We start from the raw sequence: 400,828 nt of genomic DNA on the forward strand, positions 1-400,828 counted from the left end.
GGCGTATTAAAGCGCTTCTGTTCCGCAGCCCGCAATAGCTCTTGCAGGCGCCTAAATTGATCAAATCCACTCATCTGTAATTCCTTTCACATCACTCGATGTGCAAATTCTAAAATACAGCGGTGAAGTTCCGGTTTCTGTCAAGTTTTTAAACCAGCAGAGTGAATTCCGTGTGCGTAGAAAATCTCTTGTGCACTGTCCTAGCAGACAAGCTAAACTCGTCCTGTCTTCCCGACATACTGAACAATCGTTTCAGCACCCACTGATCCACAAGCACTGCACCTGGCTCGCTCTCGAATTCTGGATAAACGAATGCCACCTCCAAGCCGGTCAATCGCCTCGGCACGCGTCATCCACACACTCCTTCTGCACTGGATGTTTTGGCAGTAGATGATGAGATCGTGGCTCTCGAGAATATCTGCAATTACCATGCTGTGCCCCGGTGAAACCGGAACGTATATAGAACAACCGCGAAACACTGTCACCTACAAACGAAAAAGGCCCCGCCCTGCAACTTGGCAGGACGGGGCATACATATTCGGCTGCTATGCGGGATAGCAGCCATTTACCGCTTGGATGTACCCAGCTTTGCCAGCGCCTCGGCGGCGTATCGCTCGACCAGCTTATCAAGCACCCCATCACCGGGCACCAATGCAGCCAGCGCGTCGGGAATACTGCGCTTGAGGTAGTCCAGCGTGTTGGCCTTCAGATAGTCGATGCCGACATCGTGCCCGTGCTTCAGGCTGCTTTCGACGTAGGTTTTGATCGCGGAGTGCAGGGCGTCTCGGTGCTTCGCCTCGATCTGGATTCCGGTAAATGCCGTGAACGCCCCAGCAGCGCGGTTGATGATGAAGGTCAGGATAAGACCGAGGATCATGAGGATGGTGTTCAGTACCTCGGGGTCGGCGAGAAAATCAAACATGACGATTCCTTTCGTTTATGTGCGCGTCAGCGCGATGATCGCCACCACCACGGCGACGATCAGTAGAGTGAAGATTTCAGGGGAGGCCATGTCGGCCGGTCACGCGAGATCCGGCAGGTCGACGGTCTGACCTGCCAGTTCATGCGTGCTGTCATCCAGAAAGCGGATCCGGCCATCGGTCACGAACGAATGGCACACGGTAGGCGGATCGCCTGGTTCATCCACGAAGGTCGGATCCACAGCTGATCCAGTCCGCACCAGCACAGAAGGCGAGAACGTGGGCCGGTCGCCGTCGCCGTTGAACGTCCAGCCGCGCGAACCATCAACTGTTACCTGATGAAGATACCCGCAACCGGGGCACATGAAGGCGACCTTGCCGCCCTCGAGCGCGCGTAGTTTGGAGCCAAGGGCACTCACGACACGGCCCTCTCCGTCCATTCGGCGTCGATCACATCGAAGCCAGGACACAGCTTGGCGGCAACTTCGCGATGTCCCATCAGGCGCGTGATCGGGGTGCGTTGCGAGATCTCTTCGATGTGCCGCTTGGTCGTCGCCAGCGTGTCGGGCGTGAAATAGTCCTCGGCCCTGCGCGTGCGGGTGATGGTGTCGACCTCGATCATCAGCTGGTGATAGACACCGGTGTTGTAGCCAAGCGCCCCTGCCCCGCTGCGCTGCCAAGGGCGCGCATCGAAGCGCTCGCCGTCCGGGCAGGTGATCGAGTGATAGCCGGTGTCTGACCACCCTCGCCCGCCCTGCGACGTCGGCAGCGTGTGCATCTTGTGGATCGCGTGGACGATCTCGGCGTTGCTCTTGTAGAGGTGCCAGTCGCCCGGAACCGCGGCGCAGTGCAGCATGAATGTGTCGATCACCTTGTTGGTGGATCCTTGGCGCATCACGCTGCGCGTCTGGACGGGACGCATGGCGGGCCTTGTCGGCACGATCGGCGCAGGCGACGTCACCCGGCTTGCGGCAGGAAGACCATCGGCATCGAGCATCAGACCAAGAGCCGAACGCGTGGCCGCGTCGTAGCGATCGCCACCGGGCCCTTCCATGTAACCCAAGCCTGCCAAGCCGCGATTGAGCGTTCGGACTGCCCAAGGCGTTGCCGTGATTGGTCCCTGCGCGGCCAGTGCGGCACAAGCCAAATGGGTGTCGGGACCATACCAGCCGTCGACGGGACCAGGGTCGAAGCCGAGCGATTTCACACCGAGCTGGATCAATCTGTGGGCGGGGTTAATGGGCATGTCGTTTTTCCAATGCTTGAGACCCCGCTGGCGGGGTTGTTTCGGTTGAATTTTCGGAGTGGCTAGAGGCGGCCTAGAGCGCGACCTCGAAGGCCTCGGACATCGGTGGCGTGGTCGGGCCATAGACACCGCAGGCGGACGGGATGATGACCGGCCAATAGCTGTATGTTCCAGGCGGCAGGTCCGACGGGATCCGCACGCGCGCAGCAAAGGAGCTGAAGCCGCTCGACACAGGTGCCCGGACGGCCGGCATGTCATAGGCGTAGACGGTCAGGTTCTTGTCGTGATCGAAGAACTGGACGCGCACCGTGGTTTCGCAATCGATGCTGCGGCGGACCACATAGACCACCGTCAGCGTGCCGCCCCGGTGGATCTGCTTTTGCGTGACCAGGCCGATCCCCTTGAAGTCGAGGATGTTGGGCGACAGCTTGTCCGGCAAAGCCGCTAGGCGCGTCTCGACGGCCAGCAATCGCGACGGCACCTCGCGCCACTCTGACCAGCGCAGAAAGGCCCAGCCCATCGCACCAAACAGCAGGCTCACCACAGCGGCGATCGTTAACACCAACTTCAGCAACTCGTGAACGGAAAAAGCCCTGCGCTGGTCAGCCATGCTCCATCTCCTTTGATAAAAAACAGACATTCAGATCGTTTGAAGCCTGAACAGCAATGCCAAGAAGGACAAAGCTTGCCAGCCATTCCGTCGCCCTGCCCTGCTCCAGCAGGTTCAGCTTGAAGGTGCTCATGTGGTGCCTTTCTGCCGGTAGGTATTAAGGAATCTGGGGATGTCGATGCCGTTCATGCAGCAAAAACCTGATCGACGGCCCCCCAAGAGACGTCAGACATAAGCGGGTCGATTGCGGACCCCCGTGTAACAAAACCAATGTCCTCCACGCCTACCAAGGCAGCAGGAACGGTCAGTGCCTCATTCGAGACCAGCGCCACGCCATCGACATAGAGCCAGACGCGGGTCGTTTCCGTTCCCGTGTTCGGGTCTGTGTACGGCATCAAAACCGCAAAGACCGCCTGCCCTGCCGCTGGTGTGACCGATGTGACGCTGAAAGCGACCGAGAACGATCCAGCATTGCGCGTCATGATCTGATACGCGGTCGATGTTTCGCGGAGCATGATCCAGTTGTTTTCGTCCAGACCACGCAGGGCAATGCCGGGTCCACCGCCAGAAACAACGCCATCTGTGGTCTTTGCTGCCCAGACACCGCCAGCAATCTTCGCAACGGAGTAGACGCCTGTGTCGCCGCTTGTGACCGCCAGCGCTCCCGACGAAACAGACATGGCGTCCGCACCGTCCAGAAGCGTGTACCCGCCGGATGCCAGTGTTTCGTCGGGCCGGTCGAAATCATCGACCACGCGCGCGGGCGGCATAACGTGCATTGCCGATGTCACGCCATCGTTACCCGCAGAAATCATGCCCGCCAGTGACAGGTCAGTCCCTGCGTCTGAGAACGTCGCGCCGACTGGCCATGTGTTTCCACCATTGTCGCTGTCCCACGTCACGGCGGCTGCGGCCTTGATCAGATACTTGATGGGCAGTGCAATGTCAGGATAGACAGTGGCACCGACCGCGCGGATATGGCCTTCCTTGATATTGAACAGGACGCGGTTATTTGAAGTCACCGCCAATCGAACGCCGCGCACGTTGTAGGTGTCGCTTTCCGTGTCGAAGTTGGTGACGCCCGCGCCGCCCTCACCGGAACGGACAAAGCCTGCGCTGCCTGCACCGCAATCCAGAATGTCCCACTTGTTCGAGCGCGACACGATGGAAACATCTGTGCCCGACAGGTTGGATACCAGAACATTAATCTGGCCCGTGTTCCGCGAAATCGTGTATGTCGATCCGTCAACCTGCCCCATCGCCAAAAGCGTTGCGCAATTCTCAAAAACGCAGTCTTCAATCGTACCAACTGCACCAGATGTGTTGTGGATCTGCGTCATGCCGACATAACGATCCGCCGCTATCGTGAAGGACGCCATCGCGCGACCGTCAACGCCATCGTGTCCGTATGGCCCCGTGAAGTTCCGGGGCGTTCCGGCGATGTAGTTCTGACGACCCATGCCGTCATATACGTTGCCCTGCGAAACGCAGTTTGCGCCGGAGTGGTCTGGGGTGTTGAATACCAAGGAGTTTGCAGTGCCCGAAGCGTTCAAAACGCCGCCCGTTTCGATTTCGTTGGCCCCGCCATAGTATTTGTTTCTCAAGCTGGCGGATGCAAGTGCGCCGGACCCGATCAGAGCGCTATGGCGTCCACCCCACCACATGGTGCAGTCAGCAAGGGTATGTCCGCCTGCGTTGTCGCCTGCGTTGGCCAGAACAAACATGCCGTCCTGCTGACCACAAGCGAACCCTTCCAGCCCAAATGCATTATTGCCCGCGCCAGACAGTCGGACAGCGTGGCCGTACTTGGCCCAGCGATAAGCCGCGCCGTCCGCGCCCGGATCACTCGGCGCGTTCATGTAAAGCGTGACCGTGCCGGTTGTTTCGTTTTCCGCAAAGACCACGAAATTGCCCTTGCCGGACAGCGCCGCCACGCTCTGCACCTTGCGCATCGGCACGGCGTTGCGGAAATAGTTGCCGAAATACTTTGCCCCGCCGGAATGGTCGCGTGTCAGTGTGACCTTGTAGACGCCAGAAGCGTGAAGCGTCCAAGCCCCTATCGCCGCCGTGCAATCAATGTATGGCTTTGACAGGATGTGCGATGGGTAGCTTTTGACCGTGCAGCCATCAGCCACAAACACACTGGCATCCATAGGGGCAACAGACGTACCGCGCCTCACCGCGACAACCTTGCCGTCCAAACTGCCCGCAGACAGCGCAATAAGCGGCGCGAAAGAGGCGTAGGCAGTGGCATTCGTGAGACCATCGTTGCCATCATCGCCGCTCGTCCCGTCGATGTAATAATCAGCAGCCGTACCACCGCCTCTCAGGTCCGCGACTTCGCTTTTCAGTGCGGCGACCTCGGACGCCATGAGCGTCACTGCGGAAAGCAATGCTGCTACAGACGCATTCGCCAGCAGGTTATTGCGTGCAGGCAGTGCGGATTGGTTCGCAACCGCAGCCGCGACACCTTGAGGCGTGACATACCGATCAGACATGACGCCGCCGGATGCTGACACGGGGGAACTGCCGGATTTAGGTACGCTGGCCTTGTCGGCCTTTTCTTCTGTCGGATCAAGCCCTTCGTCGTTCCACGTCGCCCCGTCGTATTCCCACAGATGCCGATCAGACCGCATATAGACGCGGTAGCCGGATGCCACGGTTAAGGCGTCACGCTCGGTTGAGTCGGCAACGAACTGGTCAATACGGGATGCGCTGATCGTGGTATCACGGGCAATGATCGTCTCAGCGAGCTTAGCGCCCGCGCCGGTCTCCGCAATCTCGGCACCTCTTTGGGCGGCGCTGGCTTTCGCAGAGTGATGCAGTGCCGAAAAGCCGCCTATCGATACCGGCGCGTCCTCGGGATTCTGCGAAACTTCGATTGCGACATCCCGCGCCAGGATTGCGTCCGCCGCATTGCCATCGACATCAGCAAAGGACTTCAACGCCTCTCGCAGATCGCGCTTGTTGATGGGCCTCTGCGCCGTTGAACGGTCACCGACAGGCAGCGCACCGGTGCCACCGTTTCCGTCATAACCCTCATGATCCCGCAGGATGCGGTTGATTATTTCCTCGAACGTTTCAGGCATGTAATTCTCCAACGCAAAAGGCCCGCGAGGCGCAGGCGATAGTCATTTTCATTTTGAAAGGATCAGGTCGTCGTGATGTTGGCGGGCCCAGTGGGCGAACCCTCAACGCCCGATACGTTGGCCGCCGCGACCCAATAGTTGTATTCGGTCGCCGCCGTGACCGTTTCGTCTGAGAACTCCGAGATCTGCCCGGCCACGCCGCCGGTCGTGCCGATCAGTGACGCGTCACCGAACACCGCCGTCGTGCTGCGATAGATGCGCAGTTCGTGAAAATCGCTGGACGGGTTGCGCCAATTCAGATTGACCCTGTCCGTGCCATTGGATGCGAACAACTCGGTCACTGCGCCTGGCGCAGTCCCGTTAATCTGCACGGTGACGCTGCCAAGGCTCACCCACTCGTCAGGTGCGTCAAACACCCCGTTAAATCGGGCCTCGGCGAAGTAGGTCTGGCCATCCTCGACAGGGCCAGACCGCGCGATGTAACCAGAGGTCTGCATATCGGTCTTAACCAAGGGCAGGAACCTCCAGTACCGCGCCTCGACCGTGATATCGTTACGGCCCGGAACCTCTACGGCCTCGACCTCCAATATCGCAACCGGGTTCGCGGCCGACGCTTGCAAGATGCGCTGAGTGAACACCGCCGAGATCTCTGGCGGCTCTGTAGGCGTTGAGATTGGCAGCTCCGTAGGAGGATCGCCCGCCTCTTCTGGCGTCCACTCACCCGAAGCCCGATCCACCGCTGCAAGGTCAATCCGGCACTGCAACTCAATCGGGTCAAACTCGTGGTCCAGCACCTCGTATTCCCCCTGAATCACACGGCCCGAACCGTCTTCCGGCTGATAGTCCAGAAGGATCGTATGGCGCTGCCCATCTTCGCGCGGGAAACGTGCTTTCAGGCCGACAAGATTGGTGATGATGGACACTTTGGCCCGGTTGCCGTCGTGCAGCTGCTCTTTCGCCAGGCGCCGCGCCTGTGACCGATTGGGACACATCGAAAGCTCGTACTCCTGGACGATCTCGCCCTCGATGGCCAGCCGGTCCTCATCGCGCCATGCATCAACCTCGGTGACCGTGTACTTTTGGTTGGCGTCCATGTGCAGCACGCGCAGAACGTTATAGCCATCGCGTTCGCTGATTGCCTCGCTGGTCTGGATCTCCCTTATGTCCTTTGCCGTGATCGTGCAGGCCGGTGTGCCGAAGCTGCCGCCGATCAGGCCGATGCACCCGTCCTGCATTTCGTATGCGCGGATGCCGGAACTGGCGTGCATCCGGTCCAAAACGTCAGAAGGCGGCTCGTCCAGTGTCCAATAGCCCCAGAGACGCAGGCGCGCCGCAGTGCCACCCTCAAGCTGCGGCACTGCTTCATCGGCCACGTCAGCCATCGCTGCTACGCTGTCCCAATTGATGTCTTCGGGGGCGATCTTGAACCCGTCTTCATGCGAGAGGAAATGCGCCATCACCAGTGCGGCGTTATCGGCATACCCGGTTGATAAATCGCGCGGATCATAGATCTCCTGACCACGGATCACCCACTGCAACGCCGTGTTGTAGGATTTCGGGAACACCTTGCTAAAGTCGTTGCCGTGAGGTGCTTTCATCTGCGCAAGGAATGTGGCCTGAGCTTCCAGCTTGCGGGCGGCATTCCATGTATGGAACTCGGCAAAAAGATCGGCGTAGTCGCCGCCGAAAGCCGAACCGTCGCGGGTTTGGATGTTGACATATGTCTTCATTTTTCCGGCGTTGACATCGCCGTCCACGTCCAGCGTCACCGGTTCGCCATCAATCCAGCATTCGTCAAAGCTGGTGATTTCACCATGCGCCACCATGATCAGCTGATAAAGCGTCCCGTCCTTCACTTCGAACAGCGCCCGCACCCCGCCCGCCAGGTTTTCCCCGACATAGATGCGGCGCGGGGCGGACGCTTGGCTGATCACCGCCTGAATTTCAGACTGAGGGACGCTGACGCTGGGCTGCAATGCGCGGGAAATGGCGCTTAGGGCAAGAGACACCACGGCATTCGCGAGCGCCACGCCGATGCTTGTGGCCGTTGCAATGGAAAAGCCTACCGCCGCCGCGAGATAGCCGCCAGCAAACGCGATCCCGAATGCAATGGATGAGAAAATCGCCATTAACCTACCCTCTTAACCATCTGCACTTCGGCCACCGCATAGCCGCGCCGCTCAAGGATGCGCTGCGCTGCGCCGCCGTTGGCGCTCATCTTGATAAGGGTCGCCCCCTGCTCTGCCGCCCATGCCTCGAAAGCCCGCAGGAGACGCAATCCGCTGCGGTCTGAGGCATACCAGCCCAGCTCGAAGGCAACCCTGTCGGGGCTGATAACGGTCTGCATGATGCGACCCGAAATGAACCCGCCACCCGATACGAACACCGCGCCCTGCGGATCGCGCAGAAGGTCTACCAGCGTTTCCCCGGTGCGCAGGCGGCAAACCCGCTGAGGGCCGCGCACAGACGCCGCCAGCGCCGCCACCAGGTCGATGATGCGAGGAATGTCCGCCTCGCGCGCCACGCGGATCAAGTGCCCGGCACCCATGTGATTGCCTTGTCCTTGAGGCCCGCAATGAACGCCATGCCGGTGTCGCCGGGAAAGCGCGCGCGTTGGTCTGCGTCGGTCCAGCGCCCGTATGGCGGTTTGGCTTGGCGGCTCATGCGCCCGTATGCCTCCAGCTCGATGACCCGGCTGTCTGCCGAAGACGTGCTGCGCATGTCCCGCATAACGCCCTGGAACATGCTGATAGGATCACCAATGAGCCGCCCCTGATGCTCACCATCTCGTTCGACCGTGCTGAATAGCTGGTAGAAAAGCTGACAGCGCCGGTTGTTCACCTCAGTGGATTGATTGTGGCAGCGCGCCACCATTTCAGGCGATGCTGCCGGGATCTCGAAACGCACCATCCCCGCACTCATCCCGAACGTCACCGACAGCGCGCCGATCTTGATCACGTCGCCCGTGCCTTGATACGCAACACCGCCCGCAGTCAGCGGCCCGTAGCCCAGCCACCAGTTCTGCGGATTCGTTGCAAAGTCCATCTGACACAGGATCGTGCAAGCCACGTCACCGCGGCGCAGGTCTTCATCTGGAATGTCGTGGATGCTCATCAGAACGCCTCGATGAAAGATAGATTGGAAATTTTGATCTTCTCGATCGACGCGCCGATCGGATCGCCCTGCTCCATGCGGCATTTCAGGCGCAGCTGATCCACCACCACCAACGTGCCGACGTCATGATCGCCACGAATATTGGGCATGACGGAAACGCGGATCGCGGTCTCGCTTTCCTCGATTGCGCTGACATTCACCACCTGGTGCAGACGGTCGCCCAGGGTGATGTAATGGCCCGGCCAAAGCTGCGACAGCGCAGGCTTGTCCACGTCGATAAAACTATCGCGATGCGATGCCGCGGCGCGAAGAGTGAAGCCGTCAAAGGGATCGCTTGCGAAACCCACGTGATCAAAGGTGTACTGCGGCGAAAGGCAATTGCCCGCCAACATCCGACCTGCATCATCGTTTGGGCGAAACTGTGTAACCACCGGCACGACACACGTTGCCCCCGCCGCCTGCATCTGCGTCACGAACGATGACAAGGCCAACTGCGGCCCCATCTGACGGGCGAACGCGGTCACTTCCAGCCGCCAGTAGCCATTCAAGGAAGGTTTTGCGAATGCCTCTCCGTCGATATTGGTGAACGGAGAGAACCGCATTCCAGTTAACCGTGGGATGCTGGCCTGTATCTTTACAGGATAGGGAAACGAAACCTGCATCAGCGACCACCACTCAGATACTTGCTGTCAGCTTGATGGCGGCTGGCCAAGCTCATCTTTGCGTCAGTAATTTTCGCCGACACCCCCGCGCTGATCTGCTCGACCTTGGCCTTCCAGTTGCCGTCCTGATCGACGTAGAGGCGCACATCCAGTGATCCGCCGTTTGATCGTCCTATGGCGTTGCTGAACTCAGCCCCCCCCGCACGACCGCCCCTCATAGCTCGCAAAGCCGACTGAGCCTGCGATACATTCAGCACCGCGCCATTGCTCGAGGGCACAAACACCTCGGAGTTCGGCGTGTTTTCATTCACCAGATAGGGCATTCCCGCCTGAGCGGGACCGCCCAGGGCACGCTTGCCGAATATCCAGCTAGATGCACTGCCAAGCAGGTTGCCAAACAACCCACCGCCGCCGCCTTCGTTCCTGAATATCCCTTCGTTGAACAAGGCGGCTTGCAGGGCTGCTTTTGCCAACATCTTGGCCACATCGGCCAGCACATCGCCAAAGTTCTCACCCTCGATGATCGCATCGATGAACCCGTCTTTCAGATCCTGGTTGAGATTGTCCATGAACTCCGCGCGTTCGCGGTACAGATCCGCCTTTTCGGTCAGCCGGCCAATTGCGGCGGCTTGCTCGTCTATCTGCTCGCGCACGGTCTGGCTGCTGCCCGCCTGCTTTGAATCGAGGTCAATGCCACGCTTTTTGGCCTCGTCCAGCAACTTGTATCGGGCAGTGAGCTCGGCAACCTGCGCGTCAGTCTTGCCGATCATCTCGATCTGGCGTTCGAGGTTCTCCAGTTCTTTCTGGCCAGTCTCGTAAAGGCTGTCCTTCTCGCGTTTCCCTTTGCGGCCGCGAGAGCCAGCGCGTGCGGCCTTTTCGGCGGCCTTGCGACGGGCTTCTTCCTGCGCCGCTTCAGACGCAGCCAATTGCGCGCCTGGATCATAGGATTGGATGTCATCGGCAGATCCGCCGTAGTCCCTCGGATCGCCGCCGCGACCACGTCCAACCCTCGCGTCATAAGCCGTTTTTTCCCTTGCGCGGACCATGAGAAACGCCCACGCCGCGCTAGCCGCGCGATACATGTTGTCGCCAAGCAAACCTGACTGCGCAACCATAGAGCCCAAAGAAGTCGAAGCGGTCGCCATATTCGCGATCATATCCAAGACGCCCGCGTTCGTTCTCTCGATATTGTTCTTGACCTCAGCGGCCTGAATACCGGCTTCAGACAAGTTCTTTGCAAGCGCCAATGCGGCCCCCTCCATGCTCTCGATCGGTCCAAACATCTCGACTAAGAGGGCCAGCAGTTCCTGTGCTGCCTCCACTTGTGCATTCACACCTTCCGCACCATCCAGCGCTTCCAGTCCCGCGACCAACCTTGCCGCCGCCTCATCTGTCAGATCCAACTCATCCCGGAGATTGGCAGTGGTTTCCTCAATCTCCTTGATCGTTACACCAATCGCCTGAGCCGCCCCGAGCTGGAGGTCGCTGCCCACCACCAACTTGGTGCGGCTCAGGCCTCCGAACTGCGTAGCGATTTGGTCCAGCGTTTCGCTGAGGGACTTCATGGCTTCGACTTGGTTGATGTCCGTCAAGGCGATCAGGAATTCCTGGGCTGCCTTGGTTGCTGCACCATATTTCTCGTACAGTTCCTCTGTCGGAATGATCGCCCCGTCGACCGCTGCAGTGTATGCACCGACCGCACCCTCGAGGTTGTCGAGTTTCTTCTGAAGGTCTTCGCCGGCATCACCAGCGTCGAACAGCACCCTGACCAGCGGGATGCCTACAGCGACTACCGCACCCATCACGGCACCCATTACGCCAAAACCGCCCAGCAATTGCGGCAGCTGCTGGCCAAGCGCCATAGAGGCACTGGTGCCAGCACCAACCTGAACTGCAAAATCCCCGACCTGATAGGCAAGGTTTTGAATGCCGCCCCCCGCGCCATTGGCAGCCAGCCCAAAGCGGCCCATAGCCCCAGCCGACCGCGTCACAGCAGCCTGCTGCGCCGTGTAATCGGCATTCAGAGCCTCAAGCGCACGCTCGTGTTGCAGCGTGCTGATCGCCCCAACCTTATGGGCCCGGTTCAACTCTTCCAGCGCCCCCTCGTACCTCTTCGACGCGGCAAACAATGGATCGTATTTGCCTCGCAGGCGGTCCATTTCACGGACAATACTGTTGGCGCTGTCCGTGGCGCTTGCGGCCATACGATCATTGGAGGTCTTGAACCTACGCTCATTCGCCAGCGCTGTATCGTTCACCACCTTGCGCGAACGCTCCAGCTGCTTCTCCATCTTTGCGAGGGTGACTTCCATCCTCAGCATGAGGGCGGTCTGGACTTCATCCATGCTTCAGAGCCTCCGGCTCATACTTGGCGAGAATGGCTTCAAATTCCTCTTCCGTCGGCGGCTCTGCTTTCCGATCCGAGGCGGAGTTGAACCCCTTCACCATGTTGACAAAGTCGGCATAGGTCATGTCACGCACGTCGATTGGCGACATGTTGAACACACGCGAGATCTGGGAGACCTCGGAGAACTTCCAAGGCGACGGATCACCGGAACTTTCGGCCCCCTCATCTTGCTCAACACCGGACATGACCGCGATCAAGATTTCCCCGGCGAGCATAGCGTGCTCCAGATAGGGGATCGTATCGAAGCGCTGATCCAGCAATTGCTTGACCTCGACCGCCGCCATCCCACCCCCGATCAGAGCAAGACGCAGGATGTGGTAAACGTCGGAGGCCCGGAATGCGCCGGTGCTGACACGCAGGAAGATTGCCCCGATGGCGTCCTTGCCGCAGATCTCCTCCAGATCGAGGATCGACCCGAAGGTGAGCCGGAAAAGACGTTCTTTCCCGGCCCACTCTGCAATAAGTTCAGCCATCAGGTGGCATCAGTCCAGGCGCGTTTACCAGCGCCCGAGATTGTCGCGCTGAAGGTCACCTTGCCGTTGTTTTGCTTGGACAACTCCAGACCCGCCAGGAATGCTGGAAGCAACCAGAACCCGCCGTTCTTCACGGCGGTCTCATCGAGGAAGATCTTGATGTTCTTCTCGGTGCCATCGTCCGCCCAGCTGCGCCATGTCGGCCAGGCTTCGGTCGTAACCATACCCGAAATGGTGGCGCTGGTATCCTGGCTTTCGAGATGACGCACGATCGCGGCCGGCACATCGAGCGGGTCATCACAGTCCAGCATGATATTCTCGCCGAGATTGTTGGCAAGCGAGATGCCGAAGGTGTTTGCCCCGCAGGTGTGTGCGAATACTTCCGGATCATCGCCATCGCCGAGCTGGACGATAAGACGGGTCGTTTGGTTTCCTGTGCCCATTTCAGGCCTCCTTCTTCTCAGTTGTTTTGCCTACTGCGGTTGCCACGCCGCGTTCGATCAGAGCGTCAGCGGTCGCCTTTGGAACACTGTAGATGCCGCTGTTGTCCTTGCCGCCGTCAGGCCGGAAGTGCTGGCTTTTGGCTGCGCTGATGCGATGGTGCGCATCCTTGTTCACCTTGATGTCCATGGTATCTCCTTAGAACAGTCGTTGATTTGCGTCGTTCCGACGGCGCAAACTGGTAGACCGCACGCCCATAACGGCGCACAGCCAGCAGATCGCCGGGGCGTCAGACTTTCTTGATTGCCTTGGTGATGTTGCGGGTCATCCGAGATTTCAGCCGCTTCTTCTTCGCCCGGTAAGTCGGCCAGAAAAACGGGCTGGCAATGATCTGACCCGAATATTTTCCTGTCTTGGTAAAACGCGGTGCGGTCCCAAATTCGAACCACGCCGGATTGAAGTCATCGGCGCGGGCATAGACCGTGATCAGCAAACCGCGATCGGACGTGCCAACAGACCCCAGCACCATCGACCCTTTCGGGGCATCACCCCAGGTCCAAGCCACTTCGATGTCCGCCAGCGGCAACAGAGGTCGCATCGAACTGACCAGCTCTTCAGCATTGGCTTCAAGCGTTTCAATAGCGGCCTGCCGCACCAGGCGGGGGATAGCGGACCAACGCCTGTTGAACTCAGACAGCCCCTGGACCATCAGGGCGTCACTTCGTCGATCGACGCGGTGACGGTGACCACACCGTGCGCCTTGATGCCATCCTGATCCAGGAACACCCGGACAGCTTCCACCTTCATCTCAACCAGAAAATGCGTGGCCAGCTGCCCTTCGAAGTCGTGCAGCGATGCCTTCACCGCATCGGCCAGCTTCTTGCAAGGGTTCAGCCTGCTTTGATCATCCGACCAGCAGTCAATCTGCACCGTTTCCTCGCGAGAGGTCAGACACTCAAGATTGTCGGGGACATAGTCTGATGGTCCGAACGTGATGCAAGGATAGCTGCCCGACTTTGGCCGCCCGTCATAGATCCTGTCCGCCACAATCGCGTGCACAGCAGCGTCTGCCACCAGTCGGTTGAAGATCAACACCTGTAGTTCGCCCGACGCGCTCATGTTGCGACCCCTGATTCAACCACGATGAATATCCACTGACGGTCGCTGATCGCGTCAATTTCCCGGATGTTGTAGGTCACCGAACGACGGGTATCGCGCATTTGCCAATCGGTCCGAATTGCGCGCGCCGCAGCGCTGGATCGGATCTTGACCTTATAGATCGCCCTTCCCTCCAGACGCGCGGCATCCACCACCTCCGAGCCCCGCGAATAGATAAACTCGGCACGGCACGCGTATTTTTCCTCGTAGCCGTCCACCGTTCCACCGTCACCCACGGAAACCGTCGCGGGTTCATCAAACGCCACAGCCTCAAACAGGCGGCCCTTCACAGTCCGACCAGCCTGTAGGGCGCGATCAGCGCCGAGACACCAAAAGGCATTTCAGAACCACCTGCCCCATCTGCGCGATTTTCGTACCAATGCGCAGCGAGCATCATCACTGCCACCCTGATTGGGCTCGGAACATCCGCAGCTGCACCGTATCCCGCCGTTATTGTCAACTTGATCGGCAGTTCAACGGACTGTGACAGAGCTGGCCCAGAGAACCCATCGCGAAGAACCAATTCCGTCCCCTGGGCGCCCTCAACCAACTCAAATTGGCTCTCTGGAATATTCTGGTTCTGTCCATCTGCGTCCGCATATTCCACCTCGACCCCTGTCACATCGGGGAATGGCAGCCTGAAGCTGCACTTTGGCCAGATCCGCAGATTGATCTCCCAGCCTTGGGTCAGCAAACATCGGCCCAAAATTCCACTGTACCCATCCAGACGCCGGGTCGCGGCAGCAACGAAACCTGCGATTTGCGCATCATCATCGGCAAAATCGATAATCAGGTGTGATTTCATCTCCTCAGTGGTGACCAATGCCCCTGGGGGCGTCGCCAGCCGTGGTTTGCTTGCGTACATTTTCAGGGCCTCCGATCCGATCACAGAGAGAGCGGCATTAAGCCGCCCTCCTTCGAAAGCAGATCACGCAACGGGTGCATCCTCGGGATGACCCTTCACCAGCAGGATGGAAGTCGCGATCGACGTACCGCCATTCTTTGTGGTGACAACGCGGACGTAGCGCTTGGTGCCTGTATAGCCGACCTTGTAGACACTGTTTTCTTCCAGCGTCGCAGGCAGTGTGCCCGCCAGGTCCGCAGCTTCGACCGCGGTGAAATCACCGCCGGTTGTCGTGTCCGATTCTTGGATCGAAACCGTGAAATCACCGGCGGCGGCAATCGCTCCGGTATGGACCGTAAAGACGGCACTGTTGAACCCCTGAAGGTCAAGGGCTGCGCTCGTGTTGGTCGCAGCAAGAACGACAGGTGCCAGCACTGCCAGCACAGCGATTTTGGATTTGAGGTCTTTCATGTGACCCTCCTTTAACAATGGGTGAATAACGAAGGGGGCCGAAACCGGCCCCCTTCGGGTTTCAGATATTGACGATTACCCCTGTGATCAGGAGGTGCCGATTTTCATGTGCTTGATTGCCTCGAAGTTCTGGACACCGCCGCCGACACGTTTGGTCGTGTAGAAGTGCACATAAGGCTTGTTGGTGAAGGGGTCGCGCAACACACGGATGCCAAAGCGGTCGACGATCAGATAGCCACGCTGGAAGTTGCCGAAGGAGATCGGGAACTTGCCTGCTGCGACGGCATCCATGTTGTCATCGGTGCGCACCGGCTTGTTCAGGATTGTCGGCAGCTCGGCCGAACCTGTCGGCAGTTGCCAGATGAAATCACCATCAGCGTTCTTGAACTTGCGTACGGTGCCCATGGTCGCGTCGGACATCAGAAAGCTCGCACCGTTGCGATACTGTTGCTTGAGCCCGTAATAGAGATCGACCACGGCGTCGGCTGGGCTGACGGAAGCTGTTGGATCCGCAAACCCGCCCGCTTTGCCGGACGGCACATAGCCGATTTTGCCCCAGGCATAGCTGCCGTTCGCAACCTTGTCATAAGACATGATACCGCGCGGGCGATTGACGCCGTCGCCCGAGATGAACGCCGCACCTTCCTGCTCGGCAAATTCGATTGCAACTTCGTTGCCCAACCATGCCGCGATGTCGACACGCCCATCGTCCAGCATCTTCTGCGTGGCGGCAGGGTTGGCGTAGATTTCCTGCATGTTGAACACCAGCTCACGCAAGGTTGGCGTGTCCGTCTCAGGGCGGGCTTGTTTCTCACCGACCCAACCGGAACCAGCGCCACCCACGCCAATCAGCTTTTTGTAGGTGTCGGTCGAGATGGTCATTTGCTGCGAGATATCACGCATAACGGACACGGTGCCGACTACGCGGTCGATGGTGTTCGACATTTCTTCGGGCACCACATAGCCGCCGTCTTCGTCGCTGTCGCTGGTCAGCGCCGCTTTGACTTCCAGGTCGCGCAGATCCGCATCGATGGCACGGTCGCCCCGGCGGAACCATTTGTTGAAGGCCTGCGTGTGCTCGGCTGCTTCGGGTGTTTGCCCTGCCCCGCCTGCGCCACCAATCTGCATGGCCGCCATCGTCATGTTCACCGCGTCCAGCGACTTTTGCAGTGACGTGAGTTCCGCGTTGATCTTGTCGACCTTCTCGGTCTGCACATAATCGCCCAGACCCTTTTTCAGGTCATCGATTTCCTTTGTGCGCTCGGCTTTGAACGCTTCAAACGCAGTGCGCATTTCGTTCAGGATGGCTGTCGGGTTGCTGGCATCCGCGCGCGCAACCGCGAAACCGCGCAAGCGCGCGGGGTTGATCATCTTAGTCATTGGATTGTCCTATGATTTGAGTGTGTTCAGAAGCTGCCGTGCAGCAGCATCAAATTCGCCAGCGTCTTGCATGGCGGGATCGGCAGCGTTGCGCGTGCCGCTTTTGACGTCCTGGATGAAGCTACGGCGTTCACCACGGGACATACCTTGTTGTGCCAGAATGGCCTCAAGCTGGCGCACCGCATTCAACGGGCGCGCGCCCTCATTCTTGGCATCGTCATCATCCGGCACCGAAATGCCGTCGTCGACCGCATCAGCAAAACCAAGGGCTACGGCATCTTTCGGGCCCATGAATGTTTCTGCGTCCATCAGGTCGGTGATCTTGTCACGTTTCTGACCAGTTCGGGCTTCGTAGATATCCGCGATGGCACTGTCGAAGCCGTCAAACATCTCGGCGGCGTCCCGCATGTCGTGCCGGTTCCCGATGACCCCGCCCCAGGCGTTGTGCACCATCATGAAGGTGCCGAGACCCATGCGGATATCGTCGCCGGCCATTGCAATGATCGACGCGGCCGATGCGGCCCAGCCCATCACTTCAACCGTGACCTTTGCCGGGTGCTTGCGCAGCAGGTTGTAGATCGCGATGCCCTCGAACATATCACCGCCGGGCGAGTTGATCTTGACCGTCACGTCCTTGTCGCCGATCGAGCGCAGGGCCGCCGAGACACGCTTTGCCGTCACCCCGCCACCGGTCCAGAAGTCTTCACCAATCACTTCGAACATCGTGATGGTCGTGGCATCACTGGTGTCAGCGGCCTGCGGCGTTGCCGCCCAGCGGGCCAGAACATCCGTTGGCGCGTCCCACTGGAAGTTCTGGGGGCGCTTGAATGTCTTTGCCTCAGGTAGATTTCGGATCGTCATCGCTCTCTCCTTCGCCGCTCTCTTTCGAGCCTGCCATGTTGGGCGGATCATAATAGACATCGCCGCCTTCGCGCGGATTGCTGTCCTCGAATTTGCGGACCTCGTTGGGGCTGTAGACGCCCCATTGCATCATCCGGGTGTAGTGTTCGGTGCGGGTTTTGATATCGCCACGCACCAGGGCCTTGCGATTGAAGCGCACATAGACGTCCGGCTCATCCTCGGAGATCAGATCCCGGTTCGCAGTTTCTTCCCAAGTGGTCAGGTGATCCTCGAGGGTATATGTGACAAAGCCGATCGACTGATGCTCGACACCGGTGCCCCAGCTCGAAGCCTTGTCCGTGTCGCCGATCATGTGCGGTGGCACACCGAAGAACATCGCGATATCGCCGCGTGAGAACTTGCGGCTCTCGATCCATTGGGCGTCTGTCGCCTTCATTGACATCTGCGCGACGTCCATCCCCTCCTCGAGGATCAGCGCCTTACCCTCACTCTCACCACCAGCTCGATAGGCGTCGAGGCTGGCCCGCAGGTTTTCTTGCGCTTCTTTGCCCAGCTTGGCTGGGTGCTTCAGCACCGAGCTGAACCGTGCGCCATTCTTGAACGTCGTCGAACCGTGACCTTCTTGCGCGATGCTCAACCCGATAGCTTCACGGGCATAGGTCAGCACCGAGACACCGGTAACACCATCGAGCGTCAGGCCAACAAGATGCATGACGGTGTCCGAGGGCAACACAACGCGGCGCCCGTCTCGACGCTGGTAGACATACTTCAACGTCAGATCATCGTTCTGCGTCACTTTCATGCGGTCCGGATCGAGAGGGTTCAGGGCAATAACATTGCCGCGCGAACGGACAATCTGGGCATAACCATTCCCGCGCAATAGCAGGTGCGCCTGCATCATCCGCTTGAACTGCGAAGGCGTCTGCCAGCTATTTGGTTTGCGTCGGAGAACCTTTGACAATGGATGATCCGGCCGATCAATCCGTGTCTGCTCGTCCAGCCGTTGCTTCACATGTGAAGGGAGGTTTGCGACCGCACCAGAGATCAGGCGCACACACGCATAAACCGCCGCGACGCGCATCGCTGATGTTGGCGTTACCGAAACGCCTGACGCACTCCCCATGCCAACCATTCGAATGGCCGCTTCAAGATCCGAAGTGGACGAAATTTCCCGTCCACCGCTGCTATCCTGAACAGCATTGCGCGGGCCCGTAATCCAGTTCAAGAACCCCATCAGAGCACCAACGCGCCGCGATCAGCATAGATAGATGGCCCACCTGCCGCTTCAGGGTTCCGGCTCATCAACATGACAGCATTGAAGGTGGCCATAAGCGGGTCGATCTTGGCCAGACCCGAACGCTGTTTCGTGACCATGCGTGCATTTCCCCGCAATTCTGTTTTCGCGTTTCCGACGCACCAGGTCATCAACGGCTGCGCACAGTGTCGGAAGGACCCCTTCTTCAGCTTGCGCGGCAGCCCGTTAATGGCAGCGTTCAACTTGTAACCTTGGCTGATCGGCCGAACCTGTTCGTCTGTCAGGCCTTTCAGAGCCAGGGCGTCAACAATATCCGCGACACCTTCGGGATCGAGCCCGATCGCTGCGTCGTCCGGCAACAACCCGGCTTCGAGCAGCTGAGCGCAGATCTCGGCGACGGATTCAATGTCAGCGCTCAAGTCCTCGCAGATGACCAGATCGCCGAACTGATCAAAGTCTTGCAGCCGCTCTGCGATCTCCGGTCGCTCCTTCAGAACATCGTCCTGGACCCACGCCTTGGCCCAGTGCAGCCAATCGCGCGTTTCGCGGTGACGCCCGATAACAGCCAAGCCCAACAGATCATCGAGGCCGCCGCCATCGATCCCGACGACGCATACATCGCACTGCGCCATGATGCCTTCGAGCGTCAGCATGTCGTCGCCCTGATCTTCCCAATAATCAGCACCCGCCCATCGATCCGAGTGCAAACCAACGCCGATCTGGATGTTGAGGTGCTGCGACAACCACAACTGCACATCCTCGACACCTTTGGCCTTTGCCTTTCGATACTCGCGTTCCAGCAGATCAATGAACACCGATCGCCCGAGGTTCGGCATAACCATCGGCCAATAGCGTGTGTCGAGGAACGGCTTTGACTTGTCAGCCTGCATCTCTTCCGGAAACTCATAGAGAACCGCCAAGAGCCCTTCAGCTGGCGTTGTGCCGTCACGCACGGCGCGGGCATTGTTCAATTCGGTCCGGAAGATGCCGGCCGGTTCATCGACCGATTGTGTGGTTATGAAGACCAGGAGGCAATTTGGCTTGTTCATACCGCCCCGGATCTGGCCGATCACTTTCTTGGCGTAGCTACGCGATGACATCAGGTGCAGCTCGTCGATGATGGCGAAGACGGGAATGCCGCCCGTTACGACGTTCATGTCGAAAGACTTCACCGCCAGCTTCGCGCCGGTCGGGATGTAGGTCACCTTTTTCAGGTGATCCTGCACATGGAAGAGCTTTTGCAGCTCAGGATCCGCGTCGATCATCCCCTGCACCTGGGCAAAGCATGTCTCGGCCACGCCCTGCGTCGGGCCAATGATGACCATCTTGGCGTTCGGGATCGTGTTGACCATCAAAGCAATCAGACCCAGCGCCGCTGAATTGGTTGTCTTCGAATTCTTCTTCGGCACCAGCAGGAACAACTCGCTGATATGTCGGATCTTGGTTTTCGGATCAATGCATCCGAACAGTCCGCGGATGATGTCCCTGAACCAGTCGGCGCCAACTTCGCCCAGCGTCGGTTGGCCACCCACGTCGGGCAGCCTGAGTTGGTTGAAGATCCGCACCGCAACATTCGCTGTCCGCTCGTCGACGTCCAGATCCGGCATCGGCGTGGCGCCAGTCTTGAGCTTTTCCACCCAGTCCGGGCAAGACAGATCCCCATCAAACGGCATCAGTGAACTTCCTTGCTCGGACCGGCGTCACCAAGGAAGCCCCAGGTGCCATCCGGCTTGGCATCCTCCTTGCGCTGCGCCTTCACGCCCAATGGCTTCGCGGACGAATTAGATTTGCGGATATCGCTGGCGAGGCATTCCAATTCGGCTTGCTTGGCGATTTTTCCGATCTCCTTCATTGCCGACACCGACCCACCCTGCGCTGCTTTATCGAGCTGCAACAACGTGCGCCCGCGCACTTCACTGATCGCTGCCAGCTGCGCGTTACGAACAGACAGATTCTTAAAATAATGCTTGTTCAGCGTGGGGATCGTGATCCCCAGGTGCTCCGCGATCTGCGGCTTCTTCATGCCGGAAACTAGCAACCATCTGACTTTATTAACATTTTCTGCGGTCGCAATGTGCCCCGTCGCACCAGGCTTTCCCCGCCCTTCGGGAATGGGGTCGCCCAACATGTCAAACTCTCGCTTCACAGAAAAAAATCTCCGACTATGGGGAGGGCGGGTCTGGGCGCTCAGGGGCTGTGGCCTTTTGACCACCCCCCCCTTCACGCCAGACCGCGCTTCTCCATCGATTGCTTCACGCTGTCGTGCCAGATCTTGGCGACGGACTGCAGGTTCTCTTCATCCCAGAACAGATCTGGGTCACCGCGATGCGGCTCGATGTGGTCGACCACCGGACTGTTCGGAGCCGGGTGCTTGCCGATCAGCAGCACGCCTGTTTGCTGGCAGGTGTATTGATCGCGCTGCAACACCTTGATGCGCAGACGCTGCCAACGAGCAGTGTTCAGCCAATCCTTGGACCGGCGCGCCGCATCCTCTCGACCGCTGACCTCGATCGGTAGTGGCGCAAGACGTGGCGGCATCGGGCGCAGCCTTGGCTGCAAGCCCCTGCCCTTCAACTTCCCCATCTGACGTTACTCCGGTGCAGGCCCAACGCTCAGCATCATCGGGGAAGGAATGGTGCCGTCGATGCTAACGTGGATCGCAGCACCGGCATTGATCGCAGCCAACTCAGCAGGGTTGGGCAGCCATGCCGTCGTCATCACCGGCACCTTGCCGCCTGCGACGCTGCAATCCCGCACACTGTCACGCACAGGTAAACCCAAGAAGCCCTGGGATTTTCCGCACACGCGTGTGGCGCCTTCGATGCGACCTATGTCCATGTCTCACTCCAAACATTGCGAGCCCGCACCAGTGCGATGGCGCGGGTCCGACTTCAACAGCGTGGTCCAGCCTTGGCTGCGCACGACGCTCTGCTCTGCGGTTATCTGGTTGCGCGGGATGGACTTGAACCACCGACCTTCTGGTTATGAGCCAGACGAGCTACCAACTGCTCTACCGCGACACATGCACCCCAAACGCAAAGCGCCCGGAGCGGGGTTACCGTCCGGGCGCGAGTGGGGTGAGTGTCATTCGTCTAGGGGGTCTAGACCTGAGGCGCAATACTTTTTTTCCATGGCGTCATCGGAGGCATGTTGTGACTGACAAACCACCGGGACAGACTATTGTTTAATTCGAAGGTTGTGCGCAACTCAATTAACGCAGACCACCATTGCAAATAATTTCGCCGCGCTGCTGCTACCTGCGCCCCATCGGGCCTGTAGACCACAGGACAAACCCGAACATCGTACCGACGAGGCCGCAGCCCTGAGCGGTCGATCATTATGCCAAGGCTCTGAGTTTCAGCCCTTCGCGCAAACCTATTCTCGCGCCAGCCTTTGGGCTCACAGCGAGGCTCTACTCCGACGAAAGCGTCAGGAACATTTCTAGCCCTGGCCAGCTCGGCAATCTGGACCGCCATGCGTCGCCCACCACAGCCCTCAGGCAATGTCGCGACCGCAGAGGCCACCAGATCTGCATCAGGATCAGGATAGGACACGCCGCCGCCGTCGATCCGACAGCCGAGTGCGCCACGCTGGGCCATTCGGTACGCATTGCCCACGTGACCATAGCCCTGCGCCAGCGTACCGGCGTCCTCGAAATCCACCTGCGCGCACTCATCCGCGAACGCCCATTCCAGCAACCGCTGGATAGAGATCTCGCGCCGCACACGGCCCTGCCCGTCCGGCACCACTGCCCCCTGCACGCTCATGCTGCGTCACCCGCTGCACGTCCGGCCTCGCCCTTGGCAACCAAAGCCTCGGCCCGCGCCCTGTCACGGTCGTAGCGCCCGAGCAGCGCCTCGTCGTACATCCGACCGCAGTCGCGCAGCTCACGCGCCCGCAGCACATCGGAATGCAACTCGGCAGCGCGCCGCGCTACCATCGCAGCTTCGCCGACCATGACAGGCGGCCGGCGCTTCTTTTCGATGAACCGCAGCTCCATCACCAGCCGACCAGGAACGCCCGCGGCCTCGGGGCCGGCGCGGCTGCCAAACCAGCTCGACAGCTCGGGCAACTCTTCTATGGGACGCGGACACAGCCCCTGCGCGACACCGGCAATCGACACGAAGGCGGGCCAGAAGCACTTGGCCGAACCCTCTCCGTTGGCTTCCATCCAGCCGCGCATCATCACCAGCTGACGATCTGACAACCGCGCCAGCTCATCGCAAACGCGATCGAGAAACGCACGATGTCCGTCCGGCGCAGTGCCGTGCTTTCCCCGCATCCCGCCCGCTGCCAATGGGTCGATTACCAGACGCCGCACACGCGCCCGCTTGTTCTCGGTCTTCGTGCAATCCTGCTCGGTCATGCCTTGCCCCCTTCATTGGAAAATCCGGCCCTTGCCAGTTCGTCATCGGACAAAAGTCCGGACGCGATGATGTGTTTGAGAACCCATGGCTGCAGATCATCGAAGGCGCTCGACCGACCGCCACGCCATGACGCAACAGCGCGCCTCGCGCTGTCCTGAACCATCGGGTTTGACGAAGCTTGGCCGCCCTGCTTTTCAGCGCCTTCAACGGCTGCTTTTTTCGGGTCGTTCCGTAGGGCGTCGCCCTTATGGTTATTCCATGGTTTAGCTATATTATGCACTAAAGCAGATTTGCCCCCTTTTCCGTGCAGATTTGCCCCCTTTTCCGATCCCGAAACCCGTGCAGATGTGCCCCCTTTTGGGGGTGCAAATTTGCCCCCTTTTATCGCAAGAATTTTGGCGCGTGTGAGGAAGCCGTAAACCGTGTAATTGCCGCGACCGGCCCCCGGCAGACGGGTGATCCAGCCCGCTTCTTCGAGTGCCTGAACACCCCTTTTCGCGGTGTCAGGCGACCCGCCTTTAAGGTCGGAAATCTGCTTGTACGACGGATCGCAGCGCATGGTTTCCGTGTTACAGAAATCAAGAACCAGCGTGTGGGCCACCATCTTGGCATTGTCGTTCAACGCCCCGTCACGACGCACGCCTTCCAGCCAGCCCCAGCGCTGGCGCGCCCACTCCGAGGCCTCGATCAACCGCAGGTCGTCGTCGTCAGGTGACCGCATGGATTGCCTCATAATCTCGACGCTTCCGAACCCGCGCACGGCAGCGCATCAAACGCCGCCTGACAGGCCCGCTTGATCTGCGCTTTGGGCGCGGTGGTACGGCCAAGGTCGACGGGGTAATTGGCACTGATTGTCAGCTCAGGCTGACCGGTCCTGCCCAGCACCACTCCAAGGAACGCACCGTAATCATCCGCGCCCGTAGGCGTGGCCTCGACGATGTCGTAGATCGGCCCGTCAGGCGCACGCAGATAGCCGCGCAGCAGCGGGATCGTCGGTAGCAGCTCGAATTCCAAATGCAGCGCCTTAGCCATCGCGCGCCGCCTTCCGCGCCTCGTGAGACGCGCCGCCGCGGATTGAGGCCTGCAACTCCAACACACCAGCTTCGGTGCTGAAATGGCCACGCAGCGACTCGGACACGGCATCGCCGTTCAAACCTGCCAGATTGCCAACCTCACGCGGATCTCTTGATCCAACCCAGGGCGGCGGATGGCCCCACTTCAAATACTCCTCACAGGCCTCCAGAATGGCCTGCTGCAGCACGACGCACCAGAAGCGACGCAACTGCTGATCCAGCCCGCCATCACCGTGCGTGTTGCGCCAATCTGGAGGCCAGACGGGGCGCACCTGCCCTTCGTTGCGAGGGTGATCAGGATCGGCGTACTCGGCCTCCTGGCGTGCAACAACACGGTCGTGCAGCACGTAAAACTGCGCCATCGGAATACGCAAAAGGTCCAGATCATCAGGCCCCGCAGGCTCGTCCGGCGCAGGCGCGCATACCGCAGGCCGCCGCACCTTGCGCGCCACGGGCCGCGCAGGCCCATCTAGGTCGATCAGCGCCGCGCGCAGCTCATTCAGATAGGCCGCGCTCATGCCGCCACGCCCCCGCTGTTGTTCCAGTCCTGCATCAGGATCAACAGCACATCGCGCATCATCGTGATCCGGGTGACATTCTTGTACCGCGGCTCTTCGCGCAGCCGGTCGACCTTGCGCTGCAATAGCTTAAAGTCCTGCGCGTTCAGAAAGGCCACCAGCAGGCTTTCACCCATCGGACACTGCGCCAGTGCGTGGATCAGCGGCGACATGAACGCCTCTTTGAACGCATCCGCCCCCGCCCCATGGGCCGAGGCCATCAAGGCGGCAAGCGCCCGCGTGACCGCCCAGCCCTTGCCCGCCCGGCAGAACCCGCGCACCATCGAAATCGAGTAGATCTCGCCCGGCTTTTTCTCCGCTGCCGAATGGTTCGACAACATCACCCGACAGCCCGCCGCTGCCACCACGTCGCGGACCTGGACCGCCCAGGCATCGCCCGCCATCAGACCGGCACGATACAGGTGGAACATCGAAACCTTGGTCACAGCGCCGTTGACGGCCATGAACGATGAGGCCTGATGCGCCCGCGACATGGGCACCACCAGCGCAGGCACCGCGTCATAACCCGCCCGCAGAGCGGCGTGGGACCGGTGCTGGCCGTCGATCAGCGCATAGCGCCCGTCGCCCAACGGTGACACCAGGACCGGTGTGAAAAACCGCCAGTCGAACGCCGCAGCGATGGCGTTGATCTTGTTCCAGTTCTCGCGCGCCAACGGGCGCTGGTAGCCTGTGTCGATCACCAGCGCACTGATCGGAATCCACTCTAGCGCCAAGTCCGGGGGCGGCTTCGGCGTGGGCTTGAAATCATCAGGTAAAACAATGGGGCGAAAGTCGGCGTCAAACATCAAAGATCCTCCAACAAGGGGGCCGGTGACAGCACAGCAGGCGCGCGCAGATGCTCGGGCACGGGCGGATAGTCACCGGGGCGGGTCAGTGCCTTGCGGCACGGCGGAATGCGGCGCTTGAACGAGGTGGTAATTCCATCGACGGCAACGGCAGGCTTTAACCAGATCAGCCACTGATAGGACGTGGCACTGCTGGGCTTTTCCATCTTGCCTTGCGTCGGGTCATCCTTGGCCGGACGCCAGACCGGCACGTCGGGGTCCAGAAGAACCCCCTGCCACATCACCACACGTTCGACAAAGGGCAGCGCCCAGGTCTCGGGCGTGTCGCGGAACAACTCCTCGTACCGCGCAGCGCCCTCGTCAAAGGACGTGCGCACCAGGACCGCCACGCCGATCTCGGCCAGCTCCAGTGCGCGCAGAATGAATTGCGGGCCCAGCCGGAACGGCGGGTTCGTGATGATCCAGTCGATGCCGATCGGCGGCTCAAGATCCGGCATCAGGAAATCGACAAGGCCCGACATGCCCTCATAGCCATAATCGTGCACATCCGTTGCCCAGACCTGGTCGAACTCTTCACCCAAGACGCGTGCCATCTGGCCGCGATTGCAGGCCGGTTCCCAGGCGTGTTGCACATCCAGCGGGTGGCCGATCTGTTTCAGAAACTCCAGCAGAGCGCGCGTGGCCCACGGCGGCGTCGGGAAATCGTCCAGACTGTCGGTCGGCTCGGCGCGTTGCTGCATGACGGCGGAGGAACGGTTCTGGGTCACGCCACACACCCCGAAAAGTGCTGACCAGGCCGAAACCCGGCCAGCAAGTGATCGAGGCAGATCGGGGGCTTTCGCGCGGCACCGCGCCCCCTTGGTACGGTCAGAAGAGGCTTCTCAAACCTCGACGCGCGAAATGTCGTCGGGACGGCGGCAACCCGCAAACCGCCGCCCCAACTTTGACCCGCTCGACGCCGTGCGCACATCCCCTTGCGAGACGCGCGACGGAGCGGACCAAACTGGGTCAAAAATCCCCGTAGACGTCGCGGCGTTGATCGCGCCATAGTAGAAGCCACGGAAATTCTAGGAGGATATTGAAAATGAAAATCGTACTTTCCGCCTTGGCGGCGCTTGCTTTCGTCGGCGCCGCTTTGGCTGATGAACCATTGAGCGCAAAGGTTATGAGGTGTCAGAACCTTGAGAATGAGAGCTCTCGGCTCATCTGCTATGACGCGATTACCGCCGACGTAGAAGCGCCCGAAGCGCGCCCCGCCAGTGCAAGTGGAAACTGGAATGTTTCCGTCGACACGTCTCCCATCGACGACAGTAAGGTCGTCAATATGATGCTGGATTCCAACGAGGTGATGACCTGCGGGTATGGTCAGCAACGGCCGGCAACTTTGCTGTTGAGATGCAGTGAAAATACGACAGCATTCTTCTTTGCCACTGATTGCCACATGGCCGACATCCAGTCCTACGGACAGGTCACCATGCGCATTGATGAGGCAACTGCCTTCACCCAGAATTTCACCGCCAGCACGACCAATCGTGCCCTCGGAGCATGGCGCGGCAATCAAGCTATACCACTGATCAAAAAGGTTTTGGGCGGCAATACACTGACCGTTCGCATGACTCCGTACAGCGAAAGCGCCAAGACACTGACGTTTGATATTCGCAATATGCAATCCGGCGCTGAACAGATTGCGAGCGCATGCAACTGGTCTCTTAACTAGGGCCAAGTCAGGAATTTGGTTAACTCGTGCGCACCGGTCGTCACCGATGCGCACTGACCGCTGAACCAGGGAGGAGGAAGGATCAACGGATCTAGAAGATCGCAGGAACATCACTTGCCCCCATAGAGCTTATGGAAAAATTTTTCCGACCGGCGGTGCCAGCGACGCGAACGCCTCTGCCACCACGCTGCGATCAGGTCAGCGCGGGCGGCCCACGCCTGAAACCAGATCGCAGCGATGCGCGTGCCCAGCCTCATGCTGCCCGCCCTCCGCGCACGCCGTCCAGCGCGCACTCGACACCGGCCAGCACCATCACCGCGGTGACATAGCTGAGCGCGGCATCGTTCTCGCAGTTCAGCCAGTTGGTGATCTGCCGTTCAGACACACCCAGAACCGGCGCGCCCAATCGGGCCACTTCCGTGTTCGATGCCGCCGGAAACGCCCGCCACAGCAACGCCGCGAACCACTTGCGCGACAGGCTTTTGTGCTGTCCCCCAAGAAAATCGCCCCGTCGGACATTTTTTGAAAGATTTTTCCGCATGTTCACTCCATCTTTGACCTGTGAATGATCAGCTGATGGAAAAACAACTTGAAGGGCGGGATGGGGTGCGCAGCCAGCGCGCCCCTTTTCGTTTGAGGGGGAGGCTACGGCGGTCATGTTGCGCCTTCCGATTGCGAAATAGAATGAACCTGACTTACGTCTTTGGATCGAGCGCCGCCCATATCTTCGTAGGTAGCTTCAACGCGACTCCAGGTACTGAAATTTGGAGCCACAACCCCAGACCGCCACCTTGTCCAGGTGGATACCGATATTTTAGCCAGAAAGCAGAACTTGGTCAGCGTCACCCCGGCCTCCAATAGTCCACTCTCAATGGCTTCGATCTCGCTATTTAAGTCCACAACACTGACCTCACAAAATTCGACTTCATGTTGCATTAATGCATGGTTTTTGCAAGTGCATTCTTGCAACGTGCACTAGCTCCGCAAAAATGGGAAATATAGTTATGCAAGACTGGGCTATCTCATACATCAAGCACGTGCTGGAGAAGACCGGCTGGTCTGCTACAAGGCTTGCCCAAGCGGCAAAAATCTCGTCGTCGACAATAACGCGCCCTCTCGCGACGGATGACTGGCCGCACAAAATTTCAAGAAACACGATAGCGAAGATATGGAAGGTATCAGGTATAGACCCTGAACCGTTCGCAAACGAGGCAGGCGAGCTATATTTACAAGGCACCTATAGACACAAGATTGTGGCCACCGTTGACCCAGAAGGAAATGTGTTAGCCGAAGCAGATAAAGAAACAAACGAGAGCAATCTAATTGCTAACGAAGACCAAATCAGGATCGAGATATTCGGAGAACGTGCGATAATCCGTGCAACGGTGGGCAAGGAGGGCCTGGACGAACTTCTGCGGAAAATTGGAGCCCTGAGGGAGCTACTCGATTAGCACGCCAGATGCAATGCATTGCATTTATGCATTGACTTGATTTAGCATTAATGCATTGATGCCCTCGATTTTGGAGGTTTCAATGCAAAAATTTCTCACAAACGACTACCACCGCCACATTCTGCTGGCCCCCACATCCGGCTGGCTGCCCCACCCCACCGCCATCGTCGGCGCGTGGCTTGCCCTGAAGCAGGCGCGCGGCCAGACCGTCGATCTCGACCGCATCGACACGCCGCATTACCTGGTCGCCGCACCGCAGTCCAAACTCCAAACCGATCTGGACCAACGGCTGCCCCGCATCAGGGACCGCGTGCGCGCACTGCGTGAAACCCGCATGGCGCATCGCCCCACTGGCGGTGACGCAGCATGAGTTTCCCCTTCGACATCGCATCCACCATCGCCGCACAGCGTCGCCATCTAGCTGACGCATTGCGCCCGATGGACACCGACGCCCGCAAGAACAAGGTCACCCAGACCTGCATCGAAACCGGCGGCTGCCTGATCCTGCCCGACACTTCGGGCGGCTGGGGACCGCTGTACGCCGAGCTGCACATGATGGGGCTCTACCACAGCGGCAACAGCGCAGACGAAGCGATTGCCAACTGGATCAAGGCCGCACAGCGCTGCACCCCGATCCCACCGGCGCGGGTGGCATGATGGGTATTACCAAGACGTGCCCGTTCTGCGGCGAATTGGATCTGCACCGGATCGAGTTTCCGCCGGAAACGACGGATGAGACCCCGACGTCTTATGTGCACTGCAACACCTGCGGGGCATCTGGCCCACAGCATCGCGAAGATGGACAGCAGGGCTGGGACGCTTGGAACAACCGCGCAGGAGACCGCCTGCAATGAGCAATTCCCTCCCACAATTCGCAAAGTTCTGGATGGTCTGCCGCAAACCGACCGGCCCGAACTCCAAAAGCGAACCGCGCGTGCGCTATTCCAGCTTTGACGATGCGATGGCGGCGGCGCAGAAGCTGGCCGACGACACCGGCGCACAGTTTCACATCCTCGAAACCGTGGCCACTGCCCGCCCGGGCGGCGTCCACCAAGGATCACTGCTGTGATTGCCCTCTGGCCCGAACTTATCGCCGTGGGCGCCCTCGCAGTCGGTGCCTTTGTGGGCGGCTTTCTGGCCTACCAGCTGGTCGCGGATCTGATGCGCTATACCGGAGATCCCTACGACACCGATCTGCCCACCCTATCCACCCGCAAGCTGTGCGCGCTGGCCCTGTCCGCCGCCGCCCTGCTGGCCACCGGATACGCGGCCCTGCCATGAACACCGCCACCACTCACGCGCCCGGCAGGGCCGACACGGGCAATACCCCGCCCGCGATGACCTGGAAGCGCACCGGCCCGACCAGCGCCACGCTGGACCACGGTATCGTCACCGCATGGATCACCCAGACCCACGCCATGGGCACCAGCGCCGCCCTGTTCGAGCTGCGCGTTGCCCCATGGTTCGACGGCGAACCCGCCCGCTACGTCTGCGCAAAGCCGGACCTGAAAGAGGTCATGGCCACCGCCGAGGAATTCGCCCGCAAGATCACCGCCGCAGAGAGGGAAGCCGCGCAATGACCACTTACAGCATCACCATAGACGAAGCTGCAGAGCGCCGCCTCTATGCGATCTCCGCTCAAACCGGCAGGTCGGTCGAGAACCTCATTGAAGCCGCCGCTGAAGAGGCTGCGCTCGAACATTTCCGGCACCGGCCTGACGATCCTGCACACCCACCTCAGAGACGCCCATGACAGACGGAAGAGTCAGGGCGAAGATGGACCCGCCTAGAGGGCGTGGCGGAAACCAGATCACAGCCATTCTGAGTTCGGAAGATTACCGCGTGTTTTATGAACTCGTAATGGCTCGCGGCACTTCCGGCGCAGAAACCATCCGCCAGCTCATCCGGGAAGAATGGCTTCGATCATCACCTTATGTCGGCAACCCAGAACAGCCCCATTCTCATGGAGACACCAATGTCTAAGAACCCAACACCAGACAAAGAAGGTCATTTTTGGGCGAAGCTAGTCCACCCTTCAGATATGCCGGAAGGGGAAGATTGGGCATCGCCAGATTGGGAAGTTGTTCAGGTGAACGACAACAACGGCACAGGCAGCGACCAGTGGCGTGTCTTTGTGCCCGGTATCGAACCCGGGCAGATGCTGGATGCCTTCATTTGGGGGCCGGAAGTCCCGCAATTCAATCCGCCCGCCACTCTCGGAGGCCCTCATGACATTTGACCAACTTGGCTTGGCCGCGGAATCGGCCAAGGAACTGGCCCGAATTGCCGCCCTTCACCAGCGGATCATGGGCAGTGAGTTGGGTTTTGAAACTGACCTCGATGGGGTCAGCGACAGCGCCTGGGACAAGGCAATTGAGGCAGCCCGAAAAGAACTGCTGAAGGACGTCGAAAGCTCCTACCGAAAACAGGCAGATGCGCTGACCGATGCTGGGCTCATCGACGTACCGACGCTCCAGAAAATGAAATCCAGCTAACCCCCCTTTCAACACCGGAGACTGCCATGAACATCCAAGCCCCCATCAACGCCGTGCGGTGGATCCCGCTGGCCGAGCTGAAGATCAGCCCGCTGAACACCCGCGCCGAGCCGCCGGACGCCGAGATTGACCAGCTGACGGAAAGCCTGCGCGTCAGCGGCCTGTTGGCCAACCTGATCGGGTTGGAAACCGAAACCGGTGTCGAGATCGTCGCGGGGGGCCGTCGTCTGCGCGCACTGAACAAGCTGACCGATGACGACGTGATCGACCCGATCCCCGTACTGGTCACCGACGACCCCGCCACCGCCCAAGCTTGGGCCGGTGCCGAAACCCACGCCCGCGTCGATCATCACCCCGCCGACGAGATCCGCGCTTACGCCGCCATGGCCAAACTCGGCCGCACGCCCGAGGACATTGCCCGCACCTTTGCCAAACCTGTGCGCCACGTGCGCGGGCGGCTGGCACTGGCCGCCCTGCCCGCCCTGGCCCTGATGGCCCTGCGTGAGAACAAGATCAGCATCGACATGGCGAAGGTGCTGACGCAGTCGCTGGACGATACAGCGCGGCTGGAACGCGTTCTGCAGGCGGTGCTGAAGGACGAGCTGCGCGGCTGGCAGATCACCAACGCCCTACGCGATGGCCGGATCGAGGCGACCGACCGGCGCGCCGTGTTCGTCGGCCTCGACACCTACCGCGCCGAGGGCGGTGCGTTGACCGAGAACCTGTTTGACGACGAAACCCTGCTGCACGACGCCGAGCTTCTCGACAAGCTGTTCCGCCACAAGCTGGATCTGGCCGTCGAGACCGTGGCGGCAAACTGCAACTGGGCCTTTGTGACGCCGGTCTACGACCAGGCACACGTCGATCTGCGCCAAACCGAAGGCATGGAACGCATCTACCGCGTGCCGGTCGAGCTGCCCGAGGCGGATCAAGACGAGTGGGCACGGCTGGAAGAGCTGGAGGAAGACGGCGCACTGGACGAGGAAGGCCACGTTAAGCTGAAAACCCTACGTGATCGCGCAGAGGGCGACTATGAGCACGAGGATATCGAAACCGCTGGCGTTTGGGCCTATGTCGACACCAACGGCAAGCTGCAGATCAGTGGTGCATTTCGCCCTAAATCACGCAAACAGAAATCCAACTCGGACGACGACAGCGTAGAGACCACGACCACAAGCCAGCCACCCGTCGCACAGGCTGCGGTCGAGGATCTGCACCGCATCCAGACGCTGGCCATGCAAACCGCGCTGGTAGACAAACCAGAGCTGCTGCTGGACCTGCTGGCCTACCAGATCGAGGCACAGTTGTCCCAATGGTCGTCTCTGCTGTCGGTGACCCTATCTGACCAGACGATCATCCCAGAAAAGCATGACACCGCCGACAGCGCGTTGAACCTGGACAAGCGGCTGACTGAAACCAGCAATGCCAGCGCCAAGCCCTCGCCTGCAGATATGGCCGCTGACTTCGCCGCCTTCCGGGCCAAGGGAAAGAAGCACCGCAACACTGTGCTGGCAAAGCATCTGGCCCGCACAGTGCAACGGCCACAGCACAGCACCGCCTCACTGGGCGCGCTACTGGCCGACGATCTGTCGATCGACATCCGTAAGATGTGGACGCCCGACGCAGCGATCTATTTCAGCCGATGCAGTCAGCCGCACCTGGTCGACCACTTTGTCGAGCTGACCGGCTTTGAGCATGACGACGAGCGGGTGCAGGCTTTCGAGAAGCAAGCCAAGGGCGGCAAGGTCAAGGATCTACACGACTTGCTGCATGACCTGTCGGTGCGCGAGGCCATGGGCATGAGCCGCGCCGACAACGCGCGGATCGATGCGTGGTTGCCGCCGGTGATGCGAAGTGCCTGACGGCTGGTGGTTGCTGCCCAGCCTGGGAGCTTCCGTAATGCGTTTGTGGCTCATATTCGATCTGATATTTTGAGAGGAACCGCACGATGCCATTGATTACCCCAAACACGATCAGCTTCAAAGCTGAGATCAGCGAGGACGAGCTGCGCGCCCGGCTGGCACGTGAAGTGCTGGAAGGCATCGGCGGATGCGACAGCGAGGGCAAACCGCACCCAGGTGTCGCGGTTAAAGTCCTGCGCGGCACCAGCAAGAAAGCTGGATACACGATCGAGGTCACGGGCCCGGCGCCCGCCCGGATTGCCATGCTGCCAAGAGGTGATGAACAGTGACCCACATCACCAGCGGCCTACCCAAGATCAAAACCGAGTACCACGCCCAGAAGCCCAAGGTGCGCTTCAGGATACCGGGCACCAAGCAGTATCTGCACCTTTCCGGCACCGGCGTAACCCATGGGACCGAATATGCCTGGAACGGAACAAAGGCTCAGGCGCGGGCACTGCGCGATCGAGCGGCAGCTGAAGGCCGGGACTGGCCGTTTAAGGCCGTCAAGCGGATCGAGGTGACGGGATGACCGCCAAGATGAACGCGACCTATCCCGCAGTGATTGCATTCCTAGACGGCCACATCATTCAGCAGATGGTCGAGATGCACGGCGACTACGGGCCGCTTGAAACCTGCTGGCATATTCGCGCCCTAACCGATGAATTCATTACCTATGACTTGGCCCGTGCAATCCTTCGCATTCTGACCGATCGGGGCTACTGCTATTATTCAAAGGGTCTTTTCGGAGATGATGGAATGGTTGCCGGTGCCGGTTACGGCCTGACGCGGAAGGGTCTAAATTATTACAATGAACTGTGTCCGGAGCCGCAGCAATGACACTGCCAAAACGCATCCAGCGCAAGCGCACAAAAGGTTGGCGGATGCCAGTGGGAGCCGTCAACGTCACCCGGCCGACGATCTGGGGCAACCCTTTCATCCACGCCGATCCCGGCGAGGCAGTCGCAGCCTATCGCAAGCTGACGCGCGGCGGCACCTCCATGTTCGAAATGGGGCCCGGCAAACTGCAATTCGCAAAGAACGCGCACCCGCAGACATTGCACTGGCACTTTTCCGATTTCGTGCGTGAAAACATCCACAAGTTGCGCGGCAAGGATCTGGCATGCTGGTGCCCGCTCGACGCCCCTTGCCATGCCGATGTGCTGCTGCACCTTGCGAACAAGGATACCTGACCTATGCCCGCCCCTCGTGCCACCAAAGCAGTGATCGCCAACGCCATCGAGGCGGCGAAAGCGTGCGGCATGCTCATCGCCGAAGTCGTTGTGGAAAAAGATGGATCGGTCAGAATCATTGCCGACCGCGGACAGAAGGTCATACCCTTGCACCAGAACCGCGCCGAACCGCGCAGGTTTGGACAATGACGGACATCGATGTGAAGGTCAGATTTAAGGGTTACGTGCCCGAACGGCTCCCCTCGGGCGAAATGCGCCACAGAGTGCGGGTCGAGGGCAATCCAAAGCGCCGCATCCGGATACCCGTTGGTCCAGAGCATCCGACATTCTCTGAACACTACTATGCGGCCCGTGCGGGCAGCACCGTCGATGCACCACCTGCCCCACCGCCGGTCGCGCGCTATTCCGCTGACGAGCTAATCCAGGACTATCTGGCTTGGATCGAAGGTCAGGTACTGGCCAAGTTGATGTCACCACTGACCCTTAAACAGCGCAAATCTCTGCTGGCTCGAGCCATGGACGTGACAGACGATCAGGGCGATCGCATAGGGTCTCTGCACGTCGATCTACCACCAGAAGCCTTCGTGCTAATCCGTGACAGCTGGGGCGGACGCACGGCGCAGGCAGACAACACACTGAAGGGCCTCAGTGCCGCCTACAAATGGGGGATCGAGCGTCGGAGGGTGTTGGTCAATCCAGTTGCAGGTGTGCGCAAGGTGCACGTTTCAAAAGGTGGTGCAACGCCCTGGTCAGCGGAAGACCTAAAAGCATTCCTGAAAACACACGGAAAGGGCACCACAGCGCGTCGCTGGCTGTTTCTGGCAATGTTTACAGCCGGACGCATCAGCGACACGGTGAAGCACGGCAGGAAGCATGAGGTCACACGCGACGGCCGTCTTTGGCTGGACTGGCAGCCGCAGAAACGCGGATCTGCATTCGTGTCTATCCCGATCGCACCGCAGCTGCTGGAAGAATTGAGGGCGCCAACCGTCGAAGGCGCAACCTACCTCCTCAGCCAGCACGGGCGCCCTTACCGAACGCCGGAATCGCTACGTCGAATGATCCAGGCCTGGACCGCACAGGCGGGACTTATGAGCCGGTCGCAGCACGGCGTCAGAAAGGCAATGGGCGAGTTGCTGGCCGAGGCTGGATGCACACAGCATCAGATCATGTCCGTGATGGCCCACACCAAGCCCGCGACCAGTGCGATCTACACCGAAAACGCTGATCGTCGCCGAATGGCAGCACTCGCAATGGACGGTATTCGACACGTCGTTTTCTGATCTGTTCGAGATCAAAGTGTCCCACGATATAATTCCGTGGGACAGAAAACGGAAAAAACTGAACAATAACAGTTGAACGTTGATGAGGTGGTACCCAAGGCCGGACTCGAACCGGCACGCCTCGCGGCGGGGGATTTTGAATCCCCTGCGTCTACCATTCCGCCACTTGGGCCTCACATGGGCCGTTTAGCCTGCCGGTCTGCGCGCGTCCAGAGGCTTTTTGCAAACCGCACAACATGGCACAGTCTTGACGGGCCGGTCCCTGCGTGGTTTTCCACGAAGACGCGCCAAAACGAGGGCCATAGGGTGATACGCAATTTATACGACTGGGTTCTGCGCCTTGCAGACCATCCCAACGCCCTGTGGTTTCTGGCCATCATCGCCTTTATCGAAAGCTCGGTTTTTCCGATCCCGCCCGATGTGCTGATGATCCCGATGATCATCGCGCGCCCCTCGCGGGCGTGGCTGATCGCCGGCGTCGCCCTGGTGGCATCGGTGCTGGGCGGTCTGCTGGGCTATTCCATTGGCGCACTGGCCTTCGACACGCTGGGACAGCCGATTCTGGCCATGCTGGGCAAGGCGGATGCCATGGCCGAATTCAACACGCGGTTCAACGATCTGGGTTTTTGGGCGGTTCTGGGGGCGGGCATCACACCCTTCCCGTTCAAGGTCATCACCATCATGTCGGGCTGGACCGGAATGCCGCTGGGCACGTTTATCATCACATCCATCCTGGCGCGCGGCATCCGGTTTTTCGTGGTGGCCGGTCTGCTTTGGCAGTTCGGCGCACCAATTCGTGATTTCATCGAACGGCGTTTGGGTCTTGTCTTTACCCTGTGCCTGCTGCTTTTGATCGGCGGGTTCGTCGCCACGAGGTATCTATGACACAACGCCACTGGATCATGATCGCCACACTCGGCTCGGCCGCGCTGATGCTGGGGGCGCTGGGGTTTCAGTATCTGGGCGGGTTTCATCCGTGCAAGCTGTGTTACTGGCAGCGATACCCGCACGTGATCGCCATCGTGATCGGGGCGATCGCGCTGTGGATGCCGAACCGTCTGCTGATCCTGCTGGGCGCGCTCAGCGCTGCCGTCACCTGCGGCTTTGGCGTCTATCACGCCGGTGTTGAATGGAAATGGTGGCAGGGTCCGACCACCTGCACGTCGGGTGACATCACCGGGATGAGCACCGACGCCCTGTTCGACCAGATCATGAGCGCCCCGCTGACCCGCTGCGACGACATCGTGTGGCAACTGGCGGGCCTGTCGATGGCGGGCTGGAATGCGATCCTGTCGTTTGTCTTGGTCGGCTGCTGGCTGATGGCGCTGCGCCGCGCCTAGGACGACTTGCGCGTCGACAACAGCAACGAGGTTTCCGAGGCCACGACCCCGTCCAGACGGCGCACGTCGAACAGCACCCGGTCGAAACTTTCCAGCGTTTCCGTCCCGATTTCGATGATCACGTCCCAGCGGCCATTGGTCGAATGGATGTGGCGCACCGCACTCATGCCCTGAAGCTGGCGAATGATCCGCTCGGTCCCGCGCCCTTCGATGCCGATCATCATCAGTCCGCGCACCGGGTCTTGCAATGCGTCCTCGCGCAGGACGACAGAGAACCCCAGAATATCGCCGCGCGCTTGCAGCTTTTCGATGCGCCCGCGCACAGTGGTGCGGGTGACGCCCAGGCTGGCGGCCAGATCCGACAGCGACGCGCGGGCGTCGTGGCGCAAGGCCGCGATCAGGCGTCTGTCCATTTCGTCCATTACAGCATTCCGTTTTGAGCAGTCTGCACCCGATACGGTCATTTTGATTGCTTGTCGAGAAGCCGTTTCGCGCAATATCCTTGTATATAGCCAAACAGGAGAGCCGCAATGACCACCCAGAACTGTATACTGATCGGTGCGCCGATGGACTGCGGCAAACGCCGCACCGGTTGCCTGATGGGCCCCGACGCCTACCGCACCGCCGATCTGGCGGGCACGCTGCAATCCCTGGGCCATGACGTGCAGGACCGTGGCAACGTCACCCCTGCCCCTGTGGAACCGATCCCGCATGACCGCCTGCACAAGCTGGCCGAAACGATTGCATGGACCAAGGCACTGGCCGATGCCAGCGAAGCGGCGCTGCGCGACGGGTTTCCGATTTTCATGGGCGGCGATCATGCGCTGGCCCTTGGCACCGTGCTGGGGGCCACGCGCCACGCCGCAGCCCAAGGCAAACCGCTGTTCGTGCTGTGGCTGGACGCGCACACCGACTATCACACGCCGCAAACCACCGATTCCGGCAACCTGCACGGCACGCCGATGGGCTATCTGGCGGGCCGCGACGGATTTGACGGGTTTCCTGCGGTCGACCACCCTGTCCCCCACGACAACATCTGTATGCTGGGCCTGCGGTCGGTCGATCCGGCGGAACGCGCGGCGCTGCAAGACACCGACGTCACCTATATCGACATGCGCGCGATTGACGAAAACGGGATCGCAGGGCCGTTGAACACCTTCCTGGACAAAGTGCACGCAGCGGACGGGATGCTGCACGTGTCGCTGGACGTGGATTTTCTGGACCCCTCTGTCGCCCCCGCCGTCGGCACCACCGTTCCCGGCGGTGCCACCGTGCGCGAGGCGCATCTGGTCATGGAAATCCTGCACGACAGCGGGCTGATGACCTCGCTGGATCTGGTCGAGCTGAACCCGTTCCTGGACGAGCGCGGCCGCACCGCGCAACTGATGGTGGAACTGACCGCATCGGCCCTTGGCCGCCGCATCTTTGACCGCCCCACACGCGCCTTCAGCTAAGGAGACCGCCATGCTGACCCCCTCTGACAAGGCCCTTGTGCCCTTCGTCTCTGTCGACCACATGATGCAACTGATCCACCACATCGGGATCGAAGACGCGCTGAAAGGGCTGGCCGACTATATCGAAGCCGACTTTCGCCGGTGGGAGCTGTTCGACAAATCCCCCCGCGTGGCGTCGCATTCGCCCGAGGGCGTGATCGAACTGATGCCCACGTCAGACGGCGAGGTCTACGGGTTCAAATACGTGAACGGCCACCCCAAGAACACCGCCGATGGCTTGCAGACGGTCACCGCCTTTGGCCTGCTGGCAGATGTGGCGACGGGCTATCCTGTGCTTTTGTCCGAGATGACCATGCTGACCGCCATGCGCACGGCGGCCACGTCGGCGCTGGTGGCGCGGGTGCTGGCGCCCAAGGGGGCCGCGACCATGGCAATGATCGGCAACGGCGCGCAGTCCGAATTTCAAAGCATCGCGATGAAGGCGATTGTGGGCATTGATACGGTGCGCCTGTACGACACCGACCCAAAGGCCACGGCGAAATGCGCCGCCAATCTGGCGCGCAGCGGGCTGACCGTGGTGTCCTGCGACAGCGCGCAAGAGGCGATCGAGGGCGCGCATATCCTGACCACCTGCACCGCCGACAAGCAATATGCGACGATCCTGACCGACAACATGGTCGGCGCCGGCGTGCACATCAACGCCATCGGCGGCGACTGCCCGGGCAAGACGGAACTGGCCCCTGCTATTTTGCAGCGGTCGGATATCTTCGTGGAATTCCCCGCCCAGACACGGATCGAAGGTGAAATTCAGCAGCTTGCGCCCGACCATCCGGTGACCGAATTCTGGGAAGTGCTGAGCGGCGCCAAACCGGGGCGCACGTCACAGGGGCAGATCACCCTGTTCGACAGCGTCGGTTTCGCCACCGAGGATTTCAGCGCCCTGCGTTATGTGCGCGACCGGATCGCGGGGACGGATTATTTCCATCCGCTGGACTTGCTGGCCGATCCCGATGATCCGCGCGACCTGTTCGGGATGCTGCAACGGTCGAAGGGCTGAGGGCTGATGTGGAGTTTGGGGGGCAACGCCTTCGAGAGCTGGCCATGATTGGACAACCGGACCTTCGGCAGATCGCAATGAAGGTCCGGTTTGAGCCCATCGTGACCTTGCCACAAAGGGCAGCGCCCGACCGCGGGTGGGCATCACGACGCTCGTGACTGCCACTTTATGTCTAGTCTTTGGCGTGTGGGTGATGAACCGCAATACGGTGAGAAAGCGCCCGCCCAGGGGGCGGTCGGGCGCTGCCCGGCGGTGCTACGCACCTTGACTCCGGGCTTTAGTGGTTGGCGTCAATGTCCACACACCGGACCTTCGCATCATGTGTAGTGAAGCTATGGGCGAAGTCAGAACGCCTTGCGGCCTATCGCATAACACCACTCAGGCACGACGTTCCGAAAGCCGCTTCGAATTCGCAGGCCACCGCCCAACCCGATGCAGCACCAGTTCCCCAGCCTTATGCCTCCAGCTCGGCATCCCAGTACAAAAAGTCCATCCACGCCTCGTGCAGGTGGTTGGGCGGGAACTTGCGGCCCATGTTGCGCAGTTCTTCCGCGGCGGGTTGGCGCGGGGGTTTGCGCAGGGCCATGCCGGTGCGGTGCAGCGCCTTGGACCCTTTTTTCAGGTTGCACGGGCTGCACGCCGCCACCACGTTCTGCCAACTGGTCACGCCGCCACTGGCGCGCGGCACCACGTGGTCAAAGGTCAGGTCGCCCTTGGCCCCGCAGTACTGGCAGCGGAATTCATCCCTCAAAAATAAATTAAAGCGCGTGAAGGCCACGCGCTTTTGAGGTTTGACATAATCTTTGAGGACGACAACAGACGGTATCCTGAACACCGTACTGGGGCTTCGGACCACTTCGTCGTATTCGGCGACGATGTCCACCCGATCCAGCCACGCCGCCTTGACCGCTTCCTGCCAGGGCCAGAGCGACAAGGGATAGTAACTCAGCGGTCTGTAATCCGCATTCAGCACCAACGCCGGATGCTGTTTCAACGCGCCCGGTGCGCGTGTGAATTCTGTTCTGAAATCGCCGTCCATTTCGTGCAATCACCTTCGCCCGATTTGACACTCAAAGCACTTTGACAGCATCGGGTCAGATGCCTCTGCTCGCGCCCACTGAAATCGACTATATCTCGTAGTTGGTTTCTGACAAGTCCGGTTTTTCCCACTAGATGTTCCAAACGCCCCACGGCGCAAAATTTCACATCCCCGTTACAAAAACAGGCACCTCAACGGGTGCCTGTATATTCGACGACCAAGACGACATTGGTCAGTTGCTGGCAAGTGGCATGTCGTTCCAACCTTCACGCACGCAACTGCGGGCCCGCGCCGACCGGATGGCGCGCCCGTTCACCCGCAATTCGGGCATGACCTCACGGCTTAGATCATAGACCGCCAGCGCCAGACACAGCGGCGGCATGTCCTTGGTCCGCGACAGGTTCACGAAATGCACATCAATATACTGGCCCGTGCGCACCCGCCACTGGAACGACCGGTAAACGGTGCTGTCGGGTGTCGCGTTCAACCGCTCGGCAAACAGCGCGTTCCACGGTGTGTCGCGCAGCCAGTCGGTTTGTTGCCAGTCCTGCAATCCGACCACCCAGACATCGGCCCCCGACAGGTCCGACACGGGTTGATGCCGGTTCATCGCCTGATCGGGCGCGTCTATCTGCAACATGGCGCGCCCCACCCCGTCGGGCATTCCGGCCATGCGCAAAATAAATTTGCGTCCCAGCTCTTTTTCCAGCGTGACCGGCGGAACAAAATCCTCGGCGCCGCGTTGGGCGTAGACGACGGGTGCATGGATTTGCGCCCCCACCAAAACCAAAAATGCTATAACCGCCTGAGTTAAGGCGGATTTCACCTGTTTATTCAACATGCTCTATCCCTGTTTGCCATTGCTCTTTTGCTAGTATGACAAGTCAGGCATAAAAATTCGTTGAAAAAAAGGGTTGCGGCCCTAACCGGTGTCAGAATCCCAGTTTGTCGCGCAAAAACGCCAGTGAAATGCTCAGACCGTCGGGCGCGATGCCGTGGGCGGTGCCCTTCATCACATGTGCAAACACGTCCTTCCAGCCGGCCTCTTGCAAGGCTTCGGCGGCCTGCGGCAACGATTGCGGCGGCACCACGTCGTCCTGATCACCATGCACCAGCAGGATCGGGGGGCGCGTGACAGCTTCGTCCGACAGCACCTCGGGGTTCAGCAACCGGCCCGAGAACGCCACGACACCGGCCAGCGCATCCTCGCGGCGCGGGGCCACGTGCAAGGCCATCATCGTGCCCTGACTGAACCCGAACAGCGCGACCTGTTCCGGCATCAGATCCTCGTCGACCATCAGCGCATCAAGGAATGCGTTCACATCCTCGACCGCGGCGCGCATCCCGCGTTCGGCAGCCTCTTCGCTTGATCCGTCGATCCACGGGATCGGGAACCATTGAAAGGCGTTGGGCATCCCTTCGATCCGCTCGGGCGCGTCGGGGGACACAAACAGCGTGTCGGGCAGATGTTCAGACAACGGATCGGCCAGCCCCAAAAGGTCGGCGCCGTTCGCCCCATAGCCATGCAGAAAGACGACGGCCGAGCGGACCTCGCCTGATGCCGGTTCGCGGCGTTGTGATTGAAGAACGCGAGTCATGTGATCCCTTCCCTGCCTTTTGCTATCCGGTAGTACGCAAACAGACAGCGCGCCGCAACCGACCGCCACGGGGTCCAGCGTTCGGCCATGTCGCGCAACTGTTTCGGCGTGGGGCGTTCCGGCAGATCATACAGCACCCGCGCCGCCTCTTGCAGGGCCAGATCGCCCGGCGCGAACACATCCGCACGGCCCAGGCTGAACATGGCGTAAATCTCGGCGGTCCAGACGCCGATGCCCTTAACCGCGACCAAGGTAGCGATGACATGCGCATCGGGCGCGTGGCGCAAGGCGGTATAGTCGATGTCGGCCCGCGCCAGCGCCTGCGCATAGGCGATTTTCTGACGGCTCAGCCCCACGGCGCGCAGCCCGTCATCGCCCGCAGCCAGAACGGCCGGTTCCGTGACCAGCCCAGCCTCCAGCATCCGCGCCCAGATCGCAGCAGCCGACGCGGTGCTGACCTGTTGGCTGATGATCGCGGACAGCAGATGCGCAAAGCCGTCGGCGCGGCGGCGCAAGGGCAGCGCGCCGGTCTGCGCCAGTGCCTGCGCCATGCGCGGATCGTTTGCAGCCAGCCACGCGGCCCCCTCTGCCACGTCGGCGTCGGTTTCGATGATGCGCCCCACGCTCACAGGTTGCCCGCCCAGCGGGCGACGGCGGCGGCATCGGGCAAATGCGTGCCGGTGGGTGCGACGGGCCGCGACAGCATCACCATCTGCAATCCCAAGGCACGCGCCGCCGTCACCTTGGTTTCCGACGCCGCACCGCCAGTGTTGCGAAACAGAACCGCATCCACCGCCAGATCGCGCAACAAGGCAACCTCGGCATCATGCGAGAACGGCGGGCTGCCGAAGACATAGCGCATGTTGGACCGTGGCGGCGGGGCGTCGTGTTGCGTGGTCTGGCGCACAAACAACCGGCCATCGAAGGCGGCCAGATCGGGCAGCATCGCGCGGCCCACATTGGTAAAGACACGGGCAAAGGGCGCAATCGCCGCCCGCGCAGCCGTCATATCGGTCACATCTGTCCAGCGATCCCCCGCTTGCGGCGTCCACGCAGGACGGCGCAACAGCACGTAGCGGGCCCCCGCGTCCGAACAGGCCGCCGCCGCAGCGGTGCTGATCGCACCCGCAAATCCGTGGGTCACATCCAGCAGATGGGTCCAACCGCCGTCCCGCAACATCTGCGCCAGACCGGCACGGTCCAGCATCGCACCGTCGTCCCGGACGACATCCACCTCAAGCCCCGCACGCCCGCGCACCGCCGCCAGAACCGCTGCCGTTTCACCGGCGCCGCCCAGTACCAGAATACGCGCGCGCGGCGCCTTTGGTGTCATGCCATACCCCTTGATGGTGCCTCAGGCGGTCACGTCCTCGCCTGCTTCGATCATATCGACGCGGGTGGCGTGACGGCCACCTTCGAATTCAGCGGCCAGAAACGCATCGACGATGTCCAGCGCCAGCCCCTCGCCCAGCACGCGCGCGCCCAGCGACATCATGTTGGCATCGTTGTGCTGGCGGATCATGCGGGCCGAGAATGTGTCGGAACACACACCGCACCGGATGCCTGCCACCTTGTTCGCGGCCATCATGATGCCCTGCCCGGTGCCACACAACAAAATGCCAAACTGGCAATCGCCCGATGCGACACGTTCGGCCGCGGCCTTGCCGTGCAGCGGATAGTGGGTGCTTTCGGATGTGGTCGGGCCGATGTCGACGACCTCCCAGCCTTGGTCGGCGATATGCGCGGCGATGGTCTGGCGCAGTGCAATGTCGGCGTGATCGCTGGAAATAACGATGCGTTTGGTCTCTGTCATGGTGTCTTGGTCCCGTGTCCCAGGCCGGTCGGGAAAATACCCCAACGGATCGGCTGGTCAGTGTTGCGTTCAGTTTTCCGGTGCCGCGCCTATAGCACAGGCCACGCGGACGCACAGCCGCTGAATTGCCCCCGAAGTGACGTTACGTCGTTTAAGCCGCGAAAAGGCCCTGCTGAAATTATATGCGGCCCGATACTTGCCGCTGTCAAATTTCAGGTCTACGCCTCTCGAAATGACACACACACATGACAGCCGGGCCAAGCGTAATGTGGCCGTTCTCGTCTGCGCCCAAGCGTTCCTGGGCAGCCAGATGCCGATGATTTTCGTGGTGGCGGGGCTGGCGGGACAATCGCTGGCGACCAACATCTGTTTTGCCACCCTGCCGATTTCGCTGATCGTGCTGGGGTCGATGCTGTCGGCCACGCCGGTGTCGGCGATCATGCAACGCTTTGGCCGCCGCACAGGTTTCTTCGTGGGGGCTGCCGGCGGGGCCGTCGGCGGGATGGTCGGCGCCTATGGCCTTTTTCTGGGGTCGTTCCCGATCTTTCTGGCCGGCAGTTTTCTGACCGGTATCTATATGTCGGCCCAAGGCTTCTACCGCTTTGCCGCCGCCGACACCGCGTCGGATGAATTCCGGCCAAAGGCGATTTCCTACGTGATGGCGGGCGGGCTTTTGTCCGCCGTGATCGGCCCGCAGGTGGTCAAGCTGACGGCAGATGCCTATGTGATCCCCTTCCTTGGCACCTATCTGGCGGTCATCACCGTCAACGTGGTCGGGTCCTTGCTGTTCCTGTTCATCGACATCCCCAAGCCGCCGGTGCCTGCGCTGGACGCGCCCAAGGGCCGCAGCCGTCTTGAGCTGTTGAAAACACCGCGCATTGCCGTGGCCGTGATCTGTGCCACCGTGTCCTATGCGCTGATGAACCTTGTGATGACCTCGACGCCGCTGGCGGTTGTCGGCTGTGGCATGACGGGCGACTTGCTGCCCGGCACGGATCTCAGCGGGCTCAGCGCCGCCGAGCAGCGGTCGACCTTTATCAATCTGGCGTCAAACGTGGTCACCGGTCACGTGCTGGCGATGTTCGCGCCATCCTTCTTTACCGGCCACCTGATCAACCGCTTTGGCGTGGAAAAGATCATGGGGCTGGGCATCGCGATTCTGGGCGCTGCGGGCATCGTGGCCTTGTCGGGCGTGACCCTGTCAAACTTCTTTGTCGCGCTGATTTTGCTGGGACTGGGCTGGAACTTTGGCTTTATCGGTGCCACGACGATGCTGTCGGGGTCGCATCTGCCGCATGAACGCGGGCGGATGCAGGGCCTGAACGACCTGCTGGTGTTTGGCGGCGTGACCATGGCGTCGCTGGCGTCGGGCGGGCTGATGAACTGTTCGGGTGGCAGCGCGGTGCAGGGATGGGCCGCAGTCAACATCGCAATGGTGCCGTTTCTGGTGCTGGCAGGCGGGTCGCTGATCTGGCTGATGCTGCGGCCCAAGGAAGCCGCAGCCTAAGCCGTCAGGACCACCGCCACAGCAGAAACGACTGGCGCGCCGGGTTGATCTGCAACGCCCCAGCCGCCACGCGGCCCGGATCGCGGGCCGCCTGTTTCAGGATCGCCTGCGTCAGGAACCCTTCGGTCAGCGCAGGCGCGCCCGACCCCGCGACACGGCGCAACGCCGCACGGTTGGGCATGGATGCCAACGCAGCCTTGCACAGATCGGCCACCGCCTCGGCGCGGCCATCGACCAGCGGCACCCGCTTTTGCGCCTCAAGCTCGGGCACCGCCTGCAAGAACCGCGCCAGACCGGTGGCCGCCCCGAATGCGCGCACCTGAGATTCGGCCTGCGGTCCGGCCCCCAGCGCCCGCGCCGCCGCCCACATCAGCGCACCCGAGGTGTCTGCCAGATAGGCATTGAAGTGATCCGCGTCCTCGAAGGGGTCGCGGTATATGTCCCAGCGCCGCGCCGCGACCAAACGGTCCAACGCGCGGGCCGCATCGGCATCCAGCGCATGGGCCAACGGTGTGACCACCTCGTGCCGCCGCACGATCCCGTCCTTGGCGATCTCTTCCAGCGCGTCACGCCACCATTGCAGACGCATCTCGGCGATCATCGCCTCTTGGGTCACCCAAGGGGCACGCGCCACTTCGACGTTGAACGCATAGAGCGCGAACAGCACCGGACGCGCAGACACAGGGGCCGCCATGGTGGCGCGAAAGCGATCGGCATCGGCCTTTTGCACCAAAGCGGCACAGGCGGTCAGGTCACTGTCGAACGGCATCAATCGCCTCTCGGATAACACCCAGCGTTTGCGGCGCATCGACAATGTCCAGATGCCCCACGTCCGGGACGATATGATATTGCCCCGCATCGGTGACCTCACGCATCAGCGGCGCATAGGCTTCGGCGACAAAGGCCTCGTCCTGCGCGCCAACGACCAGCGCAAAGGGCGGCAGTGCCGCAACATCGCCCAGAAAATCGGAGCGCGGCGCAAAGCTGCTGTTCAACCGATAGGAATAGGCCGTGGTCGCCGTGTGCCCCAACGGGCCGTCGAGCACCGCGCGCGGCATGTCGAATTGAATGATCGTCAGGTGGTTCAGCGCCCGCACGCCCACGGCGTTCAACATGCTCAGCCCGATGACACGGCGCACCAACACCCGCGCCCAGCCGCCCGAATTGCGCCGCGTGGTGGCTGCGTTGTGTTTCAGGAACGGGGCCAGCAGAACGGCGCGATCAACCATTGCGCCATGCGCGCCACCGGCCATCCGCACCACCAGCCCACCACCCGAGGAATGGCCCACCATCACCACCTTTTGCCCCGCGCGGGCCTGATCGGTGATCAGGTCGACCAGATCATCCTCGTACTGGCCAATGTAATCCACATCCCCCCGCCGCCCCGGTGCCGCGCCATGCCCGCGCAGATCGGGCACCACCACGTCCGCCTCGGACGCCAGCGCCGAGGCCAGCGCGTGAAACTGCATGCCATGCCAGCCCGATCCGTGAACCATGACCACCAAGGGTACGTCGCGCCCCGCCGCCCCGTAGCGCCGGATTTGCAGCGCATATCCGTCGCGCATCTGCACAGGCGTGGTGGCGGGCACATCCTCCAGCCCCCGCGCCAGCGTTTCGGTGAAATCAAGGCCGCTGTCGTCGCTTGACTTGGCCGTGCCAGGGCGTTGCGTGACGATCAGCCCGATTGCAATCGCCAGGGAGGTAACGGCCGAAATGGCCGCAAACTTGAGGATACTAAACAACATCGCGGATCAACTTCCATTTTATTGCGTCCAGCAGCGCCTCGAACGACGCGTCGACTATGTTGGCGCTGACGCCGACCGTGGACCACCGCCGCCCCTGCCCGTCTTCGCTGTCGATGATCACGCGCGTGACCGCCTCGGTGCCGCCTTGCGTGATGCGCACCTTGAAATCGACAAGCCGCAGGTCTTCCAGATGCGCCGAATAGCGGCCTAGATCCTTCGACAACGCCTTGGACAAAGCATTTACGGGGCCACGGTCGCTGCCGGTCTCGTCCATGCTTTCGCTGACCGACAACAGCTTTTCGCCGTCGACCTTCACCACGACCACCGCTTCGGACAGGCTTATCATCTTGTCATATTTGTTTTTGCGCCGCTCGACGGTGACGCGGTAGCGTTTGACCTCGAAGAAGTCGGGCAATTGCCCCAGCTCCTCGCGCGCCAGCAGCTCGAAGGACGCCTGCGCGGTGTCATAGCTGTAACCTTCGGCCTCGCGCGTCTTGATCCGGTCCAGAATGCGCCCCAGCGCGGGATCGGCGCGGTCCACGGTCAGCCCCATGCCGGTCAGCCGCTCGCGCAGGTTCGACTGGCCCGCCTGGTTCGACATCGGAATGATCCGCGTGTTGCCGACGCGGGCGGGGTCGATGTGTTCGTAGGTCGTGGGGTCCTTGGCGATGGCGCTGGCGTGCAGGCCCGCCTTGTGGGCAAAGGCAGAGGCACCGACAAAAGCCGCCTGTTTCTGCGGCACCCGGTTCAGGATTTCGTCCAGCATCCGGCTGATGCGGGTCAGGTTTTCCAACGCCTCGGGCGGCACGCCGGTTTGCAGGCGGCTGGCATAGGGCTCTTTCAACAGCAGGATCGGGATCAGCGTGGTCAGGTTGGCATTGCCGCAGCGTTCGCCCAGCCCGTTCAACGTGCCCTGAATTTGCCGCGCACCGGCATCAACCGCGGCCAGCGCACAGGCCACGGCGTTTTCTGTGTCGTTGTGTGTGTGAATGCCCAGGTGGTCGCCCGGAATGCCCGCGTCGATCACGGCGGCGGTGATCCGCCCCACATCCGCAGGCAGCGTGCCACCATTGGTGTCGCACAGTGCAATCCACCGCGCGCCAGCGTCATAGGCGGCGCGGACCGCGGTCAGCGCATAGTCGGGGTTCGCCTTGTACCCGTCAAAGAAATGCTCCGCGTCAAAGATCGCCTCGCGGCCCTGCGCAACCAGATGCGCCACGGATTTGGCGATGTTGTCGGTGTTTTCGTCCAGCGTGATGCCCAGCGCCGTTTCAACGTGGAAATCGTGGGTTTTGCCCACAAGGCAGACGGCGGGGGTGTTTGCGTTCAGCACGGCGGCCAGCACATCGTCATTCTCGGCGGACATGCCGTTGCGCTTGGTCATGCCGAAAGCGGTCATGGTGGCGCGGGTTTCGGGGGCCGCGTCGAAAAAGGCGCTGTCGGTGGGGTTGGCGCCGGGCCAGCCGCCTTCGATGTGGTCGACGCCAAGGCTGTCGAGCGCGCGGGCGATGGTGATTTTCTCGTCGGTCGAGAATTGCACGCCCTGGGTCTGCTGCCCGTCGCGCAGAGTGGTGTCGAAGAGGTAGAGGCGTTCGCGGGTCATGCTGTGCCCCTCGATTTATAGAACCGTTCGTGCCCGTGGCACGAACAGCCCCCGACCGCCCCCCCGGGCGGGGGCTTCACCCCCACCCGCGGCCGGTGGCAGTTCTGCGTAGGAAAAATTTCACTGATTCCATAAAAGAGTTTAGTCAAAAATGGCACTCTAGAGAGTTCGATACGCTGAGGAAAAAGTTCCATTAACGTCCGCCTTCGATTTCAAAAAGAACTTCTTTAGCAGCTCGTTCTAAATATCTGTCCGTTGCAGATGAACCGTCTAGGCTGCCATCGTCCTTATAAATGTCACCAAAAACCTCTTTCTTTTCTAGCTCAGTAAGCCCCGAAATGTAGCGGCTCACAAAATCAAAAGATATGCTCGGCTTCACCAACCCTTCAGGTAAATCTTCTAACGAAATACCTCTTACCTTCAAAGCATCACGAATTTGATCCGCGATATCGAACTTTTTGTCTATCTTAGCCTGCTTACGCTTTAGCAGTAGAACTTTAAGGGTGTCATTAGCTGCAAATTGAAGTTTTCGACGTGAGTACCACTCACCATTATTCGGTTCGAGCAGCCCTAGTAGGCGCGCGTTTCTTAGCAACGCTCTTGGGTGAACTTCCAGTTTGTATAGCTCAGCAATCGCTTGAGGCGTATTCAAGTCGTTTGAAAGAGCACTTACAACAGCTTCTGACGTTTCAGAAGCTGGAGTAGTGTTTTCAGAAAGACTCCGCCATTTGAAAAGTGTCTGCGCAGCCTCTTCAGCCTTTTCAGCCGTCCAATCCATCGGCTTGCGGTAATGCGTCGACAGCATCACGAACCGGATCACCTCGCCCGGCACCCCCTGCTCCAGCAAATCGCGCACGGTAAAGAAGTTGCCCAAGGACTTGGACATCTTCTTGCCCTCGACCTGCAACATCTCGTTGTGCATCCACACGTTCGCCATCCGGTCCGTGCCATTGGCACAGCAGCTTTGCGCAATCTCGTTCTCGTGGTGGGGAAACATCAGGTCGTTGCCGCCGCCGTGGATGTCAAAGCGGTCGCCCAACAGCGCCTTGGCCATGGCCGAGCATTCGATATGCCAGCCGGGCCGCCCGCGCCCCCACGGGCTGTCCCAGCCCGGTGTCTGGTCGTCCGAAGGCTTCCACAGCACGAAATCCATCGGGTCCTCTTTATAGGGCGCCACCTCGACCCGTGCGCCTGCGATCATGTCGTCGACCGACCGGCCCGACAGCGCACCATAGCGGGCATACTCGCGCACCCGAAACAGCACGTGGCCCTCGCGTGCATAGGCAAAGCCACCCTCGATCAGCCCCGCGATCATCTCGACCATCTCGGCAATATAGGCCGTCGCACGCGGCATATGGTCCGGCTCCAGCGCGCCAATCGCGCCCATGTCGTCCAGAAACCATTGCGACGTCTCGGCGGTGATCTCGCCGATGCTGCGCCCGCTTTCGGCGGCGCGGGCGTTTATCTTGTCGTCCACATCCGTGAAATTGCGCACATAGGTCACGCGCGGATACTGCGTTTTCAGCAACCGGTAGAGAATATCGAACACCAGCACAGGCCGCGCATTGCCCAGATGGGCGCGGTCATAGACCGTCGGGCCACAGACATACATCCGCACATTTTCAGGGTCCAACGGCGCAAACAGCTCTTTGCGGCGTGTGGCGGTGTTATACAGGTGGATGTCCATCAGGCGTCCTCGCGCAGGGGTTGGCGCGGGCCTAGCAATTCTGATGTGTCATGGAAACAAAGAACCGGCCCGCTGAGTGGATCAGCAGATAATGCAGCAGCAAATAATGGTGCAGGTTTTTGTCATGCCGCCAGCTAACCCGCGGCGGCACGCGCGGTCAAGTCCCCGCCGGCATGGTGACCTAGTGTTGACAATTCAGGGCCGCTCTGACCCCTTGGCCGGAAATCAGTACGGCAAAGGAACGGCAGATGAAGATTTCGCATCGGGTTGCAAATATCAATGGTGGTGGATCGGACGGCTGGGACGTGTTTCTAAAGGCGCGCGGCATGATCGCCGAAGGCGTCGCCGTGACCGAGCTGACCATCGGCGAACACGACATCCGCACCGCCGCCCCCATCCTGCAAGAGATGCACCGCAGCGCGATGGGCGGGCACACAGGCTATGCCATGGTGCCGGGCATCGACGCATTGCGCGACACGGTGGCCGCACGTGTGCAAGCACGCACCGGCGTGCCGACCACGCGCGACAATGTGATCATCACGCCGGGCGGTCAGGCGGCCCTGTTCGCGGCGCATTCGGTCGCTTGTGACCCCGGTGATACGGCGCTGTACATTGATCCCTATTACGCCACCTACCCCGGCACGATCCGCGCAGTCAGCGCCATCCCGCAATCGGTGCCCGCCTATGCTGACAATGCCTTTCAACCCCGCGCGGCGGACATCGCCAAGGCGGCGGAACACGGGGCCACGTCGCTGCTGGTCAACTCGCCCAACAATCCCACCGGCGTGGTCTACAGCCGCGACACGCTGGACGGCATCGCGCAGGTCTGCAAGGCGCACGACCTGTGGCTGATCTCGGACGAGGTCTATGACACGCAGGTGTGGACCGGCGACCACCTCAGCCCGCGCGCCCTGCCCGGCATGGCCGAGCGCACGCTGGTGGTGGGGTCGATGTCCAAATCCCACGCCATGACCGGATCGCGCTGCGGCTGGATCGTGGGGGCCCAGGACGTGATCGCCAATCTGATCAACCTTGCCACCAACACCACCTACGGCGTGCCGGGCTATGTCCAGGACGCCGCAAACTTTGCCCTGAACCAGGGGCCGCAGGTCGAGGCCGAGGTGTCCGAACCCTTCCGCCGCCGCCGCGACAAGGCGATGCAGGTGCTGGAGGGGCAAAACACCGTCAGCCTGGTGCCGGCACAGGGAGCGATGTACCTGATGCTGGACATCCGTGCGACGGGGCTCAGCGGCGATGATTTCGCCAACGCGTTGCTGGATGCGCACCACATTGCCGTGATGCCGGGCGAAAGCTTTGGCCAGGCGGCGGCGGGTCACATCCGTGTGGCGATGACCATCGACGATGACCGGTTCATCGCAGCGCTGAAAACCCTGTGCGATTTCGCGGCCGGGTTGGCCGGAAAATAGGGTCAGTGCAATTTTGACCTGTCGCGCCTGATCTTGGCGCAGGGGCCGCACCGGGACCGCAGGCGGGGAAAACGCCTGCGACTTTCACCACGCAAAACCTGAATTCTGCGCTATCCTGACCGTATTTTCAGGAAAGGTTTTGCCATGAAGCGGTGTATTGCAACCCTCGCACTGGTGCTCTGGCCCGCGTTGGCCGGTGCGCAGTTCTATCCCGACTACAATTCCACGACCGTCAACGACTTTGCCGACATCCTGCCCGATGACACCGAGGCCGCGATTGCCGCGCAACTGGATGCGCTGCGCGCCGACACCGGCATCGAAATGACCGTGGTCACCCTGACGCGTCAGGCCACCTATGACCCCGACGCCACGCTTGAGGAATTTGCCACCGGCCTGTTCAATCACTGGGGCGTGGGCAATGCCGACCGCAATGACGGGATCATGGTGCTGGTTCTGCCCGGCGACCGCGCGATGCGGCTGGAACTGGGCGCAGGCTTTGGCGACGCATGGAATGACGTGGCCGAAGCGGTGGTGCAGGACGCGTTCCTGCCCAGGTTCAAAGATGGCGATTACCCCGCCGGCATCACCCAGGGCGTCAGCGCCACCATCGACGTGATCGCCCGCCCCTTTGCCGCCAACACGCCACCCCCCGCACCTGCAAAGCCCGCCAAGGGTGGCAGCTTGTGGTGGTTGTCAATTTTCCCGCTGGGCATCGTCGGCTTGATATTCGGGCTCAAGTTCCGCGCCAAAATGCGCAAATGCCCGTCCTGTGGAAAGCGCGGCGCGCTGGAAGTGAACGACGACACGATCAAATCGGCCACCCGCACCCAAAAGGGCGAGAAACAGCGTACAACACGCTGCACCAACTGCGACTACCGGGATACGGCACTGATCGTGGTGCCGATGCTGTCGGCCAACCGGGCGTCTTCCTCATCCGGCAGCAGCTCTTTCGGCGGCGGCTCAAGCGGAGGCGGCGGCGCGTCGGGCAAGTGGTAGACCACCTGACAAACGCACCGCCGCCAACATGCTCAGATCATCGGGACGCCCATAAGGCGCCCCTGCTGTATCGGTCGTTTAGAAGTTGTACGAACCGCGCAGTGTGAATGTGGTCGCATCTGCGTCCACGCCCGAACCTGCGATGTCGTCAAAGCTGTGCTCCAGCAGTTCGCCGCCCATGGTGAACTGGTCGTTCACTTTGTAAGCAACGCCCAGACCGTAGAATTCGCCGTTTTCGCTACCCAGCGATGTGTCGGCGCGTGCGGCACCGGCTGTGGCGTAGATCATGGTTTTGCCCAGATCGTAGCCCGCTTTCAGCTTCAGACGTGCAACGCTGTCGGCTGTTGCGGCACCGCCCAGGTCGACGTCCAGTTTGTCATAGTCGACTTCGCCGCCCAGAACGAACTGACCGAAGTCATAGTTGTAGCCACCGTGCACACCGTATGTACCGCCGGAACCGTCAGCAGCGCCTGTGCCGTCGATGTCGGCATAACCCAACTGGCCACCAGCGTAGAAGCCGGTCCAGTCGCCACCGGTGTATGTTTCAACGGGTGCGGGGGTGTATACGGGGGCTTCAATCACCGGATCAGCGGGTGCGCCGGCGTAGGAAGCTGTAGCAGCCAGTGTCAGTGCGCCTGCATATACGATACGTTTCATAGTGTTGCTCCTAGTTTTCTATTCTTAAGCATTCGTGACCGCGGGCACCGCTATGCGATTCTGCACATGCAGCATTCTGTTCCCACGGACTGTGAGCAAAACGCCATCGCGGGGGTAAAGTTCCACCCACGTTTTCGTGTTCTTTCACTTAAGGCGGGAACCCGCGCAGGAACCCGCGTGGATGCGCGATGCCCCGCCGTGGGCCGATTGCGACCCTATGTCGCAAACGGGCAGGAAAGCCGCCGCACTCCGGCGCAGGATCATCTGACCCCGTACAGGAACGCGGCTTTGCGCGCTCTGGCAAGGAGACTGGGATGCAGGCTGATCTGTGTAAAATCGCCCTTGTTGTACGCACCATCGGTGCCGAACGCGGACGCGCGGCACGCGGCAGGCCCTGAAGGGGCTTACCCCGATCATCCTGCCCTTTGTCCTGCAAACGGAACCCTTCATCATGAACGATCATTCTCCCTCGCGCACCGGCGGCCGCGCCGCGCGCCGTGCGGCACGCGCGGCCCCGCTGGCCGACCACCTGCGCCCCATCCGCCCCGGCATGACCGGTGGCCAATACAAACCGCTGAGCGATGCGGATGTCCTGCGCATCCACGGCGCCGCATTGGACGCGCTGGAACGCATCGGTCTGGCAGACGCGCCGCTGTCCGGTGTGGCCTATCTGACGGCTGCGGGGGCCATCCAGGGTGCCGACGGGCGCATCCGCTTTCCCCGCGCGCTGGTCGAGGACACGATCGCGCGCGCCGACCGCACCCTGACCCTGCACAGCCGCGACGGGCTGCATGATCTGGACCTGTCGGGCACCCGCGTGCACTACGGCACCGCCGGTGCTGCTGTGCATATGGTGGAACCCGACGGACGCAGCTACCGCGAAAGCACGGTGCAGGATCTGCACGACGCCGCGCGGATCTGCGACCGGCTGGACAACATCCACTTTGTCCAGCGTCCCATGGTCTGCCGCGACATTGCCGACAACTTTGAAATGGACATGAACTCGGTCTACGCCTGCACGGCAGGCACGACCAAACACATCGGCCTGTCCTTCACCGATCCCGCCTATGTCGCCCCCGCCATCGAGATGCTGCACATGATTGCAGGCGGCGAAGCGGCATGGCGCGCACGGCCCTTTGTCAGCAACTCGAACTGCTTTGTCGTGCCACCGATGAAATTCGCCACGGAATCCTGTCTGGTGATGGAGGCCTGCATAAAACACGGCATGCCCGTGCTGCTGTTGTCGGCAGGCATGTCGGGGGCAACCGCGCCGGGCAGCATCGCGGGCGCGATCGTGCAGGCGGTGGCGGAATGTCTGGCGGGTCTGGTCTATGTCCATGCCGTCAAACCGGGCGCACCGGCGATCTTCGGCACCTGGCCGTTCGATCTGGACCTGCGCACGGGGGCCATGACCGGCGGGTCGGGTGAACAGGCGCTGCTGACGGCAGGGTGCGCCCAGATGCACCGGTTCTACGACCTGCCCGGAGGCGCCGCCGCAGGCATTGCCGACAGCAAACTGCCCGACATGCAGGCCGGATGGGAACAGATGTGTTCCAACGTGATGGCAGGGCTGTCGGGGCTGAACATGGTCTACGAAGCGGCGGGCATGCACGCGTCGCTACTGGGGTTCTGCCACGAAAGCCTGATCATGGGCGACGATCTGATCGGTCAGGCCCTGCGCTGTGTGCGCGGCATCGAAGTGACCGACGACACCATGGCGCTGGACCAGATGGCCGCCGTCTGCTTGGGCGGTCCAGGCCATTATCTTGGCACCGCCGAAACGCTGGGCCGGATGGAGATGGACAACGTCTATCCCGCGCTTGGCGACCGCACCTCGCCCAAGGAATGGGCCGAACGCGGCAAGCCGGACCTTGTCGCGCGGGCGACCGAGCGCAAGAATGACATTCTGGGAACGCGCTCTGCCGCGCGGTTCGATCCGGCGCTGGACGCCGCCATAAGGGCAAAGTTCAACATCCACCTGCCGGCATAAATCAGCAGGCGTCCGGGACTGGGGAACACCGGACGCCTGCCTTGATGCGCCTTAGCCTTCGTTGGGCGCGGGCAACATGCCGGCCTCGGTCGCGGCGGCCACTTCTTCGGCGTCCAGCGCGCCGTTGGCGTCCAGATCAAGCAGGGTGAACTGGTCACCTGTCATGTCGGGATAGGCGGCCTGCAACTCGTCCAATGTCAGGTAACCGTCCTGATTGGCGTCCAGTTCGGCCGCGGTGTTCGCGCTGGCGATCACGGGGGTCATGGCAACAGCGACGGCGGCGGCGAATGTTGTGAACTTGGTCATGGTGGTACTCCTTGGTAAGTCTTGGTTAACGAGGCCTCGTTGGGCGCTCATAGGGTTTGATGCGAAAACCGCCCCTTGCGTCCCTGCCCCGTCGCCCGTCACAACCCACGCGCGATACCACGCCGATCCGCGCCAAACCCTTCGGCAGCCGGTCGCCCAAAAAGGCCCCGCCTGACAGATCGGCAGAAACCCCCCGTCTGTTCAGCGCCCGCCGTGCAGGGTTAGGTCGCCCCATGACAACACATGCCCCCCTGACCCGCCTCATTCCCATGCTGACCCGCCGTGCGCGTCGGCTGACCCGGTCCCACAGCGCCGCCGACGATCTGGTGCAAGAAACGCTGCTGCGCCTGATCCAGCGCGCCCGCCGTGGTGGCCCCATCGACGACCTGCCCGCCTATGCCATGCGCACACTGACCAATCAGGCGCGCATGTCGTGGCGACGTGCATCCGACACCGAGGAGCTGGAGGAAGACCACGCCACGGTTCAACCCGAAGCCCCGATGCGGCTGGACTGCGCCGACGCCCTGCGGGTGATCGAAACACTGCCGCGCGATCAGGCCGACCTGATGCGGCTGGTCGCAGGTGGCGAAAGCTCCCCGGCGCGGCTGGCCAAGCTGACCGGCCTGCCACAGGGCACGGTGATGTCACGCCTGTCGCGGGCGCGGGCCCGCCTGCGGCGAGAATTGGAGGGGGAAATGGAGTGAGAGGGCAGCACCCGACCGCGGGCGGGCATCGGAACCGTGGTTCGTGCCACTTTATGTCTAAGCTTTGGCGTGGGGATGACGCATTGAAATACGGCGACGAAGCGCCCGCCCGTCGCACCAAAGGTGCGCCGATTGTTTTAGGCACGCCTCCGGCGTGACGGGCGGTCGGGCGCTGCCCGGCGGTGCTGTGCACCTTTGTTCCGGGCTTCGGTGACTGAAAACAAAAAGGGGGGCGCAACGCCCCCCTTTCTACTTTATCCGTTCCAGGCCCGGTCGCCCTTGGCATCCTTGACCCGTGTCGGCAGGCCGATGTCGTCCAACAGCGCGAACAGCGGCTTGGGGTCCAGTTCCTCGACATTGACCATCTTGGCCACGTCATAGGTGCCATCGGCGATCAGCATCGCAAAGGCCACGGGCGGCACGCCGGCGGTATAGGAAATGCCCTGGCTGCCAACCTCTTCATAGGCCTCTTTGTGATCGGCCACGTTATAGACGAACACTTCTGCCTCGGCGCCGTCCTTGGTGCCTTTGACCAGATCACCGATACAGGTCTTGCCCGTATAATTCGGCGCAAGGCTGGACGGGTCGGGCAACACGGCCTTGACCACTTTCAGCGGAATGACCTCAAGCCCCTCGGCCGTCACCACCGGCTGTTCGGACAGCAGGCCCAGGTTTTGCAGAACGGTAAAGACGTTGATGTAGTGATCGCCAAAGCCCATCCAGAACCGCACATCGGCCTGCGGATAATTGGCCGCCAGCGAATGCACCTCGTCGTGGCCCGACATATAGGCCTTTTGCTTGCCGACGACGGGCAGATCCCATTCGCGGCCCACTTCGAACATCTTGTTCTCCTGCCACGCGCCCTGCTGCCAGCTGTACACGGTGCCGGTGAACTCGCGAAAGTTGATCTCGGGGTCGAAGTTGGTCGAGAAATACTTGCCGTGGTTGCCCGCATTGATGTCGACGATGTCGATGGATGTGACCTCGTCCATATACTCATCCACCGCGAAACGGGCGAATGCGTTGACCATGCCGGGATCGAACCCCGCCCCCAGAATTGCGGTCACACCCGCCGCCGCGCAATCGTCGCGGCGTTTCCATTCGTAATTGCCGTACCAGGGCGGCGTTTCGCAGATCTTGGCGGGATCTTCGTGGATCGCCGTGTCGATATAGGCCACACCGGCCTGAATGCAGGCCTCAAGCACCGTCATGTTCACGAAGGGCGATCCGACGTTGATCACGATCTGTGCCCCGGTGCCCTGCAACAGGTCAACGACAGCCGCCGTATCCATCGCATCCAGCGCATGGGCTTTGAACACGCCGTCCTGTTTCATCGCGCCCTTGTCATGCACGCTCTGGATGATGGCCTCGCATTTCGAAACCGTCCGGCTGGCGATATGCAAATCCCCCAGCACATCGTTGTTTTGCGCGCATTTATGCGCCACGACCTGAGCGACGCCACCTGCGCCGATGATAAGAACATTGCGTTTCATGTATCCAAGAGACCTCTTATGTCTGGTGTTCAGGAAAGGGCTGCCGAAAAGTCGGCGTAATCGAATTCGCGCACCATGCGCAGGGTTCCGTCCAACTCGCGAATGGCGATTCCGGGCATCTTCACCCCGTTGAACCAGTTTTTCTTAACCATTGTGTAACCGGCTGCGTCCTGAAACGAAATCCGGTCGCCGGGTTGGATCGGTTTGTCGAACCGGAACTCGCCGAATATATCGCCCGCCAGGCACGACTTGCCGCAGATCATCCACGGGTGATCGCCGGTGTCGGGGCTGATTTTCGCAGGTTCGCGGTAAATCAGCAAATCCAGCATATGCGCCTCGATCGACGCATCGACAATCGCCAGGTCCTTGCCGTTGTGCAGCGTGTCCAGCACGGTCACCTCAAGCGTCGCCGCCCCGGTGATCGCGGCCTCGCCCGGCTCCAGATAGACCTGCACGCCGTTGGTTTCCGCAAACGCCTTGAGCCGCGCGGCCAGACGGTCCAGCGGATAGCCGTCGCCGGTGAAATGAATGCCGCCGCCCAGACTGATCCAGTCCATCCGCGCAATGATCGCGCCAAAGCGGTCCTCGATCAGGGTCAGCATCTCGTCGAACCGGTCGAAATCGTCGTTCTCGCAGTTGTTGTGGAACATCAGCCCGCTGATCTTGTCGGCCACAGTGGCGATCTGGTCGGGGTCATGTTCGCCCAAACGGCTGAACGGACGCGCCGGATCGGCCAGATCGAACCCCGAGGTCGACACCCCCGGATTAACCCGCAATCCGCGTGTGTGCCCTTGGGACTGTGCGTCGAAACGGGTCAGCTGGCCGATGGAGTTGAAGATGATCTTGTCGCTGTGGCCCAGCACCTCGTCAATCTCGTGATCGGCGTAAGCCACGGAATAGGCGTGTGTTTCCCCGCCGAACTTCTCGGCGCCCAACCGCACCTCATAGAGCGACGACGAGGTCGATCCGTCCATGTAGTCCGCCATGAAATCAAACACCGACCACGTGGCAAAGCATTTCAACGCCAGCAGCGATTTCGCCCCCGACGCCGCGCGCAACCACGCGATTTTCTCCATGTTTTGCAACAGACGGGATTTGTCGATCAGGTAATAGGGCGTTTGCATGGGCGTGCTCCCCTTGGTGCCGTGTCTCAAGCCGCCCACCTAAGGCGATGGGGGCGGTATGGCAAGCGGGTTGGCAAAATGTCCGCCACACAGGGCAGCGCCCAAAGTTGGATGCGCATCGGACCGCAGAATGACCAAGGCGAAAACAGGCGTGCTGTGTGCCCTTCTCATGGGCGCGCAACCTTCGGCGTGACGTCGGTGGAAACTGTCCAAACTCACGGTTGCGCAGGATGCACCTGATCGTTCTCGATCATAAGCGTCGTCAGGTCTCTCTACCCTCCAAAGCCCGACCTTGTGCCACCGGCCTTGCCAAAGCCCCCGCGTGACGCGGCGGTGGCGCGGGTCATCGGCGTTTTCCCGACGGTCGAGGTCGGGCGGACAAATTGCGAAGTGTTCAGCTTTGCCGCGCCCTGGTTGCTGGAAAAGGTGCTGGTGCGCGCGGCGTTGGTGTAGCGACCGTCGGCGTTTTTATACAGCGGCTGGGACGCAGCCATCCCCGACTTTCCACCCAACATGTTCCCGATCAGGTAACCTGCCAGCAATGGCATGAAGATACTGCCAGACCCGCCTTGTGTTGCGCTTGCTTCGGTCCCACAGGCGCCTTCGCCATGCTGCTCTTCGCAAACGGCAATGCTGTCATAGCGCGGCGCGGCCTCGACGTGCAGCGCTTCGGCCTGCGAAAAAGACGTCTCGCAATCTTGCGCGGTGAACATCCCGCCACGCGACGCTTCGTCCACACAGCTTTGCAGGTCCGGGAATGCGGCGGCGTCCACCTGTTCTTCGCGGCATCCGGCCAGCGCAAAGGCGGTCGCGCCCACGATCATAATTGCAACGCGATTCGAACGTTTGGTCATGTCAGTCGTCTTTCTGCTAGGGTCGTTTACGCAACGATATAATGGGGTTTGAAGCGGGACAGATCCTGCGTGATGCGGGACCGGTCCTCGCGCATACCTATGCCGGCGCAGGCCTGCCCGATGATCCACGCACCGACAACAGGACGAAAGCCGTCAAACTGCGGCAACGGCGCATAGGCCTGAATGATGCGTGGATGTTCGGCATAGTCGGTGTTTTTCGACTGCTCGACCACCTCGCCGGATCTGAAGATCGAAACCGACGCCCCTTCGCGCGACAGGATCGGCTTGCGCACATGGCCCGCGTCCAGTTGCGCCTCGGCGCGGGCAAAGGCGGCGGCATCGGCACCACGGTCCGGCCTGGTGTCGTTCAGATCGGCCTCGAAAAAGGCGGGCAACAGGTTTGGGTGTCCCTCGAACATCTGCCACAACACCGGCAACAGGCCCTTGTTTGACAGCACTGCCTTCCACGCGGGCTCCAGAAACAGACAGCCGGAACCGTCGATGTGGTTTGCATAGTCGTCGCGCAGCAAATCCTCCCACGGGTACAACTTGAACAAAACCGCGATCCGGCGATCTTCGTCATCCAGAAACTGGCCGTCCTTGCTCAGCGCGATTTTGTCCAGATCACAGTAATGCGCACCCAAACCAGCCTCGCGCGCGGCCCAGCCCATGGCCTCGACCGTGCCGTAATCTTCCGGATTTCCGGCCACGGCGGTAAAGTGCAAATCGCTGTCCTTCTCGAACACTTCGGCAAACCGCGCAACCAGCGCCTCGTGTATCCCGTTGAACTGGTCGGTTCCGGCGGGCAGCACCTCGGCGTTCAGCTGATCTTCTAACCATTGCCACTGAAAGGCCGCGCTTTCGTACAGCGACGTTGGTGTATCGGCGTTATATTCCAGCAACTTGGCCGGTGTTTGGCCGTCATAGGCGAAATCGAACCGCCCGTATATTTCCGGGTCGTCCCGCTTCCAGCTTTCGGCAACAAGGTCGCGGTGCGCCTCGGGGATCGCCAGTTTTTCCATCAGGCTGTCGCTGCCGATGATCTCGGCCACGGCTTCGCGGCACATCCCATGCAGCGCGGTCGATGGGTCTTCCAGATCGGTCTCGATCTGCTCAAGCGTAAAGGCATAGGCCGAAGTTTCGTCCCAATAGGGTTCGCCATGCATATCCGCAAAGGTAAATCCGACCTCTTTGGCATGGTCGCGCCAATGCGGCCGTTCAGGCAAAGTGATCTTTTTCAAACGTCTGTTCCCCCTGCGTCCCGGACAGGACTTAATCGGATTTGCCCGCGGCAACCAGAGGTGCTTTGGGGTAACTCCATTCGGGTCGGGGCCAATTGTTCCTGCGCCCTCGGATTTTCATGCGTTACAGAAAAAAGGGAGAGCCGAAGCTCTCCCCTAGTCTCGCCACTCAGGCTCAATATGTTAACCGCTCGGAAATTTTTTTGCCTGCGGCCTGAGCGTCGTCAGGGGGCGAGCGCACCCGCCCCGTGTCAAGGTGAGAAGGACAATATTCCGCCCCACCCTATCTCGTCGGGGGTCCGGCCTTTTCTGGGATGGCCGGACCCCCTGCACGTTTTCCCGCAAGGGAAACGCGATGTCATATCAGCTACAGCCGGACGTGCCGCCGCAGGTGTTGCACTTCATGCAGGTGCCGTTGCGCACCAGCGTGTAGTTGCCGCATTCGCCGCAGGCTTCGCCTTCGTAGCCTTGCATCTTCGCCTTGACCCGCGCGTCCAGGCTGACCGCGCCCGACGCCACCGCCGTGGTCGACATGCTGGCCGCCCCGCCGGTGCCGGTGGCCACTTCGGGCACCAGCGTTTGCAACGTGGCAACAGGATCGGCCATGCCGCCCTGCAACAGGGTCAGATCCTGCGGCAGACGCTTGCGCAGATAGCCGGTCGACGAAATTTGTTTCAGCACTTCCAACGACTTGCTGGCCGCACTTTCGCTGATCTCGCTCAGGTTGCTCACGCCTTCCTCGACCCCGCGACCGATGCTGTCGAACGACGCGCCTTCGGGCTGCACATGGGCCAGATCGGTGCGGTCCAGATAGGACACCGCCAGTTCGCGGAAGATATAATCCAGGATCGACGTTGCATTCTTGATGCTGTCGTTGCCCTGAACCATGCCGGCCGGTTCGAACTTGGTAAAGGTGAACGCATCGACGAACTCTTCCAGCGGCACGCCGTATTGCAGACCAACCGACACCGCGATGGCAAAGTTGTTCATCATGGCGCGGAAACCGGCACCTTCCTTGTGCATGTCGATGAAAATTTCACCCAGGTTGCCGTCGGCATATTCGCCGGTGCGCAGGTATACCTTGTGCCCGCCCACGATGGCCTTCTGGGTATAGCCCTTGCGACGCTCGGGCATCTTTTCGCGGTGCGACTTGACGATCTCTTTGACGATGATCTTTTCAACGATCTTCTCGGCCAGAACGGTGGCTTTTTCCTGCATCGAACCCGAGGCCAGTGCTTCCTCGGCCTCTTCGTCATCCTCGACCAGCGCCGACGCCAGCGGCTGCGACAGTTTCGACCCGTCACGGTACAGCGCGTTGGCTTTCACCCCCAGCGACCACGACAGCTCGTACGCCTTCTGGCAATCCTCGATGGTGGCATCGTTGGGCATGTTGATCGTCTTGCTGATCGCGCCCGAGATGAAGGATTGCGCGGCGGCCATCATGTAGATGTGGCTGTCGACGCTCAGATACCGCTTGCCCTTCTTGCCGCAGGCATTGGCGCAATCGAAGATCGCGTAATGCTCTTGCTTCAGGAAAGGTGCGCCTTCCAGTGTCATGGTGCCGCACACGTGGTCGTTGGCCAGTTCGATGTCACGCTTGGTGAACCCAAGATGGCGCAGCAGGTCGAATGTGGGATCGTTCAGCTTGGCCGCAGGAATACCCAGCACCTTGGTGCAGAAATCTTCGCCCAGCGTCCATTGGTTGAACACAAACCGGATGTCGAACGCGCTTTCCAGCGATGCGTCGATCTTGGCCAGCTCGTTGGGACCAAAGCCGTGGCCGGTCAGCGACGTGTGGTTGATGCCGGGCGCATTGCCGATGGTGCCGTGGCCCACCGCGTAGCTGACGATTTCCTCGATCTGGGCCGAACCATAGCCCAGCTTTTCCAGCGCCGCAGGCACAGACCGGTTGATGATCTTGAAATAGCCGCCACCGGCCAGCTTCTTGAACTTCACCAGCGCAAAGTCCGGCTCGATCCCCGTGGTGTCGCAATCCATCACCAGACCGATGGTGCCCGTGGGCGCAATCACCGAGGTTTGTGCGTTGCGATAGCCGTGCTTTTCGCCCAGGCTCAGCGCCTCGTCCCATGTGGTTTGCGCCATTTCGACCAGACGCATGTCGGGGCAACCAGCGATGTCCAGGGGCACGGGCTTCACCGCCAGCTTTTCATAGCCTTCGTCGTTGCCATAGGCCGCATTGCGGTGGTTGCGGATAACCCGCAGCATGTCCTTGGCGTTTTTCTTGTAGCCGGGGAACGATCCCAGCTCGCCCGCCATTTCGGCGGATGTGGCATAGGCCACGCCGGTCATGATCGCAGTCAGCGCACCACACAGCGCGCGCCCTTCGGTGCTGTCATAGGAATACCCCATGTTCATCAGCAGCCCGCCGATGTTGGCATAGCCCAGACCCAGCGTGCGGAAATCATAGGACCGCTGCGCAATCTCTTTCGACGGGAACTGCGCCATCATCACGCTGATTTCCAGCGTCACGGTCCACAGACGCGAGGCATGCATGTAATCCTCGACCTGGAACACACCGTCTTTAAGGAAGGTCAGCAGGTTCATCGACGCCAGGTTACAGGCAGTGTCGTCCAGGAACATATATTCCGAGCACGGGTTCGATCCACGGATCGGACCGTCTGCGGGGCATGTGTGCCATTCGTTCACGGTGTCGTGGTACTGAATGCCCGGATCGGCACAGGCCCATGCGGCGTGGCCCACCTGCTCCCACAGATCGCGGGCGCGGATCGTCTTGGTCACGCGGTTGTCGGTGCGGCTGATCAGTTCCCAATCGGCGTCTTTTTCGACAGCCGTCAGGAACGCATTGGTCACGCGGATCGAGTTGTTCGAGTTCTGACCCGAAACCGAGCTGTAGGCCTCGGAATCCCAGTCGGTGTCATAGGTGGGGAACTCGATGCTGGTGTGGCCCTGTTTGGCGTAATCCAGCACGCGTTTGATATAAGTCTCGGGGATCGCGACCTTTTTGGCGTCACGAATGGCCGCTTTCAGGCCCTCGTTCACCTTGGGGTCATAAGCGTCGGCCTCGGCCCCGTCCCATGCCTTGATCGCAGCGAACAGCGCATTCAGCTTCTGCTCGTGCATTTTCGAGCCTGCGACGATGCTCGCCACTTTCTGCTCTTCGATCACCTTCCAATTGATGAAATCCTCGATGTCGGGGTGGTCCGCATCGACAATCACCATCTTGGCGGCGCGGCGCGTTGTGCCGCCCGATTTGATCGCACCCGCAGCGCGGTCACCGATTTTCAGGAACCCCATCAGGCCGCTGGACTTGCCACCGCCCGACAGTTTTTCACCTTCGCCACGAAGCGAGGAAAAGTTGGTGCCGGTGCCCGAGCCGTATTTGAACAGACGCGCTTCGCGCACCCACAGGTCCATGATGCCGCCGTCACCCACCAGATCGTCGGCGACCGACTGGATAAAGCAGGCGTGCGGCTGCGGATGTTCATAAGAGGACGTCGAGCGGGTCAGCTCGCCGGTTTTGTAGTCCACGTAATAGTGGCCCTGCGCCGGACCGTCGATGCCGTAAGCCCAGTGCAGGCCGGTGTTGAACCACTGCGGGCTGTTGGGCGCCGCGCGCTGGGTCGCCAGCATGTGACGCATTTCGTCGTAATAGGTCTGCGCATCCTCTTCGGTGGAGAAATAACCACCCTTCCAGCCCCAATAGGCCCACGCGCCCGCCAGACGATCAAAGACTTGCTTGGACGAGGTTTCGCCGCCCATTTCCGCGCCGTCCGCAGGCACCGAGCGCCACAGGAATTCGGGAACGCCTTTTTCTTTTACTTTTTTGACCTTGCTGGGCACGCCGGCCTTGCGAAAATATTTCTGCGCGATGACGTCGCTGGCCACTTGGCTCCACGATGCGGGCACTTCGACGTTGTCGAGGTGAAACACGATTGTCCCGTCGGGATTGCGGATTTCGGACACGGTCGTAATGAAATCCAGCGATGCATAGGCATCTGATCCGGCTTGGGTGAACTTTCTGTCAATTTTCATCGCGCTGCCTCATATCCAGCTTTTTCAGGTTGAAACGCTGACGTTGCAGCGGTCCGCTCGGTGCAAGTGCCGGGATGAAATAGACACGTCTTTTTGCGCTGAAACCGAATGTTTCAGCCTGTGTTTCCGTCCTGAATGACGCAATTTTGTCTGTCCCAGCGTCGCCGATGTGTTCTTAGTGTTGTCCACTAAATGTTGTGGTGACCGGCGATGTCTGCACAACCTGACGTATCGACCCGCCTCGCGTCAACGAAAATTTTTAGGTTTTTTTGCCACCGGCAGCCTTGACCGACGCAGGCAATTGATCCGCCCTTGCCTTCAGGTGATTCAGTCTCGCTGCGCGGCAAAATCATCCCCAAAACTTACCCACAGGCCGCAACCGAAATTTGTGAACCTTGAGGGAAACTTAGCCCCCTCATGTGACGTTATTCATTAAGTTGTACCCAGCTTCATCCACCGTTCTGCAACGCGGCACGAAACGGTTTGTTCTCTGTGGGGATTTGTGGTCGTTTGAACGCAACTGACAAAAAAGGCACGCACATGAATCGGTTTACGGCACTTTTGCCCATCTTCTTGGCGGCCTGCGCACCCCAATATGTAGAGACTACTGTAAGCAATCCACAAGATTTGCCCGCGCGTCGTGCGTTATTTGCCCAAGACCCCACCGGACTGCACGAAGCGTTTCGGGACGCCTGCGACTCGCCCGGCGACAAATTGGCCACGCCGTCACGGGGAATCGTTCAGTGCCGCACCCTGCCCACGCCCGATTTCGCGGCCTTCTTGCTGCTGGAATATGACGGTGCGCTGAAAACCCCCACCGTGGTCATGCAAAAACAACAGCGCCGCACCGATGCGGGGCCGGAATCGACCATGATCGAATTCAGCTATTTCGCAGAGGTTCCGCAAAAGTCGGGCCAGGCGCGGCGCATCTATTACAAGGACCGCCAACTGGACCAGTTGCTGGATCAGATGATGCGCGCGGCCGGCGGCACGACCGTCGAATAAACGCGCCAAATCCGGCCCGCGCCCTGCGCGTGCCGTTCTTTATCGAAACATCGTGGGAAATATATGGTCGGGGCGAGAGGATTCGAACCTCCGACCCCCTGTACCCAAAACAGGTGCGCTACCAGGCTGCGCCACACCCCGAACCATGGGCGGTGCATAACGACCACCCCGCCGATTGAAAAGGGCAAAAACACCCAAGCTGCCCTATTCTGTGCAGGGCCATGCCGCGCCGTCGTCGGCAAAGGCCGGATGGCGCACCTGACTGCCCACTGTAATCCCCATTCGCTCGGCCAGCCCGCCGTTAATCTCAAGCGCCGCCAACAGATTGTCACCGCCGTGAATCGGCGTTTCATCCAAGGGAACAGCGCGGTGGTGGATGTTCTGCACAACGCCTTGGGCGTCGATAAAGATCATATCCAACGGGATCAGCGTGTTGCGCATCCAGAACGACATGCTGCGCGGGCTGTCGTATACAAACAGCATCCCCGCCGACTGCGCCATCTTGGGACGGTTCATCAGCCCCCGCGCGCGTTCTTCATTGTCATCTGCGATTTCAACGTTGAACCGCGCATGGCCCCAATCGCCACGCAGATCGACCGCACCGGGTGCGCAAGCCGCCCATGCCGCAGAATGTCCGAAACCAAGAATAAGACCAGCCAGTAGAATGCCGCGCATTGTCAGTCGTCCTTTGACAGCGCCGCCTCCCATGCATGAACTTCAGCGGCCATACGACCTCGTTTGCCATCTATCACCCGAATTGCCAAGGCTTCGCCCGGCTGCAAATCGGCCAATCCCGCGCGGCGCAGCACCTCGACGTGCAAAAACACATCCTCGGCACTGCCAAAAATATTGGCAAAACCGAACCCCTTGCCCTTGTCGAACCATTTGACCCGCCCCGGCTCAAGCGGCGCATCGACAACGCCAAACTCCGCCAGATCGGCCAGCGCCTGATCGCCCTGACTGGTTTCGGGAGGTGCGATCGACAAAACTTCAATCGCCTGAACACCACGTTGCGTGCTTTGCACAACAACACTGACCCGCGCCTGATCCGACACCGAGCTTTGGCCAAAGTTCCGCAACACATTCACATGCAACAGAATATCCGGCCCGCCCGTGTCCGCGACGATAAAGCCGAACCCTTTGACAGGGTCGAACCATTTGACCAAGCCGGTCAAAGTCTCAAGCTTGTGATCTTCGTCGGGCACAGAACAGTCTTTCATCTGCAAAACTATATAGTTGACGTGTTAACCAAGACTTGCACGATTTACGCACCTCTTTTCAAGCGTGAAAACCTATGGTTTTTCAATAAACTGCGTTTCACGCTGCACGAATTTCAGGGGTTCAGCCGGTCAATCTGCCACGGCTCTGACGGATTTTCGCGCCGCCACCGATAGCGATCATGCAGCCTGAAATCGCCATCCGCCCAGAATTCAATCTCGACGGGAATGATCCGGTAACCGCCCCAGAACGGCGGACGTTTGGGATTGGTGCCGTGCTGTGCTGTCACCTTGGCAACCTCGGCCATCAACGTGGCGCGGTTCTTCAAGGGTTGGCTTTGTCTGGACGCCCAGGCCCCCAGACGGCTTTTCAGCGAACGAGACGCATAATAGTCATCTGCCCGCGCCCCGTCCTCGCGGGTGACCGTGCCGCGCACCCGCACCTGACGGCGCAGCGATTTCCAATGCATCACAAAAGCGGCGGCCTTGGCCTGCTCGATCTCTTGTGCCTTGGCGCTTTCGTAATTGGTGTAAAAGATGAACGCGTCGTCGGTGATGTCTTTCAGCAAAACCATCCGCGCATTGGGCATGCCCGATGCATCCACCGTCGACAACGCAATGGCATTTGGGTCGTTGATCTCGGACGCCTCGGCCTCGGCCAGCCAGCCGCGCACCAGTGCAAACGGATCATCCCCCGCGAATTTCCCACTGCGTTCCGCCATTTTGATCCCCTTATATACCGTCACATTGATTGGCCTGCGGTCCGCGCCAACGTAACACCGGTGTAACACAGTGCGCAAAGACCGCCCGCCATGCATACCAACTCTCTTGATGGCACGGGGTCAATCGCCTAAAGGTCGCATAGTGAAGTGGCTTGAAGGCAAAGGGGTTTTTGATGGCGCATGAGCTGATGAAGGGCAAACGCGGTTTGATCATGGGCCTTGCCAATGACAAGTCCATTGCATGGGGCATTGCCAAGACACTGGCAGACGCGGGTGCAGAGCTGGCATTTTCCTATCAGGGGGACGCGTTGAAGAAACGTGTGGACCCGCTGGCCGCCTCGTTGGGCAGCAACATTGTCCTGCCCTGCGACGTGGGCGACGAAGCGTCGATAGATGCGCTGTTCGCATCGTTGAAAGACACATGGGGCAATCTGGACTTTGTGGTGCACGCCATCGGTTTTTCGGACAAAAACGAATTGCGCGGTCGCTATGTCGACACCAGCCGCAACAACTTTGCCATGTCGATGGACATTTCGGTCTATTCCTTCACCGCCGTGATGCAGCGCGCGGAAAAGATGATGACCCCCGGCAGCAGCGCCGTGACGCTGACCTATTACGGCGCCGAAAAGGTGATGCCGCATTATAACGTGATGGGCGTGGCCAAGGCCGCGCTTGAGGCATCGGTGCAATATCTGGCCGAAGATCTGGGCAAGGACGGCATCCGCGTCAACGCCATCTCGGCCGGCCCGATCAAAACGCTGGCCGCCTCGGGAATCGGTGATTTCCGGTACATCATGAAGTGGAATGAGTACAACTCGCCCCTGCGCCGCAACGTCACCATCGAGGACGTGGGCAAGGCCGCGCTCTACCTGCTCTCGGATCTGGGCAGCGGCACCACGGGCGAAAACCTGCACGTCGATGCAGGCTATCATGTGGTCGGCATGAAAGCCGTCGACGCCCCCGACATCACAAAGTGACACGCCAATGGCCCCCGAAAGCCTGCTTGCCTTTAACACGATCCTGATCGCCGCCCTGCTCAGCCCCGGGGCGGCCTTCCTGACGTCGGTGCGCATGTCCGTCAGCGCGGGCCGCGCGGCGGGGATTGCGACGGGCTTTGGGCTGGCGACGATGGCGGCGCTTTGGACCTTGGCGGCGCTGATGGGGCTGGAGGGGCTGTTCGCCCTGTTTCCATGGGCCTACACGACGCTCAAGATCGCCGGTGCGCTCTACCTGATCTGGATCGCCATCCAGACTTGGCGCCACGCCCGCGACCCGCTGGGCGATGTGTCTGTCCCGCGCGGGCGGGCGTTTCTGGCGGGGTTTGTGGTGAACCTCGGCAATCCCAAATCCATGCTCTTCGCCGGTGCGATCATCGTGGTGATCTTCCCCAAGGGGCTGGAGCCCACGCAGATCGCCCTGATCGTCGCCAACCACTTCGTGCTCGAAGTGCTGTTCTACACCGCCTGCGCCCTGCTGCTGTCCAGCGGCCCGGCCCGCGCGCGCTATCTGGCGGCCAAGCCTGTGCTGGACCGCATCGCGGCCGTGGCGCTGGGTGGCTTTGGCCTGAAACTGCTTACAGGAAAGTAATCCCATGACCGACCGCTTGCCCCACGAAAAAGGCTTTCACATCAGCTGGGACCAGATCCACCGCGACAGCCGCGCGCTGGCGTGGCGTCTGGACGGGCTTGGACCCGAAGGCGAAGCCGGCGAAAAGGGCGGCGGCTGGCGCGCGGTTGTGGCGATCACCCGTGGCGGCATGGCACCGGCCATGATCGTGGCCCGCGAACTGGACATTCGCACCGTCGACACCATCAGCATCAAATCCTACGACCATCAGGACCAGTCCGAGGCCAACGTGCTGAAGGAACCCGACGCCAAGATGATGGGCGACGGCACCGGCATCCTGATCATCGACGATCTGGTGGACAGCGGCAAAACCCTCGAGGTGGTCCGCGCCATGTACCCCAAGGCGCATTTCGCCACCGTCTATGCCAAGCCCAAGGGCCGGCCGCAGGTCGATACATTCATCACCGAGGTCAGCCAGGACACCTGGATCTTCTTCCCCTGGGACATGGCCCTGCAATATGTTGAGCCCTACCGCGGCAAGGACTGATCAAACGGTCCCTTTTCTCTGGTTCAAAAAATCCCCGCCGGAGGCACCTGCCCTCACACCCGGAGCCAACCGATGACTTTGCCACGCACCGCCACCACATTCGCCCCGCCCGTCATGGAGGCCCGCCGCTGGCTGGACGGGGTCACACATCCCGCCGACCGCCCCCTGATCAACGTAAGCCAGGCAGCACCGGTTGACCCACCGCCCCCCGCGCTGCGGCAGGCGATGGCCGATGCGGCGCTGACGAAAGACGATGCGCATCTTTATGGCCCCGTGCTGGGCATGCCCGCCCTGCGCGACGCATTGGCGGCCCAGATCAGCACCCATTACGAAGCGACGGTCACAGGCGATCACGTTGCCATTACCTCGGGCTGCAATCAGGCGTTCGCCGCCGCGATTGCGACCCTGTGCGCCGAGGGCGACGAGGTGATCCTGCCGACGCCGTGGTACTTCAATCACAAGATGTGGCTGGACATGTCCGGCGTCACCTCGGTCGCCCTGCGCACCGGTGACGACCTGTTGCCCGACGTCGACGCCGCCCGCGCCCTGATCACCCCGCGCACCCGCGCGATTGCGCTGGTCACCCCCAACAACCCCGGCGGCGTGGAATACCCCGCCGAGCTGGTCCGCGCCTTTTACGATCTGGCGGTCGAGGCAGGCATCGCGCTGATGGTCGATGAAACCTACCGCGACTTCGACAGCCGCACCGGCGCGCCGCACGCGCTGTTCCAGCAGGACGGCTGGCAGGACACCTTCATACATCTGTATTCCTTTTCAAAGGCTTACCGCCTGACCGGCCACCGTGTCGGCGCGCTGGCCGCGTCGCCTGCGCGTCTGGCCGAGGTCGAGAAATTCCTGGACACTGTCGCCATCTGCCCCGGCCAGATCGGTCAATACGCGGCCCTTTGGGGGCTGGAAAACCTGTCGCAATGGGTCGCAGGCGAACGCGACGAAATCCTGGCCCGCCGCGCGGCGATTGCCAGCGGGTTCGACGTGCTGGCGGCCCAGGGCTGGCGGCTGCTGGGCTTGGGTGCCTATTTTGCCTATATGGAGCATCCCTTTGCCGCATCCTCGGCTGATCTGGCGCCGCAACTGGTGCGCGAGGCGGGCATCCTGTGCCTGCCGGGCACCATGTTCCACCCCGACGACGACGCCAGCGGCACGCGCCATCTGCGCATCGCTTTTGCCAATCTGGATGTCGCTGGAATCGCTGAATTCTACCGCCGTCTTGCGGCGCTGGACCTGCCACGCTAGCGCGCCTCGCTGACGGCCCTTGCCCCTGCGCGGCACGCTCGCTAGACAAGGCAAACTTTTATCCGAGGACCCGCATCATGGCTGTACGCACGAAGAATATGTCGAAAACCGCCGTCTGGATTTTGATGGCCATGCTGATCCTTGGCCTTGGCGGCTTTGGCGCGACCAACCTGTCGGGCACATTGCGGACGCTGGGCACCGTCGGTGACAAACATATCGACATCGACCAATACGCGCAGCAACTGAACCAGACGATCCGCGCCTACGAGGCACAGACCGGCCAGCAGTTGTCCTTTGCCCAGGCGCAAGCCATGGGGCTGGACCAATCGGTGCTGCAACGTCTGGTCAGCCAGCGCGCGCTGGACAATGAAACCGACAAGCTGGGCCTGTCCATCGGTGACGCGGCCCTGCGCGACGAAGTGGTCCAGATCCGCGAATTTCGCGGCGTTGACGGCCAATTCGACCGCGAAGGCTATAAAATGGCGCTGGAAAATTCGGGTCTGACCGAGGCCGAGTTTGAAACCCGCCTGCGCGAAGAAGCTGCGCGCACCCTGTTGCAGGGCGCGATTTCCTCGGGCGTGGTCATGCCCGACACCTATGCCAAAACGCTGGTCGACTACGTGGGCGAAACCCGCAACTTCACGTGGTCGCGCCTGAACGCCGATGGTCTGGAAACGCCGGTGGCCGCCCCCACCGAGGACGAGATGCGCGCCTATCACACCGAGCATCAGGCCGACTACCAGCGCCCCGAAACCAAAACGATCACCTACGCCCTGCTGACCCCCGACATGCTGGTGGACACGGTCGAGGTCGATCAGGCCGACCTGCAACAGGCCTATGACGCGCGCGCCGACGAATACCAACAGCCCGAGCGTCGCCTGGTCGAACGCCTGCCTTTCCTCGATCAGGAAGCCGCAGACCGCGCCGCCGCCGCACTGGAAATGCAGGGCACCACCTTTGAACAACTGGTGCAGGACCGTGGCCTTGATCTGGCCGATGTGGACATGGGCGACATGAGCCTGTCCGATCTGGGCGCCGCCGGCGAGGCAGTCTTTGCCGGTGAGGTCGGCGATGTCGTGGGCCCGCTGCCCTCGGATCTGGGGCCGGCCCTGTTCCGCATCAACGGCGTTCTGCCCGAACACAACACGACATTCGAACAGGCCGAGCCGGAACTGCGCGCCACGCTGGCCGCCGACCGTGCCCGCCGTCAGGTCGACGTGCAGTCACGCGACTATGACGACCTGCTGGCCGGTGGCGCGACACTGGAAGAGCTGACCAAAGAAGGCGCAATGACATTGGGCACCGTCGACTGGTTCGAAGGGTCCGACGACCAGATGGCAGGCTATACCGAATTCCGCGAGGCGGCTGCCACCATCACCCAGGACGACTACCCCGAGATCGAAAACCTCAGCGACGGCGGTATCTTTGCGATGCGTCTGGACAAGGTCACCCCCGCCCGCGACGCCACCTTTGACGAGGCCCGCGACGACGTGGCCGCCGACATGACGGCCCAACGCACCGAAGCGGCGCTGACCGCCAAGGCCGAAGACCTGATGCCGCAACTGAAAGACGGCGCAGGCTTTGCCGATCTGGGGCTGGATTCGATCGAAGAGGCCGATCAGGCCCGCAACGCCTTCATCCAGAACACCCCGCGCAGCTTCGTGTCGCAGGTGTTCGAAATGGAAGAAGGCGATGTAAACCTGATCACCGGCCAAGGCATGGTCGTGATCGTGCGTCTGGATCAGGTTCTGCCCGCCGCCGACAACGCCGAAGCCACCGCGCTGCAAGCGCAACTGGTCGAGCAGATGAACCAATCGCTGTCGCAGGACATTCTGGACATCTACACCGCCGACACCACCGTGCGTGCGCGCCCGCAGATCGACCAGCGGGCCGTGCAGGCGGTTCATGTGAACTTTCCCTGACCCATGGCTTTGACACCCGCATATGACGCCTTTGCGGCCGGTTTCGACGCCGGCCACAACCAGATCGTCTATACCCGCCTGGCCGCTGACCTTGATACGCCTGTGTCGCTGATGCTGAAACTGACGGGGGCCGCCGAGAACGCATTCGTTCTGGAATCGGTCACCGGTGGCGAAGTGCGCGGGCGCTATTCGATCATCGGGATGAAGCCCGACCTGATCTGGAAATGTCAGGGCGAAACCTCGGCGGTGAACCGGTCCGCGCGCTATGACAACGATGCCTTTCAACCCATGGATGGCAACCCGCTGGACGCGCTGCGCGACCTGATCGCGGAATCCAAAATCGACCTGCCCGACGATCTGCCGCAGGCCGCCGCCGGCCTGTTCGGCTATCTGGGCTATGACACCGTGCGGCTGGTGGAACACCTGCCCGACGTCAACCCCGACCCGCTGGGCCTGCCTGATGCTGTGATGCTGCGCCCGTCGGTGGTCGCCGTATTGGACGGGGTCAAGGGCGAGGTCACGGTCGTGTCGCCCGCATGGGTGAACGACGGCCAGTCGGCGCGCGCCGCCTATGCGCAGGCCGCCGAACGGGTGATGGACGCCGTGCGCGATCTGGAACGCGCCATGCCCCGCGAAACCCGCGATCTGGGCGAGGCATCGGTCAGCGACGAGCCGGTCAGCAACTTTACCCACCAAGCCTATCTTGAGGCGGTGGAAAAGGCGCGCGATTACATCCGCGCCGGCGACATCTTTCAGGTGGTGCCCAGCCAACGCTGGTCGCAGACCTTCCCGCAGCCGCCGTTCTCGCTCTACCGCTCGCTGCGCCGCACCAACCCGTCGCCGTTCATGTTCTATTTCAACTTCGGCGGCTTCCAGGTGATCGGGGCCAGCCCCGAAATTCTGGTGCGGGTGTTCGGCAACGAGGTCACCATCCGCCCCATCGCAGGCACCCGTCCCCGTGGTGCCACGCCGGAAGAAGACCGCGCGCTTGAGGCCGATCTGCTGGCGGATCAGAAAGAACTGGCCGAGCATCTGATGCTGCTGGATCTGGGCCGCAACGACGTGGGTCGCGTGGCCAAGATCGGCACCGTGCGCCCCACGGAAGAATTCATCGTCGAACGCTACAGCCACGTGATGCACATCGTGTCGAACGTGGTGGGCGAACTGGCCCCGGGCAAGGACGCGCTGGATGCATTCTTTGCCGGTATGCCCGCAGGCACCGTGTCCGGCGCGCCCAAGGTCCGCGCGATGCAGATCATCGACGAGTTGGAGCCGGAAAAACGCGGCGTCTATGGCGGCGGTGTCGGCTATTTCAGCGCCGGTGGCGACATGGACATGTGCATCGCCCTGCGCACCGCCGTGGTCAAGGACCAGACCCTGTACATTCAGGCCGGCGGCGGCGTGGTGTACGACAGCGACCCGCAATCGGAATATATGGAAACCATGCACAAATCCGGCGCGATCCGCCGTGCGGCAGAAGATGCGGCACGCTTTGGCGGGGGCAACGGATGACAGCGCGCCCCCGATAGGACGAGGGGCCAGCCCCTCGCGCGCCCCGGGATATTCCAGAACCAGAGAAGAGACACCCGCGCCATGAGCCGCCCCCCCTTCGAGATTGCCGGAAAACGCGTTGCAGCGGGCACCAGCGGCGTGGTGGATCTGCCGGTGTCGATCCTGCCCGACCACACGCCCGTGCATATGTCGGTCAAGGTGCATCACGGCAAACGGCCCGGCCCCACCATGTTCGTGTCAGCAGCGGTGCATGGCGACGAGGTGATCGGGGTGGAAATCGTGCGTCGCCTGCTGCGCGCACCGCAACTGTCCAGCCTGCGCGGCACGCTGCTGGTGGTGCCTGTGGTCAACTCTTTCGGCTTTCTCAACCGCTCGCGCTATCTGCCCGACCGGCGCGACCTGAACCGCTGTTTTCCCGGCACGCCGTCGGGGTCTCTGGGATCGCGGCTGGCGCATCTGTTCCTGCACGAGATCGTCATGCGCTGCGATTTCGGGATCGACCTGCATTCGGCAGCGATCCACCGCACCAACCTGCCCCAGTGCCGCATCACCCCCGGCGACAAGATCACCGCCAAGATGGCGCGCGATTTCGGCGCGCCGGTGATCCTGAATTCGCCCCTGCGCGACGGGTCGCTGCGCGGCGAGGCGGCGGCGCGGGGCACGCCGGTGCTGCTGTATGAGGCGGGCGAAGGTCTGCGGTTTGACGAATTCGCCGTGCGCGCCGGTGTCGCAGGCATTCTGCGGGTGTTGCGCGCGCAAGATATGCTGCCCGCCAAGGGCATCGCCAGAGGCAAGTCGGAATCGCTGATCTGCAAGGGGTCGCACTGGCTGCGCGCCCCTGCGGGCGGGCTGTTGCGCACGTTTCGTGACACCGGCGAAGTGGTGGAAAAGGGTGACGTTCTGGCCGCCATCTCGGACCCGTTCGGTCATGTCGAGGTGGAGCTGAAAGCGCCCCACGGCGGCATCCTGATCGGCCGCGCCATCCTGCCCGTGGTGAACGAAGGCGATGCGATTTTCCATCTGGCCGAACTGGGTCCGCGCGCCGACGAAGACACCGTCGAAGACATGACCGCCCAGCTGGAAGCCGATCCGATCTTTGACGAAGACGAGATTATCTAGACGCGAGCCTCCGGGACCTATTCCCCCACCTGCGACTTCAGCAAGGCCGACACCGGGGCCAGCGCCACACGCTCGGCGCGGTCCTGCAAGCCCCACAGCAGCAAGGCCGAGATCGTATCGGGGCGCACGCGGCCCAGCATGATCACTCCACCCTCTTGATCGGCACGAAAGGCGGCCTGATCCAGAAAGCGGCGGATGACGGTGGGCGTCTGGTCGGCGCTGTCGAAATCGCGGAACACGGTGGCCGCGGGCACACCGTCGCGCACCGCCAGTTTCTGCGCCGTGTTCAGCCCCTTGGATTGCATCACGATGCCATACCCGCCGCTGCCCAGAATGCTGACCACCTGATCGGACACTGCGCGGTCGGCCTGAAAGCCGGCGCCGGTGCCTTCCAGCACACCGATGGCCTGCGGCACGGCGTTCAGCGCGGCGGCAATGGTAACCTCGGCGTCGGAGGGCGTGGCCCCCGCGGGCAGATCGACCATCGCCAGAACCTCAAGCCCCTCGGCGCGGTAGGCGGCCGATCGTTCGGCGGCGTCCGGCAGGTTGGCGTCGATGGCGAAGCTCAGCGGATAGGGAAAGCTGCGCAGGGCGGCCAGCCCCACGGTGTCGCCGCTGAGATCCGCACCGGCGTCGATCAACACGACCGACATCATCGGCTTGTCGGGGTCCACGGCCACGTCCGAGGCATAGGCGTCGATGGGGTTCTGCGCCAGCGGCGTCTCGTCAAGGGTCACTTCAGCGGCGGGCGGGTCGTCGCGGTCGACCAACGAGCCGACACGTTGTTCCATCAGCGGCGCGGGCGCAGTGCTGTCTTCGGTGCTCTCGGACGTGGCCGGAGCCTCCGGTTCAGCCACCACATCACTGCTTTGTGCGTCAGGGCTGTCTGCCTCGGGCTGTGCCGTCCCGAAACCGCTTTCGGCGGCCACTTCGGGTGCGGGCGGCTGGGCCGGTTCGGTGGAAATGCTCAGCTCGTCCGCATCGGGCTGCGCGGGCAAGGCGGCTTGCGGGCTGGGCAACACCGGTGCGTCGGTTTGCACCTGCACGCCGCTTTCCGCATCGGGGGTTGCCGGCGCATCAATGCCGCTGGTGCCGCCGGTTTCGGGGCGCACCGGCGCGTTGGTGTCTGCGTCGGCCAGCGCGGCCACATCGTCGGCCTTGGGCTCGGACACTTTGGGCGCGCCGGCCTCGGTCGCCAGATCGGCGTCACCTGCGGTTTGCGGACCATCAGCGGCCCCGGCTTCGGGCGCGGTGCCAGCAGCGGGTGCGGCCACAGCCATATCAGGCGCGGGCGGCGCATCGGCCAGAACAGATGCCAGACCTGCGGCACCGATGCCAACAACAGCGCCCACCACTGCCCCGCTCAAAAACCCTCGCGCCATAATCTGTTTGTCCCTGCCTGTTGTGTGCCCACCCTAACGGGTTTGTTGCGCCCTTGTCATCGCCACTCTGCCCAGTTCTTCGCCCCCCGCCCCTTGACGCTGGCGGGCAAGCCTGAACAAGTATGCCTCGCTTATACAGTGCAGGTGGCCTTGGCCTCCAGCCCCCTAAATACAAAGTTTGACCCATGCTGCTGCTGATCGACAACTATGACAGTTTTACCTACAATCTGGTTCACTATCTGGGCGAATTGGGCGCCGAAGTCGCGGTTCATCGCAACGACACGCTGAATGTCCAAGAGGCGATGGCGATGAACCCTGCGGGTATCCTGTTGTCGCCCGGCCCCTGCGATCCCGATCAGGCGGGCATTTGTCTGGCCCTGACCCAGGCCGCTGCCGAAACCCGCACGCCGCTGATGGGGGTATGTCTGGGCCACCAGACCATCGGTCAGGCCTTTGGCGGCAAGGTGGTGCGCGCGCCCGACATCGTTCACGGCAAGATGGGTACGATGCAACACACCGGCACCGGTCTGTTCGCGGGCCTGCCCACGCCCTTCGCGGCGACGCGTTATCATTCGCTGATCGTGGACCGTGCCACCCTGCCCGATTGCCTTGAGATCACGGCAGAACTGGACGACGGCATTATCATGGGCCTGCAACACCGCGACCTGCCGATCCACGGTGTGCAGTTTCACCCCGAAAGCATCCGGTCCGAACACGGCCACGCCTTGCTGAAAAATTTCCTGGACTTGCTAAAGGTGCCCGCATGAGTGACGCGCTCAAACCCCTGATTGACGCCGCCGCCAATGGCCCGCTGACCCGCGCGCAGGCCGAGGCCGCCTTTGCCATCCTGTTCGACGGCGAGGCGACACCGGCCCAGATCGGCGGGCTGCTGATGGCCCTGCGCACGCGCGGCGAAACGGTGGATGAATACGCGGCCGCCGCCGCCGTGATGCGTGCCAAATGCAATCCGGTGCAGGCCCCCGCGGGCGCGATGGACATCGTCGGCACCGGCGGTGACGGCAAGGGCACGCTGAACATCTCGACCGCGACGGCCTTTGTCGTGGCCGGTGCGGGCGTGGTGGTCGCCAAACACGGCAACCGCAACCTCAGCTCGAAATCGGGGGCTGCGGACGCTTTGACCCAGATGGGGCTGAAGGTGATGATCACAGCCCCCGTGGTGGAACGCGCCCTGCGCGAGGCTGGCATCGGGTTCATGATGGCCCCCATGCACCACCCGTCGATTGCCCACGTGATGCCCGCCCGCACCGAACTGGGCACGCGTACCATTTTCAACATCCTTGGCCCCCTGACCAACCCCGCAGGCGTCAAGCGCCAGCTTACAGGGGCCTACCGGCGTGACCTGATCCGCCCGATGGCCGAAACGCTGGGCCAGTTGGGCAGTGAAAAGGCGTGGCTGGTCCACGGCTCGGACGGCACGGACGAGCTGACGATCACCGGCCTGTCCTGGGTGTCGGCGCTAAACGGCGGCGCCGTGTCCGACTTTGAAATTCACCCCGAGGATGCGGGCCTGCCGGTGCATCCCTTCGACGACATCGTCGGTGGCACGCCCGAGGAAAACGCCGTGGCCTTCAACGCGCTGCTGGACGGCGCGCCGTCGGCCTATCGCGACGCGGTGTTGCTGAACGCAGCGGCGGCCCTGGTTGTGGCAGACGCCGCACCCGACCTGAAAACCGGTGCCGAAATGGCCCGCGCATCAATCGACAGCGGTGCCGCACGCGCCAAAATCGCCGCCGTGGCCAAGATCACGCAAGAAGGTTAGACCTTCGCCCACCTTCCACCTGACAAGAAAGCCATCCGATGACCGAGACGATCCTGGACCGCATCAAAGCCTACAAGCTGGAAGAAGTCGCCGCCGACAAGCAAGCCAAGACCCTGGGCGAAGTCGAGGACGCGGCGCGCGCCGCCCCGCCCGTGCGCCCCTTTGCCGAGGCCCTGCACAGCGCATCGCGCGAGGGCTACGGGCTGATTGCCGAGATCAAAAAAGCCAGCCCGTCCAAGGGGTTGATCCGCCCCGACTTTGACCCTGCCGCCCATGCGCAGGCCTATGAGCAAGGCGGCGCTGCCTGCCTGTCCGTGCTGACCGACGCGCCCAGCTTTCAAGGGGCCAAACAGTTCCTGATCGACGCCCGCGCCGCCTGTGCCCTGCCGGTGCTGCGCAAGGATTTCATGTACGACCCCTATCAGGTGGTCGAAGCGCGCGCGCTGGGGGCCGATTGCATTCTGATCATCATGGCCTCGGTCAGTGACCAACAGGCGATCGAGCTGGAAGGCACCGCGATTGAATGGGGCATGGACGTTCTGATCGAGATCCACGACGAAGCCGAGTTGCAGCGGGCCAGCAGCCTGAAAAGCCCGCTGATGGGCATCAACAACCGCAATCTCAAGACCTTCGAAACCACGCTGGACACCACGCGCACCCTGTCGAAACTGGTGCCCGAGGACCGCACGATCGTCTGCGAAAGCGGGCTGAACACGCCCAAGGAGCTGGGCGAAATGGCGATGTACGGGGTGCGCAACTTTCTGATCGGTGAAAGCCTGATGCGCCACGATGACGTGGCCGCCGCGACCCGTGCGCTGCTGGCCCATCCGCTGCAAGCCGGCGGAGGGCTGTAGCGTGTCCGACACCCCCAGCGCGAAGCTGTCGCATTTCGACGCCGAGGGTCAGGCGCATATGGTCGATGTCACCGACAAGGCCGTGACCGACCGTGTCGCAGTGGCTGCCTGTCACATCAAGATGGCCCGCGAAACCTTTGAAATCATTACCGAAGGTCGCGCCAAAAAGGGCGACGTTCTGGGTGTGGCGCGGCTGGCTGGGATCATGGGGGCCAAACGCACCGCAGAGCTGATTCCGCTGTGCCACCCGCTGCCGATCACCAAGGTGGCGCTGGACCTGACCCCGGACGCGACCCTGCCCGGCATCCGCATCACCGCCACCGTCAAGACCACCGGCCAGACGGGTGTCGAGATGGAGGCGCTGACCGCAGCCTCGACCGCTGCACTGACCGTCTATGACATGGCCAAGGCCGTGGACAAGGCGATGGAGATTGGCGGGCTGCATGTGGTTCTGAAAGATGGCGGAAAATCAGGACGGTACGAGGCGTCATGATCCCCGTCGCGCAAGCTTTGGACCAACTGTTTGCCCTTGTGCAGCCCCTGTCCGCGGAAACCGTGCCCCTGCGCCGCGCCCATGGTCGGGTGCTGGCCCAGACGGTTCTGGCGCAGCGGACCCAGCCGCCTTTTGCGGCCTCGGCGATGGACGGCTATGCGGTGAAATCCGCCGAGGTCGAGACCGACGCGCTGTTCAAGGTCATTGGCGAATCTGCTGCCGGTCACGGGTTTGCAGGCACCGTCGGCGCGGGGCAAGCGGTGCGCATCTTTACCGGTGCGCCGGTGCCGGCAGGCGCAGATTTCGTTGTAATTCAAGAGGATGTGACCCGCCGCGGCACGTTGATCACGCTGAACCACGGCGTCGGCTCCGCCCCTAATATCCGCCCCGCAGGCACTGATTTCACCAAAGGCACGCCCTTGTCCGCGCCCCGTCGTCTGTCGGCAGGCGATGTGGCCTTGCTGGCGGCGATGAACGTGGCACAGGTGCCCGTGACCCGCGCGCCGGTGGTGGCGCTGATCTCGACCGGTGACGAGCTGGTGATGCCGGGCGAAGTGCCGGGGGATGACCAGATTATCGTGTCGAACACCTTTGGTCTGGCCGCCATGCTGGAAGGTCTGGGGGCCGTGCCGCGCATCCTGCCGATTGCGCGCGACACACCGGCGGCGCTGCGCCAGGTTCTGACGCTGGCGGCGGGGGCGGATCTGATCGTGACCATCGGCGGCGCATCCGTCGGGGACCATGATCTGGTGGCTGATGTGGCTGCCGAAATGGGGATGCAGCAATCGTTCTACAAAGTGGCGATGCGCCCCGGAAAACCGTTGATGGCCGGTATGTTAGCGGGCGTTCCTATGATCGGCCTGCCCGGCAATCCGGTGTCTGCCATGGTCTGCGGCACGGTGTTTCTGGCCCCGGTGATCCGCGCGTTGCAAGGGCTGGGCCGCGCCCCCGCGCCGTGCCGCCAGATGCCGCTGACCACACCGCTTGAGGCGAACGGGCCGCGCGAACATTATATGCGGGCGGTGGTTGATATTCACGGGGTTGCGGATGCGGGGCGGCAGGACAGTTCGTTGCTGAGTGTTCTGGCCACGTCGAACGCGCTGATCGTACGCCCGCCGGATGATCCGGCGCGCCTGCCGGGGGACGTGGTGGATGTGATCGACCTGTAGCAACAGGTTGACACAAAACGGGAACATGCATAGAACAAACCCAAACCAACGGTGTTGAGGGGCCTATACATGCTGACCAAAAAGCAACTGGATCTGCTGGAATTCATTCACAAAAGGGTTCAGCGCGACGGCGTGCCCCCCAGCTTTGACGAGATGAAAGAGGCCCTTGATCTGCGGTCCAAGTCGGGCATCCACAGATTGATTACTGCGTTGGAAGAACGGGGTTTTATCCGCCGGCTGGCGCACCGTGCGCGGGCTATCGAAATTGTTAAGCTGCCTGAGTCCATGGGCGGCGCGCCGACCTCGGGCTTTGCGCCGCGGGTGATTGATGGCGACCGGCCGAACGGGCCGCCGCCTGCGTCGGCGCTGCCGGTCGAGGCGATGTATGCCACCGAACTGCCGGTGATGGGCCGGATTGCCGCCGGTGTGCCGATCGAGGCGATCCAGCAGGCGTCGCATTCGGTGGCGGTTCCCGGGCAGATGCTGACCGGCAAGGGCGACCACTATGCCCTTGAAGTCAAAGGCGATTCCATGATCGAGGCGGGGATCAACGATGGCGATGTCGTGGTGATCCGCGAGACTTCGGTGGCGGAGAACGGGGACATTGTGGTGGCGCTGATCGAGGATCAGGAGGCGACGCTGAAACGCTATATGAAACGTGGCAATACCGTCGCACTTGAGGCGGCGAACCCAGCGTATGAGACGCGTGTTTTCACCGATGACCGTGTCAAAGTGCAGGGCAAGCTGGTCGGGCTGATCCGCACATACTAGGCAGATCGGTACATATTCGGGCCTGTCCGGTACATATTCCGGGCCGCCGGATTGGCGGGTTTTGGGCCGGAAATCCGGATTTCGTACATATTTGGCGGTGTCTTGTACATCTTTTCGGGCGGCTCTGCGGGGCCGCCTTTTGCGTGGGGAATATTGGCGTGAAACGTCACGCATTTCTGACCTAAAGCAGGCCTTTTGCAACGCAGCTCGAAGCCGCGCATCGACGGGCCGAGGTGCGGCGATGCAACTTCAATGTCTGCCACTTAATGGCAGCCAAGCACATCCGACCGACCTGTCACGCGTAACGGAAACCAAATCGCCGTGCCGTGGGGCGGCCCGGCGATGCGCGGCGGCCTGCGGCCTTGTTCCGCGCGGTGGATATGCGGAAAGACCTCGATCCGGTCGTTCGCTACGATCTGCTTGAAGGTCCGGATCTCGATTTTGGGTCTGGCTTCGAAATGACGGGTCGCACCACTAACTCCCCTTCACCGCGCCCAGCCTGACCACATCCGGTCGCCCGCCACCTGTCGCGCGGTGCGCAGGCGGATGCCGTCCCTGCCCTGCACCAATGCAATCGCGCCCGTGGTGCGCAGGCGTTTGGGGTCAAAGACATCGCAGTCGCCCAGCGGCGCGTCGGGGGTGACGCTGAGCACGACGACCTGTCCGGTGGCGCAGGGGCCAAAACCTGCCAAGGCGCGTTTGCCGATCAGGTGCACCAGTTCGATCTGCCCGACGGTTGCCAGCTTGGTCCGGTCGGCGACATCACCCGCCTGCCAGCGGGCTGCGGCGCGGCGTTGGTCTGCGCCGTCGCCGTCGTTTTCCAGCCAGTTTTGCGCAACGAACCCTGCGCCTTTTTCCTTGCTCAGCGCGCGCCCTTGGGTGGTCATCACGCCGACGATGCCGCCGTCTTCGGCGATCAGGGCGGCGGGGCGGTCGGCGGTGGTCCACAGCACGACCCCCAGCGCCATGACCGCCAGCCCGCTGAGCCGTGCGCGCCCCTGCCACAGGATCAGCACCAGCGCGCCCAGGGCGATCAGCGGCAGCACCCAGGGGGCGGGTCCGTGCACGTATCCACGCGCGCCGTCCAGCCCCGCAACCCAATCGGCCACCGCCAGAATCCAGCGCAGGCCCAGCCCCATCAGCCACAGGCCGATGCCGTCCAGCCCCAGCGGGGCCAGCACCAAGGCCAGCACCGCCGCCGGCACCACCAGCAGGCCCATCAGCGGCACCGAGGCCAGATTGGCCAGCAGCCCGTAGTGCGACACCGTGTTGAAATGCGCAGCCCCAATGGGCGCCGTGGCCAGCCCCGCCACAGCCGAGGACACCAGCACCGCCACCACAGGGCGCAGCCAGCGCGGGCCACGGGACAGCACGCCGCCGCGCATCCAGCCAAAGACCGCCACCAAGGCGGCCGTCGCGGCAAAGGACATCTGGAAGCCGGGGCCCAGCAAAGCCTCGGGGCGCAGGACAAGGACGATCAGCGCGGCCATCGCCACCGCGCGCAGGCTGATGGCGCGGCGGTTCAGCATCACCGCGCACAGGGCCACGGCGGCCATGACATAGGCGCGTTCGGTGGCCACGTTGCCGCCCGACAGCGCCAGATAGCCGGTGGCCGCGACCAGCGCGCCGACGGCGGCGATCTTGCGCACCGGCCAGCGCAGCGCGGCCCCCGGAACGGCAGCCAGCAGCAGCCGCAACAGCCCCAGCACAAAGCCGCTTAGCAGCCCCATGTGCAGGCCGGAAATCGCCAACAAATGCGCGGTGTTACTGGCGCGCAGGGTGTCGAGGGCGCGCAGGGAAATGCCGCTGCGGTCGCCGGTGGTGACGGCGGCGGCAAACCCGCCCACGTCGCCGGGCAAGGCGGCGCGGATGTGCGCCGACATCGCCATGCGCAGCCGGAAGGTGACCAGCGACCAGCCGTCCTGTGCGGCCTCAAGCCCGAGCATCGGCACGCGGGTGTAGCCCACAGCCCCCAGCCGGTTGAACCATGCGTGACGCTGGAAATCGAATCCGCCGGGTTCGACCGGACCTCCGGGGGGCGACAGATGGGCCGTGGTCATCACCCGCATGCCCGGTTGCGGGTCGATCCCTGCGCCGTCGCCATGGAGCGACACCCGCACCCGCAGCGGCGTGCGCGCAGGCGAGACGCGGGCGATGACCACGCGGTCCAGCGTGACGCGCACTGCGTCCGAGCCGCTGCGGTCCAGCGCCACCACGCGCCCTTCGACGGGGCCGTAATAGCGCCAGCCCAGCACCGGCCCCGCCACGGAATGCGCGCGCACCGCGGCCAGCAGTGCGCCCGCCAGTATCAGCACCAGTGCAAAGGGGATCGGGCGAAATGCCTCGGTCATCTGACGGCCCAGCAGCCACAGCGCCACGGCAGCGGTGCCTGCGCCCGCCAGCAGCCAAATATCAGGTTCAAACCGCAGCGCGAAAAATCCGCCGATGCCTATGGCCAGACACACCGGCACCCAGTGGAACAGATGCCCCCGCTGGATCAGCATCGCGTGTTCGGCGGCGCGTAGGATGCGCATACTTGCCCCTTATGGGTCCACTGGGTAGACAGGCGCAAACTCTAGCCATCTTCTGGTTACTGAAAGGTAAACGTCCTATGACACCCCAAGTCGTCACCCGTTTCGCGCCCTCTCCCACGGGCTATCTGCACATCGGTGGCGCGCGCACGGCGCTGTTCAACTGGCTGTATGCGCGGGGTCGCGGCGGCAAGTTCCTGTTGCGCATCGAGGACACAGACCGCGCGCGGTCGACGCCCGAGGCGACGGCGGCGATCCTGCAAGGGATGGCGTGGCTGGGTCTGGACCACGACGGCGAGGTGATCAGCCAGTTCGAGCGCGCGCCGCGTCATGCCGAGGTGGCGCTGGAGCTGTTGGCGCAGGGCAAGGCGTACAAGTGTTTCTCGACTCAGGACGAAATCGCGGCGTTCCGCGAGGCGGCCAAGGAGGCGGGGCAATCCACGCTGTTCCGGTCGCCGTGGCGGGATGCGGATGCATCGACGCACCCCGACGCGCCCTATGTCATTCGAATCAAGGCGCCGTTGGACGGCAAGACCGTGATCCGTGACGAGGTTCAGGGCGATGTGACCATCGGCAACGAACAGTTGGACGATATGGTGTTGCTGCGGTCGGACGGCACGCCGGTCTATATGCTGGCCGTGGTGGTGGACGATCACGACATGGGTGTGACCCATGTGATCCGGGGCGACGACCATCTGAACAACGCGGCGCGCCAGATGATGATTTACAACGCCATGGGCTGGGATGTGCCGGTTTGGGCGCATATTCCGCTGATCCACGGGGCGGATGGCAAGAAGCTGTCGAAACGGCACGGCGCCTTGGGGGCGCAGGAATATCAGGGCATGGGCTATGCCGCCGCCGGCATGCGCAATTACCTGTCGCGTCTGGGCTGGAGCCACGGTGACGACGAGTTTTTCACCGATGCGCAGGCGCGCGCATGGTTCGATCTGTCGGGCATCGGCAAAAGCCCCGCGCGGTTCGACACCAAGAAGCTGGAAAACCTGAGCGGGCAACACATTGCCGCCAGCGATGACGCTGCGTTGCAGCGCGAATTGGTCGAATTTTTGCAGGTGGCGGGCCAGCCCGCGCTGAGTGACGCGCAGGCCGCGACGCTGGCGAAAGCGATGCCTTTTCTGAAGGAACGGGCGAAAACCTTTCCTGAACTGCTTGAAAAGGCACGGTTTGCGCTGATCTCTCGTCCGGTCCAAGTGGATGAAAAGGCTGCCAAAGCTTTGGATGTGGAAAATCGCACACTGCTGGCGCAATTGACGCCGCATCTGCAAAATGATAGCTGGTCCCGTGACAGCCTGGAGGCGAAACTAAACGACTTTGCCGAGCAGAACGACACCAAGTTCGGAAAACTGGCGGGCCCTTTGCGGGCGGCGCTTGCAGGTCGCGCGGTAACCCCTTCTGTGTTTGACATGATGCTGGTTTTGGGACCCGACGAAACCCTTGCCCGCATCACCGATGTCGCTACCTGAGACTGGTTAACCCGATCTAAAGGATAAGCGACGTAGCAATTGGCCCGCACTTCGGTTCGGGCGCCGCCGGTGGCACCTAGCGCCCGGGCGAAACTCAGGAAGGGACCGCATGGACGACTCGACTAAGACTGCAAAACTCACGATTGACGGCAAGGACTATGAGCTGCCGATCCATTCGCCCACCGCAGGACCTGACGTTCTCGATATCCGCAAGCTGTATGCGCAGGCGGGCGTGTTCACCTATGATCCGGGCTATACGTCGACGGCAAGCTGCGACAGCACCATCACCTTTATCGACGGTGACGAGGGTGTGTTGCTGCACCGGGGCTATCCGATCGACCAACTGGCGGGCAAATCGCATTATCTGGAAGTGTGCTATCTGCTGCTGTACGGCGAACTGCCGTCCCCTGCCGAGCTGGAAGATTTTGAACATCGCGTGACCAACCACACGATGCTGCACGAGCAGATGATGAATTTCTTCCGTGGTTTCCGCCGCGATGCGCACCCGATGGCCGTGATGGTTGGTGTGGTCGGCGCGATGTCTGCGTTCTATCACGACAGCACCGACATCACCGACGAATGGCAGCGCGAGGTCGCGTCGATCCGTCTGATCGCGAAGATGCCGACGATTGCCGCGATGGCCTATAAATACACCATCGGCCAGCCGTTCGAATATCCGCGCAACGATCTGGACTATGCGTCGAACTTCCTGCGCATGTGCTTTGCCGTGCCGGCCGAGGAATATGTGGTGAACCCGATTCTGGCCCGTGCCATGGACCGGATTTTCACCCTGCACGCGGACCACGAACAGAACGCATCGACATCGACCGTGCGGCTGGCGTCGTCTTCGGGGGCGAACCCGTTTGCCTGTATCGCTGCCGGCATTGCCTGCCTGTGGGGTCCGGCCCACGGTGGTGCAAACCAGGCCTGCCTGGAAATGCTGAAAGAGATCGGCACGCCCGACCGCATCCCCGAATTCATCGCCCGCGCCAAGGACAAGAACGATCCGTTCCGCCTGATGGGTTTCGGTCACCGCGTCTACAAGAACCACGACCCGCGCGCGACCGTGATGAAGGAAAGCGCCGACGAAGTGCTGGAGCTGCTGGGCGTCGAGAACAACCCGACCCTGCAAGTGGCCAAAGAGCTGGAGAAACAGGCGCTGGAAGATCCGTATTTCGCGGAGAAGAAGCTGTTCCCGAACGTCGATTTCTATTCGGGCATCATCCTGGAAGCGATGGGTTTCCCCACGTCGATGTTCACCCCGATCTTTGCGCTGTCGCGCACCGTCGGCTGGGTGTCGCAGTGGAAGGAAATGATCGCAGATCCGCAAAACAAGATCGGCCGTCCGCGCCAGTTGTACCTGGGCGAAACCGCCCGCGACTATGTGGACATCGAAAAGCGCTAAGGCGTCTTTTTCAGACGATTGGAAAGCCACCCTTCGGGGTGGCTTTTTCGTTTTCGGGAGCAATGCGTCGGGATTGTGGCAACTGTTCTTGATGGGGAAACAATATGGCTTGGATTGCCTCAACCGTGAATTGACGGGTGCGCTGCTGCAATCTAGCGTTTGATCCGTAACCATTTTTTCCGGGGAAACGATTATGGGCGCTTTGGCATTTATCCTGCCCGGCCTGCTGCTGGGCTGGGGCATTTTTGAATTGATCGACGACGAGAACGACGATGACGAAGACATCAACGGCACCGATCAGGCGGACGATCTGGACGGCAAGAACGGCAATGACATAATCAAGGGCGGCGCCGGTGATGACAACATCGAAGGCGGCAGCGGCGATGACGTGCTGCGCGGTGACGAGGGCGACGACGTGATCTTGGGCCAGCAGGGCCGCGACGACATCGGCGGCGGTGACGGCGATGATGCCATCGTTGCAGGGCGCGGCGACGACACCGTGCGCGGCGGCGCAGGTGACGATTGGGTCGAGGGCGATCAGGGCGACGATTCTCTGGAAGGCAGTGCGGGCGATGACCTGCTGCTAGGTGGCAAAGGGGCCGACACCCTGTCGGGCGGCGCGGATGACGACGTGCTGGTCGGTGGCAAGGTCGCAGGTCTGCCGTTGTCGTTCGAGCAGATGAAGATGCTGCGCGACGGGGCCACGGTCGAGGATTTCGAGGACGAGATTCCCCCCAGCACCTTCCAGTTGCGCGACGATGGCGCGGTTGACGTGCTGAACGGCGACGACGGCGACGACCTGCTGGTTCTGGGTGCAGGCGACGATGGCACCGGCGGCACCGGGCTGGACAGTTTCATGATCCTGCAAAACCAGGTGGGCGATGCAGGCCCCGCGGTGGTGCAGGATTTCGAGGACGACGAGGCCATCGGCGTGCTGACCAACAGCGCAACCGACCCCGAGATCACGGTTCAGGACGATGGCGACGATGCGCTGGTGCTGGCCGATGATGTGGTGGTGGCACGGGTGATCGGTGCTGCGGGCCGGATTGATGCGGGCGATGTGTTTATCTACACCACGTCGGCGATTAACGCCTTGGCAGCGTGACGATCTGCGGTGCCCGTGACTTTGCGTTGGGGCTAGGGCTGATGGGTAAAGCCGACCTTGCTGTGTGATGCGGTTTAGGTCGGCTTGGAGGTCAAAGTGACGTCGCCACAGAGGGCAGCGCCCGACCGCGGGTGGGCGCTGATACCTCGGTTCATGCCACTTTATTTCACGGCTTTGGCGTGTGGCTGAAGAACCGCGCTACGGTGAAGAAGCGCCCGCCCATGGGGCGGTCGGGCGCTGCCCGGCGGTGCTTTGCACCTTTGTTCCGGGCTTTGGTGATTGGGGTTGGCGTTGAGCGCGCCGCACCTCGGCCCGTCGATGCGCGGCTTTGCGTATCATTGTGACAGCATTTAGCCGAAGTTGCAGCCCCGTCCGCAGCCCCTTACCGCCCTTCGAAGTTCGCTTTGCGCTTCTCGGTAAAGGCCACGACGCCTTCGACAAAATCGCGGCTTTCGGCGCATTGGCCCTGTTCCGAGGCTTCCAGCTCAAGCTGTTCTTCCAGATCGTTGGCCCAGCTTGACCGCAGCACCCGCTTGATCGCGCCGTAGGTTTTGGTGGGCCCGTTCGCCAGATGCGCGGCGCGGCCTTTCCAGTGGGTTTCGAACTCGGCGTCCGGCACGGCCTCCCAGATCATGCCCCAGTCGTCGGCCTGTTTGGCGCTGATGCGGTCGGCGAAGAGGGCCGCGCCCATCGCCTTGGACATGCCCATGGTGCGCGGCAGGGTATAGGTGCCGCCGGCGTCGGGGATCAGGGCGATGCGGGCAAAGGCCTGCATGAAATAGGCGCGTTCGGCGGCGATGACCACGTCGGCGGCCAGCGCAAGGTTGGCCCCTGCCCCCGCCGCCGCCCCGTTCACGGCGCAGATGGTCGGCACGGGGCAATTGACGATGGCGCGCAGCATGGGCGCGTATTCGTCGCGCAGGGTGCGTTCGGTGTTTTCCGCGCCCAAGCCCCCCGTGCCGTCGCCCAGATCCTGACCCGAGCAGAACGCGCGGTCGCCCGAGCCTGTCAGCACCACGACCCGCGCCTCTTTGCCCGCGCGGTCCACGGCTTGGGCAATTTCGGCGCGCATCTGGCTGTTCAGCGCGTTCATCTTTTCGGGGCGGTTCAGGGTGACGACGGCGACACCGTCGGTCAGGTCATAGGTCAGCGTTTCGTAGTGCATGCGGGGGTCCCTTTTGGTTGCGGGCGGCGGCGCGGGGCCGCCCCGTTTGGGCGCAGCTTAGCAAACACGGCGCCCGGGCACAGCGAAACCGCGCGTCACTCGTCCAGAATTTCGGCCAGCCGTTTGGATTCTGCGGCGCTGAGCGGTTGGTCCTGTGGTGCGGGGCTGCGGGCGCGGCTGCGCAGGTACAGGCCCGCGCCCAGCAGCGCCAGCAGCAGCATCAGCGGCCCTGCCGCCCACAGCAGCCAGTTGGCCCCCGTGGCTTGGGGACGCAGCAGCACGTATTCGCCATAGCGCGCGACGATGAAATCGACGACTTCGGCGTTGGTGTCACCGGCCACCAGCCGTTCGCGCACCAGCAGGCGCAGGTCGCGGGCCAGTGGCGCGTGGCTTTCGTCGATGCTTTCGTTGCGGCAGACCAGACAGCGCAGGCCCTGGCTGATCTCGCGGGCGCGGGTTTCAAGGGCGGGGTTGTCCAGCACCTCGCCCGGCTCGACCGCCCAGACAGGCGCGGCCAGCAACAGCAGGATCATCAGCATGCGTTTCATTGTGCCGGCACCGCCTGTGCCTTGCGCGCCCCTGCGGCGACGCGGAAGCGCCGGTCGCTGAGGCTGAGACCGCCGCCCAGGGCCATCAGGGCGCAGCCGATCCAAATCCAGTTGACCAGCGGTTTGATATAGGTGCGGATCGCCCAGCCACCCGCGTCCTGTTCGTCGCCGATCACCACATAGACGTCGCGGGCCAGCGACTGGTCAATCGCGGCCTCGGTCGTGGGCATTTGCGCCACGGGATAGACCCGCTTTTCGGGGCGCAGTTGCGCGATCTCGCGGCCGTTTTTCGCCAGCGTGACAAAGCCGGTGGTGGCAAAGTAATTCGGCCCCTCGCCGCGCTGCACGTCGGTCAGGGTCAGGGTATAGCCGCCCATGTCGAAGGGCTGGCCCAGTTGCGCGACGCGGATGTCATCGGACTGCCATGCGGTCAGGCCCGCGATGCCAAAGACGGTCACGCCAAAGCCCGCGTGGGCCACGGCGCGGCCCCAGTCGGCACGCGGCAGACGGAACAGGCGGGCCATGCCGCTGCGCCCGGTGCGCAGCCACAGATCGACCGCCGCCCCCATCACCAGCCATGCGCCCAGGAACAGCCCGACCGGTCCCAGCATGCTGCGGCCCGTCTGCTTCACCCAGACCAGTCCGGCCAGCGCCAGCGCCAGCACGAACACCGGTGCCATCAGCCGCACGGCGCGCCCCAGTTTGGCCCGTTTCCACGGCATCACCGCGCCCACGGGCAGCACCAGCCCCAGCAGCACCATGAAGGGGGTGAAGGCCATGTTGAAGAACGGCGGCCCGACGCTGAGTTTGCGGTCCAGAAACATCTCGGCCACCAGCGGCCACATGGTGCCGACAAAGACCACGAAGCACGCCACCGCCAACAGGATGTTGTTGACCAGCAGCGCGCTTTCGCGGCTGACCATGCCGAAGACGCCGCGCGCCTCCATGGCCCCTGCACGCAGGGCATAGAGCGTGAGCGCACCGCCGACGAACACCGCGAGGATGGCCAGGATGAACACGCCGCGTTCGGGGTCGTTGGCAAAGGCATGGACCGAGGTCAACAGGCCCGAGCGCACGATGAACGTGCCGATCAGCGAAAAGCCAAAGGCCAGGATCGCCAGCAGGATGGTCCACGACTTCAGGCTTTCGCGTTTTTCCACCACGATGGCGGAATGGAACAGTGCGGCGGCCAGCAGCCACGGCATGAAGGATGCGTTTTCGACCGGGTCCCAGAACCAGAAACCGCCCCAGCCCAGTTCGTAGTAGGCCCACCACGATCCCAGCGCGATGCCGATGGTCAGGAAGATCCACGCGGCCAGCGTCCAAGGACGGACCCAGCGGCCCCATGCGGCGTCCACCCGCCCCTCGATCAGGGCGGCCATGGCAAAGCTGAAGGTCATGCTGAGGCCGACATAGCCCAAGTAGAGAAACGGCGGGTGGAAGGCCAAGCCGGGGTCTTGCAACAGCGGGTTCAGGTCCTGCCCGTCGAAGGGCGGCACGGCAAGGCGCAGGAACGGGTTGGATGTGAACAGGATAAACGCGAAAAAGGCCACTGCAATCGCCGCCTGCACCGAAAGCACGCGGGCGCGCAAGCTGGGTGGCAGGTTGCCCCCGAACCATGCGGCCATCGCGCCGAACAGGGTCACGATCAGCACCCACAGCAGCATCGACCCCTCGTGGTTGCCCCATGTGCCGCTGATTTTATACAGCATCGGTTTCGCGGAATGGCTGTTTTGCACCACCAGCCGCAGCGAGAAGTCCGAGGTGACAAAGGCCCACATCAGCGCGCCAAAGGCCGCCAGCGTCAGGAAAAACTGCGCGGCGGCGGCGGGTTCGGCCACCGCCATCCACGCCGCATTGCGCCGCTGCGCGCCGATCATCGGCACGACGGCCTGTACGATCGCCACGAGAAAGGCGAGGATCAGGGAAAAGTGACCAAGTTCTGTAATCATGCAGGCCTTATAGGCCTGCGTGCGTCGCGTCACAATCCGCAGTGGGGGGCGTCGTCATTGTGTCGCATCGGATTTGTGGGGGCGTCCCTCTCCGCATTTCCCCAAGCGCGGGACAAGGCCGAAGGCCGCCGCGCATCGCCGGGCCGCCCCACGGCACGGCGATTTGGCTGCTGGTGTACGTGACAGGTCGGTGGAATGTGTTTGGCTGCCATTAAGTGGCCGTAACTGAGGTTGGATCGCCGCACCCCGGCCCGTCGATGCGCGGCTTAGCGCTCGATTGCTAAGGGCAGCCCCCTAAGCCGCCCGCTTCCAGACCTCCAGCGCCGCATTCCGGTCCGGCAGGATCGCCGCCGTGGTCAGGCGCGCGTCGTTGCCGGTGTCGGCCACACCGACGCTGTCGGCGCGCAAGGCACGCAGGGCGCGGATGTTGTCCATGACTTGCGGGACATGGGCCATGGTGCCGACAATCTGGCGCTGAAATTCCTGCGCTTTGACCTGATGGCGCGCGCCGAAATAGAACGACACGATCACCCCCAGCAGCCACCACAGCGGTTCTGGCACCAGCGCGATGCCCTGCATCCGTTCGGCAAACCACAGCGGTTCCACCATGGCCGAGACGAACAGCCCCAGCGTGCCAAAGGCCAGCATCGGGCGCGGCAGGCGGTTCAGCCCGTCGACAAAGCGGTCAAACCAGCCCTGGCGCGCCACGGCATATTCCGCGCCGAACTGGCGCATCGCCTGCACTTGCACCTCGTGGGCGCGGGCGCTGCCGGCCTCGGCGTTTTCGCGGAACACTTCGACCGTGTCGCGCACCACGTTGCCGCCGTTGCCGAACAACAGGCCAAACATCCGTTCAATCATCCCCATACTGCCACCCGTGCGTTAAATTCTGCTGTTGTCATGTGAAAGGGCGCGCTGATGAAATCCTCGGCCCGTTTGATCCAGCCGCCTTTGCCACCGGCCCGTGTGCGCGCGTATTTGCGGCTGGCGGGGCGGCGGTCGGCGATGCGGAAGTAATAGTTGCGCCGCGCGATGCCGTAGGCGTCGACCATGGCCTGCGGGGCCTGAGTGTAGGCTGCATGTGCCGCCTTGAGCGATTGCGGCCCCAGCGCGCCGTCCACGGCCACGCTGTGCCCCATTTCGCACAGCAGCCGTTGCAGGATGCGCACGGCATTGGCCCCGGCGTTGACGTACATATCGAACACCGTCGCGTGCAGACCGGCGGGCAGTTCCGCGATCAGGGGGCGTTCGAAGTAGTGGCGGATGAAGATGTCGACCGCCTGCGCCCGTGTCAGCCGCTGCACATCGGCTGCGTCCACATCACCGTCGGCGTCCAGATCCAGCCCCAAGCGCCGCATGGTGTGGATGGTGACGCCAAAATTGGTCGCCCCGCCCGGATCGTCGGGGTCGTTCACATAGCCACCCTCGCGGGCGACGATTTCCTTGGCGATGTCTGTGACGGTTTGCATGGTCAACCCCTGCTGCTGCTGCATTTGGCGCAGAGACTGGGTTGAAAATGGTTAATACAGGATAAGAGGACCGTACGGTCAGCCCTCGGGGTCTTTGTAGACGCCTTGGGCCTTCAGCGCGTCAACGACCTCTTTCGGCATGTAGGTTTCGTCGTGTTTGGCAAGGATTTCAGTGGCTTCGAACACGCCGTTGACGTAGCGGCCGGTGCCGACCATGCCTTGGTCCTCGCCGAACAGGTCGGGCAGAACGCCGCTGAACACCACCGGCACGGATGCGCCGCCGTCGGTCACGTCAAAGCGGATCGTCTCGCCCTGCCCGCGCTGCAACGATCCGCTGGCGACCAGTCCGCCGATGCGGAACACTTCCCCCGGTGCGGGCGGTTCTGCGATCACCTGGCTGGGCGCGCGGAAGAAATTGATGCCGTCGCGCATGGCATAGCCGATCAGCGCGGTGCTGAGGGCCAGCGCCACGGCTGTGACCAGAATGATCTGGATGCGCCGTTGTTTCTTGAGGCTTTTCATCGCGGCTCCGTCTGCTTTTCCGCATGGAAAAGGTTCAGAGGTATCTAGACCCAAACGGCGCGCCGATCAACGCGCGCCGTCTGGCCGTAGTGTCGCACCCATCGGCGCCCCTTGGAAAACCGGACCTGTCCGCAGATCGCAGCGAAGGGCCGGTTTGAGTCCTTTCCGCACCCTCCCTGCGCGGAATCATGGCCGCAGGCCGCCGCGCATCATGCCTCAGGCATGTCTTCGACATGACGGGCCGCCCCACGGCACGGCGATTTGGTTTCTGTTGCGCGGAACGAATAGTTAGGATGTGCTTGGCTGCCATAAAGTGCCAGACACCAATGTCGGATCGCCGCACCTCGGCCCGTCGACGCGCGGCTTTGCGCACGGCAGCAATGTCCGCCCCCCCGCCTTTGACCCGAACTGCGCCAAAGGTCCGGTTCGGGTCAGAAATGCGTGACGTTCCACACTTAGGGGAACAGCGGTGCCATCATCAGGCCGGCGGTTTCCGGCAGGCCCAGCATCAGGTTGGCGTTTTGCAAGGCCTGGCCGCTGGACCCTTTGGTCAGGTTGTCGAGGGCTGCGACCACGATGCAGCGGCCCGCGATGCGGTCAGCGACCACGCCGATGTGGCAAAAGTTGCTGCCGCGGATGTGACGGGTGCTGGGGGCCTCGCCTTGTGGCAGGACCTGAATGAACGGCTCGTTTTCATAGGCCGCCGCCAGTGCGCCGTGCACGGCATCGGCGTCGCCCGAGACATAGCAGGTGGCCAGAATGCCGCGGTTGGCGGGGATCAGGTGCGGGGTGAACTGCACCTGCACCGGACGGCCTGCGACCTTGGAAAACTCCTGGTCGAACTCGCCCAGGTGCCGGTGCGTGCCGCCAAGGGCGTAGGCGTGATAGCCTTCGCTCAGCTCGGCGTGCAGCAGGTTTTCTTTCAGCGACCGGCCGGCGCCAGAAACCGCGCATTTCAGGTCCATGATGATGTCGTCCAGCCCGATCACACCGGCGGCGATCAGCGGGCGCAGGGCGAACTGGCCCGTGGCCGCGTTGCAGCCCGTGCCCGCCACCAGCCGCGCGGCGGCGATGTCGTCGCGGTAGAATTCGGTCAGGCCGTAGACTGCTTCGGACTGCATATCTGTGGCGGCGTGGTCGTTGCCGTACCATTTTTTGTAGTCCGCCGGATCGCGCAGCCGGAAGTCGGCGCTGAGGTCGACGATTTTCAGGGTCTTGGGCAGGTCGCGGATGACCTCTTGGCTGGTCTTGTGCGGCAGCGCGCAAAAGCACAGGTCGATGCCCGTCCAGTCGATGGTGTCGAAGGCCACCATATCGGGCAGGTCCAGATGGCGCAGGTGCGGGAACACCTCGGCCAGCTTTTGACCGGCCTTGGAGAACGCGCCCAAGGCCTTGATTTCAATGGACGGATGTTCGGCGATCAGCCGGATCAGTTCGGCGCCAGTGTAACCGCTGGCCCCCAGAATTGCGACAGAATGGGTCATGTCAGACCTCTATATTGGGAATGTGGGAAAGGTGTTCAGGCAGAGACAAAGGTGATTTGTCGTCGCATGAATTGCACCGCGCGGTCGCTGACCCGTTTGGGGTCGCCGGTGGTCAGATAGCCGGCGGTGCCGCTGCCCATCTTGTCGGGGTGGCGGGTCAGGTAGTCGGCCAGGCTTTCGCCCACCAGCGCGGCTTGCGAATAGACCTGCACATCCGCGCCCAGCGCCTGCTGGAACACGTCCTGCATCAGCGGGTAGTGGGTGCAGCCCAGGATGGCCGCCTGTGGATGGGGCATCTTGCGTTTCAGCGCGTCGACATGGGACCGCACCAAGGCTTCGGCCAGGATCAGGTCGCCGTCTTCGATGGCGTCAACCACACCGCCGCAGGCCTGCGCCTCGACGTCGACGCCGATGGCGCGGAACGCCAGTTCGCGCTGGAAGGCGCGGCTGCTGACGGTGGCGGGGGTGGCGAAGAGGGCCACGTGTTTCACGGCAACCTCGCGCGGCGGGGAATTGTCGCCCCACTGGCGTTCGGTCATCGCCTCGATCAGTGGCACGAATACGCCGAGCACGCGCTTGCCCTCGGGCACCCAGCCCTCTTGCATCCGGCGCAGGGCGGCGGCCGAGGCGGTGTTGCAGGCCAGAATCACCAGATCGCAGCCCGCATCGAACAGGCGCTGCACGGCGGCGGTGGTCAGGTTGTAGATGTCGTCGGCGGTGCGCACGCCATAAGGCGCGTGGGCGGTGTCGGCGAGATAGATGAAGTCAACGTCCGGCAGGCGCTTTTGCGCTGCTTCCAGGACGGTCAGGCCGCCCAAACCACTGTCAAAAACACCAATTGCCATAGCGCGTTAGCCCGCATTCCCAAGGCGCCGGTGATCTGCTCAGCGGTGCCGTTCCTCGAATTCATAGCCCAGATCAAAATATTTGACCGGGTTTGGATTGAGGTCATACGTCGCTTTGCGCAGGAAATCCATCATCTGTTTGCTGTCGCGTGCCAGCGGGTCCAGCACATCGCGGCCCAGGGGTTCACCGACGACCACGCGCACGGGGGTGTCGACGCGTTTGCGGAACTCTTTGATCAGCAGGCCCAGACGCAGGGTGTTGTGCATGTGGCTGGCCAGTTGGAACAGGCGGCTGGTGTGCCCGTCAAAGTAAAGCGGCACCACGGCGGCATTCGATTTGGCCACCATGCGCGCGGTGAACCCGCGCCAACGCGGGTCCATGGGCCGCGAGAACGGTTTGGCCGCAGTGCTGACGGTGCCGCCGGGGAAAATGCCGATGGCCCCGCCCTGCGCCAGATAGCCCAGCGCGGTGCGGCGGGTTTCGATGTTTTGGGCCAGTGCCTCGCGGGTCTGGTCAAAGCTGATGGGCAGCAGCACGCGGTTCAGTTCTTCGGCGCGGTTGAACACCGAATTGGCCAGAATGCGGAAATCGCCGCGCATGACGGACAGGATATGCCCCATCATCATGCCATCAAGGATACCGTAAGGATGGTTGGCGATCAGGATCAGCGGGCCGGTGCGCGGGATGTTGTCCAGCGCGCCGCCGACCACGTCCAGCGACAGCCCGTAGCGTTCCACGATCACCGACCAGAAATCACGGCCCGCCGCAACCTCGTCCTGATAGCCGTCGGCGCGGCGGATCAGGTTCAGCCGGCCGGTCGAGTTTTCAATCAGGCGGATCATCGCACGGCCACTGCGCGACGTGGCCGAATGCGAATAGGTGATGTCACGCGCGATGGCGCGCTTGGACGGGGCCATTTTGATCGCCAATTTCATCTCCGTGACCAGAGGCGTGTTTTACTGCAACCAACAGTATCACACGCCCCCCGTTACAGGAATGTGACGATTGCGCCTATTCTGCCGCTTTCGCCATGTCTCCGCCGCCTGCGCGGATCACGGCCAGCAGTTCCTCGCGGCGTTTGGCGGCCTTGGTTTCATTGGCCTGTTTCACCGGGCCAAAGCCACGGATCGACTTGGGCAGTTCGGCCAGCGCCACGATGGCGTCGCGGGTGGTGTCGGTCAGTTCCGGCAGCACCTGCTTCATGTCCGCCTCGTATTGGGTGATCAGCGCGCGTTCCATTTTACGCTCGGCGGTATAGCCGAACACATCCAGCGGCGTGCCGCGCAGGCCCTTGAAGCGGGCCATCAGCGCCAGCGGTTTTTCCAGCCACGGGCCAAAGGTGCGTTTGACCGGGCGGCCATCGCTGCCCATTTTCGACAGGACCGGCGGGGCCATGTGGTATTTCATAGTGAAATCGCCATCGAATTCCGCCTGCGCCTTGGCGCGGGTGGATTGCAGCAGGCGCGCGACCTCGTATTCGTCCTTGTAGGCCAACACCTTGTGATAGCCTTCGGCGACGGCGGCGCGCACGGCGCGGTCGTCGATGCCTTCGACCATCTTGCGATAGCGTTTGGCCAGCCGTTTGCTTTGGTATTTCACCAGATGATCGGCGCGGTAGCTGATTTTCTCGTCCAGCGTCTTGGGCAATGCCACGACCTTGGGCGTCAGGATGTTTTGCACCTGATCGGGGTACAGCACCGCCCAGCGCCCGATCTCGAACGCGCGCAGGTTGCGTTCGACCGCGGCCCCGTTCAGCGTGACCGCCTCAACGATGGCCGCGTGGGTCAGCGGCAGCAGGCCGCGCTGCCATGCGGCGCCCATCAGCATCATGTTGGAATAGATGGAATCGCCCAGCACCGCCTTGGCCAGATCCGAGGCATCGAACAGCGCCACCTTGTCTTGCAGACGGGCCTGAAGCGCCAGCGTCAGGCGGTCGGCGGGCAGTGCGAATTCGGTGTCGCGGGTGAAATCGCCGGTGATGATTTCGTGGCTGTTGACCACGGCACCGGTGCGGCCCGTGCTGGTCAGACCCAGCGTTTTGGCCCCTGCACTGACCACCAGATCGCCGCCGATCAGCGCGTCGGCTTCGCCGGTGGCGACACGGATGGCGGTGATGTCGGCGGGGTTGTTGGCCAGACGGCAATGGATGTGCACCGCCCCGCCCTTTTGCGCGAGACCGGCCATTTCCATCATGCCGGCCCCCTTGCCGTCGATATGCGCGGCCTGCGCCATCACGGCGCCCACGGTGACGACGCCGGTGCCGCCGACGCCGGTGATGACCACGTTGAACGTGCCGTCAATCGCAGGCAGGTCCGGTTGCGGCATGTCGGGCAGGTCCAGCTTGGTGGTCGGGTCCTTGCGGACCTGCGCCCCTTCGAGCGTCACGAAAGACGGGCAGAACCCCTTGAGGCACGAGAAATCCTTGTTGCAGGACGACTGGTCGATGGCGCGTTTGCGGCCCAGTTCGGTTTCCTTGGGCACGATCGACACGCAGTTGGATTGCACGCCGCAATCGCCGCAGCCTTCGCAGACGTCGGTGTTGATGAACACGCGTTTGTCCGGGTCGGGGAAGTTGCCGCGTTTGCGGCGGCGGCGTTTTTCGGCGGCGCAGGTCTGGATGTAGACGATGGCGCTGACGCCTTTGACCTCGCGCAGGCGTTTCTGCACGGCGTCCAGTTCGGACCGCTCCTGGGTGGCGATGCCCTTGCCAAAGCGGGTCAGGTCCACGTCTTCTTTTTCGTCATAGACGACTTCGATTGTGGGCACGCCCATGGCGCGCAGCTCGTCCACGATTTTATAGGCGCTCAGGCCGCCCTCGTTGGTCTGGCCGCCGGTCATGGCGACGGCGTCGTTATAAAGGATCTTGTAGGTGATGTTCGCCTTGGACGCCAAGGCGGCGCGGATCGCCTGAATCCCTGAGTGGTTGTAGGTGCCGTCGCCCAGGTTCTGGAACACGTGATCGGTGGTGGAAAACGGCGCTTCGCCGATCCAGTTGGCCCCTTCGCCGCCCATGTGGGTGTAGCCGACCGTGTCGCGGTCCATCCACTGCGCCATGTAGTGACAGCCGATGCCCGCATAAGCGCGGCTGCCGTCGGGCAGTTTGGTGGATGTGTTGTGCGGGCAGCCCGAGCAGAAATAGGGCAGACGCGCCGCGATGTCCTGGGCGTTGTCGTTGCGCCGTGCTTCGGACAGGGACGCAAGGCCCGCCTTGATGCCGTCGGTGTTGCGGCCCTCTTCGATCAGGATGTCGCCCAGTTTTTCGGCAATCAGGATCGGGTCCAGCGCGCCGCGTGTCGGGAACAGCTCCAGACGACGGCCGTTTTCCCATGTGTCGCCCTTGTGCCAGCCATAGACGCGGCGGCCGTCGCGGTCGTCAAAGATGGCTTCCTTGATCTGCACCTCGATCAGCTTGCGCTTTTCCTCGACGACGACGATCAGGTCCAGACCTGCGGCCCATTCGTGGAAGGTGTCCATGTCCAGCGGCCAGGTCTGTCCGACCTTGTAGGTGGTGATCCCCAGACGCTCGGCCTCGTTGGCATCAATGTGCAGCAGGTCCATCGCGTGCATCAGGTCCAGCCAGTTCTTGCCCGCCGCGACAAAGCCGATCTTGGCGCCCGGTTTGCCCCACATACGCTTGTCCATGCCGTTGGCGCGGCTGAACGCCTCGGCGGCGTTGCGTTTGTGGTCGATGATGCGGGTTTCCTGATCGACGGGCGTGTCGACCAGACGGATGTTCAGGCCGCCCTTGGGCATGTTGAAGTCGGGAAGGACAAAGTTCAGGCGGTTCGGATTGCCGTCGACCACGCTGGTGGCTTCGATGGTGTCCTTCATGGTTTTCAGACCGACCCACAGACCGGAAAACCGGCTGAGCGCCCAGCCATAAAGGCCGTAGTCCATGATTTCCTGCACACCGGCGGGCGACACCACAGGCATATAGGCATCCAGCAGCGCGAATTCGGATTGGTGCAGCACGGTCGAGGATTCGCCGGTGTGGTCGTCGCCCATGGCCACCAGCACGCCGCCGTGCGTCGAGCTGCCCGCCATGTTGGCGTGTTTGAACACGTCGCCCGAGCGGTCCACGCCCGGCCCCTTGCCGTACCACAGGCCAAAGACGCCGTCGTATTTGCCCTCGCCGCGCAATTCGGCCTGTTGGCTGCCCCACAGGGCGGTGGCGGCCAGATCTTCGTTCAGGCCGGGTTGAAAGGTGATGTCATGTTCAGCCAGCGGTTTGGCGGCGCGCATCATCTGCATGTCGACCGCACCCAAGGGCGATCCGCGATAGCCGGTGACCAGCCCCGCCGTGTTCAAACCAGCGGCGCGGTCACGCGATTTCTGCATCATCATCAGCCGCACCAGCGCCTGCGTGCCGTTCAACAGGACCGTGTGGCGGTCCAGGTCATAGCGGTCATTCAGTGAAATCTTCTGCGTGCTCATCTCCGCACCTCCCAGTTTGGAACATTTAATCGCAAGTTAGCACGATAATAGGTCACAAACTATGACCTGTATAGCAATTATTGCGAAATTTCGCCACGGGCCTTTTGACGAGTGGTAGGTTTCCATGTCTTTTACTATAGGGTGATCTTATTGATCAGAAAGCGATGTGATGGACTGGGACAAGCTAAGAATATTTCATGCCGTGGCAGACGCCGGCAGTCTGACCCATGCGGGTGACCGGCTGAATCTGAGCCAGTCCGCCGTCAGCCGCCAGATTCGCGGGCTTGAGGAATCGCTGGCCGCGACCCTGTTCCACCGCCATGCGCGGGGGCTGATCCTGACCGAACAGGGCGAATTGCTGTTTGACGCCACCAGTGCCATGACAAAACGGCTGGATGCGGCTGCCGCGCGCATCCGTGACAGCGAGGAAGAGGTGTTCGGCGACCTGCGCGTGACCACCACGACGGGGTTCGGCACCCTGTGGCTGGCCCCCCGCCTGCCCAAGCTGTATGCCAAGCACCCCGACCTGCGTGTTGACCTGATGCTGGAAGAACGGGTGCTGGACCTGCCCATGCGCGAGGCCGACGTGGCCATCCGCATGAAAGAGCCAAGCCAGGCCGACCTGATCCGCAAAAAGCTGATGACGGTGAAGATGTGCCTGTTTGCGTCGTCGCAGTACCTGAAGGAAAACGGCACCCCGATATCTTTGGATGATCTCAAGGATCATCGCCTGATCTGCCAGAACACCGATTCCGCGCAAGTGGGGGCCAGCGTCAGCCTTGTTCAAGAGCTGCTGACCCACGAGGTCAGTTCGATGTTGACCGTGAACAACTATTTCGGCGTGCTTCAGGGCGTGCTGCACAATCTGGGAATCGGCGTGCTGCCGGATTATCTGGCCAACGACTTTCCTGACCTCATGCGCGTTTTGCCTGAAATAGAGTCGACCGATATTCCTGTATTCCTCGCCTACCCCGAGGAATTGCGCCATTCACAGCGGATTTCAGCCTTTCGCGACTTCGTGCAGGAAGAGATCCTATTGTACCGCAAGCAGTTGAAAAACAACCAAAAACCATAGCCATGCAGCAAACGCATAGCGGCCATTCCAAGCAACGTTCACATTCTGCCTTGTTTGACAGCAATGCTGCCCCTAAATCGGCCATGAAGACGATGGTTGCCTTTGGCGCATCATCTTCATACCTCCCTGTTGGACTTGGCCGAGCTTCGTGCTCGGCCTTTTTTTTGGCCAAAACCCAACTTTGATGCGCGCCATGCGGTTGTGAGGCGATTAATCGAACCGCTGCGGAATACGCCAATACACCCAAATAATAGATCGCGCGTAAGAACACCCAATCGGGGGATTTGGTTCCCCACTTCACGAAGAATTTTTCTGCAAAAACAATAGGAACCGATTGGCGCGTTGTGCCGTTGTCTCATCAGCAACGCAACGAAAGGAATTACAAATGACACGCAAGTTTTTGACAACCGCCTCGACAATCGCCGCTTTGATTGCCGTTCCCGCATTGGCACAGGATAACACTGCCAACCCCGATCTGAAAAGCAATGCGCCCGCATTCGACGCTGGCAATGAGAACCCAGTCGCTTCGAACCAGTTCCAGTACGACACCACCAACGAGCGCGTTTCCAACGGTTATGCTGAATACGACACAAACCAGATCGCGATGTCGCAATCGGCATTCCGCGCACTGAGCAACGCCCGTGGCGACAACCTGGAAACCACAGACGGTATGGTTATCGGCATGATCGAAGGCGTGAACACCTCGGCGCAGGGCAACCCTGAGCTAGTGGTTGGTCTGTCCGACGAAGCATCAGCCAAATTCGACACCGAAGTTCTGATCATCACCGTAACCCCCGGCAACGTGATGCTGGAAAATGGAAAGATCGAACTGGGTACGACGTTGGATGAACTGGTTCTGGCGTCCGAAGAGGGTGGCCGTGGAGACTATGCCGACCGCAAGTCGGTGACCTTGCCCTAATCCACTTTAGATCTTGCCGCCTCCCTTCGCGGGGGGCGGTTCGATATTGAAAGGCCGTGCTTTCCTTACCTCTCAGCACGGCCTTTCTTTTTGCCGTTCAGAAATCCGGCCACTCCCCCCTTTCCCCGCGCGCCAAGCTGCCATAAAGACAGGCCACCATCTGTCACGGGGGACATGGGCGCATGACCGAACCAGCAATTACACCTGACCTGATCGCCAGCCACGGGCTGAGCACGGATGAATACCAGCGGCTGCTGGAGATCATCGGGCGGGAACCGACATTTACCGAACTTGGCATTTTCTCGGCCATGTGGAACGAACACTGTTCCTACAAGTCATCCAAGAAATGGCTGCGCACCCTGCCCACCGACGGCCCGCAGGTTATCTGCGGCCCCGGCGAGAACGCGGGCGTGGTCGATATTGGTGACGGTCAGGCCGTGGTGTTCAAGATGGAAAGCCACAACCACCCGTCGTATATCGAACCCTATCAAGGGGCTGCGACCGGTGTGGGCGGCATTCTGCGTGATGTGTTCACCATGGGCGCGCGACCGATTGCGTCGATGAACTCGCTGAGTTTTGGCGAACCATCGCACCACAAGACGCGGCAGTTGGTCAACGGTGTTGTGGCGGGCGTGGGTGGCTACGGCAACTGTTTCGGTGTGCCTTGTGTGGGCGGCGAAGTGCGGTTTGATCCTGCGTACAATGGCAACTGTCTGGTGAACGCCTTTGCCGCCGGTCTGGCGGATGCGGACAAGATTTTTTATTCGGCGGCTTCGGGTGTGGGCATGCCTGTGGTGTACCTTGGCGCCAAGACGGGCCGTGACGGTGTTGGCGGGGCCACCATGGCCTCGGCCGAATTTGACGACACCATCGAGGAAAAACGCCCCACGGTGCAGGTGGGCGACCCGTTCACCGAAAAGCGCCTGATGGAGGCGACGCTGGAGCTGATGGCGACCGGTGCGGTGATTTCCATTCAGGACATGGGGGCCGCCGGTCTGACCTGCTCTGCCGTGGAAATGGGCGACAAGGGCAAGCTGGGTATTCGCCTGCATCTGGAAAACGTGCCGGTGCGCGAAACGCAGATGACGGCCTATGAAATGATGCTGTCGGAATCCCAAGAACGCATGCTGATGGTGCTGCGCCCCGAGCTTGAGGCCGAGGCCAAGGCGGTGTTCGACAAATGGGATCTGGACTTTGCCATCGTTGGCGAAACAATCCCCGAGGATCGTTTCCATATCGTTTACAATGGCAAGACGATGGCCGACCTGCCGCTGTCGAAGCTGGCCAGTTCCGCCCCCGAATACGACCGTCCGTGGGTCGAGACCCCCGCCGCCGCGCCGCTGGCCGATGTGCCGGGGATCGACCCCATTGACGGTCTGCGCGCGCTGCTGGCGTCGCCCAACTATGCGGGCAAACAGTGGGTGTATGAACAATACGACACCATGGTCATGGCCGACAGCGCCCGCACGCCGGGTCTGGGTGCCGGCATCGTGCGCATCCACGGCACCGACAAATCGCTGGCCTTCACGTCCGACGTGACCCCGCGCTATGTCAAGGCGAACCCGGTCGAGGGCGGCAAACAGGCCGTCGCCGAAGCCTATCGCAACCTGTGCGCCGTGGGGGCCAAGCCCTTGGCGACAACCGACAACCTGAACTTTGGCAACCCCGAAAAGCCCGAAATCATGGGCCAGTTCGTCGGCGCGATCAAAGGCATCGGTGAAGCGGTTGCGGCGCTGGACATGCCCATCGTGTCGGGCAACGTGTCGCTGTACAATGAAACCGACGGCACCGGCATTCTACCGACGCCGACCATCGGCGCGGTGGGCATCCTGTACCACAGCGACGAGATCATCGGCTGTGATGTGCGCGATGGCCATGTGGCCCTGTTGATCGGGGAAACCACCGGGCATCTGGGTCAGTCGGCGCTGTTGTCCGAAGTCTTTGGCCGCATCGAGGGCGACGCCCCGCATGTGGATCTGGAGGCCGAGGCGAAGCACGGCCAGTTCATCCGCGACAACCGCGATCTGATCACCGCCTGCACGGACCTTTCCGATGGCGGTCTGGCGCTGGCGGCGTTCGAGCTGGCCGAGAAGACCGGCGTTGGCGTGACATTGGACGCATCCGACACGCCGACGCTGTTCGGCGAGGATCAGGCGCGCTATCTGGTGGCCTGCAACTTTGACAAGGCCGAGGCGCTGATGACAGCCGCCGGACAAGCCGGTGTGCCGCTGATTGCCGTGGGCAAATTCGGCGGCGATCAGGTCAAGTTCGGGTCGGTGTCGGCCCCGCTGGCCGATCTGGCACAGGTGTTCCGCACTAGCTTTGCCGCGGCGGTTGCGTAAATTCGGACGGGGCTTCGGCCCCGTCTGCTAATACCGCCTGCTAATACTGTCCTATTTCCCCCAACAGCAATTGGGTAAAGGCCGTGGGCGGCAAGGCCCCCGGCTGGGAAAACGGGTCGGAAAAGGCGTAAATCACGTACATGATCACGCCGGTATAGCCGCCATAAAGTGACAATAACGCCAGATGCAGCGGCGTGGGCGGAAATATGAAATAGGGCACCGCGACGCAAATAACGCCGGTGATGGCCGCAAACCAGAACAGACCCGACAGCACTCGCACGGCGTTGTTCTCGCGCTTTTGGCGCAATTCCGCGATCTTCTGGGTGGCCTGTATCATATGGGCGCGCAGGTCGGTCTGGCGCGGTGTTTGCGGGTCAAGGTCCAGTACTGTTTGATAGACCTCTTCGCGGTACTGCCACCCCTGCCCCGACAGCTTGCCGGTTTTTGACAGCGCTTCCCATTCGTGGTCGATCACATGGCGGACATAGGTGGCCAGCGTGGTCTGCACCTGCTGCATCTGGGGCGTGTCATAGCGTCGGATGTCGTTGAACACATCGGCAATAGCCGTGGCCTCGGTCACCAGATCGGCGCGGATGTCCGAATAGTCTTGCAGCTCTTGCGCAAAGACAAGCGCCAGGATCAGCCCCTGAAGCGAGGCCACGCGAAAGGTGATCGACCCCGCCAGATCCTTTGTCTCGGTCGTCTGCCGCCCGCCCCAGATGGCGCGGGTGGTGCCGTAGATGACGTAGACCGCGATGATATTGATCAGGGCGATGCCGATGCCCATGGCGAATTCGTGAAGGTGCATGATGGTCTCCCACGGCGTGAGGGAAGCTTAGGCGGGGACGGTGCGCAGGTCTACTTGGATTGTGTGGGGGGGGGCGAAGCTGCTGTCCACCCTCTGGCTAGAACGGCCACTTCTGGTGATCGGTGCAAGTGCGACGTTGACTCACCAGGACCAGTAGGGCTTGCCGTCCTCTTCGTGACCGAAATCATCACCAAAATAGAAATCACAGTCAAAACCTAGTCTGTAATACGCCGCTGTAGCAAAGTGACCGGACGCAATTTCCAAAGGGTCGAGATGCGAGTCAAAATACCCGACACAAGAAACACTCCCTTCCATTCCCGCAGGCAACTGGATGATCTTCTCTCGAAGTGGCGACAAACGACGCCAAAGCGACTGAAGGTGCTCGTTTATTGGTTTTCCGCGCTCAACACCGCTAAGCAATGACCATCGAGAAAAGCTATAGGTTCCGCCGCCAGGTTGCTTTCTGTGGTCGCCGTTTGACCAACAACGCCCATCCCCAGCCGCACCCATATGTGCATCAATGTCCTTTAGAGGCAGCGCCGACGTAATCGTAAAGTAAGCGTAGCTTTCGGGTTCGGCTGACATTGTGGCGTTCTGCCCTTTCAGGTTCTGCATTCATTTTGCAGTGTAAGTCTTAGCCAAATAACTGACGTCAAAAAAGCCGACATTCAGACAGATCACGGGATCCGCAAACGCCAGCCCCAATCACCCAAGCCCGGAACAAGGCACGAAGTGCCGCCGGGCAGCGCCCGACCGCCCCATGGGCGGGCGCTTCTTCACCGTACTGGGCATCTTCGAACACACGCCAAAGCATAGACATTAAGTGGCATGAACCTAGGTATCGGCGCCCACCCGCGGTCGGGTGCTGCCCTTTGTGGCGAGGTCACGCACAGTGTGGACCGGGCAATATTGCAGCAGCATCAAACCCCTGCATGAAGGTGCGTCGTGTGTGATCGGCAAGCCCCTGTGACACTCACTTCCCGATCAGCCCCATCAACCGCGCCTTTTCGCCCACGTCGTCCTTGCGCGAGATCACCTCGGCCAGTTCCTCAAGCGAGGCGATCGAGTGGCCCGCGCGAAAGCTGTCCACGTGGGGCAGCATGGCGGCGATGCCGCGCGCCTTGGGGGCGAATGCGTCCCAGCGCAGCAAGGGGTTCAGCCAGATCAGCCGTTTGGCCGACAGGTGCAGGCGTTGCATCTGTTTGGCCAGCACCTCGGGCGCGCCGCGGTCCAGGCCGTCGGTGATCAGCAGCACCACGGCGCCCTGCCCCAGCACGCGCCGTGACCAGTCGCGGTTGAACGCTTCGATACACTCACCGATGCGCGTGCCGCCTTCCCAGTCCTGCGCTTCGGCGCCGGCCGCGGCAAGGGCTGCATCGACGTCGCGGTGGTCCAGATGGCGGGTGATGTTGGTCAGCCGCGTGCCAAAGGTAAAGGCGTGCACTTTTGCCCATCCTGCGCCCTTGGCGTTGCTGACCGCGTGCAGGAAATGCAAAACGACCCGTGAATACTGGCTCATCGAGCCGGAGATGTCGCACAGCACCACCAGGTTCGGCCAGCGTTTGCGCGGCGCGCGGCGGGCGATGGTGCGGACCTCGCCGCCGGTGCGCATGGCGGCGCGCAGGGTTTTCGCGGGGTCGACGCCGCCCCGCAGCGCCGCCTGCATCCGGCGGGTGGGCATTGGCTCCACCGGCAGGCGCATCCGTGCCAGCATCCGCTTGGCCTGCGCCATCTCGGCGGTGCTCATCTGCTCGAAATCCAGCGTTTTCAGCTTTTCCTGCGCCGAGGTGGTGAAACTGGCATCAACCTCAATCTGAGTTTCGCCGTCGTCATCGTCTTTGTCCACGTCGAAATCGGGCGCTTCGGCGCCGTCCAGCAGCGCCTCGGCGGCGCGTTTTTCGCCGGCCTGGCCTGCGCGTTCTTCCTGCACCCCGCGGATCGCGGGCAGCATCGCGGCCATCATATGTTCCAGATAGCGCGGATCGCGCCAGTACAGCCGGAAAATCTGGCGAAAGATCACGCGGTGTTCGGGGCGGTTCACGAAACAGGCGTGCAGGGTCCAGTAGAAATCGCGCCGCTCGGTAAAGCCCGCCACCTCGACCGCGCGGATGGCGTCGATGACGCGGCCCGGGCCGATGGGAAGGCCCGCACGGCGCAGGGCGCGGGCGAAATGGGTGATGTTGCCCGCAAGGCGCGGGTTTTCGGGCAGTTCGAGAGGCAGGTGTTCGACCATGCGTCAGCCCCCGGGGGCCAGCCCCCGGTCCCCCGGGATATTTGGGGCCAAAAGAAACATCAGGTGGGTTCCAGGCTGGCGCGGGCCTGATCCAACAGGCGTTTGGCTTCGGAGCCTTGCAGCTTGGCGATGTCGTCCTGGTATTTCAGCACGGCCCCCAGCGTGTCGGCGATGACCTCGGGCGACAGGGTCAGCACGTCCAGCGCCAGCAGGCATTTCGCCCAGTCGATGGTTTCGGCCACGCCCGGTTTCTTGAACAGATCCTCGGTGCGCAGTTGCTGGACAAAGGCCACGACCTCGCGGCTGAGGTTTTCCGCCGCTTCCGGTGCGCGGGCGGTCAGGATGTCCATTTCGCGGGCGAAATCGGGGTAGTCGACCCAGTGGTAGAGACAGCGGCGTTTCAGCGCGTCGTGCACCTCGCGGGTGCGGTTCGAGGTCAGGATGACGATGGGCGGCTCGGGGGCCTTGATGGTGCCCAGTTCGGGGATGGTGACCTGAAAATCACTGAGCGCTTCAAGCAAATAGGCCTCGAACGGCTCGTCGGTGCGGTCAAGCTCGTCGATCAGCAGCACCGGCGCGCCGTTTTCGTCGGGGCGCATGGCGTCCAGCAGCGGGCGTTCGATCAGGAAGTCCTGGCTGAACAGCTCGGCTTGCAGGGCGGCGCGGTCGGCGGTGCCTGCGGCCTCGGCGGTACGGATGGCGATCATCTGGGCGGGAAAGTTCCATTCGTAGACCGCGCTTGAGGCGTCCAGCCCTTCGTAGCATTGCAGGCGGATCAGACGGCGGCCCAAGGCTGCGGCTAGGGCCTTGGCGATCTCGGTCTTGCCCACGCCTGCCTCGCCCTCCAGGAACAGCGGGCGGCCCAGCGACAGGGCCAGGAACACCACCGTGCCCAGCGCGCGGTCACAGACATAGCCCTGATCACCCAGCATCTGCTGCACGGCGTCGATCGAGGTGGGTTTGGTCATCGCTCTCTCCCCTTGTTGCGACAAACGTGCACCGCTGGCCTGTCAGGTCAAGGTCTGGCGCGCGGCCAGCGTTGACGCATGATGTGGCGGATGGCATTATAAGGGCAGCGAAAACAGAGGTTTTGCGGGACGATCACCCTGACAACAACCCGATCAGAGGCGGATAAGGCAGATGAAGCGTGACCAGAGCGGGTCCTGGGCAGGGGCGCACAGATGCGCATAGCAGCCGTAACTTGTGTCAAGAACGAAGGGCCCTTTCTGCTGGAATGGATCGCCTTTCACCGCCTGCTGGGCGTGACGGATTTTCTTTTTTATTCAAACGATTGCACTGATGCGACCGACCGGATGCTGGACGCGTTGCAGGCGCGTGGCATCGTGCGGCACCTGCCCAACCCCGCCGAGGGGCGCAATTACCAGATGGAGGCGTTGAAGGACGCCAAGGGTCAGGACATGATCGCGGGCGCCGACTGGGTCTGGGTCGCGGATGTGGACGAGTTTCTGAACATTCACGTGGGCGACGGCACCATTCCGGCGCTGATCGACGCCTGTGGCAATCCGCAGGCGATCAGCGTGAATTTCCAGTTCTTTGCCAATGACGACGTGGATGCCTACGCGGACCGTCCGGTGATCGAACAGTTCACCCGCAGCCACAATCCCGACCTGTGGTGCGGCGAGACGGCGATCGAGGTGAAAACGCTGGTGCGGGCGGATTTCCCGTTGAAATACTACGGCGCGCACCGCCCGTTTTTCCGCGACAAGCTGCCAAAGGGCAAGCGGCCTGCGTGGACCGATGGGTCGGGTCGGCCTGTGCAGCACCGGTTTCTGGTGGCGGCCAACCCGCGCCGCATCCGCCGGTTTCCGGCCCATGGGTCGCGCAACTTTGCCACGTTGAACCACTATGCGCTGCGGTCGCTGGACAGCTATCTGGTCAAGAATGACCGGGGCGATGTGAACCGCGAGAACCGCGCGTTTGATGACACCTATTGGCGTGAACGCAACGATGCCGCATGGGAAGACACGTCGATCCAGAAGTACCTGCCCGCCCTGCGCCGCGAAATGGCCGCGCTGATGGCCGACGCGGAGATTGCCGCCCTGCATGCCGAAGCGGTCGCCGCCCATATCGCCAAGCGCGACGCATTGCTGGCGCAGCCCGAATACCAACAGATGCAGGCGCAACTGCGCGCCGCGTCAAAGCTGCCGCCGCAAGAACAGGCGCTGATCGCGGCGCTGGGGCTGGAGCCGGTGACATGAGCTTGCGGGTCGTCAATCTGGGCTTGCCCAAGACCGGAACGACGACACTGGCCCGCGCGCTGAAGATGGCGGGGTTCAAGGTGGCCGACCACCGTGTGCGGCCCAAGCAGACCACCGTCAAGTCGCTTCACAATCAGTACGTGGCCGAGCTGCTGTATCGCGGGTATTTCGAGACCGGCGATCCCGGTGCGCATCTGGACCCGTTTGAATGCGTGACGGAAATCAGCCTGCTGCGCGAAGGCAAGTCGCTGTGGCCGCAGATGGATTTCGGCCTGATCGAGGCGATCCGTGCCCATCATCCGGGGGTGAAGTTTCTGGCGTCCACGCGCGATCCGTTCCAGTTGAGCCAGTCGATGCTGGCGTGGTCCGATCTGGGCGTGGCGCGGTTGCCGCAGGCGGGTATTCCCGGCCTGCCCGCAGGCTACGGCGAGACCACCAAGGAACGCGAACAGTGGATCACCGGCCATTATGCGCATTTGCGCGCAATCTTTGCGGGCCGCGACGATTTTCTGGAATATGACGTGGCCGACGCCAAGGCGCGCGACCGCATTTCAACATTTCTGGGCGTGCCCCTGCCGTGGTGGGGCCGCGTGAACAGCAATTCGAACAAAAAGGCGTCATGATGCGCATTCATCTGCATATTGGTCTGGAACAGGTGGGCGCGGACCGTCTGCAATCGGTCATGGCCGACAAACGCGAACAGATGCTGGCCAAGGGCTATCTGTTTCCGCGCAGTCTGGGGCCGAAGAACCACACGCGGCTGTATATGGCGGTCACCGACCCTGCCCATGTGGACCCGCTGCGGTACAACCGTGGTTATATTCCGCAGGACAAACAACAGGTTCTGTATGATGCCGTGGCCAGCGATCTGGCGCGGGATGTGGCGCAGCACAATCCGACCGATCTGATCCTGTCGGCCTCGCAACTGGGGACCAGTCTGGCGCATCCGTCCGAGGTGGCGCGCCTGCACGCGCTGCTGACGCCGCTGTCGGATGACATTCGCATCATCGCCCATGTGGACGAACAGGCCAGCCTGCTGGTGCGCTGGTACGCCGAGCAGATCCTGGAAGGGCGCGGCACGTCGCTGGCACAGGAAATGGCGCTGGCCGGGTCAAAGACGTGGTGGGACGATTGTCTGGCCGCCGCCCCCGTGATCGACCCGCAGGCGGGGGTGTTCATGGAAAATCAGGCCGCCCCCTTCTGGCTGGATTATCAGCGGCTGGTGTCCCATTGGGAGGGCAGCTTTGGCGCGGGCAGCGTGACCTTGCGGCCCTATGATGCCGACGGGTTTGCCGCCGATACGGTTACGGATGAAATCCGCGCGATGTTCGGGATTGACGCGGTGCTGGGCAAGGCCACGCCCGACACGGTGCCTGTGCCCACCTCTGCCGCGGCGCTGACGCGCGGGCGGCAGATGAATGCGCTGTTGTTGCAGGTTCTGGCCGACCGCAAACGCATTTTGCCGCGCCAGTTGTGGCGGTCGTTTATCAATGAAATCAACGTGGACGGCGACCCTGTTGATGTGGCGTCGCTGTCGGCCATCTCGAAAACCTTTGCCACGGGCAACACCGCCTTGCTGAAAACGCAACCGGCGCTGAGCAAGGACACGTTCCGCAAACCCCGCGCCAAGGGCACATGGGAGGAAGCGGACCCCAAGTTCGGCTTTCGGGCCACGCAGTACCTGCTGGGGTTCATGTGGCGCATCGACAAGGCGACCCGCGAAGAGCGCAAGACCAAGGGGGCCGATCTGGATGCCGCCAAGGCCACCAAATCGCCCAAGGGTGCGGCGCAGGCCGCAGCACCTGCGCCCAAGTCCGACGGGCTGACCGAGGTTGCGCGCAAGCTGATGCCGCCCCTGGCGATCCAGAACTTTGACAAGCTGAAGAATTCGTCCTTTGCCCCGCACAACAAGCTGGGGTCGGTGGACGAGGAGCAGCTTGCCGCAGCCTTTGCCGAAATCCCCCCGCGCGACCTGCACCCCGGCAGCAGCGGCAACGTGATCGTCGGCTGCATGAAGAACGAAGCACCCTATATCGTGGAATGGGTCGCCTATCACCGCGCCATGGGCGTGGATAATTTCCTGATCTACACCAACGGTTGCGAGGACGGGACCAGCGAAATCCTGGATCGTCTGCAAGAGATGGGCGTTCTGCAACACCGCAACAACGACGGCTGGAAGGGCAATTCGCCCCAGCAATACGCGCTGAATCAGTCGCTGAAAGAACCGGTGATCAAGAACGCCGACTGGATCATTCACATCGATGTGGACGAATTCATGAACGTGCGCACCGGCAACGGCACGCTTCAGGATTTCTTTGACGCGGTGCCCGATGCGACCAACGTGGCGATGACATGGCGGCTGTTCGGGCACAACGGGGTGACCGATCTGGCGGATGACTTCGTGATCGACCAGTTCGACCATTGCGCGCCGAAATACTGCCCCAAGCCGCACACGGTCTGGGGCTTCAAGACCATGTTCAAGAACATCGGCGCCTATGAGAAAATCAGTTGCCACCGCCCCAACAAGCTGGACGAGGCGTTCAAGAAGACGGTGAAATGGGTCAACGGCTCGGGCAAGGACATGACCAAGGAAGCCGCCGAAAACGGCTGGCGGTCGTCGAAAAAATCCATTGGCTACGATCTGTTGCAGCTTAATCATTATGCGCTGCGGTCGGCAGAAAGCTTCCTGATCAAACGCCAGCGCGGGCGCGCGCTGCACGTGGACCGGTCTATCGGGATCAACTACTGGATTCGCATGGACTGGTCCGATTTCCGCGACATCACCATCAAACGCAACCTGCCGCGCCTGCGCGCGGAATACGACCGGTTGATGCAGGACGACATCCTGCGCGGCTGGCACCAGAAGGGTCTGGACTGGCACAAAGCCAAAGCCGAAGAGCTGCACGCCATGCCCGAATTCGAGGACCTGTATCAACAGGCGCTTGAAGTGAAGCTGACAGAGGTCGAGCGGGTGGCTTATGCCCTTGCTTTGGATATGGAGAGCTAACGATGGACGGCACCACAGACGTTGCAAACACCGCCCAGCCCAGCATCAAATCGCGCGGGCTGCGCTTTCCCAAGGCGGCGTTCATGACGCCGGCGATGCGCACCGCGCTGCGCAAGGACATTTATGAAAACACGCTGGTCACGGCCTGCAACCGCACCGCCCTGCCCGAGGACACGGTTCTGGACATCGGGGCCGGGATCGGCGCGGTGTCTGCCACGCTGGCCAAGCAGCAGACCGTCAAAATGGTTCATGCGGTCGAGGCGAACCCCGAACTGGCCACCTATCTGACCAATATGTTCGCGCTGAACGGCATCGAGAACGCCAGCGTGATTTCGGGCGCTTTGGGCAAACGCAAAAGCACCGCCGATTTCCACGTGCGCAAGAACCCCGCCCTGTCATCGCTGACCGTGCGCGAGGACAGTCCGGCCGGTGTGATCGAAAAGATCGAGGTGCACAACGCCAGGGCGCTGATCAAGGATCTGGCGCCCACGGTCATCGTCATCGACATCCAGGGCTCCGAGGCCGAGCTGATCCCAGATCTGGACCTCAGCGGCCTGCGCGCTGCGGTGGTCAAGCTGCACCCCAAATGGATCGGCCCCGAAGGTGTGAACGCGGTCTTTGCCGCGATGATGGAGGCGGGCCTGAACTATAACGCGCGCGGCTCGAACGGCAAGGTCGTGTCGTTCCGCAGGACCTGGCCCACCGCGTGAACATCCTTGCCGTCTTATGCGTCCGCAACGAGGCGGCGTTCCTGCTGGAATGGCTGGCGCACCACCGCGCCTGCGGGTTCACGCATTTTCTGGTGTTCTCGAACGATTGCGACGACGGCACCGATGTGATGCTGGACGCGCTGGCCGTTCAGGGCTGGCTGACGCACATCCGCAACGACGGCCCCTATGACAAGGGCGGCATCCAGTTCACCGCCCTGAAACACGCGCAAAAGCTGGACGTGGTGCAACAGGCCGACTGGATCTTGCCGCTGGATGTGGACGAATTCGTCAACATTCACGTGGGCGACGGCACCGTGCCCGCGCTGCTGGACGCCCTGCCCGACGCCACCGCGATCACGCTGACGTGGCGGCTGTTCGGCAATGGCGATCACATCCGCTACAAGGACGCGCCGGTCACGCGTTTGTTCACCAAATGCGCGCCTGCGGTGCTGCACTGGCCGTGGCGCGCGTCGATGTTCAAGACGCTGTACAAAAACGATGGCACCTACCGCAAACTGGGCGTCCATCGCCCGCGCAACCCTGACACGGCGCGGCTGGATCACGCGCGCTGGTTCGACGGTGAAGGCCGCGAACTGGACACCCAGTTCAAGACCAAGCGATTGTTCAGCAATTTCGGCCAGCCCAACTATGCGCTGGTGCAGTTGAACCACTATCCGCTGGGTGCGATGGAAAGCTATGTGATGAAGGCCGACCGGGGCCGCGCGGTGCATTCCGATCACGTGCTGGGGCTGGATTACTGGGTCGAGCGGAACTTTTGTTCCGACAGCGACACCAGCATCGCCCGCATGTCCCCCGCCAGCACGCCAATTCTGGAGAGCCTGAAAGCCGATCCGGTGCTGGGCCCCCTACACCAACAGGCCGTCGCATGGCGGCACGCCCGTTTCGACGCGCTGATGCAGCAAGAACCGTTTCGCGCGCTGTTTGGCCGCCTGCTGATGGCGGGTCACACCCGCCCGGTGTCGCCACGCGCCGCGCGGTTCATGGTGCAATACGCCAATCGCGCCCGCCGCACCGGTGCCAAAGCCGCAACAAAGGCACAGCAGTAGCTTCAAATTTCCGCAATTTTGCCGTATTGGGCCGATAGCTCTGCGCCCAAACACGCGTGGAAAACCCGCGCCACCCTGGTTCCGAGGCCCCCGATGCACGACACGATCGAGACATTCAACGCCGAGCTTTCCGGCCTTGCCAAGGGCGAATGGCTGACCAAGCTGGCAGGTATCGCCGAGGAACAGGGCTATTTCGAACCGCTTGGCCCGCGCCATTTTTCGGCCTTTGTTGAAAAAGGCACCACGCTGCTGGTCACATTCGAGACGATCCAGGGAATGCGCGTGCTGTCCGAATCCGCGGTGCCGCTGGGCTGGAACATGGTGCGCGATCATGGCTGGTCGCATCTGTGCGTGGCCTCGGACGGCGACACATGGTTTCGCGATGATGCGCTTTATGCCTATTTCGACCGGCTGGTCGACGACGGCTTTTTTGACGAATTCGAAACAGTGCTGTTTTACGGGGCCGGCCCCTGCGGCTATGCGGCGGCGGCCTATTCGGTCGCGTCGCCCGGTGCGCGCGTGGTGGCGATCCAGCCGCAGGCGACGCTGGACGCCCGCGTCACCGAATGGGACGACCGTTTTGTCGACATGCGCCGCACCGATTTCACCGCACGCTACGGCTATGCGCCCGACATGCTGGACGCGGCGGCGCGCGCCTTTGTCATCTATGACCCGCGCGAAAACCTGGACGCGATGCACGCCGCCCTGTTCACCCGCGCCAACGTGCACAAGCTGCGCACGCGCCATCTGGGCGATGCGATCCAGACCAACATGATGGAAATGGACCTGCTGAAACCGCTGCTGGAGCAGGCCGCAAACGGCACCTTGGACGACGCCAGCTTTGCCACGCTGTGGCGCGCGCGCCGCGCCTATCCGCCCTATCTGCGCAACCTGCTGTCGGCGCTGGAAATCGACAACCGCGCGCCGCTGATCCGGGGCCTGTGCACCAATGTCACCAGCCGCATGAACGCCCCCCGCTTTGCCCGCAAGCTGAAAGAACTGACCAACTGACGCTGGTGCGCTGCCGCGCCGCGTGCTAACGGCAGGGCATGACAAAGACCCTTGCGATCCGCCGCCCCGATGACTGGCACCTGCACCTGCGCGATGGCGCAATGATGCGGGCCGTTTTGCCGCAAACCGCCGCCCATTTCGCCCGTGCGATCATCATGCCCAATCTGGTGCCGCCCGTGGTCACCGGCGCACAGGCCGCGGCCTATCGTGACCGGATCATGGCCGCCCTGCCCGAGGGCATGGATTTCACCCCGCTGATGACGCTGTACCTGACCGAGGACACGGATGCCGCCGATGTGGCTGCCGCCCATGCCTCGGGGTTGGTCAAGGCGGTCAAGCTGTACCCCGCCGGGGCCACCACCAATTCCGCCTCGGGCGTGGCGAACTTTGACCACGTGCGCCCGGTGCTGGAGAAAATGGCCGAGATCGGCCTGCCGCTGTGCGTCCACGGCGAGGTCACCGATGCGGATATCGACATTTTCGACCGCGAGGCGGTGTTCATCGACCGCGTTCTGGACCCGATCCGGCGCGCGACGCCGGGGCTGCGGGTGGTGATGGAGCATATCACCACATCAGACGCCGTGGACTATGCCAGCGCACAGGACGACAGCTTGGGTGCGACGATCACCACGCACCATCTGGTGATCAACCGCAACCACATCCTGGCCGGTGGCATCAAACCGCATTATTACTGCCTGCCCGTCGCCAAACGCGAAACGCATCGCCTTGCCCTGCGCCGCGCCGCCACATCCGGCAACGCGCGCTTCTTCCTGGGCACAGACAGCGCGCCGCACACCGACGCCAACAAGCTGCTGCCCTGCGGCTGTGCCGGCTGCTTTACCGCGCCCAACACCATGTCGATCCTGGCGCAGGTGTTTGAACAGGACGGCGCGCTGGACCAGCTTGAGGCGTTCACCTCGCTGAACGGCCCCGCCTTCTACGGCCTGCCCGCCAATGACACCACGCTGACCCTGACCAAAACCACCCCGACCTACCCCACACACATCGACACCGAAGACGGCCCCGTGACCGTGTTCGACCCCGCGATGCCGCTGGACTGGTCCGTGACCTGACCTTCATCTTGCCCGATAAACTCCCGCCGGAGGCTCCCGCAGCTTCGGCACGCTCAACCGCCCAAGGATGCACGCCATGATCCCCACCAGCTTTCCCGACGCCGCCGAAATGGCCCGCCTGACCGCCCGCATGTTGCTTGAGATCGAAGCCGTGCACCTGAACGCCAAGGACCCGTTCACGCTGGCCTCGGGCCTGCCCAGCCCGACCTATATCGACTGTCGCAAGCTGATCTCTTATCCGCGCATCCGGTCGACGCTGATGGATTTCCTGACCGTCACCGTCATGCGCAACGCAGGCTTCGAGGCGTTCGACAACGTCGCGGGCGGCGAAACCGCCGGCATCCCCTTTGGCGCGCTGGTGGCCGAGCGGATGGCCCTGCCCATGACCTATGTACGCAAAAAGCCCAAAGGGTATGGCCGCAACGCCCGCATCGAGGGTGTGATGACGCCCGGCCAGCGCGTTCTGCTGGTCGAGGATCTGACCACAGACGGCGGATCGAAGCTGTCTTTTGTTGATGCGATTCGCGAAACCGGCGCCACCTGCGGGCACACGGCGGTGATCTTTTACTATGGCATCTTCCCCGAAACCGAAAAGACCTTGGGCGATCATGGGGTTGCGCTGCACCACCTGTGCACATGGTGGGACGTGCTGGCCGAAGCCAAGGCCCAAGGCACCTTTGACGCGGCCACCCTGGAAGGCGTCGAAGCGTTCCTGAACGACCCGCGCGGCTGGCAAGAGGCACATAAAAAGGCGTAAATCCGCCACATCATCTGGTTTAGGGCACTGCATTTGCCCACCAGATGATGTAGACTGCCCCCCAGACCAAGGTTATCCACAGGATTTCCAGATTGCCTGCGCTGCACGGTGCCGTCTAAGACAGGACACCCGCGCGAGCCGGGTCAATAATCGGGGTGAGCAATGAACGAGATCAGCAGTTTTCAAAACGGCACGCCTGAGGTTCAGGCCGCCGAAACCATGCCGCATTCCATCGAGGCCGAACAGCAGCTTCTGGGTGCGATCCTGACCAACAACGACATCTACGACCGCGTGGCGTCGATCATCGGGCCGCACCATTTCTACGATCCCGTGCACGCGCGCATCTATGACATCGCCTCGGCCCGTATTGCCAAGAACAACCTGGCCTCGCCGGTGACGCTCAAGGCGTTCATGGAAGACGACGAGGGCCTGAAAGAGCTGGGCGGCCCCGCCTATCTGGCCCGTCTGGCCGGTGCTGCGATCAGCGCCTTTGCGGTGCGCGACTATGCGCAGATGATCTATGATCTGGCGGTGCGCCGCGATCTGATCCTGCTGGGCCGCGACATCAGCGCCAAGGCGGCCAAGGTCGATGTATCGTCCGAGCCGCGCGAACAGATCGTCGAGGCGGAACAGCAACTGTACAAGCTGGCCGAACAGGGCCAGACCGAAAGCGGGTTCCAGTCGTTCCTGAAGGCGGTGACCGATGCGGTGAACGTCGCCAACGCCGCCTACCAGCGCGAGGGTGGCTTGTCGGGTGTCTCGACCGGGTTGATCGACATGGACAAGAAGCTGGGCGGCTTGCACCGGTCGGACCTTCTGATCCTTGCGGGGCGTCCGTCGATGGGCAAAACCTCGCTGGCGACCAACATCGCGTTCAACGTGGCCAAGGCGTACAAACGCGGGCTGCTGCCCGACGGGTCAGAGGGCGCGATTGATGGCGGCGTGGTGGGCTTTTATTCGCTGGAGATGAGCGCCGAACAGTTGGCCGCGCGTATCCTGTCCGAAGCGTCCGAAGTGCCATCCGAACAGATCCGCCGCGGTGACATGACCGAGGCCGAGTTCCGCCGCTTCGTGGACGCGGCCAAGTCGCTGGAGGCCTGTCCGCTTTATATCGACGACACGCCTGCCCTGCCGATCAGCCAGCTTGCGGCGCGCGCGCGGCGGCTGAAACGGACGCACGGGCTGGACGTGCTGATGGTCGACTATCTGCAACTGGTGCGCGGCACCGGCAAATCGGAAAACCGGGTGAACGAGATTTCCGAGATCACCATGGGTCTGAAAGCCATCGCCAAGGAGCTGGACATTCCGGTGATCGCCCTGTCGCAGTTGTCACGCCAGGTGGAAAGCCGCGAAGACAAGCGCCCGCAATTGTCGGACCTGCGGGAATCGGGTTCGATCGAACAGGACGCCGACGTGGTGATGTTCGTGTTCCGCGAGGAATACTACAAGGAACGCGAAAAGCCCGGCGATCACGATCTGGAAGCGATGGCCAAGTGGCAGGAAGAAATGGAACGCCTGCACGGCCGCGCCGAGGTCGTCATTGGCAAGCAGCGTCACGGGCCGATCGGCACCGTCGAGCTGAGCTTTGAGGGTCGGTTCACCCGCTTTGGCAACCTTGTGCAGCCGTGGCAGCAAAACAGCGGCGAGCAGGAGTTTTAGGGGGAGCCTTAGGGTTTCTGCGGCTTACGGTTTTGAGTTCGGCTGCGCTGGACTTTGCCAATGCGCACCAAAGCCCGGAATCAAGGTGCAAAGCACCGCCGGCCTCTCGGTGTTCGCAAAGCGAACACCTGCCGGCAACACATTGCTTTGCAATGTGTGAGAGGCAGCGCCCGACCGCCCGTCACGCCGGAGGCGTGCCTAAAACAATCGGCGCACCTTCGGTGCGACGGGCGGGCGCTGCCCTTTGTGGCAAGGTCGCACTTATTCACCGCCTATTCCGCCTTCCCCGACACCTTGGGCGGACGTTACACCTTGACCTCGGACCCAAACATGGCACAACCCCGCGCATGACATCAGCGACTTTGACAATCGACACCGGCGCCATCGCGCGAAACTGGCAATCCCTGGACGCGCGCACCGAAGTGGAAACCGGCGCCGTGGTCAAGGCCAACGGCTATGGCTTGGGCGCGCCTGTCGTCGCCCGTGTGCTGGCCCGCGCGGGCTGCCGCAGCTTTTTCGTGGCCACCGCAGACGAGGGCGCGACCCTGCGCGCCGCCCTGGGCCAAGGGCCTGCGATCTATGTGTTTTCCGGCCATATGGACGGCGACACCGGTGCCATCCGCGAGGGGCGTCTGACGCCGCTGCTGAACTCGGTTGACCAGATGCTGCGCCACGTCGAGGCGCTGCCTGGATCGCCCTTTGGCTTGCAAATGAACACCGGCATGAACCGGCTGGGGATGCAGGCATCGGAATGGTCGGCGCTGCGTGACATCGCCGTGGCACAACGCCCCGGCCTGATCATTTCGCATCTGGCCTGCTCGGACGAGCCGGACCACGAGATGAACGCGTTCCAATTGCGCCAGTTCCGCGAGATGACCGACGGCATCGACGCGCCGCGCTCGCTGGCCGCGACCGGTGGGACGTTGCTGGGCGAGGATTACCATTTCGACCTGTGCCGCCCCGGTGTCGGCCTGTTCGGCGGCCTGCCCTATGCCCAGGCCGAGGCGGTCGTGACGCTGGACGCCCCTGTCATTCAGGTGCGCGATGTGGCGGCGGGCGAATCCGTGGGCTACGGCAATATGTGGATCGCACAGCGCCCCTCGCGCATTGCGACGATTTCGGCAGGCTACGCCGACGGTCTGATCCGCGCCATGGGCAACGGGGCCGGCGCGCATGTTTACGCGGACGACACCGCCCTGCCCATCGTGGGCCGCGTGTCGATGGACCTGATCACCGTGGATGTCACCGATCTGGGCCATGACCCTGCGCATCTGCAACTGCTGGGCGCGCACCAGACGGTGGACGATCTGGCCACGGCTGCGGGCACCATCGGGTACGAAGTGCTGACCTCGCTGGGCCATCGTTACGCCCGCCGGTATACCGAGTGAGGTTTCTGGCCGCCATCGGGGCCACGGTTCTGGGCCTGTTGGGCGCCGTCGGGCGCGTGACGCTGTATGCGGTGCAAACGCTGGGCCATCTGCTGCGCCCGCCCTTCTATTTCCGTGAGCTTGCGATTGCGCTGCTGAACATCGGCTGGCTGTCGCTGCCCGTGGTTGGCCTGACCGCAATTTTTACCGGCGGCGCGCTGGCCTTGCAGATTTACGCAGGCGGCGCACGCTTCAACGCCGAAGCGGTGGTGCCACAGATTGTCGCCATCGGCATGGTGCGCGAACTTGGCCCCGTGCTGGTGGGCCTGATGATCGCCGCGCGCGTCACATCGTCGATTGCCGCCGAGATTGCGACGATGAAGGTGACCGAACAGATCGACGCGCTGGTGACGCTTTCGACCCATCCGATGAAATACCTGACCGTGCCGCGCGTGCTGGCCGCAACCCTTGTGGTGCCACTGCTGGTGGCGGTGGGCGACGTGATCGGCATTGCCGGCGGCTGGGCCGTGGCCACGGGCACGCTGGGCTTCAACCCGGCGGCCTATCTGAAAAACACCGTGAATTTCCTGGAACTGCGCGACATCATCTCGTCGCTGGCCAAGGGCGGCGTGTTCGGCTTTATCGCGGCCCTGATGGGCTGCTATTTCGGCATGAACTCGGGCCGTGGGGCCCAAGGCGTTGGCCGCGCCACCAAGGGCAGCGTCGAGGCCGCCGCGATCCTGATCCTGGCCGCCAACTTCGTGCTGACGGGGGTGTTTTTCTCGCTATGATCACGCTTGAGAATGTCCACAAATCCTTTGGCAGCAACCACGTCCTGCGCGGTGTGAACCTGCATGTGCCCAAGGGCACGTCGATGGTGATCATCGGCGGGTCGGGCACCGGGAAATCCATCACCATCAAGGCGGTGCTGGGTCTGGTCACGCCCGACCAAGGCCGCATCACGGTGGATGGCACCGACATCACCCGCACCGACCGCGACGCGTTTCTGGCGCGCTTCGGGATGCTGTTCCAGGGGGCTGCCCTGTTCGACAGCTTGCCGGTCTGGCAAAACGTCGCCTTCCGGCTGCTGCGCGGATCGCTGAAACGCCCCCGCGATCAGGCCCGCGCGATTGCCATCGAGAAACTGCGCCGTGTCGGCCTGACCGAGGACGTGGCCGACCGCCTGCCCGCCGAGCTGTCGGGCGGTATGCAAAAGCGCGTAGGGCTGGCCCGCGCCATCGCCGCCGACCCCGAGATCATCTTTTTCGACGAACCAACCACCGGACTTGATCCGATCATGGCGGGCGTGATCAACGACCTGATCCGCGAAATCGTGACTGAGATGGGCGCCACAGCCGTGACCATCACCCACGACATGTCGTCGGTGCGCGCCATTGCCGACAACGTGGCCATGCTGCACGAGGGCGTGATCAAATGGACCGGCCCGGTGGCCGAAATGGACGCCGCAGGTGACCCTTACGTCGATCAGTTCATCCACGGTCGCGCCACGGGGCCCATCGCCGCCGTGCGCTAAAGGATGAGCCTCGACCTCGTCCTGAATATCGTTTTCTGTCTTGGCACGGGCAGCTTTGTGCTGGTGTCGGTTTACCGGCTTCAGACCAAGCTGAACCTGGCGCACTGGCCCGACCACTGGTACGGCACCCTTCTTTTCAGCACAATCCTTGCCTGCATTGTCCTGCTGATGCAGTTGGACTTTTACGGGCTGAACCCTGTGCGCCCGATCTACAACGCCATTCTGGACCTGCTGCCGTTTTGATATAATCTGCGGGCGATGACGCCGTTTTCAGACAACGCCCTGTTTGCAATCACTCTTGCGCTGCTGGCGTTGGGTCTGTTCGCGCTGCTGGCGCGCCTGCGCCCTGACCTGCCGTGGCCCTTGCGCCTGATGCTGACGACCATCGGCACCCAAGGACTGTTCCTGCTGTCCGTGCTGTTTGGACTGGACCAGACGCCCCCGCTCGAGACGGTTCTGGTGGCGCTGTCGGATCTTGTCGGCTTTGACTGGCCGCAGACACAGTGGTTCTAGCCCCCTTGCGCTGGCTTGACTTGGCGCCCGGGCGGCGCACAAGATCATGCGATGTATCTGCTTGCTTTCATTGCTGCCGTGGTTGGCCTGATCCTTGGACTTATCGTCTGTTTTGTTTTGCAGGTTCTGCGCTATGGCCCCGATGATCCGAACTGGCAGTATGACGAACTGCTTTACGAGGGGATTGTCATCCTATGCGCGATCGGGACCGTGGTCGTCGTCCTGTTGAACGAAGCCAGCGTCCTGTCGTTCGTGTCACGGGTCTGGACCGCCGCATTGACCTTGATGGGAATCTGCCCCACCTGCCTGTGACCCGTGCCTTGGGCGCATCCCTGACCTTCGCAAAAGAAAGCAATTTGCCAATCTCATGCACCGCTGGATCAACCTGTCCCTGCTTGTCCTGTTTCCGCTGTCCTGGTTCGCCCCGCTGGTGCGTGCAGGGCTGTTGCCGCTGTTCGGCCTGTCCGAAATCAGCGTGATGACCGGCCTGCAATCGCTGTGGGCGTCGGATGTGTTTCTGGCGCTGGTGGTCACCGTATTTGCCTTGTTTGCGCCCTATCTGAAAACCATTGGCCTGGCGCTGCTGCACTGGAACCTGCTCAGCGCGCGGTGTCTGCCGGCCTTGCATGTGCTGGGCAAACTGGCGATGGCCGACGTCTTCCTGATCGCGCTGTATATCGCCCTGACCAAGGGCATCGGCGTTGGCCGGATCGAAGTCGCGTGGGGGCTGTACCTGTTCACGGCGTGTATTTTTGCATCGCTGTGGGTCGGGTTGCGCACGAAACAATCCGGTCAGGACACGGGTATTGCTTCGAAAAGCGAAACAGATGCCGCTGATTTGCCACAATACAGCCCCGCTAAAATCAAGTGAAGAAAGCCGGGAACAAAATTTTCGCTTAGCGGTTACCCCTGTATCGGCGTATAGTTGCCGATAAGATGGTTTTCTGGGGGGAAGACATTTGACAGCTTCAATCGGCGCGCTTGCCTACCTGATCCGATTCCTCATGCAACGGGCCGCACTGGCCTTTTTCGCACTGACCGCACTTGGGTTGCTGGCGGCAACAGGGATGGCCGCGACGGGACGGTGGCCATGGATCGACCTGCCCCTGTCGTGGAATGGCGCACCTGTCCCCGATGCGGGCATGTACGCCCAGATCGCGCTGACCGTCTTTGCTGTCTGCCTGTGCTTTTTCCTGCCCAGTGCCCGCCGCACCATGCAGCTTGAAAATGCCCACCGCGATTTTTCGATCAACATGACCGACATCACCCGCGCCTATGGGGCCGTCCATGCCGCCGACCGCGGCGATGCGTTCCGCTTTTCCACCGAATTCGACGCCGTGCGCGAGCGTCTGGCGTACCTGCGCGATCACCCCGACCTAAGCTCGCTCGAACCTGCGCTGCTGGAAGTGGCCGCGCAAATGTCCCACATTTCCAAGGAACTGGCCGAGGTTTATTCCGACGAACGGGTCAACCGCGCCCGCAGCTTCCTGGAACAGCGCCAGTACGAGGTCGACCAGTTCAACAGCCGGCTGGACCACGCCAAATCCGTCAGCGCCGAATTCAGACACTGGCTGACCAATGTCGAGCTGGAAGAGGCCGTCGCCGCCGCCCAACTGGACCGCCTGCGCGCCGAAATGCGCGAGGTGCTGCCAGAGCTTGGCCTTGAAACCATCGTGGCCACCGACAACACCGTCACCAAAATGGTGCCCAAAGCCGCCGAATAGCCCGCCCGTCTTCATCTTGCCAAATAAACTCCGGGGGAGACGCGCAGCGTCGGGGGCTGGCCCCCTTCTGCCATCTCAATTCCCGCTCAGTCGCATTTACCTTTTGACGCCCCCGCCCGCGTCAGGCACATCAGGGCAATGGCAAAATCACCCTCATTCACCTGCACCGCCTGTGGTGCCACGCATACCAAATGGTCCGGGCGCTGCGATGCCTGTGGCGACTGGAACACCATCGTCGAGGATGTGGGCCTGTCCGCAGGCGGCAAAAAGTCCCTTGGGGCCAATCGCGGCTCGGCCATCACGCTGACCGACCTGCAAACCGAGGAATCACCGCCCCCCCGCACCCATTCCGGCATTGACGAGCTGGACCGCGTGCTGGGCGGCGGCCTTGTGCCCGCCTCGGCGCTGCTGGTGGGCGGCGATCCGGGCATCGGCAAATCGACCCTGCTGTTGCAGGCCGCAGCCGAGTTTGCCCGCGCCGGGGTCAAAACCATCTATGTCAGCGGCGAAGAGGCCACAGCGCAGGTGCGGATGCGCGCCAAACGTCTGGGCCTGTCCGACGCGCCGGTGCAACTGGCGTCGGAAACCAACCTGCGCAACATCCTGACCACGCTCGAGGCGGAAAAACCCGGCCTTGCGATCATCGATTCGATCCAGACCATGTGGTCCGACACCGTCGACAGTGCCCCCGGATCGGTCAGTCAGGTGCGGTCGGCGGCACACGAGCTGACGACCTTTGCCAAACGCAAGGGCGTGTCGGTGATTCTTGTCGGTCACGTCACCAAGGACGGCCAGATCGCAGGCCCCCGCGTGGTGGAACATATGGTCGACACGGTGCTGTATTTCGAAGGCGAGCGCGGCCACCAGTTCCGCATCCTGCGCGCGGTCAAGAACCGCTTTGGCCCTGCGGATGAAATCGGTGTGTTCGAAATGACCGGTCGCGGGCTGGAACAGGTCACCAACCCCTCGGCGCTGTTCCTGTCCGAGCGTGGCAAACCCAGCGCCGGATCGGTGGTGTTTGCCGGCATCGAAGGCACCCGCCCCGTGCTGGTCGAATTGCAGGCGCTGGTCGCCCCCTCGCCCCACAGCCAACCGCGCCGCACGGTCGTGGGCTGGGATGGCGGGCGGCTGGCGATGATCCTCGCGGTGCTCGAAGCCCGCTGCGGCATCCCCTTTGCGGGGCTTGATGTGTACCTGAACGTCGCCGGTGGCATGAAAATATCCGAACCCGCCGCCGATCTGGCCGTCGCTGCCGCCCTGCTGAGTGCGCGGGAAGACGCCGCCCTGCCCGAAGGGGCGGTTGTTTTTGGCGAAATCAGCCTCTCGGGCGCCCTGCGCCCCGCGCCGCAAACCGAAAACAGGTTGAAAGAGGCGCAAAAACTTGGTTTTACCACCGCACTTGCCCCGTCAGGCGGCAAGGCCATCGAGACATCCGGGATCAAGGTGCAGCAAATGCAAGACTTGACCAGTTTCGTGGGTGAAGTATTTGGCGCAGGTTAACGCCGCACAGACAAGGAACGGATGATGGACGGTTTCACAATCATTGACGGCGTGGTGGCCGTCGTCATCATCCTGTCGGCGCTGCTGGCCTACGGGCGCGGCATCGTGCGCGAGATCATGGCGATTGCCGGCTGGATTGCCGCGGCCATTCTGGCGTTTCTGTTTGCCCCGCAGGTCGAACCGCTGGTCCGTGAAATCCCCGTTGTGGGTGAATTTCTGGCCGACAGTTGCGAACTTAGCGTGATCGGGGCCTTTGCGCTGGTCTTTGCCGTGGCGCTGATTGTCGTGTCGCTGTTCACCCCGCTGTTTTCCTCGCTGGTGCAACGCTCGGCCCTGGGCGGCGTGGATCAAGGGCTGGGCTTTCTGTTCGGCGTGGCGCGCGGCATCCTGTTGGTGATCGTCGCCTTCTTTGTCTACGACACCGTGATCACCGGCCAGGAATTCACCATCGTCGACGAAAGCCGGTCCGCCGCCGTGTTCGGTCGCTTTACCGACGACATCCAGGACCGCAAACCCGAACAGGCCCTTGGCTGGATCACCCGCCAGTACGAAGGTCTGGTCGGCACCTGCGAACAATAATGCAAACAGCGCACCCCGCCCCGTCCCCTTCAGGGTTGTACGGGGGGGCCTGCGCGCCTAGATGTGACATACACGCACCGCATTGTGCTGCCGGAAACGGGTTAATTTGGCACAATTCACCCACACGTTCACAATCTCATAACTATTTCGGCCCAAGGGCGTGACACCACGTCATGGCCCCAGTATCAGACCCCTGACCAACCCCAGATTCGGAGCCAACCGCCCGTGACTGAATGCATGATGCCACCCGCACATCCTTTTGATGACGACAAGCTGAAAGAAGAATGCGGGGTTTTTGGTGTAATCGGCACCCAAGATGCCTCGAACTTCGTGGCCCTTGGCCTGCACGCGCTACAGCACCGAGGACAGGAAGCCGGCGGTATCGTCAGCCATGACGCCGAGCTTGGCTTTCAATCCGCCCGCCGCTTTGGCTATGTGCGCGACAATTTCACCAGCCAGAAGATCATGGAAACCCTGCCCGGCCCGCTGGCCATCGGCCACGTCCGCTATTCGACCTCGGGCAACAAGGGCCAGACCGCGATCCGCGACGTGCAGCCGTTCTTTGGCGAATTCGCCATGGGCGGGGCGGCGATTGCCCACAACGGCAACATCACCAACGCCAACGCTCTGCGCCGTGAACTGATCGAGCGCGGCTCGATCTTTCAGTCGTCATCCGACAGCGAATGCATCATCCACCTGATGGCGCGCAGCCTGCAACGCAACATCCCCGAACGCATGGAAGACGCCCTGCGCCGGGTCGAGGGCGCGTTTTCCATCGTTGCCATGACCCGCACCAAGCTGATTGGCGTGCGCGATCCGCTTGGCGTGCGCCCGCTGGTGCTGGGCCGCGTCGGCGATGGCTGGGCGCTCAGCTCGGAAACCTGCGCGCTGGACATCATCGGTGCCGAGTTTGTGCGCGAGATCGAACCGGGCGAAATGGTGGTGATCACCGACAAGGGCGTCGAAAGCCAGTTTCCCTTCCGCCGTGTCGCCCCGCGTTTCTGTATCTTTGAACACGTCTATTTCTCGCGCCCCGACAGCATTCTGGGCGGGCGCAGCGTGTACGAGACCCGCGAAAACATCGGCCGCGAGCTGGCCAAGGAATCGCCGGTGGACGCCGATCTGGTCTGCCCCGTACCGGACAGCGGCACGCCGGCGGCCATCGGCTTCAGCCTGCAATCGGGCATTCCCTATGCGATGGGGATCATCCGCAACCAATACATGGGCCGCACGTTCATCGAACCGACCGAGCAGATCCGCAACATGGGTGTGCGTCTGAAACTGAACGTGAACCGCGCGCTGATCAAAGGCAAACGTGTCATTCTGGTCGACGATTCCGTGGTCCGTGGCACCACCAGCCGCAAGATCAAGGAAATGATCCTGGACGCCGGTGCCGCCGAGGTCCACTTCCGCATCGCGAGCCCCCCGACCGCCTGGCCCTGCTTCTACGGCGTCGACACGCCCCAGCGCGAAAAGCTGCTGGCCGCCACCATGTCCGAGGACGAGATGCGCGAACATCTGGGCGTCGATTCGCTCAAGTTCATCTCTTTGGACGGCCTCTATCGCGCCGTGGGCGAGGCCGAAGGCCGCAACAAAAGCTGCCCGCAGTATTGCGACGCCTGTTTCTCCGGCGAATATCCGGTGAAACCGTCGGACATGCTGGAAAAAGGCTTCGAGATGAAAGCGGCGGAATAACCCCGCCGCTTCGTCTTGCCAGATAAGGGTGCGGGGGCGGTGCCCCTGCCGTCATACTGGCGGCGGCTCGACCTCAGATCACTTTGATCTTCTCGTCATGAATGGAAAACCGGACGGTCACTCAGCAGGTGCTAGTGGCGGGTTTGAGCCCTCTGCGCATTTCCCAAGCGCGGAATCGAGGCCGCAGGCCGCCGCGCATCATGCCTTAGGCATGTCTGCGACATGACGGGCCGTCCGCCGGCACGGCGATTTGGCTGCTGTTGTGCGTTCCCGCCAGCTAGGATGTGCTTGGCTACCATAAAGTGCCAGACACCAAGGTTGGATCGCCGCACCACGGCCCGACGATGCACGGCTTCTCACTCCAATTCAAACGGCAGCAAAATCCCGTACCGAAGACCTAGCCCCATATCACACATATGACCCGGTATAGATCACTTCAGCACCCCCACCCCTTTGCTGCCAACATCTGTCAGCAAACCGTGCTAACCTGCCCTTCATGGACCCGTTCACCCAGATCACCGCCCAATGGCCCGCACCCGCGCGCGCCCGTTTCGACGCCCTGCGCGCCGCCATCCTGTCGGCGGCCTACGACGCAAGTGTGGGCCCTGTCACGGAATCCCTGAAATGGGGTCAGCCCGCATGGCGGCCCGCCACCCCGCGCACCGGATCGACCCTGCGCCTGAACTGGTCGCCCGAGGCGCCCGATGTGCTGACCGCCTATGTGGATTGCAAAACCGATCTGGCGCCGCGCATGGCCAGCCTGTACCCCGACCTGACCAACGACGGACGCCGCGCGCTGGCGCTTTCCTTGAACGCCCCGCTGGACACGCAGCCTATCGCGCATCTGGCCGCGATGACCCTGACCTATCACCGCAAACCCTGACACAGGCGGGCGATTCCCGCCGCCCGCAAGCCCGGTGCCACACAATGCCGCAGGCTTCGGCAAAGCTTGGCGCAGGCGGTGGCACCTATTGGCCGACGGCAAGATTCCCCCGTCTTGCGGCTGACCACGGCCATGATACCTCGCACCTTCGATTGCCCCCGAAGGACCTGTCGTATGGAAAAAGCCTCTCCTCAAACCACGCAACTGGCGACGCAGAAAAACGCGGTGCGCCTGAACCAGCCCGTCTTGTTGGGCGTATTCGGATCAACCACGGCCCCGCGCGCGATGATCCGCTATCCGAACGGTCGCATCGACACCGTAAGGCCCGGCGACAAAACCCGTCTGGGTCAGGTGGTCGGCATCGGCGAAGACGCCCTGCACATCGCCCGCAATGGCCGCACCGAAGTGCTGCGCCTGCCGCAGCCCGGCGAGGTTGTCAGTTCCCTGCGCCCCCACGCCCGCCCCAGCGCCGAGACCAACGCCGCCTGATCGCGGACACGCGCGCGCCTCTTGACCTTGGCGCGCAATGGCTCCATCACGCAGCCCATGACAAACGCCCCCAAACTTGCCCTGATCACCGGCGCCTCGCGCGGCCTTGGTGCCGCACTGGCCGAAGCGCTGGCCCCGACCCATCACATCGTTGCCGTGGCCAAGACCACCGGCGCGCTGGAAGAGCTTGACGACCGGATCAAGGCACTTGGCGGCAGCGCCACGCTGGCCCCCATGGACATCACCGTGCCCGAGGCGATGGCGACCCTGTGCCGGGGCATTCACGACCGTTGGGGCGGGCTGGACATCTGGGCGCACACCGCGATCCACGCGGCCCCGCTGACCCCCACCAGCCACATCGACAGCCGCGACATGGCCAAATCCATCGCCGCCAACATCACCGCCACCGCGACGCTGATCACCTATGTGTCTCCCCTGCTGGGCACCGACGGCACCGCGCTGTTCTTTGACGACCCGCGCGCGGGCGAGAAATTCTTTGGCAGCTACGGTGCGACCAAGGCGGCGCAGATCGCGCTGGCCCAAAGCTGGCAGGCCGAAACCACCAAGACCGGCCCCCGCGTCGTCATCGCACAGCCCGACCCGATGCCCACCGCCACCCGCGCGCGTTTCTTCCCCGGCGAAGACCGCGCGCCCCTGGCCGATCCGCACGCGCAGGCGGCGCGTATTCTCGCCGCACTCTAACCTTCTTCGGTTCAAAAAATCCTCCCCGAAGGGCCGGTTTGCCACAGGCACCGCCCGTCAATGAGTCTTGCGCGCAACGGACCTGCCCCGATCTGCCACAAATCCACCTTGCACCCGCTGCCTGCCCTTGCCGCAATGCTGCCGCCTGAATACTAAGGACAAAAGGGGCAAAACATGCGTATTCTCATCACCAACGACGACGGCATCGCGGCACCGGGGCTGAAAACCCTGCACGCCATCGCAACCCAGGTGGCAGGCGACAGCGGCGAGGTCTGGACCGTGGCCCCCGCCTTCGAACAATCGGGCGTCGGCCATTGCATCAGCTACACCCGTCCGATGATGATCTCGCAACTGGACACCCGCCGCTTTGCCGCCGAGGGCAGCCCCGCCGACTGTGTGCTGGCCGGTATCCACGACGTGCTGGGCGACGTGGACCCCGACCTGATCCTGTCAGGCGTGAACCGTGGCAACAACTCGGCTGAAAACGCGCTTTATTCCGGCACGCTTGGCGGTGCAATGGAAGGCGCGCTTCAAGGCATCCCCTCGATCGCCATGTCGCAATATTTTGGCCCCGCCAACGCCCAGATCGACGACCCGTTCGAGGCCGCCCTGACCCACGGTGCCGACACGGTGCGGCGCATTCTGGATGCCACGCCCGACGACACCGGCGATTACCAGTTGTTCTACAACGTCAACTTTCCGCCCGTTCCTGCGGCACAGGTCAAAGGCACCCGTCTCAGCAAACAGGGCCGCCGCCCCGGCGTGCGGTTTTCGACCGAACCGCATCAGGCCCCCTCGGGCCGCCGGTTCGTGTGGATCAAGGGCGGCAACCAGCAGGTGCGCACCGCCCCCGGCACGGACGCTGCCGACAATCTGGACGGCTATATCACGGTCACGCCGATGCGCGCCGACCTGACCGCCCATGACATGATGGACCGCCTCAAGGCGCTGAACACATGACCGAAGACGAGATCGCCCAACGCAAGATGCAGTTCCTCTATGCCCTGCGCTCCAAGGGCGTGACGGACAAGGCCGTGCTGGAAGCCATGGAAGCGATCGACCGTGGCCCGTTCATTCGCGGCCTGTTTGCCACCCGCGCCTACGAGGACATGCCCCTGCCCATCGCCTGCGGACAGACCATCAGCCAGCCGTCCGTGGTGGGGCTGATGACGCAGGCCTTGCAGATCAGCCCCCGCGACAAGGTGCTCGAAGTGGGCACCGGATCGGGCTATCAGGCGGCGATCCTCAGCAAATTGGCGCGCCGCGTCTATACCGTGGACCGCCACCGCCGTCTGGTGCGCGAGGCGCGGGTGATCTTTGACGGGCTGGACCTGACCAACATCACCGCGATCACCGGCGACGGCAGCTTTGGCCTGCCCGATCAGGCGCCCTTTGACCGCATCCTGGTCACAGCCGCCGCCGAAGACCCCCCCGGCCCGCTTCTGGCACAGCTCAAGGTGGGCGGGATCATGGTGGTGCCGGTCGGCCAGTCGGACGCGGTGCAAAGCCTGATCCGCGTGCGCAAGACCGAAACAGGTCTGGAATATGACGAATTGCGCCCCGTGCGCTTCGTCCCCTTGCTGGAAGGCTTGGGAAAAGATACATAATACGCGGAATTATGCCGATTTGGGCGTCCGTGTGGCACATTCTTGACCCTGTGTTGCATGGGCGGACAAAACCCGTGACATAAGACGCAACAGACACGATCAGGCCCAAAACAAGGCCCCGAACCCGCATAACGGGGCGTGCCAAGAGGACGAGCAAGATGATCCGACCCCTTTCGCGCCACCGCGCGCCCCTGCTGCTGGCCACCTGCGGTGCACTTGCACTTGCCGCCTGCGATCAACCGCTTGATATAGATTTGCGCGGCGGCACCGGCGCGTTTTCCACCGCCGACGCAGCCGTGAACGCCACCACGGACCGGCCCCGACCGGACGACCGCGGTGTGCTGTCCTATCCCAACTATCAGGTTGCCGTCGCCCGCCGTGGCGACACGCTGGGCGATGTGGCCGCCCGACTGGGTCTGAGTGCGTCCGAGCTGAGCAGCTATAACGGCATTGCGGCGGATACCCCCCTGCGCGCGGGTGAAATCATCGCCCTGCCCCGTCGTGTGGCGGAACCGTCGCCTGCCACGGGTGCCATCGGGACCGGCCCGATCCAACCCGCACCGGTTGATGTGACCACGCTGGCGGGCAATGCCATCGACAGCGCCGCCGACACCACGCCGACAACAACCCCTCTGGCCCCTGCGCCTGCCAAACCGGCACCGGCCCAGACCGGCAAGGAGCCGATCCGCCACAAGGTCGAACGCGGCGAAACCGCCTATACCATCGCGCGGCTCTATCAGGTGCCGGTGCGGTCGCTGGCCGAATGGAACGGGCTCAGCAGCGATTTCGCCATCCGCGAAGGTCAGTTCCTGCTGATCCCCGTGGCGCAACAGGCCCCGCCCAAGCGCACAGCCGCCGCTGCCACCACCACCGCCCCCGGCGCAGGCTCGCCCACGCCGACACCGCCCAGTGCGGCCACGCCCCTGCCGCAGGATGACACCGCCAAACCTGCACCCGCCGCCGCCAAACCCGCAGCCCCCGTGGCCGACATTGGCAAGCAGACGGTCAAACCCGACAGCAACACGGCGATGGCCTATCCGGTCAACGGCTCGATCATCCGCGCCTATTCCAAGGGCCGGAACGAAGGCATCGACATCAAGGCTGCCGCCGGCACACCCGTCAAAGCCGCGGCTTCGGGCAGCGTCGCCGCCATCACCCAAAGCGCCGATGGCGTGCCGATCATCGTCGTGCGGCACCCCGACAACCTGCTGACCGTCTATGCCAACGTGGCCGATGTGGCCGTGAAAAAAGGCGACAGCGTCAGCCGTGGGCAAAGCATCGCCAAGCTGCGTGCGGGCGACAATGCCTATCTGCACTTCGAGGTCCGCAAGGGCTTTGACAGCGTTGATCCCACACCCTATCTGCCCTGACCCTGCGGTCTGGGCCAACGCGGTGGCGAACCGGCTCCGGTTCGCCACATCAGCGTCACATTTCCCGCCAATTGTGTTCAAGACAGCAATAGTTACAATAAAATAACCACGCGAGCGCCCTAGCGTCGCCGCGTTGCGCCTTCAGAAACAATCCAAACTTAGCAGTGGATTGATTTCGAACATGGCCGTCTACTACGGATACACCAACGTCATTCGCGGCACGCAAAGCACGGTCAACGGCAACCCCGTTGACTATGCCTATACGCCCAACGGCACCTGGCGCTACAGCGGCGAAGACACCTATTTCGTGATCGAGGAAAACGACGGCGCAACCGTGTTCAACGGTGACGGCGATGTGAACGAATATGTCGACAGCGCAGAACGCTTTGGCGGTGCATGGGAACAGACCGTTGAGATCGACGGCGTCGACCGGCAGGTGATCTGGGACTATACCTTTACCGTGACCGACGGTACGAACACGTGGCGCGTGGGTGTCATCGACGTGGACCTGAACAACGATAACGATGTGCAGGACGCGGGCGAGAACGGCTATTTCCTGGTGTTCCCCGATGGGATGCCCCCCGCCGACACCAACCTGACCACAGGCGGCATCACCGAAAACGACGACAGCACGCCGCACACGGACCTTGGCGGGTCCGTGGTCTGTTTTGCATCCGGCACGATGATCGAAACCCCCGACGGCCCCCGCGCGGTCGAAGACCTGAGCGCCGACGATCTGGTGATCACCGGCACCGACGGCGCGCAACCGATCCGCTGGAAGGGCGCGACCACGGTCGTGTCCACCGGCGATCTGGCACCGATTGTCATCACCGCAGGCACTCTGGGCAATGACGCCGATCTGGTGGTGTCACCCCAACACGCCATCCTGCTGACCGACTGGCGGGCCGAACTGCTGTACGGTCAGGAACAGGTTCTGGTGCGTGCGGTCGATCTGCTGAACATGGACGGCGTCTATCGCAGCACCGGCGGGCTTGTGACCTATCACCACATCCTGCTGGACGCGCACCACGTGGTGCAATCGCACGGGATCTGGTCGGAAACGCTGTACCCCGGCGACATGACCAGACAGGCGGTGAACCCTGCCGCGCGGGCCGAGATCGAAACCCTGTTTCCCGACCTTGTCACCTATGGCCCCAAGGCCGCCCCCTGTTTGCGCGCCTATGAGGCAATACTGCTGGCGGCGGCTTAGCGTCAGGACCAGAAGCGGACCTTGGACGCTGTATGGGCCAAGGTCTGCTGTGAGGACCTAGCGGACGTCCACCAAAGCCCGGAATCAAGGTGCTTTAGCACCGCCGGGCAGCGCCCGACCGCCCCCTGGGCGGGCGCTTCCTCACCGTATTGCGGTTCATCACCCACACGCCAAAGAATAGACATAAAGTGGCGGTCACGAGCGTCGTGATGCCCACCCGCGGTCAGGCGCTGCCCTTTGTGGCAATGTCACTCATGGCTCATTCCCGCCATTCTCCGCGCCCCGCACGAACGTCCGGTTTTCCACTCGGCCTCAGATGATGGCCAAAGCCATCCAACGGGCACCCCCGCCGCCTAAAGCGTGACGCCCCGACGGCCTGCAAGATCCACAAAATACTGCCATGCCACCCGCCCCGACCGCGCACCGCGCGTGGCCTGCCATTCGATGGCCTCGGTCCGCAGGGTCGCGTCGTCGATGTCCACGCCGTAAGCATCGCAATAGCCACGGATCATCGCCAGGTACTGATCCTGATCGCAGGGATGAAACCCCAGCCACAGCCCGAACCGGTCCGACAGCGACACCTTCTCCTCGACCGCCTCGGCCGGGTTGATGCCGCTTTGCCGTTCGTTTTCGATCATGTCGCGCGGCATCAGGTGGCGGCGGTTCGACGTGGCATACAGCACCACATTCTCGGGCCGCCCTTCGATCCCGCCATCCAGAACCGCCTTGAGCGATTTGTAATGGCTGTCGTCGTGGCCAAAACTCAGGTCGTCGCAATACAGCACGAACCGGCCCGAAGCCCCGCGCAGCAGGTTCAGCAGACGGCCCACGCTGGGCAGGTCCTCGCGTTGCAGCTCGACGATCTTCAACTGCGGATGTTCTGCCTGAACAGCACCATGTACCGCTTTGACAAGGCTGGATTTCCCCATGCCCCGCGCCCCCCAGAGCAGCGCGTTGTTCGCGGGCAATCCGCGCGCAAACTGCGTGGTGTTCGCCAGCAGCGTATCGCGCGAGCGGTCGTTGCCCACCAGCAGGTTCAGCGGCACGCGGCTGATCTGGTGCACAGGGTCCAGCCGGTCGGGCCCGGTGTGCCAGACAAAGGCGCTGGCGGCGTCGAAATCGGGGGCCGGTTGCGGCGCCGGGGCCATACGCTCCAGCGCCGCAGCGATGCGGTCCATCGGGTCGTCGATCACTTTTTCAGGTCCTCGTCGTCATTACCGTTCAGAATGTCGTCCAGACCTTCTTCGTCTTCTTGGGCTTCGTCTTCTTCATCGTCAAAGTAACCTTCTTCGCGCAGACGTTGGTCGCGGCGGCGTTCCACCCCCCGCACCAGCCAGATCGAGATTTCGTACAGGCCAAAAACCACCACGAACAGGATCAACTGGGTCACAACATCCGGCGGCGTGACCAATGCGGCCACCACCAGAATGCCCACAACCGCGTATTTGCGCACGTTGGCCAGCCCTTCGGCGGTCACCAATCCGGCCTTGCCCATCAGGGTCAACAGCACCGGCAACTGGAAACACAAGCCAAAGGCCACGATCATTTTCAGCGTAATATCAAGGCTTTCGTTCACCTTACCCTGAAACACGATGTCGATGCCCTTGGTCGAATCCTTGACCGTGCCATCCTGCACAATCGCCGTCAGGATCGACGCCGCATCGGCAAAGCCCAGAAAAAACTGCATCGCCATCGGCACAACCACATATTGCGCAAAGGCAGCCCCCAGCAGGAACAGCGCGGGCGATGCGATCAGAAAGGGCAGAAAGGCCGATTTTTCGTTCTTGTACAGCCCCGGTGCCACGAAACGCCAAAGCTGGTAGGCGATGACCGGAAAGGAAATCGCCAGCCCCCCCACCATCGAAATCCGCACGAGGGTAAAGAAATACTCTTGCGGCGCGGTGTATTGCATCACCGGATTGGGGTTGCCCAGATCGCGCATGGTCTGCTCGATCGGGATCAACAGGAAATCCAGGATCGCGCTGCCGAACGAAAAGCAAAAGATCATCGCCACCACAAAGGCCAGCACCGACCGGATCAGCCGCGTGCGCAGCTCGGCCAGATGCTCGATCAGCGGGGCGCTGCTGTCTTCAATGTCGTCTGCGTGGCTCATGTCGTGCCTTTGGGTGTGTCGTGTGTGTCGTGTGTGTCGGATGTGTCATCCGCCAATGCCGCCTCGGCAGCGTCGGCGGCCTTGCGGGCCTCTTCGGCTTCGCGCGCCTTGCGGTCTGCGGCGGCGCGGGCGGTCGAGGCCTGTATCTTCTTGGCCTTGGCCGCGCGCTCGGCGGCCAGCTTTCCGGTCTCGCTGTCGGCATCCATGTCGCGCAACGACGACGACACATCGCGCGCCGCATCCTTGACGCCGTCCATTGCGGTGCCCAACGGATTGGTCGCCGATTTCAACGTCTTGGAAATATCACGCATCCCGCTTTCGTCAGCCGCGTCGTTCATGGCGCTGGTGAATTCGCGCGCCATGCCCTTGGCTTTGCCAACAAATTGCCCGATCTGCCGGAACAACACCGGCAGATCCTTGGGGCCGACGACGATCAACGCCACGACCCCAACGACCAAAAGCTCGCTCCAGCCCATGCCGAACATGGATCAGACCTTGTCTTTTTCGGTCTCGGGCGTCACGTCCTTGGCTTGCTTGTAGTCGTCATCGTCATCCAGAGAATTCTGGCCTTCGCTGACGCCTTTTTTGAAGCTGGTGATGCCCTTGCCGACTTCGCCCATCAGGCTGGAAATCTTGCCGCGCCCGAACAGCACCAGCACCACAACCGCAATCAAAAGCAGACCCATCGGTCCAATATTGTTCAGCATATCAAGTCTCCCGCTGTACGCGCCCCGCGGCACGTTTCGTTTTGTATCGGCTTTTGTCTATGCAAGCGCGCCGCCGGGTAAAAGCCGCAATGCCGCTTTGCCCCCCGCGTTTGGGGTCAGAGTCCACCACAAAAATCTGGCCTTTTGCACAACTGACACGTATTTGTCAGTAATGATCCGCCAAACCCGCCTTCACGCCCTTGTCGATGCCTTGCGCACCGGCACCACCCAGCGCGCCGCCGATCTGGCGCAGCAGCTGTCGGTGTCCCAACGCACGCTCTACCGCGACATCCAGACGCTTCAGGCGGCGGGCGTTCCGGTGCAAGGCACACGCGGCACCGGCTACCAGTTGACCAACCAGATCCGCCTGCCCCCGCTTGACCTGGCCCCACCCGAGCTTGAGGCGCTCAGCCTTGGCCTTGCCATCCTGGGCCAATCCGCCGACCCCGAACTGTCGCAGGCGGCAACCACGCTGGCCGACCGCATCGACGCCCTGCTGCCCGAGGCGGCGATTGCCCCCGCCGAGGCATGGAAGCTGGAAAAACCGCCCTTTGCCGACGCCGCACGCGGTGCCTCGCACATCCCGCGCATCCGCGCCGCCATCCGCGCGCGGCAAAAACTGCGCATCACCTACCATTCGCGCGGCGACCGCATCACCACACGCACCATCCGCCCGCTCAGGCTCAGCAGCCTCGGCCCGGTCTGGACCCTGACTGCATGGTGTGAACTGCGCGCGGCCATGCGCGACTTTCGCCTGGACCTGATCGACACATCCGAAGCCCTGCCCGAGCTTTTCCTCGAAGACAGCCCCTAACCCGTTCTTTTGGCCAAAAATATCCTGGGGGAGACGCACAGCGTCGGGGGCAAAGCCCCCAAACTCACCCCTTCAACCGCCACCCGCTTTGCGCAGGCAAAAACGCCTCGACCGCCGCCGTGGCCACGACGATCACCTCGTCCCCCGACGGCACGTCCATGCCGCCGAACACGGCCCGCACCTCGGCCCGCCCGCGCGGCAGCACCGCGACCAGCGCGTCCACATCCACCGCCTCGGGCTGTTGCACCGCCACGGTCACCTGCACACGCATGTCCGACGCATCCAGCCCCAGCGTGCCGAACAAGGGCAGCGACGATCCGCGAAACGCGTCCTCAATGGCACGACGCGCCGCCTTGGTATAGTCGCGGCCATGCAGGTCGTTGCCCTGCCCCATCTCGATGATCACCCGCTGCTCAGCCATCGGCACGCTCCATATCAAAGGACACGGTCAGCGCCGCCTGCGCCATCACCGTGGGGTTGCCCACCCCTTCGGGGCGCGGCACGTCCAGACCGCCGTGCACCACCTCAATCTGCGCCTGCCCGTAAGGAAAGATCGCGCGCAATACATCGACATCCACCTGATCGGGCTGCTGCACCGCCACCCGCACGGCGATCTGCATCGCCTCTTTGGGAAAGCCGAACAGTTCCGCCAGGTTGATCGAATTGCGCCACAGCGCATGGCGCACCGCCTTGGCCGCCGCATCGGTGTAATCGGCGCGGCGCAGGGACGTGCCCAAGCCAAACTCGATGATCAAAGGTCCGCTCATGCCATCATCCCCGCTGGAAAGACAAAACATTTGTCGCGCCGCACCCGCAGCCACATCACTGTCCCCGGCTGCGGCAGGAACACCCCCGGCACAGTGGATTTCATCACCGATCCGTCATGGTCCAGCCGGAATTCCACCAGGCTTTCGTTGCCCATGAACCGCGCCCGCTCCACCACCGCCCGCGCCGCCGTGCCCTCGACGGCTGTCGGCACCGGCCCCACGCCCGCACGGTCAAAATCAATCCGCACATGCTGCGGGCGGAACACGATGTCGACCTCGGTGCCATCGGCAATACCGGGGGCCAGGAACCGCCCGAAGGGCGTCATCGCCAGCGCGCCCTGCACGGTGGACCGGCGCACGTTGGCGTCCGAGAAAAACGCCACCGACGCGCGGTCCAGGGGCCGCGTATAGACGTTATAGGGCGCGCCCTGCTGCACGATCTGCCCGTCGCGCATCAGCGCGATCTCGTCGGCCATGCGCATTGCCTCGTCCGGCTCGTGGGTGACCAGCAGAACCGCCGTGTCTTCTTCCTTGAGGATGCTCAGCGTCTCGTCGCGGATGCCGTCGCGCAGCCGGTTGTCCAGCCCCGAAAACGGCTCGTCCATCAGCATGATGCGCGGCTGCGGTGCCAGCGCGCGCGCCAAGGCCACCCGCTGCTGTTCCCCGCCCGACAACTGGTGCGGATACATGTCGATAAACCGCTGCATGTGCACACGGCCCAGCATCTCCTCGACCCGCGCCCGCTTTTCCGCGCGGCTGCCACGCAGCCCATAGGCCACGTTGCCCTCGACGCTCAGATGCGGAAACAGGGCAAAGTCCTGAAACATCAACCCGATCTCGCGCCGCTCAGGCGGCACACGGGTGACGGTATCGCAGATCAGCTTGCCATCGGCATAAATCTCGCCGCTGTCCTGCATCTCGACGCCCGCAATCATTCGCAGCGTCGTGGACTTGCCACAACCCGACGGCCCCAGCAGACAGGTCACCTGCCCCGGCATGATGCTCAGCGACACGCCGTCGACAACGGTACGCCCGTCAAAGCTGCGCCGCAGGTCGCGGATCTCCAGTCTGGGCACCTCGGTCAAAGGCTCTCTCCAAGTCTGATAAAATCGGTCGGGCTTGGGCTATCAGGCCCGACGCGCCCCCGCAAGCACCGCCGCAAAACCCGTACATAAATCACCCGAATATGTACGTATTCGCAGACCTTCCGCAGCAGAGCGGCCCACGACACCCTGCGCTTCATCTTACCAGAGAAACTCCGGGGGCAGCGCCCCCTGAACAAAAACAATCGCGCAAGCGGCCATCAGGTCAACACAAACCCAACCCGCGCGCGGTCGACGCCGTTGACCTGCACCACCAGTTCATGCGCACCGGGATGCAGGGCAAAAGTGCTGGCCCCGCCCTTCATCAAATGCGCCTTGGACATCACCAGCGGATGCCCTGCCTGCATATTGCCCGCCTTCAGCTTGAACACCTTTTCGCGGGCGGCTTTTGTATCCGGCCCCGGCCCCGCAAAGCGGATGCGGTAATCAACCAGCACCGGCAGCGCCACGTCCGACTGCAACACCACGTCAAACCGCAGCCGGTCGCCGATGGCGACAGTGTCGGCCAACAGCCGCACCTGCACGTCCACATCGGCCCCCGCCGCATAGCCCAGATGCGCCATGGCCCCCGCATGCCCTGCCTTGATCCGCGTGCGCAGGGCATGGCGGGCCATCCAGGCCAGTTCCTTGGGGTCTTGTGCGCCGTGCTGTTCCCACCCCCGCAACCGGTCCAGAACCGCATCGGTGTCGGTTTTTGATATATCGTTCAAATGGTTGGCGACCGACCGCGTCACGAACCGCGCCGGATCGCCGTGCAACCGGTCCAGCAGCGGCAGGGTCTGCGCCGGGGTCAGTGCAATCGCGCGCCCCCACGGCAGCTTGGGCCGCGTGCCTTCGCTGACCAGCCGCCGCACGTGGTAATTGTCATCCTCGGCCCAGACCGCCATGCGTGCCAGCGTCTGGTCCGGCCAGCGGTTCAGAAAGGCGCGGATCGAAAACTCCATCGAAAACCGCTGTGTCGCCGCATGGATCAGGTCCAGCGCGCGGTCGCGGTGATGTTCCAGCCCGTGACGCACCGCCAGAATGCCCGGCACCGCGTGGATGAACCGGCCAAAGTCGTCGTCGCGCAAGTCAGGGTCCAGCGGCGGCGGCATCATCGCCTGCACCTGATCTGCCATCTCCGGAAATTCCGGCGACAAATGCGGCGTGATGCAATCCGCGAACCAGTCAAGGCACTCCATCAGGCTGCGCTCGGCCACGCCGGACAGGGCCAGACGCGCGAACGCGGCCCCGTCCAATCCTGGCAGACCGGCGGCATATTCCGCCCCAAGCTGGCCCAGAGACTCTGCGTTAAACAACTGGTCTTTCAGCGAATATCCCTGTGCCATGGGCTTGGTTCCCTAGATCGTGGCGTTGGTGGCACCACCGTCCAGCAACAGGTTCTGCCCGACGATAAAGCCCGCATGGACCGAGCACAAAAACGCGCAGGCCTGACCGAATTCCTGCCGCGTGCCATAGCGCCCCGCCGGAATCGTCGCGGCCCGTGCGGCACGCGCCTCGTCCATCGAAATGCCCTTGGCCTTGACCACACCACCGTCCAGCGCGACCGCGCGGTCGGTGTCGTGGATGCCGGGCAACAGGTTGTTGATGGTCACCCCCTTGGACGCGACCTGACGCGCGGTGCCGGCCACATATCCGGTCAGGCCGGTGCGCGCCGAGTTTGACAGGCCCAGTTGCGCAATCGGCGCCTTGACCGACTGCGAGGTGATGTTGACCACACGGCCCCAGCCACGGTCCATCATCGCAGGCATCAACGCCTTCATCATCGCAATCGGGGCCAGCATGTTGGCATCCAGCGCCTTGATGAAATCGTCACGGTCCCAATCGGACCACATGCCGGGGGGCGGGCCGCCTGCGTTGTTGACCAGAATGTCGATCTGCCCGGCGGCCTCCAGAACCTTGGCCTGCCCTTCAGCGGTGCTGATATCGGCGGCCACGGTCACCACATCGACGCCGTAAGCGTCGCGGATCGCCGTCGCTGTTTCTTCCAGCGCCTCGGCCCCGCGTGCGTTCAGCACCAGGTTCACGCCTGCCTCGGCCAGCGCCTCGGCACAGCCGCGGCCCAGCCCCTTGGACGACGCGCAGACAAGCGCGCGTTTACCCGATATTCCCAAATCCATGTGATCCTCCTGTGATAGGTTGTGCACTGCGTAGCACCTCACGCAGACGGGATGCCAGAAAAACACCGGCCCGTTGACCCGCTGTTGCCACAATTCTACTGTAGTGCCTTGAACAATCCACGAAATTCCTGATCCGAGTGCGACCCATCCCCATGCGCAAAACCACCATCCCGCAGACCCCGGCCCATTCGGTGCCGGTCTATCCCGCCGAGAGTTTCACGGCGACGGACGGGGCAAACATGGGCGATGCGCTGTCGTTCGCTCAAGAGCTTGAGCTGGACGATGCCTATGCCCTGACGCCGCAGGCGCGGCCTGTGCAACTGGCGATTCAGGTGTTGGACGACGGGTTCGAAATTGCCGCAGACAGCCCCACCGGCGTGCCGGGTGCCGCGCTGCATCTGGATTGCGCGCTGACGCTGATGTCACCCGACGGGCAGACCACCGATTCCATCGTGGTTGTCGAAACCGACGGCACCGGGAATGTCGCGCAGATTTACCTGCTGCCCCTGGCCAACCTGACGCCGCGCACCGATTATGCGTTGGTGGGCATCGACACCGAAAAGGCCGCCGAGAAATTTGCCGAAGTGGCCTGTGCCCGCTTTACCCGTGGCACCCACATCACGCTGGCGTCCGGCGCGCAGGTCCCGATCGAGGATCTGGCCGTGGGCGACCGCGTGCTGACCCGCGACGACGGCACGCAAAAAGTGCGCTGGATCGGCCAGTCGACCGTGCGCGCGGTGGGCGATTTTGCCCCGATCTGCATCCGTGCGGGGGCGTTGAACAATTTCAACGATCTGGTGGTCAGCCCGGACCACCGCCTGTTCATCTATCAACGCTCGGACCAATTGGGCGCAGGCCGGTCCGAGCTGTTGGTCAAAGCGCGCCATCTGGTCAACGGCGACACCGTGATCCGGCAGGACGGCGGCTTTGTCGATTATTTCCAACTGCTGTTTGACGCCCACCAGATCATCTATGCCGAAGGGATCGCCGCGGAATCGACGCTGGTCGACACCCGCACCCGCCCCGCTGTGCCCGACGAGGTCACCGCACAACTGACCGGCAGCACAGCGCACGCCAATGCGGGGCTGACGGGACTGGATGTACAGGAAACCCTGCTGAACCGTCCCGACGCCGCCGAGTTGTTGCGCAAGGCCAGCACGCGTTAGGGTCAGGACACTAAGCATCCTTGCGCCGGACGCACCTGCGGAATATACGCCCCAACATGCTGGACACCGCCCCAAACCGCCCCGAACTGCCGCCCGAGATTGCGCGTCGTCGCACCTTTGCGATCATCTCGCACCCGGATGCCGGTAAAACGACATTGACGGAAAAATTCCTGCTGTTCGGCGGGGCGATCCAGATGGCCGGACAGGTCCGCGCCAAGGGCGAGGCGCGGCGCACGCGTTCGGACTTTATGGCGATGGAAAAGGACCGCGGGATTTCCGTGTCGGCCTCGGCCATGTCGTTTGATTTCAGGAACTTCCGGTTCAATCTGGTCGACACGCCCGGCCACTCGGATTTTTCCGAAGACACCTATCGCACGCTGACGGCGGTGGACGCTGCCGTGATGGTGATCGACGGGGCGAAGGGCGTGGAAAGCCAGACGCAAAAGCTGTTCGAAGTGTGCCGGATGCGCGATCTGCCGATCCTGACCTTCTGTAACAAGATGGACCGCGAAAGCCGCGATACGTTTGATATTATTGACGAAATTCAGGAAAACCTGGCCATTGACGTGACGCCGGCAAGCTGGCCCATCGGTGTGGGCCGCGATTTTGTCGGCTGCTATGACATGCTGCGCGACCGGCTGGAACTGATGGACCGCGCCGACCGGAACCGCGTGGCCGAAAGCATCCAGATCGACGGGCTGGACGACCCCAAGCTGGCCGATCACGTGCCCGCGCACCTGCTGGAAAAGCTGCGCGAAGAGGTCGAGATGGCCCGCGAGCTGCTGCCCGCCATGGACCACGCCGCCATGCTGGAAGGGTCGCTGACCCCCATCTGGTTCGGCTCTGCGATCAATTCGTTCGGGGTCAAGGAACTGATGGACGGCATCGCCACCTATGGCCCCGAGCCGCAGATCCAGTCGGCCGAGCCGCGCCAGATCCTGCCCGAGGAGAAATCCGTTTCCGGCTTTGTTTTCAAGGTGCAGGCGAACATGGACCCCAAGCACCGCGACCGCGTGGCCTTTGTCCGGCTGGCGTCGGGGCACTTTCACCGCGGCATGAAGCTGACCCATGTGCGCACCAAGAAGCCGATGGCAATCTCGAACCCTGTGCTGTTCCTGGCGTCCGACCGCGAGCTGGCCGAAGAGGCATGGGCCGGCGACATCATCGGCATCCCCAACCACGGCCAGTTGCGCATCGGTGATACGCTGACCGAGGGCGAAGCGATCCGTGTGACCGGCATCCCGTCCTTTGCCCCCGAACTGCTGCAAGGCGTGCGCGCGGGCGACCCGATGAAGGCGAAACATCTGGAAAAGGCGTTGATGCAATTCGCCGAAGAAGGTGCGGCCAAAGTGTTCAAACCCGCCATCGGCTCGGGCTTTGTCGTGGGCGTGGTCGGGCAGTTGCAATTCGAGGTGCTGGCCAGCCGGATCGAGCTGGAATACAGCCTGCCGGTGCGGTTCGAGCCATCGCAGTTCACGTCCGCACGCTGGGTCAACGGCACGCGCCAAGCCGTTGATAAGTTTGTAGAAGCGAACAAGCAACACATCGGCTATGACCATGACGGCGATGTCGTTTACCTGACGCGGCTGCAATGGGACATTGACCGCGTTGTGCGCGATTATCCCGACATTCGCCTGACCGCGACCAAAGAAATGATGGTGTAGACGCAATGCGTTGGGGCAAGCCGGACAAGGCGCCCGAGCGCGCCAAGACGACGCTGATCGCCAAGGACATCGTGACCGACCCCGACGCGCTGCGCTGGGGCACGGTGTCGACGATCAAGGCCCCCGTGCAGCAGATCGCCCGGTTCATCGCCTATCATCTGGACGCCGGTGCGGCGCAGATGGACATCTTTCTGGATGTGCCCGACGCCACGATCGCACAGCAGTTGCAGCACCCGCAGGTGCGCTTTCACCAATGCGACGACGCCTTCTGGGCCGACAAGCCCGCCAAGGCCCGCGAAAGCCACCAGTTGCGGCAGGCGTCCAACGCCACGCAGGCCTATAAGGCATCGGAACTGGACTGGTTGGCGCATATCGACGTGGACGAATATATTCTGACGGATCAACCGCTTGCCCAGCATCTTTCACGCGTTCCGGCCGATATGGCCTTTGCGCGGATGCAGCCCGTGGAACTGATGGCATCGGACGATCCCTGGACCGGCCCCGCCTATTTCAAACGCACCCGCAAGGCGGCCAAACGCAAAACCGCCGACCTGATCGACATCTACCCGACCTTTGGCGCCTATGTGCCCGAGGGGTTCATCAGCTATACCGGTGGCAAGAACATCGTGCGCACCGGCTTTCGGCGCATCCGTCTGGGCATTCACGCGATGATGCACGCCGGGGCCAAGGTGTCGAACGGCCAGATGCTGGAAACGGTACACGTCGGGCACGCCCACGCGCCCGATTGGGCGACGTTCCAGCGCCATTTCGACTTTCGGATGACCCACGGATCATACCGGAAGAAAACGAACGGAAACATGATTTTGAACGACGTTCTTCAAGTGTTGATTGAAGAAGAAGGCGACAGCGGCCTGCGCCGGTTCTACGACGAGATGTGCGCCGCCACCCCCGAACGGCTGGACCTGCTGCGCAAGCATGACATGCTGGTCACGGCTGCGCTGGATCTGGACGAAAAAGTCGCTCGCATACTTGACCCGCAGGAGCCTGTCACATGACCACCTGGGGCCTGTCCTCCACCATCCTTGCGCCTGCGCGCGACATCCTGCGCTTTGCCGCCTATCATATCGAGGCGGGCGCGCACCGGCTGTATATCTATCTGGACGACCCCGACAGCGACGCATTTGCCCCGCTCAAGGCGCACCCGAAAGTCCGCGTCACCCGCTGTGATGCGCAGCACTGGCAAAAGCTGGGCGGCAAACGCCCCGTCAAACATCAGGTCCGCCAAAGCCGCAACGCCACCCACGCCCACGCGCGACGCGCCGAGGTGGACTGGTTGATCCACATGGACGCCGACGAATTCCTGGTGTCGGACCAGCCCGTCGCCGACGTGCTGGCCGCCCTGCCCGCCACCGTGCAAACCGCCCGCGTGCGTCCGATGGAACAGCTTGCGGGCGACGGGCACCATTTCAAGGCGTTCATCCCCAACGGACCCGACCGTGAAAAAATCGTCAATCGCCTGTACCCGAATTACGGCCCGCACATCAAAGGCGGGTTTTTGTCCCATGTGGCGGGCAAACTGTTTGCGCGCACGGATATGGGCGGGCTGGACGTGCGCATTCACAACGTTTTCCGCGACGGCGAGATGAACCCCAACGAGGTTGAACTGCGCCAGGTCGATCTGGCCCATTGCCACGCAAAGACATGGGACGACTGGCTGGCGTCCTACCGCTATCGGCTGGAAAAGGGATCGTATCGCGCTGATCTGGCCTCCGCCACGCCACGCGACGCGGGGGGCTTGAGCCTGCACGAATTGTTCCGGTTCATCGAGGCGGACAGCGGCGAGGATGGCTTGCGCGCCTTCTACCGCGAAGTCGCTGAAGATTCGGACGACTTGCGGTCCAGACTGGCCGCCGAGGGGCTTCTTTGCACCCATGAGTTGAATTTAGACAAAATAACTCCCCACCACTTCCCTGATTTCACGACATGATTTGACCACACGCCCATGCTTTGGTATGGGCAATCAATGTCGCGGCCTTTGGGCTGCCCTTGGGCCATGCGGGCCGACATTTCAAAGCTGCCGCGGGCCAAGTCAGTGTCCGCAAACTTCGGACATACATGACAAAATTCTCAGATCTGAACCTGAATCCCAAAGTGCTGAAAGCCATCGAGGAAGCAGGATACGAAACCCCGACCCCCATTCAGGCCGGTGCGATTCCCCCCGCCCTTGAAGGACGCGACGTTTTGGGCATTGCCCAGACCGGCACAGGCAAGACCGCCGGTTTTGTGCTGCCGATGATCACCCTGCTGGCCCGTGGCCGCGCCCGCGCCCGGATGCCGCGCAGCCTGGTGCTGTGCCCCACCCGCGAGCTGGCCGCACAGGTTGCCGAAAACTTCGACACCTATACCAAACACCTGAAACTGACCAAGGCGCTGCTGATCGGCGGCGTGTCGTTCAAGGAACAGGACACGCTGATCGACAAGGGCGTCGACGTGCTGATTGCCACGCCGGGCCGTCTGCTGGACCATTTCGAGCGCGGCAAGCTGATCTTGTCGGACGTGAAAGTCATGGTCGTGGACGAAGCCGACCGGATGCTGGACATGGGTTTCATCCCCGACATCGAACGCATCTTTGGCCTGACGCCGTTTACCCGTCAGACGCTGTTTTTCTCGGCGACCATGGCACCCGAGATTGAACGCATCACCAACACCTTCCTCAGCAACCCCGCCCGCATCGAAGTGGCCCGTCAGGCCAGCGCCTCGGAGACCATCGAACAGGGCGTTGTCATGTTCAAAGGGTCACGCAAGGACCGCGAAGCGTCGGAAAAGCGCAAGGTTCTGCGCATGTTGATCGACGCCGAAGGCGACAAATGCACCAACGCGATCATCTTTTGCAACCGCAAGATGGACGTGGACACCGTTGCCAAGTCGTTGAAAAAATACGGCTATGACGCGGCCCCCATCCACGGCGACCTGGATCAAAGCCAGCGCACGCGCACTTTGGACGGCTTCCGTGCAGGTGACCTGCGGTTCCTGGTGGCGTCAGACGTGGCCGCGCGCGGTCTGGACGTGCCCAGCGTCAGCCACGTGTTCAACTTTGACGTGCCCAGCCACGCCGAAGACTATGTGCACCGCATCGGGCGCACTGGCCGTGCGGGCCGTGACGGCAAGGCCATGATGATCTGCGTGCCGCGCGACGAAAAGAATTTCGAAGACATCGAACGTCTGATCCAGCGTGAGATTCCGCGCCTTGAAAACCCGCTGGGCCACATCGGGACCGAGGCACAGGGCGATGCGCCCGAGGAGACGACCGAGAAAAAACCGACCTCCAGCCGCTCGCGGTCACGGTCGCGCAGCCGCAAGACGGACGACACGCCCAAGGCCGACACCGCAGCAGAGACCAAGCCAGAGACACAGGCCGATGCGGCCCCCAAGCAGGCAGACAAGCCAGCCGAGACGCCAAAGCCCGAAGCGGCCCCTGCCGAGACCCGCGCAGAGCCGTCCAATGCCCCACGAGACAACCAGCGCGGCGACAACCGTCAAGACAGCTCCGACAGCAAGCGCAGCACGTCCAGCCGGTCGCGTGGCGGTCGGGATGACCGTGGCGGCAGCCGCGTGATGGGTCTGGGCGATCACACGCCCACCTTTATCGAGAAAAGCTTTGCCGAACGTTACGACGGCTAAGCGGCGGGGCTAAGCCCCTGCCCTGAAATGAAAAAATGCGCGTCAGGCCACAGCCCGACGCGCATTTTTTATGTCTCGAATGCCAGTGGCGAACTGGTTCAGACCAGCTTGGCATCCATCGTGATCTCGGCGTTCAACAGCTTCGAGATCGGGCAGTTTTCCTTAGCCGTCTTGGCGCATTCGTCGAACGACACCTTGTCGGCGCCGGGAACGCTGGCCGTCAGGTCCAGATGCACCTTCACCACCTCAAAGCCCGCGTCCTTTTTCTCAAGCGACACGGTGGCCTTGGTTTCGATGCTGTCCGCTTTCAGACCCTTTTCGCCCAGGATCATGCTTAGCGCCATTGAGAAACAGCTTGCGTGGGCCGCACCGATCAGCTCTTCGGGGTTGGTGCCTTTGCCGTCTTCGAAACGGGTGTTAAAGCCGTAGGGCTGGTCGCTCAGCACGCCGCTTTCCGTCGAAACATAGCCTTTGCCGGATTGCAGATCACCCGACCACTTTGCGGAACCGCTTTTCTTAATCATGAAACTCTCCTTTGCGCATGAAAAAGGGGCGCAGCCTGTGCGCCCCCGTTGTATTTCCAACGCGGAAAGAAGCGGTTTGGTTCCGCTCAGGTCAGACGGCTGATGATCACCGTCACTTCGGGTTTCTTGCCAATCTCGTCCTGCGCGGTCTTGCGTACGGTCCGGCGCAGCGCCTGTTCCAGCGCCTCGTCGTCGCGCATGGTTTTGGGATCGGCACGGCCCAGGAACTGGCTCAGGTCCGCTTCCAGAATTTCCACCAGCGGCGCGTTGCCGCTGCCGGTTTCCGCAATCCCCATGGTTTCGCACCACGGATCGCCCAGCGGCTCGTCCTGTTCGTCGATGATCAGCGTCACGACCACATGACCGTTCAACGCCATGCGGATACGGTCGCGCACGACCCCGTCCAGCGCGCCGATCTGCACCGATCCATCCAGATAGGTGCGGCCGGTTTCGACATATTCTGCGACCTTGGGTTCATTGCCACTAAGGTCGATCATCATGCCGTTGACGGCCAGAATGCCCTGCATCCCCTTGGCATCCGCGATCTTGGTGTGTTCACGCAAATGGCGGTGTTCGCCGTGCATGGGCACCAGAATCTGCGGTTTGACAACCGCGTGCATCTCTTCCAGGTCGGGGCGGTTGGCGTGGCCGCTGACGTGGTAGTGGCCGCTGTTGTCGTCGACAATATCCACGCCCATTTCCGAAAACGCATTCATGATCTGGATCACGCCGCGTTCGTTGCCTGGGATGGTCTTGGACGAGAACAGGAATGTATCGCCCTTTTTCATCTCAAGCCCCATGTATTTGCCACGGGCCAGTTGCGCACTGGCGGCGCGGCGTTCGCCCTGGCTGCCGGTGACCAGCAGCAACAGGTTCTCGCGCGGGATGCTGCGGGCATCCTCGGGGGCGACGACCTGCGGGAACTCGGTCAGGACGCCGGATTCAATCGACGCCTCTACCATGCGTTTCATCGCGCGGCCCAACAACACAACCGACCGCCCGGCCCGATCGCCCGCCTCGGCCAGCGTTTTCACGCGGGCCACGTTCGATGCGAAGGTGGTGGCGACGACCATGCCGGTGGCGGCATTCATCATCTTTTCGATCTCGGGGCCAACGGTCACTTCGGACCGGCCTGCGTGGGGGGAAAACACGTTGGTGCTGTCACAGACCAGCGCCTTGACGCCGCCCTTGGACACTTCGCCCCACAGCTCGGGGTCCCACGCCTCGCCCACCAGCGGTGTGCGGTCCAGTTTGAAATCGCCCGAGTGGATCACGCGGCCCTTGGGGCTGTCGATGACCAACCCCGAGCTTTCGGGGATCGAATGCGAGATCGGCAGAAAGCCCACCTTGAACGGGCCTGCATCCACCTGATCGGGCCAGGCTTCGACCACGGTGACGGCATCGGCCGGGTGGCCGTTTTCGGCCATCTTGCGCTTGGCATGGTTCGCGGTGAACACGCGCGCGAAAATCGGCGCTTCGAGCCGGCCATAGGTGTGGGCAATCGCGCCGATGTGGTCCTCGTGGGCGTGGGTGATGAACACGGCCTCGATGCGGTCGCGGCGTTCCTCCAGCCAACTGATGTCGGGCAGGATCAGGTCCACCCCCGGCGTGCTGTCCATGTCGGGAAAGGCCACGCCGATGTCCACAACGATCAGACGTTCCTTTTCAGGTTTGCCGTAACCGTAGACATAGCAATTCATGCCAATTTCGCCCGCCCCACCGAGGGGCAGGTAGATCAATCTTTCACTGCTCATAAGTCAGTTATTTTCCTTGTTGTATCGGTGGATCACGGTCAGCCCGTGCATCGTCAAATCATCATGAAATTCGTCAAACAGGTCTTCAGTCTGCTGGAACAATGGTGCCAGTCCGCCGGTCGAGATAATTTTCATCTCGCGCGCCCGTTCGCCCTTGATCCGGGCACATATCTCTTTCACCAGCCCGACGTAACCCCAAAAGACGCCGGATTGCATACAGGCAACAGTGTTGGTGCCGATGACCTTCTGCGGCTTGGCGATGTCCACGTGGGGCAGCGCGGCGGCGGCGTGGTGCAACGCCTCGAGGCTCAGGTTCACACCGGGTGCGATCACCCCGCCGATATAGGCGCCATCGGCGCTGACCACGTCAAAGGTGGTCGCGGTGCCAAAATCCACCACGATCAGGTCGCCGCCGTACAGATCATGCCCGGCAACCGTGTTCACCAGACGGTCGGGGCCAACGGCGGTGCCCGCATCGACGCGCACAGCGACGGGCAGCAGGCAATCGGGTTTGCCCACCACGATGGGGCGCGTGTGGAAATAGCGGTCGGCCAGAACGCGCAGGTTGAACACCACGCGCGGCACGGTCGAGCTGATGATCATATCGGTGATTTCGACGTCGATCTTCTGAAATTTCATCAGCGTCGACAGCCAGACGTAATACTGGTCCGCCGTGCGCTGCCAGTCGGTCGACGTGCGCCATGTGCCGATAAAGCTTTCGCCGTCCCAGATCGAGAACACGGTGTTGGTGTTGCCGCAGTCAATGGCCAGAAGCATTCCCCGCCCCCCTAGAAATAAACATCCGCCGCCGCGATCGCCACGCGGCCCCTGGACGTCTCAAGTACAAGATTGCCCGCGCCGTCCACCTCGGCAAAGGTGCCTGTGGTCTCGTCGCGGGTGGTGCGGGCGGTGATCACCTGCCCCAGTCGTGCGGCGTGGCTCATCCATGCCGCTCGGATCGGCGCAAAGCCGTAAGTGGTGAACTGGTCTTCGAAACGGGCATAGGCCGCGGCCAGAAGTTCGAGGAAATCTGCGGGGGCGATCACGGTGCCCAGCTCGCCCTTCAGCGACACCGGCGGCACCGCGCCTGCCTCGACCTCGGACACCGCCGGGGCGGCGGCAAGGTTCACACCGATGCCGATGGACAGATGGCGCAGGCTTGGCCCCTGCCCTGCGCTTTCCAGCAGGATACCGGCCAGCTTGCCACCGCGCAGCAGCACGTCATTGGGCCATTTCAGGGCAAACACATCAGCGCGCCCGGTGGCGGCAACCAGCGCCTCGTGCAGCGCCAGTGACGCCACGAAAGACCGCAGCGCCGCATCGCTGGCCGACCCCGACACCGGCAGCAGCAGCGTGGCGGCAAAGTTGCCCGCAGGCATGGCCCAGGGCCGCCCGCGCCGCCCGCGTGCGGCGGTTTGCTGTTCGGCCATGATCCAGACCGGCCCAGACGCATCGGCGGCCATGCGCGCCGCTTCGGACAGCGTCGAATCGACGCTTTGCAGCACGTGGCGTCCGTATCCGTCAGGCCAGCCGGTCATGTCTTCTCTGGTTCAAAAAAATCCCCGCCGGAGGCTCCCGCAGCAGCCACCGGCGTCATCGGATCAGTTGACAAGAGACGCAGCCGCCGCAGCCGCCGCCCCTTCGACACCGAACATGTTCACGATGCCAACAACCATCACCACGGCCGAGGCCATCAGGAACCCCCACAGCACGGGCGATTTGCCGCCATCCAGCCCTTCGGCGTTGTCATCGCCAAAGTACATGTAGAACACGATGCGCAGATAGTAGAACGCGCCGATCACCGACGCGACCACACCGGCAATCGCCAGCCACGCCAGCCCGCCCTCATAGGCGGCGCGCAGCACGTACAGCTTGCCGAAGAAGCCCAGCATTGGCGGCACACCGGCCAACGAGAACAACAGCACCAGCATCGCCAGCGCCTTGCCCGGTTCGCGTTTGGAATACATGTTCAGCGACGCCACATCGACCACCGGCTGACCGTCCCGTTCCATCATCAGGATAAAGGCAAAGGTGCCGACGTTCATCGTCACGTAGATCGCCAGATAGACCAGCATCGCCTGCACGCCAAAGATCGTGCCAGATGCCAGCCCCATCAGCGCATAACCCATGTGGGCAATCGACGAATAGGCCATCAGGCGTTTGATGTTGGTCTGACCGATGGCGGCAATCGCGCCCAGGAACATCGACAGCAGCGAAATCAGCGCAACAACCTGTTGCCAGTCGCCCACCGCATTGCCAAAGGCATCGTGCAGCACACGGGCAAACAGGCCCATCGCGGCCACTTTTGGCGCGGTGGCGAAAAAGGCGGTGATCGGTGTCGGTGCGCCCTCGTAGACGTCCGGTGTCCACATGTGGAACGGCACGGCGGACACTTTGAACGCCAGACCGGAAATCAGGAACACCAGACCAAACAGCATCCCCAGCGACACGTCGCCGCTTTGGGTGGTCTGGATGATGCCCGAAAACAGCGTGGTGCCTGCATAGCCGTAGATCAGCGATGCGCCATACAAAAGCAGACCCGAGCTAAGCGCGCCCAGCACGAAATACTTCAGGCCCGCCTCGGTCGACTTGACCGAGTCGCGGCGCAGCGACGCGACCACGTACAGCGCCAGCGATTGCAGCTCCAGGCCCATGTACAGCGACATCAGGTCGCCCGCGCTGACCATCATCATCATGCCGACCACGGCCAGCGTCACCAGAATGGGGTATTCAAACCGAAGCAACCCGCGCGCGGACATGTACCCTTCGGACATGGCCAGGACGGCAGCGGCGGACAGCAGCAGCGTTACCTTGGCAAACCGCGCGAACCCGTCGTCGATGAACATGCCACCAAAGGCGGTGTGCGTTTCCGGTGCGGCCAGACCGACCCAGAATGCGACCAGCACGAACAACGCCGAGGTGGCCCAGACCAGCGCAGGGGCCAGCGCGTCCTTGCCGGTGTAGACTGCGCCCAAAAGGCCCAGCATCGCAAAGACGGCCAGAACGATCTCGGGAAGAATTAGCGTCAGATCAGCGGACATGGGTCCCGTTCCTTTATCAGTTTCCGACCATTGGGGTCGCAGCGGCGGCTGCGGCCGTGGCCGTGTCGTAGTTGTTGACCAGTGCGGTGACCGACGGCCCGATGATGTCCAGCACAAGCGCCGGATAGACGCCCAGCAGCAGGGTCATGACCACCAGCGGTGCAAAGATCAGCTTTTCGCGGCGGGTCATGTCTGTGATGGCCTTCAGGCTTTCCTTGATCAGGTCGCCCATGACCACGCGGCGGTACAGCCACAGCGCATAGGCCGCCGAGAAGATCACACCGGTTGTGGCCACGGCAGCGACCCAGGTGTTGACCTGAAAGGCCCCCATCAGCGTCAGGAATTCACCCACGAACCCCGAAGTGCCCGGCAGGCCGACGTTGGCCATAGTGAAGAACATGAAGATCATCGCATAGGACGGCATCCGGTTGACCAGACCGCCATAGGCGTCGATCTCGCGGGTGTGCATCCGGTCATAGATCACGCCGACACACAGGAACAACGCCCCCGAGATAAAGCCGTGGCTGACCATCTGGAAAATCGCCCCGTCCAGACCCTGCTGGTTAAAGGTGAAGATCCCCATGGTGACAAAGCCCATGTGCGCGACCGACGAATAGGCGATCAGCTTCTTCATGTCTTCCTGCACAAGTGCGACCAGCGAGGTGTAGACGATGGCAATCGCCGACATCCACAGCACCACAGGCGCCAGCACTTCGGACCCCACAGGGAACATCGGCAGGCTGAACCGCAGGAAACCGTAGCCGCCCATTTTCAGCAGGATCGCGGCCAGCACGACGGAACCCGCCGTCGGCGCCTGAACGTGCGCGTCGGGCAACCATGTGTGCACCGGCCACATCGGCATTTTCACCGCGAAGCTGGCAAAGAAGGCCAGGAACATCAGGGTCTGCATACCGCCGACAATCTGGATGCCCAGAATGCTGAAGGTGCCTGCATCAAACTCGTGGCTGAGCAGTTGCACGATGTCGGTGGTCCCTGCGTCCGAGAACATGGCAACCATCGCCACCAGCATCAGCACCGACCCAAGGAAGGTATAAAGGAAGAATTTGAACGACGCATAAATGCGGTTCGCCCCGCCCCAGATGCCGATGATCAGGAACATCGGGATCAGACCGGCCTCGAAGAACAGGTAGAACAGCACCAGGTCCAGCGCCATGAACACGCCCAGCATCAGCGTTTCCAGCAGCAGGAAGGCAATCATGTATTCCTTGACGCGTGTTTCCACGTTCCAGCTTGCCGCGATGACCAGCGGCATCATGAAGGTGGTCAGCATCACGAACAGAACGCTGATCCCGTCGACGCCCATCTTGTATTGCAGGCCCAGCAGCCAGTCGGCCTGTTCGACGAACTGGAACCCGGTGTTGCTGGGGTCAAATTCGAACAGGATGAACAGCGACACAAGGAACGTGGCCGTGGTGGCGAACATCGCCACCCACTTGGCGTTGCGCTGCGATGCAGCATCGCTGCCGCGCAGGAAGACCGCCAGGATCAGGGCCGCAACAGCCGGGATAAAGGTGGTGAAGGAAAGCAGGTTGTCCATCAGTTTGCTCCTCCGAGGGTCATCCAGGTGATAAGTACGGCAATCCCGATGACCATCGCGAAGGCATAGGTGAAGATATAGCCAGACTGGGCGCGACCGGCCAGACGGGTCAGGAAGGGCACGATGCCCAGGGCCACACCGTTCAGCGTGCCGTCGATCACGTTGCCGTCGCCCTTTTTCCAAAGCTGGCGGCCGATCCATTTGGCGGGCCGCACAAAGACGACGTCATACAGTTCGTCAAAGTACCATTTGTTCTTGATGAACAGGTAGATGGGACGCTGGTTTTCGGCCAGACGTGCGGGCAGTGTCGGGTTCCAGATGTAGAACCACAGCGCCATCAGGAACCCACCCAGCATCGCGACGAACGGCGACACCTTGACCCAGACGGGGGTCGCGTGGGCGTCTTCCAGCACGTGGTTGTCGGGGGCCATGTACAGCGCGCCCTCGCCCGGCTTGCCTGCGAATGCAACGTGGTGTTCACCACCTGCCGCATGGTCGCCCTCGGCTTCGCCATGGCTTTCTTCGGCCCCTTCGACATGCGCCGCACCATCAGCCGCAGCTTCGGCAACCGGAATGCCATAGAACTTGCCCACTTGATCGGCGTGGCCAAAGAAGCTGTTGTACCAGATCATCCCGGCAAAGATCGCGCCCAGCGACAGAACGCCCAGCGGGATCAGCATGACCATCGGGCTTTCGTGCGCGTGGTCGTGGGTGTGCTTGTCGCCACGGGCCTCGCCGTAGAACGTCAGGAAGATCAGGCGCCAGCTATAGAAGCTGGTAAAGGCCGCCGCGATCACCAGCATCCAGAAGCCATACATCGACCCGCCACCATAGGCGCTTTCGATGATCGCATCCTTGGACAAAAAGCCCGCGAAACCGATGTGCGTCAGCGGGATGCCGACACCGGTGATGGCCAGCGTGCCGATCATCATCGCCGCAAAGGTATAGGGGATCTTTTTGCGCAGACCGCCATAGTTGGTCATGTCCTGCTCGTGGTGCATGGCGTGAATGACCGAACCGGCGCCCAAGAACAGCATCGCCTTGAAGAAGGCGTGCGTCAGCAGGTGGAACATCGCCGCCGAATACATACCCACGCCTGCGGCCACGAACATATAGCCCAGCTGCGAACAGGTCGAATAGGCAATCACGCGCTTGATGTCGGTCTGAACCAGACCCACGGTCGCGGCAAAGAATGCGGTCGTTGCACCGATAAAGGTGATGAACATGGTCGCCTCGGGGGCGAACTCCATGATCGGCGACATGCGGCAGATCAGGAACACACCGGCTGTCACCATGGTCGCCGCGTGGATCAGCGCCGACACAGGCGTCGGACCTTCCATCGCGTCAGGCAGCCATGTGTGCAGCAGCAGTTGCGCCGATTTGCCCATCGCGCCGATGAACAGCAGGATCGCAATCAGGTTGGCCGCATTCCATTCGCCCCACAGGAACGAAAGCTGCGTTTCCGCCAGACCGGGAGCGGCGGCAAAAACATCGTCAAACCGGATGCTGTCGGTCAGGAAGAACAGCGCAAAGATGCCCAGCGAAAAGCCAAAGTCGCCCACGCGGTTGACCACGAACGCCTTGATCGCGGCGGCGTTGGCGCTTGGCTTGCGATAGTAAAAGCCGATCAGCAGATAGGACGCGACGCCCACGCCTTCCCAGCCAAAGAACATCTGGACCAGATTGTTCGAGGTCACCAGCATCAGCATGGCAAAGGTAAAGAACGACAGATAGGCAAAGAAACGCGGTTTGTAGCTTTCGTCGTCTTTCCACTGCGGATCGTGATCCATGTAGCCAAACGAATACAGGTGCACCAGGCTGGACACCGTGGTGATGACGATCAGCATGATCGCGGTCAGACGGTCCAGACGGATCGCCCAATCGGTGCTGAGCGAGCCGCTTTCGATCCAGCGCAGGATCTGGATGTTCTCGGTGGTGCCGTCAAACGACAGGAACACAACCCACGACAACAGCGCCGACAGGAACAACAGCCCCGTGGCAATGCACATCGCCGCCGTTTCGCCAAAGGCGCGCCAGCCAAAGCCGCACAGGATCGCGCCGACCAAAGGGGCAAACAGGATAGTCAGTTCCATGAATTCAGCCCTTCATCACGTTGACGTCTTCAACCGCGATGGTGCCACGGTTGCGGAAGAAACACACAAGGATCGCAAGACCAATCGCGGCCTCGGCGGCGGCGACCGTCAGCACGAACAGGGTGAACACCTGCCCCACGAGATCGCCCAGGAAACTTGAGAAGGCCACAAGGTTGATGTTCACCGCCAGCAGCATCAATTCGATGCTCATCAGCAGGATGATCACGTTCTTGCGGTTCAGGAAAAGCCCGAAGATGCCGATGACAAACAGCGTGGCTGCTACTGTCAGGTAATGTTCAAGTCCGATCATTCTCGTCCCTCGGCTTTTTGGTTTATTTCAGTTCCGATGCGGATCGCTGCCAATGCGGCAGCATCCCCAACGGCGGTCAGCGCAAAGTTCATTACAGCCCCTGCCCCGGTTTCACGTCTTTCAGTTCCATCGCCTTGGCCGGATCGCGCATCATCTGTGCGACCACGTCCTGACGTTTCACATCCTTGCGGTGGCGCAGCGTCAGCACGATGGCCCCGATCATCGCCACCAGCAGGATCAGACCCGCAAGCTGGAACAGCAGGAAATACTGGTCGTACAGGATCAGCCCCAAGGCTTCGGTGTTGTGCCGGTCCACAGGGATCGCCTGTGCGCGCAGCCCTTCGGCGGCGGCGTTGGCTTCCCATGCGCCAAAGGCCATGACGAATTGCATCAGGATCACCAGACCGATCAGCAAGGCCAGCGGCATATAGCGCGCCATCTCGGCCTTGAGCTCGGCAAAATCGACGTCCAGCATCATGACGACAAACAGGAACAGAACCGCGACCGCGCCGACATAGACAATGACCAGCAGCATGGCGACAAATTCCGCGCCCAACAGCACGAACAGGCCCGCAGCCGACAGGAACGACAGGATCAGCCACAGCACCGAATGCACGGGGTTGCGGCTGATGACCGTGAACAGCCCACCGGCGATCACCGAGATCGCAAACAGGTAAAAGGCAAAAACGCTCATGTCTTCTTGTCCTCTTTCAATACGGCCTGCGCCAGGTCCATGGCCTTGGTCGTTGCGGGGATGCCTGCAAACATCGACATCATCGCTATCGTTTCGCTGATATGCTGGTCGGTGGCGCCTGCCTCGACCGCGTGGCGCACCGTCTGGCGCACCGCTGTTTCGTTCTGTGCGCCTTGCATCACCAACCCGGCCAGCGTCAACAACAGACGCGTGCGCGCGTCCAGACCGCCCTCGTTAAAGGCGTTGCCGAACATCGCTTCCATCACGTCCTTGGGCATGGTCGGAAACATGCCTTCGAACTTGCGGATGTCGAACGCCTCCATCGCCGGAAAGGTTTTCGCCATTTCCTGCATCTGGGCCATCATCGCGGCAAAGGGGTTGGTTGCGTCACTCATCGGTAGGGTGCGTCCAGTTCCAGGTTGCGGGCAATCTCGGCTTCCCAGCGGTCCCCGTTTTCCAGCAGCTTGGTCTTGTCATAGAACAGCTCTTCGCGGGTCTCGGTCGAGAATTCGAAATTCGGCCCTTCGACAATCGCGTCCACCGGGCAGGCTTCCTGACAGAAACCGCAGTAGATGCATTTGGTCATGTCGATGTCATAACGCGTGGTGCGGCGGCTGCCGTCTTCGCGGGGTTCCGCGTCGATGGTGATCGCCTGCGCGGGGCAGATCGCCTCGCACAGTTTGCACGCGATACAGCGTTCTTCGCCATTGGGATAGCGGCGCAGCGCGTGTTCACCCCGGAAACGAGGGGAAAGCGGCCCCTTTTCATGCGGATAGTTCAGCGTCGCCTTGGGCCGGAAGAAATATTTCATCCCCAGCTTCATGCCACCCCAGAAATCCTGCAACAGGAAATATTTGGCCGCGCGGGTATAGTCGATCTCGGTCATGCTTAGCCCCCTACGGTCCAGCGCGCGTATACGCCCCAGAACCATTCGAATTTTGCAGCAAATGCCACGAAGACCACCCAAACCAGGCTGAACGGCAGGAACACTTTCCAGCCCAGTCGCATCAGTTGGTCATAGCGGTAGCGTGGGGTGATTGCCTTGACCATCGAGAAGATGAAAAAGACAAAGCCCATTTTCAGGATCATCCAGACGATGCCATCGGGCAGGAACGGCACGGGCGACAGCCAGCCGCCGAAGAACATCAGCGAGATCAGCGCGCACATCAGCACCACGGCCACCAGTTCACCGATCATGAACAGCAAGAAGGGCGTGGACGAATATTCGACCTGATAGCCCGCCACCAGTTCCGATTCAGCCTCGGGCAGATCGAACGGCGGGCGGTTGGTTTCGGCCAGTGCCGAAATCAGGAACAGGAACAGCATCGGGAAGTGCGGCAACCAGTACCAGTTGAACACGCCCCAGTCGCCTTTTTGCGACATCACGATGTCACCGAAGTTCATCGACCCCGACGAGATGATCACACCGATGATGATCAGACCGATGCTGACCTCGTAGGAAATCATCTGCGCGGCGGACCGCAACGACCCCAGGAACGGGTATTTCGAGTTTGACGCCCAGCCGCCCATGATCACGCCGTAGACTTCCAGCGACGAGACGGCAAAGACGTACAGGATCGCGACGTTGATGTTGGACAACACCCAACCGTCGTTGAACGGGATCACCGCCCAGGCGATCAGCGCCATAACCAGGCTGACCATCGGCGCCATGAAAAACACCGACTTGTCGGCGCCCGCAGGCACGACGACCTCTTTGACGATATATTTGCCAAAGTCCGCAAAACTTTGCAGCAGGCCAAAGACGCCCACGACGTTCGGCCCCCGGCGCATCTGGACCGCGGCCCAGATCTTGCGGTCGGCGTACATCAGGAACGCCAAGGCGACCAGAAGCGGGATCACCAGCAGGAAAATCTGCCCGATGATCAACAGGGCAATGCCCAACGGATGGTTCATGAAAAAGTCAGCCATAGGTCCTCACACCGTCGGTATCCCTTTTTCCGCACAGTTGGCAGCCTCGACTTCGGCGTCGATGGTGCGCAATCCGCGCGGCAAGGATGGCGAGATGGTGTAAACAGCATCTGCCTGCCACACGCCACCCTCTTCGTTTACATTTGTCCGCACATGGCGCGCAAATCCGTATCCCCGGATCAACGTATAGCCAGCAGCGGCGCATTGCGCATAGTCAGACACGTCTTTCGTGCTGAGCGCATTGGTCATTTCCACGTCGAACTGCACCAGATCATTGTCCAGCAGCGACGTCTGCACGCCCCGATAATCGGGAATCAGACGCTCGGCCGTGATTTCCGGTTCGGAACAGGCGGCCAGCGGCGCCAAGGCTATGAGGCCCGCGCGGATCATTCAGCCGCCATCGCCCCTTGGGTGCGCGCCTTGGCGTTGGCGCTCAGCTCGGCCATCAACTGGCTGGAGCGTGCAATCGGGTTGGTCAGCCAGAAATCGGACACCGCGTTGCGGAACGCGGCCTTGCCCAGCTTGCCCGTGGCGACGGGCTGCCATGCGTTTTCCGGCACTTCGTCCAGATCGGCAATGTGCGGCACCGCCTCGACCAGCGCCGACCGCAGGGTGGCCAGATTGTCATAGGGCAGAACCGCCTCAAGCTCGCCCGACAGCGCGCGCAGGATGGCCCAGTTTTCCTTGGCCATACCGGGGGCAAAGCTGGCGCGTTGGGCCAGTTGCGGGCGGCCTTCGGTGTTGATGAACACGCCGCTTTCCTCGGTATAGGCGGCACCGGGCAGGATCACGTCGGCGCGGTGTGCACCACGGTCGCCGTGGCTGCCCTGATAGATCACGAAGGCACCTTCGGCGATTTCAACTTCATCGGCCCCAAGGTTATAGATCACGTCGGCCTCGGCCACTGCGTCCATGCCACGGTCGTTGACCGCGCCCACGTCCATCGCACCCACGCGGGATGCGGCGGTGTGCAGGACCATGAATTTCGAATTCGTATCCTCGGCCAGCTTCATCGCGGCGGCCAGAACGGCAGCGCCGTCCGCTTCTTGCAGCGCGCCTTGGCCAACAATCACGATCGACGGCGCGTCCAGCACGTCGCCATAGTCGCGGCCCAGCAAACCGTCCAGCGCGGCACGGTCGGTGCCGACATGCGCATAATCATACGTCAGATCAACGGCTTCACCCACCAGACCCACATTCGCGCCCGCGGCCCATGCCTTGCGGATGCGCGCGTTCAGAACGGGGGCTTCGGTGCGGGGGTTGGTGCCGATCAACTGGATGAACTTGGCGCTATCAATATCCTCGATCCGCGCGGTGCCCGCATAGGACGACCGGTTGCCCGCCTCAAGCTTGGCGCCATCGGTGCGGCATTCGACAACGCCGCCCTGCCCTTCGATCAACTGCTTCAGCGCAAAGATCGCCTCGACCGGGGCCAGATCACCAACCATGCCGGCCAGTTTTTCAGCGCCCTTGATCTTGGAGGCCGTCAGTTGCAGCGCCTCGCCCCAGTCGGCTTTGCGCAGTTTGCCGTTTTCACGGATGTAAGGCGTGTCCAGACGCTGACGACGCAGACCGTCCCAGACGAACCGGGTCTTGTCCGAAATCCATTCCTCGTTCACGCCGTCATGGTTCAGCGGCAGGAACCGCATGACTTCGCGGCCCTTGGTGTCGACGCGGATCGACGATCCCAACGCATCCATCACGTCGATGCTCTCGGTCTTGCTCAGCTCCCACGGGCGGGCGGTGAACGCATAGGGTTTCGACACCAGCGCGCCAACGGGGCACAGGTCGATGATGTTGCCTTGCAGGTTCGAATCAAGCGTTTCGCCCAGATAGGACGTAATCTCGGCATCCTCGCCGCGCCCGGTCTGGCCCATCTGGGTGATGCCCGCCACTTCGGTGGTAAAACGCACGCAGCGGGTGCAGGAAATGCAGCGCGTCATGTGGGTTTCAACCAGCGGCCCCAGATCCAGATCCTCGGTCGCGCGCTTGGGTTCGCGGAACCGGCTGAAATCAACGCCGTAGGCCATGGCCTGATCCTGCAAATCGCATTCGCCGCCCTGGTCGCAGATCGGGCAATCCAGCGGGTGGTTGATCAACAGGAATTCCATCACGCCCTCGCGGGCCTTCTTGACCATCGGGCTGTTGGTTTTCACCACCGGCGGCTGGCCTTCGGGACCGGGACGCAGGTCGCGCACCTGCATCGCACAGGACGCCGCAGGCTTGGGTGGGCCGCCGACGACCTCCACCAGACACATCCGACAGTTGCCCGCGATCGTCAGCCGCTCGTGATAGCAAAAGCGCGGAACCTCGACCCCGGCTTGCTCACAAGCCTGGATCAGGGTCATCGCCCCGTCTACTTCGATTTCGTGGCCGTCGATGATGATCTTGCGAAGGTCGCTCATGCGTCAATTCACCCTGAGTAACGAACCGATCTGGCTCGATTTTTCGATTTCGTTGCGCCCAAGCGCGCAATACGTCTCTGGCTGTCCGACGACAACCCCATTGGCCGCCAAATATGCCTTGCCGCGCTTTTTCAGGCGCGCCTTTTCCGTATCGGATTTCCGATAGGCGTCGATTTCAGCGTCCGTATAGCCCAAAGCATGGGCCTGGCTTTTCAATCCGTTGAGATAGCCAAGCGCGCGGATCATCCGCGCCGAGATATCCGGGCAGGCGCTGCGAATCTCGTCGGCCAGCCCAAGGGCCAGCAGCCCGTCGTCGATCGGTGTGTCCCGCAAATGCGGTTTGGCCACAGCGGCGGTCGTGGTGGCCATCGACAAGGCGAGTGTCGCGCCCAATACCAATGTCGTCAGTCGCATGTTCAAGTCTCCTGTGCTGCGAAACGGGCCGCGCACGCGCGCGGTCCCCCGTCCACAGATGGGAAACCTGCGCCTTGATATGCAATAACAGGGCGATGCCACCGGGGAAACGGGGCGATATGTCGCCGCGTTGGTCATAGAACGTTGCATTTCCCTTGCAGGATCAGCCGATCATTGCTGACCGTCAATGCGCCGTTTTCCGGGTCCGGTCCGCTTGTCCACACGATGTTCGACGTGCCGAAATTCTCGATGCAATATTTTACCGCCGCGTGACGGCCCGCCGCGCGCGCGCCATCCAGGCTTTGCGATACCTGCCGCACCTCGATCTGAAAGACCGAGCGGTCGTCGCCCACCTTCTTGGCGCTGGTGCGATAGTAATGCCCGTCAAAGGCGATGCCCTTGTCGCGCTGGTTACAGCCCGCGACCGCAACAGCCGCCGCAAGAACAAGAATCAGACGCATCAAAAGATCCTCCAGATCGCCATGACAGCCAGCGCCAGAACGCACAGCATGCTGATCGTCCAGAACACGCTGCGCATCGGCTGGTTGGTGGTGCCGATGTGCACATAGGCCATCACGATCCGCGCGGTCAGAAACACCGACGCGAACAGGTTCACCCAGAACGGTGCAGCGCCCATCATGATGGCCGCAACCACGGCCGCGATGAACGGTCCTGCGCTTTCCACGGCATTCGCATGGGCGCGCGCCTTGCGGTAGGTCGGGTTCGCGTAGTCGCGTTTGACCTGCCCGCACAAGGCCCGTTCGTCGTCGGAGCGGCCAGCGGCCGAAAGCGCGGTCAGTACGATCATCAGGATGGCATAGCCGCCCAGCGATGCGATGGCATGGGAATACAGGATCATGTCCATGGTTTACTCCGCCGCAACGGCGCTGACGCGGCCTGTGCGCTTGTGTTTGATACGGTCTTCGATTTCATCGCGGAAGTTGCGGATCAGACCCTGAATGGGCCATGCCGCCGCATCGCCTAGCGCGCAAATGGTGTGGCCCTCGACCTGTTTGGTCACGTCCAGCAGCATGTCGATCTCTTCGACCTCGGCATCGCCTTTGACCAGACGGTCCATCACGCGCATCATCCAGCCGGTGCCTTCACGGCACGGCGTGCACTGGCCACAGCTTTCGTGCTTGTAAAAGGCAGCCAGACGCCAGATCGCCTTGATGATGTCGGTGTCCTTGTCCATCACGATCACCGCCGCCGTGCCCAGACCCGACCGCTGCTCGCGCAGATAGTCAAAGTCCATGATCGCCTCGCGCATATGCTCGCCACGGATACAGGGCACGGACGAGCCGCCGGGGATCACCGCCTTGAGGTTGTCCCAGCCGCCGCGAATGCCGCCGCAATGCTTTTCGATCAGCTCTTCGAACGTGATCGACATCGCCTCTTCGACGACGCAGGGGTTGTTCACGTGGCCGCTGATCGCAAACAGCTTGGTGCCCGCGTTGTTGGGGCGGCCAAAGGACGAGAACCAGTCCGGCCCACGGCGCAGGATCGTCGGCACCACGGCGATGGATTCGACGTTGTTCACCGTGGTCGGGCAGCCGTACAGACCCGCACCCGCAGGGAACGGCGGCTTCATCCGGGGCATCCCCTTCTTGCCTTCAAGGCTTTCCAGCAGCGCGGTTTCCTCGCCGCAGATATAGGCGCCGGCCCCGTGGGCCACATAGATGTCGAAATCCCAACCGGATTTCGCGGCGTTCTTGCCCACCAGACCCGCGTCATAGCATTCGTCGATGGCCGCTTGCAGGGCTTCGCGCTCGCGGATGTATTCGCCGCGAATGTAGATGTAGCAGGCGTTGGCGTTCATCGCGAAGGACGCGATCAGGCAACCCTCGATCAGCGTGTGCGGATCGTGGCGCATGATCTCGCGGTCCTTGCAGGTGCCCGGTTCGGATTCGTCCGCGTTCACCACCAGATAGGCCGGGCGACCGTCGCTTTCCTTTGGCATGAACGACCATTTCAAACCGGTCGGGAACCCCGCACCGCCGCGCCCGCGCAGGCCGCTGTCCTTCATCTGGGAAATGATCCAGTCACGGCCCTTTTTGATGATAGCACCCGTCCCATCCCAATGGCCACGCGCCTGCGCGCCTTTCAGCGTGCGGTCGTGCATACCGTAGAGGTTGGTAAAGATCCGGTCCTTGTCCTGCAACATGTCCGTTCAGCCTTTGTCTTGCCGGCGCGCGCGCCAGATGTTGAAACCCATCCACAGCGCCCAGCCGAAACCGGCAAGCGCTGCAAGGTCAAAAAGGGCGTGGGTCCGGCTGGTCCAGCCGAGGTAGCCCCCTGCGATCGTCGTGCCAAGCCAGAACAGCGCCACGGCGACAATCCACAGCGCCAGACGCTGCCCTGTCTTGTTTGTGCTATCCTTGCCTTGCATCAAATCTGTCGGCGTTTAGTAAACGCCGCCTTTCTTGACCTTGTTCGAAAACTCTGTGCTGCCACCTTTGGCCAGCACCTTGGCCTGTTTGACCCATTCATCACGGCTGACCCGACCTTTGAACCCCACAAGGTTCTGATCGGCCCATTCGACTTCTTTCTTGCGCCATCCGGCCACCTGCGAAAAGTGGTAGATGCCCATTTCGTTCAACAGCCCTTCCAGCTTGGGGCCGACGCCCTTGATCTGTTTCAGATCATCCGGCCCGCCGTCGCGCGGCGCGTCCAGCATCTCGGGCTTGCCATCGGCGGCCACGGGCGCACGCGCTGTGGTCGCGGCAGCACTTGTGTCCTTGTTCGCGGTTACCTTGGCCTTGGCCGGTGCCTTTTTGGCAGGCGTCGCTTTTGCGGGGGCCGCATCCGCCGGTTTTTCGTACTTCCAGTCGCCCTTGCGCGCCGCCAGTTCGTCCTGACCAGCCAGCCGCGCCGAAGGTTTCACCAGCACCTTGTCCTCGGCGCCAGTCGCAGCAGCCGGCGCGGCGGGAGTGGCCGCCTCGGGCTGTTGCACCTCTGCCACCGGGGCCGCAGCATCCGCCACGGGCGCTGTGTCTGCGGCAGGTTTGGGCGGTGTTGCGGGTTGCGACGGGGCCACGGTTTCCTGCGCCTGATCCGCCAACGCGCCGCACAACATGGATTTCAGAAGAAAGCCGCCGACACCGAAGATAACGAGCCCAACCAGGATCGAGCTGAAAAAGCCCAAGCCTGAAAAGGCAAACAGAAGAATGGCCAGAACCACCCCTGCCACAGCCGACAGCATCCAACACTTGCGTGTGCAATCCTGCATTGCCTTGTTCTCGTTCATCATCGTCCCTCTCCTGAAATTATTTATTTATTATAAATACCGTCCTTTTTGGCGCGGTTGGAAAATTCGGTCTGTTCACCGGCGGCCAGTTTGCCCGCCTGCGCGACCCAGTTGTCGCGGCTGACGCGGCCCTTGAACCCGACAAGGTTCTGATCGGCCCAGGCCACTTCGGCATCGCCCCATTTGGCGATCTGGTCATAATGAAAATAACCCATCTCGTTCAGCATCGCTTCCAGCTTGGGACCGACGCCTTTGATCAGTTTCAAATCGTCGGCACCGGCCTTGCGCGGGGCTTTCATGGTGCGGGGCTTCTTGCCTGCACCTTGCGTACCCGCGTCGGTCGCGGGCGCTGTTTCATCGCGCGGCGGCTTGGCCTTGGACTGTGCTTCGGACGCAGGCGCAGGCGCCACTTCGGCCTTGGTTTCGGTCACGGGCGCGGACGGGGCCGTGCGTGTCTTGGGCTTGGCGGGCGGCTTGGCGGACGCATTGGCCGCCTTGCCTTGCCACGGTGCTGTCAGCGGCACTTCGGTCCCGTCGATGCGCTTGATCGTGTCCCCGATGTCCGTCGCAAGCTGGGCGCTGGCGTTATACTGCGTCTTGCCGCTGTCGTATTCGGTCAGCGAGGTCAGGCCGCTCAGCGGCTCGGACGCATAGCGCCCGTTTTGCGGCCCCGGCGTGGGCACGCGGCCGGCAGCCATCTCGTCGATGATCTCGGCCATGCGGTCGGTTGTCAGATCCTCGTAATAATCCTTGCCGATCTGGGCCATGGGCGCGTTGGCACAAGAGCCAAGGCATTCGACCTCTTCCCACGAAAACTTGCCGTCCGCCGACAGCTCATGCGGCTTGGCCGCGATCTTTTTCTTGCAGACCGCCATCAGGTCCTCGGCCCCGCAGATCATGCAGGACGTGGTGCCGCAGACCTGAATATGCGCCACAGAACCAACCGGTTGCAGCTGAAACATGAAGTAGAACGACGCCACTTCCAGCCCGCGAATATAGGCCATGCCCAGCATCTCGCAGACGGATTCGATTGCGGGGCGCGTCAGCCAGCCCTCTTGCTCTTGCGCGCGCCACAGCAGCGGAATGATGGCGCTGGCCTGACGGCCCTCGGGATATTTGGTGATCTGCGCCTCGGCCCAGGCCTGGTTGGCGGGGGTGAAGGCAAAGCTTTCGGGTTGGTCAGGGTGCAAGCGGCGGAGCATCAGTTCGACTTTCGGTTCGCGTGGCAGAGGTGGGAGCCTCCGGCGGGAGTTTTACGGGCAAGATGAAGTGCAGGGACGACCGGGGACAACATCACCGGTCGATCTCTCCGAACACGACATCCATGGTGCCGATGATCGCGGCAACGTCGGCCAATTGGTGGCCACGGCTGATGTGGTCCATCGCCTGCAAGTGCAGGAAGCCCGGCGCGCGGATCTTGGCGCGGTAGGGTTTGTTGCTGCCATCGGCCACCAGATAGACACCGAATTCGCCCTTTGGGGCCTCGACCGCGCAGTACACTTCGCCCGCAGGCACGTGGAACCCTTCGGTATAAAGCTTGAAGTGGTGGATCAGGCTTTCCATCGAGGTTTTCATATCGGTCCGGCTGGGCGGGGTGATCTTGCCACGGGCCAGAATGTCGCCGGTGGCTTCGCGCAGCTTGCCGATGGCCTGTTTGATGATGCTGACCGACTGGCGCATTTCTTCCATGCGGACCAGATAACGGTCGTAGCAGTCGCCGTTTTTGCCGACGGGAATCTGGAAGTCGAACTCGTCGTAGCATTCATAGGGCTGCGAGCGGCGCAAATCCCAGGCCAGGCCAGAGCCGCGCACCATCACACCGGAGAAACCATATTCCAGAATGTCATCTTCGGTCACCACGCCAATGTCGGCGTTGCGCTGTTTGAAAATGCGGTTTTCGGTCAGCAGCCCGTCGATGTCGGCCAGAACGGCGGGGAATTCATGCGCCCACTGTTCGATGTCATCCAGCAGCGCATCGGGCAGATCCTGATGCACACCGCCGGGACGGAAGTACGCCGCGTGCAGACGTGCACCGCAGGCCCGCTCGTAGAAGATCATCAGCTTTTCGCGCTCTTCAAAGCCCCACAGCGGCGGGGTCAGCGCGCCGACGTCCATCGCCTGCGTGGTCACGTTCAGCAGGTGGTTCAGCACGCGCCCGATTTCCGAGTACAGCACCCGGATCAGGGACGCGCGGCGCGGCACCTCGACGCCAGTCAGCTTTTCGATGGCCAGACACCAGGCGTGTTCCTGGTTCATCGGGGCCACGTAATCCAGCCGGTCGAAATAAGGCAGGTTTTGCAGGTACGTCCGGCTTTCCATCAGCTTTTCGGTGCCACGGTGCAGCAGGCCGATGTGCGGATCGCAGCGTTCGACAATCTCGCCGTCCAGCTCCAGCACCAGCCGCAACACGCCGTGCGCCGCCGGGTGCTGAGGCCCGAAGTTGATGTTGAAGTTGCGGATTTTCTGCTCGCCCGTCAGGGCGTCTTCGAAACCTTTGGAGCCATCCATCATGATAAATCCTCTTCAATCTTACGCGGCTCGGAAGTGGCAAACGCCCAGAGCAGTATGTAGGGGCCCATATATGGAACGAGGCAAAACACCAACGTCCACACCGGATAGCCATGTCGTTTCTGAATGACGCGGGCGGGAAGCGCAAACAGACCCAGAAGGATCAACATCGCAAAAAGAGCAGATGTCGAATAGTACCAGTCCGCCTGAAAATACTGGCCGCCCATCAGCGTTTCTCCAGCTCTTGCAGGCGCAGCCCGATCCACCACAACAACGCAATGGTGCCGAACGGGATCAGACAGACCGCAGACCAGTATTTATTGATGCCAAAGAACGGCAGCAGCTTGATCATCGGAATGATCGTCAGCGCCGACAGTATCAGCCACCAGACGCCGCCCATCACTTGGCATCCTTGCTGACGTGTCCGTCCGGCGCGACCTTGTCATCGCCGGGCAGGATGTATTCGGCACCTTCCCAGGGCGACATGAAATCGAACTGGCGGTATTCCTGCACCAGGCTGACGGGTTCGTAAACCACGCGCTTTTGCGCCTCGTCATAGCGGACCTCGGTGTAGCCGGTGGTCGGGAAATCCTTGCGCAGCGGATAGCCGCGAAACCCGTAATCGGTCAGGATGCGGCGCAGGTCGGGGTGGCCCGAAAAAAGGATGCCGAACATATCGAAAATCTCACGCTCGAACCAGTTGGCCGAAGGGTGCACGTTCACGATCGACGGCACCATCGCCTCTTCTCGCACCGACACGCGCAGGCGGATGCGATGGTTCTGGTACATGCTGAGGAAGTGGTAGACCACGTCGAACCGCTTGGCGCGACCGGTGTAGTCCACCGCCGTGATGTCCACCAGCGACGAGAACCGGCAGGTCGCGTCGTTTTTCAGAAACTCGACCAGCCCGACGATGTTGTTGGGGGTGACATCCACGTTCAGCTCGCCGTGGCTGATGTCCCAGGACAGAACGCAATTGGGGCGCTTGGCCTCGATGTAGGTTCCCAGTTCTTTCAGTGCATCGCTCATCGGTTATCCTTACCCGAAGTCTGTCTGTGCGGCGCGGTCCATGCCGTGCCCTGCCCGCGCGTTGCGGACAAAATCCCCGTCCGGCTCAGCGGACGATTGTCCCTGTGCGGCGCATCTTGCGCTGCAATTGCATGATCCCGTACAGCAACGCCTCGGCCGTGGGCGGGCAGCCCGGCACGTAGATGTCCACGGGCACGATGCGGTCGCAACCGCGCACCACCGAATAGCTGTAGTGATAATAGCCGCCGCCATTGGCGCAGGACCCCATCGAGATCACGTAGCGCGGCTCGGGCATCTGGTCATAGACCTTGCGCAGGGCCGGTGCCATCTTGTTGGTCAGCGTACCGGCCACGATCATCAGGTCCGACTGGCGCGGGCTGGCGCGCGGCGCTGTGCCGAACCGTTCCAGATCATAGCGCGGCATCGACGTGTGCATCATCTCGACCGCGCAGCACGCCAGACCGAATGTCATCCAGTGCAGGCTGCCGGTGCGGGCCCAGTTGATCAGATCCTCGGTCGAGGTCAGCAGAAAGCCCTTGTCCTGCAACTCGGCGTTCAGGCTCTGGGTTGCGACCTCGCGGTCGGCCCCCGCAGCGTTCGGTGATGTGGCAATTGACATATGCGCTTCGCTCCAGCGTTTTGTCGGGATGACGGGGTGCGAATTTCCGCCCATCCGCATGTTGTTCTCGGGTGTAGCCCAGCCCTGCAAGAGCGTCAACGCGACATGCTTGCACGATCACAGGGAAAAAGCAGGCCGATCCGAAGGGTTGCCCACAAAATGACCGGCAAACGCGCCCTGCCCCCCCGTGACCCGCCCGTATGAAATGACAAAAGCCGCCCGTATCGGGGCGGCTTTCCAATCTTGGCTTACCCGTGGCTTACTGCCACTCAAGCGCGCCCTTTTTCCACTCGTAGGCAAATCCGGCGGTCAGAACGCCCAGGAAAACCATCATCGACCAAAAACCTGTCATGCTGATGTCCTTGAACGCGACGGCCCAGGGAAACAGGAAAGCGATTTCCAGATCGAAGATGATGAACAGGATCGACACAAGGTAGAACCGCACATCGAATTTCATCCGCGCGTCGTCAAATGCGTTGAACCCGCATTCATAGGCGCTGACCTTTTCGGGGTCGGGACGGCGCACGGCGATGACCAGCGCGGCGAGGATCAGAATCAGGCCCAATGCAATGGCAACGGCCAAAAACACCAGAATCGGAAGGTATTCGCGCAGCATCTCGTCCACGTGTGTTTCCTTTGCTTTGCCGGCGCATCAGATCGCGCGGCCCCGGAGATTGGTGCAGGTTTACGCCGCGCGTGCGGCGGGGTCAACCGAGAGGCGGGCAGTTTGGCGCCCCCTATGCCCCCCGTTCCCTGCGCGGCTCAGGATTTGTCCGTGTCCGCATCCTCGGGGCCGCTTCTGGCCTCGGGATTGATATAGTCGTTGGGGTCAAAATCCTCGGGGTCATAGGTCTCTTCGTCCTCGGGTATTCCGGTGACATGGGTCGTGCCCGTCTCTTCGTCATAGACCAACCCGTAGGTCGCTTTGCCTTCCGAGTTGTACCGCATATATTCGTGAACCGCCGCATAGATAAACGCTGCCACGAAAGGCAGAATGATAACAATTCCGATCAGTTTGGGTTCCATTCAAGGCTCCTGTTCGGTGTAAGAACATTCCGCCGTCCGGCGGGAATGGGCGGCACGTCAGATGTCACGTCGGGTTTCGGGGCGCCGGATGTCTGGCGGATGTCCGTTTGTGCATCGGTTCAGACCACGCGGCGTCGCTGAAAACGACGCATAGGGTGGCCGGATTGACTTGGACCACCCCAAAGCACACCCGATCCATGTCGCACGCAGATCATAGAGCGCAACAGAATGGCCAGCCCTTTTTTCGGTTCCGACAGAAAAAACGCGCCGCAGGGGGCGCCGGTTCCGAAACGCCGGTGGCCAAAGTCTAGCGCCCTGAAATGCCTATCGCCCTGCCCCCAAGGCACGCACGGGCCAAAAAACCGGCTTGTGCAACCTGTATGCCCTTTGTAAGTGTTATGATATAACATATCATTAAAAGGACTCACCCATGAAAGACCACCGCCTTCCCGTCACTGTTCTGTCCGGCTTTCTGGGCGCGGGCAAAACCACCTTGTTGAACAACGTCCTGAACAACCGCGACGGGCGGCGGGTGGCGGTCATTGTCAACGATATGTCCGAGGTGAACATCGACGCCGATCTGGTCCGCGATGGTGGCGCCGACCTCAGCCAGACCGACGAGAAACTGGTCGAGATGTCCAACGGCTGCATCTGCTGCACCCTGCGCGACGATCTGCTGATCGAGGTGCGGCGTCTGGCTGCGGAAAACCGGTTCGATTACCTGCTGATCGAATCCACCGGCGTATCCGAACCCCTGCCCGTCGCCGCGACCTTTGATTTCCGCGATGCCGACGGTCAAAGCCTGTCCGATGTGGCGCGGCTGGATACGATGGTGACCGTGGTCGATGCGGTCAACCTGCTGAAAGACTACGCCAGCCACGACTTCCTGCGCGACCGCGGCGAAAGCCTGGGCGATGGGGACGACCGCACGCTGGTCGATCTGCTGGTGGACCAGATCGAATTTGCCGATGTCGTGGTGCTGAACAAGACCACCGATGCCGGCCCCGATCAAACCAATGCCGCGCGTCTGATCGTCACCGCGCTGAACCCGGATGCGGAAATCATCACCGCAGACTTTGGCCGCGTCCCGCAAGAGCGGATCTTTGACACCGGCCTGTTCGATTTTGAAACCGCCCACGAACACCCGTTGTGGGCCAAGGAACTGTACGGCTTTGACGACCACATCCCCGAAACCGAAGAATACGGCATTTCGTCCTTTGTCTATCGCGCACGCCGCCCGTTTGACCCGGCAAAAGTGCACGCTGTTCTGAACGGTCCCCTGCCCGGCGTGATCCGCGCCAAGGGGCATTTCTGGATCGCCACCCGCCCCGACTGGCTGGCCGAATTCTCTCTGGCCGGGGCGCTCAGCACCGTCAGCCCGCTTGGCACCTGGTGGGCCAGCGTGCCCGAAACGCGCCGCCCCGCGCATCCGCAAATGCAGGCCTACCTTGCAAAACACTGGCTAGAGCCGTTTGGCGACCGGCGTCAGGAACTGGTGTTCATCGGGGCGCAGATGGACAAGGGCGCGATCACCACGGCGCTGGATGCCGCTTTGGTGGAACAGGACGGTATGCACCCCGCGCTTTGGGCTGATCTGGAAGATCCCTTTCCGCACTGGCGCAAGGCGGCGTAAGGAATGCAGGGGGTGAAAACGTGCCGGTCCTCGAACCTGCGGTCGTCACTGAAACGCAAAGCGCGCGGGGGCTGTAAAATGGCGGCTTTTGACCGCCTGCCGCCCCCGTTGCGCCACTGGCTCGCGCAAGAGGCCGTTTTGCCATGGTCGCCCCGTTCGGTGCTGAAAATCTGGCAGCGGGCCCTGCAAGAGACAGGCGGTGACGGCGAAAAGGCACGGGCAAAGCTGCGCACCGTCGAGCGCAACACCTTGGCCGCTGAGCAACAGAACCGGGCAATTCCACCAGCCTGAAATACAAACGCCAGGCGCTGATACCCGAAGGTAATAGACTGCAAACAAAACCGTGAAGCTTGACAGGAAATTCGGATACATGCCTTATTCACCCTTTAATTGAATTATTTTGAATATTCTTGGGGGAATTCATGAAACGGTTTTTAATCGCACTTACAATTATTGTCTTTGCAAACGGCTGTAACACGGTCGCCCGCGAGGCCGGCTACCCCGGTGGCAACCTCGGCTTTCTGGCCGACCGCCATTCGGTTTTTGCCAAGGGTCAGAAACAGCAGGTAAACCGGTATATTCTGGCGCTGGCCCTGCTGGCCCCCTTGGTGGCTGAAACCGTCGAAGGGTCAAGCGAGGCAAAGCTTTCAGCGGAACGCATCTCGGACCTTTACGGCAACATCGAAAAGCTTCAGGCCGCATCCAGAAAATGCACTCTGCCCACCGTAACGACAACCGCTAAAGTTAATACCATCTCCCTTCCGGCCAATTGCACAGAGGCCGAGGCTAAATCCGAAGATGGAAGTGCGCTGACTTTTGAAACCCTGTCGTTCGAAGTGGCCAAATCCTTGAATGGCGCTTTGAAACAAACCTATGACAACCTTGAAATCCGTGGAAATGCCAGCCGCCTTTTGGCGCTGGAACCCACGGAAATGTTTAAAACAATTCTCAAGGCCCGTCATTTCGTACCAGTGATCCTAAGGTATCTGTCCACTTATCGTGATGTCTCGATTGTCTTCGGTCTCTCGATCATTGAATCCTGCTACCCCCCTGAAGGCACAGACGGTTCAATCAAAACGAATAGCCCTGAACCGGCCTGCAAAGACGTCACTGACAGTTACGCCGCGTTGATCAACAGGACGCGCACAGTCGACCCGGATGTTGCCAAGGAAGAACGCCCGATCAGCGACCTGTTCAAGTCTGGCAAAAAAGCACTGGATGCCGGATTGAACTGGGATTTAAGCAAAGTCCACAGTGCCGCGTTGTTCTATCATGTCGGCAGGGCGTGCAAGAAACTGGATGCGCTTGCGAAGATTGATTATCCCAATTTTGTCGGCTGCACGATCAAGGACACCCCCAATGCCGGAAAAGAAACTGAGGTTAAAAACAATGTGGAGGCCATCATTACAAATGCGCCTCAAACGCCCCTTTAGCTTTGCTCACCCCATCCACGCCGCCCTGCGCTTGTCGAAAAACGCGCCGATCCCCTCGGCGGCCTCGTCCGTTTCCCAACGCTCTTTCAGCGCCTGAATCGTCATGTCGATGGTGCCCGCATCAATGCGCGGCCCAAGCGAACGTGCCAGCGCCTTGGCCGAGGCAACGGCCCCCGGCGCGGTGCTGAGGTAGGGCAGCACCTCTGCTTCAACGGCGGCGGCCAGATCGTCCCACGGCACCACCCGCGCCAGCAGTCCCAGATCGACCGCCTCGGCGGCATCAAACAGGCGGCCGGAAAAGAACACCCGCCGCGCGCGCCCTTCGCCCATGCGGGCGATGACATAGGGGCCGATGGTGGCGGGAATAATGCCCAGACGCACCTCGGTCAGGCCCATCTTCAGATGGTCCGCGCCGATGGCCACATCACAGACCGACGCCATGCCGACCCCGCCGCCAAAGGCGTTGCCCTGCACCATGCCGATCAGCGGTTTCGGCATGGTGTTCAGCGCCTGCAACATATGCGCAAGCTTGCCCGCCTCGCGCGCCCGCGTGTCAGGATCGGCGGCCATCTGTTCGCGCATCCAGTCCAGATCGCCGCCCGCACAGAACGACTTGCCTGCACCGGTCAGCACCACCACCCGCACCGCGTCATCCGCGCCCAGCGCGGCGGCTGCATCCGTCAGGTCGGCCAGCATCTGCGCCGACATCGCGTTGTGTTTGTCCGCGCGGTCCAGCGTCAGCGTGGCCACACCGCGTGCGTCCACGTCGATCGAAATCGTCTTGTACATATTCCTGTCCTTTTCGTACGTCTTCAGCTGCGCAGGCTCTTGGCAAAGGCTGCCGCCTCGGCGATCACATCCGCATCCAGCCCGGTCTGATAGCCCAGCCGTTTCAGATGCGCCGCCACCGCTTCGGTCGCCACGTTGCCGGACGCGCCGGGCGCATAGGGACATCCGCCCAATCCACCCACCGCCGCGTCGAACACCCGCAACCCCATGGCCAGTGCTGCGTCGATATTGTCCAACGCGCGCCCATTGGTGTCGTGAAAATGTCCCGCCAGCCGTCCCGCAGGCACCACATCGCGCACCGCCAGCAACATCCGCGCCACAGCGTCGGGCGTGCCCTTGCCGGTGGTGTCGCCCAGGCTGATCTCGTAACAGCCCATGCCAAACAGCTTGTCCGCCACATCGGCCACCGCCTGCGGTGTCACCGCCCCGTCATAGGGGCATTCCACCACGCAAGACACATAGCCCCGTACCGGCAGATCAATGTGGCGCGCGGCCTCGATCACCGGGGCGAACCGTTCCAGCGATTCCGCGATGGTCGCGTTGATGTTGGCCTTGGAGAACCCTTCCGAGGCCGAGGCGAACACCGCAATCTCGTCCGCGCCCGCCGCCTGCGCATCCTCGAACCCGCGCATGTTGGGGGTCAGCGCCGCATAGCGGATGCCGTCGCCACGGGTGATCCCCGCCAGCACCTCGGCGCTGCCTGCCATCTGCGGCACCCACTTGGGGCTGACGAAGGACGCGCATTCGATGCGGCTGAAACCGGCGCGGCTCAGCATATCGACCAGCTTGACCTTGTCGGCCACCGATATCTCTTTGGATTCGTTTTGTAATCCGTCGCGTGGACCGACTTCGAAAATCTCACAGGCACCCAGACTCATGGCAATTCCTCCCTTGCTCGAAACCAGCCTAGGCTTCCGGTTCCAATTGCACCAGTGCCGCGCCGGCCTCGACCTGCGCGCCTTCTTCCACCAGCACCTCGGCCACCACGCCGTCACGGATGGCCAGCAGGCTGTGCTCCATCTTCATCGCCTCAAGCACGGCCAGCCGTTCGCCCGCCTTGACCGCCTGCCCCGCCTTGGCGAACAGCGCCCGCACCAGCCCCGGCATCGGTGCCTCGATCAGGTTGCCGTCACCGCCTGCGGCACTGGCGCGTTCCAGCGGGTCAACGACGGTATAGGCCAGACCATAGCCGTCAAAGACGGTGACCTGCGCCCCCGTCTGCGCCACATCCGGTGCCGCCTGTCCGTCGATCTGCCAGAACGCACCGACACGGCGCACCGCTACCGGCGTGCCATCCACGGTCCAGTCCTGCGCCGTGGGGCTAAGGACATCGACCGTCAGGGCCACGTCGTCACCGTCCTGCACCAGCGTCAGGCTACGCCGCAGCGGTGCCCACAGGGCAAAGCCGGTGTCCGGCGCAGGCGTCTCCAGCCCCAGCGCCACCATCCCCGCCGCCACAGCATGACGCGGCGCGGCTTGCGGAGCCGCCACCAGATCATCCAGATCACGTGCGATCAGCCCGGTGTCCACCTCGCCCCGGCCAAAGCCCTTGTGGCCTGCCAGCGCGCCCAGAAACGCAAGGTTGGTCACCGTGCCGCCCACCTGCGTGCCCGCCAGCGCCGCACGCAACCGCGCCAGTGCGACGTCGCGGGTGGGGCCGTGCACGATCACCTTGGCGATCATCGGGTCGTAAAACGGGCTGATCACATCGCCCGCCCGCACACCGCTGTCGGCGCGGCACCCTTCGGGAAAATGCAGATGCGTCAGCGTGCCGGTCGCGGGCAAGAACCCCTTTGGCACATCCTCGGCATAGAGCCGTGCCTCGAAGGCGTGGCCGCTGATGCCCAGTTCCTCTTGCGCCGCAGGCAGCGCCTCGCCCGCCGCGACGCGCAATTGCCATGCCACCAGATCAACGCCGGTGATCGCCTCGGTTACGGGGTGTTCCACCTGCAACCGTGTGTTCATCTCCATAAAGAAGAACCCGTCGGCGTTCAGCCCGTTCGACCCGTCGACGATGAATTCCACCGTGCCCGCGCCCGCGTAACCGATAGCTTCGGCTGCACGCACAGCCGCCGCGCCCATGGCGGCGCGAATCTCAGGCGTCATGTCGGGGGCCGGTGCCTCTTCGATCACCTTCTGGTGGCGGCGCTGCAACGAGCAATCCCGCTCAAACAAATGCACCGCGCGTGTGCCGTCGCCAAAGACCTGCACCTCGATGTGGCGCGGCTTGCTGACGAACTTTTCAACCAGCACGTCGGCATTGCCAAAGGCGGTCTTCGCCTCGGACCGTGCCGAGGCCAGCGCCTCTTGAAAGCCCGCCGCGTCCTCGACCTGACGCATCCCCTTGCCGCCGCCACCGGCAACAGCCTTGATCAGCACCGGATAGCCGATCTTGTCGGCCTCTGCCGCCAGCAGATCATCCGACTGGTCCGCCCCGTGATAGCCGGGCACCACGGGCACGCCGGCCTCGACCATCAGCGCCTTGGCCGCGTCTTTCAACCCCATCGCGCGGATCGCACTGGCAGATGGCCCGATAAACACCAGCCCCGCCGCCTCGACCGCCTCGACGAAATCGGGGTTCTCGGACAGGAACCCATAGCCGGGATGGATCGCCTGCGCGCCTGTATCCAGCGCTGCGCGAATGATCACATCGCCGCGCAAATAGCTTTCGGACGGGGCCGACCCGCCAATGTGCACGGCGCGGTCAGCCATCGCCACATGCTTGGCCCCCGCATCCGCATCCGAATAGACCGCCACGCAAGTGACGCCCATGGCCTGCGCTGTTTCCATCACCCGACAGGCAATCTCGCCCCGGTTCGCAATCAGGATCGTGTCAAACATCATTCCCGTCCTCTAAATCTTTCACTGGGCCATTTCTTTTGGCCAAAAATATCCCGGGGGTCCGGGGGCTGGCCCCCGTCCTCCGCCGGCAAAACTCACATCCGGAACAGGCCAAAGCGCGTGTCGGCAATCGGCGCATTCAGGCTGGCGCGCAGGCTCAGGTCCAGCACGTCGCGGCTTTTGCGCGGGTCGATCACCCCGTCGTCCCACAGCCGCGCGCTGGCATAAAGCGGGTGCGACTGTTCCTCGAACATATCAATCGTGGGCTGCTTGAACGCTTGTTCGTCCTCGGTGCTCCATGTCTCGCCGCGCGCTTCCATGCCGTCGCGTTTGACCGTGGCCAGCACGCCGGCCGCCTGTGCGCCGCCCATGACGCTGATGCGGCTGTTGGGCCATGTCCACAGGAACCGCGGCGAGTATGCCCGCCCCGCCATGCCATAGTTGCCGGCCCCGAACGATCCGCCGACCAGCATGGTGATTTTCGGCACCGAAGTGGTGGCCACCGCCGTCACCATCTTGGCCCCGTGGCGCGCGATGCCTTCGTTTTCGTATTTGCGACCCACCATGAAACCGGTGATGTTTTGCAGGAACACCAGCGGGATTTTGCGTTGCGAGCACAGCTCGACAAAATGCGCGCCTTTCTGGGCGGCTTCGGAAAACAGCACACCGTTGTTGGCGATGATGCCCACAGGCGTGCCTTTGACATGGGCAAAGCCGCAGACCAGCGTTTCGCCAAAGCGGGATTTGAACTCGTCAAACACGCTGCCATCGACCAGCCGCATGATCACCTCGCGGATGTCATAGGGCGTGCGCGCGTCCGCAGGGACCACGCCCAGCAGCTCCGCCGGATCATAGGCGGGTTCGTCATAGCTGACAGCCCCGCCGGTGAACTGCGTGCCAGCCCCCTCCAGCGATCCCACCGCGCGGCGGGCCAAGGCCAGCGCATGTGTGTCATCCTCGGCCAGATAGTCCGCCACGCCCGACAGGCGCGTGTGCACGTCGCCGCCGCCCAGATCCTCGGCTGTGACGACCTCGCCCGTGGCGGCCTTGACCAGCGGCGGACCGGCCAGAAAGATGGTGCCCTGATCGCGCACGATGATCGTCACGTCGGACATGGCCGGCACGTAAGCCCCGCCTGCCGTACATGATCCCATCACGACAGCAATCTGCGGGATGCCTTTCGCGCTCATCTGCGCCTGATTGAAAAATATGCGACCAAAGTGATCACGGTCGGGAAAAACCTCATCCTGATTTGGCAGGTTCGCGCCGCCGCTGTCCACCAAGTAGATGCAGGGCAGATGGTTCGCCTCGGCGATCTCTTGCGCGCGCAGGTGTTTCTTGACCGTCATCGGGTAATAGGTGCCGCCCTTTACGGTGGCGTCGTTGCACACGACCATCACGTCGCGCCCCATGACGCGGCCAATGCCGGTGATGACACCCGCACCGGGGGCCGCGCCGTCGTACATGCCGTGGGCGGCTGTGGCGCCGACTTCCAGAAACGGGCTGCCGGGGTCCAGCAGGTTCGCCACCCGCTCGCGCGGCAGCATCTTGCCCCGGCTGACGTGTCGGTCCCGCGACCGTTCGCCGCCGCCCAAAGTGGCCGCCTGCGCCGCCTCCTGGATCTGATGCAAGGCCGCCTCGTGCGCCTGCTGGTTGGCCTTGAAATCGGCCGAAGAAGTCAAAATCTGTGACGTCAGTTTCATGCCGTCCCTTTCCCAGTTTCTGCCACCGCTTGCGCACGCAGCGCCTTGCGGATCACTTTGCCCGTCACCGTCATCGGCAGCGCATCCACGAATGCGATTTCGCGCGGGTAGGAATATTGCGCCAGTCGCGCCTTGACGTAGTCTTGCAAGCTTTGTTCCGTCGCCGTCGCCCCGTCTTTGAGCACCACATAGGCCTTGACGATTTCGGTGCGCAGCGGGTCGGGTTTGCCGACAACGCCGACGGTGGCGACGTCCCTATGGGTCAGCAGGCAATCCTCGATCTCGGCGGGGCCGATGCGGTAGCCGGACGAGGTGATCACGTCATCCTCGCGGCCCACAAAGCGCAGATAGTCGCCTTCCCACAGGCCACGGTCGCCGGTCAGCATCCAGTCGCCGCGAAACTTTTCTGCCGTCGCTTCGGGGCGCTGCCAATAGCGCAGCATCATGCTGGGCGCGCCGCGCCGGATGGCGATGTCGCCTTCGCCGTCCGCTGGCTGGCCCGCGGCGTCGATCACCGCGACGTCGAAGCCGGGCACGGGTTTGCCGATGCACCCCGGGCGTGGCGGGAAGTCGGCGGCGCAGCTGCTGGCGACCATGTTGCATTCGGTCTGGCCGTAGAATTCGTTGATCTGCACGCCAAAGGCATCGCGCCCCCAGCTCAGCATTTCCGCGCCCAGCGGCTCGCCACCACTGGCGACGGTGCGCAGGCCGGGCAGCTTGGCCCCTGCCGCTTTCAGCATCCGCAAGGCCGTGGGCGGGAAGAACACGTTGCGCACGCCGCCGTCCGCGATAATCTGCGCACAGCGGTCCACGTCGAATTTCGGCATACGCGCGGCGACCACGGGCACGCCCAGTCGCAGCGCGGGCATTGCCACGTCGAACAGCCCGCCGATCCACGCCCAGTCGGCGGGGGTCCACAGACAATCGCCGGGCTGGCCCAGGTGGTTGTGGCTGGCGCTGACGCCGGGCAGATGCCCGTCCAGCACGCCGTGCCCGTGCAGCGCCCCCTTGGGCGCGCCGGTGGTGCCCGAGGTGTAGATCAGCACGCAGGGCACGTCATCGCCACCCGCCGCGAACGCCACCGGATCACCCGCCACACCGCAGGTCGCGGCCAGCAGCGGCGTGGCCAGATCGCCCAGCAAATCGGCCCCTTCGGCATCGGTCAACACCAGTGCGACACCGGCGTCGCTGATACGGGAGGCCAGCGCATCGCGTTGGAACAGCTTGAACAGCGGCACCGAAATTGCGCCGATCTTCCAGATCGCCAGATGCGCCGCCGCGCACCACGGTGACTGGCTAAGCAACACGCCCACGCGGTCGCCTGGCCCGACCTGCATCAGCAAACGGCGGGCGATGCCGTCGGCCATCCCCGCCAGTTCACCGTAATGCACATCACAACGCGGCCCGTCTGACAGGTCGATGATCGCCACCGCCTGCGGATCATGATCCAGACAGGTCCGCGCTATGTTGGGCAGGTCTGTCACTCACCAATCCCGCTGTTGGCCAGATACAGCGCCTGCTGTCCGGTCAGCCGCATCAGGCAGCTGTAGGTGGCGGGACCGCCCCCCGTGCCGCCGCCCCATTGCGACCGCTCGTAATCGCAGGTCGCATCGCGGAAGGGTATCCACGCCCGCTGCATCTCGCGCAGCGCCGTTGCAGACGGCGCGCCGTCGGTGTCTCCGTCCGCGTCGCGCGCCCGTCTGAGGGCGCTTGCGTAATTCTCGTTCAGCTTGGCATCCCAATACTGCAACTCGCGGTCCAGACAGCCCGACATCGCTACGGTGGACGAGCCCCCGGGCGTGTCCTCCATGCAGGCATTGGCCGAGGCGCCGATGCATGCCATCTGCCCCGCCATATCGGATGTATTCGCCAGACAGGATGCCGTGGTTTCGGTGCTGAATGTCAGACCCTGCGCCGCCAGCGGGGTTACGGGGCTGGCCAGAATGGCCGCGATCAAAGTTCGTTTCAGTAGCATTTTCAGTCCTTTGTTAGTCGTCCAACAGCTTAACGCCGCTGCTCAGGTTTTCGACGCATCGTTTGGCACAGGAATTTTTTCCAGCAGCGCACCAAAGCGGCCAATCGCGTAAACCCGTCTTTCCCCATCCGGCGCTGTGCACTGGATCAGCAGCCGCACGGCCCGATCCTGCCCCGGTCGCCCCACGCAATCGCTGCGCCGCGCGCCTGCGCCGGTTTCGGCCACGTAAAGCCGCGCGTAGTGGTCCAGTAGCGCGCTTTCATCCACATGCGCCGCGATCCAACCCAGCCGGAACAGCCACAGCGCCCCACAGACCGTCACCACAGCCAGTGGCATCCAATACAGCCAGCGTGGCCGCAGGGATGCGGGCCTAGCGCGGATCATCGCCCAGCTCTTGCCGCAGCTCCGACAGCTCGCGGTCCAGAAAATACGAGGTGATCGACCGGATGATCACCAGCAGCAGCAGGAAGATCAGGTCGGTCGCCGCCAGGCTCAGCGCGGTGTGGATCACGTCCGAGACGATGAACAACTCCAGCCCCGCAAGGATGTAATTGCCCAGTTCCAGCCGCGCGCGGTTCGAGGTGCGCAGACGCTGGCGGCTGTCGCGGTACAGCTCGGCGCGGATAAATCCCGCCATGAAGCGTGCCGCACCGATGACCAGCAGCAGGATGGCGAACAGGTCGATGCCCGCCGCGATCCATTCCAGCACCTCGACCAACACAGGCAAGCTGGCGTGCAGCACGGTTTCTTTCGTCCCCAGGTCCAACAGCCGGTCCATCTGCGCCCCCTCCCCGCGTGCCGCCTTAGGCCATCGCGCCCATCAGCTCGCGTCCGATCAGCATCCGGCGGATTTCCGAGGTGCCCGCCCCGATCTCCATCAGCTTGGCGTCGCGGAAAATGCGGCTGACGGGGCTGTCGGACAAAAAGCCTGCGCCACCCAGCGCCTGCACCGCCTGATGCGCCTGCACCATCGCCTGTTCGGATGCATAAAGACAGCACGCCGCCGCGTCCTGCCGCGTCACGGTGCCCTTGTCACAGGCGCGCGCCACCTCGTAGACATAGGCCCGCGCGCTGTTCATCGCGGTGTACATATCGGCGATCTTGCCCTGCATAAGCTGGAAGTTCCCGATGGGCTGGCCGAATTGCTTGCGCTCGGACACATAGGGCATGACCTCGTCCAGGCAGGCGGCCATGATGCCAAGGCCAATGCCCGCCAGCACGACACGTTCGTAATCCAGACCCGACATCAGAACGGCAACGCCTTTGCCCTCTTCGCCCAGGATGTTCTCAAACGGCACTTCGACCCCGTCAAAGATCAGCTCGGCGGTGTTGCTGCCGCGCATTCCCAGTTTGTCGAAATGCGGCGAGGTGGAGAAACCCACCATATCCTTTTCGATCAGGAAGGCGGTGATGCCACGGCTGCCGGCATCTGGGTCGGTCTTGGCATAGACCACCAGCGTGTCGGCGTCGGGGCCGTTGGTGATCCAGTATTTGTTGCCGCTGAGCCGAAAGTGATCGTTCCGCTTTTCGGCGCGCAGTTTCATGCTGACCACATCGCTGCCCGCGCCCGGTTCGGACATCGCCAGTGCGCCCACGTGTTTGCCGCTGACCAGACCGGGCAGGTATTTTGCCTTTTGCTCGGGCGTGCCGTTCAGTTTGATCTGGTTGACGCACAGGTTCGAATGCGCGCCATAGGACAACGACACCGAGGCCGACGCCCGCGCGATTTCCTCGACCGCAACGGTGTGCGCCAGATAGGACATGCCCGAGCCGCCGAATTCTTCCTCGACGGTGATGCCCAGCAGGCCCAGCTCGCCCATCTCCGTCCACAAGGCGGGGGGGAATTCATTGGTCTGGTCGATCTCTTGCGCCATCGGGCGCACGCGCTCTTGCGCCCAGCGGTGCACCATCTCGCGCAGGCTGTTGGCATCCTCGCCCAGATCGAAGGTCATTGAATGGGTAAACATCGGTGCATCCCTCCCGTTATTGAACGCTTGTTCATTACTTACATGCCTGCCCCCTGCTGGGTCAAGTCTGATCACCATCGCGGCGATGGAACAAGCTTTGTGATCGGGCGTTGATCTGCCGACACTTGAGGAAACAGGAGCCACGCCATGAAAGATCATGCCACCCAATCCGAGCTGAACGACACATTCTGGGACCGTATGGGCGACATCAACGCCGGTATGCTGGCCACGCCCAGCGACCGCGCCCGCCCGATGTCGCACACGCTGCACGATGACGACCGCACGGCGCTGTGGTTCATCACCGCCCACGGCACCGACATTGCCGATGCCGCGAAAAAAGCCAGCGCCGCCACCTATCTGGTCGCCTGCCAGCACAACAAGCTGTACGCCACGGTCGAGGGCAAGCTGGACGTTGTGACCGACCCCAAGGTGCTGGATGACCTGTGGTCACCCGTTGCCGATGCCTGGTTTGAAGGTGGCCAGAAAGACCCCGACGTGTGCCTGGTGCGCATGTCCCTGTCCAAGGCCGAGGTCTGGGCGACCGATGGCGGCGCCAAGTTCCTGTTCGAGATCGCCAAGGCAAACCTGACCGAAGCCAAGCCCGATATGGGCGATCACGGGGTTTTGACGTTTTGAACCGTCTAGGCACATGGATCGCTGTCGCGGCGCTGGGGATCAGCGGCGCGGCGCAGGCCGAACAAGTGGGTGAGATTGGCGTCGACTGGGCGGGCAATGACATCGTGATCGAGGCGATCCCCGACCCGGAGGTCAGTGGCGTGACCTGTCACATTGCCTATTTCGACCGTGGGCTGATCGACCGGCTGGCCAATGGCAACTGGTTCGAGGACCCGTCAAATTCGTCCATTTCCTGCCGCCAGACCGGCCCGATCAAGATCGGCGACATCGACCGCAGCGAGGAAGGCGAGGACGTGTTCCGCACCTCGCGGTCCATCGTGTTCAAGTCCCTGCGGGTGAAGCGCATTTTTGACGAGGAAAACCAAACGCTGATCTATGTGGCCCACGCACGGGAACTGACCGAAGGCAGCGCCAAGGTGAGCATGTCCACGGTGCCGTTGTACGGGGCGGAGTGATGGCGGGTGTCGCATGCCGTGCATGTCCGACCCAAAACCGGACATTCGGAATGGGATGTGCCAAGGTCCGGAGAGCGGACGAAGCTGCCGTGCGCAAAGCCGCGCATCGTCGGGCCGTGGTGCGGCGATCAGACCTCTGTAACTGGCACTTTATGCCAGCCAAGCACATCCCAGCTATCCCTCACGCGCAACAGAAACCAAATCGCCGTGCCGGCGGACGGCCCGGCGATGCGCGGCGGCCTTCGGCCTTGTCCCGCGCTTTGGAGATAGCGGAAAGGACTCCTTCCCGCCGTTCGCTGCGCCAAACACGAACGGCCGCGTTCCTTTCCCGCATGCGACTTGGGACAGCCAGAAAGCTAGGCGCTGGCCGCCTGAAACACTGCTGACACTTCGCTGCGGATGATCCGCGCAATCAGCGCGCAGTCGTCCAGCGAAAAGGTCAGCGGCACGCGCATGTCCACAATGCCCGCCAGCACGCGGTCCGTGGCGGGCATCACCTCGGACGCGGCATAGCGCCAGCTGTCGTATTTCGACGTGAACGCGGTGGGTTCGGGCGCGCCGAACCATTTCAGCTCGACCCCGCGCGCGGCACAGCGTTTCAGCACGGCCAGAATGTCGTCAGCCTTCCAATCCAGCAGCAGGAACTGAAAGGACGAGCCGACGATGCGTTCGACCGTTGCCCGTTCGACAATCTTCAGCCCCGGCGTGCCGCGCACGCCGTCCTCAAGCACTTTGTAACGGTCGTTCCAGCGGGCGCATTGGGTGTCCAGATTGGCCAGTTGCGGGCGCAGGATCGCCGCGCGCAGGTTGTCCATGCGCCCCGAGATGTTGGGCGTGGTATAGCGCAGGTCCGCGAACACCTCGGCGTCCGGTGCCGCCAGATGGCGTTCGTACAGCATATAGCTGCCCGACAGCATCACCGCGCGCGCGGCGACCTCCGCGTCGTCGGTCACCAGCAAGCCGCCCTCGCCCGCGTTCACGTGTTTGTAGGTCTGGCAGGAATAGCAGCCCACCACCCCGTGACGCCCCGACGGCACGCCGTTCCACGCGGCGCCCATGGTGTGGGCGCAATCCTCGATCACCTGAATGCCGTGGCGGTCGCAGATCTGCATCAGCCGGTCCATGTCGCAGATATGCCCGCGCATGTGGCTGAGCAGCAGGACGCTTGCGGTGTCGCCCTTGGCCTCCAGATCGTCCAGATCAATGGTCAGATCCTCGGTCACGCCGACAAAGACCGGCACAGCCCCCAGCGATGCAATCGCGCCGGGCACAGGGGCCAGCGTAAAGGCGTTGGACAGCACCCGGTCGCCCGGTTTCACGCCCACCGCCCGCAGCGCCGTGGCCATGGCATAGCCGCCCGAGGCCACCGCCAGACAATATTGCGCGCCGACCAGTGCGGCAAATTCCTGTTCCAGCATCGCGGCCTCGGCCACTTCTTCGCCCACGGTGTTATATCGGTGCAGACGACCGTGGCGCATCACCCGCACGGCGGCTTCGATGCCTGCCTCGGGGATCGGCTCTTGTTGGGTAAAGCTGCCCTTGAACACCTCGCTCATGCGGCGGCCTCGTCGCGCAGGAACCGGCGGGCCAGTGCGGGCAAGTCCGCATAATCGTGCAGCAAGGCCTCGGGTTCCAGTGCTGCCATATCCTCGCCCGAGGGGCCGAAGGTGACCAGAACCGACGGCACGCCCGCCGCCCGTGCCGTGTTGCGGTCGGTGTCGCTGTCCCCGATCAGGATGCAATGATCGGACCCGCCCGCCTGTTGTGCAGCGGCGAACAACGGCGCGGGGTCGGGTTTGCGCACCGGCAAGGTGTCGGCCCCGATCATCGACGCAAATGCATCGCGCACGCCCAGCGATTGCAGCAGCTTTTCGGCCAATGCGGCGGGTTTGTTGGTGCAGATGCCCACGGCGATGCCATCGGCCTTGATCGCGGCCACGGCCTCCATCGCGCCGGGGTACATGACCGTGTGCAGGTCAATCGCGCCGTCATAGGCCTCGAGCAGCACGGGGTAATATTTGGTGATCAGCGCCTCGTCGAACCGTCCGATGCGGTGCAGGCCCAGCGTCAGCATCGACCGCCCGCCGCGCAGCGCGGCCCCCGCATCGGCGGCGGTCAGCACGTCACCCGCCCCCATATCGCGAAAACAGGCGTTGGCGGCGGCCAGCAGATCGCCGCTGGTGTCTGCCAAGGTGCCGTCCAGATCAAAGATTACCGATGTCATGCCTGTCTCCTGATGGGCGGATCATTGCCGTCCTGTCATTGTTCGTGTTACGGCCAGCAATCTTGTTTGATGGGGCCGACGGTTGCGCCGCTTGGCAAGATGGATAAAACGGTCACACCAAGAACACAAAGAGATTTGGCATGAGCATCGCGACGGTCATCCTTGCCGCAGGCAAGGGCACACGGATGAATTCGGACATTCCGAAAGTTCTCCACCCCATCGCAGGCGCGCCTATGCTGGTGCACGCCCTGCAAGCGGCACGGTCGCAAGAACCCGACCGCATGGTGGTCGTCGCAGGCCACGGGGCCGAGGCGGTGAGCCACGCCGTGCACGGCTATGACGAAGACGTGCGCGTGGTCGTGCAAGAAGAACAGTTGGGCACCGGTCATGCGGTGCAACAGGCGCGTGCGGCGCTGGACGGGTTCGACGGCACGGTGATCGTGCTGTATGGCGACACGCCCTTCGTGCGCCCCGAGACGCTGGAAGCGATGGTTGCGGCGCGGGCCACGCAGGACGTGGTTGTGCTGGGGTTCGAGGCGGCCGATCCGGGCCGCTATGGCCGCTTGAAGATGAACGGCGAAACCCTTGACGCGATTGTGGAATTCAAGGACGCAACCGAAGCCGAGCGGGCGATCAGCTTATGCAATTCGGGCGTCGTGGCCTGTGACGCGGCGACGCTGTTTTCGCTGCTGGATGATGTGACCGACAACAATGCGGCGGGCGAGTTTTACCTGACGGACATCATCGGTCTGGCCCGTGCGCGCGGTCTGAGTGCCGGCGTCGTCACCTGCCCCGAGGCGGAAACGCTGGGCATCAACTCGCGCGCCGAACTGGCCGCCGCCGATGCGCTGTTCCAACAGACCGCGCGGGCGGCTGCGATGGAGGACGGCGTGACCCTGCTGGACCCGTCCAGCATCTATTTTTCCTATGACACCTTCATCGGCCGCGACACGGTGATCGAGCCGCATGTGTTTTTTGGCCCCGAAGTGACCGTCGAATCCGGCGCCCGCATCCGTGCGTTTTCGCATCTGGAAGGGTGCCATGTGGCGCGCGGCGGGGTCATTGGCCCTTATGCCCGCCTGCGCCCCGGTGCCGAACTGGCCGAAGACGTGCGCGTCGGCAACTTTGTCGAGATCAAGAATGCCACCATCGACGCCGGTGCCAAGGTCAACCACCTGAGCTATATCGGCGATGCCTTTGTGGGTGCTGCCGCCAACATCGGTGCGGGCACCATCACCTGCAACTATGACGGCGTGCTGAAACACCACACCCACATCGGCGCGCGCGCCTTTATCGGGTCGAACACCATGCTGGTGGCCCCCGTGTCCGTGGGCAACGAGGCGATGACCGCCTCGGGGTCGGTGATCACCTCCGATGTCGAGGACGGCGCGCTGGCCATTGCCCGCGCCCATCAGGTCGAAAAACCCGGAATGGCGCGCAAGCTGATGCAAATGCTGCGGGCCAAGAAGGCCAGACAAACAAGGGGCAACTGATATGTGCGGAATCGTCGGCGTTCTGGGCAACCACGAAGTGGCCCCCATTCTGGTCGAGGCGCTGAAGCGTCTGGAATATCGCGGCTATGACAGCGCGGGCATCGCCACCGTGAACAACGGCACGCTGGACCGCCGCCGCGCGGTGGGCAAGCTGGTGAACCTCAGCGATCTGCTGGTGCACCAGCCGCTGGCCGGTAAATCGGGCATCGGGCACACCCGCTGGGCCACCCATGGCGCGCCTTCGGTCACCAATGCGCACCCGCATCAGGCGGGGCCGGTGGCCGTGGTGCACAACGGCATCATCGAAAACTTCCGCGAACTGCGCGCCGAGTTGGCCGAGGCTGGATTCCAGTTCGTGACCGAGACTGACACCGAAACCGTCGCCCTGCTGACGCAGATGTATATGGACGCAGGTGCAGGTGCGGTCGAGGCCGCGAACCAGACGCTGGACCGTCTGCACGGTGCCTTTGCGCTGGCGTTCCTGTTTCAGGGTCAGGACGACCTGATTGTCGCCGCGCGCAAGGGCTCTCCGCTGGCCATCGGGCATGGTGACGGTGAAATGTTTGTCGGCTCGGATGCCATCGCGCTGGCCCCGCTGACCGACCGCATCACCTATCTGGAAGAAGGCGACCGCGCGGTTCTGACCCGCACGTCGCTGGAAATCCATGACGCCAACGGTGCGCTGGCCAACCGTGCCGTGAAAACCATCCAGATCGACGCCGCGCGCGTGGACAAGGCCGGACACAAGCATTTCATGGCCAAGGAAATCGCCGAACAGCCGACGGTGATCGGCAATGCGCTGGCCAATTATCTGACCGCGGACGGCCACATCGCCCTGCCCGACCCCGGCGTTGATTTCAAAGACATCGACCGGCTGACGCTGGTGGCCTGTGGCACCGCCTATTACGCCTGTCTGACGGCGAAATACTGGTTTGAACAGATCGCCCGCATTCCGGTCGAGGTTGATGTGGCATCCGAGTTCCGCTACCGCGAGCCGCCAATCCCCGGCCGCACGCTGGCGCTGTTTGTGTCGCAATCGGGCGAAACCGCCGACACGCTGGCCGCGCTGCGCTATTGCGAGGGCAAGGCCGCGCGCATCCTGTCGGTGGTCAACGTCCCCGAAAGCTCGATTGCGCGGGAAAGCGATCTGGCGTTGCCGATCCATGCAGGGATCGAAGTGGGCGTCGCCTCGACCAAGGCGTTCACCTGCCAGTTGACCGTGCTGCTGATGCTGGCGCTGAAGGCGGCGTCGGACCGGGGCACGTTGTCCGAGGAGGCGCTGGCCGATCATGTGTCTGCCTTGCGCAGCCTGCCTGCGCTGATGACCACGGCGCTGGAGCAGAACAAGGCGATGCAGAACACCGCCCGCCGCCTGTCCGAGGCGCGCGACGTGCTGTTTCTGGGCCGCGGCCTGATGTATCCGCTGGCGCTTGAGGGGGCGCTAAAGCTGAAAGAAATCAGCTATATCCACGCCGAAGCTTATGCATCGGGCGAGCTGAAACACGGGCCCATCGCGCTGATCGACAAACACGTGCCCGTGGTGGTCATGGCCCCGCGCGATGCGCTGTTCGACAAGACGGTCAGCAACATGCAAGAGGTCATGGCGCGCAAGGGCAAGGTCGTGCTGATCTCGGACGCCGCAGGGCTGGAAGAGGCCGGCGATGGTGTCTGGGCGTCGATTTCCATGCCGACGGTGCACAACGCCGTGGCCCCGATCCTCTATGCGCTGCCCGCGCAATTGCTGGCCTATCACACCGCCGTCGCCAAGGGCACGGATGTGGACCAGCCGCGCAATCTGGCCAAATCGGTGACGGTGGAATAATGGGCAAGCAATTCGACAGCATCGAAGACGACCACGCCAATTTCATCGCCCAGCAGCACATGTTTTTCGTGGGCAGTGCGGCGGACACGGGCCGTGTGAACATCAGCCCCAAGGGGATGGATGCCTTGCGCGTGATGGGGCCGAACCGGATCGTCTGGCGCAACCTGACCGGATCAGGCAATGAAACCGCCGCCCATCTGGCGCTGCACAACCGCATCACGCTGATGTGGTGCGGCTTTGAAAAACGCCCGATGATCATGCGCGCCTATGGCACTGCGCGCACCCTGCACCCGCGCGATGCGGAATTTGCAGACCTGGATGCCATGTTCGAACCCTCGCCCGGCGCGCGCCAGATTTACGACGTGCGCGTGGACATGCTGCAAACCTCGTGCGGCTATGCCGTGCCCTACTTTGACCACGCAGGCCCCCGCGACACCTTGCAAAAATGGGCCGAGACCAAAGGCCCGGATGGCGTCGCAACCTACTGGGCCGACCGCAACCAGACCAGCATCGACGGTCTGCCGACACATATATTGGACACCAAAACATGACACCCGACGCGGCCCTGGCCGAAATCAACGAACACGCCGATCCCGAACGGGCGACAGGCGCGCAAGCCTATCACAAGGCCGACCGCACCTATCTGGGCGTGCCCAATCCGGTGTTGAATGACCTGACCAAGACATGGCGGCAAGAGCTGGACATAGACACCCGCGTCGCATTGGCGGACGGTTTGTGGAAGACGGATATTTTCGAGGCCCGCATCGCCGCTGCCAAACTGCTGACACAGGCCCGCATGGACCCTGACGCCGAGGTTTGGGCGCTGATCAAATCCTGGGCACCGGATTTCGACAGTTGGGCCATTGCCGATCACGCCTGTATGGCGGGGCAGAAACGGCTGATCGCCGATCCGTCGCGGCTGGATGAGATTGAGGCCTGGACCACATCCGATCACATGTGGACCAAACGGGCCGCGCTGGTCATCACCCTGCCGTGGACCAAACAGAACCACCCCAAACCGCAAGAGGCCGAAGCCCGCGAGCGCATTCTGAGCTGGGCCGCCAGTTATGCGCCTGATGGCCGCTGGTTCATCCAGAAGGCCGTTTCGTGGTGGCTGCGCGATCTCAGCAAACACGACGCCGACCGCACCCGCGCCTTTCTGGCGGAACACGGCGACACGATGAAGGCATTCGCCCGCAAGGACGCGGCGAAGTTCTTGTGAATATGTGACGGGTGGCGGTCTGACAACCGCCGCCCCTTCGGCATAGGTCGCACCGCAACGCATGCGGTGAGGTGCTGCGTGACTGTCGGCTTTCCGTGAAGATCCTATGTAACCCTACCGCTTGGCGCGTTGGTAGAAAAGGTGTGCAAGCGACAGGACCAGCGCGAAGGACACTGCGCCCAGATAGCGTTCGTAAATGCCGTCAATGTCGGTGGGGAGAAAAAAGAAGACGGGCGCCGAGACAACCCAAAGGATGCCGATGGCGATCAGGATCATGCGGTAACGGGGACTGGCCCGTGCTGCGCCGCGCGCCATGGCGAAACAGGCGACGGTCATCGTGACACCCAGCCCATAGACCAAATAGATGTGGATCACCCAGCCGTCGCTGTCATTGTCGCCGTACTCGTTGCGGGCCCCGATGAGAAACACCAACAGTCCGAACACGACGAGCGCGATGATTCCAACGCTCCAGTCCCATCCGCCGAGATGGACATGGGCTGCCGACAGGGCGAGCCCGATCAAGGCGGCGGAAAAGGTGTACAGCCCGATATCGACGATGAATTCATAACGTCCGGCCCCCAGATCGCTGATGGTGTCGGCGATCCAGTCATGATCAGGCACCACGAAATCCGCGATGAGAATCGAGCATGCAAGCGCGATGCAGCCCAAAACGGCAAGCAGGCTGAGGAACCTCAGCAGAAGCGGTTGCTCGGCGATTTCGGCAGGCATCTGATGGTCGGTTTCGGCGGTCGGTGGCATCCGGGCAGTTCCTCGGGTTGGTCATGCTCACCACGTAGCCCGAGGACCGCAGTTGTAAACGCGCGCCGCAGGCTGTCGCACTGTCGGCACCGCGCCCCGCTTAGGACGCCGTAAACACCTCGACCTCTGGCAGACCCGTCAGCGGTGCCCCCAGCGTCTGGAAGGCGGACAGCGACATGCGGCTGCCGCCCGTTGCAGGCCCGTCAATCGGGATCAGCGTCACCGCCACGGATTTGCCCGACCCGGCAAAGACCACGCGCCCCGGCTGTTCGCTTGTGACAAGCGGTGTCTTCAGCCACAGCCCAGGCTCGGACGGGCTGCCCAGCGAGGCCACGGTCACGCCCAGACGCCCGCCAGCCTTGGCGGGGGCCGCGGTGGCGGTTGCCTTTTCCTCGGCGCTGACGGTGTCGAAATCGGCCACGGTGCGTGCGCCGGTGGCGGGCACGGCGGCTGCGGGACGCTCTTTGGGGCGCACGTCGGTGCTGACCCCCTCGGTGCGGCTTTCGGCCACGTCCGGGCGCGGTTGCAGGAAGGCGGGCAAACGCGAACATCCCGTGAGGGTGCAGGCGCAAATCAGGATCAGGGCTGTCGTTTTCATAAGCGCCAGATAAGCACAGGCCGCAAACCGCATCAACGTGCATTCCCCCTTGCTGCGCTTTCCCGCCGCCCTTACCTATGGAGTCATGAATGCACCGTTGATTGATCCCTTCGCCCGCGCCATCACCTACCTGCGCGTCTCTGTCACCGACAGATGCGACTTTCGGTGTGTCTATTGCATGTCCGAGAACATGACCTTTCTGCCCAAGAAAGAATTGCTGACGCTGGAGGAACTGGACCGCATGTGTTCGGCCTTTGTTGATCTGGGCGTGGAAAAGCTGCGGATCACCGGGGGCGAACCATTGGTGCGCCGCGAGATCATGACATTTTTCAACAGCATGGCCCGCCATCTGGATGCAGGCACGCTGAAAGAGCTGACGCTGACCACCAACGGCAGCCAGTTGGAGCGCTTTGCCAAGGATCTGTATGCCGCTGGCGTGCGCCGCGTGAACATCTCGCTGGACACGCTGGACGAACAGAAATTTGCCGACATCACCCGCTGGGGCCGCCTGCCGCAGGTGCTGCGCGGTGTCGATGCGGCGCTGGCCGCCGGTCTGCATGTGAAGATCAACGCCGTGGCGCTGAAAGGCTTTAACGAGGACGAACTGCCCACGATCACGCAATGGTGTGCCGACCGTGGCATGGACCTGACGTGGATCGAGGTGATGCCGATGGGCGATCTGGGCAACGAGGACCGTCTGGGCCAATACTGGTCGCTGAAAGACGTGCGCAGCCGGTATGCCGAACATTACACCGTCACCGATCTGGCCGAACGCACCGGCGGGCCTGCGCGTTATGTGCGGCTGGAAGAAACCGGGCAAAAGATCGGTTTCATCACCCCGCTGAGCCATAATTTCTGCGAAAGCTGCAACCGCGTGCGCCTGACCTGCACGGGCGAGATTTACCTGTGTCTGGGGCAAGAGGACATGATGGACCTGCGCGCACCGCTGCGGGCGCATCCCGATGACGACGCGCCGCTGCACGACGCCATCCGCGCCGCCATCGGGATCAAGCCCAAGGGCCACGATTTCGACTATTCCCGCCAGAAGGCCGACGGGCAAATGCCCCGCCACATGAGCCACACTGGCGGCTGAATGCGCCCGACCGCCCTTTACCGCGCCTATGTGGCTGCCGCCGCGTTGGTGGTGCCCTTTGCCGCCCATGCCCGCATCCGCCGGTTGCGACGCGACGGGGTCGCCGCGCACCGTGCGCACGAAATATTGGGCAACACCACGGAACAACGCCCCGGCGGGCTGCTGGTGTGGTTTCACGCGGCCTCGGTCGGGGAAAGCCTGTCGGTGCTGCCGCTGATCGCGGCGCTGGGGCGACAGTTGCCCGAGGCGCGGTTTCTGATCACATCCGCCACGCCCACGTCGGCGGCCATGATCGCCGCACGGATGCCGCCGCGCTGTGTGCATCAATTCGCCCCGCTGGATGCCGCAGGGCCGGTCAAACGCTTCCTGAAACGCTGGCGGCCCGATGCGGCGATCTTTGTCGAATCCGAGCTGTGGCCGCAAATTCTGGTGCGCACGCACCGCGCCAATGTGCCGCTGGCGCTGGTGGGCGCGCGCATGTCGCTGCGGTCGCTGAACCGCTGGGCCAAATTCCCGCGCACGGCGGCGTTCATTCTGGGCCAGTTCCGGCTGATCCTGACCCAGAACGCCGAGATGGCCAAAGCCCTTGGCGATCTTGCGCCGCCGCATACGCATGTCGAAACCGGCTTTAACCTCAAAAGCCTGTCGCCTGCCTTGCCGGTGCACGGCGCTGCCCATGCGCGGCTGGCCGATACCATTGCCGAACGCCCCACATGGGTCGCCGCCTCGACCCATCCGGGGGAAGAGGCCGACGCGCTGCTGGCCCATGCCCATGTGCTGAAAACCCATCCCGACGCGCTGCTGATCCTGGCCCCGCGCCACCCCGACCGGGGCGACGAAGTGGCCGCGTTGATCGAGAACATGGGGCTCAGCCACACCCGTCGCACCGACGGCCACGCGCCCGACGCACAGGTTTATCTGGCCGATACGCTGGGCGAAATGGGGCTGTGGTATGCGCTGGCGCCTTTCGTGTTTCTGGGCGGATCGCTGCAACCGCATGGCGGGCACAACCCCTATGAGGTGGCGCAGGCCGGCGCCGCGATATTGACCGGGCCGCATCTGTCGAATTTCGCCGAAACCTTTGCCCCGCTCGAAGCCTGCGGTGCGGTGCGCATCGTGGCCGACGGGCAGGACATGGGCGAACGCGCGCTTCACTGGTTCGACACGCCACAGGCCCTGCGGATGGCGCAAAAGGCCGCGACCGATTTCGTGGCCAAAGGCGACACCGATGCCGCCCATATCGCCGACCGGCTGATTGCGGTGCTGGACCTTGGCCCATGACCCAGCGCGTTTTTGTCACCAACTTCAACCGCAACTTCACCGGAGTCTCGGCCACTGCCGCCAATGTGGTGCGCCAGCAGGTCGACCGGTACGATCTGCATCTGGTGGGCCAACCCCTGCCCGGCTGCCCCGCGCCGATCACGCTGAAACAGGCCCGCGCGCTGTCACGGGAGCCCTGCATCTGGCACGTGCGCCGCAACACAGAGATGCGCGCGGCACTCTGGGCGCGTGACGTGCTGCGCCTGCCGGTCAGGATCGTGTTCACCTCAGCCGCGCAGCGTCGGCATTCGGCCTTTCCGCGCTGGTTGATCAGCCGCATGGACGCGGTGATTGCCACCACGGAGAAGGCCGCGACCTTTGTGCCCCATGTGCGCGCGACCGTGCCACACGGCGTGGATACCGACCTGTTCACCCCTGCCCCTGACCGCGCGACCGCTTGGGCGGCGCTGGGGTACGGCGGCACGCGTGGCATTGCCACCGTGGGCCGCATCCGTCCTGAAAAAGGCACAGACCATTTCGTCGCCGCCATGATCGACCTGCTGCCGACATTGCCCGACACCACGGCGCTGGTCATCGGGCGCGCTGCAAAGTCGCATCAAAGCTTTCTGAATGACCTGAAATCCCGGATCGCCGCCGCAGGCCTTGGCGACCGCATCCTGTTCCCCGGCGAAGTGCCCGCCGCCGACCTGCCCGCCCTGATGCGTGCGCTCAGCCTGGTGGTGCAACTGCCCCGCTACGAGGGGTACGGTATGGTCCCGCTGGAAGGGATGGCCAGCGGCGTGCCTTTTGTGGGCACCGACGCGGGCTATTACAAAGCGTTCACCAGCGCCGGAACCGCCGGCCGGATCGCCACGCCGGACGCCGCCGCAGCGACAGCCCGCTCTATCCTGACCACCGGTTTCGACAAAATGGCCCAAGCCGCCCGCGACACCGCCTGCACAAGGTTCTCGGCCCAGGCCGAAGCTGACGGTATCGCAAAGGTCTACGAGACCCTCTGACCTTTCTTTTGGCCAAAAATATCCCGGGGGAGGCCGCAGGCCGGGGGCAGCGCCCCCGACCCGCCATTCACATCACGCCGCAGGCATCCGTTGTTCAACGATGCCCGCCCACCACGAGCACCCCGCCGGAATGGCTTCGTCGTTAAAGTTGTACTCGGGGTGATGCACCGACGCGCCTTCGCCGTTGCCGACCAGAATATAGGCGCCGGGGCGCTCTTCGAGCATAAAGGCAAAGTCCTCGCCGCCCATGACCAGCGGCGCGTCATCGCAGTTGCCCGAAACCGACCGCGCCACGTCGGCGGCAAATTCGGTCTGGGCATCGTGGTTGGCCATGACCGGATAGCCACGGTGGTAATCCACATCTGCCACGCCGCCAAAGGTGGCTGCGATTCCGGAAGCAATCGCGTTGATGCGCGCTTCGGCCAGGTCGCGCATCTCGGCGCTCATGGTGCGCACGGTGCCCTTCAGGTGGACCCGTTGCGGGATCACGTTGAACGCCTTGGACGAGGTTTCGAACGAGGTGACCGACACAACCACCTGATCCACCGGATCGGCGTTGCGGCTGGCGATGGTTTGCAGCGCCAGCACCAGTTGCGCGGACATCACGGTGGTGTCGACGGTTTCATGCGGTTTCGCGGCGTGGCCGCCCTTGCCCTCGACATAAATGTCGAACTGGTCGGTGGCCGCAAAGAACGGGCCGGTGCGGATCGCGAACTGCCCTGTGGGCAGGCCGGGCCAGTTGTGCATGCCGTACACTTCCTGCACGCCCCAGCGTTCCATCAGGCCGTCTTCGCACATTTCGCGCCCGCCGCCGCCGCCTTCTTCGGCGGGTTGGAAGATCAGCACGACGGTGCCGTCGAAATTGCGCGTCTCTGCCAGGTATTGCGCCGCACCCAACAGCATCGCGGTGTGGCCGTCGTGGCCACAGGCGTGCATCGCGCCATCGGTCTTGGACGCATAGGCCAGCCCGGTCTGTTCGTGGATCGGCAGCGCATCCATGTCGGCGCGCAGGCCGATGACCTTGCCCGATGTGTCCGACTTGCCCTTGATGATGCCGACGACGCCGGTGCGGCCGATGCCGGTGACGATCTCGTCGCAGCCAAAGGCTTTCAGCTTGTCGGCCACCAGCGCGCTGGTGCGGTGGGTGTCGAACAGGATCTCGGGGTTTTCGTGCAGGTCGCGGCGCCAGGCGGTGATGTCGGCGTGCAGTTCTGCAAAGCGGTTCTTGACGGGCATGGTCTGTCTTCCTTCTTGGTATAAATGTGGGGCGTCAGGTGCTTAGGCCTGCGCCAGCCGTTGCTCGACAATCTCGGCGAACCAGCTACACCCAGCGGGGATCGCCTCGTCGTCGAAATTGTATTCGGGGTGGTGCACCATCGCGCCGTCGCCGTTGCCCACAAGGATATAGGCACCGGGCCGCGCGTTGAGCATAAAGGCAAAGTCTTCGGCGGCCATGACCGGCGGGATGTTTTCGGCCACGTCACCGGCCACGGCACGGGCGGCGGCGATGGCGTATTCGGTGTTGGCGTCAGCATTGACGGTGACCGGATAGCCCACGACATAGTCGACCTCGGCCACGCAGCCGTAGGCCTGTGCCGTGGCGGTCGCGATTTCTTGCACACGTTTCTGCGCCATGGCCCGCACGTCTTCGTCCAGCGCGCGCACGGTGCCCTTCATCGTGGTCGCCTGCGGGATCACGTTGCTGACGTGGCTGTCGGAATGCAGCGCGCCCACGGTCACCACCACGGACGACAGCGGGTTGGCGTTGCGGCTGGCGATGCTTTGCAGCGCGACAATCACGTGGGCGGCAGCCAGGTTGGGGTCGATCGCCTCGTGCGGGTTGGCGGCGTGACCGCCCTTGCCCACCACGCGAATGGTGAATTCATCGGCGCTGGCCAGCAGCGGGCCGGGGCGGATGGCGAAGGTGCCGGTGGGAAAGCCGGGCATGTTGTGCATTCCATAGACCTCCTGGATATTCCAGCGGTCCATCAGCCCGTCCTTGACCATCTCGCGGCCCCCGCCGCCGCCCTCTTCGGCGGGTTGGAAGATCAGCACCACGGTGCCGTCGAAATTCCGCGTCTCGGCCAGGTATTGCGCCGCGCCCAACAGCATCGCGGTGTGGCCATCATGGCCACAGGCGTGCATCTTGCCCGGCACGGTCGACGCATAGTCCAGCCCCGTCGCCTCGATGATCGGCAGCGCGTCCATGTCGGCGCGCAGGCCGATCACGCGGTCGCTGCTGCCGCGTCCCTTAATCACGCCAACCACGCCGGTCTTGCCGATGCCGGTGGTGATCTCGTCAACGCCGAACGACCGCAGCTTGTCTTCGACGAACTTGGCCGTCTCGTGCACGTCGAACATCAATTCGGGGTGCGCGTGCAGATGGCGGCGCCATGCGGTGATGTCACTGTGCATTTCGGCAAAACGGTTCTTGATCGGCATCTCGCGGTCTCCTTCGGGGTCTGGGTCAGGTCTAAATTCCGGGGCCAAGGGTCATGGCCGAGCCGTCGCTGAAGCGTGACAGGCGGAAACGATGCAGATCATGCCCCACCTTGTCGCCCGTGACCAGAGCCGCCAACACCCGCCCCATGCCGGGGCCGATGCCAAAGCCGTGGCCGCTCATGCCGGTGCCCACGGTCAGGCCGGGGATGCTGGCCACGCGGTCCACCACGGGCACGATGTCGGGCATGGTGTCGATCATGCCGGCCCATGCCTTGGCCGGGCGCACCTCGCCCAGTCCGGGCATCATGGCGGCGAACTGGCGCAGCAGCTTGTTGGCCTTGCGGTGGTTCGGCGTGGGATTCAGCACGCGCATCTTCTCGAACGGGCTGACATCATCATCCGCCCAGCGGCGCGGTGTGCCCCATGCGTCGGGATAGCCTGCGGGCGCACGCGGCAGCAGCCGCACACCGAACGGATCGGCACGCAATTGCGTCGCGTAATGGCGCAGGCTGCGAAAGGCCTGCGGGCCGACGAACAGTTCCGAAAACCCGCCCTGCGCCAGCGAATAGCCGCCATCGGCGCGGTGCCGGAAGGCGACGCTGCTGTCGGTTGCCCCGCCTTCGTAAACGGCGTCCATCGGCTGTGTCGCCACCACGGTCGCCCGCACGCTGAGCTGCGGGACAAAGACGCCGTGCCGTTGCAGGAACAGCGACGACCACGCACCGCCCGCCAACACCACTTGCGGTGCCTTGATGCGGCCCGTTTCGGTGATGACACCGGCAACCGCGCCGCCTTCGATGTCCAGCCCGCGCACGGCGCAGTTTTCGACCAAGGTCGCCCCTTCGCGCACGGCAATTCCGGCCAGTGCCGGCACGGCGACCCAGGGTTCGGCGCGCATGTCCTGTGCGGTGTAGATCGCCCCCGCATAGCGGCGCGACAGGTTCGGGATCAGCTTGGCCGTCTCGGCGCTGCTGAGCATTTTGCTGTCCAGACCGTGGGCGCGGGCATGGTCCATCCATGCCTCGTATTTGGCATAATCCTTTTCGGATTCAGCCAGATAGGTCACGCCCTCTTGCCGCAGACCGATGTCCACGTTGGTCTGTTGCGCCAGCGCGCGCCAGTGGTCCGCCGCCTCGAGCACGATGGGGATCTCGTCGGGGTCGCGCCCCTGCACCCTGATCCAGCCCCAGTTGCGGCTGGACTGCTCGGCGGCGATGCGCCCCTTTTCCAGCAAGACGACGCGCTGGCCTGCGCGGGCCAGAAACAGGGCCGTGCAAACGCCGATCACACCGCCGCCAATCACCACGACATCCGCCTCTTTCGGGGCGGGACCGGGCCATTGTGCGGGTGTGTCCATAAAAGTGGGAAAGCTCATGCGCCGCACCCTACGCCTTGGATTGGCAGGTGCAAGGTGCGGCGAAATCCCAAAGGGAACTCAGGTTGAAAAATGGCGTATTTTTCAGCAAGTGACGCGGCGACAGATGCGCAAATTTAACGCGCCCCGCCGGGCGCTGACCCACACTGCGGAAGAAATCCGCCGATTGAGGGCCGCAAGGGGGCAGGCCCCCGCCCTTTCCAGGGGCAGGAGGAAATCAACACGCGCTTTGGTCTTGACGCCAATCCTATCAAACGAAACATTGCTTCAAAGTTTTCTCACGGAATGGACACAAGAAACGCCCGTCGCCAGACCGAAAACACCGCCTCAAGTTGCCCTATTGGAGCCTTCTCATGAAATTTCGTTTTCCAATCGTCATCATTGACGAGGACTTTCGTTCGGACAATTCGTCCGGTCTGGGCATCCGTGCAATCGCCGAGGCGATCGAGAACGAAGGGTTCGAAGTTCTGGGCACGACCAGCTATGGCGATCTGTCGAAATTTGCCCAGCAACAATCGCGCGCAAGTGCCTTTGTGCTGTCGATTGACGACGAGGAATTCACGCCCGGCCCCGATCTTGATCCGGCTGTTTTGAACCTGCGGTCCTTCATCGAGGAAGTGCGCTGGAAGAACAACGACGTGCCGATCTATGTCTACGGCGAAACCAAGACCAGCCGCCATTTGCCCAATGACATCCTGCGCGAACTGCACGGGTTCATTCACACCTTCGAAGACACGCCGGAGTTTGTCGCGCGCCATATCGTCCGTGACGCCAAGACCTATCTCGAAGGCATCCAGCCGCCGTTTTTCAAGGCGCTGCTGGATTATGCCGAAGATGGATCATACTCGTGGCACTGCCCCGGGCACTCGGGCGGGGTCGCCTTTTTGAAAAGCCCGATCGGGCAGATGTACCATCAGTTCTACGGCGAAAACATGCTGCGGGCGGATGTGTGCAATTCGGTCGAAGAGCTTGGCCAGTTGCTGGACCACAACGGCGCCATCGGCGCGTCCGAGCGCAATGCCGCACGCATCTTCAACGCCGATCACTGCTTTTTCGTCACCAACGGCACCAGCACATCGAACAAGATGGTCTGGCACCACACGGTTGCCCCCGGTGACGTGGTCGTGGTGGATCGCAACTGTCACAAATCCATTCTGCACAGCATCATCATGACGGGCGCCATTCCCGTCTTTATGAAGCCGACGCGCAACCATTACGGCATCATCGGCCCCATCCAGAAGTCCGAGTTCCAGATCGAGGCGATCAAGGAGAAAATCCGTGCCAACCCGCTGTTGGCGCATCTGGATGCGGACACGGTCAAGCCGCGCATCATGACGCTGACGCAATCGACCTATGACGGGGTGTTGTACAACACCGAGACGATCAAGGGCATGTTGGACGGCTACGTGGAAAACCTGCACTTTGACGAGGCATGGCTGCCGCACGCCGCGTTCCACCCGTTCTACCGCACCTTTCACGCGATGGGCCGCAAACGCGAGCGGCCAAGTCAGTCGGTGACCTATTCCACGCAGTCGATCCACAAGCTTCTGGCGGGTATTTCACAGGCCAGCCAGGTTCTTGTGCAGGACAGCAAGAACACCAAGCTGGACCGCCACCTGTTTAACGAAGCGTATCTGATGCACAGCTCGACCAGCCCGCAATACAGCATCATCGCCAGTTGCGACGTGGCCGCCGCGATGATGGAGCCCCCCGGCGGGCGCGCGTTGGTCGAGGAAAGCCTTCTTGAATCGCTGGATTTCCGCCGCGCGATGCGCAAGGTCGACGAAGAATATGGCAACGATTGGTGGTTCCAGGTTTGGGGCCCCGAAGAGCTGGACGAAGAAGGCATCGACAGCGCCGACAACTGGGTGCTGAAAAAGACCGACGCCGAAGGTGTGCAGCCCTCCGATGGCGAGGAATCCTGGCACGCCTTCGGCGATATGGCCCCCGGTTTCAACATGCTGGACCCGATCAAGGCGACGATCATCACGCCGGGCCTGAACCTGGACGGCAAATTCGACATGTCCGGTATCCCTGCGTCTATCGTGACCAAATATCTGGCGGAACATGGCGTGGTCGTCGAGAAAACCGGGCTTTACAGCTTTTTCATCATGTTCACGATCGGCATCACCAAAGGCCGCTGGAATTCGCTTTTGACCGAATTGCAGCAGTTCAAGGATGACTACGACAAGAACGTGCCCATGTGGCGGTGTATGCCCAAGTTCTGCGCAAAACAGCCGCGTTACGAAAAGATGGGGCTGGGCGATATGTGCCAGCACGTGCATTCGCTGTATTCCAAATTTGATGTCGCCGTTCTGTCGACCGAGATGTACTTAAGCGATCTGGTGCCCGCGATGAAACCGACCGACGCGTTTTCGCATATCGCTGCGCGCACCACCCAGCGCGTGCCGATTGATGATCTTGAGGGACGCATCACCACCGGATTGGTCACGCCTTATCCGCCGGGCATCCCGCTGTTGATCCCCGGAGAGGTGTTTAACAAGAATATCGTCGAATATCTGAAGTTTAACAGAACCTTCGCGCGCGAATGCCCGGGGTTCGAGACGGACATTCACGGGCTGGTTCAGGAACTGGATGAGAACAACCAGATCCAGTATTATGCAGACTGTGTGGCAGCCGACTGACTGCTTGGGGGGCTGCCCCCCCGGCGCCTTTGCACTGTGTCGCAAGTTGGTCTTTGACACGGTTGGCCATAGCGGGGCCGGCCCTATTGTCGAATGTCATGCAAATCCTGCTCCGCGCGACAGGCCTTCCGGGTCGTGTCGGTGATCCGTGCCGCGCAAAGCTGACCCAGTTGCCAAGCATGTCTGACCCAAACCGGACCGCCGGCCCAGTCTTCGTCAGTGTCTGGTGAGCGGGACGGAACGGACCCTCGTATCAATCATGTAAAGGTCCGCTTTGACAGCAACACACAAAGGCTCTCTTCGCGCCTTGCACAAAAAATGCTATGGGCTAAAGGCAATTCAGATTTTGCCATTACGCCTGAATGGCAGAACTAAAACCGAAAAAACACTCTGATAATTCGGCAATTTTTCATCCGGTCCAGTCCCGAGCTCCACAGGCGCGGTGCCGGGCCGGTAGACGAATGTCCCGAAGATCTGATCCCAAAGTGTCAGTGTCGCACCGTAGTTCTTTGCCTCGCTCGTTTTCGCGGAATGATGATAACGATGCACCTCCGGTCCGACGAATAAATAATTGGCCCAGCCAAGACGCAGATCGACGTTGAAATGGCTGATGATGCCGTGAAATGCATTGATCACGAGAAAGATAAGGACCGCTTCGGGTTGATACCCCATAACCCAAATCGGCGCGATGATCGCGATGCCTTGCACGAATACCGCGTTGAAAGGATGTAGGACCGCGTGCATCAGCAAATAGAGCCGGTCCGGCAGATGGTGCGCTGCATGGATATGCCACAAGACCCGGCCGATGGACCCGCGCAACTCATGCATCCCGCGATGGATGTGATAGTTCAGAAATTCAAATATGAGGAACAGAACCGGCACCTGTATCCAAAGCGACCAATCGCGGGCCGGCCCGTCCGACTGCGCGGATAGCGTGATCGAAAGCAGCGCCAGCCCCGCCGATATCAGCGCAACAGTGGCCCCCGATAATCCTATGTAGGCGATGTCGGGCAGCAAGTTGCGCCAAGTCATGGACCAACGCCTGTCCATGGGCATGATTATCTCAAGCAAGAGATAAGTCAGCAAAAGCGGCAGCGTGATCAGAACCCATGCAGGGCGTTCATCCGCGTCAATCTGCATGAAATACCAAAGTCCAAATACGATCCATGCCCAAGAGGCAGGATAGAGTACCCACCGAACAGTTCGGCGGGCGAGGCTATTGTCGTTCATTGTGATGCTCCCTAATGTCTCGGACATGTGTCCGATAACTCTTGATAGGCAAACAGATGGTTCAGGAAAAGACAGGGGAGCAGCGTTCCGGACAGGCCAGAGACGATATGTCCGAAGACCCGCGCGTGGCCCATACGAGATCATTGCTCCAGCATGCTCTTATGGGTTTGCTCGCATCGAGCAACTGGAACGAGATCACGGTTGCGGGTCTCTGCCGCCGGGCTGGGGTGGCGCGGTCGTCGTTCTACGAGCATTACCGCACCAAATCTGACTTGCTCGACCAGATCTTCGCCGACCTGATGATTACAATCCGCCCTAAACCAGGCCGGGATGAGACATTAGGCACTTTGGATTGGCTTGTCGCACACGTGGAAGATGCACCGGATTTCTTTGCCCGTGCGATGGCCGGCTACCGTGGCGATGCGCTACTGCCGCGCTTTCGCAATGCTTTGATCCGGCGGCTGTCGGACGAATTGACAGCGCGGGGTGTGTCGGCCGCAGAGATCAAAGCGCCCTATATAATCGGCGGATCGATGGCGTATCTCGCAGTTGTCAACAAAGCTGAAAGCCGAGACGTCATTCACGAAATGGCGGCCCGGATAATCGGATAGGTTTATTGGGTAAAGGCGCATCACGGACTTGCCCGCCCGACTGCTGACATTCGGCGTCCGCGCAGCATCGGTCAAACTGGGCTCAAACCCGCCGTTCGCCGCAATTTTCACGAAGGGCCGCTCGGCTCTCACCCTGCGGACGCAGCGCCGCGCTCGGGATCAGCAACCTGTCACAAAAGTCGGTTTTTCTTGGCAACCGCCCCCTAGCCCAGCCGCGCCACCAGATCGCGCATGAACTGGTGGCCCAGTTCGAACTGCGCCACGGTGATAAACTCGTTGGGCTGGTGCGCCTGTGCGATGTCGCCGGGGCCGCAGACCACCGCCGAATAGCCCGCCGCCTGAAACTGGCCCGCTTCGGTGCCATAGCTGACCACATGGCCGCCGTTGTCGCCGGTGATCTGGCGCACCATCATTTCCGCGGCACCGTTTTCTTCCGGCTTCAGCGGTGGCACGGCAAACCGTTCGCTGATCTCGACCCGCGCGTCGGGGTGCACGGTCTGCATCCGTGCCTCGATATTGCGCACGTGCTCGAGATAGCTTTCTTTCAGCGCCACAGGGTCATCCCCCGGCACCGCGCGGAAATCCATCGAGAACCGGCAATCCTTGGCGGTGATGTTGTGGGCAGTGCCGCCGCTGATCTGGCCCACGTGCCAGGTGGTCACGGGCGGATCGAACATGGCCCCCAGGGCCGTGGGCGGGTTGGCAAAGTTCTCGGCGTTGCGTTGGTTGGCAAAGTCGATGATTTTCGCGCCTTCAAGGATGGCGGAGACGCCGGTGTGCAGCAGCGACGAATGCACCTCGAATCCGATCACATGGGTGTCGAACCCCTGCCCGCCCTTGTGGCCGGTCACCGCTTGCAGCATCGACGGCTCGCCCACGATCACCAGTTCGCCCTTGGGCAGGACCGGCTGCATCGCCTCGATCATCGGTGGCGCGCCGGTACAGCCGATTTCCTCGTCAAAACTCAGCGCCAGTTGCAGCGGGCGTTTCACATCGGCGTAGTATGCCTCGACCAGCGCCCAGATCGCCAGCGCGTCAAAGCCTTTCATGTCGCAGGTGCCGCGCCCGTAATATTTGCCGTCGCGTTCGGTCACCGTCCACGGATCACTGTCCCACGGCTGGCCGTCGACCGGCACCACGTCGGTGTGCCCTGACAGCACGACGGCGCCTTCCTCCCATGGTCCCACGTGGGCGAACAACGCCGCCTTGTGCGGCTGGTCGGGATCGGGCCAGCGGTGGGCGGTGATGCCATGAGACCCCAGATACTCCTCGACCCAGTCGATCAGCGGCAGGTTGGTGTCACGCGACACGGTGGGAAAGCTGATGAGCATGGTCATCAGCTGCAAAGGCGTAAGGCGTTCGGGCATATCAGTATCCGCTATCGGTGGTCAGAACTTTGTGGCCGGGCGAAATCTCGCGGTATTCCGATGGTGCGGCGACATAATCAACAGGGTGAATGGGCGACGGGATCGGCTTGAAATTCAAGTCTTTTTCGTCTTTGCGCTGACGCGGATCGGCGATGGGCACCGCCTTCATCAACGCTTGGGTATAGGGGTGCTGGGGGTTCTCGAATACGGCACTGCGCGGCCCCATTTCCACGATGCGACCTAGGTACATCACGCCGACGTGGTGGCTGACCCGTTCGACCACGGCCATGTCGTGGCTGATGAACAGGAACGACAGGTCCATTTCTTCTTGCAGTTCCATCATCAGGTTCAGCACCTGTGCCTGCACCGACACGTCCAGCGCCGAAACCGCCTCGTCCGCGATGATCAGCTTGGGGTTCAGCGCAAGGGCGCGCGCGATGGCGACCCGTTGGCGTTGCCCGCCGGACAGTTCGTGCGGATAGCGGCGCATGAAACTGCGCGGCAGCTCGACGCGGTCGAACAGCATTTCGATACGCTTGCGGCCTTCGTCGCCCTTGAACATGCCATAGTTCTGCATCGGCTCGGCCACCTGGTCCGAAAGCTGCATCTGCGGGTTCAGCGACGCGAACGGGTCCTGAAAGATCATCTGCATGTCCAGCCGCGCGGTGCGCAGATCACGCTGGTTCAGGGCGATGATGTCCTTGTTGCCCAGCTTGACCGCGCCCGAGAGCGGCTCGACCAGACGCAGGATCGACCGGCCCGCCGTGGATTTGCCGCAGCCGGATTCGCCCACAAGGCTCAGGGTCTGGCCCTTGTTGATGGTGAACGACAGATCCTCGACCGCGTGGACGTTGGCGATCGTGCGGCGCAGCAGCCCGCCCTTGACCGCAAAGCGCGTGGTCAGGTTGCGCACGTCCAGCAGAACCTCGTTTTCTTCGCCGACAATCGGCTTGATCTCGCCCTGGTTGCGGCCCAGCAGCTTCATCGGTTCGGGGTATTGTTTGCCGGTCATCTCGCCCAGCTTGGGCACCGCGGCCAGCAGCGCCTTGGTATAGGGATGTTGGGGCGCCTCAAAAATATCGGCAACGGGGCCTTCCTCGACCTTCTTGCCGCGGAACATGACGACGACGCGGTCGGCCATTTGTGCCACCACGGCCATGTCATGCGTGATGAACATCACGGCAGTGCCGGTTTCGCGTTTCAGCCGGTCCATCAGCGCCAGAATCTCGGCCTGAATGGTCACGTCCAGCGCGGTCGTCGGTTCATCCGCGATCAGCAGGCGCGGTTCGCAGGCCAGCGCCATGGCGATCACCACGCGTTGGCGCATCCCGCCAGACAGCTCGTGCGGGTATTGGTGCAGGCGGCGTTCCGGTTCGGGGATGCGGACCTGACGCAAAAGCTCAAGCGCGCGGGCGGATGCCTGTTTTTTGGTCATTCCCTTGTGCAGCCGCAGCCCTTCGGTCAACTGGCGGCCCACGGTGAACACCGGATTAAGCGCCGTCATCGGTTCCTGAAAGATCATCCCGATCTCGTTGCCGCGAATCGTGCGCATCAGGCTTTGGTCGGCCTGCGCCAGATCCACGCTGTCATGATCCTTGCGGTCGAACATCAACTGCCCGCCCGCAATCCTGCCGCCGCCAAACTCGACAAGACGCATCAGGGACAGCGAAGACACCGATTTGCCCGACCCCGATTCGCCCACCACGCAGACGGTTTCGCCGGCGTTGATCGAAAACGACACGTCCTCGACGCCCAAAACCGGGCCGTCCTTGGTCTGGAATTCGACGCGCAATTCTCGGATATCGGCAATCGGCCCTTCGGCCCCATGGTCCAGCATATGTTTCCCCGGCTGTTTTGACCTGAACGCTACGGCCATTGTTCGGGCACTGTCAAACCTATCCCGACGAATGCACAATTATCGAGCATCACGAGGGTTGCTTTTTCCGCCAAGTCTGTTTCGATGTGGTCATTCGTCTGGGGGATGCGCTAAAATATCTGACGTAATCGCTTGGTTACGTTAGGGAAATTAATAACTCCCGCCGACGCGACACTGCGCGCACCCGCAAACGGGGCGTGCCAAAGGCACAGAAAACGTGTCCAACAAGGAGTATACTATGAAACTCAAGACCCTATTGCTTGGCGCGGCTGCCAGCGTTGCCCTCGCTCCGATGGCAATGGCTGCCGGCCACGAAGGCCCGCGCGGCCGCGATGGCGAGGTGAAAATCCTCTATTGGCAAGCGCCCTCGATTCTGAACCCGTTCCTGTCGGGCGGCACCAAGGACATCGAAGCGTCTTCGCTGGTCCTGGAACCTCTGGCCCGCTACAACGAAACCGGCGAAATGGTGCCCTTCCTTGCCGTCGAAGTGCCCACAGTTGCCAACGGTGGCGTGTCCGAAGATCTGACCACCATCACCTGGAAAATCAAAGAAGGCCTGATGTGGTCCGACGGCACGCCCGTCACCTCGGCCGACGTGAAGTTCACTGCCGAATACTGTATGCACCCCGAAGGCGGCTGTGCGCAGGGTGCGTTCTTTGACGGTGTCGAAACCGTCGAAGCGGTGGACGATCTGACCGTCAAGGTCACGTTCAACCAGCCCAAGCCGAACCCCTATGGCCCCTTTGTCGGCGGTCAGTCCCCAATCATTCAGGCCGCGCAGTTCGCTGACTGCCTGGGTGCCAAGGCGCCCGAGTGCACCGAAGCCAACTATAACCCCATCGGCACCGGTCCATTCACCGTCGCAGACTTCAAACCGAACGACGTGATCCAGTACGAAGCCAACGAAAACTACCGCGAAGAAGGCAAGCCCGCCTTTGCCAAGGTCACCCTGAAAGGTGGCGGCGACGCGAACTCGGCCGGTCGTGCGGTTCTGGAAACAGGCGAATTCGACTATGCCTGGAACCTGCAACTGGCGCCCGACGTCATCGCCAAGATGGAAGCCGCCGGTTACGGCAAGGCCATCAACGGCTTTGGTCCGCTGCTTGAGCGGATCGAGATGAACCTGACCAACCCCTCCCCCGATCTGCCGGCCGAAACACGGTCGACCGTGGCGGAACCCCACCCGATCCTGAGCGATGTGAAGGTGCGCAAGGCGCTGTCGATGGCCATCGACCGCGAACTGCTGACCGAAGTGGGCTATGGCAAGGCCGGTGCGCCGACCTGTAACCTCGTGCCCGCCCCCGCGATCTATGCCTCGGACAACACCGACTGTCTGACGCAGGACATCGAAGGCGCCAAGGCGCTGCTGGAAGAAGCCGGCTGGACCGACAGCGATGGTGACGGCGTGCGCGAAAAGGACGGCATGAAGCTGTCGCTGCTGTACCAGACATCGACCAACGCCGTCCGTCAGGATTTCCAGGCGCTGATCAAGGATTGGTGGAGCCAGATCGGCGTTGAAACCGAACTGCGCAACCTTGACGGGTCCGTGTTCTTTGGGGGTGACCCCGGTTCGCCCGACACCTTCCAGAAGTTCTATGCAGACGTGGAAATGTACGCCAACACCTTCAACGGCACCGACCCCCAGCAGTATCTGGCGGCTTACCGTTGTGGCGGCGAACCCAAGCCATCCAGCCAGTGGCAGGGTGAAAACATCAACCGCTTCTGCGATCCGGCTTACGACGAGATGATCGACGAGCTGGCCCGCACCGGTGATCTGGATGCGCGCAGCGCGCTGGCCAAGAAGATGAACGACATGCTGACCAAGGACACGTACACCATCGTGCCGCTGGTCAACCGTGCGCGCGTCTCGGCACATGCCAATTCCTTGGGCGGTGTCGTGCTGAACGTCTGGGATTCCGAACTGTGGAATGTCGGCGACTGGTATCGCATCAAAGAATAATGCATAAAGTTGTTGTGTCCCCTTCTTCGGAAGGGGGCACAGCCTTTCGACCCTTGGGACGGGGTCGCAATAATCAAGACTGACGCACAAAGGCGCCACACACATGATAACCTTCGCAATCCGCCGGTTGATCCTGTCGATCCCGACGCTTTTGTTCATCAGCCTCGTGATCTTCCTTCTGCTGCAACTCGCCCCCGGTGACCCGATGGCGCAGGTGCCCCTGACGGTGCCGCCGGAAGTCAAAGAAAAGATGCGCATCGCCCTTGGGCTGGGTGAACCGCTGTATGTCCAATACTGGAAATGGATGGTTCAGTTTTTCTGGGTCGAGCCGATGGTCTTTATCGACTGGCTGACCCGTGACAGCACCCTGCTGGGCTGGCTGCCCGACACATCCTTTTACGATGGTCGCCTGCGCATGTTGTCCTGGCAGACCCGTGGCCCGGTGATGGATCTGGTGGTGCAATCCATGCCCCAGACGATCTGGGTGGTTGGCATGGCCTATATCGTGGGGGTGCTGATCGCGCTGCCCATCGGCATCTATTCGGCCTATCGCCACTATTCGATCTTTGACCAGACCGGCACATTCGTCACCATGATCGGCTTTTCGATCCCGCCGTTTTTCACCGGCCCGCTGCTGATCGTGATCTTTGCGGTGCAACTGGGCTGGTTGCCGTCGAACTATAACACCGTGCACGAAGTCACCAACTGGGAAACATTCGTCTACCAGCTGAAACAGATGGTGCTGCCGGTGATGGTGCTGGCGCTGCAAACCACGGCGCAGATCAGCCGTTACATGCGGTCCGCCATGCTGGACAACCTGGGCCAGGATTATGTGCGCACCGCCCGCGCCAAGGGCCTGCGCGAAGGCGTTGTGGTCATGGTGCACGTGCTGCGCAACTCGATGATCCCGGTGGTCACCGTGATCGCACTGGGCATCCCTGCGATCTTTGGCGGGGCGATCATCACCGAGAACGTGTTTGGCGTGAACGGCATCGGCTACCAGTTGCTGATTGCGCTGTTTGCCAATGACATCCCGACTGTGATGACGCTGACCTTTATCTTTGCCATCCTGATCGTCATGTTCAACCTGATCGCCGATATTCTGTACGGCGTGCTCGACCCGAGGATCCGCTATGACTGACCAACCCCTCGTGTCCGGTCCCGACCCCGAGATTGACGAACAAGCCTACGGCGCATTGCAGGACAAGGGCCCCATCGCCCCGCCCCGCAGCCAGTGGTATGACGTCTGGAACCAGTTCAAGCACCACAAAGGTGCAATGTTCGGCGGCTTTTTCCTGATCTTCATCACGCTGTTCGTGCTGATCGGTCCTTATATCTGGACGCTGGACGCACAAAAGCTGGACATTCGCGCCAAGGACATGCGCCCGATCTGGACGCTGATCTGGGACAGCGAGGCCAAGGCCGCGTGGGGCCATCCCTTTGGCACCGACCAGTTGGGCCGCGACCTGCTGGCCAGCATGATCAAGGGCGGCCGCGCGTCGATGGCGGTCGGCTGGGCGGCGATGATCCTGGCGCTGGTGATCGGCACATTTGTCGGCGTGGTGGCGGGCTATTTCCGCCGCGCCGATTTCTGGCTGATGCGCTTTACCGATCTGGTGCTGAGCCTGCCGATCCTGCCGCTGCTGCTGGTCGCCGTGACCCTGTTCCGCCAGCCCCTGCGCGCCAATTTCGGCCCCGAGACGGGCATGTTCATCCTGATCGTGGGCGTGGTCGGCATCACCTCGTGGATGCAGACGGCGCGGATCGTGCGGGGCGACATTCTGGCGCTGAAAGAACGCGAATTCATTCTGGCAGCGCGGTCCATCGGCACCAAGAATTCCAAGATCATCCGCCGCCACCTGCTGCCCAACGTGATCTCGCCGATCACCGTGTCGGCCACGCTGGGGCTGGCGACCGCGATCATCACCGAAAGCGCGCTGTCCTTCCTTGGCGTCGGCTTTCCGTCGGACTTCCCCACCTGGGGCAAGCTGCTGGCGGATGCGGTGCAGCGGATGGAGCAGTTCCCCGAGCGGGTCTTGTTGCCCGGCATCGCGATTTCACTGACGGTGCTGTCGGTGAACTACTTGGGTGACGGGTTGCGCGACGCGCTGGACCCGCGCATTCGCGGACGCTGAGCCGCCGCATCTTCTGTCACGCGCAACTGGCGGGCCACACGGGCCGCCAGATGCGGCACGGGCGGCGCATCTGGCAGCCTGCCGTAGTGGGTCAGCACCTGCCCCGCCAGCAGCGGATGCCCCCGCGCCAGCGCCGCCTTCACCAGCCCCTTGTGATAGCTGACCGCCCCCTTGCGCCGCATCAGGTGCGCGGCAAAGCCGTCATGCCCCTGCCCTTCTAACAGACCCCGCATCAGCCCGCCAAAGCCCCCCAGCGCCGCCAGATGATGCGGAATGCGGTGGCCCATGAACGGACAGCGCAGCACCGTCAGCCGTGTGTCGGGCAGACGCGCCACATGGGCCATGTCGGCGGCGTGATAGGGATCAACCAGCACCACGGCGCGGCCTGCAAGCCGCAGGCAACTTTGCGCATCCTGATAGCGCGGGTCTTCCCAGTCGCCGCGATGCTGCCCTTGGGAATAACGCTGCTCGAACGGGACACGCGCGCCGATCAGGGTCGACTGCGGGCTGATCGCCACCACCCGTGCGCCCGGCGCACTGGCGACAAAGGTGCAGGCCGCAAAGCCGCCCATCGAGGTGCCATAGAACACCACATCGTCAAAGCGCCGGTAAAACCCGCTGTCGCGCAAGCTGTCAAAGAAATCAAACACCGCACGCCGCCGATACCAGTCATTGCACGGCCCCGTCATCACCCCCAGATGCGACCAGCCCGCCGCCTGCGCCAGGTCCCACGCCCAAGGGATGCGCGGCGGCGGGGCCAGATGCGCGCCCACGGTGTCGAAACTGACCAGCAGCCGCGGGCCGCGCGGCACAAAGACGGCGCGGTGACCATGCAGCACCCGCATCCAGCCGCCTGCTGCCTGTGCCGTCCGCTGTGTTGCGCGGTAATACCAATGCTTGCTCATGCCGACGGAGTTAATCCACCGGCTTTGCCATCGGCTTAAACGATGCCCCGTCGACAGCGACTTTTCGCACGGGATTTTAGGCGCAGTTGTCGATCATTGTCGGCACACGCCCGGCCCTGGCAGGCCGCTTGATACCACACTCATCAGTCACCGGCTGTGCGGCGATCCTGGATGCCATCCCCTTAGGGTATGGCGACCAGACGACGGTACTTTGGCAACGGTCGGGTCAGATGCGCCTCGGCGCGTGGCAACGCCCGAGACACCAGCGAATGGTGACCTTGCTCAAGCGCTGCATTAAGCAGAATGCGGATGTATCCGGGTGTTTGATAACGCCCTGCCATCGCTGCCTTCCATTTCTCAGCGGTCAGCTCGTCATTCAGGGCAGCAACTGTCAGTTCTCGAATGCTGCCCATCATGTGAAGCAGGCGTGGCACCTTGTGTCCGAAGAAGGGCGCTCTGAAAAGCTGGAGATTGTCCGCAGGCAGCCGTTCAACCTGCGCCCGGTCCGGCGCGTGATAAGGATCGTAAAACACCGCAACACTGCGCGCCGTGCCCGCCCCCACCGCGCCGTCCACATAGCGACGGTCTTTATAGTCACCGCGTTCACGGCCATTGAGAAAGCGCTGCTCGAAAGGAGCCAAGTCGGGGCACAACGTGGTTTGCGGAACAAATGCAACCACCCGCGCGCCCGGTGCTGCCTGGGCAAAGCTAAGCGCCCCGCAGCCACCCATGGAAGATCCGTAGAACACGACATCCTCAAACTGTTCAAAGAAGCCCTGATCACGCAACCGGTCAAACAGGTCAAATAGATCCGGATGGCGGAACCAGTCGTTGCGACGCGACATACAGACCCCCAGATGCGAATGGCCCAGACTTTCGACAATGTTCCAGCCCCACGGATTACGCGGACCATGAGCATCGCGGCTGGTCATGTTGTCAAAGGTCACAACAAGACGGGGACCACGCCGCTTTAACGCGACAAAATGGCGATCAAGTTGTTCACACCAATCATCATTTCCCAGCGCGCGGGCGCACTGCTTGAATGCGTGCTTAATATTCATGCTGCCTCAAATTCGTTTTTTTCTTTTTGCCAATGTGCAACTTCAACCAAAAGGAGACGACCCTGTTGGGAGTAATTCCACCACCTCCGAGGGAAACTGTTCCCGAATTGCGACAGTCACATCAGATGAAAAGGCATATAAACATGCGCCTCAGGCTCTGGGTTCAGTCACCCAAAGCCGCAGCGACTATGTCACCAGATTTCAAAGGTTTGCGGTCGTGCAGCCCATAGTGATTCTATTTGCAAGCGATCCCACGACATTGAAACGAAGTGTCAGGGGCGCATGAGACCCAAGCGCCGCTTAGCAAATGTAGCTGAACTGGCAAAGGCATGACACCAGTCTATTCCACATGCCGCTTGATCCGGCGCAGCATCAGCCACACAGCCCCGATCACCGGCAGGGTGGCAGCGGCGGTGACCGTGCCCTTGCTGACCTCAAGCTGGTCGGCCAGCGGGTACAAAAGATACCCCACCAGCGACACCGCGTAATAGCTGATCGCCACCACCGACAGCCCCTCGACCGTGTGCTGCAACCGCAGTTGCAGATCCGAGCGGCGGTCCATGCTGGCCAATATCGCCTGGTTCTGCGCCGAGCGTTCCACATCGACCTGCGTGCGCAACAATTCCGACGCGCGAATGGCACGGGCCGACATGGCGTGCAGCCGTGCCTCGGTCGCCTTGACGGTGCGCATCGCAGGCTCGTACCGGCGCATCATGAACTCGGCAAAGCTTTGGCGTCCCATGAACCGCGCCTCGCGCAGCACCGCGATCCGTTCCGCCACCAGCGCGGCATAGGCCCCCGTCGCCGCAAACCGGTACGCCGATCGCGCCCCTTGCTGTTCCAGCGCCACCGACACATCCAGCAAGGCGTGCAGGGTTTCTTCGGTGCGGGCCTCGGGGCTGCGCATGGCACCGGTCAGGTCGTTCAGCTGGGTGTCCAGCGTGTTCAATGGCCCCGCCAGTTCGCGGGTCTTGGCAAAGCCCAGCAGCGACATGGATTTATAGGTCTCGATCTCGCACAGGCGCTGCACGATCCGCCCCACACGCCCCGGCCCCGTCGTGTCGCTGACGTAGACCGCGAACCGCAGGTGCCCCGCCGGATCAATGCGAAAATCCGATGCGATCACCGCCGAGCCATCCAGCACATCCGCCACCGCGATGCTTTCGGCGACCAGCCAGGCGTCCAGTTGCGGCAATATCCGCGCGTCCTCCGCAGGGCGCGGCATGATGCGGATCAACGCCGACGTCATGCAGACCCCCGACATGTCGTCCAGCCAGTGGCGCGGGAACACCTCGAACTCGGCCGGATCAAAGGCGCGGTCGCTCAGGCCCGTCTGGAACACGGTGTAGGTGACAAATTCGGTGTGCTGTTCCCATTTGATCGTATATTTGCCCATCGCCCCGAAATAATGTGTCGCCCCCGCATCGGGACGCGGCGCGCCGTAGTGGTCCAGCAATGCGGTCAACCGGTCATGGGCATCCGCGCGCGCGATGTCATCGGGGCTGTGCTTGATCGCCAGATAGGCCGCCATCGCCGGCGCAGTCAGCACCGGAAAGGGCCGCGCGTGCAGTTCCGACGTCAGGCGGTGGCGCAGGGGATGGTCGTTCAATGGCGGCATGGTCTGGCCCTGTCTGTGCTACTGGCCGACAGACATAGCGGGCGCTTGGTCAAAAAGATACAGAAAACTTAGCAATATCAAAGCATTACGGAATACATATGTATACCGGCCCCAAAATCCCAGCCGCAACTCAAAAAGGCAGGCCACCGTGGGCCTGCCTTTTCGCGTTGTTTATCAACAGGTTCAGTCGATCATCGGCAGCAGTTTGTCGATCGACGCCTTGGCGTCACCGTAGAACATCCGCGTGTTCTCCTTAAAGAACAGGGGGTTCTCGATGCCCGAATAGCCGGTGCCCTGACCGCGTTTGCTGACGAACACCTGCTTGGCCTTCCAGCATTCCAGAACCGGCATGCCGGCGATGGGGCTGTTGGGATCGTCCTGTGCCGCAGGGTTCACGATGTCGTTCGAGCCGATCACAATGGCGACGTCCGTATCGGGGAAGTCGTCGTTGATCTCGTCCATCTCCAGCACGATGTCATAGGGCACCTTGGCCTCGGCCAGCAGCACGTTCATGTGCCCCGGCAGACGCCCCGCAACGGGGTGAATGGCGAAACGCACGGTCTTGCCCGCCGCACGCAGCTTGCGCGTCAGCTCGGCCACGCCCTGCTGCGCCTGCGCCACCGCCATGCCGTAGCCGGGGATGATCACGATGCTGTCGGCTTCGTTCAGGGCCGCGGCCACGCCGTCCGCCTCGATCGCGACCTGTTCTCCCTCGACCTCCATCTGCGGACCCGATGTGCCGCCAAAGCCGCCCAGGATCACGCTGACGAACGACCGGTTCATCGCCTTGCACATGATGTAGGACAGGATCGCACCGGACGAGCCCACCAGCGCGCCGACCACGATCAGCAGGTCATTGCCCAGGCTGAAGCCGATGGCCGCCGCCGCCCAGCCGGAATAGCTGTTCAGCATCGACACAACCACGGGCATGTCGGCACCGCCGATGCCCATGATCAGGTGATAGCCGATGAACAGCGCCGCCAGCGTCATTAGGATCAGGGGCAAAAAGCCGCCCGTGTTGACGTACCAGATCAGGCAGATCAGCGACAAACCGGCCGCCGAGGCGTTCAGAAGGTGACCGCCGGGCAGCTTGGTCGCCGCCGAATTCACCCGGCCCGCCAGTTTGCCATAGGCAATGACCGATCCGGTAAAGGTGACCGCACCGATGAAGATGCCCAGGAACAGCTCGACCTGCAAAATGTTGATCTCGACCGCTTCTTTCTTGGCGATAAGCTGCCCGAAGGTGCCCAGCTCCTTGACCGTGCCGTCAGCGATTGCCGCCGCCACATTGCCAATCTCGAAGTGCGCCACAAAGCCGACGAAAACCGCCGCCAGACCCACCAGCGAGTGCATGGCAGCGACCAGTTCCGGCATCTGCGTCATCTGCACCTTGGTCGCCAGTTGATACCCGATGGCCCCGCCTGCCGCGATCAGCACAAGGGACAACAGCCAATAGCCCGCCCCCGGTCCGATCAGCGTGGCAAAGACCGCCAACGCCATGCCGGCAATGCCGTACCACACCGCGCGCTTGGCGCTTTCCTGTCCCGACAAACCGCCAAGGCTGAGGATGAAGAGGATGGCTGCGACCACATAGGCCGCTGTCGTAAATCCAAAATCCATTGTCTAAGCCCCTTTAAGATTTCTGGAACATGGCGAGCATACGCCGTGTCACAAGGAAGCCGCCGAAGATGTTGATCCCGGTCATAAAGACCGAAATCGCCGCCAGAACGATGACAAGGAACGACCCCGACCCGATCTGCACCAAGGCGCCCAGAATGATGATCGACGAAATCGCGTTGGTCACCGCCATCAGCGGCGTGTGCAGGCTGTGCGCCACGCCCCAGATCACCTGGAACCCGACAAAGACCGACAAGACAAACACGATAAAGTGCTGCATGAAGCTGGCAGGTGCCACAAGGCCCACGGCCAGCAGCAACACCGCACCGACAACAAGCAGGGTCACCTGGCTTTTGGTCTGCGCCTTGAACGCGGCCACTTCGGCCTCGCGTTTTTCGGCAGGCGTCAGTTCCTTGACCGCTTCCTTTTTGGGGGCAGCCGCGATGGCTGCAACCTTGGGGGGCGGTGGCGGGAAGGTCACTTCTTTGGCGTGGGTCACGGTCGCGCCGCGGATCACGTCGTCTTCCATGTTGTGATTGATCACGCCGTCCTTGTCCGGCGTCAGGTCCGTCATCATGTGGCGGATGTTGGTCGCAAACAGGGTCGACGCCTGTGTGGCCATCCGGCTGGGGAAATCTGTGTAACCAACGATGGTCACGCCGTTTTCCGTAACGATCTTTTCGTCCTTGACGGTCAGCTTGCAGTTGCCGCCACGCTCGGCCGCAAGGTCCACGATGACCGACCCCGATTTCATGGCCGCAACCATGTCTTCGGTCCACAGCTCGGGCGCTTCGCGGTTGGGGATCAGCGCCGTGGTGATGACGATGTCCATTTCAGGGGCCAGCTCGCGGAACTTGGCCAACTGCGCCTCGCGGAATTCAGGGCTGGAGACAGATGCATACCCCCCCGAGGCCGAGCCGTCCTGCTGTTCTTCCTCAAAGTCCAGATAGACAAATTCGGCGCCCATGGATTCGATCTGTTCGGCCACTTCGGGGCGCACGTCGAATGCATAGGTGATCGCACCCAGCGATGTGGATGTACCTACGGCGGCCAGACCGGCGACACCCGCGCCCACAACCAGAACCTTGGCCGGAGGCACCTTGCCCGCCGCCGTGATCTGGCCGGTGAAAAAGCGGCCAAAGTTATTGCCCGCCTCGATCACCGCGCGGTAGCCCGCGATGTTGGCCATCGACGACAGCACGTCCATCTTCTGCGCACGGCTGATGCGCGGCACCATGTCCATCGCAATAACGGTGCTGCCCTTTTTGGCCGCGGTTTCAAGCAAATCGGCATTGGCACCGGGGTTGATCAGCGAAATCAGCGTCTGGCCATCGCGCAGACGTTTCACCTCGACCTCTTCGGGCGCGCGCACTTTGGCCACGACATCCGCTGCTTTCCAAAGGGCGGCTGCGGTTTTGGCAATCTCGACCCCTGCGGCTTCATAGTCGGCATCGGCAAAGCCGGCCTCGGCGCCGGCGCCGGTTTCGATTATGCACGCGTGCCCAAGCTTTTGCAGCATCAGCGCACTGTCGGGCGTCATTGCCACACGGCGTTCGCCGCTCAGTATTTCCTTTGGTGTTCCGATTTTCACCGCGCACCCCCCGTTTGATTCCATATCCGCCGCCCTGACGGCGGTTAACGACATCGTGACTAGCCTGCGACGTCCCCAGTTACAAGCATCTACGCTGCGGCGCAGAGCAATAAACGCAAAGGAAATACGCCGAACGCGCATCTTTCATGCGCGGTGACCTTGGGTCAGTTTATCCATCCGACGTGGTGCGTTGCGCAGAACCCGCCAAAGGCAATCATAGTTGGGATTCACCCATCGTTAACCTTGGGCCCTTAGGTTTGTGCCATGCCCCAGACCCCTTGCCCATTGGCCACCGACAGCACATTTTTCTGCACCGTCCGCCTACAGGACAGGCGGTCCGACCTGCTGGTGCGTGAAATGAACCGCCTGCGCAATGCCACGCGCACGGCCCTGACCGCCTGTCCTTTTCGGATCGACGACATCGTGGTGCTGCCCAATGCGATCCACACCATCTGGACCTTGCCTGCGGGCGACGCGGATGTGTCGCGCCGCTGGGGCCTGTTGAAAGCGCAATTCTCGCGCGGCCTGCCCGCACCGGCCCACCGCCATCCGGCATCGGTGCGCAACGGCGACAAGGGGATATGGCAACGCCGCTACTGGGCGCACCGGTTGACCGATCTGGAAGACATTGCCGCGCACCGCCACCTGATCTACTGCGCGCCGGTGCAGGTGGGGCTGGTCACCGATCCGCGCCACTGGCCGCACACGTCGTTGCACCGCGCGTTGCGGGCGGGCACGTGGACGGTGCCGCAAGCCAGCGCCGCCGCCTGACAGGTCAGAAAGTTACGCGGTTTTCAATGCCGGACGCGCCTTGCCCGCGGCCCAGTCGCGCAGGGCATCGCCAAAGGCACCGAACAGCACGCGGGACACCGGGTCCATGCCTGCGTTGTATTCGGGGTGCCACTGCACCGACATGGTGAAACCGGGCGCGCCGTCGATATAGATCGCCTCGGGCGTGCCATCGGGGGCATAGCCGTCGATCACAACACGGTTGCCCGCCGCCTTGATCCCCTGACCGTGCAGGGTGTTGGTCATCACGGCTTGCTTGCCCAGAAGACGGTGAAACGGCCCGCCTTCGGAAAAGCTGACCTCGTGCCGCAGGGCAAATTTCTCTTCCAGCGTCCCGTCGGGGGGCATCCGGTGATTGGTGCGCCCGGGCAGGTCGCGGATCTCGGGGTACAGGCTGCCGCCCATCGCCACGTTCACCTCTTGAAAGCCGCGGCAAACGCCGAAAAACGGCTGCCCCCGTTCGACGCAGGCGCGAATCAACGGCAGCGTCACCGCATCGCGCGCGCGGTCGAAATCGCCGTGCGCTGCGGTCGCTTCCTCGCCGTATTCCTCGGGGTGCACGTTGGGGCGACCGCCGGTGAACAAGAACCCGTCGCAAACCTCCATCAACTCTTCTGCGGTGTTCAACGCAGGATCTGCCGCCACCAAAAGCGGGATCGCGCCGGACACTTCGGCAATGGCCGAGGTGTTCATCATGCCACCGGCGTGCACCTTGTAATCGTCACCGATCACATGGGCGTTGCTGATAATTCCGACAACCGGACGTGCCATAGGGCCTCACTTGCTCTCGTCGTTCATGCAAGATCGTATACCGCAGGCCAAAGCGATTGCCCAGCCTGACGCACCGTCCCGCGGCCTGATCCTAGATTTCGCCCATCAAAGCAGCAGCTTCAACACCCGCCATCGCCGCAATCGCATCGTTGTCCGATGTGTCCCCGGTCACGCCAACCGCGCCCACGACCTTGCCCGCTTTGTTGCGCAGCAGCACGCCGCCCGGCACCGGCACCACCTGCCCGCCGAACACCCCGTTCACCGCCGCCATGAAATAGGCCTGATCCTCGGCCCGTTTCATCTGCGCCGTGCCGGACATGCCCAGCATGACAGCGCCGTAAGCCTTGCCATGGGCAATGCCGAACCGTCCCGGCGACGCGCCATCGCTGCGTTCAAAGGCGACAACATGGCCGCCCGCATCCAGCACCACAACCGAAAGCGGCTTCAGCTCCATCTCGCGCCCCGTGCTGATCGCCTTGCGCACAATCTTGCGCGCCTGGTTCAACGTTACCGACATCGGCCTCTCCTTCTCTGGTTCAATAAATCCTCGGGGGAGCGCCGTCAGGCGCGGGGGCAGACAGCCCCCTGCCCGATCAGCCTCAGCCCGGGCCTCAGCCCTGCGCTTTCAACTCCAACCGCCGCGCGTGCAACACAGGCTCGGTATAGCCCGACGGCTGCACCCGTCCTTTCAGCACCAGATCGCAGGCCGCGGCAAATGCCACGCCGTCAAACCCCGGCGCCATCGGCGTATAGGACGCATCGCCCGCGTTCTGCTTGTCCACCACAGCCGCCATCTTGCGCAGCCCCGCCATCACCTGATCCTCAGAGATCACCCCGTGATGCAGCCAGTTGGCCAGCGCCTGAGCAGAAATACGGCAGGTCGCGCGGTCTTCCATCAGGCCCACGTCGTGGATGTCCGGCACCTTGGAACAGCCCACGCCCTGATCGACCCAGCGCACCACATAGCCCAGGATGCCTTGCGCGTTGTTCTCGATCTCTTGGGCAATCTCGGCGTCGCTCAGGTTCCGCCCGTCCATCACCGGAATGGTCAGCAGATCTTCCAACGTGCCGCGCGCCCCGCCCGCCTTGATCTCGTCCTGACGGGCCAGCACGTCCACCTCGTGGTAATGCGTCGCGTGCAGCGTAGCAGCGGTGGGCGACGGCACCCAGGCGCAGTTGGCGCCGGATTTCGGATGGCCGATCTTGGCCTTCAGCATGTCGGCCATCAGGTCGGGCATCGCCCACATCCCCTTGCCGATCTGCGCCTTGCCCTGCAAGCCACAGGCCAGCCCGATGTCGACGTTGCGATCCTCGTAGGATGTGATCCAGGCGGCGGATTTCATCTCGCCCTTGGGCACCATCGGCCCCGCTTCCATCGAGGTGTGAATCTCGTCGCCGGTCCGGTCCAGGAAACCGGTGTTGATGAACGCCACCCGCGATTTCGCGGCGCGGATGCATTCGGCCAGGTTCACCGATGTGCGGCGTTCCTCGTCCATGATGCCCAGCTTGACCGTGTTGGCGGGCAGGTCCAGCACCTTTTCGACGCGGGTGAAAATCTCGTCGGCCAGTGCGACCTCTTCCGGTCCGTGCATCTTGGGTTTCACCACATAGACCGATCCGGCCACCGAATTGCGCAGGCCATCCGACTTTTTCAGATCGTGCATGGCAATCAGCGTGGTGATCATCGCGTCCATCAACCCTTCGCTGATCTCGCGGCCTTCGGCGTCCAGAATCGCGGGGTTGGTCATCAGGTGGCCGACATTGCGCACCAGCATCAGCGACCGGCCTTTCAGAGTGCCCGCGCTGCCGTCGGCTGCGGTAAATGCGATGTCATCCGCCATCTTGCGGGTCATCTGCTGGCCGCCTTTTTCAAAGGTCTCTTGCAGATCGCCGGTCATCAGGCCCAGCCAGTTGCCATAGGCCACGACCTTGTCCTCGGCGTCCACCGCCGCGACGCTGTCTTCGCAGTCCATGATCGTGGACATGGCCGATTCCAGCCGCACGTCCGAGATGCCCGCCGGATCGCTGCCGCCGATGTCGGTGCCACGGTCCAGCATGATCTGGATGTGCAGGCCGTTGTTGCGCAGCAGCACGAAATCGGGTGCATCCGCGTCACCGCCAAAGCCCACGAAAGCGTCAGAACTGGCAAGTGCGACACTGTTGCCACCGGCAGTCAACGTCAAGGCGCCATCCGAAACGGAAACGCCGTCCACCGAAGACCACTGACCAGTCGACAACGGCGCCGCCTTGTCCAAGAACCCCTTGGCCCAGTCGATCACCCGCGCACCGCGTTTGGGGTCGTACCCCTTGCCCGCAGGCAAATCGCCCAGCGCGTCGGTGCCGTAGAGCGCATCATACAAGCTGCCCCAGCGCGCATTGGCCGCGTTCAGCGCAAAGCGGGCGTTGGTGATCGGCACGACCAGTTGCGGGCCGGGAATGTTGGCAATCTCGGGGTCCACGCCAGCGGTGTCGATCTTGAACGGTGCGCCCTCAGCCACCAGATAGCCGATTTCGCGCAGAAACGCGGTATAGCTTTCGGCGTCATGCGGCTGGCCACGGTGGTCCACATGCCATGCGTCGATCTGCGCCTGAATCTCTTCGCGTTTGGCCAGCATCTCGCGGGTCTTGGGACCAAGGTCGGCCACGATCCCGGCAAAGCCCGCCCAGAACGTGCTGGCATCCACGCCGGTGCCCGGCAGGGCGCGATCTTCGACAAAAGCGGCCAGTTGGGGGGCAACGCTCAGGCCGCTGCGATCCACATGGTTGGTCATGACAAACTCCGTATTCTGCTGTGTTGGCGCTAAAGCTAAGTTGAAACCTTGTCGCCGTAAACCTCTGACGGACAGATTGGTCATATATCTTTACCAGTTTACCGTCAGGTCGATGTGGGCTCTGAAAATCCTACCGCCAAACACGACGAAACCGGCCAAAGCCCAAGGGCTGTAGCCGGTTTCGCGCGCGAAAATTGAGAATGCTAGGCGATCGTCACTCTGTCACGGCTTGCGTGGCCACAGGTTCGCTGCTGGTGGCCTGATCTTCGTCGGTCCCAAAACCCCCGAAGACGTAAATCACTCCGGCAAGGACGGCCAGCGCCACGGCGGCACCGATGCCCACCAGCGACGGCTTGTGGCGTTTCGTTTGTTTATCAATATTTGTGTCAGATGCAGACATTGTGGAATCCTCTCGCTTGGCTGAAAGGGCGGGTTGCCGCCCCAGCGTCATGGAACTAACGTCCGCACCTACGCTTTGTTCCATATCAGACCGACGACAGGACAGCCCATGCGCGATGCCGCCCCCCAGACCATATACCTTGCCGACTACACGCCCTTTGGCTTTGACGTGGACGAGGTGCACCTGACGTTCGATCTGGCCCCTTCGGCCACCCATGTGCGCGCGCGCATCCGGTTCAGTCCCAAACCGGACGCCACCGACCGCACCTTTTTCCTGCATGGCGAGGATCTGACCCTGCTGGGCGCAAAAATCGACGGCGAGCCTGTGACCCCCAAGGTCACCCCCGAGGGTCTGACCTGCGATGTGCCGTCGATCCCGTTCACGTGGGAAAGCCACGTTCAGATCGACCCCGCCGCCAACACCGCGCTTGAGGGGCTGTACCAGTCGGGCGGCATGTTCTGCACCCAATGCGAAGCGCAGGGCTTTCGCAAGATCACCTATTACCCCGACCGCCCAGATGTCATGAGCACCTTTACCGTGCGGATCAACGGCCCGCATCCGGTGTTGCTGTCTAACGGCAACCTTGTGTCGTCGGGCGACGGCTGGGCCGAATGGCACGACCCGTGGCGCAAACCTGCCTATCTGTTTGCGCTGGTCGCGGGCGATCTGGTGGCGCATCGTGATACGTTCACCACGATGGAAGGCCGCAAGGTCGATCTGGCGCTGTACGTGCGCCCCGGCGACGAAGGCAAATGCGCCTTTGGCATGCAGGCGCTGAAAGACAGCATGACATGGGACGAACAGGTTTACGGGCGCGCCTATGATCTGGATGTGTTCAACATCGTCGCGGTCGATGATTTCAACATGGGCGCGATGGAAAACAAGGGGCTGAACATCTTCAACGCCTCTGCGGTCCTCGCCTCGCCCGAGACATCGACAGACATGAATTTCGAGCGGATCGAGGCGATCATCGCGCACGAGTATTTCCACAACTGGACCGGCAACCGCATCACCTGCCGCGACTGGTTCCAGCTGTGCCTGAAAGAAGGGCTGACCGTTTACCGCGACAGCCAGTTCACATCCGACATGCGCAGCGCGCCGGTGAAACGCATCGGTGACGTGATCGACCTGCACGGTCGCCAGTTCCCCGAGGATCAGGGGCCGCTGGCCCATCCGGTGCGGCCCGAAAGCTTTCAAGAGATCAACAACTTTTACACCGCCACCGTTTACGAAAAAGGCGCCGAAGTGATCGGGATGCTGCGCACGCTGGTGGGGCCGGATTCGTACAAGAACGCGCTGAATATGTACTTTGACCGCCACGACGGACAGGCCTGCACCATCGAGGACTGGTTGCAGGTGTTCGAGGATGCCACGGGCCGCGATCTGACCCAGTTCAAACGCTGGTATTCACAGGCCGGCACCCCGCATCTGAGCGTGACCGAGGATTACCGCAACGCGACCTACACGCTGACCTTCACCCAGCACACCCCGCCCAGTGCCGCCACGCCCGATCCGCAGCCTCTGGTGATACCGGTGGCCGTGGGCCTGCTGGACGCAAGCGGCAACGAGGTGATGGAAACGCAGGTTCTGGAAGTGACCGAAGGCACGCAAAGCTTTGCCTTTGCGGGGCACGCCTCCAAACCGACGGCATCCATCCTGCGCAACTTTTCCGCGCCCGTGGTGCTGGAGTTTGCCGCCGATCACGCCGCCCTGCTGGCCCATGACACCGACCCGTTCAACCGCTGGGAATCGGCGCGTGCGCTGGCGCTGGCGTCACTGCTGGCGACCATCACCAAAGGCACAAGCCCCGATGCGGATTACCTGCAAGGGATCGCAACCGTGCTGCGCGACGACCAGCTTGATCCGGCATACCGCGCGCTGATGCTGGGCCTGCCGGGGCAATCGGAACTGGCCGCCGCGCTGCACCGGAACGGCAACACGCCCGATCCGCAGGCGATCTATGACGCTGTGCAGGCGATGAAACAGGCGCTGGCGCAGACGCTCAAGGACGATCTTCCAGCGCTTTATGCCGACAATCAGGTGACCGCACCCTATGCGCCCGACGCCGAACAATCGGGCAAACGCGCGCTTGGCAATGCCGCGCTGTCGCTGCTGACCCGTCTGGACGGCGGCGATGCGGCGCAAGCGCAATACGACAGTGCTACCAACATGACACAACAACTGGCCGCGCTGGCCAACCTGATCCGCGCGGGCCGTGGCGATGCTGCATTGGCTGATTTCGAAGCGCAGTGGAAAGACGACCGGCTGGTCATGGACAAATGGTTCGCCCTGCAAGTGGGCGAGGCACAGCCCGACGATGCCGCCGACACGGCCAATGCGCTGACCCGTCACCGCGATTTCAACTGGAAGAACCCCAACCGCTTCCGCGCCACGCTGGGCGCGTTGGCGCAGCATCACGCGGGCTTTCATGCCGCGGACGGGTCGGGCTATGCGCTGCTGGCGGACTGGTTGATCAAGCTTGATCCGGTCAACCCGCAGACCACCGCGCGCATGTGTTCGGCCTTCCAGACGTGGCGGCGCTACGACCAGATCCGCCAGTCGCTGATGGCCAAGGAGCTGGACCGCATCGCCTCCACCCCGAACCTCAGCCGTGACACCACCGAAATGATCACCCGCATCCGCAACGCCTGAGGCCTGTCATGACCACTCCCCGCCCCGTCTGCCTGATCACCGGAGCCTCGGCTGGCATCGGCGCTGCCTGCGCGGTGCTGGCCGCCCAGCGCGGCTATGACCTGTTGCTAAGCTACCGCAGCGATGCGGCCGGTGCCGACGCCGTCAAGCAGCGCGCCGAGGCCGCCGGGGCGCGTGTTGTGCTGGTGCAGGCCGACGTGGCCGAACCCGACGCCATCGACCGGCTTTATGCCACGCTGGACGCCGAGTTTGGCCGCATCGACGCGCTGATCAACAACGCGGGTGCCATCGACGCCATCGCGCGGTTGACCGACATGGACCACGCCCGCCTGACCCGCATCTTTGCGGTCAACGTGGTTGGCGCGATGCTGGTGGCCAAGGGGGCTGTGCAACGGATGGAAGCACAGGGAGACGGCGGCAATATCGTCAACATCTCCTCTGCCGCCGCGCGGCTGGGGTCGGGCGGGCAGTTCGTGGACTATGCCGCCACCAAAGGGGCCATCGACACCTTTACCAAGGGGCTGTCGGACGAGGTCGCCCCCAACGGCATCCGCGTCAACGCGGTGCGCCCCGGCATTATCGAAACCGACATTCACGGCAAGGCCGGTGCGGCAGAGCGTGTCGAACACCTTGGGCCGATGACGCCGATGCGCCGGTCGGGCAGTGCGCAAGAGGTGGCAACCTCGGTGCTGTATCTTATGTCAGACGACGCCAGCTATATCACCGGCGCGTTTCTGGATGTGACCGGGGGACGCTAAGATGCCGATAACGCTGGGGCTGATCGTGTTGGGCATGATCGTCTACTTTGTGCTGCTGCGCGTGCGGCGCGGGTCTCGGATGGTGGCCGAGGTGATCGACATGCCCACTGACGTGCGCACGGCGGCACGTAGGCTGGGATACAAACGACGCACCGATGTGCATCCAGTGGATGGCATCGACGACCCGAAACTGGCGCAGGTCGCCTTGACAGCAGCCTATCTTGGTCTTGGCAAACCGCCCGCCGCTGCGGCCCCCTCTGCGCGGGTCGTGCAGCACGGCATGGCCCGTGACATCGAACAGGCGCGCAATATGATGGTGTTGGGCCACTGGCTTGTGCGCACCTGTGGAGGCGCCAAAGACGCCGTGTCACGTCTGGCGCGCAGGCTGTACGTGCTGGACGAGGGCGCGTCTGCGGCATGCGTGATAAGCATGCTACAGGGATTGTCCAAAGACGACGTTCCCACGTCCGGCCAGAACGCAGCACAGGCCGAGATCCGACAGGCTCTGCACGCCGCATGAGCGATTATATCTTTGAACGCAACGGCCGCCGCGCATCGACCGCAGTAACCGTTGTGGTGATCTGGGCGCTGCTGGCGCTGGCGATGGTGTTTCTGGATGCCTCGGTCTGGGTGGTGTGGCTGGGGGCGCTGGCCACCCTGCCCGCGCTGTATGATCTGGCGGTGGCGCGGGTGTCGTCGCTGCGGCTGTCCGACACCGCTGTGGACTGGCGATCCGGCAAACGCACCGGCAGCGCGCCCCTAAGTGCCATCAAGACCGTGCGGCTGGACACGCGGCTGGATATGTCGATCAAGGCGACCCTGATCCTGCACACAGGCGCGAACATACGGCTGCCGCTGGATGTGGTGCCCCCGTCGCGTGCGTTCGAAGATGCTCTGAAACAGCGCGGCATCCCCGTGGAGCGGCATCATTTTCGCCTGATCGGTTAGCTTTTGCGTTTGGGCCGCATCTTGGGCCGGATCGCATTGGGCAGCGCGCAATAGGGCTGTTTGCGGGTCCAGCCCGCGATGTCGCGCCGTTTGGCGGCGCTGCGCATCGGCCCCCAGTCGGCCGCCACCCCACGCCAACGGCTGTCGCGCCCGTAAACCATTCCGTCGCGCGGCACGGTCACTGCCAAGATACGCACCGCGCACGACAGGTTGGCCGCCCCTTTCATCAGGTCCGGCCCCGTGCCTGCGTTGCATTTGTACCCCCGTGCGGTGGACGGCAGGATTTGCAGCAACCCATACCACCGCCCGCCACCCCCCACGGCCTGCGGCTTGTATGTGCTTTCGTGTTTGGCCAGCGCCGACAGAAACCCCAGCCAGAACGCGCGCCGGTCGCGTATGTGGGCGTTTGGATAATTCGGACACCAGTCCGCGATGTCACGTGGCACGGTCTGAACCAGCGGCGCGCCGTGAGTCTTGAGCGCGGACAGCGCCGCGCGGTTCCACAGCATATGATTGGGCTGATGCGTCCAACGCGTGCGCGGCACATCGCCGTCACGCGCAGGCGGGCGTGGCATTTGCGACAGGTCGGCCAGCGCCACGGTCCCCGCTGACACCCCCCATATCGTCACCACAATTGCCATCAACATCCGTTTCATCGCAGCACTATGCGCAACAGCTTTGCGTCAAATCAAGCGATCACAGCACGCCCGGACCGCCCCACTGTGCCCGCCACAGCAACAGAGCCGCGAAAACACGCCATATTGTTGCCAGATTGACCAGCGCCGCCACGATTCGCCGGCGCAATTATTCGCCGGTCACGGTTCACGGCGCGTGCGATCTGGCCAAAGATGTCGGTGCAGTTTTCGACAAAATTCAAAGTAAATGCAAAAATCTTCTCCTAAAGCGGGAAATATGGCGCGCGCCACACCCGTCGTCGCTCAATCAGCGTCAAAGCTCCGCACCTCCGCCACGATTGCGCCTCAAACCAGGCCCAGATTGGCACCAGACAATCAAAATAACGAGTACATGAGATGCGATCGAAGTTCCAAGTGACCAGCCTGTTCACGAAGCTCCGCGATACGGCGCGCCGGTCTTCCTCGCATCTGGCGTTTGACGGTGTTGTCGACCCCAAGGGATTGACCGCGCGTCCCCCGCGCACGGTCGATCCCGTCCTTGCCCCGGCCCTGAGCATTCCCAGCCCCGATCCCACCGGCGAAGACCGCGCCTGTGACTTGCATCAAAACAGCGGCCAGCGTCTTGCCCGTCAGGAAGATTGGGCCGCCGTGTCCAAAGCGATCCGCGCAGCCGAAGCCGCAGGCACCCGCACCCCCGGCGGGATGCCCGTGGCGGACCTGATCGCCTTTGGCGCGCGCGCCGACGTGGTCCATGCAGCGGAACACGCCCTGCTGTCGGGCCGGCCCGCCAAGGATGCGCCGCTGCTGGACGGGATCATCGCGCTGGAAGAAGTTCTGGCCGAACACCCGGGCGACTATACCATCGCCTGTGTGGTCGCCATGGCGCACATCGACATCGGCTGGGCCTGGCGCGGCACCGGCTGGGCGGTCGAGGTGCCCCAGCGCAACCGCGAGGCCTTCGAGGCGCATTTCGACCGCGCCCGCGACATCCTTGAAACCTCTTTGATCGAGGACCAGCCCTCGCCCCTGCTGGCCACCGCCCAATGCGCGGTGCGCAGTGGCCTGCCCACCGACACCAACCGTCTGATCGCCGCCTACGAGGCGCTGATCGACATGGACCCGCTGAACGCGCGCGCCTATCGCAACATGGGCACCCATCTGCTGCCGCGCTGGCACGGGTCGGTGCAGGATCTGGAGGTGCAGGCCCGCCGTATGGCCAGCCGCAGCCAGGCCGTCTGGGGCGCCGGCGGCTATACCTGGGTCATGCTGGATGCCATCGCACTGGACGACGCGGCGTGCAGCCAGCTCGACATCGCGTTCTTCATCGAAGGGCTGCACGACATCCTGGCCCGCCGCACCGACCAGCACACGGTCAACCTGTTGGCGGCCTATTGTGCCAACACCATGGGCATGACGCTTGATGCTTCGGACGATGTCGCCTTTGTGCGCGGCCAGATCGCCGATTGCGCCAAATGGATCATCCGCCAGCACCTGACCGAATTGCACCCGATGATCTGGGCCCATGCCGCACGCGGGTTTGACAACAATCTGCGGGTGCGTTGCCCCGACCGGTTCGCCGCCGCAGGGGCCGCCGATGCCCACCGCATCCTGTGCGATATGTTCCGCCGCGAGCTGTCACAGGGCAAACGCGTGGTGTTCACCGACCGCGGCGCGCAGCTAGAACCGGTTTAACGCTGCACCCGCCGCGCCGCCGCAGCCAGCAGCGCGCGCGCATAAAACGTATGGGCGCCTTTCAGGCTGTCGAACACCGGCCCCAGCACCAGATCGCCGGATTTTGACCGGACCGGCACCACAACCGTCCCGAACAGCAATTGCGTCTCGCTGCACTGCGCCATCACCTTGAACCAGGATTTCGTGCGGCCCGACCGCTCGGCCATCATCAGCTCGTTCCCGCGCCGCGTCTCGACGGTCCAGATGGCGAACCGCTCGGACTGGCCATCCGCGACCGCGCGCGCTTGGGCATCGGTCGACGGGGCGCGCGCGGCAACACGCAGCACAAACCGTTCGGCGCGAAACAGCGGTGTGGTATAGAAGGCCGCCACATAGTCGGCCAGCGTCACCTGCCCTGGCACCACGCAACTGTAGCAGTCCGTGAAATGCCCCGCACGTTCGGCATAATCCGCAATCAACCGACCCGGCGGAATGTCCTGATTAACAACAACAACCATAGGCCAGCAGTATCCCAGATGCTGCGTCCTGCATAGCCTGCGTGGTGTCGCACCCTCTTGCAGCACAGCGGGTGCTGGACTACACCAGCCTGCAATGCCCCACAGCCTTTGGTGAGACCATGCTTGACCTGTCCTACGACCTGCCGAAACCCCGCGTGATTGCCGGTGCCAAACACGATTGGGAACTGGTGATCGGGATGGAAGTCCACGCACAGGTCGCATCCAACGCCAAGCTGTTCTCGGGCGCGTCGACCCAATTCGGCGCCGAGCCGAATTCGAACGTTGCCTTTGTGGACGCGGCGATGCCCGGCATGTTGCCCGTGATCAACGAATATTGCATCGAACAGGCTGTGCGCACGGGTCTGGGACTGAACGCCGAAATTCACCTGAAATCGGCTTTTGACCGCAAGAACTACTTCTACCCCGACCAGCCTGCGGGCTATCAGATCAGCCAGTTGTACCACCCCATCGTCGGCGAAGGCGAAGTGTTGGTGGAACTGGGCGACGGCACCGCGCGGCCGGTGCGCGTGGAACGCATCCACATGGAACAGGACGCGGGCAAGTCGATTCACGACATGGACCCCGATATGTCCTTTGTCGACCTGAACCGCGCCGGTGTCTGCCTGATGGAAATCGTCAGCCGCCCCGACATCCGCAGCGCCGAAGAGGCCGCCGCCTATATCCTGAAACTGCGCCAGATCATGCGCTATCTGGGCACCTGTGACGGCGACATGCAAAACGGCAACCTGCGCGCCGATGTCAACGTGTCGGTCTGCCGCCCCGGCGCCTATGAGCGCTACCGCGAGACCGGCGATTTCGGCCATCTGGGCACACGCTGCGAAATCAAGAACATGAACTCGACCCGCTTTATCCAGCAGGCCATCGAGGTCGAGGCACGGCGTCAGATTGCGATCCTTGAGGCCGGCGGCGAAGTCGATCAGGAAACGCGCGGCTTTGACCCCGTCAAGGGCGAGACCCGCACCCAGCGGTCCAAGGAAGAAGCGCACGACTACCGCTATTTCCCCGACCCCGACCTGCTGCCGCTGGAGATTGAACAAGACTGGGTCGACCAGATCAAGACCACGCTGCCCGAGCTGCCCGACGCCAAAAAAGCCCGCTTTATCGGGGACTTCGGCCTGACCGACTATGACGCCTCTGTGCTGACCGCCGATCTGGACAGCGCCGGCTATTTCGAAGCCGTGGCCGCAGGACGCGACGGCAAGATGGCTGCGAACTGGGTCATCAACGAACTGTTTGGCCGCCTGAAAAAAGACGACAAGGACATCGACGCAAGCCCGGTGACGCCCGCGCAACTGGGCGGCATTGTCGACCTGATCGCCTCGGACGCGATCAGCGGCAAGATCGCCAAGGATGTGTTTGAAATCACCTATACCACGGGCCGCGACCCCGCCGAGATCGTCGAGACCGAGGGCATGACCCAGGTCACCGACACCGGCGCCATCGAGGCCGCGGTGGACGAAATCATCGCCGCCAACCCCGATCAGGTCGCCAAGGCGCAGGAAAACCCGAAACTGGCAGGCTGGTTCGTCGGTCAGGTGATGAAAGCCACCGGTGGCAAGGCCAACCCCAAGACGGTGAACCAACTGGTCGCGCAAAAGCTCAAGGGGTAATCCCCCCTTCTTTTGGCCTTAAATATCCAAATCCCGCGCGCGCCCCAAGCGGGCGCGCCGCCACGTCGCGCTTTACCTTGCCGCGCGCGGCCCTCACCTTGGGTCAACCCAAGTGACATGAAGGTAAACCATGACCAATTCCCCCCTCCATTCCGACCTGTTGTTCCGCAGCAAACCGATGACCGTGCGCCCCGAATGGATCGACTATAACGGGCATTTGAACATGGCCTATTATTCGGTGCTGATGGACACCTCGGTCGATGATCTGTACCCGCAATTCGGCTTCGGTCTGGACTACCTGAAATCCACCGGCTGCACGACCTATGTGGCCGAGTTTCACATCTGCTATGTGCGCGAACTGCATGAGGGCGATCAGGTTTACTCCACTGTCCAACTGCTTGATTTCGATGAGAAACGCTTTCACCTCTATCAAGAGCTGTGGCATCAGGACGGCTGGCTGGCCGCCACTGGCGAGGGGCTGACGCTGCACGTCGATCAGTCCGGCCCGCGCGTCGCCCCCATGCCCGATCACATCATCGCGAACCTGCGCGCGATGCACACCGCCCAAAGCACGCTGCCTTGGCCGGATCGTGCCGGTCGCAAGATCGGTATTCGCCGCAAAGGGTGATGCGCCCTTTCACATCTGTCGGGCACTTGGTATATCCCCCTCCGCAATGACATTACGGGGGCGGTCGCACAGGTCATGACACAGTATGAATACAAAGTTGTTCCGGCACCCGCCAAAGGTCTGAAGGCCGAGGGAATCAAAACCCCCGAGGCCCGCTTTGCCAACGCGCTCGAGCAGTTGATGAACGAGATGGGCGGCCACGGCTGGGAATACATGCGCGCCGACACGCTGCCATCGACCGAACGGTCCGGCCTGACCGGATCGACGACCGAATGGCGCAATATGCTGATCTTTCGCCGCGCAGTGCCGCAAGCGGACAGCGACGCCACAGCCCTGCCCGAGACGCCGGTGCAGGTGGCGACATCCGTAGCGGCACCCGTGGTGGCGGCACCTGTGGTGGCAGCGCCTGTAACCTCCCCGGTAACGCATGACACCGCCAAGCAAGACGCCCCGCAAGACGAGACACCGGACACCACCGACGTGGTCGCCCAGGACACCGCCGTTGACGAAACAGCGGACACATCACCGGATCAGACCCCGGATGCGGATGCAGACCCAGACGTCGACCCCGACGAACAGAAAACACCGCGCGCCGGGGCCACTCATATGCTGTCCGACAACGGCGTCGAGGAAACGTCCGAAGTGTCGGGCATGTCCAGCTCGCTGCAAAACCTGGCCAGCAACCGCAGTCGCCTGAAAGGGGTCACCCGCAGCGACAAGTAATTACGCGTCGGCGTCAATCGCCAGCGCGTGAATACGCCCGATCAACTCGGCCCCGATGGCCGAATGTACCGCGCGGTGCCTGGCAATCCGGCTTTGCCCCGCAAAGGCATCCGCACGGATGCGCACATTGAAATGGCTTTGCCCCGCCTCGGGGGCATTTGCATGACCCGCATGGGACGCACTGTCGTCCACCACCTCTAACTCGCGCGGAGAAAAGGCATCGTTCAACTTTTCCGCAATCTCGTCTGACACTCGCATTAATTTGCTCACTTTTTTAACTGCGCCCCCTTCTATCTCCGCCCCAATATCCTAAAGTAACGGCCCAGAGTCGATAAGGTTGTCCCAATGTCCAAGTCTGATCCCTTCGGTTTCGATATGTCCGTCTCCTCCGCCAAGAAAAAGAACCCGCGCGGACGTCGCGGGATGTCGGGGGCTTCCGAAACCTCGACCCGCATTTGCGACCACGACGGCTGTGACGAGCCCGGCAAATACCGCGCGCCCAAGGCGCCGGATGTGCTGGACGACTATTTCTGGTTCTGCCAGCAGCACGTGCGCGAATATAACCTGAAATGGAACTTCTTCGACGGCACGACCGAGGCCGAGCTGAACGCGCAGATGTCCAAGGACAAGGTCTGGGAGCGCGCGACCAAGCCCATGGGCGACCCCGAGGCGCGGGCCTGGGCGCGTCTGGGCATCGAGGACCCGCATCAGGTGCTGGGCGCCAATGCCACGCAAAACCCCGGCAAGGCCGGCGGCGCGGGCAAGAAGCTGCCGCCCACCGAACGCCGTGCCATGGAAATTCTGGAAGCCAAGGACCATTGGACCAAAGCCGAAGTGCGCAAGGCTTACAAACTGCTGATCAAGGTGCTGCACCCCGACATGAACGGCGGCGACCGCAGCCAGGAAGAGCAGTTGCAAGAGGTCATGTGGGCGTGGGACCAGATCAAGGCCAGCAAGAACTTCAAGGACTGACGGGCTTTCAACTTGACCCGGAAATGCAAAACGCCCCGCAACAGCGGGGCGTTTGTCGTTTGGTGCTGATGGAGGATCTCAGCGTCCGCGAGTGGTGCTTATTCCGCAGGCAGCAGAACGGTGTCGATCACGTGGATCACGCCGTTCGACTGTTTCACGTCAGCGATGGTCACGGTCGCAACCTGGCCGCGCTCGTCGGTCAGTGTGATGTTGTCGCCGTCCATTTTGGCTTGCAATGTGCAACCGCCAACTGTGGGCACGTCATGCGCGCCGCCATCGTCCGCGATCATGCCTGCAATCGCATCCGACATCGCGTCGGCGGCAACCACGTGGCAGGTCAGGATCTTGGTCAGCATGTCTTTGTTCTCGGGCATCAGCAGCGTGTCAACGGTGCCTTCGGGCAGCGCTGCGAACGCTTCGTTGGTGGGTGCGAACACGGTAAAGGGGCCTTCGCCCGACAGTGTTTCGACCAGACCGGCAGCCTGCACGGCGGCGACCAGCGTGGTGTGGTCGGCCGAGTTCACGGCGTTTTCCACGATGTTCTTGTCGGCATACATGGCAGCGCCACCCACCATCGGGTTGTCCATGGCCGAAGCAGCAAAGCCAAAGCCAGACAGGCTCAGGACCAGAGCGGATGTGGCGAGTGTTTTAGTCGAAAACATAGTGATCTCCCAAGTTCATTTCAGTCATCGGCGTCATGCCGTATGTGACAAGAGGTACGGGGGCCGATGGCCGGTAGTTTCAAAAAAGATGGGTATTTTTGGTCACGATGATTTCAGTGCCGCGCAGTTGATTTGACTGAACCACGCGCTAACGACGCCACGTCCCGCGCTTTCACGGGGCTGTGGTGCCTGCCCCCCTTGCCCTTCCGTTCGATATGTTGCACCAACTGCCGGGTGCGCAACGGCGCGAGATACCAACGACAAGGACAGATGATGGCCGACGGTGACCTGGATATTAATGCGAAACCCACCGAAGAGATTTCCGTGCGCGATGTCTTTGGCATCGACACCGATATGGTCGTCAAAGGTTTTGCCGACAATTCGGACCGCGTGCCCGACATCGACAGCACGTATAAATTCGACGCCGACACCACGCTGGCCATTCTGGCCGGGTTCACACACAACCGCCGTGTGATGATCCAGGGCTATCACGGCACCGGCAAATCGACCCACATCGAACAGGTCGCCGCCCGCCTGAACTGGCCCGCCGTGCGCGTCAACCTGGACAGCCACATCAGCCGGATCGACCTGATCGGCAAGGATGCGATCAAGCTGAAAGACGGCAAACAGGTTACCGATTTCCAGGAAGGCATTCTGCCTTGGGCGCTGCGCAACCCCACGGCAATCGTGTTCGACGAATACGACGCGGGCCGCGCGGACGTGATGTTCGTGATCCAGCGTGTGCTGGAAGTGGACGGCAAGCTGACGCTGCTGGACCAGAACAAGGTGATCCACCCGCACCCCTATTTCCGCATCTTCGCCACCGCCAACACCGTTGGTCTGGGCGACACGACGGGCCTGTACCACGGCACCCAGCAGATCAACCAGGGCCAGATGGACCGCTGGTCGCTGGTCTCGACGCTGAACTACCTGTCGATCGACGCGGAAACCGCGATCGTTCTGTCGAAGAACCCGCATTACAACAGCGAAAAAGGCCGCAAGACCGTCAAGCAGATGGTCACCGTCGCCGACCTGACGCGCACCGCCTTTATGAACGGCGATCTGTCCACGGTGATGAGCCCGCGGACCGTCATCGCCTGGGCCCAGAACGCCGAAATCTTCCGCAACATCGGCTATGCCTTCCGGCTCTCGTTCCTGAACAAATGCGACGAGCTTGAGCGTCAGACCGTGGCCGAGTTCTATCAGCGTCTGTTTGACGAGGAACTGCCCGAGAGCGCGGCCAGCGTGAGCCTGGGGTGAGCCTGAAGGCGCTGACAACCGCAGCCGCCCTTGGCGTGCTCGGCGTCGGTGCCGCACAGGCAAACCGCGATCTGTCGATCTACCCCGCCGCCCAATGCGCGGCCTTGTGGCTGGGCTATTCCGATTACGCGGCGCGGTCGCTGTATCTGAAGGTTGACCCATCCGACGCCACCCGCGCCGCTGCCTTTCGCGCCGTTGCCCTGCGCCTTGGCACATCGCCGCGCGCCGACATCGACCGCTATATCGCGGACCAGCGCCCGCTGATGGAAACGATGGTCGAGGCGATGATCTTTGGCCGCGACCGCCAAAGCGCGGATGTGTTTGAAGCCCTCGGCGAAACCTGCAAGAGTTTCGCCAAGGACCACCCCGAGACCCGAAAGCTGTCATGAGCAAACCCACCGACAACCCCGCAGACGCGTTCAAAAAGGCGCTTGGTGAAGCGACCAAGGTCATGGCCAATGACCCAGACCTGAACGTCAGCTATTCCGCCGACCCGTCGGGGCTGTCGGGCGATGCAATGCGCCTGCCGCAGGTGACCCGCCGCATGACCCGCCAGGAGGTTCTGCTGGCCCGTGGCACCGCCGACGCACTGGCGCTGCACCGGCGCTATCACAACGGTCAGACCCATTCCAAATACCTGCCCTCGGGCGAGGTCGCGCGCGAGCTGTACGAAGCCATGGAAACCGCCCGCTGCGAGGCGATGGGCGCGCGCGACATGCCCGGCACCGCCGGCAACATCGACGCCAAGATCGCCAATGAAGCGGCCCGCAAGGGATACGATCAGGTCAAGCAGGCCTCGGACGTGCCGCTGGCCACCGCTGCGGGCTATCTGATCCGCCATCTGGCCACGGGGCGTGAATTGCCCCCCGGGGCCAAGAACGCGATGGAAATGTGGCGCGGCTTTATCGAGGAACAGGCCGGCGTGACGCTGGACAACCTGGACAAGACGCTAAGCAGTCAGGCCGATTTCGCCCGCTTCTCGCGCCAGATCATCAAGGATCTGGGCTATGGCGACCAGATCGGCGACGACCCCGACCAGGTGGACGAGGATCAGGAAGACCAGGCCGAAGAAGGCGCCGAAGAGGAACAGGACCCCGACAGCACCGGCAACGACGATGACGACGGCGAAGAGGCCGAAGGGTCGCCCGAGCAGTCGCAGGAGGAACAGCAGGACGCGTCGCAGGCCCAGGTCTCGATGGACGAGATGGCCGATCAGGAGATGGGCGAAGAGGCCGAGATGCCCGACGGCGAAGCGCCGCTGGAGCCGCCTGCCCCGCAGCCTGTCAGCGACGCCGATCCCGACTACAAGGTGTACCTGAACACCCACGACGAAGAGATCAGCGCCGACGAGCTGGCCGAACCGGTCGAACTGGAACGCCTGCGCGCCTATCTGGACCAGCAGCTAGAGCCGCTGAAGGGCGCGGTCAGCCGTCTGGCCAACAAGTTGCAGCGCCGTCTGCAAGCGCAGCAAAACCGCAGTTGGGAATTCGATCTGGAAGAGGGCACGCTGGACGCGGGCCGTCTGGCGCGGATCGTGGCGAACCCGACCACGCCGCTGAGCTTCAAGGTCGAGAAAGACACCGAATTCCGCGATACCTGTGTGACGCTGCTCTTGGACAACTCCGGCTCGATGCGGGGCCGCCCGATCAGCATCGCGGCGATCTGCGCCGATGTTCTGGCGCGCACGCTGGAACGCTGCAACGTCAAGGTCGAGATCCTGGGCTTTACCACCCGCGCGTGGAAAGGCGGACAGGCCCGCGAGGCATGGCTGAACGATGGCCGCCCGCAAACGCCGGGCCGTCTGAACGACCTGCGCCACATCATCTACAAATCCGCCGATGCCCCGTGGCGTCGCGCGCGCCCCAATCTGGGCCTGATGATGAAAGAGGGCCTGTTGAAGGAAAACATCGACGGCGAGGCGCTGGAATGGGCGCACCGCCGCATGGTGAACCGGTCCGAGGCGCGCAAGATCCTGATGGTAATCTCCGACGGTGCGCCGGTCGATGACAGCACGCTCAGCGTCAACCCCGCCAACTATCTGGAAAAACACCTGCGTGACGTGATCGCCATGATCGAAAAGCGCCGCGCGGTGGAACTGTTGGCCATCGGCATCGGCCACGACGTGACCCGCTATTACGACCGCGCGGTGACCATCACGGACGTGGACCAGCTGGCCGGTGCCATGACCGAACAACTGGCGGCGCTGTTCGACAGCGACCCGCGCGCACGCGCCCGCGTGATGGGGATGCGCAACGTCAGATAAGACCGCGCCGCGCTGGCGCGACCACCTGAAATACCAAGAGGATACAGGCCCATGTACCAGTCGTTCGCCGTCACCGCACGCCCCGAGCAAGGCCCCCCTCGTCTGCAAGCGCTGCGCGCCGAACTGGCCGTACAGGGCCTTGATGGCTTTCTGATCCCCCGCGCCGACGCGCATCAGGGCGAATACGTGGCCCCCCGCGACGACCGGCTGGTCTGGCTGACGGGCTTCACCGGCTCGGCCGGCTTTTGCGCCGTGCTGCCGGACATTGCGGGCGTGTTCATCGACGGGCGCTACCGCACCCAGATCAAGACGCAGGTGGCCGATGTCTATACTGCTGTCCCGTGGCCCGAAACGGGTCTGGCCGACTGGCTGATCGAACAGATGCCATCGGGCGGTGTCATCGGCTTTGACCCGTGGCTGCACACCGCAGGCCAGATCGAACAACTGACGCAGGCGCTGGCGGGCACCGGCATCACCCTGAACCCCACCGACAACATGGTCGACGCCATCTGGAACGACCAGCCCGGCCCGGCCATGGAACCGGCCAAGGTGCACCCGCTGGAGTTCGCCGGCGAAAGCCACGCGGACAAGCGCGCCCGTCTGGGCACTGAGCTGGCCCGCGCCGGACAAACCGCCGCCATCATCACCCTGCCCGACAGCCTGTGCTGGCTGCTGAACATCCGCGGCGCCGACATCCATTGCAATCCGGTGGCTCAAGGGTTCGCCGTGCTGCACGCCGATGCGCGGGTCGACCTGTTCATGGCCGACGCCAAACTGGACGACGTGCGCGACCATCTGGGTGCCGAGGTTACGGCCCATGACCCCGACAGCTTCCTGACCGAGATTGCCAAGCTGACCGGCCCCGTGCGTATGGAAAAATCCTCGGTGCCCTTCATTGTGGCCGACACCATGGGCGACAGCGGCACATGGGGTGACGATCCCTGCGCCCTGCCCAAAGCCTGCAAGAACCCCGCCGAGATCGACGGCAGCGCCAGCGCCCACCTGCGGGACGGAGCCGCCGTGGTCGAGTTGTTGGCGTGGCTGGATGCGCAGGCTCCCGGCACGGTCAGCGAAATTGATGTGGTGACCAAGCTGGAAGCGTACCGGCGCAACGACAACGCCTTGCAGAACATCAGCTTTGACACCATCGCGGGCACCGGCCCGAACGGCGCGATCAACCACTATCATGTGACCGAAGACACCGACCTGACGCTTGCGGACGGGCACCTGCTGGTGCTGGACAGCGGCGGGCAATATCTGGACGGCACCACCGACATCACCCGCACCATCCCCATCGGCGCGCCCGGTGCGGACGAATGCGCCGCCTTTACCCGCGTGCTGATGGGCATGATCGCCGTGTCGCGCCTGCGCTGGCCTGCGGGTCTGGCCGGTCGTGACATCGAAGCCATCGGCCGCGCGCCCCTGTGGTACGCGCATCAGGACTTCGATCACGGGCTGGGCCACGGGGTTGGCGCGTATCTGTCCGTGCACGAGGGCCCGCAGCGCCTGTCCCGTGCCAGCCATGTGCCGCTGCAACCGGGCATGATCCTGTCGAACGAACCGGGCTACTACCGCGAGGGCGCCTTTGGCATCCGCATCGAGAACCTGCTGGTGGTGGAACCCGCAACCGCGCCTGCGGGCGGTGACGCACAGCGCGCGATGCTGTCGTGGCGCACGCTGACCTTTGTGCCCATCGACCGCCGCCTGATCCTGCCCGACGAAATGGACAAAGCGTCGCGCGACTGGCTGAACGCCTATCATACTGAGGTCCTTGAGAAAATCGGCCCTCGCGTCAGCCCCGACGCGCTGATCTGGCTAAAGAACGCGACGGCACCAATCTGACCCATAGCAGGATTGTTACAAAGCTGCTAAAGACTGCGTTCAGCGTTCCGAGGAGGAAAACCCATGGCCAATCACATCACAATCCGCCCTGCCACAGGCAAATGGAGCGTGCGCGCCGGCGGTGCCGTCATCGGTGAAAGCGAAAACGCTCTGGAGCTGACCGAAGGCGACTATCCCTTTGTGATCTATTTCCCGCGCGGTGACATTGCCACGGCATTTCTGGACAAGACTGACAAAACCACCTTTTGCCCGCACAAGGGCGACGCCAGCTATTATTCGGTGGTGACCAAATCCACCACGCTGGAAAACGTCGCGTGGAGCTATGAAGACCCCAAACCCGAAGTGGCCGAGATCAAGGGCTATCTGGCCTTTTACGCAGGCAACGGCGTCACCGTCGAAAAGATCTGATCGCGCACGGGCGTCAGGAGTGTTCTTCTGCCGCCGTCGCCGCCAGCGCGCGGTTGTAGGCGCGCAAGGCATCAACTTGGAACAATGCGCCCAGCAATTCGGGCGGACTGTCCTCGCCCCGCAAAGCCACCACCGGAACAAACGCAGCCGATGCGGTCTCGAACACCGGCATCGCGGCTTCCAGCGTGGCCGAGGCGTCCAGATAGGTGCCCTCGCGGATCATGTCCCAACAGGCATCGTCATCCGCCGCACGCGGATCGTCCGGCTTGCGCATCACGCTTGTCACACGGAACATCGCCAGCAAATAAGCCTGCGGCCCCGCCGCCAGATGCACACCGCGCCGCTCTAGCTGGGTCAAAAAGAAACTGCGATGCACCAGACGGCTGGCCAATGCCGTGCTCAGCGACACCGACACCATCACCGCCAGCCCCGTCTGCCAGTCGCCGGTCAGCTCGAACACGATCAACGTGGTTGAAATCGGCGCGCCCAGCACGGCGGCCGCGACCGCCCCCATGCCCGCCAGCGCATACAGCGTGACCGACCCCGACACATCGGGAAACACCCCCGTGGCAATCAGGCCAAAGGCCAGCCCCGTCAGCGCCCCCACCATCAGCGACGGCGAAAACACCCCGCCGCCCATGCGCCCAGCCATGGTGATCGCCACCGCAATCACCTTGATCACCGCAAAGATCATCACCTGTTGCAGCCCCAGCGTGCCGGTCAGCGCCAGCGAGGTCGTCTCGTAGCCGACGCCGATGATATGCGGAAAAAAGATCGCGATACCGCCCAGCAGCGCCCCCGCCACCGCTGGCCGCAACCAACGCGGCAGCCCGGTGCGCGCCTGCACCACCGTGCCCAGATCATCGGCCCAGAAAACCGCGCGCATCAGCACCACCGCCACCAGCCCGCACACCAGCCCCAGCATCAGGTAGGCGGGCAGTTCCACATAGAATTGCAGCATCTCGGGCTGCGCCAGCCGGAATTCGGTCACGCCGCCGAACTCCAGCCGGTTGATCACCGTCCCCGCCACCGACGCAATCACAATGGGCGCAAAGGCGTGCACGGCAAAGTGGCGCAACACGACCTCCAGCGCGAACAACGCGCCCGCGATCGGCGCGTTGAAACTGGCCGACACGGCGGCGGCCACCGCACAGCCCAACAGGTCGCGCCCGGTGACCCCGTCCGCCTTGATGAACCGGCACACCTTGGTCGAGATGACGGCGGCCATGTGCACCACCGGCCCCTCGCGTCCGGACGACCCGCCCGAGGACAGCGTGATGAACGACGCCAGCGCCGACGCCAGCCCCGCGCGCGTCTCGACGCGGCCATCGTGCATCGCCGCCCCTTCGATCACCTCGGCCACGCTGCGCGCGCGTCCGTCGCGGGTGAACACATGCAGGATCACCCCCACCACCAACCCGCCCACGATCGGGATCGTCAAAATCAGATACCACGGCAGGCTTTGGGCAAAGCTGTGCAGGTGCTGCACATCATCCGTGCCATAAAGAAACGCCTGAAAGCTGTTGATGCCCTTACGGAAAAACAGCGCGGCAAAGCCCGCACCAATGCCGATCAGCAGTGCAATGAACCAGAACTGTATCTGCGAGGGGCCGCGCTGCCGCACCACCCGAAAGCCGTCACGGCAAGCTGAAATCGCCTGTCCGTAGGTCTGAGAAAAGATCGACTGCTTCGGGGTGCTCATGGCCTGCCATTTTCCGCTCCCCTCTCTCTAGGTCAAGCAGCAGAAAACCAAAAGCCCCACCATCATCTTCTCTGGTTCAAAAAATCCCGGGGGAGACGCGCAGCGGCGGGGGCAGCGCCCCCAAATGCCCTCAGCCGTCCAGCAATGCGCTGGCCGCGGCCCGTGCCGCATCGGTCACCTGGTCGCCCGCTAGCATCCGCGCCACTTCGTCCACGCGCGCGGGCGCATCCAGCGGAATGACCTGCGACGTGGTCATGCCCTTGGACACCGATTTCGACACCTGCCAGTGATGCGCGCCCAATGCGGCCACCTGCGGCGAATGGGTCACGACCAGAACCTGCCCGCCCTCGGCCAGCGCCTTCAGCCGGCGCCCCACCGCATCGGCGGTCGCCCCGCCCACCCCGCGGTCGATTTCGTCAAAGATCATCGTCAGCCCCGCCTGCCCGCCGGCCAGACACACCTTGAGCGCCAGCAAGAACCGGCTCAGCTCCCCGCCCGAGGCGATCTTGTTCAGCGGTCCCGCAGGCGCGCCGGGGTTGGTCGCCACGGTAAAGGCCACGGCGTCGCGCCCTTCAGGACCTGCGGCTTCGTCGCTGATGCGGGTTTCAAACACCGCGCGGTCCATTTTCAGCGGGGCCAGTTCGGCGCTGACCGCCTTGTCCAGCTTGGCAGACGCCTTGGTGCGTGCCTGCGTCAGGTCGGTGGCTGCCGTGTCATAGGTGCCTTCGGCGTCACTCAGCGCCTTGCGCAGCGCGGCCAGATCGGCATCGCCCGCGTCCAGCGCCGCCAGCTTTTCGCGCAATGTCTCTGCAAAGCCTGCCAAGTCGTCCGGGGCCACGTCATGTTTGCGGGCCAGGGCGCGGATGGCAAACAGCCGTTCCTCGGCCTCTTCCAGCTCGATCGGGTTGAACGACAGCCCGTCGATGGCCGCAACGACACCGCTTTGCGCTTCGTCCAGTTCGACCATGGCACGCCCAAGGGCCGCAATCGCGCCGTCCAGCGTGCCCTCGGCCTTGTCCACCGCCCCTTCAAGCCAGCGCAGCGCGTTGTTCATCGCGCCCTCGGCCCCGTCATAGCCCAGAATCTCATAGGCCTTGACCACGTCCGACCGGATGCGCTCGGCGGCCTGCATCAGACGGCGGCGGGTATCAAGCTGCGCCTCTTCGCCCGGCTCTGGGGCCAGTTGGTCCAGCTCGCCCACAGCATGGCGCAAGAACTCTTCTTCGGCGCGGATCGCCTGCATCGCCGTCTCGGCGGTGGTCAGCGCCTTGCGGGCCTTGCCCACGGCGCTCCACGCCGCGCGCAGCTTGGCCTTGCGCGGGGCCAGCCCGCCGAATTCATCCAGAATATCGCGATGCCCACGCGGGTTCAGCAATCCGCGGTCATCATGCTGGCCGTGCAATTCCACCAGCGTGTCGGACAGCGCGCGCAGCACCTCGCCCGAACAGCGGCGGTCGTTGACCCAGGCGGTCTTGCGGCCGTCTGCCGTGTTGATGCGGCGCAGGATCAGCTCGTCGCCATCGGGCAATCCGGCCTCTTGCAGCACGCCATGCGCCGGATGGTCCTCGGGCAGATCGAACCACGCGGTCACCTCGCCCTGATCGGCCCCCTGGCGGACCAGATCGGCACGCCCGCGCCAGCCCAGCACAAAACCCAGCGAATCCAGCAGGATAGACTTGCCCGCGCCGGTTTCACCGGTCAGCACGTTCAAACCCGGCTGGAACGCAAGCTCCAGCCGGTCGATGATCAGCATGTCCGAGATATCAAGCCCGCGCAGCATGTCAGTTGCCTGTCGGGTGGCTGCGTTCCTTTCGGATTACAACCACCGCCCTTTGATCATCTGGCGATAGATCTGGCTTAGCCAGTTGTCGCCTGCCGATTCCAGCTCAAGCCCGCGACCGGTCAGCAGTTTGTAGCTGTCTTCGTACCAATCGGTCGACCGGAAGTTATAGCCCAGAATGGCCCCTGCGGTCTGTGCCTCTTGGGTCAGGCCCAGCGACAGATAAGCCTCGACCAGACGGTGCAGCGCCTCGGGGGTGTGCGACGTGGTCTGGAAATCCTCGACCACAACACGGAACCGGTTGATGGCAGCGGTATAGTTGCCCCGCTTCAGGTAATAGCGCCCGATCTCCATTTCCTTGCCGGCCAGATGGTCAAAGGCCAAGTCGAACTTGAGAATCGCGGATTTGGCGTATTCGCTGTTGGGATAGAATTCGATCACCTTGCGCAGTGATTGCAGCGCCTGGAAGGTCAGGCCCTGATCGCGGCCCACTTCGTCGATCTGGTCATAATAGCTGAGCGCCAGCAGATACTGCGCATAGGCGGCATCGTCGTCATCGGGGTAAAAGTCGATGAACCGCTGCGACGCCGAGCGCGAGTTTTCATAGTCCTTGTCCCGATGATAGGAAAACGCCTGCATGATCAGCGCGCGTTTGGCCCATTCGGAATAGGGATAAAGCCGTTCAATTTCAGCAAAGTAGAACGCGGCCTGATCCGGCTTTTTGCGCTCAAGCTCGAATTCGCCCCGCTCGTAAATCTGCTGGGCTGTGTAGGTCTCTAGCGGAACTTCCTGCTGGTTGAAGATACCGCCCGTTGTCGGACGATCCTTGCCACCACCACAGGCGCTCAACGCCGTCGCCAACACAAGGGCACACACTACCCCGGTTCGGGTCCCGCCGCTGGTCATGCCTTGCCATCCTCATCGCTGTCCGTCGTCTGCTTCGCAGACTGAATTACACCGTCTCTAGCACAGAAAATTGGAAGGCAAAACGCCCCAATGCGCTGTTGTCGAAACTGAATGATTGATGTCACGTCACGCGCGCCGAGGCAAGCTTCAGGCAACTTGGGGGATTTCATCCCAAACCAGACCATAGCCCGGCAGACGGCGCGATTGCTGCGCGTCACAGATCACCATGCGCACAGCATCCGGCGTTGCAAAAACCTTGCGCAGCAAGGTGTTGGTCAGCGAATGACCGGCACGCACACCGACATAGTGGCCAATCAACGGCGCACCGGCCAGGGCCAGATCCCCCAGCGCGTCCAGCATCTTGTGGCGCACGGGTTCGTCGCTGTGGCGCAGGCCACCGGGGCTGAGGACGCGGTCACCGTCGAACACCACGGCGTTCTTGCCGGGGTTGCCGCCCAATGCCAGACCGTTGGCCTGCATGGCGATCACGTCCGCCTGACGGCAGAAGGTGCGGCTGTCGCACAATTCGCGTGCAAAGCTGCCGTTGTTCATCACCAGCGATTTCTGCTGGTGACCAATGGCCGCATCGGCAAAATCAATTTCGAAATCAATCCGCAGCGTGTCCGAGGGGCGCAGCGTGGCGCTGGCCTCGCCGTCGGTCACGGTGACCTCTTTCAGCATTTCGAAGGCCCGCACCGGCGCGTTCAGCGCCCGCAGGCCGCGTTGCATGATGCCGCGCACGAACGGGGCGGCAGAGCCGTCCAGGATCGGCACTTCGGGGCCGTCGATTTCGATCAACGCATTGTGAACGCCACAGCCCGACAGCGCAGCCATCACATGCTCGACCGTCGACACGGTTGTGCCTGCGGCGTTTTCCAGCTTGGTGCACAAAGGCGACCGGTTGACCGCATCCCAACGGGCGGGGATCAGCGCATCGCCCAGAACGTCACGGCGTGCGAACCAGATCCCGTGTTCGGCCATCGCGGGCCGAATGGTCAGCGTCGCAGGCCGACCGGAATGCAGACCGGTGCCAGTGAAGCTGATTGGGGATTTGACAGTTGTTTGCACGTTAGGTGTCCTTGGCCGTTAGCGGTGTATCTTAGTTAGAGGCCGGGGGGCTGTCCCTCAACTCAATCTTTGTAACGTAATGAAACATCCGGAATCAGAACCGGCAATAAGGCGCCTGCACCCCTGCAATCCCTTGTATTAAAACGAAAAAGGGCCACCCGCAGGCAGCCCTTTTCGTTACAAGTGACCTAGCGTCAGTTTGCTTGACGGCGCAGGAAAGCGGGGATCTCGATGCGTTCCTGATCGGGATCGTTCGCCTCGACCGGCTGCGGCGCGGGGGCCGCAGAGCGACCCGACTGCACCGGCGGCTGCTGACGTGCGGGCTGTTGTTGCGCACGCTCGGGCTGTTGCTGGCCTTCGCCGTGACCGGTCATGCGGTTGATCAGCGTGTTGATGCCAAAGCGCGGGCGTTCACCCTGTGCAGCCGCAGGGGCCTGCTGACGCGGAGCCGATGCAGGGGCTGCTTTCTGCGCAGCGGCGCGCAGACGTGCCAGCGCTTCGGGCGACGGCGTGCCGGGTGCCGGTGCGCGCGGTGCAACGAACGTGTCCGGCTCGGCATTCAGCGAGTCGTGGTGCTGCGGTTCAAACGCGGCCACTTGCGGCTGGTACGCGGGCGGCGGCAATGCATCGCTGTCGTCCTCGGCAAAGATGTCCTCGGCCATGTCCTCGGCCGCGGCCTGCTCGGCGTTCATGTCTTCGAACAGGGTCGGTTCCTGGTATGAAGTGTGGGCCGCAACGTGCTCTTCTTCATAGACTTCTTCGACCGGCGCGGGCGCAGGCGCGGCTGCAACAGGCGCTTCTTCCTGCGTGACCTGCGGTTTCAGCGGCGCCGACATCTTGCGGCGCGGCACCGGCATTTCGGTGTTCACTTCGACCGCGTCGATGCCTGTGGCCACAACGCTGACGCGCATCATGCCGCCCATGTCCGTGTCCAGCGTCGAACCGACGATGATGTTCGCCTCGGGGTCCACTTCCTCGCGGATGCGGTTGGCGGCCTCGTCCAGTTCGAACAGGGTCAGATCGTGACCACCGGTGATGTTGATCAGAACGCCCTTGGCGCCGCGCAGGCTGATTTCGTCCAGCAGCGGGTTGGCAATCGCCTTCTCGGCGGCCTGGATCGCGCGATCCTCGCCCTCGGCCTCGCCGGTGCCCATCATCGCTTTGCCCATCTCGTCCATCACGGCGCGCACGTCGGCAAAGTCGAGGTTGATCAGGCCCGGACGGACCATCAGGTCGGTCACGCCTTTGACGCCCTGATACAGAACATCGTCTGCCATCGAGAACGCTTCGGTGAATGTGGTTTTCTCGTTCGCCAGCCGGAACAGGTTCTGGTTGGGAATGATGATCAGCGTATCAACGACCTTTTGCAGCGCCTCGACGCCGTCTTCGGCCTGACGCATCCGCTTGGCGCCTTCGAACTGGAAAGGTTTCGTGACAACACCGACGGTTAGAACGCCAAGTTCACGTGCTGCCTGAGCAATGATCGGGGCCGCGCCGGTGCCGGTGCCGCCGCCCATACCCGCGGTGATAAAGCACATGTGCGCCCCCGCCAGGTGATCAACGATCTGTTCAATGCTTTCTTCGGCAGCCGCGGCCCCGACCGAAGCGCGCGCGCCAGCGCCCAGACCTTCGGTGACCTTGATGCCCAACTGAACCCGGTTCGCGGCGGCAGATTGTTGCAGCGCCTGCGCGTCGGTGTTGGCGACCACAAAGTCGACGCCGTCCAGTTGTTTTTCGATCATGTTATTGACCGCGTTGCCACCGGCGCCGCCGACCCCGAACACGGTGATCCGTGGTTTCAGCTCGTCCTGCCCCGGCAATGAGAGGTTCAATGTCATCACTAATCCGCCTGTTTTTGTGTTCCGGCCCGCATTCGCGGTGTTTTTCGTCCCAAATCTGAACTTATCCTAAAGACTGTGCACAGGCGCGTCACGTCAAAACTGGGCTACAACCCCAAAATGTTGATGTTTTTTTACCAAAGACGCGGGATTTTGCCGATCACACCGTATGATGTGGGCAAAGCAAGGGCGCACCCTGCACCTAGAGGTAGCAGGCATACAAAACGCAGGCCCGTTCTGAAAGCGCCCAAAAGCATGGAGCGCAAAGTCGATCTGTCTGTGTGGCTGACTGCTCAATCCGCCGCGGGTCTCTTCGGACCTTGCGCAAAGACTACATCAGGGCAGCCGCCCACGCCAGTGGATTCCCGCGCCCGTCGGCGAAAAATGACCGGCGCAGGCGCCCTGTCCTTACCAGTTGTCGCGGAACCAACGCACGGCACGGCGCAGCGACCGCGCGGGGTAACGGTCGGCCGGAATGTCGAAATCCCACCATTCGTCCTGCGGGTGTGCCGCAAACAGCGCCAGCCCCACAGCCGAGGCAAATCCGGGGCCGGTGGCCGCCTGCGGCAGCCCGTGCACGCGCAGCGGGCGGCCCAGACGCACCTGCTGGCCCAGAATTTTCGACGCCAGCCCGTCCAGACCGGGGATCTGGCTGCCGCCGCCTGTCAGCACGATCTGCTGGCTGGGCAAATGGTCAAAGCCCGCCGCGTCCAGACGCGCGCGCACCTCTTCCAGAATTTCCTCGACCCGAGGCCGCATGATGCCAATCAGTTCGGCACGGCTGGCGGTGCGACGGTCATGTTCATAGTCGCCGGTGTCGCCGCCGATCTCGATCATCTCGCGGTCGTCCATGCCGGTGGCGTGCACCCCGCCGTAAAACGTCTTGATCCGTTCGGCGTTGGCCATCGGCACTTGCAGCCCCATCGAAATGTCCGACGTGACGTGATCGCCCCCCATGCGCACCGCATCGGCATAAATCATGTGTTTCTTGATAAAGATCGACACACCCGTGGTGCCGCCACCCAGATCAATACAGGCAGCACCCAGCTCTTGCTCGTCCTCGACCAGTGCCGAGATGCCCGACACGTAAGCAGACGAGGCCACGCCCGCCAGTTCCAGGTCACAGCGTTTGATGCAATGCGCCAGATGCTGCACGGCTGCGGCATCGACCGTCAGCATGTGCATGTCCACCGACAGCGTGTTGCCCAACTGGCCGCGCGGGTCCGACAGACCCGACCGGTGATCCAGCGCAAAGTTCACCGGCTGCGCGTGCAGCACCTCACGGTCGTCGCCATAATCCGGCACGTCGCAACGGGCCAGCACGCGGGCCACGTCCTGTTCGCTGACCAGATCGCCGTCCATCTCAAGCTGTGCATCCAGCCCGTAGCTGCGCGGTTCCGCCCCGGCAAAGCAGGCAATCACGTGATCGACACGAATACCGGCCATCTTCTGCGCGGCTTGCAAGGCGGTGCGAATGGCGCGTTCGGTTTCGCCCATGGCGCAAATCTCGCCGAAGCGGACACCGCGCGAACGGGTGGTTGCGGCCCCGATGACGCGGAACCCCGATTGACCCGCCAGCGATCCGATCTCGCCGCCCTCGTCCATCTTGGCCGATCCGTCAAAGCGCAGGACCAGGCAGGCAATCTTGCTGGACCCTACGTCCAGAATGGCAACGACGCCGCGTTGCATCGCCATCTTGCGCATGTTGCGCATGCTGCGTTGGCTGTCATAGAGGTCATTCATCATATCACTGCCTGTCCATCTCGATTTGTCGGATACGCCACATTTCTTGTGTTGCGGCTTCGTTCATTTTGACTGTCGGGCGCGCGGCGATGCGCAGGTCCACCCGCGCCACGTCGCGCGACAGCACGTCCTGCGCGTTTTCCAGCGCGATCACCCGCTCCAGCGCACGGACCGCACCGTATTCGGGCAAAAGCACGCGTTGATCGCGGTCCAGCACCACATCCCAGCGGCGCAGGCCAATCCGCACGACACCGCGCAAGCGACTGCCCAGCGGTGCGGCGGCCTCGATCAGCTCCAGCGCCTCGACCACAGCCTTGTCCGCGCCCTCGCCCGCCACCAGCGGCAGGTCGGGGCGCAGGCTGCGGCGGTCAATGCCGGACACATGCGCGCCGGTTTCGTCAATCAGGGTCAGCCCGTCGGCCTGCCGCCAGATGGCGACCGGCACACGCGGCGTCACGTCGATTTGCAGGATACCGCCCGGACGGATGCGCACGGTGGCCTCTTTCACCGGGTCCAGCCCCGCAACGGTGCGGCGGATGTGTTCCAGATCCAGATCAAAGGACGACGCAGGGAAATCAATCGGCAGGATTTCCCGAATATCCTCGGCGGTTTCGGTGGTGGCGCCGTCAATGGCCATCACCTGCACCATGAACTCGGGGCGTTCCTCGATCGCGCGGCGGGCTTCGGCCACCGTATCAAACACCGACTGGCGGCGCGCGTCATCGCCCAGGTAAATCGCCCCGGCCAACAGCGCCACCGTGAACGGCAGACCAAAGCGCAGACCAAACCGGAACCCCGGCGTCAGCATCAGACGCTGCAACCGCCACGCCCAACGCGACGGGGCCGGATCGGCCTTGGGTGTGCGGTTGCGACGGATCAGCGATCGCACGATGCGTCCTCCACCATCCAGCGGCACAGCTTGCCAAAGGACATGCCGGTTTTCTCGGCCTGTTCGGGCGACAGCGACGTGGGCGTCATGCCGGGTTGGGTGTTGGTTTCCAGCAGGATCAGACCATCAACGCCACGCGCTTCGTCCCAACGGAAATCGGTGCGGCTGATGCCACGGCATCCCAACGCCTTGTGCGCGCGCAGGGCGTATTCCAGGCACAGGTCGAAAATCTCTTGCGGCACATCCGCAGGCACCACATGGGTCGACCCGCCGGGTTTGTATTTGGCGTCGTAGTCGTACCAGCCGGTTGTCAGAATATCGGTGACGGTCAGCGCACGGTCGCCCATCACGCTGGTCGTCAGCTCGCGGCCGGGGGCAAAGGTTTCGACCATCACCTCGGCAGGCATCGTGTCGCTTAGCTGCGGCGGGCCGTTGTTGTCCAACCCCACCAGATAGACACCGACGGACGAGCCTTCGTTGTTCGGCTTGACCACATAGGGCGGCGCCATCACGTGGTCCGCCATCACCTCGGCCTTGGTGCAGATGATGCTGTCAACCACGGGCAGACCGGCAGAGCGGAACACGTCCTTGCTGCGCTGCTTGTCCATCGCCAGCGCCGAGGCCAGCACGCCGGAATGCGAATAGGGCACGCCCAGCCATTCCAGCAGCCCCTGCACACAGCCGTCTTCGCCCCAGCGGCCATGCAGACAGTTGAGAACGGCATCGGGTTTGATGTCTTGCAAACGCGCAACAAGGTCGGGGCCTGCATCGACCTCGACCACGTCAAATCCTTCGTCCCGCAAAGCGGCGGCGCAAGCGTGTCCGCTTGAAAGTGAAACCTCGCGTTCTGCGGAAGGTCCACCCAATAGTACCGCGACTTTCGGGGGTGTCCTGCTCGACTGACCCACGTTAGTGCCTCTGTATCCCAAGCCCTTTTGCGGACTCTTATCGTTGTGACCTGTTTCGGTCCTGATCGTTTAACTGATCGTTGTTTTTGGTCGTTATTTTGGTCGTTCTGCCATCGTGAGAACCGGCAAATCCGCGCGCGGTTCGCCGATGCGCATAATTTCCCACTCTAGCGTGATACCGCTGGTTGCGTAAACCTCTTTTCGCACCTTTTCACCAAGGTTTTCAAGGTCCGCCGCCGTGGCATCGCCGGTGTTGATCAGGAAATTGGAATGCTTGGGGCTCATCTGTGCGCCGCCCACCGTTGCCCCGCGCAGGCCCGCATCGTCGATCACCTTCCACGCTTTCAGGTCGTGAACATCATCCGCCTGCCCTGTCGACGAAAAGCCGGCAGGGTTGCGAAAGGTCGATCCGGCGCTGCGGTCCCTGGTGGGCTGGGTCTCGTCGCGTTTTTGCAATTGCGCCGCCATGCGGTCGTGCAATGCGGCGGGATCACCGGCAGGGCCGCGCAGCGTGGCGCTGACCAGCACCGCCCCCTGCGGCAGGTCGCTTTGACGATAGCGGAAATTCATCTGCGCGGGTGTCAGGGTCACCACTTCGCCGCTGCGCAGAACCGCACGCGCCGAAACGAACACATCCGCCGTATAGCTGCCGTAGCAGCCCGCGTTCATCCGCACAGCGCCGCCGATGCTGCCCGGAATGGTGCGCAGGAATGTCAGGTCCACGCCCGCATCCGCCGCGCGCCGCGCCACATGCGCGTCCAGCGCCGCCGCCCCTGCCGTGACCGTGTCGCCCGAAACCTCGATCCCATTGAACCCGCGCCCCAGCCGGATCACCACAGCCCGCAAACCGCCATCGCGCACGATCAGGTTGCTGCCGACGCCCATCGGGAACACGGCCACATCACCGGGCAAGGCGGCCAGAAACTGCGCCAGATCGTCGATATCCGCAGGTTGAAACACCCAGTCCGCAGGCCCGCCCACGCGCAGCCATGTCAGATCGCTCAGGTCGCGGTTCGGGGTCAGTTTGCCACGGACGGGCGGAAGATCGGTCATGTCAGGCTCGGCTCTTGCGGGTCAGGAAACGGTGAATGATCCACCCCATACCAAAACAGGCGCACAAAAACAGGCCCATCGCCAACAAGGCCACGATCACGCTGTTGTTGTAGGGCGGCACGCCAAGCCTCAGCCAGATCAGCGCGGCGATGATCACCAGCGACAGCGGCACATAATACAGATACAGCCGGATATAGCCGCGCAGGCCGATGTACATCGCCACAGCCCCCAGGATCAGCGGCGGGACAAAGGCCGAAAACGGGATCATTTCCCCAAGGTCCGGCTGCGCAGCCAGCGCCCCAGATAGATCACCGGCCAGCGCAGGATCGACACGCCCGCCACCATCACCAGCAACCCGATCCACGGCCCGTGTTGCATGGTGACATAGCCCAGGATCGGAATGCCAAAGGCGATCAGCACATAGGCCGCACGCCAGTGGTAATCACGGCTGGGGGTCATGGCGATCAGGTTGGCGGCCAGCGCCCACAGGCAGGCGAATGTCAGCGAAAGTGTCATAGGTCAGGAAGCTCCGGTCGTTGCCCCCTCAGGCGTGCGTAGAAATAGCGCAGCGGATTGCGAAACATCGAAACGAAAGCAGCCAGCGCCAGCGCGCCCGCCCACCACGCGACCTGCATCCCGATCATCGCGATCAGAACAGGCGCCGCGATCAGTAGGGCGACTCCGGGCACATATTGGCGGCGCATCGGCAGCATGGCCACGGCGGCGGCGGCCAGAACCCACGCCACCGAAAGCCACAGCAAGGTCACGCCGCGCCCTTTTGCAACCGTTTCGGCAAGGCGTTGGCCCACGTGCTGATCGTCCCTGCCCCAAGGCAGACCACCATATCACCGGGGCGCGCGTTCTCGCGGATCAGCCGTTCTAGATCATCCTCGTCCATCACGGCAAAGGCATGACGATGCCCGCTGCGGGTCAGCCCCGCCACCAGATCGTCACGCGACGCACCGGGAATGGGCTGTTCACCTGCGGCGTAAACCTCGGCGATGCCGACCACATCGGCGTCGTTGAAACAGGCACAGAATTCGTCAAAGTGGTGCGACAGGCGCGAATACCGGTGCGGCTGGTGCACCGCGATCACGCGGCCTTCGGTGGCCTGACGCGCGGCGCGCAACACGGCGGCGATTTCAACCGGATGGTGGCCGTAGTCGTCGATGATCGTCACACCGTCGACCACACCCACACGGGTAAAGCGGCGGTTCACACCACCGAAATTGGCCAGCGCCTTGCGGATCTCGCCGCTTTTCATGCCCAGATGCCGCGCCACGGCCACCGCCGCCAGCGCGTTCGACACGTTGTGATCACCCGGCATCGGCAGGGTGCAACCTTCGATGATCGTGTCCTCGGCGCGCAAAATGATGTCAAAATGCGCGATACCGGCCTTGTACGTCAGGTTGACCGCCCGCACATCGGCCTGCGCGTTGAAACCATAAGTGGTCACCCGCCGGTCGGTCAGCTTGCCCACAAGGCTTTGCACGTCCGCGTCGTCGGTGCAGCACACAGCCAGCCCGTAGAACGGGATGTTCGACACGAAATCCAGGAACCCCTTGTGCAGGTTTTCCTCGGTGCCCCAATGTTCCATATGCTCGGGGTCGATGTTGGTGACGATGGCAATTGTCGCAGGCAAGCGGTTGAACGTACCGTCGCTTTCGTCCGCCTCGACCACCATCCACTCGCCCTCGCCCTTGCGGGCGTTGCTGCCATAGGCGTGGATCACCCCGCCGTTGACCACCGTGGGGTCAAACTTGCCCTCGTCCAGCAGGGCGGCGACCATCGTGGTCGTCGTCGTCTTGCCATGGGTGCCCGCAATGGCGATGTTCGATTTCAGCCGCATCAGCTCGGCCAGCATCTCGGCCCGGCGCACGATGGGCAAACCGCGCGCCCGCGCCGCGTCCAGTTCGGCATTGCCCGGCTTGATCGCCGATGAAATCACCACCACCTGCGCGTCTTCGATGTTCTCGGCCCGCTGGCCGACGAACACCAATGCGCCCAACTCTTCCAGCCGGTCGGTGATCTTGGATTTCTTCAGATCCGACCCCTGCACCACATAACCGTGGTTCAACAGCACTTCGGCGATGCCCGACATGCCGATGCCGCCGATGCCGACGAAATGAATGGGGCCGACGTCGCCGGGAAGTTTGGTGGCTGCGTTCATTGTTCTGTCTCTTTCCCAGCAAGCGTTTCGACCATCACGGCCAGTTCAACCGCCGCCGCCGGTTTGGCGTGACCGTGCGCGGCGGAGGCCATTTGCAATGCTCCGTTCGGATTGTCCAGAACCGCATGGATCTGTTCCGCCAGCGCGTCAGGGGTCAGCGCATCTTCGGGGATCAGGATCGCGGCCCCCGCATCGACCAGCCCGCGCGCATTGGCGGTCTGGTGATCGCCGGTGGCGGCGGCAAAGGGGATCAGGATCGACGGACGACCAATCACGCCAATGTCAGCCACCGAGGATGCCCCCGACCGCGATATCACCAACTGCGCTTCGGTCATGCGGCGCGGCACATCGTCAAAGAACGGCTGCACATCCGCGTCGATGCCCGCCTGCGCGTAATATTCGGCCACACGGTCCATGTCTTCCTCGCGGGCCTGATGGCTGACACGGATGTTGCGCACCATCTCTATCGGCAGTTGCGCGATAGCGGGCGGCACCACGTCGCTTAGCACCCGCGCGCCCTGGCTGCCGCCGATCACCAACAATTCCATCGGATAGTCACCGGGCACGATATACCCCGCCTCGGCCCGTTCCAGCACCGCGCGGCGCACAGGGTTGCCGACGTAATACCCCTCGATGCCGTCTGGCAGTTCGGTGGGCCACGTCCCGCACGCCACCGCCAGCACCCGCTTGGCGAAAATCTGGTTCACACGGCCCAACACGCCGTTCTGTTCGTGGATCATGCGCGGCAGACGCAGCGCCGTGGCCGCCGCCATCGCCGGAATTGACGGATAGCCGCCAAAGCCCACGACAACGTCCGGCCTGTCGCGCATCATCTTGAAGATCGCCCCCAGCACACCGCCCGCAATGCGGAAGGGCACCGCGGCCTTGGCCAGCACACCGCCGCGCGCAAATGTGGCGCTGCTGATCTGTTCGATCTGCGTCGAATGGGGAAAGCCGCCCGTGTACCGCGCCCCGCGCGCGTCCGTAGACAGTTTCACCCGCCAGCCGCGGCGCAACATTTCCTCGGCCAGCGCCTGCGCGGGGAACATATGCCCGCCCGTGCCACCGGCTGCGATCAACAAAAGCGGCTGTTTCATCGGCCGCGGCCCCGGCCCAGCAAATCGCTGATCTCGCCCTGGGGACGTGTGCGGGTGAACGCCAGCAGCATCCCCAGCGCAATCCCCGAGGCAATGACAGACGACCCGCCATAGCTGACAAAGGGCAGCGTCATCCCCTTGGCCGGCAGCAACCGCACGGCCACACCCATGTTGATCATCGCCTGCACGCCAAAGGTACAGGCCAGCCCGGTGCCCGCCAGCCGGATAAACGGATCACGCTCGCGCATCAGGCGCAGCAGTGACCGCACCACCACAACCGTGTACAGCGCGATGATGACCAGCACCAGGATCAGCCCGTATTCTTCAGCCGCCACGGCAATGATGAAATCGGTGTGCGCATCGGGCAGCGACCATTTCACCTCGCCCTCGCCGACGCCCACGCCGAACAGCCCACCCTCGCGGATCGCGTTGGTGGCATAGCCCATCTGCGTCGTGGGGTCGATGTCGGTGCTCAGGAAGCCGTCGATCCGGCGCGCAAAGTGTTCAGAATTGGAATAGGCCACAGTGCCCGCCATCACGACCAGCCCGGCCATGCCGACCAGCAGCAGCATCGGCGCACCGGCGACAAAATACATCACGCCCCAGCCGAACAGCACCAGACAGGCCTGACCAAAGTCGGGCTGTAACGCCAGCATCAGCACGATGGTCACGCACAGGATAAACGACCACATCCGCCCCGGAGGACCGTTCAGGTCCTGGCCCGCGGCCATCATCCATGCACAGACAACCACAAACCCCGGTTTCAGGAACTCGGACGGCTGCACGCTGGCAAAGCCCAGCGAGAACCAGCGCGTCGCACCCTTGCCGAAATCGGTGCCGAAAAACGGCAGCAGCATCAGCGCGATAAATGTCAAAAGAAAGCCAACGACCGCCAGACGGCGCACCATCACCGGCGTCATCATCGACGTCAGCATCATCGCAACCAGCGCGACACAGCCGAAAAACGCCTGTCGTTGCACGTAGTGAAAGGAGTCAAAGCCGTTTTTCGCGGCCAGCGGCGGCGACGCGGCCAGCCCCAACAGCAACCCGATGGTGAACAGGATCAAAATGCACGACATCGACCACATGTCGATCGTGCGCCACCATTTCGGCAAAATCGGTTCGCCATCGCGCACCGGTGCTGCACCATACACCATTTCTGTCATGTCAAACCGCCTAGAACTGCCTCAGGTCGCCCCTTTGCGGGGTCTAAGGCGCATCATAGCCGGAAAAACCGCTGCGGGCTAGTGGGTTTCACCCCCGCCCGCCACTGGGCAAGCGCCCGCCGATCAGGGGCGCGCGCGGGTGCCGCGAATGGGATAGTTCTTTTCGCGCACGAACGTGATGCCGCGCAGCAGCGCGTCCAGATCGGGGCGCGCAAAGGGGGCGTTCGACACGTCGACGATTTGCAGGCTGCCGTCCCCGTTCACCACGAACGTTCCCGGCTCGGCAAAGGGGCGGTCGGTTTCCTGCGGGCTGCGCGGGTCCGAGATGAACAGCCCCAGCTGCGCCATCTGGTCGGGACTAAGATCATAGGCCACCGGCAGTTCAAGCGCCTGTTCTTCCACCATCTTTTGCGCCTTGCCCAAAGGGTCGGCCGACACGGCAATCACCTCGACCTTCTGGTCATAAAAGGCCGACGCCATCTCTTGCAGTTGCGACAGATAGCGTTTGCAGATCGGGCAGTGCAGGCCGCGATAGACGACAACCAACTGCCATTCGTGTCCGTCCAGCGCCTTGCCCAATGTGCGGGTGCGGCCACCAACGGTGTTCAACTGGATTTGCGGAAACGGCGTGCCTGCATCAAGCGTGTTCATGGGGCGGTCCTTTCAGAATTGCGTTGCCCCCTACCTATGCCTTGTGACGCGCGCGTCAAAGCCTGTCAGCGGTTTCTTGACCAGACCCGCACAATCAGGCAGGGCTGCGCGATGCAGATTGACACGTTGATCATAGGCGCCGGTGCGGCCGGCATGATGTGCGCGGCCCATGCGGGCGGGCACACAGGCAAACGCGTGATGATCGTGGATCACGCCAAGGCCCCCGGCGAAAAAATCCGCATCTCGGGCGGCGGGCGGTGCAATTTCACCAATATGTACTGCGACCCGCAGGCGTTTTTGTCTGCAAACCCGCATTTCGCCAAATCGGCGCTGGCGCGGTACACGCAATGGGATTTTATCGACCTGATCGACCGTCACGGCATTGCATGGCACGAAAAAACGCTGGGGCAGTTGTTCTGCGACGGCTCGGCCAAGCAGATCGTGGCGATGCTGACGGGAATGATGGCCGATGCGGGGGTGACGCTGCATTTGCAAACCTCTGTCGGCAATGTTGCAAAGTCCGCGGACGGCTTTGCAGTCGATTTGCAAACTTCTGACGGAGCTTTGCAAATTCAAGCGCAGAACCTGGTTCTGGCCACCGGCGGCAAGTCGATCCCCAAGATGGGGGCCACGGGCCTGTCTTATGACATCGCGCGTCAATTCGGTCTGCCGGTGACCGATACCCGCCCCGGACTTGTCCCCTTCACCTTTGCCGAAGGGCGCTTTGTTCCGCTGGCCGGTGTCGCCGCGCCCGCCCGCATGGTCGCGGATGGCCCCAGCTTTGACGAAGCGGTGCTGTTCACCCACCGTGGCCTGTCCGGCCCTGCGGTGCTGCAAGTGTCCAGCTACTGGCGCGAAGGCGAACAGGTCACGCTGAACCTTGACCCGCAAAACACCATCGCCCCCGCCCTGCGCGCACAACGCCAGCACTACGGGCGGCGCAACCTGACGACGGAACTGTCCACCCATCTGCCGTCGCGGCTGGTCGATTTCATGAAAGACGACTGGGCGCTGACCGGCAACCTGGCCGACCAGTCCGACGCCCGCATCGACGCGCTGGTGGACCGCATCCAGAACTGGCACCTGACCCCCACCGGCACCGAAGGCTATCGCACCGCCGAGGTCACCCTTGGCGGCATCGACACCGACGCGCTGTCGTCCAAAACGATGCAGGCCAAGGACGTTCCGGGCCTCTATGCCATCGGTGAAGCGGTCGATGTCACCGGCTGGCTGGGCGGCTACAATTTTCAGTGGGCGTGGTCGTCAGGCATGGCCGCCGCGCGGGCGATTGCGGCAGGCTAAGCCACCCCCAACCGCGCCTTGACCTCGGTCACGAAATCATCGCCGCGTTTCTCGAAACTGTCGTATTGGTCAAAACTGGCCGCCGCCGGCGCCAACAGCACCGTATCGCCTGCCTCAGCATCCGCCATCGCCGCCGCGACCGCCGATGCCATCGTCCCGCAGACTTGCGTTTCCGCGTCCAGTTGCACGGCAAAAGCCGCCGCCTCGCGTCCGATCACATAGGCCTTTTTCACCGACCCCGACACCGCGTTCAGCGGGTCCAGCCCGCCCTCTTTCTGCAAGCCGCCGCAAATCCATCGGATGTTCTGGAACGCCTCCAGCGCCTTTACCGCGCTGTCCACATTGGTGGCCTTGCTGTCGTTCACGTAAGACACGCCGCCTGCTTCCGCGATCAACTGGCTGCGGTGCGGCAACCCGCCGAAACTGTGAAACGCCGCCTCGATCACGCGCGGGGCCAACCCCAGCGACCGGCAGGCGGCATAGGCCGCACAGGCGTTCTGATGATTGTGCGCACCCGGCAACCCCTTGACGCTGCGCAGGTCGATCGACGCCACCTGCTTGCCCTTGCGGTATTCCGACAGGAAGCCCTTGCGCGCAAAGATGTTCCACCCCGGCCCCGCCAGCTTGGCCGCGACCGAAATGCGGATCACGCGGTCGTCCGTCGGCCCCTCGGCCAGTTGTCCGGCCAGAAACCGGCCCTCGGCCTCGTCCACACCAATCACCGCGCGGTCGGGTCCGCCTTCGGCGAACAGCCGACGCTTGGCGGCGAAATAACCCCCCATGCCGGCGTGCCGGTCCAGATGATCGGGGCTGAGGTTGGTGAACACGGCCACATCCGGCGTCAGGCTGCGCGCCAGATCGGTCTGATAGGATGACAGCTCCAGCACCACCACACCGCCATCGGCGGGCGGGTCGATGTCCAGCACCCCGCGCCCGATGTTGCCCGCAAGCTGGCTGTCGCGCCCCGCTTCGGTCAAAATGTGGTGGATCAGCGCCGAGGTGGTCGATTTGCCGTTCGATCCGGTCACCGCAACCACGCGCGGGACGGTGTCATAGGTGGCCCAGTCGGGCGTTGCAAAGCTTTGGAAAAACAGGCCGATGTCATTGTCCACCGGCACCCCCGCCAACTGCGCGGCCGCGACGATGGCATTGGGCGAGGGGTACAGATGCGGAATGCCCGGGCTGACCACCAGCCGCGCGATGTCGTCGAATGCGCTGGGGTGGTGCAGGTCCTGAACCGCGAACCCTTCGGCTTCGGCCTTGGCCTGTGCGGCGGGGTTGTCATCCCAGCACACCGGCAGCGCACCGCCTGCGGCCAGCGCACGGGCGGCGGACAGGCCGGACCGGCCCAGCCCCAACACCGCCACTTTTGCACCCGCCAAACCCTGTACTGGAATCATCATATCGCCCCTGTTAACTGTGCGCCGCAGAATGGGCGCAATACGCGTCTTTCACAAGCCGGAGTGCCGCGAAATGGCCGATGTTGAATCCATCCTGCGGACGCTGAACAGCGATGCCCGCCAAGGTGACGACTGGGGACAGGTCGCCCAGTACATTCCGCAATTGGCCGACGTGGACCCTGCGCAATTCGCAATCTCGGTCGCGCTGGCCGATGGCCGCCTGCTTGAGGCCGGAGATTGCCATGTGCCCTTTTCGGTCCAGTCGATCACCAAGATTTTTACGCTGGCCATCGCCTTGGGCCGGTCCGGCGACCAGCTTTGGACCCGCGTGGGCCGCGAACCTTCGGGGCGGGCGTTCAATTCGATCGTGCAACTGGAACAGGAAGACGGTCGCCCGCGCAATCCGTTCATCAACGCAGGGGCCATCGTGACCACGGACGAAGTGCTGGGCACACGCACCCCGCGCGAGGCACTGGGGGAAATCATTGCCTTTGTCCGTGCCGCCGCCGGATCGGACGACATCTACATCAACGATGCGGTCGCCGCGTCGGAAACCGCCTATGGCCACCGCAACTTTGCGCTGGCGCATTTTCTGGCGTCCCGTGACAACCTGAACAACAGCCCCGAAAAGGTGCTGGGCACTTATTTCCACCACTGTGCGCTGGAAATGACGACCGGCCAACTGGCGATGGCGGGCCGGTTTCTGGTGGACGGACCCGCGATGCCCAACCTTGTCTCGCCCCGCCGGATCAGACGTCTGAATGCGCTGATGCTGACCTGTGGCCACTACGACGGTTCGGGTGATTTTGCCTATCGTGTCGGCATCCCCGGCAAAAGCGGTGTGGGGGGCGGCATTCTGGCCATTGTGCCCGGACAGGCGTCGATTGCCGTCTGGAGCCCCGGCCTTAACCGCTATGGCAATTCGCACAAGGGCACAGAGGCCCTTGCACAGCTTACAACAGCCATGAACTGGTCGATTTTCTAGGCGGGCGCTTTCAAGCGGTCAGCGCACTTTCAACGTGGCCAGACCGATCATCGCGAGGATCAGCGAGATAATCCAGAACCGGATCACGATCTGCGGCTCGGCCCAGCCCTTTTTCTCGTAGTGATGATGGATCGGTGCCATCAGGAACACGCGCTTGCCGGTGCGTTTGAAATACAGCACCTGGATGATAACGCTCAGCGCCTCGACCACGAACAGACCGCCGACGATGGCCAGCACCAGTTCGTGCTTGGTCGCAACGGCAATGGCCCCCAATGCGCCGCCCAGGGCAAGGCTGCCGGTGTCGCCCATGAACACCGCGGCAGGGGGCGCATTGTACCACAAGAACCCCAAACCGCCGCCGAACAGTCCGGCGGTAAAGATCAGGATTTCGCCGGTGCCCGGCACATAGTGCACGTCCAGATAATCGGTAAAGTCGACGCGGCCCACCGCGTAGGCGATCACGCCCAACGTGCCTGCGGCGATCATCACCGGCATGATCGCCAGCCCGTCCAGCCCGTCGGTCAGGTTGACCGCATTGGCCGACCCCACGATCACGATGATCGAAAACGGCACGAACAGATAGCCCAGATTGATCAGCGTGTCCTTGAACACCGGCAGGGCAAGCTGGTTTTGCAATTCAGCGGGATGGTACAGCGCCGAAACATAGGCCGCGATGCCCGCGATCAGGAACCCCAGCAACAACCGCACCTTGCCCGACACGCCTGCGGTCGTCTGCTTGGACACCTTGGCGTAATCGTCGGCAAAGCCGATGGCGGCAAAGGACATGGTGACAAACAGCACCACCCAGATGAACGGGTTGTCCAGCCGCGCCCACAACAGCGTTGACGTCAGCAGCGCGCCCACGATCAGCAGCCCGCCCATGGTCGGCGTGCCCGCCTTGACGAAATGCCCCTCGGGGCCGTCGTCGCGGATCGGCTGGCCCTTGCCCTGGGTGCGGCGCAGCACGTTGATCAGCGGCTGACCAAAGATAAATCCGAACAGCAATGCCGTCAGAAACGCCCCACCGGCGCGGAAGGTAATATAGCGAAACAGGTTAAAGAAATCGCCACCATCCGACAGCAGGGTCAACCAATACAGCATTTCAGGTATTCCAACTCATGTTTTTTCTGGCCCGAAGCGTGTTCAGGCGTTTTCGACCGGATGGCCCATTTTGCGGATTGCGTCAACGACCAGCGCCAGTTTCATGCTCAGCGACCCTTTGGCCAGCACAACGTCGCCTGCGTCCAGCCGCGCGCGCAGCACCTTGGCCATATCTTCCGAGGTTTCGCACCAGCGGCCGCGCTGGTGTTCGGGCAATGTGTTGTACAGCGCGCGCATCAGCGGGCCGATGCAATGGACGCGGTCCACCTTTTCCATCGCTTCCAGATCGGCCAGACCGGCGTGCAGTTTCTGCGCGTCGTCGCCCAGCTCTTTCATGTCGCCCAGCACCGCGATGCGGCGGCCCTGACGCACGCGGCCCATGCCATTGGTCACCTCGGCAGCCGCCAGCACCTCAAGGGCGGCGGCCATCGACGTGGGGTTGGCGTTATAGCTGTCGTCGATCAGTTCCAGCGTCAGATCACGCTCGACCGGGTCCAGGTAAATCGTCTCGCGCGCGCCGCGCCCCTTGAAGGGGGTCCAGCGGCCCAGACTTTGCGCAGCCAGCGCCAGATCGGCACCCAGTTCGGCGCAGGTGGCCAGCGCCCCCAGCCCGTTCATCGCGAAATGCTGCCCCGCAGTGGCGATCTTGAACACCAGCGGGCTGCCGTCCACCTCGGCTTGCACGATGGTGGTGTCGCTTTGCAGTTTCACATCTTTCAGCACGTAATCAAAGCCATGCCAGCCAAAGCCTACATCCTTGCGTTTCGCATCCAGCGCCTTGGCTTGCAGGATCGCGGCGGTTTCCACGTCGTTGTTCAGGATGGCCGATCCGCCGTATTCCAGCCCGTCGATGATGCTGGCCTTTTCCACCGCAATGCCTGTGATGTCGTCGAATGCCTCAAGGTGTGCGGCAGCGACGGTGGTGATCAGCGCCACGTGCGGGCGCGCCATGCGGGCCAGCGGGGCGATCTCTCCGGGGTGGTTCATGCCGATCTCGATCACCGCATATTCGGTGTCCTGCGGCATCCGCGCCAGCGTCAGCGGCACGCCCCAGTGGTTGTTGTAGCTGGCCACGGACGCATGGGTGCGCCCCTGATCGCCCAGCATCGCCAGCAGCATTTCCTTGGTCGAGGTTTTGCCGACGCTGCCCGTCACCGCCACCACACGCGCACGGGTGCGCGCACGCCCCTTGCGGCCCAGCGCCTCCAGCGCCGTCAGCACGTCAGGTACGATCAACAGCGGCGCGTCGTCGGCCACCCCTTCGGGGACATGGCTGACCAATGCGGCAGCGGCCCCTTTTGCCAGCGCCTGTGCCACGAAATCATGGCCGTCGCGCACGTCTTTCAGCGCCACGAACAAATCGCCCTGTTCCAGCGTGCGGGTGTCGATGGACACGCCGGTCGCCACCCAATCGGTGGTGACGGTGCCGCCCGTGGCCTCGGCGGCATCGGCGGCGGTCCACAGCGGCGTCGTCATGTCAGGCGTCCTTCCAGTGCGGCGACAGCCAGGCTGGCCTGTTCCGCATCGTCAAAGGGCAGCACGTCGTCGCCGACGATCTGCCCGGTTTCATGGCCCTTGCCCGCGATCAGCAGTGCGTCGCCGGGTTCCAGCATATCCACCCCGCGCAGGATCGCCTCGGCGCGGTCGCCGACCTCCATCGCGTCGGGGCAACCGCCCAGCACGGCGGCGCGGATGGTGGCGGGGTCTTCGGAGCGGGGGTTGTCGTCGGTCACGATCACCACGTCGGCATTGGCCGCTGCCGCCGCCCCCATCAGCGGGCGTTTTCCGGCGTCACGGTCGCCGCCCGCCCCCACGATGGCAATCAGGCGGCCCATCACATGCGGGCGCATCGCGGACAGGGCGGTTTCGATGGCATCGGGCGTGTGGGCGTAATCCACAAACACCGCCGCCCCGTTTTCGCGGCTGGCGGCCAGTTGCATCCGTCCCCTGACCGTCACCAGATGCGGCAGCGTGTCGAACACATGCGACGGCTCTGCCCCGCAGGCGATGACCAGACCGGCGGCCAGCGCCACGTTGTCGGCCTGAAAATCCCCGATCAGGTTCAGCCGCGCCTGAAACACCTTGCCCTGATAGACCAGCCTTATGTCCTGCCCCGTGGCGTCCATGCGCTGCCCCGCCAGATGCAAATCACCGCCTGCGCGGCCCACCGTCATCACCTGCTGGCCCCGTGCCTTGGCAATCGCCGCCATATCGACACCGCGTTCGTCGTCGATGTTGATCACGGCGGTGCCGTCCTCGGGCAACACACGGGCGAACAGGCCCGCCTTGGCGTCGAAATAGGCGTCAAAGCTGTGGTGATAGTCCAGATGATCCTGCGTAAAGTTGGTGAAACCCGCGGCCCGCAGCACCACGCCGTCCAGCCGCCGCTGGTCCAGCCCGTGCGACGACGCCTCCATCGCGGCATGGGTGATCCCGCGCGATGCCGCCGCCGCCAGCGTGCGGTGCAGCGTGATCGGTTCCGGCGTGGTATGGGCCAGCGGCGCGGTCCATGCGCCCTCGACGCCGGTGGTGCCCAGATTGATGGCGGACAGGCCCAGTTCAATCCAGATCTGCCGCACAAAGGTGGATACGGATGTTTTCCCATTGGTGCCGGTCACGGCCACCATGACCTGCGGCTGCGCGCCAAAGAACAGCGCGGCGGTGCGCGCCAACGTCTCGCGCGGGGTGTCGGTGACAACCAGTGCGGCACCCGATGCGGCCAGCACATCACGGGCCAGTTCCGCCCCGACCGGATCGGTCAGAATGGCAGAGGCTCCGCGCTGCAAGGCGCCCTCAATGAAACTGGCACCATGCACGCGGCTGCCCGGCATGGCGGCAAACAGCGTGCCCTCGCGGGCCTCGCGGCTGTCAACGCACAGGTTGATCAGCTGCGGATTCGCACCCGACACGGCCATCAGCCCCAGAGAATTCAACGTGATACTGCGGGGCGTGACCATAAGAGATGCCTTTTCGGCTTAGTTGCTGCTGGTCAGCGTTATATCAGCCAGTGTGGTCGGTTCAACGGTTGGTCGCAGACCCAAAAGCGGCGCCAGACGGCGGACCATCTCGGCGGCCACGGGCACGGTGGTCCAACCGGCGGTGCGGCGCGGCTTGTCGCCCGATGTTTCCACCGGCTCGTCCAGCGATACGATCAACACGTATTTGGGGTCGTTGCTCGGGAACATGCTGGCAAAGGTCGAAATGTTGCGATCCTTGTAATAGCCGCCCTGCGGGTTCGGCTTGTCCGCCGAGCCTGTCTTGCCGCCCACCGCATAGCCCGGCACATCGCCAAAGCTGGCGGTGCCCTCGGTCACAACCTTGCGCAACATGGCGCGGGCGGCTTCGGCTGCCTTGGCGCTCATCACCCTTTCGCCCTGCGACGTGCGCCCGTCCTGCTTCAGGATCGTGGGCTTTACGATATAGCCGCCGTTGGCAATCGCGGAATAGGCAGCGGCCAACTGCATGGGCGAGGTCGAGATGCCATGCCCATAGGAAATGGTCACAGCACTCAGCTCGGTCCACTGTTTCGGCAACAAGGGCTTGCCCTGCGCCGCTTCAACGATCTCGAACGGGGTCGATTCAAAAAAGCCCAGCTTTTTCAGGAACTCTTGCTGACGTTCTACCCCGATTTGCAGCGCCAACCGGCCCGAACCGCGGTTGGACGAATGCATGATAATGTCCGTAACGCTGAGCACGCCGTAGTTTTTCGAATGGAATTCGCCAATCGGATAGCCCCCCACCCGCATCGGCGGCGACGTGTCGATCATCGTGTCGGCGGTCACCAGCCCCAGATCCATCGCCTGAACGGCCGCGAAAATCTTGAACACCGACCCCAGTTCGTACACGCCCTGCACCGACCGGTTGTACAGCGGGCTGTCCGACGGGTCGCCGGAAATCGCAGGACGTGGGCGGTTGTTGGGGTCAAAGGTGGGCAACGACACGACCGAAACCACCTCGCCGGTGTGCACGTCCATCAGGATTGATGTGGCGCCCTTGGCGTTCATCAGCTTCATGCCGCCCCACAGCACCCGTTCGGCCGCCGCCTGAACCGTCAGGTCCAGCGACAGCGTCAGCGGTTTGCCCGCATTGTCGGGATCGCGCAGATAGTCGTCAAAAAACTTCTCGACCCCCGCCACGCCGATCACTTCGGCGGCGCTGACGCCTTCCTTGCCAAAGGACGCACCGCCCAGAACATGGGCGGCCAGCGTGCCGTTGGGATACAGCCGCATGTCACGCGGACCGAACATCAGGCCCGGGTCACCGATCTCGTGCACCGCCTGCATTTGCTCGGGGCTCATGGTTTTCTTGATCCACAGGAACTTGCGCTTGCCGGTGAAATCCTTGACCAGACGGTCGTGCTTCAGGTCGGGAAAGATCTGCACCAGCTTTTCAGCGGCCCCCATCGGGTCGATCATATGGGTCGGCTGCGCATACAGTGCGTGCGTTTCAAAGTTGGTGGCCAGCAATTGTCCGTTGCGGTCCACAATATCGGCCCGCGCCGCCGAGATGGACGCCCCCGGCGCATAGGCGCGCGGCTCCATCGGCTCGGAGATCGACAACAGCCCCATGCGCGCGCCCACAACCACAAAGGCGCAGACAAAGAACATGCCCAAAATCAGCAAACGGCTTTCGGCACGCGCCCGCATCCGGTCGCGCATTTCCTCGTGGCGGATGCGCTTGTTCTCGCGCTCGATCGCGTCGGGGTTCTCGCCGTTCGCACGGGCCGGCAGAATGCGCGCCAGCGGGCGCAGGGGAACGCGGATCATTCGCTTGCCTCCATGTTCGAGACATCCACCGGATTGGTGATGGGCAACAGGACCGGCGCAGGCGGATAGGCAACCTGATCAATCATGCCGAACTGTTCGGGGGCCAGCGGCAACAGGCCGAGGCTGTCAAAGTTCACATCCGCAAGGTCGCGCAGCCGGTCGGGACGGTTCAGATAGGCCCATTCGGCCCGCAACACCGCCAGCCGCGCATGGGACTGCTGGATCTGGTGGCGCAGCTTGTCCGTGTCGTTCAACGCCTTTTGTGTCGCGTAATTCTCGCGGTAGGCCCAGAACGCCAACCCGATCACGGTTATCACTGTCAGAATATAAAGAACCGATCGCATTTATTCGAACACTCCTGCCGTGTACGGCATTCCAATGGATTTAGCGTCAATCTGACCTGACGGGACGTCGGTGCGCGTGGCCACCCGCAGCTTGGCCGAGCGCGCGCGCGGGTTGGCGTCGACCTCGTCCGCGTCGGCGGCAATGGCCTTGCGGGTCTTCTGGGTAAACTGCGCCGCTTGCGCCTCGGTCTCGGGGGCATAGCGGTTGGCATTGGCCTGACTGCCGGTGCGCGCGGTCAGAAACCGTTTGACCATGCGGTCCTCGACCGAATGAAAGGTGACCACAGCCAGTTGCCCGCCGGGTTTCAACGCCCGTTCGGCAGCCATAAGCCCCTGATAAAGCTCGCCGTATTCGTTGTTCACCGCAATGCGCAGCGCCTGGAAGCTGCGGGTGGCGGGATGCGACTGGTTCGGCTTGGACCGTGGCAGGCAGGATTCGACAATCTTGGCCAGACGCAGGGTCGTGGTGATCGGCGCGACATCACGCTCCCGCACGATCGCCTTGGCAATGCGGCGGCTGGCGCGTTCTTCACCGTAATGGAACAGCACATTGGCCAGCACCGCCTCGTCTGCGTCATTGACCAGATCGGCCGCCGACGGGCCGTCCTGGCTCATCCGCATGTCCAGCGGTCCGTCGCGCATGAAGGAAAATCCGCGCTCGGCCAGGTCCAGTTGCATCGAGCTGACGCCCAGATCCAGTACAACACCGTCCAGATCCTGTACATATTCGTCCAGTTTCGAAAACACGCCCTGCTGCATGACGATCCGGTCGCCATAGTCGCCGACCCAGCCCGCCGCCATCTCGAAGGCCAGCGGGTCGCGGTCAACCGCGATCACGCGGTCGGCACCCGCCTCAAGCAGCGCACGGGTATAGCCCCCCGCGCCAAAGGTTCCGTCCAGCCATGTCCCGGTGATGGGTGCGCAATGGCGCAGGATGGCGTTGATCAGAACCGGAATATGTGGCCCCCCAGCCATGATTATTCCAACTCCCCGTCCAGATAGACGGACGGATCAACATCCGGATCATAACCGTCACCCTCAAGGTCGTCATGGACCGCATCAAAGGTGTCAGGGTTCCAGATTTCAAAGGTATCGCCCGAGGCTGCAAAGCGGGCCATGTCGGTCAGCCCGATCTTTTCGCGCAGCTTTGCCGACAGGACGATGCGGCCCGTGTCATCGACCACGGTTTCAATGGCTTGCGTCGAATACAGACGCTCCATCGCCTTGCGCTTGGCAGAGCCGCGCGGGTGTTTCGAGATTTTCTCGTCAACCTCGTCCATGGCCTCGATGGTGAAACCTTCAAGGTAGTCGCGGGTCTTGCCGCCATAGACGATGATGATGCGGGGCGGCAGGCCGTCTTTCCATTCGGGATCGGACCCTTCGATCACACGACGAAACGAGGCCGGGATTGACACCCTGCCCTTTGCGTCCACCTTGTGGTCGCTTTCGCCTCTGAACCTGCGTGCCATCTGGCCTGGTCCGTCCCAATGTTGCGCCCGTTATGGTTCGGGCTTTGTGTGTCTCGCGCCCCCGCGAATGTCGTCCCCAGAGCTTGAAATAAAAACGGCGGGTTGATCTGCTGCCACTGATCAACCCGCCGCCTTGTCCCGCTTGGCGGGATGTCCAGCTGCGCGCGCCACCTGGGGGGATGTCTGCTCGCTCGCGCGCCGGATCTTTGGTCTGATGAAAGCGAGGTGCCTGTATGAAACCTGCTAGAGTCTTGTTTGTCTGCGTGGGGTCGTTTGGTGCCCCGTGTCTCGTTCTCATCCGATGAACAATTGATCGCATGGGAATTCATGGGCGGCAATAGTTTTTTATGGGACCAAGCCACAAACTGTGCCCCGCGAGCAAGGTTATACACAACATATTGTGGATAAAAATCGGCGGAATTTAGCTCAATTGGTTTGAATATGAGAAAATAACACAACATCTTGTGCGGCTACCACACTAGGAATGGTCGCCCATAGTTTCCCAAAAAACTTATCCACAGCGCCGCCGGATATCCCATGTTTCCCTTACGTTCTCAAGGGTCAGCGCCCATCGCCCGCTGAATCACCCCCGAATCTGCAAATCACGGCCCTGTGATTCGGAAGTCAGAGGTCATTTCCCAATCTCGTCCCATGATTTCCCACACCACCCGCGCCAGCCCACCCCGATCCCATGAAATCCCGCGGCTTGCGCATGAGATGTAGCGCGACATTGGAAAGTGCAGTGATTTACACAGAAACCTGCAGCAAAGTGTTTTGAGGGATGGTGGGGAGCGGGCGGGGCAGCGCCAGGCGCTCAAGTTCAGACCAGACACTTTAGCAATGACAGCTTGCTAAAACCCTCGCGCCCATAACGGATGCCAATTGCACGGCGGCTATGCGCTTGCGCGATGCAGGCCGCAAACACAGAAATTCACACAACGGTTCAAGATCGCCGCAACAAGATTAACTTTGATCCATGGGATCAGGTTTATGTGTAATCACCGCGTCGTTGACCGCAGGTCCGGCAAACCTGCTCTGGCATGCTTTTGCTCTGCCGCCAACGGTGCAGGCCAAACAGACAGGTTACCCGTGCTAGCTTACGTGCAAGACTTTTCATCGGAACCAATAGTCCTTTTTTCATTTACGCGCGGCGGATTTCCTTCTTCTCATCAAAGCTAAGACAAATGGCTTAGAGAGGCCTGCTCGTGAAAATGTAAATAAGGTTTCGAACGAGCCGTTATGAAGGATAGTAATCAATCCAAGACGTTAAACACGACACTCGCTACGTTATGGGTAGTCTCACATATCAGATGTATAGAAAAGGAGAATTCTTCAAAAAATCACCTTCTTGGCGATTAGTTTTGCCATGACGGTTAAATAATCGGTGTTTGCTAGATTTAGCCGCTTCCCTGAGCGTAATTAAAGCTTCGCCTATAAACAAAAAGACGATTTGGGCCAGGTGTTCACCTGGAAACGCCAGTTCACTGACGTAAAAATCCCTGATCAGCACCTGCGCCCGCGCGCCGCTGCCATCCCGCTGCTTGCCGATCCAATAAGTCGTCTGCACCGCCTCGATCGTGAACGCGGAGCTCTCCTTGACCTCGGGCAGATCATTCAGTGACGGCAAGAACTTTCCCTGACTCGCGGCAAGTTGTTCCGCCATCCTGAAATCATCACGGCTGAACATGGCCGTTGCGGGCATCCTTGCCCTGATCGGGCCAAAGCCTGGGGGCCATACCGATGTTGAAACTGGTGTTGTGATGCCCGCGCATGATGCTGGCGCTTGGCGTGCTGGGCGCGGCTTGCATGTATATAGAGGCAAACCGCGCCCAGGATTAGGCAAGCCTCAGGCCATGCCGCCGTCGATCAACCCCTTGGCGATCTTGGCATAGGCCTGCGCCATCGGTCCGTCGCCCGCGGCTACCGGTGTGCCATTGTCACCGGCCAGCCGCGTTTCCAGATCAATCGGCAAGGCCCCCAGCAGCGGCACACCCATCTTCTGCGCTTCGGTCGCCACGCCACCGGTGCCGAAAATCTCGTGCTGCGCGCCGCAGTCGGGGCAGATGAACATCGACATGTTTTCAATCAGCCCCAGCACAGGGGTTTTCAGCGTCTTGAACATGTCCAGCGCCTTGCGTGCATCAATCAGCGCCACGTCCTGCGGCGTGCTGACCACGATGGCCCCGGTCAGTTCGGATTTGGTGCACAGGGTCAGTTGAACATCGCCGGTGCCCGGCGGCAGATCGACCAGCAGCACGTCCAGCTCGCCCCACTGCACCTGCCCCAGCATCTGTTGCAGCGCGCCCATCAGCATCGGGCCCCGCCAGACCACGGCCTTGCCCTCTTCCATCATGAAACCGATCGACATCAGCGTAACGCCATGCGCGTGCAGTGGGATGATCGTCTTGCCGTCGGGCGATGCGGGGCGTTTGTTCACCCCCATCATGCGCGGCTGCGAGGGTCCGTAAATATCGGCATCCAGCAGCCCCACCTTGCGGCCCTGTTTGGCCAGCGCCACGGCCAGGTTCGACGACACGGTGGATTTGCCCACACCGCCCTTGCCCGAGCCAATGGCCAGAATGCGCTGAACCCCCGACGGCTTGGTCGGGCCGTCCTGCGGCTTGGGGTGGCCGCCGATCTTCAGGCTGGGCGGCGGTGTCGCGGGTTTGGCGGCGGGGCCGTGGGCGGTCAGGGCCACCTGCACGCTGTCCACGCCCGACACGGCGGCCACGGCAGCTTGCGCCGCTTCGCGGACCGGCCCCATGGCCTGCGCGGCCTCGGGCGTCGGTGCCTCGATGACAAAGCGCACGGCGCTGCCGTCGATCTGGATGGCACGAATCAAATCGCGGCTGATCAGGTCGCCGCCATCGGGCAAGGCGACTCGTTTCAGCGCGGCGGTGATCAGATCGTTTGTAAGTGTCATGTCATACCTCTTTTCACAGCCATTGTTGTGGCAGTTGCCGCCGCAGGTGCAACCCCTAACGGCGGTTTGCACAAGGCTTGGGCGCTTTGCAAAAATAGGTCAGTGCCCCCTATGCATTTGCTGCATGGCAGCATTGTTGATACGTCTATTGTGCAGGCGCAGCATTTCACTAAATTGAAGTCAACACGAACGCAAACGAACGCAAAACAAACATCCGAGGCACCGACGAACATGGCCTATCTGAACCAGACAACCACATACGCAAGCCTGACCGAGCGTCTGCTGGCAACCACAGCACGCCTGCTGGACGCCGCTGCGGCACGTCAGGCAAAACGCGCGGTCTACCGCACAACATTCAACGAGCTGGCAAGCCTGGGTGATCGCGATCTCGCTGATCTCGGCCTGCACCGCTCGCAAATCCGCCGGATTGCCACCGAGGCAGCCTACGGCGACAAGTAATACGAGTTCGGGCATTTTCACCTCCTCCCGGAAATGTCCGTCACGACGCGGCGGTATCTCTCCTCCTCCCTGATGCCGCCGCACCTTTTCCCCGATCAAACGGGGATACGACATCGCTGCCGGTCTTTCCTCCTCCCTGACCTGCGCAGTGACTAACGCGGCGACACCGCTCCTCCCTCAGGTGTCGCCGCACAGGATACCCCGGTCAAACGGGGGTTTGGATCGCCACTTGGGTCTCTCCTCCTCCCTGACCCGGTGGTGAACTAGGCGGCGGCCCTTCCTCCCAAGTGCCGCCGCACCTTCTACCCCGGTCAAACGGGGATACGGATCGCCACCTGGCCTCTCCTCCTCCCTGGCCCGGTGGTGAAAATACGCGGCGGTCTCTCCTCCCAGATCCCGTCGCACCCTAAAATTGTCGGGCCTCTCCTCCTCCCTGGTCCCGGCAATTGCAAAGGCGGCGGTCCCATCCTCCCGGGGCCGCCGTTTTTTTATGTTTGTGAGGGGGTTCGGAATGTGGTGTCGGCGCGCGGCGCGATTGGTCGCTGTGCGGGACGAAGCTGCCGTTAGAAATGGAATGCGAAGCCGCGCATCGTCGGGCCGTGGTGCGGCGATCCTGCTTCTGTGACTGGCACTTTATGGCAGCCAAGCACATCCAACCTGTCCGTCACGCGCAACAGCAACCAAATCGCCGTGCCGTGGGGCGGCCCGGCGATGCGCGGCGGCCTTCGGCCTTGATTCCGCGCGGGGGAAAGAGGAACAGGCTCGAACCGGACATTCAGAGCAAATCGCCCTAAGGGCTGCTTTGAGCCCCAAGGAGAGCAGACCTGTCGATCGGTTTCCCCAACCAAATCGCTTGTCGAAAACCACTGCTGGCTCACGCTGACAACAGGTGAGGGTTACGCAGTGCCAAACCGCTTAATGCACCATCCGACGCCCCGCAGCCCCACCCCGGCGCTGTGGCGTCGGAATGTGATGCGTCGCCGCTGCGATATGATCCAGAAAAGCGCTGACCGCAGGGCCGGGGTTGTCATCCTCCCAATGCGCCAGCACATCGCGCGCCGCCTGTCTGGGCCGCACGTCCTGCGGCAGGGTAAACACCCATTCCAGAAACCCCGCCCGCGCCGCCGCATCGCCGTCGGCACCGGCATTGTCCAGATCGGCAAGCCCTGCCACGATCCTTGAAAACATCTGTCGTCCTTTCCCGTCACGCCCCGTGACGTATTCCATTGGACGGATGGTTCGGGAAGGGCAGCACGGGAACAGACCTGTGCACAGCCGCCTCCATCGCCACCCGCGATTCACGTAACACCAAGGCTGGTTTCCGGGCTTGGGGCGGGCGGCCTTGCGGCCTGCGACGGGCACCTTCCCGGGGACTGTCCCCAGTGGCCTTGCCCGTTGCATCCCACCCTCACCGTTGCGGGGGCAGCGCCGGCATCTCACCGGCTTCCCAATTCTCCGCCCGTGGGCGGCACCTTGGACGTTCAGATTAGAAGTGCAGCCGATTCACAGCAAGTGCAAAGACGGCAGCAAGCGGCTGTTTGCGACGTGCCCTGGGGTCATGCCCTAAAACGGAATATCGTCGGTGCCGGTGATGAACTTTGACACGACCTTTTTCAGCCCCGCCTTTTCAAACGCGATCTCCAGCTTGTCGCCCTCGATCCCGACAACCGCGCCATAGCCGAACTTCTGGTGGAACACCCGTTCACCGACGGTAAAGCTGCTGACGGCGCTGGCGTCGATGGTGGTGTTGCGGCTTTCGCGGGGCTGGCTGACCGACCGGTCCTGACTGCGCGCCTGCAACCGCCGCCATCCGGGCGAGTTGTAGACATTGGCATCGGCCGCAGCATCGTGCAGGCGGGATTTGACCTCGGCCATGCCGGCCGCACCGTAATTGCCACCGTGCAGCCCCGGCGGGGTCAGCACATCGACGTGGTCGGCGGGCAATTCGTCGATAAACCGCGACGGCAGGGCCGACTGCCACTGACCGAACACGAACCGGTTCGACACGAACGAAATCGTGCACACTTCCTCGGCGCGGGTGATGCCGACATAGGCCAGCCGCCGCTCTTCCTCCAACCCCTTCAGCCCGCTTTCATCCATTGACCGTTGCGAGGGGAACAGGCCGTCCTCCCAGCCGGGCAGGAACACCATGGGAAATTCCAGCCCCTTGGCCGCGTGCAGGGTCATGATGCTGACCTTGGCGCCCTCGCCTTCCTGCTCGTTGTCCATGATCAGGCTAACGTGCTCCAGAAACCCTTGCAGGTTCTCGAAATTGTGCAGCTGGTTGATCAGCTCCTTGAGGTTCTCCAGCCGCCCCGGTGCCTCGGGTGTCTTGTCGTTCTGCCAGTGGGCGGTATAGCCGCTGTCGTCCAGAATCACCTCGGCCAGTTCGATGTGGGTATAGTCCGGCGCGGTGTCGGTTTCGGTGTCCACCACGCTGTCGTCATCGTCCAGAACGCGGGTGCCGTTCGACCGCAGCATCGCGGACCAACGGTCGATACCCTCGACCAGCTTGCGCAGCTCGGCACCCCCCTTGCCCTTAATCAGCCCTTGTTCAACCGCAATCCGCGCGCCTTCGACCAGGTTCACACCATTGGCCCGCGCCGTGATCTGGATCGTCTGCTGCGCCTTGTCGCCAAGGCCGCGCTTGGGCGTGTTGACGATACGTTCAAACGCCAGATCATTGTCCGGCGACACCACGACACGGAAATAGGCCATCGCATCGCGGATTTCCAAACGCTCGTAAAAGCGCGGGCCACCGATCACGCGGTAGGGCAGCCCGATGGTCAGGAACCGGTCCTCGAAGGCGCGCATCTGGTGCGAAGCACGGACCAGGATCGCCATCTCGTCCAGGTTCATCGCCCGCAGGCCACGGGTGCCACGCTGCGCCGCCTCGATCTCCTCACCGATCCAGCGGGCCTCTTCCTCGCCGTCCCAATGGCCGATCAGGCGCACCATCTCGCCCTCGGTCTCTTCGGTCCACAACGTCTTGCCCAGCCGGTCCGAGTTGCCCGCAATCACGCCAGACGCTGCCGCCAGAATATGCGGGGTCGAGCGGTAGTTCTGTTCCAGCCGCACCACATGCGCGCCGGGAAAATCCTTTTCAAACCGCAGGATGTTGCCCACCTCGGCCCCGCGCCAGCCATAGATCGACTGGTCGTCGTCGCCCACGCAACAGATGTTCTTGTGCCCGCCCGCCAGCAGCCGCAGCCAAAGGTACTGGGCGACGTTGGTGTCCTGATATTCGTCCACAAGGATGTATTTGAACCAGCGTTGATACTGTTCCAGCACATCGGGGTGCTTTTGAAAGATCGTGACCATGTGCAACAGCAGGTCACCGAAATCCGTGGCGTTCAGGTCGATCAGCCGGCGCTGGTATTGCGCGTACAGCTCGACACCCTTGTGATTGTAGGCCCCCGCATCCGCCGCCGGGATCTTGTCCGGCGTCAGCGCGCGGTTTTTCCATGCATCAATGACCCCGGCCAGTTGCCGCGCGGGCCAGCGTTTGTCGTCAATGCCCGCCGCACTGACCAGTTGTTTCAACAGACGCAACTGGTCGTCCGTGTCCAGAATGGTAAAGTTCGACTTCAACCCCACCAGTTCCGCGTGCCGCCGCAGCAGCTTGACGCAGATGGCGTGGAAAGTGCCCAGCCACGGCATGCCTTCGATCTGCTGGCCCAGCATCTGGCCCACGCGGTTCTTCATCTCGCGCGCGGCCTTGTTGGTAAAGGTCACGGCCAGCACCTCGTTCGGGCGTGCGCGTCCCGTCATCAGCAAATGGACGATTCGCGCCGTCAACGCGCGGGTCTTGCCGGTGCCCGCCCCTGCCAGCATCAGCACTGGGCCGTCCATCTGTTCGACAGCGGCCCGTTGCGCAGGGTTCAACCCGTCCAGATAGGGTTGCGGGCGCGCGGCCATGGCGCGGGCGGACAGCGAAGCGCCTTCAAAGGCGTCCATTTCATCGAAACTGCTCATGTGGCCCGATATACAGGTCCCGCGTCCCGAGGGAAAGGGTGTTCCACGGATGTTCTCATTGCAGACCCCGCACGGAACGCCCCGCCTGCACGGACGCCCTGTCCGGCTTTGTTCCGTCCCGACCGCTATGGGCGCGCCTGTCAAATGCCCCGATCTGCGTCAGCCCTGCTGAGTCTGTGCGCTAACATGTCAGAGAGCAGACCGGATGCGCCGCAAACGCGCCGCTGAGCGGTGTCATTGGGTTGTAACAGTCGCATAATTTGACCTACACCCTGCGTGAACACCATCAGGTCGTTACTTACATAAGGATGTCCACCTTGACTGAGTTCTCCAAAATTCTCATCGCCAACCGTGGTGAAATCGCCATCCGCATCATGCGGGCCGCCAACGAGATGGGCAAAAAGACGGTGGCCGTCTTTGCCGAAGAGGACAAGCTGGGGCTGCACCGGTTCAAGGCGGACGAAGCTTATCGCATTGGCGAAGGCATGGGGCCGGTCGCGGCCTATCTGAGCATCGAGGAAATCATCCGCGTGGCCCGCATGTCGGGTGCCGACGCGATCCACCCCGGGTACGGCCTGCTGTCGGAAAACCCCGATTTCGTCGATGCCTGCGACGCGGCGGGCATCACCTTTATCGGTCCCAAGGCCGAAACCATGCGCGCCCTGGGCGACAAGGCCAGCGCGCGGCGTGTGGCGGTCGAGGCCGGTGTGCCGGTGATCCCTGCGACCGAAGTGCTGGGCACCGATATGGACGCGATCCGCACCGAGGCTGCCGAGGTCGGCTATCCGCTGATGCTGAAAGCGTCCTGGGGCGGCGGTGGTCGGGGCATGCGTCCGATCAACGGCCCCGACGAGCTGGAAGAAAAGGTGCTGGAAGGCCGCCGCGAGGCCGAGGCCGCCTTTGGCAACGGCGAGGGCTATCTGGAAAAGATGATCCTGCGCGCCCGCCACGTCGAGGTGCAGATCCTGGGCGACAAACATGGCGGCATGTACCACCTGTTTGAACGCGACTGTTCCGTGCAGCGGCGCAACCAGAAGGTCGTGGAGCGTGCCCCTGCCCCCTACCTGACACCCGAGCAGCGCGAGGAGATCTGCGCGCTTGGCTACAAGATCTGCAAACACGTGAATTACGAATGCGCCGGCACCGTCGAATTCCTGATGGATATGGACGACGGCCAGTTCTATTTCATCGAAGTGAACCCGCGCGTGCAGGTGGAACACACCGTCACCGAAGAAGTCACCGGCATCGACATCGTGCGCGCCCAGATCCTGATCGCCGAGGGCAAGAGCATCGCCGACGCCACCGGCAAGGACAGCCAGTCGGACGTGACCCTGAACGGCCACGCCCTGCAAACCCGGATCACCACCGAGGACCCGCAGAACAACTTTATCCCCGACTATGGCCGCATCACCGCCTATCGGTCGGCCACGGGTCTGGGCATCCGTCTGGACGGCGGCACGGCTTACGCGGGCGGCGTCATCACCCGCTATTACGACAGCCTGCTGACCAAGGTGACAGCCAAGGCACCGACGCCCGAGATGGCCATCGCCCGCATGGACCGCGCCCTGCGCGAATTCCGTATTCGCGGTGTCAGCACCAACATCGCCTTCGTCGAAAACCTGCTGAAGCACCCGACCTTCCTCGATTACAGCTATACCACCAAGTTCATCGACACGACGCCCGAGCTGTTCCAGTTCTCGCGCCGCCGCGACCGGGGCACCAAGGTGCTGACCTATATCGCGGACATCACCGTGAACGGCCACCCCGAGACCAAGGACCGCCCCCTGCCCGCCAACGTGCGCGCGCCGAAACCGCCAGTGCCCGCGCAGGAACCCAGCATGGGCACCCGCAACATGCTGGAGCAAAAGGGCGCGCAGGCCGTCGCCGATTGGATGAAGGCGCAAAAGCAACTGCTGCTGACCGACACAACCATGCGCGACGGGCACCAGTCCTTGCTGGCCACGCGGATGCGCTCGATCGACATGATCAAGGCGGCCCCCGCCTATGCGGCAAACCTGCCGCAACTGTTCAGCGTCGAATGCTGGGGCGGTGCGACCTTCGATGTGGCCTATCGTTTCTTGCAGGAATGCCCGTGGCAACGCCTGCGCGACCTGCGCGCGCGGATGCCCAACGTGATGACGCAAATGCTGCTGCGCGGCTCGAACGGGGTGGGCTACACCAACTATCCCGACAACGTGGTGCAGTTCTTTGTGAAACAGGCCGCTGACAGCGGTGTTGACGTGTTCCGCGTGTTCGACAGCCTGAACTGGGTGGAAAACATGCGCGTGGCGATGGACGCAGTGGTCGACAGCGGCAAGATCTGCGAAGGCACCATTTGCTACACCGGCGACATGCTGAACCCCGACCGCGCCAAATACGACCTGAAGTATTACGTGCAGATGGGTCAGGACCTGAAAGATGCAGGCGCGCATATTCTGGGCCTGAAGGACATGGCGGGCCTGCTGAAACCCGCCGCGGCCAAGGCGCTGATCCATGCGCTGAAACAAGAGGTCGGCCTGCCGATCCACTTCCACACGCACGACACGTCGGGTGCGGCGGCAGCCACGGTGATGGCGGCGGCGGATGCGGGTGTGGACGCGGTCGACGCGGCGATGGACGCGTTTTCGGGCGGCACCTCGCAGCCCTGCCTTGGCTCGATCGTCGAGGCACTGCGCAACACACCGCGCGACACCGGGCTGGACATGGCCGCCGTGCGCGAAATGTCGGACTATTGGGAAGGCGTGCGCGCGCAATACGCCGCGTTTGAGTCCGGCCTGATGGCCCCCGCCTCCGAGGTTTACCTGCACGAAATGCCCGGCGGGCAGTTCACCAACCTCAAGGCGCAGGCGCGCTCGCTGGGGCTAGAAGACCGCTGGCACGAGGTGGCGCAGACCTATGCGGATGTGAACCAGATGTTCGGTGACATCGTGAAGGTCACGCCGTCGTCCAAGGTCGTCGGCGACATGGCCCTGATGATGGTGAGCCAAGGCCTGACCCGCGCGCAGGTCGAAGACCCCAAGGCCGACGTGGCCTTTCCCGACAGCGTCGTGGACATGATGCGCGGCAACCTGGGCCAGCCTCCGGGCGGCTTCCCCGCAGGCATCCAGAAAAAGGTGCTGAAAGGCGAAGCGCCGTCAACCGACCGGCCGGGCAAGCATCTGGACCCCGTGGACATCGCAGCGACCCGCGCGCAAGTGACCGAAGAGCTGGAAGGCAAGACCATCGACGACGAGGATCTGGCAGGCTACCTGATGTATCCGAAGGTCTTCATGGACTATATGGGCCGCCACCGCAGCTATGGCCCCGTGCGCACCCTGCCCACGCACACGTTCTTTTACGGGATGGCCCCCGGCGAAGAAATCAGCGTGGAGATTGACCCCGGAAAGACGATGGAAATCCGCCTGCAAGCGGTGGGCGACACCGGTGAGGACGGCGAGGTCAAGGTGTTCTTTGAACTGAACGGCCAGCCGCGCGTGATCCGCGTGCCGAACCGCATGGTCAAATCCACCACCCAACAGCGCCCCAAGGCGGAACTGGGCAACACCAACCACATCGGCGCGCCGATGCCGGGCGTGGTGGCCACCGTGGCCACGTCGGTGGGCGCGCAGGTCAAAGAAGGCGACCTGCTGCTGACCATCGAAGCGATGAAGATGGAAACCGGCATCCACGCCGAACGCGACGCCACGGTCAAGGCGGTCAACGTCCAGCCGGGCAGTCAGATCGACGCCAAGGATCTGCTGATCGAGCTGGAGTGAGGCGACACGACGCCAATCCCCTCTGTCCGATCCGTCGGGCAGAGGGAACAAGGGAATCAGCCATGCAACACCTCGCCCTGATCGCGCTGCTGGTCCCCGACTATGACGCAGGCATCGCCTTCTACGTCGACCGGATGGGATTCGACCTGCTGGAAGACACCGACATGGGCGGCGGCAAACGTTGGGTGCGCGTGGCCCCTGCGGGGGCACAAACCGCGTTCCTGCTGGCGCGTGCGGTGGGCACACGCCAGACAGATGCCATCGGCAACCAGGGCGGCGGACGTGTCTGGCTGTTTTTGCAAACCGACGACTTCGCCGCCGATCATGCGCGCCTGCTGGCCGCCGGTGTCACGTTCGAGGAATCACCGCGCCACGAGCCTTATGGCACCGTCGCCGTCATGCAGGACATTTTTGGCAACCGCTGGGACCTGATCCAGTTCGCAAATCCCACGGCCTGACCCCGCCCCCTGCGACAAGATGAACTTTTTTTGACGAACCTCAATTTTCCACTTGCAGCCGGATGCCCGCGTTTGTAGATCAGCCCTACCAAAAGGAAGCGGGCGTAGCTCAGGGGTAGAGCATAACCTTGCCAAGGTTAGGGTCGGGCGTTCGAATCGCCTCGCCCGCTCCAATTTGGTCCTGCCCACCCACGCAGGAAACAGACAAGGCCGCCTTCGGGCGGCCTTGCTGCGTTTCGGGGGGTCGGTTTTATCCTCTGGCCGCGCCCCATTGCCCTTGCCGGAACAGCGCTCCGCCGGTAAGAACGAAGAAAGAACACATATCACGCGGTGCGCGGGCTCTTGATCCTTGGGGTCCGACCCGGTTTTATGTGTGCAAAAAGGGCGGTCGACATGCTGACATCTGTAGAACTTTGCGCCGGTGCGGGCGGTCAGGCCCTGGGGCTGGAGCGCGCGGGCTTTGCCCATACGGCGCTGGTCGAGATCGACAAACATTGCTGCAACACCCTGCGCCACAACCGCCCCGAATGGAACGTTCTGGAAGAGGACATGCGCCTGTTCAAGGAACGCGCGTCCGATTATCGCGGCATGGACCTGCTGGCCGGTGGCCTGCCCTGCCCGCCGTTTTCCGTGGCCGGCAAGCAACTGGGCGAACAGGACGAACGCAACCTGTTCAATGACGCGCTGGACATCGTGGCCGATGCCCGCCCCCGCGCGGTGATGATCGAAAACGTGCGCGGGTTTCTGGATGCGGTGTTTCACGACTACCGCGAAAAACTGAAAACCCAGCTTGATAAAATGGGGTACAAGACCGACTGGCGGCTGCTGAACGCATCCGACTACGGCGTGCCGCAGCTTCGGCCCCGCGTGGTGATTGTCGCCGTGCAAAAAGAACGCGCCGATTTCTTCGACTGGCCCGATCCGCAGCCGCACAACCCGCCCACCGTGGGGGAAACCCTGCGCGACCTGATGGCGGCGGGCGGCTGGCGCGGGGCCGATGACTGGGCCGCCAAGGCGGACGAGATTGCCCCGACCATCGTCGGCGGATCAAAGAAACACGGCGGCCCCGACCTTGGCCCCACCCGCGCGCGCGCCGCATGGGCCACGCTGGGCGTCGAGGGGCGCACCATCGCACCCGAAGCGCCCGATGCCCTGCATCAGGGAATGCCCCGCCTGACCGTGCCCATGGTGGCGCGCATTCAGGGCTTTCCCGACGACTGGCACTTTACCGGCGCGAAAACCAACGCTTACCGGCAGGTCGGCAACGCCTTTCCGCCGCCCGTGGCACACGCCGTGTCGACCCAGATCGCCAAGGCCCTGCGCAAACGTGTGCTGCGCGCGGTGGCGGGCTGACGGTGCGAACCGCCCCGTTCCGGCCCTAGACCTGTGAAACAGTCGCTTCCCGACAGCATCGTCACCCCAGCCCACCGCGATCACGCGCTGCTGTCCACCATCGCCGCCGACATCACCGCGCGTGCAGGCGGCCCCGAGGCACTGGCGGCACATTTCGCCGCGATGCTGCGCCGCTGTGTCGATGATGTGATCATGACGCCCAAGACGGGGCGGCGGTCCTACGAGGAACTGGAAAAGACCGAGAAAACCTATATCGGCACGCGGGTCGAGATTGAACTGCGCGCCATGTTGCGCCTGCCACGGGGCAAGCTGGACACCGTTGTGCAAGGCCATGACGTCGACATCAAAAACACCATGGGCAGCAACTGGATGATCCCGACCGAGGCGATAGACCATCCTTGCATTCTGGTCGCCGCCGACGAGGTGCGCGCACAATGCTATCTGGGGCTGATCGTGGCGCGGCCCGACTACTTGACCGCCGGTCAGAACAAGGACGCCAAGAAAAGCGTGTCAGCCCAAGGCTTTGCCAACATCCTGTGGCTGCTGCGCCATCATCCCTATCCGGCAAACTTCTGGCGCACCGTGCCGCCCGAGATCATCCCGCAGATTTTCGCAGGCGCCTCGGGCAATCAGCGCATGGCGGCGCTGTTCCGGCACATTCAGGGCACGCCCATCACCCGCGACGTGGTCGAAGCGGTGGCCCAGCAACAGGATTTCATGCGCCGCATCCGGTCGGACAAGGGGCGCGGCACCCGCGACCTGCTGGCGCGCGAGGGCATCGCGCTGCTGTCCGGCCACTATGACGCGCCGCTGATCGCGGCCCTGGGCCTGCCCCACTGCACGGGCAGCGAATTCGTGTCCTACCGCCCCGTCACCCAAGAGCAGGCCGATCTTGCGACCGCCCATGGCATCGCGCTGAACTGGTCGGATTAGCTCAGCGGAAACTGACGCAGACAGGTTTTCGCCTTGGTCTGGAAATCGCGAATGTTGGCTTCGGCGTCCTTGCGGCCCATGACGGCGCGCAGCGCTTTCAGCTTTTGATCCTGCGTGCCCGTCACATAGCGCGCCAGAATAAGCGAAGAGGCCGTGTGAAACATCCGCACGTCAGACTGCGGGATCATCCCTGCCCGTGCCATGGCCGACGGCACCAGCGACAAGATCGCCGCACAGCGCAGGGCCGCGGCCTCTTGGCCGGAATATGTTTTGCGGGCCTCGGCGGCCCCTGCGACAAGTGTTATGGCAAGTGCTGCCGAAAGAAGAATACGCATGGGAAACCCTTTATCTCAGTGTCTTAAAACGCCTTGAACGTCATCGTGGTCAACGACCGCTCAATCCCGTCGATATCCAGCAAATGATCGTTGATATATTTGCCGACGTCCTCGCCTTCGGGGATATAGGCCTTCATCATCAGCTCGTAATGACCGCTGGTCGAATACAGTTCCGAATGAATCTCGCGCAGCGCAATCTCCTTGGCCACCTTATAGGTTGTCCCCGGCTTGCACTGGATCTGGATGAAAACACATGTGGACATAGGGCCTCCGGGGCGGTTGATGTGGTTGTATTGCTGACACAAATACACCGCCCTGCGCAATCCCTGCCGCGCGCTCTTGGCCTGCGCAGATCCTGCGCCTATAAGGGCCGCACAGTCATGCGAGGCCCCAAATGCGCAGTGCGACCATCACCCGCCAGACGGCGGAAACCGACATTTCGGTCACCATCAATCTGGATGGCACCGGTTCTTATGACAACCAGACCGGCATCGGGTTCTTTGACCACATGCTGGACCAGTTGGCCCGCCACTCGCTGATCGACATGACGATCCGCGCCAAGGGTGACCTGCACATCGACGACCACCACACGGTCGAGGACACCGGCATCGCGCTGGGTCAGGCGCTGGCGCAGGCGCTGGGTGACAAGCGTGGCATCGTCCGCTACGGCAGTTGCCTGCTGCCGATGGACGACGCACAGGTGCGCACCGCGCTGGACCTGTCGGCGCGGCCCTACCTGATCTGGAACGTGACCCTGCCAACGGCGCAGATTGGCAGCTTTGACACCGAACTGGTGCGCGAATTCTTCACCGCCTTCGCCACCCACGGCGGCATCACCCTGCATGTCGACATGCTGCACGGGATCAACAGCCACCACATCGCCGAGGCCACGTTCAAATCGGTCGCCCGCGCCCTGCGTCAGGCGGTGGAAACCGACCCGCGCAAGGCCGATGCGATCCCGTCGACCAAGGGCGCGCTGTAACGTGCTGACAGCGATCATTGATTACGACAGCGGCAACCTGCATTCGGCGCACAAGGCATTCGAGCGCGTGGCAAATGAAACCGGTGGCGGCACCGTTTGCGTCACATCAGACGCCGACGTGGTGGCACGCGCCGACCGCATCGTGCTGCCCGGCGACGGCGCCTTTCCGGCCTGCTGGGAAGAACTGAGCGGCCATTCCGGCCTGCTGGCGGCCCTGCGCGAGGCGGTCGAGGTCAAGGCGCGGCCCTTCCTGGGCATCTGTGTCGGCATGCAACTGATGGCAACGCTGGGCCGCGAGTACCGCGACACCAACGGGCTGGACTGGATCGGCGGTCAGGTCGTGGCGATCACGCCCGACGATCCGGCGCTGAAAGTGCCGCACATGGGCTGGAACGATCTGGTGCTGGACGCCCCGCACCCCGTGTTCGACGGCATCAACACCGGCGATCACGCCTATTTCGTGCATTCCTACCATTTCGAGGTCGCAGACCCCGCGCAGCGTCTGGCGCATGTAGAGTATGGCGGCGATGTCACCGCCGTGATCGGCACCGGCACCATGCTGGGGATGCAATTCCACCCCGAGAAAAGCCAGCGCACCGGTTTGCAGATGATCGCCAATTTCCTAAGCTGGAAGCCTTAGGGTCAGTCCACACGGCTCCAGGTCTGACTTTGACACACCAGACCAAGGCATCCCTTGACGGTCATGGTCTGGCCCGACACCTTCAGCGTGCCATCATATTCGCGCTTGTGCGCGGGCACATAGGCACGACCGGCAAAGCCGTCGCCTTGCGGCACCATATCCCAAAACAGCCGCTTGCCGACATTGGGGTGTTCAATCTCGTTGCCCTGCTGGTCAAAGGCACGAGTCATCGTCCCGCAAACGGCTGTGCCGCAGGGTTTGGCCACCACATAGGCGGTCTGACCCTTCTTGTCGGGTTGGGTTTTCCATGTGCCAACGGGCGATCCGGCCTGAACCGCGCCCGCCCACAACACCAGCGCCCCGCCCAACAAGGCCGCTCCAAGACGCGGCGTGACGCCACTGAACGCATTGAGAATCGCAATCATGCAAGACACCTCCTTGTGCGAGAAACGGACCTGCCCAGCCGCATCCGAATCGCGGTGTGGCCTCAGGAACCAGGGCACCATTTAGCCCTGTTTCGCATCGGTTCAAGACAGTCTTGTGACCTCGGCCCCCCGCGCCACATAAGTTCGACCAGGATGTAGGCAGAGTAGTAAGACCGGACATTCACGCGGGTTGCAGCGACGGTCGGCTTTGAGCCGTTTTCGCTATCTTCAAAGCGCGGGACAAAGCCGAAGGCCGCCGCGCATCAGGCCGAAGGCATGTCTGCGACATGACGGGCCGCCCCACGGCACGGCGATTTGGCTGCTGTTACATACTGTCGATAGCTCGGATGTGTTTGGCTGCCATAAAGTGGCCGACACTAAGGTTGGATCGCCGAACCTCGGCCCGTCGATGCGCGGCTTGGGTGGACGGCAGCTATGCCCCGCACACCGGACCTTCGCACGCACTGTGTCGAAGGTCCGGTTCGGACATGCCTGACCCTTGGGGCCAAACTAAAATACGCTTACCGACGCGGCGCGGGGCTTACTTCACCCGGCTCCACGTCTGTTTCTTGCAGATCGGCCCGACACAGCCCGACACTTTCAACGTGTTCCCCGACAGCGCCATTTTTGATCGGTATTCCTTGCCCGAAGACGGCTGCCAGATGGTGCCGCCACTGTATTTGCCGCCACCGTCGGCTTTCATGTCCCACACCAGTTGCTTGCCCAGATTGGCAGATTTATATTCGCCGGTGTCGTTGAACGTGTTGGTGATGGTCCCACACAGCGACGCACCACAGGGCGCGAATTTGACGTAGGCATAGGCGCCATCGTCCACTTGCGTTTTCCACGTGCCCAAAACCGGATCAGCCAGCGCCGCCCCTGCCATGGTCACGCCCATTGCTGCTGCAATAATAAAGCGTTTCATCGGTTACCCTCCTGTTGTTCCAATACCCTGATACACCGCAGCCCTGTCTGGCAAGGTTGTCGTAAGGTCGCGTTGCAAATCCGGCGGCTCCGTGCCAAAGCGTGGCGAAACGAAAAAGGTGCCGCCATGATCCTCTATCCCGCAATTGATCTCAAAGACGGCCAGGCCGTGCGTCTGGTGCATGGCGATATGGACCAGTCCACCGTGTTCAACGACGACCCCGCAGCCCAGGCGCGCGCCTTTGTCGATGCGGGCTGCACCTGGCTGCATCTGGTCGATCTGAACGGTGCCTTTGCGGGCCAGCCGGTCAACGCCGCCCCGGTCGAGGCGATCCTCAAGGCCTGCCCCGTGCCTGCCCAACTGGGCGGCGGCATCCGCGACATGGCCACCATCGAACGCTGGCTGGACAAGGGGCTGGCCCGTGTGATCCTGGGCACCGTGGCGGTCGAAAACCCCGATCTGGTGCGCGAAGCCGCCCGCGCCTTTCCCGATCAGGTTGCCGTGGGCATCGACGCGCGCAACGGGCGCGTGGCGACCAAAGGCTGGGCCGAGGAAACCGACGTGATGGTCACCGACCTTGCCAAATCTTTTGAGGACGCTGGCGTGGCTGCGATCATCTACACCGACATCATGCGCGACGGCGCGATGGGCGGGCCCAACGTGGACGCCACCGCCGATCTGGCCCGCGCCGTGTCGATCCCCGTGATCGCCTCGGGCGGGGTGTCGTCGTTGCAGGACTTGCAGGCGCTCAAGGCCACCGGCGTGATCTCGGGCGCCATCTCGGGCCGCGCGCTCTACGATGGCGCGATTGATCTGGCACAGGCGCTGGCGGCGCTGAAAGACGGTTAATCGCCTTCGGGTTTGGTGGCGTCGATCTGCGCCTGCAACGCTTCGCGCTCTGCCTTGGCCTGCGCGATCCGGTCGGCCAGGTCCTTGCGCATCTGTTCGCGCGCCTTGGTCCGCATCTTCCAGCCCAGCGTATTGCCCGCCCTGACCGGCACCAAAGTCACGTCATCCTGCAACTGCACCTCCTGGCGCAGCCCATCCTCGGTACAGCGCGCCACCCGCCGCACACCGATGTGAAACATGTCGGGCAAGGACAGCAACACCACCGCATGGCCCAGGATCTTCGGGTGCGTCAGCAGGAAATGCATATACCGCAGTTCGATCACGATGCGCAGGCGAAAGTCGGGCTTGAGCGGCGCGATGATCGCATCAATGTCAAATTTGACCTCGGCCAGACCGAAGCCCGCCACCAGCGCGTCGTCCAGCGCCCTGGCATCGGCAAATCCGGCCTCAGCCATCAATGCCTTCCCCGCCTGCGCCGACGCTGCCGCCACATCGGCGGCGGATGGCAGGATATTCGGGCCCATATCGTAGACCAGCAAATGCGCCGGCGCGGTCAGCCCCTTGGGGTACACATCCGGCCTGCGGCTTTGCGTGGCGCAATCCCAATGCAGCGTGTTGCGCTGCCGGATCCGGTTCCATTGCTGCACCATCCCCGGATCGCGGCCATAGCCTTGCGGCAACTCCGTGACATCCCGCTTGTGCGTGGCGGTGAACGTTGTCGTACCAATTTGCACTTTTGTCATAATAAAGCCCCCCCAAAAAACCCCAGCCTACACCCCTTTCCCGCAAATCCAAAACGCCACCTTGCCCAAAACCCCGCGCCCGCCTATAGCAACCCCATGCTGAAAACCCGCATCATCCCCTGCCTTGATGTCGCCGATGGCCGTGTGGTCAAGGGCGTGAACTTTGTCGATCTGGTGGACGCAGGCGACCCCGTCGATGCCGCGCGCGCCTATGATGCCGCAGGCGCGGACGAGCTGTGCTTTCTCGACATTCACGCCACCCACGAAAACCGCGGCACCATGTTCGACGTGGTCCGCCGCACCGCCGAGGCCTGTTATATCCCGCTGACCGTGGGCGGTGGCGTGCGCACGTCGGACGACGTGCGCGACCTGCTGCTGGCGGGCGCCGACAAGGTCAGCTTCAATTCCGCCGCCGTGGCCGACCCCGACGTGCTGGCCCGCGCCGCCGACCGCTTTGGCAGCCAATGCATCGTCTGCGCCATTGATGCCAAGACGGTGGAACCGGGCCGTTGGGAAATCTTCACCCACGGCGGGCGCAAACCCACGGGCATCGACGCGGTCGAATTTGCCATCATGGCCGCCGCCAAGGGCGCGGGGGAAATCCTGCTGACCTCGATGGACCGCGACGGCACGAAACAGGGCTTCAACCTGCCGCTCACCCGCGCCATAGCCGATGCCGTGTCTGTCCCTGTGATCGCTTCGGGCGGTGTCGGCACGCTGGACCACCTGGTCGACGGCGTGCGCGAGGGCCACGCCTCGGCCGTGCTGGCGGCATCCATCTTTCACTTCGGCACCTACACCATCGCCGAAGCCAAGGCGCATATGGCAGCGGCCGGTCTGAACATGAGGCTGACATGACCCTGAACGACCTTTACGACACCATCCTTGCCCGCAAATCCGCCGATCCCGACAGCAGCTGGACCGCGCAATTGCTGGCCAAGGGGCCGGAAAAATGCGCCGAGAAATTCGGTGAAGAGGCGATCGAGGCGATCATCGAAGCCGTGCGCGACGACAAGGCGGCCCTGACCTCCGAGGCCGCCGATGTGCTCTATCACCTGCTGGTCATGCTGGCGTCGCGCGACGTGCCACTAAACGACGTGCTGGCCGAACTGGCCCGCCGCCAGGCGCAATCCGGCCTCGCGGAGAAAGCATCCCGCTAGACTTCTTTTGGCCCTAAATATCCCGGGGAGTCGCGCCAGCGACGGGGCAGCGCCCCGCACTCTGTCAGCCCCCCGCCCGCTCACAGTTTCGAACTGATGATGCCGGTGGCAAACCCGCCCATGCGCAATTCGCCGAACAACCGCTGATATTCGATCTTGGGGCAGCGGTTCTGGATCACCGTGATCCCGCGCGCTTCCGCCTTGGCCGCCGCTTCGGCATGTTCCACGCCAATCTGCATCCAGATGGTGCGCAAATCGGGACACACCTCCAACGCCTCGTCCACAATCGCGGGCACCGCTTCGGGCTTGCGGAAAATATCGACCATGTCCACGGGGGCGTCGATGTCCGCCAACCCCGCCACGATCTTCTGACCAAACAACATCTGCCCAGCGGCACCGGGGTTCACCCCGATCACACGGTAGCCGCGCAGCGACAGATAGCGCGCCACGTAATAGCTGGGCCGCACCGGATTGGTCGACACCCCCACAACCGCAATCACCTTGGTGCGTTTCAGCACGTCTTTCAGCAAATCATCCGAATATTGCATAGCCACTCCCCGCATCTGCCGTTGTCCTACACCGGTTCGCGCCATAAAAAAAGCGCCCCGAAAAGCCGGTTGGCCTGGGGCGCTAAGGTGTGGAACGAGGGACAGTGCTTGGGACATCAGGAGTTCCAGACCTGCTGTCTATGACCCTACAGATAAGTGCTTCTTTCGGGTTATGAAGACCGTCTCTCATTTGTGTGAACGAAACGTAAAAACCATAAGCCACATTTCGCTCAAACCGCGCGCGTCCCCGGCCTCAATCCAGAATGTCCTCGACAATATCAAAGACCTCTTCAACCAGGTTCTTCAGGCGAAAACCCTTTCGTTTCTTGACCTTACGCGGCTTGCTGGGCTTGGCCACCTGCGGCTTTGGCCCCCGCGCCACCTGCACCTTCTGCGCCACCGGCTTTTCCACCGGCAACATCTTAAGATCGTGCAGCGGCGCGCCGCATTGTGCACAGGTCAGTTCGTGGCGCGCACGGTCCAACACCAGCGCGGCCCGCGTCCCGCAATAACAACAGGTCGCGATCTTGGTCGGGTAGCCCATGAAATGCCTTTGCCTTAGCTGCGTGCCTTGGTGGCATATAAGGCCAGTGCAGCGGCATTCGAGACGTTGAGCGACCCAAACCCGCCGCTTGCGTCAATTCGTACCAGCGCGTCGCAGGTTTCCTTGGTTTTCTCGCGCAATCCCGGCCCTTCGGCCCCCAGCACCAGCGCCACAGGATCACCCGTGCGCCCGGCAACAGCGGCCTCAATGGTCTGCTCGGCATCGCCATCCAGCCCCAGCACCAGATAGCCCATGCCTTGCAGTTCGGTGATGGCATCGGCCAGATTGCGCACCCGCAGATAGGGCTGGCGTTCCAGCGCCCCGCTGGCGGTTTTGGCCAGCGCGCCGGTTTCGGGCGCGGAATGGTGGCGCGTGCCGATGACGGCGGATGCGCCCAACACTTCCGCCGACCGCAAAATCGCGCCCACGTTGTGCGGGTCGGTCACACGGTCCAGCAGAATCACCCGCGGCACCTCCGCGCCAATCGCCACATCGGCCAGACGGCCCCATTCCAGCGGCTTGACTTCCATCGCGGCGCCCTGGTGCACCGATCCGGGGTCCAGCGGCGCCTTGAAGCTGCGCGGATCGACGATTTCCGGCTCGATCCCCGCCTCGGCAATCGCCTCAACCAGCTTGTTGTGGGCGTTCAACGTCACGATAAGACGCAGTTTTTCGCGTTTGGGGTTCATCAGCGCATCGCGCACGGCATGCAGGCCAAACAGCCAGACGGTCGTCGCCGCCTCGACCTTTTTGGCCTGTTCCTTGGCCACGACCCACTTGGGTTTTTTCACTTTATCCATCGCCGAACCTCGTCTGTCGCTGCGCCCCGCACGCAGACAATGTCCGCGCCGGTGCATGATCCTGAGCAAAAGGCCAAATTCTGCCTTGACGCCCTTTGGGACCGCTTGTAATCACGCCCCCACGCCCAGCGCAATGCGCATGGGCCAAAGTGGGCGACAGGCCGCAAGGTGTGGCAGGGGACTGTAACTCCCTCGCGGAGACGCACGCCTGGTTCGATTCCAGGGTCGCCCACCACTTTTCCTTTGATTTCGATACGTTGGCCGCAGCCTTTGGGCCGCCGGTGCAGGGCTGCCCGTCGCCTTGGGGCGTCAGTTGATCCCGTTGGCCCGCTGCAATTCGCGGATATAGGCGATGATGAATGTCACATCGGCGCGCGTGATCCCCTGAACCGGGGGCATGTCGCCAAACGGCCAGTGATGCGCCTGTACGCCCATCGCGGCGGCGCGCTGAAAGCTTTCGTCGCCGTGGTGACCGGATTCGTAAAGCTTGTGCACCAACGGTGGGGCAACGCCCATCTGACCCGCCGCGTTGACACCATGACAGGCGGCGCAATTGGCCTCATACGCGCGCTGTCCAATCTCGGCATTCTGCGACAGGGCTTCCGGCAGGCTGACCTCGGCCAGCGGCGCGCCTTCTGTCCGGGCCTGTGCGCCCTGATCGCTTGCGGGCCACAAGGCAAAGACCAGACCTGCAACGACAAGGGCGGTGCAAAGTGCGATGGCTGATTTCATGAATGGTCCTCGATCCTGATGGGTTTCAGGACGGGCTACACCCTCCAGTGGCTGGAGGGTCAAACGATTTGATATCACAGGTTCGCGAGGCGGCGCGGTCTTTGGGCCAATGCCCTTACGCCCAGACCACCCAGGCCCAGGCCATCGCCAGATAAGTCATCTGGTGCAGCGCCTGATCCACGCCCATCGCCCGCCAGTATCCGCCGTCGGCCGGCGTGTGACAGGTGCGGTCCGACCAACGGCCCTTGGCCCAGTCGATGTGATAATGCGCCAGCCATTCTGCCACAATAACAGGCAGCACCAGCGCCACGGGCGCGCCCACAATCAGCAGCGCCACCGCCGACCCCAGTGCGTGAACGCCTGCATGTTGCGCCCGCCCTGCGTGCACATAGCGCCCGCGATCCGACAGCATTCTGGGTGTCTGCAAAAAGAAATCGGCAAACATATGCTTGATCTGAAACAGAAAAAGCAAAACCAGCAAGGATGTCATCGTGGCGGTCAACGGGCCGTCTTCTCCTGTATTGTCCAGAGCCTAGAGCGTTGATCAACGCGCGTCCATCATTGTGGCATAGAAATGACCCAGAACGCATTTCAATCTGCCCCGATACCCATTGCCCACGCCATGTACCGCTTGCTAGGTTGGCGCGATTGAACGCAAGGGCATCGCACGCGCCCAAGGCCCCAAGACAACGTCTGGACAGTCCCATAGAACGCAACATTTTCAGCTTTATTTTCAAGCACTCCAAGCGCGACCAATTCATTCTGCTGCTGGTCACCCTGACGCTGTTTCCGATGCTGTACCTGACGCTGGAACTGCCCAAGCGTATCATCAACGACGCCATCGCCGCCCAGACGGATGTGGTCGAATTTTACGGCATGACATTCACGCAGATCCATTTCCTGCTGATCCTGTGCGGACTGTTCTTGCTGTCGGTGATCGCCCACGGGCTGATGAAGATGCGCATCAACACCATGAAGGGCGTGCTGGCCGAACGCATGCTGCGGCGTTACCGCTATGGCCTGATCTCGCGCATCCTGCGGTTCCCCCAGCCCTATTTCGAACGTACCTCGCAGGGCGAGCTGGTCAGCATGGTCACCTCGGAAAGCGAGCCGATGGGCGGGCTGATGGGCGACGCGCTGGCGCAGCCGGTGTTGCAGGCGGGGCAGATGCTGACGATTCTGGGGTTCCTGTTTGCCCAATCGGTCACCTTCGGCCTTGCCGCCTGTGCGCTGATCCCCTTGCAGGCATGGCTGATCCCCAAATTGCAGCGGCGCATCAACCTGTTGAACAAGAAACGTGTGGTGCAGGTGCGTGCGCTGGCGGCCGAGATCGGCGAAAGCGCGTCCGGTGCGGCGACGTTGCGGGTGAACGGCGGCTGGCGTTACCGGATGGCTATGATCACCGACCGTCTGGGGCGGCTCTACGAGATCCGCTTTGACATCTACCAGAAGAAATTCTTCATGAAGTTTCTCAACAACTTCATCACCCAGCTGACCCCGTTCTTTTTCTTCTCGATCGGCGGCTATCTGGTCATTCAGGGTCAGGTCAGCCTGGGCGCGCTGGTCGCGGCGCTGGCCGCCTACAAGGACCTGTCCAGCCCGTGGAAGGAACTGCTGGACTACTACAACCAGTCGCAGGACATGCAATTGCGCTGGGAAACCATCGCCGAACGGTTTGCCCCTGCGGGCATGATCGACGAAGACAAGTTCTATGGCCAGCCCGACAGCCTGCCGCGTCTGGACGGTGACGTGGTGCTGGACGGCGTGACCGTGCGCGACGCCGACGGCAATGCCGTGCTCGAAGACATCACCGCCACCCTGCCTGCGGGCCGCAGCATCGCCATCACCGCCCCCAGCGACGAAGACCGCCGCGCGCTGGCGCAGGTCATGACCCGCGAAACCATGCCCACCAGTGGCCGCATTCGCATCGGGGACCATGCGCTGAACGATCTGCATCAGGGCGTGATCGCCGCGCGCATCGGCCATGCCACATCGCGCCCGGTGATGTTTCAGGGCACCTTTGGCGACAACATCATGATGGCGCTGAAACACCAGCCGCACGGGTCAGGCAAGGACACAGCCTTTGCCGCCGAGGCGCTGCGGGCCGGCAACAGCGACGACATGCTGGATGCGCCTTGGCTGGACCATGGCCGTGCCGGTGCCGCGGATGACGATGCGCTGCTGGACTGGTGGCTGGCGCTGGTGGGCGGCATGGGCAGCAGCCCCACCCTGTTCCGCCGCGCCACCGAACAGCGCATCGACGCTGCAACCCACCCCGATCTGGCGCAGCGTCTGGTCGATCTGCGCGCCGACGTGGCCGCAGCACTGGAACAGGCCGATCTGGCGCGCCACGCCTATCTGTTCAGCGAAGACACTTATAACCCCGCCCTGCCCGTCGCCGAGAACCTGCTGTTCGCCACCGCCCGCCAGCCGGTGACGCCGGAATTCATCGCCGGACAAACCGAATTTCTGGACCTGCTGGCAGACCTGGATCTGGACCGCGACCTGCTGGCGCTGACCCGCGACGTGATCGACCTGTTGCGCCAGATCTTTGGCATCGACGGCACCGACCACCCGCTGTTCCGCAAACTGACGCTGGACGCCGAAACCTACGAATCCGCCGTCGCCATCCTGTCGCGCCAGCGCGAGGGCACGGCGCTGACGCCTGCCGACACCGCCTTGCTGCTGACGGTGCCGTTCCAGATCACATCCGACCAGATCGGCGCGGGCTTTCCGGACGAGATCAAGGACCGCGTTCTGGACATGCGCCGCCTGCACGCGGCGGCGCTTCAGGCCAGCATGGGGGCCGCCTTTGCCCCGATCCGCGCAACCGAGATTGTCGCGGGTCTGACGGTGCTGGAAAACGCGCTGTTCGGCAAAATCTCGAACGGGGCCGGGTCCAAGGGCGACGAGGTGCGCGCCAAGGTGGCCGAAGTCATCGAAGACAGCGGCATCGGGCGCGACGTGATGCGGCTGATCCTGGACGTGCCGATTGCGCTGGGGGGCGCGAACCTGCCGGCGTTCTACGCCGAACCTGCCGCGGTCAGCCGTGCCGCGATCAAACGGCCCGACGTGCTGATCCTGGAATCGGCGCTGGCCAGTTTCGACAGTGCCACCCAAGAGGCGATGTTCGAAAACCTGCGCAGCCTGCTGCCCGACACCACGCTGGTCTTTATCGCCGCGAGTTTTGAAAACACCGAAGCCTTCGACATGCAGCTAGAGCTGGTCGACGGGCGCATCGTCGGCGGCACCGCCGCGCAATCCAGCACCGAAGACAGCGCCACCAGTGCCGATCTGGCCCGCAAGGTGCAGGCGCTGGGGTCAACCGACCTGTTTTCCGGCGTGTCGCGCAAACAGTTGAGATTGCTGGCCTTTGGCGCGCGCTGGTACACCTGCCCCGCGGGCGACTACGTGTTTCACAAGAACGACCCGCCCGCCGACGGCGCCTATATGATCCTTGAGGGCGAGGCCGACCTGTGGCTGCCCCGCGCCGGTCAGGACAAGCAGTTGATCACCACCGTCGGCCCCGGCGCGCTGGTGGGCGAACTGGGCCTGATCCGCAACGAGCCGCGCGCGCTGGACATGCAGGCGCGGACCGAACTGACCTGCCTGCGCATCGGCGTCGAGGAGTTCCTGGCCGTGGTCGAAAACGACGCCACGACGGCGTTCAAACTGTTGCAGGTGGTGGCGGGGTATGTGAGCACGTAAGGGATCGCCTGAGTGAGATCTTCAGGTTAGGGCCAGGAAAATAACCTCGCCTCAAAGGGCAGCGCCCGACCGTGGGTGGGCGCTGATTCCTTTGTTTATGGCATTTTATTTCTAATCTTTGGCGTGAGGATGAAGAAGCGCAAGGCGTTGAAGAAGCGCCCGCCCATGGGGCGGTCGGGCGCTGCCCGGCGGTGCTGCGCACCTTTGTTCCGGGCTTTGGTGAATATTCACCCCCTACGGCATCAACACCGCGCCACGCGCCACCGAAACCGTATCCACACTCAGATCATCATAGGTAATCCGCACATCCAACTGCTGCACCGACCCCGCCGCATAGCTGCGATAGGGCAACCCGTCGCTTTCCGTGATCGCCCCCGGCGTCGGGCTGTCCACATGACAGTCGGGCATCGGCCAGACCTCGAACCCTCCGCCATTCACCGCCATCTCGATCTGCACCAACCCGCAGCGCCACGCCCACAGATGGGTCACGTAAACCAGATCCTGACCGTTGTAATCGCGCACCGCCACCCAGCTTCCCTTGGTCGCGGTCAGGATCGGTTTGACCTCAAGTGCTGTCAGGAACTTGCCCGTGGCCACCTGTTCCTCGGCCACCAATGCCGACGGGGGCGCATCAGCCACCGCCGTACCATCGCCGCCCCCGGCCCCCATTGCGATCAACGCCACCAGAATATCCAACATGCCAAATCCCTCTCTCAAATCTCGCCTTTTGCCGTTGACACAACCGCTCTATAGTCGTCGCAAAAGACAACCGCAGGTATCGGGGCAGTTACGATTATGGCACGCAAACCGGCCAAAAAACAGGATTTCAACGTGGTTGTCGTCGGCCAGTCCGGGCGGCTGGGCTACGAGGCGGTCCTGTTCGCCGCCTCGTTGCGCCACCATTCCCCTGATTTCAAAGGCCGCCTGCTGGTCGCCGAGCCGCAACCCGGCCCCCTGTGGCCCAACGATCCGCGCATCAAACCGGACGTGCGCGCGGCGCTGGAACAGATGGGCGCCGAAATCGTGCCCTTTCACAACGCGCATTTCGGCGCGAATTATCCCTATGGCAACAAGATCGAGATGCTGTCGGCCCTGCCCGAGGGTGAACCGTTTGTGTTCTTCGACACCGACACGCTGATCACCGGCGACCTGACAACCGTGCCGTTTGACTTTGACCGCCCGTCCGCGTCGCTGCGGCGTGAAGGGTCCTGGCCCAAGCCCGAGCTTTACGGCCCCGGCTACGCAGGCCTGTGGAAATCGCTTTATGACAAGTTCGGGCTGGATTTTGAAAGCAGCCTCGATCTGTCCGAACCGGACGAATACTGGGCGCGCTACCTGTACTTCAACGCGGGCTATTTCTTTTACAAATGCCCCCGCGTCTTTGGCGACCGCTTCCGCGAATACGCGCTGGCGATCCGCGACGACGCGCCGGTCGAACTGTGCTGTCAGGCGCTGGACCCCTGGCTGGATCAGGTGGCGCTGCCGCTGGTGATCCACAGCCTGGGCGGCGGGCGCGACACCCTGCCCCCCGGCCTGCTGGACGGGTCGGTCAGTTGCCATTACCGTCTGCTGCCGCTGCTTTATGCCCGCGAGGCCGCCCATGTGATTGCCACGCTGGAAGAGGTTGCCGCCCCCAACAAGCTGAAAAAAGTGCTGAAAGGGTCCGAGGCGATCAAACGCATGGTTTACCAAGGGCGCGGCGAAAAGGTGCGCGCGCTGTTCGATCAGAACAACCTGCCCCGCCGCGAACAGGCGATCCGCAACCGGATCAAATCCGAAGGCTTCTGGATGCGCTAAGCCACCGCGCGCCCTGCTCACGCGACCTTAACCTGCGGGCCGCATCCTTGGCCCCGTTGCAACACCCCGCCGGCAGGGCCATCAACCCCGTCGGCAGCCTAAAGGACCAGAGGCGCGCGTGCCGCGTCATATCTGAACGGTTCAGACATGCAGGGATAAAATCCTGTCTCACACTCCGATCTGGCGGCGCCGCCTTTTTTACGGGCTTCCCACGATCCACATGAACACAGATGAAAAACTGCCCCGAAGGTTTCGGGCGCAGATATTCCGCATGGGTGCATGTAAGCCAAACCGGCCCTTGGGTCCGGTGTGGCGCAAGGTCCGGTGAGCGCACTTCGCGGATGTCCACCAAAGCCCGGAATCAAGGTGCTTTAGCACCGCCGGGCAGCGCCCGACCGCCCGTCACGCCGGAGGCGTGCCTAAATAATCGGCGCACCTTTGGTGCGACGGGCGGGCGCTTTCTCACCGTCTTGCGACTCTTATTCCGCACGCCAAAGATTAGACATAAAGTGGTATCCACTGACGTCTCGATGCCCACCCACGGTCGGGCGCTGCCCTTTGTGGCAAGGTCACAATGGACTCAAACCGGACCCTCACCGCACTCTGCGCGAAGGTCCGGTTTTTCATTTCAAGTCAGCCAACAACCCGAAGGCCAACGTCGCCTGACGCGCACCGCCTCAGTCGGGTTTGTCCAGCAACGTATATGTCGAGATCAGCGCGTCCTGCACTTGTGCACGGGCGATCTTGCCGCTCTCGTTGCGCTTGCTGCGTGCGCCGACGGCCTTCTTGATCACGCGACCGATCTGCTGGTTCAGCGACACGCGGGCGCGTGTTGCAGCGCGGCTGCCGGCCTGTGCGCCGCCGGTGCTGGCCAGTTCGTATTGCGCAGCGAAATCGTCTTCCTTGGCGATGTCCTGCACCACGTTCAGGATGAAGTGGTCCTCGAACTTGCCGGCGGCATCCATCGCCTTGGCACGGGCCACGACGTCGCTGATAACCTTGCGTTTGGCAGCCAGACGCTGGCCCAGCGCATCATCGGCGGGGGCCGCCTGAATGACGTGGGTTTCCACCAGTTGCTGCATGTAATGCGTCAGGTTCATCCCTGCCGCTTTCGCCTGCTTGTCCATGAACTGGCGCACGGCGGGTTCCATGGTAAAGGTGACGGTGCTGGCCTTGGCCAGTTTCTCAAGCCGTTTGGCCCGGCGCGCAACGCGGTCTGTCGCATCATTTGCGGACCCTGCGTCGGCGGCTGTCACGGCCTTGGCTTTTGCATTCTTTGTGATCTTTTCAACTTTGCCCATTTCGGGTCTCCTGTGTGAAAACATACGTGTCATGTATGCGATGCGCGCCCCACTGTCAACATACATATAATGTATGCGACAGGACGGAATCCGCCGCCTCACCCCGCCGACAAACGCCCGTTGAGTGCGCCCGACTTTCCGCCTACACCTGTTCCCAGCATTCCCAGAGGAGGACAGACCATGACAGATGCACCCGCACACGGCTTTGACACGCTGCAAATCCACGCAGGCGCCCGCCCCGATCCAGCCACCGGCGCGCGGCAGACGCCGATCTACCAGACCACCGCCTATGTGTTCCGCGATGCCGACCACGCCGCGGCGCTGTTCAACCTGCAAGAGGTCGGCTTTATCTATTCGCGCCTGACCAACCCCACCGTCGCCGTGCTGCAAGAACGCATCGCCACGCTTGAGGGCGGCGTGGGCGCGGTCTGCTGCTCGTCCGGTCACGCAGCGCAGATCATGGCGCTGTTCCCGCTGATGATGCCGGGCAACAACGTGGTGGTGTCCACGCGTCTTTATGGCGGCACGGTCACCCAGTTCACCCACACCATCAAACGCTTTGGCTGGAACGCGAAATTCGTCGACTTTGACGATCTGGACGCGGTCAAGGCCGCATGCGACGACCAGACCCGCGCCGTCTTCTGCGAGGCCATCGCCAACCCCGGCGGCTATATCACCGATCTGGACGCCATCAGCGCGATTGCCGACGAAGCCGGCGTGCCGCTGATCGTCGACAACACCTCGGCCACGCCCTACCTGTGCCGCCCCATCGAACATGGTGCGACGCTGGTCGTGCATTCGACCACCAAATACCTGACCGGCAACGGCACCGTCACCGGCGGCTGCATCGTCGACAGCGGCAAATTCGACTGGTCCGCATCCGACAAGTTCCCCTCGCTCAGCGCGCCCGAGCCTGCCTATCACGGGCTGAAGTTCCACGAGACATTCGGCGCGCTGGCCTTCACCTTCCACGGCATCGCCATCGGCCTGCGCGATCTGGGCATGACCATGAACCCGCAAGCGGCGCATTACACGCTGATGGGCACCGAAACCCTGTCGCTGCGCATGGACCGCCACGTTGAAAACGCGATGAAAATCGCCGAATGGCTCGAAAACGATCCGCGTATTGATTACGTGACCTATGCGGGCCTGAAATCGTCGCCCTACAACAAACGGGTCGAAAAGATCTGCCCGCGCGGCGCCGGTGGCCTGTTCACCTTTGCGGTCAAGGGCGGTTACGAGGCTTGCGTGAAGCTGGTCAACAGCCTGGAAATCTTCAGCCACGTGGCCAACCTGGGCGACACGCGGTCGCTGATCATCCATTCGGCATCGACCACCCACCGCCAGTTGACCGAAGAACAGCAAGTCGCAGCCGGTGCCGCCCCCGAGGTCGTGCGCGTGTCCATCGGCACAGAAAACGCCGACGACCTGATTGCCGATCTGGATCAGGCGCTGGCCAAAGCCACCGCATAAAACACCACAAACATAAACGGGCGGGGGTTTGCGCCCCCGCCCGCCATCATCGCACTGCGCTGATATTACTGCGCAATATCAAAGATCACCGACACTTGTGCGTCTACCGTCACCTCGCCCGAGGCGACCGGCGCACCGCCGTCCATGCTGCGCGACATTTCCATCATCTTGGGACGGCCACCGTTGTTATAGGCGGTGATGCGCCGGATCGGGCCCAGCTCGACCCCCGCAGCGGCAGCCAGTTGCGCCGCCTGCTCCATCGCGTCCTGCACCGCACGTTCGCGCGCCTGCGCTTCCAGCGGCTCGGGCGATTGCACGTCAAAGCGCAGGCCTGACATCTGGTTCGCACCGTCTTGCAGCACCAGATCAATCAGACCACCCAAGGCATCCAGATCGCGCACCCGCACGTTCAACATCGACGTGGCGACAAACTCGACCGGCTTGTCCGCTGCCTCGCCGGTGTTCATGTCGCGCGGCTGCATGGTCTGGTCCGCATAAACCGTCAACTGGCTGGTCTGCACGTCGGACGCGTCAATCCCCTGCTCGGTCAGCCGTTGCAGGATGGCGTCCATGTTCTCGTTCACCGCCTTCACCGCATCCTGCGCCTGCGGGGCGCGGTGCATCACGCCCAAGGTGATCACGGCCATATCCGGGGCCACGGCAACCTCGCCCTGCCCTTGCACTTCGATCTGCGCGGGCATCACAGTGCCCGCATCCTGCGCCAAAGCGCCGCCTGTCATTGCCGCCAGTGCCAGCGCGCTGGCCATCATCATATTGCGCATGTCTCGTGTTCCTCTTTGGTTATTCATGCTGGCGTTGGGTCGCCATACCATCCCTAGATGTGTGGTCCTCCGCGCATTGACCAGATGTGATCGGTCTTTTCCTTTTCATGGGCGGCAGGCTGTTCTATTCTGCGCCAAACGCCCCGGTGTGATCCCGGGGTGCGGTTTGAATGGTAAGGGCATGATATGAAGCCAAATTTCGCGCTGAGCCTGTCTTTTGACGGCATCCGCCTGCTGCACCGTGCAGCGGGGGGCTGGCGCGTGGTCGGCGAAGTGTCGCTTGCCGCCGAGGATATGGCCGCCGAACTGGCCGCATTGCGCAAGACTGCGTCCGATCTGGAACCGCGCGGCGTACGCAGCAAGCTGATCATTCCCAACGAACAGATCCGCTATCTGACCATCGACAGCGGCGACATCGACACCGACGGCCGCTGGGCCGCCGCTTTTGCAGCTCTCGAAGGGGCGACGCCCTATGCGGTGGACGACCTGAGCGTCGACATTTGCGCAGACGGTGCCCGGACACACGTGGCCGCCGTGGCCCGCGAAACGCTGGACGAGGCTGAAGAGTTCGCGATGCTGCACCGGTTCCACCCGGTCAGCTTTGTGTCGATCCCCGGCGAGGCTGGCTTTCTGGGAGAGCCGTTTCTGGGCGTGACCAGCCACGCCGCCGACCTGCTGGAGCCGGGCGACGAGGTGGTCGCCGATGGCATCGCCGTCGTGGTGGTCGGTGACATCAAGACGCCGGTGGGTCCGGTTGTCACGGACGACGCAGTTGCCGCGGAAGTTCCTGAGGACGACGCGGCCCCCGTCGTCGATGCAATCTCGCCGCCGGTTGCCGACCCCGAGGTGCCCGCGCAAACACCTGCCAAGGACGCCAAGACCGACGACAGCGCCACGCCCCCCGCGCCTGTGCCTGCACCTGTGCCCGAGGCAGAACAGGCGGCCCCCAAACCGACCAAGACGCCCAAGGCAGAGCCGCCCAAATCCGCCCCCCCCACACCAGAAACCAAGCCAGATACAAAACCGGATACAAAACCCGAAACCAAACCCGACACGGCGGAACCTGATCCCGCCGCCTTCGGCTTTTCCAGCCGCCGTGCGCCTGCGGCCAATCCGCCCGCAGTCGGTGGGGCCAATCGCAAGGACACGCCGGCGGGCAAACCGCCGCCTGTCGCCGTGGCCCCGCCCCCGACAGCCGCCCCACGCATCACGCCGGTGCCTGCCGCATCTTCGGCTGTCACGCCACCGCTGAGCGCGACCACAGGCAGCCCAAGCCTTGCCGCGCCCGACGACACGGCAGCCCCCATCGCCCTGGCCAAGGCCAGCGTCACCGGCTTCATGAGCCGCCGCCGCAAGCCCAAGCGCTCCAATCCCGCCGCAGCCCCCGCACCACTGGCGCAATCCTCGCACCCTGTGACCGACCCGCCCGAGGACGAAGCGCAGCGCATGACGGTGTTCGGCGCGCGCAGCAAACCCGGCACCAAGGTCGGCGGCAAACCGCGGTATCTGGGACTGATCCTGACCGCCGCCCTGCTGGTGTTTCTGGCCGGCATCGCGGCGTGGGCGTCGGTGTTCATGGACGACGGGCTGGCGCGGTTCTTTGACCGCGCAGAAGACCCCGTTGTGGTCGATGTCCCGCCTGAACTCCTGCCCGAACCGGACCCCGAACAGATCGAAGACCAGATCGACGGCGGTGCCGAAGTGGCCAGCCTTGACCCCGCGCTCAGCGACGAGGACGCCGCCGTTCTGGACGCCCTGGGCGACCCGCAGCCCGAGCCCGAGGCAGAAGCAGCGGCCAATCCCGAACGCGAACGTCAGGCCGCCGAGGCGCGCTATGCCGTCACCGGCATCTGGCCGCTGGCCCCGCAAGAGCCGGACCCCGCACCGGTTGTCCCGCTCGAAGACCTCTATGTCGCCTCGATCGACCCGGTCAGCCCGGCGCGTGACGCGGTCGCCCTGCCTGCGCCTGCCGATCTGGACACCGATCTGGCGCTGGCCGCCCTGCCCTCGCCCGCCGCCGCCGGCACCCAATTTGCGCTGGACGGCGAAGGTCGGGTGATCCCCACCGAAGAAGGCGCGGTAACCCCCAACGGCGTCACCCTATACAAGGGCCGCCCCGCCGTGGTGCCGCCCGAAACGCCCACCCGCTTTGCCGAGGAACCGACCGTCAACCCCGAGCTTGAACGGCTGGCCCGCGCGCGTCCCCGCGCCCGTCCCGACGATCTGATCGAAAACACCGAACGCGCCACGCTGGGCGGCCTGACCCGCAACGAACTGGCCGAAGTGCGCCCCAAATTGCGCCCCGCCGTGGCCAAGATCGAAGAAGAAAAAGACGAGGTGCCGACCGCGCAGGCCGCCACCGTGTCATTCCGGCCCAATGGCCGTCCGCGCAACTTTGACCGCACCGTCGCCCGCGCCCGCGCCGCACAGCCCGAACCGACCCAGGCCGCCGCCGTTGCCCCCGTGACCACCACGGCCCCTGTGGCGGTGGCGCCGAAAATCCCGTCCAAAACCAGCGTCGCAGCCGGCGCCACGGTGAAAAACGCCATCAACCTGCGCAAGGTCAATCTGATCGGCGTCTACGGCAAACCCTCGTCCCGCCGCGCGCTGGTGCGCCTGTCGAATGGCCGCTACCAAAAGGTGCAGGTCGGCGACCGCATCGACGGCGGCCGCGTGTCGGCCATCGGCGACAGCGAGCTGCGTTACCAAAAAGGCGGGCGCAACGTGGTGTTGAAGATGCCATAGGGCCAACCGCCCGCCCCCTGCCCGCAAAAAAAGGGCGGCCCCGCAGGACCGCCCCTTCTCCTCCCTGACCGATGCGTCAGTTCGCTTCCGCGCCTTCCAGCTCGCCGTTGGCGATCTGCTCGGCCTCGATGCTCTCAAACAGCGCCTTGAAGTTGCCCTCGCCAAAGCCATCGTCGCCCTTGCGTTGGATGAACTCGAAAAAGATCGGTCCGATCACGGTTTTCGAGAAAATCTGCAACAGAATGCGCGTCTCGCCGCCATCCACCACGCCCTCGCCATCAATCAGGATGCCGTGCGTTTTCATCCGGTCAATCGGTTCCTCGTGGTCGACCACACGGGTTTTCGACAGGTCGTAATAGGTGTCCGGCGGGCCGGGCATGAACTTCACGCCCTTCTCGGCAATCGCGTCGGTGCTGTCATAGATGTTGTCCGACCCGACCGCGATGTGCTGGATGCCCTCGCCCTTGTACTTCTTCAGATAGGCCACGATCTGCCCCGTCTCGCCCCGATCCTCGTTGATCGGAATGCGGATGCGCCCGCAGGGCGATGTCAGCGCGCGGCTCAGCAAGCCCGTGAACTTGCCTTCGATGTCAAAGAACCGGATTTCGCGGAAGTTGAACAGGTTGCCGTAGAAATTGAACCACGTGTCCATGTTGCCCTTGTGAACGTTGTGGGTCAGGTGATCGAGGTAAAAGAACCCGACGCCGCGCGGCTTGGACTGCTCCAGCCACTCAAATTCTTCGTTATAGGGCGAAGTTTCGTAATACTGGTCAACGAAATAAATCAGCGAATCGCCAATGCCGTAGATCGCGGGCACGTCCATGACCTTGCCACCGCCCTCATAGGGTTTCGCGCCCTTGGACACCGCATGATCAAACGCCTTTTGCGCATCCACCACGCGCCAGCCCATCGACGGCGCGCACGGCCCGTGTTCGGCCACGAACTTCGCCGCATAGCTGTCAGGGTCGGCGTTCAGCACATAGGTGATGTCGCCCTGCTGCCACAGCTCGACATCCTGCGACTTGTGCTTGGCAACCTTCACATAGCCCATGCGCGCGAACAGATCGCGCAGCTCTTGCGGCTCGGGGCTGGCAAATTCGACAAACTCGAACCCGTCGGTGCCGGCGGGGTTTTCATCGGTGATCTTGGATTTCGGTGCATCGTGCGGGAACGGACCCATGGGGCAATCCTCCTGAACAGGGTGATAATCTCTTGGGACTAACAATAGCCCCCTGCCGCCGCAGTTTCTGCGCATTCTCTGTCATACCGCTGGCAATTTTCGCGCCTTTCGCGCACAATCCAGACAAACAACGCGGAAAATACGCATCATGCTGGACGATCTCGACACCCGCCTTCTGGAAGCGCTGCAAAAGAATGCCCAGGCCACAGCGCAAGAGCTGGCCGACACGCTGCACCTGTCCTCAAGCCAGATCGGCCGCCGCCGCCAGCGGCTTGAGGCGGCAGGATATATAGAAAGCTACACCGCGCGGCTGAACCCGGCCAAGCTGGGGCTGAACGTGCAGGGGTTCGTGCAGGTGCATCTGGGCACCCACGGGCCGGACCATTCCGCGGCCTTTGCCCGTCTGGTGCACAGCCGCCCCGAAATCACCAGCGCCTGGACCATGACCGGTGATGCAGATTACCTGCTGCGGGTGTTCTGCGCCGACCTGCCCGCGCTGAACGCGCTGATCCACGAGGTGCTGTTGCCGCATCCGGCGGTGGCGCGGGTGCACAGCCAGATCGTTATGGATCAGTTGAAACGCGACGGCCCCCTGCCGACCTAGGCCAAAGTCGAAGCCCGAGCGGCCATTCAAAATGCCACCGCTGGTCAGCGTAGGACGGACGGAGCTGCCGTTCGAAGGAACAAACTGATTATGTGATCCAAGAGCCAATTATCTCAGGAAATTGATAGCGAGTATCGCTCTCTAAGCGCTTCACCCTTCTGAGTTAGTTGAACTTTGCAGGTTCGGATTTTTCTCGTATCACCCCTCAAAGTGAACAGAGGGTCAGAGGTAACTTTACTGAGCTCAACCAGTCTGTTGAAAAGAAAAGTCTCGTTAATAAGATCAATGCTGCCTAAGAGAAAGCCCATGGCATTCCCAATCGTGTAAGCTGAGCTCTTTAACTCACGCGTTGCACCCGCAAGCAATGCTCGTTCGATCACTCCTAACCCTTCATTGTGCTCAGGGCTCCTCAACAGAAAGGTCTGCAAAGCCCTAATTAGAGGCCGATCATTCGTGTGTTTTTCAACAAAGCCACTGATCTCATCGAAAGACCCTTTCGAGACCGCTTCCCGTGCCTGACTGTACAGGTCAATATCAATGATGCTTGCGGTACTTTCAGAGAAAAACTTCAACATTTCAGGTAGATGAAGCAGGTTGAGCGTATGGGGCAAAAGATCTGCGTCTCTCCTGCGGATGAAGCATTGGTCTAAGTCGAACCCTTCTAAATATAACATCCAAAGCGCCACAATGAGAAACATTTCATCCTGAACTGTGTTCGAGCTCCAAAACTCAATTCTCTCGGGCTTGGGTTTCTCTAGTATTTTGGAGTGAACCTCTCGGACACGATCTGGCTTTAGTTTGAAGGAGGTATGCAATTCTGTAGCTTGCCACCATTCGACCCGCTTTCTAAAAAATGCGTCAACGCCGTCAGTGAGGTCAAGCTCGCCCTGAGAATAGTCGTCATATGATCCAATGACTTGGGCTTTCATTGTCGGTTTCAGCTTTTTGATACTTTTGTCGATCATGCCCACCGCTCCGATGCAGTGAGTTAAAACAATCATGCTCATCATTTCGCGCCTCAGTATTCAATACGTGACAAACTATCGAATTTGATGACGCAAGCAACAATGGCCTCAAACCCGACCTTCGCTGCAATCTCCACGAACCTGCGGTCTTCCACTTCGGCCCGTTGATGACGTAAAGATCAAAACCATCTGACGTAAACCAGAACCGCAGCCAATGCCGTTGTCCTTGGCCGCAATCCCCGCCACTATGGGCGCAACCCAGCATCAGGAGCCCGCGCCCATGGAAGGCTTTCTTTACCAGGCCTCGATCTATCTGCTTGCCGCCGTCATTGCCGTACCGATTGCCGCCCGACTGGGGCTGGGATCGGTGCTGGGCTATCTGACGGCAGGCATTCTGATCGGCCCCGTACTGGGCCTTGTGGGATCGGAAACCGAAAGCTTGCAACACTTTGCCGAATTTGGCGTGGTGATGATGCTGTTCCTGATCGGTCTGGAACTGGAACCGCGCGCCCTGTGGGACATGCGTCACAAGCTGCTGGGCCTGGGCGGTTTGCAGGTCGCCCTGTCCACGCTGGCCCTGATGGGCGTGGCCATGGCCTATGACCAGCCGTGGGGTGTGTCGCTGGCCATCGGTCTGACGCTGTCGCTGTCGTCCACCGCCATCGTGCTGCAAACCCTGTCGGAAAAGGGACTGATGCAAACCAACGGCGGGCGCTCGGTGTTTTCGGTGCTGCTGACGCAGGACATCGCGGTGATCCCGATCCTGGCCTTCCTGCCGCTGATCGCTGTCACCATCCCGATGAAGCTGACCGAAAACGGTGCCATCACGCTGGCCACGGACGATCACCACAGCATGAGCCTGGTCGAAGGGTTGCCCGCATGGGGTGTCACGCTGGTGACCATCGGTGCCATCGCCGCCGTGATCCTCGCGGGTATCTTCCTGACGCGGCCCGTGTTCCGCTTTATCCACGCGTCCCGCCTGCGCGAGATGTATACCGCGCTGGCGCTGCTGATCGTGGTCGGCATCTCGTTCCTGATGATGCTGGTGGGCCTGTCGCCCGCGCTTGGGGCGTTCCTGGCCGGTGTGGTTCTGGCCAGTTCCGAATTCCGCCACGAGCTGGAAACCGACCTTGAGCCGTTCAAGGGGCTGCTGCTGGGCCTGTTCTTCATCACCGTCGGATCAGGCATCAACTTTCCGCTGCTCTTCGGCAATGCGCCCGCGATCCTGTCGATGGCGCTGCTGGTGATCCTGCTCAAGGGTGCGATCCTGTGGGTGCTGGCCATCGTCTTCCGCATCAAGGGCCGCGACCGCTGGCTGTTTGCCCTGTCGCTGGCACAGGCGGGCGAATTCGGCTTTGTGCTGGTCAGCTTTTCCGTGGGTCAGGGCATTCTGCCCACCGGCATCGCGGAAATCCTGCTGCTGGTGATCGCGCTGTCGATGCTGATCACGCCGCTGCTGTTCATCCTCTACGAGGTCATCAGCCGCCACATGACCGATGGCAGCGCCGCCTATGAGCCCGACGAGATCGACGAAGAAGGCCCCGTGATCATCGCGGGCATCGGCCGCTTTGGCCAGATCGTCAACCGTCTGGTGCAGGGCTCGGGCTTTGACACCGTGGTGCTGGATCACGACATGGAAACCATTCAGTTGATGCGCCGCTTTGGCGTCAAGGGCTTCCTGGGCGACCCCACCCGTCCCGACATCCTGATGGCCGCCGGCATCAAGGACGCGCGCGTACTGGTCGTCGCACTGGACGACCCAGAGGCCGCGATCAAGCTGACCAGCTATGCCCGCAAACTGCGCCCCGACCTGCACATCGTCGCGCGCGCACACGACCGCACGCACACCTACCGTCTGTATCAGGCGGGTGCCAACGACATCGTGCGCGAAATGTTCGACAGCTCGCTGCGCGCGGGCCGCTACGTGCTGGAAAACGTGGGCCTTTCGGAATACGAGGCCGCCGAAGCCGAACGCGTGTTCTACCACCACGACCGCGACACCGTGCGCCAGCTTGCGGCGCTGTGGAAACCGGGTGTGAAGATCGAACAGAACAAGGAATACGTCGAGCGCGCCAAGGAACTGCAACGCGACCTGGAAACCGCCCTGCTGTCACGCGAGTCGGAAAAGAAACGCGCCTGAAGCCCCTTCTTTTGGCCCGAAATATCCCCGCCGGAGGCACGCAGCCCCCGGCGGGGGCTGCAAACGTCACGTGGCGCAACAGCGCCTCATCTCTGTGTCAACGTCTCGACCTCGGCCGCCACCGCCTCGGCCCATGCGGCATAGACCAGCGGGCCGGGGTGGAAGCCGTCCGTCGCCATCACCTGCGCGTCAATCGCAATGTCGGGGCGCACGCGGCGCAGGTCCGGCATCTGCGCCACCATCCCCGCCAGCGCCGCGTCGAACAGTGCCGCCCACGCCGCCATCGCCGTGGACAAGGGGCGCGGCAAGGCGGGCAGGTCGCCCATCGGCGGCAGCGCCGAGGCACAGATCAGCCGCACGCCGTATTTTGTACGTAAAAGGTCATAAAGTGTACAAGACTGCGCGACCCAGCGCGCCAGCGGCACGCCGTTCTTGCAATCGTTCACCCCCAAGCCAACCACCGCCACGTCAAATTGCCCAAGGTCCATCGCCGTCACCTCGGCCAGCACCTGCGCCGTGGTGGCGCCGCTGCGGGCGTGCAACTCCCACGTCACGTCATATGCGTGGCCCAGCCGTGCCGCCAATTGCCCCGACAGCGCATCGTCCTGCAACGCCACGCCCACACCGGCCGCCGAACTGTCACCGATGATCAGCACCCGCAACGGCGCACCGGCCCCCCCGCGCCCCGAACGCGGCCCCGAAGCCTCGGGCAGGCGCGGCACCCTTGCGCGCACCCACAGCCCTTGGGCTGCAAGCACCGGCAACAGCGCAAGGACCGTCCCGCGCTTCATCTTATCCCGCCGCCACGCCGGCCTCGGCAAAGGTCGCCATGCCGCTCAGGCAGGCCACGGCCCCTTGCATCACGCCAATCGCCAGCGCCGCACCCGAGCCTTCGCCCAGACGCAGGCCCAGTTGCAACAGCGGCTCTTTTCCCAGTTCCGCCAGCAGCTTGCCATGCGCGCCTTCGCTGCTTTGATGGCCTGCAACCGCGTGGTCCAGTGCGCCTGCGACTTCGGTTTCCAGACAGGCCGCGGCGGCGCAGCAGATGAACCCGTCGAGGATCAGCGGGATACTTTCGATGCGCGCGCGCACCATCGCACCGGCCATCGCCGCCATCTCGCGCCCGCCAAAGGCCGACAGCGCCGCAAGGCCGCGCACACCGCCGTGCCGCGCCAGCCCCGCGTCCACCACATCGCGTTTCACAGCCAGCCCGGCGTCATCAACACCGGTGCCGCGCCCGACCCAGGCCTCGGCCCCGCCACCGTACAGCGCCGCCGCAATCGCCGCTGCCGCCGTGGTGTTGCCGATGCCCATTTCACCCACCACCAGCAGGTCCGACGCGGGGTCTACCGCGTCCCATCCTGCGCGCAGGGCCGCAACGCAATCGGCGTCGCCCAAGGCTTCGGCTTGCGTAAAATCCGCCGTGGGCCGGTCCAGCTCCAACGCCGCGACCTGCATCCGCGCGCCAAAGGTGCGGGCCAGTTGGTTGATCGCCGCCCCGCCGGCCTGAAAGTTGCCGACCATCTGCGCCGTCACCTCGGGCGGAAAGGCCGAGACGCCGCGCGCAGCGACGCCGTGGTTGCCCGCAAAGATCACGATCTGCGGCGCCACCAGCACCGGCCGCGCCATGCCGCGCCATGCGCCGTACCAGATTGCAAGATCCTCCAGACGGCCCAAGGCACCGGGGGGTTTGGTCAACTGGCCGTTGCGCTCCGCCGCCCCCGTCTGGGCCGCGGCATCAGGGCCGCGTGCCGTGCGCATCAGTGCTGCAAAGTCGTCCAGTGTCTCGAATGCGGGTGCCATTGCGGAAAATCCTTTTGCTTGCCTCGGGGTTGGGGCCTGTTTACCCGTTGGCGCGCATAGAACAAGCGCAGCAAAGGCACCGCGATGATCAAAGACGACAACAGCCGCGCATGGGACGTGATCGTGGCGCTGGCCTTGCTGACCCGCCTGCCCTTGCCACATGCGCCGGCGGCGGCCTTTGCCCGTCAGGCGCAGGCGGCGTGGGCGTTTCCGCTGGCGGGGTTGGTGGTGGCCGGAATTGCCTGTGTCGTCGGCTGGTTAGGCATGGCCGCAGGGCTGCCCGTGCCGGTAACGGCGGGGCTGATGCTGGCGACGCTGGTGGTGACCACGGGTGCCATGCACGAGGACGGGCTGGCCGACGCCGCCGACGGGTTCTGGGGCGGCTTTGACCCTGCACGCCGGTTGGAGATCATGAAAGACAGCCACATCGGCACCTATGGCGTGCTGGCGTTGATCTTGGGCGTTGGCCTGCGCTGGATGGCGCTGAGTGCGACGCTGGCGGTGGGTGTCGGCCCGATGGTGGCGGCGGTGGTGCTGTCGCGCGGGCTGTTGCCTGCGCTGATGGCGTGGATGCCCCACGCACGGCGCACGGGGTTGTCGCATCAGGTGGGGCGGCCATCGCAGGGCGTGGCGCTGGCCGCACTGGGGATCGCGGTGCTGCTGGCGCTGGTGGTTGCAGGCTGGAGCGTGATCTGGGCGCTGGTGCTGGCTGTGGTCGCAGTGGGCGGGCTGGCGGCGCTGGCGCGGGCCAAGATCGGCGGGCAGACGGGGGATGTGCTGGGGGCCGCGCAACAGCTGAGCGAGCTGGTGATTTTGCTGGTGTTGCTGCCTTAGGGTGGCACGGAGGGGGTGAGGGTTAAGTGGTTTTGATTGTCGCGCTGAGAAAGATACAAGCAGGCGTTCAGGTCGATTGCAGCGAATGGCCGGTTTGAGCCCAAAGTTGACGTTTGCGCATTTGCATTTCAAATCAAGACTGCATTATCCCGAAAACCTGATCCAGAAAATCGTGGACAGGAAGTAGAGCACGAACCCCAAGAAAATGCCGAAGCCGCCAATCCAGTTTGCTAACATCGCAATCAGTAACATAGCTGGTATCGACGAATATTGTAGAAACGCTCTCATGTCGTAATCTCCGCCAATCAGGCCAGTGCATGTCCTATTTCGATAAACCTAAGCACTACATCTATATGGTTCAAACAATCAGTTTCGAAACGTCACTAAGTCCCGCACAGCGGACCCTCGCACGCGATGCTTTGAAGGTCTTCTTCGATCCAAAGCCCCCCAAACGAAAAAGCCGCGCCCCGGATCGGGACGCGGCTGTGCCACCCTGTTGAACGTGGCGTCGTTTATGCGGCAGCGGGCGGTGGGGCGCGGCTGACCAGAACGTCGGTGATCTCTTTCGACGCGGCCATTTCGTCGCCACCGCTGACAGCGGCCACTTCGCGGGTCAGGCGTTCAAGCGCCGCCTCGTAAAGCTGACGTTCGGAATAGCTTTGCTCGCGCTGGTCGTCGGTGCGGTGCAGGTCGCGGACCACTTCGGCGATGGCGATCAGGTCGCCTGAGTTGATCTTTTGCTCGTATTCCTGCGCACGGCGCGACCACATGGCGCGTTTCACCTTGGCCTTGCCCTTGAGGGTCTTCATGGCCAGGTTGATCACGTCGGGGCTGGACAGCGCGCGCATACCGATTTCGGTCGCTTTGTGCGTCGGCACCCGCAGGGTCATCTTGTCTTTCTCGAAGGAGATGACGAACAGCTCCAGCGAGATTCCGGCAACTTCCTGCTCTTCGATCGAAACGATCTGCCCAACGCCGTGGGCGGGGTAGACGACAAATTCGTTCGGGCGGAAGTCAAGAGATTTGGATTTTGTCATTTTTATCCTCGCAAACAGGCTGCAACATTTGGGGGTCGGACGCGAAAAACCAACCGTGGCATGACCGGAACAGGCCGTACCGCAATCGGGATCGGATCAGTGATTTAAAGGTCAGGCCAGTGGCGGGCCAAGGATGAGTGCTGCATCTGTCGTTTCATACAAGCACCATCATAACACAAAAACCGGCCCTTTGATAGTTCACCTTGGGTCAATTCCGCGTTTCCCAAAGCGTTTCAGCACTTTAAGCCACGTTTTTCACGCCGTTTGGGGTGCCGCAAGGGCCGTGCAGCGCCAAGTGATTCGGTCAGCCGCCTTCGCCGGGCGCTTCCGAGAAATACTTCTCCAGCTTGCCCTCTTCGCCGTCACGTTCTTCGGCCTCGGGCAGCTGGTCCTTCTTGGTGATGATGACCGGCCACAGCTCGGAATATTTGCGGTTGAATTCAACCCATTTTTCCATGTCCGGCTCGGTGTCGGGGCGGATGGCGTCGGCGGGGCATTCGGGTTCGCACACACCGCAGTCGATGCATTCATCGGGGTGAATCACCAGCATGTTTTCACCTTCGTAGAAGCAGTCCACGGGACAGACTTCGACGCAGTCGGTGTATTTGCAGGCGATGCAGGCATCGTTGACGATATAGGTCATGCGGGCGAACCTTGTTTGCGAATTCGCAGTCTAGCTAAATCAGCCCAGCCGATCATTCAAGATGCCGCGCCCGGGAAAGATCGGCTTTGCGCCGATCGCGCTTTGTGGGGCGACCTTTTCCCTCGTAGGCCGGATTTTCGGGCGGTTTGTCCTCGACTGGCGGGGCGGCAGGGGTCAGATCGGTGTACAGCGCCTGTGCCTCGGGGGCCGGACCGCGCCGGGTGCCGATGGCCACAACGCGGATCACGCGCACCCTGTCGCCTTGGGCAAAGGTCAGCGTGTCGCCTGCGGTGATCATCGTGGCGCGTTTGGTGACGCGTTCACTGTTAACGCGCACAGCGCCGGCCGCCACCCGCGTGGCCGCCAGCGAACGTGTTTTGAAAAAGCGGGCGAACCACAGCCATTTGTCCAGCCGCAGTTTGGCGGCGGGGACGTCGGCTGTGGTCACTTACTTGTTGTCCTTCAGCCCCATCAGGGCTGCGGCAAAAGGATTGTCGGGGTCGATGGCCTTTTCCTTTTTGGGAGGTCGGGCGCTGAAGTTCTGGTTGCCTTGTGGCTTGCCACCCTTGCGCGGGCCACCGCCCTGTTTGCCACGAGGCTTGCCTTGACCCTGCCCTTGGCCCTTGCCTGCGGGACGACCGCCGCCTTGACGGGCGTTGCCGCCAGTGCGTGCGGGGCGTGCCCAGGTGAAGGTGTAGAAGGTTTCGGTTTCGGGTCCGGCCACTTCGGCGTCGGCGGCCTTGCCCACCGGCACTTCGGTTTCGCTGGCGTCGGGGATGTGGTCGCTGACCTCGGGCGTTTCGGCAGCTTCCTCGGCGATGGGGGCGATGCCCTCGTCGTCGATGGCGGCCACTTCGGCGGGCACGTCATCTGCGGCGGGCGCATCTTCGGTACCTGCGGCGGCTGTGGGCAGCACGTCCTGGGCGGCGTCCATCACCGGCACATCGGCCACGGTCTGGCCTGCGTCCGTGGTCACGACGGCGTCTGTCGCCTTGACCTTTTCGCGTTCGCCCATCTCGGCGTTATAGCCCAGACCCTTCATCAGGTCGGCGAACTGTTCCAGCGTCATACCGGTGATCGACAGCATGTCGGCCTTGGCCTCGAAGCCGCCACGGCTGTCTTCGGCGCGCAGCATGTCGGCCAGACGTTCCAGCATGTCGATGCGGATCGCGCGGCTGCCTGCCAGACGATAACCCGCCATGGTGTCGGCGCCGTCGGGTGCGCCCAGAGGCGCGGGGATGGTGACCAGACCGGGGGGCGGTGCCTCGGGGAAATCATCCAGACCCTTGGCCAGCGACCACAGCACCAGACGCAGACGCGTCGGCGCGGGCTTCAGCAGCAAGGGCAGGAAAATCGTGAACTGGCCAAAGCGGATGCCGTGCTTGCGCAGCAGGCCGCGCGCGTCCTGGTCCAGCGATTTGACGTCATCGGCGACCTTGCCGCGGGGCACGACGCCAAAGTTCTCGACCATCTGGAAGGCAAAGCCACGGGCCAGCCCGGTCAGCGCCTCGTCTTTCGACAGGTTCAGAAGAGGTTCGAACAGTGCTGCGATCTTGCGGTCGATAAAGTGCTGCAAGCGGCGCTTGACCTTGTCGATCACATCCTGACCGGCCACGTCGTCGACGAACGCTTCGACCTGTGGCTTCAGCGGGTCGGACCCGGCCACAAGTTTGCCGACAGCGGTCGAGCCCCACATAAGGCCGCCCTGTTCGGTATAGTCGATTTCAGTATCCGGCGCGTTATAGAACCGGTCCGCCCGCAGGTGGAAGTGGGGTGCAAGCGCCTGCAAAGCAGCCGACTTGATCGTCTTTGTTTCGGCGGCACCCGCGCCCTTATCCTGAGTGAAGCGGAAGCCTTCCAGCTTGCCCACGAATTCACCCTCGACAGTCACCTCACCGGCGTCATTTACATCGGCCACAATGGCCTCCTTCTGGCCCAGTCGGCGCAACAGAACACTGGTGCGCCGATCTACAAATCGTTTCGTCAGCGCGCTATGGAGCGCATCCGACAGCCTGTCTTCTACATGCCGCGTCGCATCGCGCCAATGGCTAAGATCACTTGTCCAACCTTGCCGCTGCGCCACGTAGGTCCACGTTCGAATGAACGCAAGACGTTTGGACAACGCATCAATGTCGCCATCGGTTCGATCTATACGTCGAATTTGTCGCGCAAGCCAGTCATCGGGCAGCACGCCGCCCTGGTGCAGGTAGTTGAAGATCACCGCGCACTGGTTGGCGTGTTCCTGGTGGCTGATGCCGCGAAAATCGGGTATCCTACAGACATCCCACAACAATTTCACCGAAGCCGTGTCGCTGGCGCGGGCGAACACCTCGTCCACCTGCGACAGGGAGCGCAGGGTTTTCAAATCATCCGCCTCGCGGGCGCGGACCAGAACTTCGTGGTCTGGCGGGGCCTCGAGGCTGCGGATCAGCGTGTCGATGGTGGCAAATTTCAACGCGTGGTTGCGCCAGTTCAGCTTGGACAGCGGTGTGAAACGGTGATCCATGATGGCTTGCGCGACGCCCGGGTCCAGCGGCGGGGCATCGCCGGTGACGCCGAAACTGCCGTTTTTCTGCCCGCGCCCGGCCCGTCCGGCGATCTGCGCCAGTTCGTTCGGGGCCAGCGGGCGCATCCGCCGGCCGTCGAATTTGGACAGGCTGGAGAAGGCCACGTGGTCGACATCCAGGTTCAGCCCCATGCCGATGGCGTCCGTGGCCACAAGGTAATCGACCTCGCCCGACTGGTACATTTCGACCTGGGCATTGCGGGTGCGGGGGGAAAGCGCGCCCATGACCACGGCCGCCCCGCCCTTGGTCCGGCGGATCAGTTCGGCGATGGCATAGACGTTTTCGACCGAGAAGCCGACGATGGCCGAGCGGGGGCGCATCCGGCTGATTTTCTTTTCGCCCGCATAGGTCAGGTCGGACATGCGTTCGCGGGTCATCCATTGCACGTGGGGCACCAGTGCGGCGATGGGGCCGCGCATGGTGGACGCGCCCAGAAACAGCGTTTCGTGCAGGCCGCGCGCGCGCAGCAGGCGGTCAGTGAACACATGGCCGCGTTCGGGATCGGCGCAAAGCTGGATTTCGTCCACGGCCAAAAAATCGCAGCCCATCCCCTCGGGCATCGCCTCGACCGTGCAGATCCAGTATTGGGTGCGCGGCGGCACGATCCGTTCCTCGCCGGTGACCAGCGCCACCACAGACGGGCCGCGCAGGGCGACGACGCGGTCGTAAACCTCGCGCGCAAGCAATCGCAACGGCAGGCCGATCACGCCTGTGCGATAGGCCAGCATCCGTTCGATGGCATAGGTGGTTTTACCCGTGTTCGTCGGGCCCAACACGGCCACGACGCGGCTGTCTTGTGCCACAGTTAAGATCCCCGATTTAACTTACAGCGCGCGGCCGATTCCGTCCGCTTCAAGACGCATCAGCGCATCCTTCGCGCTTTCGTGGGCGGGATTCAACTCTAGAACGCGGGCATAAGCCTTGGCTGCTCCGATGTTGTCCCCGAACTCTTGCAGCATCACCCCCAGCCCGAAGGCCGCGTTATAGTTATTGGGATTCAACGCCAAAGCGTGCCACAGGTCGTCCAGTGCCGGGCCATAGCGCCCCGACTGGTAATAGGCGGTCGCGCGGGCGTGATAGCCTTCGGCAAAGTCGGGCGCGTGGTCTGTCAGGGCGGTGAAATGGTCGATGGCTGTGGCAAAATCCTGCGCCTCCATCGCCTTGCGGCCCCGTTCCAGCAGCAGGTTCATCGCCACCGATCCCGATTGTGACCACGTGCGCTCAAGCTCGCGTTCGATCTGGGCCGCCTGCCCCGCATCGGCGGTTTGAAGCTGGTCCAGCAGGGTCGGCACATCGCCTTGCGCCAGTGCGGGTATGGAATTCCCGACTGTCAGCACGATTGCCGCAACGATAGGGTAGCGAAGGAATGTTTTGATGCCCATAGTATCTGTGAATGTAACAGCTTGGCCGGGCAAATCCAGACACCGGCGGCAGCAATCGACAAAAAGGGCATGACAGATGAGTGAAGTGGTTCAAGAAGCGGTAAAAGTTCTGAACGAAAAGATGCAAGGCCAAAGCTTTTCCGGCACCGCCAAGTTCGAGATCGAGGGCGAAGGCTCGGTCATCATCGACAGCGACGGGGCGCACGCCGGTGACGAAGACACCGATGTGACCATGACCGCCGATGCCGACACGTTCCAAGGCATCATCGACGGGTCCACCAACCCCACATCCGCCTTCATGACCGGCAAGCTGAAGGTTGACGGCGACATGGGCATGGCGATGAAACTGGCGTCGGCGCTGGCCTGATGGCGTTTGAACCCGCCCCCCTGTTCACCGAGCATCACCCCGGTCCGCCGGGGGGGCAGGCCCATTGGGCCACCACGTCGGACGGGTTGCGGGTGCGGATCGCCCATTGGAATGCAGGCGCGCCCAAGGGCACCGTTCTGCTGTTTCCCGGGCGCACCGAATACGTCGAAAAATACGCCCCCGCTGCCACCGAGCTGGCCGCGCGGGGGCTGGCGACCGTGGCCATTGACTGGCGCGGTCAGGGGCTGGCGGACCGGATGCTGGACGAGGTGCGCACAGGTCACGTCGTGTCGTTTCTGGACTATCAGAAAGACGTGGCCTGCATGGTCGCACTGGCCACCGAGATGAAGCTGCCGCAACCGTGGTTTCTGCTGGCGCATTCGATGGGCGGCTGCATTGGCCTGCGCGCCCTGTATGACGGGCTGCCGGTCAAGGCGGCGGCGTTCACCGGCCCGATGTGGGGCATTCGGATTGCAGGGCATCTGCGCCCCGTCGCATGGCTGCTGTCGCAGGTGATGCCCAAGCTGGGCCAGGGCCACCGCCTGCCCCCCGGCACGAAACTGTCGTCTTATGTCATGTCCGATCCGTTCGAGGACAACCTGCTGACCCGCGACCGCCAGATGTGGGACATGATGGTGGACCAGTTGAACGAACACCCCGATCTGGCGCTGGGTGGTCCCAGCATCACGTGGCTGCGCGAGGCATTGTTCGAGACGCAAGAGCTGTCCAGGCTGCCCGCCCCCGACATGCCGTGTATTGCCTTCATGGGCACCAACGAGCGGATCATTCACACCGAACGTGTGATCCAGCGGATGAACGACTGGCCCGGTGGCGATCTGGTCATGGTCCACGACGGCGAACACGAGGTGCTGATGGAAGGTCCGGCCAAGCGCGGTCCGATCTTTGACCAGATGGTGCAGACCTTTTTGGCGGCGGTCTAGGCTCTGGACCCATTAATCTTATATGCTCAGCGGCGATTTCAAGAAATTTCATCGGTTTGGGGCGTACAGCCAATAGTGGTTCTATTTGCAAACGGCCCAAGACGTTGAAATGAACTGAAATCGCCGCCCTTTGGGTTTGACGGATTTTCCCGCAGCCTGCGTCACATCTGCTTGAAATAGAACCACTATTCTTGCGCAGACTCTCCTAGTCTGCGGAAAAATCTGTCAAACTGAGCATATAAGATTAATGGGTCCAGAGCCTAGGAACCTGATGGCTGCGTGCTAGGTTGGCCTGCATGGCTGACCCGCTTTTGACATTCACCGAACAGGGCATTTATTGCGCACGGGGCGATTTCTATATCGACCCGTGGCGCCCTGTGGACCGTGCGCTGATCACCCATGGTCATGCCGATCATGCGCGCTGGGGCATGGGGCGCTATCTGGCCACCGATCTGGCCGCGCCCGTGATGCGGCACCGGCTGGGTGACATTCCGCTTGAGACAATAGGCTACGGCGAGGTGCGCGACATTGGCGGCGTGTCGGTGTCGTTCCACCCGGCGGGCCATGTGCCCGGATCGGCGCAGATCCGTGTGGAACATGGCGGCGAGGTCTGGGTGGCCTCGGGCGACTACAAGGTGGTCGATGACGGGCTGTCGACCCCGTTCGAACCTGTGCCCTGTCACCATTTCATCACCGAAAGCACCTTCGGCCTGCCGGTGTTCCGCTGGAAGCCCCAAGCCGAGGTCGCCGCCGATCTGAACGCATGGTGGGCGGCCTGTGCGGACGCGGGGCAGACGGCGGTGCTGGGCGCCTATGCGCTGGGCAAGGCGCAACGGCTGTTGTCGATGCTGGACCCCGCCATTGGCCCGATCCTGTGCCACACCGCCATCGAGAACACCAACGCCATCCTGCGCGCGCAGGGGCTGCGCCTGCCCGACACCGTGCACGCCACGGCGGATGTCGACCCCAAGGCGCATCCGCGCGCCCTACTGATGGCGCCGCCCTCGGCCACCGACAGCAAATGGGCGGCCAAGTTCGGCGCACGGCAGACCGGCTTTGCCTCAGGCTGGATGGCGCTGCGCGGCATCCGGCGGCGGCGGGCGCAGGACCGTGGGTTTGTCATTTCCGATCACGCCGACTGGACCGGGTTGTTGTGGGCCATCGAACAGACCGGCGCGGAAAACATATATGTCACACACGGTTACACCGAGATTTTCACGCGCTACCTGAATTCGGCAGGCTGGAACGCCGAAGTTATCCCCACCCAGTTCGGCAGCGAAGAGGAAGACGCGGCATGAACCGGTTTGCCGAGCTGTTCAACGCGCTGGACCAAAGCACCAAGACCACGGCGAAAGTCGCTGCTTTGGCTGAATATTTCGCCGATGCGCCCGAGCTGGACCGGGTCTGGACCATCGCCATGTTCTCGGGGCGTCGGCCCAAACGCGCGGTGACCACGACGCGCCTGCGGGAATGGGCGGCGGAACGCGCGGGCATCCCGCTGTGGCTGTTCGAGGAAAGCTATCCGATCGTGGGGGATCTGGCGGAGACCATCGCACTGGTTCTGCCGCCGCCAACGCGGCAGACCGATCACAGTTTATCGCATTGGATCAACGCCCTGCGCGGGTTAGCTGACTCTGATGATGAAGCACGCAAAGCCTTTGTTCTGGACGCATGGGACCAGTTGCCCGACACGCAGCGGTTTCTGTTCAACAAGCTGATCACCGGCGGTTTTCGCGTCGGCATCAGTCAAAAGCTGATGACCCGCGCGCTGGCCCGTGCAACCAACCGCGACGAGGCCGAGCTGGCGCACCGTTTGATGGGGAACTGGCAGCCCGAGAGCATCACCTGGCACCAGTTGATCGAGGCGGACGACCCGCAGGCCGACGCCGCGCGGCCCTATCCGTTTTATCTGGCGTACGGGCTGGACGACGCACCGGAAAGCTTAGGCCCGCCAGAGGATTGGCAGGCGGAATGGAAGTGGGACGGCATCCGCGGGCAGGTGATCCTGCGCGGCGGGCAACACTTTGTCTGGTCGCGTGGCGAGGAACTGATGACCGACCGCTTTCCCGAACTGGCCCGCGCGCTGGATTTCCTGCCCGATGGCACGGTGCTGGACGGCGAATTGCTGGCCTGGGGCGAGGATGCGCCGCAATCGTTCAACGCCCTGCAAAAGCGGATCGGGCGCAAGACGGTGCCGAAAAAGCTGCTGACCGAGGCGCCGGTGATCCTGTATGCCTATGACCTGCTGGAGGACGGCGGTGCGGACATCCGCGCCCTGCCCCTGTCCGAACGCCGCGCGCGGCTTGAGGCGCTGACCGCCGACCTGCCGCCCGAAGCGCCGGTGAAACTGTCGCCACGCATTTCCTTTGACGACTGGGCGCAATTGCACGCCATCCGCGACGCCGCCCGTGACGCCAGCGCCGAGGGGCTGATGCTGAAACGCGCCGCCAGCCCCTATCTGGCGGGGCGCAAAAAGGGCGATTGGTGGAAATGGAAGCTGGACCCGCTGACCATCGACGCGGTGATGATCTATGCGCAATCGGGCGCGGGGCGGCGTGCCAACCTGTTCACGGACTTCACCTTTGCCGTCTGGAAGGGCAACGATCTGGTGCCGTTTACCAAGGCGTATTCCGGCCTGACCGACGCCGAGTTTCGCAAGATCACCGCATGGGTCAAGAAGAACACCCTGCAACGGTTCGGCCCGGTGCGACAGGTCACGCCGCACCACGTGTTCGAGATCGCGTTCGAGGGGATTCAAGCCAGCCCGCGCCACAAATCCGGCGTCGCCCTGCGGTTTCCGCGCATGGCGCGCTGGCGGCAGGACAAGCCGGTGCAAGAGGCGAACACGCTGGACGATTTGAACGAAATGCTGCGCATTTATGGCTAGGCTTGCCCTTGCCCCTGCCTGCACATACCTATGAACCAACACAAAATAGAGGTTTCCCGATGTTCCAGCTTCCCTTTCCTGTCCAAGACGCCAACGCAGCCGGTGGTGACAAGCATTTGGGCAACCTGCCCGAGTGGAATTTGGATGATCTGTACACAGGCGAGGACGCCCCCGAGCTGAAACGCGATCTGGACTGGCTGGAAGAGGCTTGCGCCAGCTTTGCCCATGATTTTGAGAACAATCTGGCCGGTCTGGACGCCGAGGGGCTGCTGGATTGCATCCTGCGTCAGGAAAAGATCAACCAGATCGCGGGGCGGATCATGTCCTATGCCGGGCTGCGCTATTACCAGCAAACCACCGACGGTGGCCGTGCGAAATTCATGTCGGACGTGCAGGAAAAGATCACCAATTTTACCACGCCGCTGGTGTTTTTCACGCTGGAACTGAACCGGCTGGACGACGATCACCTGTCGAAACTGATGCACCAGAACGCCGATCTGGCGCGGTATGAACCCGTGTTCGACCGCATCCGCGCGATGAAACCCTATCAGCTGTCCGACGAGATGGAGAAATTCCTGCACGATCTGGGCGTGGTGGGCGACGCGTGGGAACGGCTGTTCGATGAAACCATCGCCGGTCTGGAATTCAACGTGCAAGGCGACGATCTGACCATCGAGGGCACGCTGAACCTGTTGACCGACCCCGACCGCGACACGCGTCAGGCCGCCGCCGAGGAGCTGGCGGATGTGTTCGGCAAGAACATCAAGACCTTTGCCCGCGTGCACAACACGCAGACCAAGGAAAAGGAGATCATGGACCGCTGGCGCGCGATGCCCACGGCCCAGACCGCGCGCCACCTGAGCAACCATGTGGAACCCGAAGTGGTCGAGGCGCTGCGCACCGCCGTGGTCAACGCCTATCCCAAGCTGAGCCACCGGTATTACGAGCTGAAACGCAAATGGCTGGGGCTGGACCGGATGCAGGTCTGGGACCGCAACGCACCGCTGCCGCTGGAAGACCCCAAGCCGGTGTCATGGGAGGCCGCCGAAAAGACGGTGATGGATGCCTATAACGCATTCGATCCGCGCATGGGCGAAATTGCGGCGCCCTTCTTTACCGAAGGCTGGATCGACGCGCCGGTGAAACCCGGCAAGGCGCCCGGTGCATTCGCCCACCCCACCGTGACGGATGTGCACCCTTACGTGATGCTGAACTATCTGGGCAAACCACGCGACGTGATGACGCTGGCACACGAACTGGGCCACGGCGTGCATCAGGTTCTGGCCGCGGGGCAAGGCGAAATGCTGTCCTCCACCCCGCTGACGCTGGCCGAGACCGCATCGGTCTTTGGCGAAATGCTGACCTTCCGCAAGATGCTGGACGGGGCCAAGACCAACGCCCAGCGCAAGGTGCTGCTGGCGGGCAAGGTCGAGGATATGATCAACACGGTCGTCCGCCAGATCGCCTTTTACGACTTTGAATGTAAACTGCACGCGGCGCGGCGCGGGGGCGAATTGACGCCCGAGGACATTGGCGAATTGTGGATGAGCGTTCAGGGCGAAAGCCTGGGGCCGGCGTTCGATTTCATGGACGGTTACGAACACTTCTGGGCCTATATCCCGCACTTCGTGCATTCGCCGTTCTACGTCTATGCCTATGCCTTTGGCGACGGTTTGGTGAACGCGCTCTATTCCGTCTACGCCGAAGGCGCGGAAGGGTTCGAGGACAAATATTTCGACATGCTGCGCGCTGGTGGGTCGAAACACCACAAGGAATTGCTGGCACCCTTCGGCCTGGATGCGTCGGACCCGGCGTTCTGGGACAAGGGCCTGTCGATGATTTCGGGCTTTATCGACGAACTGGAAGCGATGGAAGACTGATCCACAAGGACCGGCGCGGGCAATGTCGCGCGCCGGTCCCCCCTTCTCTGGTTCAAAAAATCCTCCCCGAAGGGCCGGTTTACCCCCGCGCCAACCTGACGAATGCAATGACTACAATCCTCCCCCTCACCCCCGACGACCTGCCCCGCGTGGCGCATATTGCCGTGCACCCCGATCAGGTCACGTTTTCTGGCACCATTCAGCAGGCCTTTGACAGTCCCACGCCCGATATGGACGCCTATGCGATCCAGCAGGGCGGCGATCTGGTCGGCTTTTTCAAAATCGACCGCGCCTATAGCCAGATCCACAGCTTTGCCCCGCCGACCGCACTTGGTCTGCGTACGGTCATGGTGGACGCAAACCGTCAGGGGATGGGGGTTGGCCGTTCCTTGTGCCAGATGTTGCCCGCCTATCTGGCGCAACATTATCCGCGCGCGTGCAGCCTGTGGCTGACGGTGAACCTGCGCAACCCCGGTGCGGTGCGCGCCTATGTCAAAGGCGGCTTCGTCGACACGGGCGAACACTGGCTGGGCGGCGATGCCGGACCGCAGCACATCATGAAGATGTCGCTGCGCGTTACTTCAACTGCGAATCCTTTGACCCACGCCGGTTGAACCCGCCACGGTCCTGCGGGCGGCCGTCGCGTTCGGCGGCACAATCGACGCACAGTTTCACGCCGGGCAACGCCACGCGGCGGCGTTCGGGAATTTCCTCTTCGCATTCCGCGCAATACAGCAGGCTTTCGCCCACGGGGGCCTTGCGCGCTTTCATCCGCGCCAGTTCGTCGTTGATCGACGCTTCGATCTGTTCCGACACTGCGCCGTCTTTTGCCCATCCACCGGCCATCTGTGTTCCTCCGTCTTTCGCTGACTATGTAGTGCCGCGCGCCCTCACGTCACCCTTTGGAAACTTAAGGTTGTATGCTTACCCTGCGCCAACCGAAGACAAAGGACCAGACCATGCGCACCGCCCTGAAAATCATCGCCGCCCTTATCGTGATCGCTGTTGCGGGCTTTTTCATCTTTGCGCCGGGCTATGTCGAAAGCACCCGCAACGCGGTGGTGCCGCATGACCCCTACCCCGTGTCCGATGCGGCCCGCGCGCTGCATGACGACATGATCGTGGGCGACTGGCACGCCGACAGCCTGCTGTGGAACCGCGACATCACCGAACGGGGCGACCGGGGTCAGGTGGACGTGCCGCGTCTGATCGAAGGCGGCGTGGCGATCCAGATTTTCACGGCGGTGACCAAATCCCCCGCCGGTCAGAATTACGAGGAAAACTCGGCCGACGCCTTTGACAACATCACGCCGCTGGCCATTGGACAGCTGTGGCCCATGCGCACCTGGACCAGCATTCTGGAGCGCGCGTTGTACCAAGCGGAAAAACTGCACAAGGCCGCCGCCAAAGACCCCGAGCACCTGACCATCATCAAAAGCCTTGCGGATCTTGAGGCCCATCTGGCCGCCCGTGCCGCAGGCAGCCAAGCGGTGGGTGGCATTCTGGGGATCGAGGGCGCGCATCCGCTTGAGGGTGACATTGCCAATCTGGACAAGATCGAGGCCGCGGGGCACCGCATCATCGGCCTGCAACACTTTTTCGACAACGCCCTGGGCGGGTCGCTGCACGGCGAGGGCAACCTTGGCCTGACCGACTTTGGCCGCGCCGTCGTGGCCGACATCGAAGGGCGCGGCATGGTGCTGGACCTGGCGCATTCGTCGCCCCAAGTGGCCCGCGACGTGCTGGCGATGACGGACATGCCGGTGATTGTCAGCCACAGCGGCATTCACGGCTTTTGCCCGGTCAAACGCAACTTTCCCGACGATCTGATGCGCGAGATTGCGGCCACGGGCGGCGTGATCGGCATGGGATACTGGGCCGAAGTGGCCTGTAACGACATCACGCCCTCGGGCATTGCCAAGATGATCAAGGCCGGCATCGACACGGTGGGTGCGGATCACGTATCGCTGGGGTCGGATTTTGACGGATCGGTCGAAACCGCCTTTGACACATCCGAGCTGCCCGCACTGACCAGTGCCATGCTGGATGCGGGGATTTCCGAAGCCGACATTCGCAAGATCGCGGGCGAGAACATGCTGCGGGTGCTGCGCGCGCGGCTTAAATAACGAACCCTGTGGCGCGCACGCGGTCCAGGAACCGTGTGGCAAGCTGCGGTTCGGTGGTGCTGAGACAGTGGTGGGCAAAGTACCACCAGATGTATTTGTCATAGGCCCGCCGCGCCGGTTCGGCCCGCAGATGCGCGACCAGTTCGGCGCTGTCATGCGCTTGATCCGCGATATGGGCGAAATCGGCCTGACCGCACAGAATGACCGGCTTGCGGTGCAGATAGGCCTCGATCCCGACGGCAGAGTTGATGGTAACCACGCGGTCGCAGGCCGCGATGATGTCGTGAATGTTGCCGTCGCTGACCGTCACCCCCGGCATTTTCCGCAAACGCGCCCGCAGTTTCGGGTCGGTGTCACGCGGGTGCGGTTTGACCACGACGGGGCCACGGTCGGCGTCCAGCACCCCTTGCAGCATTTCCCAACGGTCCAGCCACATGGTTTCGCCCACTGTGCGATGTGCTTCGGACTGGAAAAACACCGCCGTGCCACCGTCGGGCAGGTCCGCTTCGTCTTGCGGCTGCTCATAACGCGAGGTGCGCGCGCCGACCAGCCGCGCCTTGAGCTTGCGAAAGAAGGCGCGCGCTTCTTCGGCCTCGATCCCTGCGGGGTTGAACGGCTGGTTGCCGATGGACGAAAAGGCGCGGATGCCGGTCGGGTCCATGTTCCAGAACGGATAGATATAGGCCACGCCCGCGTTCAGGATGCGCGGATGGGTGAACCGCCCGTGGTTGATGACGTGAAAGGCGGTGTCGGCCTCGACCTCGGCCATCACGGTGTCGCGGTCCAGTTCGACCACGTCAAAGGGGATTTTTAACGCCGTCAGCCCCTCGGTCAGACGCGCATAGAACGGCATCAGCCCGCCACCCAGCGGTCCCAGCCACGAGCGTGGCACATGAAAGACGATCCGGCTCATTCATCACCCGTTTGTTGTGGACCGGCAACGCCTTGCCGCTCGCTGCTTCTGTGCCAGCTTTGGCACATCTGGCAGGGCTTGGGATACATAAAAAATGCCCCACCCCTTGCGGGGCAGAGCATTGCATTTTTGGTCCATCGGACAGGATCAGGCCGTGGCCATCAGACCCTTTTCCTTGGCCAGATCGCGCATCCGCTTTTGCAGCTTTTCAAAGGCGCGCACCTCGATCTGGCGGATGCGTTCGCGGCTGACGTCATACTGGCCGGACAGGTCTTCCAGCGTGACGGTCTGGTCGGACAGGCGGCGTTGGGTCAGAATGTCCTTTTCGCGGTCATTCAGCACATCCAGCGCCTCGGCCAGCATTTCGCGGCGCACGGTCAGCTCGTCGCGTTCCTCGTAGTCGGCAGCCTGGTCGGCGTCTTCGTCTTCCAGCCAGTCCTGCCATTGCATCGTGCCTTCGCCTTCGGAGCCGACGGTGGCGTTCAGCGACGCATCCCCGCCCGACATCCGCCGGTTCATGCTGATCACCTCGTCCTCGGTCACGCCCAGGTCGGTGGCGATGCGCTTGACGTTTTCGGGGCGCAAATCGCCCTCTTCCAGCGCGCCGATGCGGGCCTTGGCCTTGCGCAGGTTAAAGAACAGTTTCTTCTGCGCCGATGTGGTGCCCAGTTTCACCAGGCTCCACGACCGCAGGATATATTCCTGGATCGAGGCGCGAATCCACCACATGGCATAGGTCGCCAGACGAAAGCCGCGTTCGGGGTCAAAGCGTTTAACCGCCTGCATCAGGCCCACGTTCGCCTCAGAGATCACCTCGGCTTGGGGCAGGCCGTAACCGCGGTAGCCCATGGCGATCTTGGCCGCCAGACGCAGGTGGCTGGTGACCATCTTGTGGGCGGCCTCTGTGTCCTGCTCTTCGACCCAGCGTTTGGCCAGCATGTATTCCTCTTCAGGCTCCAGCAAAGGGAACTTGCGGATTTCCTGCATATAGCGGTTCAGGCCGCCTTCCGGCGTCGGGGCCGGCAGATTTGCATAATTTGCCATCTCTGTCCTCTCTGCCCCATGTTTAGGGGCTTAACATCGATATGGGGGGTCCACAGGGCCATCGCAAGAGGCCGCTTCCCCATTTTCGCCACCCAGCATACACGAACCGTACAGCAATGTTAGCGCGTGACAGTGCGCTCACGCACACGTGTGCAGTCTGTTACACACGCTCTGCCACGCGGGTGTGAACAACACCTTAACGCGCGGGCCGTGTGTTTCCGTCGGTAAGGATGATAAAGCCTTAGGCCAAGGCGTCCAGCAGATCGGTCATATCGGCGGGCATATCGGCTTCGAACCGCATGTTTTCGCCGCTGACCGGGTGCACAAAGCCCAGAACCGCCGCGTGCAGCGCCTGCCGGTCGAACCCGTTCAGCGCCGCCAGAGCCGCATCGTTCAGCGCGCCCTTGGGCAGCTTGCGTTTGCCACCATAAACCGGATCGCCCACCAGCCCGTGACCGGCATGGGCCATATGAACGCGAATCTGGTGGGTGCGGCCGGTTTCCAGCCAGCATTCCATCAGCGCCAGCACGTCCGGCGTGCCGAATCGCTGGATCGTGCGCGCCCGTGTCACCGCGTGACGCCCACCCTGAAACAGGACCGCCTGCCGCTGGCGGTCGGTCTTGTGACGGGCAAGCTGGGTGGTCAGTTTCAGGATATTGCCCGGCTCGAACGACGCGCCCCTGATCCCGCGCAGGCGCGGGTCGTTGGCATCGGGCACACCGTAGACCAGCGCGCGGTAATAGCGTTCGACCGTGTGGGCGGCGAACTGGTCGGCCAGCCCGTGATGCGCGGCGTCGGATTTGGCCACCACCAGCAGGCCGCTGGTTTCCTTGTCGATGCGGTGCACGATGCCGGGGCGTTTGACCCCGCCCACGCCCGACAGGTTGTCACCGCAATGATGCATCAGCGCGTTCACCAGCGTGCCCGACGGCGTGCCGGGGGCCGGATGCACCACCATGCCCGCAGGTTTGTTCACCACCACCAGATCGTCGTCCTCGTAGATCACGACCAGCGGGATGTCTTCGGCGCCAATATGGCTTTCTGCGGCGACGGCCACGGTGATGATCACATCGGCGCCTTCGGCCACCTTGGCCTTGGGGTCGCGCACAACCGTGCCGTCCACCTGCACCGCGCCGTCCTCGATCAGCCGGCCCAGCCGTGTGCGCGACAGGGATGCATCCACTGGCACATCGCGCGCCAACGCCTTATCAAGACGTGCAGGCGGCGCTTCGCCCACCCGAAACCGAACGAGTTGATCTGACATGTCCAATCCTCACGACGCGCCCGATGGTCCCGAACCGCCTTACCTTAAAAACCTGCGCCGTCTGGTGACGCTTCTGACTGCCACAATGATCATCGGCATGGCCGCGATCTTTGTGCTGATGGCAATACGCCTCAATAGCCCGTCAACGCCGCCGCTGCCAGAGCGCATCACCCTGCCCGACGGCACGACCCCCACGGCGTTCGCCCAGACCCCGCAGTATATCGCCATCACGACGCCGACGCAGGTGCTGATCTACACGCCCGACGGTGCCACGCTAAGGCAAACCATCACGCTGGACTGATTTCTTTTGGCCAAAAATATCCTGGGGCCCGGGGCAAAGCCCCGAATGATGATCGGTCAGCAATAGTTGGGGGAGAATGGTACCACCTCCTGGTCTCGAACCAGGGACCTCTTGATCCACAATCAAGCGCTCTAACCAACTGAGCTAAGGCGGCACTGCGCGGTGATGTAACCAAGACGTTCCGCTTTGGCAAGGCCGATCAAAAACGAATTTCCCATTCCCTGCGCCCAAGTGGCCTTATCTGGCGCCTGGGCACGGAATCGCAACTCTGTCATGCTGGCATCGTGCCCCTGTCACGCTTGCCAATCAAGCCTGTCTTCGCTAGCACAGTCGCCTGACACAGCCGGAGGCCATCATGGGCATCAACAGCGAACGCGACATCGAAGCCAATCTGCAAATCGGTCCGACCGACAAGGGCATGGTCCGTCTGTTTGTCGAAGGTGGCGGTGCCGAAATTCCAATGGATTTCGAACCCGACGAGGCCCGCGAGATTGCCGAAGAGCTGATGGCCGCCGCCAAGGCTGCTGAGTCGATCAGGCGCTGAGACGGGCGCCGAGACGGGCGGGCCGTCAGGTCTGCGCTACGAACACCCCGTTGAAAAACCCGGCCACCGCCTGCGTGTCATCCAGCGGCAGCACGTCGGCCACGTATTGATCGGGTCGCACGATCACCACGCAGCCCGCGCTGCGGTCGATCCCACGCATGTCGAAAATGTCGCGGGACGGATCGGCGCAAAATACCTTTTCATAGTCGATCAGACCGAAACACCCCTTCTCGGGGCGCAGAATGGGCGGCATCTGCATCAGGTCCAGATCGCGGTGCCCCTGCTGCATCACGGCGCGCAGGTCCACCACCGCGTCCGCGTCCCCGTCGCCCCAAGTCTGCATGGCATCCTGTGCCCAAGTGCAAAAGCGGTGCAGCGCGCCGCCTTCGGCACCTGTGTCATCCGCACCGGCAAAGGCAAACAGCCGCCAACGTCCGTCAGCCGTGATCACATGGCCCAGCTCCATGGGCCGCGCGTCGCCCAGCCGCACCACCGGCGCGGAATGGAACCGTTGCCCCACTGTCAGCCCCGTCGCCAGTGCCTGATGCGCCCCGTCACCACAGATCGCCGAGGGACGGTAGTGCACGCCCATGCCGGCAGTGAACCGCCCTGCCTTGATGAACGTCTCTTGCAGCATTGACGCCTGCGCCGCGTTCCCCGGCTGAGGCGGGGCCGAGAAGATGCGGGCAAATGCGCGGTCAAAGTCGATCAGGTCCTGCGCCACCTGCTGGCGTTCGTCCGAATAGGTGCGCAACAGCCTGGCGTCGCTTTGCCCGCGCAGCACCGCCGCCAGCTTCCAGCCCAGATTGAACGTATCGCCCATGGACACGTTCATGCCCTGCCCCGCCTTGGGGCTGTGGGTGTGGCAGGCGTCTCCGGCGATGAAGATGTGGCCGCTGTCATCCTCGAACCGGTCGCACAGCCGCTGCCCGATGTCATAGACCGACCACCACGCCACGTCTTTCACATCCAGCGTATAGGGGTGCAAAATGCGCTCCGCCGCTGCGACCAGTTGGTCGATGGTGATGTTGCGTCCGGCCGCACGCTCGTCCGCGCCCAGCTTGTCCAGCTCGATATACATCCGCACCATATAGCCGCCTTCGCGCGGGATGATCAGCACGCTGCCCGCATTTGCCGACTGGATCACCGATTTCAGCCGCACGTCGGGAAAGTCTGTCACCGCCAGCACGTCCATCACGCCCCAGGCCTGATTGGCCGCAGCCCCGTCCAGCCTGCGCCCGATCTGGCGGCGCACGGTGCTGCGCGCGCCGTCGCAGCCCACGACATAGCGGGCCTGCAACACCTCGGGGCCATTGGGGCCGGTGAACTGCGCCGTGACCGGATGGGGGCCCGCGCCCACCTGCAAGCTGTGCAAGGCGCGTCCGTAATGCGGTTGCAGCCGCCGCGCGCCGTTGGCCATGCAGCGCAGGTAAAAGTCATGCACACGCGCCTGATTCAGAATCACATGCGGGAATTCGGACAGGCCCGGTTCTACATCGTCGATCTTTTGCGTGCGCGTGATGTGGGCGGGCTGATCGGGATCGGGTTTCCAGAAGGTCGTCTCGTTGACCCAATAGCCCTCGCGCAGCACGTCCTCGGCAAAGCCGAAGGTGTTGAACATCTCGATGCTGCGACAGGAAATCCCGTCGGCCTGCCCGACTTGCAAGGGGCCATCCTTTTGATCGGCAATCGCCACGGAAATATCGGGAAACTGCGCCATCTGCGCCGCCAGCGTCAGCCCCGCCGGACCGCAGCCGACGATCAGAACATCGACCTGTGCAGGCATCTGCGCCGGATCGTGGCTGGCGGTGGCCTGCGCCACATGCGGGTCGCCGCTGGTGTAGCCGTTCAGATGATATTGCATTGCCTGCCCCCCACGCCGGTCTTTGACCTACGCTAAAACGTCAGGCGGTCTGGCGGCCAGCGCAATCGGGTCTGTGTGCACTGGATTGCCTTAAAGCGGCAGCTTAACCGAAGCCCGAAACCCCCGCCGGGTCGCGCAACGCCTGCAACCGTCGCGCGGCGTGGGTGGCGAATTTCTGCACCATCACCTTGCGGCGTGCGGCGGGCAGCTTGTCCTCGGGGGCCATGCGGATCACCTCGGCATCATAGGCGTCGGCGATGATCAGGCCGCTTTCATCGGGCAGCAGGTCGGTGGGGAAATCCGCATCCACCGCCCAGAAGAAGCGGTCGCACCATTCAAGGTAACCCTGCCATTTGCTGTCGGTCATATAATCGGCGCGGCTGGATTTGCATTCGACCACCCAAATCTCGCCCTTGGGGCCCAGCGCCATCACATCCACCCGCAGGCCGCGTGTGGGCACCAGTTCCTCAACCGTGACCATGCCCAGCGCCGCCAGGTGCCGCGCCACGCCGCGCGCCAGTATCTGCCCCGGCGCCAGGGCGGTGATATCAGAGACCAGACTCATGGGCCGAAAATATGAACAATCCGTGAACATTTGCAACCCCCGCGCAGGAAAGCTTGGAAGACTGCGCGCCCGCATCTATGTTAAGTCCCGACACAAGCACGCCGGAAAGGCCCGCATGACATCTGATCGCCCCCTGACCGACGCCCAAGCGCGCGGCGTCCGCCACGCCCGCGAGTTGGAAACCCACCTGACATGGCTCGACACATTCTCTGGCACCGCGCTTGGCGTTCTGTCGGTGGCGTCGGGGATCTATACCTATCTTGGGGTGTCGTCGCTGCTGGATGACACCGGCGCGATGTCGGTCTTTGCCGCGATTGCCTATTCGGTGGCGGTGTCGGTGGGGATTTTCGTGTTCTGGTCCTACATGATGCGGCTGTTCCCGGCGGTGCGCAGCGCGCAGTCGCGTATCGGGCTGATGCTGGCCATGGCGCTGGGATCGCTGGCCATCGTGGCGATGTCGTCCTGGCTGAACGCGGCTGCGTTGGCCGGATCGGCGGCGGTCGAGCAGCACCTGGCCACCACGGTGCAGGACTATCAGACCGCACTGGAAGAAACCCACGAAATCGCGCTGAGCGCCCAAGGGTTGGAACGCGATGTCGCCCGCGTGCGTCAGTCGTTCGAGGATCTGTCCGAGCAAGAGGCCGCAGGTGCTTTGTCGGGGCTGGCCGGTCGTGGGGCTGTGTTTCGCGTGCTGCGTCAGAAATCGGCGGAACTGGCAGGGCTTGAGGCGCAGATTGCCACCCAGACCCCGCTGGTCAGCGCCGCCTTTGCCGAGGGCAATGCCATCCTGAGCCGGATGCGCGCCCTGACGGTCGAAGCCGGGCCGGTCGAGGCACGATCCGTCGAGTTTTCCGAGGCCACGGTGCGGCTGGCCGGGCTGATCGCGCAGTTGCGCCAGCTTTCCGTCGCGCCCCTGGTTGAACGCGCGGCGCAGGATCTGGCGGCGTCCGTCGTGCTGCCCGAACTGGACGGCAGTACCAGCCAGATCCGCACCGATCAGGCGTCTACCATCACCAGCGTTCTGGATGTGCTGGCCCAGCGCGCCGCGACGCTGGAACGCGCCGCTGCCGCCGTGATCGCACAGACACCGCCCCCCGATGTGACCTATACGCCGATTTCCTCGGCCGATGCGGTGATCTTGTATGCGCGCAACTTCATCCCCTCGTGGGCCGGTGCGATTGCCATCGACCTGTTGCCTGCGGTGCTGGTGTTCATCCTTGCCATCACCCACGCCGCCATCCGGCAGGGGCGCGAGGGGGCAGCCGTGGATGACACGATGACGCTGGCCGAGTTGCGCACCGCGCTGGGTGCGATCCGCGATGTGGAACTGGCGATGAACAATATGCCCGACACCTTGGACAAGGAGCTGCGGGACAAAGAGGCGCGCGAGAAAGCAGCACAGGACACCCCTGTGCGCACCCTGCCCGCGTCGCCTGCGAAACCGGACAGCGCCGCATGACCGAGGCCACCGCCTCGAAGTGGCCGTCGGTCAGCCGCATCCTTGCGGGGGTGCTGGTGTTCCAGCTTGGGTTGGGCCTGTTGCTGGTCATCGGCGACATGGCGGGCGCGGGGCTGTCGCTGCCCTCTTTTGGACCGAACCAGCCGCAGTTGACCGAACCGGTCAGCCCCGGCGACCAGCGCCGCACTTTTGACCCTGACCGCCCGCGTCCCGCAAACCCCACCAACCCGCTGCCGGGACGGCTGACGCTGACCGCACTTGAGGACAGCACCTATCGGCTGGAGGGCACGATCGCCCCCGATGACGCGGCCCGCATCACCGACCTGCTGGCCGAGGCCGACCCCGTGCCTGCGCGGCTGGTGCTGCAATCGCCGGGCGGTTCGGTGGCCGACGCGCTGGAACTGGGCCGCTACATACGCGCCAACGACATCGCCACCGAGATGCGCGCGGGCGAAGTGTGCTACTCCGCCTGCCCCTATGTCCTGGCCGCAGGCACCACACGCACCATCGCGGACACCGCCAGCGTCGGCGTGCACCAGCACTATTTCGGCCAAAGCACGATCCTGCCCGCGTCTTTCGCCGTCGAAGACATCCAGCGCGGACAGGGCGAGGTGATGATCTATCTTGATGAAATGGGCATCGACCCGCTGGTCATGCAGCACGCGCTGAGCACGCCCCCTGATGAAATCTATGTTTTGCTGCCCGAGGAGCTGGAACGCTACAACTTCATCGCAGAGGAATAGGCCTCATCTTGCCCAATAAGCTCCGGGGGAGGCCGAAGGCCAGCGGCAGAGCCCCCTAATAGAACTTGCACCGCCCCCAAGCCCCTTGCCAAGTGCCTGCGCGCACCCTACCTAAAGCAGTGGCGGGTTCTGCCCTTCTCGAAACGGTTACGTTCCAGTGGCCTTAAGCATTTCCGAGGGGACTGGCTCTGTTTGGACCCTGGTCCATTTACCTGGTGCCCACCTGTACATACAGGTCCTCGGGAACAAATTACCAACGGCTGCGGTGGTTCCCGCCACTTACCGCAAAATTGCACAGCAACGGCGCATCAGCGCCGATTGCATCGCACCTCCGCACGATTAGATTGTTGTTCAACAGCAGCCTTCAAAGGAGATCCCCATGTCCCTGCGCCCCACCCTAGAGACACGCCGCGCCCAGCCCACGCTGGAAGGGGCCGGTGTCAAACTGCACCGTGCTTTCGGCTTTCAGGACCCGTCCGAGCTGGACCCGTTCCTGTTGTTCGACGATTTCCGCAACGAACGCCCCGAGGATTTCGAAAAGGGGTTCCCATGGCACCCGCACCGCGGGATCGAGACGATCACTTATGTGCTGTCGGGCACGGTCGATCACGCCGACAGTCTGGGCAACACCGGATCGCTTGGCGCTGGTGACGTGCAATGGATGACCGCCGGTCGCGGTATCCTGCATCAGGAAATGCCACACGGGAACCAGCGCGGCCAGATGCACGGGTTTCAGTTGTGGGGCAACCTGCCCGCGTCGCAGAAGATGACCGCGCCGCGGTATCAGGACGTGACGGCGGCGGACATTCCCGAGGTGACCGACGATGACGGCACCACCGTGCGCGTGATCACCGGTGCGTTCTGGGGCAAGACAGGTCCCGTGGACGGCATTGCCGCCGATCCGCAATATCTGGACGTGACCATGCCTGCGGGCGTCAAGAAGACGTTCCACATCGACACCTATCGTCGTGCGTTCGCCTATATCTTTGACGGCAGCGCGGCCTTTGTCGATGCATCCGCGCCCTCAGGTGTTCTGTTGGAAAAAGAGATTGCGGGACAAGAGGTCAACATTCGGGATCTGTCCGGCGACCGCACGCTGGTGCGCTTTGGGTCGGGTGACGAGATTACGGTGCAGGCCGGCGAAAAGGGTGTGCGGTTCCTGCTGATCTCGGGCGCGCCGATCAACGAGCCTGTGGCGTGGCACGGGCCCATCGTGATGAACACCCAAGCCGAGTTACAACAAGCCATGCGCGATCTGCGCAACGGGACGTTTATCCAGCCTGCGCACTGAAATCACATGCCTGTGCGCCTGCTTTGGCGCGCAGGCACCCGCGTTCAGCGGTCAGGCGTGCCGCCCACCGACCGGCGCACCATGTCCCAGTATATATCCTGCACCTCGTCCAGCCGCAGCCGTCCGCCTGCGCGGAACCATGTGTTGACGCCTGTCAGCATGGCGATGACGGCCAGCGTCGCAATCTTGGGGTCGGGCACGGCAAACACGCCCGCCTGTGCGCCGCGCCGCAGGATCGCTTCCAGCCGGTCCTCGTACTGCCTGCGCAGCGCCTCGATGGCGGCGAAGTTGTCCGGTTCCAGATTGCGCAGTTCCATATAGGCGATGAACACCGCGTCGGGCCGGTCGTGGTGAAAGCCGATGTGAAAGCGCACGAAGCGTTCCAGTGCGGCCACCGCATCGCCGGTGTCCTGCGGTTGGGCGGCCAGCAATTCGATCAAATGGTCGCGCATCAGGTCGAACAGCAGCGTCTGCTTGTCGGGGGTATAGTTGTACAGCGCCCCCGCCTGCACCCCGACCTCGCCCGCGATCCGGCGCATCGACACGGCGGCATAGCCGTCACGGGCGAACAGGCGCAGGGCCGCGTCGCGCACCCTTGGGCCGGTGATGTCCGAATGTGATCCTGCTGTGCGTGCCATTTGCTTGGATTATCTGAACACCCGTTCAAAACCAAGTGCCTTGCGCCACGCGCACCGCTGGTGCATCAAGCTTGCAACAGATCATCACAGGCAGGTTCATGCGCCCCAGCCCTTTTTCAGCCCTGATCGCGCTCCAGTTGTTGCTGGTGGCGTGCACCCAGTTCCCCGAGCTGGACGCCGCCGTGTCCGAGCGTGCCAAAGCTGCGGATTACCCGGAGCTGGTCAATGTCGGCCCCATTCTGGCCCGCACCGCAGACACCGGCCCTGCCCCCGAAGTCCAGCAAAGCAATCTGGAAAGCCGCGTCGCCGCCCTGCGCAACCGCGCCGAGCGGTTGAAGCGCACCCGCGTCATCGACAGCCCCGCCCGCACGCGGCTGGACGAAAAGCCCGGCGCAAACGACTAATATCTTCTGTACCGGTTGAACAAGACGACGGCGTCCGAACAGAAATTGGCGCCGCCTTTGGGGGCGACGCCAGATCGGATGTAGCACAGCCGCTGGGATTGGTTTTACCCAACCCCGGGGGAATGTCAGAAACGATGGACGTAGGACAGGCCGACACTGATCGGATCAATCTTTGCCGTGCCGATCGCGGCACCGTTCAATCTCGCATCGGTTTCGATGTCCATGTACCGCACGTTCACACGCAATGCGCCGCGATCAGAGATCTGCCAATCTGCCCCCACGGTGGCGGCCAGCCCGAAACTGTCATCCAGTTTGAGATTGCCAAGGCCTGTCGTCTCTTCAAAGAAAGTGGTGTAGTTCAGACCGATGCCGAAGAAGGGTGTGATCTTGCCCTTTGTGGGCACGTGGTAGACCAACGAGATGGTGGGCGGCAGATGTTTGGTTGAGCCGATCTCGGTGCCGCCAAGGGAAATTCCATGCTCGAAAGGGGTCGCGGCCAAAAGCTCGATGCCGAGGTTATCGCGGATGAAATATTCACCGGTCAGCGAAAGTTGCGTGTCGTCGCCAAGTGTGGTCGCCGAACCTGCAAGAGTGCCGTTGTCGGATTTCGGGTTCACGTTGATGATCCCGATGCCGACGGTCCAGTCACCCTGCGATTGCGCCATGGCGGGCAAAGCGAACGTTGTGCCGAGCGTGCCGACAGCGAGAGCTGTCCTTAAAGCGTGGCTCACGATTTTCATTGGGTCGATCCTTTGTTTCTTCAGTGTGAGGGCAAGGTGTCACATCGGCTCGGCCCCGATACTGATCCAGATCAAATGAGCGGGCGATTTGTCCTTGAAAATGCAGGATAAATTTGCATACCAGCTATGCAATTCGTGCGAGGGACACGGCGCGTGAGACCTGCGGGGCGACTGCACTTGGGGACATGCGCCATGCCCAACGCAGCGGCGCATGCCCCCGCCGGGCAGTGAACACCTGTGTTCCAGCGTGGCGGGATAAGGTGTCGCTACGCCACCGGGGCGCCGGCGATCCTTATTGCTTTCGCGCAAGGCTGGAACGGTAACGCAGCATCAAACCCTGAAGCTTAACAGCCCGGCTAACCGCCGCGTGTCCGACAGGGCGGACAGGCGGCTGGCGTATTTCTTGCAGCAGCCCACCGCAGCGCCATGTTGCGTGCCCGTCGCGAACGGGGTAGATGCGCAAAAAACGCCACGCATGTATAAGGAAACATCCCATGTCCCAGCCCCTTCGTCTTGGTATTGCCGGTCTGGGCACGGTCGGCATGGGTGTCGTCAAGATTGTGCGCCAGCAGGCGGCGCTGCTGTCGGCCCGCACCGGTCGTGACATCACCATTTCCGCCGTGTCGGCGCGGTCAAAGGACAAGGATCGCGGCATCAGCCTTTCGGACTATGCGTGGGAAACCGACCCGGTGGCTTTGGCCAAGCGCGACGATGTGGACGTGTTCGTGGAACTGATGGGCGGCGAAGACGGCCCTGCCAAGGACGCGACCGAAGCCGCCCTTGCCGCAGGCAAGCACGTGATCACCGCCAACAAGGCGATGCTGGCGATGCACGGGCAGGCGCTGGCCGAACAGGCCGAAGCGGCCCAGCGGTCGCTGCGGTTTGAAGCCGCCGTTGCCGGTGGTATCCCTGTGATCAAGGTGCTGACCGAAGGACTGGCGGGCAACGGCATCACCCGCGTGATGGGCGTGATGAACGGGTCGTGCAACTATATCCTGACGCGGATGGAAACCGCCGGCCTGAGCTATCAGGACGTGTTCGCCGAAGCGGACGGCCTGGGGTATCTTGAGGCCGACCCGCAACTGGACGTGGGCGGTATTGATGCGGCGCACAAGCTGGCGATCCTGTCGTCGATCGCATTCGGCACCCGTGTCGATTTTGCGGGGATCGAGCTGGAAGGCATCGAGCGCATCAGCATCGAAGACATCCGCGCCGCCGCCGACATGGGCTTCAAGATCAAGCTTTTGGGCGTCGCGCAAAAGACCGGCCGCGGGCTGGAACAGCGGATGCAGCCGTGCCTGGTGCCCGACACCTCGCCGCTGGGCCAGTTGCAGGGCGGCACCAACATGATCGTGCTGGAAGGCGACGCAGTCGAGCAGATCGTGCTGCGCGGTCCCGGTGCCGGTGCAGGCCCCACCGCCAGTGCGGTGATGTCCGATGTCTGCGACATTGCGCGCGGGCTGTCGCTGCCGGTCTTTGGCCAGCCCGCCACCACGCTTGAGGCGGCCAAGCCGGCGCTGTCGGTGCTGCCTGCGCCCTATTACCTGCGCATGGGTCTGGTCGACAAACCCGGCGCGCTGGCGAAAGTCGCCGCCGCATTGGGCGAGGCCGGTGTCAGCATCGAGCGGATGCGCCAGTATGGTCACGCCGATCTGGAAGCGGCCCAGGTGCTGATCGTCACCCACAAGACCACCCGCGCCAGCCTGGACGTGGCCATTGAGGCCATGGAAGGCACCGGCGTGCTGGCGCAGGCCCCTGTCGCGCTGCGCATCGAACACCTGTAAAGTTGCGCCACTGCGCACCAACCGCTACACGTTTTTCAACATAAATTCATAAGGACCACCCCCATGACTGACGCCGCAAAATTTCAAGACCGTATGTTGTCACTGGGCCTTGCACGGGTATCCGAAGCGGCGGCGCTGGCGTCAGCCAAGCTGATCGGCCACGGCGACGAAAAAGCCGCCGACCAGGCGGCGGTGAACGCCATGCGCGAACAGTTGAACCTGCTGGACATCGCGGGCGTGGTGGTGATTGGCGAAGGCGAGCGCGACGAAGCACCGATGCTGTTCATCGGGGAAGAGGTTGGCACCGGCAACGGCCCCGGCGTGGACATCGCGCTGGACCCGCTGGAAGGCACCACGCTGACCGCCAAGGACATGCCCAACGCGCTGACCGTGATTGCCATGGGGCCGCGCGGGTCGATGCTGCACGCGCCTGACGTTTATATGGAAAAGCTGGCCATCGGTCCGGGCTTTGCCCCCGACACGGTCACCCTGGCGATGACCCCCGGCGAACGGGTCAAGGCGCTGGCCAAGGCCAAGGGCTGTGACACATCCGACATCACCGTGTGCATTCTGGAGCGTCCGCGCCATGCCGACATGATCGCAGATGTGCGCGCCACCGGTGCCGCGATTCGCCTGATCACCGACGGCGATGTGGCGGGTGTGATGCATTGCGCCGACCCGGACACCGGCATCGACATGTACATGGGCGACGGTGGCGCGCCCGAGGGCGTGCTGGCCGCTGCTGCGTTGAAATGCATGGGCGGGCAGATTTACGGCCGCCTGCTGTTCCGCAACGACGACGAAAAGGGCCGCGCGGCCAAGGCGGGCATCACCGATCTGGACCGCATCTATACCCGCGACGAAATGGTCACCGACGACGTGATCTTTGCCGCGACCGGCGTCACCTCGGGGTCGTTGCTGCAAGCGGTACAGCGCGAACCCGGCTGGCTGACCTGCGAGACCTTGCTGATGCGGTCGCGCACCGGATCAGTGCGGCGGATGCAGTATCGCACGCCGGTCTAAGGCTGTTTTCGCTTCGGAGACTGAGGCCGGCCGGCCCTCCGGGGGGAGTTTGTTTGGCAAGATGAAGATGGGGATGTGGCCATGTACCTAGGCGTTGAGACATCTCTGACGGGCCGCCGCTGGGTCGGGCCCGCTGTCGAAGTGCAGCGGGCGGCGGACCTGATCGTGCAGCAAAAGGGGCTGCCCGCGCCCGTGGCACAAGTGCTGGCGCGGCGCGGTGTGGCGGTGGAAGAGACGGAGGCGTTTCTGGCCCCAGCCCTGCGCGACCTGCTGCCTGATCCGCGCCTGCTGAAAGACATGGAAAAGGCGGCGACACGCGTGCTGGACGCCGTGGCGCGGCGCGAGCGGATCGCGATTTTTGCCGATTATGACGTGGACGGCGGGACGTCCGCCGCGCTGTTGCTGGACTGGCTGCGGCAACTGGGGCTGCGGGCGACGCTGTATGTGCCCGACCGCATCGACGAAGGCTATGGCCCCAATGACGCGGCGATGGCGGAACTGGCGGCGGCGCATGACCTGATTGTTTGCGTCGATTGCGGGACGCTGTCGCACGGGCCGATTGCGGCCGCCGTGGGCGCGGATGTGGTTGTGCTGGATCACCACCTGGGCGGCGAGACGTTGCCCGATGCGGTGGCGGTGGTGAACCCCAACCGGCAGGACGAGAATGGCGATCTGGGCCATCTGTGCGCCGCTGGCGTGGTGTTTCTGATGCTGGTCGAATGTGGCCGCCAGATGCGCGGTGCGGGCCAGACGGGGCCGGACCTGATGCGGATGCTGGATCTGGTGGCGCTGGCCACGGTGGCGGATGTGGCGCCGCTGATCGGGGTCAACCGTGCCTTTGTGCGCCAGGGCCTGCGGGTGATGGCCGCGCGCGACCGTCCGGGCCTTGCCGCACTGGCCGATGTGGCGCGGCTGGACACGGCGCCTGCGGCCTATCACCTGGGTTACCTGCTGGGGCCGCGCATCAATGCGGGCGGGCGGATCGGTCAGGCCGATCTGGGCGCGCGCCTGCTGGCCACCACCGACCCGCACGAGGCCGCAGCGATGGCCGAAAAGCTGGACATGCTGAACACCGAACGCCGCGACATCGAGGCGGCGGTGCGTGCGTCGGCCATGGCGCAGGCCGAGGAGCGCGGCTTTGACGCGCCGCTGGCCTGGGCGGCGGGCGACGGCTGGCATCCCGGTGTGGTGGGCATTGTCGCGGCACGACTGAAAGAGGCGTCGAATCGCCCCGCCGTGGTGATCGGCATCGAGGATGGCATGGGCAAGGGATCGGGGCGGTCGGTCACCGGCATTGATCTGGGCGCTGCAATCCAGCGGCTGGCCGCCGAAGGGCTGCTGATCAAGGGCGGCGGGCACAAGATGGCCGCGGGGCTGACCGCGCGTGCGGAAATGATTCCCGAGGCCATGGAACGGCTGGGCGTCTTGCTGGCCAAACAGGGTGCGGACCGCATCGGCGTGGCCGACCTGCGGCTGGACGGCACGATGATGCCCGGCGCGGCGCAGGTCGAGCTGGCCGAGATGATCGAACAGGCAGGCCCCTTTGGCGCCGCCGCCCCCGGTCCGCGCTATGCCTTTGCCGATATGCAGATATTCCACGCCAAACGGGTGGGCGAAAACCACCTGAAGCTGAGCTTTGGCGACATGGGCGGCGCGCGCATGGATGCGATCTGTTTCGGGGCCTATGACGGCCCGCTTGGCCCCCGTCTGGAACAACACGGCGGCGCGCGCTTTCATCTGGCGGGGCGTTTGGACATCAACACCTTTCGTGGACGGCAAAGCGTGCAGTTGCGTCTGGAGGACGCGGCAGAGGCCGGATAAGAAATTTGTCCAAGAACTGCATTTTTGGTCTTGCGCCCTGCGGCGCGATTGCATAATCAGCCCCTCACAAGACAGTGGCCCGTTCGTCTATCGGTTAGGACGTCAGGTTTTCAACCTGAAAAGAGGGGTTCGACTCCCCTACGGGCTGCCACTTGTTTTTCCCTTCATCTACAAGACAAACGGCTGCAACATGGCCGTTACCCCGCCTGTCGGGTGGTCGCATCCGCGCTGTCCAGACCGCGCCGCAAGTCGGGGCTGTAGAATGTCTGGCGCCCCCGCCCCGCCCGTTTCGAGGCATAAAGCGCCACGTCCACGTCATCGAGCAGGCTGCGCAGGTCCGCGTCCGATCCCGGTTCATAAAACACGGTGCCAATGCTGGCCGAAATGCAGCAATCGTTGCCCTCGAAGGGCATCGGCACCTCTAGCCGTTTGATCAGGCGGGTGCCGATGCGGCGCAGGGCCGATATTTCGCGCACCTCGGGCAGCACGATCACGAACTCGTCGCCGCCCAGCCGTGCCACGGTATCCTCGCTGCGGGTTTCGTCGACCATGATGCGTGCGACGGTTTGCAGCACATGGTCGCCTGCCGCATGGCCCAGCGTGTCGTTGACCAGTTTGAAGAAATCCAGATCCAGTTGCATCAGCGCAAACTGCGTGCCGCGTTCCAGCGCGCGGGCCATGACGTGATCCATCGCGCGGCGGTTTTTCAGCCCCGTCAGCGTATCGGTGAACGCCTGTTCCTCGGCGGCGATCATCGCGCCCTGCAAGCGCTGGTTCAGCTTGCGCCAGGCTTCCATCGCGGTCGATTTCGCCTCGACCAGATAGAGCATTTCGGTGGCCAGATCGGTGGGCGCAAAATCGGCATGGGTCAGGTCGTATTGGCGCACCCCGTCGACCACCGAGATGCCAAAGGACAGGTTCACGATGATCATCCCGTCCTGCCCGCTTTCGACGGCCACGCCCTTGAGTTCGGTGACCGGGGTGTCGCGCAGTTGCAGGTGCAGCTTGATGCCTGCGCTTTCGCGCAATGTGGCGATGCTGGTCACTGTGCGGGGTCGTTTGAGCGCGAACACCTCGAGAAAACGCGCGCCGATCCAGTCCAGATCGGGCCGCAATTTGCGCAAGGTTGCCCCCACGTGGGTGATATGTCCGGTGTGGTTGATCATCACATGCATCGGGCACAGCACGTCCAGCACGGCGGGATTGGCTGTCGGGTCGGTCATGGCGCTGCCCCCAGCGCAAAACGGCGTCCTTCGGCAAATTCGGTTTCCACCAGCCGGATCGATACGGTTTCCATGCCGGTTGTGCCGCCTTCGTATTCCAGCAAGGCCAGCACGCCATAGTCGTCGGCCATGGTGCGCAACAGCCCCATCATCACGTGGCCAAAGCTGGGGATCGCCGTCCCGCAGATCAGACTGAAATGCGTGGCGGTGTATTCGTGCAGTTCGATGTGCGGCAGGATCAGGTCGCTGACCGCCAGCCGCGCGCGGTCTTGCAGGTCGTCCAGCGAATGCAGCAGTTCCACAAAGGACACGCCGCCAAAACGCATCAGGCGCCGCAGCCCTTCGGTGTTGGGGTGGCTGACCAGATAGGTGCCCACGTCTTCCATCAGGTCGGCTTCAGAGCGGTTCAGAACCTCGCCCACCGCCGCGATCACCTGCGGGGCCAATGCGTCGTCATAGATCAGCATCGGTTCAAATTCGACAAAGCCCAGATCGGCCAGCGATGCGGCCTGGGACCACTTTTCAGGACCGTAGCTGTCGGTGACAAAACATTCGATCGCGCGATAAATTAGCCCATGCATGACGGTCTCTTTCCCATTCCCGCGGCCTTTATGCCGGACAAGTGTTAAGATGCCGCAAATAGTTAAGAATTGACCTAGTTTGGCAGGGGTTCGCGGGCGGAAGCGATCAAAAGTCAGTGGGCGCGCTGCCTTCGGATTTGCGCCGAGGCGCGGTCGAGTTGATGTTGGTAAACACCTTGGGCTGGCCGCGCGGGCTACCGTTCCGTTTGTGACCCGATACGTCGTTTTAGAAGGGGTGCCTCAGGCCTGATCGTCCAGCCAGGCGGGCAAATGGCCGATGTCGGCCAGAACCACGTCGGCCAAGGGCGCAAGCGTTTCGGCCATCGCCAGTCCCGTCAGCACGGCCACGGTGCGCATCCCGGCGGCGCGGCCCGCGTGCAGATCATGGGTGCTGTCGCCGACCATCACCACGGCCTGCGGTTCCAGCCCAGTCGCCGCGCAAAAGGCCAGCAATTGCCCCGGCGCGGGCTTGCCGCCGTGGCCGCTGTCAAAGCCTGCGATGAAGTCGAAATAGCTTGCCACGCCCGCGCCCGTCAGATGGGCAAGTGCCGGCGCCTGTGCGTCGTTGGTCGCCACGCCCAGTTTAAGGCCACGGTCGCGTAAGGCGGTCAGCAAAGGTGTTAACGGCACGGCTTCGGCCTGGGGGGCCTTTTCGGCCTCTTCGTTCAGCATGGCCAGCAAGGCGGGCTTGGTCATGTCGGGAAAATGCGGGGCCAAGGCGGTGGCGACTTCGCCCGCAGTGCCTGCGATCACGATGCTGTCACGGGAGAAGCTGCGGGTTTGCAGGTCAAATCCGATGACGGCCCCCGCTTGCGTGGCACGGGTCCGATCGCCGTTGCAGGCGCGCAACAGGAACGCCTGGGCCCATGCCTCCCAGGTTGCGGCGAAATCGAACAGGGTGCCGTCCTTGTCGAAAATGATGCCTTTGACCGCACTCATGTCCAGTTCACCTGTTCGCCACCGGGAAGGGCCGCGCGCGCTCGCATCGGCGCGTCATAGGACAGGCCCACGCTGTCGCAAAAGGCCACGACCCAAATGTCGTCCATCATCACGAAATCCAGAACCGACCCCAGAAAGGCGGGATCGGTCGCCCCGTTGCGCAGGTCATCTGCGCCCGCGCCGCTGGCCCCCTGAAACACCGGCAACAGGTCCTCGTTGCCCGCCAGCCATGCCAGCGCCTGCAGGGCGACGGTTTCAGCGGAATTTGGCTTGGTCATCTTCGTTCACCCAGTTTTGAGGCCAATTTGAAATACTTTCTTAACCATTTGGGCAGAGAAAGGAATGACCACTAAAACGAATGTATGAATTTCATCAGAGAGGCATCAAGATGTATGCCAAGATCCTAATCGTGGACGCGATTGCGACCAACCGGATCGTGCTGAAGGTTAAACTTGCAGCCGCGCAGTACTACGTGATGCAGGCCAGTTCAGTGGCCGAAGCTGTGCGTCAGGCTGCGGATACGCCGCCTGATCTGGTGATCTGCGCCGTGGCCCTGCCCGATGGCACGGCCGTCGATCTGGTCCGCCGGTTGCAAGAGACGGGCGCAAACAGTGCCGCGCCGGTGATGGCCGTGGCCCCGGGCATCAGCGCCACCGCGCGGCTGGATCTGCTGGACGCCGGGGTCGAGGATGTGGTGATGGACATCTATCACGACGGGTTGTTGCTGGCACGGGTGCGCAGCATGTTGCGCGCCCACAACGCGGCCACCGAATGGCAGATCCGCGATGACACCACCCGCGCGCTTGGTTTTGCCGAAGGTACGCAACAGTTCGCAGGGGTGCCCGACATCACCGTGGTCAGCACCAATCCGACGCTGAGTGCGCGTGCGATTGTCGACATGCGCGCGCTGATTGCGGCACGTCTGACCTCAAGCCTGCCGGACAAGGCGCTGAACCCCCACAACCACACCACGACGAATGCAGATACACGCAACACCGATGTGTTTATCCTGTTCGCCGATACGGCCAACGCCGAGCAGATGCTATCCCTGCTGTCGTCGATCCGGTCACATCCTGCAACACGGCACAGCGCGATCCTGTTTCTGTATCCCGAAGATGCGCCGACGCTGGCCGCTCGTGCGCTGGATCTGGGGGTCAGCGCAGTGACCTATACCCAAACCGACCCGCGCGAACTGGCGATGCGGGTGCGCAAACTGATGCTGCGCAAACAGCTTGCCGATCAGTTGCGCGCGACCGTGCGCACCGGGCTTAAGGCTGCGGTCTGCGATCCGCTGACCGGCCTGCACAACCGCCGCTATGCGATGCCACATCTGGCGCGACTGGCCCAGCGGGCCGGAACCGCTGGCCGCCCTTTTGCCTTGATGCTGGCCGATCTGGACCACTTCAAAAGCGTCAACGACATCTACGGCCACGCCACCGGCGACGCCGTTCTGGTCGAGACCGCCCGCCGTTTGCGCGAAAACCTGCGTGCGGTCGATCTGGTGGCCCGCGTCGGAGGCGAGGAATTTCTGATTGTGCTGCCGGGGGTTGGGCTGGGCGATGCCCGGCGCGCGGCGCGGCGCATCTGCCGTCACATCGGCAATACGCCCTTTGACACGAGCGGGGCAAAGCCACCGATCAAGGTCACTGTCAGCATCGGGCTGGCCATTGGCGGAATGCCCAGCGATGCGGCGCTGGCCGCCGAGGACCCGGATGCGGCTGCGCGGGTGCTGATGGAACGCGCGGACAAGGCGCTGTATGCAGCAAAAGTCAAAGGACGCAACTGCGTGACGCTCGACCGTCCGGCGGCCTGAGAAGGGCGCCTGGGAGGGAACACTGCCAGAGGCAAATCACTCTTTCGGCGGTTTGCCCTTCTTGTCCTTGCCGCGCCGCATCACTTCGCTGACACTATCGGCATAGGCGACGCGATCTTCAGGCGACATGGCCGCGACATGGGCCAGCCACGCCCTGTGCGCCGCAGTCTGCACAGCCAGTGCGGCCGCGTTCTGCCGGTCCAGAATGGTCTGAACCTGTGCGGGGTCGAACGGTTCGGCCTTCAGCGCCTCGATCATTTCAGCATAAAGCGCGCGGCGGGCCTGGCGGCTGGTGGTGTCCTTGGGAAGCTGGTCGCGCACGGCGTGAAAAATCTCGCGTTGCGCATCGCGGGGCAAGGCACGGACGTAAGGTGTGGCATAGCTGATCATCCCGCCCCCCCGCGACGGCGGTCCGCCAAAGCGTGCAAAAGTACCGGCCAGCACACCCACAACCGCAAGGTTCAAGGCCAGCGAAACGCCAAAGGCGATGCGCATCCAGCGTGGGGCGCGGGCACGTTGGGTTTTTGCGACATCATCCATCAATATCCGCTCCTTCATCCGCGACCCATCCATAGGCCGTAATCTCGGCCGGGTCAGTTGTTTCGTCGACCTGATCCGCAACCAGCAAGGTCAATGCGGCCTGCGGCAGGTATTGCGGCGGGCTAAGCCCGATCCAGAAGCCGGCACAGGTGGCCGCCACCAATCCGCCGACGCTTTGCCAGCCGCCCAGCAGTCCTGCCAGCCAGCCGCGCCGGGGCGCAGCCGCCGCCACGCCGCCCGGTCCGGGCTGCATCGCCAAACCATCGGTCAGCACCCGCGCCATAAGCGCATCAGGCACCTGCGGAGTGCCTGCGTCTTGCAGCCACGCATCCAGTGCTGCATCGGTCGTATCGTGCCTATCAGCCGTCATCGGAGTATCCCAACGCTTGTTTCTGCGGCGCCAGTGCCGCCTTGAGTGCCCGTTTCCCCCGTGCGGTCAGGCTTTCCACCGCTTCGACGCCCACGTCCAGAATGTCGGCAATCTCGGGGTTCGCCAAGCCTTCGATGTGGCGCAGGACCACCGCTTGACGTTGTCGTTCCGGCAAGGTCTGCAAGGCTTGCGTCAGCGCGTCCATGCGGGCGCGGGTCTGCATTTGCCCTTCGACGCCGGGCGCCGGATCGGCGGGTTCTGCAATGTCGTCCAGCGCAGGGCCGCCACGCCGTTTGCGCAGACGGTCGGTGCACAGGTTGGCCGTGACACGGTAAAGCCAGGTGGAGACCTGTGCGCGGTCGGCCTCCCATTTCGGGGCGATCTTCCACAGGCGCAGCATCGCATCCTGCGCCACATCCTCGGCTTCGGCGCGGTCGCCCAGAACCCGAAAGGCATGGCCGAACACCCGCGGCGTAAACCGCAGGGTCAACGCACGTGTCGCCGCCGCATCGCCACGCGCATAGCGCGCCAAAAGCGTGGCGTCGTCGGTTTCGGTGTCCTGATCCAGGGGCATATCCATTCCGGTCTGGCGTAGTGAAATGCGGCCCGCCACACAAGATGCGGCGGACCTGCGGCGTTATGGATCAGTTTTTCGCGGGCTTCTCGCCCTTGGGACCGTGGCCCTTGCGCATGTGCTGTTCCATTTTCTTGGTCATCTCGGTGAATTCGGCCTCGGAAATACCACCGCTTTTGTCGGCATCCGCACGTTCGAACATTTTCGCGGCGCGGTCGCCCTTGGGCTTCATTTCATCCAGGCTCAGCTTGCCGTCCTTGTCCGCGTCCATGCGTTCGACCATGCGGGCGTGGCGTTCCTTGGCGCGGGCTGTGGCGGCTGCCACGGCTTCATCTTCGCTGAAGAAACCATCGCTGTCGGTGTCGATTTTGGCCATCCGGGCCTCTCCACGGGCTTGCATCTCTTCCATTGTGATCTGGCCATCGGCGTTGGCGTCCAGATCGGAAAAGCTGGGGCGCATGTGGTGGTCAGCGCCTGCGCGCTCGGCCAGAACGGTTGTGCCTGTGATCGAAACGGCTGCACCGATGACGGCGGCGATGAATGTTGTATGTTTCATAAGCTCTTACTCCGGTTTCTTATTCAGGCGCGGCGCTGTTCGCCGCCCCTTGTGCACAGTAAAACGGGGCAGCATGTGCTTTCCGTCGGAAAAAGTTCACACGCTTTGAACCACGCGCAATGCGCTTAATTCCAACCCGATGCGCGACATCCCGACGCAAGGACAAAAGGTGACATTTCAATTCAGCCGCCGATGCACCATCTTCGACACAACAGACAGGACGCCCCATGCGCGATGACCCTCAAATGGCTGAACACAAAATGACCGACACCACCGTGAACGAACCACAAGCCGCGACCGAGCAAAAAGCATTTCCCGCCATGCTGCGCGGCTGGCGCAACCGTTGTCCCAATTGCGGACAGGGCCGCCTGTTGAAAGGATACCTGAAGGTTTCGCCCTGCTGCACGGTCTGCCGTCAGGACCTGACGCAGTTCAAAGCCGAGGACGGCCCGGCCTATCTGACCATCCTGATCGTCGGCCACCTGATGGCGCCGTTGCTGCATATCGCCTTTGTGACGTGGCGTCCTGAGCCTTTGGTGCTTTTTACGATCTTTGCGGTTGGCTGTGTCGCCTTGTCGCTTTACCTTCTGCCCAGACTGAAGGGGGCCATTGTCGGCTTCAAATGGGCCCGCAAGATGACCGAGGATGCCACACCGGCCTAATCACGTCCTTGCGCGGCCTGTCTCAAGAGGGCCGAAGATGACCGCCGAAGCAAAAATTGACAAAAGCCAGATTCGCCACGCCGCGACCGTGATCGTGCTGCGCGACCGCTGGACCAGCCCGCGCATCCTGATGGGGCAGCGTGGGGCCAAGGCGGTGTTCATGCCGAACAAGTTCGTGTTTCCGGGTGGTGCGGTTGATCCGGGCGATTATCACGTGCCTCTGGCCGGTGCCCTGCCCGACGGTTGCGCCGCGCGCATCGCCGAGGACAGCGCGCCCGATATGGCCCACGCCCTGTCTGTCGCCGCCGTGCGGGAATTGTTCGAGGAAACCGGTCAGGTTCTGGGCCAGCCCGGCGATTGGGACGCCCCAGTGCCCGACGATTGGACCGACTTTGCCGCCACCGGCCACGTGCCCCATGCCTCGGCTTTGCAATTCGTGTTCCGTGCCATCACCCCGCCGGGCCGCCCGCGCCGGTTCGATGCGCGGTTCTTTCTGGTGGATGCCGACACGCTGGTCACCGACCCCGACGATTTCTCGGCCGCCTCGGACGAGCTGTCGCATCTGCAATGGGTCGGGCTGGACGATGTGCGCAGTTTCGACATGCCGTTCATCACCGAGGTGGTGCTGAGCGAGGTGCAGAAACGCGCGCAGTCGGTCGAGCCGCCGGAAAGCGTGCCCTTCTTCAAGAACAACGAGGAAGAGAACCTGTTTTTGCGTCTGCGCGGGCATCTGCCCACCGACTAGGGTCAGATCACCAGCACCAGTGTCAGGATCGACGCGCCCAGCACCGCCATACCCACCCATTCGCGCAGGCTGACCCGTTCGCGGAAGAACAGGACCGTGGCCATCAGGCTGAAGATCAGCTCGACCTGTCCCAGAGCGTTCACATAGGCCACGTTCTGCAAGGTAAAGGCGGTGAACCAGCAGAACGACCCCAGCAGTGATGTCAGGCCGATCCACACCGCCACCCGGCGTGCGCGCCAGACGGCTGTCATCTGGCCCGCTTCGCGCAGGCGCAACCAGATCGCCATGCCACCAAGCTGCATCGCGGTCACGCAGGCCAGCGTCAGCCCGGCCCGCGCCAGCGGGTCGTCCAGCGGCAATTGCAGCGACGCGCCGCGATAGCACACGCCCGAGACGGCAAAGAGGATACCCGACAGCAACCCAAGCCCCGCCGCCCGGTTCGCCAGATCGCGCAGCCCCCAACGCACCAGATCCGGCGGGGCAGACAGCAGCAAAACGCCGAACAGTCCCAGCGCAATCGCACCGAACCCCGGCAGGCTCACGCCCTCGCCCAGCAGCACCCAGCCCACCAGAACGGTCTGGATCACTTCGGTTTTCTTGAATGTGATCCCAACCGCGAAATTGCGCGCCTTGAACAACAGCACCACGCAGACCGTCGCCAGCACCTGTGCCAGCCCGCCAAAAGCGCCATAAAGCCAAAAGGCCGCCGTCAGCGGTGGCCGTTCCTGTCCCGTGATCTGGAAATAGGCATAGGCCAGCACGGCAACCAACGGTGCGGAATACAGGAACCGTGCAAAAGTCGCCCCCGCCGCCGACAGCTGTGTCGTCGCCAGCTTTTTTTGCAGCACGAAACGCAGCGTCTGGAAAAACGCGGCGGCAAGGGTGATGGGAATCCAAAGGCTCATGCCCCGTCTTGCCGCGAATTCAGCGCCCGCGCCAGAGAAGAAGCGTTGCCGGCTTTTAGAAGTCCGGCGCCCGCCCCCTTTGCCTGATCAGATCTGCGGGTTGGGATTCTCTGTATGCCCGTCCACGGCAATCGCCTGTCCCGACACCATCCGCGCCGCGTCTGAGCCCAAGAAAACCGCCATATCGGCGATGTCGCGCGCCTCGACAAAGGATCGCATCGACGTGCCCGCGGCGTAGCCTGCGTAAACCTGATCGCGGGTCATATCCTTGGCCTCGGCCTCGCGCTCCAGCACGCCCTCCATGCGCGGACCCTCGACGCTGCCCGGACAGATCGCGTTGCAGCGCACGCCGAACGGCCCCAGCTCCATCGCCAGCGTTTTCATCAGGCCGATCACGCCCCATTTCGCCGCCGCATAGGGTGTACGATAAGGATAACCATGTTGCCCGGCGGTCGACGATGTCAGAATGATCGACCCGCGCCGTGCCTTTTTCATCAGCGGGGCCGCGTATTTTGCCGCCAGGAACGCGCCTTCAAGATTGACACTCAGGCAGGCGCGCCAGTCGTCCAGCGCCACGTCCTCGACCGCAGCCGTGGGGCCCGCGATACCGGCATTGGCACACACCACATCGACGGTGCCGATCCGGTCGAACACCTCGCGCATGTGGCCTTCGTCCGCGACATTGGCGCCGATGCCGGTCCAGTCTTCGGGAATATCCGCCAACGCCGAACTGTCCAGATCGGTCACCCACACATCAAAGCCAGCGACGTCAAACGCCTCGGCCATCGCGCGACCGATGCCGCGCGCCCCTGCGGTGATCAGAACGCGTCTCACGGTCGCTGCCCCACGGCGCGGCCCATGCCTGCGGGCGCATCCAGTGCCGCGTGGGCGGTTGCGACGCGTTCAAGTGCTGCAAGGATATGCGGCGCAGGGTCGGACGGGCGGCGGGTTTCCAGGCTGACATGCAGCAGGAAATGCTCGCCCGTGGCCAACAGCGTTTCGCCTGCGTACATCTCGTGGAACAGATGCAGCTTCTTGCCCGCCCCCGACAGCACCTGCGTGCGCACGTCAATCACGGTCCCTGCCAGCGCCTCGTTCACGTGGCGAATGTGCGTCTCGGCGGTGAAATAGCTGCCGCCCGCGCTGATGTAGTCCGCATCGCACCCGATCATCTCCATGAACCGGTCGGTGGCATCGCAGAAGGCTTGCAGGTATTTCGCCTCGTTCATGTGGCCGTTGTAATCGGTCCAGTCCAACGGCACGGCGCGATGCACAGTCAGCAGCGGCGCCGACACATCGTCCAGATCGTCCACCCGCGCGCCCAAGGGCGCACCGGCGCGCAGCGTCGCCTCATGTGCGTTCATCAATGCACCCGCACCCCAATCCTGCGCCTTCAGCGCGCGCATCATCGCCACAAGGTTGGTGTCACGAATGCGTTCCAGTTCCCGGATCGAATAAGCGCCAGACTGTTCGTCGGACTGGCCCGCGATCAGGTCCACCAGCTCGTCGGTGAATTCGGGCACATCCATCAGCTTGGTCCACGGCCATTTCAGCGCGGGGCCGAATTGCGCCATGAAATGCTTCATCCCCGCCTCGCCGCCCGCGACGCGGTAGGTTTCGAACAGGCCCATCTGCGCCCAGCGGATGCCAAAGCCATAGCGGATCGCATTGTCGATTTCTTCGGTGGTGGCCACGCCGTCCTTGACCAGCCACAGCGCCTCGCGCCAGACCGCTTCAAGGAAACGGTCCGCGATATGTGCGTCAATCTCCTTGCGGACGCGCAGCGGATAAAAGCCCATGCTTTTCAAAATGGTATCCGCACCATCCAGAAAGGCGGGCGTGTTGGCCCGCGTCGGAACAACTTCGATCAGCGGCAGCAGGTACACCGGGTTGAACGGGTGCGCGACGATGATCTGTTCGGGGCGTGTGGCGCCCTCTTGCAGCTCGGACGGCTTGAAGCCCGAAGTCGACGAACCGATGACGGCATCGGGCAAACATGACTTCTGAATCTCGGCCAACGTGGTGTGTTTGATTGCCAGTTGCTCGGGCACACTTTCCTGAATCCATACGGCCCCGTCTACAGCGGCTGCGATGCTGTCGTGGAAGGTCAGCGTTCCTTCAGACGGCAGCGCCACATCGACCATGCCGGGCAGCGACCGGCGGGCGTTGGCCATGACCTCGCCCACTTTGCGCTCGGCCTGTGGGTCGGGGTCGAAAATCTGAACGTCCCACCCGTTCAGTGCAAAGCGCGCGGCCCAGCCGCCCCCGATCACGCCACCGCCAATAACGGCTGCCACCTGTTTGTGCATTCCATACCTCGTTCACTCGTGAAGTCACACTTCACTATATTTAGTTCATTCCTTCGCGCAGCCTAGGGCTGTATTGCCAAGCGCGTCAGATCGTATCCGTTGAAATCCAGAACTTCGCGGGCCGCAGCGATACGGTCAGCGCCGCCCGTGCTGCTGCGGTCCAGTATCCAGCCCCAGCCGCCATCCGGCGTGCCGATGGCCGTGGTGCGAAACCCGTCATCGACCCACAGCACCCACAATGTGCGGTCTGCCGTGCCAGAGGGATCGCGCAACACATACCGCCCCTGCCCCATGGCCCGCGCGGGCCAGACCTCGGCCACGGTGCCGCACTGGCTCGCAGCGTTGCACCGGTGCCACGCGAGGGTAAAGGCGGCCCCGTCCTGCCGTGCGGTCACGCCCCGCAGGTTCGCATCCTGTGGATAGGCGGCGCGCACCACCCAGTCACCGGCAAACCGCTGTGGTTCGAACCGGGTGGTCGAGGCGATGATGATCGACGCATCCCGATAGCCCGTTGTCGGCGGCACCTGTGCGCAGCCTGCCAGCATTGCCAGCGCCAGTCCGATCCCCCACGCGGCGCGTGGCACCCGCTCAGCCCTTGGGTGCACGTTTGACCAACCCCAGCTTTTCACGCACTTCGGCAGGGCCGATGACTCGCGCGCCCATGTTTTCGATGATGGTGCCTGCGCGTTCGACAAGTTGCCAGTTTTCCGCCAGCACGCCCTTGTCCAGCCACAGGTTGTCTTCAAGCCCGACACGGACATGACCGCCGGCCAGCACCGAAGCGGCAACATAGGCCATCTGATTGCGCCCCAGCCCAAAGGCCGAGAAGGTCCAGTCGTCCGGCACGTTGTTGACCATCGCCATGAAGGTGTTCAGATCATCGGGCGCGCCCCACGGCACCCCCATGCACAACTGCACCAGCGCAGGGCTGTCCAGCACGCCGTCCTTGACCAGTTGCTTGGCGTACCACAAGTGGCCCGTATCGAACGCCTCGATCTCGGGTTTGACGCCCAGTTCGGTCATCATCCGGCCCATCGCCACCAACATGCCAGGGGTGTTGGTCATGACGTAATCGGCCTCGGCAAAGTTCATCGTGCCACAGTCCAGCGTGCAGATCTCGGGCAGGCATTCGGCCACATGGGCAACCCGTTCGCTTGCGCCCGCCATGTCGGTCCCTGCCTGGCTCAGCTGCATGGGGTTCTCGACATCGCCAAAGGTGATGTCGCCGCCCATGCCCGCCGTCAGGTTCAGCACCACATCGGTGTCGCTGTCGCGGATGCGGTCGGTGACCTCGCGGAACATGCCCAGATCGCGGCTGGGCGCGCCGGTTTCGGGGTCGCGCACGTGGCAGTGCACCACGGCGGCGCCGGCCTTGGCCGCGGCAATCGCGCTGTCGGCAATCTGCTTTGGGCTGCGCGGCACGTGATGGCTGCGGTCCTGCGTGGCCCCCGAGCCGGTCACGGCACAGGTGATAAAGACGTCTTTGGTCATGGCCAACGGCATGGCATCGCTCCTCGTAATTCAACTTGCATCAGGACACATCATGGCGGCATCGTGAAGTCAAACTTTGCGAAATACGAAATCAATTTGATGAATCACGAAAATATCATTCAGGTGGTGGTGCTGGTGCTGGATGCCACCAACACGCTCAGCTTTGCCGCGGCGGTCGACCCCTTGCGTGCGGCGAACCGTCATGCGGGGCGGCAACTGTTCCAATGGCATCTGGCAACCCCGGCCAATGCCCCCGTGACGCTGACATCAGGGGTTGTGATCCCCGCCAACCCGCTGGCGCGGATCGCCCGATGTGACTGGATCGTGACAGTGTCGGGGTTTGAGCCGGACCGCCAAAGCACGCCCGCGCTGATGGCCAGCCTGCGCCGCCTTACCGCCACCGCTGATCACGTTGCCGGTGTCGATGGCGGCCCGTGGGTGCTGGCACTGGCGGGGCTGCTGGACGGGCACACGGCCACCGTGCACTGGGAGGATTTTGAGGCCTTCGCCGCCCGTTTCCCCGACACCCACACCGTGAACGCACGCTATCAGGTCAGCGGCAGGTTCTACACCGCCGGCGGCGCTGCCCCGACGCTGGACATGATGTTGGCCCTGATTGCCGAAACGTGCAGCCCCGCGCTGGCGCGCAAGGTGGCGGGCAGCTTTATCACCGACACCACCGCCGCCGCTTCACAGCCGCAAATCCGCCAGCCCCAGCGCGCCCAACACAACCACGTCACCGCCCGTGCGCACGCGCTGATGGAAACCACGCTGGACACGCCCGTGCCCATTGCCACCATCGCCCAGCGACTGGGTCTAAGCACACGCGCGTTGCAGTTGCAGTTCAAGGCAACCATCGGCCTGTCGCCACAGGCCCACTACATGGCCCTGCGCATGGCCGAGGCCGAACGGCTGGTCACCCAGACACGCCGCCCGCTGCACGACATCGCGCTCAGCACCGGCTTTTCCAGCCAGTCCGCCTTTGCCCGCGCCTATGCCGCAGCCCACGGCACCAGCGCGCGCGCGCACCGTAAATCTGCATAGGCCCTGATTTCTTTTGGCCCTAAATATCCACTGCGCAACGGCAAGCCCCACGGGCCCGCCGTCGCAATTTGGCTCAAGGACCGTTCAATACGGCATTGCATGGGCACGGTGCGCGGTGTCGATCTCGGCCAGCACCTCGTCGGACAGCGTCACATCAACTGTGCCCAGCGCAACCTCAAGCTGGTCCAACGACGTCGCCCCGAAAATCACCGATCCCATGAAGGGCCGCGTGCAACACCACGCCAGCGCCATTTGCACCGGGTCCAGCCCGTGCCGCTGCGCGATGTCCAGATAGGCATCGACCGCACCGAACACCCGGTCGGTCTTGCGCCCGCCCAGATCGCCGTTCAGATCCATACGCGACCCTTTCGGCACGGTGCCGCCCTGGTACTTGCCCGTCAGCAGCCCCGCCGCCAGCGGTGAAAACGCCAGCAGGCCGACATCTTCGTTCATGCTCATCTCGGCCATGTCGGTGTCATACAGGCGGCACAGCAGCGAATATTCGTTCTGCACCGTGGCCACCCGTGGCCCGCCCGTGCGCGCCGCCGCTTCGATCCATTGCGTGGTGCCCCAGGCGCTTTCGTTGCTGAGGCCAAAGGCGCGGATGCGGCCACGGTCCACCTCGCGTTGCAGCGCGCCCAGACAGTCTTCCATGTTCTGAATGGTCGATGCACGGTCCTGATCCGAAGGGTCAAAGGTCCAGTTCTTGCGGAACATATAGCTGCCGCGGTTGGGCCAGTGGAACTGATACAGGTCAATGTAGTCGGTCTGCAACCGGCGCAGCGAATCGTCGATCGCCTCGGGGATCGTCTCGGACGAGATCGGCGCGCCCTCGCGGCGGTGCATCATCCCCTCGCCCGAATGCTTGGTGGCCAGGATATAGTCAGACCGCCGGTTGCGGTCCTCGTTCCACAGCCCGATGATCCGTTCGGTCCGGCCGACGGTTTCGGCGCTGACGGGGTTCACCGGATACATTTCGGCGGTGTCGATAAAATTGATCCCTGCGTCCAGCGCCCGCTCGATCTGATCGAACCCCTCTTCGGCCGTGTTCTGTGTGCCCCAGGTCATCGATCCCAGGCACAGCTCGGACACTTTGATGCCTGTTCGGCCCAACGTTTTCATCTTCATCGGTTTTTCCCTTTTCTTCCGCACAAGATGCTAACGCCAGAGCCTGAAATCACAAGGCGTATCCCCCTGCTTTGCAAGGCTGGTCTAGCAAACAAGCCTTAACCATACGTAACTTGCCCCGTGCCATCGTGTCCCTTGCGGACCAATGGGTTGGCCCGCCTTTTGCACGCGGCAAAAAACGATGCAGTCCTGGCGCTTTCCCACTTGGCGTTGCGGCCTGTGCAGATCATGGTGACAGGATATGCGCCTGCTGATTTCCCTTGTTGCCCTTTTGCTTTCGGTCCTGTTGCTGCAACTCAGCTCGGGCGGGGTCGGGCCGTTGGACGCGCTGTCAGGGCTGGCGCTGAACTTTTCACGGCAGGAAATCGGGATGCTGGGGTCGGCCCACTTCTTCGGGTTTTTCATCGGCTGCTGGTGGGCGCCGCGCCTGATGGGGTCGGTGGGCCATTCACGTGCCTTTGCCGCGTTCACAGCCGCAGGGGCCATCGGTTTGCTGGCGCATATGATGGTGGTAGATCCCTATGCCTGGGCGGTGATGCGCGTGGCCTCGGGGCTGTGCGTGGCCGGCTGTTACACGGTCATCGAGGCGTGGCTGCAAGCCAAGGTCACCAACGAAACGCGCGGACGCACGATGGGCGTGTACCGGGTGGTCGACATGACCGGATCGCTGGCGGCGCAACTGATCATCGGGGTGCTGACCCCGGCCAGCTACATCAGCTATAACATGCTGGCGATCCTGTGTTGTGCGGCCCTTTTGCCGCTGACCCTGACCACCGCGCAACAGCCCGAAACCCCCAGCGCCCCGCGCCTGCGCCCGCGTCTGGCGTGGGACCGCTCGCCGCTGGCCGCAGCCGGCGTGATCGTGGCAGCGCTGTCGTCGGCCAGCTTTCGAATGGTCGGGCCGGTCTATGGTCAGGACGTCGGGCTGAGCACCGGGCAAATCGCGTGGTTCCTGTCGGCCTTCGTGTTGGGCGGGGCGCTGGCCCAATACCCCGTGGGGTGGCTCGCGGACAAATACGACCGGCGCTGGGTGCTGATCTGGCTGTCGGCTGCGGCGATGATAAGTTGCGGCATCACGATGTCGGCCACGGGGCTGGGCACCGCGGGCATCATGCTGACGGCGGGACTGTTCGGGCTGACCACATTTCCGATCTATTCCGTGGCCGCCGCCCACGCCCACGATTTCGCCAGCGACGACGAGCGGGTCGAACTGTCAGCGGCGCTGATGTTTTTTTATGCCATCGGCGCGATTGCGGCCCCTTACGTGGCCTCGGCGCTGATCACCACATACGGACCCGGCGCGCTTTTTGGCATGATTTCGGTCGGGCACGGGGTGCTGATCATCTTTGGCCTGACCCGCCTGCGCGCCCGCCCGACCAAGCAAAAACGCACCCGCTATATCTATGCCCCGCGCACCAGCTTTGTCATCGGGCGCCTGATGGGGCGCAGCCGCGAACGCGACTGACCCTTTCCCCGCCCCCTTTGCACTGCTAAAGCAGCATGAAACGCAGACCATAGGCGCAAAAATGACCCGTCACCTGATCACCTCCGCCCTGCCGTATATCAACGGCATCAAACACCTTGGTAACCTCATCGGCTCGCAATTGCCCGCCGATCTGTTCGCCCGCTACCAGCGCGAGCGCGGCCACGAGGTGCTGTTCTTGTGCGCCACCGACGAACACGGCACGCCCGCCGAACTGGCCGCAGCCAAAGCCGGTAAACCCGTGGACGAATACTGCGCCGAACTGCACGAGGTTCAGGCGCGCATCGCTGAAGGGTTCCGGCTGTCGTTCGACCACTTTGGCCGGTCGTCCAGCCCGCAGAACCACAGGCTGACCCAGCATTTCGCGGGCCGCCTGTTTGATGCGGGCCTGATCGAGGAAGTCGCGGAAAAGCAGGTCTATTCCAACGCCGACAAACGCTATCTGCCCGACCGCTATATCGAGGGCACCTGCCCCAACTGCGGTTATGACAAGGCGCGTGGCGACCAGTGCGAAAACTGCACCAAGCAGTTGGACCCCACCGACCTGATCGACCCGCGCTCGGCGATTTCGGGGTCGACTGATCTGGAAGTGCGCGAAACCAAGCACCTGTTTCTGCGGCAAAGCAAACTGCGTGACACGCTGGATCAGTGGATCGACAGCAAGACCGGCTGGCCGGTGCTGACCACGTCGATTGCGAAAAAGTGGCTGCATGACGGCGACGGGCTGCAAGACCGCGGCATCACCCGCGATCTGGACTGGGGCATTCCGGTGAAACGCGGCGACGCGGACTGGCCCGGGATGGAGGGCAAGGTGTTCTATGTCTGGTTCGATGCCCCCATCGAATACATCGCCTGCGCCGGCGAATGGGCCGAGGCGCAGGGCACCGATTGGGAACGCTGGTGGCGCACTGACAAAGGCGCGGACGACGTGACCTATACTCAGTTCATGGGCAAGGACAACGTGCCCTTCCACACCCTGTCGTTCCCCGCGACCATCCTGGGGTCGGACGAGCCGTGGAAGATGGTCGACCATCTGAAATCGTTCAACTATCTGAATTACGATGGTGGCCAGTTCTCGACCAGTCAGGGGCGCGGGATCTTCATGGATCAGGCGCTGGAAATTCTGCCCGCCGATTACTGGCGCTGGTGGCTGCTGGCCAACTGCCCTGAAACCTCGGACAGCGAATTCACATGGGAGCAGTTCCAGCAAGGGGTGAACAAGGATCTGGCGGACGTGCTGGGCAACTTTGTCAGCCGTGTCACCAAGTTCTGCCGTTCGAAATTCTCGGAAGAGGTGCCCGCCGCAGGCAGCTATGGGCCCGCCGAAGACGCGCTGATCGCAGATCTGCAAGCGCGGTTGAAACGCTACGAAGACCTGATGGACGCCCGCGAAGTGCGCAAATCGGCGGCCGAGCTGCGCGCGATCTGGGTCGCGGGCAACGAATACCTGCAATCGGTGGCGCCATGGACCACGTTCAAGACCGATCCCGATGCCGCCGCCGCGCAAATCCGGCTGGCGCTGAACCTGATCAACTTTTACGCGACCCTGTCGGCGCCGTTCATCCCCGATGCGGCAGCGTCAATGCGGGCGGCTATGCATATGCAGGGCGACGCGGTCTGGCCGTCGGATGTGGGCCAAGCCCTGTCCGAGCTGAAACCGGGTCATGTGTTTTCGGTGCCCGAAGTGCTGTTTGCCAAGATCACCGACGAAGACCGCGAGGGCTGGGAAACCCGTTTTGCCGGGGGCCGCGCGGCCTGATATCGGGCCATGCTGACCGTGGAATAACGCCGCCCCTCGGGGCGGCGTTTTGCGTTTTAAACGGGTCTGGGTCAGAATTCTTCCCAGCCATCCTCTTCAGGCTCGGCCAGTTCAAATTTCAACGCGGTGTTGCCAACCATCGGCGCACTGCCCACAGACGTCGGCCGGACAGCCGGTGACGTGGCCGGGGCGGATTGTGCCGCAGCAGATGGCTGGGACGGTGCGACGGCCTGGACTGCGGGTCGGGGTGTGTTCCCCATACGGAAGGCCGAAACCGCAGCCGCCAAACCATCCGCTTCGGCGGTCAGCGCGTGGCTGGCGGCGGTGGTCTCTTCGAACATGGCGGCGTTCTGCTGGGTCACGTGATCCAGTTCGTTCACGGCGGTGTTCACCTCGCTCAACCCGTTGGACTGTTCACGTGCCGAGGCGGCGATGGCGGACACACGTTCCGAGATATCAGAGACCGAGTTCACGATGGCCGCCAGCGCATTGCCGGTGCGGTCCACCAGATCGACGCCCTGCCGCACCTGATCGCCCGAGGCCGAAATCAAAGCGTTGATTTCGCGTGCCGCCTCGGACGAGCGTTGTGCCAGTGCCCGCACTTCGGTGGCCACAACCGCAAACCCGCGTCCGGCATCGCCTGCGCGCGCCGCTTCGACACCCGCGTTCAGGGCCAGCAGGTTGGTCTGGAAAGCGATGTCGTCGATCACGCTGGTAATCTTGGAAATTTCCTGGCTCGACGTCTTGATCTCGTCCATCGCGCGCACCGCTTCGCGGGCCACGTCGCCACCCTGTTCGGCGTTCTGCTGGGCATCGGCCGACATCTTGCTGGCGGCATCTGCGCTTTCAGCCGCAGACATGACCGAACTGGTCAGCTTGTCCAGCGCCGCCGCCGTTTCCTCAAGCGTTGCCGCCTGTTTCTCGGTCCGGCGTGACAGGTCGTCAGCGGCGCTGGTGATCTCGCTGGTTTCGTGGCGGATCGATTCAGCGTTTTGCATGACAGCGCCGATTGCTGTTTTCAACGATTCCGTCGCCCCGTTGAAATTGCGACGCAGGGATTCGTATTCTTCGGGGAACACCTCTTCGATACCGGTGGTCAGGTCACCCTCGGACAAGTTTTGCAGGGCCAGCCCCAAGGCTTCGACCACGCGCTGTTGCTCTTTGGAAATCCGGGCGCGGGTTTCGTCAGCCTCGCGAACCGCATGGCGGGTTTCGGTCACATCGGTCCCCAGAAACACAGCCCGTTCAAGGTGGCCGTCAGCCCCCTTGATGCCGGCGAACGCACCATCGAAATGCAACATTTCTCCGCCGCCATTCGGTTTGCCAATGTCAAAACAGCCCTGCACAGCCTCCCCCTTCAGCACCGTGCGCGCCAGATCTTCAGGCAGGCTTGTGTCGGCCTGGACACTGCCAAACAACGTGTCGAAACGCGTGCCGATCACCTCGTTTGCGCCTACATCCAACGCCTGCGCCCCGTTGTCGTTCACATTGACGCAAATACCGCGCGCATCGAATTCCAGACGGATCTGGTTGGCATCAATTGCCCCCAACAAAACAGCGTCGCGGTGCGATTCCGTGTTGTCGGACCATTCAATAACCGAGCCGATCATCTTTCCCGCCGCATCATGGGCCGCGTTGGCTTTGACGGTGATGTGACGATCACCGATCTGCATCGATACTTCTGTGGGCAATGCAGCGGCACCGCTGGTGCGTGCGGCTTGTGCCAGCGCAGAGACGTCGGCCATCTGTGACAGATCCGCGCCCACCCATTCGGTGCCCGACGCGCCCTGCCAACGCGATGTCAGATCGTTCCCCATTTCGGACAGCAAGGCCGTGCAGGCCGGGTTCACGAAAGTAACGATGAACTGCGTATCAACCATCATCATGGCCGCCGACGACCCTTCAAATGCAGCACTTTTGAAAGCAGCCTCGCGCTGCGCACCCTTGGCCACTGCAAGGTTCTGGCGGAACTGGTCCAACCGTTGTGCAATGCTGCCGATTTCGTCATTGCGCCGCGTGAACGGGATGGCCGTATCGTAATCCTCGCGGGCCACTTTGGTCATCGCGCCTTCAATGCGGATCAGCGGACGCGACATATACAGCCACAGGTAAATCCCCGTCGCCACCAGCGCCAGTATCATCGCAAGGCCGACTTCGATCATGCTTTGACGTTGCTGGGCCGCCAATTCCATGGCGCCCGGCGCACGTGTCCAGACTGTAACGACGGCACCGACGACTGACCTGTCAGCGCCAAACTTCGCGGGCACCGCGGTCATTTCACCACCTGGAGATTCGACAAGCTCCCCCTGGGCGATTGCGGTCCGGGCCAGCTCTGTTGCCGCGGCCATGTCGAAGGCATCGGTCGGCGTGTTATGCAGAACGTCGCCATCGACGCTGAACGCTAGCCCGGCGACGGCATCAGGCTGTGCCTGCCGAATGACATCCTCGACCGTTTCGGCAATCGCCTTGACATTGCCGAACTTGATAGAGCCGCCCAATTGCTGCGCCAGCAGGCGGCTCACTTCGTTTGAGCGCAGCCGCAAGTCTTCGTGATGCGCTTTGGTGGCTTCATAATTGTCACGCCAGACCGAAAACGCGAAAATCATGATGACCACAAGGGCCACCCCCAAAAGGTTCTTGGCCAAGACACTGGCCATCGCGCTTTTCAGCCGTTTCACATATAGTTGCACTGACATCCGATACCCTTTTTCATCGGCCCGCTTGCCTGCCTGGCGCGCGCGATCCGGTTGGCAATTGGATGTCGTTTAAAGCGGTAGTCTTACGACAGGCTTAACGCAGCCCTTAAAATACCCCTCCCCGCTTAGCCCGCATTTGATTTCAATTGTATCGACACGCGCGCTTGCGGACGTCGGCAAAGCCAGTTGAACTTGAAAGAGTGGTGCGGGCGGTGGGACTCGAACCCACACGGGCACAAGGCCCAACAGATTTTAAGTCTGGTATGTCTACCATTCCATCACGCCCGCAGCGCCCTTATCCCTAGGGGCTGCTGGCCGCGTGCTCAAGGGGTTTTCAGATGTCTTTGCCCGGATCAGCCGAGAGCTGTGGCCCCAACGGTGCACCGGGCGCGATCAGGGCGCGTTCGGACAACCAAGGATTGTTGGCCAGCGCCGCAAGCAACTGCGCGCGCGCATCCGCGCGCTGGCCCAGTTGCATCAGCGTCAGCGCCCGCCCCGACTGCGCGGGCACATGATCGGGCAAACGCGCCAGGGCCTCGTCCAGATCAGCCAGCGCGCGCACGAAATCGCCTTGCAGGTAATAGACAAATGCCCGTTGGTTCCAGCCCTCGGCATAGTCCGGGCAATAGGCGATCAACCGGTCAAAATCCGCCTTGGCCCCCAGATAGTCGTAACTGTCGCGCCGTGCCATGCCGCGATCCAGCACCTCTTGGGCCTGAGCGTCGGGGGCGCGCAGATATACCTGCCACAGCCCTTCTGCCGCACCACGCGCCGCAGCCTCGGACCGCGCAGCGCGCGCGTCGTCGAACAGGGCGGCCAATTCGTCCGAGTGGTCCTGCGGCGCGGGGCAGTCGTCCGCCCAGACGGGCAGACCCAGACACATGACAAAGACAACAGCGGACAAAGCTTTCATGACCCAAAGCTTGACGCAGATTGCCCTTTGGTCAAGTCACATCTGCGAGAACCGCTTCCTTGACCGCCTCCATCGCCACATAGGTCGATGTCGAAGCCACATAGGGCAATTGCGAAATCGTCTCGCCCAGAAACTGGCGATAATCGGCCATATCCCGCGTGCGCACCTTCAGCAGGTAATCAAAGTTGCCGGCAATCATATGCGCCTGTTCGATCTCGGGAACCTTGACCACGGCCTGATTGAACGCAATCAACGCGCCCTCGCGGGTGTCCGTCAGGCGCACCTCGACAAATGCCACGTGATCCATGCCCAGACGGATCGGGTCCAACATCGCCCGATAGCCCAGAATAACACCGTCTTTTTCCAACTTGCGCAGCCGCGCCTGTGTCGGAGATTTCGACAATCCGATGCGCGCGGCCAGGTCCGTCACGCTCATCCGTCCGTCTCGTGCCAGCTCTGACAGAATCGCACTGTCGAACCGGTCCAGCCCTACCCGATCATATTCCATGAGAAATCCTCGAACTTCGGTCTAAATTACCGACAAGTGAAATCATTATAGTCAAATCGCCTTCCGATCCAGCGATACAATGGTACATCTGCCAAAAGGATAAATCATGGCCCGCGACACTGAACAATCCCTGCGTCTTCACATCGACGCTGCGACCTATACCGACCAGAACACGGTGCTGGCCGAACTTGTTTCGTTCGCCCGTCTGGATCAATCGGACCGCGAGGCGATCACCGCGCGCGCCGCCGCCTGGGTGCGCCAGATCCGCGCCGCCGCCGATCCCGGTCTGATGGAGAGTTTTCTGGCCGAATATGGCCTGAGCACCGACGAAGGCATTGCCCTGATGTGTCTGGCCGAGGCGCTGCTGCGCGTGCCCGATGCCGACACAATCGACGCGTTGATCGAAGACAAGATCGCGCCATCGGACTGGGGTACGCATCTTGGCAAATCGACCTCGAGCCTGGTGAACGCGTCCACCTGGGCGCTGATGCTGACGGGCCGCGTTCTGGACACCCGCCGCCCCAGCCCCGTGCGCCAGTTGCGCGGCGCGATCAAACGGCTGGGCGAGCCGGTGATCCGCACCGCCGTGGGCCGCGCCATGAAGGAAATGGGCCGTCAGTTCGTGCTGGGTGAAAACATCACCTCGGCGATGAAACGTGCGGCCGGCATGGAGAAAAAGGGCTATACCTATTCCTATGACATGCTGGGCGAAGCCGCCCGCACCGAAGCCGACGCAAAACGCTACCACCTAAGCTATTCGCGCGCGATTTCCGCCATCGCGACCGCATGCAATCAGGGCGACATCCGCAAGAACCCCGGCATCTCAGTCAAGCTTAGCGCGCTGCATCCACGCTATGAGGTCGCACAGGAAGAGGCGGTGATAAACGACCTGCTGCCGCGCCTGCGCAGTCTTGCACTGCTGGCGAAATCGGCGGGCATGGGGTTGAACATCGACGCGGAAGAAGCCGACCGGCTGTCGCTGTCGCTGGAACTGATCGACCGCGTGCTGTCCGAACCTGCGCTGAAAGGCTGGGACGGTCTGGGCGTTGTGGTGCAGGCCTATGGCCCCCGCGCGGGCCGGGTGATCGACACGCTCTACGATATGGCACAGACACACGACCGCCGGATCATGGTGCGTCTGGTCAAGGGCGCCTATTGGGACACCGAGATCAAGAAGGCACAGGTCGAAGGGCTGGACGGTTTCCCCGTCTACAGTCAGAAGGCCGCGACCGACGTGTCCTATATCGCCAACGCACGGCGCCTGCTGGGCATGACCGACCGGATCTATCCGCAGTTCGCCACCCACAACGCGCATACGGTGGCTGCCGTGCTGCACATGGGTGCCGACCCCGAAACCTTCGAATTCCAGCGCCTGCACGGCATGGGCGAGGCGTTGCACAACATCGTCATGGCCGATGCCGGCACCAACTGCCGCATCTACGCCCCTGTGGGCGCGCACCGCGACCTGCTGGCCTATCTGGTGCGGCGTCTGCTGGAGAACGGGGCGAACTCGTCCTTCGTCAACCAGATCGTCGACGAAGATGTCTCGCCCGAGCAGGTGGCAAGCGATCCGTTTGACGCTCTGCCCTTCCCCGGCCCCAAGATCATCCGCGGCACCGAGCTGTTCCAACCCGAGCGTCCGAACTCGAAAGGTTACGATCTGGCCCACGCGCCGACGCTGGCCGCCATCGACGCCGCGCGTAACCCGCTGCGGGCCAAGACATGGGACGCGGCCCCGCTGCTGGCGACCGATGTGACAGATGGCGCGGCACAGGATGTGTCCAACCCCGCCGATCCGTCAGATACGGTCGGCACGGTTCAGACGGCTACGCCCGCCGATGTGACAGCCGCCTTTGACGCTGCAAAACCGTGGGACATTTCCACGTCAGAACGTGCGGCGATCCTGAACAAGGCAGCGGATGCATTGGAAGCCAACGATGCGCCGATCTTTGCCCTGCTGGCGCGCGAGGCGGGCAAGACCCTGCCCGACTGTGTGGCCGAGCTGCGCGAAGCGGTGGATTTCCTGCGCTATTATGCAGCGCAGGCAAAGGACGATACCAAACCCGCAGGCACCTATGTGTGCATCAGCCCGTGGAACTTTCCGCTGGCGATCTTCACGGGGCAAATCGCGGCAGCTTTGGCCGCAGGCAACGCTGTGCTGGCCAAACCGGCCGAGCAAACACCGCTGATCGCCCATCTGGCCGTGACGTTGATGCACGAAGCAGGGGTGCCCGCCCATGCGCTGCAATTGCTGCCCGGCGGCGGTGACATCGGCGCGGCGCTGACCTCGGATGCGCGCGTTGGTGGCGTGGCCTTTACCGGCTCGACCGCGACGGCGCTGAAAATCCGCGCCAGCCTTGCAGAACACGCCGCCCCCGGCACGCCGCTGATCGCGGAAACCGGCGGCCTGAACGCCATGATCGTCGACAGCACGGCCCTGCCCGAACAGGCCGTGGCCGCCATCATCGAAAGCGCGTTCCAGTCGGCAGGACAGCGGTGTTCGGCCCTGCGGTGCCTGTATATCCAAGAGGACATCGCACCCGCCTTTACCGCCATGCTGACCGGCGCAATGGACGCTTTGGTGATGGGCGCGCCCTGGGACATCAGCACCGATGTCGGCCCCGTGATCGACGAAACCGCCCGTCAGGGCATCGCTGATCACATCGCCACCGCCCGCGCCGAAGGGCGCTTGCTGCACGCCCTGCCCACGCCCCAGACGGGGACGTATATCGCCCCCACCCTGATCAGCGTGAACGGGATCGAGGACATGACCCGCGAGATTTTCGGGCCGGTCCTGCACATTGCCACGTTCAAATCGGGGCACATGCACCGGATCATTCAGGACATCAACGCCACCGGCTACGGGCTGACCTTTGGCCTGCACACCCGCATCGACGACCGTGTGCAGTTCGTGTCGGACCGTATTCTGGCGGGCAACGTCTATGTGAACCGCAACCAGATCGGCGCGATTGTCGGCAGCCAGCCGTTCGGCGGCACCGGCCTTAGCGGCACCGGCCCCAAGGCGGGCGGCCCCGATTATCTGCGGCGTTTCGCGGCGCCGGTTGCTGCGCAGGCTGTTGACGACTGGGACCACGACGCGCCGCAGCCTTTGCCCGCCCTGCGCGCGCAATCGTCGGACAAGGTTTCGGAACACACGATGCCCGGGCCCACAGGCGAGACAAACCGCCTGAGCACATGGGCAGGTGCGCCTGTCTTGTGCGCCGGTCCCGGCCCCGAGACGGTGCAGGCACAGATCAAAGCCGTCGAGGCGCTTGGCGGTCGTGCACTGGCGGCCACAGGCCCCGTTGGCCCGCATTCGCTGACCGTCGGCCCCGCCTATTGCGGTGTCCTGTGGTGGGGCGACGCGGAAACGGCCGCTGTGCTGAACCGCGCCTTGTCCAAACGTGACGGCGCGATCATGCCGCTGATCTCCGGCCAGCCCGACGTGGGCCACGTGCTGTGGGAACGGCATCTGTGCGTGGACACCACCGCTGCGGGCGGCAACGCGGCGCTCTTGGGCGAAGTGGCCAAGAACCCCGCGCCCTGACCGCTATTTGCGCGCCACAACCCGCACCGCGCCGTCCTGCAAAAAGACGGCGCGGTCGAACAGGTCCAGATTGACCGGATTGGGCAACCGAACGTCGCCCCAATCCGGTGGCCCAGCCTCGTCGGCAAAGCCGCGATCAATCTGTGCAATCAGCACGACGATCACACCGCTGCGCCGCGCAAAGTCAGCCAGCGCGGCCATCTGTGCGCCCAAAGGCGGCAGCCGGCGGTCCTGATCCAGAATTTGCAGATAATCCACCACAGCCACGCTGCCGCGCGGCGCATCGCCCAGAGCGGCGATGATATGATCAGCACATAGCGCATCCGACGTGTCCACCCGCAGCGCCTGCGCCTGCGCCACGTCCACGCCGACTTCGGCAAAGCGGCGGGCGACCTCTGCCGCCGTCCATTCCAATGAGAAAAACGCAGCCCCACGCCCCGCCGCCAAAGCAGCCCCGCACAACTCCAACCCCAGCAGCGTCTTGCCCTGCCCCGGACGTGCCCCCAACAGAACCAGATCCCCCGCCTGCATCTGCTGCAACACCCGCGCCGCAGGCCGTTGTCGCGCGTGGTCCGCCGCCAGCAGGCTCCAGTGGGCAAACCCCGCCTGTCGCGCCACAAGGTCCAGTGCCGCGTGCAACGGCACACCCCTGTCCCGCGCCAGCCGCCGCGCGTCGCGCTTCAGTCGAAAAATAGGTATCGTCACGTTGATCACATCATCCATATGTCCCGAGCTTGTGACACCACGCCCTCCTCATGTGCACGCTCGACCATCGGTGCGATGCAAATATTCACCCTGCATGTTCATCTGCTTTCCCGACGGAGGGGGGCGGCACGGGTCATGCCAGCCCCGATAGTCGCCCTGCCACGCCCAAAACTCAATCCCCCACCCTTCATCTTGCCAGATAAACTCCGGGGGAGGCGCACAGCGCCGGGGGCAGCGCCCCCAAACCCGTTCGCGCCATATTGACCCCGCCCGCGTTTCAGACCAGCTTACGCCCATGTTTCCCATTCGCGATCATAACCCCTCGGGCCGCACGCCTTATGTCACCTACGGGTTGATGGCCGCGAACATCCTGATTTTCCTCAGCTATGTCGGCCTGATGTCGGACGCGCGCGCGATCAATGCGTTCTACATCGAATGGGCGTTCATCCCCGCACGGATCAGCGCGGGCGAAGGCTATTACACGCTGGTGTCGTCGATGTTCCTGCACGGCGGGTGGATGCATCTGGCTGGCAACATGCTGTTTTTGTTCATCTTCGGCGACAATATAGAGGACGAGATGGGCCATGGGCCTTACCTGGGATTCTACCTGCTGTCCGGCGTTGCCGCGGCCCTCGCACAATATGTGGTGGCACCCTTCTCTGGCGTGCCGACCGTCGGCGCATCGGGCGCGATTGCGGGCGTCATGGGCGGCTATCTGCTGCTGTTTCCAAAGGCCAAAGTCGACATCCTGATCATCTTTATCGTGTTCTTCCGCATCTTCCCGATCCCCGCCTGGGTGATGCTGATGCTTTGGTTCGGCATGCAGTTCATCGGCGGGCTGGGGGCCAACCCGGATGCCGGTGGCGTCGCCTATTGGGCCCATGCGGGCGGATTTATTGCCGGACTGGTCTTTGCCATTCCGTTGTGGCTGCGGCGGGGCGGGACCGCGTTCTGGTCACGCACCCACGGCCATCCGCCCCACCCCGAGGCGCAATACGTCCGTTCGCGCATTCCAAAGGTACGGCGATGACCGCGGTGCGGGTCGATGCCCGCTGTCACTGTGGTGCGGTACATATCCGTGCCACCCTGCCCGAAGGGCTGCGGGATGTGGCGCGCTGCGATTGTTCGTTCTGCCGCAGACGTGGTGCGGCCGCGGTCACGGCACTCGCCGCCGATCTTGAGGTGGTAAAGGGCGCGGAAAACCTGACGCTCTACAGCTTTGGCACCCACACGGCGCAGCATTATTTTTGCAAGACTTGCGGCATCTATACACACCACCAGCGCCGGTCGGACCCGACGCAATGCGGTGTCAATCTGGGCTGCATCGACGGGATCAATCCGCGCGAGCACGAGCCCGTCCGCTGGACGGACGGGGTGAATCACGTCTCGGATCAATAGAGACCTTGCCGCTGGCGGGTTTGGGGGCGCTGCCCCCGGCGCTGCGCGCCTCCCCCGGAGTTTATCTGGCAAGATGAAGAGGCCGGCCCGTCAAGGTGCCAGCCCGTAATTTCAGGCGCGGATGATTTTGGCGAAGTTGGAATACAAAGCTTCGTTGGCGCAAACCACGTTGCCGCTGTCCAGCAGATCGGCGCTGGGGTCCATCGGTTCCAGCAGCGCGCCGGCTTCGCGGGCAATGATCACACCGGCAGCCATGTCCCACGGTTTCAGGCGGCGTTCCCAGAACCCGTCGTAGCGGCCTGCGGCCACATAGGCCAGATCAAGCGCGGCAGAGCCCCAGCGGCGCACGCCAGCGCAGACGGGCAACAAGCGGCCCAGATCTTTCAGTGTATCGGGCAGATCGCCGCGCCCGGCAAAAGGCAGACCGGTTGCAAAGATCGCCTCGATCATATGGCTGCGGCCCGAAACGCGCATCCGGCTGTCGTTCATCCACGAACCTGCGCCCTTTTCGGCAAAGAACATTTCGTCCTTGGCGGGATCGAAAACCACACCGGCCACAACCTGGCCCTTGTGCTCCAACGCGATCGACACGGCCCAGTGCGGCAGACCGTGCAGGAAGTTGGTGGTGCCATCCAGCGGATCGACGATCCAGCGGCGGGTGGGGTCTGTGCCCTCTTCCTCGGCGCTTTCCTCGGCGCACCAGCCATAGGTCGGGCGCGCGCCCATCAGTTCGTCCTTGAGGATTTTCTCGGCGGCGATGTCGGCACGGCTGACGAAATCGCCGGCGCCTTTCATCGACACTTGCAGCTGTTCGACCTCGCGGAAGTCCTTGACCAGCGAACGGCCCGCCTTGCGCGCGGCTTTGATCATGATGTTGAGGTTTGCACTGCCAACCATTGGGGACTCTCCTAGAGGGATCAGGCCGCGCGTATACGCGCCCTGTTCCAAGATGCCAAGGGCCTGTGCGTATCATGCCGCGCCGTGGCGTCACGGCTTGCCCCGGCGCAGTTACAGGTCCACGCTGTGCGCAATCAATGGGAGAAAGATCAATGACCGACCAGATGCACCGTATCACCCTGGCCAGCCGCCCCGATGGCGCGCCGACCGCGGACAACTTCAAAATGGAAACCGGCCCCGTGCCCACGCCCGGCGAAGGCGAGGTGCTGGTGCGCGTCCACTACATGTCGTTGGACCCCTACATGCGCGGCCGCATGGATGATGCGAAATCCTATGCCGCCCCTGTGCCCATCGGCGGCACCATGGAAGGCGGCGCTGTGGGCGAAGTGATCGCGTCGAACTCGGACGCGTTCAAACCGGGTGACTTTGCGTTTGGCATGTTCGGCTGGGCCACCCACGGCGTGCAACCTGCAAAAATGCTGCGCAAGGTTGACCCTGCGCACGGACCGATCACCGCAAGCCTTGGCGTGTTGGGCATGCCGGGGTTCACCGGCTATCACGGCCTGACCGAGATTGGCCGCCCCAAGTCAGGCGAAACACTGGTTGTGGCTGCGGCCACCGGCCCGGTCGGGTCCATGGTAGGTCAGGTCGCCAAAAGCATGGGGCTGCGCACCGTGGGCATCGCGGGTGGTGCTGACAAATGCAAGATGGCGGTCGAAACCTTTGGCTTTGACGCCTGCCTGGACCACCGCGCCTATGACGACGCCAAGGCGCTGCGCGAAGCCTTGAAAGCGGAATGCCCCAAGGGCATCGACATCTATTTCGAAAACGTCGGCGGCAAGGTGCTGGAAGCCGTCATGCCGCTGATGAACCCGCACGGGCGCATCCCGATCTGTGGCATGATCGCGTGGTACAATGCCGGTGGCCTGGGTGACGGGGCCAATGCGCCGCTGACCGCGCCGAAGCTGTGGCGGACGATTCTGGTGAATTTCCTGTCGGTTCAGGGCTTTATCATCTCGAACCATTGGAACCAGTTCCCCGCCTTCCTGTCCGAGATCGGCCCCAAGGTCGCCAGCGGCGAGATCAAGGTGGTCGAGGATGTGGCAGAAGGTCTGGAAAACGCGCCGGAAGCATTTATCGGCCTGCTGCAAGGCAAGAACATGGGCAAGCAGATCGTCAAGGTCATCTGAGCCCCCAAGCAGGGGCGGTTTACGCCGCCCCTGTCTTACGCCCGCTGCAACTTGCGCGCCTCGGTGCGGGCCAGTTCGATCAGCCGCTCCATATAGGGTTTGCCGCGCTCGTCGCTGCGCACCGCAGCATAAAGCCTGCGCGTCAGCCCATGGGCGGTCAGCGGCCGCGTCACGTAGTCGGACGAATATTTCACTTCGCGCACCACCCAGTCAGGCAAGACCGCGACACCACGGTTCGAGGCCACCAACAGCAGGATCACGGCCGTCAGTTCGGCCTGACGCACCGTGGCCGGTTCGACCTTGGCGGGCATCAAAAGCTGGCTGAACACGTCCAGCCGGCTGCGCTCCACCGGATAGGTGATCAGCGTCTGGTCGCGGAAATCCTCGGCTTCGATATAGGATTTTGCGGCCAAGGGATGATCCTTTGAGGCGACAAAAACCGGTGCATAATCAAAAAGTTCGATAAATTCGACACCCGCAAGTTCTTCCGGGTCCGAGGACACCACCAGATCGACCTCTTCTTTCAGCAATGCAGGCAGCGCCTCGAACGCCAGACCGGGGCGAATGTCGACATCGACATCGGGCCAGTCCTTGCGAAAGCGTTCCAGCACCGGAAACAACCATTCGAAACAGGCGTGGCATTCGATGGCAATGTGCATCCGCCCCGACCGCCCGTCGCGCAATCCGCTGAATTCGTCCTGCATCGCCTGCACTTGCGGCAGAATCTGCTCGGCCAGGCGCAACAGCCGCAAACCTGCCGCCGACAGCTTCATCGGTTTCGACCGGCGCACGAACAGCTCGACCCCGGCCTGATCCTCCAACCCTTTGATCTGGTGGGACAATGCGGACTGGGTGATGTGCAACTGTTCGGCGGCCTTGGCCAGCCCTCCGGCGTCGTGAATCGCCTTGATCGTGCGCAGGTGGCGGAATTCGATATGCATGTGGAACTCATGTTCATGATGAGAGTTATGAATTTGTCTCACATCACAAAGCATGCGACAAGGCTCCAACACCGCACGCCTGTAAGGAATTTAACCATGACCGCCCTTTCGTTCGAAGTCTTCCCGCCCAAGTCCATCGACGCAGGGTTCCGTCTGTGGGACACAGTGCAGGCGCTGACCCCGCTTGAGCCGCGTTTCTTTTCGGTGACCTACGGCGCGGGTGGCAGCACCCAGGATCTGACCCACGAGGCGGCACAAACCCTGCGCCGGTCGTCGGGTCTGCCGGTGGCGGCACACCTGACTTGTGTGGGCGCGACCCGCGAGAAGGTCTTGCAAACAGCCGACAAATTCGCCGATGCAGGCATCACCGACATCGTGGCGCTGCGCGGTGATCCGGTGGACGGGACCAATTTCCAGCAGGTCGAAGGCGGCTTTGCCAACAGCATCGAACTGGTCGAGGCACTGGCCGACACGGGCCGGTTCACCATCCGTGTGGGCGCCTATCCCGAAAGCCACGCCGACGCCGCCGACACCGCGCAAAACATCGCCTGGCTGAAAGCCAAGATCGACGCCGGTGCCACCGAAGCGATCACCCAGTTCTTTTTCGAGGCCGAAACCTTCCTGCGGTTCCGCGACGCCTGCGTCAAGGCGGGCATCACCGCGCGCATCGTGCCGGGCATTCTGCCGGTGGGCAACTGGACCAGCATCCAGAGATTCGCCAGCCAATGCGGCGCCGACGTGCCGGTGACACTGGCCCAAGGATTCGAGAACGCGGCGCGCGACGGCAACGCCGATCTGTTCGCCCTGGCCCACTGCACCGAAATGTGTGACGAGCTGCGCGGCGAAGGCGTGGATGCGCTGCACTTTTACACGCTGAACCGCCCCGACCTGACCCGCGAAGCGTGCCGTGCGCTGGGTCTGATCCCTGCGGCGGCCATGCGCAACGTCGCGTAAGACTTGGCAAAGCGGGCAGGCGTTTCTAGCGTTTGGTATCAAACCGGAGATCCCCATGCCCCGCATCGCCAAACGCCCCGAAGACCTTCTAGGCCTCGATGAGCTGAAAAAGCTCTCGGGGCTTGAATTCATTCAGGGGATGCTTGACGGCACCCTGCCCGGCCCGCCCATCGGCGAGACCCTGAATTACAGTTTGCACAAGGTCGAAAAAGGGCGCGTTGTATTTCGCGGATCGCCGGAATTTGCGGCAACCAATCCATTGGGCACGGTCCACGGCGGCTGGTACGGCACCCTTCTGGACAGCGCGATGGCCTGCGCGGTGCAAACCTGCATCCCGCGCGGATCACTTTATACAACGCTGGAATACAAGATTAACATCACCCGCGCGATTCCCTTGGGCATGGTGATCGACTGCATTGGCACCGCGGATCATGTGGGGCGGTCCACCGGTGTGGCCAAGGCTGAAATTCGCGGGGTCGAGGATGACAAACTGTATGCAACGGGATCAACGACTTGCATCGTCATGAGCGCCGGTTAAAGGCACCGGCACCCGCCTGAAGCCATATTGACATTATACATGTCATTATGACACCTATGATGTCATGAATGAAACAGACAAGCTTTACCGACTCATCTGGATGTCGCGCCCGTTGATGCAGGCAGCAGAAGCTGCGGTTGAACAAGGGCTGGATGGCACCGGACTGACGGTCAGGACGCGGGCGGTTCTTGAAATCCTTCTTGCCCATGACGCGGCAACAGTGCCCGACATCGCCCAACATCTGGAAATAAAACGACAATATGTTCAGGTGATGGTGAACGAAACGCTTGCAGAAAACCTGACATGCAAGCGTGACAACCCGCGCCACAAACGGTCCACCATCATCGCGTTAACGGACAAGGGGCGCGCGTTGATCGAAGACGTCGTTCAACGGGAAAAGGCGCTTGTCGCGTCACTGGCGGCGGAGCTGGATGCCGGGGAAATCAACACCGCCCTTAAAATCGTCGAAACGCTGATCGACAAACTGAAAACACAGGCTGGCGACGGCTGACATGATCTGGATACTCCCTTTCCTTGTCATATTCGGCGCAATCTTGTGGCTGGCCAACGGCATCCGACAAATCGGCGCGGTCAGTTCAGGCAACGCGGTTTCAGGCAGGTCAGGAACGGCTTTGCTGCTGATTGATCTTCAAACAGTCTTTTGGGATTCGGATCTGTTCAACGAACCTGCCAAGGCAGCCGCAGAATCACTGATACTGGCTGAAATTGATGCGGCAAAATCGGATCGGATACCGGTCATCGCCGTACGACAGGAATGGTCCATTCCCGCGACAACGGCGGTGGCGCGGTTGCTGATGAACGGCCAAGCCATCGCAGGGACACCAGGCACCGAGATTGCAGCGCCTTTCGCCGGGCTTGCAGACCAAACTTTGGTCAAGCGCGTTCAAGATGCGTTCGAGACCAAAGAACTCGACAAAATCCTGGGGCAACTGAACGTCGGGACGCTTCGCATTGTCGGACTGGATACGAATTATTGTGTCGCCAAGACTGCCCTTGCCGCCCGCCAGCGCGGATACCAGGTTGAAATCGTCAAGCGGGGCGTGTTGTCAGCCGACCCGAAACGCGCCGAGAAAACGCTTATCATGCTGCGCGATAAAAACGTGATGTTGCGGTAAACCGGACTTCAGTGCACTGACGCGCCGCGAAACCAGTTCGACCACCACGACTGTGCTGGTGCACGGGCGGCTTCGGCAACGCTGGGATGCACACGCTCGGACGGGTCCAACCCGACCTTGCGCGCGCGCCGCGTGATGAACAATCCGCCAAAGCCACGCCAGGTGCCAACCGACGGGGCCAGCGCGTCTTGCGGAAACCGCGCGGCCCAACCTTCGGGCAACGGCAGCCCGCAGCTTTCAGCCTTTTCCAGCATCCACACCAGCGAAATGTTGGACAGGGGCCGCGCCGCGTCAAAGCCGCCCAATTGCCCGCCCACGTCGCCGTGCGTACCGCGAAACCACATCTGTTCCAGATGGCCCGGCCAGTCTGTGTGCGTTTCCCACATGACCGGCGCATAGGCCATCCGCGTTTCGTTGCGGGCCAGCGCGTGATAGCCGTATTTCACATGCGGCCCAAGCTGGTGGTTGTGGAACGAATGGTGCGGCGCACTCAGCCGCCACAGCACGGGCGCGTTCAGCCCCAGCGATTTCACCGTGTCCCAGACACCGATCATTTCAATCGGGACATCCGCGTGGCAATGCATACGGGCAAAAGCGCGGGCCGCATCGCTTTCACCGCCCGCCTCGTAGTGGCGGTACACCTCGCGGATGTTCCGTTCTGTCGCGTTTTCCGCCTTGAGCAGCCCGATAAAGCCGATGATCCCCGCCAGCGACCGCACTGCATACGCGCCGCGCGAATAGCCCATCAGGAAAATCTTATCGCCAGGACGGTAGCGCGACGCCAGATATCCGTAAGCGCGGCGGATCTGCCGGTTGATCCCGCGCCCCAGAATGACGTCACCTGCGCGGCGCCAGTTCGACCATTGCAGGCCGGATTCGTAATAGACAGAAACCTCTGATCCGGTTTCACGCAGCAGTTTGTATGTCAGCCCCGCGTTTGTTTCAAAGTCGGGCATAAGCGTCGACATTGTGCCATCAAGGATGATCACATGGGCGGTTGGTCCGCGCCTGCGCGGCGAAGTGGACGGTAACCCCGCCCCAAATCGTTCGCGCAGCCATCCGGCAACTGCCCTATTCAGCCGCGATAGGCTCATTCTTCAGCATTTCCCAAACTCGCATCGGTGTGAACGGCATATCCGCCTGTCGCACTCCGCGTTCCCACAGTGCGTCCTGCACCGCATTTGCCACAGCCGCCAGCGCACCAACGGTCCCCGCCTCGCCGCAGCCTTTCATGCCCATGATGTTGGCCGTGGACGGCACCGGTTCGGATGTAAATCCGATCCATGGCACGTCATAGGCACGCGGCATCGCGTAATCCATGAACGACGCCGACAGCAGCTGGCCGTCCTCGTCGTACACAACATGTTCGGTGATGGCCTGACCGATGCCCTGCGCCACCCCGCCGTGCACCTGCCCCTCGGCCAGCATCGGGTTGATCAGGTTGCCAAAATCGTCGACCACCGTATAGCGGTCCACGCTGGTCACACCGGTGTCGGGGTCGATCACCACCTCGGCCACATGGGCGCCGTTGGGGAAACTGCGGGCCGGCAGGCTGGCGCGGGCTTCGTGTTTCAGCAGATCGTCCCGCTCGACCTCGCGGGCCAGAGCCGCGACCTCAAGCATGGTGGGCGTCAGGTTGCTGCCCTCGGCACGGAAGCGTTCGTCGTCGAATTTGATCTCCGACGGCTCCACCCCCATTTCACCTGCAAGGAATTCCTTGAAGCTGGTCATGATCACATCGACCGTGGCCAGCGTCGCGTTGTTCTGCGTGGTGACCGATCGCGACCCGCCGGTGCCGCCGCCCTGTTTGATCAGATCGCTGTCACCTTGAATGACGGTGATCAGATCATGAGGTATTCCTGTCTGGTCGCTGAGAAACTTGGCATAGACGGTTTCATGCCCCTGCCCGTTGCTTTGCGTTCCGACATAGATCGACACTGTGCCATCCTCGTTAAAAGTGACCTTGGCCCCTTCCGCAGGATCGCCCAAAATACTTTCGATATAGTAACAGGTGCCACGCCCCCGCATCAGACCACGTTCGGCGTCCGCAGCCTTGCGCGCGCCAAAGCCGTCGTCGTCGGCTTCGATCACTGCGCGGTCCAGTATTTTGTTGAAATCACCCACGTCGTAGGTTTCTCCCGTGGCGGTCTTGTAAGGAAACTGGTTGGGCTTGATAAAGTTCCGCCGACGCAGTTCCCACGGATCAACACCCAGCTCGCGCGCGGCGCGGTCCATGACACGTTCCAGCACATAGATCGCCTCGGGGCGGCCGGCACCGCGATAGGCGTCCACCTGCGTGGTGTTGGTGTAATAGCCTTCGACCTGCAACCATGTGGTCTGCACGTCATAGACGCCCATCAGAACCCGCGAGAACAATTGCGTCTGGATGGGTTGCCCGAACTGGCTGTTATAGGCCCCAAGGTTGCAGCGGGTGCGCACGCGGTAAGCGGTGATCTTGTGATCGGCGTCAAAGGCCAGTTCAGCCACCGACACCAGATCACGGCCGCCATTGTCGCTTAGCATCGCCTCGCCGCGTTCGGACATCCAGCGCACCGGACGGTTCAACGTGCGGGCGGCATGGGCCAGAACGAACGGCTCGGGATAGCCCATCGCCTTCATGCCGAAACCGCCGCCCACGTCGGGGTTGGTCACGCGAATTTGTTCCTTGTCGACCTGTAGCGCCTCGGCCAGTTGGTCCTTGTGGGCCCAGACCCCTTGGGCGTTGATGGCCACGTGAATGCGGTCGCCCTCCATCTCGGCGTAACAGCCGCGCGGCTCCATCGAGTTGACGATGATCCGGTTGTCGCCAATCTCAAGGCTGACGGTGTTGGCCGCCGCATCAAATGCCGCCTGCGTCGCGGCCTCGTCGCCCATGCCCCAATCAAACGCACGGTTGTCTGGGGCCTCGGCGTGCAGAGTCTCGCCGCCCGGTGTCAGGTCCATCTTGGCAGGCAGATCGTCGTAATCCAGCACGATCAGCTCGGCGGCATCGCGGGCCTGTTCGTATTTGTCGGCAAAGATCACCGCCACCGGCTCGCCCACATAGCGCAGCTTGCCTGTGGCAAGGATGGGCCGCTTGGGCGCCGCGCCCTTGGTTTTGTCGCGGTTTTCAACCGTCGCGCCCTGCATTCCGGTGTTCATGCCCGCCGCTTCCAGATCGTCATAGGTCAGCACCAGTTGCACGCCGGGGGCGTCTTTGGCCTCGGACACGTCCAATTCGGTGATGGTGCCGTGCGCGATGGGCGACCGCAGCACATAGGCGTGCAAAGCGCCATCCGGTATGATGTCGTCCACGTAGCGGCCCGCCCCGGTGAGAAAGCGCACATCCTCGACCCGTACCGTCGACTGACTTTTCCCGAATTTGTCCATGAGTATCCCCTGTTCGCATGACTTGCGTTGCTGCGGAGATTAGCCGCGCAGCCCACATTGTCCAGAGACGGCGGACCCAAACGCCGCGTCGGGGTTGGGGGGATGCGCGATGTGGGGGCGCTGCCCCCGGCGCGGGCGCGCCTCCCCCGGGATATTCCGAACCGGAGAAGAGGCTCAGGCGGCGCGCGCGGCTATGAGTGCTTTTCCTTTGTTTGCGGCTTTGCTAAGCCCGACAGGTCATTCATTCCCTGCCGGAGACAGCTCATGCCCTTGGAAAAATCATTTAACGCCGCCGAGGCCGAAGCACGGCTGTATTCCGCTTGGGAAAAGGCCGGATGTTTCGTGGCAGGTGCCAACGCCAAGCCGGGCGCCTCGTCCTATTCCATCATGATCCCGCCGCCCAACGTCACCGGCGTGCTGCACATGGGACATGCCTTTAACAACACGCTTCAGGATATTCTGGTGCGCTGGCACCGGATGCGCGGGTTCGACACGCTTTGGCAGCCCGGCACCGACCACGCGGGCATTGCCACGCAGATGGTGGTGGAACGCCGCCTGGCCGAAGCGCAACAGCCCAGCCGCGTCGAAATGGGCCGCGAGGCGTTTCTGGAGAAGGTCTGGGAATGGAAATCTGAATCCGGCAACACCATCGCGGGCCAGTTGCGCCGTCTGGGCGCCTCCTGCGACTGGTCGCGCGAGGCGTTCACCATGTCCGGTGCCCCCGGCGCGCCCGAGGGTCAGGAGGGCAATTTCCACGATGCGGTGATCAAGGTGTTTGTTGATATGTTCAACAAGGGTCTGATCTATCGCGGCAAACGTCTGGTCAACTGGGACCCGCATTTTGAAACCGCGATTTCCGACCTTGAGGTCGAGAACATCGAAACGCCCGGCCAGATGTGGCATTTCAAATATCCGCTGGCGGGTGGGGCCACCTATACCTACATCGAAAAAGACGAAGACGGGAACGTCACGCTGGAGGAAGAGCGCGATTACATCTCGATCGCCACCACGCGCCCCGAAACCATGCTGGGCGATGGTGCCGTTGCGGTTCACCCGTCAGATGAACGTTACGCGCCAATCGTCGGGCAGCTTTGCGAAATTCCGGTGGGACCGAAAGAGCATCGCCGCCTGATCCCGATCATCACCGACGAATACCCCGACAAGGATTTCGGCTCGGGTGCGGTCAAGATCACCGGCGCGCACGACTTTAACGACTATCAGGTCGCCAAACGGGGCGGCATCCCGATGTACAACCTGATGGACCCGCGTGGCGCCATGCGCGCCGATGGCCGCCCCTACGCCGAAGAGGCCGCGATTGCGCAGGCGATCGCCAATGGCGAACAGGACTTCGACGAGGTGATGATCGCCGCGATGAACCTGGTGCCGGACGACTACCGCGGTCTGGACCGGTTCGACGCCCGCGCCCGGGTCGTCGACGACATCACCCGCGAGGGGCTGGCCGTGATGCATATGGTTCCCGTGACCGACGCCGAAGGCAACGAAAGCGTCGAGGCGGTGCCGTATGTCGAGCAAAAGCCGATCATGCAGCCCTATGGCGACCGGTCCAAAGTGGTGATCGAGCCGCTGCTGACCGATCAGTGGTTCGTGGACACCGACAAGATCGTCGGCCCCGCGCTGGATGCGGTGCGCAATGGCGATGTGAAAATCATCCCCGAGAGCGGCGAGAAGGTTTATTACAACTGGTTGGAAAACATCGAACCCTGGTGCATCTCGCGCCAGCTTTGGTGGGGGCATCAGATCCCGGTCTGGTACGGCTTTGACCTGCACGCCTTTGGCTTCTCGGACGACGAAGGCGACGGCGCGCTGGACATGGTCGAAGTGGGCCGCTTGCTGTCTGCGCAATCGCTCCGCGACCGGGCCGACCGGCATATGTGCGGTGCGGATTTCGACGCGGTTCATGCGGATTTCACCGCCACGCTGGCCGAACTGCCGACGCCGCTGGGCCATGCCCGCATCGTCGAAGTGGCCGACCGCGACACCGCCCTGCACCAGTTCACCGCAGCACTGGCCGAATATGCGACAACACAGGACCCCACCACGCTGATCTACCCGGTCTGGCGTGACCCCGACGTGCTGGACACGTGGTTTTCGTCCGGCCTGTGGCCCATCGGCACGCTGGGCTGGCCGGAACAAACCCCTGAACTGCAACGCTATTTCCCCACATCGGACCTGATCACCGGTCAGGACATCCTGTTCTTCTGGGTGGCGCGCATGATGATGATGCAGCTTGCGGTCGTGGGCGAAAAACCCTTCTCGACCGTCTACCTGCATGGCCTTGTGCGCGACGCCAAGGGCAAGAAAATGTCGAAATCCACCGGCAACGTGATCGACCCGCTGGACCTGATCGACGAATTCGGTGCCGACGCCCTGCGCTTTACCAATGCGTCCATGGCCAGCCTGGGCGGCGCGCTCAAGCTCGATACCAAGCGGATCGAAGGCTATCGCAACTTTGTCACCAAGCTGTGGAATGCCGCCACCTATGGCGAATTCAAGGGCACCTTCGATCTGCCCCACTCTGACGAAGTGCCGCAAACCACCCTGCCCCTGAACACATGGATCAAGGGCGAGATTGCCAAAACGCTGGAAACCGTGAACGCCGCATTGGACACCTACCGGTTCAATGACGCGGCCAACACGCTGTACAGCTTTGTCTGGGGCACGTTCTGCTCGCAGTATCTGGAGTTCACCAAACCCGTGCTGGACGGCGAAGACGCGGCCGCCGCCGCTGAAACCAAGGCGACTTATGCCTGGGCGCTGGACCAGATCCTGATCCTGCTGCACCCGATCATGCCCTTCGTCACCGAAGAGCTGTGGCGCGCCAAGGAACGCCCCAAGATGCTGGTACACACCGACTGGCCGACCTACACCGCCGCCGATCTGGTCGATGCCAAGGCCGACGCCGACCTGACATGGACCGTGGCCATCATCGAGGCGATCCGCTCGGCCCGCGCGCAGATGAACGTGCCTGCCGGGGCCTTTGTGCCGCTGGTGGTCAAGGACATGGATGACACCACTCGCCGTGTCTGGACCGAGAACGAGGCGCTGATCACCCGCTTTGCCCGCGTCGAGGCGCTGAGCGAAGTGGCCGATATGCCCAAAGGCACGGTGGCGCTGGCGGTCTCGGGCGGCAGCTTTGGCTTGCCGCTGGCCGATGTCATTGATGTGGCCGCAGAAAAGGCGCGTCTGGACAAAACGCTAGGCAAGCTGGCGAAAGAATTGGGGGGCCTGCGTGGCCGTCTGAACAACCCCAAATTCGCCGACAGCGCCCCCGAAGAGGTCATCACCGAAACCCGCGCCAACCTTGCTCTGCGCGAGGCCGAAGAGGCGAAGCTGAAAGACGCGCTGGCGCGTCTGGCCGAACTGGACTGATCTGCCCCCCCGGCCTGCCCCTTCTCTGGTTCAATAAATCCCGGGGGAGGCGCGCAGCGCCGGGGGCAGCGCCCCCGATCCGGCAGCCTGTATTAGCCCTACTTGAACACAGCCGCGCGCTTTTGCATGGCGGCTGCGACCACTTCCAACTGGTCAGGCTGGCCGATCAGCTTGGCCTGCTCGACGCTTTCTGCCATCAGGATCGCATCAGAATAACCACCATAACTCTGCGTGATCAACGCCTTGGCCGCGCGGATGGCCGACGGGCTCTTGCCCGCAATCTCGCCTGCCAGTGACAGCGCCGCCGCCAACGGATCGTCGGCCAGTTCGGTGACCAGCCCCCAGTCCAGCGCCTGCTGCGCGCCCACCGGCGTCGCGGAATAAGTCAGCCGCCGCGCCACATCCTCGCGCACCAGACGGGGCAGCAGCACCATGCCCCCCATGTCCGGCACGATGCCCCATTTCATCTCCATCACCGCCATTTGCACATCCGGCCCCGCAATGCGGATGTCCGCGCCCAACGCCAGCTGGCAGCCCGCGCCAAAGACCGGACCGTGCAGCGCCGCGATCACCGGCACCGGCACGCGGGTCCAGATCATCGCAACCTCTTGCCATTGGTTCGTGGTGCCGTCCCCGTGGCTGCGCGGCACCAGGGCCGCGGCGGGATCATCGCCCATCGACTTGCCCAACCCGCCGATGTCGATGCCCGCACAAAAGGCCCGTCCCTCGCCCGACAGCACCACCGCGCGGGCCTCCGAGGCCGCAACCTCTTGCCCTGCGGCGATGATCCCGTCGATCATATCCTGATCCACTGCATTCATCTTGTCGGCGCGGGTCAGGCGCACATGGGCGATATGGTTTTCATAGGTGACGGACACGCGGGACATGGGCAAAACTCCTCTTTCACCGCACCTCAGCGCAAAGTTGCCACGATTTCCAGTCCGACGTCAGGGCACGCTTGCGCGCCATGCCCTCTTTCCAAGGTCGCAGTCCCACAGTATTCCTGCGCCCATGACACATGCACGCCTGACCCCGCTCGCCCAATCCCTGCCCGCTTCGGTCCCCTTTGTCGGCCCCGAAACCCAAGAGCGCGCCCGTGGCGCCGCCTTTGACGCGCGGCTGGGGGCCAATGAAAACGTGTTTGGCGCGTCCCCCAACGCCCGCGCCGCCATGGCCGAGGTCGATGCGTGGATGTACGGCGACCCCGAATCGCACGACCTGATTGCGGCGCTGGCCGCCCATCTGCGCACCGATCCCGCGCACATCATGGTGGGCGAAGGCATCGACGGGCTGCTGGGCTATCTGGTGCGCCTTTGCGTTGGTGAAGGCGACGCGGTGGTCACCTCGGACGGGGCCTATCCGACATTCAATTACCACGTCGCAGGCTTCGGCGGCGTTCTACACAAGGTGCCCTATACTGGCGATCACGAAGACCCGATGGCCCTGTTCGCCAAGGCCGCCGAAGTGGACGCCAAGCTGGTCTATCTGGCCAACCCCGACAATCCGATGGGCACCTGGCACGAGGGCGACACGATTGTGCGCGCTCTGGATGCGCTGCCCAAGGGCTGCCTGCTGGTGCTGGACGAGGCGTATATCGATTGCGCCCCGCCGGGCACCGCGCCCGATCTGCCCCTTGACGATCCGCGGCTGGTGCGGATGCGCACGTTTTCAAAGGCTTACGGGCTGGCGGGTGCGCGTGTGGGCTATGCGCTGGGGCATCCTGACCTGATCACCGCGTTCAACAAGGTGCGCAACCACTTTGGCATGAACCGCGCGGCACAAGCGGGTGCGCTGGCCGCGTTAGAGGACGACGCGCATCTGGCGCATGTGCTGGACCAGATCGACGGCGCGCGCCGCCGGATCGCCCAGATTGCCATCGACAACGGGCTGGCCCCGCTGCCGTCGGCTGCGAATTTCGTGGCGATTGATTGCGGGCGCGACGGTGCCTTTGCCAAGGCGGTGCTGGACGGGCTGATCGCGCGGGGCATTTTCGTGCGGATGCCATTTGCGGCACCGCAAAACCGGTGCATTCGGGTAAGCTGCGGGACACCGGAAAACCTGGATGCCTTTGCGGCGGCATTGCCCGACGCGCTGGCGGACGCTGCAACACAGGGCTGACGTCGGCTAACGGAAAAAGCTACGCGCCGCTCGTTTCTGCACTATGATAACAGGCATACCCACCGGATATGCCTGCCATGAACAACCACCCGACGCAGTCCGCACCTAACTTTACCAACGCCTGCATCGTGATGTTCGGCGTCAATCTGTCTTGGGTGTTTCTGCTGCTGTGGGCGTTGTGGGGCCTGCTGGCGGTCGCGGCTCTGGGCTGGTCCCTGAACCGCTGGATGACATGGCTCGAGGCCCGCAAAACGCGGGCCCGCCAGCCGATCACCCCGCCGCGATCACCTTAGACGCGGCTTCAAGCGCGCCATTGCCATGGGGCAGATCCAGCGCCTTCAGCCCTGAATCGATACCGCCCAGCATCCCCATAACCATATGCCCGCTGACGTGCCCCATGTGCCCAAGCCGGAAATAGCCATGCCAAGCCGGATCGCTGGTTTCAGCCATCCCCAGGCCAATGCCCAGCGTCAGACCCAGATTTTCCTCGGTCCAGTTGCGCAGCTTGGTGGCATTGGGCGCACCAAGGCCAATGGCGGTGACCGAATGGCCGCGCTGCGCCGGATCGGGGACGTTCATTTTCATCGGGCCATCCGCCCCCCACGCCTCGACCGCAGCCCAGACGGCGCGGGCCAGCAGGTGATGGCGTCGCCAGACGTTCTCGATGCCTTCGTCGTGGATCATGTCCAGCGCGGCCCGCAACCCGTACAGGTGGTGCGTGGGGGCCGTGCCGTTCCAATATTCAAAAAACGCCGTCGGATGTGCGCGTGGCGTCCAGTCCCAATAGCGGCTGACACGGTCCATCCGCGCCCGCGCTTCGGCGGCCTTGTCGCTGAAGAACACGAAACACATGCCCGGCGGCACCATCATCCCCTTTTGCGATCCGGCAATCACCACATCGACGCCCCATTCGTCCATCTCGAATGGGTCACAGCCCAGCGAGGCCATGCAATCCGCCATCAGCAAGGCGGGATGATCCAGATCGTCCAGCACTGCACGCAAGGCGGCAATGTCGTTCTTGAACGAGGTCGAAGTGTCCACATGCACCGCCAGCACGGCCTTGATCTGGTGCGCCTTGTCCGCCGCCAGACGTTCGGCCACGCGCACCGGATCAATCGCCGATGACTTGCCGAAGTCCATCACTTCCGCGTCGATGCCCAACCCCACGGCCACATCCGCCCAGCCCAGACCAAAGCGGCCGGTTGCCGGCACCAGAACCTTTTCGCCAGCCATGACGGTGTTGCTCAGACAAGCCTCCCACGTGGCATGGCCGTTGCCGATATACATCGCCACATGCTGCTTGGTCCGCGCCACCCGCTTGAGATCCGGCACGATCCCCTCGACCATCTCGATCAGCGCGCCGTGATAGATATTCGGCGCCGAACGGTGCATGGCCCGCAGCACCCTGTCGGGCATCACGGACGGGCCAGGAATGGCAAGGTAATCGCGGCCAAAGGCGGCAAGCGGGTGCTGAGGCATGAGTGGCTCCTGAGGATTGTTCGCGGGCACACTACGCCAGCACGGCGCGGCGTCAATTGCCCTTGGTCCGCTTGGATGCTTGCACGGGGCTTGATCGACAAGTACACCAAAGGTCAATTAAAACCACGAGGACCGCAGCCCAGTGCCGCGTGTGATACAAACATCGTGACAACACCCCCCGAAAAAACCCCGGCCCCGGCAATTCCGCTTGCTGCGCCCGCGACAGCCCCCGTCAACTATGCCTCGGGCCACCTGATGGCCTGGCTGTGGCGGACCTATCTGAAGAAACACATACCGACGCTGGCTGTGGCCGTGCTGTTCATGATCCTCGAAGGGTCGATGCTGGGCGCGCTGTCGTGGATGATGCAGCCGATGTTCGACACTGTGTTCGTCCAAGGCAACGGCGACATGCTGATCTGGGTCGGCGTGCTGCTGGTGGGCATCTTTGTGGTGCGCGCCGTGTCGTCAGTGGTGCAAAAGGTGCTGCTGACGCGGATCGCCCAGAAAACCGCCGCCGCCCTGCGGATCGACCTGCTGGACCACATGATGAAGCTGGACGGGGCTTTCCACCAATCCCACCCGCCCGGCTTTCTGATCCAGCGGGTGCAACAGGACGTGAACGCCGTGGGCGATGTCTGGCGGGCGATTGTCACCGGCGCGGGACGCGATTTTATCGGGTTGATCGTGCTGATCGGTGTGGCCATCAGCGTCGATCCCATCTGGGCCCTGCTGGCCTGCGTGGGCACGCCCCTGCTGGTGCTGCCTGCCGCGATGGCGCAACGCTATGTCCGCCGCCACGCCCGCAACGCGCGTGATCTGGGCGCGAACCTGTCCACCCGCCTGGACGAGGTGTTTCACGGTATCGTTCAGATCAAGCTGAACGCGCTCGAGGATTACCAATCGACCCAGTACCGTGGCCTGACCGACCGTTTCGTGCGCACCGAAGTGCGCACCGCCTTTGGCGGGGCTGCGATCCCTGCGATGATCGACATCATGTCGGGCGCGGGTTTCATGGCCGTTATCCTGTATGGCGGCGCCGAAATCATCGCCGGTGACAAGACCATCGGCCAGTTCATGACCTTTTTCACCGCCATGGGCTTTGCCTTTGACCCGCTGCGCCGCCTGGGCGCGATGAGCGGTCTGTGGCAGGTCGCCGCCGCCGCGATTGAGCGGATCAAGGAACTGCTGGACGCTCCGGTGAACCTGAAATCGGCCAAAGCGCCCAAACCCGTGCCCACCGGCACGCCCGAGATCGCGCTGGAAAACGTCACGCTGGCCTACGGCGACACCACCGTTCTGCATGACCTTAGCCTGCTGGCTGCACCGGGTAAGACGACGGCGCTGGTCGGGGCCTCGGGTGCTGGCAAATCCACCATTTTCAATCTGCTGACCCGCCTGGTTGATCCGCAAAAAGGCGTGGTGAAAATCGGCGGCGTCCCGGCCGCCGAGATGAAGCTGCACGAGCTGCGCAGCCTGTTTTCGGTCGTGACGCAAGAGGCGCTGCTGTTCGACGAAACCCTGCGCGAAAATATCCTGCTGGGGCGTACCGACGTGACGGACGCGCGGCTCAAGGAAGTGCTGGACGCGGCCCATGTGTCGGATTTCCTGACCAAACTGCCCAAGGGTCTGGACACCCATGTCGGCCCGCGCGGATCGGCCCTGTCAGGCGGCCAGCGCCAGCGCGTCGTGATCGCCCGCGCCCTGCTGCGTGACACACCGATCCTGCTGCTGGACGAAGCGACATCGGCCCTGGATGCACAGTCCGAACATGTGGTGCAGGAAGCTCTGGACCGTCTGGCCGCAGGCCGCACCACCATCGTGATCGCGCACCGTCTGTCCACCATTCGCGGGGCGGACAAGATCGTGGTGATGGACCGTGGCAAGGTCATCGACCAGGGCACCCATGACGAATTGCTGGGGCGCGGTGGCATCTATGCCGATCTGTACCGGTTGCAATTCCAGGATGGGAAATCCGTGGTCGACGTCGCAGGCGCACGCCGCCCCGCGCCCCGGTTTGACGGCCCTGCGGACCCGCGCCCCGGCCTGCTGGCACGGATGCGCGAACGTCTGTTCGGCTAACGACGATACTCCTGCGCCAGCCGCGCAGGAGACACACCGCAGCCATAGCGCACAAGCGTCCACAGATTGCGCGCCCCGCGCCGTATCCACCCCTGCTGGCGATATTTCGCGGCACTGGTGACGGCCACCGCATCCAGTCGCACCAACCTGCCCCGCAGGCTGCGCGCCATCGCCACGTCCTCCATCAGCGGCTGATCGGCGTAACCACCAACGGCATCATACAGGTCGCGTGGCAGCAACAGCCCCTGATCGCCATAAGGCAGCCCCAGGCGGCTGCGCAGATTGGCCCAGCCCGCCACCAACCGCCCGCCCCGGTCAAAACGCAGGCGAAACCACCCCGCCTTGTCACTGCTTTGCAGATGTTCGCTCGCTACGGCACTCCAGCCCTCTCGCAACACCGTGTCCGCGTGCAACACCAGCAACCACCGCCCCTGCGCCGCGGCCACCCCGCGCTGCAACTGCCCGCCGCGCGATGCAGGGCCAACAACCACCTGCGCCCCCCATGCATCGGCCAACGTCGTGGTGTCGTCGGATGATCCGCCATCCGACACGATCAGCTCGCGGATCAGCCCGGCCTCCAACCCTTCGACCAACGCCGCAAGGCAAGCCGCCAGTTGCGGCGCTGCGTTCAGCGTCGGGATCACGACAGATATCGGTGCGCGCATGGGCCTGCCCCCTTTTTCCTGCGGTTGCGACTGTTATATGTCACAAGACACCCAAAGGGAGCCACCCATGACCGACCGCACAATCCTGCGCCTAAGCGGCGCCGACACCCGCGAATTCTTGCAGGGCCTGGTGACCAATGACATCCGCAAACTGGATCAGGGCCTGGTCTATGCCGCCCTGCTGACCCCCCAAGGCAAATATATCGCTGATTTCTTTCTGAAGGCCTGCGGCGATGATGTGCTGCTGGACGCCGACTCCACGCAAGGCCCCGCCCTGATGCAGCGCCTGTCGATGTACAAACTGCGCGCGGATGTGGCGATTGCGGAAACCGGTCTGCACCTGCACCGTGGCGTGGGTGCCGCCCCCGATGACGCCCTGCCCGACCCGCGCCACGCGGCGCTTGGCTGGCGCGCCTACCGCGACACCCCGCAGGAAGACGACAGCATCGACTGGACCGCCCTGCACGTCGAAAACCTTGTCCCCAACGCGGGCCGCGAGTTGCACCCCGACACGTTCATCCTCGAAGTCGGGTTCGAGCGTCTGAACGGCGTCGACTTCCGCAAGGGCTGCTATGTCGGCCAGGAAGTCACCGCGCGGATGAAACACAAAACCGAACTGCGCAAAGGGCTGGCACAGGTCCACGTGGACGGCCCCGCCACGCCGGGCGCCGAGATCACCGCCAACGGCAAACCCGCAGGCACCCTGCACAGCCGCGCAGGCGACCGCGCGCTGGCCTATCTGCGCTTTGACCGCGCAGGCGGTGATATGCAAGCAGGCGACGCCACCGTCCGCAGGTTGGACTGACCCTGCTTCTTTTGGCCTGAAATATCCCGGGGTTTGGGGCAGAGCCCCAAAATAGAAAACACCCGCCACAATGGGCGGGTGTTTCAAAACAAACCTGAAACCCGAAGCATCACGCGCGCTCGGCGTATTCCATGGTTTCGGTGTTCACGATGATGTCTTCGTCGTTGCCCACAAACGGCGGCACCATGACCTTGACGCCGTTGTCCAGAATGGCCGGCTTGAAGCTGTTGGCGGCCGTCTGACCTTTGACCACCGGCTCGGTGTCGACGATCTTGCAGGTGACTTTCTGCGGCAGCGTGGCGTTCAACGCTTCTTCCTCGTGGAATTCCACGACAATGGTCATGCCGTCTTGCAGAAACGGGCGACGCTCGCCCAGCAGTTCGGCGGGCAACTGGACCTGCTCGTATGTTTCGATGTCCATCACGACCAGCATTCCGTTTTCTTCGTAAAGAAACTGCTGATCTTTCTGTTCAAGCCGCACGCGCTCGACCTTGTCCGCAGACCGGAAGCGTTCGTTCAGCTTGGTGCCGTTGCGCAGGTTGCGCATTTCGACTTGTGCAAAAGCGCCGCCCTTTCCGGGCTTTACGTGGTCGACCTTCACAGCCGCCCACAGGCCGCCGTTATGTTCAAGCACGTTTCCGGGGCGGATTTCGTTTCCGTTAATTTTAGGCATGAGGGTAAACCACGGCAAAAGGTTGATGAAGAAGTGAAGCACCCTATATCTTGATGTGTCGCGCCGCGCAACACGGCTATCTACTGCGCTGCACTGCGGCAGATATGCGCCTAGCGCATGGACGCTATGCAATATCGGGGTATCCGAATCGACGTGAATAGGCCATAAGAAGCTTCACGCCGAAAAGACAAGAGCAAGAATAAAGGAAGGACGAAGAATGAAAGACTTCGTTGACGGCACGGCCTTCAATAACGAGCAAGGCAACCGTGCACGTAAACTCTTTGCAGCCGTTGTGTTGGCTGCTCTGGACGACGCCATTGCCGACGACAAAAAGTATGGCAACGGCCCGGAACAGATCGCCCGCTGGGCACGTTCGCGCGACGGGCGCGAAGTGTTGAGCTGTGCAGGGATCGACCCCAACGAACGTGTGGTGTCGGGCCTGATGGAATTTGTCGGCAAGGGTGTTCGCACCTCGGTTGCGCTGTCGCGCGAAGAAAGCGAACGTCGCAATGCCGCACAACAGGCCGAAGCCGCCTGATCCATACCGACCAACTGCTGCTGAATTTGACAAAAACGCGCCCTCTGCCGGGCGCGTTTTTTGTTGTCTGCGTGCCACACCCTCCGCGATAGCAGATTTGCCGGTTGAAGATCACGCGCCCTCTTGCCTTGGGCGTGTGCGAATGCGACGCAGTGCGCCATGACACGTGCAATCATGATACAAGGCACCGGCAGCAACGTCGGCAAGTCGATGGTCGTCGCGGGCCTTGTGCGGGCCTGCGTGCGGCGCGGCATGGTGGTGCGCCCGTTCAAACCACAGAACATGTCGAACAACGCCGCCGTCACCCCCGAAGGCGGCGAGATTGGCCGCGCCCAGGCGCTTCAGGCCCGCGCGGCGGGCGTGGCGCCGCATGTGGACATGAACCCGGTCCTGTTGAAACCGCAAAGCGAGACCGGCGCGCAACTGATCGTGCAGGGCAAAGTCATCGGCACGCAAGAGGCCCGCGCCTTTGGCCGCGAACGTGGCGCCTTGATGGCCCCCGTACTGGACAGCTTCCGCCGACTGGCGGCACAGGCCGATCTGGTTGTGGTCGAGGGCGCAGGCAGCCCCGCCGAGACGAACCTGCGCAAAGGCGACATCGCCAACATGGGCTTTGCCGTGGCCGCAGGCGTGCCGGTCATCCTGATGGGCGACATCGACCGGGGCGGCGTGATTGCCCAACTGGTCGGCAGCCATTCGGTTCTGGACGACACCGACCGCGCGCTGATCCGCGGCTTTGCCATCAATAAATTCCGTGGCGACACCAGCCTGTTCGACGACGGGCTGACCGACATCGCCACGCGCACCGGCTGGCCCTCTCTGGGTGTTTTGCCATGGTTCGACGCCGCCCATCGCCTGCCCGCCGAGGATGTTCTGGACCTGCCCGCCCGCGCAGGCAGCGGCGCGGGGCTGGTGGTCGCGGTGCCGGTGTTGCCGCGTATCTCGAACTTTGACGATCTGGACCCGTTGGCCGCCGAGCCGCACGTGGACCTGCGCCTGATCCAGCGCGGTACACCCCTGCCCGCTGACGCCGATGTGATTCTGTTGCCCGGCAGCAAATCGACCATCGCCGATTTGGCCTGTCTGCGCGCCGAAGGCTGGGAAATCGACATTGCCGCCCACGTCCGGCGGGGCGGGCATGTGATGGGGCTGTGCGGCGGTTATCAAATGCTGGGGCAGACCATCGCCGATCCGGCGGGCGTCGAAGGGCCGTCCGCAACGGTCGCGGGCTTGGGGCTGTTGGATGTGCACACCACGCTGGCCCCGCTGAAAACGCTGGCCTTGCGTCATGGCACTGACACCGCCAGCGGCACCGCGTTGACCGGCTATGAAATCCACATGGGCGAAACCACAGGGGCCGACACCGCCCGCGCATGGTTGCAGGTCGATGGCAGCCCCGCAGGGGCCGCATCGGCCAATGGCCGGGTCAAGGGCTGCTATCTGCATGGTATTTTCGGGTCTGATGCCTATCGCGCGGCCTTTCTGGCGCAACTTGGCCAGCCCAGCGATCTGTCCTATGACAAGATGGTCGACGACACATTGGATGCGCTGGCGCAGCATCTTGAAACACACATGGATATAGATCTGCTGTTAAGGTTGGCGGCAGAGGTCTAGAACCTCTGCGCCTTATTCCAGTTCCTGCGCCGCCAAAGCGCGGTGGATCTCGCGGCGAACCAGTTTGCGCACGTTGCGGGTGATCCGTTCACCCAATGCGCCCTGCAATTCCTGACGCACGATGTCTGACACCAGATCACGCAGGGCGTCCTCGTCCAGAACATCCTCGTCCGAATTCAGCATATCCGCCGATGTGTCAGCACGCGGGGTTTGCCCGCCGAACAGCGTGGCCTCGGGCGCGGCATCGGCTGCATCTTCGGGGTCGGCGTCATCGGTCGCATCTTCCCACGCCATTGCGGGATGTTCGGTGCCCGCGTAATCGTCACGCCCTGCGCCATCGGGTTCCCATTGGTCGTCGGTACGTGCGATCACTTCTTCCAGAACGGCGATCTTCGCGCTCAGGCTTTGAGCCGAGCGTGAAGCTTCGGGGCCGCGGTATTCAGGCACATCGCGCAGCACCGATGCCTCGGCCTCTTGCGCGTCAACGGCGCGGAACACTTCGTCCAGCGAGCGGCCATCGGTCAGGTCAGCATCCTGAACAGATGCTGCACCGTCTTCATCGGTGTCATCCGGACCTGCGTGATCGTCTTCGTCACTGGCGTCCGGGCCGGGCGCAGCCTCATCCCAGTCGTCGCCATCCTCATGAACGGCCGCGTCGGCGGGCGTGTCGGAATCGTCTGCGTGATCTTCTTCATCATGCGTTTCGGCCATCAACGCACCGATCACCGCATCGGCATCGGATGCTGTATCGTCCGCGTGCTGATCTTCGCCATAGCTGTGGTCTGCCACGACCTTGTCGGTGTCGATGCTCTCGCGACGGGGCGCTTCGGCGACACGCAAGGCGGGCGTCAACACCAGGCGGTCGGTGCTGGCCTTGGGCTTGTCTTCGGCGGGGGTACGTCTGTCTTCGGACACCAAACGGCGAATAGACGACAGAACGTCCTCGACCTCGGCGTTGGTCACTGCATCAGGCATATTGTTTTTCCACTCTCACCTCGGACCGAAGTGTACCGCGAACCAAAGATTCTCACAACAGGCGTGAAAAATTGTCAGTCTTTTTCCGTCACTCTTTGCCCAGCGCCTTCAGGACGCGGTCCAACTGCTTGCCCTGTTTGGTCGCCTTGGCGGGGCCGGTCTTGACCAGATTGTAATAGGCTTCGGGGTCGTAGATCTGGACATTCAGACCCAACTGTTGCGCCGTCAGCAGACCCATCGAGGCCAGAACCGCATAAGCGGCAACATAGACCTGCGCCTGTGCCTGAATGCGCAAAGCCTGCGAATCCAGCAAGGTCTGCTCGGCATCCAGAACGTCCAGCGTGGTCCGCGCGCCCAAGGTCGCCTCTTCGCGTACGCCCTTGAAAGCAACGCTGGCGGCACGCACCTGCTGTTCGCTGGCTTGCGATTGTGCCATCAGTGCCTGAAGATCGGCAATCGCATTGCCCACCCCTTCGGCAATGTTTTTCTGAACCACATGCAGGTTGCCCCGTGCTGCATCACGGCGGGCCATCGCGGCCCGATTGGCCGAAGACAAACGTCCGCCCTGATAGATCGGTCCGCCAACTCCGATACCCACCGAACCATTGCGACGGTAGTTGTCGTTGCCAAAGTTTTCGGTCACGGAAAGGCTGCCGTTCAAAGTGACAGTCGGAGACATGTCACGGTCGGTGGCAATCACCAGAAGATCGTTCGCAGACACCTGATGCTGCGCGGCTTGCAGGTCGGGGTGACGGCGCATGGCAAGCGCCTTGGCCTTGTCCACATTGCTTTCGGTGCGTGGCAGGCTGGGCGGAGGCGCAAGCTGCCCCGGCGCGCGGCCGACGACGTTGCGATAAAATTCAATGGCTTGTGCCAGATCGCGTTTGGCGGCGGCAACACCGCTGCGGGCTGCGGCCAGTTGCGCCTCGGCCAGGGACACATCGGTGCGGGTGACTTCGCCCACCTCGAACCGGTCCTTGGCCGCGCGCAATTCCTGCGTCAGCAGACGCTGGTTGTTTTCCCGCAACGCCACGAATTCGTAAGACTGCCGCACGGTCATATAGGCCGAAACGGCCCGCAAAAGCACCTGTTGTTCGATCGACAACAGTGAAGAGCGTGTCGCCAGAACAACCTCTTTCGCGGCTTCAATGCGCGATGCCGACGCGCCGAAATCATAGACCAGCATCTGCGCCACGATCCCCATGGTCGTCGAGGTGCCTTGCAGCGATACGCGGTTGAACGATGTGATGCCGAAGATATTGGTGTTGGACGAACCCGACGTGCCAAAGGTGTGGTCGATGCTGGCAGACCAGTTCACAATCGGCCGCAGCAACGCCTGTGCAGACGCCACATCTTCATCAGCCGCCCGCAGCAGCGCGCGGTTCTGTTCCAACAGCCCGGAATGGGTGTAAGCACCCGCCAGCGCATCCGCCAACGTGTCGGCGCGCGCGGGCGCGGCAAGGGCAAGACCAAAGGCACACACGATGCCAAGCACACCGCCGGAAACGCGTCTCACAGGTGATTTCATCTCGATTCCGTCCTCAACATGCGATGCATCTCACACCGTCTTGATCTGGTTACAACTGCCTTGGACCGCCAACGCGATGCGATTACAGTTGAAATTGGTTGTGTGCCTCGAAACCGGGCAAAACAGGCGCACCTGCATTGAACACATTGCGCCACGATATCCGTCCGTCGATTTTGTAACCGATGCGCACTTCGCCCAGCGCGCCGTCCATGAACAGGCAGCCGATGCGGCCACCGTCCTTGATCTGATCCAGTAGCGTTTGCGGCACACGGGCCACGCCACCCTGGATGATCACAACGTCGTAGGGACCGTGCTGTACGGCACCCTCGGCCAGGGGGCCGGTGTGCAAGGCGACATTGTCAGCCCCAGCGGTCATCAGCGCCTCTTGGGCTTCGCGGGCCAGATCCTCGTCCTCTTCGACGGCGACCACGGCTTCGGCCATATGCGCGATCACGGCGGAGGAATAGCCATAGCCCGTGCCAACATCCAGAACCAGGTCGTCGTTGCCGATGTCCAGCGTGTCCAGCATCTTGGCCAAGGTACGCGGCTCAAGCACAACGCGCCCTGCCCCCAATTCGATGTTTTCCCCCATGTAAGCCGCCTCGCGCTGCGCCACGGGCACAAAGTCCTCGCGGGCGACGGAAAGCATGGCTTCGATGATCGGGAACTTGGTCACATCCGAAGGCCGCACTTGTGTGTCGACCATCATCGTGCGTCGCATTTCAAAGTTTGTCATGAACTGAACTCATCTGTTCGGAATCTGTCGAAGTCAGATGTGCCACATTCCGAACAGCACGGCAACGGGCCGATGGCCCGAAATACAAGCGACAGATGCGCGCGCACGCACACTCAAGTGGCATCTGGTGCAGATTGTGCACCCGCACAGGCGCCAGTTGTGTTCTTTGAACACGTTCAAACCGATGTCACCAAACAGGGCTGACCAGCCGCCGCACAATCGTCGCCCCTCTCGGCTTTGGGCCAGTGGCCCGCGTTGTCGCCAAACAGCCTCAGGCGTCAGCCCGTGCGGTTCGGAATGTCGAAGCCAGAAATGCGCAAAGTTGGCCACAGGAATGCACTTGCGCTCTTATTGAAAACGGCTTATCACCCCGAAAACCACGAAAACCCTTGTTTTCAAGGCGCTGGCGAGTTGGCGGAGTGGTGACGCAACGGATTGCAAATCCGTGTACAGGAGTTCGATTCTCCTACTCGCCTCCATTTATTTTCAATGACTTGGCTTGATGAACTTACTGCGCGGCTTGCCGTTTTACATTTCATTTTACATTCACAGTTCACGAGGCGTTCTTTTTGGCTCTGTGAAGAATGTGTAGAACCTCGTCGGTTTCCTCTGGAGACACTCTCGCGTAGCGCTCGATCATTGCTGCTGCAGTGCGGAGCGACCACCCCATGCATGCTGCGATCTGAGCCAACGAAAGGCCCTCTCTCAATAGACGGGTCGCTGCCGTACCTCGTGCATCGTTGAGACGAAGGTCGTACCCGATCGTCTCTGGATCGAGACCGGCTTTGTCGCGCCACTGGCGGAGACCTTCCGATGCTCGATGCGTAGTCAAGGGCAGGTTTGACGCATTAGTGAGGATAAGAAGTTGCGTGCCTGAAGTCTCATCAATCAGACGACCCATGCGCTCCGTAACCGGTATGAAAGCAGGTATCCCACGCTTACTTGTCTTCACCCGAATTCTTCTGCCCATGGGGGTTTGCTCGACCTGGTTTCGACTTAGCTTCACCAAATCCCCAACTCGTAAGCCTGTCTCCGTTGCGGCAACAAGTAGCCGCTGAACCCAAGAAGGGGCTATCTTCTCGACTTTCCTAATATCGTCAGGAGACCAAACTATGTCTGATCGGTCTACCTTGTACAGCTTCTCCAGACCTTCACAGAAATGGTTATTGATAAACGCTTCCTTCTTAGCCCAGTTCAGAAATAGCGCAACGACTGCAGCCGCGTAGTCGTACTGTTTCGGACTCTCAATCCATTGTGACCGCCATTTCTCAACCTCCCTTCTCGACGAAGGAATTTCCCACATTTTGACGGCGTCAGGCCCAAACTCATTAGTGAAACGGTTCAGCCACCGACGGTAATCCGACTGTGTACGAGGCTTTTTCTTTTTGAAGTTTACGCTGGCATAGAACTCGGCGACGACGTCCGACGTTGAAATGACCATCGCCTTTGGCTTCGCTTTCGTCATGGCGTCGGCATAGGCGGCAAAAAAGTCAGCAGTCCGAGGCATGCTTTCGAAGCCAGACCAAAATCCAGTTCCTTTTCTTCCACGTAGGCTGAAATAGAACTTCAGGCGCCCATCCGCTAAACGAGCAGTAGTGCGGTGCACCTCTTCAGGAAGGTTTGATCTTCTAGACATGTCGGCGAGCCCTACTTTGTTCAACAAGGCTATTGTTATTGCCGACATCAGCTCTGGCAAGTCCCTGAACCAGATCGAGGCGTTGACGCACCGCAACAGGATCATAGCAATCCTTACGTCCTGGCACCGGCCGAATTCCGGTTTCATGACAAAATTTACGGAATGAACTGGTGGTTCCATCAAAACGGAGACGCATCGCGAGTTCTTCTCCCGAAATAAGGTCTATCGTAAACATCCGCCGAGGGCCGTCTGGCTGATGGGCTGCGAGATTGTTTATCGAGTGTCCTTATGGACGCACACGAAGACACCCGCCGTATTCAAGTTTTGTCGGTCTCTGATACCGGCCGCCGTCGCCGTTGGACGGATGATGAGAAGGTCCGGATCGTTGAGGAAAGCCGTGGCGATGGCGTGACATTGGCGGAGGTCGCACGGCGCCATGACATTTCGCGATCACAGCTTTACGATTGGCGATATAGGCACAAGAATGGGCTGCTTGGGGCTGGCCCACAATTTTTGCGCGTTCTTCAGCTCGAAGACGGCTCTGGCCCTGATGATGTTCCTGCGCCGCAAGCTCTTGTCATGACCATTGATCTCGGCCCGCGGTGTCGCGTGACGATCCCCTCCGGCTTTGACATGGAGGCTGCTGCGCGTCTGCTCAATGGCTTGATGGTGCGGCCATGATCGCGTTTCCGGCGGGCACGAAGGTATGGATTGCAGGTGGGGTGACGGATATGCGGCGCGGGATGAATACGTTGGCGTTGTCGGTGCAGCAGGGCCTTGGGCGTGACCCGCATGCGGGTGAAATCTTCTGCTTTCGGGGCCGCAAGGGTGATCTGGTGAAACTGCTCTGGCATGATGGGGTCGGTATGTCGCTGTATCTGAAACGCTTGGAAGCGGGCAAGTTCATCTGGCCTGTCAGTCAGGATGGGACGGCGGTGGCGATATCAGCCGCCCAGCTCGGCTATCTTCTGGAAGGGATCGACTGGAGAAATCCGCGCTGGACACAGAGGCCTAAATCAGCTGGATAATTTGTAGAGAAACGCCTGTTTTTATTGGCCTTTCATCGTGTTGGTGGTAGAGATCTGCCATGTCAAATGCTGCCTTGCAAATCGCTGAATTGCGCGCCGCGCTTGCTGCGCAGACCGCCTCGGCTGAGGCTGCACAAGCCCGCGCACATGCGGCGGAAGCCGAATTGGCACAGGCCCGCGCTTTGGCATTCTGCACAGAAGCGATGATCCAGGAGTTGAAGCTGGAGATCGCCAAGCTGCGCCGCGACAAATACGGCATCTCTTCTGAGCGTCGCGCACGGCTGATCGATCAGCTGGAATTGCAGCTTGAGGAATTAGAAGCCGCCGCCACCGAGGATGCGTTGGCGGCTGAACAAGTTGCAGCACAAGACAAAACCAGCACCGTGCGCGCCTTCACGCGGCGCAAGCCCGTGCGCAAACCCTTTCCCGACCACCTGCCGCGCGAACGTGTGGTGGTTGAAGCCCCAACCAGCTGCACCTGCTGTGGCTCGGACCGCATCGTGAAGATGGGTGAGGATGTTACCGAGACGCTGGAAGTGATCCCGCGCCAGTGGAAGGTGATCCAAACAGTCCGTGAGAAGTTCACATGCCGGGACTGCGAGAAGATCAGTCAGCCACCCGCCCCATTCCATGCGATCCCGCGTGGATGGGCAGGGCCCAGCCTGATCGCGATGATTGCCTTCGACAAATACGGACAGCACCAGCCGCTGAACCGCCAAGCCGAGCGCATTGCACGAGAAGGCATTGACCTCAGCCTGTCTACGCTTGCCGATCTGATCGGTCACGCCTGTGTGGCGCTGGCCCCGATCCATGCGCTGATCGAGCGTCACGTGCTGGACGGTGGCCGTCTGTATGGTGATGACACGACCGTGCCGCTTCTGGCCCGTGGGGGCACAAAAACCGCGCGATTATGGACCTATGTGCGTGATGACCGGCCGTGGGATGGCGGCGCGCCGCCTGCCACCTTCTTCAAGTTCTCGACAGATCGTCGCAAAGAACATCCGACCCGACACCTGACCGGGTGGCATGGTGTGCTGCAGTCAGACGTCTATGGCGGTTACAATGATCTGTATCTGGCAGACCGCAGTCCGGGGCCGGTGCAATCTGCACTGTGTTGGAGCCATGCAAGACGCAAGTTCTTTGAGCTGGCCGATATCAAGGGCATCGCCCGCAAGGGCAAAAAGGTAGCAGAGGAGATCTCGCCCATCGCGCTGGACGCTGTGACGCGGATCGATGCGATCTTTGCTGTGGAGCGCGAGATCACCGGCCTGTCAGCCGCAGAACGTCATGAAGTTCGCCAGCAGCGGGTCGCGCCGCTGGTCAACGACCTTTACGATTGGATGCGGGCCGAGCGGGCCCGGATGTCAAAGCACAACCCTGTCGCCAAGGCGATCAATTACATGCTCGACGGGAAAGGTCGCTGGGACGCCTTTACTGCATTCCTTGATGACGGGCGTCTCTGCCTGACGAACAATGCCGCAGAGCGGGCCCTCAGAGGCATCGCATTAGGCAGAAAGTCATGGCTGTTGATTGTCACTGAGAACTGACCCGGTAGCCCCGTAAATTGTCACTGAGAAT

At 62.6% G+C, this 400,828-nt stretch carries 400 protein-coding genes, 9 tRNA genes, 1 pseudogene and 1 riboswitch (1 of these 411 only partly in view); of the genes and pseudogenes, 174 read left to right on the plus strand and 236 right to left on the minus strand.

What is annotated here, in order from left to right; all coding sequences use genetic code 11:
• From AAC077_RS04970 to AAC077_RS05140, 35 genes are all read right to left on the minus strand, one after another.
• A protein-coding gene (locus tag AAC077_RS04970) for a hypothetical protein (protein ID WP_339767102.1) crosses the window boundary here: on the minus strand, positions 1 to 74 show its beginning. Its footprint begins 157 nt before the window's first position; the window shows 74 of its 231 coding nt (coding positions 1-74); the start codon lies at positions 72 to 74; the stop codon falls past the left edge of the window.
• Positions 75 to 565: 491 nt separating this feature from the next.
• Positions 566 to 922, minus strand: a complete 357-nt coding sequence (locus AAC077_RS04975; RefSeq protein ID WP_339767104.1) for a hypothetical protein — start codon at positions 920 to 922, stop codon at positions 566 to 568.
• Between the two features lie 99 nt (positions 923 to 1,021).
• Positions 1,022 to 1,339, minus strand: a complete 318-nt coding sequence (locus AAC077_RS04980) for a DUF6527 family protein (RefSeq protein ID WP_339767106.1) — start codon at positions 1,337 to 1,339, stop codon at positions 1,022 to 1,024.
• Positions 1,336 to 2,166, minus strand: coding sequence for a hypothetical protein (locus tag AAC077_RS04985; RefSeq protein WP_339767108.1), 831 nt, complete (start codon positions 2,164 to 2,166; stop codon positions 1,336 to 1,338). The genes AAC077_RS04980 and AAC077_RS04985 overlap by 4 nt, the downstream gene beginning before the upstream one ends.
• A gap of 73 nt (positions 2,167 to 2,239) precedes the next feature.
• Positions 2,240 to 2,776, minus strand: coding sequence for a hypothetical protein (locus AAC077_RS04990; protein WP_339767110.1), 537 nt, complete (start codon positions 2,774 to 2,776; stop codon positions 2,240 to 2,242).
• Complete coding sequence (locus AAC077_RS04995) at positions 2,769 to 2,909, minus strand: hypothetical protein (protein ID WP_339767112.1); 141 nt, start codon at positions 2,907 to 2,909, stop codon at positions 2,769 to 2,771. The genes AAC077_RS04990 and AAC077_RS04995 overlap by 8 nt, the downstream gene beginning before the upstream one ends.
• Before the next feature lie 52 nt (positions 2,910 to 2,961).
• A complete protein-coding gene (locus tag AAC077_RS05000; protein ID WP_339767114.1) occupies positions 2,962 to 5,865 on the minus strand; it encodes a hypothetical protein in 2,904 nt (967 codons plus the stop codon).
• Between the two features lie 62 nt (positions 5,866 to 5,927).
• Positions 5,928 to 7,994, minus strand: a complete 2,067-nt coding sequence (locus AAC077_RS05005) for a phage tail protein (protein WP_339767116.1) — start codon at positions 7,992 to 7,994, stop codon at positions 5,928 to 5,930.
• Positions 7,994 to 8,413 (minus strand): hypothetical protein, encoded by a 420-nt coding sequence (locus AAC077_RS05010; RefSeq protein ID WP_339767118.1) that lies wholly within the window; start codon positions 8,411 to 8,413, stop codon positions 7,994 to 7,996. Before AAC077_RS05010 ends, AAC077_RS05005 begins: the two co-directional genes overlap by 1 nt.
• Positions 8,395 to 8,979: a hypothetical protein gene (locus AAC077_RS05015; RefSeq protein ID WP_339767120.1), complete on the minus strand. Its 585-nt coding sequence runs from the start codon at positions 8,977 to 8,979 to the stop codon at positions 8,395 to 8,397. The genes AAC077_RS05010 and AAC077_RS05015 overlap by 19 nt, the downstream gene beginning before the upstream one ends.
• Positions 8,979 to 9,581, minus strand: coding sequence for a hypothetical protein (locus tag AAC077_RS05020; protein ID WP_339767122.1), 603 nt, complete (start codon positions 9,579 to 9,581; stop codon positions 8,979 to 8,981). The genes AAC077_RS05015 and AAC077_RS05020 overlap by 1 nt, the downstream gene beginning before the upstream one ends.
• A gap of 59 nt (positions 9,582 to 9,640) precedes the next feature.
• Positions 9,641 to 11,986: a hypothetical protein gene (locus AAC077_RS05025; protein WP_339767124.1), complete on the minus strand. Its 2,346-nt coding sequence runs from the start codon at positions 11,984 to 11,986 to the stop codon at positions 9,641 to 9,643.
• Positions 11,979 to 12,521 (minus strand): gene transfer agent family protein, encoded by a 543-nt coding sequence (locus AAC077_RS05030; protein WP_339767126.1) that lies wholly within the window; start codon positions 12,519 to 12,521, stop codon positions 11,979 to 11,981. Before AAC077_RS05030 ends, AAC077_RS05025 begins: the two co-directional genes overlap by 8 nt.
• Positions 12,521 to 12,964, minus strand: coding sequence for a phage tail tube protein (locus tag AAC077_RS05035; protein ID WP_339767128.1), 444 nt, complete (start codon positions 12,962 to 12,964; stop codon positions 12,521 to 12,523). The genes AAC077_RS05030 and AAC077_RS05035 overlap by 1 nt, the downstream gene beginning before the upstream one ends.
• Position 12,965: 1 nt before the next feature.
• Positions 12,966 to 13,151, minus strand: a complete 186-nt coding sequence (locus tag AAC077_RS05040; RefSeq protein ID WP_339767130.1) for a hypothetical protein — start codon at positions 13,149 to 13,151, stop codon at positions 12,966 to 12,968.
• Between the two features lie 100 nt (positions 13,152 to 13,251).
• On the minus strand, positions 13,252 to 13,671 hold the full coding sequence (locus AAC077_RS05045) for a hypothetical protein (protein ID WP_339767132.1): 420 nt from the start codon (positions 13,669 to 13,671) through the stop codon (positions 13,252 to 13,254).
• Positions 13,671 to 14,081, minus strand: a complete 411-nt coding sequence (locus AAC077_RS05050) for a DUF3168 domain-containing protein (RefSeq protein ID WP_339767134.1) — start codon at positions 14,079 to 14,081, stop codon at positions 13,671 to 13,673. Before AAC077_RS05050 ends, AAC077_RS05045 begins: the two co-directional genes overlap by 1 nt.
• On the minus strand, positions 14,078 to 14,410 hold the full coding sequence (locus AAC077_RS05055) for a head-tail adaptor protein (protein WP_339767136.1): 333 nt from the start codon (positions 14,408 to 14,410) through the stop codon (positions 14,078 to 14,080). Before AAC077_RS05055 ends, AAC077_RS05050 begins: the two co-directional genes overlap by 4 nt.
• A complete protein-coding gene (locus AAC077_RS05060) occupies positions 14,407 to 14,925 on the minus strand; it encodes a head-tail connector protein (RefSeq protein WP_339767138.1) in 519 nt (172 codons plus the stop codon). Before AAC077_RS05060 ends, AAC077_RS05055 begins: the two co-directional genes overlap by 4 nt.
• A 123-nt stretch (positions 14,926 to 15,048) precedes the next feature.
• Positions 15,049 to 15,435: a hypothetical protein gene (locus tag AAC077_RS05065; RefSeq protein WP_339767140.1), complete on the minus strand. Its 387-nt coding sequence runs from the start codon at positions 15,433 to 15,435 to the stop codon at positions 15,049 to 15,051.
• An 87-nt stretch (positions 15,436 to 15,522) separates the two neighbouring features.
• Positions 15,523 to 16,815: a phage major capsid protein gene (locus tag AAC077_RS05070; RefSeq protein WP_339767142.1), complete on the minus strand. Its 1,293-nt coding sequence runs from the start codon at positions 16,813 to 16,815 to the stop codon at positions 15,523 to 15,525.
• A 9-nt stretch (positions 16,816 to 16,824) separates the two neighbouring features.
• On the minus strand, positions 16,825 to 17,727 hold the full coding sequence (locus tag AAC077_RS05075; RefSeq protein ID WP_339767144.1) for a head maturation protease, ClpP-related: 903 nt from the start codon (positions 17,725 to 17,727) through the stop codon (positions 16,825 to 16,827).
• Positions 17,654 to 18,901: a phage portal protein gene (locus tag AAC077_RS05080; RefSeq protein WP_339767146.1), complete on the minus strand. Its 1,248-nt coding sequence runs from the start codon at positions 18,899 to 18,901 to the stop codon at positions 17,654 to 17,656. The genes AAC077_RS05075 and AAC077_RS05080 overlap by 74 nt, the downstream gene beginning before the upstream one ends.
• 8 nt (positions 18,902 to 18,909) lie before the next feature.
• The gene (locus tag AAC077_RS05085; protein WP_339767148.1) at positions 18,910 to 20,604 is read right to left on the minus strand and encodes a terminase large subunit; all 1,695 of its coding nucleotides are present in this window, start codon (positions 20,602 to 20,604) and stop codon (positions 18,910 to 18,912) included.
• On the minus strand, positions 20,604 to 20,954 hold the full coding sequence (locus AAC077_RS05090; protein ID WP_339767150.1) for a hypothetical protein: 351 nt from the start codon (positions 20,952 to 20,954) through the stop codon (positions 20,604 to 20,606). The genes AAC077_RS05085 and AAC077_RS05090 overlap by 1 nt, the downstream gene beginning before the upstream one ends.
• 197 nt (positions 20,955 to 21,151) lie before the next feature.
• Positions 21,152 to 21,469, minus strand: coding sequence for an HNH endonuclease (locus AAC077_RS05095; RefSeq protein ID WP_339767152.1), 318 nt, complete (start codon positions 21,467 to 21,469; stop codon positions 21,152 to 21,154).
• A 51-nt stretch (positions 21,470 to 21,520) separates the two neighbouring features.
• Positions 21,521 to 21,769: a hypothetical protein gene (locus tag AAC077_RS05100; protein WP_339767154.1), complete on the minus strand. Its 249-nt coding sequence runs from the start codon at positions 21,767 to 21,769 to the stop codon at positions 21,521 to 21,523.
• Between the two features lie 106 nt (positions 21,770 to 21,875).
• Positions 21,876 to 21,952, minus strand: a tRNA-Met gene (locus tag AAC077_RS05105).
• An 80-nt stretch (positions 21,953 to 22,032) separates the two neighbouring features.
• Entirely contained in the window at positions 22,033 to 22,698 is a 666-nt protein-coding gene (locus AAC077_RS05110; RefSeq protein ID WP_339767156.1) for a hypothetical protein, read from the minus strand.
• Positions 22,695 to 23,297, minus strand: a complete 603-nt coding sequence (locus tag AAC077_RS05115) for a hypothetical protein (RefSeq protein ID WP_339767158.1) — start codon at positions 23,295 to 23,297, stop codon at positions 22,695 to 22,697. The genes AAC077_RS05110 and AAC077_RS05115 overlap by 4 nt, the downstream gene beginning before the upstream one ends.
• Complete coding sequence (locus tag AAC077_RS05120; RefSeq protein WP_339767160.1) at positions 23,294 to 24,019, minus strand: helix-turn-helix domain-containing protein; 726 nt, start codon at positions 24,017 to 24,019, stop codon at positions 23,294 to 23,296. Before AAC077_RS05120 ends, AAC077_RS05115 begins: the two co-directional genes overlap by 4 nt.
• Before the next feature lie 8 nt (positions 24,020 to 24,027).
• Positions 24,028 to 24,330: a hypothetical protein gene (locus AAC077_RS05125; protein WP_339767162.1), complete on the minus strand. Its 303-nt coding sequence runs from the start codon at positions 24,328 to 24,330 to the stop codon at positions 24,028 to 24,030.
• Positions 24,323 to 24,889 carry a hypothetical protein gene (locus tag AAC077_RS05130; protein WP_339767164.1) on the minus strand — a complete coding sequence of 189 codons (567 nt, stop codon included), beginning with the start codon at positions 24,887 to 24,889 and terminating at the stop codon, positions 24,323 to 24,325. The genes AAC077_RS05125 and AAC077_RS05130 overlap by 8 nt, the downstream gene beginning before the upstream one ends.
• Complete coding sequence (locus tag AAC077_RS05135; RefSeq protein WP_339767166.1) at positions 24,886 to 25,734, minus strand: ParB N-terminal domain-containing protein; 849 nt, start codon at positions 25,732 to 25,734, stop codon at positions 24,886 to 24,888. The genes AAC077_RS05130 and AAC077_RS05135 overlap by 4 nt, the downstream gene beginning before the upstream one ends.
• Positions 25,734 to 26,501, minus strand: a complete 768-nt coding sequence (locus AAC077_RS05140) for a hypothetical protein (RefSeq protein WP_339767168.1) — start codon at positions 26,499 to 26,501, stop codon at positions 25,734 to 25,736. Before AAC077_RS05140 ends, AAC077_RS05135 begins: the two co-directional genes overlap by 1 nt.
• Positions 26,502 to 26,818: 317 nt before the next feature.
• On the opposite strand from AAC077_RS05140, the gene AAC077_RS05145 reads away from it, so the two are divergent.
• Complete coding sequence (locus tag AAC077_RS05145) at positions 26,819 to 27,451, plus strand: type VI secretion system-associated protein TagO (RefSeq protein ID WP_339767170.1); 633 nt, start codon at positions 26,819 to 26,821, stop codon at positions 27,449 to 27,451.
• Positions 27,452 to 27,704: 253 nt separating this feature from the next.
• On the opposite strand, the gene AAC077_RS05150 is transcribed toward AAC077_RS05145, so the two are convergent.
• Together AAC077_RS05150 and AAC077_RS05155 are read right to left on the minus strand one after the other, a co-directional pair.
• Positions 27,705 to 28,109, minus strand: coding sequence for a hypothetical protein (locus AAC077_RS05150; protein WP_339767172.1), 405 nt, complete (start codon positions 28,107 to 28,109; stop codon positions 27,705 to 27,707).
• On the minus strand, positions 28,106 to 28,387 hold the full coding sequence (locus tag AAC077_RS05155) for a hypothetical protein (protein WP_339767174.1): 282 nt from the start codon (positions 28,385 to 28,387) through the stop codon (positions 28,106 to 28,108). The genes AAC077_RS05150 and AAC077_RS05155 overlap by 4 nt, the downstream gene beginning before the upstream one ends.
• 53 nt (positions 28,388 to 28,440) lie before the next feature.
• On the opposite strand from AAC077_RS05155, the gene AAC077_RS05160 reads away from it, so the two are divergent.
• From AAC077_RS05160 to AAC077_RS05235, 16 genes are all read left to right on the plus strand, one after another.
• Positions 28,441 to 28,902, plus strand: a complete 462-nt coding sequence (locus AAC077_RS05160; protein ID WP_339767176.1) for a hypothetical protein — start codon at positions 28,441 to 28,443, stop codon at positions 28,900 to 28,902.
• A gap of 82 nt (positions 28,903 to 28,984) precedes the next feature.
• Positions 28,985 to 29,272 (plus strand): hypothetical protein, encoded by a 288-nt coding sequence (locus tag AAC077_RS05165; RefSeq protein WP_339767178.1) that lies wholly within the window; start codon positions 28,985 to 28,987, stop codon positions 29,270 to 29,272.
• Positions 29,269 to 29,559 carry a hypothetical protein gene (locus AAC077_RS05170; protein ID WP_339767180.1) on the plus strand — a complete coding sequence of 97 codons (291 nt, stop codon included), beginning with the start codon at positions 29,269 to 29,271 and terminating at the stop codon, positions 29,557 to 29,559. The genes AAC077_RS05165 and AAC077_RS05170 overlap by 4 nt, the downstream gene beginning before the upstream one ends.
• 193 nt (positions 29,560 to 29,752) lie before the next feature.
• A complete protein-coding gene (locus tag AAC077_RS05175) occupies positions 29,753 to 29,971 on the plus strand; it encodes a hypothetical protein (protein WP_339767181.1) in 219 nt (72 codons plus the stop codon).
• Positions 29,968 to 30,183: a hypothetical protein gene (locus AAC077_RS05180; protein WP_339767182.1), complete on the plus strand. Its 216-nt coding sequence runs from the start codon at positions 29,968 to 29,970 to the stop codon at positions 30,181 to 30,183. The genes AAC077_RS05175 and AAC077_RS05180 overlap by 4 nt, the downstream gene beginning before the upstream one ends.
• The gene (locus AAC077_RS05185; protein ID WP_339767184.1) at positions 30,180 to 30,482 is read left to right on the plus strand and encodes a hypothetical protein; all 303 of its coding nucleotides are present in this window, start codon (positions 30,180 to 30,182) and stop codon (positions 30,480 to 30,482) included. The genes AAC077_RS05180 and AAC077_RS05185 overlap by 4 nt, the downstream gene beginning before the upstream one ends.
• Entirely contained in the window at positions 30,479 to 30,655 is a 177-nt protein-coding gene (locus AAC077_RS05190; RefSeq protein ID WP_339767186.1) for a hypothetical protein, read from the plus strand. The genes AAC077_RS05185 and AAC077_RS05190 overlap by 4 nt, the downstream gene beginning before the upstream one ends.
• 222 nt (positions 30,656 to 30,877) lie before the next feature.
• Complete coding sequence (locus AAC077_RS05195; protein WP_339767188.1) at positions 30,878 to 31,141, plus strand: hypothetical protein; 264 nt, start codon at positions 30,878 to 30,880, stop codon at positions 31,139 to 31,141.
• A complete protein-coding gene (locus AAC077_RS05200; RefSeq protein WP_339767190.1) occupies positions 31,131 to 31,397 on the plus strand; it encodes a hypothetical protein in 267 nt (88 codons plus the stop codon). The genes AAC077_RS05195 and AAC077_RS05200 overlap by 11 nt, the downstream gene beginning before the upstream one ends.
• 26 nt (positions 31,398 to 31,423) lie before the next feature.
• Positions 31,424 to 33,259 (plus strand): ParB/RepB/Spo0J family partition protein, encoded by a 1,836-nt coding sequence (locus AAC077_RS05205; protein ID WP_339767191.1) that lies wholly within the window; start codon positions 31,424 to 31,426, stop codon positions 33,257 to 33,259.
• Between the two features lie 86 nt (positions 33,260 to 33,345).
• Entirely contained in the window at positions 33,346 to 33,588 is a 243-nt protein-coding gene (locus AAC077_RS05210) for a hypothetical protein (protein WP_339767193.1), read from the plus strand.
• Positions 33,585 to 33,830, plus strand: a complete 246-nt coding sequence (locus tag AAC077_RS05215) for a hypothetical protein (protein ID WP_339767194.1) — start codon at positions 33,585 to 33,587, stop codon at positions 33,828 to 33,830. Before AAC077_RS05210 ends, AAC077_RS05215 begins: the two co-directional genes overlap by 4 nt.
• The gene (locus AAC077_RS05220; protein ID WP_339767195.1) at positions 33,827 to 34,138 is read left to right on the plus strand and encodes a hypothetical protein; all 312 of its coding nucleotides are present in this window, start codon (positions 33,827 to 33,829) and stop codon (positions 34,136 to 34,138) included. The genes AAC077_RS05215 and AAC077_RS05220 overlap by 4 nt, the downstream gene beginning before the upstream one ends.
• A complete protein-coding gene (locus AAC077_RS05225) occupies positions 34,117 to 34,491 on the plus strand; it encodes a DUF4326 domain-containing protein (RefSeq protein WP_339767197.1) in 375 nt (124 codons plus the stop codon). Before AAC077_RS05220 ends, AAC077_RS05225 begins: the two co-directional genes overlap by 22 nt.
• 3 nt (positions 34,492 to 34,494) lie before the next feature.
• The gene (locus AAC077_RS05230) at positions 34,495 to 34,680 is read left to right on the plus strand and encodes a hypothetical protein (protein ID WP_339767199.1); all 186 of its coding nucleotides are present in this window, start codon (positions 34,495 to 34,497) and stop codon (positions 34,678 to 34,680) included.
• Positions 34,677 to 35,774, plus strand: coding sequence for a tyrosine-type recombinase/integrase (locus AAC077_RS05235; RefSeq protein WP_339767201.1), 1,098 nt, complete (start codon positions 34,677 to 34,679; stop codon positions 35,772 to 35,774). The genes AAC077_RS05230 and AAC077_RS05235 overlap by 4 nt, the downstream gene beginning before the upstream one ends.
• 88 nt (positions 35,775 to 35,862) lie before the next feature.
• On the opposite strand, the gene AAC077_RS05240 is transcribed toward AAC077_RS05235, so the two are convergent.
• A tRNA-Leu gene (locus tag AAC077_RS05240) sits at positions 35,863 to 35,946 on the minus strand.
• Between the two features lie 134 nt (positions 35,947 to 36,080).
• Here AAC077_RS05240 and AAC077_RS05245 point away from each other — a divergent pair.
• Positions 36,081 to 36,659, plus strand: coding sequence for a YqaA family protein (locus AAC077_RS05245; protein WP_339767203.1), 579 nt, complete (start codon positions 36,081 to 36,083; stop codon positions 36,657 to 36,659).
• Positions 36,656 to 37,114, plus strand: a complete 459-nt coding sequence (locus AAC077_RS05250; protein WP_339767205.1) for a disulfide bond formation protein B — start codon at positions 36,656 to 36,658, stop codon at positions 37,112 to 37,114. The genes AAC077_RS05245 and AAC077_RS05250 overlap by 4 nt, the downstream gene beginning before the upstream one ends.
• Here AAC077_RS05250 and AAC077_RS05255 read toward each other — a convergent pair.
• Positions 37,111 to 37,536 carry an Lrp/AsnC family transcriptional regulator gene (locus tag AAC077_RS05255; RefSeq protein WP_339767207.1) on the minus strand — a complete coding sequence of 142 codons (426 nt, stop codon included), beginning with the start codon at positions 37,534 to 37,536 and terminating at the stop codon, positions 37,111 to 37,113. The two genes, AAC077_RS05250 and AAC077_RS05255, sit on opposite strands and share 4 nt — an antisense overlap.
• Before the next feature lie 108 nt (positions 37,537 to 37,644).
• Here AAC077_RS05255 and rocF point away from each other — a divergent pair, with 108 nt between their 5' ends.
• Entirely contained in the window at positions 37,645 to 38,568 is a 924-nt protein-coding gene (gene rocF / locus AAC077_RS05260; protein WP_339767209.1) for an arginase, read from the plus strand.
• A 10-nt stretch (positions 38,569 to 38,578) separates the two neighbouring features.
• On the plus strand, positions 38,579 to 39,625 hold the full coding sequence (locus AAC077_RS05265) for an ornithine cyclodeaminase (RefSeq protein WP_339767211.1): 1,047 nt from the start codon (positions 38,579 to 38,581) through the stop codon (positions 39,623 to 39,625).
• Between the two features lie 454 nt (positions 39,626 to 40,079).
• Here AAC077_RS05265 and AAC077_RS05270 read toward each other — a convergent pair whose 3' ends face one another.
• The 6 genes from AAC077_RS05270 to rpiB all read right to left on the minus strand — a co-directional run bounded on the left by AAC077_RS05270 (position 40,080) and on the right by rpiB (position 44,075).
• A complete protein-coding gene (locus tag AAC077_RS05270) occupies positions 40,080 to 40,664 on the minus strand; it encodes an HNH endonuclease (RefSeq protein WP_089420445.1) in 585 nt (194 codons plus the stop codon).
• 232 nt (positions 40,665 to 40,896) lie between these two features.
• Positions 40,897 to 41,505 carry a hypothetical protein gene (locus AAC077_RS05275; RefSeq protein WP_339767215.1) on the minus strand — a complete coding sequence of 203 codons (609 nt, stop codon included), beginning with the start codon at positions 41,503 to 41,505 and terminating at the stop codon, positions 40,897 to 40,899.
• 91 nt (positions 41,506 to 41,596) lie between these two features.
• Positions 41,597 to 42,262, minus strand: coding sequence for an alpha/beta fold hydrolase (locus tag AAC077_RS05280; RefSeq protein ID WP_339767217.1), 666 nt, complete (start codon positions 42,260 to 42,262; stop codon positions 41,597 to 41,599).
• Positions 42,259 to 42,891, minus strand: a complete 633-nt coding sequence (locus AAC077_RS05285) for a DNA-3-methyladenine glycosylase 2 family protein (protein ID WP_339767219.1) — start codon at positions 42,889 to 42,891, stop codon at positions 42,259 to 42,261. Before AAC077_RS05285 ends, AAC077_RS05280 begins: the two co-directional genes overlap by 4 nt.
• On the minus strand, positions 42,888 to 43,595 hold the full coding sequence (locus tag AAC077_RS05290) for a precorrin-6A/cobalt-precorrin-6A reductase (RefSeq protein ID WP_339767221.1): 708 nt from the start codon (positions 43,593 to 43,595) through the stop codon (positions 42,888 to 42,890). Before AAC077_RS05290 ends, AAC077_RS05285 begins: the two co-directional genes overlap by 4 nt.
• Positions 43,596 to 43,616: 21 nt before the next feature.
• Positions 43,617 to 44,075 carry a ribose 5-phosphate isomerase B gene (gene rpiB, locus AAC077_RS05295; protein WP_339767223.1) on the minus strand — a complete coding sequence of 153 codons (459 nt, stop codon included), beginning with the start codon at positions 44,073 to 44,075 and terminating at the stop codon, positions 43,617 to 43,619.
• Between the two features lie 232 nt (positions 44,076 to 44,307).
• Here rpiB and AAC077_RS05300 point away from each other — a divergent pair, with 232 nt between their 5' ends.
• Positions 44,308 to 45,582 carry an MFS transporter gene (locus AAC077_RS05300; protein ID WP_339767225.1) on the plus strand — a complete coding sequence of 425 codons (1,275 nt, stop codon included), beginning with the start codon at positions 44,308 to 44,310 and terminating at the stop codon, positions 45,580 to 45,582.
• Between the two features lie 4 nt (positions 45,583 to 45,586).
• On the opposite strand, the gene AAC077_RS05305 is transcribed toward AAC077_RS05300, so the two are convergent.
• From AAC077_RS05305 to cysS, 4 genes are all read right to left on the minus strand, one after another.
• A complete protein-coding gene (locus tag AAC077_RS05305) occupies positions 45,587 to 46,351 on the minus strand; it encodes a squalene/phytoene synthase family protein (RefSeq protein WP_339767227.1) in 765 nt (254 codons plus the stop codon).
• Positions 46,335 to 47,327: an alpha/beta fold hydrolase gene (locus AAC077_RS05310; protein ID WP_339767229.1), complete on the minus strand. Its 993-nt coding sequence runs from the start codon at positions 47,325 to 47,327 to the stop codon at positions 46,335 to 46,337. Before AAC077_RS05310 ends, AAC077_RS05305 begins: the two co-directional genes overlap by 17 nt.
• The gene (gene cimA / locus AAC077_RS05315; RefSeq protein ID WP_339767231.1) at positions 47,317 to 48,930 is read right to left on the minus strand and encodes a citramalate synthase; all 1,614 of its coding nucleotides are present in this window, start codon (positions 48,928 to 48,930) and stop codon (positions 47,317 to 47,319) included. The genes AAC077_RS05310 and cimA overlap by 11 nt, the downstream gene beginning before the upstream one ends.
• Before the next feature lie 193 nt (positions 48,931 to 49,123).
• Positions 49,124 to 50,617, minus strand: coding sequence for a cysteine--tRNA ligase (gene cysS / locus AAC077_RS05320; RefSeq protein ID WP_339767232.1), 1,494 nt, complete (start codon positions 50,615 to 50,617; stop codon positions 49,124 to 49,126).
• Between the two features lie 248 nt (positions 50,618 to 50,865).
• On the opposite strand from cysS, the gene AAC077_RS05325 reads away from it, so the two are divergent.
• Together AAC077_RS05325 and AAC077_RS05330 are read left to right on the plus strand one after the other, a co-directional pair.
• Positions 50,866 to 52,044 (plus strand): pyridoxal phosphate-dependent aminotransferase, encoded by a 1,179-nt coding sequence (locus AAC077_RS05325; protein ID WP_339767233.1) that lies wholly within the window; start codon positions 50,866 to 50,868, stop codon positions 52,042 to 52,044.
• 144 nt (positions 52,045 to 52,188) lie between these two features.
• On the plus strand, positions 52,189 to 53,040 hold the full coding sequence (locus tag AAC077_RS05330) for a TPM domain-containing protein (protein ID WP_339767235.1): 852 nt from the start codon (positions 52,189 to 52,191) through the stop codon (positions 53,038 to 53,040).
• 78 nt (positions 53,041 to 53,118) lie between these two features.
• On the opposite strand, the gene AAC077_RS05335 is transcribed toward AAC077_RS05330, so the two are convergent.
• The gene (locus AAC077_RS05335; RefSeq protein WP_339767237.1) at positions 53,119 to 53,697 is read right to left on the minus strand and encodes an outer membrane beta-barrel protein; all 579 of its coding nucleotides are present in this window, start codon (positions 53,695 to 53,697) and stop codon (positions 53,119 to 53,121) included.
• 451 nt (positions 53,698 to 54,148) lie between these two features.
• Between AAC077_RS05335 and AAC077_RS05340 the strand changes: the two genes are divergently transcribed.
• Positions 54,149 to 55,687: a trimethylamine methyltransferase family protein gene (locus AAC077_RS05340; protein ID WP_339767239.1), complete on the plus strand. Its 1,539-nt coding sequence runs from the start codon at positions 54,149 to 54,151 to the stop codon at positions 55,685 to 55,687.
• A gap of 51 nt (positions 55,688 to 55,738) precedes the next feature.
• On the opposite strand, the gene AAC077_RS05345 is transcribed toward AAC077_RS05340, so the two are convergent.
• A complete protein-coding gene (locus tag AAC077_RS05345) occupies positions 55,739 to 55,993 on the minus strand; it encodes an EF-hand domain-containing protein (protein ID WP_339767241.1) in 255 nt (84 codons plus the stop codon).
• Positions 55,994 to 56,262: 269 nt separating this feature from the next.
• Between AAC077_RS05345 and AAC077_RS05350 the strand changes: the two genes are divergently transcribed.
• Positions 56,263 to 56,697, plus strand: a complete 435-nt coding sequence (locus tag AAC077_RS05350) for a sigma-70 family RNA polymerase sigma factor (protein ID WP_339767243.1) — start codon at positions 56,263 to 56,265, stop codon at positions 56,695 to 56,697.
• Positions 56,698 to 56,951: 254 nt separating this feature from the next.
• Here the strand turns inward: AAC077_RS05350 and AAC077_RS05355 are convergent, their stop codons facing one another.
• From AAC077_RS05355 to AAC077_RS05375, 5 genes are all read right to left on the minus strand, one after another.
• A complete protein-coding gene (locus AAC077_RS05355) occupies positions 56,952 to 58,190 on the minus strand; it encodes a saccharopine dehydrogenase family protein (protein ID WP_339767245.1) in 1,239 nt (412 codons plus the stop codon).
• A 29-nt stretch (positions 58,191 to 58,219) separates the two neighbouring features.
• A complete protein-coding gene (locus AAC077_RS05360; protein ID WP_339767247.1) occupies positions 58,220 to 59,314 on the minus strand; it encodes a carboxynorspermidine decarboxylase in 1,095 nt (364 codons plus the stop codon).
• Positions 59,315 to 59,586: 272 nt separating this feature from the next.
• Positions 59,587 to 60,168: a DUF1190 domain-containing protein gene (locus AAC077_RS05365; protein ID WP_339767249.1), complete on the minus strand. Its 582-nt coding sequence runs from the start codon at positions 60,166 to 60,168 to the stop codon at positions 59,587 to 59,589.
• A gap of 26 nt (positions 60,169 to 60,194) precedes the next feature.
• Positions 60,195 to 61,409 (minus strand): glutathionylspermidine synthase family protein, encoded by a 1,215-nt coding sequence (locus tag AAC077_RS05370; protein ID WP_339767250.1) that lies wholly within the window; start codon positions 61,407 to 61,409, stop codon positions 60,195 to 60,197.
• Between the two features lie 363 nt (positions 61,410 to 61,772).
• On the minus strand, positions 61,773 to 65,423 hold the full coding sequence (locus tag AAC077_RS05375) for a vitamin B12-dependent ribonucleotide reductase (protein ID WP_339767252.1): 3,651 nt from the start codon (positions 65,421 to 65,423) through the stop codon (positions 61,773 to 61,775).
• A gap of 714 nt (positions 65,424 to 66,137) precedes the next feature.
• Here AAC077_RS05375 and AAC077_RS05380 point away from each other — a divergent pair.
• Positions 66,138 to 66,428 carry a hypothetical protein gene (locus AAC077_RS05380; RefSeq protein ID WP_339767254.1) on the plus strand — a complete coding sequence of 97 codons (291 nt, stop codon included), beginning with the start codon at positions 66,138 to 66,140 and terminating at the stop codon, positions 66,426 to 66,428.
• 64 nt (positions 66,429 to 66,492) lie between these two features.
• Here AAC077_RS05380 and AAC077_RS05385 read toward each other — a convergent pair.
• From AAC077_RS05385 to pdxH, 4 genes are all read right to left on the minus strand, one after another.
• Positions 66,493 to 66,569 (minus strand) — tRNA-Pro (locus AAC077_RS05385).
• A 63-nt stretch (positions 66,570 to 66,632) separates the two neighbouring features.
• Positions 66,633 to 67,103 carry a DUF192 domain-containing protein gene (locus tag AAC077_RS05390; protein ID WP_339767256.1) on the minus strand — a complete coding sequence of 157 codons (471 nt, stop codon included), beginning with the start codon at positions 67,101 to 67,103 and terminating at the stop codon, positions 66,633 to 66,635.
• Positions 67,104 to 67,105: 2 nt separating this feature from the next.
• Positions 67,106 to 67,648, minus strand: a complete 543-nt coding sequence (locus AAC077_RS05395) for a cold shock domain-containing protein (protein ID WP_339767258.1) — start codon at positions 67,646 to 67,648, stop codon at positions 67,106 to 67,108.
• Positions 67,649 to 67,761: 113 nt separating this feature from the next.
• Positions 67,762 to 68,367: a pyridoxamine 5'-phosphate oxidase gene (gene pdxH, locus AAC077_RS05400; protein ID WP_339767260.1), complete on the minus strand. Its 606-nt coding sequence runs from the start codon at positions 68,365 to 68,367 to the stop codon at positions 67,762 to 67,764.
• 173 nt (positions 68,368 to 68,540) lie between these two features.
• Between pdxH and fabI the strand changes: the two genes are divergently transcribed.
• From fabI to AAC077_RS05435, 7 genes are all read left to right on the plus strand, one after another.
• A complete protein-coding gene (fabI, locus tag AAC077_RS05405; RefSeq protein WP_339767261.1) occupies positions 68,541 to 69,344 on the plus strand; it encodes an enoyl-ACP reductase FabI in 804 nt (267 codons plus the stop codon).
• Between the two features lie 7 nt (positions 69,345 to 69,351).
• Positions 69,352 to 69,954, plus strand: a complete 603-nt coding sequence (locus tag AAC077_RS05410) for a LysE family transporter (protein ID WP_339767263.1) — start codon at positions 69,352 to 69,354, stop codon at positions 69,952 to 69,954.
• 4 nt (positions 69,955 to 69,958) lie between these two features.
• Positions 69,959 to 70,480, plus strand: coding sequence for a xanthine phosphoribosyltransferase (gene gpt / locus AAC077_RS05415; RefSeq protein WP_339767265.1), 522 nt, complete (start codon positions 69,959 to 69,961; stop codon positions 70,478 to 70,480).
• A 72-nt stretch (positions 70,481 to 70,552) separates the two neighbouring features.
• Positions 70,553 to 71,734, plus strand: coding sequence for an aminotransferase (locus AAC077_RS05420; protein WP_339767268.1), 1,182 nt, complete (start codon positions 70,553 to 70,555; stop codon positions 71,732 to 71,734).
• 77 nt (positions 71,735 to 71,811) lie between these two features.
• The gene (locus tag AAC077_RS05425) at positions 71,812 to 73,656 is read left to right on the plus strand and encodes a peptidyl-prolyl cis-trans isomerase (protein WP_339767270.1); all 1,845 of its coding nucleotides are present in this window, start codon (positions 71,812 to 71,814) and stop codon (positions 73,654 to 73,656) included.
• A gap of 3 nt (positions 73,657 to 73,659) precedes the next feature.
• Complete coding sequence (trpE, locus tag AAC077_RS05430) at positions 73,660 to 75,168, plus strand: anthranilate synthase component I (protein WP_339767271.1); 1,509 nt, start codon at positions 73,660 to 73,662, stop codon at positions 75,166 to 75,168.
• An 81-nt stretch (positions 75,169 to 75,249) separates the two neighbouring features.
• Positions 75,250 to 76,287 (plus strand): succinylglutamate desuccinylase/aspartoacylase family protein, encoded by a 1,038-nt coding sequence (locus tag AAC077_RS05435; RefSeq protein WP_339767272.1) that lies wholly within the window; start codon positions 75,250 to 75,252, stop codon positions 76,285 to 76,287.
• Positions 76,288 to 76,304: 17 nt separating this feature from the next.
• Here AAC077_RS05435 and AAC077_RS05440 read toward each other — a convergent pair whose 3' ends face one another.
• Positions 76,305 to 77,639 (minus strand): divergent polysaccharide deacetylase family protein, encoded by a 1,335-nt coding sequence (locus AAC077_RS05440; protein WP_339767274.1) that lies wholly within the window; start codon positions 77,637 to 77,639, stop codon positions 76,305 to 76,307.
• Positions 77,640 to 77,854: 215 nt separating this feature from the next.
• On the opposite strand from AAC077_RS05440, the gene AAC077_RS05445 reads away from it, so the two are divergent.
• From AAC077_RS05445 to lexA, 6 genes are all read left to right on the plus strand, one after another.
• On the plus strand, positions 77,855 to 78,436 hold the full coding sequence (locus AAC077_RS05445) for an aminodeoxychorismate/anthranilate synthase component II (RefSeq protein ID WP_339767276.1): 582 nt from the start codon (positions 77,855 to 77,857) through the stop codon (positions 78,434 to 78,436).
• On the plus strand, positions 78,433 to 79,449 hold the full coding sequence (trpD, locus tag AAC077_RS05450; RefSeq protein WP_339767279.1) for an anthranilate phosphoribosyltransferase: 1,017 nt from the start codon (positions 78,433 to 78,435) through the stop codon (positions 79,447 to 79,449). Before AAC077_RS05445 ends, trpD begins: the two co-directional genes overlap by 4 nt.
• Positions 79,450 to 79,487: 38 nt before the next feature.
• Positions 79,488 to 80,303 (plus strand): indole-3-glycerol phosphate synthase TrpC, encoded by an 816-nt coding sequence (gene trpC, locus AAC077_RS05455; protein WP_339767280.1) that lies wholly within the window; start codon positions 79,488 to 79,490, stop codon positions 80,301 to 80,303.
• Between the two features lies 1 nt (position 80,304).
• On the plus strand, positions 80,305 to 80,796 hold the full coding sequence (moaC, locus tag AAC077_RS05460; protein ID WP_339767282.1) for a cyclic pyranopterin monophosphate synthase MoaC: 492 nt from the start codon (positions 80,305 to 80,307) through the stop codon (positions 80,794 to 80,796).
• Entirely contained in the window at positions 80,793 to 81,965 is a 1,173-nt protein-coding gene (gene glp / locus AAC077_RS05465; protein ID WP_339767284.1) for a gephyrin-like molybdotransferase Glp, read from the plus strand. The genes moaC and glp overlap by 4 nt, the downstream gene beginning before the upstream one ends.
• Positions 81,966 to 82,034: 69 nt before the next feature.
• Positions 82,035 to 82,736 (plus strand): transcriptional repressor LexA, encoded by a 702-nt coding sequence (gene lexA, locus AAC077_RS05470; protein WP_339767286.1) that lies wholly within the window; start codon positions 82,035 to 82,037, stop codon positions 82,734 to 82,736.
• A 485-nt stretch (positions 82,737 to 83,221) separates the two neighbouring features.
• Here lexA and AAC077_RS05475 read toward each other — a convergent pair whose 3' ends face one another.
• The gene (locus AAC077_RS05475) at positions 83,222 to 85,270 is read right to left on the minus strand and encodes a ComEC/Rec2 family competence protein (protein ID WP_339767287.1); all 2,049 of its coding nucleotides are present in this window, start codon (positions 85,268 to 85,270) and stop codon (positions 83,222 to 83,224) included.
• Between the two features lie 77 nt (positions 85,271 to 85,347).
• On the opposite strand from AAC077_RS05475, the gene gltX reads away from it, so the two are divergent.
• From gltX to AAC077_RS05490, 3 genes are all read left to right on the plus strand, one after another.
• Positions 85,348 to 86,748: a glutamate--tRNA ligase gene (gene gltX, locus AAC077_RS05480; protein ID WP_339767289.1), complete on the plus strand. Its 1,401-nt coding sequence runs from the start codon at positions 85,348 to 85,350 to the stop codon at positions 86,746 to 86,748.
• 109 nt (positions 86,749 to 86,857) lie between these two features.
• Positions 86,858 to 88,153, plus strand: coding sequence for a citrate synthase (gene gltA, locus AAC077_RS05485; protein WP_339767291.1), 1,296 nt, complete (start codon positions 86,858 to 86,860; stop codon positions 88,151 to 88,153).
• Between the two features lie 193 nt (positions 88,154 to 88,346).
• A complete protein-coding gene (locus AAC077_RS05490) occupies positions 88,347 to 89,258 on the plus strand; it encodes a calcium-binding protein (RefSeq protein ID WP_339767293.1) in 912 nt (303 codons plus the stop codon).
• Positions 89,259 to 89,640: 382 nt separating this feature from the next.
• Here AAC077_RS05490 and AAC077_RS05495 read toward each other — a convergent pair whose 3' ends face one another.
• The 10 genes from AAC077_RS05495 to AAC077_RS05540 form a co-directional block, all read right to left on the minus strand.
• Positions 89,641 to 90,423, minus strand: a complete 783-nt coding sequence (locus tag AAC077_RS05495) for an enoyl-CoA hydratase-related protein (RefSeq protein ID WP_339767296.1) — start codon at positions 90,421 to 90,423, stop codon at positions 89,641 to 89,643.
• 95 nt (positions 90,424 to 90,518) lie between these two features.
• On the minus strand, positions 90,519 to 90,971 hold the full coding sequence (locus AAC077_RS05500; protein ID WP_339767298.1) for a cytochrome c-type biogenesis protein: 453 nt from the start codon (positions 90,969 to 90,971) through the stop codon (positions 90,519 to 90,521).
• Positions 90,968 to 92,923, minus strand: coding sequence for a heme lyase CcmF/NrfE family subunit (locus AAC077_RS05505; RefSeq protein WP_339767300.1), 1,956 nt, complete (start codon positions 92,921 to 92,923; stop codon positions 90,968 to 90,970). The genes AAC077_RS05500 and AAC077_RS05505 overlap by 4 nt, the downstream gene beginning before the upstream one ends.
• 294 nt (positions 92,924 to 93,217) lie before the next feature.
• Positions 93,218 to 93,790: a holin family protein gene (locus AAC077_RS05510; protein WP_339767302.1), complete on the minus strand. Its 573-nt coding sequence runs from the start codon at positions 93,788 to 93,790 to the stop codon at positions 93,218 to 93,220.
• Positions 93,781 to 94,392 carry a holin-associated N-acetylmuramidase gene (locus AAC077_RS05515; RefSeq protein WP_339767304.1) on the minus strand — a complete coding sequence of 204 codons (612 nt, stop codon included), beginning with the start codon at positions 94,390 to 94,392 and terminating at the stop codon, positions 93,781 to 93,783. The genes AAC077_RS05510 and AAC077_RS05515 overlap by 10 nt, the downstream gene beginning before the upstream one ends.
• A gap of 78 nt (positions 94,393 to 94,470) precedes the next feature.
• Positions 94,471 to 94,914, minus strand: a complete 444-nt coding sequence (gene ccmE / locus AAC077_RS05520) for a cytochrome c maturation protein CcmE (RefSeq protein ID WP_339767307.1) — start codon at positions 94,912 to 94,914, stop codon at positions 94,471 to 94,473.
• Positions 94,915 to 95,369: 455 nt separating this feature from the next.
• Positions 95,370 to 96,398: an N-acetyl-gamma-glutamyl-phosphate reductase gene (gene argC, locus AAC077_RS05525; protein ID WP_339767309.1), complete on the minus strand. Its 1,029-nt coding sequence runs from the start codon at positions 96,396 to 96,398 to the stop codon at positions 95,370 to 95,372.
• Between the two features lie 35 nt (positions 96,399 to 96,433).
• Positions 96,434 to 97,243 carry an aspartate/glutamate racemase family protein gene (locus AAC077_RS05530; protein ID WP_339767312.1) on the minus strand — a complete coding sequence of 270 codons (810 nt, stop codon included), beginning with the start codon at positions 97,241 to 97,243 and terminating at the stop codon, positions 96,434 to 96,436.
• Between the two features lie 39 nt (positions 97,244 to 97,282).
• Complete coding sequence (locus AAC077_RS05535; RefSeq protein WP_339767964.1) at positions 97,283 to 98,161, minus strand: lysophospholipid acyltransferase family protein; 879 nt, start codon at positions 98,159 to 98,161, stop codon at positions 97,283 to 97,285.
• Between the two features lie 94 nt (positions 98,162 to 98,255).
• Complete coding sequence (locus tag AAC077_RS05540) at positions 98,256 to 101,678, minus strand: indolepyruvate ferredoxin oxidoreductase family protein (RefSeq protein ID WP_339767314.1); 3,423 nt, start codon at positions 101,676 to 101,678, stop codon at positions 98,256 to 98,258.
• 169 nt (positions 101,679 to 101,847) lie between these two features.
• On the opposite strand from AAC077_RS05540, the gene AAC077_RS05545 reads away from it, so the two are divergent.
• The 3 genes from AAC077_RS05545 (at position 101,848) to purL (ending at position 106,014) form a co-directional block, all read left to right on the plus strand.
• Positions 101,848 to 102,753, plus strand: a complete 906-nt coding sequence (locus AAC077_RS05545) for a LysR family transcriptional regulator (protein WP_339767316.1) — start codon at positions 101,848 to 101,850, stop codon at positions 102,751 to 102,753.
• 385 nt (positions 102,754 to 103,138) lie between these two features.
• Positions 103,139 to 103,672: a hypothetical protein gene (locus tag AAC077_RS05550; RefSeq protein WP_339767318.1), complete on the plus strand. Its 534-nt coding sequence runs from the start codon at positions 103,139 to 103,141 to the stop codon at positions 103,670 to 103,672.
• Between the two features lie 182 nt (positions 103,673 to 103,854).
• Positions 103,855 to 106,014: a phosphoribosylformylglycinamidine synthase subunit PurL gene (purL, locus tag AAC077_RS05555; RefSeq protein ID WP_339767320.1), complete on the plus strand. Its 2,160-nt coding sequence runs from the start codon at positions 103,855 to 103,857 to the stop codon at positions 106,012 to 106,014.
• Positions 106,015 to 106,054: 40 nt separating this feature from the next.
• On the opposite strand, the gene AAC077_RS05560 is transcribed toward purL, so the two are convergent.
• The 4 genes from AAC077_RS05560 to AAC077_RS05575 all read right to left on the minus strand — a co-directional run bounded on the left by AAC077_RS05560 (position 106,055) and on the right by AAC077_RS05575 (position 110,023).
• The gene (locus AAC077_RS05560; RefSeq protein WP_339767323.1) at positions 106,055 to 106,822 is read right to left on the minus strand and encodes a hypothetical protein; all 768 of its coding nucleotides are present in this window, start codon (positions 106,820 to 106,822) and stop codon (positions 106,055 to 106,057) included.
• 141 nt (positions 106,823 to 106,963) lie between these two features.
• Positions 106,964 to 107,437 carry a DUF4279 domain-containing protein gene (locus AAC077_RS05565; protein ID WP_339767325.1) on the minus strand — a complete coding sequence of 158 codons (474 nt, stop codon included), beginning with the start codon at positions 107,435 to 107,437 and terminating at the stop codon, positions 106,964 to 106,966.
• A 358-nt stretch (positions 107,438 to 107,795) separates the two neighbouring features.
• The gene (locus tag AAC077_RS05570; protein WP_339767327.1) at positions 107,796 to 109,055 is read right to left on the minus strand and encodes a VWA domain-containing protein; all 1,260 of its coding nucleotides are present in this window, start codon (positions 109,053 to 109,055) and stop codon (positions 107,796 to 107,798) included.
• Positions 109,056 to 109,114: 59 nt separating this feature from the next.
• Complete coding sequence (locus AAC077_RS05575; protein ID WP_339767329.1) at positions 109,115 to 110,023, minus strand: MoxR family ATPase; 909 nt, start codon at positions 110,021 to 110,023, stop codon at positions 109,115 to 109,117.
• A 213-nt stretch (positions 110,024 to 110,236) separates the two neighbouring features.
• On the opposite strand from AAC077_RS05575, the gene AAC077_RS05580 reads away from it, so the two are divergent.
• The 27 genes from AAC077_RS05580 (at position 110,237) to AAC077_RS05710 (ending at position 135,731) form a co-directional block, all read left to right on the plus strand.
• Positions 110,237 to 111,274, plus strand: coding sequence for a glycosyltransferase family 2 protein (locus AAC077_RS05580; protein WP_339767331.1), 1,038 nt, complete (start codon positions 110,237 to 110,239; stop codon positions 111,272 to 111,274).
• Positions 111,271 to 111,897 carry a sulfotransferase gene (locus AAC077_RS05585; protein WP_339767333.1) on the plus strand — a complete coding sequence of 209 codons (627 nt, stop codon included), beginning with the start codon at positions 111,271 to 111,273 and terminating at the stop codon, positions 111,895 to 111,897. The genes AAC077_RS05580 and AAC077_RS05585 overlap by 4 nt, the downstream gene beginning before the upstream one ends.
• Positions 111,897 to 114,281, plus strand: coding sequence for a glycosyltransferase family 2 protein (locus AAC077_RS05590; protein WP_339767335.1), 2,385 nt, complete (start codon positions 111,897 to 111,899; stop codon positions 114,279 to 114,281). Before AAC077_RS05585 ends, AAC077_RS05590 begins: the two co-directional genes overlap by 1 nt.
• A 2-nt stretch (positions 114,282 to 114,283) precedes the next feature.
• Positions 114,284 to 114,991 (plus strand): FkbM family methyltransferase, encoded by a 708-nt coding sequence (locus tag AAC077_RS05595; RefSeq protein WP_339767337.1) that lies wholly within the window; start codon positions 114,284 to 114,286, stop codon positions 114,989 to 114,991.
• The gene (locus AAC077_RS05600) at positions 114,988 to 116,058 is read left to right on the plus strand and encodes a glycosyltransferase family 2 protein (protein ID WP_339767341.1); all 1,071 of its coding nucleotides are present in this window, start codon (positions 114,988 to 114,990) and stop codon (positions 116,056 to 116,058) included. Before AAC077_RS05595 ends, AAC077_RS05600 begins: the two co-directional genes overlap by 4 nt.
• 93 nt (positions 116,059 to 116,151) lie before the next feature.
• Positions 116,152 to 117,069: a phosphoadenosine phosphosulfate reductase gene (locus AAC077_RS05605; protein WP_339767342.1), complete on the plus strand. Its 918-nt coding sequence runs from the start codon at positions 116,152 to 116,154 to the stop codon at positions 117,067 to 117,069.
• Positions 117,070 to 117,107: 38 nt separating this feature from the next.
• Positions 117,108 to 118,142 carry a dihydroorotase gene (pyrC, locus tag AAC077_RS05610; RefSeq protein WP_339767344.1) on the plus strand — a complete coding sequence of 345 codons (1,035 nt, stop codon included), beginning with the start codon at positions 117,108 to 117,110 and terminating at the stop codon, positions 118,140 to 118,142.
• 76 nt (positions 118,143 to 118,218) lie between these two features.
• The gene (locus tag AAC077_RS05615) at positions 118,219 to 118,899 is read left to right on the plus strand and encodes an orotate phosphoribosyltransferase (protein WP_339767346.1); all 681 of its coding nucleotides are present in this window, start codon (positions 118,219 to 118,221) and stop codon (positions 118,897 to 118,899) included.
• Positions 118,900 to 119,061: 162 nt separating this feature from the next.
• Positions 119,062 to 120,558 (plus strand): replicative DNA helicase, encoded by a 1,497-nt coding sequence (locus tag AAC077_RS05620; RefSeq protein ID WP_339767348.1) that lies wholly within the window; start codon positions 119,062 to 119,064, stop codon positions 120,556 to 120,558.
• A gap of 347 nt (positions 120,559 to 120,905) precedes the next feature.
• Positions 120,906 to 121,946 carry an alanine racemase gene (gene alr / locus AAC077_RS05625; protein WP_339767350.1) on the plus strand — a complete coding sequence of 347 codons (1,041 nt, stop codon included), beginning with the start codon at positions 120,906 to 120,908 and terminating at the stop codon, positions 121,944 to 121,946.
• Positions 121,943 to 122,716 carry an ABC transporter permease gene (locus tag AAC077_RS05630; protein ID WP_339767352.1) on the plus strand — a complete coding sequence of 258 codons (774 nt, stop codon included), beginning with the start codon at positions 121,943 to 121,945 and terminating at the stop codon, positions 122,714 to 122,716. The genes alr and AAC077_RS05630 overlap by 4 nt, the downstream gene beginning before the upstream one ends.
• Positions 122,713 to 123,459 carry an ATP-binding cassette domain-containing protein gene (locus AAC077_RS05635; protein WP_339767354.1) on the plus strand — a complete coding sequence of 249 codons (747 nt, stop codon included), beginning with the start codon at positions 122,713 to 122,715 and terminating at the stop codon, positions 123,457 to 123,459. Before AAC077_RS05630 ends, AAC077_RS05635 begins: the two co-directional genes overlap by 4 nt.
• A gap of 3 nt (positions 123,460 to 123,462) precedes the next feature.
• Positions 123,463 to 123,702, plus strand: a complete 240-nt coding sequence (locus tag AAC077_RS05640; protein WP_339767356.1) for a hypothetical protein — start codon at positions 123,463 to 123,465, stop codon at positions 123,700 to 123,702.
• Positions 123,703 to 123,717: 15 nt separating this feature from the next.
• Positions 123,718 to 123,972: a hypothetical protein gene (locus tag AAC077_RS05645; RefSeq protein ID WP_339767358.1), complete on the plus strand. Its 255-nt coding sequence runs from the start codon at positions 123,718 to 123,720 to the stop codon at positions 123,970 to 123,972.
• 51 nt (positions 123,973 to 124,023) lie between these two features.
• Positions 124,024 to 124,284, plus strand: coding sequence for a hypothetical protein (locus tag AAC077_RS05650; RefSeq protein WP_339767360.1), 261 nt, complete (start codon positions 124,024 to 124,026; stop codon positions 124,282 to 124,284).
• A 55-nt stretch (positions 124,285 to 124,339) separates the two neighbouring features.
• Positions 124,340 to 124,843: a paraquat-inducible protein A gene (locus tag AAC077_RS05655; RefSeq protein ID WP_339767362.1), complete on the plus strand. Its 504-nt coding sequence runs from the start codon at positions 124,340 to 124,342 to the stop codon at positions 124,841 to 124,843.
• 133 nt (positions 124,844 to 124,976) lie between these two features.
• The gene (locus AAC077_RS05660; RefSeq protein WP_339767364.1) at positions 124,977 to 125,696 is read left to right on the plus strand and encodes a DNA repair protein; all 720 of its coding nucleotides are present in this window, start codon (positions 124,977 to 124,979) and stop codon (positions 125,694 to 125,696) included.
• A 138-nt stretch (positions 125,697 to 125,834) separates the two neighbouring features.
• Entirely contained in the window at positions 125,835 to 127,196 is a 1,362-nt protein-coding gene (gene radA / locus AAC077_RS05665; protein WP_339767366.1) for a DNA repair protein RadA, read from the plus strand.
• A gap of 24 nt (positions 127,197 to 127,220) precedes the next feature.
• Complete coding sequence (locus tag AAC077_RS05670; RefSeq protein ID WP_037921216.1) at positions 127,221 to 127,775, plus strand: CvpA family protein; 555 nt, start codon at positions 127,221 to 127,223, stop codon at positions 127,773 to 127,775.
• Between the two features lie 240 nt (positions 127,776 to 128,015).
• Entirely contained in the window at positions 128,016 to 129,470 is a 1,455-nt protein-coding gene (purF, locus tag AAC077_RS05675; RefSeq protein ID WP_339767966.1) for an amidophosphoribosyltransferase, read from the plus strand.
• Between the two features lie 496 nt (positions 129,471 to 129,966).
• Positions 129,967 to 130,353, plus strand: a complete 387-nt coding sequence (locus tag AAC077_RS05680) for a hypothetical protein (protein ID WP_339767388.1) — start codon at positions 129,967 to 129,969, stop codon at positions 130,351 to 130,353.
• 174 nt (positions 130,354 to 130,527) lie between these two features.
• On the plus strand, positions 130,528 to 130,842 hold the full coding sequence (locus AAC077_RS05685; protein ID WP_339767390.1) for a hypothetical protein: 315 nt from the start codon (positions 130,528 to 130,530) through the stop codon (positions 130,840 to 130,842).
• 57 nt (positions 130,843 to 130,899) lie between these two features.
• The gene (locus AAC077_RS05690; RefSeq protein WP_339767392.1) at positions 130,900 to 131,544 is read left to right on the plus strand and encodes an SDR family oxidoreductase; all 645 of its coding nucleotides are present in this window, start codon (positions 130,900 to 130,902) and stop codon (positions 131,542 to 131,544) included.
• 174 nt (positions 131,545 to 131,718) lie between these two features.
• Positions 131,719 to 132,504, plus strand: a complete 786-nt coding sequence (gene surE / locus AAC077_RS05695) for a 5'/3'-nucleotidase SurE (RefSeq protein WP_339767394.1) — start codon at positions 131,719 to 131,721, stop codon at positions 132,502 to 132,504.
• Positions 132,501 to 133,151 (plus strand): protein-L-isoaspartate(D-aspartate) O-methyltransferase, encoded by a 651-nt coding sequence (locus AAC077_RS05700; RefSeq protein WP_339767395.1) that lies wholly within the window; start codon positions 132,501 to 132,503, stop codon positions 133,149 to 133,151. Before surE ends, AAC077_RS05700 begins: the two co-directional genes overlap by 4 nt.
• Positions 133,152 to 133,309: 158 nt before the next feature.
• Positions 133,310 to 134,521: a LysM peptidoglycan-binding domain-containing protein gene (locus tag AAC077_RS05705; RefSeq protein ID WP_339767397.1), complete on the plus strand. Its 1,212-nt coding sequence runs from the start codon at positions 133,310 to 133,312 to the stop codon at positions 134,519 to 134,521.
• 181 nt (positions 134,522 to 134,702) lie between these two features.
• Positions 134,703 to 135,731, plus strand: coding sequence for a Hint domain-containing protein (locus AAC077_RS05710; protein WP_339767399.1), 1,029 nt, complete (start codon positions 134,703 to 134,705; stop codon positions 135,729 to 135,731).
• Between the two features lie 353 nt (positions 135,732 to 136,084).
• Here the strand turns inward: AAC077_RS05710 and AAC077_RS05715 are convergent, their stop codons facing one another.
• The 4 genes from AAC077_RS05715 to tatA are packed head-to-tail and all read right to left on the minus strand — an operon-like array spanning position 136,085 to position 138,551.
• On the minus strand, positions 136,085 to 136,924 hold the full coding sequence (locus AAC077_RS05715; protein ID WP_339767401.1) for an ATP-binding protein: 840 nt from the start codon (positions 136,922 to 136,924) through the stop codon (positions 136,085 to 136,087).
• Positions 136,921 to 137,844, minus strand: coding sequence for a twin-arginine translocase subunit TatC (tatC, locus tag AAC077_RS05720; protein ID WP_339767403.1), 924 nt, complete (start codon positions 137,842 to 137,844; stop codon positions 136,921 to 136,923). The genes AAC077_RS05715 and tatC overlap by 4 nt, the downstream gene beginning before the upstream one ends.
• Complete coding sequence (gene tatB / locus AAC077_RS05725; RefSeq protein ID WP_339767405.1) at positions 137,841 to 138,329, minus strand: Sec-independent protein translocase protein TatB; 489 nt, start codon at positions 138,327 to 138,329, stop codon at positions 137,841 to 137,843. Before tatB ends, tatC begins: the two co-directional genes overlap by 4 nt.
• A 3-nt stretch (positions 138,330 to 138,332) precedes the next feature.
• Positions 138,333 to 138,551 carry a twin-arginine translocase TatA/TatE family subunit gene (gene tatA, locus AAC077_RS05730; protein WP_231033018.1) on the minus strand — a complete coding sequence of 73 codons (219 nt, stop codon included), beginning with the start codon at positions 138,549 to 138,551 and terminating at the stop codon, positions 138,333 to 138,335.
• A gap of 172 nt (positions 138,552 to 138,723) precedes the next feature.
• Between tatA and AAC077_RS05735 the strand changes: the two genes are divergently transcribed.
• Entirely contained in the window at positions 138,724 to 139,365 is a 642-nt protein-coding gene (locus AAC077_RS05735; RefSeq protein WP_339767409.1) for a YafY family protein, read from the plus strand.
• A 64-nt stretch (positions 139,366 to 139,429) separates the two neighbouring features.
• Here AAC077_RS05735 and AAC077_RS05740 read toward each other — a convergent pair whose 3' ends face one another.
• The 5 genes from AAC077_RS05740 to AAC077_RS05760 form a co-directional block, all read right to left on the minus strand.
• Positions 139,430 to 139,786 (minus strand): Lin0512 family protein, encoded by a 357-nt coding sequence (locus tag AAC077_RS05740; RefSeq protein WP_339767411.1) that lies wholly within the window; start codon positions 139,784 to 139,786, stop codon positions 139,430 to 139,432.
• A complete protein-coding gene (locus AAC077_RS05745; RefSeq protein WP_339767413.1) occupies positions 139,779 to 140,132 on the minus strand; it encodes a Lin0512 family protein in 354 nt (117 codons plus the stop codon). Before AAC077_RS05745 ends, AAC077_RS05740 begins: the two co-directional genes overlap by 8 nt.
• Positions 140,129 to 141,217: an ABC transporter ATP-binding protein gene (locus AAC077_RS05750; RefSeq protein ID WP_339767415.1), complete on the minus strand. Its 1,089-nt coding sequence runs from the start codon at positions 141,215 to 141,217 to the stop codon at positions 140,129 to 140,131. The genes AAC077_RS05745 and AAC077_RS05750 overlap by 4 nt, the downstream gene beginning before the upstream one ends.
• 218 nt (positions 141,218 to 141,435) lie before the next feature.
• The gene (locus AAC077_RS05755; RefSeq protein ID WP_339767417.1) at positions 141,436 to 142,563 is read right to left on the minus strand and encodes a DNA alkylation repair protein; all 1,128 of its coding nucleotides are present in this window, start codon (positions 142,561 to 142,563) and stop codon (positions 141,436 to 141,438) included.
• Positions 142,564 to 142,575: 12 nt separating this feature from the next.
• Entirely contained in the window at positions 142,576 to 143,355 is a 780-nt protein-coding gene (locus AAC077_RS05760) for an SDR family oxidoreductase (protein ID WP_339767419.1), read from the minus strand.
• 152 nt (positions 143,356 to 143,507) lie between these two features.
• Between AAC077_RS05760 and AAC077_RS05765 the strand changes: the two genes are divergently transcribed.
• The 5 genes from AAC077_RS05765 to AAC077_RS05785 all read left to right on the plus strand — a co-directional run bounded on the left by AAC077_RS05765 (position 143,508) and on the right by AAC077_RS05785 (position 149,827).
• Entirely contained in the window at positions 143,508 to 144,521 is a 1,014-nt protein-coding gene (locus AAC077_RS05765; protein WP_339767968.1) for a Hint domain-containing protein, read from the plus strand.
• Positions 144,522 to 144,577: 56 nt separating this feature from the next.
• The gene (locus AAC077_RS05770) at positions 144,578 to 146,185 is read left to right on the plus strand and encodes a peptide chain release factor 3 (protein WP_339767421.1); all 1,608 of its coding nucleotides are present in this window, start codon (positions 144,578 to 144,580) and stop codon (positions 146,183 to 146,185) included.
• 5 nt (positions 146,186 to 146,190) lie between these two features.
• Positions 146,191 to 147,201 carry a glycosyltransferase family 2 protein gene (locus AAC077_RS05775; protein ID WP_339767423.1) on the plus strand — a complete coding sequence of 337 codons (1,011 nt, stop codon included), beginning with the start codon at positions 146,191 to 146,193 and terminating at the stop codon, positions 147,199 to 147,201.
• Positions 147,198 to 148,133, plus strand: coding sequence for a glycosyltransferase family 2 protein (locus tag AAC077_RS05780; protein WP_339767425.1), 936 nt, complete (start codon positions 147,198 to 147,200; stop codon positions 148,131 to 148,133). Before AAC077_RS05775 ends, AAC077_RS05780 begins: the two co-directional genes overlap by 4 nt.
• 128 nt (positions 148,134 to 148,261) lie before the next feature.
• A complete protein-coding gene (locus AAC077_RS05785) occupies positions 148,262 to 149,827 on the plus strand; it encodes a DEAD/DEAH box helicase (RefSeq protein ID WP_339767427.1) in 1,566 nt (521 codons plus the stop codon).
• 98 nt (positions 149,828 to 149,925) lie between these two features.
• Here the strand turns inward: AAC077_RS05785 and AAC077_RS05790 are convergent, their stop codons facing one another.
• The 28 genes from AAC077_RS05790 to AAC077_RS05925 form a co-directional block, all read right to left on the minus strand.
• A complete protein-coding gene (locus AAC077_RS05790; RefSeq protein WP_339767429.1) occupies positions 149,926 to 150,351 on the minus strand; it encodes an OsmC family protein in 426 nt (141 codons plus the stop codon).
• A gap of 86 nt (positions 150,352 to 150,437) precedes the next feature.
• A complete protein-coding gene (locus AAC077_RS05795; protein ID WP_339767430.1) occupies positions 150,438 to 152,105 on the minus strand; it encodes a ribonuclease J in 1,668 nt (555 codons plus the stop codon).
• Between the two features lie 3 nt (positions 152,106 to 152,108).
• A complete protein-coding gene (locus tag AAC077_RS05800; protein ID WP_339767432.1) occupies positions 152,109 to 152,882 on the minus strand; it encodes a type III pantothenate kinase in 774 nt (257 codons plus the stop codon).
• Positions 152,883 to 152,893: 11 nt separating this feature from the next.
• Positions 152,894 to 153,643, minus strand: coding sequence for a biotin--[acetyl-CoA-carboxylase] ligase (locus AAC077_RS05805; RefSeq protein ID WP_339767434.1), 750 nt, complete (start codon positions 153,641 to 153,643; stop codon positions 152,894 to 152,896).
• Positions 153,644 to 153,706: 63 nt separating this feature from the next.
• Positions 153,707 to 155,146, minus strand: a complete 1,440-nt coding sequence (gene nuoN, locus AAC077_RS05810; protein ID WP_339767436.1) for an NADH-quinone oxidoreductase subunit NuoN — start codon at positions 155,144 to 155,146, stop codon at positions 153,707 to 153,709.
• A 16-nt stretch (positions 155,147 to 155,162) separates the two neighbouring features.
• Positions 155,163 to 156,704 carry an NADH-quinone oxidoreductase subunit M gene (locus tag AAC077_RS05815; protein WP_339767438.1) on the minus strand — a complete coding sequence of 514 codons (1,542 nt, stop codon included), beginning with the start codon at positions 156,702 to 156,704 and terminating at the stop codon, positions 155,163 to 155,165.
• On the minus strand, positions 156,704 to 158,797 hold the full coding sequence (gene nuoL, locus AAC077_RS05820; RefSeq protein ID WP_339767440.1) for an NADH-quinone oxidoreductase subunit L: 2,094 nt from the start codon (positions 158,795 to 158,797) through the stop codon (positions 156,704 to 156,706). The genes AAC077_RS05815 and nuoL overlap by 1 nt, the downstream gene beginning before the upstream one ends.
• Before the next feature lie 4 nt (positions 158,798 to 158,801).
• Positions 158,802 to 159,107, minus strand: a complete 306-nt coding sequence (gene nuoK / locus AAC077_RS05825) for an NADH-quinone oxidoreductase subunit NuoK (RefSeq protein ID WP_008553673.1) — start codon at positions 159,105 to 159,107, stop codon at positions 158,802 to 158,804.
• 91 nt (positions 159,108 to 159,198) lie between these two features.
• Positions 159,199 to 159,801 (minus strand): NADH-quinone oxidoreductase subunit J, encoded by a 603-nt coding sequence (locus AAC077_RS05830; protein ID WP_339767470.1) that lies wholly within the window; start codon positions 159,799 to 159,801, stop codon positions 159,199 to 159,201.
• Positions 159,798 to 160,196 (minus strand): carboxymuconolactone decarboxylase family protein, encoded by a 399-nt coding sequence (locus tag AAC077_RS05835; RefSeq protein ID WP_339767472.1) that lies wholly within the window; start codon positions 160,194 to 160,196, stop codon positions 159,798 to 159,800. Before AAC077_RS05835 ends, AAC077_RS05830 begins: the two co-directional genes overlap by 4 nt.
• The gene (gene nuoI, locus AAC077_RS05840; RefSeq protein WP_339767474.1) at positions 160,193 to 160,687 is read right to left on the minus strand and encodes an NADH-quinone oxidoreductase subunit NuoI; all 495 of its coding nucleotides are present in this window, start codon (positions 160,685 to 160,687) and stop codon (positions 160,193 to 160,195) included. Before nuoI ends, AAC077_RS05835 begins: the two co-directional genes overlap by 4 nt.
• Positions 160,688 to 160,689: 2 nt before the next feature.
• The gene (nuoH, locus tag AAC077_RS05845) at positions 160,690 to 161,730 is read right to left on the minus strand and encodes an NADH-quinone oxidoreductase subunit NuoH (protein WP_339767476.1); all 1,041 of its coding nucleotides are present in this window, start codon (positions 161,728 to 161,730) and stop codon (positions 160,690 to 160,692) included.
• Between the two features lie 6 nt (positions 161,731 to 161,736).
• Entirely contained in the window at positions 161,737 to 162,120 is a 384-nt protein-coding gene (locus AAC077_RS05850; RefSeq protein WP_339767478.1) for a hypothetical protein, read from the minus strand.
• Complete coding sequence (gene nuoG / locus AAC077_RS05855; RefSeq protein ID WP_339767480.1) at positions 162,117 to 164,135, minus strand: NADH-quinone oxidoreductase subunit NuoG; 2,019 nt, start codon at positions 164,133 to 164,135, stop codon at positions 162,117 to 162,119. Before nuoG ends, AAC077_RS05850 begins: the two co-directional genes overlap by 4 nt.
• 3 nt (positions 164,136 to 164,138) lie before the next feature.
• Positions 164,139 to 164,549 carry a DUF5333 domain-containing protein gene (locus AAC077_RS05860; protein ID WP_339767482.1) on the minus strand — a complete coding sequence of 137 codons (411 nt, stop codon included), beginning with the start codon at positions 164,547 to 164,549 and terminating at the stop codon, positions 164,139 to 164,141.
• Positions 164,550 to 164,683: 134 nt separating this feature from the next.
• A complete protein-coding gene (locus tag AAC077_RS05865; protein WP_339767484.1) occupies positions 164,684 to 165,010 on the minus strand; it encodes a hypothetical protein in 327 nt (108 codons plus the stop codon).
• Positions 165,010 to 165,414, minus strand: a complete 405-nt coding sequence (locus AAC077_RS05870; RefSeq protein WP_339767486.1) for an MAPEG family protein — start codon at positions 165,412 to 165,414, stop codon at positions 165,010 to 165,012. Before AAC077_RS05870 ends, AAC077_RS05865 begins: the two co-directional genes overlap by 1 nt.
• 3 nt (positions 165,415 to 165,417) lie before the next feature.
• Positions 165,418 to 166,713 carry an NADH-quinone oxidoreductase subunit NuoF gene (gene nuoF / locus AAC077_RS05875; RefSeq protein WP_339767488.1) on the minus strand — a complete coding sequence of 432 codons (1,296 nt, stop codon included), beginning with the start codon at positions 166,711 to 166,713 and terminating at the stop codon, positions 165,418 to 165,420.
• Between the two features lie 6 nt (positions 166,714 to 166,719).
• Complete coding sequence (locus tag AAC077_RS05880; RefSeq protein ID WP_339767490.1) at positions 166,720 to 166,938, minus strand: DUF5337 domain-containing protein; 219 nt, start codon at positions 166,936 to 166,938, stop codon at positions 166,720 to 166,722.
• Between the two features lie 15 nt (positions 166,939 to 166,953).
• Complete coding sequence (locus AAC077_RS05885) at positions 166,954 to 167,799, minus strand: endonuclease (RefSeq protein ID WP_339767492.1); 846 nt, start codon at positions 167,797 to 167,799, stop codon at positions 166,954 to 166,956.
• 20 nt (positions 167,800 to 167,819) lie between these two features.
• The gene (locus AAC077_RS05890; protein WP_339767494.1) at positions 167,820 to 168,998 is read right to left on the minus strand and encodes an NADH-quinone oxidoreductase subunit E; all 1,179 of its coding nucleotides are present in this window, start codon (positions 168,996 to 168,998) and stop codon (positions 167,820 to 167,822) included.
• A 91-nt stretch (positions 168,999 to 169,089) separates the two neighbouring features.
• A complete protein-coding gene (locus AAC077_RS05895; RefSeq protein ID WP_339767970.1) occupies positions 169,090 to 170,304 on the minus strand; it encodes an NADH-quinone oxidoreductase subunit D in 1,215 nt (404 codons plus the stop codon).
• The gene (locus AAC077_RS05900; RefSeq protein WP_028956110.1) at positions 170,304 to 170,531 is read right to left on the minus strand and encodes a hypothetical protein; all 228 of its coding nucleotides are present in this window, start codon (positions 170,529 to 170,531) and stop codon (positions 170,304 to 170,306) included. Before AAC077_RS05900 ends, AAC077_RS05895 begins: the two co-directional genes overlap by 1 nt.
• Positions 170,531 to 170,704: a hypothetical protein gene (locus tag AAC077_RS05905; RefSeq protein ID WP_028956109.1), complete on the minus strand. Its 174-nt coding sequence runs from the start codon at positions 170,702 to 170,704 to the stop codon at positions 170,531 to 170,533. Before AAC077_RS05905 ends, AAC077_RS05900 begins: the two co-directional genes overlap by 1 nt.
• Positions 170,704 to 171,333 (minus strand): NADH-quinone oxidoreductase subunit C, encoded by a 630-nt coding sequence (locus tag AAC077_RS05910; protein WP_339767496.1) that lies wholly within the window; start codon positions 171,331 to 171,333, stop codon positions 170,704 to 170,706. Before AAC077_RS05910 ends, AAC077_RS05905 begins: the two co-directional genes overlap by 1 nt.
• Positions 171,334 to 171,418: 85 nt before the next feature.
• A complete protein-coding gene (locus tag AAC077_RS05915) occupies positions 171,419 to 171,952 on the minus strand; it encodes an NADH-quinone oxidoreductase subunit B (RefSeq protein ID WP_028956107.1) in 534 nt (177 codons plus the stop codon).
• Between the two features lie 259 nt (positions 171,953 to 172,211).
• The gene (locus AAC077_RS05920) at positions 172,212 to 172,577 is read right to left on the minus strand and encodes an NADH-quinone oxidoreductase subunit A (RefSeq protein WP_028956106.1); all 366 of its coding nucleotides are present in this window, start codon (positions 172,575 to 172,577) and stop codon (positions 172,212 to 172,214) included.
• A gap of 137 nt (positions 172,578 to 172,714) precedes the next feature.
• Entirely contained in the window at positions 172,715 to 172,978 is a 264-nt protein-coding gene (locus AAC077_RS05925; protein WP_339767501.1) for a hypothetical protein, read from the minus strand.
• Between the two features lie 430 nt (positions 172,979 to 173,408).
• On the opposite strand from AAC077_RS05925, the gene AAC077_RS05930 reads away from it, so the two are divergent.
• From AAC077_RS05930 to AAC077_RS05940, 3 genes are all read left to right on the plus strand, one after another.
• Positions 173,409 to 174,611, plus strand: coding sequence for a GTP-binding protein (locus AAC077_RS05930; RefSeq protein WP_339767503.1), 1,203 nt, complete (start codon positions 173,409 to 173,411; stop codon positions 174,609 to 174,611).
• A gap of 3 nt (positions 174,612 to 174,614) precedes the next feature.
• Entirely contained in the window at positions 174,615 to 174,902 is a 288-nt protein-coding gene (locus AAC077_RS05935; protein WP_339767505.1) for a DUF6525 family protein, read from the plus strand.
• A 131-nt stretch (positions 174,903 to 175,033) separates the two neighbouring features.
• Positions 175,034 to 176,044 carry a hypothetical protein gene (locus AAC077_RS05940; protein WP_339767506.1) on the plus strand — a complete coding sequence of 337 codons (1,011 nt, stop codon included), beginning with the start codon at positions 175,034 to 175,036 and terminating at the stop codon, positions 176,042 to 176,044.
• Positions 176,045 to 176,050: 6 nt separating this feature from the next.
• Here the strand turns inward: AAC077_RS05940 and AAC077_RS05945 are convergent, their stop codons facing one another.
• The 9 genes from AAC077_RS05945 to AAC077_RS05985 form a co-directional block, all read right to left on the minus strand.
• Complete coding sequence (locus tag AAC077_RS05945; protein ID WP_339767508.1) at positions 176,051 to 176,833, minus strand: crotonase/enoyl-CoA hydratase family protein; 783 nt, start codon at positions 176,831 to 176,833, stop codon at positions 176,051 to 176,053.
• A gap of 23 nt (positions 176,834 to 176,856) precedes the next feature.
• Positions 176,857 to 177,711: a hydroxymethylglutaryl-CoA lyase gene (locus tag AAC077_RS05950; RefSeq protein ID WP_339767510.1), complete on the minus strand. Its 855-nt coding sequence runs from the start codon at positions 177,709 to 177,711 to the stop codon at positions 176,857 to 176,859.
• Positions 177,712 to 177,739: 28 nt separating this feature from the next.
• A complete protein-coding gene (locus tag AAC077_RS05955; RefSeq protein ID WP_339767512.1) occupies positions 177,740 to 179,674 on the minus strand; it encodes a biotin carboxylase N-terminal domain-containing protein in 1,935 nt (644 codons plus the stop codon).
• Positions 179,675 to 179,769: 95 nt separating this feature from the next.
• A complete protein-coding gene (locus AAC077_RS05960) occupies positions 179,770 to 181,377 on the minus strand; it encodes a carboxyl transferase domain-containing protein (RefSeq protein ID WP_339767514.1) in 1,608 nt (535 codons plus the stop codon).
• Positions 181,374 to 182,861 carry an AMP-binding protein gene (locus tag AAC077_RS05965; RefSeq protein ID WP_339767516.1) on the minus strand — a complete coding sequence of 496 codons (1,488 nt, stop codon included), beginning with the start codon at positions 182,859 to 182,861 and terminating at the stop codon, positions 181,374 to 181,376. Before AAC077_RS05965 ends, AAC077_RS05960 begins: the two co-directional genes overlap by 4 nt.
• A complete protein-coding gene (locus AAC077_RS05970) occupies positions 182,858 to 183,352 on the minus strand; it encodes a lysozyme inhibitor LprI family protein (protein WP_339767518.1) in 495 nt (164 codons plus the stop codon). Before AAC077_RS05970 ends, AAC077_RS05965 begins: the two co-directional genes overlap by 4 nt.
• A 42-nt stretch (positions 183,353 to 183,394) precedes the next feature.
• Complete coding sequence (locus AAC077_RS05975; RefSeq protein WP_339767520.1) at positions 183,395 to 183,736, minus strand: hypothetical protein; 342 nt, start codon at positions 183,734 to 183,736, stop codon at positions 183,395 to 183,397.
• On the minus strand, positions 183,723 to 184,130 hold the full coding sequence (locus AAC077_RS05980) for a DUF1622 domain-containing protein (protein WP_339767522.1): 408 nt from the start codon (positions 184,128 to 184,130) through the stop codon (positions 183,723 to 183,725). Before AAC077_RS05980 ends, AAC077_RS05975 begins: the two co-directional genes overlap by 14 nt.
• Positions 184,131 to 184,155: 25 nt before the next feature.
• Positions 184,156 to 185,319, minus strand: a complete 1,164-nt coding sequence (locus AAC077_RS05985; RefSeq protein WP_339767525.1) for an isovaleryl-CoA dehydrogenase — start codon at positions 185,317 to 185,319, stop codon at positions 184,156 to 184,158.
• A gap of 147 nt (positions 185,320 to 185,466) precedes the next feature.
• Between AAC077_RS05985 and AAC077_RS05990 the strand changes: the two genes are divergently transcribed.
• Together AAC077_RS05990 and AAC077_RS05995 are read left to right on the plus strand one after the other, a co-directional pair.
• Positions 185,467 to 185,955 (plus strand): pyridoxamine 5'-phosphate oxidase family protein, encoded by a 489-nt coding sequence (locus tag AAC077_RS05990; protein WP_339767527.1) that lies wholly within the window; start codon positions 185,467 to 185,469, stop codon positions 185,953 to 185,955.
• On the plus strand, positions 185,952 to 186,410 hold the full coding sequence (locus AAC077_RS05995; protein ID WP_339767529.1) for a CreA family protein: 459 nt from the start codon (positions 185,952 to 185,954) through the stop codon (positions 186,408 to 186,410). The genes AAC077_RS05990 and AAC077_RS05995 overlap by 4 nt, the downstream gene beginning before the upstream one ends.
• Before the next feature lie 356 nt (positions 186,411 to 186,766).
• On the opposite strand, the gene AAC077_RS06000 is transcribed toward AAC077_RS05995, so the two are convergent.
• Complete coding sequence (locus AAC077_RS06000) at positions 186,767 to 187,966, minus strand: DegT/DnrJ/EryC1/StrS family aminotransferase (RefSeq protein ID WP_339767531.1); 1,200 nt, start codon at positions 187,964 to 187,966, stop codon at positions 186,767 to 186,769.
• On the minus strand, positions 187,963 to 188,634 hold the full coding sequence (locus AAC077_RS06005) for an HAD-IA family hydrolase (RefSeq protein ID WP_339767533.1): 672 nt from the start codon (positions 188,632 to 188,634) through the stop codon (positions 187,963 to 187,965). The genes AAC077_RS06000 and AAC077_RS06005 overlap by 4 nt, the downstream gene beginning before the upstream one ends.
• Before the next feature lie 140 nt (positions 188,635 to 188,774).
• Here AAC077_RS06005 and glmU point away from each other — a divergent pair, with 140 nt between their 5' ends.
• The 4 genes from glmU to AAC077_RS06025 are packed head-to-tail and all read left to right on the plus strand — an operon-like array spanning position 188,775 to position 193,171.
• Positions 188,775 to 190,127, plus strand: a complete 1,353-nt coding sequence (glmU, locus tag AAC077_RS06010) for a bifunctional UDP-N-acetylglucosamine diphosphorylase/glucosamine-1-phosphate N-acetyltransferase GlmU (protein WP_339767535.1) — start codon at positions 188,775 to 188,777, stop codon at positions 190,125 to 190,127.
• A 1-nt stretch (position 190,128) separates the two neighbouring features.
• On the plus strand, positions 190,129 to 191,949 hold the full coding sequence (gene glmS, locus AAC077_RS06015) for a glutamine--fructose-6-phosphate transaminase (isomerizing) (protein ID WP_339767537.1): 1,821 nt from the start codon (positions 190,129 to 190,131) through the stop codon (positions 191,947 to 191,949).
• Positions 191,949 to 192,500, plus strand: coding sequence for a pyridoxamine 5'-phosphate oxidase family protein (locus tag AAC077_RS06020; RefSeq protein ID WP_339767540.1), 552 nt, complete (start codon positions 191,949 to 191,951; stop codon positions 192,498 to 192,500). The genes glmS and AAC077_RS06020 overlap by 1 nt, the downstream gene beginning before the upstream one ends.
• The gene (locus AAC077_RS06025; protein WP_339767541.1) at positions 192,497 to 193,171 is read left to right on the plus strand and encodes a DNA alkylation repair protein; all 675 of its coding nucleotides are present in this window, start codon (positions 192,497 to 192,499) and stop codon (positions 193,169 to 193,171) included. Before AAC077_RS06020 ends, AAC077_RS06025 begins: the two co-directional genes overlap by 4 nt.
• 114 nt (positions 193,172 to 193,285) lie before the next feature.
• Here the strand turns inward: AAC077_RS06025 and AAC077_RS06030 are convergent, their stop codons facing one another.
• Complete coding sequence (locus tag AAC077_RS06030; RefSeq protein ID WP_339767543.1) at positions 193,286 to 193,930, minus strand: DUF998 domain-containing protein; 645 nt, start codon at positions 193,928 to 193,930, stop codon at positions 193,286 to 193,288.
• A 100-nt stretch (positions 193,931 to 194,030) separates the two neighbouring features.
• On the minus strand, positions 194,031 to 194,528 hold the full coding sequence (locus AAC077_RS06035) for a hypothetical protein (protein ID WP_339767545.1): 498 nt from the start codon (positions 194,526 to 194,528) through the stop codon (positions 194,031 to 194,033).
• An 85-nt stretch (positions 194,529 to 194,613) separates the two neighbouring features.
• On the opposite strand from AAC077_RS06035, the gene moaA reads away from it, so the two are divergent.
• From moaA to AAC077_RS06050, 3 genes are read left to right on the plus strand one after another with little or no spacing between them, the layout of a single operon-like run.
• Positions 194,614 to 195,621, plus strand: coding sequence for a GTP 3',8-cyclase MoaA (gene moaA, locus AAC077_RS06040; protein WP_339767547.1), 1,008 nt, complete (start codon positions 194,614 to 194,616; stop codon positions 195,619 to 195,621).
• Positions 195,622 to 196,902: a 3-deoxy-D-manno-octulosonic acid transferase gene (locus AAC077_RS06045; RefSeq protein ID WP_339767548.1), complete on the plus strand. Its 1,281-nt coding sequence runs from the start codon at positions 195,622 to 195,624 to the stop codon at positions 196,900 to 196,902. It abuts the gene before it with no gap.
• Complete coding sequence (locus AAC077_RS06050; RefSeq protein ID WP_339767550.1) at positions 196,899 to 197,900, plus strand: glycosyltransferase family 4 protein; 1,002 nt, start codon at positions 196,899 to 196,901, stop codon at positions 197,898 to 197,900. The genes AAC077_RS06045 and AAC077_RS06050 overlap by 4 nt, the downstream gene beginning before the upstream one ends.
• Positions 197,901 to 197,972: 72 nt before the next feature.
• Here AAC077_RS06050 and AAC077_RS06055 read toward each other — a convergent pair whose 3' ends face one another.
• From AAC077_RS06055 to AAC077_RS06065, 3 genes are read right to left on the minus strand one after another with little or no spacing between them, the layout of a single operon-like run.
• Positions 197,973 to 199,136, minus strand: a complete 1,164-nt coding sequence (locus AAC077_RS06055; protein WP_339767552.1) for a M20 aminoacylase family protein — start codon at positions 199,134 to 199,136, stop codon at positions 197,973 to 197,975.
• Between the two features lie 42 nt (positions 199,137 to 199,178).
• Positions 199,179 to 200,342, minus strand: a complete 1,164-nt coding sequence (locus AAC077_RS06060) for a M20 aminoacylase family protein (RefSeq protein WP_028956080.1) — start codon at positions 200,340 to 200,342, stop codon at positions 199,179 to 199,181.
• A 31-nt stretch (positions 200,343 to 200,373) separates the two neighbouring features.
• Positions 200,374 to 201,717 (minus strand): FAD-binding oxidoreductase, encoded by a 1,344-nt coding sequence (locus tag AAC077_RS06065; protein WP_339767555.1) that lies wholly within the window; start codon positions 201,715 to 201,717, stop codon positions 200,374 to 200,376.
• A gap of 353 nt (positions 201,718 to 202,070) precedes the next feature.
• On the opposite strand from AAC077_RS06065, the gene AAC077_RS06070 reads away from it, so the two are divergent.
• On the plus strand, positions 202,071 to 204,362 hold the full coding sequence (locus tag AAC077_RS06070) for an arginine/lysine/ornithine decarboxylase (RefSeq protein WP_339767556.1): 2,292 nt from the start codon (positions 202,071 to 202,073) through the stop codon (positions 204,360 to 204,362).
• Positions 204,363 to 204,701: 339 nt separating this feature from the next.
• On the opposite strand, the gene AAC077_RS06075 is transcribed toward AAC077_RS06070, so the two are convergent.
• The gene (locus tag AAC077_RS06075) at positions 204,702 to 205,592 is read right to left on the minus strand and encodes a sterol desaturase family protein (protein WP_339767559.1); all 891 of its coding nucleotides are present in this window, start codon (positions 205,590 to 205,592) and stop codon (positions 204,702 to 204,704) included.
• A 56-nt stretch (positions 205,593 to 205,648) separates the two neighbouring features.
• Between AAC077_RS06075 and AAC077_RS06080 the strand changes: the two genes are divergently transcribed.
• Positions 205,649 to 206,203 (plus strand): TetR/AcrR family transcriptional regulator, encoded by a 555-nt coding sequence (locus AAC077_RS06080; protein ID WP_339767561.1) that lies wholly within the window; start codon positions 205,649 to 205,651, stop codon positions 206,201 to 206,203.
• A gap of 203 nt (positions 206,204 to 206,406) precedes the next feature.
• Here the strand turns inward: AAC077_RS06080 and argE are convergent, their stop codons facing one another.
• Together argE and AAC077_RS06090 are read right to left on the minus strand one after the other, a co-directional pair.
• Positions 206,407 to 207,570, minus strand: a complete 1,164-nt coding sequence (gene argE, locus AAC077_RS06085; protein ID WP_339767563.1) for an acetylornithine deacetylase — start codon at positions 207,568 to 207,570, stop codon at positions 206,407 to 206,409.
• Position 207,571: 1 nt separating this feature from the next.
• Positions 207,572 to 209,407 carry an ABC transporter ATP-binding protein gene (locus AAC077_RS06090; RefSeq protein ID WP_339767972.1) on the minus strand — a complete coding sequence of 612 codons (1,836 nt, stop codon included), beginning with the start codon at positions 209,405 to 209,407 and terminating at the stop codon, positions 207,572 to 207,574.
• 277 nt (positions 209,408 to 209,684) lie between these two features.
• On the opposite strand from AAC077_RS06090, the gene AAC077_RS06095 reads away from it, so the two are divergent.
• From AAC077_RS06095 to AAC077_RS06105, 3 genes are all read left to right on the plus strand, one after another.
• Entirely contained in the window at positions 209,685 to 211,406 is a 1,722-nt protein-coding gene (locus tag AAC077_RS06095) for a peptide ABC transporter substrate-binding protein (protein WP_339767565.1), read from the plus strand.
• A 103-nt stretch (positions 211,407 to 211,509) separates the two neighbouring features.
• On the plus strand, positions 211,510 to 212,547 hold the full coding sequence (locus AAC077_RS06100) for an ABC transporter permease (protein WP_339767567.1): 1,038 nt from the start codon (positions 211,510 to 211,512) through the stop codon (positions 212,545 to 212,547).
• Positions 212,540 to 213,541: an ABC transporter permease gene (locus AAC077_RS06105; RefSeq protein ID WP_339767568.1), complete on the plus strand. Its 1,002-nt coding sequence runs from the start codon at positions 212,540 to 212,542 to the stop codon at positions 213,539 to 213,541. Before AAC077_RS06100 ends, AAC077_RS06105 begins: the two co-directional genes overlap by 8 nt.
• Here AAC077_RS06105 and AAC077_RS06110 read toward each other — a convergent pair.
• The 5 genes from AAC077_RS06110 to AAC077_RS06130 all read right to left on the minus strand — a co-directional run bounded on the left by AAC077_RS06110 (position 213,487) and on the right by AAC077_RS06130 (position 220,333).
• Positions 213,487 to 214,446, minus strand: a complete 960-nt coding sequence (locus AAC077_RS06110) for a hypothetical protein (RefSeq protein WP_339767570.1) — start codon at positions 214,444 to 214,446, stop codon at positions 213,487 to 213,489. The two genes, AAC077_RS06105 and AAC077_RS06110, sit on opposite strands and share 55 nt — an antisense overlap.
• Positions 214,447 to 214,628: 182 nt before the next feature.
• Positions 214,629 to 215,507 carry a hypothetical protein gene (locus tag AAC077_RS06115; RefSeq protein WP_339767572.1) on the minus strand — a complete coding sequence of 293 codons (879 nt, stop codon included), beginning with the start codon at positions 215,505 to 215,507 and terminating at the stop codon, positions 214,629 to 214,631.
• 340 nt (positions 215,508 to 215,847) lie between these two features.
• A complete protein-coding gene (locus AAC077_RS06120) occupies positions 215,848 to 217,125 on the minus strand; it encodes a DUF3422 domain-containing protein (protein ID WP_339767575.1) in 1,278 nt (425 codons plus the stop codon).
• Between the two features lie 183 nt (positions 217,126 to 217,308).
• Entirely contained in the window at positions 217,309 to 218,745 is a 1,437-nt protein-coding gene (locus AAC077_RS06125) for an NAD(P)(+) transhydrogenase (Re/Si-specific) subunit beta (protein WP_339767577.1), read from the minus strand.
• Positions 218,746 to 218,758: 13 nt separating this feature from the next.
• Complete coding sequence (locus AAC077_RS06130; RefSeq protein WP_339767579.1) at positions 218,759 to 220,333, minus strand: Re/Si-specific NAD(P)(+) transhydrogenase subunit alpha; 1,575 nt, start codon at positions 220,331 to 220,333, stop codon at positions 218,759 to 218,761.
• A gap of 264 nt (positions 220,334 to 220,597) precedes the next feature.
• Between AAC077_RS06130 and AAC077_RS06135 the strand changes: the two genes are divergently transcribed.
• A complete protein-coding gene (locus tag AAC077_RS06135) occupies positions 220,598 to 221,104 on the plus strand; it encodes a transposase (RefSeq protein ID WP_339767581.1) in 507 nt (168 codons plus the stop codon).
• 12 nt (positions 221,105 to 221,116) lie between these two features.
• Here the strand turns inward: AAC077_RS06135 and AAC077_RS06140 are convergent, their stop codons facing one another.
• From AAC077_RS06140 to AAC077_RS06155, 4 genes are all read right to left on the minus strand, one after another.
• Positions 221,117 to 221,893 (minus strand): gamma-glutamyl-gamma-aminobutyrate hydrolase family protein, encoded by a 777-nt coding sequence (locus AAC077_RS06140; RefSeq protein WP_339767583.1) that lies wholly within the window; start codon positions 221,891 to 221,893, stop codon positions 221,117 to 221,119.
• Between the two features lie 91 nt (positions 221,894 to 221,984).
• Positions 221,985 to 222,410, minus strand: a complete 426-nt coding sequence (locus AAC077_RS06145; protein ID WP_339767585.1) for a heme-binding protein — start codon at positions 222,408 to 222,410, stop codon at positions 221,985 to 221,987.
• Positions 222,411 to 222,504: 94 nt separating this feature from the next.
• Positions 222,505 to 224,664, minus strand: a complete 2,160-nt coding sequence (locus AAC077_RS06150) for a malate synthase G (RefSeq protein ID WP_339767587.1) — start codon at positions 224,662 to 224,664, stop codon at positions 222,505 to 222,507.
• Positions 224,665 to 224,878: 214 nt separating this feature from the next.
• Positions 224,879 to 225,064 (minus strand): hypothetical protein, encoded by a 186-nt coding sequence (locus tag AAC077_RS06155; protein ID WP_339767589.1) that lies wholly within the window; start codon positions 225,062 to 225,064, stop codon positions 224,879 to 224,881.
• A 108-nt stretch (positions 225,065 to 225,172) separates the two neighbouring features.
• Here AAC077_RS06155 and pepN point away from each other — a divergent pair, with 108 nt between their 5' ends.
• Genes pepN through AAC077_RS06175 form a run of 4 tightly spaced genes read left to right on the plus strand, consistent with a single transcriptional unit; the run spans position 225,173 to position 229,422 of the window.
• On the plus strand, positions 225,173 to 227,716 hold the full coding sequence (gene pepN / locus AAC077_RS06160) for an aminopeptidase N (protein WP_339767590.1): 2,544 nt from the start codon (positions 225,173 to 225,175) through the stop codon (positions 227,714 to 227,716).
• A gap of 8 nt (positions 227,717 to 227,724) precedes the next feature.
• On the plus strand, positions 227,725 to 228,474 hold the full coding sequence (locus tag AAC077_RS06165; RefSeq protein ID WP_339767592.1) for an SDR family oxidoreductase: 750 nt from the start codon (positions 227,725 to 227,727) through the stop codon (positions 228,472 to 228,474).
• Position 228,475: 1 nt separating this feature from the next.
• Positions 228,476 to 228,994, plus strand: a complete 519-nt coding sequence (locus AAC077_RS06170; RefSeq protein WP_339767594.1) for a hypothetical protein — start codon at positions 228,476 to 228,478, stop codon at positions 228,992 to 228,994.
• Positions 228,991 to 229,422 (plus strand): hypothetical protein, encoded by a 432-nt coding sequence (locus AAC077_RS06175; RefSeq protein WP_339767596.1) that lies wholly within the window; start codon positions 228,991 to 228,993, stop codon positions 229,420 to 229,422. The genes AAC077_RS06170 and AAC077_RS06175 overlap by 4 nt, the downstream gene beginning before the upstream one ends.
• Here the strand turns inward: AAC077_RS06175 and AAC077_RS06180 are convergent.
• On the minus strand, positions 229,419 to 230,078 hold the full coding sequence (locus tag AAC077_RS06180) for a transglycosylase SLT domain-containing protein (RefSeq protein WP_339767598.1): 660 nt from the start codon (positions 230,076 to 230,078) through the stop codon (positions 229,419 to 229,421). The two genes, AAC077_RS06175 and AAC077_RS06180, sit on opposite strands and share 4 nt — an antisense overlap.
• A gap of 375 nt (positions 230,079 to 230,453) precedes the next feature.
• Here AAC077_RS06180 and AAC077_RS06185 point away from each other — a divergent pair, with 375 nt between their 5' ends.
• The gene (locus tag AAC077_RS06185; RefSeq protein WP_339767599.1) at positions 230,454 to 231,749 is read left to right on the plus strand and encodes a hypothetical protein; all 1,296 of its coding nucleotides are present in this window, start codon (positions 230,454 to 230,456) and stop codon (positions 231,747 to 231,749) included.
• On the opposite strand, the gene AAC077_RS06190 is transcribed toward AAC077_RS06185, so the two are convergent.
• On the minus strand, positions 231,746 to 232,246 hold the full coding sequence (locus tag AAC077_RS06190) for a hypothetical protein (protein ID WP_339767601.1): 501 nt from the start codon (positions 232,244 to 232,246) through the stop codon (positions 231,746 to 231,748). The genes AAC077_RS06185 and AAC077_RS06190 overlap by 4 nt on opposite strands.
• A 119-nt stretch (positions 232,247 to 232,365) precedes the next feature.
• Between AAC077_RS06190 and gatB the strand changes: the two genes are divergently transcribed.
• The 3 genes from gatB (at position 232,366) to AAC077_RS06205 (ending at position 235,228) form a co-directional block, all read left to right on the plus strand.
• Entirely contained in the window at positions 232,366 to 233,877 is a 1,512-nt protein-coding gene (gene gatB / locus AAC077_RS06195; protein WP_339767973.1) for an Asp-tRNA(Asn)/Glu-tRNA(Gln) amidotransferase subunit GatB, read from the plus strand.
• A 130-nt stretch (positions 233,878 to 234,007) separates the two neighbouring features.
• Entirely contained in the window at positions 234,008 to 234,505 is a 498-nt protein-coding gene (locus AAC077_RS06200; protein WP_339767603.1) for a thioesterase family protein, read from the plus strand.
• Positions 234,506 to 234,580: 75 nt separating this feature from the next.
• The gene (locus AAC077_RS06205) at positions 234,581 to 235,228 is read left to right on the plus strand and encodes a DUF4177 domain-containing protein (RefSeq protein WP_339767605.1); all 648 of its coding nucleotides are present in this window, start codon (positions 234,581 to 234,583) and stop codon (positions 235,226 to 235,228) included.
• Here AAC077_RS06205 and AAC077_RS06210 read toward each other — a convergent pair whose 3' ends face one another.
• Entirely contained in the window at positions 235,229 to 235,486 is a 258-nt protein-coding gene (locus AAC077_RS06210; RefSeq protein WP_339767607.1) for a BolA family protein, read from the minus strand. It abuts the gene before it with no gap.
• Positions 235,487 to 235,573: 87 nt separating this feature from the next.
• On the opposite strand from AAC077_RS06210, the gene AAC077_RS06215 reads away from it, so the two are divergent.
• Positions 235,574 to 236,200, plus strand: a complete 627-nt coding sequence (locus AAC077_RS06215; RefSeq protein WP_339767609.1) for a J domain-containing protein — start codon at positions 235,574 to 235,576, stop codon at positions 236,198 to 236,200.
• 98 nt (positions 236,201 to 236,298) lie between these two features.
• Here AAC077_RS06215 and AAC077_RS06220 read toward each other — a convergent pair whose 3' ends face one another.
• On the minus strand, positions 236,299 to 236,862 hold the full coding sequence (locus AAC077_RS06220; RefSeq protein WP_339767611.1) for a fasciclin domain-containing protein: 564 nt from the start codon (positions 236,860 to 236,862) through the stop codon (positions 236,299 to 236,301).
• A gap of 273 nt (positions 236,863 to 237,135) precedes the next feature.
• Here AAC077_RS06220 and cobS (AAC077_RS06225) point away from each other — a divergent pair, with 273 nt between their 5' ends.
• The 5 genes from cobS (AAC077_RS06225) to AAC077_RS06245 all read left to right on the plus strand — a co-directional run bounded on the left by cobS (AAC077_RS06225) (position 237,136) and on the right by AAC077_RS06245 (position 242,635).
• Positions 237,136 to 238,122, plus strand: coding sequence for a cobaltochelatase subunit CobS (gene cobS / locus AAC077_RS06225; protein WP_339767613.1), 987 nt, complete (start codon positions 237,136 to 237,138; stop codon positions 238,120 to 238,122).
• Entirely contained in the window at positions 238,119 to 238,511 is a 393-nt protein-coding gene (locus AAC077_RS06230) for a hypothetical protein (RefSeq protein ID WP_339767615.1), read from the plus strand. The genes cobS (AAC077_RS06225) and AAC077_RS06230 overlap by 4 nt, the downstream gene beginning before the upstream one ends.
• Positions 238,508 to 240,385 carry a cobaltochelatase subunit CobT gene (gene cobT / locus AAC077_RS06235; protein ID WP_339767618.1) on the plus strand — a complete coding sequence of 626 codons (1,878 nt, stop codon included), beginning with the start codon at positions 238,508 to 238,510 and terminating at the stop codon, positions 240,383 to 240,385. Before AAC077_RS06230 ends, cobT (AAC077_RS06235) begins: the two co-directional genes overlap by 4 nt.
• 51 nt (positions 240,386 to 240,436) lie before the next feature.
• On the plus strand, positions 240,437 to 242,227 hold the full coding sequence (locus AAC077_RS06240) for an aminopeptidase P family protein (protein ID WP_339767620.1): 1,791 nt from the start codon (positions 240,437 to 240,439) through the stop codon (positions 242,225 to 242,227).
• A 63-nt stretch (positions 242,228 to 242,290) separates the two neighbouring features.
• Positions 242,291 to 242,635 (plus strand): DUF427 domain-containing protein, encoded by a 345-nt coding sequence (locus AAC077_RS06245; RefSeq protein ID WP_339767622.1) that lies wholly within the window; start codon positions 242,291 to 242,293, stop codon positions 242,633 to 242,635.
• A 13-nt stretch (positions 242,636 to 242,648) separates the two neighbouring features.
• Here AAC077_RS06245 and AAC077_RS06250 read toward each other — a convergent pair whose 3' ends face one another.
• From AAC077_RS06250 to AAC077_RS06325, 16 genes are all read right to left on the minus strand, one after another.
• Positions 242,649 to 244,337 carry a chloride channel protein gene (locus tag AAC077_RS06250; protein WP_339767624.1) on the minus strand — a complete coding sequence of 563 codons (1,689 nt, stop codon included), beginning with the start codon at positions 244,335 to 244,337 and terminating at the stop codon, positions 242,649 to 242,651.
• A gap of 130 nt (positions 244,338 to 244,467) precedes the next feature.
• Entirely contained in the window at positions 244,468 to 246,117 is a 1,650-nt protein-coding gene (recN, locus tag AAC077_RS06255; RefSeq protein WP_339767626.1) for a DNA repair protein RecN, read from the minus strand.
• A gap of 36 nt (positions 246,118 to 246,153) precedes the next feature.
• Positions 246,154 to 247,023 carry an outer membrane protein assembly factor BamD gene (locus tag AAC077_RS06260; RefSeq protein ID WP_339767628.1) on the minus strand — a complete coding sequence of 290 codons (870 nt, stop codon included), beginning with the start codon at positions 247,021 to 247,023 and terminating at the stop codon, positions 246,154 to 246,156.
• 147 nt (positions 247,024 to 247,170) lie between these two features.
• Entirely contained in the window at positions 247,171 to 248,091 is a 921-nt protein-coding gene (gene lpxC, locus AAC077_RS06265) for a UDP-3-O-acyl-N-acetylglucosamine deacetylase (protein WP_339767630.1), read from the minus strand.
• A 194-nt stretch (positions 248,092 to 248,285) separates the two neighbouring features.
• The gene (gene ftsZ, locus AAC077_RS06270; RefSeq protein WP_339767632.1) at positions 248,286 to 249,929 is read right to left on the minus strand and encodes a cell division protein FtsZ; all 1,644 of its coding nucleotides are present in this window, start codon (positions 249,927 to 249,929) and stop codon (positions 248,286 to 248,288) included.
• Positions 249,930 to 250,337: 408 nt separating this feature from the next.
• On the minus strand, positions 250,338 to 251,672 hold the full coding sequence (gene ftsA, locus AAC077_RS06275) for a cell division protein FtsA (protein ID WP_339767974.1): 1,335 nt from the start codon (positions 251,670 to 251,672) through the stop codon (positions 250,338 to 250,340).
• 4 nt (positions 251,673 to 251,676) lie between these two features.
• Complete coding sequence (locus tag AAC077_RS06280) at positions 251,677 to 252,561, minus strand: cell division protein FtsQ/DivIB (protein ID WP_339767634.1); 885 nt, start codon at positions 252,559 to 252,561, stop codon at positions 251,677 to 251,679.
• The gene (locus AAC077_RS06285) at positions 252,549 to 253,469 is read right to left on the minus strand and encodes a D-alanine--D-alanine ligase (protein ID WP_339767636.1); all 921 of its coding nucleotides are present in this window, start codon (positions 253,467 to 253,469) and stop codon (positions 252,549 to 252,551) included. The genes AAC077_RS06280 and AAC077_RS06285 overlap by 13 nt, the downstream gene beginning before the upstream one ends.
• A gap of 93 nt (positions 253,470 to 253,562) precedes the next feature.
• Positions 253,563 to 254,522, minus strand: coding sequence for a UDP-N-acetylmuramate dehydrogenase (gene murB, locus AAC077_RS06290; RefSeq protein WP_339767638.1), 960 nt, complete (start codon positions 254,520 to 254,522; stop codon positions 253,563 to 253,565).
• A 1-nt stretch (position 254,523) separates the two neighbouring features.
• Positions 254,524 to 254,790, minus strand: a complete 267-nt coding sequence (locus tag AAC077_RS06295) for a hypothetical protein (protein WP_339767640.1) — start codon at positions 254,788 to 254,790, stop codon at positions 254,524 to 254,526.
• Complete coding sequence (locus tag AAC077_RS06300) at positions 254,787 to 255,038, minus strand: DUF2484 family protein (RefSeq protein ID WP_339767642.1); 252 nt, start codon at positions 255,036 to 255,038, stop codon at positions 254,787 to 254,789. Before AAC077_RS06300 ends, AAC077_RS06295 begins: the two co-directional genes overlap by 4 nt.
• Positions 255,035 to 255,289, minus strand: a complete 255-nt coding sequence (locus AAC077_RS06305; RefSeq protein WP_339767644.1) for a DUF2484 family protein — start codon at positions 255,287 to 255,289, stop codon at positions 255,035 to 255,037. The genes AAC077_RS06300 and AAC077_RS06305 overlap by 4 nt, the downstream gene beginning before the upstream one ends.
• Positions 255,286 to 256,692 carry a UDP-N-acetylmuramate--L-alanine ligase gene (gene murC / locus AAC077_RS06310; protein WP_339767646.1) on the minus strand — a complete coding sequence of 469 codons (1,407 nt, stop codon included), beginning with the start codon at positions 256,690 to 256,692 and terminating at the stop codon, positions 255,286 to 255,288. The genes AAC077_RS06305 and murC overlap by 4 nt, the downstream gene beginning before the upstream one ends.
• Entirely contained in the window at positions 256,689 to 257,789 is a 1,101-nt protein-coding gene (locus tag AAC077_RS06315) for a UDP-N-acetylglucosamine--N-acetylmuramyl-(pentapeptide) pyrophosphoryl-undecaprenol N-acetylglucosamine transferase (RefSeq protein ID WP_339767648.1), read from the minus strand. Before AAC077_RS06315 ends, murC begins: the two co-directional genes overlap by 4 nt.
• On the minus strand, positions 257,786 to 258,955 hold the full coding sequence (gene ftsW / locus AAC077_RS06320) for a putative lipid II flippase FtsW (protein ID WP_339767650.1): 1,170 nt from the start codon (positions 258,953 to 258,955) through the stop codon (positions 257,786 to 257,788). Before ftsW ends, AAC077_RS06315 begins: the two co-directional genes overlap by 4 nt.
• A 123-nt stretch (positions 258,956 to 259,078) precedes the next feature.
• Positions 259,079 to 259,606 (minus strand): redoxin domain-containing protein, encoded by a 528-nt coding sequence (locus AAC077_RS06325; protein WP_339767652.1) that lies wholly within the window; start codon positions 259,604 to 259,606, stop codon positions 259,079 to 259,081.
• Between the two features lie 111 nt (positions 259,607 to 259,717).
• Here AAC077_RS06325 and AAC077_RS06330 point away from each other — a divergent pair, with 111 nt between their 5' ends.
• Positions 259,718 to 260,908 (plus strand): NAD(P)/FAD-dependent oxidoreductase, encoded by a 1,191-nt coding sequence (locus AAC077_RS06330; protein WP_339767654.1) that lies wholly within the window; start codon positions 259,718 to 259,720, stop codon positions 260,906 to 260,908.
• Here the strand turns inward: AAC077_RS06330 and murD are convergent.
• Positions 260,905 to 262,308: a UDP-N-acetylmuramoyl-L-alanine--D-glutamate ligase gene (gene murD, locus AAC077_RS06335; RefSeq protein WP_339767977.1), complete on the minus strand. Its 1,404-nt coding sequence runs from the start codon at positions 262,306 to 262,308 to the stop codon at positions 260,905 to 260,907. The two genes, AAC077_RS06330 and murD, sit on opposite strands and share 4 nt — an antisense overlap.
• 73 nt (positions 262,309 to 262,381) lie before the next feature.
• Here murD and AAC077_RS06340 point away from each other — a divergent pair, with 73 nt between their 5' ends.
• Positions 262,382 to 263,293: a glutaminase gene (locus AAC077_RS06340; protein ID WP_339767656.1), complete on the plus strand. Its 912-nt coding sequence runs from the start codon at positions 262,382 to 262,384 to the stop codon at positions 263,291 to 263,293.
• A gap of 18 nt (positions 263,294 to 263,311) precedes the next feature.
• Here the strand turns inward: AAC077_RS06340 and mraY are convergent, their stop codons facing one another.
• The 10 genes from mraY to AAC077_RS06390 form a co-directional block, all read right to left on the minus strand.
• Positions 263,312 to 264,394, minus strand: coding sequence for a phospho-N-acetylmuramoyl-pentapeptide-transferase (mraY, locus tag AAC077_RS06345; RefSeq protein WP_339767658.1), 1,083 nt, complete (start codon positions 264,392 to 264,394; stop codon positions 263,312 to 263,314).
• Between the two features lie 42 nt (positions 264,395 to 264,436).
• Positions 264,437 to 265,870, minus strand: coding sequence for a UDP-N-acetylmuramoyl-tripeptide--D-alanyl-D-alanine ligase (gene murF, locus AAC077_RS06350; protein ID WP_339767660.1), 1,434 nt, complete (start codon positions 265,868 to 265,870; stop codon positions 264,437 to 264,439).
• Positions 265,867 to 267,351, minus strand: a complete 1,485-nt coding sequence (locus AAC077_RS06355; protein ID WP_339767662.1) for a UDP-N-acetylmuramoyl-L-alanyl-D-glutamate--2,6-diaminopimelate ligase — start codon at positions 267,349 to 267,351, stop codon at positions 265,867 to 265,869. Before AAC077_RS06355 ends, murF begins: the two co-directional genes overlap by 4 nt.
• An 18-nt stretch (positions 267,352 to 267,369) precedes the next feature.
• Entirely contained in the window at positions 267,370 to 269,160 is a 1,791-nt protein-coding gene (locus tag AAC077_RS06360) for a penicillin-binding protein 2 (RefSeq protein WP_339767664.1), read from the minus strand.
• Complete coding sequence (locus AAC077_RS06365) at positions 269,157 to 269,504, minus strand: cell division protein FtsL (protein ID WP_339767666.1); 348 nt, start codon at positions 269,502 to 269,504, stop codon at positions 269,157 to 269,159. The genes AAC077_RS06360 and AAC077_RS06365 overlap by 4 nt, the downstream gene beginning before the upstream one ends.
• A complete protein-coding gene (gene rsmH, locus AAC077_RS06370; protein WP_339767667.1) occupies positions 269,505 to 270,479 on the minus strand; it encodes a 16S rRNA (cytosine(1402)-N(4))-methyltransferase RsmH in 975 nt (324 codons plus the stop codon).
• Positions 270,480 to 270,481: 2 nt separating this feature from the next.
• On the minus strand, positions 270,482 to 270,973 hold the full coding sequence (gene mraZ, locus AAC077_RS06375) for a division/cell wall cluster transcriptional repressor MraZ (protein WP_339767669.1): 492 nt from the start codon (positions 270,971 to 270,973) through the stop codon (positions 270,482 to 270,484).
• A gap of 1,306 nt (positions 270,974 to 272,279) precedes the next feature.
• On the minus strand, positions 272,280 to 272,660 hold the full coding sequence (locus AAC077_RS06380) for a hypothetical protein (RefSeq protein WP_339767671.1): 381 nt from the start codon (positions 272,658 to 272,660) through the stop codon (positions 272,280 to 272,282).
• The gene (locus AAC077_RS06385) at positions 272,647 to 272,781 is read right to left on the minus strand and encodes a hypothetical protein (protein WP_339767673.1); all 135 of its coding nucleotides are present in this window, start codon (positions 272,779 to 272,781) and stop codon (positions 272,647 to 272,649) included. The genes AAC077_RS06380 and AAC077_RS06385 overlap by 14 nt, the downstream gene beginning before the upstream one ends.
• A gap of 38 nt (positions 272,782 to 272,819) precedes the next feature.
• Positions 272,820 to 273,896, minus strand: a complete 1,077-nt coding sequence (locus AAC077_RS06390; protein WP_339767674.1) for an Mrp/NBP35 family ATP-binding protein — start codon at positions 273,894 to 273,896, stop codon at positions 272,820 to 272,822.
• Positions 273,897 to 274,007: 111 nt separating this feature from the next.
• Here AAC077_RS06390 and AAC077_RS06395 point away from each other — a divergent pair, with 111 nt between their 5' ends.
• Entirely contained in the window at positions 274,008 to 274,355 is a 348-nt protein-coding gene (locus AAC077_RS06395; protein WP_339767675.1) for a DUF1127 domain-containing protein, read from the plus strand.
• Positions 274,356 to 275,270: 915 nt separating this feature from the next.
• On the opposite strand, the gene AAC077_RS06400 is transcribed toward AAC077_RS06395, so the two are convergent.
• Positions 275,271 to 275,543: a hypothetical protein gene (locus AAC077_RS06400; RefSeq protein ID WP_339767676.1), complete on the minus strand. Its 273-nt coding sequence runs from the start codon at positions 275,541 to 275,543 to the stop codon at positions 275,271 to 275,273.
• Between the two features lie 106 nt (positions 275,544 to 275,649).
• Positions 275,650 to 275,846: riboswitch (cobalamin riboswitch) on the minus strand.
• Positions 275,847 to 275,918: 72 nt separating this feature from the next.
• Entirely contained in the window at positions 275,919 to 278,330 is a 2,412-nt protein-coding gene (locus tag AAC077_RS06405) for a UvrD-helicase domain-containing protein (protein WP_339767678.1), read from the minus strand.
• Positions 278,331 to 278,647: 317 nt separating this feature from the next.
• Between AAC077_RS06405 and AAC077_RS06410 the strand changes: the two genes are divergently transcribed.
• The 5 genes from AAC077_RS06410 to AAC077_RS06430 all read left to right on the plus strand — a co-directional run bounded on the left by AAC077_RS06410 (position 278,648) and on the right by AAC077_RS06430 (position 284,829).
• Positions 278,648 to 282,085, plus strand: a complete 3,438-nt coding sequence (locus tag AAC077_RS06410; RefSeq protein WP_339767681.1) for a pyruvate carboxylase — start codon at positions 278,648 to 278,650, stop codon at positions 282,083 to 282,085.
• A gap of 62 nt (positions 282,086 to 282,147) precedes the next feature.
• Positions 282,148 to 282,543 (plus strand): VOC family protein, encoded by a 396-nt coding sequence (locus AAC077_RS06415; protein WP_339767683.1) that lies wholly within the window; start codon positions 282,148 to 282,150, stop codon positions 282,541 to 282,543.
• Between the two features lie 98 nt (positions 282,544 to 282,641).
• Positions 282,642 to 282,716: transfer RNA gene (locus AAC077_RS06420), tRNA-Gly, on the plus strand.
• A gap of 220 nt (positions 282,717 to 282,936) precedes the next feature.
• A complete protein-coding gene (locus tag AAC077_RS06425; RefSeq protein WP_339767684.1) occupies positions 282,937 to 283,896 on the plus strand; it encodes a DNA cytosine methyltransferase in 960 nt (319 codons plus the stop codon).
• A 33-nt stretch (positions 283,897 to 283,929) separates the two neighbouring features.
• Positions 283,930 to 284,829: a NaeI family type II restriction endonuclease gene (locus AAC077_RS06430; RefSeq protein ID WP_339767685.1), complete on the plus strand. Its 900-nt coding sequence runs from the start codon at positions 283,930 to 283,932 to the stop codon at positions 284,827 to 284,829.
• Here AAC077_RS06430 and AAC077_RS06435 read toward each other — a convergent pair.
• Together AAC077_RS06435 and AAC077_RS06440 are read right to left on the minus strand one after the other, a co-directional pair.
• A complete protein-coding gene (locus AAC077_RS06435; protein WP_339767687.1) occupies positions 284,826 to 285,164 on the minus strand; it encodes a hypothetical protein in 339 nt (112 codons plus the stop codon). The two genes, AAC077_RS06430 and AAC077_RS06435, sit on opposite strands and share 4 nt — an antisense overlap.
• A 23-nt stretch (positions 285,165 to 285,187) precedes the next feature.
• A complete protein-coding gene (locus AAC077_RS06440; protein WP_231036520.1) occupies positions 285,188 to 285,427 on the minus strand; it encodes an Lrp/AsnC ligand binding domain-containing protein in 240 nt (79 codons plus the stop codon).
• Between the two features lie 131 nt (positions 285,428 to 285,558).
• On the opposite strand from AAC077_RS06440, the gene hisB reads away from it, so the two are divergent.
• Positions 285,559 to 286,146: an imidazoleglycerol-phosphate dehydratase HisB gene (hisB, locus tag AAC077_RS06445; RefSeq protein ID WP_339767689.1), complete on the plus strand. Its 588-nt coding sequence runs from the start codon at positions 285,559 to 285,561 to the stop codon at positions 286,144 to 286,146.
• 1 nt (position 286,147) lies between these two features.
• Positions 286,148 to 286,786, plus strand: coding sequence for an imidazole glycerol phosphate synthase subunit HisH (hisH, locus tag AAC077_RS06450; RefSeq protein ID WP_339767691.1), 639 nt, complete (start codon positions 286,148 to 286,150; stop codon positions 286,784 to 286,786).
• 2 nt (positions 286,787 to 286,788) lie between these two features.
• Here the strand turns inward: hisH and AAC077_RS06455 are convergent, their stop codons facing one another.
• Both AAC077_RS06455 and AAC077_RS06460 read right to left on the minus strand, forming a co-directional pair.
• Positions 286,789 to 287,211 carry a DUF2147 domain-containing protein gene (locus AAC077_RS06455; protein ID WP_339767693.1) on the minus strand — a complete coding sequence of 141 codons (423 nt, stop codon included), beginning with the start codon at positions 287,209 to 287,211 and terminating at the stop codon, positions 286,789 to 286,791.
• A gap of 541 nt (positions 287,212 to 287,752) precedes the next feature.
• Positions 287,753 to 288,136 carry a DUF2147 domain-containing protein gene (locus tag AAC077_RS06460; RefSeq protein ID WP_339767695.1) on the minus strand — a complete coding sequence of 128 codons (384 nt, stop codon included), beginning with the start codon at positions 288,134 to 288,136 and terminating at the stop codon, positions 287,753 to 287,755.
• Positions 288,137 to 288,262: 126 nt separating this feature from the next.
• Between AAC077_RS06460 and hisA the strand changes: the two genes are divergently transcribed.
• Complete coding sequence (gene hisA / locus AAC077_RS06465) at positions 288,263 to 288,985, plus strand: 1-(5-phosphoribosyl)-5-[(5-phosphoribosylamino)methylideneamino]imidazole-4-carboxamide isomerase (protein WP_224553816.1); 723 nt, start codon at positions 288,263 to 288,265, stop codon at positions 288,983 to 288,985.
• Here the strand turns inward: hisA and AAC077_RS06470 are convergent.
• Positions 288,982 to 289,728 (minus strand): hypothetical protein, encoded by a 747-nt coding sequence (locus tag AAC077_RS06470; protein WP_339767703.1) that lies wholly within the window; start codon positions 289,726 to 289,728, stop codon positions 288,982 to 288,984. The genes hisA and AAC077_RS06470 overlap by 4 nt on opposite strands.
• A gap of 96 nt (positions 289,729 to 289,824) precedes the next feature.
• On the opposite strand from AAC077_RS06470, the gene hisF reads away from it, so the two are divergent.
• Positions 289,825 to 290,586, plus strand: a complete 762-nt coding sequence (gene hisF, locus AAC077_RS06475) for an imidazole glycerol phosphate synthase subunit HisF (protein ID WP_028956010.1) — start codon at positions 289,825 to 289,827, stop codon at positions 290,584 to 290,586.
• Positions 290,583 to 290,888: a phosphoribosyl-ATP diphosphatase gene (locus AAC077_RS06480; protein WP_339767706.1), complete on the plus strand. Its 306-nt coding sequence runs from the start codon at positions 290,583 to 290,585 to the stop codon at positions 290,886 to 290,888. Before hisF ends, AAC077_RS06480 begins: the two co-directional genes overlap by 4 nt.
• An 80-nt stretch (positions 290,889 to 290,968) precedes the next feature.
• On the opposite strand, the gene AAC077_RS06485 is transcribed toward AAC077_RS06480, so the two are convergent.
• The 3 genes from AAC077_RS06485 to rlmB all read right to left on the minus strand — a co-directional run bounded on the left by AAC077_RS06485 (position 290,969) and on the right by rlmB (position 292,780).
• Complete coding sequence (locus tag AAC077_RS06485; protein ID WP_339767708.1) at positions 290,969 to 291,436, minus strand: CoA-binding protein; 468 nt, start codon at positions 291,434 to 291,436, stop codon at positions 290,969 to 290,971.
• 253 nt (positions 291,437 to 291,689) lie between these two features.
• Positions 291,690 to 291,980, minus strand: coding sequence for a hypothetical protein (locus AAC077_RS06490; protein ID WP_339767710.1), 291 nt, complete (start codon positions 291,978 to 291,980; stop codon positions 291,690 to 291,692).
• Positions 291,981 to 291,994: 14 nt separating this feature from the next.
• On the minus strand, positions 291,995 to 292,780 hold the full coding sequence (rlmB, locus tag AAC077_RS06495) for a 23S rRNA (guanosine(2251)-2'-O)-methyltransferase RlmB (protein WP_339767711.1): 786 nt from the start codon (positions 292,778 to 292,780) through the stop codon (positions 291,995 to 291,997).
• 151 nt (positions 292,781 to 292,931) lie between these two features.
• On the opposite strand from rlmB, the gene AAC077_RS06500 reads away from it, so the two are divergent.
• A tRNA-Tyr gene (locus tag AAC077_RS06500) sits at positions 292,932 to 293,015 on the plus strand.
• Positions 293,016 to 293,089: 74 nt separating this feature from the next.
• Here AAC077_RS06500 and AAC077_RS06505 read toward each other — a convergent pair.
• The gene (locus AAC077_RS06505) at positions 293,090 to 293,512 is read right to left on the minus strand and encodes a cytochrome c (RefSeq protein WP_339767713.1); all 423 of its coding nucleotides are present in this window, start codon (positions 293,510 to 293,512) and stop codon (positions 293,090 to 293,092) included.
• A gap of 115 nt (positions 293,513 to 293,627) precedes the next feature.
• A complete protein-coding gene (locus AAC077_RS06510; protein WP_339767715.1) occupies positions 293,628 to 294,002 on the minus strand; it encodes a DUF3307 domain-containing protein in 375 nt (124 codons plus the stop codon).
• A gap of 302 nt (positions 294,003 to 294,304) precedes the next feature.
• Between AAC077_RS06510 and AAC077_RS06515 the strand changes: the two genes are divergently transcribed.
• Positions 294,305 to 297,220: an ABC transporter transmembrane domain-containing protein gene (locus AAC077_RS06515; RefSeq protein WP_339767979.1), complete on the plus strand. Its 2,916-nt coding sequence runs from the start codon at positions 294,305 to 294,307 to the stop codon at positions 297,218 to 297,220.
• Between the two features lie 234 nt (positions 297,221 to 297,454).
• On the opposite strand, the gene AAC077_RS06520 is transcribed toward AAC077_RS06515, so the two are convergent.
• Complete coding sequence (locus tag AAC077_RS06520; RefSeq protein ID WP_339767717.1) at positions 297,455 to 297,919, minus strand: hypothetical protein; 465 nt, start codon at positions 297,917 to 297,919, stop codon at positions 297,455 to 297,457.
• 96 nt (positions 297,920 to 298,015) lie between these two features.
• Here AAC077_RS06520 and AAC077_RS06525 point away from each other — a divergent pair, with 96 nt between their 5' ends.
• Complete coding sequence (locus tag AAC077_RS06525; RefSeq protein WP_339767718.1) at positions 298,016 to 299,017, plus strand: hypothetical protein; 1,002 nt, start codon at positions 298,016 to 298,018, stop codon at positions 299,015 to 299,017.
• A gap of 677 nt (positions 299,018 to 299,694) precedes the next feature.
• On the opposite strand, the gene AAC077_RS06530 is transcribed toward AAC077_RS06525, so the two are convergent.
• Positions 299,695 to 300,318 (minus strand): hypothetical protein, encoded by a 624-nt coding sequence (locus AAC077_RS06530; protein ID WP_339767719.1) that lies wholly within the window; start codon positions 300,316 to 300,318, stop codon positions 299,695 to 299,697.
• 180 nt (positions 300,319 to 300,498) lie between these two features.
• Between AAC077_RS06530 and AAC077_RS06535 the strand changes: the two genes are divergently transcribed.
• A complete protein-coding gene (locus AAC077_RS06535; protein WP_339767721.1) occupies positions 300,499 to 301,791 on the plus strand; it encodes an aminotransferase class I/II-fold pyridoxal phosphate-dependent enzyme in 1,293 nt (430 codons plus the stop codon).
• Between the two features lie 65 nt (positions 301,792 to 301,856).
• Here the strand turns inward: AAC077_RS06535 and AAC077_RS06540 are convergent, their stop codons facing one another.
• The gene (locus tag AAC077_RS06540; RefSeq protein WP_339767723.1) at positions 301,857 to 302,573 is read right to left on the minus strand and encodes an SIMPL domain-containing protein; all 717 of its coding nucleotides are present in this window, start codon (positions 302,571 to 302,573) and stop codon (positions 301,857 to 301,859) included.
• A gap of 186 nt (positions 302,574 to 302,759) precedes the next feature.
• On the opposite strand from AAC077_RS06540, the gene AAC077_RS06545 reads away from it, so the two are divergent.
• Positions 302,760 to 305,318 carry a hypothetical protein gene (locus tag AAC077_RS06545; protein WP_339767726.1) on the plus strand — a complete coding sequence of 853 codons (2,559 nt, stop codon included), beginning with the start codon at positions 302,760 to 302,762 and terminating at the stop codon, positions 305,316 to 305,318.
• A 76-nt stretch (positions 305,319 to 305,394) separates the two neighbouring features.
• Here AAC077_RS06545 and hppD read toward each other — a convergent pair whose 3' ends face one another.
• Positions 305,395 to 306,498: a 4-hydroxyphenylpyruvate dioxygenase gene (hppD, locus tag AAC077_RS06550; protein WP_339767728.1), complete on the minus strand. Its 1,104-nt coding sequence runs from the start codon at positions 306,496 to 306,498 to the stop codon at positions 305,395 to 305,397.
• Positions 306,499 to 306,646: 148 nt separating this feature from the next.
• On the opposite strand from hppD, the gene AAC077_RS06555 reads away from it, so the two are divergent.
• Complete coding sequence (locus AAC077_RS06555; RefSeq protein ID WP_339767730.1) at positions 306,647 to 307,102, plus strand: Lrp/AsnC family transcriptional regulator; 456 nt, start codon at positions 306,647 to 306,649, stop codon at positions 307,100 to 307,102.
• Between the two features lie 113 nt (positions 307,103 to 307,215).
• Here the strand turns inward: AAC077_RS06555 and AAC077_RS06560 are convergent, their stop codons facing one another.
• The gene (locus AAC077_RS06560; protein WP_339767732.1) at positions 307,216 to 308,109 is read right to left on the minus strand and encodes a DUF1835 domain-containing protein; all 894 of its coding nucleotides are present in this window, start codon (positions 308,107 to 308,109) and stop codon (positions 307,216 to 307,218) included.
• Positions 308,110 to 308,347: 238 nt separating this feature from the next.
• Here AAC077_RS06560 and AAC077_RS06565 point away from each other — a divergent pair, with 238 nt between their 5' ends.
• Positions 308,348 to 310,207, plus strand: coding sequence for a monovalent cation:proton antiporter-2 (CPA2) family protein (locus AAC077_RS06565; RefSeq protein ID WP_339767734.1), 1,860 nt, complete (start codon positions 308,348 to 308,350; stop codon positions 310,205 to 310,207).
• An 86-nt stretch (positions 310,208 to 310,293) separates the two neighbouring features.
• On the opposite strand, the gene AAC077_RS06570 is transcribed toward AAC077_RS06565, so the two are convergent.
• Positions 310,294 to 310,998: an SGNH/GDSL hydrolase family protein gene (locus tag AAC077_RS06570; RefSeq protein WP_339767736.1), complete on the minus strand. Its 705-nt coding sequence runs from the start codon at positions 310,996 to 310,998 to the stop codon at positions 310,294 to 310,296.
• Position 310,999: 1 nt separating this feature from the next.
• Positions 311,000 to 312,010 (minus strand): nicotinate-nucleotide--dimethylbenzimidazole phosphoribosyltransferase, encoded by a 1,011-nt coding sequence (cobT, locus tag AAC077_RS06575; protein ID WP_339767738.1) that lies wholly within the window; start codon positions 312,008 to 312,010, stop codon positions 311,000 to 311,002.
• 84 nt (positions 312,011 to 312,094) lie between these two features.
• Here cobT (AAC077_RS06575) and cobS (AAC077_RS06580) point away from each other — a divergent pair, with 84 nt between their 5' ends.
• Positions 312,095 to 312,844, plus strand: a complete 750-nt coding sequence (gene cobS, locus AAC077_RS06580; protein ID WP_339767740.1) for an adenosylcobinamide-GDP ribazoletransferase — start codon at positions 312,095 to 312,097, stop codon at positions 312,842 to 312,844.
• A 512-nt stretch (positions 312,845 to 313,356) separates the two neighbouring features.
• Here the strand turns inward: cobS (AAC077_RS06580) and AAC077_RS06585 are convergent.
• From AAC077_RS06585 to AAC077_RS06605, 5 genes are all read right to left on the minus strand, one after another.
• Complete coding sequence (locus AAC077_RS06585; protein ID WP_339767742.1) at positions 313,357 to 313,881, minus strand: CarD family transcriptional regulator; 525 nt, start codon at positions 313,879 to 313,881, stop codon at positions 313,357 to 313,359.
• Between the two features lie 304 nt (positions 313,882 to 314,185).
• Positions 314,186 to 314,524: a ferredoxin FdxA gene (gene fdxA, locus AAC077_RS06590; RefSeq protein WP_339767744.1), complete on the minus strand. Its 339-nt coding sequence runs from the start codon at positions 314,522 to 314,524 to the stop codon at positions 314,186 to 314,188.
• Positions 314,525 to 314,576: 52 nt separating this feature from the next.
• Positions 314,577 to 314,972, minus strand: coding sequence for an RNA-binding S4 domain-containing protein (locus AAC077_RS06595; protein WP_339767747.1), 396 nt, complete (start codon positions 314,970 to 314,972; stop codon positions 314,577 to 314,579).
• Entirely contained in the window at positions 314,973 to 317,894 is a 2,922-nt protein-coding gene (locus tag AAC077_RS06600) for a helicase-related protein (RefSeq protein WP_339767748.1), read from the minus strand.
• A 21-nt stretch (positions 317,895 to 317,915) separates the two neighbouring features.
• On the minus strand, positions 317,916 to 318,473 hold the full coding sequence (locus AAC077_RS06605; RefSeq protein WP_339767750.1) for a hypothetical protein: 558 nt from the start codon (positions 318,471 to 318,473) through the stop codon (positions 317,916 to 317,918).
• Between the two features lie 76 nt (positions 318,474 to 318,549).
• Between AAC077_RS06605 and AAC077_RS06610 the strand changes: the two genes are divergently transcribed.
• From AAC077_RS06610 to AAC077_RS06635, 6 genes are all read left to right on the plus strand, one after another.
• A complete protein-coding gene (locus AAC077_RS06610) occupies positions 318,550 to 318,840 on the plus strand; it encodes an SCP2 sterol-binding domain-containing protein (RefSeq protein WP_339767752.1) in 291 nt (96 codons plus the stop codon).
• Positions 318,840 to 319,781 carry an alpha/beta hydrolase gene (locus AAC077_RS06615; protein WP_339767755.1) on the plus strand — a complete coding sequence of 314 codons (942 nt, stop codon included), beginning with the start codon at positions 318,840 to 318,842 and terminating at the stop codon, positions 319,779 to 319,781. Before AAC077_RS06610 ends, AAC077_RS06615 begins: the two co-directional genes overlap by 1 nt.
• A gap of 296 nt (positions 319,782 to 320,077) precedes the next feature.
• Positions 320,078 to 321,079 (plus strand): ligase-associated DNA damage response exonuclease, encoded by a 1,002-nt coding sequence (locus AAC077_RS06620; RefSeq protein WP_339767757.1) that lies wholly within the window; start codon positions 320,078 to 320,080, stop codon positions 321,077 to 321,079.
• Entirely contained in the window at positions 321,076 to 322,668 is a 1,593-nt protein-coding gene (locus tag AAC077_RS06625; protein WP_339767759.1) for an ATP-dependent DNA ligase, read from the plus strand. Before AAC077_RS06620 ends, AAC077_RS06625 begins: the two co-directional genes overlap by 4 nt.
• A 59-nt stretch (positions 322,669 to 322,727) precedes the next feature.
• On the plus strand, positions 322,728 to 324,548 hold the full coding sequence (locus AAC077_RS06630) for a M3 family oligoendopeptidase (RefSeq protein WP_339767761.1): 1,821 nt from the start codon (positions 322,728 to 322,730) through the stop codon (positions 324,546 to 324,548).
• Positions 324,549 to 324,655: 107 nt separating this feature from the next.
• Positions 324,656 to 325,162 (plus strand): GNAT family N-acetyltransferase, encoded by a 507-nt coding sequence (locus AAC077_RS06635; RefSeq protein WP_339767762.1) that lies wholly within the window; start codon positions 324,656 to 324,658, stop codon positions 325,160 to 325,162.
• On the opposite strand, the gene AAC077_RS06640 is transcribed toward AAC077_RS06635, so the two are convergent.
• Entirely contained in the window at positions 325,125 to 325,394 is a 270-nt protein-coding gene (locus tag AAC077_RS06640) for a DksA/TraR family C4-type zinc finger protein (protein ID WP_339767764.1), read from the minus strand. The genes AAC077_RS06635 and AAC077_RS06640 overlap by 38 nt on opposite strands.
• Positions 325,395 to 325,507: 113 nt before the next feature.
• Here AAC077_RS06640 and AAC077_RS06645 point away from each other — a divergent pair, with 113 nt between their 5' ends.
• Positions 325,508 to 326,674, plus strand: coding sequence for a membrane dipeptidase (locus AAC077_RS06645; RefSeq protein ID WP_339767766.1), 1,167 nt, complete (start codon positions 325,508 to 325,510; stop codon positions 326,672 to 326,674).
• Here the strand turns inward: AAC077_RS06645 and AAC077_RS06650 are convergent.
• The 3 genes from AAC077_RS06650 to AAC077_RS06660 all read right to left on the minus strand — a co-directional run bounded on the left by AAC077_RS06650 (position 326,667) and on the right by AAC077_RS06660 (position 329,895).
• The gene (locus AAC077_RS06650; RefSeq protein ID WP_339767767.1) at positions 326,667 to 327,587 is read right to left on the minus strand and encodes a hypothetical protein; all 921 of its coding nucleotides are present in this window, start codon (positions 327,585 to 327,587) and stop codon (positions 326,667 to 326,669) included. The two genes, AAC077_RS06645 and AAC077_RS06650, sit on opposite strands and share 8 nt — an antisense overlap.
• 147 nt (positions 327,588 to 327,734) lie before the next feature.
• The gene (gene rpoH / locus AAC077_RS06655; protein ID WP_339767769.1) at positions 327,735 to 328,631 is read right to left on the minus strand and encodes an RNA polymerase sigma factor RpoH; all 897 of its coding nucleotides are present in this window, start codon (positions 328,629 to 328,631) and stop codon (positions 327,735 to 327,737) included.
• Positions 328,632 to 328,872: 241 nt separating this feature from the next.
• On the minus strand, positions 328,873 to 329,895 hold the full coding sequence (locus AAC077_RS06660; protein WP_339767771.1) for an RluA family pseudouridine synthase: 1,023 nt from the start codon (positions 329,893 to 329,895) through the stop codon (positions 328,873 to 328,875).
• On the opposite strand from AAC077_RS06660, the gene AAC077_RS06665 reads away from it, so the two are divergent.
• On the plus strand, positions 329,894 to 330,196 hold the full coding sequence (locus tag AAC077_RS06665; protein WP_339767773.1) for a DUF6476 family protein: 303 nt from the start codon (positions 329,894 to 329,896) through the stop codon (positions 330,194 to 330,196). The two genes, AAC077_RS06660 and AAC077_RS06665, sit on opposite strands and share 2 nt — an antisense overlap.
• A gap of 77 nt (positions 330,197 to 330,273) precedes the next feature.
• Here AAC077_RS06665 and AAC077_RS06670 read toward each other — a convergent pair.
• Positions 330,274 to 330,350, minus strand: a tRNA-His gene (locus AAC077_RS06670).
• 201 nt (positions 330,351 to 330,551) lie between these two features.
• Between AAC077_RS06670 and AAC077_RS06675 the strand changes: the two genes are divergently transcribed.
• Positions 330,552 to 330,740, plus strand: a complete 189-nt coding sequence (locus tag AAC077_RS06675) for a DUF6324 family protein (RefSeq protein ID WP_339767775.1) — start codon at positions 330,552 to 330,554, stop codon at positions 330,738 to 330,740.
• Positions 330,741 to 330,765: 25 nt separating this feature from the next.
• On the opposite strand, the gene AAC077_RS06680 is transcribed toward AAC077_RS06675, so the two are convergent.
• Both AAC077_RS06680 and AAC077_RS06685 read right to left on the minus strand, forming a co-directional pair.
• Positions 330,766 to 332,604 carry an FAD-dependent monooxygenase gene (locus tag AAC077_RS06680; RefSeq protein ID WP_339767777.1) on the minus strand — a complete coding sequence of 613 codons (1,839 nt, stop codon included), beginning with the start codon at positions 332,602 to 332,604 and terminating at the stop codon, positions 330,766 to 330,768.
• A 103-nt stretch (positions 332,605 to 332,707) separates the two neighbouring features.
• A complete protein-coding gene (locus AAC077_RS06685; protein ID WP_339767779.1) occupies positions 332,708 to 333,169 on the minus strand; it encodes an MmcB family DNA repair protein in 462 nt (153 codons plus the stop codon).
• 115 nt (positions 333,170 to 333,284) lie between these two features.
• On the opposite strand from AAC077_RS06685, the gene AAC077_RS06690 reads away from it, so the two are divergent.
• The 3 genes from AAC077_RS06690 (at position 333,285) to AAC077_RS06700 (ending at position 336,662) form a co-directional block, all read left to right on the plus strand.
• Entirely contained in the window at positions 333,285 to 334,628 is a 1,344-nt protein-coding gene (locus tag AAC077_RS06690; RefSeq protein WP_339767781.1) for a hypothetical protein, read from the plus strand.
• A complete protein-coding gene (locus AAC077_RS06695) occupies positions 334,625 to 335,371 on the plus strand; it encodes a hypothetical protein (protein WP_339767783.1) in 747 nt (248 codons plus the stop codon). Before AAC077_RS06690 ends, AAC077_RS06695 begins: the two co-directional genes overlap by 4 nt.
• A gap of 379 nt (positions 335,372 to 335,750) precedes the next feature.
• The gene (locus AAC077_RS06700) at positions 335,751 to 336,662 is read left to right on the plus strand and encodes a pirin family protein (RefSeq protein WP_339767785.1); all 912 of its coding nucleotides are present in this window, start codon (positions 335,751 to 335,753) and stop codon (positions 336,660 to 336,662) included.
• Positions 336,663 to 336,706: 44 nt separating this feature from the next.
• Here AAC077_RS06700 and AAC077_RS06705 read toward each other — a convergent pair whose 3' ends face one another.
• The gene (locus tag AAC077_RS06705) at positions 336,707 to 337,300 is read right to left on the minus strand and encodes a TetR/AcrR family transcriptional regulator (RefSeq protein ID WP_339767787.1); all 594 of its coding nucleotides are present in this window, start codon (positions 337,298 to 337,300) and stop codon (positions 336,707 to 336,709) included.
• Positions 337,301 to 337,398: 98 nt separating this feature from the next.
• On the opposite strand from AAC077_RS06705, the gene AAC077_RS06710 reads away from it, so the two are divergent.
• A complete protein-coding gene (locus AAC077_RS06710; protein ID WP_339767789.1) occupies positions 337,399 to 337,704 on the plus strand; it encodes a hypothetical protein in 306 nt (101 codons plus the stop codon).
• Between the two features lie 125 nt (positions 337,705 to 337,829).
• Here the strand turns inward: AAC077_RS06710 and AAC077_RS06715 are convergent, their stop codons facing one another.
• Positions 337,830 to 338,444 (minus strand): OmpW family outer membrane protein, encoded by a 615-nt coding sequence (locus AAC077_RS06715; protein ID WP_339767791.1) that lies wholly within the window; start codon positions 338,442 to 338,444, stop codon positions 337,830 to 337,832.
• A 494-nt stretch (positions 338,445 to 338,938) separates the two neighbouring features.
• Between AAC077_RS06715 and AAC077_RS06720 the strand changes: the two genes are divergently transcribed.
• The 4 genes from AAC077_RS06720 to AAC077_RS06735 all read left to right on the plus strand — a co-directional run bounded on the left by AAC077_RS06720 (position 338,939) and on the right by AAC077_RS06735 (position 343,223).
• The gene (locus AAC077_RS06720; protein WP_339767792.1) at positions 338,939 to 340,228 is read left to right on the plus strand and encodes a homoserine dehydrogenase; all 1,290 of its coding nucleotides are present in this window, start codon (positions 338,939 to 338,941) and stop codon (positions 340,226 to 340,228) included.
• Between the two features lie 63 nt (positions 340,229 to 340,291).
• Entirely contained in the window at positions 340,292 to 341,251 is a 960-nt protein-coding gene (glpX, locus tag AAC077_RS06725) for a class II fructose-bisphosphatase (RefSeq protein ID WP_339767793.1), read from the plus strand.
• Between the two features lie 81 nt (positions 341,252 to 341,332).
• Complete coding sequence (gene recJ, locus AAC077_RS06730; RefSeq protein WP_339767794.1) at positions 341,333 to 343,072, plus strand: single-stranded-DNA-specific exonuclease RecJ; 1,740 nt, start codon at positions 341,333 to 341,335, stop codon at positions 343,070 to 343,072.
• Between the two features lie 76 nt (positions 343,073 to 343,148).
• Positions 343,149 to 343,223: transfer RNA gene (locus AAC077_RS06735), tRNA-Glu, on the plus strand.
• Between the two features lie 46 nt (positions 343,224 to 343,269).
• On the opposite strand, the gene AAC077_RS06740 is transcribed toward AAC077_RS06735, so the two are convergent.
• The 4 genes from AAC077_RS06740 to AAC077_RS06755 form a co-directional block, all read right to left on the minus strand.
• Entirely contained in the window at positions 343,270 to 344,295 is a 1,026-nt protein-coding gene (locus tag AAC077_RS06740; protein ID WP_339767795.1) for a diguanylate cyclase, read from the minus strand.
• Positions 344,292 to 344,876 (minus strand): heme NO-binding domain-containing protein, encoded by a 585-nt coding sequence (locus AAC077_RS06745; protein WP_339767796.1) that lies wholly within the window; start codon positions 344,874 to 344,876, stop codon positions 344,292 to 344,294. The genes AAC077_RS06740 and AAC077_RS06745 overlap by 4 nt, the downstream gene beginning before the upstream one ends.
• A 240-nt stretch (positions 344,877 to 345,116) precedes the next feature.
• Complete coding sequence (locus tag AAC077_RS06750) at positions 345,117 to 345,815, minus strand: HAD family hydrolase (RefSeq protein ID WP_339767797.1); 699 nt, start codon at positions 345,813 to 345,815, stop codon at positions 345,117 to 345,119.
• On the minus strand, positions 345,812 to 346,093 hold the full coding sequence (locus AAC077_RS06755; protein ID WP_339767799.1) for a DUF3572 domain-containing protein: 282 nt from the start codon (positions 346,091 to 346,093) through the stop codon (positions 345,812 to 345,814). The genes AAC077_RS06750 and AAC077_RS06755 overlap by 4 nt, the downstream gene beginning before the upstream one ends.
• A gap of 80 nt (positions 346,094 to 346,173) precedes the next feature.
• Here AAC077_RS06755 and AAC077_RS06760 point away from each other — a divergent pair, with 80 nt between their 5' ends.
• Positions 346,174 to 347,628, plus strand: coding sequence for a diguanylate cyclase (locus tag AAC077_RS06760; protein ID WP_339767801.1), 1,455 nt, complete (start codon positions 346,174 to 346,176; stop codon positions 347,626 to 347,628).
• 36 nt (positions 347,629 to 347,664) lie between these two features.
• Here AAC077_RS06760 and AAC077_RS06765 read toward each other — a convergent pair whose 3' ends face one another.
• From AAC077_RS06765 to AAC077_RS06780, 4 genes are all read right to left on the minus strand, one after another.
• Positions 347,665 to 348,168 (minus strand): periplasmic heavy metal sensor, encoded by a 504-nt coding sequence (locus AAC077_RS06765; RefSeq protein ID WP_339767803.1) that lies wholly within the window; start codon positions 348,166 to 348,168, stop codon positions 347,665 to 347,667.
• The gene (locus AAC077_RS06770) at positions 348,161 to 348,538 is read right to left on the minus strand and encodes a hypothetical protein (RefSeq protein WP_339767805.1); all 378 of its coding nucleotides are present in this window, start codon (positions 348,536 to 348,538) and stop codon (positions 348,161 to 348,163) included. Before AAC077_RS06770 ends, AAC077_RS06765 begins: the two co-directional genes overlap by 8 nt.
• A complete protein-coding gene (locus AAC077_RS06775) occupies positions 348,528 to 349,118 on the minus strand; it encodes an RNA polymerase sigma factor (protein WP_339767807.1) in 591 nt (196 codons plus the stop codon). Before AAC077_RS06775 ends, AAC077_RS06770 begins: the two co-directional genes overlap by 11 nt.
• Positions 349,119 to 349,182: 64 nt before the next feature.
• A complete protein-coding gene (locus AAC077_RS06780; protein WP_339767809.1) occupies positions 349,183 to 349,668 on the minus strand; it encodes an EF-hand domain-containing protein in 486 nt (161 codons plus the stop codon).
• 260 nt (positions 349,669 to 349,928) lie between these two features.
• Between AAC077_RS06780 and AAC077_RS06785 the strand changes: the two genes are divergently transcribed.
• Positions 349,929 to 350,330, plus strand: coding sequence for a DUF983 domain-containing protein (locus AAC077_RS06785; RefSeq protein WP_339767981.1), 402 nt, complete (start codon positions 349,929 to 349,931; stop codon positions 350,328 to 350,330).
• A gap of 37 nt (positions 350,331 to 350,367) precedes the next feature.
• Entirely contained in the window at positions 350,368 to 351,075 is a 708-nt protein-coding gene (locus AAC077_RS06790; protein ID WP_339767811.1) for an NUDIX hydrolase, read from the plus strand.
• 2 nt (positions 351,076 to 351,077) lie between these two features.
• On the opposite strand, the gene AAC077_RS06795 is transcribed toward AAC077_RS06790, so the two are convergent.
• The 5 genes from AAC077_RS06795 to AAC077_RS06815 all read right to left on the minus strand — a co-directional run bounded on the left by AAC077_RS06795 (position 351,078) and on the right by AAC077_RS06815 (position 355,792).
• On the minus strand, positions 351,078 to 351,980 hold the full coding sequence (locus AAC077_RS06795) for a DMT family transporter (RefSeq protein WP_339767812.1): 903 nt from the start codon (positions 351,978 to 351,980) through the stop codon (positions 351,078 to 351,080).
• 87 nt (positions 351,981 to 352,067) lie between these two features.
• Positions 352,068 to 352,814, minus strand: a complete 747-nt coding sequence (locus tag AAC077_RS06800; protein WP_339767814.1) for an SDR family oxidoreductase — start codon at positions 352,812 to 352,814, stop codon at positions 352,068 to 352,070.
• On the minus strand, positions 352,811 to 354,289 hold the full coding sequence (locus tag AAC077_RS06805; protein ID WP_339767816.1) for a carnitine 3-dehydrogenase: 1,479 nt from the start codon (positions 354,287 to 354,289) through the stop codon (positions 352,811 to 352,813). Before AAC077_RS06805 ends, AAC077_RS06800 begins: the two co-directional genes overlap by 4 nt.
• A 62-nt stretch (positions 354,290 to 354,351) precedes the next feature.
• A complete protein-coding gene (locus AAC077_RS06810; RefSeq protein WP_339767817.1) occupies positions 354,352 to 354,873 on the minus strand; it encodes a lipocalin in 522 nt (173 codons plus the stop codon).
• A 4-nt stretch (positions 354,874 to 354,877) separates the two neighbouring features.
• On the minus strand, positions 354,878 to 355,792 hold the full coding sequence (locus AAC077_RS06815) for a 3-keto-5-aminohexanoate cleavage protein (RefSeq protein ID WP_339767818.1): 915 nt from the start codon (positions 355,790 to 355,792) through the stop codon (positions 354,878 to 354,880).
• 87 nt (positions 355,793 to 355,879) lie between these two features.
• On the opposite strand from AAC077_RS06815, the gene AAC077_RS06820 reads away from it, so the two are divergent.
• Positions 355,880 to 356,824 carry a helix-turn-helix domain-containing protein gene (locus AAC077_RS06820; protein WP_339767819.1) on the plus strand — a complete coding sequence of 315 codons (945 nt, stop codon included), beginning with the start codon at positions 355,880 to 355,882 and terminating at the stop codon, positions 356,822 to 356,824.
• 84 nt (positions 356,825 to 356,908) lie between these two features.
• On the opposite strand, the gene AAC077_RS06825 is transcribed toward AAC077_RS06820, so the two are convergent.
• Positions 356,909 to 357,952: an aldo/keto reductase gene (locus tag AAC077_RS06825; RefSeq protein ID WP_339767820.1), complete on the minus strand. Its 1,044-nt coding sequence runs from the start codon at positions 357,950 to 357,952 to the stop codon at positions 356,909 to 356,911.
• Between the two features lie 241 nt (positions 357,953 to 358,193).
• Here AAC077_RS06825 and AAC077_RS06830 point away from each other — a divergent pair, with 241 nt between their 5' ends.
• Positions 358,194 to 359,417 carry an MFS transporter gene (locus AAC077_RS06830; RefSeq protein WP_339767822.1) on the plus strand — a complete coding sequence of 408 codons (1,224 nt, stop codon included), beginning with the start codon at positions 358,194 to 358,196 and terminating at the stop codon, positions 359,415 to 359,417.
• A 61-nt stretch (positions 359,418 to 359,478) separates the two neighbouring features.
• On the plus strand, positions 359,479 to 361,194 hold the full coding sequence (metG, locus tag AAC077_RS06835; RefSeq protein WP_339767824.1) for a methionine--tRNA ligase: 1,716 nt from the start codon (positions 359,479 to 359,481) through the stop codon (positions 361,192 to 361,194).
• Positions 361,195 to 361,265: 71 nt separating this feature from the next.
• Here the strand turns inward: metG and AAC077_RS06840 are convergent, their stop codons facing one another.
• The 4 genes from AAC077_RS06840 to AAC077_RS06855 form a co-directional block, all read right to left on the minus strand.
• Positions 361,266 to 363,890: a methyl-accepting chemotaxis protein gene (locus tag AAC077_RS06840; RefSeq protein ID WP_339767826.1), complete on the minus strand. Its 2,625-nt coding sequence runs from the start codon at positions 363,888 to 363,890 to the stop codon at positions 361,266 to 361,268.
• 201 nt (positions 363,891 to 364,091) lie between these two features.
• A tRNA-Leu gene (locus tag AAC077_RS06845) sits at positions 364,092 to 364,178 on the minus strand.
• A 46-nt stretch (positions 364,179 to 364,224) separates the two neighbouring features.
• Positions 364,225 to 364,803 (minus strand): tetratricopeptide repeat protein, encoded by a 579-nt coding sequence (locus AAC077_RS06850; RefSeq protein WP_339767828.1) that lies wholly within the window; start codon positions 364,801 to 364,803, stop codon positions 364,225 to 364,227.
• Positions 364,804 to 364,834: 31 nt separating this feature from the next.
• The gene (locus AAC077_RS06855; protein ID WP_339767830.1) at positions 364,835 to 365,311 is read right to left on the minus strand and encodes an Lrp/AsnC ligand binding domain-containing protein; all 477 of its coding nucleotides are present in this window, start codon (positions 365,309 to 365,311) and stop codon (positions 364,835 to 364,837) included.
• Positions 365,312 to 365,417: 106 nt separating this feature from the next.
• On the opposite strand from AAC077_RS06855, the gene putA reads away from it, so the two are divergent.
• Entirely contained in the window at positions 365,418 to 368,858 is a 3,441-nt protein-coding gene (putA, locus tag AAC077_RS06860) for a bifunctional proline dehydrogenase/L-glutamate gamma-semialdehyde dehydrogenase PutA (protein WP_339767832.1), read from the plus strand.
• Between the two features lie 3 nt (positions 368,859 to 368,861).
• Here putA and AAC077_RS06865 read toward each other — a convergent pair whose 3' ends face one another.
• A complete protein-coding gene (locus AAC077_RS06865; protein WP_339767834.1) occupies positions 368,862 to 369,581 on the minus strand; it encodes a DNA helicase in 720 nt (239 codons plus the stop codon).
• Between the two features lie 277 nt (positions 369,582 to 369,858).
• Between AAC077_RS06865 and AAC077_RS06870 the strand changes: the two genes are divergently transcribed.
• Together AAC077_RS06870 and AAC077_RS06875 are read left to right on the plus strand one after the other, a co-directional pair.
• Complete coding sequence (locus tag AAC077_RS06870) at positions 369,859 to 370,593, plus strand: rhomboid family intramembrane serine protease (protein WP_339767836.1); 735 nt, start codon at positions 369,859 to 369,861, stop codon at positions 370,591 to 370,593.
• Positions 370,590 to 370,961, plus strand: coding sequence for a GFA family protein (locus tag AAC077_RS06875; protein WP_339767838.1), 372 nt, complete (start codon positions 370,590 to 370,592; stop codon positions 370,959 to 370,961). The genes AAC077_RS06870 and AAC077_RS06875 overlap by 4 nt, the downstream gene beginning before the upstream one ends.
• A gap of 111 nt (positions 370,962 to 371,072) precedes the next feature.
• Here the strand turns inward: AAC077_RS06875 and AAC077_RS06880 are convergent, their stop codons facing one another.
• Positions 371,073 to 371,858, minus strand: a complete 786-nt coding sequence (locus tag AAC077_RS06880) for an inositol monophosphatase family protein (RefSeq protein WP_339767840.1) — start codon at positions 371,856 to 371,858, stop codon at positions 371,073 to 371,075.
• Between the two features lie 152 nt (positions 371,859 to 372,010).
• Here AAC077_RS06880 and AAC077_RS06885 point away from each other — a divergent pair, with 152 nt between their 5' ends.
• A complete protein-coding gene (locus AAC077_RS06885; protein WP_339767842.1) occupies positions 372,011 to 373,048 on the plus strand; it encodes an NADP-dependent oxidoreductase in 1,038 nt (345 codons plus the stop codon).
• A gap of 35 nt (positions 373,049 to 373,083) precedes the next feature.
• Here the strand turns inward: AAC077_RS06885 and AAC077_RS06890 are convergent, their stop codons facing one another.
• Complete coding sequence (locus AAC077_RS06890; protein ID WP_339767843.1) at positions 373,084 to 373,989, minus strand: LysR family transcriptional regulator; 906 nt, start codon at positions 373,987 to 373,989, stop codon at positions 373,084 to 373,086.
• 96 nt (positions 373,990 to 374,085) lie between these two features.
• On the opposite strand from AAC077_RS06890, the gene metF reads away from it, so the two are divergent.
• The 4 genes from metF to AAC077_RS06910 all read left to right on the plus strand — a co-directional run bounded on the left by metF (position 374,086) and on the right by AAC077_RS06910 (position 376,617).
• On the plus strand, positions 374,086 to 374,943 hold the full coding sequence (gene metF / locus AAC077_RS06895; RefSeq protein ID WP_339767845.1) for a methylenetetrahydrofolate reductase [NAD(P)H]: 858 nt from the start codon (positions 374,086 to 374,088) through the stop codon (positions 374,941 to 374,943).
• Positions 374,944 to 374,998: 55 nt separating this feature from the next.
• Positions 374,999 to 375,481, plus strand: a complete 483-nt coding sequence (locus tag AAC077_RS06900) for a PaaI family thioesterase (protein WP_339767847.1) — start codon at positions 374,999 to 375,001, stop codon at positions 375,479 to 375,481.
• Positions 375,482 to 375,545: 64 nt separating this feature from the next.
• The gene (locus tag AAC077_RS06905; protein ID WP_339767849.1) at positions 375,546 to 375,992 is read left to right on the plus strand and encodes a MarR family winged helix-turn-helix transcriptional regulator; all 447 of its coding nucleotides are present in this window, start codon (positions 375,546 to 375,548) and stop codon (positions 375,990 to 375,992) included.
• A 1-nt stretch (position 375,993) separates the two neighbouring features.
• Entirely contained in the window at positions 375,994 to 376,617 is a 624-nt protein-coding gene (locus AAC077_RS06910) for an isochorismatase family cysteine hydrolase (RefSeq protein WP_339767851.1), read from the plus strand.
• 8 nt (positions 376,618 to 376,625) lie between these two features.
• Here the strand turns inward: AAC077_RS06910 and AAC077_RS06915 are convergent, their stop codons facing one another.
• Positions 376,626 to 377,711 (minus strand): DUF2235 domain-containing protein, encoded by a 1,086-nt coding sequence (locus tag AAC077_RS06915; protein ID WP_339767853.1) that lies wholly within the window; start codon positions 377,709 to 377,711, stop codon positions 376,626 to 376,628.
• Positions 377,689 to 379,986: a xanthine dehydrogenase family protein molybdopterin-binding subunit gene (locus AAC077_RS06920; protein ID WP_339767855.1), complete on the minus strand. Its 2,298-nt coding sequence runs from the start codon at positions 379,984 to 379,986 to the stop codon at positions 377,689 to 377,691. Before AAC077_RS06920 ends, AAC077_RS06915 begins: the two co-directional genes overlap by 23 nt.
• Positions 379,987 to 380,250: 264 nt before the next feature.
• On the opposite strand from AAC077_RS06920, the gene AAC077_RS06925 reads away from it, so the two are divergent.
• Entirely contained in the window at positions 380,251 to 383,376 is a 3,126-nt protein-coding gene (locus AAC077_RS06925) for a valine--tRNA ligase (protein WP_339767857.1), read from the plus strand.
• A 98-nt stretch (positions 383,377 to 383,474) separates the two neighbouring features.
• Here the strand turns inward: AAC077_RS06925 and AAC077_RS06930 are convergent, their stop codons facing one another.
• Positions 383,475 to 384,263, minus strand: a complete 789-nt coding sequence (locus AAC077_RS06930; RefSeq protein WP_339767859.1) for a crotonase/enoyl-CoA hydratase family protein — start codon at positions 384,261 to 384,263, stop codon at positions 383,475 to 383,477.
• A 124-nt stretch (positions 384,264 to 384,387) separates the two neighbouring features.
• On the opposite strand from AAC077_RS06930, the gene AAC077_RS06935 reads away from it, so the two are divergent.
• Both AAC077_RS06935 and AAC077_RS06940 read left to right on the plus strand, forming a co-directional pair.
• Positions 384,388 to 385,494 (plus strand): pyridoxal phosphate-dependent aminotransferase, encoded by a 1,107-nt coding sequence (locus tag AAC077_RS06935; protein WP_339767861.1) that lies wholly within the window; start codon positions 384,388 to 384,390, stop codon positions 385,492 to 385,494.
• 77 nt (positions 385,495 to 385,571) lie between these two features.
• The gene (locus AAC077_RS06940; RefSeq protein ID WP_339767863.1) at positions 385,572 to 385,787 is read left to right on the plus strand and encodes a hypothetical protein; all 216 of its coding nucleotides are present in this window, start codon (positions 385,572 to 385,574) and stop codon (positions 385,785 to 385,787) included.
• Here AAC077_RS06940 and AAC077_RS06945 read toward each other — a convergent pair.
• Positions 385,765 to 386,973, minus strand: a complete 1,209-nt coding sequence (locus AAC077_RS06945; RefSeq protein ID WP_339767865.1) for an aminotransferase class V-fold PLP-dependent enzyme — start codon at positions 386,971 to 386,973, stop codon at positions 385,765 to 385,767. The genes AAC077_RS06940 and AAC077_RS06945 overlap by 23 nt on opposite strands.
• A gap of 255 nt (positions 386,974 to 387,228) precedes the next feature.
• On the opposite strand from AAC077_RS06945, the gene AAC077_RS06950 reads away from it, so the two are divergent.
• Entirely contained in the window at positions 387,229 to 389,052 is a 1,824-nt protein-coding gene (locus AAC077_RS06950; RefSeq protein WP_339767983.1) for an ABC transporter ATP-binding protein, read from the plus strand.
• Here the strand turns inward: AAC077_RS06950 and AAC077_RS06955 are convergent.
• Entirely contained in the window at positions 389,049 to 389,717 is a 669-nt protein-coding gene (locus AAC077_RS06955) for a TIGR04283 family arsenosugar biosynthesis glycosyltransferase (protein WP_339767867.1), read from the minus strand. The two genes, AAC077_RS06950 and AAC077_RS06955, sit on opposite strands and share 4 nt — an antisense overlap.
• 67 nt (positions 389,718 to 389,784) lie before the next feature.
• Between AAC077_RS06955 and AAC077_RS06960 the strand changes: the two genes are divergently transcribed.
• On the plus strand, positions 389,785 to 390,522 hold the full coding sequence (locus AAC077_RS06960) for a folate-binding protein (protein WP_339767869.1): 738 nt from the start codon (positions 389,785 to 389,787) through the stop codon (positions 390,520 to 390,522).
• Positions 390,523 to 390,631: 109 nt separating this feature from the next.
• Here AAC077_RS06960 and efp read toward each other — a convergent pair whose 3' ends face one another.
• Positions 390,632 to 391,195: an elongation factor P gene (gene efp, locus AAC077_RS06965; protein WP_028955815.1), complete on the minus strand. Its 564-nt coding sequence runs from the start codon at positions 391,193 to 391,195 to the stop codon at positions 390,632 to 390,634.
• Positions 391,196 to 391,412: 217 nt separating this feature from the next.
• Here efp and AAC077_RS06970 point away from each other — a divergent pair, with 217 nt between their 5' ends.
• Complete coding sequence (locus tag AAC077_RS06970; RefSeq protein WP_089420757.1) at positions 391,413 to 391,733, plus strand: DUF6280 family protein; 321 nt, start codon at positions 391,413 to 391,415, stop codon at positions 391,731 to 391,733.
• Between the two features lie 159 nt (positions 391,734 to 391,892).
• The gene (locus AAC077_RS06975; RefSeq protein ID WP_339767875.1) at positions 391,893 to 393,347 is read left to right on the plus strand and encodes a cobyric acid synthase; all 1,455 of its coding nucleotides are present in this window, start codon (positions 391,893 to 391,895) and stop codon (positions 393,345 to 393,347) included.
• Positions 393,348 to 393,359: 12 nt separating this feature from the next.
• Here AAC077_RS06975 and AAC077_RS06980 read toward each other — a convergent pair whose 3' ends face one another.
• The 3 genes from AAC077_RS06980 to AAC077_RS06990 form a co-directional block, all read right to left on the minus strand.
• A complete protein-coding gene (locus AAC077_RS06980) occupies positions 393,360 to 394,322 on the minus strand; it encodes a hypothetical protein (protein WP_339767877.1) in 963 nt (320 codons plus the stop codon).
• An 88-nt stretch (positions 394,323 to 394,410) separates the two neighbouring features.
• On the minus strand, positions 394,411 to 395,838 hold the full coding sequence (locus AAC077_RS06985; protein ID WP_339767879.1) for a TolC family outer membrane protein: 1,428 nt from the start codon (positions 395,836 to 395,838) through the stop codon (positions 394,411 to 394,413).
• A 94-nt stretch (positions 395,839 to 395,932) separates the two neighbouring features.
• Complete coding sequence (locus tag AAC077_RS06990; RefSeq protein ID WP_339767881.1) at positions 395,933 to 396,586, minus strand: protein-L-isoaspartate O-methyltransferase; 654 nt, start codon at positions 396,584 to 396,586, stop codon at positions 395,933 to 395,935.
• A gap of 405 nt (positions 396,587 to 396,991) precedes the next feature.
• Here AAC077_RS06990 and AAC077_RS06995 point away from each other — a divergent pair.
• A tRNA-Cys gene (locus AAC077_RS06995) sits at positions 396,992 to 397,065 on the plus strand.
• Between the two features lie 74 nt (positions 397,066 to 397,139).
• Here AAC077_RS06995 and AAC077_RS07000 read toward each other — a convergent pair.
• Positions 397,140 to 398,369 (minus strand): tyrosine-type recombinase/integrase, encoded by a 1,230-nt coding sequence (locus AAC077_RS07000; protein WP_339767882.1) that lies wholly within the window; start codon positions 398,367 to 398,369, stop codon positions 397,140 to 397,142.
• 141 nt (positions 398,370 to 398,510) lie between these two features.
• Between AAC077_RS07000 and AAC077_RS07005 the strand changes: the two genes are divergently transcribed.
• From AAC077_RS07005 to AAC077_RS07015, 3 genes and pseudogenes are all read left to right on the plus strand, one after another.
• Positions 398,511 to 398,903: a transposase gene (locus AAC077_RS07005; RefSeq protein ID WP_099824743.1), complete on the plus strand. Its 393-nt coding sequence runs from the start codon at positions 398,511 to 398,513 to the stop codon at positions 398,901 to 398,903.
• Complete coding sequence (tnpB, locus tag AAC077_RS07010; protein ID WP_050519304.1) at positions 398,900 to 399,250, plus strand: IS66 family insertion sequence element accessory protein TnpB; 351 nt, start codon at positions 398,900 to 398,902, stop codon at positions 399,248 to 399,250. The genes AAC077_RS07005 and tnpB overlap by 4 nt, the downstream gene beginning before the upstream one ends.
• Before the next feature lie 59 nt (positions 399,251 to 399,309).
• A pseudogene (locus tag AAC077_RS07015) lies at positions 399,310 to 400,776 on the plus strand (IS66 family transposase); the annotation flags it as partial.
• Positions 400,777 to 400,828: the final 52 nt, after the last annotated feature.

Origin of the sequence: uncultured Pseudosulfitobacter sp. (assembly GCF_963976325.1) — a bacterium.
Classification (GTDB): Bacteria; Pseudomonadota; Alphaproteobacteria; order Rhodobacterales; family Rhodobacteraceae; genus Pseudosulfitobacter.

Excerpts from the sequence above, each read along its gene's own strand:
- AAC077_RS05775 (WP_339767423.1), top strand. The coding sequence starts at position 146,191 with ATGCGTTGGGGCAAGCCGGACAAGGCGCCCGAGCGCGCCAAGACGACG.
- AAC077_RS06825 (WP_339767820.1), bottom strand. The coding sequence starts at position 357,952 with ATGAAGATGAAAACGTTGGGCCGAACAGGCATCAAAGTGTCCGAGCTG.
- AAC077_RS06520 (WP_339767717.1), bottom strand. The coding sequence starts at position 297,919 with ATGTTGGATATTCTGGTGGCGTTGATCGCAATGGGGGCCGGGGGCGGC.
- AAC077_RS06070 (WP_339767556.1), top strand. The coding sequence starts at position 202,071 with ATGAAATTTCGTTTTCCAATCGTCATCATTGACGAGGACTTTCGTTCG.
- AAC077_RS06000 (WP_339767531.1), bottom strand. The coding sequence starts at position 187,966 with ATGAGCGAGGTGTTCAAGGGCAGCTTTACCCAACAAGAGCCGATCCCC.
- AAC077_RS05130 (WP_339767164.1), bottom strand. The coding sequence starts at position 24,889 with ATGAGCGCGGCCTATCTGAATGAGCTGCGCGCGGCGCTGATCGACCTA.
- AAC077_RS06380 (WP_339767671.1), bottom strand. The coding sequence starts at position 272,660 with ATGTTCAGCCGTGATGATTTCAGGATGGCGGAACAACTTGCCGCGAGT.
- AAC077_RS05115 (WP_339767158.1), bottom strand. The coding sequence starts at position 23,297 with ATGACCGAGCAGGATTGCACGAAGACCGAGAACAAGCGGGCGCGTGTG.
- AAC077_RS06340 (WP_339767656.1), top strand. The coding sequence starts at position 262,382 with ATGGCCGATGTTGAATCCATCCTGCGGACGCTGAACAGCGATGCCCGC.
- AAC077_RS06080 (WP_339767561.1), top strand. The coding sequence starts at position 205,649 with ATGGTTCAGGAAAAGACAGGGGAGCAGCGTTCCGGACAGGCCAGAGAC.
- AAC077_RS05645 (WP_339767358.1), top strand. The coding sequence starts at position 123,718 with ATGACGCCGTTTTCAGACAACGCCCTGTTTGCAATCACTCTTGCGCTG.
- lexA (WP_339767286.1), top strand. The coding sequence starts at position 82,035 with ATGCTGACCAAAAAGCAACTGGATCTGCTGGAATTCATTCACAAAAGG.
- pepN (WP_339767590.1), top strand. The coding sequence starts at position 225,173 with ATGCGCGATGCCGCCCCCCAGACCATATACCTTGCCGACTACACGCCC.
- AAC077_RS06675 (WP_339767775.1), top strand. The coding sequence starts at position 330,552 with ATGGGCATCAACAGCGAACGCGACATCGAAGCCAATCTGCAAATCGGT.
- AAC077_RS05990 (WP_339767527.1), top strand. The coding sequence starts at position 185,467 with ATGAAAGATCATGCCACCCAATCCGAGCTGAACGACACATTCTGGGAC.
- AAC077_RS05510 (WP_339767302.1), bottom strand. The coding sequence starts at position 93,790 with ATGGGGATGATTGAACGGATGTTTGGCCTGTTGTTCGGCAACGGCGGC.
- AAC077_RS06385 (WP_339767673.1), bottom strand. The coding sequence starts at position 272,781 with ATGCAAGCCGCGCCCAGCACGCCAAGCGCCAGCATCATGCGCGGGCAT.
- AAC077_RS05565 (WP_339767325.1), bottom strand. The coding sequence starts at position 107,437 with ATGCAGAACCTGAAAGGGCAGAACGCCACAATGTCAGCCGAACCCGAA.
- AAC077_RS05655 (WP_339767362.1), top strand. The coding sequence starts at position 124,340 with ATGCACCGCTGGATCAACCTGTCCCTGCTTGTCCTGTTTCCGCTGTCC.
- AAC077_RS05595 (WP_339767337.1), top strand. The coding sequence starts at position 114,284 with ATGGACGGCACCACAGACGTTGCAAACACCGCCCAGCCCAGCATCAAA.
- AAC077_RS06355 (WP_339767662.1), bottom strand. The coding sequence starts at position 267,351 with ATGGTCACGCCCCGCAGTATCACGTTGAATTCTCTGGGGCTGATGGCC.
- AAC077_RS05895 (WP_339767970.1), bottom strand. The coding sequence starts at position 170,304 with ATGGATGGCTCCAAAGGTTTCGAAGACGCCCTGACGGGCGAGCAGAAA.
- AAC077_RS05250 (WP_339767205.1), top strand. The coding sequence starts at position 36,656 with ATGACACAACGCCACTGGATCATGATCGCCACACTCGGCTCGGCCGCG.
- AAC077_RS05270 (WP_089420445.1), bottom strand. The coding sequence starts at position 40,664 with ATGGACGGCGATTTCAGAACAGAATTCACACGCGCACCGGGCGCGTTG.
- AAC077_RS06930 (WP_339767859.1), bottom strand. The coding sequence starts at position 384,263 with ATGTCCCGCGTGTCCGTCACCTATGAAAACCATATCGCCCATGTGCGC.
- glmS (WP_339767537.1), top strand. The coding sequence starts at position 190,129 with ATGTGCGGAATCGTCGGCGTTCTGGGCAACCACGAAGTGGCCCCCATT.
- AAC077_RS06915 (WP_339767853.1), bottom strand. The coding sequence starts at position 377,711 with ATGAGCCTATCGCGGCTGAATAGGGCAGTTGCCGGATGGCTGCGCGAA.
- AAC077_RS06325 (WP_339767652.1), bottom strand. The coding sequence starts at position 259,606 with ATGAACACGCTTGATGCAGGCACGCCGTTTCCGCAAATCCAGTTGAAC.
- AAC077_RS06610 (WP_339767752.1), top strand. The coding sequence starts at position 318,550 with ATGAGTGAAGTGGTTCAAGAAGCGGTAAAAGTTCTGAACGAAAAGATG.
- AAC077_RS06005 (WP_339767533.1), bottom strand. The coding sequence starts at position 188,634 with ATGACATCGGTAATCTTTGATCTGGACGGCACCTTGGCAGACACCAGC.
- AAC077_RS06060 (WP_028956080.1), bottom strand. The coding sequence starts at position 200,342 with ATGCCGATCAAGAACCGTTTTGCCGAAATGCACAGTGACATCACCGCA.
- AAC077_RS06975 (WP_339767875.1), top strand. The coding sequence starts at position 391,893 with ATGACACGTGCAATCATGATACAAGGCACCGGCAGCAACGTCGGCAAG.
- AAC077_RS06905 (WP_339767849.1), top strand. The coding sequence starts at position 375,546 with ATGAATGAAACAGACAAGCTTTACCGACTCATCTGGATGTCGCGCCCG.
- AAC077_RS05710 (WP_339767399.1), top strand. The coding sequence starts at position 134,703 with ATGGCCGTCTACTACGGATACACCAACGTCATTCGCGGCACGCAAAGC.
- AAC077_RS05085 (WP_339767148.1), bottom strand. The coding sequence starts at position 20,604 with ATGCCGTTTGATGGGGATCTGTCTTGCCCGGACTGGGTGGAAAAGCTC.
- putA (WP_339767832.1), top strand. The coding sequence starts at position 365,418 with ATGGCCCGCGACACTGAACAATCCCTGCGTCTTCACATCGACGCTGCG.
- AAC077_RS04990 (WP_339767110.1), bottom strand. The coding sequence starts at position 2,776 with ATGGCTGACCAGCGCAGGGCTTTTTCCGTTCACGAGTTGCTGAAGTTG.
- AAC077_RS06790 (WP_339767811.1), top strand. The coding sequence starts at position 350,368 with ATGACCGCCGAAGCAAAAATTGACAAAAGCCAGATTCGCCACGCCGCG.
- AAC077_RS05805 (WP_339767434.1), bottom strand. The coding sequence starts at position 153,643 with ATGACCGGCTGGCCTGACGGATACGGACGCCACGTGCTGCAAAGCGTC.
- AAC077_RS05265 (WP_339767211.1), top strand. The coding sequence starts at position 38,579 with ATGCTGACCCCCTCTGACAAGGCCCTTGTGCCCTTCGTCTCTGTCGAC.
- AAC077_RS05765 (WP_339767968.1), top strand. The coding sequence starts at position 143,508 with ATGCGCAAAACCACCATCCCGCAGACCCCGGCCCATTCGGTGCCGGTC.
- AAC077_RS05355 (WP_339767245.1), bottom strand. The coding sequence starts at position 58,190 with ATGAAACGCAATGTTCTTATCATCGGCGCAGGTGGCGTCGCTCAGGTC.
- AAC077_RS05330 (WP_339767235.1), top strand. The coding sequence starts at position 52,189 with ATGAAGCGGTGTATTGCAACCCTCGCACTGGTGCTCTGGCCCGCGTTG.
- AAC077_RS05740 (WP_339767411.1), bottom strand. The coding sequence starts at position 139,786 with ATGGCTGAGCAGCGGGTGATCATCGAGATGGGGCAGGGCAACGACCTG.
- AAC077_RS05950 (WP_339767510.1), bottom strand. The coding sequence starts at position 177,711 with ATGAGTCTGGGTGCCTGTGAGATTTTCGAAGTCGGTCCACGCGACGGA.
- AAC077_RS06155 (WP_339767589.1), bottom strand. The coding sequence starts at position 225,064 with ATGTCTGCATCTGACACAAATATTGATAAACAAACGAAACGCCACAAG.
- AAC077_RS05735 (WP_339767409.1), top strand. The coding sequence starts at position 138,724 with ATGATCCGCCAAACCCGCCTTCACGCCCTTGTCGATGCCTTGCGCACC.
- AAC077_RS06660 (WP_339767771.1), bottom strand. The coding sequence starts at position 329,895 with ATGTCAGATCAACTCGTTCGGTTTCGGGTGGGCGAAGCGCCGCCTGCA.
- cobT (WP_339767738.1), bottom strand. The coding sequence starts at position 312,010 with ATGGCACCCGCATTCGAGACACTGGACGACTTTGCAGCACTGATGCGC.
- tatC (WP_339767403.1), bottom strand. The coding sequence starts at position 137,844 with ATGAGCCACGCAGACGACATTGAAGACAGCAGCGCCCCGCTGATCGAG.
- AAC077_RS05870 (WP_339767486.1), bottom strand. The coding sequence starts at position 165,414 with ATGGACATGATCCTGTATTCCCATGCCATCGCATCGCTGGGCGGCTAT.
- AAC077_RS06885 (WP_339767842.1), top strand. The coding sequence starts at position 372,011 with ATGACCGACCAGATGCACCGTATCACCCTGGCCAGCCGCCCCGATGGC.
- AAC077_RS06755 (WP_339767799.1), bottom strand. The coding sequence starts at position 346,093 with ATGACCAAGCCAAATTCCGCTGAAACCGTCGCCCTGCAGGCGCTGGCA.
- AAC077_RS05935 (WP_339767505.1), top strand. The coding sequence starts at position 174,615 with ATGCAGGGGGTGAAAACGTGCCGGTCCTCGAACCTGCGGTCGTCACTG.
- AAC077_RS05815 (WP_339767438.1), bottom strand. The coding sequence starts at position 156,704 with ATGGACAACCTGCTTTCCTTCACCACCTTTATCCCGGCTGTTGCGGCC.
- AAC077_RS06765 (WP_339767803.1), bottom strand. The coding sequence starts at position 348,168 with ATGGATGATGTCGCAAAAACCCAACGTGCCCGCGCCCCACGCTGGATG.
- AAC077_RS06395 (WP_339767675.1), top strand. The coding sequence starts at position 274,008 with ATGCATTTGCTGCATGGCAGCATTGTTGATACGTCTATTGTGCAGGCG.
- AAC077_RS06850 (WP_339767828.1), bottom strand. The coding sequence starts at position 364,803 with ATGAAAGCTTTGTCCGCTGTTGTCTTTGTCATGTGTCTGGGTCTGCCC.
- AAC077_RS06650 (WP_339767767.1), bottom strand. The coding sequence starts at position 327,587 with ATGAGCCGGATCGTCTTTCATGTGCCACGCTCGTGGCTGGGACCGCTG.
- metF (WP_339767845.1), top strand. The coding sequence starts at position 374,086 with ATGACCGCCCTTTCGTTCGAAGTCTTCCCGCCCAAGTCCATCGACGCA.
- AAC077_RS06925 (WP_339767857.1), top strand. The coding sequence starts at position 380,251 with ATGCCCTTGGAAAAATCATTTAACGCCGCCGAGGCCGAAGCACGGCTG.
- rpoH (WP_339767769.1), bottom strand. The coding sequence starts at position 328,631 with ATGGCAAATTATGCAAATCTGCCGGCCCCGACGCCGGAAGGCGGCCTG.
- AAC077_RS06940 (WP_339767863.1), top strand. The coding sequence starts at position 385,572 with ATGAACAACCACCCGACGCAGTCCGCACCTAACTTTACCAACGCCTGC.
- AAC077_RS06855 (WP_339767830.1), bottom strand. The coding sequence starts at position 365,311 with ATGGAATATGATCGGGTAGGGCTGGACCGGTTCGACAGTGCGATTCTG.
- AAC077_RS05880 (WP_339767490.1), bottom strand. The coding sequence starts at position 166,938 with ATGCAAGGCAAGGATAGCACAAACAAGACAGGGCAGCGTCTGGCGCTG.
- ftsA (WP_339767974.1), bottom strand. The coding sequence starts at position 251,672 with ATGAATGACCTCTATGACAGCCAACGCAGCATGCGCAACATGCGCAAG.
- AAC077_RS06165 (WP_339767592.1), top strand. The coding sequence starts at position 227,725 with ATGACCACTCCCCGCCCCGTCTGCCTGATCACCGGAGCCTCGGCTGGC.
- AAC077_RS05185 (WP_339767184.1), top strand. The coding sequence starts at position 30,180 with ATGAACACCGCCACCACTCACGCGCCCGGCAGGGCCGACACGGGCAAT.
- AAC077_RS06090 (WP_339767972.1), bottom strand. The coding sequence starts at position 209,407 with ATGCTGGACCATGGGGCCGAAGGGCCGATTGCCGATATCCGAGAATTG.
- AAC077_RS05040 (WP_339767130.1), bottom strand. The coding sequence starts at position 13,151 with ATGGACATCAAGGTGAACAAGGATGCGCACCATCGCATCAGCGCAGCC.
- AAC077_RS05435 (WP_339767272.1), top strand. The coding sequence starts at position 75,250 with ATGAGCCGCCCCCCCTTCGAGATTGCCGGAAAACGCGTTGCAGCGGGC.
- AAC077_RS05200 (WP_339767190.1), top strand. The coding sequence starts at position 31,131 with ATGACATTTGACCAACTTGGCTTGGCCGCGGAATCGGCCAAGGAACTG.
- AAC077_RS06880 (WP_339767840.1), bottom strand. The coding sequence starts at position 371,858 with ATGGTTGGCAGTGCAAACCTCAACATCATGATCAAAGCCGCGCGCAAG.
- glmU (WP_339767535.1), top strand. The coding sequence starts at position 188,775 with ATGAGCATCGCGACGGTCATCCTTGCCGCAGGCAAGGGCACACGGATG.
- AAC077_RS06625 (WP_339767759.1), top strand. The coding sequence starts at position 321,076 with ATGAACCGGTTTGCCGAGCTGTTCAACGCGCTGGACCAAAGCACCAAG.
- AAC077_RS05090 (WP_339767150.1), bottom strand. The coding sequence starts at position 20,954 with ATGAAGAAGCCGCAGATCGCGGAGCACCTGGGGATCACGATCCCCACG.
- tatA (WP_231033018.1), bottom strand. The coding sequence starts at position 138,551 with ATGCTGAACAATATTGGACCGATGGGTCTGCTTTTGATTGCGGTTGTG.
- AAC077_RS05670 (WP_037921216.1), top strand. The coding sequence starts at position 127,221 with ATGGACGGTTTCACAATCATTGACGGCGTGGTGGCCGTCGTCATCATC.
- AAC077_RS05575 (WP_339767329.1), bottom strand. The coding sequence starts at position 110,023 with ATGACCAAACCCACCTCGATCGACGCCGTGCAGCAGATGCTGGGTGAT.
- AAC077_RS06145 (WP_339767585.1), bottom strand. The coding sequence starts at position 222,410 with ATGTCGGTAACGTTGAACCAGGCGCGCAAGATTGTGCGCAAGGCGATC.
- AAC077_RS04985 (WP_339767108.1), bottom strand. The coding sequence starts at position 2,166 with ATGCCCATTAACCCCGCCCACAGATTGATCCAGCTCGGTGTGAAATCG.
- AAC077_RS06180 (WP_339767598.1), bottom strand. The coding sequence starts at position 230,078 with ATGAAACGGATGTTGATGGCAATTGTGGTGACGATATGGGGGGTGTCA.
- AAC077_RS06470 (WP_339767703.1), bottom strand. The coding sequence starts at position 289,728 with ATGACAAAAGTGCAAATTGGTACGACAACGTTCACCGCCACGCACAAG.
- AAC077_RS06705 (WP_339767787.1), bottom strand. The coding sequence starts at position 337,300 with ATGGCACGCACAGCAGGATCACATTCGGACATCACCGGCCCAAGGGTG.
- AAC077_RS05540 (WP_339767314.1), bottom strand. The coding sequence starts at position 101,678 with ATGAGCACGCAGAAGATTTCACTGAATGACCGCTATGACCTGGACCGC.
- AAC077_RS05235 (WP_339767201.1), top strand. The coding sequence starts at position 34,677 with ATGACGGACATCGATGTGAAGGTCAGATTTAAGGGTTACGTGCCCGAA.
- AAC077_RS05690 (WP_339767392.1), top strand. The coding sequence starts at position 130,900 with ATGACAAACGCCCCCAAACTTGCCCTGATCACCGGCGCCTCGCGCGGC.
- AAC077_RS06030 (WP_339767543.1), bottom strand. The coding sequence starts at position 193,930 with ATGCCACCGACCGCCGAAACCGACCATCAGATGCCTGCCGAAATCGCC.
- AAC077_RS06480 (WP_339767706.1), top strand. The coding sequence starts at position 290,583 with ATGACCCTGAACGACCTTTACGACACCATCCTTGCCCGCAAATCCGCC.
- efp (WP_028955815.1), bottom strand. The coding sequence starts at position 391,195 with ATGCCTAAAATTAACGGAAACGAAATCCGCCCCGGAAACGTGCTTGAA.
- nuoK (WP_008553673.1), bottom strand. The coding sequence starts at position 159,107 with ATGATCGGACTTGAACATTACCTGACAGTAGCAGCCACGCTGTTTGTC.
- AAC077_RS05255 (WP_339767207.1), bottom strand. The coding sequence starts at position 37,536 with ATGGACGAAATGGACAGACGCCTGATCGCGGCCTTGCGCCACGACGCC.
- murF (WP_339767660.1), bottom strand. The coding sequence starts at position 265,870 with ATGACGACGCCGCTGTGGACCGCCGCCGATGCCGCCGAGGCCACGGGC.
- AAC077_RS06710 (WP_339767789.1), top strand. The coding sequence starts at position 337,399 with ATGCGCCCCAGCCCTTTTTCAGCCCTGATCGCGCTCCAGTTGTTGCTG.
- AAC077_RS06815 (WP_339767818.1), bottom strand. The coding sequence starts at position 355,792 with ATGCCGTTGGCCATGACCAAAGACGTCTTTATCACCTGTGCCGTGACC.
- AAC077_RS05785 (WP_339767427.1), top strand. The coding sequence starts at position 148,262 with ATGACAAAATTCTCAGATCTGAACCTGAATCCCAAAGTGCTGAAAGCC.
- gatB (WP_339767973.1), top strand. The coding sequence starts at position 232,366 with ATGCTTGACCTGTCCTACGACCTGCCGAAACCCCGCGTGATTGCCGGT.
- AAC077_RS06025 (WP_339767541.1), top strand. The coding sequence starts at position 192,497 with ATGACACCCGACGCGGCCCTGGCCGAAATCAACGAACACGCCGATCCC.
- AAC077_RS06680 (WP_339767777.1), bottom strand. The coding sequence starts at position 332,604 with ATGCAATATCATCTGAACGGCTACACCAGCGGCGACCCGCATGTGGCG.
- AAC077_RS05615 (WP_339767346.1), top strand. The coding sequence starts at position 118,219 with ATGATCCCCACCAGCTTTCCCGACGCCGCCGAAATGGCCCGCCTGACC.
- AAC077_RS06715 (WP_339767791.1), bottom strand. The coding sequence starts at position 338,444 with ATGAAAATCGTGAGCCACGCTTTAAGGACAGCTCTCGCTGTCGGCACG.
- AAC077_RS06820 (WP_339767819.1), top strand. The coding sequence starts at position 355,880 with ATGAATCACGAAAATATCATTCAGGTGGTGGTGCTGGTGCTGGATGCC.
- AAC077_RS05000 (WP_339767114.1), bottom strand. The coding sequence starts at position 5,865 with ATGCCTGAAACGTTCGAGGAAATAATCAACCGCATCCTGCGGGATCAT.
- AAC077_RS05955 (WP_339767512.1), bottom strand. The coding sequence starts at position 179,674 with ATGTTTGACACGATCCTGATTGCGAACCGGGGCGAGATTGCCTGTCGG.
- AAC077_RS06240 (WP_339767620.1), top strand. The coding sequence starts at position 240,437 with ATGTACCAGTCGTTCGCCGTCACCGCACGCCCCGAGCAAGGCCCCCCT.
- AAC077_RS06515 (WP_339767979.1), top strand. The coding sequence starts at position 294,305 with ATGCTGTACCTGACGCTGGAACTGCCCAAGCGTATCATCAACGACGCC.
- argC (WP_339767309.1), bottom strand. The coding sequence starts at position 96,398 with ATGACCCATTCTGTCGCAATTCTGGGGGCCAGCGGTTACACTGGCGCC.
- nuoH (WP_339767476.1), bottom strand. The coding sequence starts at position 161,730 with ATGGCTGACTTTTTCATGAACCATCCGTTGGGCATTGCCCTGTTGATC.
- pdxH (WP_339767260.1), bottom strand. The coding sequence starts at position 68,367 with ATGGCGGAACGCAGTGGGAAATTCGCGGGGGATGATCCGTTTGCACTG.
- AAC077_RS05360 (WP_339767247.1), bottom strand. The coding sequence starts at position 59,314 with ATGCAAACGCCCTATTACCTGATCGACAAATCCCGTCTGTTGCAAAAC.
- AAC077_RS05420 (WP_339767268.1), top strand. The coding sequence starts at position 70,553 with ATGACTTTGCCACGCACCGCCACCACATTCGCCCCGCCCGTCATGGAG.
- AAC077_RS05280 (WP_339767217.1), bottom strand. The coding sequence starts at position 42,262 with ATGACTCGCGTTCTTCAATCACAACGCCGCGAACCGGCATCAGGCGAG.
- ftsZ (WP_339767632.1), bottom strand. The coding sequence starts at position 249,929 with ATGACATTGAACCTCTCATTGCCGGGGCAGGACGAGCTGAAACCACGG.
- AAC077_RS05075 (WP_339767144.1), bottom strand. The coding sequence starts at position 17,727 with ATGATCCGCCCAACATGGCAGGCTCGAAAGAGAGCGGCGAAGGAGAGA.
- AAC077_RS06120 (WP_339767575.1), bottom strand. The coding sequence starts at position 217,125 with ATGCCGCCATTGAACGACCATCCCCTGCGCCACCGCCTGACGTCGGAA.
- AAC077_RS05350 (WP_339767243.1), top strand. The coding sequence starts at position 56,263 with ATGCTGACCCGCCGTGCGCGTCGGCTGACCCGGTCCCACAGCGCCGCC.
- AAC077_RS06865 (WP_339767834.1), bottom strand. The coding sequence starts at position 369,581 with ATGGATGATGTGATCAACGTGACGATACCTATTTTTCGACTGAAGCGC.
- AAC077_RS05915 (WP_028956107.1), bottom strand. The coding sequence starts at position 171,952 with ATGTCAATTGCCACATCACCGAACGCTGCGGGGGCCGACCGCGAGGTC.
- AAC077_RS06190 (WP_339767601.1), bottom strand. The coding sequence starts at position 232,246 with ATGGTTGTTGTTGTTAATCAGGACATTCCGCCGGGTCGGTTGATTGCG.
- AAC077_RS06960 (WP_339767869.1), top strand. The coding sequence starts at position 389,785 with ATGACCGACCGCACAATCCTGCGCCTAAGCGGCGCCGACACCCGCGAA.
- AAC077_RS05515 (WP_339767304.1), bottom strand. The coding sequence starts at position 94,392 with ATGCAAACCGTCACAGACATCGCCAAGGAAATCGTCGCCCGCGAGGGT.
- AAC077_RS05605 (WP_339767342.1), top strand. The coding sequence starts at position 116,152 with ATGCACGACACGATCGAGACATTCAACGCCGAGCTTTCCGGCCTTGCC.
- AAC077_RS05620 (WP_339767348.1), top strand. The coding sequence starts at position 119,062 with ATGAACGAGATCAGCAGTTTTCAAAACGGCACGCCTGAGGTTCAGGCC.
- AAC077_RS05940 (WP_339767506.1), top strand. The coding sequence starts at position 175,034 with ATGAAACGGTTTTTAATCGCACTTACAATTATTGTCTTTGCAAACGGC.
- AAC077_RS05590 (WP_339767335.1), top strand. The coding sequence starts at position 111,897 with ATGCGCATTCATCTGCATATTGGTCTGGAACAGGTGGGCGCGGACCGT.
- nuoG (WP_339767480.1), bottom strand. The coding sequence starts at position 164,135 with ATGAGCGACCTTCGCAAGATCATCATCGACGGCCACGAAATCGAAGTA.
- AAC077_RS05495 (WP_339767296.1), bottom strand. The coding sequence starts at position 90,423 with ATGCACTACGAAACGCTGACCTATGACCTGACCGACGGTGTCGCCGTC.
- AAC077_RS06485 (WP_339767708.1), bottom strand. The coding sequence starts at position 291,436 with ATGCAATATTCGGATGATTTGCTGAAAGACGTGCTGAAACGCACCAAG.
- AAC077_RS05960 (WP_339767514.1), bottom strand. The coding sequence starts at position 181,377 with ATGAAACTGACGTCACAGATTTTGACTTCTTCGGCCGATTTCAAGGCC.
- AAC077_RS05530 (WP_339767312.1), bottom strand. The coding sequence starts at position 97,243 with ATGGCAATTGGTGTTTTTGACAGTGGTTTGGGCGGCCTGACCGTCCTG.
- AAC077_RS06425 (WP_339767684.1), top strand. The coding sequence starts at position 282,937 with ATGCTGACATCTGTAGAACTTTGCGCCGGTGCGGGCGGTCAGGCCCTG.
- AAC077_RS05910 (WP_339767496.1), bottom strand. The coding sequence starts at position 171,333 with ATGAGCGATGCACTGAAAGAACTGGGAACCTACATCGAGGCCAAGCGC.
- AAC077_RS06365 (WP_339767666.1), bottom strand. The coding sequence starts at position 269,504 with ATGCGATCGGTTCTTTATATTCTGACAGTGATAACCGTGATCGGGTTG.
- AAC077_RS05135 (WP_339767166.1), bottom strand. The coding sequence starts at position 25,734 with ATGTTTGACGCCGACTTTCGCCCCATTGTTTTACCTGATGATTTCAAG.
- AAC077_RS06125 (WP_339767577.1), bottom strand. The coding sequence starts at position 218,745 with ATGGATTTTGGATTTACGACAGCGGCCTATGTGGTCGCAGCCATCCTC.
- AAC077_RS05165 (WP_339767178.1), top strand. The coding sequence starts at position 28,985 with ATGCAAAAATTTCTCACAAACGACTACCACCGCCACATTCTGCTGGCC.
- AAC077_RS05290 (WP_339767221.1), bottom strand. The coding sequence starts at position 43,595 with ATGACACCAAAGGCGCCGCGCGCGCGTATTCTGGTACTGGGCGGCGCC.
- gltA (WP_339767291.1), top strand. The coding sequence starts at position 86,858 with ATGGACGACTCGACTAAGACTGCAAAACTCACGATTGACGGCAAGGAC.
- AAC077_RS06795 (WP_339767812.1), bottom strand. The coding sequence starts at position 351,980 with ATGAGCCTTTGGATTCCCATCACCCTTGCCGCCGCGTTTTTCCAGACG.
- AAC077_RS06805 (WP_339767816.1), bottom strand. The coding sequence starts at position 354,289 with ATGCACAAACAGGTGGCAGCCGTTATTGGCGGTGGCGTGATCGGGGGC.
- nuoL (WP_339767440.1), bottom strand. The coding sequence starts at position 158,797 with ATGGAACTGACTATCCTGTTTGCCCCTTTGGTCGGCGCGATCCTGTGC.
- AAC077_RS05410 (WP_339767263.1), top strand. The coding sequence starts at position 69,352 with ATGGCCCCCGAAAGCCTGCTTGCCTTTAACACGATCCTGATCGCCGCC.
- AAC077_RS05170 (WP_339767180.1), top strand. The coding sequence starts at position 29,269 with ATGAGTTTCCCCTTCGACATCGCATCCACCATCGCCGCACAGCGTCGC.
- AAC077_RS05500 (WP_339767298.1), bottom strand. The coding sequence starts at position 90,971 with ATGAAACGCATGCTGATGATCCTGCTGTTGCTGGCCGCGCCTGTCTGG.
- nuoN (WP_339767436.1), bottom strand. The coding sequence starts at position 155,146 with ATGTCCGCTGATCTGACGCTAATTCTTCCCGAGATCGTTCTGGCCGTC.
- AAC077_RS06620 (WP_339767757.1), top strand. The coding sequence starts at position 320,078 with ATGGCTGACCCGCTTTTGACATTCACCGAACAGGGCATTTATTGCGCA.
- AAC077_RS05865 (WP_339767484.1), bottom strand. The coding sequence starts at position 165,010 with ATGCGTCTGATTCTTGTTCTTGCGGCGGCTGTTGCGGTCGCGGGCTGT.
- AAC077_RS06945 (WP_339767865.1), bottom strand. The coding sequence starts at position 386,973 with ATGCCTCAGCACCCGCTTGCCGCCTTTGGCCGCGATTACCTTGCCATT.
- AAC077_RS05345 (WP_339767241.1), bottom strand. The coding sequence starts at position 55,993 with ATGACCAAGTTCACAACATTCGCCGCCGCCGTCGCTGTTGCCATGACC.
- trpC (WP_339767280.1), top strand. The coding sequence starts at position 79,488 with ATGACCGAGACGATCCTGGACCGCATCAAAGCCTACAAGCTGGAAGAA.
- AAC077_RS06455 (WP_339767693.1), bottom strand. The coding sequence starts at position 287,211 with ATGATTGCGATTCTCAATGCGTTCAGTGGCGTCACGCCGCGTCTTGGA.
- surE (WP_339767394.1), top strand. The coding sequence starts at position 131,719 with ATGCGTATTCTCATCACCAACGACGACGGCATCGCGGCACCGGGGCTG.
- AAC077_RS05985 (WP_339767525.1), bottom strand. The coding sequence starts at position 185,319 with ATGTTTACCCATTCAATGACCTTCGATCTGGGCGAGGATGCCAACAGC.
- AAC077_RS06220 (WP_339767611.1), bottom strand. The coding sequence starts at position 236,862 with ATGTTTTCGACTAAAACACTCGCCACATCCGCTCTGGTCCTGAGCCTG.
- AAC077_RS06490 (WP_339767710.1), bottom strand. The coding sequence starts at position 291,980 with ATGGGCTACCCGACCAAGATCGCGACCTGTTGTTATTGCGGGACGCGG.
- mraZ (WP_339767669.1), bottom strand. The coding sequence starts at position 270,973 with ATGGCACGCAGGTTCAGAGGCGAAAGCGACCACAAGGTGGACGCAAAG.
- AAC077_RS05120 (WP_339767160.1), bottom strand. The coding sequence starts at position 24,019 with ATGCGGTCACCTGACGACGACGACCTGCGGTTGATCGAGGCCTCGGAG.
- AAC077_RS05095 (WP_339767152.1), bottom strand. The coding sequence starts at position 21,469 with ATGCCGCCACGTCTTGCGCCACTACCGATCGAGGTCAGCGGTCGAGAG.
- AAC077_RS05930 (WP_339767503.1), top strand. The coding sequence starts at position 173,409 with ATGAAAGACCACCGCCTTCCCGTCACTGTTCTGTCCGGCTTTCTGGGC.
- AAC077_RS05885 (WP_339767492.1), bottom strand. The coding sequence starts at position 167,799 with ATGATGAACGAGAACAAGGCAATGCAGGATTGCACACGCAAGTGTTGG.
- AAC077_RS05145 (WP_339767170.1), top strand. The coding sequence starts at position 26,819 with ATGAAAATCGTACTTTCCGCCTTGGCGGCGCTTGCTTTCGTCGGCGCC.
- AAC077_RS05850 (WP_339767478.1), bottom strand. The coding sequence starts at position 162,120 with ATGATCCGCGCGGGCCTCATAGCCTTGGCGCCGCTGGCCGCCTGTTCC.
- ftsW (WP_339767650.1), bottom strand. The coding sequence starts at position 258,955 with ATGACAGAAATGGTGTATGGTGCAGCACCGGTGCGCGATGGCGAACCG.
- AAC077_RS05945 (WP_339767508.1), bottom strand. The coding sequence starts at position 176,833 with ATGTACAAGACGATTTCGATCGACGTGGACGCACGCGGTGTGGCCACG.
- AAC077_RS05195 (WP_339767188.1), top strand. The coding sequence starts at position 30,878 with ATGTCTAAGAACCCAACACCAGACAAAGAAGGTCATTTTTGGGCGAAG.
- AAC077_RS07005 (WP_099824743.1), top strand. The coding sequence starts at position 398,511 with ATGGACGCACACGAAGACACCCGCCGTATTCAAGTTTTGTCGGTCTCT.
- AAC077_RS05125 (WP_339767162.1), bottom strand. The coding sequence starts at position 24,330 with ATGGCTAAGGCGCTGCATTTGGAATTCGAGCTGCTACCGACGATCCCG.
- AAC077_RS06565 (WP_339767734.1), top strand. The coding sequence starts at position 308,348 with ATGGAAGGCTTTCTTTACCAGGCCTCGATCTATCTGCTTGCCGCCGTC.
- AAC077_RS06360 (WP_339767664.1), bottom strand. The coding sequence starts at position 269,160 with ATGATCCGCGTTCCCCTGCGCCCGCTGGCGCGCATTCTGCCGGCCCGT.
- rocF (WP_339767209.1), top strand. The coding sequence starts at position 37,645 with ATGACCACCCAGAACTGTATACTGATCGGTGCGCCGATGGACTGCGGC.
- rlmB (WP_339767711.1), bottom strand. The coding sequence starts at position 292,780 with ATGGATAAAGTGAAAAAACCCAAGTGGGTCGTGGCCAAGGAACAGGCC.
- AAC077_RS05545 (WP_339767316.1), top strand. The coding sequence starts at position 101,848 with ATGGACTGGGACAAGCTAAGAATATTTCATGCCGTGGCAGACGCCGGC.
- AAC077_RS05390 (WP_339767256.1), bottom strand. The coding sequence starts at position 67,103 with ATGCGCGGCATTCTACTGGCTGGTCTTATTCTTGGTTTCGGACATTCT.
- AAC077_RS05835 (WP_339767472.1), bottom strand. The coding sequence starts at position 160,196 with ATGAGTGACGCAACCAACCCCTTTGCCGCGATGATGGCCCAGATGCAG.
- gpt (WP_339767265.1), top strand. The coding sequence starts at position 69,959 with ATGACCGACCGCTTGCCCCACGAAAAAGGCTTTCACATCAGCTGGGAC.
- AAC077_RS06440 (WP_231036520.1), bottom strand. The coding sequence starts at position 285,427 with ATGTCCACATGTGTTTTCATCCAGATCCAGTGCAAGCCGGGGACAACC.
- AAC077_RS05535 (WP_339767964.1), bottom strand. The coding sequence starts at position 98,161 with ATGGCCCCGTCCAAGCGCGCCATCGCGCGTGACATCACCTATTCGCAT.
- AAC077_RS05650 (WP_339767360.1), top strand. The coding sequence starts at position 124,024 with ATGTATCTGCTTGCTTTCATTGCTGCCGTGGTTGGCCTGATCCTTGGA.
- AAC077_RS06315 (WP_339767648.1), bottom strand. The coding sequence starts at position 257,789 with ATGAAACAGCCGCTTTTGTTGATCGCAGCCGGTGGCACGGGCGGGCAT.
- tatB (WP_339767405.1), bottom strand. The coding sequence starts at position 138,329 with ATGTTCGGCATGGGCTGGAGCGAGCTTTTGGTCGTTGGGGTCGTGGCG.
- AAC077_RS06020 (WP_339767540.1), top strand. The coding sequence starts at position 191,949 with ATGGGCAAGCAATTCGACAGCATCGAAGACGACCACGCCAATTTCATC.
- gltX (WP_339767289.1), top strand. The coding sequence starts at position 85,348 with ATGACACCCCAAGTCGTCACCCGTTTCGCGCCCTCTCCCACGGGCTAT.
- AAC077_RS06740 (WP_339767795.1), bottom strand. The coding sequence starts at position 344,295 with ATGACCGACCCGACAGCCAATCCCGCCGTGCTGGACGTGCTGTGCCCG.
- AAC077_RS05860 (WP_339767482.1), bottom strand. The coding sequence starts at position 164,549 with ATGCGACTGACGACATTGGTATTGGGCGCGACACTCGCCTTGTCGATG.
- AAC077_RS05230 (WP_339767199.1), top strand. The coding sequence starts at position 34,495 with ATGCCCGCCCCTCGTGCCACCAAAGCAGTGATCGCCAACGCCATCGAG.
- AAC077_RS06405 (WP_339767678.1), bottom strand. The coding sequence starts at position 278,330 with ATGAGCAGTTTCGATGAAATGGACGCCTTTGAAGGCGCTTCGCTGTCC.
- AAC077_RS06045 (WP_339767548.1), top strand. The coding sequence starts at position 195,622 with ATGCGCCCGACCGCCCTTTACCGCGCCTATGTGGCTGCCGCCGCGTTG.
- glpX (WP_339767793.1), top strand. The coding sequence starts at position 340,292 with ATGACTGACGCCGCAAAATTTCAAGACCGTATGTTGTCACTGGGCCTT.
- AAC077_RS06330 (WP_339767654.1), top strand. The coding sequence starts at position 259,718 with ATGCAGATTGACACGTTGATCATAGGCGCCGGTGCGGCCGGCATGATG.
- rpiB (WP_339767223.1), bottom strand. The coding sequence starts at position 44,075 with ATGACAGAGACCAAACGCATCGTTATTTCCAGCGATCACGCCGACATT.
- AAC077_RS06150 (WP_339767587.1), bottom strand. The coding sequence starts at position 224,664 with ATGACCAACCATGTGGATCGCAGCGGCCTGAGCGTTGCCCCCCAACTG.
- AAC077_RS05780 (WP_339767425.1), top strand. The coding sequence starts at position 147,198 with ATGACCACCTGGGGCCTGTCCTCCACCATCCTTGCGCCTGCGCGCGAC.
- AAC077_RS06840 (WP_339767826.1), bottom strand. The coding sequence starts at position 363,890 with ATGTCAGTGCAACTATATGTGAAACGGCTGAAAAGCGCGATGGCCAGT.
- AAC077_RS05070 (WP_339767142.1), bottom strand. The coding sequence starts at position 16,815 with ATGACTAAGATGATCAACCCCGCGCGCTTGCGCGGTTTCGCGGTTGCG.
- AAC077_RS05065 (WP_339767140.1), bottom strand. The coding sequence starts at position 15,435 with ATGAAAGACCTCAAATCCAAAATCGCTGTGCTGGCAGTGCTGGCACCT.
- AAC077_RS05830 (WP_339767470.1), bottom strand. The coding sequence starts at position 159,801 with ATGAGCGTTTTTGCCTTTTACCTGTTTGCGATCTCGGTGATCGCCGGT.
- AAC077_RS06720 (WP_339767792.1), top strand. The coding sequence starts at position 338,939 with ATGTCCCAGCCCCTTCGTCTTGGTATTGCCGGTCTGGGCACGGTCGGC.
- AAC077_RS06700 (WP_339767785.1), top strand. The coding sequence starts at position 335,751 with ATGTCCCTGCGCCCCACCCTAGAGACACGCCGCGCCCAGCCCACGCTG.
- AAC077_RS05745 (WP_339767413.1), bottom strand. The coding sequence starts at position 140,132 with ATGAGCGGACCTTTGATCATCGAGTTTGGCTTGGGCACGTCCCTGCGC.
- AAC077_RS04975 (WP_339767104.1), bottom strand. The coding sequence starts at position 922 with ATGTTTGATTTTCTCGCCGACCCCGAGGTACTGAACACCATCCTCATG.
- glp (WP_339767284.1), top strand. The coding sequence starts at position 80,793 with ATGATCCCCGTCGCGCAAGCTTTGGACCAACTGTTTGCCCTTGTGCAG.
- AAC077_RS06215 (WP_339767609.1), top strand. The coding sequence starts at position 235,574 with ATGTCCAAGTCTGATCCCTTCGGTTTCGATATGTCCGTCTCCTCCGCC.
- AAC077_RS05900 (WP_028956110.1), bottom strand. The coding sequence starts at position 170,531 with ATGGGCGGCCAGTATTTTCAGGCGGACTGGTACTATTCGACATCTGCT.
- fdxA (WP_339767744.1), bottom strand. The coding sequence starts at position 314,524 with ATGACCTATATCGTCAACGATGCCTGCATCGCCTGCAAATACACCGAC.
- AAC077_RS06530 (WP_339767719.1), bottom strand. The coding sequence starts at position 300,318 with ATGGGCAAAGTTGAAAAGATCACAAAGAATGCAAAAGCCAAGGCCGTG.
- nuoF (WP_339767488.1), bottom strand. The coding sequence starts at position 166,713 with ATGTTGCAGGACAAGGACCGGATCTTTACCAACCTCTACGGTATGCAC.
- AAC077_RS05375 (WP_339767252.1), bottom strand. The coding sequence starts at position 65,423 with ATGAAAATTGACAGAAAGTTCACCCAAGCCGGATCAGATGCCTATGCA.
- AAC077_RS05905 (WP_028956109.1), bottom strand. The coding sequence starts at position 170,704 with ATGGGCGGCGTCTGGTGGCTGATACTGTCGGCGCTGACGATCATTCCG.
- murC (WP_339767646.1), bottom strand. The coding sequence starts at position 256,692 with ATGAACGCAGCCACCAAACTTCCCGGCGACGTCGGCCCCATTCATTTC.
- recN (WP_339767626.1), bottom strand. The coding sequence starts at position 246,117 with ATGCTGCGCGGGCTTGATATCTCGGACATGCTGATCATCGACCGGCTG.
- AAC077_RS05800 (WP_339767432.1), bottom strand. The coding sequence starts at position 152,882 with ATGCTTCTGGCCATTGACTGCGGCAACACCAACACCGTGTTCTCGATC.
- AAC077_RS06665 (WP_339767773.1), top strand. The coding sequence starts at position 329,894 with ATGTCCAATCCTCACGACGCGCCCGATGGTCCCGAACCGCCTTACCTT.
- AAC077_RS05030 (WP_339767126.1), bottom strand. The coding sequence starts at position 12,521 with ATGGCTGAACTTATTGCAGAGTGGGCCGGGAAAGAACGTCTTTTCCGG.
- AAC077_RS06970 (WP_089420757.1), top strand. The coding sequence starts at position 391,413 with ATGAAAGACTTCGTTGACGGCACGGCCTTCAATAACGAGCAAGGCAAC.
- AAC077_RS05705 (WP_339767397.1), top strand. The coding sequence starts at position 133,310 with ATGATCCGACCCCTTTCGCGCCACCGCGCGCCCCTGCTGCTGGCCACC.
- AAC077_RS05395 (WP_339767258.1), bottom strand. The coding sequence starts at position 67,648 with ATGAAAGACTGTTCTGTGCCCGACGAAGATCACAAGCTTGAGACTTTG.
- hisB (WP_339767689.1), top strand. The coding sequence starts at position 285,559 with ATGCGCAGTGCGACCATCACCCGCCAGACGGCGGAAACCGACATTTCG.
- AAC077_RS06955 (WP_339767867.1), bottom strand. The coding sequence starts at position 389,717 with ATGCGCGCACCGATATCTGTCGTGATCCCGACGCTGAACGCAGCGCCG.
- AAC077_RS06750 (WP_339767797.1), bottom strand. The coding sequence starts at position 345,815 with ATGAGTGCGGTCAAAGGCATCATTTTCGACAAGGACGGCACCCTGTTC.
- AAC077_RS06645 (WP_339767766.1), top strand. The coding sequence starts at position 325,508 with ATGCGCACCGCCCTGAAAATCATCGCCGCCCTTATCGTGATCGCTGTT.
- hppD (WP_339767728.1), bottom strand. The coding sequence starts at position 306,498 with ATGGGTCCGTTCCCGCACGATGCACCGAAATCCAAGATCACCGATGAA.
- recJ (WP_339767794.1), top strand. The coding sequence starts at position 341,333 with ATGTACCTAGGCGTTGAGACATCTCTGACGGGCCGCCGCTGGGTCGGG.
- murD (WP_339767977.1), bottom strand. The coding sequence starts at position 262,308 with ATGATTCCAGTACAGGGTTTGGCGGGTGCAAAAGTGGCGGTGTTGGGG.
- AAC077_RS06135 (WP_339767581.1), top strand. The coding sequence starts at position 220,598 with ATGCCCCAGACCCCTTGCCCATTGGCCACCGACAGCACATTTTTCTGC.
- AAC077_RS06415 (WP_339767683.1), top strand. The coding sequence starts at position 282,148 with ATGCAACACCTCGCCCTGATCGCGCTGCTGGTCCCCGACTATGACGCA.
- AAC077_RS06115 (WP_339767572.1), bottom strand. The coding sequence starts at position 215,507 with ATGAATATTAAGCACGCATTCAAGCAGTGCGCCCGCGCGCTGGGAAAT.
- AAC077_RS06890 (WP_339767843.1), bottom strand. The coding sequence starts at position 373,989 with ATGCATATCGAATTCCGCCACCTGCGCACGATCAAGGCGATTCACGAC.
- mraY (WP_339767658.1), bottom strand. The coding sequence starts at position 264,394 with ATGCTGTATTGGTTGACCCTGCTGTCGGATGGTGGCGATTTCTTTAAC.
- AAC077_RS06875 (WP_339767838.1), top strand. The coding sequence starts at position 370,590 with ATGACCGCGGTGCGGGTCGATGCCCGCTGTCACTGTGGTGCGGTACAT.
- AAC077_RS06785 (WP_339767981.1), top strand. The coding sequence starts at position 349,929 with ATGACCGACACCACCGTGAACGAACCACAAGCCGCGACCGAGCAAAAA.
- AAC077_RS05790 (WP_339767429.1), bottom strand. The coding sequence starts at position 150,351 with ATGATTAAGAAAAGCGGTTCCGCAAAGTGGTCGGGTGATCTGCAATCC.
- AAC077_RS06505 (WP_339767713.1), bottom strand. The coding sequence starts at position 293,512 with ATGAAATCAGCCATCGCACTTTGCACCGCCCTTGTCGTTGCAGGTCTG.
- AAC077_RS06460 (WP_339767695.1), bottom strand. The coding sequence starts at position 288,136 with ATGAAACGCTTTATTATTGCAGCAGCAATGGGCGTGACCATGGCAGGG.
- cobS (WP_339767740.1), top strand. The coding sequence starts at position 312,095 with ATGATCAAAGACGACAACAGCCGCGCATGGGACGTGATCGTGGCGCTG.
- AAC077_RS05300 (WP_339767225.1), top strand. The coding sequence starts at position 44,308 with ATGACACACACACATGACAGCCGGGCCAAGCGTAATGTGGCCGTTCTC.
- AAC077_RS06540 (WP_339767723.1), bottom strand. The coding sequence starts at position 302,573 with ATGCGCAATATGATGATGGCCAGCGCGCTGGCACTGGCGGCAATGACA.
- AAC077_RS06780 (WP_339767809.1), bottom strand. The coding sequence starts at position 349,668 with ATGAAACATACAACATTCATCGCCGCCGTCATCGGTGCAGCCGTTTCG.
- AAC077_RS06555 (WP_339767730.1), top strand. The coding sequence starts at position 306,647 with ATGCTGGACGATCTCGACACCCGCCTTCTGGAAGCGCTGCAAAAGAAT.
- AAC077_RS06175 (WP_339767596.1), top strand. The coding sequence starts at position 228,991 with ATGAGCGATTATATCTTTGAACGCAACGGCCGCCGCGCATCGACCGCA.
- AAC077_RS06545 (WP_339767726.1), top strand. The coding sequence starts at position 302,760 with ATGAAGCCAAATTTCGCGCTGAGCCTGTCTTTTGACGGCATCCGCCTG.
- argE (WP_339767563.1), bottom strand. The coding sequence starts at position 207,570 with ATGCCCGAACGCCTTACGCCTTTGCAGCTGATGACCATGCTCATCAGC.
- AAC077_RS05020 (WP_339767122.1), bottom strand. The coding sequence starts at position 9,581 with ATGCGGTTCTCTCCGTTCACCAATATCGACGGAGAGGCATTCGCAAAA.
- AAC077_RS06400 (WP_339767676.1), bottom strand. The coding sequence starts at position 275,543 with ATGTTTTCAAGGATCGTGGCAGGGCTTGCCGATCTGGACAATGCCGGT.
- AAC077_RS05425 (WP_339767270.1), top strand. The coding sequence starts at position 71,812 with ATGGCTGTACGCACGAAGAATATGTCGAAAACCGCCGTCTGGATTTTG.
- AAC077_RS06300 (WP_339767642.1), bottom strand. The coding sequence starts at position 255,038 with ATGACACTTTCGCTGACATTCGCCTGCCTGTGGGCGCTGGCCGCCAAC.
- AAC077_RS06685 (WP_339767779.1), bottom strand. The coding sequence starts at position 333,169 with ATGAGTCTGGTCTCTGATATCACCGCCCTGGCGCCGGGGCAGATACTG.
- AAC077_RS05770 (WP_339767421.1), top strand. The coding sequence starts at position 144,578 with ATGCTGGACACCGCCCCAAACCGCCCCGAACTGCCGCCCGAGATTGCG.
- AAC077_RS05640 (WP_339767356.1), top strand. The coding sequence starts at position 123,463 with ATGAGCCTCGACCTCGTCCTGAATATCGTTTTCTGTCTTGGCACGGGC.
- AAC077_RS06245 (WP_339767622.1), top strand. The coding sequence starts at position 242,291 with ATGGCCAATCACATCACAATCCGCCCTGCCACAGGCAAATGGAGCGTG.
- ccmE (WP_339767307.1), bottom strand. The coding sequence starts at position 94,914 with ATGAAAAGCCTCAAGAAACAACGGCGCATCCAGATCATTCTGGTCACA.
- AAC077_RS06775 (WP_339767807.1), bottom strand. The coding sequence starts at position 349,118 with ATGGATATGCCCCTGGATCAGGACACCGAAACCGACGACGCCACGCTT.
- AAC077_RS07000 (WP_339767882.1), bottom strand. The coding sequence starts at position 398,369 with ATGAAACCGGAATTCGGCCGGTGCCAGGACGTAAGGATTGCTATGATC.
- AAC077_RS05635 (WP_339767354.1), top strand. The coding sequence starts at position 122,713 with ATGATCACGCTTGAGAATGTCCACAAATCCTTTGGCAGCAACCACGTC.
- AAC077_RS05490 (WP_339767293.1), top strand. The coding sequence starts at position 88,347 with ATGGGCGCTTTGGCATTTATCCTGCCCGGCCTGCTGCTGGGCTGGGGC.
- AAC077_RS05305 (WP_339767227.1), bottom strand. The coding sequence starts at position 46,351 with ATGCCGTTCGACAGTGACCTGACCGCCTGTGCCGCTTTGGTGCAAAAG.
- AAC077_RS05015 (WP_339767120.1), bottom strand. The coding sequence starts at position 8,979 with ATGAGCATCCACGACATTCCAGATGAAGACCTGCGCCGCGGTGACGTG.
- AAC077_RS05150 (WP_339767172.1), bottom strand. The coding sequence starts at position 28,109 with ATGACCGCCGTAGCCTCCCCCTCAAACGAAAAGGGGCGCGCTGGCTGC.
- AAC077_RS05340 (WP_339767239.1), top strand. The coding sequence starts at position 54,149 with ATGAACGATCATTCTCCCTCGCGCACCGGCGGCCGCGCCGCGCGCCGT.
- AAC077_RS06870 (WP_339767836.1), top strand. The coding sequence starts at position 369,859 with ATGTTTCCCATTCGCGATCATAACCCCTCGGGCCGCACGCCTTATGTC.
- cobS (WP_339767613.1), top strand. The coding sequence starts at position 237,136 with ATGGCCGACGGTGACCTGGATATTAATGCGAAACCCACCGAAGAGATT.
- alr (WP_339767350.1), top strand. The coding sequence starts at position 120,906 with ATGACATCAGCGACTTTGACAATCGACACCGGCGCCATCGCGCGAAAC.
- AAC077_RS06745 (WP_339767796.1), bottom strand. The coding sequence starts at position 344,876 with ATGCATGGGCTAATTTATCGCGCGATCGAATGTTTTGTCACCGACAGC.
- nuoI (WP_339767474.1), bottom strand. The coding sequence starts at position 160,687 with ATGACCGAGATCGACTATACCCGCGCGGCCAAATATTTCCTGTTGCAG.
- AAC077_RS05925 (WP_339767501.1), bottom strand. The coding sequence starts at position 172,978 with ATGGAACCCAAACTGATCGGAATTGTTATCATTCTGCCTTTCGTGGCA.
- AAC077_RS05010 (WP_339767118.1), bottom strand. The coding sequence starts at position 8,413 with ATGGGTGCCGGGCACTTGATCCGCGTGGCGCGCGAGGCGGACATTCCT.
- AAC077_RS06110 (WP_339767570.1), bottom strand. The coding sequence starts at position 214,446 with ATGAGCAAGCATTGGTATTACCGCGCAACACAGCGGACGGCACAGGCA.
- AAC077_RS05890 (WP_339767494.1), bottom strand. The coding sequence starts at position 168,998 with ATGCTCCGCCGCTTGCACCCTGACCAACCCGAAAGCTTTGCCTTCACC.
- AAC077_RS05585 (WP_339767333.1), top strand. The coding sequence starts at position 111,271 with ATGAGCTTGCGGGTCGTCAATCTGGGCTTGCCCAAGACCGGAACGACG.
- AAC077_RS05035 (WP_339767128.1), bottom strand. The coding sequence starts at position 12,964 with ATGGGCACAGGAAACCAAACGACCCGTCTTATCGTCCAGCTCGGCGAT.
- AAC077_RS06050 (WP_339767550.1), top strand. The coding sequence starts at position 196,899 with ATGACCCAGCGCGTTTTTGTCACCAACTTCAACCGCAACTTCACCGGA.
- AAC077_RS05275 (WP_339767215.1), bottom strand. The coding sequence starts at position 41,505 with ATGTTGAATAAACAGGTGAAATCCGCCTTAACTCAGGCGGTTATAGCA.
- AAC077_RS05570 (WP_339767327.1), bottom strand. The coding sequence starts at position 109,055 with ATGGTCGAACACCTGCCTCTCGAACTGCCCGAAAACCCGCGCCTTGCG.
- AAC077_RS05100 (WP_339767154.1), bottom strand. The coding sequence starts at position 21,769 with ATGGACATAGGTCGCATCGAAGGCGCCACACGCGTGTGCGGAAAATCC.
- AAC077_RS06640 (WP_339767764.1), bottom strand. The coding sequence starts at position 325,394 with ATGGCCGGTGGATGGGCAAAAGACGGCGCAGTGTCGGAACAGATCGAA.
- AAC077_RS05445 (WP_339767276.1), top strand. The coding sequence starts at position 77,855 with ATGCTGCTGCTGATCGACAACTATGACAGTTTTACCTACAATCTGGTT.
- trpE (WP_339767271.1), top strand. The coding sequence starts at position 73,660 with ATGGCTTTGACACCCGCATATGACGCCTTTGCGGCCGGTTTCGACGCC.
- AAC077_RS06950 (WP_339767983.1), top strand. The coding sequence starts at position 387,229 with ATGGCCTGGCTGTGGCGGACCTATCTGAAGAAACACATACCGACGCTG.
- AAC077_RS06390 (WP_339767674.1), bottom strand. The coding sequence starts at position 273,896 with ATGACACTTACAAACGATCTGATCACCGCCGCGCTGAAACGAGTCGCC.
- AAC077_RS05685 (WP_339767390.1), top strand. The coding sequence starts at position 130,528 with ATGGAAAAAGCCTCTCCTCAAACCACGCAACTGGCGACGCAGAAAAAC.
- AAC077_RS06615 (WP_339767755.1), top strand. The coding sequence starts at position 318,840 with ATGGCGTTTGAACCCGCCCCCCTGTTCACCGAGCATCACCCCGGTCCG.
- cimA (WP_339767231.1), bottom strand. The coding sequence starts at position 48,930 with ATGACCCGCGAACGCCTCTACCTCTTCGACACCACTCTGCGCGACGGG.
- AAC077_RS06250 (WP_339767624.1), bottom strand. The coding sequence starts at position 244,337 with ATGAGCACCCCGAAGCAGTCGATCTTTTCTCAGACCTACGGACAGGCG.
- AAC077_RS04995 (WP_339767112.1), bottom strand. The coding sequence starts at position 2,909 with ATGAGCACCTTCAAGCTGAACCTGCTGGAGCAGGGCAGGGCGACGGAA.
- AAC077_RS05560 (WP_339767323.1), bottom strand. The coding sequence starts at position 106,822 with ATGCACCTTCACGAATTCGCCATGGGCATCGGCATCGCCCTGATCAAT.
- moaA (WP_339767547.1), top strand. The coding sequence starts at position 194,614 with ATGAATGCACCGTTGATTGATCCCTTCGCCCGCGCCATCACCTACCTG.
- AAC077_RS06900 (WP_339767847.1), top strand. The coding sequence starts at position 374,999 with ATGCCCCGCATCGCCAAACGCCCCGAAGACCTTCTAGGCCTCGATGAG.
- AAC077_RS05005 (WP_339767116.1), bottom strand. The coding sequence starts at position 7,994 with ATGGCGATTTTCTCATCCATTGCATTCGGGATCGCGTTTGCTGGCGGC.
- AAC077_RS05365 (WP_339767249.1), bottom strand. The coding sequence starts at position 60,168 with ATGACCAAACGTTCGAATCGCGTTGCAATTATGATCGTGGGCGCGACC.
- AAC077_RS05310 (WP_339767229.1), bottom strand. The coding sequence starts at position 47,327 with ATGTTGTTTAGTATCCTCAAGTTTGCGGCCATTTCGGCCGTTACCTCC.
- AAC077_RS06210 (WP_339767607.1), bottom strand. The coding sequence starts at position 235,486 with ATGCGAGTGTCAGACGAGATTGCGGAAAAGTTGAACGATGCCTTTTCT.
- AAC077_RS06830 (WP_339767822.1), top strand. The coding sequence starts at position 358,194 with ATGCGCCTGCTGATTTCCCTTGTTGCCCTTTTGCTTTCGGTCCTGTTG.
- AAC077_RS06205 (WP_339767605.1), top strand. The coding sequence starts at position 234,581 with ATGACACAGTATGAATACAAAGTTGTTCCGGCACCCGCCAAAGGTCTG.
- AAC077_RS06435 (WP_339767687.1), bottom strand. The coding sequence starts at position 285,164 with ATGCGTATTCTTCTTTCGGCAGCACTTGCCATAACACTTGTCGCAGGG.
- AAC077_RS06260 (WP_339767628.1), bottom strand. The coding sequence starts at position 247,023 with ATGACCAGCGGCGGGACCCGAACCGGGGTAGTGTGTGCCCTTGTGTTG.
- AAC077_RS06585 (WP_339767742.1), bottom strand. The coding sequence starts at position 313,881 with ATGACAAAATCCAAATCTCTTGACTTCCGCCCGAACGAATTTGTCGTC.
- AAC077_RS05325 (WP_339767233.1), top strand. The coding sequence starts at position 50,866 with ATGAAGATTTCGCATCGGGTTGCAAATATCAATGGTGGTGGATCGGAC.
- AAC077_RS05505 (WP_339767300.1), bottom strand. The coding sequence starts at position 92,923 with ATGATTACAGAACTTGGTCACTTTTCCCTGATCCTCGCCTTTCTCGTG.
- cysS (WP_339767232.1), bottom strand. The coding sequence starts at position 50,617 with ATGGACATCCACCTGTATAACACCGCCACACGCCGCAAAGAGCTGTTT.
- AAC077_RS05475 (WP_339767287.1), bottom strand. The coding sequence starts at position 85,270 with ATGCGCATCCTACGCGCCGCCGAACACGCGATGCTGATCCAGCGGGGG.
- AAC077_RS06635 (WP_339767762.1), top strand. The coding sequence starts at position 324,656 with ATGACTACAATCCTCCCCCTCACCCCCGACGACCTGCCCCGCGTGGCG.
- AAC077_RS06990 (WP_339767881.1), bottom strand. The coding sequence starts at position 396,586 with ATGACAAACTTTGAAATGCGACGCACGATGATGGTCGACACACAAGTG.
- AAC077_RS05110 (WP_339767156.1), bottom strand. The coding sequence starts at position 22,698 with ATGAGCGTGCAGGGGGCAGTGGTGCCGGACGGGCAGGGCCGTGTGCGG.
- AAC077_RS05660 (WP_339767364.1), top strand. The coding sequence starts at position 124,977 with ATGCAACGGGCCGCACTGGCCTTTTTCGCACTGACCGCACTTGGGTTG.
- AAC077_RS05755 (WP_339767417.1), bottom strand. The coding sequence starts at position 142,563 with ATGGCACAGGGATATTCGCTGAAAGACCAGTTGTTTAACGCAGAGTCT.
- AAC077_RS06035 (WP_339767545.1), bottom strand. The coding sequence starts at position 194,528 with ATGAAAACGACAGCCCTGATCCTGATTTGCGCCTGCACCCTCACGGGA.
- AAC077_RS06910 (WP_339767851.1), top strand. The coding sequence starts at position 375,994 with ATGATCTGGATACTCCCTTTCCTTGTCATATTCGGCGCAATCTTGTGG.
- AAC077_RS06100 (WP_339767567.1), top strand. The coding sequence starts at position 211,510 with ATGATAACCTTCGCAATCCGCCGGTTGATCCTGTCGATCCCGACGCTT.
- AAC077_RS05025 (WP_339767124.1), bottom strand. The coding sequence starts at position 11,986 with ATGGATGAAGTCCAGACCGCCCTCATGCTGAGGATGGAAGTCACCCTC.
- AAC077_RS06140 (WP_339767583.1), bottom strand. The coding sequence starts at position 221,893 with ATGGCACGTCCGGTTGTCGGAATTATCAGCAACGCCCATGTGATCGGT.
- tnpB (WP_050519304.1), top strand. The coding sequence starts at position 398,900 with ATGATCGCGTTTCCGGCGGGCACGAAGGTATGGATTGCAGGTGGGGTG.
- AAC077_RS05760 (WP_339767419.1), bottom strand. The coding sequence starts at position 143,355 with ATGGATTTGGGAATATCGGGTAAACGCGCGCTTGTCTGCGCGTCGTCC.
- AAC077_RS06695 (WP_339767783.1), top strand. The coding sequence starts at position 334,625 with ATGACCGAGGCCACCGCCTCGAAGTGGCCGTCGGTCAGCCGCATCCTT.
- hisF (WP_028956010.1), top strand. The coding sequence starts at position 289,825 with ATGCTGAAAACCCGCATCATCCCCTGCCTTGATGTCGCCGATGGCCGT.
- AAC077_RS06055 (WP_339767552.1), bottom strand. The coding sequence starts at position 199,136 with ATGCCCGTCAAGAACCGCTTTGCAGAACTGCACGCCGACATCACCGCC.
- AAC077_RS05795 (WP_339767430.1), bottom strand. The coding sequence starts at position 152,105 with ATGAGCAGTGAAAGATTGATCTACCTGCCCCTCGGTGGGGCGGGCGAA.
- AAC077_RS06770 (WP_339767805.1), bottom strand. The coding sequence starts at position 348,538 with ATGACGGCTGATAGGCACGATACGACCGATGCAGCACTGGATGCGTGG.
- cobT (WP_339767618.1), top strand. The coding sequence starts at position 238,508 with ATGAGCAAACCCACCGACAACCCCGCAGACGCGTTCAAAAAGGCGCTT.
- AAC077_RS06525 (WP_339767718.1), top strand. The coding sequence starts at position 298,016 with ATGGCACGCAAACCGGCCAAAAAACAGGATTTCAACGTGGTTGTCGTC.
- AAC077_RS05175 (WP_339767181.1), top strand. The coding sequence starts at position 29,753 with ATGAGCAATTCCCTCCCACAATTCGCAAAGTTCTGGATGGTCTGCCGC.
- AAC077_RS06105 (WP_339767568.1), top strand. The coding sequence starts at position 212,540 with ATGACTGACCAACCCCTCGTGTCCGGTCCCGACCCCGAGATTGACGAA.
- AAC077_RS06760 (WP_339767801.1), top strand. The coding sequence starts at position 346,174 with ATGTATGAATTTCATCAGAGAGGCATCAAGATGTATGCCAAGATCCTA.
- AAC077_RS06295 (WP_339767640.1), bottom strand. The coding sequence starts at position 254,790 with ATGATCCCGTTTTCGGCCTTTGTCCCGCCGCTGATCCTGGGGGCTGTG.
- metG (WP_339767824.1), top strand. The coding sequence starts at position 359,479 with ATGACCCGTCACCTGATCACCTCCGCCCTGCCGTATATCAACGGCATC.
- AAC077_RS05975 (WP_339767520.1), bottom strand. The coding sequence starts at position 183,736 with ATGATCCGCGCTAGGCCCGCATCCCTGCGGCCACGCTGGCTGTATTGG.
- AAC077_RS06980 (WP_339767877.1), bottom strand. The coding sequence starts at position 394,322 with ATGCCTGATGCAGTGACCAACGCCGAGGTCGAGGACGTTCTGTCGTCT.
- AAC077_RS06560 (WP_339767732.1), bottom strand. The coding sequence starts at position 308,109 with ATGAGCATGATTGTTTTAACTCACTGCATCGGAGCGGTGGGCATGATC.
- trpD (WP_339767279.1), top strand. The coding sequence starts at position 78,433 with ATGAGTGACGCGCTCAAACCCCTGATTGACGCCGCCGCCAATGGCCCG.
- AAC077_RS05045 (WP_339767132.1), bottom strand. The coding sequence starts at position 13,671 with ATGGTCCAGGGGCTGTCTGAGTTCAACAGGCGTTGGTCCGCTATCCCC.
- AAC077_RS05335 (WP_339767237.1), bottom strand. The coding sequence starts at position 53,697 with ATGAAACGTATCGTATATGCAGGCGCACTGACACTGGCTGCTACAGCT.
- AAC077_RS06510 (WP_339767715.1), bottom strand. The coding sequence starts at position 294,002 with ATGACATCCTTGCTGGTTTTGCTTTTTCTGTTTCAGATCAAGCATATG.
- AAC077_RS06200 (WP_339767603.1), top strand. The coding sequence starts at position 234,008 with ATGACCAATTCCCCCCTCCATTCCGACCTGTTGTTCCGCAGCAAACCG.
- AAC077_RS06170 (WP_339767594.1), top strand. The coding sequence starts at position 228,476 with ATGCCGATAACGCTGGGGCTGATCGTGTTGGGCATGATCGTCTACTTT.
- AAC077_RS06570 (WP_339767736.1), bottom strand. The coding sequence starts at position 310,998 with ATGAAGCGCGGGACGGTCCTTGCGCTGTTGCCGGTGCTTGCAGCCCAA.
- AAC077_RS05060 (WP_339767138.1), bottom strand. The coding sequence starts at position 14,925 with ATGAAATCACACCTGATTATCGATTTTGCCGATGATGATGCGCAAATC.
- hisA (WP_224553816.1), top strand. The coding sequence starts at position 288,263 with ATGATCCTCTATCCCGCAATTGATCTCAAAGACGGCCAGGCCGTGCGT.
- AAC077_RS05550 (WP_339767318.1), top strand. The coding sequence starts at position 103,139 with ATGACACGCAAGTTTTTGACAACCGCCTCGACAATCGCCGCTTTGATT.
- radA (WP_339767366.1), top strand. The coding sequence starts at position 125,835 with ATGGCAAAATCACCCTCATTCACCTGCACCGCCTGTGGTGCCACGCAT.
- AAC077_RS05210 (WP_339767193.1), top strand. The coding sequence starts at position 33,346 with ATGCCATTGATTACCCCAAACACGATCAGCTTCAAAGCTGAGATCAGC.
- AAC077_RS05970 (WP_339767518.1), bottom strand. The coding sequence starts at position 183,352 with ATGCTACTGAAACGAACTTTGATCGCGGCCATTCTGGCCAGCCCCGTA.
- AAC077_RS05190 (WP_339767186.1), top strand. The coding sequence starts at position 30,479 with ATGACCACTTACAGCATCACCATAGACGAAGCTGCAGAGCGCCGCCTC.
- AAC077_RS05700 (WP_339767395.1), top strand. The coding sequence starts at position 132,501 with ATGACCGAAGACGAGATCGCCCAACGCAAGATGCAGTTCCTCTATGCC.
- AAC077_RS06935 (WP_339767861.1), top strand. The coding sequence starts at position 384,388 with ATGACACATGCACGCCTGACCCCGCTCGCCCAATCCCTGCCCGCTTCG.
- AAC077_RS05205 (WP_339767191.1), top strand. The coding sequence starts at position 31,424 with ATGAACATCCAAGCCCCCATCAACGCCGTGCGGTGGATCCCGCTGGCC.
- AAC077_RS06605 (WP_339767750.1), bottom strand. The coding sequence starts at position 318,473 with ATGGGCATCAAAACATTCCTTCGCTACCCTATCGTTGCGGCAATCGTG.
- AAC077_RS05220 (WP_339767195.1), top strand. The coding sequence starts at position 33,827 with ATGACCGCCAAGATGAACGCGACCTATCCCGCAGTGATTGCATTCCTA.
- rsmH (WP_339767667.1), bottom strand. The coding sequence starts at position 270,479 with ATGGCTGGGGGGCCACATATTCCGGTTCTGATCAACGCCATCCTGCGC.
- AAC077_RS06535 (WP_339767721.1), top strand. The coding sequence starts at position 300,499 with ATGACAGATGCACCCGCACACGGCTTTGACACGCTGCAAATCCACGCA.
- AAC077_RS05980 (WP_339767522.1), bottom strand. The coding sequence starts at position 184,130 with ATGGACCGGCTGTTGGACCTGGGGACGAAAGAAACCGTGCTGCACGCC.
- AAC077_RS06075 (WP_339767559.1), bottom strand. The coding sequence starts at position 205,592 with ATGAACGACAATAGCCTCGCCCGCCGAACTGTTCGGTGGGTACTCTAT.
- AAC077_RS06920 (WP_339767855.1), bottom strand. The coding sequence starts at position 379,986 with ATGGACAAATTCGGGAAAAGTCAGTCGACGGTACGGGTCGAGGATGTG.
- pyrC (WP_339767344.1), top strand. The coding sequence starts at position 117,108 with ATGACAAAGACCCTTGCGATCCGCCGCCCCGATGACTGGCACCTGCAC.
- AAC077_RS05680 (WP_339767388.1), top strand. The coding sequence starts at position 129,967 with ATGGACCCGTTCACCCAGATCACCGCCCAATGGCCCGCACCCGCGCGC.
- AAC077_RS05160 (WP_339767176.1), top strand. The coding sequence starts at position 28,441 with ATGGGAAATATAGTTATGCAAGACTGGGCTATCTCATACATCAAGCAC.
- AAC077_RS06690 (WP_339767781.1), top strand. The coding sequence starts at position 333,285 with ATGACATCTGATCGCCCCCTGACCGACGCCCAAGCGCGCGGCGTCCGC.
- AAC077_RS06630 (WP_339767761.1), top strand. The coding sequence starts at position 322,728 with ATGTTCCAGCTTCCCTTTCCTGTCCAAGACGCCAACGCAGCCGGTGGT.
- AAC077_RS05155 (WP_339767174.1), bottom strand. The coding sequence starts at position 28,387 with ATGCAACATGAAGTCGAATTTTGTGAGGTCAGTGTTGTGGACTTAAAT.
- AAC077_RS06065 (WP_339767555.1), bottom strand. The coding sequence starts at position 201,717 with ATGAGCTTTCCCACTTTTATGGACACACCCGCACAATGGCCCGGTCCC.
- AAC077_RS06095 (WP_339767565.1), top strand. The coding sequence starts at position 209,685 with ATGAAACTCAAGACCCTATTGCTTGGCGCGGCTGCCAGCGTTGCCCTC.
- AAC077_RS05050 (WP_339767134.1), bottom strand. The coding sequence starts at position 14,081 with ATGAGCGCGTCGGGCGAACTACAGGTGTTGATCTTCAACCGACTGGTG.
- purF (WP_339767966.1), top strand. The coding sequence starts at position 128,016 with ATGCCACCCGCACATCCTTTTGATGACGACAAGCTGAAAGAAGAATGC.
- murB (WP_339767638.1), bottom strand. The coding sequence starts at position 254,522 with ATGACCGATCTTCCGCCCGTCCGTGGCAAACTGACCCCGAACCGCGAC.
- AAC077_RS06185 (WP_339767599.1), top strand. The coding sequence starts at position 230,454 with ATGCGATCGAAGTTCCAAGTGACCAGCCTGTTCACGAAGCTCCGCGAT.
- AAC077_RS05580 (WP_339767331.1), top strand. The coding sequence starts at position 110,237 with ATGCGCATAGCAGCCGTAACTTGTGTCAAGAACGAAGGGCCCTTTCTG.
- fabI (WP_339767261.1), top strand. The coding sequence starts at position 68,541 with ATGGCGCATGAGCTGATGAAGGGCAAACGCGGTTTGATCATGGGCCTT.
- purL (WP_339767320.1), top strand. The coding sequence starts at position 103,855 with ATGACCGAACCAGCAATTACACCTGACCTGATCGCCAGCCACGGGCTG.